The organism is Streptosporangium sp. NBC_01639, assembly GCF_045209755.1.
Taxonomy (GTDB): Bacteria; Actinomycetota; Actinomycetes; order Streptosporangiales; family Streptosporangiaceae; genus Streptosporangium.
In genome coordinates this window covers 4402984-4858884 of record NZ_CP109272.1, presented here as the reverse complement: position 1 = coordinate 4858884, position 455901 = coordinate 4402984, and the positions used below count along the sequence as shown (strand labels likewise).

The window sequence follows — 455901 nt, the reverse complement described above, 5'->3', positions numbered from 1 at the left end:
GGGCACTGCGCTACGCGACGGCCTGGAGCGCATTCTTCGCGGTCAGACCGGTGGTCTGATCGTGCTCGGTTACGACGACACGGTCGCGGAGATCTGCAGCGGCGGTTTCGAGCTGGACGTCGAATTCTCCGCCACTCGGCTGCGCGAGCTCGCCAAGATGGACGGCGCCATCGTGCTGAACGCGAGCGACCTGCGGATCGTCCGCGCGGCCGTGCACCTGATGCCCGACCCGTCGATCGTCACCGACGAGTCCGGCACCCGGCACCGCACCGCCCAGCGGGTGGCCCTGCAGACGTCCCTGCCCGTCATCTCGCTCAGCAAGTCCATGCGGATCATCGCCCTCTACCTGGACGGCTTCCGCTACGTGCTGGAGGAGTCGGCGGCGATCCTGTCCCGGGCCAACCAGGCCCTGGCCACCCTTGAGCGCTACAAGCTCCGCCTCGACGAGGTGTCCGGCACGCTGTCGGCGCTGGAGATCGAGGACCTGGTGACGGTCCGCGACATAGCGGTGGTCGCCCAGCGGCTGGAGATGGTCCGGCGCATCTCCGAGGAGATCACCGGTTACGTGGTCGAGCTCGGCACCGACGGGCGTCTGCTGTCCCTGCAGTTCGACGAGCTGGTGGCCGGGACCGAGACCGACCGTGAGCTGATCGTGCGTGACTACCTGCCCGTGGCGAGCCGCCGTCCGCGCAAGTTCGCCGACGCGCTGCACGATCTCGACCGGCTGTCCTCCAGCGACCTGCTCGACCTCTCGGTGGTCGCGCAGATCCTCGGCCACTCGGGCAACGACGCCCTGGACAGCCCGGTGAGCCCCCGGGGCTACCGCCTGCTGGCCAAGGTTCCCCGCCTGCCGGGCGCGGTGGTCGACCGCCTGGTCGACCAGTTCGGCAGCCTGCAGAAGCTGCTGGCCGCCAGCATCGGCGACCTCCAGGAAGTGGGCGGGGTCGGCGAGGCCAGGGCCCGCCACATCCGCGAGGGCCTCTCCCGGCTGGCCGAGTCCTCCATCCTGGAGCGCTACGTCTAGGCCCTCCGCCCGGACCGCCGCCACCGAAGCAGCGAGGAGACCGGGTCAGGGCCTTCGAAGGAACCCTTGATCGGTGGAAGGTCCGCGCTGGGCCGTACGGCCGCCGCCCGGGGTGGGCCTGATCGGTGCTGACACGCCTCTGGTTCCCGGGGAGGCCGGGTGGGCTCTGCCGACCGGGTAGCGGCCGTGGACGTGCTCAGCGGAGGTGGAAGACGGCCCTGCGGCTCTTCAGCCCGGGGCTGCGGACCACGGCGACGTAGGTGCCGGCCTCGGCGCCGTCACGCTTGGCCGTGCAGTCTCCGCCGGACCGGCGACGGTCCCACTCGACCTCCCGGACGTAGGGGATGCCACGGTCAAGCCTGCGGATGTCGTCGGTGACGCCGCTGACGCAGTCGGCCGAGGACCAGACGCGGTCACTGCCGGAGGTGATGCGGACCTCCATCGCCCGGGGTCCGACATCGGCCGTGCACATCACCTTGCCGATGTTCACCAGCGTGAGAAGGAACCGGGGCCGGCTGCCCGGCGCGTAGACGTCTCCCTGCCCCTGCATGTTCAGCACCAGGTCGGGTGCGTCGCAGGCGTCGCCGGGCCGTTTGGCCCTGGCAGCCGCCTTGGCCGCCCGACGGGGCGGCGACGGGCTCGGCGAGGGAGTGACCGTCACCGTGGGCAGCACGGTCACCAGGGGATCCGGCGTGAGCGACCCACCGAGCTGCGCCTGCGGCTTCGGCGTCTCATCCGGGCCGCCCGACGAGCAGGCCCAGGCGACGACGGCGACCACGACGAGCACACCGACGAGCGCGGCCATCCGACGCCGCCAGTAGACGTCCACCCCTATATCACTACGGAACGTGTGCGGGTCCATACGCACAGTATGAAGATTTCTCATGAGCCCTGAGGAACGACCCGCCGCTGCCGGTTCCGTTTCAGCAGGGGAGGGTGGGGAAAGCGGAGCGTGTTCGGCACTATCGTCGAAGGGTGCCCGAGCCGAACCTTCTCCTGGGACCCGTTCTCGACTGGTATGCCGAGAGCGCCCGCGATCTCCCCTGGCGCACCCCCGACGCCTCCCCCTGGTCGATCCTGGTCAGCGAGATCATGCTGCAGCAGACACCGGTGGTCCGGGTGCTGCCCGTCTGGACGGAGTGGATGGAGCGCTGGCCGACGCCCGCCTCACTCGCCAAGGAGCCTCCCGGTGAGGCCGTGCGCCACTGGGGCCGCCTCGGCTACCCACGCCGGGCCCTCAACCTGCATGCCTGCGCCCGGGCGATAACCGACCACCACGACGGCGAGGTCCCCACCGACCACGACATCCTGCTGACGCTCCCCGGCATCGGCGAGTACACCGCGGCCGCGGTGGCGAGCTTCGCCTTCAAAGGCCGCCACGCCGTGCTCGACACCAACGTCCGCCGGGTCATCGCACGGGCCGTGCGCGGCGAGGAGTATCCCCCGAAGGCCACCACGTCCGCAGAGCGCAGGCTCGCCGAGTCGCTGCTGCCCGACGCCGTCGACGCCCCCGTCTGGGCCGTCGGCGTCATGGAGTTGGGGGCTCTGGTGTGTACGGCTCGCGCCCCCCGCTGCGCCGACTGCCCGATCAGCGGCCTGTGCGCCTGGCGGCTGGCGGGCAAGCCGCCCTACGACGGCCCCGCCCGCAAGGGCCAGACCTATGCGGGCACCGACCGCCAGTGCCGGGGCCGCCTCCTCGCCGTCCTACGCCAAGCCCACGGCCCGGTCCCCAAGGATGCTCTTGACATGGTCTGGGACAACGCCCCGCAGCGGGAGCGCGCCCTCGACGGCCTGGTGGCCGACGGCCTGGCCGAGGTCCTCGACGACGGCACCTACCGCCTCCCCGGGTGAACGGCTCAGCGGAGACGGGCCCGGAGACCGGCCGGGACGGCGCGGGAACCGTGCGGGATCATCGCGTCCCCCGACTACCCGAACGGTGACCGGCCGGGCGGCCCGGCTCTGCGGAGTGGCTCAGGCGGCCAGGCGCAGGCCGAGTGCGGTGAGGTTGGTGCGGGCCCAGTCAAGCTCGCCGGCGAGCACGTCGACCAGGGCGCCGGGGCCCTTGGCCCGCAGCGGCGCGGCCAGGTCGTGGGCCTCGACCTCGATGTGCGCGGTGCCGTTCACCGCGCCGGAGATCATGGCACTGAGCGTGTCCCGCAGGACCGAGCGGGTGCTCGGCAGTTCCTGGCGCTGCTCCTGGCTCACGTGGTTGTGGACGTGACCGAGCTTCACCACAGGGGCGCCGGCGGCCGCCAGGCCGCGCAGCGCGGCACCGGGCTCCTCCTCGCCACCGGCGAGGTGACAGGCGTCCAGGCAGACCCCGAGGTGGTCGGAGTCGATGTTGCACACCCGCTCCAGCGCCTGCTCGGTGGTCTCCAGCACACAGCCCGGCCACGGCTCGAAGCCGACCCTGATCGTCTTGCCGGTGACGCTGTAGAGGCCGCGCAGCTCGCGGGAGAGCCGCTCCAGGCGGCGTGAGGCGATCGCGTGCAGGTCTGCGGGCCAGTCGCGGCGCCAGCCGATGGGAATAGTGGAGATACTCCCGAAGCGGACATCCTCCGGCAGCAGGAAGGCCAGAATCCTGGCCAGTGCCATCGTGTAGCGGTAGCGCTCAGGCTTGGCCCAGTCAGGGCCGGGAGCATCCTGGTTGCGGCCGCCGGTGCCGTTGAGGCCGACGACCTCCAGGCCGCGCTCCTCAAGGGAACGGCGCAGCCGCACCAGCTCGATCCGATCGGCGGTGAGGTGGTCGGCGACGCTCGGGGAGAGCCACAGGCCCACCCCCATCCGCTCCACGCCGAGACGCTTGCGCACCGGTACGGCGTACCGGGTCAGGTGCGCGATCAGGTTCTCCAGGTCCTCGGCGGGATGCACGCCCGCGTTGTAGGACAGGTGAACGAGCGTCCCGCCCTCGTGTCGCAAACGCATCGGATGCCTCCCAAAGTGCTCCGTGTAAGTGAGGCCGGGTGCCCCACGCCGACGGTTGTGGCGTCAGGGTCAACGGCCTTCCCTGCCGGAACTCGGCCCGGCCCGGTGAGCATCCCGTACGGGCACCGATCTCCGCGTCACTCCCGGAGTTGATTCCTCGGTACGTCGCTGGGTTGATCTCGGGGCCGATCTCACCGCGGTACGCGCGATCTGTGGATCATTGGGTGAAACTAGGCCGGATTCACTCTACAGAGTGTAGTACTACCCATGGTGGCGGTGTACCTGATTGGGTAACAAATGAGCAGACCCCGCCGTGAACATCGTCACGACGGGGTCTGTTTTGCCGGTGAAATCAGTTCTGGATCGGCTCCGCGATGGCGGCGGCCGAGTCCGGGACCTGGTCGGGGCCGGCCTCGCCGACGAAGACGAACTTCGCGTCGTCGCCCTCACCCTCGATGCTGATCTTGACGATCTGACCGGGGCGGAGCTCGCCGTACAGGATCTTCTCCGACAGGGAGTCCTCCAGCTCACGCTGGATCGTGCGGCGGAGCGGGCGGGCGCCCATCACCGGGTCGTAACCGCGGTCGGCCAGCAGCTGCTTGGCGTCCTGCGTGATCTCCAGACCCATGTCGCGGTCCTTCAGACGCTCACCGACCTGCGCGAGCATCAGATCCACGATCTTGATGATCTCCTTCGGCGTGAGCTGGTGGAAGACCACGATGTCGTCGACACGGTTGAGGAACTCGGGCCGGAAGTGCTGCTTGAGCTCCTCCTGGACCTTGGACTTCATCCGGTCGTAGTTCGACTCGGTGTCGTTGGACTTCGCGAACCCGACGCCCTGTCCCTTGGAGATGTCCCGGGTGCCGAGGTTGGTCGTCATGATGATGACGGTGTTCTTGAAGTCCACCACCCGGCCCTGGGCGTCGGTCAGCCGACCGTCCTCCAGGATCTGCAGCAGCGAGTTGAAGATGTCCGGGTGAGCCTTCTCGATCTCGTCGAAGAGGACCACGGAGAACGGCTTGCGCCGCACCTTCTCGGTGAGCTGGCCACCCTCCTCGTATCCGACGTAGCCGGGAGGAGAGCCGAAGAGCCGGGAGACGGTGTGCTTCTCCATGAACTCGGACATGTCCAGCATGATCAGCGCGTCCTCGTCCCCGAACAGGAACTCGGCCAGCGCCTTGGACAGCTCGGTCTTACCGACACCGGACGGACCGGCGAAGATGAACGAACCACCCGGACGGCGCGGGTCCTTCAGACCGGCGCGCGTACGGCGGATCGAGCGGGACAGACCCTTGATGGCGTCGTCCTGACCGATGATCCGCTTGTGCAGCTCGTCCTCCATGCGGAGCAGTCGCTGGGACTCCTCCTCGGTGAGCTTGAAGACCGGGATGCCGGTGGCCGTGGCGAGCACCTCGGCGATGAGCTCCTCGGTGACCTCGGCGACGACGTCCATGTCGCCGGCCTTCCACTCCTTCTCCCGGCGTTCCCGCTTGAGCTGGAGCTGCTTCTCCTGGTCCCGCAGTGCGGCGGCCTTCTCGAAGTCCTGCGCGTCGATCGCGGACTCCTTGTCGCGCCGCACATTGGCGATCTTCTCGTCGTACTCGCGGAGGTCCGGCGGCGCGGTCATGCGGCGGATGCGCATACGTGAGCCGGCCTCGTCGATGAGGTCGATCGCCTTGTCCGGCAGGAACCGGTCGCTGATGTAGCGGTCGGCGAGCTGGGCCGCGGCCACCAGGGCGCCGTCGGTGATGGAGACCCGGTGGTGCGCCTCGTAACGGTCGCGCAGTCCCTTGAGAATCTCGATCGTGTGGCTGAGGCTGGGCTCGGCCACCTGGATCGGCTGGAAGCGGCGCTCAAGCGCGGCGTCCTTCTCCAGGTGCTTGCGGTATTCGTCGAGGGTGGTGGCACCGATGGTCTGCAGCTCACCACGGGCCAGCATCGGCTTGAGGATGCTGGCGGCGTCGATCGCGCCCTCGGCGGCACCCGCGCCGACGAGCGTGTGGAGCTCGTCGATGAACAGGATGATGTCGCCGCGGGTGCGGATCTCCTTGAGAACCTTCTTCAGGCGCTCCTCGAAATCACCGCGGTAACGGGAACCCGCCACCAGTGCACCCAGGTCCAGGGTGTAGAGCTGCTTGTCCTTGAGCGTCTCCGGGACCTCGCCCTTGACGATCTTCTGGGCCAGCCCCTCGACGACGGCGGTCTTGCCGACGCCCGGCTCGCCCACCAGGACCGGGTTGTTCTTGGTCCTCCGGGAGAGGACCTGCATGACCCGCTCGATCTCTTTCTCACGACCGATGACCGGGTCGAGCTTGCCCTCGCGGGCGGCCTGGGTCAGGTTGCGGCCGAACTGGTCCAGCACAAGCGAGGTCGACGGCGCGGCCTCCTGCGGCCCGCCCGCGGCGGCCGGCTCCTTGCCCTGGTAACCGTGGAGCAGCTGGATGACCTGCTGCCGTACCCGGTTGAGATCGGCGCCCAGCTTCACCAGCACCTGGGCGGCGACGCCCTCGCCCTCACGGATGAGGCCGAGCAGGATGTGCTCGGTGCCGATGTAGTTGTGACCCAGTTGCAAGGCCTCGCGGAGCGACAGCTCAAGGACCTTCTTCGCGCGCGGGGTGAACGGGATGTGCCCCGACGGCGCAGACTGTCCCTGGCCGATGATCTCCTCGACCTGCTGACGCACACCTTCAAGACTGATGCCGAGGCTCTCCAGAGCCTTGGCGGCAACGCCTTCACCTTCGTGGATGAGACCAAGAAGGATGTGCTCCGTACCGATGTAGTTGTGGTTGAGCATCCGGGCCTCTTCTTGAGCCAGGACGACAACCCGCCGTGCGCGGTCGGTGAACCTCTCGAACATCTCGTCGCTCCTCACAGAGCGGTAAGGCAGGTCCGGGATATCCGGGCCCTGTCATCCCGCATGGTAGCCCCGACCCGGCGACCGCTCTATGCAGAAGACGTTCCCCGAGAGCAGGGCGTTCACCCTCCATCCAACTACCTACGGGGGGTGGGATGTTCCCGATACGCCGCAAGCGAACGACGTTTATCGGCCACTCAAACGCGTCATGCGGTCATGGCCGCCACCGGACCCCACCGTGGCCGCCATAACCGCATGATTCAACGATCTAGTGAGCCGCTTCGTACTGCTCGACGATCTTGGAGGCGATTCGACCGCGCTCGCTGACATTAAGGCCGTGCGACTTCGCCCATGCCCGGATGTCAGCACTCTTCTCCCGCGTCAGTGCCCGGGTGCCACCTGCACGGCGGCGCCGAGGGGCCAGCGCGCCGGAACGGCGGGCGCTCTGCACGAAAGGCGACAGGGAGTCGCGGAGCTTCTTCGCGTTTACGTCACTCAGGTCAATCTCATAGCTGGTGCCGTCAATCGCGAAGGCGACAGTCTCATTGGCCTCGCCCCCATCGAGGTCGTCGATGAGAATCTCCTGGATCTGCTTGGCCATCTACGCAATCCTTTCGCGGAGTATTGTTTCATTCGCTAGCTAAACATATACCCGCAATCGGAGAGCGGCAATTCCGGGAGCCCGGCGATTCTCGTCGGTCACCGAGGCCACGAGTTGATCAACTGTTCTCCGACTCAGCCCGGTCATGCTGTTTTGCCGGGCGGCGACCGGCGGCTTCACTGCGCAGAAGCTTGACAACTCCGTAGATGAAGGCGCTGCCGACGACCACTGGAGGTATCAACGCGGACAATACGTTGCTCATTCGTCCTCGCTCCGCACCGGGGATGACTTTCTGGGAACCATGGATTTTTTGACGACGGCATCCCGGACCGCGCCGGGGCTCGCTGGATCACGACGGATCCACCCACACACGACCATAGCGTCACCGACGAGCCGTGGGCGTCACTGGGGCGGCCATGCCGGTCGTTCACTACCTTAATGCTTCTCTCCAGCCGTCTTACCGGTTGCGCCGGGTAAAGCCGGGCGGAAAAAACCGACAGGTCGATCACACGATGATCAACTTTGTCGGAAAACCAATGCCGGTCCGGGTCCCCGGCTCCGAGACCGCCTGCCACCCGCCACGGAATCCCTGGTGAAAGGGGGTGTCGGCCGAGGCGGAGGGGACCGCCGCGGAGCGGGGGTGCGCCATCACACTCTTCACCAAGGAATGTGCGCCGTGATGAGATGGCCTGGTTGGCGGGTCGTCGCTTCATCGGGCAGGTGGCCGGCCGTGCAGCGCCGTCGTCGACAAGAAGGCGGGGCTTCATCGCTTTCTTACCAAGAGTACGTCCGTCTCCGGCATACGGGGCATAGTCGTAGGCCGTATAACCACCAAACGCGCTCAGGTACGTCAACAACCCCGGCAACACCACAGGCTCCGCCCGGCGCGGTAGAAGGTCGTGCCGTGTCGGCCGGAAGGCGTCGGAGAAGGAGCGGAAGAGAATCCGGCGGAGGCGTCACGGCACCGGCGGTACAGGCGCTTCCACCATCATTTGACCGATGGCTCGGGGAACTTCCGACCGCGGCAAGTGACCGCCCATTGGCCACCCATAGGAGACCGCGGTCGACGCCATGACCGACCGGGCGGTGATTGTCGGCGCCGGAACGCGACGAGACGACCATAACCTTCCCCCCGGCGGCACGTATGGGTTTTGCACTTCCAACGCGCCGTGGCGGCGTGCCGTTACGGCGCCCGTTTTCCCACTCATACGTGAAATCGGGGCCGGCGGTTCAACCCGCCGACCCCGATTTTCGGAGAACTACTTGGTCTTGACCACGACCGTCTTGGCCACCTTGTCGTGCAGAGCCTGCTGCAGGGGCTTGTCCCACAGCGGCCACAGCACGTCCACCAGCACGAAAATTCCGAGCAGGGAGGTCAGCAGCGTGACGATGATTCCCAGCAGATTGCTGAACGCGTAGACGAGGTAGAAGCCGAACAGCACGAGGGCCCGCTTGGCGGCGCTCCCCATGTCGAGCCCGCCGGTGAGCTGGCCGCCCACCCGGACGACCCTGATGCCCATGATCTGCTTGCCCAGGCTGGTGCCGTTACGCGCCAGCATGAGGATCTCGTAGGCGATGAGGGCCAGCGCGACGATGAGCCCGGACACGAGTCCGTACATGGCGGGACTGCCGTCCACGGTGAAGGTCTCACTGTTGAACGACGGCGCGAACGGCATCGCGGCCAGATAACCCACGATGTTGGCCGGGACGGCCACGATCAGCGAGTCGAGGAGACGGGCCACCAGGCGCTGCCACCACTCCGCGAGGGGCGCCGGGACGCCGGGGGGTGTCACCCCCTGGGGGGCGTAGCCCTGGCCGTAGGCGGGCTGCTGACCGTACGGCTGCTGCTGCCCGTAACCCGGCTGCTGGCCGTAGCCCTGCTGAGGGGGTTGCTGGCCGTAGCCCGGCTGGCCGTAGGGGCCCGTCCCCGGCTGCTGGCCGTAACCCGGTTGCTGGCCGTAGGAGGGCTGCTGGCCGTAGCCCTGCTGCTGGCCGTAGTCCGGCTGAGCGGACTGCTGGCCGTACGGCTGCTGCTGGCCGTAGCCCGGCTGGGCGGGCTGCTGGCCGTAAGGGGACTGCTCCTGCGACTGCTGGCCGTAGCCCGGCTGACCGTAGGGGGACTGCTCCTGCGACTGCTGCTGGCCGTAGCCCGGCTGACCGTAGGGACCCGTCCCCTGCTGCTGGCCGTAGCCCGGCTGGGCGGGCTGCTGACCGTAGGGGGACTGCTCCTGGGCCGACTGGCCGTAGGCGGGCTGCTGGCCGTAGCCCGGCTGACCGTAGGGACCCGTCCCCTGCTGCTGGCCGTAGCCCGGCTGGGCGGCCTGCTGGCCGTACGGCTGCTGCTGGCCGTAGCCCGGCTGGCCGTAGGGGGACTGCTCCTGGGCCGGCTGGCCGTAGGCGGGCTGCTGCCCATAACCCGGCTGGGCCTGGCCCGGGCCGGTGTGCGGCTGTGACGCCTCCGCTCGATATCCCACGATCGTTACATCGGGGTCCTGTCCGTCATGGTCTCGGCCTGCCTGATGCTGTCCGTACTCCGGTTGTCCCGACGGGGTGCGATCGCGGTCGGGATCATCCTGGTACGGCGGCTGTCCGGTGCTCACCGCGTCACCTCACTTCGACTGCGCATGTGCCGTATGTATGTGAGACGCACATGCTTGCTGCAGCACAAGGTATCGACATAGTTATCAACAGTCATCTTTCCGATCAGCGACCATCAAGACGGCGTCAGTGGTGTTCCTGGGTCAGATGAAGCAGCATCCGGGTGTTTCCCAGAGTGTTCGGCTTGACGTGCTCCAGGTCGAGGAATTCCGCGACCCCTTCGTCATATGAGGCGAGCAGTTCGGCGTAGACCTCCGGCGAGACCGGCGTGCCCTGGATCTCCCGGAATCCGTGCCGGGCGAAGAATCCGACCTCGAAAGTGAGGCAGAAGACCCTGCGCAGCCCGAGTTCGCCGGCGGTGCGGAGGAGTTCCGAGACGATGAGGTTGCCGATACCCAGCCCTCGGCAGCCGGGGTCGACGGCGACGGTGCGGATCTCCGCGAGATCCTCCCAGAGCACGTGGAGCGCCCCGCAGCCCACCACGGTGCCCGCCTGCTCGGCGACCCAGAACTCCTGGACGTCCTCGTACAGGGTGACCGTGGCCTTCTCCAGAAGACGACGGCCGGCTCCGCCGTAGGTGTCGACCAGCCGCCGGATGACGTGGACGTCCCGGGTGCGGGCACGCCGCACCCGGACCGCGGCCGGGTCCGGCCCGGCCTCTCCGCGGTCCCGTCCGGGGTCCGCGGCTCCGCCTCCCGGCCCGGCGTTCCCGGTGTCGTGTACGGCCGGCGTCGGGGAATGCTCCGCAACCTGCTCCATGACCGATCAGCGTACGTCCTCGGTGCTTGTGAGTTACGGCTCACCCTTAACTCTCGCCCCGCAGATACCAGATGACCTGTGACATCTCAGCGGCCATGCCGTACCTGACGTGTCGGCGAGGGGTCGGAACTCGCCTTTCCCGTGGTTCTGGACCTGCGAAGACCTCTGCCATGAGCGCCCGAAGGACGGATGGAGCCCGTCTTAATGGGCAAGTTGATCATGAAGATGTGTGATCTCGCCGTGACGTGCCAGTTGTGAAACCTCTACCGACTTTGTAGTTCTGGTTGAGCATGAACCTCCAATTGCACTAATGTCCGTGCTCGATGTCAGCGATGGTAAAAAAAGCTGACCCGCCGAATCCCCGGAACCGGGGAACCGGGGACCCACCCTCGTCCCTGGGGTGAATCCGAGGTGCCACCGGCACCCCGGTAGGGCTGCCTCCGGCCCGAACCCGTCAGCTAACCCGGTAGGCGGCCGAGAGAGGAGCCTGTTGGTGAAGCGCACGCGCAACCTTGAGGGAAGGCGCGAGGGCGGACACGCCCGCCGGGAACACGTCTCACGTGGACTCACCCACCGAATGGTGGTCATCGGGCTGGCATTCGCCTCCCTGACCCTCGGTACCCCTCTGGTCGCGGCCACCGCCGACCCGAAGCCCAATCTTGGAGAGCTCTCCAAGCAGGTCGAGAAGCTGCACACCGAGATCGAGACGCTGAGCGAGCAGTACAACGGCGAGCGGGTCAAGCTCAAGCAGGCCCAGCGGGCCTCGGAGGCGGCCAAGAAGACCCTCGCGGGCAGCGAGTCCGAGCTCGCGGCCCGGCGCACCAGGGCCAGCCTCCTGGCGCAGAGCTCCTACATGACGGGGGGACTGGGCTCGGCCCTCGCCTTCACCCAGTCGAGCGACCCCGACGCCTTCCTCGACCAGGCCACCACGTACTACGCCCTCCAGCAGCAACAGAGCGAGGAGGTCGCCCAGGTCGCTCAGGCGATCAAGACCGCCGAACGGGCGCAGGCCAGTGCCAAGGCGCGGACCAGCGAGGTGAAGAAGCTCCTCGCGGAGATCGGCACCAAGCGCACCAAGATCGAACGCCTGGTCACCAGGGTCGAGAGCAACCTGTTCAGCGAGGTGCGCAGCCGGGCCAAGACCACCATAGGCAGCAGGGTGCGGATCAGCGTGCCGATCGTCGGCGACGGCAAGGCCGCCGAGGCCGCCCGCTGGGCACTCACCCAGCAGCTCAAGCCCTATGTCTGGGGGGCCGAGGGCCCGAACTCCTTCGACTGCTCCGGTCTGGTCATGTGGGCCTACCAGAAGGTCGGCATCAGCCTGCCGCACTACACCGGGGACCAGTGGACCGCGGGCACCCACGTGTCCAGAAACGAACTGCGCCCCGGCGACCTGGTCTTCTTCTACGGTGACCTGCACCATGTCGGGATCTACGTCGGCGCGGGCATGATGATCCACGCCCCCCAGACCGGTGACGTCATCCACATCGCCTCGATCGACAACCGCCCCTTCGCCGGCGGCGTGCGGGTCGCGGACTGAGACAGCCGGCTGCGGGCCGGACCTGGATCGGCTCTCGGGCCGAGACAGACCGCTGCGAGCCGGACCTAGATCAGCCGACGACGGGCGGCCCAGGCCACGGCTTCGATCGCCGTGGCCACGCCGATGCGATCACAGATCCCCCGGAGCCTGCGCCGGACGGTCCGGCCACTGATGTCGAGGCGACGCCCCACCCGGTCCACGGTGACGCCCTTGGCAAGCTCCGCCAGGAGCACGAGATCCTCGGCACTGAGACCGATCTCGCCCATGCCCAGGAGGCTGTCGCCACGACGGGAATCCACTTCCGGGTATGCCATCTAAAGCCGCTCCCCCGCACTGGAAATCAGGCGTGAGTATGTTGGAATCAATAACGCCCCTCAGGAACGGTAAACGCCTTGTTCAAAGGTCGTCAAGTTCCCTTCTCCATAGAGGTGGCGGACGCCATTGACATAGCGATCGCTACGTGAAGTACTCATGATATGTCGGTGCCTTTGCGGTTAAGTCGGAGCGAAGCCAAGACACGCACCCGTGGGCGGCTGCTGGCCGCCGCCGCCGAGGTCTTCACAGAACAAGGTTTCACCGGCGCCTCCGTCGATGAGATCGCCTCCAGGGCAGGTCACACGGTCGGCGCGCTCTACTCTCATTTCGCCGGAAAGGACGAACTCTTCCTCGCGCTCTTTGACGACTACGCGGCCCACCCCCTTGATGACGCCGGGGAAATCGCCTCCCGGCAGGAGGGGGACGAGGCAACTTTTGCGGCATTTGGGGCGTATCTGGCTGGAGTGGCCGACCATCACACGGCGCGGAGCACCCTGGAAATGGAGTTTCTGCGCTACGCGCTGACCCGGCCGGAATTGCTCGACCGGCTGGCCGCCCGCTGGAGGGTGCCCCGGGCGACCGTCGCCCGGCTGGTGGCCCCGTACTGCGGGGGACACGATCCGGTCACCGTGGCGACCGCGATCATCGGGCTTTTCGAGGGGCTGGTCACCCAGCGCCGCATCGATCGCGCCGCGGTGCCGTCCGCGCTGTTCGCCGAGTCGCTGCGCTGGTTGATGGCCGGGCTCGCCCGCACTCCCGCACGACCGGCCGGCACACCCTGAATGCGGGCGCCCGGTGCCGGCCGCCGCTGCCCGGTACACCGCACGTCGTACGGACGCACCCGAGGCCGCAGAACTCCTGGACGGCGGCACTGCGGCCGTCCCGGCGCCGCCGAGCCGTACGGAGCCCGGAGCGTGCCGGTGGTCCGGGGACCACCGGCACGGGAACGGTCATGTCCGGTGCGGCTCAGCCCGCCGGCTTGACGAGGGGGAACAGAATGGTCTCGCGGATGTTCTTGCCGGTGAAGGCCATCACGAGGCGGTCCACGCCGAGCCCCATACCACCGGTGGGCGGCATCGCGTATTCCAGGGCGGTGAGGAAGTCCTCGTCAAGCTGCATGGCCTCGGGGTCGCCGCCGGCGGCGAGCATGGACTGCTCGGTGAGGCGGCGGCGCTGCTCGACCGGGTCGACCAGCTCCGAGTAGGCGGTGCCGAGCTCGGTGCCGAACCCGATCAGGTCCCACTTCTCGGTGAGGAGCGGGTTGTCCCGGTGCTGGCGGGTCAGCGGGGAGGTCTCCAGCGGATAGTCCATGACGAACGTGGGCTGGATGAGGGTGTGCTCGACGAGCTCCTCGAAGATCTCCTGAACGAGCTTGCCCTGGCCCCACTTGGGATCCCAGTGGATGTCGTGCGCGTCCGCGTACTTGCGGACCTGCTCCAGCGGCGTCTCGGTGGTGATCTCCTGCCCCAGGGCCTCCGACACCGACCCGTAGAGGGTGATCCTCGGCCACTCGGGCAGGCCCAGGTCGATCTCCTGGCCCTCGTGGGTCACCACGGAGTGGCCGAGGGCGGCCACCACCGCGCTCTGGATCATCCGCTGGGTCAGGTCGGCCATGTCGTTGTAGTCGAGATAGGTGCCGTAGGCCTCGAGCATGGTGAACTCGGGGTTGTGGGTGGCGTCCGCGCCCTCGTTGCGGAAGTTGCGGTTGATCTCGAAGACCTTCTCGATGCCGCCCACCACGAGCCGCTTGAGGTAGAGCTCGATCGCGATGCGGAGGTAGAGCTCCATGCTGTAGGCGTTGATGTGGGTCTTGAACGGCCGGGCCGTCGCGCCGCCGTGGATCGGCTGGAGCATCGGCGTCTCGACCTCGAGATAGCCTTCCCCGTGCCAGAAGTCGCGCATCGCCCGCACCACGGCGCTACGGGTGTGGGCCGCCTTCCGCGCCTCGTCGTTGACGATGAGGTCCAGGTAGCGCTGGCGGACCCGCGCCTCGGGGTCGGTGAGCCCGGCGTGCTTCTCCGGCAGCGGGCGCAGGCACTTCGAAGTGATCGCCCAGCGGTCGGCGAGGATGGACAGCTCACCCCGGCGGGAGGTGATGACCTCGCCCTCGATGCCGACGTGGTCACCGAGGTCGACGTCGCGCTTCCATGCGGCCAGGGAGTCTTCTCCCACCCGGTCCAGCGAGATCATGACCTGGAGGTCGGCGGAGCCGTCGCGGAGGGTGGCGAAGCAGAGCTTGCCTCCGGTCCGGGAGAGCATGACCCGACCAGCAACGCCCACTTTGTCGCCGGTCGCGGTGTCTACGGGGAGATCGGCATATTTTTCACGGATCTCGACGTTGGTCGCGGTGCGCGGGAAGTTCACCGGATAGGGGTCGACGCCTTCGGAGCGGAGGCGGTCGAGCTTCTCCCGGCGCACGCGCATCTGCTCGGGCAGATCCTCGGCTGGGTTCGTCACTTCATCGGTCACAGGCCAAGGTTACCGATGTCCGCGCTAGGCGGTGTTGCGGTGATAGACCAGCCGGAGTCCGATCAGCGTGAGCCACGGCTCGTGCATGTCGATCGAGCGTGCCTCGCTGACCACCAGCGGCGCCGCGCTGCCGGTGGCGACCACCGTGACGTCGTCCGGGTCGTCGGCCAGCTCGGCGGCCATCCGCTCGACGATCCCGTCCACCTGACCGGCGAACCCGTAGATGATGCCCGCCTGGAGTGCCTCGACCGTGTTCTTGGCGATCACCGAACGCGGCCGGATCAGCTCCACCTTGTGCAGCTGCGCCCCGGCCGCGGCCAGCGCGTCCACCGAGATCTCGATGCCCGGGGCGGTCACCGCGCCGACGTACTCCCCCTTGGCCGAGACCGCGTCGAAGGAGGTCGCGGTGCCGAAGTCGACGATGACGCACGGCCCGCCGTACAGCTGAATGGCCGCCAGCGCGTTGACGATCCGGTCGCTGCCGACCTCCTTCGGGTTGTCCATCCTGACCGGCACCCCGGTGCGGATGCCGGGCTCGACGATCACCGCGGTGACGTCGCCGTAGTAGCGGCGGCACATCTCGCGCATCTCGTTGAGCACCGACGGAACCGTGGAGCAGAGCACGATGCCGTCGACGTCGGTGCCTTTGATCAGGGGCGACTGGCCGAGCAGACCCTGCAGGACGACGGCGATCTCGTCGGCCGTCCGCCGGGCGTCGGTGGCGATCCGCCAGTGCTCGATGACCTCGTCGCCCTCGAACAGGCCGAGAACGGTGTGCGTGTTACCGACGTCGATGGCAAGCAGCATCAATTCCCCCGAAGGTCCAATGCGATGTCAAGAGCCGGTGCCGAGTGGGTGAGCGCGCCCACGGCGAGGTAGTCGACACCTGTTTCGGCCACCTCACGGGCCATCTCCAAGGTCAACCCCCCGCTCGACTCCAGCCGTGCCCTGCCGTCCACCAGCCGTACGGCCAGCGCCAGCTCGTCCACGGCGAAATTATCCAGCAGGATCTCCTCGGCGCCCTCGGCGAGCACCGGCTCGATCTGGTCGATCCGGTCGACCTCGACCTCGATCGGCAGGCCGGGGTAGGCGTCCCGGACCGCCCGGAACGCGCCGGCTACTCCACCCGCGGCCACCACGTGATTGTCCTTGATCAGCGCGGCATCCGAAAGTGACATACGGTGATTGACTCCACCGCCGCACCGCACAGCGTACTTCTCCAGGGCCCGCAGCCCCGGCAGCGTCTTGCGGCTGTCCCTGATCCGCGCGCCCGTCCCTCGCACGGCCCGGACCCAGTGCCCGGTGAGGGTCGCGATGCCGGACAGGTGGGTGAGCAGGTTGAGCGCGGTCCGCTCGGCGGTCAGCAGGTCCCGCGTGGGGCCGGTGACGGTCATCAGCACGTCGCCCCGGGTGACCTGCTCGCCGTCCTTGACCCGGCGCTCCGCCACCAGACGGCCCTCGCTCAGATAAGCGAAAACGCCCTCGGCGACGGCCAGCCCGCAGACCACCCCGTCCGCGCGGGCCACCACGTCGGCGGTGTCGGTCTGCCCGGCCGGGATGGTGGCGAGGCTGGTGACGTCACCCGCGGCCTGGAGGTCCTCATCCGCGGCGGCCCTGAAAAGGGCGGCCACCGCGGCCGGGTCCAGACCCGCCTCGACCAGGTCCGTCTCCACCTGTTCCGGCAACTCCGTCGCGCGCTGTCCGTGCGGCACGTATGTCATGGTCATTCCCTCCGCTGTCAGAGATACGTCGAGGTGGCCCAGCCACCAGGCATCGTTCCGTTCGGGGAAGTCCTCGCGCCAGTGCGACCCGCGGGTCTCCTCGCGATTGCGGGCGGCCGCCACCAGCGCCGACGCGACCGTCAGCAGGTTGGTGGCCTCCCACGACTCGGTGCACGGTTCCACCGCCACCGGGGTCCACCGGGTGCTCACCAGGGCGCGGGCCACCTCGGTCAGGGACTCCTGGCTGCGCAGCACACTCGCCCCCCGGCTCATGTGCCCCTGGATCCTGGACCTGGCCCTCGGGTCGACCAGGCCGGCGGGCCGGTCGTCGGCCCCCGGTGCACCGATGGCCGGCCGTACGGTGGCCGTACCCGCCACGCCCTCCGGTGAGCCCGGCGTGCCGGCCGCGTCCTCCGGTGAGCCCGTCCCGGTGGCCGTGTTCGTCGCTCCCGCCGACGAGTCCGCCCCGGTGGCCGTACCGGGGGAGTCGGCGTGCCGCCGCGCGTGGATGTCCTCGGCGATCCGCCCGGCGAAGACCAGTCCTTCGAGCAGCGAGTTGGAGGCCAGCCGGTTGGCGCCGTGCACGCCGGTGCAGGCCACCTCCCCGCAGGCGTACAGGCCCGGCACGCTGGTACGGCCGTGCAGGTCGGCGCGGACGCCGCCGCTGGCGTAGTGGGCGGCCGGGGCGATCGGGACGGGCTGGGTCACCGGGTCGATGCCGTGTTCCAGGCAGACCGCGTGAATGGTCGGGAAGCGGGTGCGCCACTTCTCCTCGCCGAAGTGGCGGGCGTCGAGATACATGTGGTCGGCGCCGGTCTCGCGCATCCGCCGCATGATCGCCTTGGCCACGACATCGCGGGGCGCGAGGTCGGCGAGCTCGTGGACGCCCGCCATGAAGCGGTTGCCCTCGGCGTCGATCAGCACCGCGCCCTCGCCCCTGACCGCCTCGGAGATCAGCGGCTGCTGGCCGGTCGCGTCCTCGCCCAGCCAGAGCACGGTCGGGTGGAACTGGACGAACTCCAGGTCCCTGACCACGGCGCCGGCCCGCAGTGCCAGCGCCACCCCGTCACCGGTGGAGACGACGGGGTTGGTGGTGGCGGCGTAGACCTGGCCCATGCCGCCGGTGGCCAGCACCACGGCCGGGGCCCTGACCGCCCCCACGCCGTCGCGTTCGCCCTCGCCCATGACATGCAGGGTGACTCCGGCGGTCCGGCCGCCGGCGTCCTTGAGGAGGTCGAGCACGAGCGCGTGCTCGATCACCTCGATCGCCGACTCCTGGACGGCCTGGACGAGCGCCCGCTGCACCTCCGCCCCGGTGGCGTCGCCGCCCGCGTGCACGATGCGGTTGCGCCGGTGGCCGCCCTCCCGGGTGAGCTGGAGCTCGCCCGCGTCGTCGGTGTCGAACCGGGCGCCCGTGGCGATCAGCCCGCGCAGCGCGGCGGGACCTTCGGTCACCAGCACCCGGACGGCTTCGGGGTCGCAGAGCCCGACGCCCGCGACGAGGGTGTCGGACAGGTGCTCGGCGGGGGTGTCCCGCGGGTCGAGCACGGCGGCGATCCCGCCCTGCGCCCAGCGGGTGGAGCCCGACGACAGCACGTCCTTGGTGACGACCAGCACCTTCGCGGCGGGATCGAGGTCGGCGTACCGCAGCGCCAGGGTCAGCCCCGCGACGCCGGAGCCCACCACCACCACGTCCGCGTCGATGGTCCAGCCCGGGGCGGGCGCGGTCAACCTCTGGGGAATGGCAGGAACCGCCATAACCGTCTCCTCGCGGGGGTTGAGAGGCTTCATTTCGTCAATGTGACGATAACGCGCGCCGCACAGCGGTTCTTCCCCGGGGTGCCCCTTCGAGCCCGTATCACCGCGAGGTCCACCGGCGGCGGCCCTCCGCGTCGGCAGGCCATGGGATCCGAAACCCTGCGGCCCCGAGGTCGGAACGGCCACCGGAGCCTGGGAGACGCCGGTCTGAGGATCCGCGGCGCCGGAGCGGCCACTTCCGGGCCTGCGGTTCAGAGCTGCCGTTGACATGGATGTAACAAAACTACATAACATGCATGCAGTCGATGATCACCCCCCAACCGTCTCAACGGAGGCATCGCCATGGAACCTGAACCAACACCGGAACGGTGGTACGCCTGGGGCAACAACCCCGAACTCTCCCGCTCGTGGCCCTCCCCGCACGCGGACATCGACGTCAACACCGACGGCCTCAGGAAGGTCGGCGACGCGATCATGCTGGAGATGGACACCGCGGATGGCTACAACCAGGCCGACAACAAATCCCCAGCTCTGGGCTCCTGGCCGGATCTGGCCGATTCCGATCACGCCGGACATCTCGGCAGGTTCAGGAAGTTCGACCCCCCGCGGTGGGATGCGCTCACCGCACTCGAGGAGACGCTGACGGGCATCAGCCGCTTCGTCGTGGGCGGAACCCATTGCGCCCTGGAGGGTTACAACAACTTCGGCAACATGATCTTCGCGACCTCGGCGAACTACGCCATGGCCGACAGCGTCTTCGACGAGCACATCTCCGTGCTGAGATACACCGTCAACGGCAAAGGCGTCCACCACGAGACCTGGGAAAAGAAGTCCTACATATGGCAAGAGGACAACATCTCGGACTACGACGCACCCAAGATCAAGGCCATGCTGGACAGCGTCGAGGTGGAGACCATGCTGCGCAAGGGCGGTGCGTGCACCGACCTGGCCGCATGGTCGACCAACCTGCAGTCCCTCGTCGAGCAGCACGCCAAACAACTGGCCGGCGTCTGGCAGGGCGAGCCGGCCGAACTCGCCCTGGACGCCTTCCGCAAGATGCACGCCACCGTCAGGGCGCTGGCCCACTCCATCGGCACGACCGGTGACACGATCACCCGGCTGGCCGGAGCGATCCTCCAATATCAGCTGAACTTCGAATCCGTGGTCAAGCTGGGCAACTGGGAGCGCGACGACGACCTGCCGGACTGGCTGCTTCCCTGGGGCGGCGGCGCACACGACCGCGCCCGCGACTACCTGCGCGAACTCAACCAGCAGCTGAAAATCGCCTACGACATGCTTCCCGCAGAGATCGAGATCCTCCTCCCCACCCTCGGCGTCGACAACCCGAAGTACACCTACGAGAAGGACGGGCTCAAGGACGGCAGCGACTACTGGGATCACATGATCTTTTACACCCCGCCGCTCCCACTTCTGGACCGCGACGAGCCGGCATCCTGACAGCGCCCGCTCGCATGCGTACGAACGAGGCGGGCGGGCGGGAGAGCCGGATGGGCCGCCGTCCCACTGACATCACCGGAGGACCCCGCCGCCCGCGCATCTTTCCCTGACGAGGCTCTCAGCCCGCCGGCCGGTGAAGCACGTCACCGCGCAGGAGATCCGTGGCGGGCTCCGGAGCCGCGGCGAGGTCCCGGCCGAGCTCGACGATCCGGTTGCCGCCGTCGACGTGGACCACCCTGGGCCGGAAGGACCTCGCCTCGGCGTCGTCGAGCTGGCCGTACGCGATGACGATCACCAGGTCGCCCACCTGGACGAGCCGGGCGGCGGCGCCGTTGATGCCGATGATCCCGGAACCGCGGGGACCGGCGATCGTGTAGGTCACCAGCCGGGCGCCGTTGTCGATGTCCACGATGTGCACCTGCTCGCCGGGCAGCAGCCCTGCGGCGTCCAGCAGGTCCTCGTCGACGGTCACCGATCCCACGTAGTGCAGGTCGGCCTGGGTGACCGTGGCCCGGTGGATCTTCGATGTGAGCATGGTGCGGAACATGGGTCGATCACCTTTCGTCCGGTCGCGCCGCCTCGCGAGCGTGCACGCCTGGGCGAAACATACCCGAGGCCGCCGGTGCCTCCGCCACGCCCCTGTGGTCGTCGCCGACCTCCGCGAAGGTCGCCGGATCCACCAGCACCAGGTAGTCGACGGCCACCGCGGGCTCCGCCGCCAGCACGGCGCGCGCGGCCCGGCGGATCTCCCCCGGCGTGCGCCGCGCGACCCCCGCCGACAGGGCCCGCGACAGCGCCAGGGCCGCCCCGCGATCCTCCGGAGTCAGATAGCGGTTGCGGCTGGACAGTGCCAGGCCGTCCGACTCCCGGACCGTGGGCACCCCGACGACGGCGACCGGCAGATCAAGGTCCATCCGGCGGATCATCGCGAGCTGCTGGGCGTCCTTCCGGCCGGACACGACCGCATCCGAGGCCTGCGGCTTGGCTGCCGTTGGCATGGACGCAACAGGACTCCATAACATGCACGCAGCCGATGATCATCCCCTAACCGTCCTACCGGAGGCATCGCCATGGAACCCGAACCGACACCGGAACAGTGGTATGCGTGGGGCAACAGCCCCGAACTCTCCCGCTCGTGGCCCTCCCCGCACGCGGACATCGACGTCAACACCGCCGGCCTCAGGAAGGTCGGCGACGCGATCATGCTGGAGGTGGAAGGCGCGCACCCCTATGAACAGGTCGGCAATAGATCCCTTCTGGACTACTGGGAAGAGCTGGACGGTATATTCCTGAATCAGGAGACCAGGGTCCCATGGGGTGCGCTCAGCACATTCACGATGGCGGTGATGCGCTACAGCCTGTATGGCTTCCCCGAAACAGGGGGTATCAGCAAATTCGTCAGGGCCGAAATCCTGGACACCTTGGAAAGTTACAGCAACTTCGGCAACATGATCTTCGCGACCTCGGCGAACTACGCCATGGCCGACAGCGTCTTCGACGAAAACATCTCCGAGCTGCGATACGCCATCAACGGCGCAGGCGTCCGCCACGAGACCTGGGAAAAGAAGGACATCTTCCAGCAAGAAGACAACATCTCGGACTACGACGCACCCACGATCAAGAACATGCTGGACAGCGTCGATGTGAAGACCATGCGGGACATGAGCGGCGTGTGCACCGACCTGGCCGCATGGTTGGCCAACCTGCAGTCCCTCGTCGAGCAGCACGCCAAACAACTGGCCGGCGTCTGGCAGGGCGAGCCGGCCGAGCTCGCCCTGGACGCCTTCCGCAAGGTGCACGCCACCGCCAGGGTGCTGGCCCACTCCATCGGCACGACCGGTAACACGATCGCCTGGCTGGCCGGCGTGATCGACCAATATCGGCTGGACTTCGAATCCGTGGTCAAGATGGGCGACCGGGGGATCGACGACGACCTGCAGGATCGGCTGCTCCCCTGGGAGAGCGGCGCACACGACCGCGCCCGCGACTACCTGCGCGAACTCAACCAGCAGCTGAAAATCGCCTTTGACATGCTTCCCGCAGAGATCGAGATCATCCTCCCCGACGTCAGTGTCAGTGACGCGAAGTACGCCTACAAGAAGGACGGGCTCAAGGACGGCAGCGACTACTGGGATTCCATGATCTTGCGCACCGGGCACCCACATTCGGGCAGCGACCCGGCATCCTGACAGCGCCCGCTCGCATGCGTACGGCGGACCGGGCGGCTGCGCCGGGACCTCGTCAGAGGGTGACCGTCACGTTGTCGATCAGCCTGGTGGAGCCGACCTTGGCGGCCACGGCGAGGATCGCCGCACCCCTGTGGTCGTCGCCGACCTCCGCGAAGGTCGCCGGATCCACCAGCACCAGGTAGTCGACGGCCACCGCGGGCTCCGCCGCCAGCACGGCGCGCGCGGCCCGGCGGATCTCCTCCGGCGTGCGCCGCGCGGCCCCCGCCGACAGGGCCCGCGACAGCGCCAGGGCCGCCCCGCGATCCTCCGGAGTCAGGTAGCGGTTACGGCTGGACAGTGCCAGGCCGTCCGACTCCCGGACCGTGGGCGCCCCGACGACGGCGATCGGCAGATCGAGGTCCAGGACCATCCGGCGGATCATCGCGAGCTGCTGGGCGTCCTTCTGGCCGAACACGGCCACATCCGGCTGGACCAGGTTGAACAGCTTGATCACGACGGTCAGCACGCCGTCCAGGTGTCCCGGCCGGAACGCCCCTTCGACGACCGTGCCCATCTGCCCGGCCGAGACGCCGACCTGCCGGTCCGGCAGATACATGTCCTCGGCGGCGGGGGCGAACACCACACTCACACCCTCGGCCGCGCAGACCTCCAGGTCGGCGTCGAACGTCCGGGGATAGCGGGAGAAATCCTCGGTGGGGCCGAACTGCAGCGGGTTCACGAAGATGCTCACGGCCACGTGCTCGGCCTTCTCCCGGGCCAGCCGCATGAGCGAACGGTGCCCTTCGTGCAGCGCACCCATGGTCGGCACCAGCGCCAGGGCCGCCTTCGCCCCGGACGATCCGCCGCCGATCCCCAGGGTCCGCCTCGCCTCGACCAGTTCGGTGCGGTCACCCGCCACGATCACGTCCATATGTTTCCTCCCAGGGCGTCCAGGAGGCGCTCGGCGGCCTCGGGTTTGAGCAACCCGGCCGCTAGCGCCCGGTCCGCCGTGAGCCTAGCGAGGGCCACGTAGGCGTCCGCGGCCTCGGGTGCCGCCAGGATCAGCGCGTCCACGTGCTTGCGGACCGTGCCGGCGTCTCCGCGCACCACCGGACCGGTCAGTCCGGCGATGCCGAGCCGCAGCACGTTGTCCAGAGCCGCGCTCAGCAACGGGCCGAGCATCCGGCCCGGCTGCTCCACTCCGATCTTCTGCAGCAGCTCCGAGGACTCCGCGACCAGCGTGACCATGTGGTTGGCCGCGTTCGCCAGGGCCGCGTGGTAGAGCGGGCGGTCCTCGTCCGCGATCCAGACCGGCTCCCCCTCCATCTCGATGACCAGGGCCTCGGCCACCGGGCGGAGCGGGTCGGGGGCGGTGACGCCGTAGGAGATGCCGACGAGCCGGCGGAGGTCGTCGTCCTTGCCGGTGAAGGTCATCACCGGGTGGAGTGCCAGTGGCAGCGCCCCCGCCTTGATCGCCGGGTTCAGCACCGCCAGGCCGTACGCCCCGCTGGTGTGCGCCACCAGTTTGCCCCGCAGGTCGGCGCCGGTGCCGACCAGGCCGGAGACCAGGTCGGGGAGCACGTCGTCGGGGACCGCCAGCAGGACGAGGTCCGCGGCGGCCACCACGTCCTCCGGGCGTGTGGGGGTCAGACCGAGCCGCTCGGCCGCCCGCTCCCTGGAGGAGTCGGAGACCCCGCTGGCGGCCACGATCCGATGGCCCGCACGCGCGAGCGCGGCACCGAGCGCCGACCCGACCCGGCCCGCCCCGACCACTCCGACGGCCAGCCGTGCCGGGCGATCACCTGCGTACATGACGTCCCGTCCTTCGACCACATAGGAGGCTCCATGCCCAGTTGACCAGCGTAACGGGCCCGGAGGTCGCAACCACATGAAGCCACCTGTCCGGAAGCGGCCGGGGAACCCGGAATCCCCACCGGCTGAGGATCCACCCCGCCCGGCGGGCGGAAAGCTGTAGCGTCTGTGGGCGTGTGGCTCACCTGGCGCGCCGCGATGGAGCAAGCGCTCTACGGCGAGAACGGCTTCTACCTGCGTGAGTGTCCCTCGGGGCACTTCCGGACCTCCGTCGGCGCCTCCCCCGTCTTCGCCGAGGCCGTGCTGCGCGAGCTCATCGCGGTGGACGACGCACTCGGCAACCCACCGGCGGTCGACCTGGTGGACATCGGCGCGGGTGAGGGCGAGTTGGCGGCCGGGGTGCTCTCCGCCGCACCGCCCGAGCTGCGCTCCCGGCTGCGGGTGACCGGGGTGGACCTGGCCTCCCGGCCCGCCCGGCTGCCCGGGGAGATCGGGTGGGCCGCGGCCGTGCCGGACGGGATCTGCGGCCTGGTGGTCGCCAACGAATGGCTGGACAACGTGCCCGTGGACGTCGCCGAGCAGACGGCGGACGGCCCCCGCCTGATCCTGGTCGATCCCGCCACCGGCGCCGAACGGCTCGGAGACAGGCCGCAGGAGACCGACCTGGCCTGGCTGTCTTGCTGGTGGCCGATGCGGGCGGTGGGCGAACGGGCCGAGATCGGCAGGCCCCGCGACGAGGCCTGGACCACGGTGATCGTACGGCTGGCACGCGGCCGGGCGATCGCGATCGACTACGCACACCCGGTGGACGACCGCCCGCCGTACGGGACGCTGACCGGCTACCGCGACGGAGCGGCCGTGGCGCCCGTGCCGGACGGATCGTGCGACATCACCGCGCACGTGGCCCTGGACGCCTGCGCCGCCGCCGGAGAGCGCGCCGGAGCCGCCACGACGGCCCTGACCACCCAACGGCAGGCGCTGCGCGCCCTGGGCGTCACCGGGACCCGCCCACCCGTCGACCTCGCCCGCACCGACCCGCGCGGCTACCTCCAGACCCTGGCCAGATCCTCACAGGAGGCGGAGCTGATCGCTCCCGAGGGGCTGGGCGGCTTCGGCTGGCTCACCCAGGACCGGCTCTGACCGATCGCCTCCAGATGAGCCGAATCCATGTGATGCGGCTCTTCCAGGCCCGTCAACCACCACTAGCGGAGACCCGACTACGCGGTGAACCTCCGGTCGTGCGGAAACCCCCGAGGTTCGCCGCGAAATGCCGCCCGGCGGCGTGCCGCCGGGCAAACCCGCGATCAGAGATCTCCGTCGCGGACGCTCTTGAGGAAGTCATGCCAGACCGCCGGGGTGAAGGTCAGCACCGGACCGGACGGATCCTTGCTGTCGCGCACGGCGACGACGCCGGGCAGGTTCGTGGCCACCTCCACGCAGTTGTCACTGCTTCCGCCGCTGTAGCTGCTCTTCCGCCATGTGGCATCAGCCAGGTCAGAGGGTGGCATGGTCGCTCCTTACCGCGACGATGAACGCCGCAGACTCCTCAGGGGACAAGCACACGCGAGCGAGGCGCTCGAACGTCAGCTTAAGGTTCCGTACCTGATCCGTCGCCTCCACATAGACATCCCCGCCTGGACATCCGGTGTAGCCCACGTCTGGATCTTCGGCGTCGAACGACAACAGAGAGAAGGCGCCCTCCAGACCGCAATGCGCACCGACCCGGAGCGGCAGAACCTGAATCGTGACATTGGGCCGATCCACGACGTGGAGGATGTCTTCGAGCTGGCGAGCCATGACGCCGGGCGCTCCGACCGGACGGCGCAGAGCGCATTCATCCATGAGGACGTGCAGCCTGGGCGCCTGCGAACCGAGGAGACTGATCTTGCGTGCCATTCGAGCCGCCACGTACCGCTCCAACTCGGCAGTGACCAGTTTCGGTCGGGCCGTGCAGATGAGCTCACGAGCGTAATGCTCGTTCTGCAGCAGACCCGGCACCAGCAGCGGTTCCCAGGTGCAGATGGCCGTCGCCTCGGACTCCAGCCCGACGTAGGCACCGGCGAACACGTCACTGTAGGCGGTCCACCAGCCGCGACGGCCGGCGTCATGACCGAGCTGGATCAGTCCCGCCTTCATGGACGGGTCCACGCCATACAGATCGCAGGCGCCGGCGATGTCCGTACCGCTGGGCATGGTCCGGGCGTTCTCGATGCGGCTCAGCTTCGCCGTGGACCAGCCAAGCCGCGTGGCCACCTCCTCCAGCGTGAGACCCGCCTTCTCGCGGAGCCCTCGCAATTCACGACCGAGGCGGCGATGCCGCACAGTAGGACCCGTGGAAGCCATGCCGCCAAGTCTGCCTGATTCTGGTCACCTCACGTAAAAGAAAAGTCACGCAAGGTGCTTGCGATCATGTAAATTGCACGCAACACTTTGGGGAATCAACCGATCACAAGAGGTGACAATGAAGCGAAGGCGCACGAGGGGCACTCCGTCATCATTGATGAGCTGTGGTCGGGTCCGCCACGAAGTTCCCCAGCCCCCGAACGGCGTAGACGACTCCTTCTTCGCGTAGCCGCACCAGGACTTTGCGGGCCGTGCCGCGAGCGACACCGAACTCCTGGACGATCTGATGCTCGCTCGGGACCTGCTCATCGACGGCGTAGACGCCCCCGTCGATGCGCTGTTTGATGACAGCCGCAATCTGAACCCACCGCGGCTGGTTAGCGCGCCATTCGATCACCACAGGGATCACCGTAGATCTCCGTGACGAACCTGAGATACCCAGGGAGAACTCAGGTTCACCATGGTGAACCGTAGTGAGGATGCGACAAAAACCGGACCCGCCAGGACGCTTGCGACGCCTGACGGGCCCTTGATCAGGAAAGGCCTCCTGACCCATGACCAACCCTACTGTTCCGGTCCTCGACCGGCAGGCGGTGAGCGGCTGCGGCTGCTTTGCCGACGATCCGCCGATGCCGATGGGATGTGCCCTCTGCGGCCACCCGCCCCACGCCCACGGCTGCCCCGGCCAGGCCGCCGATCACGACTACGCGCAGCCGTCGGGCGCGTTGCTGGCCGAGCGCCTGGAGCTGCGCCATCGGCTCGGCCTGGGCCGGGTCCTGCCCGCCTACCGGCCTCCCGCCACCGTGGCCCCCACCGAAGTGATCCCACTGGTGCCCGCCCAGCGCCGCACCGAACCGCCTGCGCTCCCCGCACCCGCCATATCGGCGCCGGCACCCGTGCCCGCCGCACCAAAACCCGCTGTACCGGCGCCGGCACCCGTGCCCGCCATACCGAAGCCTGCCGCACCGACACCACCCGCACCCGCCGGTACCGACACCACCCACACTGACGCCTGCCGCACCGACGCCGCTGCCCAGGCCGACGCCCCGCCGTGTGCGGCACCCGGCACCCGCGCTCCGGCCCGCTGCCGGCGCACCGCCCTGGCGCGACGACAGACGGCGACCGGCGAAGCGCAGCCCGCGAGCGATCCCCCACCGCCACCGCTCTCACGACGCCGGAACCGCTCCGCCCGCACGCTCATCGCCCGTCTCGTACGGCGCGGCTCAGACGTTTTCGCCCGCCTCGTACGGCGTACCTCAGCCGTTTCTTCCTCACCCCACAGGGCGGGTCCGGCCGGTCGTCGCGAGCGCCGGCCGGACCCTCGACCGGACACAGGAGGTCCGATCCATGGAACACCCTGAATCTGCCGCACCCGCTTCGGCGATCCCCGGTTGGCGGGTGATCCGCAGCGACGCCGGACGCTACTGGGCCAGCCGCGAGGAGCCCTTCGCCGACGACTCGGCCTGGGGCCGTCCGCCCTTCCGCACCGTGGACGCCGACACCTTCGACAGCCTCCGTGCCGAGGTCACCCAGCAGGAAACGGCCGCCCAGGAGGCCTCCGAACACCAGGCCGGACTGTGAACCGGGAAGGCGGCCGGACAAGAGGGAGAGGAGAGGGTGTCGTGATCGGGCGTCCCGCCCGCGTCGTCCTTGACCGGAGCCGATCGCCCTGGAGGGCTGGGAGGTGAACGGGTGACTCAGATCTGCACCTCAAGGGAGGTGAGCCCCCGGATGACGTAGCCCGGCCCCCAGGTCGGCTCGGCGGCGAGCGCCAGTTTCGGGGCCCTGCGCAGCAGCGCGCCGAACGACTCGGCCAGCTCGATCCTGGCCAGCGGGGCGCCCAGGCAGAAGTGGATGCCGGCGCCGAAGGAGATGTGCGGGTTGTCGGCCCGGCCGACGTCGAGGCGGTCGGGGTCGGCGAACACCTCGGGGTCGCGGTTGGCCGAGCCGAACAGCAGCGCCACCTCCGTACCGCGCGGAATGTCCACCCCGCCCACGGTGATGTCCTCCAGCACCCAGCGCTCGAACATCTGCAGCGGGGTGTCCCAGCGCATCAGCTCCTCGATCGCAGTGGGCAGCAGGCCGTGGTCGGCGTGGAGCCGTGCCAGCTCGGCCGGGTTGCGGAGCAGCGACCACCAGCCGTTGCCGGTGACGTTGACGGTGGCCTCGTGCCCGGCGTTGAGCAGCAGCACACAGGTGCCGACCAGCTCCTCCTCGGTGAGCCGGTCGCCCTCGTCGGCCACCAGGGCCAGCGCGCTGATCAGGTCGTCGCCGGGGTCGGCCCGGCGGGCGCGGGCCAGCCCGACGAGGTAGTCGGAGAACTCTCCGGCGGCGCGCACCGCGGTGTGCTGGGCTTCGACCGACGGGCTGAGCTCGTACATCCCGCAGATGTCGGCGGACCAGGGACGCAGCAGGTGCCGGTCGGCCTCGGGCACGCCGAGCATCTCGGCGATCACGGTGACCGGCAGCGGCTCGGCGACCTCGGCGATCAGGTCTCCGCCGCCGCGCTCGACGAATGCCTCCACCAGCTCCCCGGCCATCCGGGCGACCTTGGGCCGGAGCGCCTCGACCATGCGCGGAGTGAACGCCTTGGAGACCAGCCGCCGCAGCCGGGTGTGGACCGGCGGTTCGACATCCAGCATCCCGGCCCGGACCACCCGCCAGAAGGGGTCCTGGAACTCGGGGTCGTCCGGCCTGCCGAACTCGGCGTGGGTGGCGACATGCAGGTAGGAGCGGCCGAGCCTGCGGTCGCGCAGCAGCGCGTTGACGTCGGCGTGCCGGGCGATCAGCCACTGGCCGGTCGGCTCGAAGAAGCTGACCGGCCGCTCCCGCCTCAGCTCGTCGTAGACGTCGTAGGGATGGGCGACGAATTCCGGATTCCAGGGATCAAAGAGCACGTAAACATCGTAATGTTCGCCGCGATCAGCGGGTGGCTCCGCCCCCGCTTGTGAAACGCGGCTCAGCGGAAGTCGTCGACGTGCTCCTCGGCCCACTGGCGGAACGTCAGCGCGGGTCTGCCCAGCAGGCGCTCCACCGTGTCGGTCACCCGCTCGGGCGTGTCCACGAAGGCCCGCCACGCCCGCAGCCTGGCCTCCACGAACTCCGCGTTTCCCCAGGCCGCCGTCAGTTGCTCGCGCGCCACCTCCGGCGGCAGTTCCTCCCACCGCACCTCGCGCCCGATCGCCTCACCGATGATCCTGACCTGGTCGGCCTGGGTGAGCGACTCGGGACCCGTGATCACGTACGCGGCACCCTCATGTCCGTCAGAGGTGAGCGCCTGCACGGCCACCGCCGCGATGTCGCGTTCGTGGATCAGCGATCTGCGAGCCTGGCCGTACGGCATGCGCACGACCCCCTGCCTGATCTGGCCGGCCCAGGCCAGCGTGTTCGTGGCGAAGTCGATGGCCCGCACGAAAGTCCAGGCCAGGCTGGACTTTCTGATCAGCCGCTCGATCTCCTGATGGAAGATGGCGGGCCGCTCTCCGTCCGCGAGGTCGGCCACGTCGGCCGACAGGTACGCGACCCGCTTGGTGTGCCCGGCGATCACTTCCACCACGCGGGGCTCCACCGGAATTCCCGGCCACATCAGATAGACGCCGTCCACATCGCGCAGCGCGGGCTCCAGCGTCTCGGGTGACGAAAGGTCACCGCGTACGGCCTCCACCTCTCCGGGCAGCGCGGCCGTGCCAGGGTCGCGAACCAGCGCGCGTACCTCCACCCCAGCCTTGACCAGCGAGGACACGACGTGCTTGCCTACATTGCCGGTCGCACCGGTCACCAGGATTCTGCTCACGGGTCCGACCGTAGAACCTCAACCGCAGTTGAGGTCAATTCAACGGGTCGCGCCGACGCCATCCGTTCGAAACACGGCTCAGGACTCGGTCTTCTGGTCCGCCTCGTAGCGCTGGTGCAGCTCGACCGGCTGCTCCCCGTTCGTCTTGCTGCGCAGCCGGATGTTCAGCAGCTCCACGGCGAGCGAGAACGCCATCGCGAAGTAGATGTAGCCCTTGGAGATGTGCTGTTCGAACCCCTCGGCGATGAGCACGACGCCGATCAGCACCAGGAACGACAGCGCGAGCATCTTGATGCTCGGGTGCTTGTCCACGAAGCGGCTGATCGGGCCGGAGGCGAAGAGCATCACGATGACCGAGACGATGACGGCCGCGACCATGACGCCCAGTTCGTCGACCATGCCGACCGCGGTGATCACCGAGTCGAGGGAGAACACGATGTCCAAGACCATGATCTGCAGGATCACCGCGGTGAAGGAGGAGGCGACCTTGGCACCGGCGTGACCCGATTTGCCCTCAAGGCTGTCGTGCATCTCGAAGACGCTCTTGCCCAGCAGGAACAGCCCGCCGAAGATCAGGATCAGGTCCCGTCCCGAGATCGGGTGGCTGAAGACCTCGAACAGCGGCGCGGTGAGCTTCACCACCCATGACAGCGCCAGCAGCAGTGCCAGCCGACTGACCAGGGCGGCGAGAAGACCCAGCTTGCGGGCCTTGTCACGCTGCTCAGGCGGGAGTTTCCCGGCCAGGATGGAGATGAAGATGATGTTGTCGATGCCCAGGACGATCTCCAGGCCCACGAGGGTGACAAACCCTATCCAGATCTCCGGGTTGGTCACCCAATCCATCGTCCACTCCTTCGTCAGGCGTCACCGGGGTTACAGCCTCGACGAACGAGAGGCCTCACGAGTTCCTCAATAAGGATCACATCGCGCTCTTTTCGCATTTGCGGAGCCGGGCCAAGAGTCGGTTATAGTTCCCCTGTAGGTCATGAGTGCCAGTGACAAGCCCCGGCTCGCTGGCCGGCAACCCTCGCGTCCGCGGCGGGGTGCCCCGGGTGAGGACCTGGTCCGACACGAGGTGTGTCGGGCAAGCGCGGGCTCCACGCACCAACGCCATGGCTTGGGGTCCGATGACCTCTCAAGGAGCCTTGGCGTGTCCGCATTGACGATCTTCACTTCCGCCGCCGCCGTCGAAACCGCCGAAACGACCGTCCCCGCGACCCGCGTGTCCGACGACCGGCGCATCCCCGCCGTGCTCGGCTCGGACCTGGAGGTCCCGGTCAGGGGAGGCCGGCTCGTCCGCTACGCCAACCTCGACTACGCCGCCAGCGCGCCCTGTCTGGAGCCGGTCAGCGCCGCCGTCGCCGCCGCGCTCCCGGCCTACTCCAGCGTCCACCGCGGTGCCGGATACGCCTCCCAGCTCACCACGGCCCGCTACGAGCAGGCCCGGCACACCGTCCGCGCCTTCGCCGGGGCACGCCCGGACGATGCGGTGATCTTCACCCGGAACACCACCGACGCGACCAACCTGCTGGCCCGCAGCCTGCCCGCAGGCACCACCGCCGTGGTCTTCGACACCGAGCACCACGCCTCGCTCCTGCCCTGGGCCGACGCCGTACGGCTCGCACCCCCCGCCTTCCCCGGCGAGGCGGTCCGCGCCGCCGACGAGGCGCTGGCCGGGATCGACGGCCCCAAGCTGCTGGTCGTGACCGCGGCCTCCAACGTCACGGGCGAGCTCTGGCCGATCGCGGCCCTGGCCCACATCGCGCACCGCCACGGCGCCCGCATCCTCGTCGACGCCGCCCAGCTCGTCCCGCACCGCCGTCTCAACCTGACCGCGCTGGACCTGGACTACGTCGTCTTCTCCGGCCACAAGCTCTACGCCCCCTTCGGGGTGGGCGCCCTGATCGGCCGTGCCGACTGGCTGTCGGAGGCGGAGCCGTACCTGCGCGGCGGCGGCGCGGTGAAGGCCGTCGACGACGACGGGGCCGAGTGGCACACCGACCCCGAGGCCCGGCACGAGGCGGGCACCCCCAACGTCCTCGGTGCCATCGCCCTGGCCGCCGCCTGCGACGCGCTGACCGCCACCGGCTGGACCACGTTGCTCCGCGAGGAGGAGCGTCTCATCGGCCGCCTCCGGACCGGGCTCCGCACCGTCGAGGGCGTCCACGAGCTGGCCCTGTGGGGGCCGGACCACCCCCGCGTCGGCATCGTCTCCTTCGTGGTGGACGGCTTCACCGCCCGCGAGGTCGCCGAGGTCCTCTCCGGGACGTACGGCATCGGTGTGCGCGACGGCAAGTTCTGCGCCCACCCCTTCGTCCGCCACCTCCTCGGCGCCAAGGACGGCGGCTGCGAAGACGTCACCGCCTCCGCCGTCCGCGCCTCGATCGGGATCGGCACCACCACCGAGCACGTCGACCGTCTGGTCGCCGCCCTGCGGGATCTTGTCTCACGGAGCTGACGTGACAGCATGGTCGTATGACTGACCGTCGTGCCACGGGCGCGCCCCGGGAGATCAGCGTGGGCCTCGGCGCCGGGGCGGACGCCGTGCACGCGACGTCCGGCAAGGAGCTGGCCACCGAGGACATGGTCCTCAACATCGGGCCGCAGCACCCGTCCACACACGGGGTGCTGCGGTTGCGCCTCACCCTGGACGGGGAACGGATCAGCGCGGCCGAACCGATCGTGGGCTACATGCACCGCGGTGCGGAGAAGCTCTTCGAGGTACGCGACTACCGGCAGATCATCGTGCTGGCCAACCGGCACGACTGGCTGTCGGCGTTCGCCAACGAGCTGGGGGTCGTGCTCGCGGTGGAGCGGATGCTCGGCATGGAGGTGCCGGTCCGGGCCGTCTGGATGCGCACGCTCATGGCCGAGCTCAACCGGGTGCTCAGCCACCTGATGTTCCTCGGCTCCTACCCGTTGGAGCTCGGCGCGCTCACCCCGGTCTTCTACGCGTTCCGGGAGCGCGAGACCCTCCAGGCCGTGATGGAGGAGATCTCCGGCGGGCGGATGCACTACATGTTCAACCGGGTCGGCGGCCTCAAGGAGGACGTGCCCGAGGGGTGGACGCACCGCGCCTCACGTGCCGTCGCGGACGTGCGGCGGCGGCTGCCCGACATCGAGAACCTGATCGCCGGGAACGAGATCTTCCTGGCCCGCACGCTCGGGGTGGGCGTGCTGGATCGCGAGACGATCATGCAGTACGGCGTGAGCGGCCCGATCGCCCGTGCCTCCGGGGTGGACATGGACCTGCGCAGGGACGAGCCCTACCTCGCCTACGGCGAACTGCCGGTCCGGGTCGTCACCCGGTCGGCCGGAGACTGCCACGCCCGGTTCGAGGTGCTGCTTGAGCAGGTGAAAGTCTCCCTGGACCTGGCCGACGCCTGCCTGGAACGGCTCGGGGGGCTACCGCAGGGGCCGATCAACCAGCGCCTGCCCAAGGTGCTCAAGGTCCCCGAGGGACACACCTACGCCTGGACCGAGAACCCGCTCGGCATCAACGGCTACTACCTGGTCTCCCGCGGCGAGAAGACCCCCTGGCGGCTGAAGCTCCGCTCGGCCTCCTACAACAACGTCCAGGTGCTGCGCGAGATGCTCCCGGGCAACCTGCTGGCCGACATGGTCGCCATCCTGGGATCGATGTTCTTCGTCGTGGGCGACATCGACAAGTAGCGGAAGCGGACGGCAGGGCACACCGTCCTGACCGGACAGCCGGACACGGTGGTGGGGCGGCTCCCCTGTGGCATCCGGACCACGGCGGGACACGGCCCCCTGTGGCATCCGCACCGGTGGGACGCGGCCTCCTGCGACATCCGCACCGGTGGGACATCGAGGAACGCCCCCGGCCGGCGGCCGTTCACATCGCGCCAGGGACCTGGCGATCCTCTTCGGGGTCCTTCGGCACCCTGCAGCAGTGCTCCAGGTAGAGGGCGGCGCAGATCAGCACCACACAGCCGAGGAACGAGCCTCCGGTGCTGAAGAAGTCGCGCTGGGGGATGCTCTGCTCCAGCATGTCGGCGGTGTAGAGGGCGAATCCGGCGAAGAGGCCGCCGAAGATCGCCCCGCCGTACGCGGAGGCCTTGGCGAGGGCGGCCAGCCGCGCCACGGCCAGCGGCTCGACGGGCTTGGTGTCACCCCTGCGCTCGATCCTGGCCTTCGTCATCCAGCCGGTGTAGATCTCACCGATCGCCAGCAGCAGCACCGTGGGGGTCGCGGTCCACGGCATGGTCGGCAGGGATGAGTAGAGGGGCCTCAGCAGAGCCCAGGTGACGACCGCGAACACGACGACAAGACCGACGAGCACGCCCGGACGGGTGGGCTTCACACGGGCCTCTGCAACGTCAGGTCGGCGCGGAGCCGTACGTCGTCCTGATCGAGCCCGGCCAGGAGGTCGGCGACCCGCCGACCGGACAGTGTCGCGTCGGGGTCGGCCTGCAACCAGGGCACCAGCACGAACGCGCGCTCGTGCGCCCTGGGGTGCGGCAGCGTCAGCTCGGGGTCGTCCGAGACGATGTCCCCCGCCGTGATCAGGTCGACGTCCAGGGTGCGCGCTCCCCAGCGCTCGGTACGGACCCGGCCGAAGGCGTTCTCCACGCCCAGAGCGCGTTCGAGGAGCGCCCGGGGCTCCACGGTGGTGGTCTGCGCGATCACCACCGCGTTGAGGTACGGTCCCTGCTCGGGACCGCCGACCGGCTCGGTCTCGTAGACCGGTGACACGGCGACGAAGTCGAGGCCGGGCGCGTCGAAGAGGGAGTCGAGTGCGCCCTGCAACGTGTCGAACCGGTCACCCAGATTGCTGCCGAGCGCCAGCACGACCCTCATGTCCGGCTCCGGGTGATCGTCACGATCACGTCGTCGAACGGTAGGGGGATCGGCGCAGACGGTTTGTGCACACTCACCTCCGCCGACAGGACCTGCTCGCGGGCCAGGCAGACGTCCGCCAGGCGCTGGGCCAGCGTCTCGATCAGATCGACCGGCTCGCCCTCCACGACCTTGACCAGGTCCTGGGCCAGCTCGCCGTAGTGCACGGTCCGGGTGAGGTCGTCGTCGGCCGCGGCGGGCGCCGTGTCGAGGAAGAGCGTGGCATCGACGACGAACTCCTGGCCGAGCTCACGCTCGGCGGCCAGTACGCCGTGCCGTCCCCGTGCCCGCAGACCCTTCACCGTGATCCGGTCCGTCACGCGGCCTCCTCCTCCTCTTCCTCGTCGCCTTGCAGCACCGGCGAGCCGTGGTGCAGCCAGAGCCGCCATCCCGCCGACGTCCTGATGAAGGTGTTGCTGGCCACCACCTTGCCCGCGGCGAAGCTGGAGTCGCCCTCGTCGCCCGCGGTGAGGATGTTCTCCTCACAGGTGAGCACGGCGACGTCGCCCAGGACCATGACCCGGACGTCGGTCAGCACGAACTGGATGTAGGGGGTGTTGGCCATGATGAGCGCCCAGGAGCGCAGCACCTCCTGCCGGCCGTTCACGATCGGCCATCCAGGGTGCACGCAGCTCACCTGCTCTCCGTCGATCTCCTCAGCCCAGATCTCGGTCATCCGGTCGAGGTCGGCGTTCTCGATCGCGGTGTAGAACGCCTGGTTGACCGTCTCGACGGCGGTGGTGTCGACGCTCATGCTCTCGCTCCCTGAACTGCGGCAGCCACACGGACGGCGTCCGCGTTCGGGCCTACGTTGTGCACCCGCACGCACCATGCCCCGGCCTCTGCGACAAGGGCGGTCACGGCGAGCGTGGCGTCGTCACTACGACTGAAAGGGCGCGGCGTACCGTCCGGGTCGGCGAGCAGCCGGCCCAGGAAACGCTTCCGCGAGGCCCCGATGATGAGCGGGTAGCCCAGCTCGGCGAGCCGGTCGATCCCCGCGATCAGAGCCCAGTTGTGCTCGGGGTTCTTGGAGAAGCCCAGTCCAGGGTCCAGCACGATCTGATCTTCGGACACCCCCTCGGCGAGCACGGAGGCGATCCGCTTGGAGATCTCCTCCCGCACCTCGGTCACGACGTCGCCGTAGACCGCCCTGCTGTTCATGGCGTGGCTGTGCCCCCGCCAGTGCATCACCACGTACGTCACTCCGGACTCGGCGACGACCCGTGGCATCGCCGGGTCGGCCAGGCCGCCGCTGACGTCGTTGACCAGCTTCGCACCGGCCGCCACGGCCGCCTGCGCCACCTCGGCCCGCATGGTGTCGACACTGACCGTGACACCTTCCCGGCTCAGCTCCCTGATGACCGGTTCGACCCTGGCCAGCTCCTCCTCAAGCGACACCCGCGCCGCCCCGGGCCTGGTGGACTCACCGCCCACATCGACGATGTCGGCGCCCTGCTCGACCAGCTCCAGGCCGTGCCGTACGGCTGTCGCCGGGTCGAACCACCGGCCGCCGTCGGAGAACGAGTCGGGGGTCACGTTGACCACGCCCATAACCAGGCATCGGCCCTCATCGGGCATGCCAGGCACATTCCACGTAGTCATGCGGATAAGCCTAGGCGTTGCGCGCTCTTCGCCCATCCTGCGGGTGCAGCTTGTGCCATAACCAATCTTCCCGCCCTTATCTGTCCCGGTCAGCTGATCGGAGAGCGTTCGGATCCTGCCGGACTTGGCAAGTGTGGAGATATTAGCCCGAGCACGGCGAGCCTGGAGGGTTTTCGGATCGTGGCATAACGCAGAAACCCTGCCCGGGCCGCCGTAGCGGCCCGGAACAGGGCAGATGTCTGCGGGCAACGACTCGGCTCGGACTCAGCGGAGGATGAGTGCCATCGCTTCGGCGCGGGTCTTGTCGCTCTTGCGGAAGTCACCGCGCACGGCCGAGGTGATGGTCTTGGCTCCGGGCTTGCGGACACCGCGCATGGTCATGCAGAGGTGTTCGCACTCGACCACGACGATGACCCCGCGAGGCTCCAGCACCCTCATGAGCGCGTCGGCGACCTGGGAGGTCATCCGCTCCTGCACCTGAGGGCGGCGGGCGTAGACGTCGATGAGCCGGGCGAGCTTGGACAGGCCGGTGACCTGACCCTTCTCGTTCGGGATGTAGCCGATGTGGGCGACGCCGTGGAACGGCACCAGGTGGTGTTCGCAGGTGGAGTAGACCTCGATGTCGCGGACGAGCACCATCTCGTCGTGATCGACGTCGAAGACCGTGGTCAGCACGTCTTCCGGGGTCTGCCCTAGCCCGGCGAACTGCTCCGCGTAGGCGCGGGCGACGCGGGCCGGGGTGTCCTGCAGACCGTCCCGGTCCGGATCCTCACCGATCGCGAGCAGAATCTCGCGAACGGCCTTCTCGATCCGGGCCGAGTCGACCTCCAACGGCTTGGCACTCACGCTCAGTTACCGTCCCTGGGCACGGAGTCCGCGTGGCTCGTACCCGCGGGGAGCGCGCCGTTGCCGGACTGCTCCTTCGGGGTCAGGATCGGCGGGCGGTCCGAGGGGAGCCGCTTGCCGTAACCGGAGTAGGAGGGGCGCTTCTCCCTGACGACCACCGGCGCGAAGATCTGCAGCACCTGGTCGCGGGAGAGGGTCTCCTTCTCCATGAGCTCCAGCACGAGGTTGTCCAGCACGTCGCGGTATTCGACGAGGATCTCCCAGGCCTGGTCGTGGCCGGCCTCGATCATGCGGCGCACCTCCTCGTCGATCGTGGAAGCGATCTTCTCGGAGTAGTCGCGCTCGTGACCCATCTCACGGCCGAGGAAGACCTCGGCGTTGCCGGAGCCGAACTTGCGGGCGCCGAGCTGCTCGCTCATGCCGTACTCGGTGACCATGCGGCGGGCGATGGAGGTGGCCTTCTCGATGTCGTTGGAGGCACCGGTGGTCGGCTCGTGGAACACGAGCTCCTCCGCCGTGCGACCGCCCAGCAGCATCGCGAGCTGGTCCATCATCTCCGAGCGGGTCGCGAGGAACTTGTCCTCCATCGGCAGCGTCATCGTGTAACCGAGGGCACGGCCGCGGGACAGGATCGTGATCTTGTGAACCGGGTCGGAGTTGGGCAGCGCGTGCGCGACCAGGGCGTGACCGCCCTCGTGGTACGCGATCATCTTCTTTTCCTGGTCCGACATGACGCGGGACTTGCGCTCCGGCCCCGCCATCACCCGGTCGATCGACTCCTCGAGCATCTCCATCGAGATCAGCTTCTGGTCCGCGCGGGCGGTGAGCAGCGCGGCCTCGTTGATCACGTTGGCCAGGTCGGCACCGGTGAAACCGGGCGTCCGGCGGGCGATGACGTCGAGGTCGACGCCCTCGGCGAACGGCTTGCCGCGGCCGTGCACCCGGAGGATGCCCTTGCGGCCCTCCAGGTCGGGGCGGTCGACGGTGACCTGCCGGTCGAAGCGGCCCGGGCGGAGCAGCGCCGGGTCCAGGATGTCGGGCCGGTTGGTCGCGGCGATCAGGATCACGCCGCCCTTGACGTCGAAGCCGTCCATCTCGACGAGGAGCTGGTTCAGCGTCTGCTCGCGCTCGTCGTGCCCGCCGCCGAGACCGGCGCCGCGGTGACGGCCCACCGCGTCGATCTCGTCGATGAAGATGATCGCCGGTGCGTTCGTCTTGGCCTGCTCGAACAGGTCGCGGACCCGCGAGGCGCCGACACCGACGAACATCTCGACGAAGTCGGAGCCGGAGATCGAGTAGAACGGCACGCCGGCCTCACCGGCGACGGCCCTGGCGAGCAGGGTCTTGCCGGTTCCGGGCGGGCCGTAGAGCAGGACGCCCTTGGGGATCTTCGCGCCGATCGCCTGGAACTTGGCCGGGGCCTGCAGGAACTCCTTGATCTCCTGGAGCTCCTCGATGGCCTCGTCCGCGCCTGCGACGTCGGCGAAGGTGGTCTTCGGCGTGTCCTTGGTGATGAGCTTGGCCTTCGACTTCCCGAAGTTCATCACCCGGGAGCCGCCGCCCTGCATCTGGTTCATGACGAACAGGAGGAGCAGCACGATGACGACGATCGGCAGGAAGCTCACCAGAAGACTGAGGAGGAAGCTGTCCCTCGGCACGTCGACGGTGTAGCCCTTGCTCAGCTTCTGCGCCTTGGCGGCGGTCTGGAGCCGGTCGGCGAGCTGAACGCCCTGCCCGGTCACCCACGCGGAGTAGTAGCGCTTGCCGTCGGTCGTGGTGACCTCGATGCGCTGATCCTTGTCGATGATCGTGGCGTTGGAGACCTTGCCCTCGTCGATCAAACTGACGATCTTCGAGGTGTCGGTCTTCTCGTAGTTGCTGTCGCCGCCCCACATCGTGGTGACGAGCAGGAGCAGTACGACGATGCCCAGGATCCACAGCAGTGGCCCACGTGTAAATCGCTTGAGATCCATCCGATGCGGAACCCCGGCGGGCCCGTCCCTTCCTGACCAAGGCCTGGCACCCCGGGCGAACCCGGGGTTCGCGGTATCCCTAACCGCTCCAACTGACTCCCCGGAGATGCCCCTGAAGGTCATCTCTTCGGAGTCCGAAGGTACACCGGTGTGCCGCGCGGAGTAACCGCCCAGGCGTTACCGGCTTTGCCCTACCAACGTACGTCAAGTAGGCCGGTGTTCCCCGCCGGTATGACCAATGTCGCCTCCTGTGGAGGGTGCGCTTCGCGCAGGGCGTACTTTTCAGCCCGCTCCATATACGTGCGGGGCAAGGGTCCCGATGAAAGGAAGATTGCGGTATCGCTCTGCGTAGTCGAGGCCGTAACCGATGACGAACTCATTCGGAATGTCGAACCCGACGTATTTCACGTCGATCGGCACCTTGACCGCGTCCGGCTTGCGCAGCGCGGCGCAGATCTCCACGGAGGCCGGATTCCGCGACTTCAGGTTGTGCACCAGCCACGACAGGGTCAGTCCGGAGTCGATGATGTCCTCGACGACCAGCACGTGGCGGCCGGCGATATCGGTGTCCAGGTCCTTCAGGACGCGTACGACGCCCGAGGACTTGGTGCCCGCGCCGTAGGACGAGACGGCCATCCAGTCCATCTGAACCGGCAGGTGCAGGGCCCTGGCCAGATCGGCCATGACCATGACCGCCCCCTTGAGGACACCGACGATCAGCAGGTCCTTGCCCGCGTAATCCTCGTCGATCCGGCTCGCGATCTCCTTGATCTTGGCCTGGAGCTCTTCCTCCGGGATGAGGACCTTGGAGATGTCCTTGCCCATGTCGGCTGCGTCCACCTGGGATTTCCTTACGAGACGGGGCTGACTGACTGTCTGGCGAGTATCAGGGTGTCATACCGGCGGACCGCCCCAACCCCCCCGGGGACCTCTATCCGCCGCTGTCCGTGCCAGTCGGTGACGAGCCGGTCCAGTTGGCGGACGTGCGACGCGGCGAGCGTGCCCGCCGGGGCTCCCGCCTCGATCGCGGCCCGCCGCAACACCCGCCGCCGCACCGCGGCGGGCAGGTTCTCCAGTGCTGGTACGGCCACCGTCACCGCCCTGATATCGCTTAAAGCTGAATCGGTGACGACCGTCCGCGCGTAGACCTCCTCGGCCCAGCCGTCGAGGGCGTCGGCGTCGTCCCGGCACAGGGCCGCGGTCCGGGCGAGCGCCTCGGCGACCCCGGGACCGAGCTCGTCCTCCAGGGCGGGCAGCAGCCGGTCGCGGACCCGGACACGGGTGTAGCGGGGGTCGAGGTTGTGCGGGTCCTCCCACGGAGAGAGCCCGAGCGCCGCGCAGGCCGCCACGGTCGTCCGGCGGCCGAGCTCCAGCAGCGGGCGCCGGTAGAGCCCCGTCCGCGCGGGCATCCCCGCCAGCGACCGCGTGCCGCTCCCCCGGGCCAGCCGGAGCAGCACGGTCTCGGCCTGGTCGTCCCTGGTGTGCCCGAGCAGCACGGCCACCGCCCCCAGCCTCCCCGCGGCCTCCGACAGCGCCGCGTACCGTGCCTGCCTGGCCGCCGCCTCGGGGCCGCCGAGGACCCCCACGGAGACACTCAGCGGTTCGGCGGGGACGAGCCCGAGGGTGGCCGCGAGCCGTACGACGTCGGCGGCCTGGTCCGCGGAGCCCGGCTGAAGACCGTGGTCGACCGTCAGCAGGCCGGCGCGGAGCCCGGCACGGGGCGCCACGAACCCCAACCCGGCCGCGAGCGCCAGGGAGTCGGCGCCACCGCTGCACGCGACCAGCACGAGGGCGCCGGGCTGCACATCGTCCAGGGCGTGCCGTACGGCACGGCGGACGTCGGCGACGGCGGGAGGCGGACCCATGCCCGCCATTGTCCCGCCTCCACCTCAGTCCGTGGTGCCGCCGGCCTCGGTCGCGCTGTCGGCCGCGTTGCCAGTCGGGCTGGTCGGGCTGTCGGTCGCGTTGGCGGCCGCGCTGGTCGGGCTGTCGGCCGCGTTGGCGGCCGCGCTGGTCGGGCTGTCGGCCGCGTTGGCGGCCGCGCTGGTCGGGCTGTCGGCCGCGTTACCGGGCGGGCTGTCGGTCGTGTTGGCGGCCGGGCTGGTCGGGCTGTCGGTCGGAGCCGAGGGAAGGGCCGGGGCGCCGATCACCCGGTCGATCCAGCGGTCGGGGCTGCTGATCTCGTCCTGGGTGGGGAGCGTCTCGGGAGAGGTCCAGACCCTGTTGAAGCCGTCCATGCCCACGCGGTCGACGACGGTGCGGACGAAGGCGGACCCCTCGGCGTACTGCTTCATCTTGAGGTCGATGCCGAGCAGCTTGCGGACCGTGCGGTCGAGACGGGATCCCCCCTCCCGGCGGTGGTGGAACTTGGCCCGGATGTCGGCGACCGAGGGGACCACCGAGGGGCCCACCGCGTCCATGACGTAGTCGCCGTGGCCCTCGACCAGGGTCATCACCGCGGTGATCCGGTCGAGGATCTCCTTCTGCTCGGGGGTCTGGATCGCGTCGATCAGGTTGCCCTCGCCGCCCCGGACGGCGTCGGCGACCGCGTCGGCGGCTGAGCGGAGCCGGTCCAGCAGCACGGGCAGATCCATGTCGGAGGCGAGCAGGAACTCGGTCATCTGGGAGCGGACGTAGTCACGCAGCCAGGGGACGCCGGTGAACTGCACGCGGTGGGTCTCCTCGTGCAGGCAGACCCAGAGGCGGAAGTCGCGCGGATGGACGTTGAGCTCCTGCTCGGCGTGCACGATGTTGGGCGCGACCAGGGTGAGGCGGCCGACGGCCGACTGGCCCGAGGGGTCGGGCGGCAGGAACAGCTCGTACTGTCCGAGGACGCGGGAGGCGAGGAAGGCCAGCACGGCGCCGACCTCGACCCCGGTGATGCGTGAGCCCACCGCGGACACGATCGCCGGCGCCTGATCTCTGCGCGCGGCCATCCGCTCGGTCAACGGCTCCAGGACCACCCGGAAGCCCTCGACATTGGCCTTGATCCAGCCGGGCCGGTCGACGATGGTGGCGGGTTCCGGAGCGGTCTCGGTGTCGATCCGGGTGAACTCGCGGACATGCCCTTCGGCCTCACGGGAGAGCTGTCGCAACTCTGCGACGGCCTGCCGGGCCTCCTCTCGGCTCACTTGCGGTCCGGGGCGCACCAGGCGCGTTCCGGTTGTCACGGCGAGATCCCAGTCGATCACCTGCATACCGTCCACCGTACGTGCTCTCCTTCCGAGTCGCGCGCTCCGAGCACGCCGATCAGCTCGCGGCGACGACGGCGGCGAGCCTGTCGAGGGCCGCCTCCGCCTTCCCCCAGCCGGGTGGGACGTCGTCGGCCATGAAAGCGAACGTGACCAGTCGGCCGTCCTGCGTGGTCGTCAGGCCGGCCAGCGTGCTGACCCCGTTGAGGGTGCCGGTCTTGGCGCGGATCAGGCCGTGGACCGCGTCGTCCTTGCCGAACCGGTGGCCCAGGGTGCCGGTGAACCCGGCGATGGGCATGCCGGTGACGATCGGGTGCAGGGCGGGGTTCGCCGGGGAGGCCGCCACCGCCAGCAGCCGGGCCAGGCCCGCGGGGGTGATGCGGTTCTTGGGCGACAGGCCGCTGCCGTCGAAGACCTGCACGCCCTGGCCCGCCTTCAGCCGCGTCAGCACCTGACGGACGGCCGCGGCGGCCCCGTCGAAGGAGGCGGGCTTGCCCTCCTTGACGGCCACCTGCCTGGCCAGGGCCTCCGCCATGTCGTTGTCGCTCAGGGTCAGCGTCCGCTCGGCCAGGGCGTAGACGGGTGCGGATTCGACCCGGGCGATCTCCCGGGCGGTGGCGGGCGCCCTGGACCGGCCGCCCGACTTGGAGACCGTCACGCCGTACTTCGACAGCAGCGAGACGAAGGCGGTGTACGCGGTGCGGGAGGGGTCGGCGACCCGCTGGCGGCTGTCGGGGGAGACCCTGCCCTCGTCGACCGTGAGCGCCGTGATGGGGGCGGCCTCACCGTCGGGCACGTAGTTGGGCTTCCACGTCGGGGAGATGGCCGGCCCGGTGTAAAGGCCGTCGTCGTAGGTCACCGTGACCTTGGTGGTTCCGGCGGCCTTCAGAGCCCTGGCCGTCCGCAGGGCGAGGGAGGCGAGCGAGGCCGGCTGGGGGTAGGCGGGGACCGCGGACGGCTTGCGGGCCGTCAGGGTGGGGTCGCCCCCGCCGACCAGGACGATCGAGCCGGGCGCTGACCCCTGGACCACGCGGGTGCGGAGCCGGGTGTCCGGCCCCAGGGAGGCGAGCGCGGCGACCGTGGTGGCGATCTTGGTGGTGGAGGCCGGGGTGATGCCGTCGTCCGCGCCGCTGCCGAACAGCACGGCGCCGGTCGCCGCGTCGATGACCGCCGCGCCGACGTGCCCGCCCAGTGCGGGGTCCCCCAACGCCTCGGTGAGCCTCCCGGCCAAAGTACCCTTGGCGGGGAGAGGTCCGTTCCCCCCCGCGACCAGCACCGGACCCGCGGTGACGACCGGGACGGGAGGCGGCTCCGCCGGAGCGGCCGATCCGGGCGCCTTCTCCACCAGCAGATCGCTGGTGAGGAGGTGGACCCCGGCCGCGACGACGAAAAGTTGCAGCAAGACGAGAGTGACCAAGGCCACCCACCGCTCGCGCAGCATGACGTCGCCGACCTTTCATCAATCGGTATTTCAACAGGTATTAACGCTTACGAGACACTAACGCCCAGCCGGGGTCCCCGGAGGGGTTGAGCGGAGGAACAGCGGTGGAGTTCGACGTTCTCGTTGAGATTCCCAAGGGGCAACGGAACAAGTATGAGGTGGACCACGAGAGCGGCCGGATCAGGCTTGACCGGATGCTCTTCACGTCCACGCAGTACCCCGCCGACTACGGCTTCATCGAGAACACCCTCGGTGAGGACGGCGACCCCCTCGACGCCCTGGTGCTGCTCCAGGAGCCGACCTTCCCCGGTTGCCTGATCAAGTGCCGCGCCGTCGGCATGTTCCGCATGACCGACGAGAAGGGTGGCGACGACAAGGTCCTGTGTGTCCCCGCCACGGACCCCCGGATGGAGCACATTCGCGACATCCACCACGTGGCGGAGTTCGACCGCCTGGAGATCCAGCACTTCTTCGAGGTCTACAAGGACCTGGAGCCCGGCAAGTCCGTCGAGGGCGCCAACTGGGTGGGCCGGATCGAGGCCGAGGAGGAGATCGTCCGCTCCGTCGAGCGTGCCAAGGAGCACGAGCACTGAGCCTCACGTCGGACGGGTCGCACCGATGAGGTCTCCGCGCCATATCGGCGCGACCCGCACCACGTCCCCGGTCTGCGGAGCGTGCACCATCAGCCCCCTGCCGATGTAGATCCCCACATGGGTGATGTCACCCGGGCTGCGGGCACCCGTGCCGAAGAACAGCAGGTCTCCGCGGCGGAGCCGGGTGATCTGCACGTGCTGCCCGGAGGTCCACTGGGTGCCCGTCCAGTGGTCGATCCTGACCCCGGCCCGGGCCCAGGCCTGCATGGTCAGCCCCGAACAGTCGTAGCCGAGCGGCCCGGTGGCCGCCCACACGTAGGGCTTGTCAAGCTGGGTGAGCGCCCAGTCGGCGGCGATGTCGCCCCGGGCGGCCTGCCAGGTCGACCCGGCCTGCCTGCGGGCCGCCACGAACCTGGCCCTCTTCCTCGCGACCGCCGAACTCCGCCGATTCCCCATCCGGGCGCGCTGGCGGGCGATCCTGGACCACTTGCGTACGGCCTGCCGCCTGCCGGCGAGCCGGTCGGCGGCGCTCGTGTCCGCCTTCACCCGCCGCTCCAGCCGCGCCTTCTCCGCGACGATCCGCTTGATCTCCGCGGTCTGCCCGGCCACGGCCTCCTTGGCCGCCCGCTCCGCGGTGGCCGCCCGCTCCGCCGCTTCCCGCTGCGCGGCGTAGGCGGCCTCCGCGTGGAGCCGCCGGGCCTGCAAAATGTCCATCGCGGCCTGGACGGGAGCACTCACCTTGACGTCCATCGTGGCCTGGACGGGGGAACCCGCCTTGACGTCCATCGCGGCCTGGACGGGGGAACGCACCATGACCGCCTGCGCGGCACCCAGCGCGACACCCTGCGCGAGGACGCCCGGCGCCGTCCGGGCGGAGCCTGCGACCGTCTCTCCGTCGTGGAAGAGCGTGCCACCGGTGGTCTGGAGTGGAATCGCGGCCGCGCCGCCGGCGGCCTGGAACGGAATCACGGCCGCACCGTCGGCGGCCTGGAACGGGATCACGGTGGCCCGGCCGCCCGGCTGGAGCGGGATCGCGGTGGCCCCGCCGCCCGGGGTGGCGAACGCCACCAGCCGACGGGCCTCCGCCGTCCCGGTTGCGGGGATCGACTCCTTCTCCTTCCGGAGAAGCTCCTCGGCACGGGCCGCCTTGATCCGTTCGCGGTTGTACACCTCGACCAGCTTCCTGGCCTCGCCGGTCAGCTTCCCGAGCGTGGTCCGCGCCTTCGCCAGCAGGGCCGTGGTCTCGCCCAGCTGTTTACCCCGCTCGACGGCTTTTGACCGGGCTCTGGCGACCTCCTCGCGCGAGGGGCCCAGCCGGTCCCGCATGGCGACCGCCGGGGCGGCCACTCCGGTGACCAGGCAGCAGACCAGGCCCACCACCACGCCGGTGCGACCGCACTTTTCCACGGACTGCATTCCATTGCCTCCCGAACCATCACATGTCACTGCATGTCATTCTGTGACGAATGATCTAACTCAGGATTCCCCTTAGTCACTCTTCGCACACATGTAACTCACATAACGTGATCAGTACAGGTGGGGGCAGCTTTAGGCCATGCCTCCGTATCCGGGCACGGCCGGTGCGCGGCCTTCACGGCGGATGCGGTGGCCGTGGGCACAGCGACGGGCCCTTCGCAAGGCACCCGTGGGAGGTGCGACTACGGCAGGGCACCCGCGGGAGGGCGGGCACCGCAGGGCACCCGCGGGAGATGCGGCTACGGCCGGACGGCGCCGGCCGCCACGGACTGGCTGCCCCGGTCCTTGGCGAACGGAGCCGTGGTCGGCTTGACCGTGCGCTCCTGGACGATGCCCCCGAGGGCCAGTTCCTCGTAGGGACGGCTGCTCGACCCCCAGGTGCGCGCGACCAGGTCGGCCTTGGCGATCCTCTTGGCGTCCGGCACGCTCTCGATGTTCATGATGAAGCGGCGCTTGCCCCCCACCCGGACGTCGTCCACGAACGTGCTCCCACCCCCGAGCAACTTCCCGCTCTTGTCCCGCAGCAGCGCGGTGACCGCGAGGCTGCTGGCCGGCAGCCGGTACGGCGTGCCGACATACCCGGTGATCAGGTAACTGTCGCTCTTACCCTCGGTCAGCACGTCCGAGATGGGGAACGGGGCGAAGGCCGAGACGATCCGGCCGGCCAGGCGCCACTCGGCCGGGCGGTACTGGATGCTCACCTTGGCCGGCTTCTCGGTGGCGACCACCTGGCCGGTGAAGGAGAGCGAGCCGGCGGGCGGCACGGCGTCCAGCGGCTGTTCCATCCGGACGACCTCCTTGCCGTTGGCGTCCTTGGCGGTCACCGTGGCCACCACGTGCTCGCCGAAGTGCCACGGGTTGCTGTTGGCCAGCACCCCCGCCCAGTTCACCACATATCCGTCATTTCCCTTGAGAATGGAGGATGCCTCCTCCACGACCGAGAGCGGCTTGAGCGCGGCGACCTGCTCCTGCTCGGGGCTGGAGCATCCGGCGAGGAGGAGCAGGGCGAGAACGCCGACGATTCGGGTGCTGTACGTCACCTAGTGGTGATAACCCGTGAACGCGACCCTCTCCAGCGGACACGCCCAGGTCGGGCGGACTCTTTAACGCACCCGGGCCACCCTGGCCTCGTCCCAGACCGGTTCGGGCGATTCGTACACTTTTCCATCCGCACCGAAAACGAGATAGCGGTCGAAGTCGTCGGCGAACCAGCGGTCGTGGGTGACCGCGACCACGGTGCCGTCGAAGGCGTTGAGCCCCTCCTGCAGCGCTTCGGCACTGGCCAGGTCGAGGTTGTCGGTCGGCTCGTCCAGCAGGAGCAGCGTGGTGCCGGACAGTTCGAGCAGCAGGATCTGCAGCCGCGCCTGCTGACCGCCGGACAGCGTCTCGAACCGCTGCTCGGCGATGGTCCCGGCCAGCTCGTAGCGGGAGAGCGCCTTCATCGCCTCGTTCTTCAGCCGGGCGTGCTCGGTCATGACGATCTCGCAGGGCGTCCGGCCGACGAGCTCGGGGCGGGCGTGGGTCTGCGCGAAGTGACCGGGGACGACCCGGGAGCCGAGCCGGCACACACCGGTGTGCCGGACGTCCTCCCCGGCGACCAGGCGCAGGAAGTGCGACTTGCCGGAGCCGTTGGAGCCCAGCACCGCGACCCGCTCGCCGTACCAGATCTCCAGGTCGAACGGCTTCATGAGCCCGGTGAGCTCCAGCCCCTCGCAGATCACCGCGCGCTTGGCGGTCCGGCCGCCCTTGAGCCGCATGTTGATGAACTGCTCCTTGGGCGCCGCCTCCGGCGGTCCGGCCTCCTCGAACCTGCGCAGCCGGGTCTGGGCCGAGTGGTAGGCGGCGGCCATGGTGTCCATGTACTTGGCCTTCTGCTTGAGCATGAGGACCAGTCGCTTGATCTTGGCGTGCTCCTCGTCCCAGCGTTTCTTCAGCTCGTCGAGGCGCTCGTTGCGGTCCCTGCGGGCCTGGGCGTAGGTGGTGAACCCCCCGCCGTGGATCCAGACGCTGCCTGACTCGACGGTGACGATCCGGTCGGCCGCGTTGGCCAGCAGCTGCCGGTCGTGGCTGACCAGCACCACCGTCTTGGGCGTCTCACGCAGGGCCTGCTCCAGCCAGAGCTTGCCCGGCACGTCCAGGTAGTTGTCCGGCTCGTCCAGCAGCAGCGTCTGGTCCGGCCCGCGCAGCAGCGCCTCCAGCACCAGCCGCTTCTGCTCACCGCCCGACAGCGTGTTGACCTCACGGTATTTGCAGTCGTCGTACGGCATGCCGAGCGCGGCCATCGTGCAGGTGTCCCAGAGCACCTCGATGTCGTAGCCGCCCGCGTCGGTGTAGTCGGTGATGGCCTGCGCGTAGCGCATCTGGGCCTTCTCGTCCTCGCGCTCCATCATCACGAGCTCGGCGGAGTCGAGCCGTTCGGCCGCCTGCCGTACGCGCTCGGGGGCGACGCCGACCAGCAGGTCGTGCACCGTCCGCCCGTCGCGGATGCTGCCGATGAACTGGCGCATGATCCCCAGTCCGCCGGAGCTGGCGACGCTCCCGTCGACCGGCTGCAGGTCCCCCGCGATCAGCCGCATCAGCGTCGTCTTGCCCGCTCCGTTGGGCCCGACGAGCGCGGCCTTGACACCCTCGCCGATCCGGAAGGACACGTCGTCCAGCAACGGCCGCCCATCCGGCAGTACGTATGTCAGATGCCCGACCTCAACGTGCGCCACCGCGATTCCCTTCTTAGGTCCTCGCGCAGGGTACCCGCGAACCGGTCTCCCGGACATTTCGATTTCCGCCGTCACAGCGCCGCACGACCACACCGGACCCGAGCCCGTGACCGACAAGACGCCGGCTTCACGATCGACCTCGGTGACCGGGTGAGGTCAGATCTCTCCCACGCCTCGGAGTAGTTCGGTCTTCACCACACCTTCGACCGCGTGACAGAGCTTGGCATCCGTCGCGAGCAGGGGGACTCCACGATCGAGTGCCAACTGGGCGAAGACGGCGTCGTACATGCGCAACGTCAGCCGTACGGCCAGCCCGGCAGCCCGCTCCAGATGGTCGGCACCGATCGGATGAACCGTCACGCCGAGATCGTCGATGACACGTACGGCCATTACGAACTCCTCCGCCGTCAGGCGGCCCGCCAGAAGCCCCTTCTTCCGCAGCACCCCGGCCACCTCGATCCGGGCGAAGTCCGCCGTCTCCAACCCGACGAGATCGTCCAGGAAGGCCTCCTGGATCTCACGGGCATGCTCGAACCCAGGCTGATCGACGAACCAACGCAGAAGACACCGGTGTCGACGACGTAGGCGTCAGCCACGTGGCTCGTCCCGGAGCCGGTCCAACTCCTCGTCCACCCCGGTCACCCCTCGCATCCGGTTACGGATGCCTTCCAGAGCCACCGCGGCCTTCTCACGCCGACGGGATGACGACACGTTCTCTCTGACGAGCGCGAGCACCGGCAACACCCGGCTCTCCGGCAACTCGTCCACCAGCAGATGGAGTTCCTCCCGCATCGCGCCCATAATCGCAGCGTACGACCCTGTTCCGGCCGAACGCGGGATCACCGCCACCGGGCAGGCGCGGCTTTCTCGGTCGTGAAGGACGAAACCCGTATCGGGCTGATCGAACCACTGGAGTTCATGGGGGTCATAGGTTGCAAGTGGGCTGCCCGATCTCAACGTGCGCCACCGCGATTCCCCGCCAAAGGTCCCCGCGCAGCGTACTCGCCGGTTTCACTCCCTGGCATCCCGATTTCCGCTCCCTACGCCTCCTTACCGCGGTACGACGTGGGGACCGCATGGTCACCTTTGAAGCGCTACCTGTCCCAGAGAGCGCTGAGGGGCAACGCCGTCAGCCGGTCACCGAAAGACAGCGACCTTACTCCGGTGTAGAAGACGAACCCGTGGACGAAATCCTCGCCGAGGCTTTCACGTAGAGCGACAAGGCCCTTGAAGTCATCCTTGTTGACGGAGTCGGTGGCTTTGGCCTCCACGCCGACGATCCGCCCGTTATTCCGTTCGAGTATGAGGTCGATCTCAGCTCCCTGGCTGACCCTCCAGTGATGGAGCCCGACGCGGAACGGTGCCCACGTGGCCTGCTTCGCGATCTCGTTGACGATGAACGACTCGATGAGAGGGCCTCGTGCGGGCGAGATCCTGGCAGCCAGGCCGTCCGCGTCGACGCCGATCAGATGAGAGGCGAGGCCGGTATCGGTGACGTGCAGCTTGGGACGGCGAACCGCCCGGGCCACAAGGTTCCGAGACCATGCCGGAACCTGACGGATCAGGAAGACGGTCTCCAACAGGCCGATATAACGGTTGACCGTACTCCGATGGAGCTGGAGATCACTGCCGATCTTGACCATGTTCGGCTCCTGCGCCGTACTCGCCGCAGCGAGGTTCAGCAGTTGCCGGAGACTGCTCGGCTCATCGACTCGCGCCATCTCCCTGATGTCGGTGTCGATGACCGACTGAACATAGGTCCGATACCACCTGTCCCGAGTGAACTCTGACCTCATCGCGACTGCCTCCGGATAGAAACCTCGGCAGACCAGTTCGAAGTAGTCCCTTCGGCTGTAGTCGCTGAGCGCTGAGGACCGCAGCGCCTCAGGATCATCGAAGGCCGTCACGAGAAAGGACTCACCTGTTCCGGCAAGCTCCTCCTGTGCGAAAGGCCAGACCTCAAGGATTCCCGCGCGCCCGGCAAGCGACTCGCTCAACGACGGCGTGGACAGAAACCGCGTGGAACCCGCCAGAACGAACTGCCCTCGCTCGGTCCTCCGATCGACCTCCGCCTTGATCGCCAGGATCAGGTCGTCTCCCCCTCGCTGAATCTCGTCGATCATCATCGGGCGCGCCCCGTCGGCGATGAAGACAGCGGGATCGGCCTGGGCGGCCGATCTCAACGAACCGTCGTCCAGGGTGAGATACGTCCCCTCTCTTCCCTCGTTGAGCTGCTGAAGCAGAGTGGTCTTGCCCGACTGCCTCGGCCCGTTGACGATCACCACTCTGAAGGCGTCGAGGAACTCCTCAGCATGGCCGGTAACACGACGTGAGACCAGCTCGGACACTGTGGCTCCTCTCTGCGGCGGTCGAGCCCAGCATAAGCCGAACCGACATTTGACGGTGCTTGAAACCGACAGACTGATAGGGGGTCACTGACATTTGACGGGATGAAAAACCGACAGATCACCATCTCCCGGTGGGGGGTCATGACGTACAGGTGAGCCGACCCTCCGCACCTTCGGGCCGGTCACTAAGGTTGGCCCGGTGAGATACGACGGTTTCGCCTACGGCGACGGGCACCTGCACGGTCTGGCCAATGGGGTCGGCGACCTGGCCACCAGGCTTTCCGACGTGCACGGCCGGTTCGAGGAGTCCAAGGAGTCCGTGCGGGCCGCGCTCGGCGGGGACGAGTACGCTCACCGTTACTGGGAGTCAGGCGGGAGGCGGCTGACCGCCATCGGTGAGGTCCTGGGCCTGTTGACCCAGGCGGTCGGTGCGCAGGAGCCCCACCTCAGGACCGCGGCCACCGTTTACCGGACGAGCGACGAGGCCAGCACCATACGCGAAATAACCGAAAATGAGAGATAAGTCATGGTTTGACCCCCGGGCGCTCTGACCCACCCTGTCATGAGCTGGTGGAACACGAGTGATCATGGAGATCACCGTTGGCGGCGACCCGGGACCCCGGCGACAACGGCCGCGCGACTCTCACGCGCGGAAGATAATCCTGATGTGACCCAGGCAAGGGCGATCCATCTCATGGGGGCATGAGCATGAGCATGGACGATTCCTGGACGGTGCTTGAACAGCTCGTCCAGGAGGTGAACCGGCAGACCGAACAGATCCGGGACATGCACGAGAAGATCCGGGATGTGTCCGCCTCGGCCACGTCGAAGGACGGGATGGTGACCGTCACCGTGGGTGCGCGCGGGGACGTGCGCAAGATCGACTTCGATCCGCGGGTCTACCGGAAGCTGTCCCCGTCGGAGCTGTCCGCCTCGCTCGTCGAGCAGATCGGCGCGGCCACCCGGACGGTCTCCGGCGAGCTGAAGGAAACCATGCAGCCGTTCGCGCCGGCGGACCTCCCCTTCGAGGACCTGTTCGGCGAGGAAGTCGACTTCCCGTCCTTCTTGGCACAGGCCACGACGCCGCGTCCGAAGGGTCGCGGCAAGCAGCCATGACGGCGGCGCCCGCCACCTCGCCCGAGCGGCGGGGTGCACTCCGATGGGGCTGAACCTCGATTTCGTCCCCGAGCTGGTCAAACCCCTGGCACCGGCCCTGGCGGGAGGGGCGTTCCCCGAGGTCGATGTCGACCGGATCTTCAGCGAGGCGGATGTGCTGGAGCGGCTCGCCGACGTGCTCTCCGAGATCAAGGCCGAGGACGCCGACAGGCTGCTCGCCTCCCTGCGTGACCACGAGTGGAAGGGTGAGGCGAAGGACGCCTTCCAGGCAGCGTTGGCGCAGCTCACCGGCGGAGCCCCGAGCGCCGGCATCTCGGGCGGGGCGCTGCTGAAGCAGCTGGAGGACGCGATCCGGTCAGAGGCCGCGAACCTCCGCGAGTACGGCGTGCAGATGGAGCACGCCCAGTGGATGATCTACGCTGCGCTGGCGATGCTCGCCGTCTTCATCGCGCGTGTGCTGGTGTGGATCTACTTCAACGGCCCGGCCGTCTTCGCCGCAATCCATGAGCAGACTCTGCTCACGAGGATGTCGATCTACGAGCTGAAGCGGCAGGTGCTCGCCAACATGGCGAAGTTCGCCGCGATCATGGGCATTATGGACGGCGGCGTGCAGAAAGCGCAGAAAGAGTGGGGGCATCGGGAGCACTACGATGTCGGCTCGCTCCTGCTGTCCGTGGGCAGTGGCGCCCTCTCCGGCGCGGTGTTCGCCGGGGCGGCCTTCGGCGTCAGCCGCCTGGCCACCCAGGAAGTGCGATACGTGGCGTCGAAGGCGGAACTGTCCCTGCGGGACAAGGTGGCGGCGGTCGGGGAGAGCCTGTACGGGCGGGCCCTGCTGGGCGGTCTCTCGGCCACCGCGGGCGGCGTTCCCGGGCTCGCGATGAGCGGCCAGCTCGATTCGTCGCATCTCTTCTACACCTTCGTCTCCGGAGTCGCGGGAGGCCTGGACATCCCGGCCGGTGCCCGCGTCACCTACCATCCGCTGGCCGCCGCCGAACTCGGCGGGACCACGACCGGCGATCGGTCCGGCCCGTACGGCACGCCGTCCCCCGAGTCCGGCGGCCACCCGGCCTTCCCGTACACCGGTGAGGCTGGGCGCCACCCGGGTCCGGCGCCCAGCGTGCACGGAGACGCGCATCAGGCATCGCCCACAGCACCGGACGGACCCGGAACCGCTGTGCAACCGGCACACGGGAACACTGTGCAGCCGTCGCACACGACGCCGGACGGGCACGGGACCGCGGTGCAACCGGCACACACGACGCTGGCCGGCGTCGCGGACCGGGCTTCCGGTCAGCTGGATCATCTCAGGCACGCCCTGGACGGGGGCCGCCCGGAGTCGGCGAGCGCGGTGATGCGGGACGCCCCAGCGGCCGACCCGCGGCTCGGACCGGTGCGCATCGACGCCGGCACCGTGGTCTACCCGGCCGGCACGCACTCCCTGACGCCCCAGGGCGACGGCGGCCACGGAGGGAGCGGCGCCGGGGAAGGGGGCGGTTCCGGAGGGAAGCCCGTCGGCCCCGGCGACCGGCCGGCCGGTACAGGGCAGGTGATCGGAGGCGAAGTCGTACGACGTCAGGACTCACCCCTGCCCGCCGCCCCTGGCGACCGGCCGGCCGGTACAGGGCAGGCGGTCGGAGGCGAAGTCGTACGACGTCAGGACTCACCCCTGCCCGCCGATCCCGGTGACACGGCGCGCGGCGCCGCCGTGGCCGTCAGACAGCCGAATGAGGTGAGCCTTGCGGGTGACCAGGCCGGAGGCGCCACCGCCGCGCTGCTCCGGGCCAGTGCTCCGATCAACTCGGCTCCCTTGCCGGTGTATCCCTCGGTGCTGGCGGTCCCTCATGACGACCAGTCCCGGACGGACGCCGCCGCTTCGGCGGATCAGTCCGCTCCGCACGCCGGGGCCGAGCAGCGGGAAACGCAGGGCGCTCCATCGAGCCTGTCACGCGGCCCTGAACACTCACCTGCCCCGCGTCCGAGCATCGACGAGATCATCAACAAACCGGGGGACGGTCCACTCCAGAGCGGCGCAGTCCGGCAGGCCACGCCGGAGAGGCCGCCCACCGGCCGGTCCGCTCCGCTCGGTGACGCTCCTCTCGCCCAACAGGAGCGGGCTGCCGGGAGCCTCATATCCGCCATCGAGGGTTCTGGGAAAACGGTGGAAAGCGCGACGGTTCCCCAGCCGATCCATCCGCCCAGATACGTGGAGATCGGCGCGTTAGGAGAGACGGCGCTGCATGAGGTCCGGATCCCGGCGGATCCCGGGGCCGTGGCGCAGAAGTGGGTGGACGGCATCGGGGGCGACCTCAGTCCCGAGATCCGCACCGCGATCAAGACGTGGCTCACCGAACGGCTGGCCGATGCCGACCGGGACAACTGGACCGACCTGCTCCAGAAGGGCGCGGCGTTGGGCGTCGGCAAGGATGTGGTGTATCTGAAGCCGGAGCTGCGTGACTTCTCTCCCATGGAGAAGCCGACCGGTCACCGGCCCTATGCCGTCTCCTTCGGCGGTGACGGCGTGGATAGCAGAAACTCCGGAGTCCGCAATTCGGAGCTGACCGGTGGCCTCGTGAGGATGCTGGACACCTCGGACGAGGTGGAGGCACTCGGTCTGCCCAGCCTCGGGGTCAGGCACTCGTCACGCATGAGCGAGTCGAACGGCACCGACATCATGAGCGGCCGCAAGACGGTCATCTTCAAGCACGACTTCTTCGAGGCGGGGCTGTCCCTCGGGATCTACCGCAACGGAGTGGAGATACCCTACGGCGCCGTCATTCCCGAGCTTTCGGTGGTCGTGCCCTTCCCCGCGGAGTTCAGCCGGGTGGGGCCGCTCACCCCCGGCAGCGGTCCGCCGGCTCTCCCCCGGCACGAGGTCCCGGCCGGCGCGGCCCGGAAGATACCGGATTACGGCGTTCTCATCACCGCGGTGGAGACCCTGCCGTTGACGCTGGCGGTGCAGCGCCGGCTGGTGGAGGCGGGCGTGCCGTCGCACCAGATCGTCAAGATCGTTGATGACCTCATGTCCACCGTGCACAGCGAGCAGGCGATGAAGAACCGCAGCCAGTGGTGGCTGACGAGCGGATCCGCCTCCGAGGCGGTGCGGTACACGACCTCTCGGTTCCACTCCACCGAAGATTCCTTCCGCGTCACCTCCAGCATCTTGCGGATGGAGCCCGTGGCGGGGAGCAGGGAAGCGCCGACCGCGACAGCCATCCGTCCCGATCTGGGGCGGCGTACGGCCGGGAGCTCGACGAGCCAGGAAGGCAACACGGGGACCGCGCTGGTCGGTTTCAAGCTCGACGTAGGCACCACCGACAAGATCGTCGCAAGGGCCGGTGGCAGCCTCAAGGTCGGAAAGGCGCACTCCATAGCGACGTCTCAGGCAGACCTGCCGAAGGTGAATTTCCTCGAAAAGACCGACGTCGTGCTCTATGACGCAGTGGTGCGGCTGCACGTCGCCACGGAGAAGCTGGGGGCCTTCGATGTCGACGTGCGGATGGAAATGGGGCTACCGGTGCGCGAGGCGGACGGATTCGAGCGTGACGTCTTCGGCAAGGAGCTGACCCCTCCGCAGCAGGAATCCGCCCAGTCGCGGGAGCTCGCCGAGATACGGGAGGAGCTTGCGAAGGTGCGGGAGGAGTTCGCCATCCCGCACACCGAGCCCGTTCAGCCGCACGGCGGAGACCCGCGCACGGCGTACGAGCCCCATCCGCAGGAGCCGCCGATGCTGGCCGCCGGACGTGGACCGGGACTGGGCACACTGACCCGCCTGACCGGAGGCCAGCACCTCGTCACGGAAATCCATGACGCCCTCATCAAGGCTGCACCTGATCTTCCGCAGGATGCGCTACGGCAGGTCCGCCAAGATCTCGACAAAAATTTCGGTCGTCCCGCCCTGGAAGGCGACTTCACCCATCTCCTGAACGGGATCCACTACCGGGCCACGGCCGGTGACCACCACATCGAGGTTTCGGCCCGCGGCACCCTCGGCGCGCTGAACAAGGTCGATGAGTTTCCCATGACGGTGAACGAACGCAGGACCACGGGGACCGGAGTGACCACCGGGTGGACGACCCTCAAGGGGTTCGGCTTCGAGGGCGCCGTCAACCTGCGTATCAAGGTGAAGAAGGTCTTCGGGATCGACTTTCCCAAGATAGTCGTCAAGGTGATGACGGGAAGCACCGACAAGACGGCCTTCGCGTCCGGTCACAGTGTCTACCGCCGGACCGAGACCGAAGGCCCGGTCACCGCGTTCAAAAAGGCGGTTCCCATCGAGGTGGAACTGCGTGTCACGAAGAACGGCAAGGAAGTCACGGACGTCTCCTGGCGGGTGGACGGCAGCACGGCGGAGATCGTGGTGCCTCACCAGCATGTGCCGCAGCAGCCGGTGAGCGCGCAGGAGGTGGCGGGGGTAGGCCGCATCGAGCCGCTGGACCGTCGTCCTGACGACGTGGTCGACTTCAAGGAGCGTCCCGCCGGTGTGATCCGCATCGGCGCCATGCCCGACCTGGCCCTGGCGCTGGGCAAGGCGCACGCCGAGTGGACGGGGCTGCCGTCGCCGGAGAAGCCTCGAGACGTGCCGGCCGAGATCTTCGACGTCACCCGGCCCTCCTACCTGGAGGCGAACATCGGGCTGCTCACCTCGCCGGACGGCCTGACGGTCAAACTGCCCGAACACCAGGGCTGGAACCAGGAGCTGCGCATGAAGGTCAGCGTGGCCGGGCTGGAACGCACCAAGTCCGGCGCGGAGGTCGAATACGAGCATTACGCGAACGCGAGCACCCGGGTCATCACCGGCAAGGGCAGAACGGCGGGCCTGGAGGCACAGGCACTGGTCGGAACGCGCGCCACCCTGGGTGACTCCGGTGAAGGTGAAACAGGGACCAGGCACAAATTCGTGGCGACGGCCGGGGCGACCTTCTCGACCGGCCGGAACTCGACCCAGAGCGCCTATACCGGTGGCATGGACGTCGCCCGCTCCACCTACGGCGCCGAGTCGCACTGGTACCGCGGCGATCTGGTCGTGGAGGCGACCCCGATCCGATGGAAGGGGGACTCCGTCGAGCAGGGCCCGCCCACCCGCCTCCGGGTGAACCAGATCGTGGATCTCATGACGCCGGAACAGGTGGCGCGCCACCTTGGACTGGAGGGTCCCGCCCCCGACGTGGCCGTCGTGACGGAACCGCGTGCCTATATCTCCCCCGAACTGGCGATGCACTCGGCACACGTCGAGCATCTCGACGCGGCGAACGTGCTGCCGGAGCTCGTCGGCGTCTTCCATGAGCAACGGATCCTGTTCGAGGGCGAGGAGCTCACGACGAGCCCGGTCATGGAGGCCCTGCGCTCCCGATACAGCGAACAGGCCCTGGCGGCGAACCTGGTGACACTCCGCACCGGAGCAGACACCTGGCTCCCCGTCAAGGGGGCCCGTGGTTTCACCGAGTACGTAGGGGTCCGGGTCAGAGCCGTGGTGCTGGACGGGGCGCACACCGCGGAACGTCCCGACGTCAAGCTCATGCTCCGCAGTGAGCACCTCAGCGGCGCCGGGAACACGCATGAGGCCGGCTCCGGCCATGGAGCCAGAGCGCTCATGCGCTACAGCAGATCTTCCGACAGCGACCTCGCCGGAGCCGAGGTGTCGGCCAGGAGCACGTCGGACTCCGGAACCTCGCACACCGGCGGTACCAACGTGAAGGAGATCAACCGGGTTCAGACCTCTGACCCCTCACACGAGTTCACCCACCCTGTCCGGTACGAGATCGAGGTGGTGCGCAGTCAGGAGCCGCCACCCGGTCTGGAGCACCTGGTCCGGGGGACCCGCGGTGTCCTGCACAAATGGGCGGAGCTGACCGGCAACGACGCGGCCGTGCGGTTCTGGGACGAGCGCCGTTCGACGTCGGCGGTCACCCGGGTGACGAGCGGTGAACTCCGGGTGCTGGTGCCCGAGCACGTCACCGTGCCGGTCGCCGAGGGAACGCCGGTCACGGCGCAGACGACCGTGGTAGGCGAGGCGCCACGCTGGGCGAAGCCGGTCACACCCCTTGCCGTGAACGCGACGCTGGGCGAAATCGCCAACCAGGTCGCTTTCCCGGCGGCCTCCCTGGTCGAGCAGTGGGCACCGGTCGCCGCCCTGCCGCCGAAGCTCCGGGGGCCGGTGCCCAGCCTGTCCGACCGGCCACTCGGGTTCGACCTCAGCAGCCCGGCCGGCATGCTCCTCAGCACGGCCACCGGTCCGGGGATGATGCGCGCCAACCTGAAAGCGCTGCTTGCCCACGAGTACGTGATTCCCGGTCTCGGAAAGGTCGGAATCCAAGCCTTCCGGGCCGAAAAGGTCACCGAGGCGTCGGTCAAACAACGCGTGTACTCCCAGACGATGACGACTTCCGGCCATGGCCACGGCTCCAGCAAGGAACGGGACGGCCGAGTGGGCCTGTCCGTCAGGCCGTCCGCCGAAGGCGCCGTGGGCATCTTCGGCGTCGGCGGCGGACGGGGATCCGGTGGGGAGCTGGCGTCGCGGAACAACAACATCCGCGAACGCAACCTGGAGGCGAACACCGAGAACGCGTACTACCGAGTCGTCGGCAGCCTCGTCTTCCACAACGAAGGCAGAGACCTGGTGATCGACGTCCCCGACGGGCTGTACATCCGGCTCTCGCCCGACGACGTGGACCGGCTCAACCGGGAGCACCCCGGGTTCATCCGTTAGCGCCGACCGCGTTTCACGCGCCCATCCGGCTGTTCAGGGCCCGGCTGTTCAGGGCCCAGGTATTCAAAGGTCCGGGTATTCAAAGGTCCGGGTATTCAAAGGTCCGGGTGGACCGGCGGCCACGGGGCGCCGCCCCGTGGCCGCCGGCGCGGCTACCTCAGCGCGGCGGCTACCTCAGCGCGTAGGCGCGGGTCACGGTCTGGGTGACCGAACCGCCCGCCGTGTCCGAGGCATCGACCCGCAGCGACACGTAACCGTTGGAACCCGTCAGCGGAGGGTGGGCCACCTCGACCTGGAAGCGGCCACCGGCCCGCTTCCTGACGTGCGTGGCCTCCTGCCAGGTGGCTCCGTCGTCGACCGAGTACTCGACCCGGACCTGGCGTACGGCCGGCGCCCGGCGGAGGACGGAGTGCGCGGCGGCTCGGAGGTCGAAGGTGAACGACCGCCCGGCCGGTGCCCGGTTGAGCAGGTCGAGCGGGAGGTCGTAGGTGAGCCGGATGGCCGGTTGGAACGCGCAGGCGGGCCCGAAGGTGCAGGAGTACCCGCGGGGCGTGCCCGACGGCGGCGCGGAGGTGAACCGCGAGCCCGTGGTCACCTGCTTGGACAGGGCCCGGCCGGTGACGTCCACGGTGTCCAGCCGGTAGGCGGTCGCGTCCCCGGGAACGGTGAAGGAGCGGGGCCGCCGCCCCTGTGCCTTGATCTCCTGGTCGTCGGCGAACAGCCGGGGAGTGGACGTGACCGGGCTCAAATTGCTGTAGTGGCGGGGGTCGGAGTCCAGCCACTGCTCCGCCGGGACGAACCTGTCACCGTCCCGGCACAGCGCGCACGGCAGCGTGACCGGGTGGTCGTCGGGCACGTCGGCGGCGCCGGGCACGAGCGGCGCCTTGAACCACCGCTCGGTCAGCCGGTCGTCGTGGCGGGTGAACCGGTCGTCGGAGCGCAGGTCCAGGCTCTGGTTGGTGATCGTGCGCGACCAGGTCACCTTGCCGTCGGCCGGGCCGAAATACTCGGTGCGGGAGACCGGCATGCGCAGTGCCCCGCCGTACGGCATGCGGCCCGGCTCCTCACCGGTGGAGGACTCCCCGTACTCCCAGCCACTGGTGTCCGGCTGGTCGGCGTGGTAGTTCGCGTCGATCCGGACGAGATCCTTTACGTCGACCTTCTCCGGCCTGGCGGGCACCTTGCCCCGTTCGTCGTAGCGCAGCCGGTAGACGACGTCGGGCCCGCTGTACGGCTCCAGCCGGAGCGAGACGGGTCCCTTGTCCAGTGCGGCGCGCAGGTCGCGCCCTTCCGCCGCGCTCAGACCGAGGCTCCGGAACGCAGACCAGCCGCCGGCCGGTATGCGCGGCCGCCCTCCCTTGACATCGAGGTAGCCGAGCACACCCGCCGCGCCGCGCCGGGAGGCGTTCCGGGCCGCGTCGTCCATCATCGCGCCCGCGTCGACGTAGGGGGTGGCGCCGTCGGTGACGGGGATCCCGGCCAGGACGAGCTTGCCGGTCACGTCGAGGCCGTCGAAGTCCTCTACTCTGCCCTGCCCCACGGAGACCACGGGTTGGGTCGTGACGCCCGTCAGGCTGTCACGCATGGTGTCAAGGTCGTAGGCGGGATGGAGCGCGAGCCTGCCCGCCGTGGCGGCGGCCAGCACGGTGGGTTCGAGGGTCCACTGGTGCGACAGCCGCAGCTTGCCCGTCTTGACCGAGGGGACCGGGGTCACGTAGAGGTCCTGGCCGCCGGCGGCGCCGCCGTACAGCGAGACGGGGTAGGTACGGTCGGTGAACGTCCGCACGTACCACGTGCGCCCGCCGCCGTCGGTGGGCTCTTTGGTGATCGGCCTGGTCGGCACGGTCTTGCGGGCGTCCAGGGTGAGGTCCTGGTCCCCGTCCAGGGTCACGTTCTCGATCACCCAGCTGTTGCGGTTGCTGATCCGGGTCTCCCCGGCGACGCCGATCACCTCGTAGTCGCCCGCGGGGAGGTAGAGCTCACCGGTGCCGGAGAAGTCGAGGTGGAGGACGTAGTAGCCGTACGGGTTGAACGGGTCTTCCGGACTGTTCGACCGCTTCAGCGGGATCGCGTAGACGACGGGCTCGGCCTGGTAACCGGGGAAGAACTCCTTGGTCCCGTAGGAGTTGACCAGCGAGATCCCGAGGCGGTGCGTGGCGGGGCCGGTGTAGTAGCTGAACGGCGTGACGAGCCGGATGTCGCCGCTGTTCGCGGTGACCCAGCCGCCGTAGGCACCCATCGGTCCCGCGGTGGGGTCGATCGTGAGATCGACGGTGGCGGTGCCGTTCGCGGGGACGGTGACGCTCTGGGAGCCGAGGCGGATCGCCCCGTCGGGGGCCGGCTTGCCGCTCCAGCCGCGGGTGACCGGCGCGACGGCGAGCGTGACGGCCTCGGTGCCGGTGTTGCGGTAGGTGACCTGCCGGGTGACGGGGGACTTGCCGAGGAGGTGGAAGTCGACGACGGAGGTCGCGAACACCTGCTGGGTGACCGCGCGGGCCACGTTCACCCGGCCGCCGCCCTGCTCGAACCAGTTGTGGTCGTCGTTCCGCTCGGCGGTCGAGACCAGCGCGTCGCGTAGTTCCCCGGCGTTCCACTCGGGGTGCTGCTGGGCCAGGATCGCGGCCGCTCCGGCCACGTGCGGGGTCGCCATGGAGGTGCCGCTGTTCGCGGTGTACCGGTCGCTGCCCGGGACCGGCGGCACGGTGGAGTCGGCCGAGCGGGCGGCCACGATGTTCACCCCGGGGGCGACGATGTTCGGCTTGACCGCCGCGTCGCCGAGGCGCGGGCCCCTGCTGGAGAACTCGGCCAGGGTCGTCCCGGTGGTCTTGTCCACGGCGCCCACGGCGAGGGCCTGCTCGGCCGCCGCGGGGACGCCCACGGTGAGCGGGTCGGAGTCGTTGCCCGCCGCGGTGACGAACAGCGTGCCGTATTTCTTGGTGAGCTCGTTGAGGGCCTGGCTCATCGGGTCGGTGCCGTCACCGCAGCAGGAGCCCAGGCTCATGTTGACCACGTCGGCGCCCTGCTCGGCGGCCCATTCCATGCCGGCGATCGCCCAGGACCAGTCCCCGCTGCCGCCGTCGTTGAGCACTTTGCCGACCAGCAGGGACGCGCCGGGCGCGACGCCTCGGTACTTCCCGCCGGACGCGTCACCCGAGCCCGCGATCGTGGAGGCGACGTGGGTGCCGTGGCCTTGCGCGTCGGCGATGCCGGGGGCGTCGGAGAAGTTCTTGCTCGCGACGATCCGGCCGGCGAAGTCCGGATGGCCGGCGTCGATGCCGGTGTCGAGGACGGCGACCTTGGTCCCCTTGCCGTCGAAGCCCCGCTCCCAGCCGGTGGGCGCGCCGATGAGCGGGACGCTCTCATCGAGGGACATGTCGATCCGGCGGTCCAGCCAGACCTTGGCGATGCCGCTCGCCGACCTGCCGACGGACTTCTCGTCGGCGCGGAGTGCGGCCCAGAACGTGTCCGCCTCGCCGGCGCGCACTGTGACCGCGGCACCCTTGATGATGTCGAGCGGGCGGACGTTCTCGCTGGCGGGCAGGGCGTCCGCGGCCGTCGTGAGGGCGGATGCGGTGGGCTTGCCGGTATAGGTGATGAGCAGCGGGATCGTGTCGGTGCGTTTCTCCCGCGCCAGTGTCTCGACGTCGAACAGTTCGTCGTCGAGGACCCCGGAGGAGACCAGCACCGCGGCGTCCGACGGCAGGACCAGGTATCCCCCGTTCCGGCCGGGAAGCGTGGCGAACGTGATGGGCGTGCCGTCGGGCCGGGGGGCCTCCCGGATGTTGATCGAAGGGATGCCGCTCTCCGACGGCGTGTATTCGACGACGTCGCCGGTGATCAGCGTGACGGTGACGCCACCGGCCGGCTGGTTCTCAGCGGGTTCGGTCGTTCCGGTGGGTGGCTGACCGAGCAGTTCGGCGGAGCTGGGCGCGACACCGGCGGTGAGCACCAGCGCGATGCCGGCCAGGACCGTCGTGAGCCGGGTGTGCATGTGGGGCAAGGTTTCCCTCTCGATCCACGGTGAGCGGGGAGCCGTTTCCCGCCGGGGTGGCCGGCCGCAGACGGTGAGAGGTGATCGGTCGCCTCGCACCGACCTATGGGAGCGCTCCCACGCTTCAAGATCTATTTTCCTAGATCACTTATATCAACCAAATGATCGAATTGTTGGCAAATTTGGGGTATTCGGGCGACCCGAATTGACCACTCGGAGTGACGGCCGTCAGCACCCGACCACCGCCCGGCACCCCCTCGGAACAACCGGCTGGACCGTCGCCCGGCGGGCGCCGCCCTCGCCCGTGCGACGGCAGCGAAGTCCGGGGCCGTGATCCGGGCTGTGGCCGCTAGGGCGTGTCCCGTGATCTTTGATGTGGGTTTGGTGTAGATCATCCATGTGGATGAGGAGCGCCTGAAGCGTCACGATCTGACGGACGAGGAGTGGGCGCGGCTGGAGCCGCTACTACCGGTGAACGCGGTACAGGGCGCCCGGTGGAACGACCACCGGACGGTGATCAACGGGATCTTCTTCCGAACCCGGACGAGCTGCCCGTGGCGGGACCTGCCGCCCTGCTATGGGAAGTGGAAGACGGTCTACAACCGACATCGTCGCTGGTCACTGAACGGGACATGGGAACAAATCCTGAACGGACTGCGGGCTGGATGCGACGAGACCGAAGGCCAAGACTGGACGATCAGCGCTGACTCCACCGTGGTGCGCGCTCACCAGCACGCGGCCGGCGCGCGCCATGCCCCAGCGGCCGACATCCCTTCAAAGGGGCCAATAAAGATCACGAACGGGTGACGTCCGGCCGCGAGGCGCTGGGCCGGTCGCGCGGCGGCTTGTCCACCAAGATTCACCTGGTCGCCGACCGGCGGTGCCGCCCGATCGCCCGGATCACCTCGCCCGGTCAGCACGCCGACTGCCCGAAGTTCATTCCGCTGCTGGAGTCCATCCGCATCCTGCGGCGGGGGGTCGGACGGCCCCGCAAGCGCCCTGCCCGGGCGATGGCCGACAAGGCCTACTCCTCCCGCGCCAACCGTCGCTACCTGCGCCGACGCGGCATCAAAGCCGTCATCCCGGTGAAGAAGGACCAGCAGGCCAACCGCAAGAACCAGGGCTCCAAAGGCGGACGGCCACCGATCTTCGACCGAGAGGCCTACAAAGAACGCAACACCGTCGAACGCTGCATCAACAAACTCCGCCAACACCGCGCCGTCGCCACCCGCTACGACAAAAGAGAACTCATCTACCAGGGCACCATCGACGTCGCCTCCATCCGCATCTGGCTCCGCCACCCCGTCACATGATCACGGGCAGGCCCTCACCATGGGCGAGAACGGCGACTAGATCCTCGAGGATTCCAGCGAATTGCGCAGCCTGGATCTCAACCGCGAAGACCATTCCCGCATGCTCGGGATGCTTGACCAGGTGCCCCTCACGCCAGAACTGCAACGTGATCACCAGATGGTCTCCGTCGCGGAAGAGGAAGGCTTGCACGTTGTCGGTCGTGGGTCCCCAGCGGTTAAAGATCCAGAACTGTTCGTAGTCTTCTTCGCAGTCTCCGATCCCGGTGGAAAGCCGCCGATGAGTGGCCGCTGGGGACAGGCCGGCGAAGGGCAGGGGCGAACCATGGCCGGAGCGCACCCAGACAGCGGTGCCCGCCACGGCGCGGCGGAACTGCTTGACATAGGCCAGGTTGTCGTCACAGGTCAACCACTGATCGGCCGCCCACAGGTCGACCCGACGCAGCGCCGGGTCGACCCAGTCGCCAACCTCCACAGCAAACCTGTGCTTGTCACCCAGAAGAACTGCCACCCGGGCACCGTGGCAGATTTATCGCCTCGCACACAAACGAGTTCCGACCCTGCATTGCACACTTGAAGCGGCTCTATCTAGCGCACCCGCATGATCACGGGACACGCCCTAGCGCTTCCCGCGCTCCAGCCGCCTGCGCACGCTCGCCGCGTCGGCGGGGTTGAGCGCGTCACCCGCGTCGAGCACCCGCGGCAGCAGATCGGGCTCGGTCGTCAGGGCGCGGAAGAAGAACTCGACCGTCACCCCGTGCTCCGGCCGGGAGACGACCTCGATGTCGTCGCCCGCCTTGATCTCCCCTGGCTCGATGACGCGGAGATAGGCGCCGGGCCGTGCGGCCTGCGTGAACCGCTTGACCCACCCCTTCTCCGCCAGCCAGCCCGCGAAGGTGCGGCACGGAATACGCGGAGAGGTCACTTCGAGGACCAGGCTCGCCCCGATCCGCCACCGCTCGCCGATCGACGCGCTGTTGACGTCGAGGCCGGAGGTGGTGAGGTTCTCACCGAACACACCGTTGGACAGCTCGCGCCCGAGCTCCTTCTCCCACGCGGTGAGGTCCTCGCGTGCGAAGGCGTACACCGCCTGGTGATCGCCGCCGTGGTGCCGGGGGTCACCCACCGTGTCTCCCGCGACCCCGGAGCCTGCCGTACCCCGCGGTCCGGGGGCCGCCACGGCGACCGGGCCGTCCACGGGACGTTTGTCGATCCCGGTGACATCGGTGGAGGTGTAGTCGGCGGCGTGCGGGTGGGCGATGTTCACCGAGAGAAGTCGAGCCATAGTTTTCACTGTATGTGGGGATATAAGGGGATTATTTGTCCGGCGGACAGCCCTGTATGGCACGCATGGCATGACGGTTGCGCTGTAGCCGCACGGCCACGACCTCTACGGGCTCCAGGCCCCGACGGCGGCGGACGGCGGTGGCCAAGGGGCGGCGCAGCGGTGGCGACGACGACGCGCGCTAGGGGATGTTCGCACGGATCAGGGCTTTTGCAACGGCCTGAGCCTGCTGCAGCCGTTCTCCCAGCTTTCGCGTCCGTTCGGCCAGATGCCGTGCATCATGGCGGTCATCATCCAACCGTTCTTCCGGCTCCCGGAGCCGGTCGATCGTCGGCTGCGCCACCGCCTGCCCGCCGTCGTCGGGGCGGAAGTGGCTCTGGTCGTCCATCGGACCTCCCCCCTTGTCGGTCCACACCTATCTCAGCACTGGCTGATCTCGGCCGGGGTACCCCCTGGGAACGGTCCCAAAACTCACCCTCGCATCATGGCCGTGCGGCCCCCGAACAGGCCGAAACCAACGCCGAGGCTTCCGGCCCGCGCCCGAGGCAGGTCAGGCCGTACGGCAAGCGGGCCCGCACCCGAGGCGGGTCAGGCCGTACGGCGAGCGAGGAGGTGTGCCTGTGGGAAGCCCCGCTGGGGATCCTCGCCGGGAGCACAGACCAGCCGGGCGACCTCGGCGAGCCCGGCCTTGAGCAGCAGCTCGGCCACGTGGTCGGGCGAATAACGGTAGGCGAGGGACACCTTGTGGTCGAACGCTTCCGCCGGCTCGGTGGGGTGGTCGTACGCCTGGAAGGCGAGCAGCAGGTGGCCGCCGGGCGCGAGCACACGGTGGAACTCGGCGAACGTTTCGGGGAGCCGCTCGGGCGGGGTGTGGATGATCGAGTAGTTGGCGAGCACCCCGGCGAGGGAGGCGTCCTCCACCTCAAGGGCGCCCATCAACCCCACCTCGAAACGGATCCCCGGATGGGCACCGCGGGCGAGTGCGATCATCTCCGGTGACAGGTCGACGCCGAAGGCGGTGACGCCGAGGGAGCGGAGATACGCGGTGATGTGGCCGGGGCCGCACCCCACATCCGCCACCAGACCGTCACCGGCGGCCCGGATCAGCTCGGCGAAGACGGGGATCATCGCACGGTTGAGCGGGCCGGCATGAAAAAGCTCGGGGATGCTCTCGGCGTAGAGGGCGGAGGCGGTGTCGTAGGCGGCTCGGGTGGCGGTAAGGAAGTCCGGCTCGGTCATGGGAGGCCATGGTAGGAGATCACCGAGACCCGCCGGCCCTGCTGGTACGTCTGATCTCGCCGCTCAGCAGGAACGCAGCACCAGGGCCGAAGGGCCGATGTCACTTGGCGTGCGGATAGGCGACCATGGTGTTGGCGGAGTCGTCCCAGAACAGCCCGTAGCCGGCGTAGTCGCTGAAGGGGACCGCCCCGTGCTCGCTGTCCTTGGCCTCGCCGGTGGCGACGTCGATCACGACCGATGCCTTGGACCCGTTACCGTCCAAGGCGACGCTGCCGAAGGCGACGCCGTCGTCGGTCACACCGGTCAGGTGGATCGGCTTGTCCTGATCGGTCTCCTCGAAGCAGTGGCCGGTGCCCTTCTCCAGATCGAAGACCGTGTGACTCCGGACGAGATAGCGTCCGGCGGCGGAGAGGGCCGCGCCTTCGGCGTCGTCGTCGACGATCCCGTGCGGCGACTCACAGTCGACCTTGGCCAGCACCTTCCCGGTGGCGGAGTCCAGGACGGCCCAGGTGTCGTCGGTCGCTCCTTCGTCGTGCCACTTCGCGACCAGGGCGTCCTCTGCGATCAGGCCCACGAAGACCGTGTTCTCGCTGTTGGTGGTGAGGCCCCCGCTCGACCAGGCCTTCGGCACCCAGGAGTGGGAGTCCACCGTCAGCAGTGGCCCGCGGGACGTCACCGCGACCGCCTTGGTCTTCCCGAGGCACAACGTGCACTCGTCGGCCGGGGGCTCCAGCTCATCCAGGTCGTACTTCGTCATCGCGCCTGTGGCCGGATCCACGGTCATCACCACGTCGTCGTCCAGCTCCACCAGCAGTCCGCCACCGCCGTCCCTGACCACGCCCTCGCCCTCCAGTTCGAGATGGCGGGCCGGTTTGACGGCGTCTCCGGAACCACGGGCGGAGAAGATGTCGATCGTGGTGACCTCACGCCCCTTGCTGACGGTGCCCGCGCCCTTGGCTCCGGATGCCGAGGCGATCAGGTAGTCCTGTCCCTGCACGGTGACCGAGAGCGGAGACATCGAGCCGAAGCCTTCCACCGTCGCACTTTTCCACAGGATTTCGCCGCTGGTCACGTCCAGCACGGTGAAGTCACCGTTGTTCCTGCCGCCCTGACGGAAGACGGCGACCGCCTCGGAGTGCGGCAGGGCGAGCTGGGTCCCGGGCAGATCGGACTCCCAGCCCTGGGAGGTGTCATAGAGGCTGGGCACCGACAGCTGCGTCTTCGGTGCGACCCGCGTAGGAGACGGGGACGGCGACGGCGGCCGCCCACTGGCGGCCCGGGACTCCTTCGGCTCTGCCGAATCGGTGCTTTTCGCGCCTCCGCCACAGGCGGTGAGCAGGCCGACGGCCACCGCTCCCGCAAGTACGCACCTGAGCACACCGCCGATTTCCAGCGACATGAAACATCCCTTCACTCTTTGCGGCCGGGCCCGGTGTCATGAACATGCCTGATGGCAATGCGGAAACCGAGAGCCCGCCTTTCCCCGGCCACAGGCTGCCCTCCCGGCTGAGACGCCATGTCGCCCCTTGATCAAGGTCTCCGATCTTCCCGAGCTGCGTCGGGACCTGTCCAGCAAATGGAGTAAATCCATCTTTATTCGTTCTATCGGGAGGTCGAGATCAGACGGCTTTCGAAGGTGATTGCGGCTGGATACTTGCCGCTCCACGAACCGTGGCGATCTTGGGACGATCGGCGCTGTTCGCAGAGGATCCGGACGTCAGTCTGTTGGGGCTTTTATCACCCGATGGCCTGATATGTCAGGTCCCAAGAAAGCGTGCCCGCATTGATCCCCAGGTCTTCGGCGACCGAGGCGATCGATTTCCCGGTCTCCCGAATGATGCGCACCGCACCCGCCCGGAATTCCGGATCGAAACTCCGTCTGGTCTCTCCCATGACCCGGCCTCCCCCTCAGATCAGATCTCCACGGTACGAGGGAGGGTCACTCTGATCCGGGAGCCGCCTTGGGGAATCGAACTCCAGGCCTCTTTCTTACGAGTGGGCGGCACCACGCAGGTTGGCGAACGCTCGCCCTGGTCGTGCGGTAGGTACAGGCCGGTGGGATGTGATCGTGTAAGGCGGTATCGCTGTACCGGACTGCCGTCCAGCACCTCGATGGACACATCCGACAATGCCTCCTGATGATCTCTGGTGCGGCGTAAACTCACTGTCATGAGCGCGGCCCCTGAAGAGTACGACGACCTTCACCGCCTGGTTGACCGCTTGACCCTGAACCAGGCGCGAGCCCTGCGTGCTGTCGCGCTGGAACTCGTCGAAAGCGAACCTGCGCCACCTACCGAAGCGCATGGCCGACGACGACGGCTGTCGTTCGCCGGAATCATCGCCGACGAGCCGGATAGCGCCCGACGCTCAGAGGAAATCCTTCTTGACCGGTTCCGGACCAGCTAGTGCTGATCTGCGACACCGGCCCCCTGTACGCAGCGATGAACCGCAAAGACCAGGATCATGCCCGCTGCCTCGATCTCCTCGAAACATACCCAGGCCCCCTGATCCTCCCCGGCCCGGTTTTGGCAGAAGTCTGCTGGCTACGGAATCACGGATAGGACCGGCCGCGGAAGCCGACTTCCTGCAGTCCATCGTGGACGGCGAACTGACCATGGAGCCACTGACCATCGCCGATGTCGCCAGGATGAAAGCCCTGATGGTGAAGTACGCGAACTTCCCCTAGGCGCGGTGGACGCCGCCGTGATCGCAGTCGCGGAGAGACTCGCTGTCCGGGAGATCGCCACCATCGACCACCGCCATTTCGGAGCCGTGAAGAACTCCCACGGCAGTCACTTCACGCTCCTGCCGTAACTGTCGCCCCTTTCACTTGTCGATCTCCTTGGCCCGCATCGTGCCACAAAGTCGCCAAAGACTTTCCAGGATGGCCTCGGAGGGTATTTGACCTGCTGCGCGGCTGAGAGGACTCGAACTCCTGGCCTTCGATCCGTGGCCAGTTTGGGATTGTCGATGGGTGCCCACAAATGTCATAGAACCCATTCCAGTGGGCGAGGTCCCGGCCGCAGGGCCTCGGCGAAGTCGACGAACATGTCGCGATGTCCGTTTCGGGATTGCTGGACAAGCTCAGCGCGCACACCACGGCAGGACTGTTATGAGTGGTCATGCTTGGGTGATGGCTCGATCAGCCTGTCCTTGGCCGGTGTCCTGGGCGAAACGCTGTGTCCGCAGCTATCCAGGCAGCACCCACCCGTAAGGCGGCTGTCCGGAATCATCACGGCCCCTCATCACACAGTCGTAGGCGATCGGCGCGGTGGGTGAGTGAACCGCGCGGGTGCGCGCAACGACCAGCGTGAACGTCTTCGCCACGCCCCCGGGCAGTGATCGCTTAGCCAAGGGAGCACCGCCGGCACATGACGTCCAGCGCAGGTGCCAAGCCTCCGAAGACTCCTGGTGCCCTCCTCTCTCGCACATGTTTGAACGATAGTTCTAGTTGTACTATCGTTCAAATATTCTCAGCGAGGGAGGACGCCATGCCAGAGGTCACGACCCGGCGTGCGGGAACGCGTGAGTGGGCGGGGCTGGGATTGCTAGCGCTGCCGACGGTGCTGCTCGGCCTGGATGTCACCGTGCTGTATCTGGTCTTTCCGAGCATGGCCGAGGTGCTGGACCCGTCGGCCACGCAGACGCTGTGGATCATGGACGTCTACGGGTTCTTCATCGCCGGGTTCCTCATCACCATGGGGACTCTGGGTGACCGGATCGGACGGCGTCGCCTGCTGATGATGGGAATGGCCGCGTTCGCCGCAGTCTCGGTGTTCGCAGCCTTCGCCCCGAGTGCCGAGCGGCTGATTCTCGCCCGAGCACTGCTGGGGGTCGCCGGGGCCACGCTGATGCCCTCGACGCTGTCGCTGATCTCGAACATGTTCGCCGATGTGCGTCAGCGCGCGGTCGCGATCGGGGTCTGGGCGACGATGTTCGCCCTGGGCATGGCCGTCGGACCCGTGGTCGGCGGCGCTCTGGTCGACACGTTCTGGTGGGGAGCGGCGTTCCTGCTCGCCGTCCCCATCGCGGTCGTCGTGCTGGCCGGGGCACGGACGCTGCTGCCCGAGTATGCCGACCCGCAGGCAGGCCGCCTCGACCTGGCCAGTATCGCCCTGTCGCTGGCCGCGATCCTGCCGGTGATCTATTCGATCAAGCACGCCGCAGCGCACGGCCTCGACCTCGGCACTGTGATCCTCGCTGTACTCGGCACCGTAGCCGGGGTGGTCTTCGTGCGTCGCCAGCGCGGCCTGACCGCGCCGCTCCTGGATGTCACGCTGTTCACGAATCGGACGTTCTCCGTGGCGCTGGCCGTGCTGCTGATCGGACTGGTCGGGGTGGGCGGAACCATGTACCTGGTCACCCAGTACCTCCAGCTCGTCGAAGGCCTGACGCCGTTCGCGGCGGGCCTGTGGATGGGGCCGCCCGCTCTGGCGATGTTCGCCGCAGCGATCGGCGCACCGCTCATCGCCAGGCGGGTGCGTCCCGGCCTGGTCATGGCGATCACGCTCGGCCTCTCGGTGATCGGCTACGCGCTGCTGGCCACCGCGGGCACCGGGGATGCGGTGATGGTGGTGGCCGGGTTCGCGTTCGTCTACCTCGGCCTCGGCGCGATCGCCGCCCTCGGCACCGATATGGTCGTCGGCGCCGCACCGGCCTCGAAGTCCGGATCGGCCGCCGCGATGTCCGAGACCGTCCAGGAACTCGGCATCGCCGTCGGCGTGGCCGTCCTCGGCAGCCTCACCACCGCCCTCTACACCGCCCGCATGGCCACTCCTGCGGACGTCTCGCCCGAGATCGAGGGGCGTCTCACTGAGAGCCTCTCCGGGGCGCTGTCGGTGGCCGATCACGTGCCCGCCCAGGTGGTGCAGGAAGCGCAGCGGATGTTCACCAGCGGGGTGAACATCGCCTCCGCCGTGGCCGGTGTCGCGATCGCCGCAGCGGCCGTGCTCTGCCTGACGGCATTACGGCACGTGCGTCCGCTTGGGGAGAATCAGCACGACGAAACGGAGCAGCGGTGATGTGCTCGACTACCCTGGACCACACAGGAGGGGAGCATGAACGGCGAGAGCGAGCACATCGATGGGCGCAAGGCCCGGGGCAACAAGCGCCGTGCCGAGATCATCGACGCCACCCTCGCCATCGTCACGCGGGACGGTGCCACGGGCGTCACCCACCGCACCGTCGCCAAACAGGCCGGCATCACCATCAGCCTGAGCACCTACTACTTCGCCACCCTCGACGACCTGCTCGTCGCGGCCCTGTCCAGCGTCGCCGACACCTACACCACGCGCATCCGCCAGATCATTGACAGCCCCGGGGACAAGCTTCGTGGCCTGGCCGAACTGATCGCCGAATCCGCCGGTCCCGGCCGTGAAAGTGCCCTGGCCGAGCGCGAGCTGTCCACCCTGGCAGCTCGCCGCCCGGCACTGGCACCCGTCGCCCGTCGTTGGCGGGAGAACATCGCCGAGCTCGCAGCCACCCTCACCGACGATCCCGAGGCCATCGCCGCACTCGTCGTCGCCTCCGATGGTCTGTGCACCGCCATCCTCATCGACAACGCCCCCGCCGATACCGACTATGTCCGCCGAATCCTGACCCGTGCCATCCACGCGCACCGCGATACGGTCGTCTTTTGAACGAGCTGACGATGATCCACAGCGGGACCGGAGCAAGACGAGCGGGACACCGTCACTGCCGCTAGAGCAATCGCTGCCTGGCAAGCACCGTTCCCCATCGGATGATGGCACCGGCTGGAAGCCCAGGCCGCCGCAGGAACGTCTCATCAGTCGGCCCCTCCCCTCGTCGTATCCGAGGCGAGCGGATCAGGCTGCCGATTGCGCCGTCTCGCACCGCTCGCAGTACTGAGGTTCGTGATCTGCTGTCGTCGCTGCGCGATCTGCTCGGTGAGCTCATCGACCCGCTCGCTCACAGCAGAGTGACCCGTCCGTTATTCCGTGATCTCCATCCATCGCCATACGGGTGATCGTGTTGAGGATCGATCCTCCGGCACCCGCCCTGTCATGGAGCAGCCACCGGATCCACGGCGCTGTTGGCAAGGGTGTCAGCAAAAGGCCCCCACCGGAAACGGTGGCCCACACCCGCCGCCACCGACAACCGGGAGCAACGGGTGATCACGAGACAACATGCTGTACGGATAGAAAGGGCTACCTCCAGTGATCGGAAGTGGCCCTTGAGCTGTGCGCAGCTGAGAGGACTCGAACCAGAATCCCATGGTTTCGATCAGTCCCCGGCGATTCGGCGGTAGCGCTGGCCAGTCAAACGGGTTCACCTTCGTTCAGCCCAGTTCATCCGGCGTGGCTCGCGATTTGGCTCCCTTTCAGGCGGCCAGCCAATCACGTCCTTCCCGCCACACGGGAGAGGTGGTTTGCTTGGTTCCCGCACGTAGCACGCTGTCGGAAGAAGAACTGATGAGATTAGCGAGGCGTGGCTCTCGGAACGGGCTAGCCGTTTTCTTGATCATGGTTATGCTTACTGCCTGTGCTCCTGCGGTTGTTGTATCGAAGGTTCCATCTCCAGAGCCGACCTGGTATGGAACAAACGAGAAGGTCGCAGCTGATAAGACATGCCCTGAAGGGGACGGGCCCAGGGGGCTGGACTGCCGCAAGACAGATCCCGGATACAAGGCAACTCCTAGATTCGACGCATGTATGGAGCAGCACCAAGTCAAGAACGCGAATATTCTGTGCCATCGCGCCTTGATCGTCTGGTTTGAATGCAGAGATGGTGCACAGTCGAACGCTGTTACTTCTAGGATGTGCGATGCTTCGGCCGACTCCTATCTGTCCTGCCGTACAGGAACTCCTGCCCGTTCTGACCATGTCTGCGCGGCTGGCGAACGAGAATACCTGCGGTGCCCAGGATTGTATGGTGACCCCTTCGTTGACTGTGGAGACCCACAGCGTTCCTATTATGAATGTCGCGATGATCCCAGAGGGAGTGACCCGTTTTGTGTCACGCATCTTGAGGTTCTGAGCGTCTGCCGCACACTAAAGGTCTGGTGTGCAGATCTACTCGACAAGTTCCTCACCTGCGCAGACGCAGAACTATCCTCCAATGAATGCGCTTTCGGCCAGCGGATGAGGATCTATTGCCTCCGCGACGTCAATGAAGGTGTTTTCCACAAGGCGGACACATGTGACAGTCAATGGCGTCAAGCGATGACTGAATGCTTAGGTAAGGATCAACGCACTGTTTTGTGTTCGATGGGTGCGAGCTGGCGCGACGCAAGCTATTCGATCTGCGAGGGTCAGAAAGGTATCGCATATCTGAAAGGCCAAGCGACAGAGACGCACATTTGTTGGACGGGTGGCGATGCTGCCGAACTCATAGATGAGGTGGTGGAAGACATCTGGGAAGACACGTACGTGCGCGTGGTTCGCTTGAATGAAGAAATCAGATACGAGGTCATGCACCCTGAAGTCCAAGGAACCCCATAGAAGTCAAGTGCTGGAACTTACGCTCGTCAAGCGACGTCCTACTCTTTAGCCTGCGGTAAAACCGCAAACCACCGACCTTGGTTACCTGCAATGGTTGTCTCGGTGTTTCGCGGCCGATCACATTGTCAGGTCTCATGATCTGCGTGACAGATCGTGCTCAGGACCTGTGTGACACTTCGCCGAGTGCTGGCGGAGTTGAGCGTGCTCGAGCAGCGGTACCAAGCCGTGCTGCAGGTGTTGTCTGGGGCGAGCGTCACCGAGGTCGCCCTCAGGTTCGGGGTCTCCCGTCAAACGGTGCATCGATGGTTGAGCCGCTACCGCGATTAGGGCTTGGACGGGCTGGCGGATCGCTCGTCCCGCCTGCGCACCTCACCGACCCGGATCCCGGCTGTGGTGGAGGCGCTGATCTGCGAACTGCGGCGTAACCATCCTCGCTGGGGCGCCCGCCGTCTGGTGTAGGAGCTGACCCGCCGGAGCTGTCCCGGTCCGGTGCCGTCCCAGGCGACGGTGCACCGGGTGCTGGTGCGCCACGGTCTGGTGCAGCCCGCCCCCAGAGGCCGGCGGCGCGAGGACTACAAGCGCTGGCAGCGCTGCGAGCCGATGCAGTTGTGGCAGATGGACATCGTCGGCGGATCATGCTGGCCGGCGGCACCGAATGCAAGATTGTCACCGGGGTCGACGACCCTTCCCGCTACTGCGTGGCCGCCACCGTGGTGGCCCGCCCCACCGGCCGGGCCGTGTGCCTGGCCCTGGCCGATGCGCTGAGCCGCTACGGGATCCCCGATGAGCTGCTGACCGACAACGGCAAGCAGTTCACCGCCCGGTTCGGCCGCGGCGGAGAGGTCTTGTTCGACCGGATCTGCCGGGAGAACGGCATCACCCACCGGCTGACCCGCCCGCACTCGCCCATCACCACCGGCAAGGTCGAGCGCTTCCACCAGACCTTGCGACGCGAGCTGTTGGATGAGCACGGCCCATTCGACAGCATCGAGCATGCCCAGCAGGTGCTGGACGCCTTCGTCGCCGACTACAACATCCACCGACCCCACCAGGCGCTGGAGATGGACCGTCCCGCCGACCGGTTCCGGCTCCGCTGCGACGATCGGCTGCCGATACGCCTGCCTGCGGCCCTGCGCCCCGCCGGAGCGCTCCCCGGCCCTGAGGCGGAACCTGCGACCGTTCCTGAGCCGGCGGTGGCTTCAGCGCAGGTCGAGACAACCCGGCTGGTGATGCCGGTGAACGGGATCGGTCCCATCGATTTGGCCGTTGAGTTCACGCGCATCGTGCCCGCCTCGGGCAACCTGACCGTCTGCGGGCAGCAGTTCTGGCTCGGCACCCACCGGGCCGGTCTCACGCTCACGCTGCGGGCCGATGCCGGCACCGTCGAGTTGCTGGCTGCCGGAGTGAGGATCAAGAAAGTGCCGTCCCGGCTCACCCTTCAGCACCTGCGGCAACTGATCGCCGATGGCGGCATCCGCATCCGGGCCGCCGCCGAACCGGCCCGTCCCGGTGCCGACGAGGCGATCGAGGTCGACTGGACCGTCAACGCCTCCGGTTTGGTCTCTCTCTGCGGCAAACAGTACTCGGTCGGCTTCCCGTTCACCGGACGTCGACTGACCGTCCGCATCGACGGCGCCGTGCTGCATCTGACCGACGGCCGCACGCTGCTGCGCAGTCTGCCCAACCCGCTCACCGGCGGCGAGATGGCCTGTCTGCGCGACGCACGTCCCGCCGGGCCAGCACCCCAACCGGTCACCGACCCCATCCGGGTGCAGCGACGGGTCAGCAGCCGCGGCTGGATCGCCATCGCCGGACAGCGCATCGGCGTCGGCATCGGCCATGCCGGAGCGACCATGACCGTCGAGGAGGCCGACGGGAGCTTCCGCATCACCTGTGCCGGCCAGGTGATCGCCGAGGTCGCCCGCACCACCACCAAACCCATCGCCCGGTTCAAAGCGCGCAAGCCCCAGCCATCACGGCGGGCCGCATCACTGACCACAACGGTGGAAGCCTGATGGGCCAGGCGCCCCGGCGAAGTGCTCGCGGCGTCGTCACCGGACTGGCCCGTTGCCCCGAACGGCGTACCCGGTCCGGGCGAACGCTTGCAGCGGTCAGCTGATCAGCACCCGCACATCCATCCAGCTATCGTGCCAGGACCCGTTTGTGGTAGCTCTCAATGTCCCGAACCTCGACGGTGACCTGGGTATTCAGCTCCGTTCCAGGCTTGAGGTGGTCACACAGCATCGCGAGGGTCAAATCTCCCAGACGGGCTTTAACCTCAGGGACACGACCGGGCAAGATCGCTAGATCTACGTGGATCATCGCCTCGGTGGCGGCACCGTTACCGATGACCGCTTCGGTGATGGAGCGAAAGCGTGTTTTGAAATCCGGCAGGGCGCTGCCGATCACCTCGGCCGCGGCCGGGTGAAGTGCCAGCGCAAAACCGCGCCAGTCGAACGCCTCAGCGAGGGATGCGGAGTACTCGACAATGATCTGCGGCATGCCACTCATTATTGAGGCCACCCGCACCATGTCCAAGCCAGTTGCCTGGTTCGAAAGCTGCAAGTCGAAGAATGCAAGACGAATCGGCAACCTCGGCTACCACGCCCTGATCCAGCGATAGCGATGGCTGCAGTACTCTCAGCCTCAGAAGAGGGATAGATCATCTAGCCGGAGTGTCACCCACCTCCCGAGTCGGATCTGTCGCATGGGTCGTGAGCCCTGACACGACTGTGAAGTCCGGGGACGGCTGACCCCGTTGCTGTATTTCGCTGCTGTACAGATATGACAGAGGCCCTCCGGGATCATCCCGGAGAGCCTCTGACTTGGAGCCGCCTTGGGGAATCGAACCCCAGACCCCTTCATTACGAGTGAAGTGCTCTGGCCGACTGAGCTAAGGCGGCGTGGCGCGCATGTTTCGCACGGCCTACGGCAGTCTACAGGCTCCCGCGTGCTTCCCGCGCCCCCGAATCAACCGATCTTGGGGCAGTGGGCTCCGTCCTCGGGAACGGCCAGTTTGATCAGATAGTCGTCGACCAGGCGGTCCACACACGAGGAACCGGTCAGGTACGCGGTGTGGCCGTCGCCGTCGAAACCGACGAGCACGCCGGAGGAGAGCTGCTCGGCCAGGGCCTTGGACCATTCGTACGGCGTGGCCGGATCGCGCTCGGTGCCGACGACCACGATGGGCGCGGCGCCGGGAGCGTCGATCTTCTGCTTGGACGTTCCCTTGACCGGCCAGTAGGTACAGGGCAGCGACGACCACATGACCGACGAGCCGAACAGCGGAGCGTCGACCGCGGCGTCACGGGCCGCCCGGGCGAGCGCCGAGGAGCTCCGGGGGAAATGGCCGTCGATGCAGTTGACGGCCATGTTGGCCTCGGTCTGGTTGGAGTAGGCGCCGTCCTCACGGCGGTCGATCAGCAGGTCGGCCATGCGCAGGAGCGTGGTCCCGTCCCCCTTCAGCGCCGCGTCGAGCGCCTGGCGCAGGACCGGCCACGACTGGTGGTCGTAGAGCGGAGTGATCAGGCCGAGGGTGGTCCAGGCCTCACCGATCTGACGGCTGTCCCCGGTCCCGTTGGCCAGCGGCTTTCGATCCGCCGCACGGAGCAGTTCCGCTATCTCCGCACGGGCCGACTTCACCGAACCGTCGAAGGGGCAGTCCTCGACGGTGAAGCAGTCTTCGAGGAACGCGTCGAGAGCGACCTCGAACCCGTGGGCCTGGGTGGCGTTCAGCTCCAGCGGAGAGAGGGAGGGGTCCACGGCGCCGTCGAGAACGAGGGCACGGACGCGGCCGGGGAAGAGGTCGGCGTAGACCGCGCCGAGCTGCGTGCCGTACGACTTGCCGAGGTAGGTGAGGCCCTTGTCGCCGAGGGCCGCACGGAGCAGGTCCATGTCCCGTGCCGCGTCGGCCGTGCCGACGTGCGGCAGGAGCTTGCCCGAGCGGGCCTGGCACCCCTCGGCGAACCGCCGCGACCCCTCCTCCAGTGCGGCGATCTCGGCTGGCGAGTCGGGGGAGCCGTCGAGACCGGTGTAGGCGTCCAGCTCGCTCGACGACAGGCATCGGACGGGTGAGGATCCGCCGACCCCCCGCGGGTCGAATCCCACCACGTCGAAACGGGCCCGTACGGCCGCGCTCAGCACCGAACGCGCGCTGCGCGCGTATTCGACCCCCGAGCCACCGGGACCGCCCGGGTTGACGAGGATCGAACCGATCCGGTCGCCCGAGGCGGGAAGCCGGACCACGCTGATCTGGATCCGCTCGCCTTCGGGCTTGCCGTGGTCGAGAGGGACCCCCAGCTTGGCGCACTCGAAGCCGTCGCCGCAGTCCGTCCAGTCGAGCGCGGTTTTCGGTCGGCCGGCGTCGGCACAGGCTGTCGTGGACAGGGCCAGCGCCGCGAGAGCGGCGGCCGTTCGGCGGAATCTCACGCTGTGCCTTTCGGGGGGAGGCGGCAGATCGCATTCCGGGGAAATCCTACGCCGCGTTATCAAAGCCCTCGCCGTTGATGAATCCAGTTGCCGGTATTACCAAAAGGCCAAATGAGGAGAAAACGGGCGACCCTCACGCACGGTCCTCCTGCCGCGCAGGCCGCAGCCGGGAGCAGGCGAGCCGTACCGGTGCTAGCGTTGATCTTTTATCTAGCTCCGACAGATTCGATCTACGTATACGCACTTGCGGAAGCGCAGGGAGCAGAAGCGGCAAAGTTTTTTCCCTGCCTTCCGCAATCGGCCTATCAGAGATCGTGCACCACGGCATGGTGTGAATTAATTCCCTCTGAGACTTATTTTCCATATTCGAAAGACCATATATCGCGCCAGCGAGAGCCCTGCGCGCGCGGGCCATCTCGCACAGACGACAGCAAGCAGCACTGCGCAATAAAGAGCAGAGAATCGGAAAACCCATGAAAAATGGTGATTTCGGAAGACACTCCAGGAGATCGCTGATCGGGCCGGTCAGGCGACCGGACCCAGGGAGAATGCTGCGGGCCCTGGCCGGGGCCGACGAGGGCATCCTGGACCAGGTGCCGCTGGAGCGGACCCGCTATGTCGGCCTCGGCGGCGTGGTGCTGGGCACGGCGGTCGTCGCCGGGATCTCGATGTGGTTCGCGCTGAGCCAGGTGCTGGGCGGTGCCCATGTCGCGATGCTCGTCCCCACGGTGATCTGGATGCTCATCGTGCTCAACTTCGACCGCTGGCTCGTCTCGACGGTCACCGGTGTCTGGCATCGCAGGATCCTGATACTGGTCCCGCGGCTGCTCGTCTCCGTGGTGCTGGGCTTCATCATCGCCGAGCCTCTGGTGCTGAGAGTGTTCGAGACCGCCATAGTCCAGCACGTCGTGGACGGACGTCAGGCCGCCCTGAACACCGAGCGGGACCGGCTGCTGGAGTGCAACCCGCGGGTGCCCACCGGCGCACCGGCCCGGCGGGACTGCGGGGACGCCCGGCTGCTGGCCTCTACCACCGAGGCGGACGTGGCCGAACTGAGAGACCTGGAAAGCGACGCCGGGAGACTGCGGACCCGGGTCGAGGCCGACCGGAGGCGGCACGGCGAGATGGTCGACAAGGCGACCGGGGAATGCGCCGGCGACAATGAGCAAGGAATGAGCGGGAAGAAAGGCATCGGCCCGCTCTGCAGGCGCTTGGACTCGGCGGCGAAAAACTTTCTCGTCCAGAGCCACCTGTCCGACAATGAGCGGAAGCTCCGGTCCCTGGAGAGCCGGATAACCGCGATGCGCGGCCCACTCGCCGGCAGGCAGGCCGACTTCGCGAAGAAGATCGAAGCCGGAATCGAAGAGCGGCTGTCCGCTCTGCCCGGCCCGGCGGACCCGGTCGGGCTTCTGGAGCGGATGCGGGCGCTCCAGGAGGTCACGGCGGTGAACTCCTACCTGTCCGGGGCGAGCTGGCTGTTCCGGCTCTTCCTGATCCTTGTCGACTGCCTCCCCGTCCTCGTCAAGCTGATGGGCGGGACGACCGCTTACGACCGCATGGCGGATCATGCGAACCGCAGGGACGAGGAGATTCACAGCAGGCGCCTTCAGCTGCACACCGAGGCCCGGATCGGCGAGCTCGAACTCCACGCCCACCGGGACGCGGCGGACCGCCGCAGGCAGTGGCGGCAGGTGACCATCGCGGGCAGAGCCGTCCAGGAGCGGGCCACGGAATCGCCCAGGACGCCGTGGACCCGTATCGACTTCGCGGAGAGCCGCCGGGAGATCCCCGGAGGGGCGTCAGGAACTCCGTCAGGGCGGCGGTGAACTCCTCGGGGCGCTCCAGCGGCGGCAGATGACCGGTGTCACCGCCTACTCCTCCGGGCCGCTCTCGGCGACCGTCACCGCCCCGCCGTACATCGTGTCGTGCTGCTTGCGAGGGGAGCAGACCGAGGCGGAGGGACAGGCGCAGCGCCGTCCTCCCTCGTCCAGCCGGACGGTCACCGAGTCGGAGGGGACGTTGCGGCCCATCACGGTCCCCGAGCCTTCCGGGGTGTCCACCTTCAGGCCGACGCGAGGCATCCTGGCGTTCGCTTCGAGGTAGAGCGGGTGCTCGTATTTGAGGCAGCACATCAGCCGCCCGCACGCCCCGGCGATGCGCAGCGGGTTGACCGGCAGGTCCTGGTCCTTGGCCATCCGCACCGAGACCGGCTCGAAGTCCTTGAGGAAGGTCGCACAGCACAGGTCACGGCCGCAGGGGCCGATGCCGCCCTGCAGGCGGGCCTCGTCGCGGGGGCCGATCTGGCGCAGCTCCACCCGGGCGCACAGGTTACGGGCCAGGTCGCGGACCAGGGCACGGAAGTCGACGCGGTGCGGGGCCGAGAAGTAGACGGTGTAGACGTTGTCGGAGTCGAGGTAGTCGACGCCGACCACCTTCATGGGCAGCTCGTGCCGCCTGATCAGGCGTTTGGCGACGCTCCGGGCCTCCGCGCGCCGCCGCTTGTTGCCCTCGTCGCGCGCCAGGTGCTCCTCACTCGCGATGCCCGCGCAGACCGGGAGGCCGCCGACCTCCTCGCTCGTCCACTGCGGCGCCCACACGCACTCGGCCACCTCCGGCCCGGCGTCGGTGGGCACCAGCACCCTGTCCCCGACCTTGGGACTGTGCTCGCCCGGGTCGAGGTAGTACAGCCGGCCGTAGCGGGTGAAGCTCACCGCCATGATCATGCCCATGTGGCTCCAAACCTCGGGGGTACGGCTAAGCGCCCACGGAGCCACACTACGCGTCACAAGCGTCCCCGTGGGCTCCCGCATCGGAGCATCGCCCGGTTCCCCGGTACGGTTCCCCGGCGCGGAAGCCGGACATGGGCTCCCGCACCGGCGCTCCGACGCGGAGGCCGGGGGCATGGCCCCCCGCCCCCGGACCTCCGGCGCCGGCTGCGGAAGCCGGCGAAGGCGGGCCGTGCCCCCGTATCGCCTTTCAGCCGGAGGAGTTCACCTTCCCTTGCCCACGAAGGAGCACTGCTCCCCGTCATCGGACCATGGAAGCTTGCTCTTGACGACCCCCCACAGGGAGGCGCGCTCAAGGAGGCAGGGCAGGTCGATGACATTGGACACGCCGGGCAGCTCGTGCGCGGCCCGGGCCACAGCCAGGGAGTCCGCCCCTTCCCTGGTCCTGACCCGGAAGGATTCGGGCATGTCCTCCGGGACCACTACGTTGATCAGACCGGGATTGTCGTTGTTCTGCTGCCGGAAGTTCTCCCAGGCTGTCTGCCGATCCTCGAAGATGACGCTCTTCACCTCGGGCCGGGCCTCCAGCATCCGTACGAGGTTCTCCTTCTCCGTCTCGGTGGTCTTTCCGCCCTCGCAGCTGGGGAAGTAATCGTTCTCCTTGCAGAAGAAGACCGAGACCTCGGCCCTCCCGCCGGGCGTCTCACCGCTCATGGACATCGCGACGATGGTCTCCCCCTGCGACATCGGAGAAGCCGGGGAGGGTGCGGCGAGCCGTACGACTCCGAAGGCCGTCGCGGTGACGGCCAGGGCGACGGCGGTGACACGGAGAGGCACCCGGGACCGGCGGCGGGCCGGGACGGTCAGCGGGCGGACGTCGACGACGGTCACGGCGGCGGTCGACAGGGCCTCGCGCAGGCGGTTCTCGGTGGCGGTCATGATTCCTCCCCAAGCTTGCGGGCGAGGGCGGCCAGCCCGCGCGCGATGGTGGACCGGGCCGTGCCGGCACCGATCCCCATGGTCTCGGCGATCTCCAGGTCGGACAGGTCGAGGTAGTAGCGGAGCGTCAGCGCCTCGCGCTGCCGCCCCGGCAGCGCGCGCAGCGCCACCAGCACCTCGCGGCGCTCCTCGCCGAGCAGTGCGGCGTGTTCGGCGGACCAGACGGGCGGCTCGTACGGCACGGCCCGCCGGAACGCCACCGCCCGGCGCCGCAGCACGGAACGGGAGCCGTTGAGCACCGCCGAGCGGATGTAGGTCAGCGCGCGCCCGGGATCGCGCAGGCGGTGCCGGCCCGCGTGCGTGCGGGTGAACGCCTCCTGCACCACGTCCTCGGCCGTGGCCTGGTCCCCCACCATGAGCAGCGCCAGCCGCACCAGGCCGAGGTGGTGGTCGGCGAACAGCGCCGCGACGTCGATGCGGTCCCTGGCCAGGGGCTCTCCATGGGAGAGCAGCTCGATTTCGGGATCTGGGGTGGTCCCCGACAATGACATGGTCACGTAACAGAGACGCCGGGCCGGGCCGGATGCTGCTCCACCCGGCCCACACGTTTCATCCGCGTCCGGCCGGGCCCGGTGTACGGCCCGGCCCGGCGTACGGGTCCCGCTCAGCGCACGAGGTCGGCGAAGGATCCCTCCCACCGTTCCACGATCATGGAGATGTCGTAGCCCCTGGCCGTCTCCAGGGCGTTGCGGGCCATCCGGTGACGACCCTCCTCGTCGTCGATCATCTTGAGCAGCCCCTCGGCCAGAGCCTCGACGTCGTCGGGTGGGACCAGCAGCCCGTCGTGGCCGGAGGTGATGATCTCGCGAGGTCCCCGGGGGCAGTCGAAGCTGACCACCGGCACCCCGCACGCGAACGCCTCGATGATGGTCATGCCGAAACCCTCGAAGCGGGAGCTGACCGCGTGGATCGAGGCCTTGGCCAGTTCGCCCTCGATGTCACCGGTCGGCCCCATGAACGTCACGTTGTTGTGCAGGCGCAGCTTGACGGCCAGCTTGACGAGCTTTTCGCTGACCCGGCCCTCACCGTAGATGCGCAGCTTCCAGTCCGGGCGTTCCTCGACGACCCTGGCGAACGCCTTCAGCAACCGGTCATAGCCCTTGACCGGCACCAGCCGACCGGCCGCGAGCACGATCCGGTTCTCCTGCCGGGACCGGGGACGCGGCACGTCGGCAAGCCCGTTGCCGATGGTGTAGACCCGCGTCGGCGCCTGGTCGAGCATGGCGCGGTAGTCCTGTTCATCGGCCTCGGTGAGGGTGACGACCGCGTCCAGCTTCGGGTACCACTGCTGGATCTCCTGGAAGATGCCGGGCTCGTGGGCCTCGAAGTGCAGGTGTTCCTGGGCGATCGTGACGACCCGCCTGCGGGCGAACCTGGCCGCCATGATGTTCAGCCCGGCCCGGGTGGTGACCAGTACGTCGGTGCGGAGCCGCCGCAGTTCCCGCCGGAGAACGTCGTCACTCCACGCGGTGAAGGAGGAGTAGGCGCGCTCCTCAGGATGGATCAACGCGCTCTCCTGCGCGCTCAGCCGTTCCGCCTTCTTCGTGTACGGCCAGCGGACCCGGGCCCCCTCCCGCAGATCCACCAGCGAACGCAGCCGGACCCGGGGCGCCAGAGGCAGGAAGGGGAGATCGGTGTGCTGGAAGACGCTGATCACCTCGACCTCGTGCCGCTCGGACAGCTTGCCGGCGAGGTCGAAGGTGGACCGGATCGTTCCACCCATGCCGTAGGCGTTGAGGATCAGAAAGGAGATCTTCATGAGGCCTGCTCCTCGACGGTGAGGGCGACGGCGAGACTGTCGGTGTCGGTGTAGTAGGGCCGTACCCTGATCTGTCCCACGCGCTGGGCGGGGAAACGCACCCGGGTCTTCTTGTCGGTGATGTCATCGAGCCGTGCCGCCAGCGGCAGCCGCAGCCCGGCGGTCTCCGCGTGGAGATCCCAGAAGGTCCGTCGTCTCACCTGCGCCTCGGTCATCGGTGCGATCGGGAGGCTCCCCTCGAAGCGCCTCCCCCGGAAGACCGCGGATCCGCTGACCGGTTGCCGCCCCTTCCTGGCCACGGCCACCAGCCTGGCCGGTCCCTCGGCCGGCTCGCCGTACGCGATCATGCCCTCGACCTCGATCACGCCGCCGTCGGAGACGACGGCGGTCACCTCGACGTACGGTTCGACCTCGCGGACGGCGAGGGCAAGCGTGCCGACAGATGTGCGAAATGCCCGAATCTCTCGATCGCGGGGCGTTCCGGCATAAGCGAGCAGCCCGTCCAGGGAGAACCCGGGGTCGTCGGTGGCGAGGGGCTCACCCCGGTGCGACGCCATCCAGATACCCGGCCGCAGCCCGGTGAGATCGGCATCCCCTCGCTCCTCCCCGGTCTCCACGTGTCTCAAAACGATCTCCCCGTCCACCGGCTCCGGCCACTCGACGCTCAGCACGTCATTGCCGTCCACACGGCTGGTAACGGCTCGCACACCCCCTGGTGCCATCATGTTTGGGCGCGCTCCGATGCTCTCCAAGAGTCCCCCGGTCTTCCTGCTCATCCCCGTAAAAGCAGGACACTGTATGGCCGATATGTAACAAATAAGTGGAAATTCGCTGTGAATCCTAACGAATCACACCCATGATTTGAGTGAGGTTGGCCAGGAACGGTTCCGTCGGACGTAAAAAGATCCATCGGGCCTCACGGCGGCGATATCCCCATTCCCCGCACCGACCGGCCTCCGGGGCCGGCGGATCACCGGACTCCGGGAACCACCGGACGGCCGCACCGCGGTCACCCTCGGCCGGCCGCCTCCGCGGGGCGGTGCGACGCCCGGCCGACCGGTCCGTGACCGGTCGCGGACCGCCTCCGGGTCACCGGACCACCGGGGCAGATCACAGACGAGGTTGCCGCAGCGAGATCGTCATCGCCTCGACGGCCATCTGCGGGTTGACGTTGGCCGCCAGCCGCTCCCGGCAGTGCATGATCGCGTCGATCCTGCGCAGGGTGTCCTCGGGGACGGAGGAACGGGCCAGATCGTCCAGGTCGGCCCGGCGGTCCTCGTTGGCCAGTTCCACGGGTGCACCGAACTGCACGGCCAGCACGTCGCGGTAGAAGGCGACCAGGTCGAGCAGTGCTGCGTCGATGACGTCCCGCTGGGTCCGGGTGGCCCGGGACTTCTGCAGTTTCTCCAGGTCCTTGAGCGCGCCGGCCCCGCCGCGGATCAGGCCTTTGTTCAGTCCCTTCCCCGAGGAACCCTCACCGTAGATCTTGCGGATCTCGGTGATCTCCCCCTCGTCCAGCGCCGAGGAGAGCGCTTCGGCCTCTTTCTTGGCGGTGTCCACCAACCGCTCCGCCGCCGTGACGCATTCCCCCAGCCCGGTGAGGGATCGGGGAATGGAGAGCACCGCCTCGCGCCGTGCGCGCATCTCCGGGTCCAGGGCCAGCCGCCGGGCCCGCTCCAGGTGGCCCTGGGTGGCCCTGGCGACGTACTCCGCCATGTCCGGCGGAATGTTGTCGCGGGTCACCAGCGCATGGGCGACCGCCGCCGTGGGCGGGGTGACCAGCGTGACCACCCTGCAGCGCGACCGGATGGTGATGACAAGATCGGCGGGCGACGGGGTGCAGAGCAGCCAGACCGTCTTCGGCGGCGGCTCCTCGATCGCCTTGAGCAGCGCGTTGGAGGCACGCTCCGGCATCCGGTCGGCCCCTTCGAAGAGAACGACCCGCCAGCGCCCCAGCGTCGGAGCCCCGGCCGCCCGGAGAATGAGCTGGCGGGTCTCCTTGATGCCGTAGGAAAGGCCCTCGGTGCGGACGACTTCCAGGTCGGGATGGGAGCCGACGGTCACCTGGTGGCACATGTCGCAGTGGCCGCACCCCCGGTCGGGACAGAACAGCGCGGCGGCGAACGCCCGCGCCGCCTCCTCCCGGCCGGAGCCCGGGGGTCCGGTGAACAGCCACGCGTGGGTCATCCCGCCACCGGGCCCCCCGGCCAGCATCTCGGCGGCCCCGTCGGCGGCGCGGCGGAGCGTTACCGCCGCCCGCTCCTGCCCCACAAGGTCATCGAAGACTCCCACGCGCCCAACCTACCGCCGGTGTCAGTCGCGGATGACGGGGATCGTGCCGGTGGCGTCCTCCGACTCCCGCGGCACCGGGTCGGGCAGCACCTCGCGGACCCGGTCGTGGATGAGCAGGGAGATCTGGTCCTGGGCGAGGGTCCCGTCGATGACCAGATAGCGGTCCGGGCTGGCGGCGGCCAGCGCGCGGAACTCCCGGCGCACCCGCTCGTGGAACTCCAGCGGCTCGGACTCGATCCGGTCGGCGGCCCCGCCCAGCCGGGCCAGGCCGACGGACGGCGGAGTGTCGATGAGCACGGTCAGGTCGGGGACGAGCCCCCCGGTGGCCCAGGCGTTGACCCTGGCCACGTCGGCCGGGTCCAGCGACCGCCCGGCACCCTGGTAGGCCAGCGAGGAGTCCACATAGCGGTCACAGATCACCATGGAGCCCCGGTAGAGCGACGGGCGGATGACCTTCTCCACATGCTCGGCCCGGTCGGCCGCGTACAGCAGTGCCTCCGAGCGCGCCGACAGCCCCTGGTGCACGGCGTCCAGGAGGATCGCGCGCAGCCGCATGCCCACCTTGGTCGAGCCGGGCTCCCTGGTCTGCACCACGTCGAAGCCCTGGTCCCGGAGCCAGATCGCGAGCAGCCTGGACTGGGTGGTCTTACCCGACCCCTCGCCGCCCTCGAACGCGATGAACATCCCGCGCGGCTGTTCGGCGGTCTCGGGCGCGAACCGCTCACCGCGCACCGCCGCGAACAGGTCGGAGGCGATCGGCACGCCCTTGCGGTCGTCCATGTGCCGCAGGGCGAGGAACCCGACGATGATCGCCAGCAGCGCGCCGATCAGCAGCACCAGGTTGGACCCGTCGAACTCGTAGATCCTCTCGTTGCCGATGACGATCTCGTGCCTGCCGAACAGTCCCGCCAGCGTCGGGGCGACCGCGACGACCAGCAGCAGGACGACCCGGGCGAGAGACTGCAGGAAGGAGAACGTACGGCCGCGCAGGCCGTCCTCCACCTCCAGGCCGATCATGGTGTAGCCGATGATCCACGCGATCCCCGCGCACGCCCCCAGCACCACGGTGAGCATGACGACGATCACCAGATTGTGGATGATCGCGATCGCGGCCAGCGCCACCCCGGCCATGATGATCGACAGTCCGAACAGCCGCCGCCGGGACAGCTCGCGCAGCAACCTGGGCCCGAAGAACATGCCGGAGGCCATGCCGACGAAGACCGAGCCGAACACCACGCCGTAGGCCGCGTCGCCGCCGCCCAGCACCTCCACGTAGATCTTGGCCACCCCGACCACCGCGCCACCGGCGGCGAACGCGCCGAGCATGCCGATGACCAGACCGCGGATCAGCCGGTTGGCGCCGACGAAACGCCAGCCGTCGACGATCTGGCGCAGCACCGACGGGGTGGAGACCGCGGTGGCCGTCCTGTTGGCGGTGGGGATGTCCCTGAGCGTGAAGATGATGAAGGCCGACACCAGGTAGGCGATGGCGTTGACGAACAGCGCCAGATAGGTGTCACGGCCGGAGAAGTACGGGACGAACCTGCCCAGGGCGTCGTTGGCGATCGACAGCACCGCGAAGAGCAGCGCGGCGACCGGGGCGGTGCCGTACGTGACCAGGAGGTTGAGCTGGTTGGCCTCCTCCAGCCGCTCCTTGGGCACCAGATTCGGCACCGTGGCGTCCTTGGCGGGGACCCAGAAGAGATTGACGCATTCGACCAGGAACGTAGCGATGAGCACCCACTGGTAGTTGCCGACCAGCGGGATCGACAGGACCAGCGCGAACCGCAGCAGGTCGGAGAAGAACATCGTCAGCCTGCGGTCGAACCGGTCGGCGAACGCGCCCGCGAGCGGGCCCAGCAGGATGGCCGGGAGCATCTTCACCACGAAGACACCGCCGATGGCCAGGCTCTGGACCTTGTAACCGGATCCGCTGGTGAGGTTTCCGGCCAGCGCGGTCAGCGCGATGATGTTCAGCCAGTCTCCGAGGCTGCACACCGACATGGCCGTCCACAACTTGCGGAACGGGGCATTGGCCAGCACGTTGGAGGGCTTGCGGCGCGCGGTGGGTCGGCCAGGGGTGGTCATGGTGCCAGCGTATCCAGATGCTCACTCGGCTGGGGAAAGCATGAGCCAGCCGGATATGCCCGGCTGCCCGTCGCATGAGGGTAATACGTCCGGGCCGTCCTCCGCAGCAGGCACTCGCGAAAAGAATGTCTCAGTGCCGTGCTTCCGGATCTTCCGGCCCCGGCACCCTCTCCCGCGCCGGTCCGCCCGCCGTACCCGGCGCGTTCCGGAGAACGCCCGGGACGGCGGAGACGTCCGCTCAGGCCTTGGCCTTCGCCTTCGCCCGGGTGGGCCGCTTGGGCGCCGGGCCGCGGGAGCGGCGGTCGGCGAGGAGCTCGGCGGCGCGTTCGGTGGTGATCTGCTCGACCTCGTCGCCCTTGCGCAGGGAGGCGTTGGTCTCACCGTCGGTCACGTAGGGACCGAAACGGCCCTCCTTCACCACGATCGGCTTCTTGGACACCGGGTCCTCACCGAGCTCACGCAGCGGAGGAGCGGCGGCGGCGCGCCTGCCTCGGGCCTTGGGCTGGGAGAACAGCTCCTTGGCCTGTTCCAGCGTGACCGTGAACAGCTCGTCCTCCGACGACAGCGACCTCGAGTCGGTGCCCTTCTTGATGTAGGGCCCGAACTTGCCGTTCTGGGCCGTGACCTCCTGGCCTTCGAGCTCCCCGAGCACCCGGGGCAGCGAGAGCAACCGCAGGGCGTCGTCGAGGGTGACGGTGTCCAGGGACATCGTCTTGAGCAGCGACCCGGTGCGCGGCTTGGGAACGTCGGCCTTCTTGGTCCTCTTCTTGGTCCCCTCCGCCGGAGGAGCCTCCTCGGGGAGGATCTCGGTCACGTACGGGCCGTAGCGCCCGTCCTTGGCCACGATCACGTGACCGGTGACCGGGTCCCTGCCCAGCTCGCGGTCGCCCGTCGGGCGCGAGAACAGCTCCTCGGCCCTCTCCGCGGTGAGCTCGTCGGGAGCCAGGTCCTCGGGCACGTTCACCCGGGAGCCCTCACGGTCCAGGTAGGGGCCGTAACGCCCCACCCGGATCATGATGTCGGTGCCCCGGATCGAGAAGGAGCTGATCTCCTTGGCGTCGATCTCGCCGAGATCGGTCACCATCTCCTTGAGACCTTCGTCACCCTCCTCGCCGAAGTAGAAGCGGCGCAGCTCGGGCACCCGCTCCGCCCGGTCGTTGGCGATGTCGTCGAGGACCTTCTCCATGTCGGCGGTGAAGTCGTAGTCGACGAGGTGACCGAAGTGCCGCTCCAGCAGGTTGACCACCGCGAACGCCAGGAAGGACGGCACCAGGGCGGTGCCCTTCTTGAACACGTAACCGCGGTCCAGGATCGTCCCGATGATCGACGCGTAGGTCGAGGGACGGCCGATCTCCCGGTCCTCCAGCTCCTTGATGAGCGAGGCCTCGGTGTAGCGCGCAGGCGGCTTGGTGGCGTGCGACAGCGCCTTGAGCTCGGCCGCGGTGAGACGGTCGCCCTCGTCCAGGTTGGGCAGGCGCTTCTCGGAGTCGTCACGGTCGGTGGACGGGTCGTCCGCGCCCTCGACGTAGGCCTTGAGAAATCCGTGGAAGGTGATGGTCCGGCCGGTGGCCCCGAACTCGACCTGCTCACCGGAGCTGGAGGTGCCGCCCACCTTGACGGTGACCGATTCGCCGACCGCGTCCTTCATCTGCGAGGCGACGGTCCGCTGCCAGATCAGCTCGTACAGCCGGAACATGTCACCGCTCAGGCCGGTCTCGCCCGGAGTGCGGAACTCCTCACCCGAAGGACGGATCGCCTCGTGGGCCTCCTGCGCGTTCTTCACCTTGCTGGCGTAGGCGCGCGGCTTGTCCGGCACGTACGCCGCGCCGTACAGCTTGATGGCCTGGCTGCGCGCGGCGGCGACGGCGGTCTCCGACAACGTGATGCTGTCGGTCCTCATGTAGGTGATGAAGCCGTTCTCGTACAGGCGCTGGGCGACCTGCATGGTCGACTTCGCGGAGAAGCCCAGCTTCCGGCTGGCCTCCTGCTGCAGCGTGGTCGTCCGGAACGGCGCGTACGGCTTGCGGGTGTACGGCTTGCGCTCGACCGAGTTGACCTTGTAGGCGCTGCCGCTCAACCGCCCGGCGAGTGCCCGTGCGGCCGGCTCGTCCAGGTGGACCACGTCGGTGCCCTTGAGGGTGCCGTTGCTCGCGAAGTCACGCCCCTGGGCGACGCGCCTGCCGTTCACCGCGGTCAGCGTGGCGGTGAACTCGTGCGGGATCTCGTCGCGGCCGGTGTCGAACAGCGCCTGCAGGTCCCAGTAGCTCGCACTGGTGAACGCCAGGCGCTCGCGCTCGCGCTCCACGACCAGCCGGGTCGCCACGGACTGCACGCGACCGGCGGACAAGCGCGGCTTGACCTTCTTCCACAGGACCGGGCTGACCTCGTAACCGTAGAGACGGTCGAGGATGCGCCGGGTCTCCTGGGCGTCGACCAGCCGCAGGTTCAGGGCACGCGGGTTGTCCACCGCGTCCTGGATGGCCCGCGGAGTGATCTCGTGGAACACCATGCGGTGCACCGGCACCTTGGGGTTGAGCACCTCGCGGAGATGCCAGGCGATCGCCTCGCCCTCCCGGTCCTCGTCAGTGGCGAGGTAGAGCTCGTCAGCATCTTTGAGCAGCTGCTTAAGCTTGCTGACCTGGGCCTTCTTGTCGTGGTTGACGACATAGAGCGGCTCGAACTCGCTGTCCACGTTGACGCCGAGGCGTGCCCACGACTCCCCCTTGTACTTCTCAGGGATGTCGTCGGCCTTCTCGGGGAGGTCGCGAATATGCCCGATACTGGACTCCACGACGTAGCCGCGGCCGAGGTACCCAGCGATGGTCTTCGCCTTGGAAGGCGACTCGACGATCACCAGGCGGGTTCCGCCGGCGTTGCCGTTCTTGGCTGGCACGCTGCTTCCTACCTCGCTGTTCGCATTGGTTCCCCGTTTTCTTCCCTCCTGGGTTACCCGATCTGGATCGGGAACACTCCAAGGGAAGTCGCTAGGACGCACAATAAAGCCCTATGAGTGCCGACGTCCCCCAGCCCACCCTCGGAGACTAATCGCTGTGCTCGACTACTCCTACTTGGTTCTCCATCTTCCGCGTGGCATCTCGAGGGACGCCGCTCGGCAGATTCTGACCGAACACGCAGAATATGGCGACTGGGAACTCGACCGTCTGCGACTGTATCCCGACGGCCGCCGGGACGTCCGACTGCGTCGCAAGATCATACGCGTGACCAGGACGATGTGACTGCGGGCACTGCCTCGGTGACTCCGGACATGGCTTTGCCCGTCCCGGGCCGCGCCCCCGGAACGGGCAAAGCTACTCGGCCTCGCGGGGCGAGAGGGCATCACGGCCCGAGGCCGTGGCCATCCCTCGCCACCTGCGAAGCGTCTGCGTGTCTCCGCCGGCCGAACCGGGGAGACATGGCTGGATGGTTACTGCTGTCTTACCTCTGCCCCTACCGCTTGCCGAAGCGGAGCCGGCGAGTGGCCACGAAGAGCGTCGCGGAGACGGCGGCCATCGCGCCGAGCAGCAGGGCGGCCAGTGAGCCGGAGTTCATTCCGGTCACTCCGGCGGGCTGAGCGGCACTCATCAGGCCGAGGCCACTCGTGGGGAGCGCGCCGCCGAGCGGGGTGGAGGAGACCACTCCGGTCACCGGCGCCAACGGCGAACCGGCCTGCTGGACGCCCGACCCGGTGCCGGGCATGACCGGAAGCTCGGGCAGAGCGGCCATCTCGTGCGTTCCCCCGGCGGCGGGGACGGCTGCGCCCTGCGCCGCCGCGCCCGGCTTGGCACCGCCGAGCGCCGGGACGACGGGGAGCGCCGGCACGAGGCCGCTGTTCTTGCGGGTGGCCATCCGGGCCCAGTGGCCGGAGCGCCCGCTTCCCGGCTCGCCGACGTGGGAGCCCCCCAGACAACCGGCCGCGGCGTCACCCAGAACGGCGACGGCGTTGCCGCAGACGTTGATCGGCGCGGTGATCGGCGCGACGATCTGGTTACCGCCCAGGATGCTGCCCCGGCCGGAGGTGGTGTTGCCACCCGCCCCACCCCGGCCGCCGTTCCGCACCGAGGCACCGCCCTTGCACCCGGCGAAGGCCCCGCCGAGGACCGCGACGGCGTTGCCGCAGACGTTGATCGGCGCGGTGATCGGCGCGATGATCTGGTTACCGCCCAGAATGCTGTGGTCACCGTCCGTCCGGTTGCCGCCGGCCCCGCCCCGGCCGCCGCCGGAGTTTTCGACGATCACGCCGCCCGGGCAACCCGCCAGGGCGTTGCCGACCGCGTTTCCACAGGCGTTGACCGGCGCGGTGATCGGCGCGACGATCTGGTTGCCACTGCCGGCGCCGAAACGGCCGTCGGTGTCGTTGCCGGTCGAGCCCTTCCAGCCGGGCCCGCCGTTCCAGCCGGGCCCACCGTTCCAACCAGGGCCGCCGTTCCAGCCGGGCCCACCGTTCCAGCCGGGGCCGCCGTGACCGCCCTGGCCACCGTGCCCGCCCTTACCGCCAGGACCGCCCTTACCGCCCGGATAGCCGTGTCCACCGTTTCCGCCGTGTCCACCGGAACCGCCGTGCCCGCAGGGACGGCCGGGATGAACGGGGCAGCCGGGACCTCCCGGCCACCAGTCCGGCCTTCCGCCGTCGGTCACCTCGGCACCGCCCTTGCAGCCGGAGAAAGCCCCGCCGAGGACCGCGACCGAGTTGCCGCAGACGTTGATCGGCGCGGTGATCGGCGCGACGATCTGGTTACCGCCCAGGATGCTGCCCCGGCCGGAGGTGGTGTTGCCACCCGCCCCACCCCGGCCGCCGTTCCGCACCGAGGCACCGCCTTCGCAGCCCGCGACGGCGTCCCCGAGGACCGCGACCGAGTTGCCGCAGGCGTTGACCGGTGCGGTGATCGGCGCGACGATCTGGTTACCGCCCAGAATGCTGTGGTCACCGTCCGTCCGGTTGCCGCCGGCCCCGCCCCGGCCGGTGCTCCTGACGGACGCGCCGCCCTTGCAGCCCGCCTGGGAACTGCCGAACACCGACAGCGCGTTGCCGCAGGCGTTGATCGGCGCGGTGATCGGGGCGTTGACCTGGTTACCGCCCAGGATGCTGCCCCGGCCGGAGGTCTCGTTGGGGATGCCGTCGCCGCCGCCGACGTTCTCGACGGAGGCGCCACCCTGGGAGGACGCAGCCGACTCACCCGCGACGGCGACGGCGTTTCCGCTGATGTCGACCGGCAGGGTGATCGGAAGGTTGACCTGGTTACCGCCGCCGATCGAGCCGTCACCGGAGGTGTCGGCGAGAGCCGTACCGCTGCCGAGAGCCATGACACCCAGCGCGAGCAGGGCCGCGGGAGCCGTGCCCTTAACCCACGTACGCATAATTGATCTCCTTGCGGTTCTTGGGGGATACCTGACATCTCGTGCTCGGCGCGCGCGGAGCCGCGCGAGGTCCTGACGGGAGCCCGCACAGCGGAAGCTCCGGCGGCCGTCACGAGGGATGGGAATTACTCACCGTCATGAAGGGAGCGGCTCCCCTGGGGATGGGGGCAGGGCACGCTCCGCAACCGGCATGCCCGTCCGAATCGGCGGGCCCGGCCCATGGGACGGAGTCAGTCAGGAGAGAAGGAAGGGTCGTCCGCCGCTGTGCGGACGACAGGGGGGAGCACGAACGCGAGCGGAATGCTCTGCGCCGTCAACCGCGGGTCGTAGACAGACCGCGCGACATCTCCCACGCATGGTCCGGAGAAACCGGATCCACCGCCACCCTGAGGCACGAATCCATCGGTGCCGGAACTGTGGTCAACGGTGGCGGGAACCGGGGATGTGGGCTTCGACTGGCTGGTGAGCCCGTCTACGCCCTTCCCGGCCATGGCTTCGGCGTTTCCTGTCGCCGACAGGCCGCCGCTCTCCGTGGGGAAGACATCGGCCTGGGCGGCCGATCCGAAAGCGGCTGAGCCGGAGTCGCCGGAGCGGGCCGTTCCTGTCGCCGCGGTGGTGTCCGCGACCGCCGGAGCGGCGTTGAGGAGCCCGAAGACGACGACGAGCAGCCATCCGGCGGCCAGCAGGCCGCCGATCGCGAGGACTCGTCTGACGATCTGCCCGGCACCGGCCGCGAACCGCGCCATCCGGTGCACCATGGGGATCGTGTCGTGGCCGGAAACAGTCGTGGGCACGCGCCGAGCAGCGGGCGATGACGCCCTCCACTGCTCCTGCGGCATGCGTGCCACGTGACCTCCCCATCGCTCCGGGTGGGCCTGCTCGGCGCACGGCCCAACCCCTCAACGGAGAGTTACGTTAGCACTACGTACAGCTAGTGCAAGATGTTTCCACCGAATGTCTCAGCAGGCGTCCAGGAAACGGTCAAGCACCCGGACCCCGAACTGGAGCGAATCCACCGGCACCCGCTCATCCACCCCATGGAACATTCCAGAGAAGTCCAGGTCCGCGGGGAGCTTCAGCGGCGCGAACCCGAACCCGCGCATGCCCAGCCGGCTGAACGCCTTCAGGTCCGTACCGCCCGACAGGGTGTACGGCACGGCGAGCGCCCCCGGGTCCTCGGCGAGAAGCGCGTCGGTCATCGCCCGCACCAGAGGCCCGTCGAACCCGGTCTCGATGGCGATGTCGTGGTAGACGAACTCCCTGGTCACATTGGGCCCAAGCAGCTCGTCGACCGTCTCGAAGAACTCGTCCTCGTATCCCGGCAGGAAACGGCCGTCCACGTGGGCGGTGGCGGTCTGCGGGATCACGTTCGCCTTGTAACCGCCCGCCAGCATGGTGGGGTTGGCGGTGTTGCGCAGTGTGGCGCCGATCATCCGGGCCAGCGGGCCGAGCTTGGCCACGGTCGCCTCGGCATCGTCCAGGTCGAGTTCGAGGTCCAACGCCCTGGAGGTCTCGGTGAGGAAGGTCCTGACCGTCTCCGTGAGCCGTACCGGCCACTGGTAGCGCCCGATCCGGCCGACCGCCTCGGCCAGCTCGGTGACGGCGTTCTCGCCGTTGAGCATGGAACCGTGCCCGGCCCGGCCGCGGGCGGTCAGCCGCATCCAGGCGATGCCCTTCTCGGCCGTCTCGATGAGATAGAGCCTGCGAGCGTCGTCAAGCGAGACGCTGAACCCTCCCACCTCGCCGATCGCCTCGGTGCACCCCTCGAACAGGTCCTTGTGGCCGTCGGCCAGCCACTGCGCGCCGTAGGCGCCACCGGCCTCCTCGTCGGCGGTGAAGGCCAGCACCACGTCTCTCGGCGGCCGGCGCCCCTCACTGAGCCGCTGCCGGACGACCGCGAGGATCATCGCGTCCATGTTCTTCATGTCGACGGCGCCACGTCCCCAGACGCAGCCGTCGGCGATCTCCCCGCTGAGCGGGTGGTGGGTCCAGTCACCGGCGTTGAAGGGGACGACGTCGAGATGCCCGTGCAGGAGCAGCGCGTCGCGGGAGGAGTCCTCCCCCGCGATCCGGGCGATCACATTCGCCCGGTTGCCGTCCGATTCCAGGATCTGCGGCTCCAGGCCGACCTCGGCCAGCTTCTCCGCGACGTACTCCGCGGCGGCCCGTTCACCAGGACCGGAATTGTCGCCCGCGTTGGTCGAGTCGATCCGGATCAGGTCGCTGCACAGCCCGGCGACCTCGTCCTCACCATTGAGTGCGATCATGTCGGCTCCTTCGGCTTCGATACGGCTTGCCCTTCCCATCCTGCCGTCGCGCCCGGTCTGCCGGCATCCCCCGGGGCCGGGTCGCATACCGATATGACGCAAGCTCAAGAGTTTGCTAATCTAAGTCCGCCGACGAGGGATGACGGTCTCTCGTGCAGGCACCACGTCCGGGTGGCGGAATAGGCAGACGCGCTAGCTTGAGGTGCTAGTGCCCTTTGCGGGGCATGGGGGTTCAAGTCCCCCCTCGGACACAAATCTTTTGCACATGTGGAGGCCGGGTTGAACCCGAGCCTCCACGAGTCGTTTCCGGGCATTGCTCAGCGGGCACCCGCTCGACGGTTGGGCGCCCATAGCCGGTCGGCGGCGAGCCGGCCTCGGCGATGCTCAGCCCCGCCTGGGGATCGGAGCGAGCAGGCCCGGATACCGGTCGCGGCTTGACTTCGAGCGCGCTCCAAAACCTAACGTCGCAGCCATGAGTGATTCAACGCTGACAGAGACCACCGCCGCCGTGCGCAGTCGGGCCGCTCGCGGGACGGAGGTGTCCCGATGAAGGTGCTGGTGACCGGCGGGACGAGCGGACTGGGACTCGCCATGGCCTCCGCCCTGGCCACGGCGGGAGCGACGGTCGCGCTGACCGGCCGATCCGGCCGGCGTGCGAGCTCGGTCGCCGCCGAACTTCCGGGGGCGGTCGGCATCGAACTGGACGTGCGGGACGAATCGTCGGTGGCCAGGGCGGTCGACCAGGCGTGGTCGCGGCTCGGCGGCATCGACATGCTGGTGAACAACGCCGGGATCGGCATGCGCACGGTCAACCCGCGCTTCATGACGCACCCGCAGGGCTTCTGGGAGGTGCCGGTCGGCGGTTTCCGTGCGGTGATCGAGACCAATCTGACCGGCTACTTCCTTGTGGCACGCGAGGTCACGCCACGGATGCTGGCCGCCGGCGGCGGCCGTATCGTCAACATCGCGGTGAGCCACTCGACCATGCACCGAGCCGGGTTCGTCCCCTACGGGCCGTCGCGTGCCGGCAGCGAGGCGCTGTCCCAGATCATGGCCGCCGACCTGCGGGACACGGGCGTCACCGTCAACCTGCTGCTGCCCGGGGGCGCGACCGTCACGGGGATGCTGCCCCTCGACGCCGTGCCCGAGGGACAAGAGTTCCTGGAGTCCGCGGTGATGGGCCCGCCCATCGTCTGGCTGGCGTCCGACGACGCGGCCGGCGTGCATGGCGAGCGCATCGTCGCCGTGGAATTCGAGCGCTGGCTGCGCGACAGGGACGGCACACGGTGAGGCGGGGCCGGGTGGCCGCGCGGCGGTCCAGCAGGCCGGACAGCGGCATCAGCCCTGATCGTTGAGATATGCGAGGACGGCGAGGACGCGGCGGTGCCCGCCATCGGTGGGAGGGAGGCCGAGTTTGGCGAAGATGTTACCGATGTGCTTGTGAACGGCGTTGTCGCTGATGAACAGTTGTTCGCCGATCGCCTTGTTGCCCTGCCCCTGGGCCATCAAGGTGAGCACCTCGCGTTCACGCCGGCTCAGGGCCGCGAGGCCGTCGTCACCACGGCCGGTGAGAAGTTGTGCGATGACCTCGGGGTCCATGACCGTGCCCCCCGCGGCCACGCGATGGAGCGCGTCGATGAACTCGCTCACCCGGCTGACCCGGTCCTTGAGCAGATAGCCGACGCCGCCGCGACCGTCGGAGAGCAGTTCGCGGGCGTAGAGCTGCTCGACATACTGGGAAAGCACGAGGACCGGCAGTTCGGGGTGTGCTCGGCGGGCTTCGAGCGCGGCCTGGATGCCCTCTTCCCGGTAGGAGGGGGGCAGTCGGACGTCGACGATGGTGATGTCCGGCTGATGCTCGTCGACGGCTGCGACGAAGGCCGGCCTGTCGGCGACGGTCGCGGCGACCTCGATCCCTTTGGAGTCGAGCAGCAGGTTCAGGCCCGCGGCCAGCAGAACGTTGTCTTCGGCGATCACGACACGCACGGCAACTCCACCGTGATGACGGTCGGTCCGCCGACGGGGCTGGCGATCTCGAACATGCCGTCCAGCGCGGCGACCCGGCGGCGGATGCCGCTGAGACCGGTGCCGAGCGTCGGGTCGGCACCACCGACCCCGTCATCGGTGATCTGGACCGACAACGTGCCGTCGTTCCGGGTGAGCCGTACCAGGGCCCGTGTGGCCTGGCTGTGCTTGGCCACGTTGGTGAGCGTCTCGGCGACCACGAAGTAGGCGGCGGCCTCGACCGCGGCCGACAGCCGGCCGAGGTCGCCGGCATCGATCCGGGCCGGCACGCCGGATCGGGCGCCCAGTGCTGCCAGCGCGCCGGAGAGCCCCCGGTCGGCGAGAATCGGCGGGTAGACCGTACGGATGACCTCGCGCAGTTCGGTCATCGCCTCCTCGGTGCCTTCGTGCGCCTCCTTCAGGAGAGTGGCCACCGCCCCGGGATTCTCGGCGAGTGACTCCCGCGCGACGCCCAGCCGCATGGCGATCGAGACCAGCCGGGCCTGGGTGCCGTCATGCAGGTCGCGTTCGATGCGGCGGAGTTCCGCCGCATGCGCGTCCAGTGCGCCCGCCCGGGTCTGGGTCAGCTCGTCCACCCGTTCGGCCATCTGCTCGGCCTCCGAGGGTGCAAGGCGGGCCAGGCAGATCCGTGCATGTGTGCGCGCCAGCCGCGGCAAGGCCCAGAATGCCACCGCCGCGAGCAGGAAGATCTGGAGCGGTGCCAGAGCCAGCGCCGTCCCCCAGTCGCTCACCGGAATGAAAAGGGGCTGCATCGGCATATCAGCTGGGAAGAGCCACCACAGGGGGGTCAGAACCACGGTGGCGACGATGCCGGCGGCGCAGAGAAACGCGACAAGCCCGAACGGCACCCCGGTACCGATGTGCACGAACAGCCACTTGACGTCACGGACGGTGGCCGGGTCCTTGCGCATCTGCCGCCACCGGGCGCGGAGGTCTCCACTCAGCGGCACGTGGCGCGAGGAAACCGGCACGCCGAGCAGGCCGGCGGCGCGGGACCTGTTTCAATCCGCCCAACGGCGGACCCAGGTCAGCGCCTGCGGCAGCAGAACGAAGCCCGCCCCCGCGACCACGCAGGACAGCGCCGCGACGGCCAGTAGCGGCGGTATGAGCATCGTGCTCATCGCAGTCGGCAGGGTGAGCAGCAAGTAACGCCCCCCTTGCCGTGTCTCCCGCCATCGTTCTCTCACCGTGGGCTCCTCCTCTGTCGCGATTCAGCCGAAACCCCAGTGTGATGTACGGGTAATTGGTCGGACACTACAGCAAACTGTACGTTTTTTCCGTTAGCGGGAGGTATCGCCCTTCAAGCGCTGCACCGAACAGCTTCCCAGCCATGACAGCGGACGCACCAACGCATCCGGAGCCGGGAACGATCCTTCCCGCGACCGCGTACGGGGTGCCCGCGACCTCCGTGACGCCTTCTCGGTCAAGGTTTCCTGCGTCGTCGAAACTGTCAGCGCCGGGGCGTACCGTGTGCGTCTCTTCCTACGCATCGCCTGCGAGTGACGCCGGTGGTCGGTTACCCGAGGGGTCTGACTGTGAGCTCTGCCGTGCCTGTCGATGGGCGCTCTGATTTCGACTTCATTTTCGGCCGCTGGCGGGTACGCAACCGCAAGCTGAAGGACGTCACCGAACCGGCCTGTGAAGAGTGGATCGAGTTCGATGCCACCGCCGCGGCTGAGCCGATCCTGGGCGGCCTGGGCCACGTCGACCGGATCTGGGCCGACAGCTTCGAAGGCTTCACGCTGCGCCAGTTCGACCCTGAAGCAAAGGTCTGGCGGATTTGGTGGGCCTCCAGCAGCAGGCCCGGGCACCTCGACCCACCCGTCGAAGGGTCCTTCAGCGGCGGTCGCGGACAGTTCCTCTGCGACGACGTCCTGGGCGGCCACGCCGTGAAGGTTCGATTCGAATGGACCAACGCCACACCTGATACCGCACGGTGGGAACAGGCGTTCTCCTATGACGACGGAGCCACCTGGCGCACGAACTGGACCATGGATCTCACCCGGACCAATGAGAACTGACACGGCACGGGCCAAGCTCCAGCCCTGCTGGCGGGCGTTGGCATGACACCTGGTCACCACCAGTGGCCGGTTGCCTCACCACCAACTGGTCCTTGGTGGTGAGGCAACCGGCCACTGTCACGGTCGGCTCGCGGAGGGGTCGATGCCGGGCTGCTCAGAGCCGGTCGGCGATGAGTCGGGCCATGGCGGTGTAGCCGGCGTCGTTGGGGTGCAGGTGGTCGCCACTGTCGTAAGCGGGGTTGAGTACGTCGGCTTTGCCGGGGGCGGCCATGCCCCGGTCGAGATCGACGACGGCGTCGTACTCGCCGGAGGTGCGGATCCACTGGTTGACGGCGTCGCTGACGGCGGCGGCGTGCTCGCCCCAGTGGTCGGAGTTCTTGAAGGGCAGCAGGGTCGCCCCGACGACCTTGACACCCTTCGCGTGTGCCTGCTGGATGAGCTGGCGGTACTTGGCGATCAGCTCGTCGGCGGAGACCACGGGTGCGGGCTTGTACGTCGGTGTGTCGGACTCACTGAAGCCGATGTCGTTGACGCCCTCCAGCATGACGACCGTGCCGACGCCCGGCTGGTCGAGCACGTCGCGGCGGAAGCGGGCCGCGGAGTGGTCGCCGTACCAGGCCGAGTCGTTGAGCACCAGGTTGCCGCCGATTCCGGCGTTGAGGACGGGACGTGCCCGGCCGGTGGCGGCGAGTCGCTCAGCCAGTTCGTCGGGGTAGCGGCCGTTGGCGTCGCCGGTCGAGCCGAACCCGTCGGTGATGGAGTCGCCGAAGGCCACCACGGTGTCGTCTCTCTTCTTCCCGCCCGTGACGTCGACGCCGGACAGGTAGTACCACGAGTGCGTCGCCTGGGTGAAGGCGCTCGCCGCAGTGTCGGCGCGGTGGTCGCCCTGGGCCCGATAGCTGCTGGCGTAGGCCTGTGAGTGGAATGTCGCCGGTCCGGTGGTTCCGGCGAAGTACAGCGTGACGGCCACCGACTGGAACGGACGCACGTCGAGCTGGACGGGGTCGCTGGTCAGCCCGCCGTGGGCGGGGATGTCGGCCGACCTGGCACGTCCGAAGGTCAGGTGCCGCACGGAATCCGGCCGCACCGAGGCGCCCTGATCGGCGTAGGCCACGGTGGCGCCCGTCAGGCGCACGGCGGATGGTCCGTAGTCGTTCGACAACCGGATGCGTACCGATGAGCCCTCTGCGGTGAGCCTGACCACCTGGCGCACGCTCTGGCCGCTGAAGCCCTCCTCTGACCAGTTCGGCTCAAACCCGGCGCTGGCCCGCTGCGGCGCGGCCATCCACGCGGCCTGCCAGCCTGCCTGCCGATCGACACCGGCCTGCACGACACCGGTCTGCGCGATGCCGGCCTGCGCGGTGCCGATGCCGGCCGCGGACGCGCCGAGTGTGATCACCAGAGCCGACAGTGCTGCGCCGATCTTCGCTGCGGGGTGGTTCATGACATGCTCCTTGTTAATGGGAAATTTTTTCCGTTAGATGAGACCATACCGGACCGATGTCCTTAATGGCAATTCAATCCCATTAAGTCTTCGTCTTTGCTGCTGGAGAGATGCGCCGGTCGCACTGGAACACGAGGTCGTGCAGATCGGCGGCGACGGCACGCCGGGTGGTGACCGCTGCGAGGACCCGGAAAGTCAGCACGCCCGGGTCCGGCTTTTCAGCCGGCGACCGGGAAGGAGATGACGAGGGTGACGTCCGCGGATGTGTCGCCGGTGCGATAGCGGTGCGGGGCGTCTCCGGCGAAGGCCGGCATGTCGCCGGCCTCCAGGTGGCGGGGATCGTCGGCCGAGCCTGCGAGGAGGCCGCCGGAGGCGACCAGGAGACGCCGGCGGGACGCCGGCGGGACGGCGGTCCGGCCCGGGGGCGGTCATCGCGTCGACCTGTGAGAGGCGGTGTGGGAGATCGGGTGGGTGATGGGTTCCGCTAGTCGTCGAACGTGTGCCGCACGCCGAACTGGGCCGCGAGAAGTTCGTACGAGGCGAGGCGGTCGTCCGGATCGGCGGTCAGGGTGTTGACCATGACCTCGGTGACTCCGTGCGCCCGGGCCAGGTGGATGAGCCGCTCGCGTACCTGCTGCGGGGTGCCGTGGATGAGTGAGCTCTCATGGAGGGCGGCCTGCGCGTGTTCGGCGGTGCTCCAGTCATGGCGGGCGAGGGTGGTGAGGGCCGGAATGGGGGCGTCGTGCCCGAGATCCTTGCGGGCCCGCCACAGCAGCATGGCCTGGGCCAGTGCCGCCGCTCGCTCGGGGTCCTCCGCGGTGACGGCCCGGACCGTCAGCAGGGTGCCCCCGGGGTGTCCGGGCCGGAGATGCTGCCGGTAGTCGGAGAGGGCTGCCGGACCCTTCTTGGGAGCGAAGAAGTGGCCGAAGGCGTATCCGGCGCCGAGGTGCCCGGCTAGTGGGGCGGTGGACCCTCCGGCTCCCAGGAGCCAGAGCCGGCCGGCGGGTTCGCCGACGGCTCGGTCGTCATGGCCGATGTCGAGGAGCCGCTGGTGCAACGCGGCGACCTTCTGGTCGAAATCCGGTGCGGGTCCTCCCCCTCGGCCGATGCCGACGTCGACCCTGCCGGGATGCAGACGGAGCAGGGTGCCCATCGTCTCGGCGACTTTCTCGGGGTGGTAGCGGGGCAGCAGGATCCCCCCGGTGCCGACCCGTAGGCGCGTGGTGTTCTCCAGCACGAGCGCTGTCATGATCTCCGGTGCGCTGCCCGCGAAGGACGCGGAGCCGTGGTGCTCGGCGTGCCAGAACCGGTGGTATCCCAGCGCGTCTGTGTGCCGGGCGAGGGCCAGGGTGTGGCGTAGGGCGTCGGCCGGGGTCATGTCCTCGCCGAGCGGCGACTGGTCGAGAACGGACAACCTCAGGACCGGTGTCGAGAGCATGGTCAGTTCTCCTTCCGGGCATCGGCGGACTGTGTGCCCTCGTGCAGGGCGGGGACTATCCGCCAGTCACGCTGGAAGACGAGATTGTGCAGGTCGGCGGCGGCGATGGCACGCAGCACGGGAACGAGTTCGGCGGCCTGGTCCTGGTCGAAAACGTTGAGCGGCCATTCGCCGACGGTGGCGCCGCGCAGGTGGGGGTGATGGAATCCGGCTCCGTAGTGCGCGGTCAGGGTGATCGGGACGATGCCCGTCCCGCGTTGCCGGGGCCAGGTGAGTCGCCAGGCGGCGTAGATGCCGCCGTTCGGGTCCTGCTGCGGACCGGTGGCCTGGACGGTGCCGGTGCCGAGCAGCAGGTGCCGGTCGACTTCCTCCAGTACCTGGCGTGCGGGGGCGTCGAGAAGATCGACGGCCTGCCGGAACGCGGACTCCTTGCCCTGGCGGGTGGAGTGGCCGGCATGGGTGCCGTCTCGCAGGTCCCCGAAGTGCCTGACCAGTGCCTCCAACGGCGCGGGGGGTCGCTCCTGGGACCGGGGACGGAGTTGCGGTACGTGGGTGCCGTGGACGGGAGAGGCGGTCATGGAGATTCCTTCCAAGGATTCGAGGCGGGAAAGGCCGACGTCGGTGAGGCAGGGGGCCGGCGGCCGGCGGGAGGGGGACCGCCGAGGGCCGCGAGTTCCTGGGCGAGCCGCCCGAGGAGAGGGCTGCCGGGCTGCAGGACATCGCCGTGGCCCACCCCGGGGAGCCGCAGGAGTCGTACGGGCACGCGGTCGCCACGGAGTCGACCGGCGTAGGCCAAGACGTCGTCACGGACCGGGTCGGCGGTGCCGACGGCGAGGACGGCCGGCGCCACTCCCACCAGGGAGGCCGCCTCGAAGGGAGTCGAGTACAGGCGGGTGCCGTTCTCGTCGTGGGCGGCGAGCCCGCTGCTGCCGCGCCAGGCCCGCCAGGCCCGCTGCAGCGAGGCTGCCTGCGGGAAGGCATCCGGATCGCTCTGGAAGGAAGGGCTGCCGCAGTCGGGGTCGAAGGGCGGATACGCCAGGACCTGGGCGTCCAACGCCAGGCCGCGGTCGCGGGCGGCCAGGGCCGCGCAGGCGGCGAGGGTGCCTCCTGCACTGTCGCCGCCCACGGCGAGCGGCAGCCCGGCCCGCCCCTTTTCGGCCCACGTGAGGGCGGTCATGATGTCCTGGAGGGCGTCGGGATGGCGATGGCGCGGGGCGAGCCGGTAGTCGACGCTGATCACCTCCCAGCCGGACCGGGCGGCAAGGGTGCTGGTGACGTGGTGCCATTCGAGGGCGGAGCCGTACTGCCAGCTGCCGCCGTGCGCCCACACCAGCCGGCCTGCCGGGGGCCGATCGGTGGGCTCCGGCCGATAGACGTGGACCGTGACCGGCGACGGCGCGGGGAGGGTGGTACGAACCCCTCGGGGAAGACGGATTGCCTGGTTCGGTGTGCTGCGGTGCATGGTGGTGTGACACCTCCTCGTCGGTGTTTCGAAGTGGGGAACCCGCGCCGCGACCCGGCCGAGCGGACACGAGAGCGGTACCGGTCGCGACGGCGCCTCGTCTGAGAATCGGCGGGCGGATGCGAACGATGGAGATTTCGGTGAGCCCTACAGCTGGCGCAAGGCCCCGCCGTCGATGGCCCATTCGGCGCCGGTGACCTGAGCGGCGAGAGGGGACAGGAGATAGGCGATGACGCCCGCGACCTCGTCGGCCGTGCCGATACGCCCGGTGGGCAGGCGGCGCTCGTTGCGGATGAAGTGGTCCACGGCCGCGTCCGCGGACATGCCGTAGCGCTGGGCGAGCTGGTCGGCGAAGCCGCCGGGAGCGTCGAACAGGGCGGTGCGGGTGGGCCCCGGAGAGACCACGTTGGAGCGGATTCCGGTCGGCCCGAGCGCGGTGGCCAGGGACTTCGACACCGACAGCAGAGCAGCCTTCGACGCGGCGTAGTCGGCGATGGAGGCGTCGGGCAGCCGGGCAGCCTCGCTGGACACATGGACGATGCTGCCTCCGTCGGGGTTCTTGCCCAGCACGGGGAGAGCCGCGCGGGTGAGGCGAACGGCGGCATGGAGGTTGAGTTCGAAGGTGGCGTGCCACTGGGCGTCGCCGATGTCGCTGAAGGAATCGTGCGAGGTGAGGGCGGCCGCGTTGTTGACCAGTCCGTCCAGCCGACCGTGCTCCTCGATGACCTGGGCGATGGCCTGTTCGGCGGTGGCCGGGTCGGTGAGGTCGGCGCGGATGAGCGTGGTGGAGCCGGGCAGCTGGAGCTGTGCGGCACTGCCGCGGGCGAGGGCTACGGTGTGCGCGCCCTCGGCGGCGAGGAGACGGACGGTGGCCTGGCCGATGCCGCTGGTGGCGCCGGTGACGAGGATGACCTTGCCGGTGAGCTGCAGATCCATGGTTGTCTCCGAGAAGAAGGAAGGGGCGTTGACAGACACCGGGCGGGCGGCGGACGCTCGCGGCCCACCCGGCACGGGGGCGGGCACCGGTCAGGTGCGGGCTGCCTGCTTCTTGGTGCGCAGGGCGACGGCGGCGATGAGGACACCGAGCAGGACGAGGGCGGCATTGACGGCGATGGCGATGGTGACGCCGTGCAGGATCGCGGCGCCGGTCACCGCGCCGGCCGTGGCGGCGGTGACGATCGCGGACATGATCGGGGTGCCCATGGTGATGCCGACCTGCTGGGACATGGAGGCCAGTCCGGTGGCCAGGCCCTGCTCGTGGTCGGGCAGGCCGGTGGTGGCGGTGACCATGAAGCCGACGATGACGAGCATGTTGCCGACGCCGCCGAGGAAGGTCGCGGGCAGCAGCAGAGCCATCGAGGCGGACGTGTCGCCGAGGAGCAGCAGCACCATGGTGAACACCGCTTGCAGCAGACCGCCCGCGACCAGCGTGGTGATGGTGGAGGTACGGGCGATGACCTTGGGTGCGAGCATCCCGCCGACCACGGTCCCGACACCGAGCACACCGAAGGAGATGCCGGCGGTCATCGCGGAGAAGCCGAGGGTCTTCTGCATGTACAGGGTGAGCAGGTAGACCAGGGAGGTCTCGGTCACGAAGGCCAGCATGCCGAGCACATTGCCCCAGGCCACCGTGCGCTTCCGGAGAACGTGGACCGGGACGAGGGGCTGCGCCGCCTTGCGCTCGATGAAGTAGAAGGCCACCAGCAGCGCGGCGCCGACGAGCAGTGAGACCAGCGCGACGGGGTGGGTCCAGCCGTGTTCACCGGCCTGGGTGAGACCGAAGACCAGCGCGAGCAGACCGAGGGTGACGGACAGGGCGCCGGGCAGGTCCATCTTCGGGCGCTGGGTGGGGCGGGACTCGGTGATGACGGTGGGGGCGATCAGCAGGACGGCGATGGCGACGGGGACGTTGAGGAAGAACGCCCAGCGCCAGGAAAGGAGGTCGGTGAGCACACCGCCGAGGACGGCGCCGGCGGTGAATCCGGCGGACATCAGGGCGCCGTTGAGCCCGAGGGCCTTCTGCCGCAGCGGGCCCTCGGGGAAAGAAGTGGTGAGCAGGGCGAGTCCGGCGGGGGTGGCGGCGGCGGTGGCGAGCCCCTGGGCGACACGGGCGATGATGAGGATCTCGGGACTGGTCGCCAAGCCGCCGACGAGAGAGGCCAGGCCCAGCAGCCCGAGACTGCCGAGGAAGATCCGCTTACGACCGATCAGGTCGCCGACGCGACCGAAGAAGAGAGTGAACCCGGCTGCGGACAGCGCGAAGGCGGTGGCGATCCACTGCAGGTTGGAGAGGGAGAAGCCGAGGCCGTCACCGATCGCGGGCAGGGCGACGTTCAGGATGGAGAAGTCGACGGCAAGCATGAACTGGGCGACCAGCAGCACCGCGAGGATCACCTTCAGGCGGCCCGTCAGCCGCTGCGGAGGAGTCGCAGCGGAGGCCGGGGCCTCCACTCCCGAGACAGATGTGGTTATGGACATGACAGGTCTTCCTTTCGAGCCGGCCGCGGTGACCCAGCAGCGGAGATTCGAGTCGGCGCGCCCGGCGAAACCGAGGGAGGCGCCCCCAAACGGGACTTTCGTTCCGTTACGATGGAGACAGTATCACCGACGGACCCTTTAAGGGAACTGCAGTCCCGATTTGGTTTGCCGGCGGAGGAGCCCGCCGTGACCAACCACCCCGCAGCCCGGTACCGGCCGCCCTGGCGGACTGGGCCGAGTGGATCCATCTGCGGTTTCCCGCCCTGCGTGACACCAAGCCGCGTCGAGCGACGTGGCCGCTGGTCGAACAACGTGGCGCCTCGACGGCCGCATCACATTTGCCTACTGCTTTCGGCCGTCCTCGTTGCCGAGGTGGTGCGCCTGGCTGGTCACGACGGTCAGGAAGGCTGTGAGCGCGGGGGTCGAGGGGCCGTCTCGACGGACGATGACCAGTCGCCGTCCGAGCCGTTGCTTGGCGACGTCTCGGATTGCCAGGGCCGGGTCCGCTGTGGTGGGCAGGGTCATGGCCGGCAGCAGAGCCACGGCTCCGGTGCTGCGGACGAATTCGAGCTGGACGTCCGCGTCGGTGGAACGATGCCGTACGTCGGGTTCGTAGCCGCCGATGGACCGGCAGCTTCCCACGACCATGTCGTGATGGCCGGTCCCCCGGTCCGAGGCCACCCAGACCTCGTCTTGAAGCTCGGACAAGGCGACCGGCCCTCCGGGCCTGGCCAGCCGGTGGTCGGACGGCAGGATCAGTTTCAGCGGTTCCTCGTGCAGCAGCGCGAATCGCAGCCCGGCCGGCCGGGGGCGGGGGTGGCCGTCGTACTCGTCGCTGATCACCAGGTCGATCGTGCCGAGGCGTAGTTCGGGCAGGGCTTGTTCGAGTTCGAGTTCGGTGATCTCGGTGCGTACCCGGGGATGCTGGACCAGCATGCGTGCCACCGCGGGAACCAGCAGCCGGCGAGTCGCCGACTGCAGGCCGCCGGCGCGTACGGTGCCCCGCACCTCACCGCCTAGCGCGGCCAGAGCCGCTGCCGCGGCCTCGGCTGCGGCCAGCAGGATGCCGGCGTGCTGCGCGAGCAGTCGGCCGGCGTCGGTGAGCCGCACCCCGCGCCCGGCTTTTTCCAGCAGGCGTGCGCCGACCTCCTTCTCCAGGACGGTCAATTGCTGCGACACAGAGGAGGGGCTGTAGTCCAGGGCGGCGGCCACCGCGCCCAGGGTCCCGCGTTCCTCAAGCTCGCGAAGCAGGCGAAGACGGCGGAGATCCAACGTGACCATTCGGAAATACTAATGAATGACACCCAGGAATCGTCGCTGGACTCGAAGTGTTGTGGCGTCGATGCTGGACGGCATGGGTCCAGCTCTGTGCCTTCTGTCCGCCGCGTGTTTCGGCGCCATGGCGATCTTCGGGAAGCTCGCGTACGCGGCAGGCGTCTCGCCCGGTGCGCTGCTGCTGGTGCGCTTCGCTCTGAGCGCCGTGCTGCTGGGGATGCTGCTGCTTCTGCGGCCGGGTCTGCGCCGCGACCCGGTGATCCCCGACCGGACAGCGGCGACACGAAGCACACCGGCGGTGCTGGTGACCGCCCTGGGTCTGGGTGTCGTCGGATACGCCGCCCAGGCCGGCTTGTACTTCTCCGCGCTGGAACTCATGGACGCCTCGCTGCTGTCCCTGGTCTTCTACACCTACCCGCTGCTGGTCACCCTCGCCGCCGCACTCCTCGGCCGGGACCGTCTGACACCCGGACGCTGCGCGGCGCTGGTGGTCGCCTCCTGCGGGACGCTACTCGTCCTGCTGGGCACCGGTGAGGTCACCTTCCACCCGCTCGGCGCGGCCCTGGCGTTCGGTGCCGCCGCCACCTACACCGTCTACATCCTCGTCGCGGACACCGTCGTGCACCGGCTGCCACCGGTGATGCTGGCCGCGCTGGTGATGACCGGGGCCGCCCTCACCATGGCCGTCCGCGCACTGGTGACGGACGGGACGGACCTCGTCTTCGGATGGCAGGGTTGGTTCTGGCTCGCGTGCATCGCCGTCGTGTCCACCGTCCTGGCGATGCTGACCTTCTTCGCCGGACTGCGGCGCACGGGACCGTCGACGGCGGCCATCCTGTCGACGTTCGAACCGGTCGTCACCACGGCGCTGGCGGCGCTCACGCTCGGAGAGATCCTCAGCCCCGTCCAGTGGGCGGGTGGGCTGCTGGTGCTGTCGTCCGTGGCTGTCCTGCAGCTGCGACGCAAACGCCCCGGGCGACACGGCGACGTGCCACGCCGAGAGCCGAACCGAGCCGACACCCCCAGCCCGAAACAGTCGGTCACGGTCAGCTAGAACGCGTCCCCCCAAGATGAGGTACGGCCAGGTCTCACTCCGGCCGTGGTGACGAAGGAGCACCCGTGAAAGCGATCGCCGTCGAGATGTTCGAAGGCCCCAACGTCCTCCGGGAGGTCGACATCGAGCGACCCGAACCGGGGCCGCACCAGGTCCTGGTGAGAGTCTCGGTCGCGGGGGTCGATTTCCTCGACGTGTACCAGCGAACCGGCGCGACCTCGGTGCGGCCGGGCAGCGCCCACGTCTCAGCGGACGGTCTCCAGCACCAAGTCCTCGCGCACGGCACCGCGGGTTGGAGGCAGCGGGTCAGGAGTGGCAGATCAGGGGCGGCAGTCGGGGGCTGCGAGTCAGGGGCGGCGGGTCAGGGTCAGGGGCAGGAGCAGGAGCGGCGGGTCAGGGGCGGCGGGTGCCGGCGAGCAGTCGTTCGCAGGCGTCAAGCAGACGCTGCCGCTGCGGCCGTGCCCGCTCGGCGAACCCCCGCTGCTCGGCGGCGTACTCGGCTCGCCCTTCGGGCGTCTCGATCCGGATCGCCCGCTGGCCGAGCGAGCTCAGGTCGTACGGGCTGGCCCGCATGTCCACGGCGCGAATGTCACGGGCCAGCATGAAGCAGTCGGCGACCAGTTCCCCGCTCACCAGCGGTGACAGCTTGTACGCCCACTTGTACAGGTCCATGTTGGCGTGTAAACAGCCCGGCTGCTCCAGTTCCTGCTGCCGCTCCCGTGTCGGCTGCAGTGCGTTGAGCGGGCGCGCCTCAGGGGTGAAGAAGCGGAACGCGTCGAAATGGCCGCACCGCACGCCCCGCTGCTCCACGACTTCCGCAATCTCCTCCCCGCTGAGCCGCAGCGGCCAGGCGCCGTGCCGTACCTCCACGGTCTTGTAGACCATCGCCCACTCGTGCAGGCCGAAGCAGCCCAGAAACGCCGGTCGTGCCGCGGTGGCGGCCAGCAGCCGGGCGATCCACTCGACGGCGGGCCCGCGCCTGTCCATCAGCGCCCCGGTGTCGAGCGTGGCCCCCTCGGAGGTGTCGAGGTAGTCGCGGCCGAAGCCGCTCGCCCCCTTCAGGACCACCCCGGCGCCCGGATGCCACTGCCGCAGCCGTGCCGGCCGGTGCCCGTAGTAGGTGAACAGGAAGTCCTCGATGGGATGGGCCTCGCCCCGCGCCCTGCGCGCCAGATGCGGCGCCGCCCATGCCTCGACCCGGTGCCGGTGGGCCTCCGCCCGGGCCTGCCACTCCTCCGGCTCCAGAACCTCCATCGCTGAATGGTACGCGCGGGCCGATGGTGGCCGGACGTCCGCGCCGCCATCGCGGCGCGACCGGTACGGCTCGCGCCAGGACCGCCGCCTGTCGCGCCGGCCGGCCTAATCGGAGCAGAGCTGGGCGTGCAGAGTCTCGCCGACCCACCGCTCCCAGCGCTCAGCCGACCAGCCGCGCTCGCGGACGAACAGCAGGTAAAGCTCGGGGCTGAGCAGGCCGTACAGCAGGTCGGCGGCCTCGTCCACCGACACATCCGCCCGTGCGCCCGGCTTGACGGCGAGCGCCTCGGCCGCCCTCTGCTGGACGACGTATCGCGGATCGACGCTCTGCGGCCACAGGTCGGCGACCTCGGGGTCGCTCGCGACCGCCCCGTCCAGGACCCTGCCGATCGGCGCGACCCGCCCCAGGATCGAGACCGTGCCCGCGACGTAGGCGCGGAGCATGTCCTGGGCTGTTCCGGCGGCCAGCGCGCCGGTGTACCACGGCCGGTCCATGGTGGCCATCGGCTCGTCGTCACCCGCGATCGTCACGTCGACCAGTTCTTTCAGCAGGGTCCGCTTGTTGCCGAAGACGAAGTAGATCGTCTGCACCGCGACTCCGGCCCTGCCGGCGACGTCCTGCAGGTTCGTCGCGCCGTATCCGTCCTGCACGAACAGCTCGAGCGCCGCCTCCAGGATGCGTCGGCGCGTCTCCTGCGCCTTCTGCGCCCGCTTGCTCGTCCGCTTGACATCACTCATAGCTGGAGTCTATCTCTAGATTCAGTCACTAGAAGTCGACTCTAGAGAATGGATCCAGTCATGCCGTTGATCAGCATCACCCGTTTCCATGCCGATCCCGCCGACGCAGAGCAGGTTCGGGCCCGGCACGCCGCTCTGGTCACCGCGCTCAGAACCACGCTGCCCGGACTCACCGAGGCGCGCCTCGGCCGGCTCGACGACGAGACGTGGGTCGGCGTCTGGCGCTGGGATTCGGCCGCCAGCCTGCGGGCGGCCCGCCAGGCCGCGCCCGCCACCGCCGCGGCCACCGAGGCTTTCGCGCTGGTTCGCGACGTCACCGCGGAGGACATCGAGGTCCTGGCCGAGCTCTGACCGCCTGTCCCGGCCCCGGGTTTCCGGGGCCGGGTGCCCCCTCCCCAAGGAGATGTCATGATCGAGATTGACGCGTTGACCAAGGTGTACGGCTCGGCGCAGGTCCGGGCGGTCGACGAGGTGTCGCTGCGGGTGCCCGCCGGATCGGTGTTCGGCTTCCTGGGACCGAACGGCGCGGGCAAGACCACCACCATCAAGATGCTGGCCGGGCTGCTGACCCCCACCTCCGGTCAGGTCAGGCTGGGCGGCTTCGACGTGGCCCGGCAGCGTTCGGCCGCGATGGCGCAGTTCGGCGCCGTGCTGGAGGGCTCGCGCAATGTCTACTGGAGCCTGTCGGCCTGGCAGAACCTGATGTACTTCGGGCGGCTCAAAGGCCTGCGCAAGGCCCGGGTCGCGGAGCGTTCCCGAGACCTGCTGACTGACCTGGGCCTGTGGGAGCGGCGCGATGACAAGGTCGGTGGCTTCTCGCGCGGCATGCAGCAGAAGGTCGCGATCGCCGTCGCCCTGATCGCCGATCCGCCGATCCTGCTCCTGGACGAGCCGACGCTCGGCCTGGACGTCGAGGCCACCCGCACGGTCAAGGACTGGATCGCCGAGCGGGCTCACGAGCTCGGCACCACCATCCTGCTCACCACCCACCAGCTGGACGTGGCCCAGGAGCTGTGCGACCGGGTGGCCGTCATGCGCCAGGGACGGCTCGTGGCCGACCTGCCCACGCATGAGCTGCTGGCCGGCTTCCGTGAACGCGACCGGTACGAGATTCGCATCGAAGGAGCGGCGCCACCCGGGTTCGACGGCGTCACCCGCGAGGGCGTCACCACGATCAGCGTGCGGGTGAGCGATCCGGCAGAGGTGTACGACGTGGTCGAGCGCCTGCGCACGCAGGGGGCCGTCCTGGAGTCGCTGACCCAGGTGCAGCCCGACCTGGAGGACGTGTTCCTCGCTCTGGTGAGTGAGCCGTCCCATGCTTGACGTCCTGGGTGCGGAGATCGGCAAGGGCCTGCGCGTTCAACTGGCCCACCCCATCGGACACGTCATCACCCTGCTGATCAGCACCATGATGTACCTCGGCCTGCAGTTCGTCCTGGGCCAGGGCGAACTGCGGCAGGACCTGCTGCCGCAGACCCTGGTCGCGATCGGCGGCTACTGGTTCCTGCAGTACGCCGCTCTGGTGATGGTGGCCGACCTCATCGAGGAGAAACGCGCCGGCACTTTCGCCCAGGCCCAGATGACCACGGCGCCGCCGTGGCTGCCGATGATCGGCCGACTGATCACCGCCTCGGTGTTCGGCTTGGCGGTGGCCGCCGTCGCCGCCCTCGTGCCGATGCTGGCGGCCCAGATCGCGATCCCGTTGCGCTGGGCGGCGCTCCTGCCCGCCGTACTGCTGGGGGTCAACGTGCTGGCCTTCACCTTCCTGCTGGCCGCCCTCGCCCTGGTCTCCCCGATGATCGGCGCCCTGCAGTCGCTGCTCACCTCGCTGGTGCTGCTGCTCAACGGCTCCTTCCTGCCCCTGGCCTTCTATCCGGACTGGCTGGCCGTACTGGCCAGAGTCCTGCCCACCACGCTGGGCATCGAGGCGATCACCCAGACGCTGTTCGAGGGCCGGGCCCTGGCCGAGGTCTGGACCGGCGGAACCCTGCCCTGGCTGCTGGCCCACACCCTCGCCCTCACCGCCACCGCCGGCCTGGTGTTCGTCCGCAACCACCGCCGAGCCCTGCAGGAGTCGTCATGAACTTCGCGCGCGGATTCGCCGCAGAGGTCCGCAAGGGCCTGCTCAGCCTCGCCGCCGGATGGCGCGAAGGCCTCATGGAAATGATCACATTCCCGCTGTTCTACCTGCTCATCGTGCTGTTCATGGGACGCGGGCAGCTGCGTGCGGACCTGCTGCTGCCGGTGCTGCTCGGCATGGTGGCGCTGACCTTCATCCACGAGCAGGTCAACCGGGTGTTCTGGAGCTATCTGGGTGACATCCAGTCCGGGGTGCTGGAGCAGACCTACCTGACCTCGCTGCCCTCGGCCGCGAGCATCCTCGGCCGTCAGGTCGCCGCCGTGATCTCGGCACTGCCCACCGCGCTGGCCGTACTGGCCACCGGTGCCGTCGCGATCACCGTCCAGGGCGGGTCGCCGCCCTTCGACGCGCAGGTGATCGTGCCGCTGGCCGCCATCGTGTTGGGCACCTGCGGGCTGGCTCTCATCCTGTGCGGCCTGACCCTGGTGTTCAAACGCATCGAGATCATTACGCAGCTGTCCGTGGCCGTCTACGCCATCGCCGGCGGCACCCTGGTCCCGTTGGCCGCCATGCCCGACTCCATCGCCTTCCTCAGCCGGTTGGTGGTCCCCATCGCACCCGGCATCGAGGCGATGCGCGACATCCTGCTCGGCGGCCATTCCCTGGCCGCCCTCCCGACCGGGTGGGGCCTGGGGTGGCTGCTGACCCAGCCGCTGCTCATCACGGCCGCCGGGGTGATCCTGTTCAACCGGCTCGAACACCTCGCCCGGCACCGCGGTACCCTCGGCCGCTACTAGAAACTGGAGATCACCATGACAACGGACCCCGTGAGCCTGCGACCAGTCGGGCAGGTCGTGGGCGGTCGCAGCGAGATGGTCGAGGACGACTGGCACGACGTGCGAGCCGTGATCCGGCTGGACGACGAGTCCTTCACCGCCTCGGCGGTGCTCGGCCTGGAGCACTTCTCCCACCTGGAGGTCGTCTTCCTCTTCGACCGGATCGACCCGGTCACCGTGCCCAGCGAGCCCCGTCCCCCAAGGGGCAACCCGAGCGCGGCGCCCCTGGGGGTCTTCGCCCACCGCGGGCCGTACCGGCCCAACCGCCTTGGCGTCTCCCGCTGCCGGCTGCTCGCCGTGGACGGCCTGAATCTGCACGTCGCCGACCTGGACGCACTTTCAGGCTCACCGATCCTGGATATCAAGCCGTACCTGGTCGAGTTCGCCCCCCGCCATCCGGTCACCCAGCCGGCCTGGGCCACCGAGCTCATGAGCCGCTATTACTGAGGCTCCGGCGGCTTGCCGCAGCCCTGCCGAGTGATCGACCAGGCCCGGAGGACACGGCCTCCCGGTCGCCTCGCCACCTCGTGCCCGGCCGCAGCCGGCCCTGCCGGCTGCGCGGTGGCATCGACGGCGTCCGGGCGGGTGAGTTCTCTGCCGGCGTGCCGGGTGGCTAGCGCGCGTCCCGGCCGGCCGGCGCGCGGCGGGCAGCGAGTTGAGCTTCGAGGCCGTCGAAGATGGCCTGGAGGCCGAACTCGAAGCTGTTGTCAGGTGCCGCACCGTAGTCGGCGACCGCCGCCGCTTCGAGGCGGGCGCGCAACCGGGGGAACTGCATCGCGACTTCGGTCACCTTCGCCATGGTGTCGCGGATCAGCTCCTCCGGATCACCGCCGTCCCGGCTCAGCCGCCGTGTCAGCGAAGCCGTGGCCGACTCGCCCAGGGCATTGCCGAGCACGAACATGAAGACGGTGGCCGCCGCCTGGTCTGCCTCCGCACCGGCGAATCCGGCCGCTTCGTAGATCGCGAGACTGTGGTCGTCATGGCGTGCCTTGCCGGGGCCGTGGAACAGGTGGGAGGCCAGCGCGTTCACCAGCCACGGGTGCCTGGTGAACATCGCGTACAGATCGGTGGCCGCCGACGTGGCCGCGCTCCGCCAGCCGACCGCGCTGAGGTCGGGCAGCCTGATCTCGTTCCAGACCTGGTCACCGGCGAGCACGACGAGATTGTCCTTGCTCTTGACGTGCCAGTAGACCGCCGTCGCGGCGGAGTCGAGCCGCTTGCCCAGGCTGCGCATGTTCAAGCCCTCCAGACCTTCGGCGTCCAGGAGCTCGATGGCGGTCTGGACGATCTGGTCCCGGGTCAGCGTGTCGCGCGGCATGCACCCACGATAGGACACGCGTCCCCGATTTGCACAAAGTTCAAGAGTTGACTTGCACTTTGTTCAATCACCGGGCGCCGACGTCACCTCGGCCGTGGGCCGTCCCGTCCCTGCCGGGGGATCCGCCCGAAACCGCCGAGGCGGACCCCGGGCGCAGGACCCCGGTCGAGGCGTACGGTGACCGTCTTCGAGCCGCCGCCCAGGTCCGCCAGCCGCCCGAAGGCCAGCGTGAGCCTCGCCCCGGTCGAGGCGCCCGCCAGGAGCGAGTGCCCGCGGAGCACCTCGGCCACCGGCCGGTCCCAGGTCACGGTCAGCCCGCTCAGGACGGACCGCGGATCCGACACGGCCAGCGTGGCCGTACCGTCACCGTGCTCCCTGACCAGGACCGCGCAGGGAGCGGAGACGGCCAGGCCGCCGACGGCCCCGTCGTTCCAGAAGTTGACAGCGGTGATCCCGAGTGACGGGATCCGGACACCCTGCCGGCGGGCCGTGTTGGCGAGCACGTGCGCCCAGCCGGGGTCGGCGGCGCGGGCCCGGGTCTCCGCCAGGCTCGCACCCGGCATGAGCAGATAGACGTAACCGGCCGCGTCGGGGTCCACACCGTGGTCGAGCCAGAGGGTCACATAGCTCCGGGTCACCGGAGCCGGACCGCCGGTGCGCTCCTCGCGCAGCGTGCGCAGTCGGGCGCCCCCGGGCAGGACATAGCCGCCGTGTCCCCTCAGGTGCGCCCAGCCCGCCCTGTCGTCCACGATGAGGGGTGCGTCGGTTCTTCGGTTGTCCACGATGGTCTCGACCGGTACGCCGTCCCCGCCGGTGATCGCGGCGCCCAGGCAGACCACCGCGTCGTCGAGGAAGAACCACGACTTGAAGGCCTCCGTCGTGCTCTCGAAGCCGTTCAGGTGCTGGCCGACCGTCGCGTACACGCCGTCGGTGGCACCGCCCACCCAGCGGCCCGGCGGGCAGGTGTCGCCCCACCCCTTACCGGCGCCGTCGGCCAGCCGGCGGGTGGAGACGGTCGTGCCCGGCAGGCGGTAGGGGTCGACGGTGGACCAGAAGGAGTCGGAATACTGGTCGCCGTGGCCCTCGCCCCACCAGTAGAGCATTCCCGAACCGGTGTGCCAGCCACGCAGGTTCTCGCCGTTGCCGTGCTCGTAGTGGCCGATCCGGTAGGAGGCCATGCTGAGCCCCGCGCACCAGCCCGGCCGGCGATGGACGGCGCGGGCGCTCATCGCCAGCAGCCGGTGCCCGGCGGGCTCGTCGGCGGCGGGGGTCGCGTCGTCGTCCAGCACCGCGGCGAGGCGGGCGTGGAAGCCCAGGTCGCCGCGCTCGGCCGCGCCGAGCATGGGCACGCAGGTGTCCCGCAGCGCCCACCCCTTGACCATGCCCTGCCAGCGGGCCCGTTCGGCGGCGGAGGCCGCCTCCCCCAGCAGCAGGATCGAGGAGGCGATCCCGCGTCCCCGCCGGTGGTCACCGTACGGTTCCCTGTCGATCCCGCGGCCGCTGACCAGATCCATGCAGAGGCCGTCGTGGACGAACGGCGCGAACGACCTCTCGACGCTGTCGAAGACGATCTGCCGGTCCGGGTCGGTGACCTCCCACGGCGAGCCGCGCAGCACCGCGAACAGCGTCGCGAGTCCGGACAGCAGCACCGCTCCGTAGGTGCCCTGGTAGGGGACGTACGTGTGCTGGACGAACGAGCCGTCCCGGTAGATTCCGTCGCCCTCGGAGACGTAGCGGAAGACCGGGGAGAGCGCCGAGGTGGCCAGTGCGGCCTTCTCCGGATCGGATCCGAGGATGGCGCGCAGCAGCGTCACCGTGCACAGGTCCACCCGGTTGGCCCCGGTGCTGGTCCCGCTGTAGTCGCTCAGACGGCACTCGGGGAGGAAGTGGTCCACCGCTTCCCCCAACGCCCCACCCTGCCGGTCCGTCAGGTGCGGACCGATCAGCACGGCCGCGTCGAGGAGGGTCCTGGGGGTGCCGATCTGCCAGTGCCACCAGTTGCCGGCCGGGTCCGCGTCCGCGGCGTACACCCGCCGCCGGTAGTGGTCGATGCCGCCGGCGACGGCTGCGGCGAGATCCGCGTCACCGGTCAGGCCGGTCCCCGGCAGGGCGTACGCGCGGGCCATGGTCCGCAGCCGCTCCGGGGTGTCGGTGAAGGAGGGGAACGCCAGCTCGGGCCAGAGCGACATGCCGGCCGGCGCCATGGTGCGCCGGTATCCGGCCGCCGTCGCCCCCAGTCTCGCCAGCCGGGCCCGGTACGGCTCGGCCGCCGGATCGAATCCCGAGCCCGCCGTCACGTCCCGCCAGCGGCGGCGCAGCGGGGCGAAGGGATCGCCTCCCGGGTATGCGGCAGGGACCGGTGCTCCGGCCGCCGTGCGCCCGGCATCCGTCACGATCAGTGCTCCAGCGGCGGCGATGCCGCTGAACTGGAGAAATAATCGCCTGGAATATCCGTTCACTCCTAAATTGTCAGGGGGCAATCGCTTCTGCCCCGGACGCCACGCCGTACCCTTCCCCTGCCGGAGCGCCCTCGGCGGACGGGCTTGCCGTCCGGCACGGGCCGGCTGCCGGGCGGGGTGACGACCGCGCTCCGGTGCGGCACGGAAGGCCGGGACCGCCGGGCGGGGTGGCGTCGGTGTCCGGTCCCCGCCCGGTCCGCGGTGGGTCAGGAGACCGGTGCGGCCACGGCGCGCATCCTGTCGAAGTTCTCGACGTACTGCCGGTAGACGGCCTTGTTGTTGAGCCGCAGCAGGACTTCGTCGTTCCGGCGCAGCGAGGTCTCGATGTAGTTGTGGCTGCCGGTGAAGACCCAGTGGGCGTTTCGGTCCCCGTCGTAGGAGCCCTCGACGAGCAGGTACTTGGAGTGGATCCGGCCGGGCAGCGCGCTGCCGTCGCCCAGGGTGCGCAGCTCGATGCGCGGCTCCGCCAGCAGGACCTTCTTCACCTCGTCGTCCATGATGCCGTAGACGATCTTGACCGAGCAGCCCTGCGCGGCCAGGTCGCGGAGCCTTTCCGGAACGGCGATGCGATAGGTGTCCCACTCCGACATCCCGACGCGGAGGGTCGTGCCGCCACGGCAGGAGACCTTGTCGAGGCTCTCGACGATGGTGTCGGTGGAGGCGTCCGTCCCCGCCCTCGGGAAGAAGTAGGCCCGTACCGAGCCGCCGGCCGCCCCGGTCGTGGTGACGCGGTAGTAGTCGGGGTCCTTCCGCTCGGCCGCCAGGTCCTTGAAGTAGCCGTCGTACGCCTTGTACAGCCGCCGGTTCCCCGGGAGGACCACCGCGTTGTTCCAGTACGTCGAGGAGTTCAGGTCGGTGAGGTTGGCGGACGACTGCACCACCACGTCGGAGGCCCCACCGGACCGGGAGAACAGGTAGAACTTGTTGTGCTGGCCCTTGTCGCCGATACAGGCCGCCGTGCCACCCGACGGCGGGCCGGAGCAGACGTGCAGCCAGGAACCCGCCGAGGTGTCCGTGCCCAGTTCGGCGGCCAGCTGCGCGGCCACGGCAGCGCCACGCGTGTCGCCGTCCAGGACGACCTGCACCTCGACGTCGCGCCGGTGCGCCTTGATGAGCTCCGCGGCGAAGTCCGTGCCAGCCGTGCCGGACATGACGAAGTGGGCGACCTGGATCCGGGCGCCGGAGGGGGTCTGGTGGATCAGGCCGCAGAGGGTCCGCACGATGGCGGCCGGGTCGCCGCCCGCCGGCTCGCTGAAGACCGCGCCGGTGGTGACCCGGGTGGCCGGTGCGTCCGCGCAGGTGGTGCTGCTCGCCATGGCCGTGCCGCTGCCGGCGAGGGCGGACGCGGTCACGACGGCGGCGGCCGTCAGCACGGACAGGAACGTACGGGGCATGGATCACTCCTTCAGGGGACGGCTGGGATCCGTGTCGTTCACCACAGCCGGCTGGGATGGGACGGGCTCGGGGAAATGGCAGGCCACCGGGTGGCCGGTGCCGCGATCGATCAGTGTCGGTTCCTCGTCCCTGCATCGATCCTGGGCCCGCCAGCAGCGTGTTCGAAAACGGCAGCCTGAAGGCGGGGCCAACGGTGAGGGAACATCTCCCTGCAGGACGATCTCGTGCCGTTCCTCGTCCCGCCAGTCGTCGAGGCTCGGCGCCGCCGACATCAGCGCCTGGGTGTACGGATGGGACGGGTTCCGGTAGACGCTCTCCTTCGAACCGATCTCGACGATCTTGCCCAGGTACATCACCGCGACCCGGTCGCAGATGTGGCGGACCACGCCGAGGTCGTGGGAGATGAACAGATACGCGACTCCCAGATCGCGTTGCAGGTCCCCGAGCAGGTTCAGGACCTGCGCCCGGACCGAGACGTCGAGGGCGGACACGGCCTCGTCGCAGACGATCAGCCGCGGCCGTACGGCGAGGGCCCGGGCGATGCTGATGCGCTGCCGCTGGCCGCCGGAGAACTGGTGCGGGTACCGCTCGGCGTGCTCGGGACGGAGACCGACGCGGCCCAGCAGGCTCCGCACCTCGTCGTCCCACTGCTCCCGCGGCACGAGTCCGGGGTGGATCCGCCATGCCTCCTTGAGCAGCGCGGCGACGGTCATCCGCGGGTTGAGCGAGGCGTACGGGTCCTGAAAGATCAGCTGGACGTCCTGGCGGAGCCGGCGCATCTCCCTGGCCGGCAGCGTCCCCAGGTCGCGCCCCTCGAAGAGCACCCGGCCACCGGAGGGACGCACCAGGCCGACGATGGTCCGCGCGACCGTGGACTTGCCGCAGCCGGATTCGCCGACCAGGCCGACGGTCTCTCCGGCCCGTACGGTGAGGCTCACCCCGGCCACCGCGCGGATCTCGCCGCCGGAGCGGCCGATTCCGCGGCGCAGGCGGTAGCCGGTGACCAGGTCGGCCAGTTCCAGCAGGGGCGTGCCGTCGTCGTCCCGGGTCTCCGGCTCAGCGAGCACCGGTGTGGACACCAGCGATCATCTCCTCTGCGAAGTGACAGGCGGCGGCCCGCTGCGGGCCCAGCTCGCGTGGTTCCGGCTCGACCTCCCGGCATCTGTCCCGGGCGAACGGGCAGCGGGGATGGAAGGAGCAGCCGGTGGGCGGCGCGGCGAGATCGGGTGGGTGGCCGTCGATCGCCTCCAGTGGGGCGCCGTCGTCACGCAGGGTGGGCACCGCCCGCATCAGGCCCAGGGTGTACGGGTGGGCGGGGCGCTCGTACACCTCCGCCACGGTGCCCGTCTCGACGATCCGGCCCGCGTACATCACCGCCACCCGGTCGGCCGCGCGTGCGACCACCCCGAGGTCGTGGCTGATGATGATCATTCCCAGCCGCCCGGCTCTCTGGCGCTGCCGGAGCAGCCTCAGGATCTGTGCCTGCACGGTGACGTCCAGCGCGGTGGTGGGCTCGTCGGCGATGAGCAGCCCGGGGTCGAGGGCGAGCGCCATCGCGATCATCACGCGCTGGCGCATGCCGCCGGAGAACCGGTGCGGATGGTCGTCCAGCCGCCGCGCCGCGTCCGGGATGCCCACCTGGGTCATGAGCTCCACCGCCCGGCTGCGGGACTCCCTCCGGCTGAGGCCCCGGTGCCGGCGGAACATCTCGGCGATCTGGTATCCCACGGTCAGCGACGGGTTCAGCGCGCTCAGCGGATCCTGGAAGATCATCGCGATCCGCTCGCCGCGCAGGCTCCGCCACTCCCGCTCCGGGAGTTCCGTGACGTCGCGGCCCTCGATCGCGACGCGGCCGGCGGCGATGCGCGCCCGCAGCGGCACCAGCCCGAGCAGCGTCTGCGCGGTCACGCTCTTGCCGCTGCCGGACTCACCGACGATCGCCAGCGTCTCGCCCTCGTTGACCTGGAAGGACACTCCCCGGACCGCCCGCAGCGGGCCCTTGGGCGTGTCGAACTCCACGGCCAGGCCGTCGACCTCCAGCAGTGGGGTCATCGGATCGGCTCCTCCCGCCATCGTCAGAGCTCCGTCATCGGGTCGGAAGCGTCGCGGAGCAGGTCGCCGAGGATCCCGATGCTCACCACCACCAGTGCCAGGGCGGCACCGGGTGCGGCGGCGATCCACCAGGCCGAGGCGAGGTAGTCACGGCCTTCGGCGATCGTCGACCCCCAGGACGCCTGGGAGGACGGCACGCCGAGGCCGAGGAAGCTCAGCGAGGCTTCGGCGACCATGGTCAGGCCGACCTGTACGGTCGCCGCCACCAGCAGCGGCGGCAGGCAGGACGGCAGGATGTAGTGGAACAGGATCCGCCCGTGCGAGGCGCCCATCACCCGCGCCGAGTCCACGAACTCCCGGTCGCGGACCGCGATCGCCGAGCCCCGCACCACCCGGGCGAAGATCACCCAGCGGGTCACCGCGAGCGCGATGATCACATTCACCATGCTGGGGCCGAGCACCCCGGCCAGCAGGATGGCGAGCAGGAGACTGGGGAAGGCGAGCTGGATGTCGCCGATCCGGGAGACGATCCCGTCGACCCAGCCGCCGAAGTATCCCGACAGCAGACCGAGCAGCAGACCGACCGAACCGCCGACGAGCACGGTGACCAGGGCCACGGTCAGCGAGGTACGCATCCCCGCCAGCACTTCGGCCAGGATGTCCTGGCCCACCTGGTTGGTGCCCAGCCACGCGACGACGCCGTCGGACAGCCGGGTCCCGGGGGGCAGCAGCCGGTCGGGAGGGCTGGTCCGGGCGGCGTCGAAGGGAAAGACGATCGGGCCGAGCAGCCCGGCCGCCACGAACAGCAGCACCGTCCCGAGGGCGAGGTGCGCGCGGAGCGGCAGTCCGGCCAGCCGCCGGAGAACCGCCGCGGACGGCGGCCCGGTGTCCGGCGCCGGACCGTCGCTCCGCTCGGGGAGTTTCACCGGCGTCATGCGTTCTCCAACTGGATCCTGGGATCGAGGTACGCGTAGAGCACGTCGACCAGCAGGTTGAGTGTGATGTAGCAGACCGTGATCACGGTGAGGATGGCCTCGACCACGGCGTAGTCGCGGAAGGTGATGGAGTCCACCAGCAGCGAGCCGATCCCGGGCCAGGCGAAGATCACCTCGACGATGACGCCGTTGGCGATGAAGTAGCCCATGAGCAGGCCGAGCATGGTCACCACCGGGACCAGGGTGTTGCGCAGGACGTGGACGTAGAAGACCACCCGGCCGCTCAGCCCCTTGGCGCGGGCCGTGCGGACGTAGTCCTGGTTCATCTCCTCCAGGATTCCGGTCCGTACCAGGCGGCCGAGCCAGCCCACGAACGGCAGCGCCAGCGTGAGGGCGGGCAGCAGGAGGCTCGCCATCGTCCCGTCCGCCGTGCTGGGCAGGATCTGCAGCCACCGCGCGAAGATCAGCGAAAGCATGATGCCGATCCAGAAGGGCGGCAGCGCCTGACCGACCAGCGAGGAGACCGAGACCAGGTGGTCGGCCACCGTATTCGCGTGCCGGGCCGCGAAGGAACCCGCGAGGAAGCCCAGGACAATCGTGAGCACCATGGCCCAGGCGGACAGGGTCAGGGTCGAGCCCAGCCGTTCCAGGCAGGCGTCGAGAGCGCCCACGCCCTGCCGCCACGACTGGCCGAAGTCGAGACGGACGACGTCCTGGAGGTGATGCAGGTACTGCGCCGGCAGCGGTTCTCCGAGTCCGAGCTCCGCACGCAGCTCCTTCAGCTGCTCCGGCGTCGCCTGGCTGCCCAGGATCAGCTCGGCGGGGTCGCCCGGCAGCACGCGCAGGGCGATGAAGACGATGGTGACGGCGCCCCATATCTGGAGCAGGGCCTGCGCCAGCCGGCGCCCGAGGAAGGCGGTCATGTGCCGTTCCCTCCGCTTGACGCCCGTACGACCAGCCGGGGCGGCAAGAGGATCTTCTCCGGCGCGCCCCCGGCCGCCGGCCGTCTCAGCCGCCGGAGCATGTGGTCCACGGCGGACACTCCGATCTCCGTCGCGGGCAGCTCGACGGTCGTCATGGTGGGGATCACATAGGGCGCGAACGGATGACCGCCGTACCCGACGACCAGCACGTCCTTCGGGATCTTGAGCCCCGCCTCCTCGGCCACCCGGTACACGCCGAGTGCGAAGTAGTCGTTGCCGGCGACGAAGGCCAGGGGCCGCTGCTCCGTCCGCAGCACCTCCCGGGCCAGCCGGTACGCCTCACTCGGATCCCATGGCATGGCGCTCTGCTCCAGCCGCCGGGTCGGCACCTTGATCACGCTGTCCGGCTCCATGGACAGCCCGCTCTCGGCCATGGCCCTCCGGTAGCCTTCGACGCGGTCGGCGACCGACGAGACCCGCAGGTCCTCCTCCAGGAAGTAGATCTTCCTGGCGCCCTGCGCGATGGCGTGCCTGGCGGCCTCGTAGCCACCCCGGACGTGGTCGACGCCCACGAGATCGGTGTTCAGTTCGGGCACGTCACGGTTGATCAGGACGAGGGGGACCCCGGCGGACCGGAACCGGCGCCAGTGTTCGGCGCCCTCCTGCACCGCCACCACGAGGACGCCGTCGACCCCGCGGCGCAGCAGTTCCTCGGCCGCACGCCGCTCGTTGGCCAGGTTCTCCTCGGTCGCCATGAGCAGCAACGAGTAGCCGTGCTTGCGGCAGTGCTGCTCCATGGCGCTGATGAGCTGCGCGTAGAACGGGTTGGACGGATTGGTGATCACCATGCCCAGCGTGGTCGCGGACCCCAGAACCAGTGACCGCGCGGTGGAGTTCGGCACGTAGCCGAGCCGTTCGGCCTCCTCCTTGACGCGGGTCCTGGTCTCCACGCCGACGTTGTCCTTGTCGGCGAGCGCACGCGAAACGGTGTTGACCGACACGCCGAGACTCACGGCGATGTCCTTCAGGGTGGTACGGCGGGCCTCACGCATGGTGTCCCCAGACTGTGTCGAGTCGCATGTGCATCACTGAGCGGTCGACACCGTGCGGAACGCGGGCTGGCTGTTGGCCGCGGGAACGAATCCCTGCACGGTGGAACGGAGTCCGTATGTGCTTGACAGCGCCGCGGGGAAGACGCCGACCGCGTCACGCCAGATGATCTCGCATGCCCGGCCGTACAGCGACTCGCGTCTGTCCTGGTCGGACGTCGAACGGGCTTCGGCGAGGATGCCGTCGAGCTCCTTGCTGGAATAGCCCATCCGGTTGGCGTCACTGGTGTAGAGCCTGCCCAGGGTGTAGTCGGCGTCTCCGGTGGTCACCGTGTTCACCTGGAGCTCGATGTCCCAGTCCAGGGCGGTCAGCCGCTTGATCCAGGCCGCTTTCTCGATCTGCTGCGGTTCCACGGTGACGCCCACCTCGGCCCAGGCCGAGATGATCGACTGCGCCAGCTCGGTCGCCAGCGGTCCGGTGTCCTTGAACCACATCATCGAGGTGCGGATCCCCGAGGAGTGGCCGGCCTCGGCCAGCTCCCGCCTGGCGAGGTCGGGGTCGTACTCGTACGGCTGCTGACCCGCGTGGCCGAAGACCGCGGACGGGATCGGGGCGTCCATGGCCGTCGCCGCATCTCCGTACAGGTTGGAGACGATGCTCTTGACGTCCAGCGCGTGGTGGAGCGCGCGGCGGACGCGCACGTCGGAGAACGGCTTGCGGCCGCAATTGAACCAGGCGAGGAAGTAGTTCACCCCCGGCTTGCTCTCGACCCGCACGCCGTTCACCCCGCTCAGCCGTTTCAGCTCGTCCGGCGGGATGATCCAGGTGACGTCCACCTCCCCGTTCTGCAGGGAGGTCATCCGGGTCGACGCCTCGGGGATGTACGGCAGGCGCAGGCCGGACAGCTTGGACGCGCCGCCCCAGTAGCGCGCGGCGGGTCTGAGCAGAAGCTGCGAGGAGGGGGTGAACGACTCGACGGCGAACGGGCCGCTGCCGACCGGTCTGCGGAAGAAGCCGGCTTTCCCCAGCTGGGCGGCCGGGAGGATGAAGGCCAGCGTCAGGTTCACCAGCAGCGTGCCGACCGGATCCTTGGTGGTGATCTTGACGGTGCGCGGGTCGGGCGCCTCGACGGTGTCGAGCGCGGCCCACAGCGGTTTCTGCGGTCCGTCCGACGCGGCCAGCCGCTCCAGCGAGGCCTTCACGTCGGCCGAGGTCAGCTTGGTGCCGTCGTGGAAGGTGACGTCGTCGCGGAGGGTGAACTCCCAGGTCTTCTCGTCGGGCTGCCGCCAGGAGGTGGCCAGGCCCGGGACCGTCTTGTCGCCGTCCCTGGCGACCAGCGTGTCGTAGATCTGCCGGTTGGCCAGCAGCGACGCCTCGTCCACCGCGCTCGCGCCGTGCGGGTCCAGGTCGTTGATCGCCTGGTAGAACGCGGCGCTGAGCGGCCGGTTCCCGCCCGACGCCGGCCCTGTCCCCGAGCCGCCCGGGGCGCACCCCGAGACCAGGGTGGGGAGGGAGGCACCGGCGACCCCGGCTCCGAGGAGGGCCAGGAACCGTCGCCTGTCCACTCCCTCCGTTGCTGTCATGTCGATCCCTTTCAGCTCTTGAGCGCCAGGTAGATCAGTACCTTCGCCTGCGGATCGCCGCCGCGCAGCGAGGCCCGCAACCGCAGCCAGTGGCCGAACTCACGCACCCGCCAGGACACCAGGCCCGGCTCTGTCGTCACCTGTTCGGCGGTCTCGTCGTCGCACCAGTGCAGCCCGTCGGGGGAGATCTGGGTGGCCAGGTGCAGGGTGGGCGCGTCGCCTTCCAGTGCCAGGGTCCGCACGAACCAGCGCGCTTCCGTCGCCCACCCGGCCTCGTACGGCTCGGTCGTGAAGTCGGCGGTGAAAGTGGTGTTGCGCTCCAGAACGGCGGTAAGAGCATGCTTCATGCCGGTGTTCACCAATCCACGGAAATCAGAGCGGAGTCAAGGAAAAGAAAGTTGCGTACCGGAGAATGGGTGCGCACGCTCACGTAGAAATTCAGCAGGTTTTCCAGGCCGTCGTACTTGTCTGGATATTGCGGAACGGGGACATCGCGCATGTCCATGATCCGGTCATTGACCTGGAGTTCGATGTTCGTCCGGGTGCGGGTGTCGAACTGCCAGCGCAGGTAATGCCAATTGACCTTGGTGGGGACCTCGTTGTAACAGAGGAACTGCGGATCCTCGTCGAGTGCGTGCCAGTCCTCGGGGTCGGGAGCGGTGAAGTCCTCGGTGGGGCTCAGGTTCTCCTGGTTGTGCAGGTTGTCCCGGGGCGTCGGCTCGGGCACCACGGGATAGACCCAGCGCCGGGTGAGCTTGTTCTCCAGATCGGTGTTCTGGTAGCGCGCGACGCAGTGGTAGCGGATGCCCTCGCCGTCGCAGAGGTCGGTGGCCACGGTGAACGCGCCGAACTGGGCCTCGGACGGGTGCAGGTTCCCGTCCCAGACCACGTCGCCGAAGCTGTTGCCGAGCGACGACTCCTCGGTCGCCGCCTCGCTCTTGTAGGTGAAGTACGTCTCGAACTGCACCACCCCGCGCTGCGCCATGGTCAGGCGGCGGATCGCGACGGCGGTGTGTCCGGTCACCGGCCGGGTGGCGACCTTCAGGGCGTAGTTGCCGCTCATCGCACCATGGGTGCCGATGTCGAAGAAATCGCACGAACTGAGCTGCGGCGGCCGGAAGTCCCGCATGTGCACATCGACCGTGTCGAGGTTTCCGTGGCCGTCGTGATTGCCGATGAGTTCGCACCAGCCGTGCGTCCCGGTGTTGAACTCATCGAATGCGAGTATGCGTGGCAACGGGTTGAACTTGGAAAGTCTGGGATCTGCCGCGATCAGCGCACGGCGTAGTTCGTTGGCCGGAACATGGGTCGTCTCCACGCTCAAGGCGTCCTTCCCGTGGATAATTCTCGGACCCGAGATTAACGTTAACGTGAACGTTAATTTTGGGTTTCGAGGACGCTAACTTGTCGTCTCCGCGAATGTCAAGAGATCATCACGAATCAGGACGGATAGGGATGGAACGTACGGAGCCCCCACCGATCGGTCGGCCACGGCCCGTCCGGCAGCCCGGTTCCGCGGTCGCCCCGGCGGCGCCGGACATGGGAGATGCCCAGGTCACCCCGGGTAGCGGCAGAGTCCGGCCGCTGTCGGCGCCGCCGCCCGAATCACCCTCGGAGATGCCCGGGTCACCCCGGACGGCAGGAGAGCCCGGCTCTGTCAGAGCTGCCGTTGAATCACCTTCGGCGTGCTGGGTGGCACGCCGACTTCGATGAGGGGTCTTTCCTCAGCGGTGATGAGCCCGAGACGGTGCAGGACCATGACCGATCCATGCCAGCACCGGTACGCCTCGTCGAACTCGCCGATGTCGTGGAGCGCGAGGCCGAGGCCCCAGGTGAACTCCGCCTCCCGGTAGTCCCCGACATGGCCCGCGTCCTGGTAGATGCCCAGCGCCCGTCGATAATGCGTCACCGACCGCTCCGGCTCCCCCGCCAGGCGGTATGCCTCCGCGAGGTTTCCCAGAACGATTGCCTGATCGGCTGCCGCGCCCACCTCCCGAAGGATGGCGATCGACCGGGTGTGGGCGTCGATGGCCTCGTCGAACCGGCCGTCACGCTGGTACGCCAGGCCGAGATGGGCGAGACTCGCCCCTTCGCCGAAGCGGCTGAGCTCGCGGTTGAGGGCAAGCGAACGCAGGTGGTTGGCGATGGCCTTGTCGAGGCGCCCGATGCCTCGGTAGGCGACGCCGAGCTGGTCCACCACGGTCGCCTCACGGCCGATGTCCCCGACCCGTCGGTAGACGGCGAGTGACCGCTCCAGATGGGCGACTCCGTCAGCCGTACGCCCGACGCAGACCTCGGCCCAGCCGAGGTCGGCGTAGATGAGAGCCTGGTGAAGCGCGTCCCCCGTACACTCGGCTGCCTGCAGCGCCAGCTCGCCGAAGGCGAGCTGCTTCGACCAGTGGCCCCGCTCGTGCAGCGGGACGGCGAAGGTGGCGGCCAGCGCGACCGCGAGTTCGGCGTCCGCCGTCCGTATCGCCTGGCCGACGGCGGCCAGCAGGTTCTCTCCTTCGGCGTCGACCCAGGTGTCCACGTCCTCGCGCGTCTTCAACGCCGTTCCCGGATGGGAGAGCTCCTGCGGTCCGATGCCGGTACGCCAGGGGAGCGGGAACGCCTTCAGTAGACGCGTCGCGGTACGGGCGGTGGCCAGATGACAGTGCAGCGCCCGCCGTACGGCCTGCTCCCGGGCCGGTTCGCTCTCCTTTTCCATCGCCTGTTCGCGCGCGAACAAGCGCAGCAGGTCGTGCAGGCGATACCGATCCGGGGCGTGGTTGTCCACCAGTTGGGCGTCAACCAGGTGATCAAGGAGATCCTGGGCCTGTTCCTCGGGCAGACCGGCCAGGGCGGCGGCGACCGGAAGACCGAGGTCGGTGCCGTCGAGCAGACCCAGCAGCCGGAACATCCGTGCCGCCGCCCTGCCGTACGGGCTGGTCAGCAGGTCCTGGTAACTGCCCTGGAAACTGGCGCGGACCGCCCGGTCGTCCGCCTGCAACTCGTCCAGCCGACGGCGCGTGCCGGCCAGCCGTCCGGCCAGCGCCGACACGGGCCAGGTGGGCCGGGCGTTCAGTCTCGCCGCGGCCAGACACAGCGCCAGGGGAAGGCCACCGCAGAGCCGCACCACGTCGGCCGCGGCGGCCGGCTCGGCGGCGATCCTGGCCTCGCCGACCATGCCGCTCAGCAGGGCGACCCCGTCCCCGGCGGGGAACACGTCGAGCGGGATCTGCACGGCGCCTTCGAACGAGGTGAGCCTCCGGCGGCTGGTGATCAGCACGGCGCAGGTCGGGCTGCCGGGGAGCAGCAGCCGTACCTGTGCCGCGTCGCGGGCATTGTCGAGCATGATGAGCATCCGCCTGCCGTCGGTCAACGACCGGAAACGGCCTGCGGCCTCCTCCACCTCGGCCGGGACCGCCGAGTCCGCCATCCCGAGAGAGCGCAGCATCCGGCCCAGTGCGGCCAGCGGGTCGACCGGCTCGACCTCGGGTGTGGCGCCGTGCAGGTTCACATAGAGCTGGCCGTCGGGAAAACGGTCGGCGATCGTCTGCGCGACGTGGATGGCCAGGCAGGACTTGCCGATGCCGCCGATCCCGCTGATCTGGTAGACCCGCGCCGGCCCGTCTCCGTCGCGGCCGAGCAGGTCGCACAGCCGCGCCACCTCGGCCGAACGCCCGGTGAACGACAACACGTCGGCGGGGAGCTCGGCGGGCACCGGCAGCACGAGCTCCTGAGCGCCGGACGGCCATGCCACCGTCTGGTCGTCGCGACGCGGGAGGTGCGCAAGGCCGGCTCGCGCGTCCTGCGAGGACGACGCCACGGCGGACTCGGCCCGGAGGATCTGCCGGTGCAGGTGCTGGAGCTCCTCACCCGGCTCGATCCCCAGCTCCTCGACCAGTCTCCTCCTGGCGTCACGGAAGACCTCCAGCGCGGCGGTGCGACTGCCCTCCTGATACAGCGCCGACATCATCAGGCACACCAGCCGCTCACGGAGCGGGTGCTCGCTCATCAGCAGTGCCAGTTCGGCGAGGGACTCCCGGTGCCGGCCCGACCGCAGGTCGATCGCGATGCGCTCCTCGACGACGACCAGGCGCTGTTCCTCCAGGACGGTGCCGAAGGTCTCGTGCAGCCACCCGCCTGCCACATCAGCCAGCGGCGGCCCCCGCCACAGGTGCAGCGCCTGCCTGAGCAGCCCACCCGCCTCCGCGACGTCCGCCGCCCTGGCCTGGGCGACCAGGTCACGGAACCGGTACAGATCAACCCGGGTCGGATCGAGATCCAGCCGGTAGCCGGGCGGCGAGGTGGCCAGCTCGGCATCGGGCACGACGGTGAGAACCCGCCGCAGCCGGGATACGTACCCCTGGATGGCGTTGCGGGCCGACACCGGCGGCTCCTGCCCCCATACGGCCTGCACCAGCCGGTCGACAGAGACGGTCCTGCCCGGGCTCATCAACAACATCGCCAGCACCGAACGCTGCTGCGCGGTGGCAGGCCCGACCAGGCGGTCTTTCCCCCAGATCCCGACAGACCCGAGGAGTCGAAACTCCGTTCCGTCCAATGCCTCTCCAGGCCCTGCGCCATCGTCTACGGGCCTCCCGCTGAGGGAACCCGGGCGCCACCCTACCGAAAACCGGAGCGCGGGACGGCGGGCCGATCTCCCAACCGGCCGACCTCGTTTCGGCGTGTCCCCGGTGCGGATCGAACGCGCGGGACCGGCGTGGCCGGCGCGGAGGGAGGGCCGCCGACGTGGTGGCCGCCCCCGCGGCCCAGCACCGTCGTTCAGCGAGTCATCGTCGCCACGTCACGGGGTTTTTACGGTAGTCACCCTCGTCGAACTTCGCGCCTGCGATCTTGACACCGGCGGCGGCGCCCGCCAGCTTGCACGTCTCGAAGGTCGCCCCGGCCCTCGTGAAGTCCTTCGGTGCGGACTCCCGCCTGCAGTCGTCCGTGGTTCCGCTCACTATCGCACCCGTGGACCTGCCGTCGGCGGTGAGCAGCTGCAGGTACGGCGCGGACATGAACGCCAGTTTCCTCCCGTCGACGTTCTCGACGGTGTAACGGATGTAGTAGGGGACGATCCCCTTCGCCCTCGTGCCGTACCGCTGCTCGAACGCCTGCTGGTCGCCGGCCTCGACGGCGGTCACGGTGACCCCGACGGTGCCCTCCTTGTACGGAAGGACCGCTCGATCGCCGACCTTGAGTCCGGTCCCGGCCGCGGTCGCCGCTTCCGCGGTCTCGGCCTGGCCGGTCTCGGCCTGATCGGTCTCGGCCTGGCCGGTCTCGGGTGACGTGCTCTCCTCCGTGTCCGGGGTCTCGGTCGGAGCGGTGTCGGGCGCCGTGCGCTCCGTCGCCCCACCTGTCGTGGCCGGCGCCGCCTGGCTGACCGCGGCGTCCTCGGTTCCGGCTCCGCCGCACGCCGAGGTCATGATGACGGTCGCTCCCATGGCCCCCAGCAGTGCGACACGTGCGCGTCTCATGGGTTTCCGGCTTCCTTCCCTGTCTGTGTGCACATGCCGAACCCGAGTTCGGCACGCTCAGGAACGGGAATTCATCCCTCACACGCCTCGCTCGCCGAAGCCGCCGGACCGTCCGGGACCGACCCCTTCGGATTCGGGGGACGCCACGGTGTTCGGCTCATCACGCTTGGTTCTCATGCCTGGTCGAATGTTCGGGAAGCATGCTGGTCTCGGGCGCTGAACTCGCGCTTAAAGCGCGCTGAAACGGAGTCGGCCCGTCGTGGATCCTGCGTTGCGCCGCCCACGCCCCGGCGCCCGCTGAGCGGTTCCCGCACGGACGGACCGGGCCGGCACCCGGGTGGTGGCGGCACCCGGTCAGTCGTCCGACTGGTCCGCGAGGTAGGCCTGGAGCATCTTGAAGCCCGGCATGCTCCGATGCGGCTGAACACCCACGGTGAACACCTCCGGATCGTCGAAGACCGGCTCACCGTCGGAGCGGGCGTAGGCGACGCGCCCGTAGTCGACGCCCTCGTCGCGGTCGCAGCTCATCCAGGTGATCGCCTCCTGCTCGTCCTCGCGCAGGGGGTGGTTGGAGACCGCCCGCATGGCGACCGTGTTGGGCGGCCTGAAGATCCAGACCTGGGGGACGGCCAGCACCCACCGGGTGGCGCCGACCTCCCGGGCCTTGACGGCGGCCCTGGCCTCGAAGGCGGCTGCCGCGGGTTCGTCGAGGAGATAGCCGTCGTCGCTGAGCACCAGCCGGCGCTCACCATCCATGACCACCATGGCCGGGCAGTCGCGTGCCAGGATGCTCTCCTCCAACATCCTGACCACGTCGAAGAGCAGGGCCACCGTCTCACCGTTCATATCGTGGCTCCACTCTTCGCTTCCGATCCCCGGTGACGGGCATTCAGAGGTCCACGTCCCGGGAGGCGATCACACGGACCCCGTCCAGGCTCCCGTTCGCCGGGGTGACCACGACCTTCCTGCCCGGTTCCTCGTAGCCGTGCTCCGTCAGCCACACCAGGGTGTAGGGATCGAGATCCTCGAAGGCGACCGGGGAGCCGGGCGAGAAGATGTCCGCTCCGGATGGAATGCGGCCGACGTCGCCTTCGACGATCGACAGGGTGTAGACGGTCATGGCAGCCCCCGTGCTGGTTGTCCTCATAGAGGTCCATACCCGGTCAGACAGGTTCCGCTCGGTCCAGCCCCGGTTCTGCCCGAACGGCGCTCCCACGGAGTCCTACCAGCCAGGCCGCTTCGCAACCGATCTGTTACGTGTCAGCCCTCTTTCCTGGGGCACTCGTCTGTCAGCCGAGCTACAGGCCGATCTACAGGGAGCGTGAACATGACGGTTACCGGCATCATCACCGCCATCGTCATCGGAGTTATCGTCGGAGCTCTGGGCCGCCTGGTGGTCCCGGGCAAGCAGAACATTCCGATCTGGCTGACCATCGTGATCGGCATCGTCGCGGCCCTCATCGGCACTGCCATCGCCGGTGCGCTGGGCGTCGCCTCGACCAGTGGCATCGACTGGATCGAACTGCTCATCCAGGTCGTCGTCGCCGCCGTCGGCGTGATCCTCGCCGTGAGCCTGTACCGCAGGCGCGGCGTCCGGTAAAGGAATCGCACTGACGAGTGCGCTGATCGGCGGATACCCGGAGGCCCCGGGCCGGAGGCATCTCGCTCCGGCCAGGGGCCTCCGCCGTGTCCGGAGACCGATCCGCCGGCTCTCAGCTTCGCCGGCTCTCAGCGGACCGGGGCCGAGGAGGCTTCGGCGGCAGGCCGCCCCCACCCGTTCTCCGGCCCGGAACTCCCTCTCCCGAACACAGGAATCCCGAACACAGGGGTCGGGAAGGACCGATGTCCTTCCCGACCCTGCGGAAGGTCCCGAAGGATCCGGTTAGAGCGGACGCGAGCAGGGGACGCCGCCGCCCGCGTGGTTGATCAGATCCTGGTAGACGACGCTCTTCTCGATCGGGGTTTTGCTGGTGACCGTCTGCACGGTCTTGCCATCCCGCTTGAGCTCGAAGACGGGGGTCGTCCCCGGCACCATCGGCACCTTGAACGACACCATGCCCGGCGCCGTCACCTCCTTGGTCTGCACGTCGGTGCCCTGCTTGACGACCAGCGTCCCCGCCGACTTGACGAAGGCGAGCAGTTCGACGTTGTTGGTGGCCGCGTCGCCGTACGGAATGGCGATCGGGCCGATGGTCTGCTTGGTCTTGTCGAACGGCGCGTCGGTGCGGTGGCTGCGGTGGAAGTAGTACAGCGCGTCCCGGGCGACACTCGGCGCCTTGCCGGTCTTGAACCAGGTCGTGTAGTACGCGATCACGTCCGCGGGCGCGTAACCCCGTTCGACCGAGGGCGCCAGCCAGGATTCCGCGTAGTCGTTCCAGGTCAGCAGGGAGACGATGTCCGCGTCACCCTCCATCGCCTTGACGAAGGACTGCCGCAGCGTGTTGCTGTTGGACGGCTCCCAGTACCTCTTGTCACGCGGACGCACGTCCTCCAGAGCCGCCGGGGCCATGTAGAACCGGCCGCGCTTCTGGGACTCGATGCCCGCCTTGCGGTAGCCGTCGGTCGAGCTCTCCCAGCGGACGCCCCACGAGGAGTAACCCACCACCGAGTTGTTCCACTCGGTCTTACCGCTGCCGCTCCAGTCCAGGAAGATCGGGACGAGGGACGTCTTCATCCCCTGCTCCGCCAGCTTCGCGCGCAGGTTGTCCCACCAGGCGGGCGACTGCCGCTCGGGATAGAACGGCGCGAGCGGGATGGTGCCGTCGGGCAGGTGGTAGACCGACGGGTGTCCCTTGGCCAGGAGAAGGTCGGCGATCGGCTTGTCCGGCGAGGCGTCCTTGGTGGTCGGGAAGTCCGGGCTCAGCATGATGCGGAACCCGGGGTCGACGGCCTTGGCCGCCGCGAGCAGGTCGGCGATGTGGTTGAAACGCTGGTCGCTGGCCGAGGTGTGGTGCTCGTAGATGAAGCCGTCCAGCCCCATCGCGATGGCCTGCCGGATCTCGACCTCGAAGTCGGCCTGGCGCCAGTTGCCCGAGCGCACCGGCCGGGTGAGCGGCCTGTCACGGGAGTGCCCGCCCTGCGCGGCGTACATCCCGTTGGAACCGGCCGGATCAAGCCAGGTGGCGTACTGGTCCTTGGACGGGTCCTTGTTGTCGACCGACAACGGGTAGGGCGGGAAGTAGAAGGCGAAGACCTTCTTGTCGTACGAGCGCAGCGTGGCGGCCGACGGCTTGTCGAACGGCAGGCACTGGCTGCTGCCGGCCGGCGGGGTCGTCGTGGGAGTGGCCGTCGGCGTGGCACTCGGCGTGGCACTCGGCGTGGCACTCGGCGTGGGGGTCGGGGTGGCCGTGCCGGGGGTGTAGGTGATCTTGAGGCTGGGGCCCTTGCCCGTGGTGCGCGTGGAGTACAGCACCGCCACCGGCCCGCTGGACGCGGTGAGACCGAAGGAGTACGCCCCGTTGCCGGTGTAGGCGTCCGAGACGTCGAAGCCGGCCGCGGTGTTCGCGGTGAAGCCGGTGTGGGTGCTCAGCGCCGCGCCGAAGGTGGGCTTGTTGTTCCACGACGTGGTGGTCTCCGACCAGGTGCCGGTGACCTTGTGCGCCGCGACCGTGGTGTCCGTCGTCCTGGTCGACTGCACCTGCAGGGTCATGGTGACGTTCGTGGCGTTCTTCGGAATGCCGGCGACGGTGAAGCCGGTGAGCGTCCTGCGCTCGGCGTTCGTGGCGTCGTTGCAGGTCTTCACACACACGGAGAGCCACTCCGCGGTGCTGTAAATCGTGGTGGGAGCGATCTGGCTGATGAAGACGTCATTGGCCGGCTGGACCACGACGCTCACCGGAGCCGACTGGGCGGACGCCTGGGCCGCGCCTAAGGGGATGGCGCAGACCAGGGCGACGAGGACGGCTAACGCCGCCCGTCCCTGGGAGAACAAAGAACCTCCAAAGATTGCATATGAATTTTGATCACCATAGCTGTTACAAAAGGGGACCAAGGGGGAATTGGTGTTACTTTTTGATGTCCAAAAACAAGCCCGTATAGTGCCTGTAATCCGGATGGAACGGACCACAATGACGCGCCGTCACTCCCACATGACGCGCCGCTGCGTCGCCGGCCCGGAGACACCCCACCGGACCGTCCGATCACGAACCGGTGCACCACCTCCATGGCGCGACCCCGGCGACGGCATCCCATCCCGGATGGCACCGTTGGTCACACCACCCGGCCACCCCGGCGGCACGGAACCCCGGCGGTACGGAGCACCGGCGGTACGGCACCCTGGCACGGCCGAAATATCCTTTCATCGCCGAAACATCCCACTGAATACGTGAAGTTCATTCATGGCGAGCCACGCGAGAGGCCAGCGGCAATCCGCACATGAAAACGATTCCACGGCCGCTCTCTCGCGACATGTCCGGGCGGCTGAAAAATCAACGTGAGATGAACTCCGGTCACAACCGGAGAAAAGGCAGATCAGCGGGGAGGCCGGCGAGGCGACCGAAGAAACGGGGAGCGCGAGCCCGGCGAAAGGGCCCCCGTACTGCGCATCCACCACGCAACCACAGGTCACCGTGGCCCTGGTTTCGGGCGCACCCTATTGTTAATTATGTATTATTTATAAACCAATAGCCATAAGTGCCGATTACTCGACCCCTTTACCTTCCCAATGGATCACGGTCAGTCTAATATTTGGACCTATGTCATGGCGCGCATCGGATTTCCCAGACGGACAGGCTGGGCCCGCCGGTCGTGGTGACGCTTCCGCCGATCATGAATGGGGACAGGCCCCGGACTGGCATCCAGAACGGCTCGACGCATTCGATTGGCGGAAGGTCATTCTGTCCGGCGCAATTTTATTGATCTTCGCTGCGTCGGGGGTCTGGCTCGTCATGAGAAGCCCCTCCGAGTCACGGGCACTGGTCGCCAATCCGACCCCCCGGCCCTCCGGGACAGCGGCCCCTCTCTCACCGACGCCGGCCCCCTCCGGCACCGCGCCGGACGCCAAGAGCACACCGGCCTCCTCCACTCCCAATGCCACCGGCGCGACGGAGTCCTCGGCAGCGGACGGCAGGAGCACACCGCAGCCGTCCCTCAACCCCAGGACCGTCGCCACCGCAGAGGCAAGGATGAGGGTCACGGTCCCTCCGTCCGTCGAGTCCTCGGCCGAGGCCGCCGCCCCCCAGCTCTCCATCAAGCAGATGTACGGCATCCACAGCGGATACCAGCGGGGGCTGTCAAAGGCACAGGCCGCGCTGGACCAGGTCGCGATGGGGAAGCTGGAGCACGGGCTCGCGCTGGAGATGTCCCGGGCGAGCTTCAAGACCGCCCGGCTGGAAGGCACCGAGGTGCCGTCGGGGATGTGGCCCAACCCGAAGGTGTGGGCGCCCCGGCATGTCGACGGCACCCCCGACTGGTTCGTGGCGATCTGTTACGAACCAGGGATTGCCCGGATCTATGACCTGATGAGCTCCACTCCCGCCGGCTGGCGGCTGGTGGCGTCCGCAGCCGACACACGGGCCACCCCCGCCCGACTCCCCGAGATCGCGACCGACGCCGACGGCTACGCCACGAGCCTGCCGGAGGACGCTCCCGGACTGCTCGCGACCCCGCGCCAGGTCGCCGCCGCCCACCTGGCCAGCATGGCGGACGCCGAACCGGATCCGATGTTCGCCGACGGGCCGTGGACCAGCGACGTCGTGCGGTTCTGGCAGCAGGAGCGGGCCCAGCTGGAGGAGGCGGGCTGGACGCTCCGGCTCTCCTACCGGCAGGAGGGTCCGGTGCGGGCGCTGCGGACCGGCGACGGCGGCGCCCTGGTCTGGTACGCGGCTCGCTCGGTCGACACCCGCAAGGCCCAGCGGGTGGGCGCGAAGGTCAGCCTCAAGGGGTCGGCCGCCGTCCGCACCGCGAAAAAGGCCTTCGCCCACTCAGCCAATGCGACCTATGGACGCATGTACGTAGCCCATGTCCCTCCCGCCGGTTCCACCGATCCCGTCCGCGTGCTGGGCGAGTGGAGCGACGTGCTGGAAGGTCACGGCGACTGACACCCCCTGGAAGAAGAGGCAACATCCATGAGGACACCCTCACGTCAACCCTCACGTGCGACGGTGATCACCGCGAGCATCGCCATCGGCGTGTTCGGGACCGGTGCCGGGCTGGGAGCCGTCATCGCCGCGCGGTCGCATCCCGTCGAGGAGGGCGCGCTGCGGCTGGCCGCGGGCACCTATCTCCTCGACGAGAGCGCGCAGGCGTGGACCGCCCGCGAGCCGGCCGGCGGGGACCCGGCGGCCCCCCTCTCCGGAGCGGCCAAGGGCAGCGGCGCCGGGGATCCGCGGCTCTGCCTGACCGCCACCGTCGACGGGCACGCGGTCGGCGGCAGCGGAGGGGGCTGCGTCTCCTTCGCCGTGCTGGCCAGTGCCATCGCTCCCCTGCAACGGCCTGGAGATCGTAAGAGCACGACGGCGCCTTCGCCCAAGAAGGCGTCCTCGGCTCCGGACCCCAAGCGTTCGACGGCGGCGCAGCCCGTACCCCAACGTCAAGCGGCGCCGGTGCAGAACGCCCCGGTCCCCGCCCGCACGACAGCGGTTCAGGCCCCCTCGGCGAAGACGGTCCGCGAGCCCGCCCCCGCGCCGACCAAGAAGGTCAGCGGCAGCATCACGGAGAGCGGCAGCAAGATCGAGCAACCGGTGAAGCAGGTCGCGGTCAACTCCCCGGAGAAACAGCCGACGACCAGCTCGGCACCGCGGACGGGCAGCCGCGGACCGACGACCACCCAGTTCACGCCCCAGCCCACGACCCCCACGGCCCCGACGGGTACGGCACAGCCGCCCGCACCGCCCGCCACGGCAAAACCGAACCGGCCCACGGCGACTCCGAGGCCCCCGCACCCCCGCGGCCACCACCGTCCGAACCTCTCCACCTCGCCCGCTCCCCGGCAGGGCCAGCCCTCGAACACGGCCACGCCCTCCCAGCCGGCACCGAAGAACCTCCCGTCGACGGGACCGTCCCAGGGCGCCCAGCTGCCCACCCCTGATCCCCAGCTTCAGAACCCGTCCCAGACGAACAACGGGGACACGCAGCTGCCCACCGCCGAGCCCGACGGCCGGAACCCGTCCCAGCCGACCGACGGAGCCGTTCCGCCCACCACCCGTCCCGCCCCGAACGGCGAGATCACCGGGGGCGACGACTCCCTGCCGATCTTCCGGGACCCGGAGCTTCTCCGGCGGGCCCAGGAGGCCCTGGGGCTGGACAAGAACATGCGCTACACGGACGAGAACGGCGTATGGGACCTCAACATCGCCCCGCCGGGCACTCCCCCCTGCCGGGACTACTCGGCCGCCGAGCTTCAGGGACTCGACCGGTCCCAGGGCGGCAGCCCGGCCATACCCCGTGACTCGTGCCAGTGGCCCGCCTTCATCCGCTGGCTGTACGCCGACCCGGCCCCCGGCCAGATCAGCAACTGGACCAAGCTGACCGGCCTGCCCGCACGGAACCTGGAACTCGTGGTGACGAACCCCTCCACCCTGCCGCCCGTGTCGCCCGACGACAGCCAGGCCGAGCCGGACCAGGGCGCCCGGCCCGACACCGGACAGGACCAGCTGGAGCAGGCGATACAGCCGGACAACCGCCAGGTGCAGCAGGACCAGGCGGTGCAACCGGACAACCGCCAGTTCCAGCAGGACCAGTCCGTGCAACCGGACAACCACCAGTTCCAGCAGGAGCAGGCGGCGCGGCCCGACAACCGTCGGCCCCAGCAGGAGCAGGCGGCGCGGCCTGACAACCGCCAGTTCCAGCAGGAGCAGTCCGTACGGCCCGACAACCACCAGTTCCAGCAGGAGCAGTCCGAGTACACCGGCCCATGAGCACCTCCCCTGGAGCTGGGCGTGTCGTGCTCGGTCCCGGGCAGGGGACGGCGGCCTGGGTGGGCGAGCACGGCGCGCACCTGATGGACTACGCCGCCTACCACCTGCCCGCCGATCGGGCACCGCAGGCGGTCGCCTCTGTGCTGGCCGCCTGCCAGGACCAACCGGCACCCAGGGGTATCACGGTACGGGGGCGGCTGCTGGCCGCACTGCGGCATGACTGTCGCACCGCCCCCGGCTACCGTGAGCAGTACGTACCGGAGACGGGGCCCGGCATGCCGGACGCTCGGCTGATCACGCGGGTCTGGACGATCGTCGACCCGTTGGGTACCGAGACGCTCAGACTGATGTACCGCCACGAGCTGGCGACCGTGGATCTCTCGCACACGCTGGCGATGCCCGTGGAGGAGGTCGTCAGGCTCGCGACGCGCACCCAGGATCTGATCGAGACCCTGGTGAGCGGGCTGGACGCCATCGTCCACGACCGCCACACCTGTCCTGAGCTCTTCCCGCTGGCCGACGCCCTGTTTCCCGGCGGGCTCGGGGAGCCCGAGGAGCCCGGGGAATCCGAAGAGCCCGAGGAGCCCAGGGAGTTCGGCGAGCCCGAGGAGCCACGGGTGCTCTCGCCCACCGAGTTCGAGAGCGCCCGTACGGATCTGCTGTCTCATATGATCACCTGCTCCGCGTGCACGCGGCCGATCAACATCCGCTACACGGTCCCGCAGATGATCTCCAACCCGAGGATCTCCCCCCTCACCGCGAAGATGAGGAAGCGGCTCCTCGACTCCCTCCCGCCCGCCGTGAAACCGCCGCCGCCCAGGGTCGGCACCATGCCGGCCCCGGTGACGGACCCCAGCGCTCCCGAAAGGCCGCAGACCTCCGAAAGGCCGCAGACTTCTGAGAGGTCGCAGGACCCTGAGAAGTCGCAGGCCTCCGAGAGAGCGCAGGACCCCGAGAGATCGCAGGCCTTCAAGAGGCCGCAGGACCCCAAGAGGCTGCCGGCCTCCAAGAGGTCGCAGGACCCCGAGAGACCGCAGACCCCCAAGAGGTCGCAGGAGGAGACCCAGCCCGGCCGGGTGGTGCGGCCGGCCCGCTCCGATCGCTCCACCCTCCCCTACCTTCCCGTCCGGCCGGACCGCTCCACACCCCCCCACCCCACCCGCCCGGACCGGCCGGCTCCCGCGGACCGGTCCGACCGGCCGGGCCGTGCCGACCGTTCGGACCGCTCCACGCTTCCGTACCGTCCCGTGTCACCGGACCGCTCCACGCTTCCGTCTCTGCCGGCTCTGCGGTCCCGCCCGCCGTCCACACCTCCGCCGTCCGCGTCTCCGGCATCCGCGTCTCCGGCATCCGCGTCTCCGGCGTCCACGTCTCCGGCGTCCACGCAGGACACCCCCCTCTATGACGCGCTGATCTCACAGACATGGGCGCGTGAGGCGCCTTCTCCCACGGACGACGCGACCGCCACCGACCCCGGCAGGACCGGGGACGGGCGAGCGTCCGGGATCAAGGCGTACACCACACCGATCGGCGAGCCGGAAGGGGTGCGGTTCGGCCCCGGGGTCCGGTTCGCGGAGGCTCTCGCATGGGCAGGGGAACAGGTCCGGAGCACGACCATAAAGATCGTCATCATCGCGGTCGCGGGCACGACCGGCACCCTGATGGGAATGAACCTCCTGGGTCCGGCCATCGGAGGCAGGGAGTCGCCGGGCGCCACGCCGTCCTCCGCCCCGCCCTCAACCGCGCAGACCGTCACGACCGGAGACGCCGCCCCCACCGTCCAGAGCAAGCTCGCCAGACAGGTGTCGATCCCCCCTGCGGTGACGTTGGACGAGTTCGGCCAGGGCAGCCTCGTCCTCACCGTCTCCGAGGACTCCCTGGAATGGCGGATAACCGCACCCGGGCTGACGGTGACGCCGTCCAGCGGGACGCTGAAGCAGGGCCGCACCGATGTGATCAACCTGCGTGCCCTCCGGAACCGCTACTGGTGCGGCTTCCCCGGCGCGGTCACCGCCCCACTGACCTTCTACGGCCCCGACGACTCGATCACCACGACGGTGCGCTGGCTCACCTGTTGACGGTCCCCTCCCATCTGCTCGTGCACGTTCCCCCGAAAGGACCCTGGCCATGACGGACACGTCCCCGCAGATCCAGCCTTCGCCGCCGGCCGCTGCGGAGCAGTCCCAGGAGACGGTCCCGCTCACCGCCGAACATCTGCTCACCAACAGGCGCCACGAGCCCGCCAACGGATGGCGGCGCCTTGTCTGGCAGCTCTCCGGTGGGAGGATCGTCCCCGGGGAGTCGGCCACGGAGGTCGAACGCCGCACGCTCATGGCCCAGGCCCAGACTCCCGTGGCGAGCGGGCACCACCGAATCGCGGTCATGAGCCTCAAGGGCGGGGTCGGCAAGACGACGACGACCGTGGCCCTGGGCAACACCCTGGCCTCTCTGCGGGGTGACCGGGTCATCGCGATCGACGCCAACCCCGACCGGGGAACCCTCGGCATCAAGGTCAAGTCCGAGACGGCCGCGACGATCCGCACCCTGCTCGCCGAAGCTCCCCACATCGTCCGCTACGCGGACGCGCGGGCCTTCACCTCCCAGTCGTCCGCCCGGCTGGAGGTCCTCGCCTCCGACACCGACCCCGCCGTGAGCGAGGCGTTCAACGCCGAGGACTACCGTACGGTCGCCGGGCTCATCGAGCGCTACTACTCGATCTGCATCACCGACTGCGGGACCGGGTTGCTGCACGGGGCCATGGGCGCGACCCTGGAACTGGCCGACCAGATCGTGCTGGTCACCCTGGTCGCGGTGGACGGGGCGAGTTCGGCCTCCGCGACACTGGACTGGCTCACCGCCCACGGGTACGCGGACCTGGTCAAGAACGCCATCGTCGTGCTGAACGCCGTAGAGGCCAAGTCGGACGTGGACGTGGAGCTGCTGGAGCGCCACTTCAACTCCCGCTGCCGCGCCGTGATCCGCGTCCCCTACGACCCCCACCTCAAGGAGGGGGCGGAGGTCGACCTGGTCCGTCTCCAGTCCACCACCCGGGGGGCGTACCTGCGGCTGGCAGCCGCCGCGGGACAGGCGTTCGGCGTACGGCCCGACCGGAGCCACTAGTGCCGCCGGTGGCCGAGGACCCCGCTCTCGACTGGGACCTGAGCCCTCCCGGGCGCGGTTCCCGGCGGATGATCATCGTGGTCGTCTCGATCGTGGGAGCGATCCTCCTGACGATCAGCGGGTGGCGGGCGCTGCATCCGGAGCCCGTCCCCACACCGGCCAGTACCGCGGACGCCACCTCCGGCGCCGTCGTGCTCGCCTCGCCCTCCGGCTACAACGGCGACGGTGGCAACCCCGTCGGGTTCCCCCACACCGACCTGGGGGCGGTCTCGGCGGCGGCGGCCGCACTGGAGGCCGAGTGGACGCTGGACACCGCCCAGGCCGAGCAGTCCGTGGTCCTGTACGTTCCGCCGGAACAGCAGGACGCGGCCCGGGCCGGTGCGCAGGCCGCCGCCACCGAGTGGCGGAAGACCCTCGGTCTCCCCGAGTCGGGGAAATTGCCCGACGGGGCGGCCATGCAGACGAAGACGGTCGGGGTCCAGTGGCGGACCCGCGCAACCGACCAGGTCCAGGTCTCTCTTCTGGTCCAGGTGACCGCGACCAAGGGCATCGGGGACCCCGACCCGGTCTACTCCAGACCGCACGCCAGAACCCTGCTCATGGCATGGCAGGCCGGCATGCGCGGGGTGGGGGACTGGGTCAGGATCCCCGATCCCGTCACCGCCGCCGCGCCTGAGGCGGCCATGCCCGGCACCCCCGAGTTCACCGCCGCGGGCTGGAAGCCCCTTTCCGGCCCCGCGGCGCCCACCCCCTAAATCGAGGCATCATGATCTCCAGATCGCATGTACGGCTGGCAGCGCTGAGTATGGTGGCGGCGCTGACGGTGGGGACCCTCATCAGCGCCGCCCGGGGTGAGGTGGCCTCCGGCACCGCAGGAGCGGCTTCCTGCTCCCCCTCCACCGACACCACGACCCCCGCCGATTCCACCGGTTCCACCGGCACCACGAACACCACGAACACCACGAACACCACGAACGCAGCCGACACCACAGACACAGCCGGATCCACCGAGCTCACCGACCCGACTGACTCCACCGACTCCACCGAGCTCACTGACCCGACCGGCTCAACCGAACTCACCGACTCCACCGAGCTGAGCGCGCCGGCCGAACTGACCGAGCTGAGCGCGCCGACCGAACCGACCGACTCCACCGAGCTGAGCGCGCCGGCCGGCGGGGCCAGTGCGGCCGGAACCCACGGCTGGGGCGCCCCGGTCTGGTGTGCGGAGTTCGACGACTACCTCGACCCGGCCGACTGGGTGGTCTACGACTCGGCCGGGCACGACAACCAGGGCCAGCGCTCTCCCGACCAGCTTTTCATCGGGAAGGGGTCGCTCTACCTGTACGGCCGCGCCGACGGCACCACGGCCGGGCTGGGCAGCCGTCACAGTCAGGCGTACGGGCGCTGGGAGACCCGCGTCCGCATGTACGAGGGAGCGGATTCGTACCGCCCCATCGCCCTGCTGTGGCCGGACGGCGGCGGCGGGGGCGTGCACAGCGCCACCGGCGAGGAGATCGACTTCCTCGGTGTCATGGACCGGCCGGGCAAGTGGCGGGCGAACTTCTACCTGGAGACTCCCGAGGGTCAGGATCAGTCCTACTCCGAGGTGGACCTGACCGACTGGCACACCTACGCGGTGGAGAACAGCCCCAGCGGGGTGGTCGGTTACCTCGACGGGCAGGAGTGGTTCCGCTCGGCCATGTCGACCCGCAGCCCGATGTCGGCCTGCCTGCAACTGGACTGGTTCCCGGGGCGGGGCAGCCCGGGAGAGGCCTGGATGGAGGTCGACTGGCTCCGCATCTACCCGATGGACACCGGTGGCGCCGGATGAGGCCGACCCGATCCGCGCAGGACGCGGAGTACGGCCGCGCCATCCTTCGCAGGACGCGAAGTACGGCCGCGCCGTCCTCGCAGGACGCGGAGTACGGCCACACCATCCTTGGGAGGACGCGGGATCCCGCCTCACGTCCTCCCACCCGGTGGCCGACCGGGCCGGCGAGGTCTCAGGCGCTCTGCAGCCCGGCGTACAGGCCGCGCAGCCGCATCAGCTCCTCGTGGGTGCCGACCTCCTCGATACCGCCGTCACGCATGACCACGATGCGGTCGGCACCGCGGATGGTCGACAACCGGTGGGCGACGACGAAGACCGTCCGTCCGGCGACCAGGCGGGCCAGCGCTCCCTGGATGAGCGACTCCGACCGGTTGTCCAGCGCGGAGGTGGCCTCGTCGAGGATGAGCACGCGCGGATCGCGGATCAGGGCGCGGGCGATGGCCAGCCGCTGCTTCTGCCCACCGGAGAGGCGGGCGCCCCGCTCTCCCACGACCGTGTCGAGCCCGTCGGGCAGCCGGTCGATGAACTCCATCGCGTTGGCGTCCCGGAGCGCCTGCCGTACCCGCTCGTCGGAGACGTCGGTCATGCCGTAGGTGACGTTCTCCCTGATGCTGCCCTCGAAGAGGATGGACTCCTGGGGCACGACCGACAGGAACCTGCGGTAGGTCCGCATGTCCAGGGTCTCCATCTCGCGGCCGTCGAGCAGGATCCGGCCGGAGGTCGGCCGCAGGAAGCCGATGACGAGGTTGAGCACGGTCGACTTGCCCGCGCCCGACGGACCGACCAGGGCGATCGTCTCGCCGGGGACCACCGTGAGGTTGAATCCGGTGACCGCGGGGGCGTCGCCGTTCTCGTCGTTCTCCCCGTAGGAGAACTCGACGTCGCGGAACTCCACCTCGCCGCGGACCGCGGAGACCTTTTCCTTGCCCGCGTTGTGCTCCAGGTCGGGGGCCTGCAGCACCTCGCCGATCGACCGTACCGACGCCAGCCCCTTGCTGATCACAGGGGTCAGGCTGAGCAGGGAGGTGACCGCGGAGGTCAGGGTGGCGAAGAAGGTGGTCAGCATGACCACGTCGCCGACGGTGATGGGGATGACCTGGTAGTAGGCGACGAGCGCCGAGCCGGTCAGGAAGACCGCGCCGAGCACGTTGAGCAGGATCCAGGCCAGCGCGCCGAATCTGCCGTTGAGCAGGTCGAGCCGGAGTCCCTTGCGCAGCACCTTGGTCAGGGTGCCGTCGACGCGGTGCAGCGCGTCCTGCTCCAGGCCGTGCGCGCGGGTGATCGGGATGAGCGTGGTCATCTCGCTGACGCGGCTGGAGAGCTTCTCGACCTCACGGCGGAAGCTCTCGTTGTCCTCCCGCAGCCGGGTGCGCAACCGCATCACCAGGGACGCCGCCGCGGGCACGACCAGCACGAAGACCGGGAGTGCGACGGGCACCCGCAGGGTGATCACCACCAGGCCGCCGGCCAGCATGGTCAGGGCCGACAGCCCCATGTCGCCGGCCTGCTGGGTGGTCTGCTCCACGCTCTCGACGTCACGGATCACCTTGGTCTGGAGCACGGCGGCGCTGACCCGGGAGTGGTAGCCGATGGAGAGCTGCTGCATCCGGCGGCAGAGCGCGGAGCGCAGGTCCATGCCCATCCGCCGGATCGCGCCGTGCAGACAGCGGACGTAGAGCAGGTGAAAGGGATAGTTGAGGAGCAGGAGGACGAGCAGCACGGCCGCGTTGACCCACAGCTCCGTGATCGGACGGTGGCCGCCCACGATGTCGACGACGTTGGCGGTGATCAGCGGCAGCAGCCAGGTGGGGCTGTGCTTGACCAGGAAGGCCACGACCGCGACGAGCAGCCGGAAGCGGTCCTCCCTGAAAAGGTAGGCGAGCGTGCGGATGGGGTGTTCGCCCCGGTAACGATGATCGAGAGCGCCGACCACAAGTCCCCCAAATCACTGAAAATATCGACGCAATCTTCCCCCTTCAAGATTTCCGTCATGTGACACCGCCGGACCCTCCGGCGGACCCCGGCATCCCCGAGGTCAGACGCCTCCGGCGGACCCCGGCATCCCCGAGGTCAGACGCCTCCGGCGGGGAGACGCATCTGGAGAACCTGGCCGGGCCACTCGCCGACCATGAAGGTCTCGGCCCTGGTGAATCCCTGGCTCTCGTAGTACTTCACCAGCCGGCCGTCGTCGCCCGCGTAGCAGTCGACCCTGACCAGCGAGACCCCCAGCTCCACCGCCTCGGCGACGGCGCGTTCCAGCAGGACGGAGCCGACGCCACGGCCGTGGAACCGCTGGTCGATGACCAGGACCTGAACGTACAGCTCCGGCTCGGAGGCCGGGGAGACGTATTTCATCGCGTCCCCGACGACCAGGCATCCGGCCGGCTCGCCGTCGATCTCGGCGATGCGCATCCCACCGGCGCCCGCCCAGGAGGTGGCCTGCTCGACGCGGGCGGGGCTGGCGGAGAACGGCTCGCTGCCCCACTGGCCGGTACGGCCCTGCGCGGTCAGCCATGCCACCGCGCTGTCGAACATCTGCAGCACGGCCGGGACATCGTCATGTCCACCATTACGGATAATCATCGGCGGATCGTAACAGGGGCGAACATACCGGCCCGCCGCCCGGTCCAGCGGAAGCGTGGATGCCGCCGGCGTCTCCTTCCTGGATGATCTGTCACAGAAGGGATAATTGTGAGTTCTTATCTGCCTCTTATAGAGGATTAGTACACTCGGCGACGGCCGGTATCCGGCTCCTCAGCCATGGGTGCACGCCCTGGCCCACCCCATCAGGAGTCACGTGAGCAGCGGGTTGATCGACGCACCCACCGGACCCGCGAAACCGGGTCCACGCCCGCGCCGCCGCAGGTGGCTGTGGTGGGTGGTGGCGGTGGTCGCCGCCATCGTGGTCGCGGTGGCGGCGACGGTGGGCGGGGCCTACGTCAAGCTGGCCGGGAACGTCAAACAGATCGACGTCACGAAGGAGGATCTGGGCGTCCGTCCGGTCAAGGTGGCGACCAAGGCGCTGAACGTCCTGGTCGTCGGGTCGGACCAGCGCGGCGGCAAGAACGCCAAGTACGGAAAGTTCCCCGGCGAGCGGACCGACACGATCATGCTGGCGCACATCTCGCCGAAGCGGGACAACGCGATGGTCGTCAGCTTCCCCCGGGACTCGATGGTCCAGCTCCCGCAGTGCCAGGCCAAGCAGGGGCTGCCCGGTCAGCAGGCGCATCTGGGCATGATCAACGAATCGTTCAACTCCGGCGGCATCGCCTGCACCTGGAAGACCGTGGAATCGCTCACCGGCATCCACGTCGACCACTTCGTGAAGGTCGACTTCACCGGTTTCAAGGGCATGGTCGACGCGGTCGGCGGGGTCGAGGTCTGTGTGCCCGAGCCGATCCACGACAAGAAGGCCCTGCTCACCCTGCCTGCGGGCCGGCAGACGCTCAGGGGCGAGCAGGCCCTGGGCTACGTCCGGACCCGCTACAGCCTGGGCGACGGCTCCGACATCGGACGCATCCAGCGCCAGCAGATGTTCATCGCGTCCATGGTCAAGAAGGTGATGAGCGGCGAGACTCTCACCGACCCCGCGAGGCTCTTCGGCTTCCTCGACGCGGCCACCAAGTCCGTCACCACCGATCCCGGCCTCACCCCCCTCGTCATGAAGGACCTGGCGACCAGCGCACAGGGCCTGGCCGCCGGGCAGATCCACTTCATCACCACTCCCTGGCGTTACTCGGTCACCTATCCCGGCCGGGTGGAGTGGGTCGAGCCGCAGAGCAGGAAGCTGTTCCAGATCGTCGCCCAGGACAGGGCGGTCGCCGGTTCCGGAGTCAAGGGCGGCCAGTCCAAGATGTCCCGATCGAAGATCCAGGTCGAGGTGCGCAACGGGACCGGCCGCTCCGGCCTCGCCGCGCTGGTCGCCGTCCGGCTGGAGGAGCGGGGCTACCACATCGCCAAGGTCGGCGACGCGCCGCGCAAGCCGTACCCGAAGACCACGGTCGCCTCCTCGCCGAACGGTGCTCCCGGGGCGCCGACCCTCACCCGTGACCTGCTCGCGTCCACCGGCCGGTCCGTGCCGCGGGCGACCACGGCACGGCTCATCCTGACGATCGGCGACGACTGGAAGGGGCTCAAGCCCCTCCGGCAGGACGACACCGACAGCCTCAAGGGCTTCGACGCCACCCATGACTCCTGCGCGGGCGCCTGATCGTCCCTTTAAGGGACTTATTGTCCTTTTAAGGAGGGTCACGGCAGGTTGCAGAGAGGGAACCGAGCAGGCCGACTAAACGAGCATAAGACCATATAACACCTTTGCCTCTGGATGAACACTCTCCGCTTATAAGGGAGTAGGGGTTGATTTCCAGGGGGGGATGTGCTCGCACCGCGCTATCCACGTTCGATCCAGGGCCGGGCGACGCTGACCGCGTTCCTGATCTTCGCAATGTTGCTGGGAGTCGGGACACTCGCGACATCGCTGACCGTACGGGCCGAGGTGCTGCAGGAAACCGTCGACAGCGTGGCGGCGGCGGCACAGGAGGCGTCCAAGGCCGTCGGCCAGGGCAAGCCGGTCAGCACGCTGCCGACGGACCAGGTCAGCCGACTCCAGGTCGTCGCCCGCGACGGCCGGGTTCTCGCGGCCAGTCCGATGATGGAGGGAGAGCCCGCGATCAGCAGGGCGTGGCCCGCCGGGGACGAGAGCCGGGTGGACGAGACGACCTGTACGACGTCCGGAGGCAGATGGAGGTGCTTCATCACGGTGGGCTATCGGCAGAGCGGCTCCCCTTATGGAGACGTCATGATCTATGCGGCGAGACCCCGGCCACCGGTGCTCAGCAACCCCATCGTGGAGGCCGCGCTGGCCGTCCTCTCCCTCGTCCTACTGGCGCTGCTCACCGGGGGTGTCTGGCGGACGGTCGGCCGGATCCTGGAACCGGTGAGACGGATCCGCACCGAGATGGCCGAGATAACCGACACCTCCGATCTCAGCCGACGGATGACCCCGTGCGAGCGGGAGGACGAGATGCAGGAGCTCACCCGGACCGTCAACACGACCCTCGAGCGACTGGAGCGGGCCGTGGAGGTCCAGCGCCGCTTCGCCTCCGACGCCTCGCACGAGCTGCGCACCCCGCTGACCGGACTGCGCACCAAGCTCGAACTGGCGCTCGCCGACCCCGAGGCGGAGGAGCCGGCCCTGACGATGCGGTCCGCGCTGGCCGACGCCGAGCGGCTCCAGACCATCGTGGACGACCTGCTCATGCTCGCCCGCCTCGATGCCGGGGTGCGTGACTCGCGCGAGCAGATCGACCTCGGCCAGCTCGTCGCCGGCGAGGTGAAGCGGCAGCCGTGCCGGCACAAGGTCCTGCTGCGCCTCAAACCCGACGTGGTGGTCCAGGGCAACAGGATCCAGCTGTCCCGGCTACTGACCAACCTGCTCGCCAACGCCGACCGGCACGCGACCGACGAGGTCGAGGTCCACGTCGGCAGCGAAGGGGCCGAGGCCGTGCTGGAGGTCACCGACGACGGGCTCGGCATCCCGGCGGACCAGCGGGACCGGGTCTTCCAGAGGTTCACCCGGCTGGATGCCGCGCGCAGCCGGTGTGCCGGAGGGACGGGGCTGGGTCTGCCCATCGCCAGGGACATCGCCTCGGCGCACCAGGGCAGGCTCTACGCCGCCGACAGCATGACCGGTCACGGCGCCCGGCTGGTCCTGCGCCTCCCGCTGTCGGACGTCCCCGCCTAGGGCCTGCGCCCCCCGCTGTCGGACGTCCCCGCCTAGGGCCTGGACCGGACGTAGACCGGTTCGCCCACCACGACCATGCGGAAGAGCCACTCGGCGACGTGCGCCGGGACCCGGACGCACCCCGAGGCCGGCCGCTGCGCGGGAACCGGGATCAGCGGTTCCGCCGGCCGCCTCCCCACCGGGTCCGCCTTGACGCCCATGAGCCCGCCCATGAGGCCGCTGGTGAAGTCGACGGCGGGGTCCCTTTCGAAGGAGATCGCTTCGTCCGTCGTCACTTTCGGATCGACCGTCGCGTGCCTGGCTCGCTTGACGAGGCGAAAGTCCCCCGCCGGGGTGAGCGTGCTGGAGCTGTAGCCGTACTGGCAGAAATAGGTCCCGCTGCCCGTGGAGACATGGGAGATGAGGACCGGGCGGTCACGGCGGTAGGCGATGAGGAGCTGGCGGCTCAGGTCGATCTCGACCCGCTGGGGCCGGCCCGTGGGTACGAGCGGCGCCATCCGCCGCGGATCGGCCAGCGCCCGCCAGGTCTCCGCGCCGACCCTGTCCTCCGCCACCAGTCCCTGTGACTTCTGGAAGGCCCAGACCGCGACCTGGGTCTCCGTGCCGTAGTAGCCGTTCACCAGGCCCGGGGAGAACTTCAACTCCCGTAACCGTTCCTGCAGCCGCTCCACGATCTTCGCGTAGTCACCAGGATGCAGAGCCCGCGGCCTGGCCGACACCGGCGCCGGGGATCCCAGCACGCCGAAGGTCACCACCACCGTCCCCGCCAGATATTTGATCACATGGCGATGAATACCCCCGTGGATCAGGAAAGCCCTGGTCGCCATCGCAAAGAATCGATCCCGACATCACCCGCCGGGGCGAAATTGGCCTGAATTCATTATGTGCAAGAATCAGGCCATGCACAGGATCGTGGTGTTCGCCCTGGACGGCGTCATCCCCTTCGAGCTGGGCATCCCGGCCCGGATCTTCGGGGTGGCCAGGGGGCCGGACCGCAAGCCGCTCTACGAGGTGATCACCTGCACCGTCGACGGCGGCCCGGTCCGCACCGACGCCGACTTCTCGATCTCGGTGGAGCACGGGGCCGAGGCGCTGGCCACCGCGGACACCGTGGTCATCCCGGCCACCCACGCCCTCGGCCCGATCTCCCTGGAGGGCCGGCTTCCCGGGCCGCTGGCCGAGGCGATCGCCCGCATCCGGCCGGGCACCCGGCTGGTCTCCATCTGCACCGCCGCCTACGTGCTCGCGGCGGCCGGACTGCTCGACGGCCGCCCGGCGACCACGCACTGGAGCCACGCCGAGTCCTTCCAGATGTTGTTCCCCCAGGTCAAAGTCGACCCCAATGTCCTGTTCGTGGACGACGGCGACGTGCTGACCTCGGCCGGGGTGGCCGCCGGGGTCGATCTCTGCCTGCACATCGTCCGCCGTGACCACGGCAGCGAGACGGCCAACATGGTGGCCCGGAGTTGCGTCGTCCCGCCGTGGCGGGACGGCGGCCAGGCCCAGTTCATCGAGCGCCCGATCCCCGAGCCGTCCACGGCCACCACCGCCGCCACCAGGGCCTGGGCCCTGGAGCGCCTGCACCTGCCGCTCCCCCTGGTCGAGCTGGCCGCCCACGCCCGGATGAGCCGGCGCACCTTCACCCGGCGCTTCCGCGACGAGATGGGGGTCAGCCCGGGCCAGTGGCTCATCCTGCAGCGGCTGGAGCTGGCCCGCCGCCTGCTGGAGGCCAGTGACCTGCCGGTGGACGGGGTCGCCCTGCGGGCCGGGTTCGGCACCGCCGCCTCACTCAGGCAGCACCTGCACGCGGCCATCGGCATCTCGCCGATGGCCTACCGCCGCACGTTCCGGCCGGCGGGGTCAGCGCCGGAGCCGGCCGGGGCCTGAACCGGCGGCACGGCTCAGCCGTGCCGGAGGTGCTCGCGGCTGAGGTCGAGGAGCAGCCGGACGTGGACGTCGGCGAGCCGGTAGTAGATCATCCGCCCGGCCCGGCGGCTGGTCACGATGCCCGCGGTCCGCAGCAGCCTGAGCGCGTGCGACACGGCGGTGTCGCTGACCTCCACCGTCTCGGTGAGATCGCAGACGCAGAGCTCACCGGCTTCCAGCAGCGCGTACAGCAACCGGGCCCGCGTCGGATCGCCCAGCAACCGGAACAGGTCGGCGAGCCGGGTCGCCTCCGCCGCGGTCACGAGCCGGTCCCGCGTCGCCGCCACTCTGCCCTCATCCGGCTCCACGCTGGTGCAGGCGTCCAGATCGGTGAGGGCACTCATGGGAAAACTCCTGAACAGATGCTCAAATGATAATGACTATCGTATCAAGCCTCCCACCGGCGGCGCGGACCCCTGGGCCGTGACCATCGGCACGACGTCCGCGAGGGGGCGCACCGCGAGCCGCGGTGCGCCCCCTCGCGGACGTCCGTACCTCGTCAGGACGACGCGGTGCTCAGCGGCTCGGCGATGTCCTCCAGGCCCCTGCGCTCGGCCTTCACCCCGAGGAACACCTCGACCAACCCGGCCGCGACCATGAGGGTGGCACCGATGGAGAAGGCCAGCGCGGTGTCGCCCGGCCTGCCGCTCTCGACCAGGTTGGCGAAGACCAGCGGACCGGCGATGCCGCCGACGAAGGTGCCGATCGCGTAGAAGAACGCGATGGCCATGGCCCGGGTCTCCATCGGGAAGATCTCGCTGACGGTCAGATAGGCCGCGCTCGCCCCGGCCGAGGCGAAGAAGAGCACGACGCACCAGCAGGCGGTCAGCGTGACCGCGGTCAGCACCCCCTGGTTGAACAGCCATGCCGTACCGAACAGCAGCAGACCGGACAGGATGTAGGTGCCGGAGATCATGGGCACCCGGCCGATGGTGTCGAACAGCGGGCCGAGCAGCAGCGGGCCGATGAAGTTGCCGACAGCGATGACCGCGAAGTAGTAGCCCGTACTGGTGTCGATCTTGAAGAAGGTCGACAGGATCTGGGCGTACCCGAAGGTGATGGCGTTGTAGAGGAACGCCTGCCCGACGAAGAGCGAGAAGCCGAGAATCGTGCGCTTGGGGTAGCGGGCGACCATGGTGTGCGCGATCCGGCCGAAGCCGATGGACTTGCGCTGGTGGATGGTCATGGACTGCGAGGGCTCCTCCAGCCGGACGCCCTTCTCGTGCTCGATCCGCTCCTCGATGCCGTCGACCAGGTCCTCCGCCTCCCGGTCCCGGCCGTGGATGAACAGCCAGCGCGGGCTCTCCGGCACGTGCCGCCGGACGAGCAGGATCCCCAGGCCGAGGACCACGCCCAGGCCGAAGGCGATGCGCCAGCCGACGTTCACCGCGAAGTTGTTCAGCAGCGGGACGGTCAGCAGCGCTCCACCGGCGGCACCGAGCCAGTAGCTGCCGTTGATGATGATGTCGATGCGGCCGCGGTGGCGGCTCGGGATCAGCTCGTCGATGGCGGAGTTGATCGCGGCGTACTCCCCGCCGATGCCGAAACCGGTCAGGAACCGGAAGAGGAAGAACCACCACGCGGAGAACGACAGCGCGGTCGCGGCGGTGGCGATCAGATAGACGATCATCGTGATGATGAAAAGCTTCTTGCGGCCGAACCGGTCGGTGAGCCAGCCGAAGAACAACGCCCCGAAGCACGCCCCGGCCACGTAGAGGGCCGCCGCCGTACCGGCCACCTGGGTCTGGGTGATCGCCAGACCGCTGCCTTCCTTGGCCAGCTGGGCGGAGAGGTTGCCGATGATGGTCACTTCGAGGCCGTCGAGGATCCATACGGTCCCCAGCCCCACAACGATCATCCAGTGCCATCGTGACCATGGCAGCCGGTCCAACCGCGCGGGGACCTTCGTGGTCACCGTCCCCGTCTGAACATCGCTCATGTTCCCAGCGGCTACCCATCGTGGAGCGGCTCATGCCCCACCGCCCGGTGCGACGGCGGGGTTTTCCCGGTGCGCCGGGAAAACCGGTGTGACCTCGATGACCAGGACAATTGCCATTCTTTTCCGATACATTGCGCGGACATCGGAGACTTGACGCCACACAGGGGGAGCGATGAGAGCCCGGATCACGGGCGTCGCGACGTATCTGCCGGAACAGATGCTGACCAGCGCGGAGGTGGAGCGGCGGATCGAGGGGTATGTGCCCTACCGGGGAGTCGTCGAGCGGCTGACGGGCATCCGGTCACGGCACCTCGCCCGCGACGACCAGCAGGCCTCCGATCTGGCGGCCGAGGCCGCCCGCGGGCTCGACCACGTCGGCACCGATCTGCTGATCTTCGCCTCCGCCTCGCAGGACATGGTGGAGCCCGCGACCGGGCACATCGTCGCCGCGAAGCTCGGCCTGTCCTGCCCGGTCTTCGACGTCAAGAACGCCTGCAACAGCATGCTCAACGGGATCCAGGTCGCCGAGGCCCTGATCCTGTCCGGTGCGCACCGCAAGGTGCTGGTCTGCTCCGGCGAGGTGCCGTCCCGGGCGATCCGGTGGCGGGTCGGGGACCGGGCGCAGTTCGTGGACTCCTTCGCCGGATACACGCTCTCGGACACCGGGTGCGCGGTGCTGGTCGCCGCGGACGCGGAACGCGGCATCTTCTACCGCGACTTCTCCGCCGACTCCGCGGCGTGGGCGATCGGCACCCTGCCGGGCGGCGGGTCGGCGCATCCACGCGACCACGAATACTCCTACTTCCGGGGCGACGGGCGACGGCTGAAGGAGGCGTTCGAGCGGATCGGCCCGGACATCTTCCGCAACGCGCTCAAACAGACCGGCCTGAGCTGGGACGACTTCGAGATCGTGGCGGTGCACCAGGTGGCGCTGCCGTACCTGCTTCTCCTCGCGGAAACACTGGGCATCCCCGAGGAGAAACTGGTGGTGAGCCTGACCGAACACGGAAACTGCGCCTCGACCACGCTGCCACTCCAACTGGAGCTGGGCGGATGGCGTCCGGGTGACCGGGTGGCGCTGCTCGGCCTCGGCGGCGGGATCAGCGCGGGCGTGATGCTGGCGGAGATGTGATGGACCTCTGGGTGATCGTTCCGGCCTACAACGAGGCCACCGGCATCGAGGCGACGCTCCGCGCGCTGGCCGCGCAGGAGGACCGCGACTTCACCCTGGTCGTGGTGGACAACGCGAGCACCGACGGCACCGCCGGGATCGTCGGCCGCCACGGCGTCCGGGTGGTCACCGAGACCCGCAAGGGCACCGGCGCCGCCTCCGACACCGGGATGCGCCACGCCATCGCGCACGGCGCGACCCATCTGGCCAGGACCGACGCCGACTGCCTGCCCCGCCCCGACTGGGTGCGCAACATCCGGCGCGCGTTCGGTGACGGGCTGGAGATGGTGGGCGGCCGGCTCGCGCCCCGCACCGACGAGTTCCCGCTGAAGCTCTGGGAGCGGTACCTCATCCCGTCCGTGGTGAGCGTGGCCGCGGCGTTCGGCCGCTTCCGGCCCGGCAACCGGTCATCGGAGTACCTCGGCCCGTACGTGATGATGCCCGGTGCGACTTTGGCCATCACCGCGTCGCTCTACGAGCGGGCGGGAGGCTTCCCCAGGACCGCGATCGAGGAGGTCCACGAGGACCGCGCCCTGGTCAACCGGGTCCGCACGCTCACCTCCGCGTACGGCTCCCGCCGCGACGTGGTCGTCTTCGGCTCCGTCCGGCGCCTGCGGGCGTACGGCCTGGCGGGCACCCTGGCCTGGTACGCCGACCACCACTACCGCCCCGAAGTGATCGATATCCGGTGAACCACGAAGCCCGGCTCCAGCTGGCCGCGCACCCCTTCGCCTACCCGCTCATGCGGCTGCTGGCCCGCCTCGGGCCGGTGGTCCGGGTGCCGGGGCTGGGGGTCGTGGTGAACGACGCCGCCACCGCGCGCGCCGTACTGACCGACGAGCGGTTCCGCAAGGACGGTCCCGGCTCACCCGGCGACCTGTGGACGCCGGTGCTCGGCCCCTCGGTGCTGCTCAACATGGAGGGTGCGGCGCACCTCTCGCTCCGCCGGAAACTGATGCCGCTGTTCACCTCCGCATACGTCTCGGCGCTGGTCTCCGACGTGCTGCGCGATCCCCTGGCGGAACTGTCCGCCCGGCTGGCGCACGGCGAGACCGTCGACCTGGTCGATGCCATGCGGGTGATGGCCGGGGCGGTGATCTGCCGGGTGATCGGGCTGGGTGAGGTCTCCGAGGCCCGCGCCCGCGCGCTGTTCGCCGACGGGGAGCGGGTCGTCTCGATGGTCTCGCTGAGGTCCCGCCGGCTGCGGGCGGGGCAGGTGGCGACCGCCAGACGGGTGCTGGACGGGATCGGGGACGTCGCGCAGGCCGCCTACGACACCGGCGACCCCGCCACCGTCATGGGCCGGATGCGGGCGCAGGGGCTGTCGTCCGCCGAGGCCAGGGGCGCCGCCGGTGCGTTCTTCCTGACCGGCACCGAGACGGTGGCCACCTTCGTGCCCCGGCTGATCGCCCTCCTGCACGACCACCGGACGGAGGTGGACGACCTGGACCCGGTGATCGAGGAGGCCATGCGGATCACCACGCCGACGCCGGTGATGCTGCGTTCGGTGGCCTCCGCCGCGCGGATCGGCCGGGTGGCGGTACGGCCCGGCGACCGGGTGCTGATCGTCACTCACAACTGTGCCCGCGCCCACGGCCCGTTCGACCCCTCGCGCGGGCACCCGCCCGAGCTGCGCCGCCTCTGGTTCGGCGCCGGCCCGCACTTCTGCATCGGCTACCCCCTGGCCCTGGCCGAGATCCGGGCCGTGGCCGCGGTCCTGCTCTCCCACCGGGTGCGCGTCGTACGGCGGCGCGCGGCCAGGGGAGTCCTCATCCCCACCTACGAGCACCTGTGGATCACCGCGGCATGAGCGACGACATCATCACCGGCATCATGGCCACCGCCGGGCGGGAGCCCGGACGGGTCGCCGTCGTCGACGGCCGGGGCCGCAAAGTCACCTACGGCGAGCTGGCCCGGCGGGTGGACGCGGTCCGGGACGCGATGGCCGGGCGACCGGGCGCGGCGGACGGGCTGCGGCCCGGGGACGGCGTGCTGTTCGCGGTGCGGCCGGGGGTGGACGCGGTGGCGCTCGCGCTGGGGGCGGTGGCGGCGGGCGGGATGCTCGTGCTCGCCGACCCCGGGCTGGCTCCCGAGGTGCTCGCCGCCCGCATGGCCGCCACCCGGCCGAGGTGGGTGGTGACCGAGTCCCTGCTCCATCTTCTGAGTGGGCCGCTCAGGGGCCTGGCCCGCCGCCGGGGCCTGCTCCTGCCCGACCTCCGCGACCCCCTTCCCGGCCAGGCCGTCCGCCACCTCCACACGGGGCCGTGGCTGCCCGGCGTCCCTCGGGGAGCAGTACGGCTGTCCCGGATCCTCCGGTCGTCCGGCTCCGGCCCGGCGCCGCGAGGGCCGTACACCACCCACGGGGACCAGCCGGCAGCGGTGATCTTCACTTCGGGGACCACCGCCCGCCCGCGGGGCGTGGTGCACACGCGGGGGTCCCTGGCGGCGGGGCTGGCGCTCTTCCGCGGCGCGTTCCCGCTGGGACCCGGCGACGTCGTGCACACCGACCAGCTCATGCTGGGTCTGCCCGCGCTGCTGGCCGGAGCCACCTGGTCGCTGCCCGGTGGCGGGGACCTCACCGCCGAACTGGCCGCCAGGGGGGCCACCCACACGTTCGCCGTTCCGGTGCACCTGGACAGGCTGCTCCGCAGGACGCCCAGGCTCCCGGAGACCCTGCGCCACCTGCTGCTCGGCTCGGCTCCCGCACCGCCGGCCGTGCTTCGCCGGGCGGTCGAGGCCGGACCCGAGGTGCTGTCGGTCTACGCGATGACCGAGGCGCTGCCGATCGCAGTCGCCTCCGCGCGGGAGAAGCTGGCCCAGGCCGAGGGCGATCTGCTCGGGGCGCCCCTGCCGGGGGTCGGGATCCGGGTCGCGGAGGACGGCGAACTGTTCGTGTCCGGTCCCCACCTCGCCCGGGGCTATCTCGGCGAGGATCCGCTGCGGGAGGTCGCGACCGGGGACCTGGTCCGCCTGGAGGAAGGCAGGATCGTCCTGCTGGGACGGAAGAAGGACATGATCCTCCGCAGCGGGGTGAACATCTACCCCGGCCTGTACGAGCCCGCCGTGGCCGCGCTGCCCGGGGTTGCCGAGGCGGCAATCGTCGGACTCGCCGACCCCGAGACCGGAGACGAGGAGGTCGTGCTGGCCGTCGTCCCCGCCGACGGCTACGACGGCGACGCGGTGTGGAAGGCCCTGCCCGCGGTCATGGACGCCGGCGCCCTCCCCGACCGGGTCGAGCCCCTCGGCTCGTTCCCCCGCTCCGGCCGCGCCGACAAGCTCGACCGCGCCGCCCTCCGCAGCCTTCTCACCCGCCGTGCCTGAGGCGGGAGGACCGTGGTGAGGATCGCGATGACCGGGTTCCTGACGCGGGGGCCGTGGTGAGGATCGCGGTCACCGGAGCCTCGGGGTTCGTGGGCGGGGCGGTCTGCCGCGCCGCCGTACGGCGAGGGTGGCGGGTCTCCGCCTTCGGCAGACGGCCGTCGGTGGAACCCGGCCAGCTGGGCGGCGCGCCGTACACCTCCTGGGACCTGCTGGGAGCCGGGCCGGAGCCACCGGAGGTGGACGCGGTGATCCACTGTGCGGGGAGCGTCACGGACTGGGGGCGGCCGCGGGACATCTGGGCGGCCAACGTGGACGGCACACGCAACGCGGCCGCCGCCTTCCCGGGCGCCAGGTTCGTGCACGTGAGTACGGCCAGCGTCTACGACCCGTTCCGGCCGACCGTCATGGCCACCGAGGACATGGCTCCCGTGAGCCGGTACCTCAACGCCTACGGCGCCGCGAAGGCCGCCGCCGAGAGGACCCTGCGGAGGGCGATCGTGCTGCGACCGCACGCCGTCTACGGCCGGGGGGACACCACTCTGCTGCCGAGGGTGCTGGGGGCGGTCCGGGGCAGGAGGCTCCTGGCGGTGGGCGACGGGCGCCAGCGGGTCAGCCTGACCTCGGTGGACAACCTGGTCGAGGCGTGCCTGCTCGCCGCCGCCGGCCCCGTCGGGCATGGCGTGTTCAACGTGACCGACGCCGAACCCGTCGTCCTCGACGACGCGCTGCGCGCGATCCTCACCGAACGCGGCATCGACGCGGAGCCGTACTATCTGCCCCTCGGGCTGGCCGAGCCGCTCGCCGCCGTCGCCGAGAGCGTGTTCCGGCTGTTCGGACGGCGGCGTCCGCCCCGGCTCACCCGCTACGCCGCGGGCCACCTCGCGGTGGAGCGGACCCTCGACATCACCGCGGCCCGCGAACGGCTGGGGTTTCAGCCCGCGGAGACGTCCTTCGAGGGCGCCGCCGGATGGTGACGGGGAAGAGCTGTTCCCGGTGGGCCCTCAGGTAGGTCATGCCCGCCACGAGCAGGCCGGCCACGAAGAGGATCCGTAGGCCGGCCCTCAGGGTCCCGGTCAGCGCGTCGAAGACGATGGTCGCGGCCTCGACCGTCGTCGCACTCCCCACATAGTCGGGCAGGTAGACGCTGCGGACCGCGGCCAGGGCGACGGCCAGCGCGAACATGCTCGCGGCCAGGCCGAGACCCGCGCCGATCAGCGCCCTCCCGCGGTCACGTGCCAGGCGCACCCCCGCCGCGAGGAAGCCGAGGGTCAGGACGGGAGACACCCACTTCATATCGATCAACCAGGTGTAGGCGGTCCGCGCCCTGACCAGGTCGGCCGAGGAGAATAGGTCGATCGTCGGCCGCAACACGGGAGGATCCTCTCCCAGTTCCTCCCTGACCAGGTCGTTCACCGAATCCCTGGTCCGGTCGTACACCGGTGTGAGGTCAAGGCCGACGGCGGCTTCCCGGGTGGGCGGCATCCACGCGCCCTCACCGGACAGCATCGGCATGAGCCGCAGATACGCCGCCCGGTTGACGTCTCTCCAGATGGCGGGGAAGGCGCCGGATTCGACGACCCCTCTGACCAGATCGTGGACGAGGTTCTCGGTGGGCGTGAGCGCCTGCCTCCGCAACGGTCTTGTGATCTTGTTGGTGATGCGGTCGACGACGGCGTCCTGGATGTTCGGATCGTCGGCCAGGGGCGCCATGTCCTCGACGTAGCCGCCGGTTTCGGAGGCCTCGTCCGCCACCCAGAACCCGACAAGGGTGATGGGGGCGAAGGTGCAGCCGAGCGCAATCAAGATCACAGATATCACCGCCCGCACGGTTCCCCTCCCCTCTTCTACTCCACAATCCCCCGTCCCACCTGCAGAAACACACTTATCGTCCTTTTTATCCATGATTTGCGGAGCGGTGATCACCCGGAACGACGGACTCCGCACACCGAAGCTTGACCCGGCCCTCCCAGCGCGTCGCACGACCACATAGCCCATTCATCCGACAACCGTTACTAACCTGTGACACGTGCGGGCGGCAGACAGGAGATGTTAGAAAGATGGCAGGTAAACGGGCTGGTCAGAGCGTCGCAGTGAGCCTCGCGCTAACGCTGGGTTCGGCCGCGGTGTGGGGCCTGGCCCACCTGTGGGCAGGCCGCCGCGTCACGGGCGTCCTCCTGATGGGCGGCTACGCGATCCTCGTCACCGCCGTCACCGTCACCCTGCTCCAGGCCCAGTCGGAATTGATCTCCCTGGCCGTGCAGCCGGACTGGCTGCGGACCTTCGCGCTGTCCGCGCTGCTGTTCGCCGCCGCCACCGTCGCCGTGGTCATCCGGTCCTACCAACTGGTCCGCCCCGAGTCCATGCCGGACACGGCCCGCTACCTCTCCGCTCTCGCGGTCGGCCTGCTGTGTGCGCTGGTGATCGCCCCGATGGCCTACGTGGCCCGCCTGGCCCTCGTCTCCCAGCGCGTGGTCACCTCGGTGTTCGCGGCGAACACCGCTCCGATCCCGGTGGACCCGTGGCGGGGCCGCGAACGGGTGAACCTGCTGCTGATCGGTGCCGACGCCGCCCCCGGCAGGCCCGGCGTGCGCACCGACAGCATGACCGTCGCCAGCATCGACACCAGGACGGGCGAGACCGTCCTGTTCGGCCTGCCCAGGAACCTGGAGCGCGTTCCGATGCCCGCCGGTCCGGCCCGCGACCGCTTCCCCTATGGCTTCGGAGGCGAATCGCCGTACACACCGGGCCTCCTCAACGAGGTCTTCCAGTACGCCGAGGACTATCCCGACATGGTCCCGGGTGCCCCCCGGGGCCACCGCGGCCCGACCCTGCTCAAGAGAACGATCAGCGAGATCACCGGGCTCGACATCACCAACTACGCCATGGTCGACATGAGCGGCTTCGCCGACATCATCAACGCGATGGGCGGGGTGAAGGTCACCGTCAAACAGCCCATCGTGTACGGCAGGCAGAACGAGGGCCTGATCCGGGCGGGCACCCACAAGCTGTCCGGCGAGGAGGCGCTCTGGTTCGGCAGGGCCCGCACCTACAGCGACGACTACGTCCGCATGGGCCGGCAGAAGTGCCTGATGAACGCCGTCGCCAAGCAGGCCGACCCGGTGACGGTGCTCAGGAGCTTCGAGAAGCTGGCTGACGCCACGATGCACGCCGTCTCCACCGACATCCCGCAGGCGCTGCTGCCGAACCTGATCGACCTGTCCGACAAGGTGAAGCAGGCGAAGATCAAGAGCTTCCAGTTCGTCCCACCGCTGATCAACACCGCCTACCCGGACTACCCGCTGATCAAGCACAAGATCAGCACCATCCTGGCGGAGTCGGAGTCGGAGTCGGAGTCGAAGGCCGAGCCCGCCGCCCCCGGTCTCGCCAGAGGCCCCCGCAGGCACACGGAAGAGGATGCCGTCACCCTCGACAGCGCCTGCAACTGACACCGGCGGCGCGCGGAGCGGGACGCCTTCCCTCTTCGAGACCTTGACCTATGGGCGTTGGATTTCGAGGCGCAGTCCTGCTGAGACGTCCGGCCTTCTGGTGCTGAGCCGTCCGATCTGCCAGGTGGTCGACGCCGGACGACCCGCCGACGAGCCGTGACAGCACGTCGTTCAGGCATGCTCGCCCGAGGCCGCCATGCCAACCTCGATCAGCATGGCCCGGTGGCCGCCCGAGGCCACCGTACCGGCCTCTGTCAGGGCGGCTCGACCACCGACTCGGCCACCGGCTCGGCCATCGTGCTTCGCGGATCTCTCCGGCACCCGGCGCAGCTCTCCGGCGCCCGGGGCAGCGGCGGGCAACGGCCCAGGGGAAGGGGTCACAGGCTCGCGGCCAAGGGCACGGAGCCGTAACGATGGAGCCTTCCCATCGATTCCTACTTGACCGCTAGGCATAGCAGGCTCTTATATACATATAACCGACTTATTAAGTAGGAATTAGGGAGTGGTTATGAACGCTCGCAGGGTTCGCGGGGTGGTGGCCGCACTGGCCGCACTGGCGCTCACGACCTTGGCGACCGCCTGCGGGGGCACGGAGACGGCGGGGACCACGGCATCCGCCACCGGTGGCGGGGACAAGCTCGCGGAGGTCCGGCTCGGATACTTCCCCAACATCACGCACTCCACGGCGCTGGTCGGCATCGAGAAGGGTCTCTTCGCCAAGCACCTCGGCGGCACCAAGCTCACGACCAGCTCCTTCAACGCCGGTCCCGCCGCGATCGAAGCGGTCTTCTCCGGCGCGATCGACGCCACCTACATCGGCCCCAACCCGGCCATCAACGCCTGGGCCAAGTCCAAGGGCAAGGCGATCAAGATCGTCGCCGGCTCGGCCTCCGGGGGCGTGTACCTGGTGGTCAAGCCCGAGATCAACGGTCCCGAGGACCTCAAGGGCAAGAAGATCGCCACACCGCAGCTCGGCAACACCCAGGACGTGGCCCTGCGCTACTGGCTGCAGGAGAAGGGTCTGAAGACCGACACCAAGGGCGGCGGCGACGTCAACATCGTCCCGCAGGAGAACTCCCAGACCCTGCAGACCTTCGCCACCGGCGACATCGACGGCGCCTGGGTGCCCGAGCCGTTCGCCAGCCGCCTGATCCAGGAGAGCAAGGGCAAGATCCTCGTCGACGAGCGCGACCTCTGGCCGAACAAGCAGTTCGTGATCACTCACCTGATCGTCCGTCAGGAGTTCGCCGCCCAGCACCCCGAGACGGTCAAGCAGCTCCTCGAAGGACACGTCGAGGCCAACGCGGCGATCAACAGCGACCCGGCCGACGCCGCCAAGACCGTTAACAGCGCGCTGGAGAAGCTGACCGGCAAGCCGCTCAAGCAGGAAGTCCTGGACAGCGTCTTCAAGAACATCACCTTCACCAACGACCCGATCGCCTCCTCGCTGGTCGGCAGCGCGGACCACGCGATCAAGATCGGCCTGCTGCAGCCCGTCGACCTGAACGGCATCTACGACCTCGCCCAGCTCAACGAGATCCTCAAGGCCAAGGGCGAGACCGCGGTCGTCGACAAGTAACCGTCCGACCCGTACTCAGTAGGAGGGCAAGTGACAGCTCCGCTCCGGGAGCGGACGTCCAGCCGGACCGAGGGCAGCGAGCCCGCGGTCCGGCTGGACGGCGTTTCCAAGATCTACGGTCAGGGCAAGAACGGCCTGCTGGCCCTCGACAACGTCTCCCTCTCCGTCGGGCAGGGTGAGTTCGTCTGCCTGCTCGGCGCCTCCGGCTGCGGCAAGAGCACGCTGCTCTCCCTGGTCGCCGGGCTCGACGGCCCCACGGCCGGCCGGATCGGCACCGAGGGTCGCAAGATCGCCATGATGTTCCAGGAGCCCGCGCTGTTCCCCTGGCTCACCGTCTCGGCCAACGTCGAGATGGCGCTGCGGGTCCAGGGCGTGGCCAAACGCGAGCGTCAGGCCCGGGCCGGGGAGTTTCTGGACATCGTCCACCTGGGCGGTTTCGGCGACAAGCGCCCGCACGAGCTGTCCGGCGGCATGCGTCAGCGGGTCTCCCTGGCCCGTGCGCTCGCCCAGGACGCCGACGTGCTGCTGATGGACGAGCCGTTCGGCGCGCTGGACGCGATGACCCGCGACCTGCTCCACGACGAACTGGAGCGGATCTGGCGTGAGCGCGGGCTCAGCGTGCTTTTCGTCACCCACAACGTGCGCGAGGCCGTACGGCTGGGCGACCGGGTGGTCCTGCTCAGCAGCCGTCCGGGCCGGGTCGTGGAGGACTTCGCGATCACCCTTGACCGGCCCCGCCGTACCGACTCGGCGGAGGTCGCCGAGCTCGCCGGCACCATAACCGCCCGCCTGCGCGAGGAGGTCATGCGCCATGGCAGTTGACCAGGCACCCGCCGACAGCCATGCCCGGCAGCTCGCCGGGCTCGACGCGCTGGAGCTGGGCGGCGCCACCCGTAGGGGGATCGCCCCCCGGATCTGGGGCCGTGTCTGGCCGATGGCCCTGGCGATCGGCATGGTGCTGGCGATCTGGCAGAGCGTGGTCTGGGCCGGCTTCTGGCCGGACTACGTCTTCGCCGGGCCCACCGACGTCGTCCCGGTCCTCGCCGAACGTCTGACCAGTGGCGAGTACTGGGAGGCCATCGGCGTGACGATGCGCCGCGCGGTCACCGGCTTCGCCGTCTCGGTGCTGATCGGGCTGGTCCTCGGCGCCGTGGTGTCGCGGATCCGGGTGCTGCGGGCGGCCTTCGGCTCGCTGATCACGGGCCTGCAGACCATGCCGTCGATCGCCTGGTTCCCGCTGGCCATCCTGCTGTTCGGGCTGACCGAGAGCGCGATCACCTTCGTGGTCATCCTCGGCGCCGCACCGTCCATCGCCAACGGCCTGATCGCCGGGGTGGACTACACGCCGCCGATCCTGCTGCGGGCCGGGCACGTGCTCGGCTTCCGCCGCCTCCAGCTCTACCGCCACGTGATCCTGCCGGCGTCGCTGCCGTCGTTCCTCGCCGGGCTCAAGCAGGGCTGGGCCTTCGCCTGGCGCTCGCTGATGGCGGGCGAACTGGTGGTCATCATCGCCCACCAGTCCTCGCTGGGCGAGCGGCTGTTCTTCGACCGGGAGCTCGCGGACTCGGCCGGCCTGCTCGCCACCATGATCGTGATTCTCGTCATCGGCATCGGGGTGGACCTGCTGTTCGAGACGGCCGACAACTCTCTGCGCCGCCGCTGGGGCCTTGCGCAGGTGCGCAGCTGACGGATGCGGATCTCCGCCAGAACCCAGTACGCGCTGCGTGCCGCCACCGAACTGGCCGCCGCGCCGCCCGGCCCCGTGCCCGCCGAGAAGATAGCCGCGGCGCAGAACATCCCCCGCCGGTTCCTGGACAACATCCTGCTGCAGTTACGGCGGGCCGGGCTCATCCACAGCCAGCGGGGCCCCGACGGGGGCTACTGGCTGGCCAGGCCCGCCGAGGAGATCACCCTGGCTGATGTGATCATGGTGGTCGAGGGCAATCCCGAGCACTCCCAGCACGGCGGTTACCCGGGGGTCGCGGGTCCCCTGGCCGACGTGTGGAGTCTGCTGCGCGAGCACGAGGAGACGCTGCTCACCGAGATCACCCTCGCCCACATCACCAAGGACGCCCTCCCCGGCACCCGTACCGGTCCCACCCAGGACGGATAGGCACGGAAGGCCGGAGACGAAGGGGCGGGTCGCCGATCGACGGCCGGAGTCCGGTGACCCGCCCGTTCGCTAGCGACGGAAGCGTCCGGCGACCCGCCGCACAGAGGGTGACCCGCCCGTTCGCTAGCGACGGAAGCGTCTGGCGACCCGCCGCACAGAGACGGCCGGAGTCCGGTGACCCGCCCGTTCGAAAGCGGCAGGAGCGTCCGGCGACCCGCCGCACGGAGACGGCGGGCAGGTCCGATGACCTGTCAGTGGAACACCTTCAGCCCGGCGACCCCGGCCACGACCAGCAGCAGGCACACGATCCGGGCCACTGACGAGGACTCGCCGAGCCAGATCATGCCGACGACGGCCGTGCCGACCGCGCCGATCCCGACCCAGACGGCGTAGGCCGTGCCGACGGGGATGAACCTCAGCGCGTATCCGAGCCCGACCATGCTCAGCACCAGGGTCACCAGGAAGATCAACGTGGGCCGGAGCCTGGAGAACCCTTCGGACCTCTCCAGGGCGATGGCCCAAGCCGTCTCCATCGCCCCGGACACCACCAATATCAGCCACGCCATCGCCTGCCTCCCCGGCTCCTTCCCCGGCATACCCATCACACGGAGTCACGGATCGTGGCAGGATGATGACCCGCAGGGGTTGCAATGGTTTTCATAATCAGATTGGATCGTCGTCGTGAGGGTGGCATTCGTTGGTAAGGGCGGCAGCGGCAAGACGACCCTGTCGGCGCTGTTCACGAGATACACCGCCCACCGGGGCGGGCCGGTCGTCGCGATCGACGCCGACATCAACCAGCACCTGGGCATGGCGCTGGGGATGGGAGAGGACGCACTGCCCCGGCCGATGGGCGCCCACCTGACAGAGATCAAGGAATATCTGCGGGGCGACAACCCGCGCATCACCTCGGCTGCGGCGATGGTCAAGACCACTCCTCCGGGCCGCGGTTCGCGGCTGCTGCACCTGGAGGAGTCCGACGACGCCATCCACGGCAGGTTCGCCGTGACCACGCCGGACGGGGCGAGGCTGATGGTCACCGGCCCGTTCGACGAGGACGACCTGGGGGTGGCCTGTTACCACTCGAAGGTCGGCGCGGTGGAGCTGTATCTCAACCACCTGGTCGACGGAGCGGGGGAATACGTGGTGGTGGACATGACCGCCGGAGCAGACTCCTTCGCCTCGGGCCTGTTCACCCGGTTCGACATGACGTTCCTGGTGGCCGAGCCGACCCGGCAGGGGGTCGGTGTCTACCGGCAGTACCGCGACTACGCGGCCGACTACGACGTGCCGGTGGCGGTCGTCGGCAACAAGGTGCACGGTCCGGAGGATGTGGAGTTCCTGCGCGAGCACGTCGGCGACGACCTGCTGGTGTGCCTGCGGCACTCGGCGGCGATCCGGGCGATGGAGCAGGGGCGCCCGTTCGGCCTGGCGGATCTGGAGCCGGGCAACACCGAGGCGCTGGGCGTGCTCCTGAAGCATCTGGACGCCCAGGAGAAGGACTGGTCGCGGTCCGGCCGCCAGGCCGTGCAGTTTCACCTCAAGAACGCTGAAGCCTGGGCGAACCGCGCCACCGGCGAGGATCTCGCCGCCCAGATCGACCCCGAGTTCGTCTTCGGGCCCACACGAGTGTCGCTTCCCGGCTAGATGGAGCGACCACCGGACCCGACCTAGTGTCTGAATGATCCCCTTCTGAGAGGAGAACGCAGCATGTCGCTGACCGTTTCGAAGGATCTGCTCGATCAGGCGAAAGCCGGCGAGGTGGACGATGCGGCATTCGTCGCCTGCGTCCGCGACTCCCTGCCGTATGCCTGGTCGGTGATCACCGAGCTGGTCCGGCAGCGCGACGACACCGGTGCGGAGTTCGCCGACAACACCGTTCCCCCGCCGGACGAGGCCGCCCGGGGCCAGCTCCTGCGCTGTCTCGCCAGCGACTCCATGCGCGGCGCCCTGGAGCGTCACTTCGGAATGAGGCTCGCCTTCCAGAACTGCCACCGGGTCGCGGTCTTCGACCCCGCCGCCACCAAGGCCCACGCCGAGTTCGTCACCGCCCGATCCCAGATCCTCAACCAGACGCCCGAGCTCGTCGACTGCTAACCGCGGACCCGGGGCAGCACCTCCGCCCCGAACCGCCTGATGTTGCCGAGGGTGCGGGCCTGATCGCCCGCACCCTCGACCATGAGGATCAGATGCCTCAGACCGGTGACCTCGACGGTCCGTCTGATCCTCTCGACGCAGTGGCCGGGCGACCCGACCGGGTGCGTGTCGCAGAGGAAATTCACATATTCGGAAATATCGCGCTGTGGTCGTGCCCGACCGTCCACCGGCACATATCCCGCGAGCCCCGGCTCCAGCCACCGCGGCATGGTCTCCCGGAGTTCCCGTACGGCCTGGGCCGTCGAGTCGGCCACGTGTCCCACGACCGCGGCCACATGCCCGGGAACGCCCTCCCCGGCCGCCAGGTGTCCGGGAGAGAAACCCTCCGGCCGCGCCGTTCCCTCTCCGCGCCCCGGAAGCTCCTGTGCACCCGGCCGACCGGCGGTCGGCGGCCGCCGTACGGCCGCCGCCCGGTAGTCCCGGAGCATGGCGGCCTTCTCCTCATCCCCGATGTGCATGCCCAGCAGCATCGGCAGTCCCCGCTCGGCGGTGAGGGCGACGGTCTGCGGCGAAGTGCACGCCACGACCGGCCGGAGCCTGACCGCCGGGACCATCGGCACCTCCCTGAAGCGGAAGAACTCCCCGTCGGCCGCGACCGTGTCCCCGGCCAGCGCCGCGCACAGCAGGTCGAGCGACTCGGGGAACCCGCGCTCGAACCTCGCCGGTCCCGTCCCGAACACCTCCAGGTCCACCCACGGCCCGCCCCTGCCCACCCCGAGCGTGAACCGCCCCCCGGAGAGCTGATCGAGGACCGCCGCCTGCTCCGCCAGGTCGACCGGATGCCGGGTGGACAGCACGCTCACCGCCGTGCCCACCCCGATCCTGGAGGTACGGCCCAGCGCCACCCCGGCCAGGGTGACAGCCGACGGGCACACGCCGTACGACATGAAGTGGTGTTCGGCGATCCAGGCGTCGTCGAACCCCGCCTCCTCGGCGGCCACGACCGCCTCCACCGTGTCCCGCAGCACCTCCCCCGCACTCCGCCCCGGAAATCCCGCCGCAACCAGAAAGACGCCGATACGCATGGTGAGTACTTTGGGACAGTGCGCGTGAACAGGAAAGGTCAGATCACCATTCCGGCGAGACTCCGCAGAAAGTTTGGGCTCCAGACAGGTGACTACGTCACCTTCACAGAGGTGGACGGTGAGATTGTCATCATCCCGAGAAAGAGCACCGAACAGCCAGGGCAGGACCAGGAGGCATGGCACGATGGAGTAGGAGGCGAAGATGGACTTTGATGCCCTGGAGGGGCGGCTCACCAATCTGTGTCGGCAGTTCGGCGTCAGCGAACTGTCCGTCTTCGGATCCGCCGCACGCGGAGAGGACCGGCCGGACAGTGATGTCGACCTGCTGTACGTCCGCGCTGAAGGCGCTCCGCTCGGCCTGCTTGAAATCATGACGCTTCAGGAGGAACTGGCGGCTCTCTTCGGCCGCCCCGTCGACCTGGTGGCCAAGCGCTATCTCAACGAGACGATCAAGGATCAGGTTCTGCATGAGGCCCGAATCCTCTACGCGGCGTGACCCGCTCTATCTCGTCGACATCATCAGGTCCGCGCGTTCCATTGCGACCTTTCTCCAGGATGTAGACGAAGATCAATGGCTCCGCGACGAACAGCTGCAGTCAGCCGTGCAGTGGAAAATCATGAACATCGGCGAAGCCGCCAACGGCCTCAGCGAAGTCATCAGAGACAGCCGTCCCGAGATTCCCTGGCGACAGATCCGCGGCCTCCGGAACATCCTTGCCCATGCGTACTTCTCGGTAGATCTCGGCGCGATTTGGATCACTTCCCGAACGTTTGTCCCAATTCTAGAAAAACACGCCCTCGCCCTTCTCTGGTTGGTCGATCCTGACGTCGCCAAACAGTTTGAACATCTCGGCCCCAACCGGGCGGATGACCTTCTACCCGAATAGTCCAAGCTGGCCCTCCCCCGCCAGGGGGTTGCGGTGTCTCTTGAGGTGGCGCCAGCGGGGCAGGTCGTCCAGGTAGGACCAGGACAGGCGGTGGTGCTCGGTCGGCCCCAGGGAGGCCAGGGCCGCCTGATGGACCGGGGAGGGGTAGCCCGCGTTGTCGGCGAAGCCGTATTCCTCGAAGCCGAGTGAGGCCATGTAGGCGTCCCGGCGGACCTTGGCCACCACCGAGGCGGCCGCCACGGAGACGCAGGACAGATCGCCCTTGATCTCGCACCGGACCGGCCAGGGCGCGCCCAGGTAGTCGTGCTTGCCGTCGAGGATGACCGCGTCGGGCCTCACCGGGAGCGCCGCCAGCGCCCGTCTGGCCGCCCGGCGCAGGGCCTCGGTCATGCCGAGCGCGTCGATCTCCTCGTGCGACGCCTCGCCGTACCCGATCCCGGCCGCCCACCCGGTGATCAGATCCACCATGGCGGTACGGCGGGCCGGGCTGAGCATCTTGGAGTCGGTCAGCCCGGCGGGCGGCTCGGACAGGTCGGTGACGACCGCGCAGACCGCCACCGGCCCGGCCCAGGCGCCCCGGCCGACCTCGTCGACACCGGCCACCAGCTTCGTCCCGTCGGCCGACAGCAGTCGTTCGAGCGCATAGGAGGGAGGCACCGCCCCGACGTTACCGTCCGGCGGGCCGCACCGCCGCCGAGCCGGTCACGGACGCCGATGTCCGGTGGCCCGCCACCGGACCGGCCGCGGACCTCATCGGACGGCCGGCGCCCGCCCGGCACCCGGCCGCGAAGGTCACCGGGCGGCGAGCTGGACCGCCGCCAGGTCGGCGGCGAGGAGGCGGGCGGCCACGTGGACGGCGCGCAGGGTGACGGACACGGCGGGGCGGTGCACGCTGGAGGCACGGGCGACCGCGTGGACGTCGCGGCCCACCGGGACGCCGGGAAACTCGCGGACGACGATGCCGCGGACCCCGGCGGCCAGGGCCAGGGCGGGGACGGCCGCGATGCCGATGCCCTTGGCGACCAGTCCGAGGATGGTGCCCAGGCCCTCGAACTCCCACGGCACCGGCTGGGCGCCGCCGACGTCGGCCAGCAGGCGGTCCACGGCCAGCCGGGAGGGCTCGCCGTCCGGGGTGGCCATCCACGGCTCGTCGCGGAGCTCGCGCAGGTCCACGGGCTCGTCCGGAGAGGCGAGCCGGTGCTTGCGCGGCACCACGAGCACCAGCGGGTCGTGCAGCAGCGGGAAGACCCGCATCGTGTCGGACGGGCGCACCCGGCCGTACCAGTCGTCCACCAGGGCGATGTCCACCTCGCCCGACTGGACCTCGCGCATCCCGCGCCCGGAGCGCCCCTGTCCCATCCGCAGGGTCAGCGCGGTGTGGCGGCGCAGCGTCCGGGCCAGCGCGGGCGCGAAGGCCACCGCGGCGGTCGGGAAGGCGGTGACGGTGACCCTGCCGGAGGGCGTCGCCGCCTGGGCGGACAGGTCGGACTCGGCGGTCTCCACCATGGCCAGGATGCGCTCGGCGTGCTCGACCAGGCGGCGGCCGGCGTCGGTCAGCTCGGCGCTGCGGGCGGTCCGGTCGAGCAGCACGGCTCCGGCCTCCCGCTCCAGTGCCGCCAGTTGCTGGGAGACCGCCGAGGGGCTGTAGCCGAGGGAGAGGGCGGTCGCCGCGATGCTCCCCCGGCGGGCAAACTCGCAGATCAGCACCAAACGCCGTAAATCGAGCATCGGACTTCCTTATGCCTACCCACAACAACCGAAGCTTGTCCTGATGCCTGGAGCACACCACGCTTGGGAACGTTCCGCAACAAGCGAGAGGACTTCCCCATGAACGTGACGCTCTCCGCCACGCTGGCGGCCAACGAGGAGATCGAGCGAAGACGGCGCGCCGGTGAGCGCGTGCTGAACCTGGCCTTCGGGGAAGCAGGTCTGCCCGTTCATCCGGCGCTACGCGAACGTCTGGTCGCCGCGTCCGGGCACAACGGATACGGACCGGTCGCCGGGGCCACGGTGCTGCGTGCGGCGGCGGCCGGATACTGGCGTCGGCGGGGCCTGCCCACCGACCCCGAGCTGGTGGTCTGCGGTCCCGGAAGCAAGTCCCTGCTCTACGGCCTGCTGCTCGCGATCGGCGGCGACATCGTGCTGCCGATGCCGAGCTGGGTCAGCTACGCCGCCCAGGCCGATCTGGTCGGCGCGCGGCCCCTGCTCGTTCCGGCTCCCCCCGGCGAGGGAGGGGTGCCGGACCCCGAGCGGGTCGTCTCCGCGGTCCTGTACGCGCGGTCCCAGGGGCGCGACGTGCGCTCCCTGCTGGTCACCCTGCCCGACAACCCCACGGGCACGCTGGCCGCGGCGGGCACGATCAGGCGGATCGCCGAGGTCGCCCGCGAGCTGGATCTCACGATCATCTCCGACGAGATCTACCGTGATCTCGTCCACGACACCACCGCGGGCTTCCTCAGCCCGGCCGAGCTGGCCCCGGAACGCACGGTGATCACCAGCGGGCTCAGCAAGAGCCTCGCGCTCGGAGGCTGGCGGATCGGCGTCGCCCGGCTCCCCTCGGTGGCGCTGCGCGACCGGCTCCTCGCCGTGGCCAGCGAGATCTGGTCCAGCCCCGCGGCCCCGGTCCAGCAGGCGGCGGCCTACGCCTACACCGAGCCCGCCGAGCTCGTCGAGCGGATCGACGAGAGCCGGCGGCTGCACGGCACGGTGGCACGGGCCGTGCACGAGAGGTTCGTCCGGGCGGGGGTGCGGGTGGACGCGCCGCAGGGGGGCTTCTACCTCTATCCCGATTTCAGCGGGATGGCCTTCACGACCTCCGCCGAGCTGACCGCGGACCTGCTCGACGGGCACGGCGTCGGCGTGCTCCCCGGCCACGCCTTCGGCGACGATCCCCGGGCCCTCCGGGTGCGGGTGGCGACCAGCCTGCTGTACGGCGAGACGGCTGAGCGGCGACTGGCCGCGCTGGGCGCCTCCGACCCCCTCGGACTGCCCTGGATCGCGGCCTCGCTGGACCACCTGAGCGATGCCCTGACCGGCCTCGAAGCGACGCGGCGGGTGCCCGGACGGCTCATGCGCGCACCCCTGGTCCCGGCCCCGGTAGGAGGGTGATCTCGAACGAGCGCCGCTTGGCCAAAAATTTACCTGGGGACCGACCGGGCCTGAGGCGGCATCTGCCCGTCTGACCTGGGCTTTTACCCCTGGATGGGCGGGGAGCCGGGTAATTTCCCGGATGCTCACCAAGATGTCCCGTGTCATTTGGCACCGGGCATCTTGGCGAGCCCCCATCATGTGCTCATGCCCGCTTTTGTCACCCTGTCCGGGCGCTCCGTGCGCCTGGAACCGCTCAGCCTCGCGGCCGTCGACGACCTCGTCGCCGCAGCGAGTGAAGACCGTTCTACTTACGCCTTCACTCGCGTTCCCCAAGGCCGGGGCGAGATGGTCTCCTATGTGGAGGCCACTCTGGCTGAGCAGGCGGAGGGCCGTACGATGCCCTTCGCCATCCGGTGGCTGCACACCGACCGCGTCGTCGGTGCCACCCGTCTCATGAACCTGGAGTACTGGCAGGGCCCCATGCCCTGGCCACCGGGTGCACGCAGTGCGGTGGGCGAGGTCCCGTCCGTGGCGGACATCGGTTACACCTGGCTGGCCGCTTCGGCCCAGGGCACAGGTGTCAACCGGGAGAGCAAGTATCTGATGCTCTCCCACGCCTTCGAGACCTGGCAGGTCCACCGCATCACGCTCAAGGCTGACGTACGGAACGTACGCTCCCGAGCCGCCATCGAGTCCCTCGGCGCACACCTCGACGGTGTGCGCCGGGCGGAGACCCGGGGCGCCGACGACACTGTCCGAGATACCGCCTACTACTCGATCCTGAGCTCCGAATGGCCGCTGGTCCGAGAACGGATCCACGCGCGGCTCGGTCTGGTCGAGGCTGCGTAGAGGCTGCGTAGAGGCGTCCCCGTCACTTCGATGACTTCATGGAACAACAGGCCCGCCCGGAACTCCGGGCGGGCCTGACGTTCATCCGGTGACGGCCGCACCGGCCTTACTCGTCGTCGCCGCCGTCGGCCTCGTAGATGTAGTCCCACTTGCCGCAGTACTTCCTCTTGTCCTGGTGGTTGTCCCAGTAGCAGACCCGGACCTGGACGTTGTCGACGTCGTGGTTGGCGAAGTGGAAGGACCCGTAGCCGCTGGAGCCGCACTTCCTGGCCCAGTAGTAGGTCTCGTCGCCGTCCTCGTTCTCGAACTTGACCTGGGCGTAGCCGCAGAGCCAGCTGGGCGAGTACTTGTCGTAGAGCTTGCCCTGGACGTGGATCCGGTCGGAGCCGTCGCTCCAGACGCGTCCCTTGGCCTTGGCGCGGGAGTCGTCGTAGTACTTGGAGTAGTCGTAGCCCCAGTAGTCGTCGTAGGCACTGGCGGTCGTGCTCGCGGTGACCGTGGCGGCCGAGGCGGAGGTGGCCAGGACCGGAGCGCCCGCCGCGATGACGGCGGTGGCGGCGGCGAGGCCCAGGAGGGTGCTGATCGTGCGGCGCATGGCGGGTTCTCCTTGCGGGGGGCGGCTCCCGCTTCCTTCCGGGGAGCCATGACTCATTGATAGGGCGAGCCGCCTTCACCGCACTTACAGCGCCTTTATTAGTTCCTGCAATCTGCTGACATGTCGGGCATGGCAGCCCCCGTATGGCGCCATGCCCGACACCCACCAGCATCCCGTCTCCTGCTCAACACCGAATTGACGAGCGATCAACAGTTCGGCCAACGAGTCGACGGCCGTCTATGGAGTAAGCAAAGAAGGATCTATTATTTGGTCATAAAACTTTCCATTAGATGGAGATCAGAGAAATGGCTGTTCAGGGCAGCGAAGACGGGTTGCGCTTCGCCGTGCTCGGCCCTGTCCAGGCCTGGCGTGACGGTGCCGAGCTCGATCTGGGCACTCCGCTGCAACGTTCCATCCTGGCGATGCTGCTGCTGCGCGAGAGCCGGGCGGTGACCCCGGCCGAGATGATCGACGCCGTCTGGGGGGAGGACGCCCCACCCCGTGCGCTCGGTGCGCTGCGCACCTACGTCTCCCGGCTGCGGGCCGTACTGGAGCCCGGCAGGTCTCCCCGCACCCGCCCCGAGCTGCTGACCTCGGTGGGCCGCGGTTACGCGCTGCGCCTGAACGGCGCCACCCTCGACCTCGCCTTCTTCGACCGGGGTGTCCAGGAGGCCGAGGTCGCCCGTCGGGCCGGGAACCTCGCCGGGGCCGCCGAGAGCCTGCGCGCGAGCCTGGCACTGTGCACCGGCGAGCCGCTGGCCGGTGCCGTCGGTCCCTACGCCGAGCATCAGCGTGACCGGCTCGTCGAGCGCCGGCTGAGCGTGCTCGAAACCCTGATGGACCTGGATCTGGAGCTGGGCCGGCACGCCGACGTCGTCTCCGAGCTGATCGTGCTGACCGCCGACCACCCGCTCCGCGAGCGGCTCCGCGCCCAGCTGATGCTGGCCTACTACCGGTGCGGACGGCAGGCGGACGCGCTGGCGGCCTTCGCCGACACCCGCGCCGCGCTGATCGACGAACTCGGCATCGAGCCGGGTCCCGACCTGACCGCCCTGCACCAGCGCATCCTCACCGGCGATCCGGCCCTCACCCCCGCCTCCGGCACCGACCCGGTACGGCTCGCACCCGCCGAGGCCCCCGGACCGGCCCGGGAAGCGGAGGTCGCCGAGCTCGCGGCTCCCGAACTGCCGCGCCCGGCGCAGCTCCCCGCCGCTGTGGGCGATTTCACCGGGCGCCGCCAGATCGTCTCCCGGCTGTGCACCCTGCTTTCCGCCGAGGGCGGCGGCGACGGCGTGCCGGTGGCCGCGATCTCCGGCATCGGCGGCGTCGGCAAGACGACGCTCGCGGTGCACGTCGCCCACGCTCTGGGCGACATGTTCCCCGACGGCCAGCTCTACGCCGACCTGCGTGGATACGGCGAGGAGCCGACCGCGCCCGAGTCGGTGCTGGGTGCGTTCCTGCGCGCTCTCGGCCTGCCCGCGGACGTCATCCCGGACGGCCTGGCCGAGCGGTCGGCGCTGTTCCGCTCGCTCCTGGCCGACCGGCGGATGCTCGTGCTGCTCGACAACGCCCGGGACGCCGACCAGGTCGGCCCCCTGCTGCCCGGCTCGACCGGCTGCGCGGCGATCGTGACCAGCCGCGGCAAGCTCTCCGACCTGGCCGCGGCCCGGCTGGTCGACCTGGACGTCATGGAGCCCGACGAGGCGCTGACCCTGTTCGGCACGGTCGCCGGCGCGGAGCGGGTGACCACGGAGCGCGCCGCCGCCATGGACACCGTGGCCGCCTGCGGTTTCCTGCCGCTCGCGGTGCGGATCGTGGCCGCCCGGCTGGCGGCCCGGCCCTCCTGGACGGTCGCCTCGCTGGTGACCCGGCTGGCCGACGAGCGCCGTCGCCTGGACGAGATGCGCGTGGGCAACCTCGCGGTGGAGGCTACCTTCGCCCTCGGTTACGGCCAGCTCGGCCCCGCGCAGGCCCGGGCGTTCCGGCTGCTCTCCCTGCCCGGCGGCCCGAACATCTCGATCGGGGCCGCCGCCGCGCTGCTCGCGCTGGACCCGGTGGACACCGAGGACGTCCTGGAATCCCTCGTGGACGCCAGCCTGCTGGAGGCCCCCGCCCCCGGCCGCTACCGCTTCCACGACCTGCTCAAGCTCTTCGCCCGCCGTACCGCCGAACGGTCCGAGCAGGACGCGCGGCAGACCGGGTCCGCGGGTGCGGGCGGGGAGGGCGGGGAAGGCGCACCCGCGCTGCGCCGGCTGCTCGACTTCTATCTGGCCTCCGCGAGGTCGGCGCACCGGCTCGCCTACGAGGGCAGCACGGTCGCCGACCAACTCGCGGTGACCGTGCCCGGCCACGCGTTCACCTCCGCCGACGAGGCCGTGGCCTGGCTGTCGGCCGAGGCCGAGTCGCTGTTCGCATCGATCGTCCAGGCAGGCGGCGCCGAGGATGCCGCGAGCCTGCTGCCCGGCGCCAACCTGCTGCTCGCCATGGAGCCGCTGCTGGAGGCGGGGAGCCACGCCCGTGAGTTCGACCAGCGGAGCCGGGAGACGCTGGCCGCGGCCCGCCGGATCGGTGACGTCTCCAGCGAGCTGCGCTGCCGCTACGTGCTGGGCCGGGTGCTGTTCGGCGCCAATCTGCTGGCCGAGGCGGAGGAGGAGTTCTGGGCGTCGCTGGAACTGGCCGCCGGGGGCGACCGGATCGTCACCGGCGAGGCGATGAACGCGCTGGCCGTCGTGGCCGGGCGCAGGCGCCGCCACGTGGAGGCGCTGACCTGGTTCGACTCGGCGCGTAAGGCGTTCCGGGAGGTCGGCGCGCGGGGCGGCGAGGCACTGACGCTCAGCTACTCCGCCCGCGACCACCTGTTCCTGGGTCAGCGGGCGGAGGCGATCGCCGCCGCCGAGCAGGGCCTGGCCCTCTTCATCGAGCTCGGCTCCAGCGCGGGCACCGCCCGTGCCCGCTATCACCTGGGCATGATCCTGTCACGGGTCGGGCGGCTCAACGAGGCGGTCCACCATCACGCGGAGTGCCTGGCCTTCTTCCGGGCCAGCAGGCAGCGGGTCTGGGAGCAGCGGGTCTGTTCCCGGCTGGCCGAGACCCTCATCGCCGCCGGCCGGTTCTCCGACGCGACACGCCACGCGGAGCAGGCCCTGGTGGTCAGCCGGGAGATCGGCCACCCGTACGGCGAGGCGCTGTCCCTGTGGGTGCTAGGCAGGGCGCTCGCCGGTCTCGGCAGCACGGGCCGCAGTCACGACTGTTTCGAGCGCGCGCACGACATCTTCGTCAGGCTCGGCGCCCCCGAAGCCGCGGATCTGCGTGTCCTGCTCGACCGCGACTCCGTCGACAACTGACCCGAGCTCGTCGTACAGATCGTCGTCGAGACTCGTCATCCAGAAATGGTTGATCACTGGGATTCCCGTCAGTCTGAATCCGGATGTCGGACGTGGGGTGCCCGGCCGGCCGTCTGGCCATCGGAGGACGCGTAGGGGGCCCGGTTGTCCGGTACGTCATCCGCTGGCCGGCCGCCTCACGTCGACGACCGGCCGGACTCGACACGGTCCCCTCCCCCCGGGTTCCGTGCCCACTGCCAGAGCCTGCCCTCCGGTGCTCAACATCCGATCAACAACCGATCGGCGAGGATATCCACAGCCTGTGGAGAATCACCCTGTGGATATGTGGAAAAACCCTTCGGCGATCAGCGACCGGAGCCCCTCGGGAGCCTTGATCCGCAGGTCATCGGGGTCCTCCCCGGTAAGCTCCGCGATCGCGGCGAGCAGCGGCTCCAGTGGATAGTCGCCGTCGCAGACCCCGGCGAGAGCCGCCTCCACGGTCCCCACCTGCGCGCTGCGGCGCAGCCCCCCGGTCTGCCTGAGCGTGATCCTCGACGGGTCCTCGGCGCCGGGCGGCCCGACACGCTCCTCCAGCACGCCGCCCGCGAGCACCGGCCGGGAACCCAGCAGCTCCCCGTCGGTCAGCCGATGCGCCTCGGCGATGGAGCCGAGCACCTCGTCCACATATCCGCCGACCGGGAGCTCCACCTGTTGCCGGAGCTCCTCCACCCGGACCACGGGGTCGAGACTGCCGGAGTCGTGCACGGTGATCCAGCCGAAGCCGACCCCCGTGATGTCCATGGACGCGAACCAGCCGAGCCACTCGTCGTAGAGCTCGCGGTACCGGGGGGTGCCCTGTTCCGCGGCGTCCCTCAGCCACAGCTCCACGTACTCGGCCGGGTCCTGGACGTCCCGCTGGACCACCCAGCCGTCGCAGCCGGTGCCGGTCAGCCACCCGCCAACCCGGTCCCGCCAGTCCTCACCACCGACGTGCAGCCAGTTGGCCAGGAGCTGGCAGGTGCCACCGGGGGCGAGAAAGCGGGGGGCCAGCCGTACGAGGTCACGGCAGAAGCCGTCGGCCTCGAACCCCGACTCCCGGTAGGTGAAGCGGCCGCCGGGAGAGATCACGAACGGCGGGTTGGCGACGATCAGGTCGAAGCGCTCACCGTCGACGGGATCGAACAGGGAGCCCTCGCGGGCGTCCACCCCCTGGACTCCGGACAGCGCCCAGCTCAGCCTGGCCAGCTCCAGCGCGCGGGGGTTGACGTCCGTGGCGACGATCTCGCGGGCCCGGTCGGCCAGGTGCAGCACCTGGACCCCGCAGCCGGTGCCGATGTCGAGGGCGCGCTCCACGGGGCGGCGGGAGACCAACTGGGCCAGGTTCGCCGAGGCCCCTCCCGCACCGACGACGTGGTCCTCCCGGAGAGCGGGGTCACCCGGCCTGACCTTGCGGTCGGAGACGACGTAGCCGCCGGTCTCCCAGGGCTGCAGGTGGACCGCGGAGGTGACCCGGCCCCTCTCCACGGTCACCAGCCCCGCGGCGGCCAGGTCGGCCACCGGGAGGGCGGCGGGCGCGTCCACCGGGACGCCGAGCCACCACAGCCGGATGAGCGTGCCCAGGAGGTCTCCGTCGCGGGTGGCGCGCAGGGCGGGCACCGTCTCCTCGCGCGAGAGTGCGGTGGCGGCGACCTCGCCGAGTCGCTCGCGGACACCGTCGATGGTGTAGCCGGCGTCGAGCAGCAGCTCTCTGAGCCGGTCAGGCAGATCGTTCACCCGGCCATCCTCGCACCAGGAGCACCGCACCCCACTTGTCACCTAGAGTGATATGTCAGACGCAGAGCGGAGCAAGCGTTCTGCAAGCGGATCTCAAGTGCGAGGCGGTAATCATGTGGAGCCACCTATCCGCTCCGAAGGATCCGCGATGTTGATCCCCTGTTTCGGCTGTGAGTCCCGATTCCGCCCCGACGACTATTTTCGCGCCTGCCACGACTACAACCGGGGGACGGATCTGGTCTCCTGGACCTGTCCCCGGTGCGGCAACCAGGACGAGTTGCGGGTCTTCCCCGGAGAGCTGGGCTTCGGCTACTCCCGGCACGGCAGGCTGGACATCTGCGATCGGGTGCGGGTTCCCGGGCTGCGGCGCCGCCGCCAGGACCTGCGGCTGGACATCTCACTGGACGAGAAGGTCTGGCGGGTCTCCACCCGGCCGCGTCAGCTGGCGGGCGCGCACTGAGACCGCTCCGGCCCGGAAGAGCCCCCGTGATCCGGGCCGGAGCCCTCGGCAGAATCCTTCCGGCGCCCACGGTGCCAACCGGATGCCGGGGTCAGAGGGGCTGCTGGCGCAGGCTCTGCCAGGCGGCCTCGCAGAGGCCCGCCAGCTCCTCCTCGGTGGGCTGATGCGCCCCGGCGAACCACAGACGGCACATCTCGGTGGCCGGGCCCAGCCAGAGCACGTAACACATGGTCGGGTGGACGGGCTGGAGCAGGCCGTTCTTCATGTGGGGCCGCCACCAGTCGGAGACCTGTTTGAAGAACGCCTTGCGTGAATCCGCCACCTCGGCGCCACCCGGCTCGTTGCGCTTGGGCGGTCGCTCGCTGATCAGCAGGTGCGCCCGTTCGCGGTTCTCGCCACTCCAGGCCATGTGCAGTGCGACGATGGCCTCGATGCCCTCCTTCGCCCCCTCGTGGCTCCGCAGCTCGGCGAGGAAGGCCTCCTGATACATCTGGAGGGTGTCGGCATAGAGCACGCCGAAGACGTGTTCCTTGCTGGTGAAGTGGTGGTAAAAGCTCCCGACGCTGACGCCGCTCTCCTTGCGGAGGCTGGCCAGCGTGGTGGCCGAGACACCGTCCTGGCTGAATCGGCGCAGGGCCCCCTCGACGATCCGGGTACGGCCGTCGCGTCCGTTCTTGGCACTCTTCACAGGCCAATGGTGAGGCAACAGAACCTTGTTCCGCAAATGACGCGGCGGCATGGAGGGGAAGGTCCGACCTTAGCACCTCTGTCCCGCCCGGCCGGGATCGGTTCAGCGGCCGACCGCCGCGACCACCTCGACGGTCCCGGAGGACACCTTCATGGTCGCCTCCGGCCATGCCCTCCGGACCATCGACAGCACCGTGCGGTTCTCGCCGAGCACGTCCATCCCCAGTGTCCGGGCCCCGTTGGCCGAGGCGCGGCGCAGCAGTCCGCGGGCGAGCCGGGAGCCGATCCCACGCCCCTGCCACCCGTCGGCCACCACCAGGGCGATCTCCACGTCGGTCCCGCTCCCCGTGAAGCTCATCGCATGGCCGACGACGACGTCCCCGTGCACGGCCAGCAGCACGTCCCGCCGCGCGTCCACCGCGACCATCGCCCGGACCAGGCTCGCGCTCGGGCGGCTCATCCCGGTGAAGAACCGCAGCGCCCGGGTCCGCGGCGACAGTCCCGCGAGGAAGCGGTGGACCCCCTCTGCGTCGTCCACCCCCGCGGGCCGGATCTCCACACCGCCGATCGGCTCCCGCTCCGGATCGCGGAGCGTCGGCGCAAGCTGGGTTCGCATCATGAACTTAGAGTCGCGCCAGACAGCTGAGTCTGTCAACTAGACTTAGGTGTCGTTGGAGGTGCGGCCATGACGACCTACGATGCGGACATGAGTGAGGCGGTTCTCGGCACCATGTCCTACCGGGTGGAAAACTGCTCCATCGAGCGCACCCTGGCCGTCGTCGGCGAGAAGTGGACGTTCCTCGTGCTCAGAGAGGCGTTCATGGGGGTGCGGCGCTTCGCCGACATGCAGGCCGCCACGGGGGCGCCGAGACAGGTGCTCAGCGCCCGGCTGACCCGGCTGGTGGAGGAGGGCCTGCTCCGCAAGGTCCCCTACCGCGAGCCCGGCCAGCGCCGACGCGACGAATACCGGCTGACCCAGATGGGACTGGACCTCTATCCGGCCCTGATGGCGCTGATGCACTGGGGCGACCGGTATCTGGCCGACCAGGAGGGCCCGCCGGTGCTCCTCACCCACCGCGACTGCGGAGCCTCCGTCGAACAGCACTTCCGCTGCGCCGAGGGCCACGAGGTCACCGGTCCCCGCGAGGTCACCCCGCGCCCCGGACCGGGCCTGCGCTCCGCCGCCACGGCGCGCGCGGGCGGCGCCGGAGACTGAGCGGACCCGTGCGGCGGCCACGGCCCGCCGCCGGGGGACCCGCCGAATGATCCGGAGCGGTTCGAACCGCCGGACCAGGCGCTTTCGGACGTCCCGCGCCGGTGAAAGGCATGGTCGGAGGAGAGGGCGGTGCTCACGGTGCCTACTCTTGGGGGCGTGTACCGGTTTCTTCTGACTCCCCGATGGATGGCGCTCCACGTGGTGGTGCTGCTGGTCATCCCCGCCTTCGTGTTCCTCGGCCGATGGCAGTTCGGGCGTTACGACGAGCGGTCCGCCAGTAGCCACCAGGCGACCGCCAACCTGGCGGCCGCCCCGGTGCCCGCGGAGAGGCTGACCGCCCCCGGCGGCAGCGTCCGCGTCCAGGACAAATACCGCTCCGTGACGGCGACGGGGACGTTCGACCCGGCCCACCAGCTCCTGGTCCGCCGCCGTCCCCAGGAGGGCGTGCTCGGCTTCTACGTGCTCACCCCGCTGAACATCGGCGACGGCCGGGGAGTGCTGGTGAACCGGGGCTGGGTCAAGGCCGGCGCCACGGCCGACACCCTGCCGGAGGTCCCCGCGCCGAGCACGGGCGAGGTGACCGTCACCGGCCGGATACGCCCCAGCGAGACCGAGGCGACCTCGGGCATCCAGGACCGGCCGGGTCTTCCTCCGGGCCAGGTCCTACTGATCAACACCGAGACGATCGGGCGGGGCCTGCCGTACCGACTGCTCGGCGGTTACGTGGAGCTGACCGCGCAGTCGCCCGAGGCCGCCACCGCGCCCGCACCGATCCCCGAGCCGGACGTCGGCGAGGGCGGCGGGCTCAACCTGGCGTACGGCGTGCAGTGGTGGCTGTTCATCGGGATCGCGGTCGGCGGCTGGGCCCTGCTGATCCGCAGGGAGGCTGCGGATCTCCGGGCCGAGGAGGCCAAGGGGAAGGAAGCGCAGCCGGTCGAAGCCTGACCCGTGGTGCGGTCACCGGCCGCCGACGGCCTGCCACGTGGCGTCGCGGAAGCACCCGTCCCGGTGGAAGCGGTGCCAGGAGGCGGTCACCGGCCGAGGACCGGGCGCGCGAGCCGGCCGACGCCCGTCGCGGAGACCGCGCCGCCCTCCGTCACAGGGGGGTCTTCAGCACGGCCGTGCCGAACATCACGGTCACCGCGAGCACGAACCCCCGCGTCCCGTCGAGCCTGGTCCGCGCGGCCTGCATCCCGTACGGCCCGCGCCACAGCGGACGGGACTCCAGCAGGACGTAGACCGGCGAGCCGCCGGCCAGGAACATCCAGAACCACGCCCAGCGGCCGGCGTAGCGGTGCTCCCGGCGGGTGAGCATCAGCAGCCACGCCAGGACCTCGGCCGCCATCGCGACCGGGGCGAACGGCTCCCACCAGCGCGCGTAGGCGGGGGAGCCCACCAGCCCTCCGGGACCGGAGCCGCCAGAACCCTCCGAGAGCACGATCTCCACCGAGGGTGCCGCGACGGCCCGCACCCGGGCCAGGAAGGCGCCCTGGCGGCGTTCCAGGGCCGCGGGGACCAGTTCGGCGGTCCGGTGGTCCCAGACGTCGCCGGGCTCGTCGAAGCGGGCCTGACTCCAGGAGAGCGGGCCGCCGGACCAGATCAGGTCGCCGTAGGCGGGCCAGTCGCGGTTGTAGACGACCTTGGCCACCCTTCCCGCGCGCAGGTCGGCGAGGAGCTCCTCCGCGTCGCGGTGCGGTGGATCCTGGTTCACCAGGACGATGACGCCGGACAGCGCCAGGACGGCGAGCAGCACCATGCGCACGCCGTACGGAATGCCGTCCCCCGGCGCCGGGACCGTCGTCCGCATGTTCCCCCCGCATCCTCGGACATCCGCCCGTGGACAGGGTAGAGACCTCGCGGGGAGCAGGCGACGAGGCCGTCACCGTTCGCCAACGCTATATTCCGAAAAATCCCGATATTTGGACGATCTCTGGGTAGATGCCCGCACCAGGGCCCGCCAAGAGCAGCACCCTCCCGGCGGGTCCGCCCCCCGGGGCCGCCGCCCATCCCCCTGTGGCGGCCCCGGGGTCACCGGAAACGGCCAACAGAGATACCAAGCGGAGACCTCGCGGCTTGATGAGTGTTATGCCAGCAACGTACGGTTTACCGCGTGACTACGCCGCTGCTGCCCGACCCCGAGCCCAGGCGGCGGGACTATGTGATCATCTCAGCCGATGATCATCTGATCGAACCGCCTGACATGTTCGAGGGACGCCTCCCCGAGAAATACGCCGATCTCGCCCCCAAGGTGGTGGAGACCGACGCAGGCCACCAGGTCTGGCGGTACGGCGGGGCCAGTTACCCGTGCGCCGGGCTCGACGTCGGTGCCGGTCTGCCGCGCGAGCAGTGGACGCTCGATCCGGTGCGGTTCGAGCAGATGCGGCCAGGCTGCCACGACATCGAGGCCCGGATCGAGGACATGGACCGGGCCGGCGTCTGGGCGGCGCTGTGCTTCCCCGGCATGCTGGCCGGGCAGTCCGGGATGGTCTTCGCCAAGACCCGCGACCAGGAGCTGGGCCTGTCGGTCCTGCGGGCGTGGAACGACTGGCACGTCGACGTCTGGGCGGGCACCTACCCGGAGCGGATCATCGCCCTGCAGCTTCCCTGGCTGACCGATCCCGAGACCGCGGCCAAGGAGATCCGGGACAACGCCGCCCGCGGTTTCAAGGCCGTCCTGTTCCCGGAGTTCCCCACCCGGTTGCGCCTGCCGTCCATCCACAGCGACCACTGGGACCCGTTCTTCCAGGCCTGCGAGGAGACGGGCACCGTCATCTGCCTGCACGCCGGAGCGGGCTCCTGGGCCCCGGTGCCCTCTCCGGACACCCCCATCGAGGCGATCACGACGCTGATGCCGACGAGCGCCATGTTCGCCTGCGCCGACTGGCTCTGGTCCGGCGTGCCGCTGCGCTTCCCCGCGCTGCGGATCCTGATCCTGGAGGGTGGCGTGGGCTGGCTGCCGATGCTGGCGGAACGGGCCGACTACGCCCTCGACCACCCGGTCGCGGGCGAGGCGGCCTGGGACGGCGGGCTGAAGCCCAGCGAGGTCCTGCGCCGCAACTTCTTCTTCGGCACGCTCAACGACCACGCCCTGTCGGGGGTGCGCCTGGCCGTGGGGCTGGAGCACGTCCTGCTGGAGAGCGGTTATCCGCACTCCGACTCCACCTGGCCCGACACGCAGCAGGCGGTGGCGTCGAACCTGGGCAGCCTGCCGGGCGCCGACATCGCCAGGGTGGCCTACGGCAACGCCGCCCGCCTGTTCGGCCACCCGCTCCCCTCGCGCGCCTGGCTCAGGATGGAAAACCTCTGACCTGCTTGCGCTCCCAGTCGACGTAACGACCGCTCTCGCCGAGCAGCGAGCCCATCAGCCACAGGAAGACCCCGAAGTCGTCGGCCACCCCGACGAGCATCAGGAAGTCCGGGACGACGTCGATGGGCGAGAGGATGTAGACCACACCCAGACCCATCATGGCCAGCTTGCTCTTGCCCAGGCCGGGGTACTGCCCGCGCATCACCGCGCCGACCATCTTCGGGATGGCCCGCAGCCGGGTGCCGAGGCCGGGGGAGCCCGGCTTCGTCACGGTCTTGTACGTCCGCCAGGCCTGTGCCGCACGCGCCGCCTTCGCCATGGGGGAACCTCCTTGGGAGCACGTTCGTCTGGCGGCCTCCTACCCGGCCGCCTCACGATATAACGCGTGATCTCCGGGCGGCGTTCCCCGCGGTGGGCCACATCACTGTCACCTCCGGCCGGGTGCCAGCTCCCGAACGGCCTGCGCGAGCGGGATCTCCCCACCGGGGATCGGGGCGAGCACCGGGGTGTCCAGCCCGCTGTCCACGTACTGCTGGACCCTGGCCCGGCACGTCGCCGCGTCACCGTGCACGATGAGCGCGTCCACGACCTCGTCCGGGATGGCCCGCACGGCCGCCTGCCGGTCGCCCGCGGCCCACGCCTCGTGCATGGGCCGCAGCACCTCGCCCCGCCCCAGCCAGTCGTGGAAGGCCGCGTAGGCCGGGACGGTCAGGTAACCGGCGAGCATCCGCCGGCCGCGCTCGCGCACCCTGGCGGCGTCCTCACTGACGCACACGAACAGCCTGGCGATCAGCTCGGTCTCCGGCGCGACCTCCCCCCTGACCTTCCGCACGTCCTCCGGCGAGAGCCAGTTGGTGATCGCACCGTCGGCCTCGGCGGTGGCCAGGTGGAGCATCCGGGGCCGCAGGGCGGCGAGCACGATCTTCGGCGGGATCTTGGGAGCCTGTTCCAGCCGGAATCCCCTGACCTCGAACGTCTCGTACTTCTCGATGACCTTCTCACCCGTGAGGGCCTTCTTCAGGAAGCGCAGGGTGTCTCGGGTCCTGGCGAACGGCTTGACGAACTCGCCGGCGTTCCACCGCTCGACGATGGCCGGCGAGGAGGCCCCGATGCCGAGGACGAAACGTTCCGGGGCGAGGTCGGCGAGGGTGGCGGCCGACATGGCCAGCAGGGCGGGTCCGCGGGTGGAGACCGGGACGATCGCGCTGCCGAGCCGTACGCCGGGGGCCCATTCGGCGGCCAGCGCCAGCGGCACGAAGCCGTCGACGCCGTTGACCTCGGCGGACCAGATGTCGGTGTAGCCGAGTCCGGGCAGCTCGGCGACCAGGTCCCTGGACTCGGCGAGCGTGCGGTCATTGAAGGGGACCGTCATTCCCCAGCGTGCTCCGGTAGCCATCGTGCCGCCTCCTGCTCCTGGAACATCTCCAGAATGATGTTCTGATGTAGCTTGCCCTACCACCATGCGAGTCCGTCAAGAGAACGACCATACCAACCGGACGGTATGTCCAGAAGGAACGATCTTTACCGTGCGCCCACTTATCCCTACATGACTTTGCGTAAGATGTTAGAACCTTTGGGTGACGATGAGACGATGGCGGGCACTGCTGGGCGCAGCGGTCCTGGCGACCGGTACGGCCGCGCCCCTGCTGGCCGGATTCGCCGATGGCGCGGCGTTCGCCCATGACCGAGACGATCCCCCGGCCCGGTGTCAGGAGGCGGACGACGGGTGGCTGCTCCACATCTCCGTCCCGGCGTGCGGGCCGCCCTTCCTGCTGCGGGTGACCATCGGAACCGGGTCGAGACCGGCGGAGCCGGAGCAGCCCGTGCCCGCGCCTCCGGCGGAGCTTCCGCCGGCGGCGCCCCCACCGGCGGATCCGGCCCCTCCCGCCCCGGAGCCGCCTGCCCCCGAGCAACCCGCGCCCGAGCCGCCCGCACCCGAGCCGCCGGCGCCGACCCCGTCGACCCCACCGGCTCCCCCGCCCGTCCCGCCGGTGATCCCGGCACCGCCCCAGCCCCGGCCGTCCGCCACCCCGCCCGCGGAGCCACCTCCGCCGTCGCGGCGGGCCGCCCTCCCGCCGGCGCTCCCCGCGCCGACCCCGACCCCGAGTCCGACCTCATCGCCCACGCCGCACCCGGTCAGGCCTTCCGTCTTCGCCCGCCCCCTGGAGCGGCAGATGGCGCCGAACCGCTTCGCCGACCGGCGCCAGGGCACCGATCGCAGGCTGGTCATCCTGGTGGTCTTCACCGGCGTCATCTCGGTCAGCGCGGTCGCCGCGCTCAACGGCAGGGCACGCCGGTAACGACGCACGGGAGAGCCCGCCGGCGGAGGTCCACCGGCGGGCTCTCCCGTGCGTCGAGTGCTACTCCGCGGTGAACGGCGTGGGGAAGCGGTAGTCGATCTGGTCGTACTGCTGCTGCGCCGCCTTGAAGGCGTCGGGACCGACCGCGCTCAGCCCGCTGAACGGATGGCTGATCAGCATGATGAAACCGATCCCGATGATGACCACGGCGACCCTGACGGCGTCGCCGATGACCGACGGCATCGTCGGCCGCACCCCGAGCGTCCAGGGCAGCGCGATCACCAGCAGACCGGAGACGAGCATGGAGATCACGAAGATGGCCTCCAGGCCCGACCCGGCGTCGTCCGCGCGGAGAGCACGCGCGTGGGCGACCTCGGAGACACGGCTGAGCGCGTCCTGCTGGAGGCTCTTGCTCTCCTCTCCGACCGGCCGGAGCTGGATCGTCGCGGCCCGCAGGTCTTTGAGCGTTTTGGTGGGAATGGGCGACATCTCACCTCTGGCCATCAGCGGCCAGTCGAGTTCGGCGCTCTGGGCGGAGTACTGCCGGATCTGCGACCGGATGGGAGCCGCCTCCGGGATGGGCGCCACCGACCAGTACATCTCGGTCAGCGTCTCCGCCTCGGCCTGGACGTCGGTCTGCGAGGTCGCGAGCGCGTCACGGCAGAGCACCGCGGCGTAGGCCAGCACCAGCAGGTAGACGGCGAGGGCGAGGTTGGCGGCGAAGTCCACCGACGCGGCGCCGTTGCCGTCGTCCGCCCTACCCTTTCGCCTGAGCGCGAGAAGCGCGATCAGCATGATCCCGACAGCCACTACGACCAGTACGGTTACCCAGCCCATGGGACTCCCTCGAACTCGTCATCAAAGTAACCACTGAGGGTAATGACTCCGTTACGGGAATTCTCGTGGTTCGCCCAGACTTCATGCCCGAAGTTCGTGAACCCCCGCGATGAAGTCGCGGGCGACGCCGCGCAGGCCCGGCAGGTGGGAGAGTCCGACCAGCCGGTCCACCATCGGCACGCTGAGCTCGATGAACCGGTAGGTCCGCCGGCATCCCTCCGAGGTGTCGTGCACCCAGAACATCACGACCCCCATCGACAGCAGCCAGAGCAGCTCGGGCAGCTCGGCCCTGAGCTCCGTGTCCATCCGGTCCGCCGAACCCTCCACCACCCTGCGGTAGATCTCGATCGCCGAGTCCCGGGCAGGCGACGACTCCGCACTGAACGGGCTCAGCGGGTTGCTCGGCTCGGCCGCGTGCTTGAAGAACTTCACCGCGAACTCGTGATACGGCTCGGAGACCCGCACCCACTCCCGGAGCACACCGCCCAATCGCAGGGCGAAGGACGGCTCGGTGGCCAGCAACTCCTCGCAGGCGGCCTCGTGCTCGGCCTGCGCCCTGTCGTAGTACGCCTGGACCAGGGCTTCCTTGGAGGCGAAGTAGTAGTAGGCGTTTCCCACCGAGACTCCCGCCTCGGCGGCGATGGCCCGCATCGTGGTGGCTTCGTATCCGCGCTCGCGGAACAGCCTCAGGGCCGTCTCCACGATGACTTCGCGGGTCTTGTCTGATCCACGGCTTCTCTGCTGGGTCGGCTCGGCCACATTCGTCACTGTACGACCCGTGACCTCGTTAGGTCATCGCGCCGCACGATGATCACCATCACAGGACAAAATCCCCCCGTACAGAGGGGTCATACCGGTTGCAATGTGGGATTGATCCTTCTGGTGGGAGGGCTCCTGTCACAAGGGATAAAACGATGGAGACACCTCCAGGTAAACAGAGGGCTGCGCGACCGGTGATCGGAGCGCTCCTGGTCCTGCAGATATCGCTCATCACCATGGCCCTGTCCGGCACCGCCCGGGCGGACACACCGCCGCCGACCGCCGCCATCACCGTTTCCCCCGCCACCGCGTCCCGTCCCGCCGACGTTCACGGTGTCGTCGCCCGGACCGTCGCCACCGACGCCCGAGCCGAGGTCCAGCGCTCCGCACCGAACCCGTCCCAGCAGGCGGCGGTGGTCCGGAAGACGGCGGAGAAGGCGGGAACGAAGCCCGACCGGCCGATACGGCTCGGCCAGACTCAGGCCTTCCAGCGCCTCAGGAACGCCGGCCTGCGCTGGAAGTCGTCCGGAGGATGCACCAACCGCCGGCTCGGGCACTGCACCTCGCTGACCGCGGTGCGGACCGCCACGGTGAACGACGTGATCGATCTGAAGCGCGAAAGCAAGTGCCCGGTCGTCATCACCGGCGGCACCGAGGTCGGCCACGCACCCGGCCGCTACAGCCATCACCGAGGCTACAAACTGGACATCCGCCCCAACCGCTGTATCAGCGACTACATCATGGGCGGGCGGAGCGCCGACGGCGTCCGCGGCGACGGCGCCCCCTTCTACCGCCACGCGGGAACCGTCTACGCCCGCGAGCCCGACCACTGGGACATCCTCTTCCGCTGACGCCCCCGTTCTCCCGGCCGTACGGACCTCCCGCACATCACCTCGGGCCCGTACGCTCCGGCCCGACCACGTAGACCGGCACGGGCCGCCACCCGCCCTGCGGAGCCGTATCCGGCCCCCGGCCGGAGCACACGGGATTCATAGGCCACGGCCCGATGAGGCGGGACCGTACGGCGGCGCCCGGCGCCGCCGTACGGTGAGAAGGGGCTTCCGCCCCGTCGGCGAACGGGCGGCTACGCGAGCTCGGCCACGACCAGTTCGGCGATCTCCGCGGCGTTCAGGGCCGCCCCCTTGCGCAGGTTGTCCCCGCAGACGAACAGGTCCAGGGTGTTCGGGAAGTCGAGCGCCTGGCGGATGCGGCCCACGTAGGTGGGGTCGGTGCCGACGACGTCGGCCGGAGTCGGGAAGACCCCGTTGGCCGGGTCGTCCATGACGACCACGGTCGGGGCGGCCTCCAGGATCCGGTGGGCGTCCGCGACGGTGACCTCACGCTCGAAGGTCGCGTGCACGGCCAGCGAGTGGGTCGTGATCACCGGAACACGGACGCAGGTCGCCGAGACCTTCAGGTCGTCGATCCCCAGGATCTTCCGGGACTCGTTGCGGAGCTTGATCTCCTCGGAGGCCCAGCCGCCGTCCTTGAGCGACCCCGCCCACGGGACGACGTTGAACGCCACCGGCGCGGGGAACGGCGACTCGGCCTCGCCGAGCTTGTTCTGCAGCGCCTTGCGCACGTCGCCGGCGGTCTGCCCGACCGTCCGGTCACCCGCGAGGGCCTCGACCTCGTCGTAGAGGCGGGCCGAACCGGCCACACCGGCCCCGGAGACCGCCTGGTAGGAGGCGACCACCAGCGAGCGCAGGCCGTACTCGTCGTGGAGCGCGCCCATCGCGGCCATCATCGACAGCGTGGTGCAGTTGGGGGTGGAGATGATGCCCAGCGGCCGGTTCCGCGCGGCCTCCGGGTTGACCTCCGGCACGACCAGGGGGACCTCGGGGTTCATCCGGAAGGTGCCCGACTTGTCGACGGCGACCGTGCCGCGCTCGGCGGCGATCGGCACCCAGACCGCGGAGACCTCGTCCGGCACGTCGAAGATCGCGATGTCCACGCCGTCGAAGACCTCGGGGGTCATCTCCTGGACGACCACGTCCTCCCCGCGGACCCGCAGGACCTTGCCGGCCGACCGGGCGGACGCGACGAGTCTGATCTCACCGTAGATGTCCGCACGGTTGGAGATGATGTCGCGCATGACGGTGCCGACGGCACCAGTCGCACCGATCAGGGCGAGGGTGGGCTTGCGGCTCATCGGCCAGTACCTCCGTAGATCACAGCTTCAACCTGGTCGGCGTCGAGGTTGAACGCGTGGTGCGCGGCGGTGACCGCCGAGTCCACGTCGTCCTGCCCGACGATCACCGAGATGCGGATCTCCGAGGTGGAGATCATCTCGATGTTCACCCCCGCGTCGGCGATGGCGGCGAAGAACGTCGCGGTGACGCCGGGGTGCGAGCGCATGCCCGCGCCGATCAGCGACACCTTCCCGATCTGGTCGTCGAAGAGCAGCGACTCGAAGCCGATGTCCTCCTGGATCTTCTTCAGTGCGGTGAGCGCCGTGGAACCGTCGGTCGTGGGCAGCGTGAAGGAGATGTCCGTCCGGCCGGTCGCCGCCGCCGACACGTTCTGCACGATCATGTCGATGTTGACTTCGGCGTCGGCCAGCGTTTTGAAGATCGTGGCAGCCTCGCCGACCTTGTCGGGCACCCCGACAACGGTGATCTTGGCCTCGCTCCGGTCGTGTGCGACGCCGGAGATGATGGGCTGCTCCATCTCTGTTCCTTCACTGTCGGGGTCGGAGATGACCCACGTGCCTTCCTTGGTGCTGAACGAGCTTCTGACGTGGATCGGCACGTTGAAACGGCGAGCGTACTCCACGCAGCGCAGATGCAGGATCTTCGCGCCGCAGGCCGCCATCTCCATCATCTCCTCATAGGAGATCTTGGGGATCTTACGGGCGACGGGGACGATGCGGGGATCGGCCGTGAAGATGCCGTCCACGTCGGTGTAGATCTCACACACGTCGGCGTTCAGGGCGGCGGCCAGCGCGACGGCGGTCGTGTCCGAGCCGCCCCGCCCGAGTGTGGTGATGTCCTTGGTGTCCTGGGAGACGCCCTGGAAGCCGGCCACGATCGCGATCTGACCGCTGTCGAGCGCGCCCTGGATCCGGCCGGGCGTCACGTCGATGATGCGGGCGCGGCCGTGGGACGAGTCGGTGATCACTCCGGCCTGGGAACCGGTGAACGAACGCGCCTCCTGCCCCAGGTTGGCGATCGCCATCGCCAGCAACGCCATCGAGATGCGCTCACCGGAGGTGAGCAGCATGTCGAGCTCCCGCCCCGGGGGGAGCGGCGAGACTTGCTGGGCGAGGTCCAGCAACTCGTCGGTGGTGTCGCCCATCGCCGAGACGATCACCACGACGTCGTTGCCGGCTTTTTTCGTCGCGACGATCCGCTGGGCGACCCGCTTGATGCAGGACGCGTCGGCGACGGACGAACCACCGTACTTCTGAACAACGAGCGCCACGAGATGTCTCCGAAGCAATCTAGGGCTGTGGAGCTCACATTCTACTGGCGCATCGGTAGATCACCCCGAGTCCGGCCAATATGTGGACGATCACACCGTTGTGCGTTCCTCCGCCACATCGAGACGGGTGTGCGCGACGAGCGCCTGAAGTGCGCGCATCGCAGCTCCGGCGTGGTTGCCCCAGGTGTTGAAGTAGGAGTACTGCCACCACCACAGGGCCTCCAGCGGGCGACCCGCCTGGTAGTGCCGGAGACCGTGGAGGAGATCGGCGGCCACGGCCGTCAGGTCGTCCGACAGCCGGTACGGCGTGACCCCCGTGTCCTTGTAGGGGTCGAAGACCTCGGCGTAGTCGTCCACCGGGCCCAGCCGCTCGGCGAGGGCCGTACGGACGGCGTCGACGTCCGGGTCCTCGCTCAGGTGCGGTTCCCAGTTGCCGGACAGGATCACGTCCTGGCTGGCACCGAGCTGCGCGCCCGCCGAGCTGACCTGGGCCACCTCCACCAGCAGCAGCGGCAGGATGGCGTCTCCGCCCTCGCCACCGGCCAGCCTGGTCAGGCCGTCGATGTAGTTCTCCGCGTGCTCGGCGATCCGTTCGGCGAGCGCACTCCATGCGTCAGACATCCAGCAGCCTCCTTCCTTCGAACGCGCGGCCCAAGGTGACCTCGTCGGCATATTCGAGGTCACCGCCTACCGGCAGGCCGCTGGCCAGTCGTGTGACTTTCAGACCCATCGGCTTGACCAGACGGGCGAGATAGGTCGCCGTCGCCTCTCCCTCAAGGTTGGGATCGGTGGCGAGGATCAACTCCGTCACCTGGCCGTCGGCCAGGCGCGTCATCAGGTCGCGGATGCGGAGGTCGTCGGGGCCGATGCCGTCGATCGGGCTGATCGCCCCGCCGAGCACGTGGTAGCGGCCCCGGAACTCGCGGGTCTTCTCGATCGCCACGACGTCCTTGGACTCCTCGACCACGCAGATCACCTGGGGGTCGCGCCGGACGTCACGGCAGATCCGGCACTCCTCCTCGGCTGCGACGTTTCCGCAGACCCGGCAGAAACGGACCTTCTCCTTGACCTCGAGCAGGGCGTGGGCGAGCCGTTTGACGTCGGCCGGCTCCGCGGCCAGCAGGTGGAACGCGATCCGCTGCGCGCTCTTGGGACCGACGCCGGGCAGCATCCCCAGCTCGTCGATCAGGCTCTGGACAACCCCTTCGTACATGACTCAGAATCCGGGCAGCTGGCCGAGCCCGCTCCCGCCGCCCAGCCCCTGTGCGAGTGGTCCGAGCTTCTCCTGCTGGAGGTCGGCGGCCGCGCGCACGGCGTCCCGGATCGCCGCGATGACCAGGTCGGCGATGGTGTCGGCCGTCTCCTGGGGATCACCCGGGTCGACAGCCTCCGGGCTGATCTTCAGCTCCAGCAGTTCGCCTCCGCCGTTGACCGTGGCCACGACGAGTCCGCCGCCCGCCGAGCCCTCGACCTCCGCGTCGTTCAGCTCCTGCTGGGCGCTCACAAGCTGCTGCTGCATGAGCTGTGCCTGCTCCAGCAGTTGCTGCAGGTTGACATCCCCTGGGTTCACCGTCGTTGTGCTCCTCGTCCGTGACATCAGTCGTCACGAGCCTACGGGGTTCGGGCCAGGTGTTGTACTGGCGTCGCACGTGTTCCCCTGGGAGAAGCGTTAAACCACCGGTCGGGTCCCGGCCCCCCTCCAGACGTCCGGGACCCGACCTGACACGCACCGAAGCGGCCGCACACGGCGGCGTGCGCCTCCGAACTTAGCCGAACACCGGCCGCGCACAGGGTGCATTCGTTCAATCACCCTGCGCACGCCCCCATGGGATCGGACGACCGCGCCGCTCCACCACGCGCGTACAACGGGCGCGCGAGGGCGCGGGGGCATGGGAGGGCAGGGTCCACCCAGCACCGCCTCCGCCGCTCCCATCGCTCACCGGGAGCGCAGGGTCCACCCAGCACCGCCGCTGCCGCTCCACCACGCACACACGCCGGGAGCACAGGGGGTGGGGTCCGCCCAGTGCCGCCTCCGCGCACACCGGGAGCGCGAGGGCGGGGGGCGGTGAGGCCAGCCGGGCTTCAGGTGTGGTCGATCTCGCCGATGATCTGACCGCCCAGCTCACGCTGGATGAGGGCCATTCCGGTAAGCGTGTCGACATCGGCGTCCGCGTCGTTCAGCGGGTCGACGTCGTCGGTCTCGACGACGGGCCTACGGGCCGGCACCGCGTCCGGCCAGGCCGCCTTGGCATCGACGGTTTTGGTACCGGTGGCCTTGGCGCCACCGGTCACCCTGGGGCCCGACTGGGCGGCGGCTCTGGCGGCCGAGCGGGCGGCGGCCAGACCGGGGCCGGGCGGGGGGATGGGGGGCGAACCGGGATCGTCGGGGAGCGGCTCGTCCGGCCAGGACTCGTCGGTGGCGGGCGGGGCCTGCCGGGCCGGGGCGGCCGGGGCGGCCCGGGTCTCCTGAACGGCCGGAGCCGCCACCGGAGCGGGTGCGGCCGCAGGGCCCGCAGGAGCGTCCTGACGCGGCGGAGGCGGGCTCTGCGGTGGCCGTACGGGAGGACGCGCCCCACCCGACGGAGCGGGCCCGCCGCCGCCGACCACGACGGCCTCGACCTTCCAGGCACCCCCGAGCACGTCCTGAAGCGCCGCCGCGACCACCACGTCCTTGCCGCCGCCGGTGAAGTTTCTCGCCGCCCCGACTTGAGTGAACCCGAGAGTGACGACCTTGCCTTCGACTCCGACGACCTGGGCGTTGGTGTTCACGTTCGCCCAGACCACGATGCTGCGCTGCTTGAGGACTCCGAGCACCTGCGGCCAAGCTTGCTGGACGGCCCCCGCCCCCGCCCCCGCCCCGGAGACCGGCCCGGCGGCCTGCTGGAGCGGCTGGGCCGGCTGGGCCTGCGGCACGGGGGCACCGGGCCTGACCGCGGCGGGCCAGTCCCCGTCGCCCTGGGGGCGGGACTGCCCGGCGACGGCGCCGGGAGCCGGGGCGGTGACCGGCGACACGGCGGTGATGGGAGCTGGGGCGGTGACGGGCGGCACAGCGGGCGGTGGCTGGGGGGCGGGCGCCGCGTAGACCACCGGAGCGGACGCGGCGGGGACCGGTGCGACACCGCCCTTCTCCAGCCGCTCCAGCCTGGCCAGCAGCCCGGCCTCGCCCTGTGCGACCCCGGGCAGCAGCGTCCTGGCACACATCAGTTCAAGCAGCAGCCGGGGCGAGGCCGCGCCGCGCATCTCGGTCAGGCCCGCGTTGAAGATCTCGGCGGCCCGGGTCAGCTCGGCCGGACCCATCGAGGCGGCCTGCGCCTGGAGCCGCTCCAGCTCGTCTGCCGGCCGGTCGAGCAGGCCGCTGGTGGCCGCCTCCGGGACATTGGCCAGGATCACCAAGTCACGGAAGCGCTCCAGCAGGTCCATGGCGAACCGTCGGGGGTCGTGCCCCCCTTCGATCACCCGGTTCACCGCCTGGAACACCCGCGCGCCGTCACGGGCCGCGAAGGCGGAGATCACGTCGTCGAGCAGGTCGCCGTCGGTGTAGCCCAGCAGGGAGACCGCGCGGGCATAGGTGATGCCCGCCTCGTCGGACCCGGCGAACAGCTGGTCGAGGATCGACAGCGAGTCACGCGCCGACCCGGCGCCCGCCCGGACCACCAGAGGGAGCGCGGCGGCCTCGAAGGGGACCTTCTCGGAGGTGAGGATCTCCTCCATCAGCGTGCGCAGGGCCGCAGGCGGGATCAGCCGGAACGGGTAGTGATGGGTCCGGGATTTGATCGTCCCGATGACCTTCTCGGGCTCCGTGGTCGCGAAGACGAACTTCAGGTGCGGAGGGGGCTCCTCGACGAGTTTGAGCAGCGCGTTGAAACCCTCGCGGGTCACCATGTGCGCCTCGTCGATGATGTAGATCTTGAAGCGCGACGACACGGGCGCGAAGAAGGCCCGCTCGCGCAGGTCGCGGGCGTCGTCCACACCGCCGTGCGAGGCGGCGTCGATCTCGATGACGTCGAGATGGCCGGGGCCGGTGGGGGCCAGCGCCACGCAGGACTCGCACTCCCCGCACGGGTCGGGGGTCGGGCCCTTCTCGCAGTTCAGCGAGCGGGCCAGGATCCGGGCGCTGGAGGTCTTGCCGCATCCGCGTGGCCCGCTGAACAGGTAGGCGTGGTTGATGCGGCCACTCCGCAACGCCTGTCGCAGCGGCTCGGTGACGTGCTCCTGCCCCTTGACCTCGGCAAAGGTCCCGGGCCGGTACTTGCGGTAGAGCGCAAGACTCATGCGACGCTCCCACCTGCGAGGGGCCTGAAACGAAGAGACCCCTCGCACACCCGCCAGAGCCTGCTTATCCTTGCTGCCTTCCGGCCCTGGGGAGGTTCACAGGATGACGCCGCGCGAGGGGTCCTTCGACAGTCTAGCCGCTGAGCGGAGTGCTCGGGTGCCGAATATGTGGTCCACGCACTGCTGAAAGTTCGGTAAGCTTCTCCACGGAGGATTCGCCTAGTTGGCCTAGGGCGCACGCTTGGAAAGCGTGTTGGGGGCAACCCCTCAGGAGTTCGAATCTCCTATCCTCCGCCAGCTCATCAGAGGGGCCGTGCCGCAATCCGTGGCACGGCCCCTCTGGCGTTCCAGCCTCACCCGGCGGTTGCTCGCAGATCAGACGTATCCGTATGGTGATCGATCAACTTTGATCATCGGAGGCTGAAATGAGCGGACCGGAGCAAACTTCCACCGACCCGTGGTCTCAGTGGGACACCAACTTCAAGTCACCCACGGACTGGCCGGGCCTCGGATACGAGCACAGCAGCGGCTACGAGATCGACCGCGACGGAGTGAAGGCGTCCGCCGGCAACCTCATCCAGCTCGCCGCCTCCGCCTTCGACAGAAGGCATTCCAGCGTTTGCTACTTCGGCGAGGAACATTCCCTCCACTCTTGGCACAGGATTACGCCGGGCTTCTGGTGGCAGTTACCCCAGGAACTCGCCAAACTACTCGGCAAGGCTCACGAACTGTTCTACTGCTTCTGGCTTGATCTGCACGCGGAGACAGTGATGGCCGGGTTGCTGATCGAGCATTCCGCCCAGAGATATGATCTTGTGGAAGAGCCCCTGCTCGGCGACCTCGCCCTATCCGATTTCACCGAACGGGTCGGCGGAATACTGTCGCATGATGCGTCCAAGCGACTGAGTAGCCGAAGCAGTCTCTATCCCAACGGCGGCGCGCTACTGACGCTTCCTCAGGAGCCCCTGTCGGAGGACTATGGCGTCCACTACATGACCCTAAAGAAGGCAAATGAAGACCTTTTTCCCAAATTTGACCAAGAGTTTCTAGAGTCAACCGCGGGAATAGGCTCATTCGCCTGTCCTTTACCATACAAGGAGTTTGCCGACTCGTTGGCCGAACTGGTTCAAGCGCTGCAGAGCCGAGCGCGGGACCTGCGGGAATCGCCGTGGCGTGGCGCGGCCGCGGACAATGCGCAGGAAGCACTGCGGCAGATCTGCGGGAACGCGACCGCCCTGGCTGCCATCGCAGGCGACCTGGCCACAGCGAACAGCAGATACTCAGAGGTCAGTAACGAGTGCAGGCTGAACTTCCAACGCGTGGTGGATCCGGACCGTAGCGGCTGGAACGAGGTCTGGGATTTCGGCGCCACCCCCGACAGCCGGACCCGCGACTTCCTCGCGGGGTCGAACCAGGACTTCTGGGACATCTACAGCAACATGCCCGATCAAATCAGGGAAGATCTGCCCGGCCTGTTCATCAACGACAAGTCCCTCGCCGATATCCGCCAGGAGATACACGAAGTACAAACGCATCGCGACAAATATCTGAATTCAGGAGAACTCCTGGATTCGTACCAAGAGGATCTCCGGACGGCCAAGGAAGCGGAAAGGAAGTTCGGCTAGGCCGCGGCCAGAGCCACGGTTCTTCTTTCTCCCTCGGAGCCACGGTCGTGCCGTAGCGTAGACGAGGCCGTCCGGGGAATGTCTGAGGCACCCGACGAGGGAGTGCGTCCGGTTCTCAGGCCGTGGACGGACAAGGTGGTGCCGGAACCCACGTTCTGCCACCGGCCACCGCAGCGGCGATTCACCGCACCGCCGTATCTCCCGGGAGGTGTCCGCCGCATCGGCATGTCCAGCCCTTCTGAGGGCAGTCGGAGGGTCTCAAGCGGAGCGAAGGGACGTCGGCGATGGACTTCAAGGACGATGCCCAACTGGACAGCTCACAGGTCGAAAGCGGCGGCCGGGGCCGGATCCCCGGTGGCGGGCTCGCCGTCGGGGGCGGCGCGGCGGGAATCATCGCACTCATCATCGCGCTGATATTCGGGATCAATCCCGGAGACATCACCGGCGGCGACCCCGCCCCGGTGGGTCCCAGCTCCGACCTGAGCGCCCAGTGCAAGAACGGCCAGGACGCCGACCAGAACGAGGAATGCCGGGTGGTCGGCGTGGTCAACAGCATCCAGGACTACTGGCCCAAGGTCGTGCAGGGCTACGAGCCGGCCAAGACCGTCCTCTTCTCCGAGCAGGTCAACACCGCCTGCGGCGCGGCCGACTCCTCCGTCGGACCCTTCTACTGCCCGGCCGACCAGAAGGTCTACCTGGACCTCTCCTTCTTCAAACAGTTGGAGAGCAGGTTCGGCGCCAAGGGCGGACCGTTCGCCCAGGCCTACGTCATCGGGCACGAGTACGGTCACCACGTGCAGAACCTGCTGGGCACCAACGCGCGGGGGCAGGGAGGCCAGCAGGGCCCGGAGAGCGACTCGGTCCGGTTGGAACTGCAGGCCGACTGCTACTCCGGCGCCTGGGCCAAGAACGCCTACGAGACCGGCCTGTTTGAGAAGCCCTTCACCAAGTCCGACATCGAGGAGGCGCTCAGCGCGGCCTCGGCCGTGGGTGACGACAGCATCCAGGAGCGGACCCAGGGCCGGGTCGACCCCGACGGCTTCACCCACGGGACGTCTGCGCAGCGCGTCAAGTGGTTCACCACCGGCTACCAGAGCGGCGACCCCAACAAGTGCGACACCTTCACCGGCAGCCTCTGAAAAACACCGCCGACTTACAGCGAGAGCAACACTGCAGGCAAAGAGCCTGAATCTCTCCTAAACTAGAGAGTGTGATCTTCAAGCTGGTCGGTGATGAACGGCCCTACCCCGAGCACGGCCTCTCGCATCGCGAGTGGGCGCAGATACCTCCGCGACAGGTCCGGCTCGACACGCTGATCACCACGAAAGCGGTGCTCGATCTGCACTCCCTGCTCGCGAAGGACTCCACGTTCTACGGCGACCTCTTCCCCCACGTGGTCCAGTGGCGCGGTGACCTCTACCTTGAGGACGGCCTGCACCGGGCGCTGCGCTCGGCTCTGCACCAGCGTTCGGTCCTGCACGCCCGCGTCCTGGAGGTCCCCTCCGGCGACTGAGAACGTCCGCGCACCCGCGGAGAACCCGCGCTGGTGGCGATGTACGGCTTGTGCGGCGACGGGGTCGCAACGGCCCTGGAGTTGCTCATGGGCGGTCACTCCCGGCCGGCGCTGAACGATCATCGCCAGGCCCGTGCGGTGCCGTCCGGACGTGCGGGAGTGCCCGATCCTGAGGCCGCCCGCTCGGCGATCTCTTCTTGCCGGGCGACCTCGGCCTTCAGATCGTCGAAGGTGTCAGCGTCCACGGCGGGCTCCGCTCCGGCACGCAACGCACCTCGAGGGAACGCCTCTTGGCGGATCGCCCAGAAGCGGCCCCTGTCGCTGAGGATCAGCCGCCAGCCAGGGATCGTGGCCACCTCGGTGGGCTGCTCGTCACGGACCAGGATCGGACTGCCGGGCTCGACATGCTCCTGCGGGTGCTTCATGCGGCCACCCCCGCGAGCTCGTCGCGGCTCGGCTGACGCGCTACGACCCGTCCGGGTCTGCGCTGGTCGTATTCGGTTCTTGGGAAAGACGCGCCTTGAGCGTCGCCGGGTCGGCGGCACAGACGACGCGCGCCCACCCGGCGACCATCTGCCGCGTGGTCAGCGGTGGCGTCCAGGAGGCGCAGAACCCTGGCAAGGAGCCACTCGTTTTCCAGACGCGCCATCCTGTCGACGGCAGCGACCGCCAGGGCACGCTGCATCACCCGCGGTTCAGTGGCACGCGCCTGGCGGTCCTGGTGCGACTCGGCCAGCAGCGCGGCGGCGGCCGACGGCTCGGCCGCGCGAGGGACAGGCACCATAGGCCTCGGCTGCGCGGCGGCCTCGGTCCCGGCGGTCGCGGGGGCGCACTTGGTCGGCCGGACCCAGTCACGGGCGGACATCCCCAGTTCGTCCCGGCGAGCGAGGCGAATCAGATCCCATCGTGTCCCGGCGCCTGGAGCTTGACGAGGGCGCCCAGGTTGTCGTGCGCCGAAGGACATTCCTCGTCGACGGTTCACCCGTCGCGCTGTGCGATAGCTACTACCCCGCCGACCTGGTCGCCGACACGGTGATCACTCAGCCTCGGAAGATCAAGGGTGGCGTCTACTCCGTGATCGAGGACACCGTCGGCCCGATTCGCCGCCAGGTCAGTCACAGCGTCGAGGACCTGGTATGCCGGATGCCGACCCGGGAGGAAGCGGCCGAGCTCGACCTCATGCCAAGCGTGCCGGTGGTCCGGGTCCTGCGGACGGTTTACGACTCCGAGAATCGGCCATTGGAGGTTCAAGAGTCGATCATGGCCGCAGACAGCCACGAGTTCCGATACGAGGTGAAGATGCGGTGACGACGCTCACCATCGGTGTCTGCCTGTCCCTCTCAGGCAAGCATGCCCGGTTCGGCACACAAGCCCGACTCGGCCTGGAGATCTGGCACGCCTCGAACAGTACGCTGGACCTGGTGGTCGCGGACGACCAGAGCGATCCCGTGGTCCTGCAGGCATCCCTCCGCAGACTGTCGGATCGATGCGACATCCTGCTCGGCCCTTACTCGACCCAGCTGATGCGCAAAGCCGGCAACATCGCCGCCGAGCTCGGCCGCCTGATCTGGAACCACGGCGGGTCAGGTGACGACGTCGAGGCGGCCCACCCTCGACACGTCGTCTCAGTCTTGACGCCCACCAGTCGATACGCAGAGCCTTTCCTACGGCACCTGGCCGGCACCGAAGCGCTCCCCGTGCGGATCGTCCACGGCAAGGGCAGCTTTGGCCGTCAGGTGGCAGTCGGCGCCGAGGCGATCGCACGCTCCCTCGGCATCGATACGACCCGGCTCGGTCCCGGAGACGACCTCCCGCAGACAGCCGGGAAAGCCTGGGCCCTCTTCTGCGCCGGCGCCTTCGAGGAGGACATCGAGACGATCACGCAGGCCAGAGCGCTGCCTACGCCACCGCAGACGGTGTGCGCAGTGGCAGCGGGCGTCCGCGAATTCGGCCATGCGCTCGACGACCCCTGCGGCATCTACGGGGTCGGTCAATGGTTCCCCGGCGCTGGAGGCCCAGCCGAGTTGGGCATCGGCGAGTCCGACTTCCTCGCCGCCTACCAGGACCGTGCTGGAGTGCTTCCCGACTATCCAGCCGTCCAGGCGGTAGCCGCCGCAGCCATCGCGACTCACTGCGCTGCGGCGGCAGGCGGCACAGGGCGCGACGTCTTGTGGTCGGCTGCGGCAGAGCTGGACACGACTACGCTGTTCGGCGTCTTCAAGATCGACCCCAACACCGGTGTACAACTTGGCCATCAGACGGCGCTCGTCAGGTGGGGGCCCGACGGGCCCGCGGCGGTCTGAAGGTCAGCGGCAGATCAGGGCCCCGAAAGAGTGGAAGTCTGTCCGATTCGATGGACCGCAGTCGAGCCCCATCACCAGCTGACCTGCGATGACACTCTGATCGACCAGCCGCTCGAAACGGATATTGCGCTACCTTCGTCGACTTTGCCGGGGCCCTGCACACTGCGGTGGGTGCGTGTCGCCTCCTGAGGCTTCCAACCGCCTGGTTCCGCCTCCCCATTCCCCGCCCCGCTCTCACGAAGATGCCCTGACACGCCCTCAAAAAGATCGTTTGTTGAGAAGTACACGCCCCCCAGGCAACCCGACCGTGCACTTCCCAACAAACGATCACCAATCGGCGAGCCCGCATTTCCATCCCGATCCTCCCCTCCTCTCCCTACGGCGGTCGGCCCTGCACTGGTCGGAGAGCAAGGCTTCAGCAACGGCGATCGGCCCTGAACGGCCCCGTACGGATCGCTTCAGCGTCAGCGAGATCCATGGGCGGCCGGAAAGTGAGCGACTGCGGTCCGCACGCCGTACGGCGAGGCAGCCTGGCGCGGAGGTGGGTGGGTGTTCCGGCCGGCTTATAAAAAAGCGCAACCAGCGCGCCCGTCAGGCCGGAGGCCTGAAAAACGAGACGGTGACTGCGACGGCCGGCCGGAACACCCACCCACCGCAGCGCGCACGGCGAACCCCGGAACACCCGCGCCGCGAACCACAGCAAACCCCCGAAACACCCGCACCGCGAACGGCGAACACCCGCACCGCACACCGATCGAAGCCACCGCGATGACGATGATCGCCGACGGCCGTGAACTACGCCACAAAATGATCATGTAATGAGAGGCTAGACAATCTTGGCAAGGCGGCCGGGCCTTCATCCTGGGCATCAGCAGATCACTGCCGATGAACCAGCGGACGCGGTCAGGTCACGCGTCCGTCCGCGCCGACCCTCTTCTCAATCGATGCCGTGTTCTACCTTCCATGCGGAAGGTGAGCACCGTCCCCACCAGGACCGCGTTCCAAGATCAGCGACCGGGGTTGTCCCCATGGTCGTGACACGCGAAGAGCCTCCGAACTGCTCATGCAGGTCAGAGGCTCTTATGGTGGCGGTGGAGGTGGGATTTGAACCCACGGATAGGTTGCCCCATCACACGCTTTCGAGGCGTGCGCCCTCGGCCACTAGGCGACTCCACCGCGGAGCAGCTTACCGGATAACCGCTATTGTTCGCGCATCCGCCGAACGGCGAAGAACTCGGTGAGAACGGCGGCGCACTCCTCGGCCAGCACGCCTCTGAGAACCTCGGGGCGGTGGTTGAGCCGACGGTCGCGCACCACGTCCCACAGCGAACCGGCGGCTCCGCCCTTGGCGTCCGCGGCTCCGTAGACGATGCGATCGACCCGCGCCAGCACCGAGGCCCCCGCGCACATCGTGCAGGGCTCCAGCGTGACCACCAGGGTGCAGCCGGTCAGCCGCCACTCCCCACGGACGCGGGCGGCTTCCCGCAGGGCGAGCACCTCGGCGTGCGCGGTGGGATCGGCCAGGGACTCCCGGTCGTTCCCGGCCTGCGACAGCACCGACCCGTCCACGTCGAGGACGACCGCGCCGACCGGCACCTCACCGCGGGTGCCGGCCCGTACGGCCTGCGCCAGGGCGAGCCGCATCTCCGGGACGTAGTCCGTCACCGCAGCCGATCGAGCTCGTCCGCGAAGGCCAGCCGTTCGGCGACCACCGAGAGGGTGTCCGCCGGAAGCACGCCCTCCTCCATGCTGAGCTCGATGAGCTCGTCGGAACTCACCCCGAGATCGCTCAGGAGCTCGAAGTCACCTGCGGGCCGTACGCCCAGATCGGGTGTCTCCTTGTCCGGCGCGACCCCGGCCAGCTCACTGAAGAGCTCTCCGAGCTGGTCGGAGACTCCGGCCTGCGCATCGGACAGGAACGCGCGGGGCTCCTGGTCGCCCTGGTAGCGGACGATCGCGAACCACTCGTCCTCCACCTCCACGCAGAGCAGGGCCAGTTCGTCGCCGTTGAGCGCGAGACGCTCCTGGACGGCGTCGCCCAGGTCGTCGGCTATCTCGGCGGCGCTGAGATCGACCTCCGCACCGCTCCACCCCTCTGGGGTGCGGACGAAGGCCGCCGAGAACACGCTGTTGCCGGATGGTCTGGAGGGCATGGCCGATCTCCCAAGGTCAGCCGAACACCGAGTCGATGGCGCGTTCGAACGGCTCGGAGAATCCCAGCCGCGCGGCGATGCTGGACAGCACGTCCTCGGGGAGCAGATCGATGTCGCCGGAAAGGATGCCCAGCTCCATCTCGTCGAGCCCCAGGTCCGCGAAGATCGACAGATCCCCGGCGGGGAGAGCCGTCTCCTCGTCCTGGAGGATCGCCTCCAGCTCGTCCTCATCGGGGACCGGCACGTCGAGGTATTCCAGCGCCTGCTGCGCGAGCGGGAAGTCCCAGGACGCGGCGATGTCGGAGAGGAAGACCTCCACCCGCTCACCGAACACCCGTAACGCCACGAAGAACTCATCCCCCACGGCGACCAGGCCAATCGTGCCGTTCATGCTCGGCTGCTGGCGCAGAGCATGAATCAGGCCGTCGAGATCCGAGGTGAGCGCCACCGGAAGCGTCTCCGCCTCCCAGCCGTCGTCCTCGCGATAGACCACGATGGCAAAGTCCAGCGGGTCTTGGTCTGCCATGGTCATCCCCACCGATGCGTTCTCTACGGATGCTAATGCTTTCAGAACCAGCTCATCACCGTACGCCCGTCCGACCAAATTGTGATCAAAAGCGGGCCATGTCACGTGCGTACGGTCTGTTATCGCCTGACCAGCCATCCGGGATAACGTTGGCGCCCATGGAGACCCTGGTCGTCGACCACCCCCTGGTGGCCCACAAGCTGACCGTGCTGCGGGACGCGAACACCGATTCACCCACCTTCCGCCGCCTCGCCGACGAACTGGTGACGCTGCTCGCCTACGAGGCGACCCGGCAGGTTCGCACGACCGAGGTGACGGTGCAGACTCCCGTCGCCGCCGCACAGGGCGTGCGACTGGCCCAGCCGTACCCGCTGGTCGTGCCCATCCTCCGGGCCGGCCTGGGCATGCTGGACGGCATGACCCGGCTGCTGCCGACGGCCGAGGTCGGTTTTCTGGGGATGGTCCGCAACGAGTCCACACTGAAGGCGGAGACCTACGCCACCCGTCTTCCGGATGATCTGTCGGGCCGGCAGGTCTACGTGGTCGACCCGATGCTGGCCACCGGCGGCACCCTGGCGGCGGCGATCGAGTTCCTCTTCGAGCGCGGTGCCGACGATGTGACCGCGCTGTGCCTGCTGGCCGCCCCCGAGGGCATCGCCCACATGGACGAGGTATTCGCGGGCAGCACCAAGCCGATCCGCCTGGTGACGGCGGCCCTGGACGAGCGGCTGAACGAGCGGGGCTACATCGTGCCGGGGCTCGGTGACGCCGGAGACCGCCTCTACGGCGTCGTTTGAGGTAATCCTCCCCTTAAAGGGAGAGGCGTTTCACTGTTTCTCCGTTACAGGTTGTGCTTGTCTGGGTACTGATAGTGACGAAGACATCTCTTCTGTGCCCCCGGCTCACGGAGGCCGCGGGCGCACACCAGGGAGAAACATGAGCGAGCGAATCATCCCAGGCACGGAGCCCGATCGTTACGAGGACGTCAGCGCCGCGTTGCGAGACGAGTTCTCCGACGTCCATCCGGCGACCACGGTGGCCCGCTGTATAGAGGCGGCACACTACGGCGCCCTGGAGGTCACCGGTCACGCCCATCCCGGGCTGGTCGAGCGGATCGCCCGCAAACACCTCGAAGTCCTCGCACTGGTCGCGAGCGAGCACGGGTGATGGAAGTCACATCGGCCGGAACAGGGTCCTTGGGACGGTCCCGAGACTGTAATCGGTCGATGCGCTTTACCTCGCCTATGGCGTGGGTAATGTATACGGCGGGTGCAGTGGGTCAGTGGTAGTAGGAGGCCGCAGTGCAAGTCAAGAAGGTTCTCACGTATGGCGGTGCCGCCTTCGTAGCGTTTTTCCTGTTCACACGACCAGGTGACGCCGCGAACGCAGTGAAGGGCGCCATGGACACGGTGTACACAGCGGCCAATTCCCTGGCCTCATTCGTTTCCCATCTGTCATGAGGCTGGTGACCCACGGGGACTCAGCTCCCTCGTCGGTCAACCGCTACCTACTCCCCCACGAACACCAGGTCATCATGGTGCGGCGCCACCCAGCCGTACTGCTCCGTCCGGTCGTCGAAGTGCTGGGCGGCCTGATCCTCGCCGGACTGCTCAGCAAGTGGTTCGGCGACCAAGGCGGCAGCGGCGCGCTCGTCGTCGTCTGGTGGGCATGGCTCCTGCTGCTGATCCGCTTCGTGTGGAAAGTGGCGGAGTGGTCGGTCGACTACTTCGTCGTCACCTCGAAGCGGATGCTGCTCACCACGGGGCTGGTCACCCGCAAGGTCGACATGATGCCCCTCGGCAAGGTGACCGACATGAGCTTCCAGCGCTCACTGCTCGGTCGCATGATGGGATATGGCGAATTCGTCCTGGAGTCGGCCGGTCAGGACCAGGCCCTGTCCAGGGTCAACTACATCCCCTATCCGGAGACCCTTTACCTTGAGGTCTGCCAGATGCTGTTCCCCGGAGGAAACGATTCGGATGATTAGTTCCCCCGCGTCCTTTATGGCAGGACGGTAGGGAAGAGTCCGGCTACAGATTTTTCAGGTGGGGTTACCCGATTCGACTGCTTCATGCAATCATGGCGGGAACATTGACCATCCCCCGCCCTGAGAGATCAGATGCCGAGTCAGGGAACCATTGGTGACCGCGTCCGCGGACTGCGGTTGAGTAGGCGCATGTCTCAGGCCCAGCTGGCTGGGCCTGACCTCTCCGACAGTTACGTCTCCCTCATCGAGTCGGGCAAGCGCACGCCGACTCCAGTGGTCGCTCGCCTGCTGGCCGAACGGCTGGGGTGCACCACCGAGTTTCTGCTGCACGGGATCGAGCCCCGCCAGCGCATCGACACCGAACTGGGTCTGCGCCATGCGGAGCTTGAACTGCAGCACGGTGACCCGTATGTCGCCGCCGAGCGGTTCGGCGAGATCGTCAAGGTCGCCGGCGAGGAGAACGCCATGCTCGCCGCGCACGCGCGGTTCGGGCGGGCCCGTGCCCTGGAATCCCAGGGCAGGATCGGCCCGGCGGTGGAGGCGTTCGAACGGCTCCGCCGGGAGGCGGCCAGCCATCCCGAACGACTCGCCGACCTGCCCCTGACCGTGGCCCTGAGCCGTTGCTACCAGCACGCAGGGGACACCCTGCGCGCCTACGACCTGGCGACTGCGGCCCTCAGCCAGGTCGAGCGGCTGGTTCTGAACGACGGCGAGATCGCTGTGGATCTGGCCGCCGCCCTGATGGAGACCGAGCCCGCCCGCCGGCCGCACTCCCCGGGCCTGGACTACGTACGGCATGTCCTGTCGGCCAACGGCGTTCCGGTGGCGGTCAACCGCATCGCCGAGATCCGTTCTCTCTGGGAGGCGAGCATCGCCGCCGCCGAGGGCGAGGACTCGGCGCTGGCCGTTCGTCTGGCCGACGACGCGATCGCGGCCGGACGACCGGCCCGGCTGGCCTTCCGGCTCGCCCACATCGCGATGGACTGGTCGCAGCTCATCGTCTCCTTCGACACGGAGTCGCTCGACGAGGCCCGCGAGCTCGCGTCCGCCGCGAGCAAGGTCTTTGGCACGTTCCCTGAGAAGGCGCACGACCACACCAGGAGTCTGGTGGTGCTCGCCTCCATCCAGCTCAGCGGGGGCGATCCGAGCGGCGCGGCCGATCTGGCCAGGTCCGCCCTCATGATGCCGGACGCCCTGCTCGGCGTCACGGCCGCCACCGCGCAGATGGTCCTCGCCCAGGTCTCGCTCGCCACGGGCGAGGGCGACACCGTGACCATCCTGCACAGCGCCCGCGAACTGCTCGGCAGCCTGCGGCCCGGCACCTCCGGCCCCGATCGGGAGGCCGCGCGGGTCTGGCGTCGGCTCGGCGACCTCTACGGTCAGGCCGGTGCCGGCGAGGAGCAGGTGAGCGCATATCGCAAGGCGCTTGAGACGGCCGGTGTACGGAGTGCGATGGTAGGTATGACGGTCGATTCGGCGCTGGTTCGGTAAAGGTTCCGCCCTTCCGGGGCTTCTGATTTGTTTTTCTGCCACCGGAATAATTAGGGTCGACCAGTCATTGACTCATAGGATGATTGGTTTCCCCGGAGGAGGCGGACTGTGAGTCTGCGTACGGCGCAGCGAGCATCCCTCGTCGACCAGGTGATCGATCAGCTCAAAGAGCAGATCACTTCGAACTCCTGGCAGATGCACGCGAAGATCCCCACCGAGACCGTGCTGGCCGAGCAGCTCGGAGTCGGACGCAACACCGTGCGTGAGGCCGTAAGGGCCCTCACGCACGCCGGTCTGCTGGAATGCCGCCAGGGTGACGGCACCTACGTCCGCGCCACGAGCGAGCTTTCGGGAGCCATGCTGCGGCGGCTGCGCGCCGCCGAGCAGTTGGAGATCCTGGAAGTACGGCGTGCGCTGGAAGTGGAGGCTGCTCGGTTGGCCGCGACGAGGCGCAGTGACGCCGACATCGCCCGGATCGAGACCGCCCTGGCCGAACGGGAGCGGGCCTGGGAGGTCGGCGAGCCCAACGCGTTCGTCGAAGCCGACCTCGCCTTCCATGTCGCGGTCGTCCAGGCCACCCACAACCTGGTTCTGATCGATCTCTACGAGGATTTCTCGGCGGCCCTGCGGGCCAGCATCACCGCTGCGGGCACCTCGCTCAACAGCACCTACATCCCTCACGAGGCCATCGCCCGCGCCATCGCGGCCGGTGACGTGTCCGCCGCCGAACGCGCCGGCCACGCGTGCATGGAGCACATCCTGATCGCCCTGACCGATGTTCAGGAGCTCTCCTCCCCCTGACTCTCGCTTTTCTACCGCGTATGCGAAGGGCTCCACCCCTCATCGGGGTGGAGCCCTTCGCGCATGCGGCCCTTCAGTTGAGGCGCAGGGACATCACGAGATAGCGGAAAGCGGGGTCGGCCTCTCCGGGCACCTCGGCGATGAGGGCCGGGCGGCTTGGAGACTGCATGTTGAGCCGTACGTACTCGGTGTCGACGCCGGTCAGACCGTCCAGCAGGAACTGGGACTGGAAGGCGATCTGGATGCCGTCACCGGACAGCTCGGCCTCCAGGGACTCGGTGCCCCGCCCGATGTCGCCGCCGCCCGCCTGGATGAGCACCTGCCCCTGGCCGAACGACAGCCGGATCGCGGTGTTGCGCTCGGCGACCAGCGCCACCCGCTTGATCGCTTCGATGAACGGGGCCACCCGCAGATCGGCCCGGATCGGCCAGTCGTCGGTCAGCCGTGAGCGGTAGTCGATGAACTGCTCGTCGAGCAGACGGACCGTGGTGCTCCGGCCGACGCTCTCGAAGCCCGCGACGCCGTCGCCCAGTGCCATCGACACCTCGCCGCCGCGCAGCGACCTGGCCACCTCCACGAGCACGCGGGCGGGCACCATGGCCGCGGCCGTGGCCTCGGCCTGCTCAGGACGCCAGTCGAACTCCCTGGCCGCGATCCGGTAACGGTCGGTGGCGGCCATGGTCACGGCCGCTCCGGAGATGTCGATCCGGATGCCGGTCAACATGGGGAGCGTCTCGTCGCGGCTGGCCGCGGACGCCACCTGGCCGACCGCGCTCGCGAAGATCCCGCCGCCGACCGCGCCGACCTTCGGGGGCATGTCCGGCAGGGTGGGGAAGTCTTCCACCGGCATGGTGAGCAGGCCGAACTCCGCGCTGCCGCAGGTCAGCACCGCCTCGGAACCACTGGTGACGATCTCCACCGGCTGGGCCGGCAGGCTCCGGGTGATCTCCGCGAGAATCCGGCCCGGAATCAGCACCCGGCCCGGCTCCGCCACCTCGGCCTCGATCGAGGCGCGGGCGGAGACGTCGTAGTCGAAGGCCGACAACACGAGATCGTCCCCAGCCTCCAGAAGCAGGCCGGAGAGCACCGGAACGGCCGGACGGCTCGGCAGGGCCCGGGCGACCCAGGCCACCGCGTCGGCCAGGACATCACGGTTAACCTGGAACTTCACCTGATCAATCCCTCCGTCCTGAACGGCACCGGGTGTGCGGGCCGTACGTCATCAGAACGGTAGCCGGTATGACCGACAGAACGGTGACAGCGTGCCCCTCATGTTGACTTCATCCGGACAGAGCCGCCTTCAAGGCGGTAACGGCTTATCGGGTTGTTAGAAGTGCGTTGACCGATATGGCGGTGCGGCCCACGGCCGGGAGCGGCCGGTCACGGCTGGGAGCGGGCGGCGTTGAGGTAGGTCAGGACGGCCAGGACGCGGCGGTTGTCGTCGTCGGACGGGGCGAGGTCGAGCTTGCCGAAGATGTTGGCCGTGTGCTTTCCGACCGCGCTCTCGCTGAGGAACAGCCGCTGGGAGATGGCGGCGTTGGAACGGCCCTCGGCCATCAGCTCCAGCACCTCGCGCTCACGCGGGGTCAGTGCGCCGAGCGGCTCGTGCCGGGCGGTGCTGGCCAGGAGCTTGGCGATCACCTCGGGATCCATCGCGGTGCCCCCGGCGGCCACGCGGCGGACCGCGTCGACGAACTGCTCGGTGTTGAACACCCGGTCCTTGAGGAGATAGCCGACCGCACCGGAGCCGTCGGCCAGCAACTCGCGGGCGTAGAGCTGCTCGACGTGCTGGGAGAGCACGAGCACCGGCAGCCCGGGGGCGGCCTTGCGGGCGGCCAGCGCCGCCTGGAGACCCTCGTCGGTGAAGGTGGGCGGGAGCCGTACGTCGACCACGGCGACGTCGGGCCGCTCGTCGACCAGCGCCCTCAGCAGCTCGGGACCGGACTCGACCGACGCGACGACCTCGAAACCGTGCGCCTGAAGCAGATGGACGAGGCCCTCCCTGAGGAGATAGAGGTCCTCCGCGATGACGACTCGTTGACTCATCGGTCAGACTCTAGACGGCCCGGCCCGGCCGCTGCCATCAGCTGCCGGCGCGAGCGTGCGATGGGGATCGCCAGGGCCGCGCCGTACATGGTGAGGCCCAGGGCGATGTTGAAGATGACCACCGGCCACTGCCACGGCTCGGGCAGGTGGAAGGCGAGGAACCAGCCCTTGTCGTCGAATCCGGTGATCTTGAGGACCATCGCGACCAGTCCCTGCGGGAACAGGGGGAGCCAGCCCAGCCCCCAGCCGATCCCGACGACGGCGAGCCGCCACCCGGACAGCGGGGGCTGCTCCGGGAGGGCGGCGCCCCAGCCCGACATGTGCGGCAGGTCGATCGTGGCGGTGGTGGGACCGCCCAGCGGGCTGCTGAGCGCGAGCACCCCGTCGAAGGCCGCCAGCCGCCGCTCGATGCCGCGCAGGCCGCTGCCCCGTGCGGGGTCGGCGCCGCCCGAGCCGTCGTCGGTGACGGTGACGCGCAGCGCCCTGCCCTGGGTGCTGATGTCGATCCACGCGCGGTCCGCGCCTCCGTGGCGGACCGCGTTGGTGAGCAGCTCACTGATCGAGAAGTAGGCCGCCGACTCGACGGGTGATTCCGGGCGGTCCTTCAGGTCGACGGTGACCGTGACCTTCAGCGGGCTGTCCAGCGCTAGGGCGCGTACCGCGTCGCCCAGGCCGCGTTCGGCCAGGACCGGCGGATGGATGCCCCTGACCAGGTCGCGCAGCTCGGTGAGCGCCGTCGACGAGGCCTCGCGCACCTTGGCCAGCAGGGCCTTGGCAGCGGCCGGGTCGGATTCCATCAACTCCTCGACCGCGCCGAGCGTCATGCCCATGGCGACGAGCCTGGCCTGGGCGCCGTCGTGCAGGTCGCGCTCGATCCGCCGCAGCTCGGACGCCTGGGAGTCGACCGCCGCCAGCCTGACCTGGTCGAGCCGCTGGACCCGGCCGGCCAGCACGGACCTGGTGGTGGGAGCGAGCCACAGGTGGTTCCACCACCCGTAGAACCGCAGCAGCCACGGCGTCGCGACGACCCCCGCCGTGGCGACGGCCACCCCCAGGGGAGCGGCCTGCGGAGCCCAGTACCACGGCATGGTCAGGCCGTATCCGACCCCGGCCAGGGGCAGCAGCAGCAGGCTGCCGCCGACGAACGGGTTCAGCGCCAACCAGAAGTTGTCCCGCCAGGTGGCGGGGTCGGTGAACATCCACTTCCAGCGGTTGTTCCACTCCGGCCACCGCGGCGACTTGTAGAGCTGGCGGTCATGGCGGTACCAGCCGTCCGGCTGGCGGTGGGGCGGCGGGGGCGGCGGCAGGTAGGACGACGCCGTCTCAACGCCCAGCCATCGGCCGTTCAACCTCCTGGCGACCGTCGTGCGGTGTCTGACCAGCCTGACCATGGGGGGGAAGACGAAGACCAGTCCCAGTCCGGTCAGGACGGCGGCGACCAGACCCAGCCCGATCAGGAGGACGTCCGTCAGGGCCAGCGCCCCGAAGGCGAGGGCCCGGCCGATGGTCACCACGTGTCGCCTCATGTCCACCAGTGTCGGCGATCGGCCGCCCTTGCGCCCAGTGGCGCTGGACGCCGTCCGGAGGTGGAGGTAGCCACACCCCCGCCGGGTGCCCAGGCGGATTCCGTGCGCCCCGCGAAATTCCTAACGTCGTCGGCATGGCAGTCATCGAGGTCAGCAACCTCCGCAAGCGATACCGCGACCGGCTCGCGGTGGACGACGTGTCGTTCGCCGTCGAGGAGGGCGAGATCTTCGGTGTTCTCGGCCCCAATGGCGCCGGCAAGACGACCACCGTCGAGTGCGTCGCCGGTCTGCGCACCCCCGACTCCGGCACCGTGAAGGTACTCGGCGGCCTGAGCGGCGTCGAGCTCAAGGAGCGGCTCGGCGTCCAGCTGCAGAGCTCCGCGATGCCTGCGAAGATCAAGGTCTGGGAGGCGCTGGACCTGTACGCCTCCTTCTACCGGGCACCCGCCGACGCCGAGGCCCTGCTGGAGCGGGTCGGACTCGCCGGCAAGCGGAACGCCCCCTACGGCAAGCTCTCCGGCGGCCAGCAGCAGCGGCTGTCCATCGCGCTGGCACTGATCGGCGACCCCCGGTTGGCGATCCTGGACGAGCTGACCACCGGCCTCGACCCGCAGGCCCGCCGTGACACCTGGGAGCTCATCGAGCAGGTCCGCGCGGGCGGGGTGACGGTCGTGCTGGTCACCCACTTCATGGAGGAGGCCGAGCGGCTCTGCGACCGGATCGCGGTGATCGACTCCGGCCGGGTGGTCGCCGTCGACAGCCCGTCCGGCCTGATCTCCCGGGTCGGCCGCCGGCAGTGCGTCCGGTTCCGGCCCTCCGGCGCATTCGACGACGCAGTGCTCAACGCCCGGCCCGAGGTGGAGGGAGTGAGCCGCGACGGCGACCGGGTCGAGGTCACCGGCACCGGAAACCTGCTGCTCGCGGTCACCACCGCGCTGGCCGAGGCAGGGGTCGTCCCCGGCGACCTACGGGTCGAGCAGGCCACTCTCGACGACGCCTTCCTCGCCCTCACCGGAAAGAAGATCTCCGCTTGACCCCCACCTCGAACACGAGATCCGAGGACCCCACGCTGGAAGGACCGAGATGAACAAGATGATCCTGACCGAGGCGAAGCTCTTCCTGCGGGATCCGAGCAGCCCGATCTTCGCGATCCTGCTCCCGCTGGGGCTCCTGCTGGGGCTCGGCAGTATCCCCGGCTTCCAGGAGGCGGATCCGTCGCTGGGCGGGCAGCGGGTGATCGACACCCAGCTCCCCGTCATGATGGTGATCGTCTCGGTGGTCTCGATGGCGATGACCGGACTGCCCGGCGTCCTGGTGGGCTACCGGGAGAGCGGCGTGCTGCGGCGGATGTCCACCACCCCGGTCAGCCCGGTCCGACTGCTGGTCGCCCAGGTCGTGAACAACGTCGCGGTGGTGGCCGTCGCGACCGCCCTGCTCGTCGGCCTGGGCAATCTCGTCCTCGGCGTGGCCGCGCCCAAGAACGTCCTGGGGTTCGTGGGCGTGTTCGTGCTCGGCAGCGCCTCGGTGTTCGGCATCGGCCTGCTGATCGCCGCCGTGGCGCCCAACGCCAAGGCCGCGCCCGGCATCGGCTCGCTCCTGATGTTCCCGCTGTTCTTCCTGGCCGGCATGTGGATCCCCCGCGAGCTCCTGCCGGACCTGGCCCGGCGGATCGGCGACTTCCTGCCGGTGGCGCCGTTCGGCCAGGCGCTCCGTGACACCTGGGCGGGCCATCCGCCGCAGCCGCTGCACCTGGTGGTCATGGCGGTGACCGTGCTCGTCACCGGGGTGCTGGCCGCGCGGCTGTTCCGCTGGGAATGACCGCCGGTACGGCCCGCACCCGAGGGTGCAGGCCGTACTTCGGTCAACCGATCGTTCTGCTTCCATGGTTCCCCCACGGCAAGGACGAAGGAGCTCACCGGACGAGATCACCGGCACCGTCCGCCGGCTCGCCTCCGAGGGCGCGGATTCCGTCGTCGGCGGTGACACCGCGGCTGACGGCGGCTCCACCGCCTGAGCCGGTGGCCCGTGGTCATGCTGGGGACGTTCCCCTGACTCCCCGCGGAGACAGACCTCAGGGCCGGCTGTCGTAGGCCTCGCGGGCGTCGCGGACCTGTTCGATGTGGCTCTCCGCCCAGGTTTTGATGGCCAGCATGACCGGCTGGAGGTCATGGCCGAGTCCGGTGAGGGCGTAGTCGACGCGGACCGGCACCGAGGGGGTGACCGTACGGGAGACCAGGCCGTCGCGCTCCAGGCCGCGCAGGGTCTGGGTGAGCATCTTCTGGCTGACACCGGCGATGATCCGGCCCAGGTCGCTGTAGCGCAGCGGGCCGTCCGCCAGAGCGTTCAGGATGAGGCTGACCCACTTGTCGCTGATCGTGTCGAGCAGTTCCCTGGCCGGGCAGACCGCCAGGTAGGCGTCGTAGGCGGCGCGCGCGTCATCTCGCCGCTGTGCGGTCGTCTGGGTGGCCATGGCGCCCCTTCCGGTGCGGTACGCACTCCCGAGTGCGTACTTTCCAGCAGAGAGTAACACTCCATAAGTTCGTCCCATCGACGAGAGCGATGGAGGCAGCGATGCGTGCAGTGGTGGTCCGTTCGTTCGGCGGGTCCGAGGTTCTGCGGACCGAGGAGGTGCCGGTTCCTCCGACCGGCGCCGGTCAGGTCCGGATACGGGTGGAGGCGGCGGGCGTCAACCCCGTCGATGCGGCGGTCCGCACCGGAGCGCTCGTCGAAGCCGGCCTGGCGGAGCGGCGGGCGGTCCACGGCCTCGGCTGGGACGTGGCCGGAGTGGTCGAGGAGACCGGTGCCGGGGTCGACGGGTTCGTACCGGGTGACCGGGTGATCGGCCTGGCGGACCGGCTCGACCTTCCGCTCGGCGCCTATGCCGAGCAGATCGTGCTGGACGCCGGCGCGGTGGCCCTCGCTCCCACCCGCGCCACTGCGGCACAGGCGGCCACGCTCCCACTCAACGGCCTCACCGCCGACCAGGCCCTGGACCTCGCGGGCCTGGTCGAAGGCCAGATCCTGCTGGTGACCGGGGCCGCGGGCGGGGTGGGCGGCTATGCCGTCGAGCTGGCCGTGGCGCGCGGGCTGCGGGTGGTCGCGGTGGCGGGCGTCGACGACGAGGAACTCGTCCGGGGGTTCGGGGCGGAGTTCTTCGTACCCCGCGACGCCGAACTGGGCTCCGCCGTACGGGAGCTGGTGCCGGGTGGGGCGCACGGCGCGGTCGACGCCGCCGCGGTGGGCACCGCCGCGCTCACCGCGGTACGCAACGGAGGCTCCTTCGTGGCCGTGCTCGGCGGTGCGGCACCCGTCCCGCTGCGCGGCACCCGGGTGGGCAACGTCTGGATACGGGCCGACGGATCCCGGCTCGCCGAGTTGGCCAGGCTGGCCGACGCCGGACGGCTGACCCTCCGGGTCGCCGGCACCTTCCCGCTCGCCCAGGCCGCGGCCGCCCACGAACGCCTCGCCGCCGGCGGCCTCCGCGGCCGCCTCGTCCTGCTTCCCTGACCGGCCTTCCCTGACCGGCCTTCCCTGACCGGCCTTCCCTGACCGGCCGGTACGGCGGGGCCGCGCCGGACCCTCACGCGGCGCGGTGCTCCTGCGGGCTGACGCCGAACACCCGCTTGAAGGCGGTGCTCAGCGCGAAGGAACTGCCGTAGCCGACCTGCCGGGCCACCGCGCCGATGGTGGCGTCGGTCTCGCGCAGCAGATCGGCGGCCATGGCCAGCCGCCACTCCGTGAGGAACGTCATGGGCGGCTCCCCGACCAGCTCGGTGAAACGGCGGGCCAGCGACGCCCGGGAGACGCCGCTCCCGGCGGCCAGCTCGGCCACGGTCCAGGGATGGGCCGGGTTGTTGTGGAGCATCCGCAGCGCCCGGCCCACCACGGGGTCGCTCTGCGCTCGGTACCAGGCGGGGGCCTCCGCCTCCGGGCGGGAGAACCAGGCCCGGAGCACGGCGATGAGCAGCAGGTCGAGCAGCCGGTCGAGAACGGCCTCCTGCCCCGGCTCGTCCTTGACGATCTCGTCGCCGAGCAGCGGGATGAGCGGACAGTTCCAGGCGTCTTCGGGCAGGACCAGCAGGGCGGGCAGGGCCGCGAGCAGCCGCCGGCTGATCTCGCCGCGCATCTGGTAGGTGCCAGTGATCATCATCGTCGAGCCGTCCGGGCTGTTGCCCCAGGTGCGTACGCCCAGGTCCATCGCCTGGGTCAGGGGCTCGCCCTGCGGGGTGAAGCAGTGCTGCCCGGGCTGGATCACCACCTGGGGCGGGGTGGCCGGATCGTCGGCCACCGTGTAGGGGTCGGGACCGCGCATGATCGCGACGTCTCCCGGGCGGAGCCGGACCGTCGCCCCGTTGTCGGGGACCACCCACGCCTGACCTCGCATCATCGCCACCAGGGTGAGCGGCGCCCGATCCTGGATCCGCAGGGACCAGGGCGGCTCCAGGATCGACCGCAGCAGGAAGGCTCCTCTGGCTCTGGGCCCGTCCAGGAGCCCGGCGAGTGCATCCATGTGCCCGATATTAGACGCTCAAACATGGAATTGAACTTCTCGACCATGTTCCGTCTCACGGTAACCGGCTTCACTTGGTGGCATGACGGAGAGCACGCACCCGCGAATCCTGCCGTCCGGCCGGGGCGATGAAGAGGCTCGGGCCAGTGCGGAGGCGACACCGCCGGCCCCGCTGTCCACCGAGGTCCTGGACGGCCGCGATGCCCATCTGACCGGCGACATCCGGCGAGCACCGGGCCGGGCACCCCAAAACTTCACCGGCTACGCGCGCGACGCCGCGGCGACCGGCGTCTGGAGACGCTGAAAAGCCAGACGTCATGGACACCGGCGCGTTTCGGGGACGCGCCCGGGTCCTTCCCCCCTCTCCTGGAGATTGGCATGTTCGAAATGCTCAGAAGCGCCACACTGGCCGCGGCCACCCTGACCACCGGGCTGATGGCAGGCCTGTTCTACGCGTACGCCTGCTCGGTCATGCTCGGCCTGGGCCGTACGGACGACCGGACCTTCGTCGACGCGATGCAGTGGATCAACGTGAAGATCATCAACGGCTGGTTCCTCGTCCCCTTCCTGGGCGCGCCGATCCTGATCGTGCTGACCGGCGTGCTTATCCTCCGCGGAGACGGACGGTCCGCGCTGCCGTGGATCGTGGCCGCCTTCGTCCTGTACGGCATGACCCTGGCCATCACCTTCGCCGTCAACGTGCCGCTCAACAACCGGCTCGCCGCGGCCGGAGCACCCGATGACATCGCCGATCTCGCGGCCGTGCGCGAGGCCTTCGAAACGACGTGGAACCGCTGGAACATCGCCCGTGCGGGGACCTCCACCGCGGCGTTCGGCTGCCTTGTCTGGGCCCTGGTGCTGCCCGGGAGCACCGGCTGACGGCGACCGGCCCCCTCGCGGTACCGGGCCGTCGCGGCCCGGTACGCGGGCCACTGGGAGATCATCGACTACGCCGATGGCGCCGGGCCCGTCGTGCCCGGCGGGACCTCCGGTCGACTCGCTGAGACACCGGGCCAGATGCGGCCCCCGGTGTGACCGTGTCCCCGGCGGCTGTTCCGCCGGCCGGCCGTGAGTTGTCTACCTGCGGCCACCTCCCGGCCCTGTTCGAGCAGCACCCCGCCGAGCACGGGCGCCGAGCACGGGCACCGTCAACGCGCCGCCACCCAGTCGGCCACGGTCGTGACATCCGCCTGGTGGGGAAACACCTTTTCGGTGAGTACCCGGTGCACCTCCGGGTCGGCGTCGAGGCACCCGTCGGCCAGCACGGTGAGGCCGAAGTCCAGGTCGGCCGCCTGGCGCAAGGTGGACAGCACGACGCCGCTCGTGGCGATGCCGGTGAGGACGAGATGATCGATGTCACCGGCCCGCAGAACCATGTCGAGGTCACTGCCGGCGAAGGCGCTGACGCGTCGCTTGGTGACAAGGATGTCGCCGGGCTCGGGTGCCACCTCCGGATGGACCTGGGTGGCCTGGTCGCTGCCGGCCGCTCCCGTGATGCGCGTGAGCCCACCGAACATCTTGTTGCGGGTGCTGACCTCCGGGTACCCGGAGCGGAACCCGACGACCGCATAGATCACGGGAAGGCCGCCCGCCCGGGCAGCGTCGATCGCCTCGCGCAGACGCGGCAGGTAGGTGGGATCGGGATAACGGTCGACGACGACGCGTTGGACATCCATGACGAGGAGAGCGTGCTTGGCCACCGTCACCCTTCCGTACCGCAGAGGAAAGTCATCAGTTGATTACTTGGTAACGTAATCATGTCCCGAGGCTATGTCAACAAGTGATTACTTGATGCCGTCGCAGCGCCGTACGCGGCGGCACGTCGGAGTTTCGTGCGGGACGACTCGTGAGGGAGGTCGCCGGTGACGACGGGAAAAACCAACGGATCTCCGGACGACGCCGCCGATCCGCGTACCGCCGGGCAGCCCGCCGGAGGTCGCCGGCGGCGGGACGCGGTGGCGACCCGTGAGGCGCTCCTGCAGGCCGCGCACAGCCGGTTCATCCGCCTTGGGTACGACCGCACGACGCTCCGGGACGTCGCCGCGGACGTCGGGGTCAACCTCGCCCTCATCAAGCGGTACTTCGACTCGAAGGAAGGCTTGTTCAAAGCGGCGCTGGCGTCCGCACCCCGATCCCTGGGGGGTGCGGGCGAGTTCCCCCGAGACCGTGCCGCCCTCGCAGAGGCCCTCAGCCACCAGTTGTCGGCCGGCGCCTGGCCGGAATCCGGCGAGCACCCGGTGCTGATGTTGTTGCGCATCTCCGGCGACGAGCGGGTGGACAGCCTGCGCAGGCAGGCCTTGCAGGATTTCAGCCGACAGGTGCTCGAGGCCTCGGGCACGCAAGGGGGGCAGGACGACGACGAACGCCTGCTGAGGGCGGAGCTCGTGGTCGCGCTGGGCGTCGGCGTCGCTGTCGTACGGTCCGCCGTCGGTCTGCAGCCCCTGCGCGACGCGACCTCCGACGATCTGATCGGCCCGCTTCGCGATGTCGTCGACATCCTGCTCGCGCCCCCACGCTGATCGATCCCGAGCCGCTACAGGTCCTGCACGGAGACGCGATCGTGACACGGGCGGCTACGTGGCCTGGCCGGTTCGCCAGCGGGCCTGTTTGACACGGTTCCCGCACAGTTGCATCGAGCACCAGCGGCCCGTCCGGGATCGGGAGTGGTCGTAGAAGGCCCATTGGCAACCGTCGTTGGCGCAGGCTTTCAGGCGGGGCCATGTCCCGTCGGCCAGTGCTGCCGCCGTCGCGCCGACGACCCGGCTGACCACGGCGTCCATGCCGTCGCCGTGGTCGACGAGGACGACGCCGTCCGGTGTGAACGCGATGCCGGCGCCGGACCGGCGGGAGGCATCGGTGAGGGTCGAGGCGGTGGACGCGGGAAGCGGCAGCCGATCGTGATTGGCGAGAAGGGCCTGGCGGAGGGATTCGCGCAGGGCGATCGCCCACGCGAGCCCTTCGGTGTCCGTCGTGCCCTGGATGCCGTGCCCACCCGCCCAGTCGGCCCATGAGGCGGGCTCGGCGAAACGGTCGGTCCCGGCGTCGATGTCACGGGTGTTCACGAATGCGCGAACGAATTCCAGCCCTCCGGGTGCCGGGGAGACCAACGGGGCCGACGGGGCCGACTCTGTGTCAGGCATACCTCATTGTAACCCTTATTGCTTTTATGATGGTTATTTAGCTAACCTTCAAACTCATGACAACGGTTACTTCTGCGTGGTCGATCCACCGGTTCCGGTATCTGTGGGGCGCGGGGGCACTGTCCGGGCTCGGGGCTGAGATCGGCGAGCTCGCGCTGCCCTCGCTGGCCCTCATCACCCTTGGCGCGACGGCCGCGGAGGCGTCATGGGTCAGGGCCGCGATGCTCGCGCCGTTCCTTTTCGTCACGTTGTGGTTCGGCGTCATCGTCGACCGCCGGGCGCGCAGGCCGTTGATGATCGGCGCCGACCTCGTACGGGGCGCGGTGCTCGTCATGGTGTGCCTCCTCGCGCTGGGAGGCCGGCTGACGATCCCGCTGCTGGTCGCAGCGACGGCCGTGCTCGGGACCATGACCGTGCTGTACCAGCTGGCCGACTTCGCCTTCCTGCCGCAGATCGTTCCGGAGCGGCACCTCATCGACGCGAACGCCAAGATCACCGCGACGCAGTCCGCCCTCCAGATCGCGGGGTCCGGGGTCGGAGGAGTGCTGGTGCAGGCGCTCACCGCGCCGATCGCCGTCGTCATGAACGCGCTCGGTTACCTCTTGTCGGGACTGCTCATCAGTCGCGTACGGCCGGCGGAGTCTCGGCCGAGCGCACCGGCGCGACGGTCGGCCCTCGCGGAGGCGAAGACCGGCCTGCGCATGTTGCTCCGGCACCCGATCCTTCGCGCGCTCGCCGCCGAGGCCTCGCTCTGGAACCTCGGCAATGAGATCTTCATGCTGGCCCTCGCGGTCCACGTGCTCAACGCCGCGGCGGCGGGGCCGATGATCCTCGGCCTCATCGTGACCTGCGGCGGCGTGGGCGCCTTCGTCGGCAGCGTGTCCAGTGCCCGGTTGACGGCGCGCTACGGGTACGGCCGCTCCCTGCTGATCAGCCTCGTCCTCGGCAACACCGCCCCGCTGCTCGGCGTGTTCGGTGCGGCGCTGGTGCCCGCCGGGGCGTTCCCATTCTTGGGCGCCGCCTTCCTGGTTTCGGGGATCGGCATCGGAATCGCGAACTCGCAGTCGACCAGCATCCGGCAGATCGCCGTCGCCGAAGAGTTCCGGGGCCGTGTGAACGCCGGCTACCGGCTCGCCTCCTGGGGTGCGCTGTCGATCGGCGCCCTGATCGGCGGCGTCCTCACCACGATTCTCGGTCCGGTCACCGCGGCGATCGCCGGAACGGCGCTGATGGCACTCGCGACACTGCCCGTCGCGCTCTCCCCGGCCCGGCATGTCCGCACGATCGAGGAGGTCGCCCCCCGGCGGGCCGAACGCGGCGACGTACTCGCGGCCGAGCCCCGCTAGCGCTAGGTCCTCTGCAGGGTCCGGGATTCGGTGAGCATCGGCTCCTGCGGAAACACCAAAAATCCGGGGAAGGTGAGCACCCGGATCTCCCCGGCCGATGAGCAATCGGCCTGGTTCGAGCCTCGACTCTGATTACTTGGCGTGTGCTTCCAGAAGCCTCAGAAGGTGTCGTGCTTCGCTAAGAAAAGCGTGCCCGGCCTCGGTAGGCGCCACGGGTTGAACCCGGTTGATGATGGCAAAGCCGGACAAGCCGTGTCCGTAAATCTTGTCACCAGGGTGTTCGGCCGGTGAGAAGATCGGGGGTGCTCCGAATAGTAAGCGCAGTACTCGCAAGATTGCCGGAACCGCTGCACGCACTTGCGCTGAAGCACCGTGAACCACTGAAGTTCGCGGCGGTGGGTGGAACAGCGTTCTTAGTGGACAACACGGTGTTCTATGGGCTGAAGCTGACTATTTTGGAGCCGAAGCCGGTGACCGCGAAGATCATCGCGGTGCTCGTGGCGACGATCGTGTCCTACGTGTTGAACCGCGAATGGTCGTTCCGGACCAGGGGCGGCCGCGAGCGCCGTCACGAGGCGGCGCTGTTCTTCCTGGTCAGTGGCGTCGGTCTAGTGCTCAGCTCCGCGCCGCTATGGATCTCCCGGTACGCATTTCGCCTGGAGACCCCGGATGTGAGCCTGGCGACCCAGGAGATCGCCGACTTCATGAGCGCGCAGATCATCGGCACGCTGATCGCCATGGTCTTCCGCTTCTGGGCGCTTCGGAAGTGGGTCTTCCCCGACGAGAAGGCCCAGTCCGGCAGCGTGCGACTGGCTCCCACTCCCGATTCCACGGACGAGGCGGCTTGATGGCGAAATCGCGGATCCACATCCTCGCCGGCACGGACCTACCTAGTGGGGGGCCATGTCGACGAAGCGGCTGTAATGGCCCTGGAAGGCCACGGTGACCGTGGCGGTGGGGCCGTTACGGTGCTTGGCCACGATCAGGTCGGCCTCGCCCGCTCGGGGTGATTCGCGCTCGTACGCATCTTCCCGGTGGAGAAGGATGACCATGTCGGCATCCTGCTCGATGCTGCCCGATTCGCGGAGGTCGCTGACCATGGGGCGCTTGTCGGTCCGCTGCTCGGGGCCACGGTTGAGCTGGGAGATCGCGATGACCGGGACCTCCAGCTCCTTGGCGAGAAGTTTGATGGCCCGGGAGATCTCGGAGACCTCGTTCTGACGGCTCTCGGTCTTCTTCGGCGAGGACATCAGCTGCAGGTAGTCGATGATGACGAAGCGCAGGTCGTTGCGCTGTTTGAGACGGCGGCACTTGGCCCGGATCTCCATCATCGACATGTTGGGCGAGTCGTCGATGAACAGCGGCGCCTCGGCCACCTCGCCCATCCGCCGGGCCAGCTTGGCCCAGTCCTCGTCGGTCATCGTGCCCGACCGCATGTTGTGCAGTGCCACCCTGGCCTCGGCGGACAGCAGACGCATCGTGATCTCATTACGCGACATTTCCAGCGAGAACACGACAGTCGTCATACCGTGCTTGATAGCGGCAGATCTGGCGAAATCCAGTCCCAGAGTGCTGTTGTGGGTGGGGACACATGCCTTGCTGGCAAGATACATGTGATCGGCATTGTCGACCTGCACGCATCGCACAGGTATCGACGGTACGGCTCTCACGTCCACGATGTATCGGACGAGAGTCGCAGGGTGCGCCTCGGTCACCTGTCGGGCAGCTTTACGGGTCAGGCGGAACACCTTCTCGGCCGCCGTAAAGTTGATCATGTAGCAGGTAGAGGAATCGACCGTCCTGCCCTTGACGGTCTTCGTCCTCATGGTGGCCCGATAGCCAAGGCTCAGGATGAGTTCGAGGGCGTCTTCCGCGAGTCTCCTGTTTGTGACGGCAAGCTGGATCTGGCCGTTGCGGTTCACATAGCCATCCATGTCCAGGAGCCCAGCCAGCAGTGCTCGCCGCTGCCCTTCGGATGCACGCAGGTAGGAGCGGGGAATGTGCTTGTCTCCGAGAACTCCAAGAGTACGCAGAACGGCCTGCACCGTGCCGTGATGGTTCCGGCATGCCTGGCACTGCCTCAGCCCGCTGGACGGGCCACCACAGTCGGAGCAAGCGGGTGCCGGAACTGGCTCTGATACAAAACGAGCTTTTCCTCCGCACGACCGACCACACGTGCGCACCTGGGATGTCCGGGGGGTGAACGACGCTCCACAGACAACGCAAGACCGGGATTCCATAGGCTTCGCATGGGGAAATGCCATCGCGTAAGCAAGGTTTCCGGTGGTGCGGACAACCCGCAGTCCCGTCGCTTCGATGTTGGAGACGATCTCCGGGTCGGCCGTGGTGAATCGAGCTCCGGCGCTGTGACCGTCACCTAGCCAGACACCGAGCGCGTATGGCGGCAGCGGCAATTCTTGCTCGTCTAGAGCAAACGGCGCGGCCACGGCGACCGCATGGTTGGGGCGCCTGTCCGCCGAGGTGCATCGCAACGTGGCTGCGATCTCCTCGGTCGTCACAACATCCCTATGAGTGGCCGTCGTGGCGGCGTTCATCGGTTGAAGCACTCGGGCATACAACTCTTCGAAGAGGCGTCTACGCGAGTAGGCAGGGGCGCTCCACGCATAGCTACGAACCGGGCCGGTGACAGGCTGCGGCACTTTGCCCATCGAACCGATCTCCTGCTGGACAACGTGGAGAACATTACGGAACCCCTCTCCGAGAAGGGAGACGGCTTCCCGATATGTGATCAACCGGTCCGGCTCGGCCCTGGACGCCTCATAGGCGGCTTTGACGCGCTCGACGCATTCGACCGACCAGTAGAGGGCGCGCTTGTTTTCCGACCTCTGACGACGGCTCGCACGCGTGGTCGTCTGCCACTGGTGCTGTGCGTCAGCGACGATCACCGTCCCGTCGCTGAACTCCACCTCGTAACAGGGGCGTCCATGCATCACGTCGGTCGCCGCGACAACCTGTGTCGGTTTGCCATCGGCGCCGAGCAGATGGTCGCCGGGCTGGACCTCTCCCATGGTCGTCCAACCGGTCGGAGTAGGGAGTGGCGTGTCGAGAGCAAGGGCTTTTCCGATGGCCGGGCGGGCGGCCACGACGATCATCTGGCCGGGGTGGAGGCCGTTGGTGAGGGCGTCGAGGTCCTGGAAGCCGGTGGGGACGCCGACCATCTGGCCGCCGCGGCCGCCGATGGCCTCCAGCTCGTCGAGGGCACCCGGCATGATGTCGGCCAGCGGGATGTAGTCCTCGGAGGTGCGGCGCTCGGTGACCTTGTAGATCTCGGCCTGCGCGCGGTCGACGAGCTCGTCGACCTCCTCGTCCTGCCCGCCGTAGCCGAAGGAGACGATGCGGGTGCCGGCCTCGATCAGCCGCCGGAGGATGGCCTGCTCGCGGACGATCCTGGCGTAGTAGCCGGCGTTCGCGGCGGTGGGCACGACGGCGGTCAGCGTGTGGAGGTAGGCGCCGCCGCCGACCCGGGCGACCTCGCCGCGCTTCTGCAGCTCGTCGAAGATGGTGACGGCGTCGGCGGGGTCGCCGCGTCCGTAGAGGTCGGTGATGATGTCGTAGATGATCTGGTGGGCCGGGCGGTAGAAGTCGTCCGACCGCACGATCTCGACGACATCGGCGATGGCGTCCTTGGACAGCAGCATGCCGCCGAGGACGGACTGCTCGGCCTCGATGTTGTTCGGTGGGGTGCGCTCGAATCCCGGCTCAAACACCGGTGGCTCCGCGATGCTCACCGCCCACCCCCTCTTTCGAACACAGTTGCGCTATCCCCATTTGTAGCCGACCAGTCTGACAGTTTCGCCGCTCTCCGGACCATGTGGCAACGCGGCCTGTAGACAAGGGTGTGGATAAGGTAGGGGGTTCTTCCCCAGATGTGGGGACACCCTGTGGACATACCTGTGGACAACTCTTTTCCACAGACCGGAAAGACCGTCTGACCAGCGAAATCTTTATCCACCGCCTGTGGAGAAAAGAAAGTTGGGGCGACACGCCGAGACTCTCCTCACATGGCACACCCTGTCCAGGTGATCCTTTTTGGAGTCGCACCGGGGGTAAGAGGCACAATAGATCCGTGCCTCTTACCCCCAGCACCGCTCGCGACCACGACAGGCAGATCCTCCGGCTGGCCGTACCGGCCTTCGGAGCGCTCGTCGCCGAGCCGCTGTTCCTGTTGACCGACACCGTCATCGTCAGCCACCTGCCGGCGCCCGCGCTCGGCGCGCTGGGAGTGGCGAGCACCGTGCTGAGCGTCCTGGTGGGGCTGTGCGTGTTCCTGGCCTACGGGACGACGGCGGCGGTGGCTCGGCAGATCGGTGCGGGAAACACCCGGCGGGCGATCCAGCAGGGGGTGGACGGCCTCTGGCTGGCGGTCGGGGTCGGGCTGGCGGCCATCGCGGTGGTGTGGCCGCTCGCGCCCTTCCTCGTCCAGGTGATCGGCGCCGAGGGTGAGCTCGCCCGGCAGGCGGTGACCTACCTGAGGATCAGCCTGCTGGGCGTTCCGGCCATGCTGCTCGTCCTGGCCGGAACCGGTGTGCTGCGCGGCATGCAGGACACCACGACCCCGCTGCTGGTCTCCGTCGGGTCGTTCGCGCTCAACGCACTGCTCAACCTCGCGTTCGTGCTGGGCCTGGGCTGGGGCATCGCCGGCTCGGCCTGGGGCACGGTGCTGGCCCAGTCGCTCGCCGCCGCGGTCTATCTCGTCCTGGTGTTCGGGCGGCACCGGGCACGGCTCCGGCCCGATCTGCCGGGCATCCGGGCGGCGGGCTCGGCCGGGATCGCCCTGATCATCCGTACGGCGTGCATGCAACTGGTGCTGACCGTCGCCGCGACCGTGGCCACCCGCATGGGGGACCACCAGATCGAGGCTCACACGGTCGCCCTGCGGATCTGGACCCTGCTCGCCTTCGCGCTGGACGCCATCGCCATCGCCGGACAGGCCATCACCGGCCGCACCCTGGGCGCCGGTGACGTGGCGGGGACCCGGGCGGCGACCCTGCGGATGGTCATGTGGGGGATCGGCTCGGGGGCGGTGTTCGGGCTCGTGGTGATCGTGGCCAGGCCGTTCGTCCCCGCGCTGTTCGACGTCGGCCCGGCGGTGGCCGGGCCGTTGCTCGACCTGCTCTGGGTGATAGCGCTCCTGCAGCCGATGGCGGGGGTGGTGTTCGTGCTGGACGGAGTGCTGATCGGCGCCGGTGACCAGCGCTACCTCGCCTGGGCGGCGCTGTGGACGACCCTCGCCTACCTGCCCGCGGTGCTCCTGGTGATCGTCGCCGGGAGCGGCCTGGTGGCGCTCTGGCTGGCGCTCGGGGTGTGGATGGCGGCCCGGTTGGTCACGTTGGGACTGCGCGCGTACGGCGGTACGTGGCTGGTGATCGGTGCGTGACCAGGCGGTGTCCACCACGTAATCGGCTACCTCTTGTCCGGCGCAACCCCCTGCGTCACTGTGGACAAGTCCGGCAATACGGGTGTTTAACCCCCATGATTGGGTCGCGCCATGCCCAAAGGCACATCTCTGTCCATCGTGCGCCGCCTGCCACCGAGTGAGGCCACCGAACGGTGGACCGGCGCGCGCCATGGACTACCCAAGGCCTACGGCCGCATGGACCTCATCGTGCTGGGCGTCGGCGTCATGATCGGTGCGGGCATCTTCAGCATCGCCGGCCGCCAGGCGGCCACCATGGCCGGACCCGGCGTGATCCTCTCCTTCATGGTCGCCGGGATCACCAGCCTGCTCGTCGCCTTCTGCTTCGCGGAACTGTCCTCGGCGATGCCGGCCTCGGGCAGCGCGTACACCTTCACCTACGTCATCTTCGGCGAGGTGTGGGCATGGCTCGTCGGCTGGGCCCTGCTGGTGGAGTTCCTACTGGCCGCGGCGGTGGTGGCCCGCGCCTGGTCCCTCTACGCCGCCCAGTTGCTCGCCGACCTCGACATCCGTCTGCCCCGCCCGCTGGCCGCCGTCACCGGCCAGGCCGAGGGGTTCGACCTGTTCGCACTGTTGATCCTGGTACTGCTGACGGCCGTGGTGGCACTGGGCGCCCGGATCGGCCTGCGGACTCTGTGGATCATCGTGATCGCCAAGCTGTTGGCCGTCGGCGCGGTCATCGTGGTGGGCGCCACCCACTTCGACCAGCGGAACCTCTCGGCCATCCCGGTGCCGTCCGCTCCCGCCGAGACGGCGGCGGACACCCTGCACTCGTCACTGCTCGGCATCCTTTTCGGCCAGACGAGCGCGTTCGGCTGGTTCGGCATCTTCGCCGCCTCCGCGGTCATCGCCTTCGCCTACATCGGGTTCGACGTCGTGGCCACCGCGGCCGAGGAGGCCGAGGACGCCCCCCGATCGGTCCCGCGAGGGATCATCCGCAGTCTGGTGATCACCACTGTCATCTACCTCGCGGTCGCGGTGGTGATGGTCGGCATGATCTCCTACGACAGGATCGACACCAAGGCTCCGCTCGCCAACGCCTTCCGCCAGGCGGGCGAGGGCTTCATGGTGCACGTCATCAACATCGGCGCGGTTCTCGGCCTCACCACGGTCATCCTGGTGATGCTCGTCGGCCTGACCCGCGTGATGTTCTCCATGGCCCGCGACGGGCTGATCCCCCGTTCGCTGGCGAAGATCAATCGGCGCTATCACAGCCCGACCCGGATCACCCTGCTCCTTGGCGTTCTGGCGATCCTGCTGGCCGAGTTCGTGCCGGTGCTCACCCTCGAATCGCTGGTCGTGATCGGCACCCTGTCCGTGTTCATCGCCGTGGCCGCCGGGGTGATCAGAATGCGGCAGACGATGCCCGACCTGCCCCGGGGCTTCCGCGTCCCGCTCTCCCCCGGCGTGCCGATCGTCTCGATCGCCGCCTGCCTGTGGCTGCTGGTGAACCTCCAGGTCATCACCTGGCTGTACTTCGGCGCCTGGATGGCCTTCGGCGTGCTGGTCTACCTGGCGTACGGCAGGCGCCACAGCGTGCTCGCCGGGCTCCGGTCACCGGCCGGCCCGCCCACCTCCGAACTCCACGGCGAGAACCGTGGCCGGCATCGCCGCTGAGGGGCCGGATCCGGAGGGCACCGGGCCGTCATACCGAAAGGGCTCTTCCCCGGCGGGGGAAGAGCCCTTGTCACGCGAGCGGTCAGACCGCGACGACCTCGACACCGAGGGCGGCGGAGACCTCCGGGTGCAGCTTGACGCTGACCTGGTGGGAGCCGAGGCTCTTGATCGCGGGAGCGATCTCGATGCGACGGCGGTCGAGCAGGGGGCCACCGGCGGCCTTGACCGCGTCGGCGACGTCGCCCGTGGTGATGGAGCCGAAGAGACGACCGGACTCGCCGGCCTTCGTCTTCAGGACCACCTTCAGGGCCTTGAGCTGACCGGCGACTTCCTTGGCGGTGCCGAGGTCGCGGATCTCGCGGGCGTCACGGGCCTTCTTGATCGAGGCGATCTGCTTCTCGCCGCCGCGCGTCCACAGGATCGCGAAGCCACGGGGGAGCAGGTAGTTGCGGCCGTAGCCGCTCTTGACCTCGACGATGTCGCCGGGGGCGCCGAGGCCGGTGACCTCACTGGTGAGAATGAGCTTCATCTGTCCGACCTCCTTAGCGCGCGGTGCTCATGTACGGCAGGAGCGCCATCTCACGAGCGTTCTTGATAGCGGTCGCCACGTCACGCTGGTGCTGGGTGCAGTTGCCCGTCACCCGGCGAGCACGGATCTTGCCGCGGTCGGAAATGAACTTCCGGAGCAGCGCCGTGTCCTTGTAGTCGACGTAGGAGATCTTGTCATGGCAGAACAGGCAAACCTTCTTCTTAGGCTTGCGCAGTGCCGGCTTGGCCATCGTGGTGCTCCTTTCAGAGCCCCGCCGCGAGGCGGGAATGGTCGCTGCGGATATGGACTGGTGTGGGGATGCGATCCCCGGCCGCCCCGGAGGACGGCTGCCTGGACCCGGGTCTAGGAGGACCGGGAAGGCCTAGAAGGGCGGTTCGTCGCTGAAGTCGCCGCCACCGAAGTTGCCGCCACCCTGCGGCTGACCGCCGCCGCCACCGAAGTTGTTGCCACCGCCGCCGCCGAAGCCGCCACCCTGGGGGGCGGCGGGCGCCGCGGAGGCCCACGGGTCGCTGGCAGGGCCGCCGCCGAAGCCGCCGCCACCGCCGCCACCCTGACGGGTGGTCTTGTTGACCTTGGCGGTCGCGCTCTTCAGGGAGGGGCCGACCTCGTCGACCTCGACCTCGTAGACCGTGCGCTTCTCGCCTTCCTTGGTCTCGTAAGACCGCTGACGCAGCCGTCCCTGAACGATGACCCGCATGCCGCGCTGGAGACTCTCGGCGACGTTCTCCGCCGCCTGCCGCCATACGTTGCAGGTCAGGAACAGGCCTTCGCCGTCCTTCCACTCGTTGGTCGTCTTGTCGAGGAACCTCGGAGTGGACGCGATGCGGAACCGGGCCACAGCTTGCCCCGTGGGGGTGAACCGCAGCTCCGGGTCGTCGACAAGATTGCCGACGATGGTGATCGTGGTGTCGCCTGCTGCCATGGCTAGCGCTGCCCTTCCTGCGGCTTAGCTGGTTATCGGCTCAGAGTACGGCTGACGTCCGACAAAAGCCGGGAGTTAGTGCGCGTCCGGGCGAAGGACCTTGGTACGCAGGATGCCCTCGTTGAGGTTCATCTGGCGGTCGAGCTCCTTGACCGTGGCGGGCTCGGCGGTCAGGTCGATGACGGCGTAGATGCCCTCGGGCTTCTTGGCGATGTCGTAGGACAGCCGGCGACGGCCCCACACGTCGACCTTCTCCACGCTGCCGCCGTCATTGCGGACCACCGTGAGGAACTGGTCGAGGGAAGGGGCCACCGTACGCTCATCGAGCGAAGGGTCGAGAATGACCATCATCTCGTAACGACGCATGCTGGCTTCCAACCTCCTCTGGACTCTTGCGGTCACGACACCGTGCCGTGACAGGAGGACGCTGACGTTTTCACCGTGGACGCCCATTTCGGCGACCGTGGTGGAGGGCGGGCATTAACACGCCCAGGCAACGCAGCCGTGCCAGCCTACCAGGCTGTCAAGGGTTGGGCGGTCGCCTCGCCGGGCACCTCCCTAACAAGGAAAAGGGGGGTGGTGGGGGATGGCGCGCGCGTCTCGACCCACCGGGGGCCGGCTGTCCCGGATGAGGCTGAACAGCGACGGGCGGAGGCACCCCGTACAGAACATCCTGAGCGTCGTCACGCTCGCCTGCGGGGTGGTGGCCTTCGTGACCGCGTTCATCCCGAGCGCGCACGCGATCGCCGCCTGGTTCGGGGTGGTGGGATTCGTCGGAGGTCTCTTCTCGCAGTACGTCTCGGCCACCACGGCGGAGCGCTCACTGAACATCGTGGGCATCGTGGCCTCGTTCGTGGGCGTGGCCTTCGGCATCTACCACGGCGGTTTCTACCCCTGAGCCGACCGGCCCGGCGAGACCGGCGGGGCATGGGCCGGGAAGGCCACGCCCGGGCCGCTAACCGCCGATCCGCAGGTCCACGCCGAGGAGGACGAGGAACCAGAGGAAGACCGCCAGCAGCGCTTCGGCGACGTCTCTCAGAAGTTTGGGAGTGATGTAGTCGTACACCCAGGCCACGTAGAGGCCGACCAGGATGTAGATCAAGCCGATCAGGCTGATCCCTCTTCGGTACATATCAACTCCTTGCGTCAGCCCGCCGGGGAGCGGGATGGGGGGGCGCGCCGTCCGACTGCCCGGAAGAAGCGCCCCGAAACGGCTAGGCTCGAACACATGCCGCGTATCGGAGCCCATGTCGACTCAGACGACCCACTGGCCGCCGCCAGGGCGCGCGACGCCGAGGTCGCGCAGTTCTTCCTCGGCGATCCCCAGGGCTGGAAGGGCCCCGTCATCGGCGAGGAGGCCCGGAAGATCGGGGATTCCGACGTGGACGTCTACATCCACGCGCCCTACGTGATCAATGTGGCCACGGCCAACAACCGGATCCGCATCCCCAGCCGCAAGCTGCTGAGCTCGAACCTCGCGGCGGCGGCGGAGCTGGGCGCCAAGGGTCTGATCGTGCACGGCGGGCACGTGAGCGCCGGTGACGACCCGCAGCAGGGGTTCGACAACTGGCGCAAGGTGTTCGAGCGCCTGGAGGAGCACCCGGTCCCGGTGCTCATCGAGAACACCGCGGGCGGCGGCAACGCGATGGCGCGCAGGCTGGAGCGCATCGCCCGGCTGTGGGACGCCCTCGACGGCTTCGACGTGGGCTTCTGCCTGGACACCTGCCACGCGCACGCGGCCGGCGAGGAGCTGGCCGACGTGGTCGAGCGGATCATGGCCGTCACCGGCCGGATCGACCTGATCCACTGCAACGACTCGCGTGACGCCGCGGGCTCGGGCGCGGACCGGCACGCCAACCTCGGCGCGGGGCAGATCGACACCGAGCTCATCCTCGCGGTCTGCCGGAGCGCGGACGCGCCGATCGTGGTGGAGACCCCGTCCGCCGGTCAGGCCGAGGACATCGCCTTCCTCAGGAAGAACCTTTGATCCACAGCCTGTGGATAACTTTTCTGGATTACTCCGCGCCACGAGTGGGTAAGGAGAGTCACCCGACCCAGGCACCGTTCATGAAAGTCAGCGTGTTGAGTGCCATCAGCGGGCCGACCACCAGCGCGTAGCCGACGATCACCCACCGTCTCCAGCGCGCCCCGGGGGTGCTCGCCCGTGCGAGGAGCAGGAAGAGCGGCCACCACAGCAGCGCCGAGCGCGGGATCGACAGGTAGTAGGCGGAGCAGACCAGGGCGCCCACCTGAAGCCCCACGTAGACGAACTCGCTCCACCGCCGCAGGTAGAGCAGGACCAGCACGAGCCCGACCCCGACGACGGCTCCGGCGATCTCCAGCCGGAACGCCCAGGCGAACTGTCCGTCCGCCATGGCCGAGTTCCAGGTCGTGACCAGCGACTCCCACGGCCACACCAGGTGCCGGCCCCAACCGGCCTCCTGGGCGTGCTTCCACGCCAGCCAGTCACCGCTCCGGCTGTAGTGGTAGGCCGAGTAGAGCACCAGCGGCACGAACGGCGGCACCAGCCAGCCGGCCCGCCGTACGGGCTGCCGCCTGGTGAAGAACTCCACGATCAGCGCGAAGGCCAGGAACAGGCCGGTGATCCGCATGCAGGAGGCGCCCGCCGCGAGACCCGCGGCCAGCGGCCAGCGCCCCTGGCGCGCCGCCAGCCAGGCGGGGATCGCGAAGGCCAGGAACAGGGCCTCGCTGTACCCGGCGAACAGGAACACCGACATCGGCCAGAGCAGCAGTGCCAGCACCGCGCGCCAGCCCGCTCCCGGCGGCCCCTCGAACTCGGCGAGCCCGGCCAGCGCCGCCATCGCCACGGCGCCCGCCACGAAGGAGATGAGCAGCCCGGCGAGCGTCCAGTCACCCACCACGAGATGTACCGCGCGAAGCGCCAACGGCATCCCCGGGAAGAACGCGGGCAGGCCCCTGTCCGGCTCGGCGGCGGGGTCCCCGCCGTAGCCGTGCTGGGCGATGGTGATGAGAAGGTGCGCGTCCCAGTGCTTCCAGCGCTCCAGGAACGGTACGGCGGCCGCTCCCCCGGAGACGGCTCCGGCCCCCACGACGGCGAGGACGACGATTCCCAGCCGGGAGCTCAGCCAGAGCGCCAAAGCCTCCATGGCGGTGCCGCGTGGAGGTTCGAGGGGGGTGGTCATACGGTGGAATTGTGGCGGATCCTCCAGCAATCTGGCCAGTCGGGAATATCTGATGTTGAGAAATATCAGTGGATTGCTGGCTCCGTGCGGCCGGCGTCCGGATCGCCATCGGCCAGGGCACCGGACCGGAGCCGGCCGAGCCGGAACCCGGAGGGTGTGAGGAGGAAACGGTCGGGGGCGCCGTCGAAGACGCCGCCGATCCGGTCGTCGCTCCCGTCCCGCCGGATCACGTCCCCGTCCGGCCTGAGGATGTCGCGCACGACGAGCCCCATCATGATCAGGATGGTGATCGCACGGCCCCACACGGCGGTGAAGTAGGTGTCCCCGCTGATGCCCAGCGCCTCGTTGCCCGGCTGGATGCCGACCAGGTAGAGCCAGATCGCGAAGAAGTACCAGCATTCGGCGACCTGCCAGAGCGCGATCGCCTTCCAGTTGGGCCGGGCCAGCACCGCGAAGGGGACCAGCCAGAGCACGTACTGCGGCGACCACACCTTGTTGGTCAGCATGAACGCGGCCAGGGTGAGGAAGCAGAGCTGCATCAGCCGGGGCCGGGTCGGCGCGGTCAGGGTGAGAACGGCGACCGCCAGGCAGAAGGCGCCCAGCGACACGACGCCCAGCATGTCGAGCCGGTCGGCGTCACCGAGGATCGGCCACTGCTTCTGACCGAAGAAGTACCAGATCGAGCCCCAGTCGGCGGGGCGCTCCTGGCTGAAGACGTAGAACCGCTTCCAGCCGTCGAAGGCGACCAGCATGACCGGCACGTTGACGAGGAGCCAGATCCCGGCCGTGCCCCCGACCATCTTGAGGAACGGCCGCCATCTGCCGGTCCGCAACGTCAGCAGGAACAGCGGGCCCAGGAACATCAGCGGGTAGAACTTGGTGGCGATCGCCAGGCCCAGCAGGACGCCCGCCAGCCACTGCCGCTGCTTGGACCAGGCGAGCAACGCGCCCAGCGCCAGGGCGCCTGCGGCCAGGTCCCAGTTGATGTAGGCGGTGAGGACCAGCGCGGGGGCCAGGGCGTACCAGAGCGCGTCCCAGCGCCGGGTGGGCCCGGTCAGCGCGGCCATCAGCAGGACGCCGACGACCAGGCAGAGGGCCATCAGGATCACGGTCAGGTCGTAGAAGGCCGTCGCGGGGTCCTGCATGGGCGTGACGATGCGGCGGAAGAACTCCATGATCCCGCCGATGCCGACGGGATACTCCACCGGATAGTCGAGATAGGGGACCTTGCCGTCACTCAGCTTCTCGCCCCACCACAGCGGATAGATGTCGGTGTAGCAGAAGTTCGTGAACTGCAGGGTCCCGTTGCCCCACGCCCCGCCGAAGCGGCAGGGCCACTTCCACAGGTAGGCGAGCACCGCCCCCAGCCCCGCGAACAGGGCCAGGGGGATGTACGGCACCGCCCGCGCGCCGAGGTCCGACCACGCGCTCGGAGCCGGCTGGAGACTCTTCATCAGGGGCGCCGCCCGGACGGCCCGGGCCTGGGCTCCGGCGCGAACCCCGGGTCCGGAACGCCGCCGGCGTTCCCGATGTCACCGCCGCCCTCGCCGCCACCGAGGTCCTCGGGCACGCCGGTGTCCTCTCCGGAGGTGTCACAGGTGATGTCCCCCGGCACGCAGCTCTGGTCGTCGGGCGTGGTGGTCTGGTCGCCGGTGTCGTCGGGCCAGCCGTCGTCCCCGGGGCCGTCGGTATCGAACGGGTCGGGCGTCGGCGTCGGGCTGGGCGTCGGCTTGGGCGTGGCCAGGTTCTCCTGCTGACCGGCGTTCGCCCTCGGCGGGAACTGCTCGACCGGGTCCTTGGCGGTCGCCAGGGCCATGTAGTCGTGCCAAATCTGGGTCGGGGTGCCGCCACCGCCGATGAAGGAGGGCATCGGCTCCTCGGCCCAGGCCACCGACTTGGCCTTCGTGCTGGGCTGGCCGTACTTGTCGACCTTGAGGGGGCGCCTTCCGGACGCGCCGACCGGCTTGTTGTAGGGCACGTCCTTCGACATGCCGACCGCGGTGACGAGCTGCGGGGTGAAGCCGACGAACCAGGCGTCCTTGAAGGAGTTGTTGGTGCCGGTCTTGCCCGCCACCGGGCGCACGCCGAGGTTGGCGACGGTGCCGGTGCCGGTCTTGACCACGGCCTGGAGCGCGACGATCGAGTCGGCCGCCGCCTCGGGGCTGATGACCTGCCGCTCGTTGAGCTGCTCCCGCACCATGACCACTCCGTCGGGGTCGACCACCTTGATGACGGTGTGCCAGTCGGTGTGCTTGCCCTCGTTGGCGAAGATCGAGTAACCGGCGGCCTGCTCGACCGGGGTGACCGAGGCGACACCGATGGTGGTCTGGTACTTCTGCTCCTCGACCGCGTAGTCCACCGCGTTCAGGCCGCGGTAGGCGGGGTTCTTCTTGGCCTCCTCGCCGACGCCGGCCTCCTTGGCGACCTTGGCCACGTTCTCCAGGCCGACCTTCTCCCCCATCTGGGCGAAGACGGTGTTCACCGAGTCGGCCATCGCCTTCACCATGTTGATCGGCCCGTACGGCGCGACGTGGGAGTTCCCGATCTCGGTGGTGCCCGGCATCTTGATCTTCGAGACGCCGTCGACGTAGCTGTCCAGCGAGTAGCCCGCCTCCAGCCAGGCGGCGAGCACGTAGGGCTTGAACGCGGACGCGGCCTGCTTGGGCGACTCGAACGCGCGGTTGTTGAAGCCGTGCAGGAAGTCGTCGCCGCTGTAGAAGGCGACCACCCGGCCGTTCTTGGGGTTCACCGAGGCGATGCTGGCGTGGATGGTGTGCTCCAGGTTGGCGGTGCGGGCCTGCACCACCTTCTGGGCGTCCTCCATCTTCTTCTTGTCGAAGGTCGTGTAGACCTTCAGCCCCTTGGTATCCAGGTCCTTCTTGGTGATGCCGCTCTTGGCGAGCTCCTTCTCCACGATGTTGAGCATGTAGCCCCGGAGACCCCGGTAAAGCTCGGTGACCTTGACCTTCTCGAACTTCAGCTTCTCGAAGGGGGTGGCGGCGTACTTGCCGTACGCGCCGGGGTTCATCTCCGCCATGTTGTGCAGCGCGGCGGTGTAGCGCTCCTTGGTGGCGGCGAAGTTGCCCTTCTGCTCAAGGACGTCGAAGCTGGTCGGGTTCTGGATCCGGCCGGCGAGGTAGGCGGCCTCGGGCGGGGTGAGCTTCCAGACGTCCTTGCCGAAGAAGACCTTCGCGGCGGCCTGAATGCCGTACGCGCCGCGACCGAAGTAGATGGTGTTCAGGTAGCGCGAGAGGATCTCGTCCTTCGGCAACGTTTTGCTGATCTTGATGGAGACGAAGATCTCCATCACCTTCCGCTTGACCGACACATCCTTGGTGAGGCCGTCGTAGTAGTTACGGGCCATCTGCTGGGTGATGGTCGAGGCGCCCTGGAGCTGCGCACCGGTCGCGGTGCTCCAGACCGATCGCGCGATGCCCCCGAAGTCGATGCCGCTGTCGGTGCGGAAGGTCTTGTTCTCCAGTGCGATCACCGCGTCCTGGACGTGGTCGGGGATCTTGTCGATCGTCACCGGGGTGCGCCTGGTGCCCATCCGCGCGATCGCCGTCTTGCCGTCGGCGTAGTAGATGACACTGCCCCGGTCGTCCGCGTCCGCCTGCACATTCGCCGGGACGGGCGTGTTGACGTAGGCGACCGCGATCATGCCGAAGACGCCCGCCGCGAGGACCGTGAAGCTCGCCACCACGATCTTCCAGTTGGGCAGGAACCGCTTCCATCCGCGGTCGTCCGGCTCGTCCTCGTCCTCGGGCCCGCGTCCGCCGGGGCCGCCCGGCCCGCCGGAGCCCGGCTGTCCCTCGGGACCGGGACCGGGACCGGGGCCGCCCGCGCCGCGCCCGCCCCGGGCCCGCCGCCGCCCGCCCGGACCCGCGCCTGAGGCGCGCTCGCTCCTCGCCTGGGCGGCGAGCATGGCCTGGGTGTCCTCGAAGGCCGCCTCGGGGCGCCTGCCTCCGGTCGGGTCGGTGTCCTGCCGGCGCACACCGGTCTCCCGGGAGTCACGCCCGGCGCCCTGGGGCGGTTGCCCGCCGGCCCGCGGGGCGGATCCACCGGCCTGCGGCGGCCGTACGGCCTCCCGGGGGTCGCGGCCGGCGCCCTGCGGGGGCCGTCCGCCGCCTTGAGGCGCGCGGCCGAAGTCCCGGGGATCGGGACCCACGCCCTGCGAACGCCCCTGCGGCTGCGCCTGGGGCGATCTTCCACTCATGTCACCGGTTTGGGAGGATTGGGACGGGGGCACTGCATGGGGAGCGGCGCCTGGATCCGAGCGACGGCGCCGTCCCTGGCGGGCCGACGCGTCAGGAGCCTGGCGGCGTCCGTCCGGCTCCGGGTCATGGCTGTGGTTGTAACTCACGCGTCCTCGTTCGGTCATCGGGGTCTACGACGGCGTGCTGGCGGGTGAGATTATCTCCGCTGCGCGGAAGATCTCACTGCCTTGGCTGACTGGTAGCCGACTTCTTCGGGTGGATCTCCATTTCCGAGGACGGATGAGACCCGCGGGTGGTTCCGAGAACAACCTTGGCAGACCTCTCCCACCCGAACGTGGGATTCCCCGTATTGGAAGGCGGTCCCGACCGTGCGGGGGCGATGACCCACCACCGTTCGCTGTGACCACATAGGCGTCACACTACGGCTTTTTACCGTTTGCTCCCAACCTCTTGGCAAAGTCATTAATTGCAGAGATATGTTGGTTCGACGTATCCTCAAGATGTATCGGCTCGATACATCGACGCGAGAGGTGGTGGTTTCCGGTGGCCGGCGGACGTGGCGGAGTGCTGGAGCTCGCCGTGCTCGGGTCGCTGCACGAGACCCCGTTACACGGCTATGAGCTGCGCAAACGACTCAACGCTCTGCTCGGCATGTTCCGAGCCTTCTCCTACGGTTCCCTCTATCCATGCCTGCGCCAGCTGCTGACCGACGGGCTCATCGTGGAGGACAGCGCGTCCTCCACCGCCCCTGCCCATGCCGAGAGCCCCATAACGCTCACCGGCCGCCGGTCGAAGATCGTCTACAAGCTGACCGCGGAGGGCAAGGAGCGGCTACAGGAGCTGCTCACCCAGGCGGGTCCCTCCGCCTGGGAGGACGAGAGTTTCGGGGTCCACTTCGCCTTTTTCAGGCACACCGAGGCCGAGGTGCGCCTGCGCATCCTCGAAGGACGCCGCAGCCGGCTGGAAGAGCGCCTCGACGGCGTGCGCACGGCGCTCGCCCGCACGAGGGAGCGGCTGGACAGCTACACCCTCGAACTGCAGCGTCACGGCCTGGAGTCGGTCGAACGCGAAGTGCGTTGGTTGAATGAGCTGATCGCCACCGAACGGCGAGGCTCCTCGGCCGACGAAGAGCGGCATTCCACAGAAGGTTCCACGCAAGAGGAAATATCCCGGGCGTCCGCGCCCGGAGCGGATGACACGGAGCGGCGTATCGCTCCGGAAGACGACAACTGACCATTCAGAGCAAGGGGAGCGAGTGCCATGGGTTCGGTGCGCGTAGCCATTGTCGGTGTTGGCAACTGTGCCACGTCGCTCGTGCAGGGCGTGCATTACTACCGGGACGCCGACCCCGGCGCCCGGGTGCCGGGCCTGATGCACGTCAAGTTCGGCGACTACCACGTCGGTGACGTGGAGTTCGTCGCGGCGTTCGACGTGGACGCCAAGAAGGTCGGGCGTGACCTGTCCGAGGCGATCGTGGCCTCGGAGAACAACACCATCAAGATCTGCGACGTGCCGCCGGTGGGCGTGACCGTGCAGCGTGGCCACACCTTCGACGGCCTCGGCGAGTTCTACCGCGAGATGATCGAGGAGTCCGACGAGGCCCCGGTCGACGTCGTCCAGGTCCTCAAGGACGCCCGGGTCGACGTGCTCGTCTCCTACCTGCCCGTCGGGTCGGAGGAGGCCGACCGCTTCTACGCCCAGTGCGCCATCGACGCCAAGGTCGCCTTCGTCAACGCGCTGCCGGTGTTCATCGCCTCCAACCCGGAATGGGCCCAGAAGTTCACCGACGCCGGTGTCCCGATCATCGGCGACGACATCAAGTCCCAGGTCGGCGCGACCATCACGCACCGGGTGATGGCCAAGCTGTTCGAGGACCGCGGTGTCGAGCTGCTCCGCACCTACCAGCTCAACTTCGGCGGCAACATGGACTTCATGAACATGCTGGAGCGCAAGCGCCTGCAGTCCAAGAAGATCTCCAAGACCCAGTCGGTCACCTCCCAGATCCCCCACGAGATGGGCAAGGCCGACGTGCACATCGGCCCGTCGGACCACGTGCCGTGGCTCGACGACCGCAAGTGGGCCTACGTCCGCCTGGAGGGCAAGTCCTTCGGCGACACCCCGCTGAACCTGGAGTACAAGCTGGAGGTCTGGGACTCCCCCAACTCCGCCGGCATCATCATCGACGCGGTCCGCGCCGCGAAGATCGCCCTGGACCGGGGCATCGCCGGACCGATCCTGTCGGCCTCCTCCTACTTCATGAAGTCCCCGCCGGAGCAGTACTCCGACGACGAGGCCCGCGAGTATGTGGAGAAGTACATCCGCGGTGAGGTCGAGCGCTGACCCCCTGCGCAGGCGAAAGGAGCCCCGCCCGTCAGGGTGAGGGCTCCTTCTCCATCTGGGCTTCTCCGTCCGGGTTTCTCCGTCAGGGCCCGCTCGGTCCCCGTCCGGGACCGCTCGCCTTCTCCGCCCGGGCCCCGCTCAGCTCTCTGACCGGGCCCGTTCTGCTTCTCCCGCCCGGGCTCGCTCGGCTTCCCCGTCCGGGCCCCGCTCAGCGGGCGGCGGCGGGGAGGCCGGCAGGGTCGGCGACCGGCCAGCCGAGCGGGTCGGCTCCGAGCTCGACCAGCTGGGGAACCTGCTCGCGGCACCACGGGGAGATCGCCAGGGTGCCGTCGACCACCCCCTCGGTGAACTCCTTCCACGGCATCCAGCGCACGTCCTCGACCTCGTCGGGGTTGGGCACGGCGCCGGAGCGGGCGGACACCCGGTAGACCGGGCAGAGTTCGTGCTCGACGATCCCGCTGTCCATGACCGCCCGGTAGGAGAAGCGCGGCAGCAGCAGGTCGACCGTGCCGACCCTCAGGCCCAGCTCATGGGCGAGGCGCCGGACCACCGCCTCCGGCATGGGTTCGCCGGGCAGAGGGTGGCCGCAGCAGCTGTTGGTCCACACGCCGGGCCAGGTGATCTTGTGTGACGCCCTGCGGGTGAGGAGCACCCGTCCCTGGTCGTCGAACACGTAGCTGGAGAAGGCGAGGTGCAGGGGGGTGTCCGGACCGTGCACGACGGCTTTGGCGGCCGTGCCGATCGGGTTTCCCTCGGGGTCGACGAGCACAACGTGTTCATGAGACGTCACTCAACCGAGGGTACGTGATCATGTCGGCCTGTCATGCCTGATCAGCCTTAGATCATGAAAGGTGGGGAATGTCCATTCGTAGATCTCAGGGATGTTCCCGATGTCCCCTCAGGGCCGCCGCGCGTAGGCTGAGCGCGTGTCCTTCGTATCCGATCTACGCGTGGTCCTTGAGGGGCGGGATTTCCGGCGGCTGTTCGGCACCCGCCTGGTCTCACAGTTCTCTGACGGGATCTTCCAGTTCGCCGTAGCCGGATTCGCCTTCTTCAGCCCGGAGAAGAGCACCAGCGCCGTCGAGATCGCGGCCGGGCTGGCCGTACTGCTTCTCCCCTACTCGATCCTGGGGCCCTTCGTGGGCGTCTTCATCGACCGCTGGTCCCGGCGGCAGATCCTGGTGATCGCACCGCTGGTCCGCGGGGCCCTGCTGCTGCTGGTGGCCGCCGCGCTCGTCGCCGACACCCCCGACGCGGTCTTCTACGCCATCGCGCTCGCCGTCCTCGGGGTGAACCGCTTCTTCCTGGCCGCGCTGGGAGCCTCGCTCCCGCACGTCGTCCCCGCCGACCGGCTGATGGTGGCCAACGCGGTCACCCCCACCTCCGGGACCGTGGTCACCTTCCTGGGCATGGGCGTCGGCTACCTGCTCCGGCTGGTCTTCGGGGCGGACCACACCGGTACGGCGGTGCTGCTGGTCGCCTCCGGCGTCGTCTTCGGGCTCAGCGCACTCATCGCCAGGACCATGGACAGGCAGCTGCTCGGCCCGGCCCACGACCCGGACCGGCCGCAGACCAGCGAGGCCATGCGCCGGGTGCTGGGCGATCTGGCCGACGGCGCGCGGCACCTCGTCCACCGCCGGAGTGCCGCCGCCGCGATGGGGGCGCTGGCCGCCCACCGGTTCATGTACGGCATGTGCACGGCGATGCTGGTGCTGCTGTCGCGCTACTACTTCGCCGACAGCGCCGAGGACGCACTGAACGCGGCCACCCTCGTGGTCGCCACCTCCGGGGTCGGTTACGCCCTGGCCATCGTGGTCACGCCGTGGGCCACCGAGCGCTTCGGCATCGAGAGATGGGTGCCGGCCATGCTCGCCACCGCCGGGGTGCTGACGTTCGCGTTCTGCGCGCCGTTCCAGCAGTGGGGCTTCGCGGTCGCCGGCTTCGTGCTCGGCATCACCGGGCAGAGCATCAAGATCTGCGCGGACACGAGCGTCCAGCGCGACGTCGAGGACGCCTACCTCGGCCGGGCCTTCTCGATCTACGACATGCTCTTCAACGGCACCTACGTGCTGGCCGCGGCCCTGGCCGCGATGCTGCTCCCGGCGAACGGCAGGTCGATGGCGGTCCTCGGGCTCATCGTCGCCGGCTATCTGGGCGGCGCGGTGCTCTACCGGCTGGTCGCGCCGCCCCGGACGGCCGAGCCGCTGCCGTCGTGATCTTCTCCGGCCCGGGTCACTCTCCCGGTCCGGGAAACAGCCCGTTCTCGTGGGCCCAGACGCGCAGGGCCTCGGCGGCGGCCTCCTTGCCGAGGACGCCCTTGTCCAGGCGGAGATCCAGGAGGAACTTGTAGGCACGGCCGACGACGGGGCCCGGGGACACGCCGAGGAGCTCCTGGATCTCGTTGCCGTCGAGCTCGGGACGGATCTTGCCGAGCTCCTCCTCGTCGGCCAGCCGGACGATGCGCTCCTCAAGCTGGTCGTAGGTCCGGGACAGGGCCTGGGCCTTGCGCCTGTTGCGGGTGGTGCAGTCGGCACGGGTCAGCTTGTGCAGGCGTTCGAGCAGGTGCCCGCCGTCGCGGACGTAGCGGCGGACGGCCGAGTCGGTCCACTCGCCGGTGCCGTACCCGTGGAAGCGCAGGTGCAGCTCCACCAGGCGGGACACGTCGGCCACGACGTCCTTGGGGAACTTCAGCTCCGACATGCGCTTTCTGGCGAGCTGGGCGCCGACCACCTCGTGGTGGTGGAAGGAGACGCGCCCGCCGGGCTCGTGGCGGCGGGTCTTGGGCTTGCCGACGTCGTGCAGGAGGGCAGCCCAGCGCAGGATGCGGTCGGGGCCGTTCTCCTCCAGGTCGATCGCCTGCTCCAGCACGATCAGCGTGTGCTCGTAGACGTCCTTGTGCCGATGGTGCTCGTCGATCTCCAGGCGGAGCCTGGGCAGCTCGGGAAGGACGTGTGCGGCGAGGCCGGAGTCGACGAGGATCCTGAGCCCCTCGCGGGGGTGTTCGCCGCAGATCAGCTTGTTCAGCTCCTCGCGGATCCGCTCCGCGGAGACGATCTCGATCCGCTCGGCCATCGCGCTCATCGCGGCGAACGCCGCCTGGTCGACCGTGAATCCGAGCTGGCTGGCGAACCTGGCGGCACGGAGCATCCGCAGCGGATCGTCGTCGAAGGACCGCTCCGCGGGGCCGGGCGTGCGCAGCACCTTGGCGTGCAGGTCGTCCAGGCCGCCGTGCGGGTCGACGAACTCGCGGGACGGCAGGCGCAGCGCCATCGCGTTGACCGCGAAGTCACGCCGGGCGAGATCGCCCTCCAACGTGTCCCCGTAGACCACGTCGGGTTTGCGCGAGGAGGCGTCGTAGGACTCGCTCCGGTAGGTGGTGATCTCCAGCAGCCAGTTGTCCTTGCGCACGCCGACCGTGCCGAAGTCGATGCCGATCGTCCAGACGGAGTCGGCCCAGTCGCGGATGAGCTCCAGGACCGTCTCCGGCCGGGCGTCCGTGGTCAGGTCGAGATCGTTGCCGATCCTGCCGAGGAAGACATCACGGACGGAACCGCCCACCAGGGCGATCTGGTAGCCCCGTGCGGCGAACAGTTCGCCGAGTTCGTCGGCCACGGGCGCGATTTTTCGGAACAGCTCGCTCATGCCGTGCCGCTGACTCTCAGACAGATTTGAAAGGGACAAGCCGGGTAGGTCCTTCGGTTACGGAACATGTTCCCCTGGGGGGATACACCTGAAGCGATCACCAGGTTACGGTCAGTCAAGAGACCGTCGGGGCCGTGCGTCGAGGCAAGGAGCACGTACATGAAGGACGCCCTCGCGATCCACCGCTGGCTCCTCGCACACCAGGTCCACCATGAGATCGTACGCCTTCCGCGCGCGATGACATCCGTCGACGAGTTGCCGGAGCTGCTGTGCGCGAGACCGGCGACCTGCGTGGAGGTGACGGTCTTCGAGGTCACGACCCGGATCGGCCGGGAACACATCGCCGTCGCCGGCACCGTGGGCTCTCCTCCCCAGCCCGGCCTGGTCGGCGGCGTCCTGGGCGCCCGCCGGGTCCGTCTCGCCTCGGCCTTCACCGTGAATTCCGTCACCGACTACGCCGCCGGGCTGATCTGCCCGCTGCTGCTGCCCGCCGGGCTGACCGTGCTGGTCGACGAGCGGCTCACCGGAACCTCCGGACTTGTTCACACTCCCACCGGAGAACGGCACACGGCACTGCGGATACGGGCCGATCACCTGCTCACACTTGTCTCAGGGAAGCCCATTGACCTAGTCCATTCCCGGTCACGGAGGGAGCCGACGACCTTTCCCCTCGCTGGATAGGCCATAGCATTACGGGCGTGCGCCGTACTCCACCCATGGCCGGCACGTGATCAACAAGGCCACTCCGCTCGCCGTGCTCACCACCACGCTGCTCCTTCTCGCGGCCGTGGTCCTTCCGGCGACGGCAAACGCCCGGACGACCACGGCGAGCCGCCAGAGCCCCCAGCTCGTGGTGGAGGCGATGAGTCCGGACGTGCCCCGCGAACCGGCCACCGAGGTCAGCGTCTCCGGCTCCTTCACCAACACCGGCACCGAGGCTCTCACCGGCCTGCGGATCCGGATGCGCTACTCGTCCCAGCCGTTCGCCCGGCGTGCCGACATGCAGGCCTACCAGAACGGCGAGCTGCCCCAGCCGACGGCCTGGCGTGCCCAGAGCTACCTCCAGCCGCCGAGCCTCGCCCCCTCGGCGAAGGCGCCGTGGCAGTTCGACTTCACCCCGCAGCAGCTCGGGATCACCCGGTTCGGCGTCTACCCGGTCGCGATCGAGGTGCTCGATCCGCTGGGCCAGCAGCTCGCCATCCAGCGCACCTTCGTGTCCTACCTGCCCAAGGACGTCAAAGTGCCGCGGACCAGGCTCGCCATGGTCCTGCCGATCATCGACCAGCCGCGCAGGGCCGATGACCGCACCTTTCTCAGCGACGGCCTGTCCGCCTCGCTGACCGCCGGGAAGCGCCTCGGCAACCTGCTGAAGATCGCCCAGGACACCGCCTCGGCCAAGGGCCTCACCTGGCTCGTCGAACCTGCCCTGCTCGACGACGTCCGGGCGCTGAGCCGGGCGCACACGGTCGAGACGAAGGGCAAGACCGAGAACCGCCCGGCCAACGCCGCGGCCGCCACCTGGCTCGGCGCTCTCCGTACGGCTCTCGCCAAGCCTCCGGTCGTGGCCACCCCGTACGGTGACCCCGACGTGACCGCCCTCGCCCACAACGGCGTCGACACCATCGTGAGCACCGGCATCTCGGCGGCCAGGATCATCGCGAAGGAGACCCTCGGCCGCGACGTCGTCACCGAGGTGAACTGGCCGGTCAACGGGCTGCTCGACTACGACGGGCTGGACCTGCTGGCCACCGGCGGCGTCCGCTCCGTGCTGCTGAGCGAGCCGAGCCTGCCACCGACGACTCCGACAGCTCCGACGACTCCGACGACGACCCCACCGGCCACCACGCCCGGCACCACGCCCGACGCCACGGCGACCCTGCAGAGCGTGGACGGACCGGTCACCGCGATGGTCGCCGACACGGCGCTGAGCGAGATCCTCGGCGCGGAGACCTCGACTCCCGGCGCGGCCCTGCTCAACCGCCAGAGGTTCATCGCGGAGACCGCGATGATCAGTTCCGAGCCTGTCACCACCGCCCGGACCGTGATCGCCGTGCCGCCCCGGCGCTGGGACCCGGACCCGGCCTACGTGACCGATCTGGCGAAGACCGCCGCGGCCCTGCCGTGGCTCGCCCCGACCACGCTCGGCGCCGTCAAGCCGGGCAAGGGCGTTCCCACGCCGCGGGCCGACCTCACCTACACCGACCAGGACCGGCGCAAAGAGCTCGGCAAGCCGTACATGACGAGTGTGAAGCGGGTCGGCGCCCGCGCCGACCTGACCGCCGCGGTGACCACGGACCAGGACATCGACGTGTTCGACCTGGCACTGCTCCGGCTCGCCTCCTCCGCCTGGCGGGCCAGGGACGAGGCCGCGACGCCGTACGTCAAGCGGGTCGCGAGCGCGGTCGACGAACGGACCGGGAAGATCTCCATCACCGGTACCGAGCAGTCCCAGATCCGCACGCTGGCCGGCAAGAACGGCGAGGTGCCGATCACCGTCCACAACGGACTGGGCCAGGACGTCGACGCCAACGAGGTCACGGTCCGGCTCAAGGTGACCTCGGACCAGCCCGGCATGCTGCAGATCGAGAACTACGAGGCCCAGAACGAGTCGATCACCATCAGGGGCGGCCAGAACCGCACCATCCGGGTCCCGATGACCGCGATGACGACCTCCGGCGGCCAGATCACCGTGGCGGTCCAGCTCACCACCGAGGACGGCCGGAAGTACGGCAAGCCCGTCGAGCTGACCGTGCGCACCACCGGCTACACCGGGATCGCGCTGGTGATCGTCGGTGCCGCCCTCCTGGTGATGCTCGCAGCCGTCGTCCTGCGCGTCCTGCGCCGCCGGGGAAGCCGCCGTACCTCGGCGGCCACCGTTCCGCCGAGGCGCGCGGGCGCGCCGGCCGGCACCGAGTCCTGAGCACCGGAAAAGCCGGCGGAGGAGAACGAGATGAGCAAGGTCCTGCGGGCAAGCGCGATCATGGCGGCGGGCACGATGGTCTCGCGCGTCACGGGTTTCGTCCGTACGGCGATGCTCGCCGCGGCGATCGGCACCGCCTATCTGGGCGACGCCTACAACGTGGCCTACGCCATCCCGTTCATCCTGCTCGACTTCCTCATCACCGGGATCCTGAGCAGCGTCGTCGTCCCAGCGATCATCAAGCGGCAGAAGAGCGACCCCGACGGAGGCCGGGCCAACGAGCAGCGGCTGATGACCCTCGCAGCCGTCACGCTGACCGTGGTGGCGATCCTGGCGGTGCTGCTCGCCCGGCCGCTGATCAGCCTCTACAGCGCCGACTGGAACGCCAGGAAGATCGAGGTCGCGGTCACCCTGGCGAAGTACATCCTCCCGCAGATCGCCTTCTTCGGCGTCGGAGCCATCGCCGGGGCGATCCTCAACACCCGCGACAGGTTCGGAGCCCCCATGTGGGCGCCGGTGCTGAACAACATCGTGATGATCTGCGTCCTGGTGGCCTACTACCTGATGCTCGGCGACGCGGGCGCGGACCTCGACAGGGTGACCGACACCGACCTCGCCGTGCTCGGCCTGGGCACCACCGCCGGGATCGTGGCCCAGTGCCTGGTGCTGGTCGTCTCGCTGCACCGGGTGGGCTTCCGGTTCGTGCCCAGGTTCGACCTGCGCAACGCCGGGCTCGGCGAGATGGGCCGGACCGCCGCCTGGACGTTCGCCTACGTCGGCATCAATCAGATCGGGTTCCTCGTCACCACCAGGCTCTCCGCCGGCGCGGGCGAGACGACGCCCGGAGCGGGAAACTCCGCCTACACCTTCGCCTTCCAGTTCTTCCAGCTCCCCTACGGGATCATCGCGGTCTCGGTGATCACCGCGATGCTGCCACGGATGAGCCGGGCGGTGCACGAGGGGCAGCTCGACTCGGTCCGGGGCGAGTTCTCCTCGGGCGTGCTGCTGGTGTCGGCCCTGATGGTGCCCGCAGGGCTGCTGCTGATGGTGCTCGGCCCCGCGGTGACCGTGCTGATCTTCTCGTGGGGCAACATGACCGTCGACTCGGCCGTCTACATCGGCAACGTGCTCCAGGTCTTCGGCCTGGCGCTGGTGCCTTTCTCGATCTTCCAGCTCCTGCTGCGTGTCTTCTACTCCTTCGGCGACACCCGCACGCCGGTCTTCATCGGTGCCGGCAACACCGCGCTGAGCATCGCGCTCAGCGTCGTCGCCTACTTCACCCTTCCCGCCGAATACGTCGTCATGGGCCTGGCCCTCGCATTCACGATCACCTACGTGGTGGGCACCGGGGTGGCCTGGGCCCTCGCCAGCCGGCGCGTGCACGGCCTGCAGGGGCGTGTGGTGGCGGCCGGGCTGTCCCGGATGTTCATGGCCGGCCTGCCCGCCGCGCTGGCCGCGCTCGGTGTGTTGTGGATCACGCAGGAGACGACCGATCTGCACGCGCTCAGTGCGGCCATCATGCTCGCCGCGGGCGGCGGTCTCGGTATGGTGCTCTATCTGGTCATCGCGCACCGGATGCGCATCCCGGAAGTGAGTTCGATCGTTGGAATGGTCGCAGGCCGGGTAGGCCGGTAACCCCAAGACTTGTCCCAAGCGTCTGACAAGACGAACACGGGCGGAACCGGCGCGGGACTACCATGGTGCGACGCGTGTGACGACATGCGGCTAATGGAAGCAGGAGGGCGTGGGCGGATCCACCCGGCATCGCAAGATGTGTCCTGATGTATCAACCCGGAATGGCGCTGCCGTGTTCTCAGTTACGGAGAGCTCATGAGTTCCTCCGCCATCGAGCCCGGTATGAAGCTGGCCGAGCGTTTCCGGCTAGAGGACCGCGTCCATGAGTCCGGCGGAGCGACGCTCTGGAAGGCCATCGACGAAGTGCTCGCCCGGCCCGTCGCCGTGCACACCTTCGACCCCGACTTCCCCCGCCTCAACGAGGTCGTCACGGCCGCCCGTGCGGCCAGCAGACTGACCGACCCGCGGCTGACCCAGGTCTTCGACGCCACCGAGGACGACGGCCGCTCCTATGTCGTCAGCGAATGGGTCAGCGGCGAGACCCTCACCGACATGATCACCTCTGGGCCGCTGGATCCCGAACGGGCCGCCGCGCTCGTCGCGGAGGCGGCCGAGGCGCTGGCCCACGCGCACGAGGCGGACCAGGCCCACCTGTGCCTGACCCCCGACCATCTGGTGTGGACGGCGGGCAGCACGGTCAAACTGCTCGGTGTGGGGGTCGACGCCGTCCTGGCGGACGTGACGAGCGACGACCCGGCCCGGGCCGACGCGGAGGGCCTCGGCCGGCTGCTGTACGCCGGGCTGACCGGCCACTGGCCGGGCGACGAGCAGGAGGGCGGCCTGCCCGCCGCTCCCATGGACGACGGTCACTTCTGCACACCGCGTCAGGTCACCGCGGGCGTCCCCGGTTACCTCGACACCATCACCTGCCGGGCGATGCTGCCGGAGAGCCGGCGCGGGCTCGAACCGCTGACCACACCGGACGAGGTCGCCGAGGCGCTGGCCTCGGTGCCCCGGCCCACCCCGATGCCGATGCCGATGCCCGCGGCGCAGCAGCCGCTCCCGGTGGCCGCCTCGCACTCGGAGGGCCTGGACGCCATGGCGCCCCAGCGCCCCGCCCCGCCCCTTGCCCCGCCGCAGCACCACCCGCGCCCGGCAGGCGGCGGTATGGTCAACAAGGTGGCCATGACCATGGTCGTGCTCCTGGTGATGGTGGCCGTCGGCCTGGGCGCCTGGACGCTCGGCCGCAGCATCGGCAACGCCGGGACCCCCACCGCGGAGCAGACCGCCAAACCCACCGCGACCGTCGCCGCCGCCACCCGTGAGGTGAAGCCCGCCTCCGCCTCCGGCTTCGACCCGCTGGGCACCGACGGTGCCGAGCGGCCCGAGCTCGCCCTCTACGCGGTGGACGGCAAGCCCTCCACCGACTGGCACTCCGAGTCCTACAATTCCGAGGACTTCGGCCGGTTGAAGGACGGCGTCGGCCTGATGCTCACCCTGGACCAGAGCATGTCGGTGAAGCAGGTGTCGGTCGACTTCGGCAGCGGTTCCGGCGGCGCCGCGGAGGTCAGGGTCGGCGACTCCCAGAGCCTGAAGGACATGACCGCGATCGGCAAGTCCGCCGAGGCCTCCGGCAAGAAGGTCTTCTCCGCCGAGTCCCCGGAGAAGGGCAGACACATCCTGATCTGGTTCACCAAGATGCCCACCTACCAGGGCAAGTTCCGGGGAACCGTGATCGATGTGAAGGTCCTCGCCACGAAGTGACGCCAGAGCGATTTGATCGGTTTTACCCGTCTTGTTGACGATCATCGGAGATTTCATGGCACCATCTATCACGTAGTGGTGTTCTCCCCGGACCGGCAGCAGGACTCTCCTTGTGAATTCCCCACCCGAGACCCCGCCAGCGGCGGAACAGCAGATGGCGCGGGCCGCAGTGCCCGATGCCGAGCTGCTGACCCGGCATATCGCCGGGGATCCGCACGCTTTCAGTGAAATAGTCAAGCGACATCGAGACCGCATGTGGGCGGTCGCCCTGCGCACGCTGGGCGATCCCGACGAGGCGGCCGACGCCGTACAGGACGCCTTCGTGTCCGCCTATCGCAAGGCCGACAGCTTCCGCGGCGAGGCGGCCGTCACCACGTGGCTGCACCGCATCGTGGTCAACGCCTGCCTGGACCGCATGCGCAGGAAGTCCATCCGCCCGGTCGCCGACGACGAGCTCGTCGAGGCCGCCGAACGCGACGCCCCGGTGCTCGACCAGACAGCCGAGCGCGAGGTCTCCATGGAGGTCTCGGCCGCGCTCAAGCTGCTGCCCGCGGACCAGCGGGCCGCACTGGTGCTGGTGGACATGATGGGCTACTCCGTAGAGGACGCGGCCCAGGTCCTGGAGGTGCCGAGCGGCACGGTGAAGAGCAGATGCGCCCGTGGGCGCGCGAAACTTGCCCCGATTCTTTCCCATCTACGGAACCGATCCGATCTGTCTCGCGTCTCATCCGCGAAGGGAGCAGAACTTCGTGACGGGTGATACGCACTACGACCTGGAGACCTTGGCCGAACTGGCCGAGGGTCTTCTCGACGCCGCCACGGCCCTGCAGGTACGCGAACATCTCGCGGTCTGTGACCCCTGTGGCGAGAGCCTTGCCGACCTCGCAGCGGTTCGTGAGGTGCTTTCCGCGACGCCTACCCCGGCGATGCCGATGGGAGTCGCACTCAGGATCGACCGCGCGCTGGCCGCAGAGGCCGAGAGCTTCCGTGGAGGTGGAGTGGGCCTGGTGGAAGCACCGGCCTGGGACGACATAATGCGCGACGCGCCATGGGAGGCGACGCCTCTCCCTGAGCCCGAGCCGGAGCCGGTGACACGGCTGGGGGTCGTCGGCGACGACGGCACCATCACTCCGGTCAGGCGGCGCAAGACCACCCGGCGGCGCGGATGGGCGATGCCCGCCGCGGCGGCCGGAATGGTGGCGGCGGTGATCGGTGGAGCCGTGGTGACGAGCGGGGTGCTTTCGGCGCCCGGTTCGAGCCAGGTTCCACCGAGCTCTCTGGCCGTGCCCGCCCCGGGCGGGGGTTACCAGCTGACCGACAGCAACTGGAACTACAACGATCAGGAGCTCAAGGGCTCGCTGCTGGACTACATCGGTCCGGCGCAGATCGTGGACGCCAAGGACATGAGTGGCGGCGCCAAGCTCCAGCAGTGCGTCCAGCGGGTCTCCGCCAAGGTCGGGAAGTCTCCGTTCACCGTGGACCAGGGCCAGTACAACGGTCAGGAGGCCAACATCATGGTCTTCTGGCAGAACAAGGCCAAGAACTCGGTGCGCGTCCACGTCGTGGGCCTGCAGTGTGAGGACCTGCGCAAGCCGGCTCTCGCGAGCTGGAACTGACCTTCGCAACCACCCATTCAGGAGAAGACCCGGTACGGATCCGTCCGTGCCGGGCCTTCTCGTTCCGGCCGGGAATCACCGACGCCTAGGATCTGTTGACGCCACTGGCATCGACAGAGGAGAGGCACAGCAGTGATGGACGTCCGGAATGTGATCATCATCGGATCGGGTCCCGCCGGTTACACATCGGCTGTGTACTCTGCGCGTGCCGACCTCAAGCCCCTGGTCTTCGAGGGCTCCGTCACCGCCGGTGGCGCGCTGATGAACACCACCGAGGTGGAGAACTTCCCCGGCTTCCCCGACGGCATCATGGGCCCCGACCTCATGGACAACCTGCGCAAGCAGGCCGAGCGGTTCGGTGCCGAACTGGTCGCCGACGACGTGGTCGAAGTCGACCTGACCGCCGACCCCAAGGTCGTCAGGACCGCCACCGACACCTACCACGCCAAGGCCGTCATCCTGACCATGGGCTCCGGCTACCGTGAGCTGGGCGTGCCCAACGAGAAGCGGCTGTCCGGGCACGGAGTCTCCTGGTGTGCCACGTGTGACGGCTTCTTCTTCCGCGGTCAGGACATCGTGGTCGTCGGCGGCGGCGACACCGCCATGGAGGAGGCCATCTTCCTCACCCGGTTCGCCAGCACGGTGACCGTGGTGCACCGCCGCGACGAGCTGCGCGCCAGCAAGATCATGCAGGATCGCGCGTTCGCGAACGAGAAGATCCGCTTCGTGTGGGACAGCGAGGTCGCCGACGTCTTCGGCGAGGCCAAGGTCAGCGGAGTGCGCCTGCGCAACCTCAAGACCGGTGAGGAGAGCGAGCTCCCGGCGACCGGGCTGTTCATCGCGATCGGTCACGACCCCCGCACCGAGCTCGTCAAGGGCCAGGTGGAGCTCGACGACGAGGGCTACATCAAGGTCGCCTCCCCTTCCACGCGCACCAACCTGGATGGTGTCTTCGCCGCCGGCGACGTCGTCGACCACACCTACCGCCAGGCGATCACCGCAGCCGGCACCGGCACCGCGGCCTCGCTGGACGCCGAGCGCTGGCTGAGCGACCACGACGAGAACTGACACAACCGGACACCATCGGATAGGGAGAGTAAAACCTTGGGCGCCATCAAGAAAGTGACCGACGCCAGCTTCGAAGCGGACGTCCTCAAGAGCGACAAGCCCGTCATCGTCGACTTCTGGGCCGAGTGGTGCGGTCCCTGCCGCCAGGTCGCCCCGATCCTGGAGGAGATCGCCAACGAGCAGGCCGAGAAGCTGACCGTCGTCAAGCTCAACGTCGACGAGAATCCGTCGACCGCCGGCAACTACGGCGTACTCCAGATTCCGACCCTGAACGTCTATAAAAACGGAGAGGTTGTGAAGCAGATCATCGGCGCCAAGCCGAAGGCCATGCTGCTTCGCGAGCTCGAGGGCATCATCTGAGCCCCGTTCCGCAACGTAGGCAGTGCGGGTGGGACGGGGCTCCGGCCCCCTGCGGCGGATCGCACCCCACAGCGCCTGCCGTACCACCCGCTTCCGAGCGGTACACCCACCCAGTAGTGAAAGCCCCCTCGCCCGGCCGGTGAGGGGGCTTTCGCACGTTTCGGGCACCCCCGCTCGCTCTTCGCCGCGTCGGCGAGCCCGTGAGGGGCCTCCTGGGGTGCCGTGGCGTCGCTCCGGCACCACGGGCCGGGCGACCGGGCGCGGGCCTCAGACGGGCCGCAGCGCCCGTTCGGGGTTCATGGAGCCCAGCAGCCTCTCCAGGGCCACCTCGACGTCCTCCCGCCAGGACACGGCGGTTTTGAGCTCAAGGCGGAGCCGGGGGAAGCGCAGATGCGGCCGGACCGTCTTGAATCCCACCGAGAGCAGATAGTCGGCGGGCATCAGGCACGCGCCGGGCTGCTCCCACTTCAGGTCACCGAACGCCTCGATCGCCCGCACACCGCGCCTCGTCAGGTCCTTGGCCACGCCCTGGACCAGCATCCGTCCCAGGCCGCCGCCGGAGAACTCGGGGATGATGTGCGCGGTCATCAGCAGCACGGCGTCGGCGCTGACCGGTGAGGTGGGGAAGGCCACCGAGCGCGGCACGTAGTGCGGAGGCGCGTAGAGCACGAAGCCGGCGGCCACGCCGTCCACATAGACGATCTTTCCGCAGCTTCCCCACTCCAGCAGGGTGGAGGAGACCCAGGCCTCCTTCTCCAGCCCCGGGTCTCCCGCCTCGACCGCCCGGTTCCCGTTCATGGGATCGAGCTCCCAGAAGACGCACCGGCGACAGCGGCGCGGCAGGTCGTCGAGATTGTCGAGTGTGACATTTGCCAGCCGACGCGACACCTGTTGGCCCCAATCCTGGCGAGACGAGTGCAAGCCATGGCGAAAAACGCGCGAAAACGGCGTCTCCAGCTGGCATCGTAGCTCAGTGAGGGTCCCGGTTTCAGGTGTCCCGTCCCCCCACGCAGACGACAATGGCCACTGACGTAATCTGGTTTCTCTGGCACGAGCACATACCGTGCTCCACATGACTAGGAGGTGGACCGTGCCCCAAGAGTCAGATCACGGTCAGACCGTCGCGGCCCAGGGCTCGCGGATCGACGCCTACGTCGACCGCTACGCCGCACGAGCTACCGGGATGGTCGCCTCCGAGGTTCGCGCACTCTTCGCCGTCGCGTCGAGGCCCGAAGTGGTCTCGCTGGCCGGCGGCATGCCGTACGTCACCGCCCTTCCGCTCGACATCGTGGGAGAGCTCGTCGCCGACCTGGTCGCCCGGCGCGGCCCGGTCGCCCTGCAGTACGGCTCCGGCCAGGGTGACCCGCACCTGCGCGAGCAGATCTGCGACGTCATGCGGATGGAGGGGATCGAGGCCAACTCCGACGACGTCGTCGTCACCGTCGGCTCGCAGCAGGCCCTCGACCTGATCACCCGCATCTTCATCGACCCCGGCGACGTCATCCTCACCGAGGGGCCCTCCTACGTGGGTGCGCTGGGCACCTTCGCCGCCTACCAGGCCAAGGTCGTCCACATCGCCATGGACGACGAGGGGATCATCCCCGAGTCGCTCGCCCAGACCATCTACGCCCTGAAGACCGCGGGCGCCCCGATCAAGTTCCTGTACACCATCCCCACTTTCCAGAATCCGGCCGGGGTGACGCTCAACACGGCGCGCAGGCAGCAGGTGCTGGACATCTGCCAGCGTGCGGATGTGCTGATCGTCGAGGACAATCCGTACGGCCTGCTCGGCTTCGACGGCGAGCCCATGAGGGCGCTGCGTGCCGACAACGCCGACGGTGTCGTCTATCTCGGTTCGTTCTCCAAGACCCTGGCCCCCGGTTTCCGGGTCGGCTGGGCGCTCGCCCCGCACGCCATCCGCGACAAGCTGGTGCTGGCGATGGAGTCGGCTGTCCTGTCCCACTCCTCCTTCACCCAACTCGCCGTCGGGCAGTACCTCGCCACCCAGCCGTGGCGCGAGCAGATCAAGGTCTTCCGGGAGCTCTATCGCGAGCGCCGGGACGCCATGATCAGTTCGCTTGAGGCGCTGATGCCCGCCGACTTCACCTGGACCCGTCCCAGCGGAGGCTTCTTCGTCTGGGCCACCCTTCCCGAAGGGCTCGACTCCAAGGCGCTCCTGCCTCGCGCCGTCTCCGAACGAGTGGCCTTCGTCCCGGGCACCGGCTTCTACGCCGACGGGGGCGGTTCGCGGCACATGCGGCTGTCCTACTGCTACCCGGAGCCCGACCGCATCCGTGAGGGCGTCCGCCGCCTGGCCGGGGTGATCGAGCAGGAGCTCCGGTTGCGCGACACGTTCGGCACCGGCGCGGCCCTCGGCCACATCGGCGTGGACACCCCGGGTCCCGATCTCGCCTGATCGTCTGTCTGTGGGCGCCTTCCGCGGTTCCGGAAGGCGCCCACAGACATGAGCCCCCTCGGGTGCACGCCGACGCGGCGAGTTGCCGTACGGTGATTTCCGGCGCCACGGTGTTTTCCGGCGTCACTGTACGGCGATCACCCCGGTCATGGTGTGAGCCGGCTCCATTGGCTCTGCGCGGGCCGCGAAGAGAGGTATTTCGGGTGAGTGATCTGGGCTATGTGCTCGTCCTGGCAGGCGGCCTGTCCTATGAGCGGGAGGTGTCCCTCCGCTCGGGGCGCCGGGTGAGCGAGGTGCTGCGCACGGCCGGAATATCGGTGGAGACCCGGGATACCGACGCCTCGCTGGTCCCGTCCGTGCTCGCCGACCCGCCGGACGCGGTCTTCGTCACCCTCCACGGCGGGGCCGGTGAGGACGGCGCCATCCGCTCGGTCCTCGAACTGCTGTCGGTCCCCTATGTCGGGGCCGGGCCCGACGCCTGCCGGGTGGCGTTCGACAAGCCCACCGCCAAGACCGTCGTCCGATCCGTCGGTCTGCGCACTCCCGAATCGGTGACGCTCCCCAAGGAGACCTTCCACGATCTCGGCGCCGCGACGGTGCTGAGCCGTATCGTGGAACGGCTCGGCCTCCCCCTGTTCGTCAAGCCTTCTCGCGGCGGCTCCGCGCTCGGCGCATCGGTCGTCCGTACCGCCGAAGACCTCCCCGCCGCCATGGTCGGTTGCTTCGCCTACGGCGACACCGCGCTGATCGAGCGCTGCGTCGAGGGCGTCGAGGTCGCCGTCTCGGTGGTCGACCTCGGAGGGGGGCCGGTGGCCCTGCCCCCCGTGGAGATCGTCCCCGACAGGGGCGCCTACGACTACGCGGCCCGTTACACCGCCGGCCACACCGAGTTCTTCGCGCCGGCCCGCCTGTCCCCCGAGACGGCCGCCGCCTGTGCCGAGATGGCCGTGACCGCGCACACCGCTCTCGGTCTCCGCGACCTCTCCCGCACCGACCTCATCGTCGACGCCGACGGCCTCCCGCACTTCCTCGAAGTGAACGTCGCGCCGGGCATGACCGAGACCTCGCTCTTCCCCATGGCCGTCGAAGCGGCCGGCGACGACCTCGGCACTCTCTGCCGGGTCCTCCTGGAGCAGGCCGCCGCCCGCGGCACCGCCTGAACTCCGGCCGCTCCAGCAGGCTCCTGACATACGTCCCGTCCGCGGTCCCGCGACCCCGTACCCCTCCTCTGATCGTTCCTGATCGGTGGAGGGCGCACGGGTCGTCCGCTCGCTCGATGTGTCCTCCGGACGACTCGATGCGGACGGACTGACGCGCAAGCCGGTCTGGTGTGCGAAGCGACTCGATACGCCTCCCAGTCCGCGCACCGGCTCCAAGACCGGTGGACGGATGGCTCAGCGCGAACGGACTGACGCGCAAGCCGGTCTGGTGTGCGAAGCGGCTCGATACGCCTTCCGGTCCGCGCACCGGCTTCCGGGATCGGTGCGGACAGACCGGCGCGGGTCGGCACCGGACCTGATGCGCAAGTCAGCCACTCGGTGGGTGAACGGCCGCCGGAAACCGCTCGCCTAGGCTGGCCCTGTGCTGACTTCCACTCCCTTCCCCAAGAGCTTCGCCAGTGACAACCACGCGGGCGTCCACCCCGCGGTGCTGGCCGCCATCGTCGAGGCCAACGCCGGAGACGCCCCCGCCTACGGTGGGGACGCCTGGACTCTCGCGATGGAGGACGCTTTCCGCGCCGAGTTCGGCGCCCAAGCGACCGTCTACCCCATGTTCAACGGGACCGGTGCCAATGTCGTGGGGCTGGGCCTCACGCTGCGGGCCTACGATGCCGTCCTCTGCCCGGCCACCGCCCACATCAATGGCAGCGAATGTGGCGCCGCAGAACGTGTGCTGGGCACCAAACTGATCCCACTCCCCACAGACGACGGCAAGCTCAGGGTGAGCGACATCCATGGCCAGCTCTCCGCGCTGGGCAACGTGCAGCACTCCCAGCCCCGGGTCGTCTCCATCTCCCAGGTGACTGAGTGCGGCACCTGCTACACCGCCGACGAAATCGCCGAGCTTGCGGACTTCGTCCATGCGCATGGGCTCCTCCTCCACATGGACGGCGCCCGTCTGGCCAACGCGGCGGCCGAACTCGGCTGCTCGATGCGTTCCCTCACCACAGACGCCGGGGTGGACCTGTTCAGTTTCGGCGGCACCAAGAACGGCGCCATGGGCGCGGAGGCGCTTGTCGTCCTCAATCCCGCGCTGGATGCTCCCGCTCTGTTCCTGCGCAAGCAGGGGATGCAGCTCGCCTCCAAGATGCGGTTCGTCTCCGCCCAGTTGACCGCTCTGCTCTCCGACGATCTCTGGCGCGAGAACGCCGCCCACGCCAATGCGATGGCGCATCGCCTGGCGGACGGTGTCGCCGATCTCCCGGGCGTCTCGCTCCGCTATCCCGTCCAGTCCAACGCCGTCTTCCTCGCGCTCCCTGAGAAGGCGATCACCGAGCTCCAGCAGCGCTACCTCTTCCATGTCTGGGACGCGGAAGAGAACGTGGTGCGATGGGTGACGTCGTTCGACACGACCGCCGAACACATCGACGCTTTCGTGGCCGATATCCGTCTCGCCGTCCGTGGTGGGCTTGACTCCCAGGGCGGCACGGTGAGAGCAGAAGAGGGTTGATCCGGACCTGCCGCTGCGACCGATCCAATCCTCGCAGGATGGATACGGATCGGCCGAACCGTCGGAGCGGAGGGACGCCGAGCCGTCGAAACAGACGAACGCGCGCGAGCCCTTCGCGTCGCCGGGTGTCTGTTTCACGTGAAACAGACGAGACGCCATCGAAGCCGAACTCGCAGGTATGGCTCCCCGCTCCGCCAGCCGACCGGCTCACGGCCGAGCGTCTGGGCACATGAACGAACGGGGCGCCATCGGCGCTGACCCGCGTATACGGCTCTCCGCTCCCCCGACCGACCAAGCTCAGGCGAAACGAAGAAGCCGAGCGTCTGTTTCACGTGAAACAGACGAGACGCCATCGGAGCTGATCCGCGCATACGACTCTCCGCTCTCCAAGCGACCGAGCTCACGCGAAACGAACAGGGCGCCATCGAAGCCGGAGCCGGCAGGTATGGCTCTCCGCTCCGCCAGCCGACCGAGCTCACGGCCGAGCGTCTGGGCACATGAACGAACGGGGCGCCATCGAAGCCGGAGCCGCAGGTGCGGCTCCCCGCTCCGCCAGCCGACCGAGCTCACACGAAACGAAGGAGCCGAGGACGGTGATAGCCATGTTTCACGTGAAACGGATCAGTACGGCCGTCCGACAGATGGCGTTTCCGGTGAACGGCGCTTCCGATGGCCTGAGGGCACCTGAGCGGTTCAGGCGTTCCGGCCCAGTGCGGCCGAACCGACTCCGACTCCGGGATTTCCTGCCAGGGGGCGCAACCAGAACGGTCTCCCTGTTTCACGTGAAACAGGGAGACCGCTGGAAAGGTTCGTCCGTGGACAGGCCGGCTACTCCTCCGCCGTCTGCATGGACCCCGGAGCCATCGTCCCGATGATGCGCTCCAGATCGTCAATGGTCGCGAACTCCACCACGATGCGACCCTTGCGCCGGCCGAAGTCCACCTTCACCCGGGTCTCGAAGCGGTCGGAGAGACGGTCGGCCAGATGGCGCAGGGCGGGCTCCTCTGTGGCCTTCGCCTTCGGAGCCTTCGGGGTGGGCGCCGAGGCGGCCTTGACGTCCCCTACTGCCACGATCTCCTCGACCGCGCGGACCGACAGCAGCTCGGCCACGATCCGGGCGGCGAGACGTTCCTGCGCCGCGGGGTCATCCAGAGGCAGGAGCGCCCGGGCATGGCCGGCTGTGATCGTTCCCGCCGAGACACGGAGCTGAACCTTGGACGGCAGGTTGAGGAGGCGCAAGGTGTTCGTCACATGGGAGCGGGAACGGCCGATGCGGGCGGCGAGCTGCTCGTGGGTGGCGCCGAAGTCGTCGAGAAGCTGCCGGTAGGCCGCTGCCTCCTCCAGGGCGTTGAGCTGTTCGCGCTGGAGGTTCTCGATGAGCGCGTCCAGCAGGAGCTTGTCCTCCTGGGTGCTCCGTACGATCGCGGGGATCTTCGAGAGCCCGGCGAGCTTGGAGGCACGCAAGCGGCGCTCCCCCATGATGAGCTCGTAGCCGTCCTCGCCCATGGCGCGGACGACGATGGGCTGGAGCAGGCCGACCTCGGTGATCGAAGTGGCGAGCTCCTTCAGCGCCTCGTTGTCGAAGATGGTTCTGGGCTGACGCGGATTGCGCTCGATCTTCTCGATCGGAATCTCAAGGAAATACGCACCCGCCACCGGCTTCAGCGCGGGCTGGTGCCGCTCTGCCACCGGCTCCGGAGCGACCATGGTCGCGGTCGCCGATGGTGTGCTCTGCACCACGGGCGGGCCCGGAATGAGCGCCGCCAGTCCCCTGCCGCCCATCCCCCTCGGCTGCTTACTCACTGCCCCTCCTGTGGCTCAGGTTTTCACTCACAATGACGGCCACGGATCTTCCGGCGTTCACACGGCCGCGCCGCGGTAGGCCATCTCACGGGCGGCGTCCATGTAGGCCATCGCACCGCTGGAGCCCGGGTCATAGGTCATGACGGACTGGCCATAGCTCGGGGCCTCGGAGACACGGACACTACGGGGAATCAGCGTGGTCAGCACGGTCTCACCGAAGTGGGACCGGACCTCCTCGGCGACCTGGGAGGCCAGCCGGGTCCGTCCGTCGTACATCGTCAGCAGGATCGTGGACATGTCGAGCGACGGATTCAGATGGGCGCGGACGAGATCCACGTTACGGAGCAGCTGTCCGAGACCTTCCAGCGCGTAGTACTCGCACTGGATGGGGACCAGCAGTTCGTTCGCGGCCATCAGCGCGTTGACGGTCAGCAGGCCGAGCGAGGGAGGACAGTCGATGAAGACGTAGTCGAACTCGATCGCCTTGTAGGCGGTCAGGGCGCGCTGCAGACGAGCTTCACGCGCGACCATGGAGACCAGTTCGATCTCAGCACCGGCGAGGTCGATCGTGGCGGGGGCACAGTAGAGTCCGGGCATCTCCGGAACCTCCTTGACGACCTCGTCAAGGGAGAGGTCCTCCACCAGGACCTTGTACATGTCCGGCACGTCGCCACGGTGCTCGATGGACAGCGCCGTGGAGGCGTTGCCCTGCGGGTCGAGATCGACCACGAGCACCCGCTGGCCGTGCATGGACAGCGCGGCCGCCAGGTTCACCGATGTCGTGGTCTTGCCCACCCCGCCCTTCTGGTTGGCGACGGTGAAGATGCGGGTCTTCGGAGGTCGGGGCCAGCTCTCATCGCGGGTTCCCACGGAACCTCCAGGAGCGGCTGTAGTCGTCTGGGCCGGTGTTTCACGTGAAACCACTGAGCTGAGTGCCTCTCGTACCAGCGGCGAGTCGCCGGGATTAAGGGGGGTCTGGGTCACGATCGTCGTCCTTTCAACCGGCCAGACTACGGTGGCGGGAGCCGAAACCGGCCATCCCAGGCCGGAGGACCGTCCACGGGGCACGACGGTGGGCTCCTCTGGCCAGCCAAGACCGCCCGCCGCGCTGACGATCGCACTTCCACGGTCATTCACTGGCCTAATACTCGCTTTACTCGGTCTGTCATTGGCGTCGTGATCGCTTTGATCGCGGTTCACGATCCCTCCGGCGAGAGACCTGCCGTGCTCCTTCGGGTGCCCGACCGGCGACCACTCGGATGAGAGTTGCAGGCGGCTCGACCTTACCGTGCCCGACCGATACAAGCTCGGCGATCTGCACCCCGCTGGAGCGCAACTGCTCCTCAGCGCCCGCCAGTTCCTCCGCGGCCCGCTCGCCCTTCATCGCGAGAAGCTCTCCTCCCTCGCGGAGCAGCGGTATCGACCACGTCAGCAACCGGTCGAGTGGTGCCACCGCGCGGGCGGAGGCCACATCGAACTCGCGCTTGCCCACGAACTCCTCAGCCCGGCCTCGCAGCACCTCGACGTTGCCGAGCTTCAACGCCTCCACGCACTCCTGAAGGAACACCGTCCGGCGGAGGAGAGGTTCCAGGAGCGTGACCGTGATGTCCGGCCGTACGATCGCCAGGACCAGGCCTGGGAGGCCGGCTCCCGAACCGATGTCCACCAACCGCACGTCGGCGGGGACGGCCTCGGCCACCACCGCGCAGTTGAGCAGATGACGGTCCCAGACACGGGGCACCTCCCGGGGCCCGAGCAGTCCTCGTACCACGCCGGGACCGGCCAGCAGTTCTGCGAACGCCTCCGCTCTGAACCAGGCGTCCCCGGTGAACACCTCCCGCGCGATCTCGGGCGGCTCGGGAATCTGTTCGCTCACTCGACGCTCACTCTTCCTCGGAACTGTCTGGATCAGGATTTTCTAAGGCTAACGGCCCGCTTCCGTACGGCGCTCAGAGGCGGGCCACAAAAAGAGCCGCCGCCCCCGGGAAAACCGGGGACGACGGCCAGTGTCCGTCCGTCGTGCCGCTACGCGGGCAGGACCACCACGAAACGCCGGGGCTCCTCGCCCTCGGACTCGCTCCGCAGGCCCGCCGCCGCGACCGCATCGTGCACGATCTTGCGCTCGAACGGGGTCATCGGCTGCAGCGGGGTGGGCTCACCGTTGCGCTTGACGTCCTCAGCGATCTTCATGCCGAGCTCACGCAGCTCCGTACGGCGACGCTCGCGGTAGCCGCCGATGTCGAGCATGAGCCGCGAGCGCTCTCCCGTCTGGCGGTGGACCGCGAGCCGGGTCAGCTCCTGGATGGCTTCCAGCACCTCACCGTTGGGACCGACGAGGTCGCCGCCCTTGATGTCCACGACCGACACCACGGCGCGATCGCCCTCGACATCCATGTCGATGTCACCGTCGATGTCGGCGATGTCGAGCAGACCCTCGACGTAGTCCGCCGCGATCTCGCCTTCCTGCTCCAGCGCAGCGAGATCCGGAGCCGCTTTCACGGTCTCCTTTTCGGCCTCGGCCTCGGTCACGTCCAGCCACTCCTTCGTGCTGTCGGGGATGTCGTCAGGACTTCTTGCTACCCGTCCGCTTGCTGCGGGGCTGACGGGTCCTCTGCTGGCGGACCGGCTTGGGCTCCGGCTGCTGAGGAGGCGCCTCCGGCTCGGGAGCGGGCTTCCTGACCCTGCTCAGCAGGCTCGGCTTGGGCTCGGGGGTCACCATGTTGCCCTTGGCGTCGGCCACCGGCGAGGGGTTGCGGCTGTAGAACCAGTGCTGCTGGCTCAGCGTCCACAGGTTGGTGGTGACCCAGTAGAGGATCAGACCGAGGGGGAAGTTCAGTGAGAAGACCGCGAACAGCGGCGAGACGTACATCAGGATCTTCTGCTGCTGCGCCATCGGGTTGTCCGGCATCTGGGCCATCGAGCGGCCCACGCTCTGCCGGACGGTGAGGAACGTGGTCAGCGAGCTGATCGCGACGAAGACCGCGAGGACGATCTTCGTCTGGATCGCGTTGGCGCCGAACGCCTCGATCTGCGCGGAGTCGGTCCAGAAGGTCGCGGGCAGCGGGGCACCGAAGATGTGCGCGGCCCGGGCGCTGTCGACGAACTGCTGCGTCATGCCGAACTTGAGCTGGCCGTGGGCCATCGCGTTCAGCACGGTGAACATCGAGATGAAGATCGGGAACTGGGCCACGACCGGCAGACAGCCGCCGAGCGGGTTGGCCCCCTGCCCCTGGTACAGCGCCATGACCTCCTGGTTCATGCGCTGCTTGTCGTTCTTGTAACGCTTACGTATTTCCTGGACCTTGGGGGCCAGCTCCTGCATCTTCTTCGACGAGCGCATCTGCTTGAGGAAGAGAGGGAAGATGAGCAGCCGCATGAGCACGGTCAGGGTGATGATGGTCAGCGCCCAGGTGAGCCCGCTGTCGGGGTCGAGGAAGCTGCTATAACCCTGGTGAATCCAGGTGATGACGTGGGCGACGGCCGTATAGAGCCAATTCAGCCAGGACAGCTCCACCGAGCTAGCTCCCTTGCGTTTCGTCGGACCGGCCCGGGCGCGGGGGCACCGGGTCAAAACCTCCGGGATGGAATGGGTGGCAACGCCCGATTCTCCGGATCGTCAACCATGTGCCGCGCAGCGCGCCGTGGACGGTGACCGCCTCAAGGCCGTAGGCGCTGCACGAGGGATGGAAACGGCAACGAGGACCCAGCAGAGGGCTCACAAAGGTCCGGTAGAACCGGATAGGAGCCATCAGGATCCTGGCAGCCGGAGAAACTCCGGCAATCTGCTGCGCCGTCATCATCGCCCATCCATGTGAGCCTGGGAAGGCTCTCGCCGCCTGAGTAAACGATCCAGCGCGACGTCGAGTTCGGCGGCAAGGCGCTCGCTTCGCGCGGACGCGGCCGGTGGATTGGCGCGTACAACCAGCAGGCTACCTCTCGGGAGGCGATGAAGGCGGTCCCGGATGAGGTGTCTCAACTGACGTTTGACTCGATTTCGGATAACCGCGCCTCCCACGGCACGGCTCACCACGAACCCCACCAGGGGCGATTCGTCCCTGTCCGCGGGCACGCTCAAGTGCACGACCAGGGTGGGGCGGCCTGCACGGCTTCCCTTTCTGATCGCGTTGGCGAACTCCTCGCCCCGGCGCATGCGGGACACGGACGGCAACACGAAAGAACCTCGGTTGACCCTGGGCAGGTACGGCCATCGCCCGCCGGCATCACGGCCGACGGGCGACGTAACACTGCCTCACACCCGGCGGACCGGGCGCAACGGGTGATCAGGCGGAGAGCTCGGCGCGGCCCTTGCGGCGACGGGCGGCCAGGATGGCGCGGCCGGCGCGGGTGCGCATGCGCAGCCGGAAGCCGTGGGTCTTCGCGCGACGGCGGTTGTTCGGCTGGAAAGTACGCTTGCTCACGAGTGGGCTCCAGGCTTGAGTCGCGTCCCCAGCACATGGAGACGCTCGACAATGGCTGGCCTGCCGGAAGCGGGGCATGCGAAATAGCCGCCGCGTGGCAAGCCGACCGTCGTACGTTACGGGGAATACGTGCCCCAGGTCAAACCAGAGCGGACCTGCTGAGCACGCGGATACAGGTTATCCACTAATCCACAGCCCCTTTATCCACTGCCGCCCCGCCGTCCACAGGATGAGCACCCAGCCTCCCCCGTACTGCCACTAGGCTGTGGACAACGCCTTGAACGCGGCTGTGGACAAGGCTACTGTCAGCCCTTCCACACCCACTCTCCGCTGCCGAAACGCATCCGGCGGCAAAGACGGGGCTGTGGACACCGTGTGGATTCACTGTGGATTCCCAGCGGGCGACCCTACGGGGCCACGGGCAGGCCGGCGTGTGGAAAACGGGGGAATCCGGTGCGCCCGGCGGCCATCGGTGTGGATAAACGGATCGCGGTGAGCTCAGGCGGGGGCCGCGTCGGAGGAGGTGAGCCGGGCAGTGGATGGAATGGACCTCGGTGAGGTTTGGGCGCGGGCACTGGAGAACTCCCTCAACGAGAGCGTCCCCTCCCAGCAGCGTGTCTGGCTCAGCATGACCCGGCCTTTCGGCCTTATGAACGACACCGTGGTGCTCGCAGCCCCGACTGATTTCGCCAGAGACGTCCTCGAAGGCAAACTTCGTCCGCTGATCAGCCACGCTCTCTCCCAGGAGTTCGGCCGCCCGATGCGGGTCGCGGTGATGGTGGACCCCAGCGCCGCGGGTTCCGAGCTCGACGCCGCCTCCCGGCCGGAGAGTTATCCACAGGCGCCGCCGCAGGGTTATCCCCAGGGCAGCGGACCGCAGCACGGTTATGCACAGCCAACGTCTTCGCAGCTCAACGGCCCTTCTGGGGCTCAGCAGTCCTACCCGATCGCCGGGCCGGCCGCCCCTCCGCCCACCGAATATCCACAGCACCAACCACAGGCTCAGCCGTACCCCTACTCCTATCAGCACATGGAGGAGCAGGCTCAGCCGTACCTTCCGGCGGAGCCCTCCGCTGCTCCGCCACCGGCGGAGCAGGGCGGCGGATACGGACGCGGCGGATACACCCCGCAGCCGGCTCCCCCCTCGCGTCCGGAACAGGACGCCTTCGATCGCCCCGCGCGCAACCCGGCCTCCGGCGCGGGCCAGAACAGATGGGACAGTCGCGGCGGCCGCCCCCAGGGGGAGCCCGCCCGGCTGAATCCGAAGTACACCTTCGAGACCTTCGTCATCGGTTCCAGCAACCGGTTCGCGCACGCGGCCGCGGTCGCGGTGGCCGAGGCCCCCGCCAAGGCCTACAACCCGCTGTTCATCTACGGCGACTCCGGCCTGGGCAAGACCCACCTGCTGCACGCGATCGGCCACTACGCGCAGAGCCTCTACGACGGCGCGCGGGTGAGATACGTGAGCTCGGAGGAGTTCACCAACGACTTCATCAACTCCATCCGCGACCACAAGGCCGACAACTTCCGAGGCCGCTACCGGGCCGTGGACATCCTGCTCGTGGACGACATCCAGTTCCTGGAGGGCAAGGAGCAGACCCAGGAGGAGTTCTTCCACACCTTCAACACCCTGCACAACGCCAACAAGCAGATCGTCATCTCCAGCGACCGGGCCCCCAAGCAACTGGTCACCCTGGAGGACCGGCTCCGCAACCGGTTCGAGTGGGGTCTGATCACCGACGTCCAGCCGCCCGAGCTGGAGACCCGCATCGCGATCCTGCGCAAGAAGGCGATCCAGGAGGGCCTGGCCGCGCCGCCCGAGGTGCTCGAGTACATCGCCAGCCGGATCTCCACCAACATCCGCGAGCTGGAGGGGGCGCTGATCCGGGTCACCGCGTTCGCCAGCCTCAACCGGCAGTCGGTCGACCTGCAGCTCACCGAGGTCGTGCTGAAGGACCTGATCAGCGAGGACGCCGGGTCCGAGATAACGGTCGCCACGATCATGGCGTCCACCGCCGCCTACTTCGGCCTGTCGATCGACGACCTGTGCGGCGGCTCGCGATCGCGTGTCCTGGTGACCGCCCGGCAGATCGCCATGTATCTGTGCAGAGAGCTCACCGACATGTCGCTGCCGAAGATCGGTCAGCAGTTCGGCGGGCGCGACCACACCACCGTCATGCACGCCGACCGGAAGATCCGTTCCCTCATGGCCGAGCGTCGTTCGATCTACAACCAGGTCAACGAACTCACCACAAGGATCAAGCAGCAGTCGCGTAATGGGTGAGACTCGCCACCGCGTGATGCACAGGCTGTGGAAAACCTTGTGGATCAATGATGCCGGCCCGCCGGAGGCGACCGGGGCGGCCGACCATGATCAATGCTGGACCGAGGGGTCACGGGGACGATCAAAGCCTGGGGACAACTCTGGGGAGAACCTGGGGACAACTTGGGGACAACTCGTGGATAACCTGTGGACGCCCTGTGAAGAGAGTTTTCCCCAGGGACAAATCGACCTCTTACCCCGTGGAAAACCTGGGGAAACCTTGGGGATAACCGGTGGACAGACTGTCCATGATCTGGGGACGGCCTGTGGGTACATCGCTGTTTTCCCCAGCACCACGAGTTGTCCACATCGTTCACCCACAACCTCGGTGGATGAAAAAACCCTAGTTGACCTGCGAAAACAACGTCCTTCCACAGTTTCCACAGCCCCTAATACGATGACCCCTTGTATCTCTAACTAGAAAAACCAAGAGCCAAAGAAGGGGCTCCCGGGGAGCGCACGTGCGGGACAGTGAAGACCCGAACCCAAGGCACCGAGCGAAGAGCGCTCGACACACAGGAGGCAGATCCACGTGATGTTCCGGATCGAGCGAGACGTGCTCGCTGAGGCGGTCGCATGGACGGCACGCAGCCTTCCGGCACGTCCTTCCGTGCCGGTGCTGGCCGGCATGCGTCTCGAGGTCACCGAAAAGGGGCAGCTCAAGCTCTCCGGCTTCGACTACGAGGTCTCCGCCGAGGTGACCCTCGAACCGCAGAGCGGCGAGGCGGGCGTGGTGCTCGTCTCGGGAAGGCTGCTGGCCGAGATCACCCGGGCGCTCCCCGCACAGCCGGTGGACTTCGTCGTGGACGGCGCGAAGGCGGTCGTCACCTGTGGCAGCGCCCGGTTCACCCTGCTGACCATGCCTGTGGAGGACTACCCCTCCCTGCCGACGATGCCCCCGGCCGCCGGACGGGTGGGCAGCGACGTGTTCGCCTCGGCCGTCGGTCAGGTCGCCGTCGCCGCGGGCAAGGACGACACCCTGCCGATGCTGACCGGCGTGCGCATGGAGATCGAGGGCGACACGGTCACCCTCGCCGCCACCGACCGCTACCGCCTGGCCGTACGAGAGCTGAAGTGGCAGCCGGGCCAGCCCGACTTCTCGGCGATCGCCATGATTCCCGGCAGAACGCTCGCCGACGCCGCCAAGGCGCTGGGGAGCACCGGTGCCGAGGTCGAGGTCGCGATGAGCTCCGCCGGAGGCGCCGGCGAGGGCATGATCGGTTTCTCCAGCGCCGGACGGCGCACCACCACCCGGCTTCTCGACCCGGAGTTCCCCAAGTACCGGTCGCTGCTGCCGACCCAGTTCTCCGCCCGCGCGGACCTGTCCACAAGCACCTTCGTCGAGGCCGTCAAGCGCGTGGCGCTGGTCGCCGAGCGCAACACCCCCGTCCGGATGGCCTTCCGCGGCGGCGAGGTCGTGCTGGAGGCGGGCAGCGGCGACGAGGCCCAGGCGGTCGAGGTGCTGCCGGTGGACTTCGACGGCGACGACATCAACATCGCCTTCAACCACCAGTTCCTGCTGGAGGGGCTCGGCGCGATCGACTCCGACGTGGCCCGCCTGCAGATGACCACCTCCACCAAGCCCGCCATCCTCACCGGCGGAAAGCCGGTGGACGACGAGGGCGTTCCGGACTACCGCTACCTGATCATGCCCATCCGCCTGTCGAGCTGACGGCTGCCGCCGAGCGGCAGCCGCAGACCCGGCTGTGGACCCGGCTGTGGACCGGATGCGAACAGACGGCGCGGACGGCGACAGATCAGGACAGGCCTGCGGATCTCGTGTGAGACCGGGGAAGGCGGGCAGGGGCCTGACCATGATCAAGGCATGTCTCAACGGGGGCAGGGCGCCCGGAGACCACCCTGCCCTCCCCCTGACGCCTCTGGAGCTCGCTGAGGCGGCCCGTGAGGCCCGTGAGGCGGGTGCGGCGGCAGTCCACATGCATCCGCGTGACGAGGCGGGCAGGGAGTCTCTCAGCGCCGATCACATCGGTGCCGCCGTCCGTGCCGTCCGGATGGCCTGTCCCGGGCTTCCCGTCGGGGTGAGCACCGGGTTGTGGATGACCGGCGGGGACGTGGACGCGCGGCGCGAAGCCGTACTCGGCTGGGCCGCGCTGCCCGCACGGGACCGGCCGGACTTCGCCTCCGTCAACCTCTCCGAGCCCGGCTTCCCCGACCTGTGGCATCATCTTCGGCGGCTCGGCGTGGACGTCGAGGCCGGGGTCTGGTCCGTCGGCGACGCCGAAGCGCTCGCCGCGACCGGGCTGGAGTGCGTGCGGATCCTCGTCGAGATCATCGGCGGTGCCGCGGACACGGCCGTGTCCCGCGCGCACGCCGTGCTCGGCCGGCTCGACGAACTCGCCGTTCCGGGCCCCCGGCTTCTCCACGGTGAGGAGGGACCGGCTTGGATACTGCTTGAGGAAGCAGGGCATCTGGGTCTGGCTACGCGCATCGGTCTGGAAGACGTTCTCCACAGCCCCGAGGGTGATCCCGTCGCTGGAAACGCCGATCTGGTACGGCTTGCGCTGGCACGCCGGGTGTAGGTGGATGATGAAACCCTGAAGGGGGTGCTCGTATGCAGATCGGCATGATCGGGCTGGGCAAGATGGGCGGCAACATGGCCGAGCGGCTGCGCCGCGGCGGTCACGACGTGGTCGGATACGACCGCGATCCGGCGGTCAGCGATGTCTCCAGCCTGAAAGACCTGGTGGACCGGCTCCAGGCTCCGCGCGCGGTGTGGGTCATGGTGCCCGCCGGGGCCCCGACCCAGGCGACGATCGAGGAGCTCGGCGGCCTGCTGTCGGCCGGGGACATCGTGATCGACGGTGGGAACTCCCACTACCAGGACGACCAGAAGCACGCCGCCGAGCTTGAGGCGCGCGGGATCGGTTTCGTCGACTGCGGCGTCAGCGGTGGAATCTGGGGGCTGCAGAACGGCTACGCGCTGATGGTCGGCGGTTCGGACGCCGACGTCGAGCGGCTGATGCCGGTCTTCGCGACGCTCAGGCCCGAGGAGGGCGGTTTCGTCCACGCGGGCGGGGTGGGCGCCGGCCACTTCGCCAAGATGGTGCACAACGGCATCGAGTACGGCATGATGCAGGCCTTCGCCGAGGGCTGGGAGCTGCTGGAGGCCTCCGACGTCGTGACCGACGTGCCCGGTGCCTTCAAGAGCTGGCGGCACGGCACGGTCATCCGCTCGTGGCTGCTGGACCTGCTGGTCCGCGCGCTGGACGAGGATCCCGCGCTGGACGAGTTGAAGGGCTACGCGCAGGACTCCGGCGAGGGCCGCTGGACGGTGCAGGCGGCCGTGGACCACGCGGTTCCGCTGCCGGTCATCACTGCCGCGCTGTACGCCAGGTTCGCCTCCAGGCAGGACGACTCACCGGCCATGAAGGTCGTCGCGGCCCTGCGCAACCAGTTCGGCGGGCACGCCATCTCCGCGAAGGAGGGGCAGGTCGCCAAGGGCGCGGACGCCCCGGGCGCCGATGTCGTCCCGCCGAAGGAGGCCGGCAGGTAGACCGGCGCCGGCCCGTGCCCGTGCGCTCAGCACGGGCCGCGGGCCGCGACCGCGCGTCCGGCTCTCCCTGATGCGGGCCGTACGACCACCTGCCCGTCCACAGCGGCGCGGGGGCTGTGGACGCGGCGGCGCCCCGGCGGTGGGTGCGGACGACTAATCTTCCTGGGGTGCATGTCGCCAACCTCTCCCTGACCGACTTCCGGTCCTACGACGCCGTCGACCTCGGCCTGGAGCCCGGTGTCACGGCCTTCGTCGGGCCCAACGGGCAGGGCAAGACCAATCTGGTCGAGGCACTGGGTTACGTGGCGACGCAGTCGAGCCACCGGGTCGCCAACGACGGGCCGCTGGTGCGGCAGGGGGCGGTGCGGGCGATCATCCGGTCCGTGATCGTGCGGGAGGACCGGCGGGCGCTGATCGAGTTGGAGATCAACCCGGGCAGGGCCAACCGGGCCAGGCTGAACCGCTCGCCGGTCTCGCGTCCGCGCGAGATCGTCGGGCTGCTGCGCACGGTCCTGTTCGCCCCCGAGGACCTGGCCATGGTCAAGGGCGATCCTTCGGAGCGGCGCCGCTACCTCGACGATCTGCTGGTGGCCAGGACCCCTCGTTTCGCGGGGGTCCGAGCCGACTACGACCGGGTGCTCAAGCAGCGCGGCGCCCTGCTGCGTACGGCGGCGCGCTCGCGGCGGGGCGGCCGGAGCGGGCGGCGGGCCGAGAACGACGCGGCGTTCACCGAGGCCGGCGCCGGAGACCCGCTGAGCACCCTGGAGGTCTGGGACGCCCATCTGGCCCGGCACGGCGCCGAGCTGCTGGCGGCGCGGCTGGATCTGGTCGAGGCGCTGCGGCCGCTGGTCGCCGCCGCCTACGCCGCGCTCGCACCCGGCTCCGCGCCCGCCGGTCTGGAATACCGGGGCACGCTGCCGACCGAGCCCGGCGCCGACCGTGCGGATCTGGAGAAGCGGCTCCGGGCCGGTCTGCTGGAGGTCCGGAGCTCCGAGCTCGAACGTGGCGTCACCCTCGTCGGCCCGCACCGTGACGACCTGTTCCTCGGTCTGGGAGAGCTGCCCGCGCGCGGCTATGCCAGCCACGGCGAGTCCTGGTCGTTCGCGCTGGCACTCCGGTTGGCCGCCTACGACCTACTCAGGGCGGACGGGGGCGATCCGGTGCTGATCCTCGACGACGTCTTCGCCGAGCTGGACAACCAGCGCCGCCGCCGGCTGGCGGAGATCGTCGCCCCGGCCGAGCAGGTGCTGATCACCGCCGCGGTCGCCGACGACGTGCCCGGAGAGCTGGCCGGAGGCCGGTTCGACGTCGCCGAGGGAGGTGTGAACCGTGTCCGGTGAGCAGCCGCCGGACGCCGGGGAGCTGCCGTCCGAGTCCGGAACGGCGAAGAGCGCCGCGGCCAAGGGCGCCGCGCTCGCCAGGGAGAAGCTGGCCCAGGCCAAGTCGGACGCGGCCAGAAGGGGGCAGTTGCCGCGCCGCGAGCCCCGGAGCAGAGCGGCCGGGCCGCGCAGGAATTTCGGCGATCCACAGCTTTTCGGTCGGGCCATAGCCGATCTCCTGTCCGACCGGGGTTGGGAGCAGCCCGTCGCCGTGGGCGGGGTGTTCGGCCGCTGGCATGAGATCGTCGGCTCCGACCTGGCCGCGCACACCAGGCCGGAGACCTTCGCCGACGGGGAGGTCGTGGTGGTCGCCGACTCCACGGCCTGGGCGACCCAGGTGCGGCTGCTGGCAAGAACGCTGGTCAAACGGCTGAACGAGGAGCTCGGGGACGGAACCGTACAGCGGGTGAAGGTCCGCGGACCGCAGAACGGCCCGCGCACCAGCGGTGGGCTGCGCGTCACCGGAAGCCGCGGCCCGGGCGACACCTACGGCTGATCGGCGGCCCGGAAAACGGATCAGCGGCCTTTCTGGCGCGATGACCCCCGTCCCCGTAGGGGGATCCTTGAGTGGAGGGTCGACGCGCGACAGGGCATTCTAGAGCCCGTCAATGCCACATCATGCCCTCAGAGCCGCTAGAATGAAACTGAATTCCGGACACGTCCGTTTGCGTGTCACCCCCGGCGCGTAAGCGACTCCCCTGGGTGCGCGCATCGGGGCATTCACGACGGTGACGGGCACCGCGGGGGCTGTTCTCGCTTCCTCTGCATGTCCGCGGCAGGAGGATTCCGCACTTGTCCTACGACGCTAGCTCAATCACTGTTCTCGAAGGGCTCGAGGCGGTCCGCAAGCGCCCGGGTATGTACATCGGCTCGACCGGAGAACGCGGCCTGCACCACCTCGTCTACGAGGTCGTGGACAACTCCGTCGACGAGGCCCTGGCCGGTCACGCCGACCGGATCGAGGTCACGCTGCTCGCCGACAACGGCGTGCGGGTCGTGGACAACGGCCGCGGCATCCCCGTCGGCATCGTCGAGGCGGAGGGCCGCCCGGCCGTCGAGGTCGTCCTCACCGTGCTGCACGCGGGCGGAAAGTTCGACAGCAAGTCCTACGCGGTCTCCGGCGGCCTGCACGGTGTGGGCGTCTCGGTGGTGAACGCGCTCTCCAGCAAGCTGGAGGTCGCGATCCGCACCGACGGTCACCACTGGCGGCAGAGTTACGCCGAGACCCGGCCGGTCCATCCCCTGATCAAGGGGGAGCCGACCGAGGAGACCGGCACCTCGATCACCTTCTGGGCCGACGAGACCATCTTCGAGACCACGACGTGGAGCTTCGAGACCCTCTCCCGCCGATTCCAGGAGATGGCCTTCCTCAACAAGGGCCTGACGATCTCCCTGCGGGACGAGCGGCCCGACCACGTCAACGGCGAGCCCAAAGAGACGGTCTACCACTACGAGGGCGGCCTGTCCGACTTCGTCAAGCACCTCAACTCCAAGAAGGAGCCCGCTCACCTCTCGGTGATCGACTTCGAGGAGAACGGTGACGGGATCTCGGTCGAGATCGCCATGCAGTGGAACAACTCCTACAGCGAGTCGGTCTACACCTTCGCCAACACGATCAACACGGCCGAGGGCGGCACCCACGAGGAGGGGTTCCGGGCCGCGCTGACGTCGATCGTGAACCGCTACGCGCGCGAGCAGAAGTTCCTCAAGGAGGGCAAGGACGACAACCTGGCCGGTGAGGACATCCGCGAGGGTCTCACCGCGATCATCTCGGTGAAACTGGCCGACCCGCAGTTCGAGGGCCAGACCAAGACCAAGCTGGGCAACACCGAGGCCAAGTCGTTCGTCCAGAAGGCCTGCAACGACCATCTGCGCGACTGGTTCGAGCGCAACCCCGGCGAGGCCAAGGACATCATCAACAAGTCCCTGCAGGCCTCACGGGCCCGTCTCGCGGCGCGCCAGGCCCGTGACCTGACCCGGCGCAAGTCGCTGCTGGAGTCCGGGTCGGGCCTGCCCGGCAAGCTGGCCGACTGCCAGTGGAGCGATCCCGAGAAGTGCGAGCTGTTCATCGTCGAGGGAGACTCGGCGGGCGGCTCGGCCAAGGGCGGCCGCGACTCCAAGTTCCAGGCGATCCTGCCCATCCGCGGCAAGATCCTGAACGTGGAGAAGGCACGCATCGACAAGGTGCTGAAGAACAACGAGGTCCAGGCGCTGATCACCGCCATGGGCACCGGCGTGCACGACGAGTTCGACATCGCCAAGCTCCGCTACCACAAGCTCATCCTGATGGCGGACGCCGACGTCGACGGCCAGCACATCAACACCCTGCTGCTGACGCTGCTGTTCCGCTTCATGCGGCCACTGATCGAGGCCGGGCACGTCTACCTCTCCCAGCCGCCGCTCTACAAGATCAAATGGGACCGCCGGGGCGAGGACGCCTCCTACGCCTACTCCGACCAGGAGCGCGACGCGATCATCCGGGACGGCATGGAGCGGGGCAAGCGCGACCCGCGCCTGCACGACGGCATCCAGCGGTTCAAGGGTCTGGGCGAGATGAACGCCGGCCAGCTCTGGGACACCACGATGAACCCCGACACCCGCGTCCTGCTCCAGGTCACCCTCGACGACGCCGCCCAGGCCGACGACCTGTTCAGCGTTCTCATGGGTGAGGACGTCGAGGCCCGCCGCTCCTTCATCATCAGGAACGCGCGAGACGTCCGTTTCCTCGATGTGTAGCGGTAGCCGTACAGCCCTCTCTCCGACTCTGAAAAGGATCCATCACCCGTGACGGATGTGAACACTCCGCCCGCAGAGCGCATCGAGCCGGTCGACATCCAGTCGGAGATGCAGCGCAGCTACATGGACTACGCGATGTCCGTCATCGTGGCCCGCGCGCTGCCCGACGTCCGCGACGGCCTCAAGCCGGTGCACCGCCGCGTGCTCTACGCCATGTACGACGGCGGCTACCGCCCCGACCGCGGCTACTTCAAGTGCTCACGCGTCGTCGGCGACGTCATGGGCTCCTACCACCCGCACGGCGACTCCTCGATCTACGGCACCGTCGTACGGCTGGCGCAGCCCTGGGCACTGCGCTACACCCTGGTCGACGGCCAGGGCAACTTCGGATCGCCGGGCAACGACATGCCGGCCGCCATGCGTTACACCGAGTGCAAGCTCGCGCCGATCGCCATGGAGATGATCCGTGACATCGACAAGGACACCGTCGACTTCCAGCCCAACTACGACGGGCGTTCCTCCGAGCCGCTGGTCCTCCCGTCGCGGTTCCCGAACCTGCTGGTCAACGGGTCGGCCGGGATCGCGGTCGGCATGGCCACGAACATCCCGCCGCACAACCTGCGCGAGGTGTCCGAAGGCATCAAGTGGGCCCTGCAGAACCCCGAGGCGGACGACGAGGAGCTGCTCGAAGCGCTGATCGCGCGGGTCAAGGGCCCCGACTTCCCGACCGGGGCGTTGATCGTCGGCCGCCGGGGCATCGACGACGCCTACCGGACCGGCCGGGGCTCGATCACGATGCGGGCGATCGTGGAGGTCGAGGAGGACGCCAAGGGCCGTCAGTGCCTGGTCGTCACCGAGCTTCCCTACCAGGTCAACCCGGACAATCTCGCGCTGTCGATCGCCGAGTCGGTGAAGGAGGGCCGGATCACCGGCATCGCCGACGTCCGTGACGAGAGCTCGTCCCGGGTCGGCCAGCGGCTGGTGATCGTGCTCAAGCGTGACGCGGTCGCCAAGGTCGTGCTGAACAACCTCTACAAGCACACCCAGCTCCAGACCACCTTCGGCGCCAACATGCTGGCCCTGGTCGACGGGGTGCCGCGGACCCTGCGACTGGACCAGTTCGTCCGTCACTACGTGGCGCACCAGATCGAGGTCGTGGTCCGCCGGACCCGCTACCTGCTGCGCAAGGCCGAGGAGCGGGCCCACATCCTGCGCGCGCTGCTCAAGGCGCTGGAGCGGATGGACGAGGTCATCGCCCTCATCCGGCGCTCCCCGTCGGCGTCCGCCGCCCAGGGCGGCCTGATATCGCTGCTGGAGATCGACGAGATCCAGGCGCAGGCCATCCTCGACATGCAGCTGCGCAAGCTGGCCGCCCTGGAGCGGCAGCAGATCACCGACGAGTACGACACGCTGATGGCGCACATCACCGAATACCAGGCGATCCTGGCCTCGCCCGAGCGGCAGCGGTCGATCGTGCTGGACGAGCTCTCGGAGATCGTGTCCAAGTACGGCGACGAGCGCAAGACGGAGATCATCGCCTACGAGGGCGACATGTCGATCGAGGACCTTCTCGCCGAGGAGGACATGGTCGTCACGATCACCCGCGGCGGCTACGCCAAGCGCACCAACACCGACCTCTACCGGGCGCAGAAGCGCGGCGGCAAGGGGGTGCGCGGTGCGCAGCTGCGGCAGGACGACATCGTCGACCACTTCTTCGTCACGACGACCCACCACTGGCTGCTGTTCTTCACGAACAAGGGCCGGGTCTACCGGGTCAAGGCCTACGAGCTGCCCGACTCCGGCCGGGACGCGCGCGGCCAGCACCTGGCGAACCTGCTGGCCATGCAGCCGGACGAGGTCGTCATGGAGGTGCTGGACCTGCGCGACTACGAGGTCGCGCCATACCTCGTGCTGGCCACCCGCAGCGGCCTGGTGAAGAAGACGCGCCTGTCGGAGTACGACTCGCCGCGCTCGGGTGGCCTGATCGCCATCAACCTGAGGGAAGATGACGAGGTGATCGCTGCCCGGCTGGTATCCGAGGAGGACGACCTCCTTCTCGTCTCGCGCGGCGCCCAGTCCATCCGCTTCACGGCCTCCGACGAGGCCCTGCGCCCGATGGGCCGGGCGACCAGCGGTGTGATCGGCATGCGTTTCCTCGAAGGAGACGAGCTGCTGGCGATGAACCGCATCGGCGACGGCGACGACGTGCTGATCGCGACCGAGGGCGGTTACGCCAAGCGCACTCCGGCGGATCAGTACCCTCTTCAGGGAAGAGGAGGCAAGGGCGTCCTGACTGCCAAGATTGTCAGCGCACGTGGCAAGCTGGTTGGTGCTGCCATGGTCAGGCCGGATGACGAGGTTTTCGCGATCACGTCCGTCGGCGGGGTTATCCGGACCAGCGCAGGAGAGATCAAGCAGTCCGGGCGCCAGACCATGGGGGTACGTCTGATGAATCTCGCGGAGGGTGACAGCGTCGTGGCGCTCGCCCGCAATGCCGAGGCCTTGGAGACCGAGCAGAATGCGGAAGGTGAGTAGTCCATGTGCGCCCAGGCCAAGCCAGGTCGTCCACGTCCGGCCTCCTCATCGACCTCATCGACACGCGACCAGGTGACGGAGAAGATGGACAAGGCCACCGAAGCGGACGCAGCCAAGGTGGTTGCGTCACCGGCTGACGGTAGCAAGCCCACGCCGGAGACCGATGATTCGGTAACCGACGACCTTAAGGGCGGGCAGAACGTGACGGCGATCGAGGACGGCAAGCCGAGCGACTCCACGACGCGGATCCGTCCGCAGTCCGCGGAGACCGACAGTTCCTCCTGGGCTCCCGGGGGTCTGTCGTCCCCCGCGCCGGAGAGGCCGGGCAAGAAGAGCTCGCCCGCCTCGCCTGCCAGGTCGCCGCGTAAGGCACACCTGGTGCTGCGCCGGATCGAGCCGTGGTCGGCCATGAAGTTCAGTTTCGTGGTGTCCCTGGTCTGCTTCGTGGTGCTGTTCGTCGCGGTCGCGGTGCTCTACATGGTGCTGTCCGGACTGGGCGTGTTCGAAAGCATCGTCCAGACGGTGAACCAGCTGACGACGGCCGACGGCAAGACCACCAGCAGCGTGGACGTCGCATCCTGGTTCGAGCCGGTCCCCATCCTCGGCTACACGGCGCTGATCGGCGCGGTGAACGTAGTGCTGATCACCGCCCTGTCCACCCTCGGCGCGGTGATCTACAACATCGCCTCCGAGCTGGTCGGCGGCGTTGAGGTCACCTTCAGCGAGGCCGAATAAACGTCCCCGTCGTGTCCCCGGCCGGGCGGTCGGGGACATGGCGCGAGCGGGTGCCGGAACAGGGTAAGCTTTTCCCTGTTCGACCGAACGGGTTCGCCTCCGGCAGACGGATGCGATACCGTTCTTTCGCGTAATGAGGGGCTATAGCTCAGACGGTTAGAGCGCTTCCCTGATAAGGAAGAGGTCCCAGGTTCAAGTCCTGGTAGCCCCACCCAGCTCAGAGGCCATTTCCCAGACCGGGAAGTGGCCTTTTTGATCTTCCGGGTGACTGAGGTCGTATCTCGTCCGAAGGTCACGAGCTACAGCCGGAAGACTGAGCCTCCCCATCCTGAGGTTCGCCCGGAAGATGAGCGGTTGTGGGGTCCTGGGGATATAGGCGATGAAGCACCGCGCACTGTTGTGCTGGATGGGTGCCATCCTGCTGTCCACCCTTCCTCACTGGGCTTTGTTGCCAGTAGATACAGAGATCTACATCTGCGCCTATGTGGACACCGAAGGCGGATACACCGGTCGTGATGTGCTCGGCCTGGGCTTCGGCGCGATGGCCACTCTTCTTCCCCCTGCTTTGATGGCGCTGGCCGTGGCCGCACGGCGATCACTGCCCCGAGGGGGCCGGCTCCTGGCCTGGACAGGAGTGGGCGGAGCGCTCGTGACAGCCGCTTACTACGCACTGTCGACCATTGCGTTCTTCTCCCCCTATTGCCCTGAGGGTTCGCAGGGGCCTGGGTTCGTGCTCCCGCTCTACGGCGCCATTGCTGCGCTCGTCCTGATCGCCGGCGTGCCACGAGCCGAAGACAAGCCCGGCGCGGAGGCCGAGACACGGTCATGAACAGCGTTCAAGCCTGCGGGAAGATCTGATCCATCGCCTCGGCGCCTTCCAGTAGTACCGGGCGGAGTTGCTTCCGGTGGACCTTCCCCGTCATCGCGGTCCTCTTGCGGCCGACCAGGCGGGAGATGTTCTCCAGCGCCATGCCGGAGTCGGAGAGCAGCAAGGCGGCAGTGCTCCGCGCCGCCGTACGGCGCGGCCAGCGGGCCGGGCGTGCGGCTCTGGCGGCCGGTCCCGGCCCGCGCCAGCCGGGACGGCATGGCGTAAGCCCGCCGCTCGCCGCACCGAGCACCCGCTGTACCGAACGCACCCGCTGATCCTGGTACGCGCTGCCGCCTGCCGCTCCGACCGCCGGCCCAACCGCTTCGCGGCCCCTCCGGGGTGCCATCCGGCATTGCGCCGGCCGTCTCCACTCGGTGATCTCAGGAACGCCCACGTGGCGAGAGCAAGGACTCTGCCGTCCTGCTTCCGGTGCTCGCGCCTGGCGGCACTGCGCTCCGGGTCAGGTTGCCACCGGACGACACGGTTATCGGATCACGGTCATTGCTGGTCGGGTACGGCAACGCGACTACGGGAAGGTGCGTTGCCGTACCCGACCAGTGGTCATCGGATGTCGCCCGTTTCCGGTGCACGTTTTCCTCGACTGCCTGAAGCGCGGTGGTGGAGCTGGAGGCGGGTCATCGCGGCATCGACCAGGCGGCCGAGGTTGCCCAGTTCGTACAGCATCCGGTGGCGTTCAGCGTCCTCCCAGGCTCTGATGGCCACCCCGATGTCGCCCGACTTACCGGCAGTGATGATGACCTCTTGGCCGTTGACGCGCTTGGTGGCCGTATCGCCCAGGATGACCCAGCCGTACACGGTCACACTTCCCGAGCAGCCAGGATCAGGGCAACCACCTGTTCGGGATGCTCGCTTCGCACCGCCTGGGGGCCGGAGCCGTCGCGTAGGGAGACCAGATAGCTGCCCGAGCGCGCCCCCATGGTCACCGTGGCCATGCGCCAGCCCTGCGGACCCTTCACGGTCAGCTCGGGTGGGTGCCGCTCCATCCACGACCGGAGCGGAGGCTGGTCAGGCCAGGCAGCCGCCCTGTTGGTGAACAGTCCGAGACTGATCGTGTGATGGCGGTGAGCACGTATTCCCCGCTCGGTGAGAAGCCGCTGTACGACGGCCAGCGCCCTGTCATGGCTCTCTACTGTCGCCTCGTCGACGGCGGGTGGGACGGCTCTACAGTTGTCCATGGGTCGCACCTCCAGTGTGCGATCAAGGGACCCGTACGGCGTTACCGCGCCTGCGGGTCCCGTTTTTTCCTGGTCCTCCCATGACATCGCCAGGCATCCCGCACCGACAGTGTGAGTAGGGGAGACTGAGGGAGACAGGAGGACCCCAGTCCCCCGAGGTGCACACAATGAACAACGTTCCGGCCTGGGCGCTGCGGTTACGCGCCGCAAGGCGTGGCAAGTTGTGGACCCAGCGAGACATGGCCAGGCAGCTTGCCGAGGCCGCCGATCCACGCACTCGTGCCCGCCTGCCCGAGCGGGATTCCCTGATCCGCATGATCAAGGATTGGGAGGCGGGCAAGCACCAGCCCAAGGACCCTTACCGGCTGCTCTACTGCCGGGTGTTCGGCATGGCAGAAGCCGAGCTGTTCAGCGAGGAGCCGGAGAGCACGGCCCCGGACAGTCCCCACTTCGCCGAGGAGATCGAGGCACTGGAGCTGGCCCGTCGTGTCTCAGCCAGCGATGTGGGCACCGAAACGCTTGATCGGTTGGAGTCGGCCGTCGACGACCTCGCGATGGCCTACCAGGGGACCCCACCGGCCGAGTTGCTGGAACGGGTACGCCGGCATCTGTCGTACGTCTCGCACCTGGTCGACGCCAAGAAGACGTTCGCCGAGCACCGCCGCCTTCTCACGGCCGGTGGCTGGTTGTCGCTGCTGGCCTCCACTTGCCACATCGACCTTCGCCAGTTCGAGGCCGCCGCAACGTGGCTTCGGACGACTGCCCAGCTGGCGAAGCATGCCGAGCATCCCGAGGTCGCCGCGTGGTGTCTGGAGACGGAGGCGTGGCAGGCGGTCACCACCGGCGACTACCGCCGCGCCTTGACCCTGACCCAAGGAGCGCAGACGATCGCACCGCGCACCAGCTCCGTCTACATCCAGGCGACCGCGCAGGAGGGCCGGATCTGGGCCCGACTCGGGTCCGGGCCGGAGACGCGGGATGCGCTGAATCGCGTCGCCCGGCTGGTCTCGCCGCTGTCGATGCCCGAGCATCCCGAGCACCACTACCGCTACGACCCCTCCAAGAGCGAGGCGTACGTGGCGACCACGCTGTCATGGCTGGGAGATCCGGCCGCCGAGCCGTACGCCCGGCAGGTGCTCGCCCGCCTGGAGTCGGCCGCGGACGGGTTGGTTCGTCCGCGCAGGGCGGCTTCCGCACGTCTTGACCTTGCCCTGGCGCTTCTCGCCACCGATCAACCCGACGAGGCGGGTCAGCTCGCCCTCACGACCATGACGAGCGGCGTGCTGGTGCCGTCCAACTACTGGAGAGCACGCGAGGTGATCGGTGCCATCGAAACGCGCCGCATGCCGGAAGCCGTCGAATTACGCGAGGCGTATCGAGAACTGAGCGGCCCCGAGTGAGAACCGGGGAAGGCGCGCTCTACCGGCTCGGACGGGTGAATCACTGAGTGACCGACTGGGTGACAACGACCCAGGTGAACGCCGGAGCCAGCGCGGTCATGAGTTCCTCGGCGTTTCGCTGCACCCGCGCGGCCTCCACGATGAGGCAGCTTCGATCCAGTCGTCGAGATACGCGCTGTCACGCTCCTCACCTGTGACTCGTCCGTAAGCTGAGGGTATGTCCCCCATACTCGTCCTGCTCGACGGCGTTCGCTGGCGGGGTGTGCGCGTGGTCGGCGATCGCGCGCACACCCTGCTGTCCGTGCTCGCCATCCAAGGGCGTGCCGGGGTCAGTGACGAGCGCCTGGTCGAGGAGCTGTGGCCGGACGAGGCGCCGGCCAACCCGACGAAGGCACTGCAGGTGGTCGTCTCGCGGACCAGGGCGGTGACCTGCGCCGACGTCGTGGTGCGGATCCCGCGTGGTTATCGGCTCGGGCTGCCCGCCGGTCAGGTGGACGTCCTGCTGCTCGGCGAGCTGGTGGAGCAGGCACGGGCCGCACTGGGCGAGGACGACATGGTGCTCGCGCGTCGCCGCGCCGAAGAGGCCATGAGCCTCCTGGGCGGCGGCTTGGACGGCGCCACGGGCGCACTCGCGGAGCTGAGGGGCGTCGCCGCACAGGGGGTGGCCGAGGCGCGACGGGTGGCGGCGATCGCACGGAGCCGGAGCGGCGCTCACGAGAGCGCGCTGCCGCTGCTGGAGGAGACCGCGGCCGATCGGCCACACGACGAGGAACTGCTCGCCTGCCTGCTGCGCAGCGAGGTCGCCGTCCGAGGTGCCGCCGCCGCTCTGGAGCGTTACGAGCGGTATCGCGCGGGCCTGGTCGCGCGGCTCGGCACCGGACCGGGGCCTGAGCTCGCCCGCGTGTACGCCGAACTCCTCGTCGCCGATCGGCCGGTACGTGAGGGCATCCTGTTCGACGGTTCCTCGCTGCTCGGCCGCGACGGCGACATCCGTGCGGTGCACGCCCTGTTGCAGACCAACCGGGTGGTCTCCATCATCGGCCCCGGCGGACTGGGCAAGACGCGGCTGGCTCATGTCATCGGCAGGAACGCCACCCAGCCCATCGCTCACTTCGTCGAACTCGTCGGCGTCTCTTCGCCGGAGGGCGTGGTGGGTGAGGTGGGCTCGGCGCTCGGGGTCCGGGACTCGGTCAGCGGGCGGCATGCCCTGACCGCCGAGCAGCGCTCCGACGTTCGCGCCCGGATCGCCCGGCATCTCGACCAGGCTCCGGCGTTGTTGATAGTGGACAACTGCGAGCACGTGATCGAGGCCGTCGCCGACCTGGTGGCGTTCCTGACCGTGACGACCCGCGACCTGCGGGTGCTCATCACCTCGCGCGCCCCTCTGTCGATCCCGGCCGAACGCGTCTACCTGCTCGGCGAGCTGCCCACGGGCGACGCGGTGGAGTTGTTCCGCCAGCGCGCCACGGCCGCCCGCCCGGGTGTGCGGATCGACGAGGGAGCGGTCGAGGAGGTCGTCGCCCGCCTCGACGGGCTGCCGCTCGCGATCGAGCTGGCCGCGGCCAAAGTGCGGGTGATGTCGGTGGAGGAGATCGCGCGGCGCCTGGCGGACCGATTCGCCCTGCTGCGCGGGGGGAACCGTACGGCCCCCGACCGGCACCAGACGCTGCTCGCGGTCATCGACTGGTCGTGGAATCTGCTGGACGAGCCAGAACGGCAGGCGTTGCGGTGGTTGTCGCTGTTCGGCGACGGTTTCACGCTGGCCGCGGCCGAGCAGGTACTCGGCCTGGAGGCCCTGCACGCCGTGGACGCGCTGACCGAGCAGTCGATGCTCAGCGTTCGCGAGACGACGTACGGGCTGCGCTACCGGATGCTGGAGACGGTCAGGGAGTTCGGGCGGATGCGGCTGAAGGAGGCCGGGGAGGAGGCGCCCGCCCGGGCGGCGCAGCGGGCCTGGGCGACGGCGTACGCCCTCGAACACGCCGCCCGGCTGTTCAGCCCGGCGCAGTTCGCGGCGGCCGACGCGTTGCACGCCGAGGAGAGCAACCTCGCCGAACTGCTCCGGCAGGCTCTCGGCGAGTCCGATCCCGTCACGACGCTCCAGTTGCTGGCCGGCGTCGGTGCGCTGTGGTCGATCCGTGGCGACCACTCCCGGGTGTTCGTGCATCGGGACGCGATCACCCAGCTGATCACCGGCTGGGTGCCGCCGCGGCACCTCGTCGAGGTGACCAGGGCCGCCATGATAATCACGCTGATGAACACCATGATCGTCACCGACGGTCGCAGCGATCCGCTGATCGACCTCCTCCGTACGCTGCCCATCAGTGACACGACGAATCCCCGTATAGCGGCGATGACCACGGTGATGGTCGCGTGCGACGCGGCCGACGGTGCCGAGTTGCATCGCCGGCTGGCGGAGTTGCGCCGGAGCGCCGACCATGACGTGGTCTTGGCGGCGACGCAGACGAGCGCCCAGGTCTTGGAGAACGCGGGAGACGTGACCGGGGCGATCGAGGCCGCCGAGCGGATCCTGACGATGCTCCGCGGGGACGAGGGGCCGTGGTTCGCCGCGATCCAGCACGCCGTGCTGGCCTCCCTGGTCATGCAGCTCGGCGATCGCCGGCGGGCGGTCGGACACGCGCGGACCGCCATCCCGGTGCTGAGCCGGCTCGGCGCCACAGACGACGAGACCCAGCTCCGCGCGCTGCTGCTGGTGTCCGCGCTCGCCGACGGCGACCTCGACACCGCGGAGGCCGAACTCGCCGAGCTCACCCGGATCAACGACAGCGAGGCAGTGCTCGGCGGGGTGGCGGTCGTCCCGTTGTGCGCGGCCGAGCTCGCCCTCGCCCGCGGCGAGACGGCCGCCGCGCTCGCGGAATACCGCCTGGCCGTCCAGCGGGCGCACGACCTGCGCCTGCCCGGGGTACCGCGCGCGGATCCCACGCCGTGGATGATCATCGCGGCGTCGGTCACCATGACGGCGTACGCGTACCACGCCCCTCCGGAAGACGTCGGGTACGGCGAGGAGTTGTTCGCCACCGTCCGGGGCTACGACCTGCTGATTGCGGAGAACCCCATCCTCGACTATCCGGTGTGCGGCACGATGCTCTTCGCGCTCGGTGCCTGGGGGCTGCTGCGGGGAGCCATGGCCCCCCGCGACGCGATCAGGTTGCTGGTGCTGGCCGAGCGGTTCGCGTACAACAGCAGCATGCCCTGCATGACCTTCGAGCGGATCGAACCGTACGCGGAGCGGGCCGCGCCCGGGATGATCGCAGTCGTGCGGGCCGAGTACGGCGATCGACGCGGTTCCGACCTGCTCGACGAGGCGCGCGGTCTCGTCGAGCAGATCTCCGGCCGTGACGGGCCGAGGTCACATGTGCCGCTTGTAACTGCGTACCGACAGCGGCGCGAAGATCGCGATGACGATCGCGCACGCCAGGAGCGTCCAAGCCACCTCTCCGCTGACGAGGGCGCTGTTGGCGAGGTCGCGGGCGGCCGTGACCAGGTGTGAGACCGGGTTGATCCGTACGAACGCGGCCAGCCAGCCGGGCAAGGTCTCGACGGGGACGAACGCGTTCGACAGGAACGTCAACGGGAACATGATCATCATGGAGATGCCCTGGACGGCCTGGGCGCTCCGGGCGATCGTGCCGACCCAGGTGAAGACCCACGCCAGCGACCAGCCCGTGATGATCGCCAGCAGGATCGCGGCGAGCACGCCGCCCACTCCACCACCCGGACGGTAGCCCATCACCAGGCCCATGCCGAAGGTCAGAGTGGCCGCAGTCGTGTAGCGCAGCAGGTCGGCCACCATGGGGCCGGCGAGCGGCGCGATCCGGGCGATCGGCAACGACTTGAACCGGTCGAAGACGCCCTTCTCCAGGTCCTCGCGGAGTTGCGTGCCCGTGGCCATGCACGTCGTCAGCACGGTCTGGGCGAGGATGCCGGGGATCATCAGGGGGAGGTAACTCTGCACGTCGCCTGCGATGGCGCCACCGAAGATGAAGGCGAACATCGCGGTGAACAGGATGGGCTGCAGCGCCACGTCGAAGAACTGCTCCGGGTTGCGGCGCATCTTCTTGACCGCCCGCCACGCCATCATCAGGGTCTGGTCGAGCGTCTCTCTCAGGGAGACGCGCCGCCGGGCGGCCGCCACGCGATCGGCGGCCCGGACCGTCTCGCGGGCGGGTGCGATCATGGTGCTCATCGGTTCTCCTCCGTGCCGGTCTCGTCGTCCCGGTCCGTCTCGTGGCCGGTGAGGGCGAGGAACACCTCGTCCAGGCTGGGCTTGGCCACACTGACCGAAGAGATCGACACCCCGGCGGTGCGCAGCGCGATCAGTACGTCCGCGGCCAGGTCGGCCTGGTCGAGTGCGACGTTGAGACGGCCCTGCTCCGGGCTGAGAACCGGGTCGGAGCCGAGGACGCGCCGCACGACCTCCACGGCGGTGGGCACCTCGTCCGGGTCGGCGAGCAGCAACTGGAGGGCGGAGTTGCCGACCGCGGTCTTCAACTCGTCGGGGGTGCCCTCGGCGACTTTGCGGCCGTGGTCGATGACGGCGACCCGATCGGCGAGCTGATCGGCCTCGTCCAGGTATTGCGTGGTCAGCAGCACTGTGCAGCCATCGGCGACCAGACCGCGGATGGTGTCCCACATCTGGCCGCGCGTACGCGGATCGAGGCCGGTGGTCGGCTCGTCGAGGAAGATCAGCGGTGGCCTGGTGATCAGACTGGCCGCCAGGTCGAGGCGTCGGCGCATGCCGCCGGAGAACTGCGCGATCGGCCTGTCGGCGGCCTCCTCCAGGCCGAACCGGCCCAGCAATTCGGCGGCGATGCGCCGGGCGCGCGGCGCGTCGACGCCCTGCAGACGACCGAAGAGCCAGAGGTTCTCGCGGGCGGTCAGGTTCTCGTCGACCGATGCGTACTGTCCGGTGACGCCGACCAGCTGGCGGATCACGTGCGGGTTGGCGGCCACGTCGACCCCGAAGATCTCGGCACGGCCCGCGTCGATCTTCAACAGGGTGGCCAGCATCCGTAGCATGGTGGTCTTGCCGGCGCCGTTCGGGCCGAGGACGCCGAAGATCTCACCAGGGCGTACGTCCAGGTCGATCCCGTCGACGGCACGGTGCCCGCCGAACGTCTTCACCAGCCCTTCCGCATGTACGGCCAGGTCGGTACCCCTGTCGGAGGGCGGGCCGCCCCCGAGACGTCCGAGTTCTGTGATACTCATGGCTTCACTCTCGGCGGCGCCGGTTTCACGGCACCCTCGGCCGGTTTCACCGGTTGCCGGGAGCGGCGCTTGTAGCAGCGGTAGCCAAAGGGTGCAGACGCGCTCTGCCTTTTATGTGACTGTTGCGTGCCCGTCAGGAGAGTGATCAAGGGCGACTCGCCGGGAATCACGGTCACTCGACCCGTTCACTCGCAGGTCGGCGTCTTCCTATGCGAGGCGGGTCGACGGCGGACGGGAAGATCGGCCAGGCGGACACGTGGCAGAAGCCGCCGATGCATGAGGTGGCCCACTACCCGGTCGCGAGTTGTACGGTGCGACTGAGGAGGGCGGACGCTTTATGGCAGACGAGCAGATCACCACAGTCGGCAGATGTTACCTGTGCAAGCGAACCTTCAGCTTCACCCCCGCGAGTGTCATGACGGTCATGATGGACCCCGAGACCAATCTTCCGCTGGGCATGACGGTGTCAGGTGCTTTCCGTGAGCCGACACCGGAAGCCACCGCCAGATCGGTCGAGGAACACGTCTGTCCCGACTGCGTGAACAGGGTAAAGCAGCTCAGAGAATTCATGGATCCGCCCGCCCTTCGATTCGACACATGGCAGAGAGACAACCCCTGATCGCGGCTCATGGATCCGACATGCGTCGATCATGAGCGTGTCCGTACAGTCTCGGGTCGCAGTCTGGGTCGCAGTCCACCGCCGTACCGTCCCGCTTCAGGCGGACCGCCGGCTGCGGCCACGGAGCCGGTGTACGGGTTTCCCCGATCAGTGGGCGTGACCCCGTCCTCCCGCTTCGCCGCGATGGCGCGGACCAGGAAGAGGGACGGGACAGTCCTTCTGACCCGTGATCGGGTGGTGCCCGATCTGCGATACTCCGAAAGTGCGCCGTTCGTCCCGCAGCCCGCTCCGGCGGCTCGCCGACGTTGCCGTCTCGCTCGCCGTAGGGCTGTATCTGATCGCCCTGATGATGGACAATCCGGTGCCGCGCCCGGACCCGCTGGTGATCCTCGGGATGCTCGCCGGTGGGGCGCAGGGCGCGGCGCTGTGGTGGCGACGCTCCCATCCGGTGACGGTGATGGTGATCGCGCTCGCCGGAGGGCTCGTCGTCCACATCCTCGCGCCACAGGGGATCTTCCCGTTCGCGGGCCTCGTCGCGATCGGCTCGCTGGCCGCCGTCCGGCCACTCCGGGTGTCGCTGCCCGCGCTCGCGGCGCTGCTCGCTCTCACCGCGCTCAACTTCCTCACCGGTCCCAGCGAGGACGCGCAGTTCGCGATGGCGTTCCCGGTCCTCGCCTGGGCACTCGGCGAAGTCGTACGCCACCGGCGGATGGCCATCGACCAGGAGTCGCGCAGGGCGGTCAGCGAGGAGCAGGCGCGGATCGCGCGCGAACTGCACGACGTGATCGCGCACAGCGTCTCGGTCATCGTCGTGCAGGCCGCCGCCGCCGACGACGTCTTCGACGAGCACCCGGACCAGGCGCGCGCCGCGCTGCGCTCGATCGAGGCGGCGGGACGCGACGCGCTCGGGGAACTGCGCCGGCTGCTGGCCGTGGTACGGCCGGGTACGGGCGACGAGCCGCTCCCGCAGCCGGGGCTCGACCGGCTCGGAGAGCTCGTGGAGCCGTTCCGCGCCGCCGGTCTGGAGGTCGCGGTACGGCGGGAGGGCGCCGCCGCGCTGCCAGCCGGGATCGACCTCTCCGCCTACCGGATCGTTCAGGAGGCGCTCACCAACACGCTGCGCCACGCGGGTGCGGATCGCGCCGAGGTGACCGTCAGGGCCGCCTCGGGGATGCTCGAACTGGACATTCTCGACGACGGACGCGGTGGCGTGAGCGCTGGCGGCGCCGGTCACGGGATCGCGGGGATGCGCGAGCGCGCCGCGATGCTCGGCGGCACCCTCGACGCGGGTCCGCTGCCCGGCGGCGGGTTCCGCGTCCGCGCCCGCCTTCCGCTGGGAGTGCTGCGATGATCGTCACCGCCCGTCCCCGGCTGTCATCGAGGGCTGCGATGAGCACCCGCGCCCGTGTCCGCGCCCGTCTGCCGCTGCGGGTGGTGCGATGAGCATCCGCGTGGTCCTGGCCGACGACCAGGCGCTGGTCCGCAGCGGCTTCCGGATGATCCTGGAGGCCAGAGCGGACCTTGAGGTGGTCGGCGAGGCCGGGGACGGCAGAGAGGCCACGGCCCTGGTCGAGCGGCTGGCACCCGACGTCGTCCTGATGGATGTGCGGATGCCCGGCGTCGACGGGCTGGAGGCGACCCGGCGGATTGTCTCCTCGGGAAGTCCGGCCCGGGTCATCGTCCTGACCACCTACGACGTTGACGAGTCCGTATTCGCCGCTTTGCGCGCCGGTGCGAGCGCCTTCCTGCTCAAGGACGTGCGACCCGCCGAACTGGTGGAGGCGATCCGGGTGGTCGTGCGCGGCGACGCCCTGCTCGCGCCGTCGGTCACCCGCCGGCTGCTCGACCGTTTCGTCACCGTCCTGCCCGATCCCGGTGCCGTGCCGCCGCCTGACCTCGGCTCGCTGACCGGACGGGAGGTCGAGGTGCTGCGGCTGGTCGCGCTCGCGCTGTCCAACGCCGAGATCGCCGGGCGACTCGTGCTCACCGAGGCCACGGTCAAGACTCATGTGTCCTCGGTGCTGCGCAAGCTCGGCCTGCGTGACCGGGTCCAGGCCGTCGTGCTGGCCTACGACGTGGGGCTCGTGCGACCGCGCTCCACCTGAAGCGGGAGACGTGCGGCCGATTCAGCCTGAGGCGGGGCGCCTGATCCCGCCTGAGGCGGTGGCACCCGGCCGGGCTCCGTCTCAAGAGGGAAAGGTGCGGCCGTACTCCGTCCGAAGTCGGGGTCGAAGGCCGCTCTCGCGTTCGATGTGCGGGAAGCCGTCCGGACCTAGCGTCACCGACATGACCGGAAACGCTCCCGACGACCGACCGCACGTGACCCAGACGACCCCCGGCGAACGCCTGGGGATGCCGCGCCGCATCGCACCCGCCCTCGGGCTGTTCCTGCTCTCCCCGCTGATCGCCGAGTATCTGCTCGGCAACGTCCCCTCGTCCGACATCGGGGGCATGATCATCCTCGCGCCGATGTACGGCGGAGGCGCGCTCATCATCCGCGAGGTGACGCGGCGCACCGGACGAGGCTGGCCGACGCTCTTACTGCTGGGATGCGCGTACGGAGTGCTTGAGGCGAGCCTGATCGACCAGACCCTTTTCAATCCCGACCAGCTCTTCGAGGGTGACGTCTCCCGGAGCGCCACGCTCATCCCGGCACTGGGTTTCAGTGCCGGCAACGCCGTGGGATTCACCGCCGGACACGCCATCTGGAGTATCGGGGTCCCGATCGCCATCGTCGAAACCCTGGTGCCCCGTTGCGGCACCACCCCGTGGCTGGGTCGGCTCGGCCTGACCGTCACCTGTGTCGTGTTCGTCCTCGGCTCTCTCGTTCTCTTCAACGGTATATACGACGAGAGCGGGTTCATGGCATCGCCACCGCAGCGGATCGGCGCCGCCGTCGTGGTCGCGCTCCTGGTCGTCGCCGCGTTCGTCGTCGGACGCCGCCCCCGTCCGGCAACGGACCGACGGGCACCGAAACCGTGGCTGGTCGGCACGGTGGGGTTCGTCGCGTCCGCGGCGTTCTTCGTCCGTCCCGAGGACTGGTGGGGGCCCGCCGTCGGCCTCGTGCTGATCGCCGCGATGACGGTCGTGATCACTCGGTGGTCGCGACGCGACGGCTGGGGCGTCGCGCACCGGCTCGCGCTGGCCGGTGGCGCGCTGCTGACCTACGCGTTCGGCGGCTTCCTCCTGCTCCTCCTGCACGGCACCGCGAACACCGTCAACCTGATCGGCCAGACGGTCCTCGTCCTCGGCGCACTCGTCCTTTTCCTCGTGGCTCGCCGGGCCGTACCCAGGGCGTCCGACCTGCGAGGAACAGCCGACGTGCGGTGACCCCGGCAGGCGAGAAAGAGCCGAGGAGCCCGGATGCCGCCTTCCACAGGCTGTTCTCCTTCTCGCGGATGCGCGTGCTCGCCCCGGCTTGCCGGAGGTCGGTCGCCGACCATGCACTCCTGGCATCCAGCTCGAAACGTGGCGATCGTGTCTGTTATCCGATAAGAAGTCGTCAATATCCTTGCCTGACCAAATCCGTGATCTTTAGCGTGTGCGGGGTGAGCACCTTCGAACCGGATTCCCCATGGTGGACGGGCATGCGCCAGAACGACGGGACCGGACCCGAGTGGCCCTGGGGCGGCGGGCCACCCGATCAGAGTCCCGGTCTTCGGTGGCCAGGGGGCCCTTTCGTGCCGCTGCCTCCCGCCGATCCGCACGATGTGCGAGTGGAGCAGGAGCGGCTGCGCGAGATCAGGGAGGGGCTTCCCGCCGCGGTCGGTCCGCTCAGCGAGGTGATCGAGAACCTCGTCGGTCTCGCTGTCGCGGAGGCGACCTTCACAGCCTTCACCTACTCGCTGGCTCTCGCCTACACCGAGGTCGAGGCGTTCACGCTTCAGGAGCTCAGAGGAAAGGTCGAAGACGCTGTGGTGATCCGGGAAAAGGTGGGGGCATCGGCTGCCAACTGGGCGTACGCGGAACAGGCCAGCATGGTCAAGGGGATCTGATGCGGGGCGACAGTCACGCAGGAGTGGGACAAGAGCGTCATGTTTGACGGCGGTGCCGCCGTGGCGAAGAGGAGCTTGCAGGTCGGAACGGGGGCCGCGCTCACTCTCTCCGCCCTCGGAGTGTCCGTGGCCTGGCCGTTCGTCGCCAAGCTGTACGTCCACCAGTACGATCCCAAGGCGTTCTGGGACGGGGCCGAGACCTGGAGTAGGGCCGTCGCGGACGTCCGGGCCGCCAGGGAACGGATCGATGTGCTCGTCTCCGGTGCCTCCGGCCAGGGCTGGAGGAGCGAAGACGGGCGGGCCTTCCAGCGCCGGCTGGACGCCTTCCTCGAAGAGTTGGCGAGCATCGAGATCCGGGCGTCCGTGGTGGCCGCCGTCCTTTACACGGCGGCTGTCGCGACCTACGCCATGATCCTTTATGGGCTGCTCGCCGCCCTGACCATGGCGGCGCTCGCGGCCTGGGTCCTCATCGCGACCGTCACGCCGGTCAGCGCCGCGGGCGCGCGGGTTCTCGCATTCCAGGTACTGATGAAGATGCTCAGTGGTTTCACGGCGGTCGAATCCCGATTCGACACCCTGTTCCACACGGAGACCGGCGTGCTCGGTGCCCTCGTCCTGGGTGACGTCCTCTTCGAAGCGGCTGACGGTGACCGCAGCGGGGTGGTCGACTTCGTGCAGGCCACCGTCTCTCAGGGACCCATGCTGATCTGGGGCACCGCGAACAGAGTGGAACGCGACCTGACCGCCTACGGCATCGACGGAAGATTTCCCAGCGGAGGTTTCCAGGGGAGGCGGTTCGGATCCCGTGCCGGGACGCCCATGCCCCCCGGGTTCCTCCAGGTGGCAGGGGTCAAGGGAGCCAACGACAGCGCCGGCGGCCAGCAGACGATCACGGGGCCACACGTTCCGGAGCAGAATCCGGACGGCTCCTACGACTACCCATGGGAATGACGATGGACGAGTTCAAGCAGGCCCTGGGTTTCGATCCGGAGGAGGTCGCACGCGATGCGGACCGCTTCTTCGACAGGATGCGGGAGACGTATCACGCCATCGATGGCCTGACCGCCCGCGCCCAGTCCGACGACCGCCGGGTGACAGTGGAGTACGCCGCCACCGGCGGCGTTCAGAAGCTCGAAATCGACCCGCGGGCGATGCGCATGGGCTCGGACGAACTCGCCGAGACGATTCTCCGTCTCATCCACCAGGCGCAGCAGGACGCTGAGACCCGTGCCCGTGAGCGGGTGACCGACTTCCTCGACGCGGACAGTTCCCTCATCGCCGGCCGGCAGATGCTCGGAGACCGGCTCCGTGCCGCAACGGGCACGCTTCAGGAGAACCTGCGCAACGCCACGGAGATGATGGAGAAGCTACAAGGCATGATCCGCCGTTGAGGTGGTGGCGGGAGGGGGGCGGGTGCCGGGGTCTGCCGCACCGCCCCGGCCTATGGCGGGACCGGGTGGCGGCCGGCGCCGCGGTGTCGGGACAGAGCGCGTTCGGTCCAGCAGTTCGTGACTGCCGCCGGACGGCGCGCTACACACGGCGAGATGGCGGATCAGGTTCAAGAGCCCGTTGCGCTCCCGGTTCGCCGTGCTGCGGGTACGGTCCGCGGGAGTGCGGTGGGTCGTCCTCGCGTCGCCGAAAAAGGGAGTCCAGCACCAGTTGGCCTGCCCATGCGATCAATCCGCCCACGAGTCCGAGTAACGCGCCGGCGATGAAAAGTCGACGGGTCGCCTCTGCCTCACCCGGCAGATAGGTGACCGTTGCCCTGTTCGCCGCAGCATCGAATCCCAGGATGGGCATATCCCGGCCTTCGTCCGTCCACTGAAGGTATCGGTCCACGGTTTCAGGGGTGCCCGACTTGACCTCCACCTCGTTGGATGACAGAAGTATGCTCTTTTTCGCCGTCCAGCCTTCGGGGGCCTCTCCCGCTAAACCGCCCAAGGCTACGGCGGGCATCGTGGGTGACGGCTTCAGCGCCTCTGCGGGCCCTTGGACGATGGAGACCTCGGGCGTCCTCACTGCGGCTCGATAGCCCTCGACCGACACCATGCTGCGCTTGGCGCGGTAGGTGAAGAAATCTTGAACAGGCCGGTTGCCCAGCCTGTTGTCGGAGCAGCTCTTCTGGAACACGACCGAATATTTCGCTGACTGCACCAGTTTCTGAGAGGTGGATAAATCAATATCATCCTGTACCACAGCGTCGCCGCTCAGGAGGAATTTCGAGTACGCGCAGTTCATGCCCTTCGGCAGGCTCATGGTGAGGAAGACACTGACCATCAGGCTCTCCTGACCTGGCACCGGAAACTGGTCCAACTTCTGTTGCTTTTCGCCATCGGGGATGTAAACGAAGTAGCCGTTCACATGCAGGTCCACGTGCTCGATTCCCTCGGGTATCACCAGCATCACCGCGCCGTTGTAGCCGTTGGACGGGATGGGGGGCGTCGATTCCTGGAACGCCATCCAGCCTGTGGCGGCCAGGTAGGCGCTGACCGCTGTGATGACGACGGCCCCCGCCAGCCTCGGGTTTCCCCAGAGGCGAATCGGTCGCGGTCTTCTTCGCCCGCCATGTGGACCAGGTGAAGAAGCGGCGGGTGGCGGCTGTGTCACCGTCGGACGAGTACGGTGCCGGTTTTCTCTGCCCCGTGTCCAGATCAGTAAAAAGACGATGACGGCCTTGGCCAGTAATCGGATCGCGCTTCTCCGCTGCGTCACTCTTTGATCATGCCGCAGTTATGACATGATCGCTGGGATCGGGCGGTCCTTGACGGAGATCGCGGACAGGCCGGTCGAGAACCCGAGGTCGCCGGAGGGCGGCTTTTCCCGTCTTCGGTTTTCCGGGTCAGTGGATCTGCGTTTCCAATGAGGAACGGAGTACTGAGCCCATTTCATCCTGACGACACAGGTCGCAGGGCTGCTGCGGACCCCGGGCCGGAAAACGGCTGCCGTGTCGTGCCTGGCTACAGAGCGATGAGGCCGGCATGTGTCGGCTGAAACCCGTAGGCCCCGAAGTAGAAGTCCTTCACGTCATCGGCGAAGTCGACGTGGAGCCATTCACACTCGGCTGCGCGGGCCTCTCTGCCCGGCTCAGTCCATGATCTCAAGGCGGCCCGGATCTGGGGTCTCATCCGCCGGCTGCACGCCTGCGGTTTTATCGCCCTGGCCGACAAGGCCCACGTCGGTGCAGGTCCACGCGTGCTGGTGCCGTACAAGGGCCGAGGCAAGACGAAAAACGTTCATTGTTGGCCAACGTTACGACTTGGTTGGTTCTGGGACGACGCCCCACATGAACGTGGAGCCCTTCAGCAGTTGCTCCGTCGCCCTGATTCCGGTCAGGTGCTCGACGAGCAGGAAAGCCGGCCCTTCGTAGAACGGGGGAAAGGATGGGTAGAGCCTGTCGATCTCCGTCATCGTGTCCACGAGTTCGTCCGGGGTCTCCGTCGGATGTTCGGCATCGGCTCCGAAGCAGAATCGGATCTCGCCGTTCTCACACCAGTAGAAGTAGTCAATGCCCTTGATGGCGAGTGCGGCTTGGGAGACGAGGCGGGTGTCCTCGGAAAGTTCAGTGATCACGTCTTCACGGGTGCCGAGCCAGTCAGGGTCGAAAACGAAGGTCCAATCGCCGATGGAGGTGACGCCGAGAGGCTCCCCGGGACGTGGGTAGTGATCCGGGTCGTCGGGGAAGGGGCCCGGCGTGAAGTCCTCCCATCGACCGCTGAGGCGGGTGACCACCTGTTCAGGCGTGGCACGGATGTAGATGAAGCTGTAGCACTCCTCGGAGTATTCGCCGCAGAGCCAAGCGATATCGAGAGGCTGCATAGTCATGTCGTCATGCTGTCAGTTGCCACCGACAGACACAGAACTCGGTCGTCACGGGCCGATGAGGCTGGGCGCAATGCGGCGTGACGTACCCCTGGCCAGAGTGAACTCAGGATCCCAACGATCAGTGAGCTTTTCATCCTCTCTGTCGTGACTCCGCGCCTAACGCATCCGTACGGGTGCTCATGGCATTGGGTGCACTCAGGCGATGAAGGTCGCTGCCAGGGCGATGATCGAAGCGCCGAACACCACGGTGTGGCGGACGTTCTGCAGGGTCCACGTCCAGGACGGGAAGCCGTCCTCGGCCGCCTTGAGGAGGGTCGGCACGTCGATGCGGGCGAGCATCGGGTCGTCTTTGCGGGCGAAGGCGGCCTGTACGGACTTCACGGCGGTCAGCTGGCTGTAGAGGATCACACAGTTGACGATCAGCACGATCGACTGGAAGACCCAGGTCAGGGGCTCGGCCCAGGAGCCGTCGAACAGGTTCACCACGGCCGTCGCCGCCATCACCGCGGCGATCGAGACCGGAGCCCACGTCTCGTGGCCGCCGGCGTCGAACCGCATCCCGTTCTCGGCCAGGACGGTGGTCCGTACCCCCTGGCGCTGCAGCTCCGCCTCGGCGCTCGCCATCGCGGTGGCCCCGTAGCGGTGGCGCACCAGGGGGATGCTCACGAAGGCGGTGGCGACGAGGATCTGCATGGTGGCGACGAAAGCGTTCATGGCTGGTCTCCTTGATGGGGCGCTCTCCGGCGCCGATCTCGACTTGCACTAAGTTCAAGGAGAATCTAGACCACCACTTGAACTATGTGCAAGTGGAATTTGAACTTTGTGCAAGTCGAGATCCGCGGCCTACCGTGGACGCCTGCCGCACGCCCCCTTGACCAGGGAATAGATCACCCGGATCGTGATCGACCGGAGCCGGCCGACCCGGTGTGCTCCGGGAATCGGTTCAGCTCCGTACGGCCGGGTCCATTCCGATCCGCTCGGCGACCGCGGCCTGGAAGTGGGCGCAGCCGGTGAAATCATCGTGGTCGCAGCTCAGGGCGCATTCGATCAGGCCGAGAGCTGCCTGCGCCCGGGCGATGCGCTCGGTCAGGTCCGCCTGTCGGCGACGCAGGACGCCGCGCCGTACGGCCGGATCTCCAGTAGTGATCATTTCTCGGATGTCGTCAAGGGAGAAGCCGGCGTTCTTGGCGCGCAGGATCACCGCGATCCGGTAGAGGTCGTCAGGGCCGTAGCGGCGGCGGTCGCCCTCGGTACGGGTGGGGGCCAGCAGGCCCATGGACTCCCAGTGCCGCAGCACATGCGTCGCCAGGCCGAACCGCTGGGCGATCTCACCGATACCCATCACCGTTTCGTCCCCGCTTGACTTCATGTCGACATTAAGTCGCACCCTCGAACGCATGTCCAACAACACAGTGATTCCTCAAGAGGACGGCCCCGTCAGCGGGCTGATCAGCCTGCTCGACGCGGTCGACGCGCTGCCGGGCTCGGTCGCGCTCCGTGCCCGTTCCTACGAGCTGCTCGATCTGGCGCCGGAGACATCCGTGGTCGACGTCGGCTGCGGTGTGGGCCGGGCCGTCGCCGAGATGGCCGAACGAGGAGTGCAGGCCGTCGGTGTCGACGTCAACGAGCAGATGGTCGCCCTCGGCCGCCGGCGCCGTCCCGATCTGGACCTGCGGCTCGGCGACGCCTGCGAGCTGCCGTTCCAGGACGGGCAGCTGGCCGGTTACCGAGCGGAGAAGCTCTACCACGAGCTCGGTGATCCGGCCGGAGCGCTCAGCGAGGCGCGGCGGGTGCTCGCCCCCGGCGGGCGTGTCGTCCTCATCGGCCAGGACTGGGACACCTTCGTCGTCGACTCCGACCATCCCGGTCTCACCCGGACCGTCGTCCATGCCCGCGCCGACACCATCACCGCTCCCCGTGCCGCCCGTGGCTACCGCAATCTGCTGCTCGCCGCCGGATTCGACGACGTCACCGTCGAGGTGCGCACCGGCGTCTTCACCGACGCGCTGATGATGCCCATGCTCTCCGGGCTCGCCGACGCCGCCCGCTCCACCGGGGCCGTCACCTCCGAGCAGGCCGGCACCTGGATGGCGGACCAGGCCGGGCGAGCCCGCGACGGGCGGCTCTTCGTGGCGGTTCCGCTGTTCGTCGCCGCGGCCCGCCGCCCCTGACGGCCGGCCCGGCGCGCGAGCGGCCTGGCGGGTGCGCGGCGGTCCGCACCGGGTATCCGGTGTGGACCGCTGCCCGGCCCGCCAGGCCGTAGAGGTTATGGGAGTCAGGGTGTCGCGCCCGGCACCTGGAGCGCCAGGGGGTTGCGGCGGACATCGGACCAGGTCCGGGTATCGGAGCAGATGCGGCATCCGGCGCCGAAGAACTCGCCGCGCGCCTCCTCGTCGCCCATGAGCTGGAAGCGGAACCACGCCGTCGTCGGGGCGGCGAAGGGGCCGGGATCACCTACGACGGTGAAATGGTCGGCGCCCCTGACCTCGCCGTAGATCGCCGGGATGTGGTCGGCGTCGTTGTAGAAGGCCTTGACCAGCGTCGGCCAGACGATGCTGTCGTACTGTCCGGCCAGGGCGAACATCGGGCCGTCCACCGCGTTCACATTGGCCAGCGGACCGGGCTGGATCGGGAGAACGGTGTCCACCCGGGAGTCGTCGCCGACCACGATGGCGGCCGCGCCGCCCTGTGAGTGGCCGGATGCGCCGATGCGGCTCAGGTCGACACGGTTGTGGAAGATGCTGCCCGGGTCGGCGTCTCTGTTCGCCAGCAGGTCGATACCGGCCAGCATCGAGATGCCGAGGTTGGACTGGGGGGTGTTGGCGGCGGCCACGATGAAGCCGTGGCCGGCCCAGTGGAGCAGCAGCTCGCGGTAGACCACGGGGAAGGCGAAGGTGCCGTTCCCCCAGATGATCACCGGATGGCGGCGCGGGCTCTGCGCGATGTCCCGCGGGTAGTAGAGGGTGGTGATCGCGCCCACGTCCACGGCGGTGGCGTAGGGCCCGGGGGCGCCCCAGTTCCGTCCCACCGAGGGGAACCCGGTGTCGGCGGCGGCCGGGTGCGGCACGGTGGTGAGGGCGAGCACGAGCGCGATCAGCGGGACGAGCAGTCTTCGATGCACGGGAGGTCTCCTGACCGAGGCCGTCGAGAAGTGAACCGCGCGTTACGCCGGACGCACTTCTCGTTTGATCGCACATCCTGAACGGGTAAACGCCCGCCGTCTCTCCGCACTCGCGGCAATGATTGACATCCGGGTTTGTGCGATGTGACGATCCCCGGATGCCCGACCTGCACGCCCGAATGGCTCCACGGGTCCGGGAGCTCACCGCGGTCGTGGTCGCGCGATGCGCGGCCGAGATTCCCTTCTACCGGGAGCAGCCCCGGGACATCCTCGACGGGGAGGTCAGCCGGTCGGTCACGGCGGTGCTCGGTCTGATGCTGCGGACGCTGCGGGAGGGCGACGCCCTCGACCCCGGTGACCTGACCGAACTCATCGCGTGGTCGGCGCGGCGGGCGGAGGAGCGCGTCCCGCTGGAGGCCGCGCTCACCGCCTATCTCATCAGCGCCGAGGTCTGGTGGCGGGCCCTGGCGGAGACCGCCGAGCACGCCCGACTGGCCGAGGCGGGAGTGGATCTGCTCGGCTGCCTCCGCTCGGCCATGCCCGCGGTCGCCATCGCCCACCTGCAGTCGCAGGAGGACATCCGGAGCGAGGAGGGCAAGGTACGGCGGGCGCTGGTCACGGCGTTGCTGTCCGGCCAGCCGTACGAGGAGCTGGCCGAGGCGGCGCGGGTCACGGTCGCGCCCGCCTACGAAGTGCTGGAGATCCGGTTCGTCGCGGCCTCCCCGGCTGCGCGCCGTACCGTCAGGCTCGTGCAGTCAGCCCTGGACGCCCACACGGGGACGCCGGTGCTCACCGCGCTGGACCACACCGGAGGCGTCGCGCTGCTGTCGGGGACACCTGAGCTGCCGGTTCTGGTGACCAGGGTCGCGGAGGCCACCGGCCGGTCCGTCATCGCGACCACCGCCCGGGCTGCAGGGCCGGGTCTCGTCCCCGAGGCCGCGGAAGAGGCCGGAAGGGTCATGGCGATCGTCCGGCGCCTGGGCCGCTCGCCCGGCCTCTACCGTTTCGACGACGTCCTCGTCGAATACCAACTGGCCCGCCCCGGGGCCGGACTCGCCAGGCTCGCGGCCAAGCTCGATCCGTTGAACGACCACCCGTATCTGATCGACACGCTGCGCGCCTTCGTCGACCGCGGGCACAACCGCCGCCGGGCCGCCCAGGACCTGCACATCCACCGCAACACTCTCGACTACCGGCTGCACAGGGTGACCGCGCTGACCGGCCTGGACCTCACCGTCCCCGCCGAGGCGCGCCTGCTGGAAGCGGCCCTCACCGCCAGGGACCTCGCCTGACGGGTGGCACCGGCCGCACCGGCCACGGCCCCGGCGCGGAAGGCGCCTGACGGCCGTTGCCGGTCGGCGGATGTCCGCCGTGAATGGCCATGCTGTCGGCGCTTTATATAAAGCTGGCAGATTATTTCGTAAAGGCGCGTATGAAATGTTGAAAAAAGCATATTAATACAATTGTTTCAGTATTTTTCGGGGCTCGCTGTCCATGGCGGGAGGTATCACGACCGGTCCGGTCCGCCGGCGGACCGGAGAAGGGAGAGGGCCGTGAAAGTGGTGGTGCTCGCCGACACCCATGCGCCGCGGCGGTGGAAGTCCTGTCCACCGGGGGTGGCCGAGTATCTACCGGGTGCGGATCTGATCCTGCACGCCGGTGACGTCTGCGTCGCCGGCGTGCTCGACGAGCTGGCGGCCTACGCGCCGGTCCACGCCGTCAAGGGAAACAACGACGGACCCGACATCACGGCACCCGAGACGCTCGAACTGGACCTCGACGGGCTGCGCGTGGGGATGATCCACGACAGCGGCCCGGCGAAGGGACGGCTCGGCCGGATGCGCCGCCGCTTCCCCGAAGCCGGCCTGGTGGTCTTCGGCCACTCCCATGTCCCGCTCGACGAAGACGACGACGGGCTGCGCATCTTCAACCCCGGGTCGCCGACCGACCGGCGCCGCCAGCCACGGGGCACTCTGGGCCTGCTGCGGATCGAGCACGGCTCGCTCCTGGAGGCCAGGATCGTCCCGGTCACCTGACGGCGGTCCGGCGCGCGTCGCCTTCCCGTTTCCCTCAGGCCGGTTTGCGGGCCTCGATGAGGAACCGGGTCGTGTGCGCGATGAAGGGGCCGTCGGTCTGGATGCGGTCGTGGAGGGCCCTGAGCTCGGTGCGGTAGCGGTCGACCGTGAAGTCCGGGACGGTCCAGATCACCTTCCGCAAGAAGTAGATCATGGCGCCGACATCATGGAACACGGCGCGCAGCGACTCCGGCCGGAGATCGACCACCTCCAACCCGGCGGCCTCGGCCGCCGCCCTGGCCAGCTGGGGATCGCGTGCCGAACCGGCCGGTTGCGGGCCCATGAAGAACTCCGTCACCTCCGCCATGGTCCGAGGGCCGACCTGCTGGGAGAAGTACGTCCCTCCCGGCCGGAGCACACGTGAGATCTCCTGCCACCAGGTGGTCACCGGGTGGCGGCTGACCACCAGGTCGAAGACCCCGTCGCCGAACGGGAGCCGCGACTCGTCACCGGTGCTGACCACCGCCACGCCACGTGGACGCAGCCGTTCGCTCGCCCGGGCGACGTTCGGCGGCCAGGACTCCGTGGCGACGGTCAGCGGGGCGAACCGCGGCACCCCTGCCAGCACCTCCCCGCCGCCGGTCTCGATGTCCAGCGCGGCCGTCGCCTGCGCCATCCGCTCGCCCATGAGCCGCGCGTACCCCCAGGAGGGGCGCTCCTCGGTGGCACGGCCGTCCAGCCACGAGAAGTCCCAGCCGTCGACGGAGACGGATTCGGCCTCGGCGACCAGCTCATCAAATGTCCGCTTCATCCTTTCCAAGCTGTCAGACGTCTGCGGGATTGTGCAACAGGATTCCGCACGTCCGGATATTGACGCGACATTCCTGCCGGTAGGCGGGAGGATGGAGCCTCTTCTGGTGTTCCGTGAGGAGTCGGCAGGTGCAGAGTTACCGTCGCGATCTCGACATGCTCCGGGATCGTCGCTTCGCCCTGCTGCTCGCCACCCGGACCATCTCGATGCTGGGCAGCTCCTTCGCGCCCGTGGCCCTCGCCTTCGGCGTCCTCGGGCTGCCCGGCTCGACGGCCACGACGCTGTCGGTGGTCCTGGCCGCCGAGGCGGTGCCGATGGTGGCGTTCATGCTCGTGGGCGGAGTGATCGCGGACCGGCTGCCCCGGCACCGGGTGATGATGGCCGGCGAGGTGCTCAACGCGGTGGCGTTCGCCTGTCTCGCCGCGATGCTGCTCACCGGGTGGACCCCGCTCCCCGCCCTGATGACGGCGGCGGCGGTCACCGGCATCGCGATGGCGGTCTTCTTCCCCGCCCTGACCGGGATCATCCCCGACGTCGTCCCCGCCGACCGGCTGCAGACCGCCAACGCCGTACTGGGGCTGGGCGCCAACGGCGCGCGCGTCGCCGGGCTCGTGCTGAGCGGGGCCACGGTGGTCCTGCTCGGTGGCGGCTGGGCGCTGGCCGTCAGCGCCCTCATGTTCGCCGTGGCGGCCGTGCTCGTCGCCGCGCTGCGGCTCACCCCGGCGGAGCGCGGTGCGGCCGGGAACCACTCCGTCATCGCGGACCTGCGCGACGGCTGGCGGGAATTCGTCTCCCGGCAGTGGCTGTGGGTGGTCGTCGCGCAGTTCTCCGTGCTGGTGATGGCCGTCCAGGCGGCGCACGGCGTGCTAGGACCGCTGGTGGCCAAGGAGCACCTGGGCGGGGCGCCCGCCTGGTCGGCGGTCCTGGCGGGTGAGGCGGTCGGCATGATCGGTGGCGTCTTCATCGCGATGCGGCTACGGCCCCGCCGTCCCATCCTGCTGGGCACGGTCCTCACCGTGCCCACCGCCCTGCCGTACCTGCTGCTCGGTCTGGGGGCCCCGCTGTGGACGGTCGTCCTCGGCGCGGTCGTCATGGGTGTCTGCTTCGACATCTTCGGGGTGCTGTGGAGCACCACGATGCAGCGGGAGATCCCTCCCGAGTCCCTGTCGCGGGTCAGTTCCTACGATGCCCTCGGCTCTCTGATGTTCGGCCCGGTGGGCCTGCTGGTGGCCGGGCCGCTGGCGATCACGATCGGTCCGCGGGCTGCGCTGCTCGGATGTGCCGCGGTCGTCGTCCTGGCCTCCCTGGCCGCGCTGCTCTCCCCGGGAGTCCGCCGGCTCCAGGCCCCGGAAACCCGCGGGCTCCGAGCCCCGGAGCTCGCGGAGAAGGCCCTGTCCCACTGACACCGCGGCCCGGACCCGACGACGTGGATCAGTAGGCCAGGACGCGGTCGGTGTAGCGCTTGATCAGGAAAGCCGACTTGAACTTGGGGAAGGCGACCGTCTTCACGTCGCCGTCGGAGGTGTAGCGCTCGTCACGGTTCGTCTTCAGCCAGTCGAGCCAGGCGGTGGAGCAGAACTTCGCGCAGTCGCCGGTCTTGTCCATCGAGCGGATGCGCGGGATGCCGAGCGGGTCGAACTTCTTGTTGAACGGCGACAGCGCGGGGGTGTACCCGGCGAGGAACACTCCGCCGTAGTTGTAGGAGACGCCTCCGGAGGTGCCCTTGAGGCCCCACTGCTTGGTACTCGGCTGGTTGCCGTACGGCAGTGCCAGCGTGACCGGGTTGGTGTTGATCAGCTTGGTGATGAGCTCGTGGCCCGCGACGATCTCGGCGTTGACCTGCTTCTCCGGCTTGCCGCCCAGGCTCTTGTGGTCGCGGGTGTGGTTGCCGATGTCGAAGCCCTTGTCGCGGAGCCAGGTCAACATCTCGGTCTGCTCTTCGGGGGCCGTCTTCCCGAACAGGTCACGGGTCACGTAGAACGTGGCCACCGGGCGGAACCCCGGGTGGGCCTTGGCGACGTCCTGGAGGATGGCGACGGCCGTGCCCGGCTTGGGAACGCCCATCCCGTCCAGGGCGAACTGCGACGGGGAGGAGTCGTCGAAGGTGAGGACGACCGGGTGCCGTCCCGCGGGGATGTCGATCCGGCCGCTGACGTACTCGGCCGCCGTGATCGGAACGTAGTCCTCCTTGGCCAGCCGTTCCAGTTCGGTGCGGAACTGCTGGGGGGTGCGGTCGTCCTGGGTGCCCGGTTTGTCGATCACCCGGTGGTACATGAGCACGGGGATCTCGCCCAGCTCGTTGGCGCGGATCTTCGCGGCCGCCGCCAGTTTCGATTTGAGAAGGGCCGCCTGCCCTGCTGCGGACGCCTTGGCGGCGGCGATACCGGCGTCTTTCTTGGCTTGTGGATCTTCACTCTGTGCGCACCCGGCGAGCACGACACCCGCCGTCACGGCCACCACGCCGATCCGGCTCACCCTCAGTAGGCCCATCGAATCCCCCCAGAGCACAGACGTTAAGATCCTTATCCCCGCTGACCTGCGGATCGATCTCCGACTTAGGCAAAGGCTTCATACCTGGACGACAGGATCCACAGTCTCGGAGGACGGCTCACCGCTGCCCGAGGGCGGGCTTCCCGGGAACACGGGCCCGGCCCCTGCGGACCGCTCCGGAAGCGGGGCGACGGCGGCTCCGTAGGCGTTCCCGGACGGGCATCGGAGGGACAGGCTTCGGATAAGTCGGTAATGAGGTAAATTTCTCGATCACGAACCGGCCGTTCGCGCAGATGCCACCGTGCCGGGAGATGTCCCCAAGCTGGTGAGCTGGAGGTCGAGGGCCATGGACGCGGACCGAACCGCGTGGGAGCAGCGCAGCTCAGCACGGGTGGTGTCCCCCGTTCAGCCCCGCAAACTGGCGAAGGTGCCTTTCGTCGAGCTGGCGGACGGGCGGCTGCAGGGCGTCGTGTCCAGCGGCTCGGACATCGCCCGCGTATACGTCTCATCGGTCACCGCCGGAACCCACACCTACAACTGCAGCACCAACAACAACCGGCCGTGCGGCGGGCTGTACGGCGCACCGTGCAAGCACCTGCAGGCGCTCATCGCGGAGGCCGTGCTGCAGTACGGCATCGGCCGTGTCGCCCGCTACCTGCGTGTCGACGTCAGCGACGGCATGTCATCCGGAGCCGAGCTGGCGAGCCGTCTGGGCGGCGGGCCCGAGCGCACCCCGGCGGCCGTCGTGTTCAGCCGGTTTCTCCGCCATCTGGCCTACCTGGAGCTGCCGGACACCACCGAGCCCATCGCGGAGCTGCACTGGTTCCCGGCCACGGAGGCGGTCCGCTGATGCTCGGTGTGCAACTGGCCGAACTCCTCGACGGCGCCCCGTCGGGAGTCGGGGAGGCCCTCGACCTGGTGACGGGCTTCGACGACGCCCTCGTGCACGGGTTCGCCCGGCTCGGCGAGGAGCGTGCCGCGGCGCTGGCCGCGCTGGCCGGAGCCCTGGTGGCCAGCCCGCTCGGCGGACCGGCGGGTGAGGCGGCCGGGAAGATCGCCGCCGGTTCGATCGCCGAGGAGCACCTGACGGCGCTGGCCGGTGGGCGGGCCGCACTGTTCGGCGCGGTGCACGACGCCCTGCTCGGCCGCCTGGACACCGCGCTGGGGCGGACCCGGGTGCCGTGGGAAGAACCGGTGCCGCCGGTGTCGTCGGCGGCCGGGGCGGAGAACCTGCTCGGCGGGTGCCGATCCTGGCTCCACGAGCTGGCCATCACCGGCTGGCGAGGCGTCGACCACGACCTCGTCTCCGCCTCGGGCCAGGCGATCGAGGCGCTGCTGGCCGAACCCGGCCTGCGTCGGCTGGCGGTGCTGCTCGACGGCCTGGCGGCCGAACTGCGGGCGTCGTGCCCGGTCGAGGCGGCGGATCGGCTGCCCGCCCGGAGATGGGCCGACCTGTGGACGCGAGCGCTGCTGCTGTCGCAGCCGGGTGGCCGGTACGGCGGTCCCGGGGCCGCCGGCACGGTGTCGGGCCGGCTTCTGATCCTCGGCGTCGACGTGCACGAGCACGACACCGCGGTGCAGATGCAGGTCCACGGCATCCTGGAGCCCGGCGGCGGCATGCCGTCCCGGCTGGTGCGCACGAGCGTCGCCGCCGCGAAGGTGGACACGATCGTCGGCCCGTCGCTGTGGCGGCTGCTGAGCGGGTTCCCGGTGCTGCTCGGCGCGCTGGCGGAGCACCGCAGCCTGGACGTCACGGACCTTCCCCTGCTGGGCAGCGGCGACCTGGTGTGGCATGACGACCGGGCCCGCGCGGGCGAGCCCGTCGACCCGTTCGCCGCCGCCCGGGTCCAGCTCGCCGGCGCGCTCGCCCCGGCGGTGCCGCCCCTGGACCGCCACCCGGTGCGCATCGCCGAACCCGTGCTGGTGGAGGGCTACACGGCGACCACCGGGAAGGACTCTGCCGCGGTCACGCTGAACCTGGACGGGAACACCCTCACCGTCGACACCGACCGCCTGCCCGCCTGCGGTCCGCTCACGCCCGCGCTGGTGGCCGCCTCCTCCGCCTGTATCGGCCTGATCCGCTGGGACGGCGGTCAATGGATGCTGCAGCCCCTCGGGGTCCAGGCGACGGTGAAACGCAAGGCGGTGGAGGCGCACAACGGGGACTGGGCGCTGGGCCCCACCGATCCCAAGGCCGCCAAGGCCGAGGCCAGGGCCGGCGACGCGGTGGCCGTACTGCGCGAGCGGGCGGGACGGCTGCTGAGGAAATGAGCGACTCCCGGATCGGCGCCGACGAGAACCGGCGCCAGGTGCTCTACTGGCGCCTGCTGGCGCGGCTGTTCGACCCCGAGGAGCAGCGCTCGCTGGAGGCGGCGAGCATGGCCGTCGTCGACGCCATCGGGCTGCCGGCGGCACTGCTCGACCCGTCGGTTTCGGTGGACAACCTCGTGCAGCGCTTCCCGGAACTGGGCGCCGAACTGCGGGGCCTGCTGGCTCCGCAGGACGTCCCGCAGGGCGACGCCGGGCGGGACGGCGATGCCGCACCGAGGGACGAGGACGCGCAGGGCGGCGCCGCACAAGAGGATGCCGCGCAGGATGCCGGGCAGGAGGACGCCGCGCGAGAGGACGCCGGGCCGGTGACCGCCGGTGATGGTCCGGTGGAGCGGGCCGGCGCGGACGAGGTGCGCCGGGCGGCCCTGGTGTCGAAGCTCCTGCTCAACGTGTTCGCCACCGGAGCCGGCGACGTCACCGCCACCGACCTGGCCCGATGGCAGCAGGATGCCGGCTGGTTCGAGCAGGCGCTCGGCGCGGAACCGGGTCAGCTGCGCGCCCATCCCGGGGCGGGAGAGCTGGCCGGTGTCCTGGCCGGCCTGGAGGGTGACCTCGTCCGTCGGATGCGCCTGCGCGAGGTGCTGGCCGACCCGGCCCTGGCCGCCCGGCTGACCCCGAGCATGTCGCTCATCGAGCAGTTGCTGCGGGACAAGGCCAACCTGTCGGGAGTCGCGCTGGCCAATGCCAAGGCGCTGATCCGCCGGTACGTCGACGAGGTCGCCGAGGTGCTGCGCACACAGGTCGAGAAGACCAGCGTGGGCACCGTCGACCGGTCGGTGCCGCCGAAGCGGGTGTTCCGCAACCTCGACCTTGACCGCACGATCTGGAAGAACCTCACCAACTGGAGCCCGGAAGACCAGCGGCTCTACGTCGACAGGCTCTACTACCGGCACACCGCCAGGAAGACCACGCCGTCGCGGCTGATCGTGGTCGTCGACCAGTCGGGATCGATGGTCGACTCGATGGTGAACTGCACCATCCTGGCGTCGATCTTCGCCGGTCTGCCCAAGGTGGACGTGCACCTGATCGCCTTCGACACCCGCGCGCTCGACCTGACCCCATGGGTCCACGACCCGTTCGAGGTGCTGCTGCGGACCAAGCTCGGGGGCGGCAACGACGGTCCCGTCGCGATGGCGATGGCCCGGCCGAAGATCATCGACCCGCGCAACACCGTGATGGTGTGGATCTCCGACTTCTACGAGTTCGGCCGGTCCCAGCCACTGTTCGAGGGCATCGAGGCGGTGCACCGTTCGGGAGTGAAGTTCATCCCGGTCGGCTCGGTGAACAGCTCGGGACACCAGAGCGTGGACCCGTGGTTCCGCCAGCGACTCAAGGACCTGGGCACACCCGTGATCTCGGGCCACATCGGCAAACTCGTGTTCGAGCTGAAGAGCTTCCTCACCTAGGAGATCCGCGAATGACCGACGAGATGCTGCGTGCCCCCGCCGAGGTCAAGTACGCCGACGAACTCGACTGGCTGGAGTCGATCGACGACGGCCCCAAGCCGTTCTCCTGGCGGCTCAGCCCCCGGATGGTGCGCCTGTTCGTGCTCGGTTCCGAGCGTTCCGACGGCCTCGACCGCGAGATCCCGCAGAAGTGGTTCGGCGATCGCAGCTTCGTCGAGCGCAGCATCGTGACCCTGGCGTCCGACCGCGGGCTGCTGCTGATCGGAGACCCGGGTACCGGCAAGAGCTGGCTCGCCGAGCTGCTCTCGGCCGCCATCTGCCGCAACTCGACCCTGGTCGTCCAGGGCACCGCCGGCACCACCGAGGATCACATCAAGTATTCGTGGAACGTCTCCATGGTGATCGCCCAGGGGCAGTCCCGCGAGTCGATGATCCCCTCGCCGATCATGACGGCGATGGAGCAGGGCGTGATCGGGCGCTTCGAGGAGCTGACCCGGTCGACCAGCGACGTGCAGGACGCCCTGATCTCCATCCTCTCCGAGAAGTACGTGTCCATCCCCGAGCTCGACGACGACGGCATCGTGTTCGCCCAGCCCGGATTCTCGATCATCGCCACCGCCAACAGCCGGGACCGGGGTGTGAACGATCTCTCCTCGGCCCTGAAGCGGCGGTTCAACTTCATCCGGATCCCCGTGGTGACGAACAAGCGCAGCGAGGCGGAGATCGTCCGGTTCCGGACCATGGAACTGCTGAACCGCCACCGGATCGAGCTGGATCTGCCGCCCACGCTGCTGGACGTCCTGCTGCAGAGCTTCGCCGACCTGCGGGCCGCGTCGGCGTCCGCCACCAGCGACGACGAGAAGCTCGAATCGGCGCTGTCCACGGCCGAGCAGATCGGCGTACTCGAGGACGCCATCCTGCACAGCCAGTTCTTCGGCGACCGCACGCTGCGGGCGGAGACGCTCGCCGGCTCGCTGGTGGGCTCCCTGGCCCGCCGCACCCCGGAGGACCTGGCCATCCTGAACAAGTACTGGCACGGTGTCGTCGAGCCCCGCAGCAAGAAGGACGGCGGGCCGTGGCAGGGCTTCCTCGAAGGCGGCCGCCAGGCGATCGCCACGCTCTCATGAGTCCGGGCACCTTCGGCGCCCTCCGTCAGCAGCTGCTCGACGCCGCCACCGCCTTCGCCGACGCGCCGAGCGGCCTGCCCGGCATCCTGTCGGGCATGGTCGACGACGTCGACCGGGCGCTGCGCGAGGAGCTTGAGATCTTCCCGGTGTGCCACCACTCGCCGGCCTCGGCGCTGGCCATGGCGCGGCGCCTGAGCGAGAAGCGGCCCACGGTCATCTACCTGGAGCTGTGCGAAGATCTTCAGCCGCTCCTGGAGGAGCTGCGCAACTGCCGCCTGCCCGTGGCGCTGCAGGCGTTCGCGACCGATCTCGACGGCTTCCCACCGGAGTGGGGGCCGCTCAGCGTCGTGGCGCCGATCACCGAGGCGTCGGCCGAGTACCAGGCCATCGCCTACGCCCTCGACACGCCGGGGGTCGAGCTGGTGCTGGTGGACCGCTCGGCGGACCACGTCTTCCAGTGGCGGCCACGCGACCCGGCCGAGCCCGGGACCACCGGCCACGGTGCGGACCCGGCTCCCCCCGGAGAGGCCGGCGAGCACGGCGAGAACCCGGTCCTGCACGGCGACGCCGTCGGCATCGAGATCGGCGACCTGCGGCCCCGCTTCGCCGAACTCGAAACGCACCTGCTCCACCACGGCAAGGTCCGGCACTGGTCCGAGTGGTGGGACCAGTATGTGGAACAGCCGCTGGCCGGCGCGGACTACGACACCTACCGCCAGGTCATGGTGCTGATCGGCAGCCTGTTCCGGCGGCTGGCCCCCGAAGACGGTGACCGGCTGGCCCGCGACGAGGACCGCGAGCGCTACATGTGGACCCGGATGCGTGAGCACCTCGCCGCATCGGACACCGACCCCGCGCAGTGCCTGTACGTGTGCGGCGCGTTCCACGCGGCCAGCCGGGTCGAGCAGTTCGGGCTGGCGGCGGAGTCGCCGGCCTACGACATCAGCCCGCGGACGGCCACGCACTGGCTGTACGGGCTCATCCCGTCCAGCCACTCCGCCATCGAGGCCCAGTTCGGGCTGGCCTCCGGCTCGGTGTCGATCGCCGAGGCGACCTGGACCAAGGCGGTGACGCGCTCCGGCGTCACGCCCTTCCGGCTCGAAGGCCAGCAGGGGGGCCGCAAACGCGCGGAGCGCCGGCGGCCGGCGGCGCTCACCCCGTCGGCGCCGGTCACCGACCGGCTGTCCGGTTTCCTGGCCGACCCGCCCGCGCTGGACGACCTCGACGAGGCCGAGCTGCTGGGATGGTGCGTCGACATCGTCCGGCTGGCCCGCCGCAACGGCTACCTGGCCAGTACGGCGGACGCCATCGCCGTGTTCGAGACGTCCATCCTGCTCGCCGGGATGCGCAACCGGAGCCGTCCCACGCCCTACGACTTCCAGGACGCCGCGGTCACCTGCATCGAGAAGGACGTGGTGCCCGGCCGCCGTGACGTGCGCCACCTGTGCGAGATCCTCCTCGGCGGCGACCGGATCGGCCAGGTCGGCTATCACGCCCTCCCACCGCTGGCCCGCGACGTGTACGACCGGCTGGAGCCGTTGGGGCTCGATCTGACCAAGCGCACCGTGCAGCGGGCGCTGCTGAACCTCGACGCCGAGCCGGAGCTGGTGCCCTGCTCACACCTGCTGTGGATACTGCGCCGCCTGCTGCCCGGCGGGGCCGTCCGTCCCATCATGGGTGAGCGTCGGCTGGGCGAGCGGTCGATCCAGGAGAGCTGGGACCTGGAGATCGGCCGCCACCAGCGGTCGATCATCGAGCTGGGCTACGAGGGGGTCACCGTCGAGCAGGTGCTGGAGCAGCGCCTGCGCCGTACCGTGTGGGAGCCCCAGGCCACCGCCGCCGTCGCGCTCGCGGCCGTGGAGGACGCCATCCTGTACCTGGGCAGCCGGCGGATCGTGGACGACCTCGGCGCTCGGGCCGTGGAACTACTGGCCGCCGAGCGCACCGTGGACGACGCCCCCGAGGTGCTGCGCCGGATCCGCCGGCTGCTGGCCCACTACCGTGCCACCGAGCCGGTGCTGCCCGCGTGGTGCGAGGACTTCGTCACCGCCGGGTACGCGCACTACTGCACGCTGCTGCCGACCGCGTTCGTGGACGAGGACACCGGTGTCCGCCAGGTGGCCGCCATGCTCGGATTCCTGTTCTCCCTGGAGAGCTTCGCGCTGTCCCTGGGATGCGACCGCGCCCAGCTCGAAATCGCGGTACGGCAGTCGCACCCCGAGGCGACCGCCAAGGTGTCACTGCTGTGGGCCGCCCGGTTCCGGCTCGGCGTGCTGCCGCTGGCCGAACTGCGGTCACGGTGCGACGAACTGCTGGCCAACCCGCTCGTCATCCCGGCGTTCCCGCTGTACCTGAGTGGGTTCGTACAGGCGTTGGAGCCGGTCCCGGCACTGGCGCCCTTCGTGGTCGAGGTGATGTCCAAGGCCTTCGGGCGGCTGCCGGACGCCGTCCTCCTTCCGTGGCTGCCCAAACTGATCACGACCCTGCGGGACCAGGCACCAGAGCTGGTGCCCGCCCTCGTCCGTGAGGCGGGTCGCACGTTCCCCGCCGACCTGTCCGCCGTCGACACGTGGGTGCCGCCGTGGGAGGCACGGACGGCGCCGGCGGCGGCCGGGCCGGTGCCCGCACAGGCCGGACCGGTGGCGGAGCTGCTGGCCGGCCATCCGGCCGCATGCGACGCCGTGGCGGCGCTGCTGGGGTGTGACGCCGGGTGGCAGTCGGCCGTTCACACCGTCGGCGGATCCGGGCACGGCGAGGCGGGCGCACTGCTGGTCCGGCATCCCGAGGCGGTGGAGGCCGTCGCGGAACTGCTCGCGCAGCGATCCGCCGGCTGACATCCACACCGCCATGAAGGACGGCGACCCCGGTCCGCCACAGATGAGGCCGGCGGTCGTCATCCCCGTCGCCCGGACGAGGAAAACGATCACGAGGTGCCCCGGCTCTACTGGACGAGGTGGCCTTCCTGCATCGGCTGGACCTGCGGGCAAAGATGCAGATGATCAGCTTTGATCATCGTTCGGTGCTCCTCACCGACGAAGTGGCCACTGGGTCCGGTGCCGTTACGCCGGGTTCGCCGCGCTGGGTTTCCGCTCGGCTCTGTCGTCGGTATCTGCCGGGTGCGATGCCGTACTCCCGCTTGAAGGCGGTGGCGAAGGCGAACTCCGAGGTGTAGCCGAGCCGGCTGGCCACCTCACCGAGCGGGGCGTCGGACTCGCGCAGAAGCCGGGCTGCGGTGGTCATGCGCCACCAGGTCAGATAGGTGAGGGGCGGCCGGCCGATCAGAGTGGTGAAGCGCCGGGAGAAAGCCGCCCTGGACAATCCCGCCTGGCTGCCGAGTGTCTCGACCGTCCAGGGGAGTGCGGGGTCGCGGTGGAGGGCGTGCAGTGCGGCGCTGATCGCCGGATCGCCCAGTGCCGCGGCCCAGCCGGCGGTCGTGCCGCGTTCGGACTGTTCGTCGAACCAGGCGCGCAGGATGTAGAGCAGCAGCATGTCGAGCAGGGCGGGCACGATGGTGTCGGCGCCGAGGCGGGGGTTGTCGAGTTCGCCGCCGAGGAGGTCGACGGCGGCGCGCAGTTCGGGGCGGTGCCCGAGGCGGGCGGGCAGGTGGACGATCTCGGGCAGGTCGGCCAGGAGCGGATGGGCTCGGCTGGGGTCGAGCCGGTATCCACCGCAGAGGGTCACGGTGACCGCCTGCGAGCCGTCCTGTCCGGTCTTCCCCACGGTCGCGGAGGCGTAGCGGTCCTCGAACCGAGGGTCGTTCAGTGGGTCGCAGACGGGTTCGGTCAACGGGGTGGTAGGGCTGTCGGCGAGTTCGTAGCCGCTTCCGTGGGGCAGGAACACCACGTCTCCGACGTTCAGCGCGATGGGGGCGCCGCCGTCCGGGGGGAGCAGTCGGCACGATCCCTGCAGGACCACTTGAAAGCCGGCGGAGCCGCGCACGGTGGGGAACCGCTGCCCCCAGGGGGCGTGCCACTGAACGCGCGCCGAGCGGGGTTCTCCGGCGCGCATCGCGGCGATCACATCGCTGAGTACGTCCACGGAGAGAGTCTATTTCGACGGCCCTAAGAAGACGTATGCGTATAAACAGAAGATTTTTACACATTGGATGTCTTTGCTCATCCCCATACGGTTGAGCTCACACGAAGTGATCAACCGTTGGGAGTCTTTCATGCCGGGGCAACGCAGGATTCTGGTGATCGGGGCGACCGGCACGGTCGGCCGGCAGGTCGTGGTGCAACTGCTGGAGGCAGGTGCCGATGTTCGTGTGCTGGCCCGCGATCCCGAAGCGGCCGGCCTTCCGGACGGCGTCGAGGTCGTGCGGGGCGACCTGGCCGACCCGGACACCCTGCACGCGCCTCTGAACGGGGTCGAGGCCGTGTTTCTCCTCTGGCCGTTCGCTACGGCCGAGGGGATGTCCGCGGTTCTGGAGGTGGTCGCCGCGCATGCCCGCCGCGTCGTCTACCTGTCTTCGGCTGCCGTCCGCGACCACGAACGACAGGTCGAGCAGCTGATCGAGCGGTCCGTGCTGGAATGGACGTTCCTGCGACCGCACGCCTTCGCGGCCAACGCCCTGCGGTGGGCCGGGCAGATCCGCGCCGAGGCGGTCGTGCGTGGGCCGTACGGCGCGGCCGCCATGCCTCCGCTGCACGAGCGGGACCTCGCGGCGGTCGCGGTGCGCGCCCTCGTCGACGGCGGGCACAGCGGCGCGATCTACGAGCTGACCGGGCCCGAGACACTGACCCAGGCCGAACAGGCGGATATCATCGGGGAGGTGATCGGCCGCCCGGTGCGCTGGGAGGAGACTCCGCCGCAGACCGCGCGGCAGCAGATGCTCACCCAGGGCCGGCCACCCGCGGTCGTGGACGGCATCCTCCAGGCCCAGGCCGAGATGGTGACCGAGCCAAGAGCGGCCACGGCCACGGTGGCAGAGGTCACCGGAGCCCCGGCCCGTACGTTCCGCACCTGGGTGACCGACCACACGGGCGAGTTCCGCGACACCATGAAGGCCGCCCGCATCCATGAGTACGGCGATGCCTCCATCATCCGATACGAAGAAGTACCGCGGCCCGTCCCCGGGCCGGGCGAGGTCCTGATCCGAGTCGCCGCCACCTCGTTCAATCCTTCGGAAACGGCGCTGCGGTCCGGGATGCTGCGAGCCGTGCTGCCGGTGGACCTGCCCTACATCCTCGGCTGGGACGTCTCCGGCACGATCGCCGAGGTCGGCGACGACGTGGCGGGGTTGGCCGTGGGCGACAAGGTCATCGGCCGTCTCGACGCGGGCGGTGCCGCGGCCGAGTACGTCGCCGCCCCGGCCGGCGTGCTGGCCAAGGCGCCTGCCACCGTTCCCCTGGCCGACGCGGCCGCGATCCCCGTCGCCGCGCTCACCGCCTGGCAGGTGCTGTTCGAGCACGCCCACATCACCGCGGGTCAGCGGGTGCTCATCAACGGCGCCGGTGGCGGCGTGGGAGTGTTCGCCGTCCAACTCGCCAGGCACGCCGGTGCGACGGTGGTCGCCACGGCCAGCAGTCGCAGCGCCGCGGCGGTCCGCAAGTACGGCGCCGACCAGATCATCGACTACACGACCACCGCTCTCGCAGACGCGCTGGACGGCCCGGTCGATGCCGTCGTCAACCTCGCTCCGATCTCACCCTCGGCCGCGGTGGCCCTGGTCTCCCTCCTGCGGCCGGGCGGCGTCATCGCCTCCGTCGCCACCCCCGTCGAGCCGCCCGCCGACGCCGATGTCACCGCCCTGCACATGGTCGCCCGCAACGACGCCAAGCAGCTGAGCGAGATCGTCGAACTCCTCGACACCGGCGCGCTCATCGTCGACGTCGCCGAATCCCACCCGCTGTCCAACCTCGCGCTGGTCCACCGCAGGAGCGAGGCGGGCCAGACTCACGGAAAGATCATTATCTTTCCCTGAACGCAGGAATCTCGGACCCGGGTACCACGGCGTCCGATATCCCACCTCATTGAGGACCAGATCATCTAGGGTTGACACCGTGAATGAGCCGGGGGAGCCACCCGTGGCACGGGCCCGGGCGGCAGCGGGCGCCCTCTTCTTCGACGACGACGGCCGCGTCATGATCGTCCAGCCGTCCTACAAAACGCAACGGGACATCCCCGGCGGGGTCGTGGAGCCGGGGGAGACCCCCTACGAGGCCTGCGTTCGCGAGATCGGCGAGGAGCTCGGCATCCGGCCGCCGATAGGCCGCCTTCTCGCGGTGGACTGGGCGCCCAGCGTGAAATACGGCGACCTGATCCTCTTCGTCTTCGACGGCGGCGTGCTCGGTGCGGACGTGCTTGAGCGGATCGTCTTCTCCGACAACGAGCTGACGAGCTTTACGTTCCATCCGGTCGACGAGGTGGACGAGGTGGTGTCCGAGCGACTGGCGCTACGGGTGAAGGCGGCGGTCGCGGCTCGCGAGCTCGGCGGACCGGCGTATCTGGAGTACGGCAGGGCCGTACCCGGTTGAGCACTCCGCGCCACGGCTCCCTCCTCGGAGCGAGCCGTGAAGGGCCTCAGCGGAGGCACCCTTCAACGGTGTGAGGATCTCAGCGAGGTGGAGCCTCAGCGGTGTAAGGGTTTCGGTGGTGGAACCCTTCAACGGTGTGAGGGGCTCAACGGGGTGGAGCCTCAGCGGTGTAAGGGTCTCAGTGGTGGAGTCGCTCAGCGGGGTGGAGCCCTCAGCGGTGTGCGGGTCTCGGTGGTGTGAGCCTCAGCCGTGGAGGGCGGAGCGGTGCAGCAGGGTCATGCCGGGGACGCGGAGCATGCCGAAGCGCTCGTAGTAGGGCTGGAGCGGTGCCTCGCAGAGGAGGTCGACGGAGTAGAGGTGCTCGGTGTCGGCGAGGATCCGCCGCATCAGCTCGGAACCGATTCCCTGGGCCTGGTATTCGGGGAGGACCTCAAGCCAGGGGACGAAGGCGGTCAGCACACCATCGCTGATCATGTTGACGAAGCCGACCACCCGCTCGGTCTCCTCGTCGATCGCGACGACCGCACGGTAACTTCCCTGGAGAACCGCCAGGTGCTGCTCCGGGGAGGCGGGAGTCGGCCATCCGACGAAGAAGCCCTTTAGTCGATCGGCGTCGATGGTGTCGACGGCGTCGGTGTAGCGGATCACGGGGACACTCCTTGAACGATCGCGTAAACGATGAAAAGGGTAGCCGTAACCGATCGATACGGGCCATCCATATATGGGCCGGACGCCTCCGTCCGCGAGAGCCGGATCGGCCTACGGGACAGGGCTGGCCTGCAGATCCATCCGCAGCCGGACGCGCGACTCCCCAGGGTCCTGGCTGATGGTGAACTCGTCGCACAGCTGGCTCATCAGCCACAGGCCGAAGCCCCGCACCGTGCCCGTGGGGCGCTCCGGAGGGATGTGCCGGGGAGCCAGGCTTCCCGCGGTGTCGACGACCTCCACGATGATGCAGTTGTCGTTGTGCCAGATGCTCAGCGTGCCCTTGCCGCCGCCGTGTTCCAGAACGTTGATGACGGCCTCGTTGGCGGCGAGAAGCAGGTCGTCCAGCCGTTCGCCGCTCATACCCGCCTGGGCCGCGTGCTGGAGGAGACGTTGCCGCAGAGCGGTGAGATCGTCGTCGATCGGCCAGTGCTGGCCGTGGTCGCCGGTCACGACACCCCCTTGACGTCGCCTTGTCTGGCAGTCACCCGGGGGGTTAGCCGACTTGCTCCAGAACCAGGGCGTTGCTGACGAGTTACATGATGCTAAACACCTGCCCGGCCATTGCCAACTTACGACCATACGGGCGGAGAGATATCCGGCGGGGGTCGTCCCACCCTCGCAAGGGCGCCGCCGATCGGTGCGCGGACCGCGTCGGCGTGCTGTGCGGGCGGGAAAAGGTGGTGTACGGGCGGGACAACGGCGGTGTGGATGGGCAGGGACGGTGGTGTGGACGGTCGGGGGATCGGGGGGAACGGTCGGGCGTGCGAGAACCGCCCGTGTCCTGCGCGTACGGGGCTTTACGACGACTGCCGTGACCGCAGGAGTTCGATGGCGTCGTCGACGGTGGGCTGCACGCTGAAGGCGTCGGTGAGCCCGGTCAGATGGAAGAGCCTCTCCAGGCGCGGGTGGAGCCGGGCCAGCGCGATGGTGTTACCACGATCGTGGACGAGCTTGCGGACAGCCAGAAATATCTGGATTCCTGTGGAGTCGCAGAACGTCAGGTCGCTCAGATCGATGATGAGGTCGCACGGCTCCGAGCCGATGGACTCCTGGAGGTCGTAATGGAACCGCTCGGCGTTGGTGAAGTCGAGCTCACCGGCCAGGGCCAGCATGGTCACGTCTTCCAGGGTGTCGTCGGATACGGCGGTGACGTGGACGGCGGCGCTCACAGGGAAACCTCTGCAGACGATCGGGGGAAGGGAGGAGCCGGCGTGGCGGTGCCATCGGACGACGTCCTGGGAGATGAAACGATCTGCTGTGTGCCGACGTCGTTCACCCGCAATCTCGAACCTTTCGGGAGGGCGCAGACCGGTCTGGGACAGCCTGCCGGTTCAACGCCGCCGTAATCCCCCCTTAGTTTACCGATCCTTCAAAATCTTGTCGGCTATCCCCGGAAGGTGTCCACTGAGCGGTCGGCCGCCGTTCTCCCACTCCCGGACGGTGCCCCGCTCCGCCCGGCTCGGTGGGTACGGCACCGCGTGATCACCCGGTGAGGCACCGTGGAGCGGCCGTCGCACCGCCGGGGCATCTCGTAGGTTGCAAGGGAATGAACGCCGTAGCAGATCGGCTGATCGATGCACCGCCATCCGGCGGCCCAGACGAAGGAGACCCCGATGAAGGTTGATGTCACGCTCTCGCCCGGTGGCGACTACTTCGAGGCGGGGGTGGACGGCAAGCACGCGGGACAGCTGGAGTTCACCCGGCACGACGGCGTCATCGTCTACACCCACACCGAGGTCGACGACGAGTTCGAAGGCAACGGGGTGGGCGGCGCGCTCGTCCGGGCGGCACTGGACGCGGCCCGCGCCGAAGGTGTGAAGGTCGTGCCCCGCTGCCCGTTCGTGAAGGGATGGATCGAGCGTCACCCCGACTACGCGGACCTTGTCCAGAGCAGGTGACAGACCCGGTTCCACCGACCGCCACCGCTGTCCGGCGGGCGCGAGGTGGAAAGCCCGCAGGATCCGGCCGGGCCGGTTGCGGGACACGGCGACGGACGGCGGCACGCCGAACGGGATGATCGAATCGAAGAGACGGCGACTTGTCCGCCGACCTGGCCGGTGACGGTCATGGATGGCATTATGAGCGATCATGTTGCATCACATCGAACTCTGGGTGCCCGACCTCGACCGCGCGGTGAAGGCGTGGGGGTGGCTGCTCGGGGAGATGGGATACCAGCCGTTCCAGGAGTGGGACGACGGGCGGAGCTGGGCGCAGGACGGGGTGTACGTCGTCGTCGAGCAGTCCCCCGCGCTGACCGCCTCCTCACACGATCGATGCCGACCGGGTCTGAATCATCTGGCGTTCCGTGTACCCGGGCCGGAACAGGTGGATGCGCTGGTCGCGGCCGCGCCGGAGCACGGATGGACGCTGATGTTCACCGATCGGCATCCCCATGCGGGCGGAACCGGCCATTATGCGGGTTATCTTGAGAACGAGGACGGCTTCGAGGTCGAACTCGTCGCGGATCGCGATCGTTTGAGCGCGAGCCGTACCGCATGATGATTAAAATCACCCGGTTGGCGTAGATTCGCCACCTTGGCTTATGGTGCAAACCAGCTCATGGCCCGAACCCTTGCTAGGCTGCAGGGAACCGTTGGAACCGGGCGTTGTCTCACCCCGGCAGGTGAGACCGTCGAGAAGTGGGGTCACACCGTGAAGAAGCTGCTCGTTCTGGCACTTGTTGCGCTTGGGGGACTGCTGGTCTGGCGCAAGGTGCAGGCGGACCGCGCCGAGCTGGACCTGTGGACTGAGGCCACAGGCAGCGAGAACTGACAACGCGGCTACCGATTTGGGTGCTTTCATGGTTCTTGCCCACGATGGGGAAGTAATACCCATCAGGCTTGCCTGCCTGGATCTGGCGGGCACCACGATCGGTGATGTCGCCATGGTCGAGCGGGCGTTCGCCGAGGCGATCGCCACGCAGGGCATCGTCCCTGGGACCGGCGCATACGCACGTGCCATGGTGCACGTGCACCGGTCCCGGGGCTGCCCGACCATCGAGGTCTTCCGGGGCATCTTCCCCGACAACGAGGCCCAGGCCCAGGCGGCCAGTCTGACCTTCGAGCGCTCCTACGAGGGCGTCATCGGACGCGCGGGCCTGGTTCCGCCGCCCGGCACCGTCGAGGCGTTGGAGAAGCTCCGCGCCGCGGGGGTCAAAATCTGTCTCACCACCGGCTTCAGCCGGACCACGATCAACAGCATGCTGTCCGCGCTGAACTGGTCCGACAAGGTCGACCTCGTGCTCTGCCCCCAGGACGCCGGGCGGGGCCGCCCCATGCCCGACATGATCCTCACCGCGGTTCTCCGCCTCGGCATCGAGGACGTCCGCCAGGTGGCGGTGGCCGGCGACTCCGAGAGCGACATGCTCTCCGGCCGTCGCTCCGGCGCGTCCGTGGTCGCAGGCGTTCTGACCGGTGTGCACAGCAAGGAGCGCCTTCTCAAGGGCGGTGCCACGCACATCCTGGACTCCATCGCCGACCTGCCCGGCCTGGTGCTCGGTCGGGACCAGGTGGAGACACCGGTGGGCGCCTCCACCTTCTGACCGTCCCGTGCGGTCTCCGGTTCTTCCCACTGAGGGACAGTCGGCTTCTTCCGGGTGACGGCCCGGCGGATCGGCGATCTGTCAGTGCGGCTCCGAACCTTGGCCGGGTCTTCCCGGACCGAGACGCCTGCCCCTGATCAGGACGTCCTGGTCGACGTTCGGCGTGAGGCCACTAGCGTTCGCAGACCAGGCCGTCTCCGTCGCGATCCTGGTACCAGCCGTACTCGGGATCCGTCCCACGCCGGTAGGGCCCGTAGCCCGCGGCGTTCGCCTCCCCGCAGGTCCGGAACCGCGGGTCGGTGCCGCCGGCTCCGTTGCTCGGCGTCGGCGTCGGCGTGGCGTTCGGCCTGGGTGTCGGCGGATCGCTCGGCTTCGGCGGCTTCGGAGTCCTGGTGGGTGCTGGGGTGGCCGTGCCGCCGCACTTTCCGGACCAGATCCGGAGCCGTTCCCGGGCCGCCTTCTTCTGGTCGCCTATGATGACTTTAGTAAAACGGTCATTTGGCGTCATCGACTTCCATTTCGCATAGCCGTCCCTAATGAGGTTACGGTTGACGAAAACGCCCTTGGAATTCCAGACATAGCGAAGGTTGAGGCCGTTTCCGTCCCGTGGCTTCCGGTCGGCCAGCGTGTAGGCCGTGGAGCCCACCGGCAGCAGGCCGGCCGTCCGCGCGGTCGCCTCTCTTGCCCAGCACTCCCTTCCACCAGGCGCGTTCACCTCCAGCACCCGGACCTTCATCTCCTTGCGGCCGACGACAAGAAGCAGGGTGTCGCCGTCGATCACCTTCTTCACCACGGCTTTCACCGTGCCTTTCGGCACCGTGGGCCCGGCTTCGGCCGGAAGGGCGGATCCCATGGTGGCGAATGCGGCCACGGTCGCGAGTGCGAAGGTCGTGATGCCTCTTTTCACATGAAACTCCTGATATCTGAAGGGATTGGACCGTCAAGGTAACAGAACTTGGACCGTTTCAATGCGAAATTGATTTATATGAAGGAAGTGCTCTAAATTGCGATAATGGATGGGATGAAAAGGCGGATTCGGGGCCATCTACATGGCGCCTGATCGGTCGCGGGGGTGGAGGCGGGGGCCAAGTGGCGCGAAGGCGCTCCCTGTTGCTACGGTGTACGACTGAAGCAGGTCGTGCGGCGGATGCCCGGTTCGGCGACTTGAATCTCGGGGCCTTAGCTCAGTTGGCAGAGCGCCTGCTTTGCAAGCAGGATGTCAGGAGTTCGAATCTCCTAGGCTCCACTCCTTCTCGGACACAGAAAAGCCCAGGTCAGGCATGCTGCCGCAACCTGGTTGTTGATCTTCATTCGGCCTCGTCAGCCGCACCGCCACACTCGTTTAGCGGGCTCGTCCGGACAGCAGCCCTGTCCAGGTCGCCCGAGCTTCAGTGATCGACCATCGGTGGGTCTCGTGGATCTGGTGGCCGGTTTCGAGCTGGAGGGTCCGCCGGATGAACGCCTGCCCCCCGCCCTCGCACAGCTCGTATACCGTGGCCCGGCACGCGCAGGTCCACCCTCTCGACTGCACCCGCTCAAGGGCCCGCTGCGGTTCCCGCCAGTCCAGCCGCACATGATCGCGCTGGGCCATCGCCACGTGCGGACTCAGGCACTCGTCGAGCGGGAACACGGTGCGCTCTCGGCGATCGACTCAGATGGCGGAGGCGCGTTGCGGAGGTCCCGGTATCGGAAAGCGACCCGATGGGCAGCGCGGGCCGGCTCGATCGCCGGGTGCCAGGCGTAGGTGAAGCGCTTACGCCGATCGTCCCAGCCGGTACGCCACCAGAACCGGTCGCCGTCGCACCAGACGATCAGTCCCACCCAGACCGACACCAGCGCCAGGCCGTATCCATCGTGGACGTCGGCGAAGATCTCTTGCCGCTCAAGTTCGGCTTGCAGCGACTTGGCCGTGTCCAGCGGCGAGATGCTTCCCGCTACGAAGGCCGCATTCACGACGGCCGTCCCTGCGGAGCCTCCTGGGTGCGAGATCCCTGACAGGTGGAGCAGTCATCACGCACACGGAGAGCAGGAGCGTGGCGGGCGGCATGCGGAGATGATGCGCGGGCTTCCCGAGGTGAGCAGCGGTGACGCCCGGCTGGTGTGGGGGAAGATAGGGCCGAATCGTGCGGCGTCGCGGTTGAGATGACATCCTGGGAACCAGGAGATGCCATGAGTGTTGACTTCACGACCGTCTACGCGCAGTTGGTCAAGCTGTGCGAGAAATACGGGATTGCCGAGTTGGCTGTTTTCGGCTCGGTTGCTCGTGGCGAGGACGGAGACGGCAGTGACATCGACCTCCTCTATGTTCTGAAGCCCGACAGCAACATCGGGCTTGAGTTCTTCGCGTTCCAGGAGGAACTGGAAGATCTGCTGGGCCGTAAGGTCGATGTGGTCTCCAAGGAAGGTCTCCACTGGGTCATCCGCGACCAGGTTCTTACCGAGGCCCGAGTGCTGTATGCAGCGTGAGGGCCTGTATCCGGTGAAACATCGTGGAAGCCGCCAGGAAGATCGCCTCATACCTCTAAGGCGTCTCACCTGAGGTGTGGGCTGCTGACTCGATGCGCCGCGACGCAGTCAATATGCTGCATGCTGCTGACCTCGCATGCTGGGAGGCAGGCCGCCCCCGGATCGGCAAGACGCAGGGCCAAGAGCGCGTTGCGATACCTGGGAGTCACATGATCTCGGACGAAACACCGCTGCTGCCGGACGTGGTCCGGGCCTACCCGTTCTCCTGGGGCTCGGGCTTCGTCTGGCCACCGGAGACAGAGGAGAACGAGGAGAACCTGACCTACGCGCAGGCCGTGCTCGAAGCATGCCTGCCCCGGGCGGTGCTCGCCTCGCCCGAGCCCCCAGAGGAGCCGATCGTCTGGGATCACGCGGACGACCGGCACCCCGAGTGGACCGGGATCCGAGCCATGCTGCGCGAACGCATGCCCTACGCCCGGCACGTCACCGCCGAGCGCATGGCTGATGCCAAGGCTGAGTGCGCCCGCCAGGGCATCGACACCACGGACTTCGAGGAGATCTGGACTCGGCGCGTCATCGCCTGGATCGTCGAGCAGACCCTGCACTGGTGCGGCCTCATGGTCGATGACGAAAAGGCGCTCACGCCCTGGCTCATGGACCTCGCGGAGCTGTACGCGCAGCGGGGGATGGCCGCCGAGAAGGCCGTGTGGGCACTCCGCTGCACCAAGGCCGTGCCCGAGAGCCGGGCGGCTCTGATGCGACTGGCCACCTGCAAGGGACTGCCGGACGAGATCCGTGAGCAGATCGTGTACGAACTCCGCTCCTGCCCCGGCCGCCGGTAGTGCCGCTCCGGTCGCCGCCGGAAGGCCGAGCGGCGGAGCAGCGCTCGCCATGGCGTAGCAGAGCGGCGTGCGCCCGCCGGTGACCGTGAGTTTCGTGTGAGTCGGCGAAGGCCTCGGCGAGCAGCCGGGTGAGTGGCACCTGGCGTTGCGCGGTGGCCGAGGCCGGCCGCTCGCGCCACTCGTAGTGGCCCGAGCGTGACACGTTCAGCCAGACGCACATCTTGACGATCGTGTGCTGGGCCTTCTCCGCGTCGATCAGCTCGTACCTGGCGAGCGTCATCGATTCTCGGCCGCGAAGACGGCGCCGCTGACGGGAAAATCACTGTGGGTGCTCTATGGGCTTACGTCCGGTCTGAGCCTGAGCAGCGGTGATCTGCACTTCCAATGAGGAACGGAGCATTCAGCGGACAGTGGACGTGGCCGGTTCGGCGTGCCCCCCTACATACTGGGCGACAAGGGCGCGGAACGCGTCCAGATCGCCGATGACCTGTTCGGCGCGGTCTCGCTGCTGATACATGCGGTAGTAGCGGTCGCCGATGGCATCGGGATCGGCTTCGCCGCCGCCGGGGATGACACCGGAGGCGATCGTCACCGTTCCCACGTAGATCCCCTCGGCCTTGAGCTCGGCATGCAGCGTATGCGCCCAGTTCCGCAGACCGGCCATGGCAAGACCCACATTGGCCAGAAACGGTGCGGGAATCGTCGATGAGACGCCGGTGGTCAGCAGCAACGTGCCGTCGCCTCGGGCACGCATGTCCGGCAGCACCGCGCTCACCGCGCTCACCGCGCCCAGCACGTTCAGCTCGAACTGCGCGGTGGCGGACTCGACCGTGGTCTGTACGGCGTTGGTGATCGGCCCGGTGGGGCTGGGGCTGTATTCGAGGACGTCGATCGGCCCCAGCGTGTCCCTCGCCGCGGTGAGGGCCGTGGTGAGGGCGTCACGATCACGGATATCGGCGGGAAACGCGGCGGCGGTGACGCCCAGCCCGGTCAGTTCACCGACCAGGGTGTCCAGTTTCTCCCTGGTGCGGGCGATCAGCCCCACCTGGAAGCCATGGCGGCCGAACGCGCGAGCCACACCCATTCCCAACCCCGGGCCGGCACCGACGACAACGAGCGTCTTCTCCACTACAGGTCCTTTCCGATCACAGCGGTCAGGCCGGGACTGCCTTACCCCGACCTCGCGACCGCTTACTGTTTGTTCGTAGCAGCATGATTTGTCACTACGAAAGTGGCAAGACGGCACATTCCTGTCAGCAACGCACACGGAGGTAACTCTTGGCGACCCGCAGGACGATCTCCCCCGCCTCGCAGCACCCCGGCGCCGCGCGATCTTCCCCAGCGAACATCGATGACCGCGAGCCCGAGGAGTCGGATGAGGAAATATGTCGGCAGGTGCTCCAGATCCTCGCGCTGATCGGCGACAAGTGGAGCATCCTGATCATCGGGCAACTCCGCGACCGCACTCTGCGCTTCGGCGAACTGCACCGCGCCGTAACCGGCATCTCCCAGCGCATGCTCACCCTGACGCTGCGGCACCTCGAACGCGACGGCCTACTGACCCGCACCGTCCATCCCAGCGTCCCCCCACGCGTGGACTACGCGCTCACCGAACTCGGCGCGACGCTGCTGGACTCCGTCGTCGCCCTCGGCGAATGGGCCACCACACACCGACATGAGATAAACAACAACCGAGGCCGCTACGACGCCACCCACCCCCCGAGAACAGGGCCCTGACCCCTCCGTGTAATCCACAGGACTTTGACGGTTCCTCGCCGAAAGCAGGACGCCGCGAGATTCGCGGAGAGCATCCTCAGGTGGTCGCCGGCGGATCCACCAAGGCGACTGCCGGGCCGGTGACGGGCCATCAAGGGTGGTGAACGGCGGTCAGTCACGGTCACTCGCGGAGAGCCGTCCACCCGGCTCGCGGCCCGTACGGCCCAAGCGCGGACCGATGTGCAAGCAGGAAGTCAGGAGTCCGACGTCAACCTCGTGAGAGCCAAGGGCGGGCCCAATCGTGCCTTCTCCCAGACGGCTGTCAGATCGCTCTGCCGGGCAGAGCGTTCACTCCGGCGCAGGCTCGGCCTTTTCTCCCGTCGGCCTCGGATAGCGTCGATGCCATGCGGCTTCACGTGGGATGCGCGATGTGGACTCACACGCCATGGCAGGGACGGTTCCTGCCGCATCCGCTCCCTCCCGGGGAGCGCCTGCGGGCCTACGGGACCTGGTGCAACGCGGTGGAGGGCAACACGACGTTCTACGCGACACCGGCGAGGAGCACAGTGGAGTCGTGGGCGTCGCAGACCGCCCCCGATTTCCGCTTCGTGGTCAAGCTGCCCAAGTCGATCACACACGGGCACCGTCTCACCGGCATCGACGAGGAGCTTCGATCGTTCCTGGAGGCGATCGAACCACTCGGGCCGCGAGCCCACGCCCTCTGGATCCAACTGCCGGGATCATTCGCCCCGGCCGACCTCGGCACCCTGGCGGGCTTTCTTCGCCGGCTTCCCCGCTCGCACAGATACGCCGTCGAAGTCCGCCACCGCGCGTTCTTCGAGGACGCGCGATCTGCGGGGCTTCTCGAAAGGGTTCTCGCCGGGGTCGATGCCGAGTGGGTCCCGTTCGACACCACCGTCCTCTTCCAGAGCCCGCCAACCAGCGACGCCGAGCGAGACGCGTGGACGAAGAAACCGCGCGTGCCGCGCCGGTCATCGGCTCTCACCGACCGTCCGATCATTCGCTACCTCGGCCGGGACGCCACGGCGCGCACGGTCGAGGGCTGGCAGTACTGGATCGGCGTGGTCACCGAATGGCTGTGCGAAGGCCGCTCGCCGACCGTGTTCATCCACACCCCCGACAACGCCGACGCGTTGATGCTCGCCCGTCGTTTTCACGACGACGTGCGGGCCCGGCTGCCCGGGATCGAGCCGCTGCCCGAGCCCATGCCGACCGAGCCGCTGACCCTCTTCTGACCGCCGAACCTCCCGCCGGGCGTCGGCGGCGAACCCGTCAAGGGAGGCGGCGAACCCGTCAAGGAAGGCACCGGACCCGGCGGCGGAACACCGTCGAGGTCAGGCCGGTCGTCCCGGCTGCTCGGCCCGGTCGGCAGACGGGATGTCAGGAGTTCGAACCGCCACCGCTCCGTCCGTTGCCTCGGCCGGTGTGGGCCTGCTGTCGTACCATCACAGTGCACACGATCTCAAGCCCACGAGCCATCAGGGGCCCACGACGATGAGAGCCCGGACGACCTCGAAAGCGGGCCCGTCCAATGAAGAGATCCGCAGGCGGAATCTCGGCACCCTGCTCCGGCATGTGCATCTGGGAGGACCCGCCTCCCGTACGGCGCTGGCCGACAGGATGGGCCTGAACCGCAGCACGATCATGGCGCTGACCACGGAGCTCGCCTCGGCGGGTCTGATCCGTGAGGAGCTTCCCGGCGAAACCGGCAGAGCGGGCCGTCCTTCGTTGGTGGTCAGGCCGGAGTCCCATCGGGTGTACGTGTTGGCCTTCGATGTCGCCGTGGACCGGCTGCTGGCCGCCCGGGTGGGACTGGGGGGCATGATCCTGGCCCGTAGGGAGGCTGTCCGGCGGCGTAAGTACCCGGACCTCGACGACGTGGTCGGGACACTCGCCGAGTTCGCCCGGCAACTGATCCGTGACGCGCCCCGGGACGCGGTATGCGTCGGGGTCGGCGCTTCTTTCTGCGGGATGATCCGGCCCGCTGATGGGATGGTGCGTTTCGGGCCGAACACGGGCTGGATGGACCAGGCGTTCGGTGCTGAATTCGGCCGTCGGTTGGGGCTCGGGCTGCCGGTACAGGTGGGCAACGAGGCCCACCTGGGCGCGATGGCCGAGCACGAACGCGGTGTGGGTATCGGTTATCAAAACCTGATCTACCTGCACGGTGACGTCGGGGTGGGCGGCGGGATCATCGTGGACGGCAAACTGCTGGACGGCAACGACGGTTATGGCGCCGAGGCCGGGCACATGGTGGTGAACCCCTACGACGGGCGGCTCTGCGGATGCGGTTCGCGTGGCTGCCTGGAGGCGGAGGTCGGTGAGCAGGCATTGTTCGCCGCTGCCAACCGATCCGCCGAACTGGTCGGCCACGACGGGGTACGCGCCGTGGTGGACGCGGCCGAACAGGGCGACACCGCGGCCCGGGAGGCGCTGCACCGGATCGGCGATTGGCTCGGGATCGGCGTCGCGAATCTGATCAATGTCTTCAATCCCGGCCTGGTGATCTTCGGTGGGATGTTGCGCGAGGTCTACCGGGGTTCGGCGGTTCAGGTCCGCAACCGGATCATGGCCAATGTACTGCCGGTTTCCCGGGAGAGAGTGCAACTGCGAACCGCAGCGCTGGGAGACGACACCACTTTGGTCGGTGCGGCCGAACTCGCTTTTTCCGATCTGCTCACCGACCCACTGGAAGCGCTCGGCCGCCGGACCGATATCACCAGCTCAACCTAGACCGCGGCGGCACTCCGGTAGCACCTGGGCGAGCGTCGACGAGCTGTCGCGCCTCCCCTCGACGCCGTCGCCGTACGCAAGGTACCGAACGATCTGATGGCCCGGGAAGGCGACTTCCTCCCCGTGTCATCGCATCCGCATCCGCCCGGTACGGCTCATGGCCGGGTCGCGCACTCCGGGTCACGGCCGGGGCGGTGCAGATAGCGATGAATGAGATATCCGTCCGCTTTTAAGGGCCCTAGGCTGTGCGCTGTGACTCCTGGGCGGATGGTGATCGACAACCGTTTCGAGCTGATAGAGCGGCTGGGGAGCGGTGGCATGGGCACGGTGTGGCGTGCCCATGATCTTGCCCTGCACCGTGACGTGGCGCTGAAGGAGGTCCGCCCGTCAGGCCCGATGGAGGAAGATCCCGGCAGGGCGCGGATGCTGCGCGAGCGGGTGCTGCGAGAGGCGCGCGCGCTGGCCCGGCTCGACCATCCCAACGTGGTGACCATCCACCACATCGTGGACGCGACCGAGATGGCGCACCCATGGATCGTCATGGAGCTGGTGCGCGGTCGCTCCCTGCAGGACCGCCTCGCGCAGGGGCCGCTGGCACCGGCGGAGGCGGCGCACCTGGGGCGCGGGATTCTGGCCGCGTTGCACACCGCTCATATGGCGGGCATCTGTCATCGCGATGTGAAGCCCGCGAACGTGCTGTTGCGCGCCGACGGCAGCCCGGTGCTCACCGATTTCGGCATCGCGGCGCTGCATGACGCGCCCGGTCTCACGGCCAACGGCGATCTGGTCGGCTCGCCCGAGTACATCGCGCCGGAGCGGCTGCGTGGCCAGGAGGGCAATCCCGCCTCGGACCTGTGGTCCCTGGGCATGCTGTTGTACGTGGCGGTGGAGGGCAGCCATCCCATGCGCCGCCCCACCGTGATGGCCACACTCGCGGCCGTACTGAACGGTCAGGTCCCGCCGCCGCACCGGGCCGGTCCGCTGGCGAACGTCCTGAGGGCTCTGCTGACACAGGATCCAGCCGCCCGCCCATCGGCGGCGGAGCTTGACCGGATGTTGAGCCAGGCGGCCGGCCAGACCCCAGACACGCAACCCCCGTTCCCGCTTCCGGTGCCGCGCCGCGGCTCCCGTCGGCTCCGTGCGGTGACGATCGCCGGGGCTGTCACACTCAGCGTGGTCCTCACCACTCTGGTCCTCCTCCCCAACCTTCGAAACGACCCTGAAGACAAGGTGACCCCCGAGGTCTCGCACTCCTCCGGCGGCCTCGCGATCAACTCCGTCACCCCCGGCGTGGAGCCGACCGCGAAGCACAGCACGGAGCCGACCGCGGAGCCGACCGCGGAGCACACCGGGTCCGGAACGCTGCTGACGCCCAGCCGGATCATGGAAGTGATCAAAGCGATGGAGGCGGCGGCGGGCAGCACCAAGTTCATCCGTTTCACGGTGTACGACGAGCACGCGAGCGCGGATGCCCTCGTCCCCGGCAGGAAGGATGTCTACGACACCTTCACCTACCGGGACGGGCAGGTCAGCCGCCGCAACGGAAGCATCCTGATGCCGGGCCAGCGGGAGGTGAGGTTGAGATCGTTCAACTGGAACGCGCTTCCGGCACTGCGGCGCATAGCGGATCGGAAACTCGGCATCACCGATCCGAGCATGCGTTACGTGATATTGGAGGGCTCCTGGACTTTCGCGAACAATCAACCGGTGCTGCTGGTCTATCTCATCGACGACCACATGGCCACCGGCTATCTGGCGGCGAACCTCAAGGGCAAGGTGCTGACGATGATGCCGTGGGGTAACTGAGCGGAAGACATCCGGTCCGCCGCCTGCGGCACCGGCGAGGCGAGCCGGCTCACCCGGATCGTGCCAGTCGAAACGGCCGATGCGATCAGGCTCCGACGGTCCCGTCGATCCCCTCGCGCAGGAAGTCGGCGTGCCCGTTGTGTCGGGCGTACTCGTGAATCAGGTGCATCATCACCATACGCAGCGACACGTCCGCACCCCACCTGGGCTGGTAGCCGGTCACGTCGAGCGACTCGGCCGCCTCCTCGATCCGGCGGGAGTGCCCGACCTCCGCCTGCCAGGCGTCGAACGCCTCCGTCCGGGTGGCCGCACCCGCGTCGTACGCCACCTGGTAGTCGCCCTCGTCCGACCACACGAGCGGGATGTCCTCCCCGTTGATCACCCGGCGGAACCAGGTGCGCTCCACCTCGGCCATGTGCCGTACCAGGCCGAGCAGTGAGAGCGTCGAGGGTGGCATCGACCGGCGGCGCAGGTCCTCGTCGGAGAGGTCGTCGCACTTCATGGCGAGCGTCGCACGGTGGTAGTCGAGGTAGGTGCGCAGCATCTCGCGCTCGCCCGCGGTCGGGGACGGGCCGACCCGTTCGGTGGTCACCGCTTGGTCCTTTCCCTGGCGGCGATGGAGCTCCGGCCTCAGCCTTGCTGCGGTGAGCTCCATCGCGGTGGTCATGTCGTGCGGGCGGTCTCGTGGTCTGCGAACCGCGTTAGCCGAGACTACTGCGCCGGTGGCGCGCGGTGCGCCGGCCCCCGACGCACCGGAGATCGCGGTACGGGGGCGCCGGCTCCGCCGGAGGTGCCCGCGGATCGGATGCCGGGCACGACACGGCGGACGCTCACCGGTGACTCATCCTTCGGGGGGCATGCCCGTTGCCGCGGTCTATCCCGGTCCGCCGGGGACCGCGAGGCCGGTCTCGTAGGCGGCGATCACCGCCTGGACCCGGTCGCGCAGACCCAATTTGGTGAGCACGTTGCTGACATGCGTCTTGACGGTGTGCTCGCTGACCACCATGGTCTCGGCGATCTCCGCGTTGGACAGCCCGCGCGCGATCATCTGGAGCGTCTCCTGCTCGCGGGCCGTGAGCGCGGCGAGCCGCGTGGCCGGGAGGGTGACGGGACGGGCCACGGCTCTGGAGGTGAACTCGGCGATCAGCTTCCTGGTGATGGAGGGCGCGAGCAACGACTCTCCGGCGGCGACCACCCGTACCCCGTGCACGAGGTCGGCGCGGCGGACGTCCTTGAGCAGGAATCCGCTCGCACCCGCCCGCAGCGCGTCGTAGACGTAGTCGTCCAGATCGAAGGTGGTCAGCATGAGCACCCGGCAGTCGCTCTCGGCGCACACGATCCCGGCCGCCTCGATGCCGTCCATCGTGGGCATCCGGATGTCGAGAAGGAGCACGTCCGGCCGGTGCTCGCGGACCGCCGCGACTGCTTCGGCACCGTCGCCGGCCTCGGCGACGACGTCGATGTCGGGCTGGGCGTCGAGGATCATGCTGAACCCGGCACGCACCAGCTCCTGGTCGTCGGCCACCACGACTCTCACGGTCATGCCGTCACACTCCGTCTCACGACTCTCACGGTCATGCCGTCACACTCCGTCTCTGGCGGCCCGGTCGCCGTCGTCCGCGCATCTCGTGGTCATGCCGTCACCGCCAGCGGCAGCCGTACGACCACCTGGAAGCCCGGTGCGTCCTGGCGGGGGCCCGCGGTGGCGGAGCCGCCGCAGGCGGCGGCGCGCTTGTGGATGCCGACCAGGCCGTTTCCGCCGGAGGGGAGGGACGACACGGAGCCGCGTCCGTCGTCGGTGATGCTGATCATGAGCGTGTCGTCCTGCCAGCGGAGTCGGATGTCGGCGCGGGTGGCGCCCGCGTGCTTGACGATGTTGGTGAGGGCTTCCTGGGTCACCCGGTAGGCGGCGACCTCGGTGTCGGGGAGCAGTTGCCGCGGCTCGCCCGAGACGGAGTAGGCCACGCTCAGCCCGGTGCCGGAGACCTGCTCGGCCAACGTGGCCAGGTCGCCGACGGTCGGCTGCGGAGCGCGCGGACCGGTCTCCTCCTTGAGCACGTTCAGCGTACGGCGGAGCTGGACCATGGCGTCGCGTCCGGCCGAGGCGATCGCGTCGAAGGCCGCCTCGGCACGGGCCGGGTCGCTCCTGACCACGACGGGGCCGGCCTCGGCCTGCACGACCATGAGGCTGACCGCGTGCGCGAGGATGTCGTGCATGTCGCGGGCGATCCGGGCCCGCTCGCGTTCGGCGGCCCGTTCGGCCTCGACCTGGCGTTCGCGCTCCAACCGGGCGGCCCGCTCCTCCAGGGCGGTGGCGTACGCGCGGGAGGCGGCGGAGGCGCGGCCGACCGCGTACGCCGCGACGAACAGCACGACGCCGCGCAGCGCGGTCTCCGAGGAGCCGACCAGGAGCAGTCCGCCCACGGTCGCGATGACGATCATGATCACCCGGGGCAAGTGGGCGGAGCGCGCGGCGACCGTGTAGATCGCGATGAGCCCGCCGTACCAGATCGGCTGTGCGGCCACCCCGTCCACGAGGTCGTAGAGGGAGGTCGCGAGGAGGGTGGCCGTCAGCACGGCCACCGGCGCCCGCCGCCGCCACACCAGGGGTACGGCGGAGGCGATCACGACCGCGTATCCCCACCAGTGCCACGGTCCGCCGTGGGGGTTCTCCCGGGAGAAGAACGGCCACAGCTGCACGACCATCACGAGCACGGCGAGCGCCGTGTCCAGCCACAGGGGCGGAAGGGACCGCAATCGGTCACGGACGGGGATGAGGAACGGCAGGGCGGACACGAGGTCCAATCTTGCCGCCTCGTTCCGGTTTTCGGACATCGAGGGCACGGAGGACATGGGTGTCCGGTTACCCGAGGGCGTGCGCGGGCCTGGCGGGCCTGGCGACCCGACCGGCGAGCGGGACGAAGGACACCAGCAGGCAGACGGCGCCGAGCGGGATGAAGTCCTTGTCGAGGAACGGGAGGAGAAGGTCGAGCAGGACCAGGAACGGCGTCCAGACCTTGACCCGGCGGGCGGCGGCGAGCTGGACGACGAGCGCGAGCTGGGCGAGGTAGAAGAGGAACGGGCCGCCGTCATAGACCAGGAAGGGGACTCCGGGGACGGACTTGATCTGGTCGAAGTAGACGCTCATCCCGGCGTGGTCGGCGGACATGAAGCCGACCGCGATGTCGATGGCGAACTGCGTGCCGACCGCCAGGACACCGAGGATCCCGACCGACGCGCTCACGGTGGAGAGGGTGTTCCGTCCCGCCAGCCGGCGCATCTGCAGGAAGACGGGGACGAAGAAGGCGAGCGCCGCGATGAAGGCGAGATGGCCGGAGGTCCAGGCGAGGCCGGGTCCTCGGCTGCCGTCCAGCCCGTCGAAGATCCGGATCACTCCGTAGGCCAGGACGAGCAAGGGGGCTGCGACGAATGGGATGCGGGGGTTCATCAGGGGGCTCCTCAGCGGCGTGCTTGTGCCTCAATCCTGGTTTTCCGCGGCCGGGAAGTAATCGCCGGGAAGAGCGATCTCCGCACTCCCTCCCGCGAGGGAGCGTGCCTCCCCCGTACCGGCGATCTCGCGGGACACCGGGCGTCGGGTTGCGGTTTTCCCCAGCCTTCCCCCGGTGGTCTCTGCCCGGGAAGTCAGCGGTCGTCCCCATGGCCGGAGGACACCGCCGCTCCGTAGCGTTCCGGCATGATCAGAACGTTTTCCAGAAAGCCGGCCGTCCTGCTGGCCGTGGCGTCCCTCGCCGCGGGGCCGGCCGCCGTCGCGAACGCGGATGTCCGGGCGGAGTCGCCACAGGCGGAGGTGAAGGTGCTGCTGGACGGGCTGGTGAGGGCCGGGGCGGCGACGGCGGCCTCGGTGCGGCTGCGGGAGCGGGAACAGGACTGGGCGGCCGCCGCCGGAGTTCGGGACCTGAAGTCACGCCGGCCCGCCGACGCCGACGGCTACTTCAGGATCGGCAGCGTCACCAAGACGTTCGTGGCGACCGTGGTCCTCCAGCTCTCCGACGAGCGGCGCCTGCGCCTCGACGACCCGGTCGAACGGCATCTACCCGGTGTCGTTCCCAACGGCGGCCGCATCACCGTCAGGCAGGTTCTCAACCACACCAGTGGCCTGCACGACTACATGAGCGAGCCCGGATACTCGACCAACCGCTGGCGCGGGGTGGACCGGTTCCGCGACTACACGCCGGCGCACCTGCTCAAAGTGGCCTTCAGTCGGCCGCCGGACTTCAAGCCCGGCGAGAAGTGGCGCTACTCCAACACCAACTACATCGTCGCCGGGCTGCTCGTCGAGAAGCTGACCGGCAGGCCGTACGGGGAGGAGATCGGGCGCAGGGTCCTCCGCCCGCTGCACCTCACGCAGACAATCGTCCCCGGCACCCGGCCCGGCCTGCCCGGCCCGCACGCCCACGGCTACACGACCCTGTCCACCGGTCAGGTGGTGGACGCCACCCGGATGGACCCCTCCCTGGACTGGGCCGCGGGTGAGATGATCTCGACCACCCGCGACCTCACCGTCTTCTTCGACGCCCTTCTCGCCGGAAAGCTGACCAGTGCGCGGTCGCTGGACGCGATGCGGGCCACGGTGGCGACCGGGGTGGGGTTCCGGTACGGCCTCGGCCTGCAGGAGTACGCGCTGCCGTGCGGCAGGAGCCTGTGGGGCCACAGCGGCGAACTGCTCGGCTACATGACCTTCGCGTTCCGCTCCGACGACGGGCGCCGGCTCGCCATGTCGGTCAACCCCGGCACCCGCAAACCCTCGCAGCAGGAGATGTTCGCCATCGCGGGTACCTTCCACTGCAAGGGGTGACCGCCGGATCCCGTACGGCACGCGGAGCATAGTGAGATCCCCCGGGCGCGTCTTCAGGACGTAACCAAACAGTGGAGGTGATCGTGGACGCCGCAGAGGAGCGACGGTTCCGCGAGTTCGTCTCGACGCGGTCGCCCGCGCTGATGCGGCTGGCCTACCTGCTGACCGGGGGTGACCAGCACGCGGCGGAGGACCTCCTGCAGAGCGCGCTGGCCAAGACGGTCACCAGGTGGCACAGCGTGGACACACCGGAGGCGTACGTCCGGCAGGCGATGTACCGCCAGCAGGTCTCCTGGTGGCGCCGGCGCCGGGAGACCGCCGTCTCCGAGTCGCCCGATCGGGCTGTGGCCGACGGCACGCACGGGGTCGAGCTGCAGATCGTCATGCGCCGGGCGCTGGCCAGACTGACGGCCAGGCAGCGGGCGGTGCTGGTGCTGCGCTACTACGAGGACCTGCCGGAGGCCGAGGTCGCGCGCATCATGGGCTGCTCGGTCGGCACGGTCCGCAGCACCGCTCATCGTTCCCTGGCCCGGCTGCGTGACCTCGCACCTGAGCTGCGGGAGCCGTACATGATTTTCGGGGAGGCATCGGCATGACCATCGACGAACTCGTCAGGCGGACCTTTCGCGACTGGTCCGACGAGGCGCAGGTCCCCGCCGACCTGGCGTCGAAGTCGCTCGGCAGGCGCCGGCGTCACCGGCTCAGGGCGTTCGCGGTGGTCGCGGGGGCGACCGCGGCCGCCGTGGCCGCCGCGTTCGCGGTCCCGGCTCTGGTCGAGGGGCAGCAGGGGGGCGGCGACCGGGCGGCAGTCGTCGTCATGACCGATCCGAGCCCGTCCACGGAGACGGTGGGGGATCCGGACGCGATCTTGCCCAAGACCCTGGTGGCGGCGGGTGGCACGGCGGTCTACTCCTACTTCACCTGGGAGAACGTGAAGACCTCCAACGATCGGGAGGTGCGGAAGCTGACCTGGCACCGCTACGACAAGGGCGAGCAGGCCTACAAGAAGACCCCCTGGGCGTGGCTTGACGTCGCACCGGGCGGGGAGGCGGTCGCCGTACTGGAGCAGCTTCCCGCGCGCCGGGTCGGAGTGATCGCCGGTCCCGGCGCCGAGGTCCGGTGGATCGACGTGGAGCAGCCGGCGGGAGCGGTGCAATGGTCACCCGACGCCAAGAAGCTGCTGCTCACCAACTACGGCGGCAACCCGGACGAGTCCTACCCCATGGTGAACAACAGCCAGAAGATGATGCCCGCGACCCGGACCGGGTACAGCATCGTCGACCCGGACAGCGGGCAGGTCGGGTTCCACCCGGTGGAGCAGGATGAGAACAACGCGTTCGCCACTCGGCTGGACTTCTCCTGGAGCGCGGACGGCACGCTGGTGTGGGAGCACAACAGCACCCCGCCCGGTACCAAGAAGTTCTACGATCTGGACGGCAATCCGCGCCCGGCGCCGCCGGAGGTGGCCGAGACCTACCAGCAGGCCGGGTTGTCGCCCGGCGGCCGGTTGATCGCGACCGACAGCCCGGACCGGCGGAGCGCGGTCACCGGGGTGAAGGATGTGGGCACCGGCAAGGTGACGCCGCTCCTGCCGGTGGACGGCTACTGGATCGAGCAGCTCGCAGCCTGGGCGGACGACGACCGTCTGATCGCCTGGGCATGCGAGTTCAAGGCACCCGACGGCTGCGTCGGCAGCGAGTTCCGCAACCGGTTGGTCCTGGTCGACCTGGCCGGGGGGAAGACCGTGCCGCTCACCGGCTACCGCGAGAACAGCCAGAAGCCCGGTTCGTGGGAGCCGGTCTTCTCCCGCCGCTGAGCGACCGCCGGTCGCAGGATCGGTGACCGGCCACAAGGCCGCGGAGCCGTACGAGGTCCACACCCTTGTCCGGCTCCGCGTAGGGAAAACCTCTCGCCATATGGCTATATGTCAAAATATGCTCCCGATCGTGACATTTGACTGGATTCCGCTGACCAAGAACGACGTGGGCGCGTGGGCCGAACTGCTGGCCGCGGTGGAGGCCACCGACCGTATCGGGGAGCACTACAGCGCGGACGACCTCGCCGAGCAGCTCGCCAACCCCCTGCTCGACGTGGCCGAGGGCACCCTGGCCGCCTGGGACGGGGACCGGATGGTGGCCGCCGGCCTCACCGCCTGCCGGCCCGCCGCCGATCCGGTTCACCAGATGTCCCTGTGGGGCGCGGTCCATCCGGACTACCGCCGTCGCGGTCTCGGCGGGCACCTGCTCGACTGGGCGATCCGTACTACCCCGGTGCTGCACGGCCGCCGTTTCCCCGGCAGCCCCCTCGAACTCCACGTCTACCTGGACGACGGCAACGAGGGCGCGAAGACCATGGTGACCCGGGCGGGCATGGCCCCGGTCCGCTGGTTTCACAGCATGAGCCGCGACCTGGGCACCGACCTGCCCGCGAGTGACCTGCCCGACGGCCTGGAGATCGTCACCTATCGCGCGGACCTCGACGATGCCGCACGGCGGGTGCGCAACGCCTCCTTCACCGACCACTGGGGCAGCGTCCCGCACACCCCGGAGAGCTGGAAGAGCTTCATCACCGGCGTGCAGGCGTTCCGTCCTGAGGGGTCCTTCGTCGTCCAGGACGGGGCGGGTGAGAGCGTGGCGGTGCTGCTCACCCACTACTTCGCGGCGGACACCGAGGCCACCGGCGTCCGCGAGGCCTGGATCCAGATCGTCGGAACCCTGCGGGAGTGGCGGGGCAGGGGTGTGGCCGCCGCGCTGCTCGCGCACGCCCTCGCCGAGTTCCGCGCCCAGGGGTACCAGAAGGCCGGGCTGGGCGTGGACGCCGACAACCCGACCGGTGCCCTGGGGGTCTACACTCGTGCCGGATTCGTGGTCGAGCACCGTGCGACCACCTACGCGCTCCCGATCGGCTGAGGCGGACGACGCCCCGGAGGTCCGGGCATGTGTTTTCATATCACCGGGAAACGGGCGTGCAGCCGTGCTCCCGAGCTTTTCTCGGCCGCCCTGAGGCTGCCGCCGTGCCGTAGCGCGATGTCCCGGGCGATGGCGAGCCCGAGCCCCGATCCGCCCGCGTCCCGGTCCCGTGCCTCGTCCAGCCGGGTAAACCGGTCGAAGACCGCCTCACGCTGCTCGGCCGGGATACCGGGGCCGTCGTCACACACGTCCAGCACGGCCTCGTCTCCGTCCGAGGACAGCCGGACGGAGACCGTGGAGTCCGCGTGCCGTACCGCGTTGTCCACCAGATTGGCCACCAGGCGGCGGAGCTCCTCGGCCGAACCGCGGACCAGCACGTCGGCGGCCACCTCCAGCCCGACGTGGATCTCCGGTCTGGGCCGGGACCGGATCGCCTCCTCGGCGGTGACCTGACCCAGGTCCACCTCCTCGTGACAGGCCGGCTCGCCGGCGTCCAGACGGGCCAGCAGCAGCAGGTCGGAGGTGAGGCTCTGGATCCGTCCCACGTCCGTCAGGGCCTCGGCCGCCAGCGGCACGGACGGCGCGAGCTCCAGACGCGTCCGCAGGACGGCCAGCGGGCTGCGCAGTTCGTGGGCGGCGTCGGCGACGAAGCGCTTGTGCCGGTCGACGGCGAACTCCAGCCGGTCGAGCGTGCGGTTCATGGTCTCGGCGAGCCGGGCGATCTCGTCCCGGGAGCGCGGCACCGGGACCCGGCGATGCAGGTCGCTGGCGGTGATGTCGGCCATCTCGGTGCGGATGGCCGAGACCGGCGCGAGGGCCCGGCCGACGGCCAGCCAGGTCAGGGCCGCGACCAGCAGGAGCAGGGCGGGGATACCGGGAAGCAGTAGGCCCTGGAGGGTCTGCAGGGCTGCTTTGGTGGGCTCCAGAGATGCCCTGGCCTGCACGAGCATCATGCCCTCAGTGGTGTCGACAGGTACGGTGATCATCGCGAAGGAGTCGGCGGGCGCCCACCGCTCGGCGGATACGGCAGCTGCTCGGCCGACGACCTTCCGGGCACCGGCCGTCTCCTGACCGCTGATCGTCTGGGGGACGTCCCGCTCGGAGCCGCTCGCCGCCCTGGGTAAGAGGCCCGGTCGGAGGACGCTCGACCGGGAGACGTCCGGTCGGAGGAGCCGGGTCGTGGCCGATGCCCACTGGTCGGCGGAGAGGTCGTCCTCGTCGAGGATCTGCACGTCGGGGTCCAGACGATCGACGGTCCGACCGGCAGTGGAAGCGGCTTCGGCAGCGGTGGCGAGCCGGGCGGCGGTGACGTCGGCGCGGCGAGCAGCCTCGGCCGAGGTGCTCTCCACCAGGCTGCCCCTGAGCACCCCGACGAGCGCCACCGCGGCGACGCCCAGCGCCACCGCGACGATGGCGGTGGCCGCGAGGGTCGCCCGGACCCGGACCGACAGGTATGACATCCTCAGGCCTCCAGCCGGTATCCGGCGCCGCGCACCGTCACCAGGGACGACCGGCCGAACGGAGAGTCGATCTTGCGGCGCAGCGCGCTGATGTAAACCTCGACGATGTTCGGGTCGCCGTCATAGGAGAAGTCCCATGCCTGGGCGAGCAACTCGCCCTTGGAGACCACCTCGCCCGGCCTGCGGGCCAGGCCATGCAGGACGGCGAACTCCTTCGGGGTGAGCGGGATCTCCACCTCGCCCCGGCGGCAGCGGAGCCCGGCCGGGTCGACGGTCAGGTCGCCGACCGTGATGGAGACCGGCCTGGCCTGCCCACCCCGGCGGATCAGCGCGCGCAGCCGGGCCAGCAGCACCACGTAGGAGAACGGCTTGGACAGGAAGTCGTCCGCGCCGGTGTCCAGGGCCTCGGCCTCGTCGTGCACCCCGTCCTTGGCGGTGAGCATCAGGATCGGCGTCCAGTTCTCCGCGTCCCGGAGCCTCGCGCAGACGGTGTAGCCGTTCATCCGGGGCAGCATGACGTCGAGCACGATCACGTCGTAGACGTTCTCGCTCGCCATCCACAGGCCGTCGCGCCCGTCGTGGGCGACGTCCACGGCGAACCCCTCGCCGGCCAGTCCGCCCTTCAACAGGTCGGTCAGGCGCTTCTCGTCCTCAACCAGCAGCAGGCGCATGCCGCCCAGCGTGCCGCAACCCACCTAAAGCCAACCTGAAGACGGTTTCGGCGGCGTTCAGGCTGGGTTCAGCCGGCGCGAGGGACGGTGTGACCGCCGGATCCGATCAATCGAGGAGAACAAGAATGCGCATCCGTTTTCTCGCGGCGGCCGTGGTCACCACCGGTGCACTGATGGCGACCCTGACCGGCGCGGCCAGCGCCTCCAGTGAGCCCGCCCCATCCGTTTCGGAGACGATCACCATCACCACCTGCGGAGGTCCCGACGGCAAGGGCTCCGTCACGGCGCGCAGGCTCACCGAGGCCGAGCTGAAGGACCTCCGGGCCAAGGGCCCTGCCACGGCGCGCAGGCTCACCGACGCCGAGATCGAGGACCTCCGGGCCAAGCGCAAGGTATGGGCGGAGGCCACCGGGGCCACCGACGCGGTGCCCGCCACGCCCGCCGTCCCGGCCACCCCGCTCGACCCGCCCACGTCGGCGGAGATCAAGGACGCCGGGGCCCACGTGGTCTTCGCCCTCCCCACCGAGGAGGGCGAAGACCTTTCCGGCGAACTCCGTGACGCCGTCCAGCCGGCCAAGGAGGCTCCGGCCGGCAGGGTTGCGCGAGGGAGGGCCCTCCCCAAGGGCATGGTCATCTGTGAGCTGAAGGACGAGAAGGCCGAGAAGGCCGGAGAACCCGGGCAGTAGCCCACGGCGCGCGCCGTACCGGACGGGGACCGGTGCGGGTGCGCGGTCCCGAGCAGTGGGACGTATCCCACCGTTCCGGACCGCGGAGCGGAGCGCGGGCCGGAACGGCAGGGTTCCGGCAGGACCGGGTGACGCCCTGGACCGCAGTCCCGGCGTCGTCCCGGTGAGATGAGCTCCAAGAAGTACGGCCCGCACCATCCATCCGGTGCGGGCCGTACTTCGATGAATCAGGACATCTTCTTGGAGACCTGATCTGCCTGGGTCTTGGCCTTGTCTCCAAGCCCGTCAGAAGCGGACTCGGTCTTCGACGCGACGCCATGCGCCACCTCGGCTGCCTTGTCCGTGGTGGACTGCGCCTTCTCTCCCATCCAGCGGGACGCGTCGGCGCTGCTGTCCTTCATCGCCTCGGTCCACTGATCGGCGCTCTTGCGGTACATCACGAAGCCGACGGCTCCGACCGCGAGACCGGTGAGCAGCAGAACCATCGGCCATTTGCGTGACCTCGCCGCCGGTGCGGGATCCACCCTGGCGGCCGCCTGCGACAGCATCGCGCTGATCTTCGGTGCCAGCTGTTCCTCGAAGGAGTGCGCGGCGGCGTCCAGCTTCGGTGCCGCCCATTCCCTGGCCACGAAGACCTTGTCGTTGGCCACGCCGCGGGCCTGGGTGGCCACGTCGCGGGCTTGAGCGGCTACGTCGCGGGCCTGAGTAGCCGCCTCACGGGCGTGACCGGCCGCGTCACGGGCGTGGGTGGCCATCGGTCCCACCCGATCGGCGGCGCGTGCGGCCTGACGGGCGGCCTGAGCCTTAACCTGACCCAGCCGCGTTTCCGGTACCACTATCTCGATGTGGCGCTTTCCAAATTGTGCAAGAGGCACTTTAACCTCCCCAGTCGTCGGGGCCCCGTTGCCACCCCTGCCCGCTCGAAGGCGGCTCAATCATGACCGGCCGTGGGAGGATGTTCGACGGACCGGCTACGGTCGTAATGACGAAAACACCATACGAACAGCAACTTGCACCGGCTTTAGCCAACACCAGAAGGGGGCAATCCGATCGTGGCTGAGAAGTTGATCGCGAACCTGACCACCAACCGCGGCACCGTGAAGATCCAGCTCTTCCCGGACCACGCGCCCAAGACCGTGCGCAACTTCGTCGAGCTGGCCGAGGGCGCCCGCGAGTGGGTGGACCCGAAGACCGGCCAGAAGACCACCGGCAAGCTCTACGACGGGACGGTCTTCCACCGGGTCATCGCCAGCTTCATGCTCCAGGGCGGCGACCCGCTCGGTCAGGGCACCGGCGGCCCGGGCTACAAGTTCGACGACGAGATCCACCCGGACCTCTACTTCAACCGTCCCTACCTGCTTGCCATGGCCAACGCCGGCATCCAGGGCGGCCGGGGCACCAACGGCTCGCAGTTCTTCATCACGGTGGTGCCCACACCGCACCTGAACGGCAAGCACTCCATCTTCGGCGAGGTCATCGAGGGCCAGGACGTCGTCGACGCCATCGCCAAGACCGACACCGACGCCCGGGACCGGCCCAAGGAGCCGGTCGTCCTGGAGTCGGTCACCATCGACCGCGTCCAGGGCTGACTGTCCGAAAAGGCGGCCTCCGCGCGGAGGCCGCCTTTTCGCGTGCTCAGATGCTCAGGATCTTAAATAAGCTGGCAGTCTGTGGACAACAGCACGGTCGAAGGGGCCAGGGAAACGCCATGACCACCCAGCCACCCAGTCAGCCGCCTGGCGAGCCCGAAACCGCCGCCGTTCCCACGTGTTACCGGCACCCAGGCCGGGAGACGTACGTGCGCTGCCAGCGCTGCGAGCGGCCCATCTGTCCCGACTGCATGCGTGACGCCTCGGTCGGCTTCCAGTGCCCCGAGTGCGTCGCCCAGGGCAACAAGACGGTACGGCAGGCACAGTCGGCCTTCGGCGGCCGGGCGGTCGCCGTCCCCCGGGTCACCTGGGCGCTGCTGATCGTCAACGTCCTGGCCTACGCCGCGGAGACGCTGAGCACCGACTGGGTAACCGACACCTTCGCGATGAACGCCGGGGCCGTCGCCTACAACGGCGAGTGGTGGCGCCTGATCACCGGGGCCTTCCTGCACATGCCGCTGAGTGCGGGCACCTTCGCGCTCACCCACATCGTGTTCAACATGTGGGCCCTCTACGCCATCGGTCCCGAGCTGGAACGGCGGCTCGGCTCGGCCAGGTTCCTGGCGCTCTACCTCCTGGCCGCGCTCGGCGGCTCCGTCGCCGTCTACCTGTTCGGCATCGCCGCGGTGGGCGCCTCGGGTGCGATCTACGGCATGTTCGGCGCGCTGTTCGTGGTCTCCAGGAAGCTCGGTTACGACGCCCGTGGCGTGCTCTGGCTGATCGGTATCAACGCGGTGATCACCATCATGATGCCCAACATCAGCTGGCAGGGACACCTCGGCGGTCTGATCACCGGCGCCCTGGTGGGCGGGATCTTCGCCTACGCCCCGGCGAAGAGCCGCAACGCGGTCCAGTGGGGAGGTTACGTGGCGCTGCTCGTGGTGCTCGTCGCCCTGGTCCTGCTGCTCCCGCCGTTCGCCTACCAGGCCGAATTCAGCTTCCCCGGATGATCCACACCCTGATGCGTCCCCAGGGTGTGGATAAATTCTGTGGAAAAACCTAACGCCAGCGGGTGGACAACACCACACCGAAGATGATGAAAACGAACCCGATCAGTAGGTTCCAGTTGGTGAGAGCCCCGATGAGCGGGGCGGTGGGCGCCACGTAGTAGATGGCGATCCAGAGGATTCCGATGATCCAGGAGGCCACCATGACCGGCGCCAGCCAGCGCGGGCTCATCGTGACCTGCTGGGTCGTCTGCGGCGGGGTGTAGACCGCCTTCTTGCGAGTCTTGGGCTTGGGCACTGGGTTTTCTCCTGCGTCGACCCTGCGCGATCCGGACCGGGCGCAGGCTATGTCAGCTAGCGTAATCGCTGGTGGGCGAAGACCCGAGTAAGAATAGTCGCCGCATGCGGGACATGGCGATCCCAGAAGCGATCATCGCAGCGCAAACCTTGGACCAACCGCGTGGCTCGTGCCCGTCCACGGTGATCCACCGTCATTAGCCTGAGCCCATGAGGGCCGCTCTGAGAGCGTTCGGGGAGCTGGGCATCACCGCCGGAGTGATCGTTCTTCTCTTCTGTGCCTATCTCCTCTGGGGGACCGGCGCCTACACCGCGCAGCAGCAGACGGTGCTGCGCAGGCAGCTCCTGCAGGAGTTCAAGAAGAAGGAGCCCCCGCGGCTCGGCGCCATCCGGCTGGGCGGGGCGATGGCGCTGCTGAGGATCCCCCGGTTCGGGCACGACTACCGCTACGCCATCGTGGAGGGCGTGGGCCCGGAGGAGCTGCGGCTGGGCCCGGGGCACTACCCCGGCTCCGCCATGCCAGGAAAGATTGGAAATTTCGTGCTTTCTGGACATCGGACCACCTACGCCGCGCCCTTCAACCGGATCGGCGAACTCCGCCGCGGCGACGACATCGTGGTCGACACCCGCGAAGCCCGCTACACCTACCAGGTCACCGGCACACGTGTCGTCGCGCCCACCGAGGTCGGCGTCGTCGCCCCGGTCCCCGACCGGCCGGGCCGCAAGCCCACCAACGCCCTCATCACCCTGGCCACCTGCCATCCGGAGTACTCCGCCGCCCAGCGGCTCATCGTCTTCGGCAAACTCGGCAGCAGCCGGGAGCGTCTCGGATGAGGAGCCCCGTCTACGGCTGGATCTGGCGGCTGCTCCCGGGCGGTCTCGTGACCAGGGTCTTCCTCGCGGTGGTACTGGCGGGGCTGGCGGCGGCCGTACTCTGGTATCTCGTGTTCCCCTGGCTCGAACCCCGCGTCCCTCTCGACCACGCCATGGTGGGCCGATGACCCGCGTCCTCGTGGTGGACAACCACGACAGCTTCGTCCACACCATCGTCCAGTATCTCCGCGAACTCGGCGCCACCTGTGACGTGCGCCCGCGTGACCACGTGGTGGCCGAGGACGCGGCCGGCTTCGACGGCGTCCTCGTCAGCCCGGGGCCCGGCACCCCCGAGGACGCCGGGGTGAGCGTCCCACTCGTCGGCTACTGCGCGGCCCACGGCCTTCCGCTGCTCGGCGTCTGCCTCGGCCACCAGGCCATCGCGGTCGCCCACGGCGCCACGGTGGCGCGTGCTCCGGAGCTGATGCACGGCCGTACCAGTGCGATCACACACGACGGCCGCGGGGTCTTCGCCGGGCTGCCGTCTCCGGTGACCATGACGCGCTACCACTCGCTGGCGGTCGTGCCGGAGACGGTCCCTGCGGTCCTCCAGGTCACCGCGGCCACCGCCGACGGACTGGTGATGGGCCTGCGCCACCGCACCGCGCCTGTCGAGGGGGTGCAGTTCCACCCCGAATCGGTGATCTCCGAGCACGGCCACCGGCTGCTCGGAAACTGGCTCGCGGGAATCGTGTAACGCCGGAACCGTCTTGAACGACTAACCAGTGAGCCCTTCCGTCATCGCCCCCGAGTGACGGAAGGGCTCTTACGTGTTTCCGGCGACCGGCTCCCGCCCCCGAAAAAGGGGACAGCCCCCGCCGGGGTGGCGGGGGCCGTCTCGGTGCAGCGGGAATCAGCCGCCCAGGTCGGTGGGCGGGTCGTCGAAGAACGGGTCCTCGGTCTCCTCCGGATCCGGCTGCGGTTCGTCGGTGATGGTCGGTTCGTCGGTCGGAAGCGGCTGCTCGGTCGGCTCCGGAGCCTGCCCGCTGGAGACGACCAGCGTGATCGTGATGCCCGGCTGGATCTTGGCGCCGGCCTCGGGGGTCTGGCTGAGCACGGTGCCCTCCGGCTGATCGCTCGACTCCTCGATCACCTTGACCTTGGTGAAGCCCGAGTCCTTGAGCATGCTCTTCGCGTCGGAGACCGAGATCCCGACCACGCTGGGGACCTCGATGGCCTCCTTCGGGATGTAGATCCGGACCGATCTCTCCTTGGCGATCTTCTCCCCCGCCTCGGGATCGCTTTTGATCACCTTGCCCTGCGGGCCGCCGGAGGCGATGGGCTGCACGCTCGCCTTGAGGCCCACCCCCTCCAGGGCCGCCTTGGCCTCCTCCGTGGTCATGCCGACCACGGAGGGCACCTCGACCTTCTCCTGGCCCTTGGAGACCGTGAGGGTGACCTCGGCGCCCTTCTCGACCTCGGTGCCGCCCACCGGATCGGTCTCGATCACGCTGCCCTTGCGCATCTCGTCGAACTTCTCGACGGTCTTCACCGTGAGCCCGAGGTCCTTCAGCGTCTTGGTCGCCGCGTCCACGGTCTGCGAAGCCAGGGACGGGACCTTGATCTTGGTCGCCGCGGTGGTGTCGCCGGGGGAGCTCAGGAACATGTAGCCCACGCCGATGAAGGCGCCGATGACCAGGAGCGGGACCAGGATCCACGCGGCGGTCTTGACGGCGGTGTTGCCGCTGTTCTGCTGCCGGCGACGGCCGCGCTCACCACGGCCGCCCTCCTCGGTGCCGTACTCGTAGGCCGGGACGGCGTTGCTGCGCTGGGTGGCGGGCCCGCCGGGGCCGGGCGCCTGCATCGTCCGGGTGGCCGAGCCGTGGTTGTTGGCCAGCGCCATCGTCTGGGCGTCCATCGGGATGCCGGACATCGCCCGCTGGATGTCGGCCCGCATCTCCCCGGCGCCCTGGTAGCGGTGCGCCGGGTCCTTGGCCATCGCCTTGAGCACGATGGCGTCGGCCCACTTGGGGATCTCCGGGTCGATCTGCGACGGCGGGATCGGGTCCTCGCGCACGTGCTGGTAGGCGATCGCGACCGGAGAGTCGCCGGTGAACGGCGGCTGCCCGGTCAGCAGCTCGTACAGCACGCAGCCGGTGGAGTAGATGTCGCTGCGGGCGTCGACCCGCTCGCCCCTGGCCTGCTCCGGCGACAGATACTGCGCGGTGCCGATGACCTGGGCGGTCTGGGTCATGGTCGCGGCCGAGTCGGCCATCGCACGGGCGATGCCGAAGTCCATCACCTTGACGTCACCGTTGTTGGTGATCATGATGTTCGCCGGCTTGATGTCCCGGTGGACGATGCCGCCGCGGTGGCTGTAGTCCAGCGCCCGCAGGATCCCGTCGACCAGCTCGGCCGCCCGTTCGGGCATCAGCCGCCGGTCCGCCCGGAGCAGGTCGCGCAGCGTGCGGCCGTCGACGTACTCCATCACGATGTACGGCACCGGCGCGCTGCCCGCCACGTCCTCACCGGTGTCGTAGACCGCGACGATGGAGGGGTGGTTCAGCGACGCGGCGGACTGCGCCTCCCGGCGGAACCGGGCCTGGAAGATGTGGTCCCTTGCCAGATCCGCGCGGAGTGTCTTGATGGCGACGATCCGATCCAGCCGGATGTCTCGGGCGCGATAGACCTCGGCCATGCCGCCACGCCCGACGACGCCGTCAAGCTCGTAGCGATCGCCGAGGCGTCGGGGCTGAGTCATTTCCTGCACTGTCCCTTACCGTTCATCTTGGGTGCCGGTGAGCTCTTGGGCCACCGGTGTCCATCATCGACCCGTTGCCGCATCACGTCTCCCCGTTCGGTGGCTCTGTTCCGCCGGTTCCGGGAATGGTGTTCGTCGGTGTAAGGCTCGGTGTCGCCGTCGGGATGGTGGGCGTCGGAGTCGAAGTAGTCGGGCTGGGGCTGGGCGGTGGCGACGTGGTCGGCCGGGGGCTGGGTGTGACCGATGTGCTTACCGTAGCCGACGGCGTGGGTGAAGGGCGGAGTGGCTTCGTCGGCGAGACCGGCGGTCTGCTCGTCACCGGCTTGGTTCTGCTGGGCCGTACCTTCGAAGGAGTGGCGCTCGGGCTTCGCGTGACGACCGGCTCCACCGGCCCGCTGTCGCCGTTGCGATCCGCCAGCTCATAGGCCACCAGCGTGCCCAGCCCGACGGCGGCGGCACACCCCGCCGCCGCCGCGACGATCACCGTTTTCCGGCGCAGGCCACGACGGCCCGGGGCATCGGGTGCGGTGCCCGCCGGAGCCGGCCGGAGGGGCGGTTGCGGGGCCGTGCCCGGACCCGTCACCGGAGCCGGTCCCATCCCGATGGCCAGGGCGGGGGCGATCTCCCGGGGCCACTCGCCCGCGGGCTCCACCTGCCAGCCCGCCGGGTCGGTGAGCATGGCGAGACCGGCGGCGCCCGGGGCGGTGAGCGACTCGCGCAGCGCGTACGCCCGCCCGGCCAGCTCCCCGACATCGGCCGGACGCCGGTCGGGAGCCTTCGACAGGCAGGCCATTACCAGCTCGCGCACCGCCTGGGGCACGCTCGCCGGCAGCGGCGGGGGCAACTCGCCCAAGTGCATGAGCGCGATCGCCACCTGGGTGTCGGCGACGAACGGCGGGCGGCCCGCCAGGCACTCGTAGGCGACCACGCCGAGCGAGTAGACGTCGGTCGCGAAGGTCAGCGGCTCGCCCGAGGCCTGCTCGGGGCTGACGTACTGCGCGGTGCCGAGCACGGTGCCGGTCTGGGTCATCGACGAGGCCTCCAGCGCCCTGGCGATGCCGAAATCTGTGACCTTCACCACGCCGGCCCCGGTGACCAGGAGGTTGCCCGGCTTGATGTCCCGGTGGATGATCCCCGCGCCGTGCGCGGCCTGCAGGGCCCTGGCGGTCTGGTAGACCACATCCAGGGTGATCTCGGCGCTCAGCCTGCCGTCACGCGCCAGGATGCCCGCCAGGGACTCCCCGGGGACCAGCTCCATCACCAGGTAGGCGACGTCGTCGGCCTCGCCGTAGTCGAAGACCTGGGCGATCCCGGGGTCGGCGAGGCTCGCCGCGATCCTCGCCTCCCGGCGGAACCGCTCGCGGAAGGCCGGATCCGCGGCCACGTGCCGACGGAGCAGCTTCACCGCCACCTCGCGGCCGAGCAGCTCGTCCCTGGCCCGCCAGACCTCGCCCATGCCGCCCGTCGCGATCCGCCCCAACGGGCGGTACCGGCCCCCGAGCAACGCGGTCATCTACCCAGCACCGCTTCCATCACGCTCTTGGCGATGGGCGCGGCGGTGAGACCGCCCGAGGCCTCGCCACCGGCGCTACCGGACTCGACGATGAGGGCGACGGCGACCTTGGGGTCCTCGACGGGGGCGAAGGAGATGAACCACGCGTGGGGGTCCTTGCCCGGAAGGGTCTCCGCGGTGCCGGTCTTGCCGCCCACGGTCACCCCGGGGATCTGCGCGGCCCTGGCGGTGCCCTGCTTGACGACGTTGACCATCATCTCCTGCAGCTTGTGCGCGCTGTCCTCGCTCATCGCGGTGGAGAGTTCCTCGGGGTCGGCGCTGTCGACCTCGCCGCCCTCGGCGTCCGCGATCTTGTTCACCAGGTAGGGCTTCATGACCACGCCGTTGTTGGCGATGCCCGCGGCGACCATGGCCATCTGCAGCGGGGTCATCTGGTTGTTGCGCTGGCCGATCGAGGCCTGGGCGAGCGCGGCCTTGTCCTCCTCGGGGCCGATGTTGCTGGCCGCGACCGGAATCGGGATCGCCAGCGGGTCGCCGCCGATGCCGAACTTCTCGGCCTGGTCCTTGAGGGCGTCGTAGCCCAGGTCCATGCCGATCTTGCCGAACGGCGTGTTGCAGGACTGCTCCAGCGCGAACGACAGCGTCACATGGCCCGAACCGCACGCCGAGCCGCCGTGGTTGGGCAGGTCGGCCGTGGTGTTGGGCAGGTCGAGCAGCTGCGGGGCGTCCACCTGGCTCTGCGGGCCGAGGGTGTCGTCGCTCTCCAGATAGGCGGTCAGGGTGACCGCCTTGAAGGTCGAGCCCGGCGGGTAGGTACGCTCGATCGCCCGGTTCAGCAGCGGCTGGTCCTTGTCGGTCTCCAGCTTCTTGGAGGCCTTGTTGACCTCAGCCTTGTTGGCCTTGGACAGCAGGTTGGGGTCGTAGGTGGGGATCGAGACCATGGCGAGGATCGCCCCGGTCTTCGGCTCGATCGCGACCACCGCGCCCTTCTTGCCGCTGGCGCCCAGCGCCCGGTAGGCCGCCTCCTGCGCCTTGGGGTTGATCGTCAGGTCGACGTTGGCGCCCTTGGTCTTCTTGGCGGTGAACAGGTCGATGCTGCGCCGGATCAGCAGGTCGGCACTGGTGCCGTTGAGCAGGCTGTTCTCGGCCCGCTCCATGTCGCGGGTGCTCTCCGGCGCGAAGAAGCCGGTGACGGGGGCGTAGAGCTTGCCTTCGGGGTAACGCCGCTCGAACCGGAAGGTGTTGCTGCCGGTGTCGACGGACTCGGCGAGCACCTTGTTGCCCGCGGTGATCCGGCCGCGCTCGACGTCGTAGCGGTCGTAGAAGTTACGGACGTTGCGCGAATCCGCGCGCAGGTCCTCCGCCCGTACGGCCTGCAGGTAGTTCACGTTGAGCATGAGCAGGCCGAACATGAGCAGACAGGCCAGGGCGGCGCGCTTGAGGGGGCCGTTCATCGCTGGAACACCTGCGTCATTCCTTCGTCCTGGATGGCTTGGGGCGGCGGCTTCCTGGCCGCATCCGACATGCGTACCAGCAATGCGATAAGGATCCAGTTAGCCAGCAGCGCCGAACCGCCCTGGGACATGAACGGGGTGACCAGGCCGGTCAGCGGGATCAGGTTGGTGACGCCGCCGACGATGATGAAGACCTGCCAGGCCAGGATGAACGACAGGCCGCCCGCCAGCAGCTTGGAGAACGGGTCGCGAGCCGCGATGGAGGTGCGCAGGCCGCGCTCCACCAGCAGGGCGTAGACCATCAGCAGGGCCATCAGTCCGGTCAGGCCCAGCTCCTCGCCGGTGGCGGCGAAGATGAAGTCGGAGAAGGCCAGCGGGATCTCATTGGGGTGGCCCTGGCCGAGCCCGGTGCCGAGCACGCCGCCCTGGCTCATGCCGAACAGGCCCTGCATGAGCTGGTAGCTGCCGCCGAGCTCGCGATCGAAGAGCACCTGGCTCTCCGGATTGAGGAAGACCTCGAACCGGGCCGCGACGTGGTCGAAGAGCAGCCCGGCCAGGACCGCGCCGCCGAGGAAGAGCAGGATGCCGATGAGCACCCAGGAGGTGCGCTGGGTGGCGATGTAGAGCATCGCGATGAACGTGCCGAAGATCAGCAGCGACGAACCGAGGTCCTTCTGCATGATCAGCACGCCGAGGCTGAGACCCCAGACGATCAGGATCGGCCCGAGGTCGCGGGCCCGGGGCAGGTCGATGAAGAGCAGCCGACGGCCGGCCAGGGCCAGCACGTCACGCTTGGCCACCAGGTAGCCGGCGAAGAAGACGACCAGGGCGAGTTTGGTGAACTCGGCGGGCTGGAGGGTGAAGCCTCCGATGCCGATCCAGATGCGGGCGCCGTTGATCTCCTTGCCGATGAACGGCAGCAGCGGCGCTATCAGCAGTGCCAGGCCGACGGCACCGGCGGTGTAGGTGAGCCGCTGCAGCGCGCGGTGGTCGCGCAGCACGATCAGCGTCGCGGAGAACATCACGACCCCGATGGCGGTCCAGAGGAGTTGCCCGCTGGCCGACGCGCCGGGCATGCCCGACTCCTCCAACCGGTAGATCACCACCAACCCGAGGCCGTTGATCAGCGTCACCAGGGGCAGGATCAGTGGATCGGCCCAGGGCGCGAACTTGGCGAGCACCAGGTAGGCGGCCAACATGAGGCCGCCCAGGCCGAGGCCGTAGGCGAGCATGCCGGCGGGGATCTGCTTGTCGATCGCCAGTCCCACGTTGGCGTACGCGAACATCACGATCACGACCGCGAAGGCGAGCATCGCCAACTGGGCCAGCCGCCGCTTGGCGGGCATGGGGACAGGCTCGATGCTTGGGGTGCTCATGTGTCTACTGTGACCTTGTGGGTTCCGGGGATGCGGTGCCGCTCGGCTTGGAGGTCTGCTTTCCCTTCCCGTCGGGCTTGGTCTCCGGCTGGGGCTTCGCCCCGGTCGCCTTGAGCTCGGCGATCTTCTTCAGGCCCGCGTCGACGCTGGGGACGGGGATGCCGTCGCGGACCTGGCCCTGCTGGAACGCACCGAGGGCCGTGATCGGCTCGGTGGTGCTCCGGGCGACGTTGAAGAGCTCGATGGGGCCGAGATTGGTCTTCACGCCTTGGAAAACCACTATCTCATCCCCTTTCGCCCCTACGAAGTATTGATCGTCGAGCCACTGGTTCCCGAAATACCACCCTAGGCCGCCGCCGACGAGGACGATGCCTCCCACCGAGGCCAGCAGCGGCCATCGCCGCCGGCGTCTGGCCGGACGCCGCGCGGCCCTGACGATCGGCTCGTCGGGGTCGTCGTCGGCGATGACGGGCTGGGGCATGGTCATGGCGCCGGCCCGGCCGGCCGGGGTGTCCGAGCCCTCCGCCCGGGGCCGGAGGGACCCGGCGGCGCCCACCACGGCGGCCTCGGCGGGGAGGGAGACCCCCTCGTCCACCTCCAGGACGTCGGCGAGCACGCAGGTGATGTTGTCGGGGCCACCGCCCCGGTTGGCCAGGTCGATGAGGGTGCGGACCACCGTCTCGGGGTCCTCGATCGTGGAGAGCGTGTGGTGCATCGTCTCCGCGGTCACCACCCCGGACAGCCCGTCGGAGCAGAGCAGGTAACGGTCGCCGACCTGGGCCTCGCGCAGCGACAGGTCGGGGTCGACCTCGCCGCTGCCGTCGAGCGCGCGCAGCAGTATCGACCGCTGGGGGTGGGTCGCGGCCTCCTCCAGGGTGATCCGGCCGTCGTCCACCAGGGACTGCACCAGGGTGTGGTCGTGCGTGATCTGGTAGAGCTCCCCGGCGCGCAGCAGGTAGGCGCGGGAGTCGCCGACATGGACCAGTGCGACCCTCGTACCGGACCACAGCATGGCGGTCAGGGTGGTGCCCATGCCCTTGAGGCTGGCGTCTCGCCCCACCATCTCGTGCAGTCTGCGGTTGGCGTCCCGGACCGCCGCCTCCACGGCGCTGAGCAGGTCACCCCCCTGCGGGTCCTCGTCGAGGGAGGACATCGCGGCGATGGCGACCGAACTGGCCACCTCACCGTGTGCGTGGCCGCCCATACCGTCCGCGACGGCGAGCAGGCGGGCGCTGGCGTACGCCGAGTCCTCGTTGCCTTCGCGGAGGAGGCCGACGTCAGAGCGGGCGGCGTAACGGAGTGCGATGGTCATTTGCGCAATTCGATGACGGTCTTACCGATGCGGATCGGAACACCGAGCGGTATCGGAGTCGGACGGGTGACTTTGGAGCGGTCGAGGTATGTGCCGTTGGTCGAGCCGAGATCTTCCACGATCCACTGACCGTCCTGAGGGAAGAGCCGGGCATGCCGGCTGGAAGCGTAGTCGTCGCTGACCACCAGGGTGGCGTCATTGGCCCGGCCGATGGTGATTGGCGTCTCCGAGAGAGTGATGGTGGTGCCTTGCAGGGGACCACCGATGACGACCATCTGCCGCGGCTCCCCCTTCTTGGGTTTGGCCGCGGGCTTGGCCGGCTTTGCGGCCTTGCGCGCGGGGGCGGCGGTGGTCGTGCGGGATCCGAACAAGTCTGTCCGGATCACACCGACAGCGGCAATCACGAAGAACCACAGCACCGCGAGGAACGCGAGCCGGATCAGCAGCAGCGTGAGCTCGGACATGGACCGTCTGTTTACCTTTAATCGCGCCGGAAAACCAGAGTCGTTCGCCCCAGCGTCACGCGAGTGCCGTTCTGGAGCTCGACCCGGCGGACCGGCTGGCCGTTGACGAAGGTGCCGTTCGTGGAGCCGAGGTCGACGAGTGCGACGTCGGGACCCTCCACGCGCAGCTCGGCGTGGTGCCGGGACACACCCGGATCGACCAGCCGGAGATCACAGTCGGTGCCCCTGCCGAGCAGGGTCACCGGGGTGGTCAGATCATAGGAGCGCTGTCCCTGCGGGTCGTCCTGGGTCGAGACGAGCAGCCGGGGACGGCCGCCGAAGGCATGCGGCTTGGCCGCCGGCACGTCGCTCACCGGCTGACGGATCTCGTCCTGCTCGACCGTCGCCCCGCGGATCACTCCGGAGCGGATCCGGAACAGGCCGACCGCCAGATCGTCGGCCGTCTCGAACCGCACCCGGACCGGTCCCACGAAGGAGTAGCCCTGTTCCTTGGCGTACTCCCTGGCGAGGTTGGCCAGTTCGTGGCTGATGCTGTCCGCATAGACCTCCAGTCGCTCACTGTCCGTCGTGGACAGCTCGACCACGAAGTCGTTCGGCACGAGCGTGCGCCCTTGTGCGACGATCGCCGCACGCTCGTCCATCTCACGCTGAACCGCGCTGGCAACCTCGACCGGCTGAAGGTCAGATTTGAACGCCCGCGCAAAGGCTCCCTCAACCAAACCCTCGAGCCTCCGCTCGAAGCGCTGAAGGACTCCCACCGGGTACCTCCCTTCCTCCGTCTAGCTAGGTCACGGCCGCTTGGGGGCTTGTTCCTCGCTCTCTCCACCCAGCTGTTCCGCTCCGCGTCTAGGAGGATCGTATCCGGGTTCGTGGGTACCGGCTGATCCGTGCTAATGTTTCCACCGCACCCAAAAGGGCGGGTGGCGGAACGGCAGACGCGCACGGTTCAGGTCCGTGTGTCCGAAAGGACGTGAGGGTTCAAATCCCTCCTCGCCCACTCGGGCCACCGGAGAAATCGGTGGATCCACAGTGACGAAAGACAGCCTCGGTTCGCAAGAGCCGGGGCTCTTTGATTTTCCAGGGCTCTGTACAGCGTGCGGGCATACGGAGATGTCTATCCGGACCGGCTTGCAGATCGCTTTCGTACGGCTTGCGCCGCATTTCATCTGATTACGCTGAGGGCTGAGACGGCCATCGGCCATGCCGGCGTCGACCTGAGAGTCCGCCTCCGACCTCCCCTGGGCGGGCCCGTCACCCGGCCCGCCCGTTCTCCTGGCTATCGGGTGGCGAGGGCCCGGACGTCCAGCAGTTCGCCGAGCAGGTCGGTGAGGCTCACCATGCCGGCCACCTCGCCGTCGTCCGTGACGAGGCCCACATGCGCGTGGGCGTCCTGCAGGACGGAGACCGCCTCGGGGATCGTCGTGCTCCGCTCCAGGCGCGGCACCGGGCGGGCCAGCTCCGCGGGGCTCGCCTCGGGCCGGATCAGGACGTCCCTGACATGCAGCACGCCCAGCACGTCACCCGGCCTGCCCGAGTTGACCAGGAGCCGGAGATGCCCGCTCTCGGCGGCCGTCCGGCGCACCTGGTCCTCCGTGGCGTCCCCGGTCACGCACGCGGCCTTCGCGATGGGCAGCATCAGGCGCTCGACCGGCTGCTGGTGGACCCGGAGGGCACGGGTGAGCAGGTCGTGCTCGTCCCGGTCGAGCAGGCCCATCCGGCCTGACTCGCCGACCAGCATGGCGAGCTGGACCGGGGTTCTGGTGGTGGCCAGTTCGTCCCTGGCGCGCACGCCGACCAGCCGGAGGATCGCGTTGGTCAGCCCGTTGAGCGAGGCGAGCACCGGCCGGACCACCCAGGTGAAGCCGCGGAACGGCAGGGCCAGGCCCATCGCCGCGATCTCCGGATGGGTCAGCGCCCACGACTTGGGGGCCATCTCCCCGACCACCATGTGCAGGAAGGTGATCAGTGCCAGCGCGATCACCAGCGAGATGGGGACCCGGAGCGCCTCGGGCGTGCCGATCGCCGCGAAGGCCGGCTCCAGCAGGTGTTCGATGGCGGGTTCGGTCACCATGCCCAGGCCGAGCGAGCACAGCGTGATGCCGAGCTGGGCTCCGGCCAGCATCAGGGAGAGCTCTCTGCCGCCTCGTACGGCCGCGCGGGCGGCGAACCGGGTCAGACGGCCGCCCTTGCCCGCGAGCTCCTCCAGGCGGTGCCTGCGGGCTGAGATGACCGCGAACTCGGCGGCGACGAAGAAGGCGTTGCCGATCAGCAGGGCCACGCCGAGCAGCAGGGCTCCGGTGGTGCTCATCGTCCGTTCACCGCGCTCCGCTCGATCCTGGGTGTGTCGCCCCGGCGCTCGGCCGTCCGTGGCATGGTCGCCGCGGGCCCGTCGTCGGCCTCGGCGTCCCCCGCCGGTGCGGGCGCGAGCCGTACCCACTCGGGGACCCTGCGGTGCACTGACAGCACGGTGAGCTCCGCCTCCGGTTCGTCCACGTTGTCGTCGTCGAAGAGGTCGGTCTCCCTGGTCAGGGTGACCGTGACCCGGTCGCCGGGCTCGGCCATCCGGCCGAGGGTGGCGAGCACCAGACCGGCGATGGTGTCGTAGTCGTCGCTCTCGGGGAGTGCCAGTTTGGTCGCCCGCTCGACCTCGTCGAGTCTGAGCGTGCCGGGCAGGTCCCAGGTGCCGTCGTCGCCCGCGACGACCCCCGCGGGCTCGGGGTCGTTCTCGTCGATCAGTTCGCCGACGAGCTCCTCGGCGAGGTCCTCGATGGTGACCACGCCCGCGAGGCCGCCGTATTCGTCGATGACGCAGGCCATGTCGTCGTGGGCGGCCCGCATGCGTTCCAGCACGACGGGCAGCGGCAGGGAGTCCGGGACCAGCAGCGCGGGCCGGGTGATCGACTCCAGCGGGCCGTCGGTCAGACCGGACGTGAGGAACTCCCGCACACCGGTGACGCCGACCACGTCCTCGCCGTCCTCCTGGCTGAGCACCGGGTAACGGGAGTGACCGTGCTCGCGGACGACGTCGAGCAGGTCTGATATGGGGCGTTCGGCACGGAGCAGCACCACGCGGGGGCGCGGCACCATGACGTCCTCGGCGGTGCGGTCACCGAACTCCAGCGCACGTTCCAGCAGCTCCGACAGCCGCGGGGGGAGGTCGCCGGCGGTGGCCGACTCGGAGATGATCCGGGACAGCTCCTCGGGGCTGGCACCGTGCTCCACCTCTTCCACGGGCTCCACGCCCACCCGGCGCAACAGGCCGGTGGCGGCGGCGTCGAACAGCCGGATGACGGGCCCGGCGATTCTGAGGTAGACGAGGGTCGAGCCGGCGAGGAACTTGGCCACCGGCTCGGGACGGGCGATGCCCAGGTTCTTGGGGGCGAGCTCGCCGAGGACCATCTGGACGACGGTGGCGACCGCGACGGCCAGCGCCACCGCGATGCCTCCCACCGCGGCCACGGGCACACCGGCGGACTCCAGCCAGGGGCGGATCACGGTGGCGATGGCGGGTTCGGAGATGAAACCGACCAGCAGCGCGGTGACGGTGATGCCGAGCTGCGCGCCCGACAACATGAACGACAGGCGCCCCGTCACCTCCAGTGCGCGCTTGGCCGCCGCGTCGCCGGCGTCGGCCTGTTCGCGCAGCACGCCTCGGTCGGCGGCCACGAAGGCGAACTCCTGGGCGACGAAATAGCCGGTGGCGAGAGTGAGAAGAAGTACGGCCAGCAGGCCGAGAGCCGTGTTCACCGGGTGGCTCTCCCGGTCTGGTCAGCTGTTCCCGTGCATCCGCACGGGCTGGTACTCCATGGGTCCGGAGTGGACACGATCATCCTTTCGCGCAGAAGTCGTCCCCTACCGTAACGATCCATGGGGTGGTCGATGTTTCCAGGTCGGCGGACGATTGCATGGTTGGTACCTGATTGCCGTTCCGCGTACTTTTACATGGGGAAACCTTGACGGATGCCGACGCACTGCGGGAGGGGCGACGTAGCGTCGATAATGACGTTCTCATCGCGGGTTCAAGAAATGGCGGGGATACGACGTGGGTAACAGGCCGGAAGACGACGATCGCACGCGTGCGCTGCGGTCGCCCCAGCCCGCGCCGCCGCGAGCGGCGGGGCAGCCCGCCCACCCGGTGCAGGGACGGGGCCGTCCGGCCGGGGAGCCCGTACGGGACGCACGGCCGGACGACACGCGGCCCAGGTCGACCTCACGGGTCTACGGCAAGGCCAGATCCGGTTCCAGCCCGGCGAGGCCTCTTCCGGGGCAGGACGGCCCTGACCCGGGATCTCCGGCTGGCTCCTCCGGCGGTTCCTCCGGAGGAAAGGGAGGAATGCGGATGCCCGGCATGACCTGGCGCCCGAAACAGCCGGGCAAGTTGATCGTGCGGATCCTCATCGGTCTGCTCGTCGTGCTCCTGGTGCTCGCCGTCGGCGGATACTTCGTGGTCAGTTCGCGGCTCACCAAGATCGACGCGCTTACCGACTACGACGGCCGCCCCGCCGACACCCCCGGCACGAACTGGTTGCTGGTCGGCTCCGACAGCCGGGCGGGCCTCACCAAGGCCCAGCGCAGGAAGCTCGCCACCGGCCGTGCGGTCGGTCGCCGGACCGACACGATGATGCTGCTGCACGTCCCCGACAGCGGTGACCGCCCGACCCTGGTCAGCCTTCCGCGTGACTCCTACGTGCCGATCGACGGCCACGGCAGCGACAAGCTCAACGCCGCCTACGCCTACTCCAACGGTGGCCCCAAGCTGCTCTCCAAGACCATCGAGCAGGTGACCGGGCTCCGGATCGACCACTACATGGAGATCGGCTTCGGCGGTTTCGTGGGCATCGTGGACGCCGTCGGCGGGGTCGACATCAACGTCAAGCAGGCCATCAAGGACCCCAAGGCGGGCATCGACTTGAAGAAGGGCCTGCAGACGATGGACGGCGGCACGGCCCTCGGCTACGTCCGCACCCGCGCCACCGGCTCCATCCCCGACTTCGAGCGGACCCAGCGCCAGCGCCAGTTCTTCTCCGCGGTGGTCAAGAAGGCGGCCAGCCCCGGGGTCCTGATCAATCCCTTCCGATCCGTCCCGCTCGCGTTGAGCGCCGCCGACTCCGTCGCGGTCGGCCAGGAGACCGGTGCCTTCAACCTGCTCTCCCTCGGCCTGGCCATGGGGGACAACCCGGTGACCACGGTCGTCCCGGTCGGCTCCCTGCCCAACATCAACGGCCAGGACGTCGTCAAGTGGGACACCGCCAAGGCCCTGCGCATGTTCAGGGCTCTGGCCCAGGACAAGCCGGTCCCCAAGGACGCCCTGGGCTAGTCGCGCGGGGGTGCGGCAGGGCGTCGGCGACGCCCTGCCGGTGAGGCTCAGCCGCTTGAGGCCGAACTGCTCGCGGCGACGGATCCTGCGATCACCGCGGTCATGACGGCGGAGTTGATCGCGGCGATGGTCTTGGCGACCGCCTTGCCCGCCCAGTCGCCCTCGGTGATCTCTTTGATGCGTTCCCTGTTCGCGTCGGGGAACGCCTTGCGATCGACCTTGGCCGCGTGCAGGACGGCGACGAGGACCGCCACCCGCTCGTCGGGGACGGCTCCGGACAGCACGCTCCGGACGCGCTCGCGGATCTCCTCCTCCACCCGGGGGTCACTCTCCGGGTAACGGGTGCTGGGGAAGATCCCGAGGATCTTCCGCTGCTCCTCGCGCAACACGCCCTGCTCGGCCAGGCGGGTGAGCAGACGCTTGCGGAGTTTGGCCGAGTGGAGCTTGTAGACCCACCAGTCGGGTTTGCGCTCCTTGGGCTCCGCGGCGATCCGAGCCAGCGTCGTGTCCAGTTCCTCGTCTCCGAGGGGCGTGGGATCCAGGACGGTGACCTTCTTGTCGGCCAGGTCGATCCGGCCGTTGACGGCCAGCTCCGCCAGGAGGGCGCCGCCGAGTGCGGCGTCGAGCTCCGACGAGCCGACCAGTTGTCTTCCCTCGTCCTCGCTGTAGGCGAGCAGGAGGACTTCCTCAGCGATGGTCGTCATCACCCGACCCTACGTCGCAGGCACTGCCGGGGTGTCGGGGGCGGACATCCCGAAGTTTCCGCCTGTCGCCCAGGCGGCGCGGAGGAACCTCGCGGGTGACGACATGCGGATACACGTGGGTGACGATATGCGGATATACGCACATATGTTTGACGAGGTCGCGGGCGGTTGAGCCGCTTCGTGCCCCATCTGGTGACGGAATTGAAAGAATGGGTTCATGAGCTTTTCTGAGGTCGACGTGCGGGACGTGCCGGACGGCGCGTTCCTGCTCGATGTGAGAGAGAACGATGAGTGGCAGGCCGGGCACGCGCCCACGGCCGTCCATATTCCGCTCGGGGAACTGCAGGCCCGGGTCGAGGAGGTGCCCAAGGACGCACCCGTCTACGTGGTCTGCCGCGTCGGCGGCCGTTCCGCGAACGCCGCCGCCTGGCTCGGCCACGTCGGCTGGGACGCGATCAACGTCGGCGGGGGCATGCAGGCCTGGGAGTTCGCCGGGCGTCCCATGGTCAGCGAGAGCGGGCAGGACCCGTTCGTCGCCTGACCTGTCCTCGCGAGGAACCGGCCAGGTGTGGAACCGGCCTCGCGAGGATCCCCACCCTTGCGCCGAAAGGAATGAATGACATAATTCGGGGCGAATTGTCTATCGCGGGAGCTTGGGCGAGACCGGGCTGAGAGGGCGGAACCACGCAGAGGGGCACGCGGCCCCTCCGACGCGCCGCCGACCGCATGAACCTGTCCGGGTAATGCCGGCGTAGGGAGCGTTTCATGGCGTCCGACGTCATTGTCGCCAAGCATGCCGAGGCCCCTCTCACCCTCGACCACGCTCCACCGAAGATTCTCGGCGCGCTCGACCAGGGCGCCTTCTGGGCGAACCTGGGCGTCAGCCTGCTCGGGTTCTCCTTCGCGCTCTTCCTGATCAACCCACTGCTCGACGACAACCCGCTCACCTTCACCGCGGCGCTGACCGCCTCCCTGGTCGGCAGCCTCATCGGCACCGCGATGGTCGGCCTCGCCGCGGTGCCGGGTGCGCAGACCGGTCAGCCCGCGATGGTGCTGCTGCGCGGGCTGTTCGGCGCGCGGCTCTCCTCCGTCCCGACCGTGCTCAACATCATCCAGATGATCGGCTGGGGCGCGTTCGAGCTGTGGGTCGTCGCGATGGGCGCACAGGCCATTTTCGGGACATCCGTCCCCTACGCGGTCTGGGCTATCGCGGCCGGTGTCCTCACGACGGCGCTGACGATCTACCCCCTGGGCGCCATCCGGCTGATCCGGCGTTTCGTCACAGCCGGGGTGATCATCTCGATGATCTGGTTCGCGGTGGTCTTCCTCCGTGAGACCCCCGCCCAGACCGGCGGTTCGTGGGACGCCTTCGCGCCGGCCGTGGACTTCGTGATCGCCCTTTCCGTCTCGTGGGTGCCGGTCGCGGCGGACTACGCCCGGCACTCGCGATCCAGCCGCGCGGCCTTCACCGGCGTCGTCGGCGGCTACACCGTCGCGCAGGTGGCGTGCCTGGCCGTCGGCATCTACGCGGTGGCGCTCGCCGGTCACGGCGCGGTGCTGGACCAGCCGACCGCCGTGTTCGCCCCGTTCGTGGCGGCGCCGCTCGGCGCGTTGTTCTTCGGAGTCCTCGTGCTGCGCGAGACCGACCAGTCGTTCGCGAACGTCTACTCCACGGCGATGTCGCTGCAGAACCTCATGCCGAGGGTGGACCGCCGGATCTTCTCCGTGGTCATCGGCGTGCTGACCACGGGCATCGCCCTCGTCGTCGACGTCAACTCCTACAGCGCGTTCCTCGGCATCATCGGCGCGGTGTTCGTGCCGATGCTCGGCGTACTGGCGGTCGACTACTTCCTGCTCGGCCACGGCAGGGACTGGGACACCTCGGAGAACGCGCCCTCCCGCCGGCTCATGGTGATCCCGTGGGTGCTCGGGTTCGCCACCTGGTGGCTGCTCGCCGCGCCCTCGACCGTTTCGTGGTGGGCGCAGATCTGGGACGGTGCCCGGCAGGCCATCGGCCTCACCCGGCAGCCGTGGATGAGCGCGGCCATCGGGGCGTTCCTCGTCGCGGGCCTGCTCACCCTCGGTCTCGGCGCGCTCCGCCGGCGCCGGTGAGCCGTACCCGAAGACGGCCGGTGCGCTATACCGCGAAGACGGTCGGTGTGCCGTACCCGGAGACGGCCCGGTAGGCCGCACGGTGTGCCGTAACCCGAAGACGGCCCGGCAGGCGGCACCGGGTGCCGCCGGAAAGCGGCACCCGGCAGGGGCGCCGAGGGGCACCGGCGACCGGCACCGGGGGATCGCCGGCGGCACCCGGTGGTGGTGCCCGGAGAGGTCCCGGTGAGCCCGGTCCCGCTCGGGTCGCCGCCGGACGCCCCCTCACCGGCGAGGCTCCGCTGACGCGGCCTACGGGCCGGTGGGCGGGTGGGTCCTGTTGGCCCGTTCGACCCGGAGCAGGCGCTCCTTGGCGGTCGCACCCCCCGCGTAACCGCCGAGGACGACGTCGCTCTCGACCACCCGATGACAGGGCACGATCACGCAGACCGGGTTGCTCCCCAGCGCGTTGCCGACCGCGCGCAGCGCCCTCGGCCTGCCGATCCGTTCGGCGATCTCCCGGTAGGTGGTCGTCGTTCCGTACGGCACCGCCATCATCATCTGCAGCACCGTCCTGGCGAACGAGGTCGCCAGCCGCAGGTCGGCCGTGGTGGTGAAGGCGCGCAGCCTGCCGGAGAAGTAGGCGTCCAGCTCCCGGCGGACCGGGTCGAGCCGCCGGGCATCCGGTCCGATGAAGGAACCGATCTCCCTGCTGACGCGCTCGAAGACGACGTTCTCGTCCTCGTAGCTGCACGCCACCACGCCCCGGTTCGTCACCGCCAGGATGAGGCGCCCCACCGGGCCGTCCAGCGTGCCGAACGCGATGTCGGGATGGGTTTTCCCTATGTAGTCGGGCGAGGTCACCCGTAGCAATGCGTCGATGTCACCGGATGACACGGCCCCACCCTTTCGTATCCAGGTGTGTGGTGACCGCAGCGTATCGGACGGATCACTCCGACGGGTGGCAGCACATGCGGACGAAAGTGCCAAGATCAGGCCGGTTAACACGGCACTATGGGTGTGTGGGTGACAACAGGGTTGCCAGTGACGATGACATCGGCCGTGCGGTCGTCGCCGGCGCACCCAACGCGATCATCGCCCTGGACCGGGATCAGACGGTCCTGACATGGAACCCCGCCGCCGAGCGCCTGTTCGGCTGGTCCGCCGCGGAGATGCTCGGCCGCCGCGCCCCGGTGGTCCCCGAAGAGCTCATGGCCGAGCACAACGCGGTCCTGGAGCGGGTCCGCACCGGTGGCCAGGTCTCCCTGCGGACCAAGCGGTTCCGGCAGGACGGCAGCCTGATCGACGTACGGGTGGACACCGGCACCCTGCGATCCGAGGCGGGGGTCCTGCTCGGCTACGTCAGCGTCTACCACCCGGCCCAGGACGACGAGACCGCCCACGACCGGGCCCTCCACCGGGCACAGCTGGTCCGCAGGCTCACCGACGTGGTCGCCGACATCAACGCCGAACGCGAGCTGCCCGCGGTGCTCGACCGGATCGCGGCCAGTCTCACCGAGCTGACCGGGGCGGACGCGGGCGGGTTCGTGCTCATCGAAGGGGATCGGCTCCGCCTCGTGGCCAGCCACCGCCTCCCCGACTCCCTGCGCGACTCCACCGCCGACCTGCGCACGAGCCTGGTCGGCAAGCTGCTGAGGACCGGCCGGACGGTGATGTTGGAGACGGGGGAGCAGGCCCGGCTGGACGAGCTGATCTGGTCGCAGCTCCCCGGCCTGCACACCATCGCGCTCGGCGTGGCGGCGGTGGCCGGCCGGCCGTACGGGGCGCTGTACGCTCTGTTCGCCAAGCACAAGGCGGGCCACGTGGAGCTGGAGCTGCTCGAACTGCTCGCCGGGCACGCCGGGATCGCCGTCGGTAACGCGATGGCCTACCAGGAGGCCGTACGGCAGCGCGCCCACGAGCGGGCGGTGTTCGACGCCAGCGCCGACGGCATCGCGGTCCTCGACAGCCTGGGCCGGGTCATCCAGTGGAACCCGGCCGCCGCCGACCTGACGGGTTTCCACGCGGCCGAGGTGATCGGCGGTCCTCCGCCGTTCCAGCTGCCCGAACCGGGTGACAAGCTCACTCTTCAGCTGCCTTCCGGCGTGTGGCTGGACGTGCTCTGCGCGGAGATCGTGGAGACGGGTGAGATCGTGATCGACTTCCGCGACATCACCCGGGCCAAGGAGCTGGAGGAGGCCAAGGATCTGTTTCTCGCCACCACCAGCCACGAGCTGCGCACCCCGATCACGGTGGTCCGCGGTTTCGCCGGCACGCTCGACTCGCGCTGGGACAGCATGACCGACATCGAGCGCCGCGCCGCCGTGCACACCATCGCCGAGCGGGCGTCCTCTCTCGGCCAGCTCATGGACCACCTGCTGCTGGGCTCCCGTGCCGGAGCGGGCGAGCTCGTGATCAGAATCGAGGGGTTCGACCTCGCCGAGCTGCTCCAGGCCGCCACGCTGGGCCTGCCGGTCCTGTCGGAGCTGCACCGGGTCGAGGTGGACATTCCCGAAGGCCTGCCCCTGGTCTCCGGTGACGCGTTCGCCACCGACATCATGCTTGGTCAGCTCCTGGAGAACGCCTTCAAGTATTCGCCGGACGGCGGGCTCATCAGGGTCGAGGCGTGGGTGGCCGGCGACCGGGTGGTGGTGGTCGTGGACGACGAGGGAGTGGGCATCCCCCTGGCGAGCAGGGAGAACGTCTTCGGGCGGTTCGTCCAAGGGGACAGCGGCGACCGCCGCCGGTTCGGCGGAGTCGGCCTCGGCCTCTACATCGTGCGCAGCCTGGCCCATGCCCAGGGGGCCGAGGTGTCGGCGCATCCCCGTCCCGGCGGCGGCACCCGCATGCGACTGGCCCTGCGCATTGCCGACACGCCGGGCGCCCTTACCTAAGTGACACGCCGGTGCGGTAACGAGCTGGTAACAGATGAGCTGATCTATTGTCGAATGTGCACAAGCTGTAATTGACGCTCGGTTTCTAAGACCATCTAACGGGGCATTTCGGTCGTACTGGGGGTGCATTCCTCAGGGGGAACAGGGATACGGGGAGGTGAGTGCGTCGAACGTCGTGTTGCTACCGTACGCGCCGTCCAGCGTCGCTGTCGCACGCCAACGCCTCTGCTCTGACCTGCAGGAATGGGGGGTCTACGAGGCCGCGATCGATGATGCGGTCCTTGTGGTGAGTGAGCTGCTGAGCAACGCGCTCCGGCATGCCCATCCTTTACCGTCCGGTCAGATCAAGGTGGCGTGGCGCTGGACCAACGAACACGTCGAGGTTGCGGTGAGTGACGGAGGGGCCGCCACGGAGCCGCGCGCCGGACGCCCCACGCTCTCCTCGCTGGGGGGCAGGGGCCTCGGTATCGTCGAGTATCTGGCCGCCAGGTGGGGGGTCAGGCATGACGACGAGATGACCACGGTCTGGGCTGTGGTCACCACTGTCAGCACTGTGAGTAACGGTAACGGTCAGATCTCCCTTCAGGAGCCTGCTCTGCGGGAGTGCGGATAGGTCCGTGTCCCGCTTCACACCGGCGTGAAGCGGGACACGGACCCAGCTGGACTCAGGCGGGTGCCGCCCGGTGCAGCACCGCCTTCTCACCGGCCGTCCACGCCGTGCTGACCAGCAGATAGATCCCGGCGGCGAGCGGGAGCACGGCCGCGGCCAGCAGTGTCCCGAACGGCAGCAGGGGCATGAGCCTGCGGAGCATCTCCGGCTGGACCTCCTCGCCCATGGTGCGGCGCACTCGCCGCGATGTGACCAGGGCCACGGCGAGCAGCAGCAGGAAGAGTCCGGCGAATACCAGGGTGGGTCCGCTGAGCAGCCCGAAGCCGGCCACCGTGCCGGCGAACTGCTGTCCCAGCGGCACTCCGAACAGCCCGTGGGTGAGAAGCGCGTTGGCCTGCCCGGCGATCACCGAAGAGGCGAAGACCCGGTACATCACCATGAGGACCGGCACCTGGGCGAAGCCCGGCAGGCAGCCGGCCAGCGGCGAGGTCTTCTCCTCGGCGTAGAGCGCGGTCAGCTCACGCTGGAGCCGCCCGGGATCGCGGTCGTACCGCGCTCTCAGCTCCTTGATCCGCGGTGCCAGGCGGGCCCTGACCCGCTCGCCCCTGGCCTGCATGACGCTGAGCGGGAGCAGCAGGAGCCGGACGCCGAGGGTGAACAGGACGATCGCCAGGGCGGTCGAGCCCAGCGGCTGGGCCAGTGCGGTGATGAGTCCGGCGGTGAACTCGATGATGGAATCGAACATGGGAGCCCTTCCGGCTGGAATGGAATCAGCACAGAAGACGCCCGCGCCCCGGACCTCCCGGGTGCACTCAGGTGTGGCTCTACGCGGGCGCCGGGCCCGATGAGGGTGCTCTCGGCCGTGGCCGCCCGGCCGCGTCGGGGTCGCGCTGCCGGACGAACATGGTCCGTCTGGCCCGGTCCCGCCGCGACAGCGGTGACCGTTCCCCCGTCTCCGCGAGGAGGGGCGGCCGGCGCAGCGCCCAGGCGAGCAGGAGCACGCCCAGCCCGACCACGGCGGTCGCCGTCAGCAGCCCGCCGCCCTCGAACAGCCAGACGGACAGCGTCTGCAGGGCGAGCAGCACGTTCACTTGGCGAACTTGCCCACGATCGTGACCACGGCGACGACCACGAAGGCCACCAGAGCCAGCACGACCAGGAACTTCACCAGCCCGAACAGCGCGGGCAGCACGAGCCCGAACACGACGTAGAGCGCGAGGACGACGCCCAGGACTGCCATGACGGTACGACTCATGAGCACACCGTACGTCCGGAGATCGTCCCGGCGCGAGCCGGGACGATAACGATCCAGTGCTCACGGAATGGTGACGCGGCCTGAGGACCGGCTGCCCGCTGGCCTACCGTGGGGACCTTGACATCCTCCCTCCCTAAGGCGGGGGTATCCACGCTCAAGGAGATCTGATGAGCACGCGGATCCTGGTGGTCGACGACGATCCGGCGGTGGCCGAGGTCGTGGCCCGCTACCTGGAACGCGACGGCCACCGGGTCGAGTGCGTCGGAGACGGCGCCGAGGCGCTCAGCCGCGCGCTGGCCGACCCGCCGGACCTGCTGGTGCTCGACCTCATGCTGCCGGAGATGGACGGACTCCAGGTCTGCAGGAAGCTCAGGGAGCGCCGGCCGGTACCGGTGATCATGCTGACCGCGCTGGGGGAGGAGATCGACCGGGTCGTCGGGCTGGAGACCGGTGCCGACGACTACCTCGCCAAGCCGTTCAGCCCCCGCGAGCTGGCTCTGCGCGTCCAGTCCGTGCTGCGCCGGGCACGCGGCACGTCCGTACCGGCCGGGACCGGGATGCTGCGGGACGGCGCCCTGGTGGTCGACGTCGGCGCCCACGAGGTACGGCTCGGCGACGGCGAGATCACACTGACCGCCCGCGAGTTCGACCTCCTGGCCCATCTCATGCGCAACCCCGGCCAGGCCTTCAGCCGTGCCACGCTGCTCCATCAGGTCTGGGGCTGGTCCTTCGGCGACTCCTCGACGGTGACCGTCCACGTCCGCCGCCTCCGGGAGAAGATCGAGCAGGATCCCACCCTGCCTCGGCGCATCGTCACGGTATGGGGGGTCGGCTACCGTTACGAACTCCTGACGCTGCCATGATCCCGAGCTCCTGCCGATCGTCGCGATCATGGCGGGTCTCGGGTCAGAGGGGCGTGTCTCGCACGACCATGTGGGGAGTCGCCAGGACCGAGGCCCCGCCCTCCGGACGGGCGGGAAGGACGAGGGTCACCCGGACGTCCTCGCCGATCTCACCCTCGTCGGGCTCGACGTGCTGGCACGAGGTCGGAGTCCTGGGGCTGCCGAAGGACTCGGCCATGGCCCGGAAGGTCGGGCACGGCCACCGCCACATGCAGCTCCGGCAGCGCAGGATCGGGTGCGCGGCGTCGCTGGTGATACCACCCGCGTCGCGGGGCTGGTGCAGGTCCAGGAGCCTGATCCCCAGCTCGGCGAAGTCGATCAGCTCCTCGCGCGCCCCTTCGAGGAAGTCGAGATCCGCACTGGCCAGGCGGGTCCTGATCGGTACGTATCCGCCGGGGTTCACCAGATCGCGCAGGGAGTTGGCCGCATCGTGCCAGGAGGTGGCCTTCTCGGTGCGGGTGATTATGGACTCCAGGTGCTCCCGGAGCAGCTGCCGTTGGGGATCCTCAGGAAGGTCGGTGTTCAATGTGTTCGAGCCCGTTTCTAATCAACGGCCGCTGCGGACATAGCGCAGCGGCGGTCGGGAGATTCCGGGTCTCCCCCCTTTCCGGCCAAGCCGGTGTTGCACAGTGTCAAGCTTCGCGCACTCCGGGTTTCCGTGAGGCCGAAACGGGGGACAAAGGGCTGACGACTCGGGTTGGCCGAGAGAACGTGACCCGCGGCCTCCGCGCCGCTAGTGTGCCCGCTGTGGAGCTAAAAGTCTCAACTCGATCTCATGCCGGGCACACCGTCATGACCATTGTCGGCGAAATCGACCTATATACCGCGCCTGGTCTGCAGTCCGAGTTCACTCGGCTGCTCCTGGAGACTCCGGCCACTTACGTGGTCATCGACATGTCCAAGGTGGAGTTCTGCGACTCCACCGGCATGAACGTCCTGCTCTCGGCGCTCAAGCGGCTGAAAGAACGCGGCGGCACCCTGGAATTGGTGGCACCGCGGCCCGCTGTCCGTAAGATTCTCCAGGTCACCGGCCTCGACTCGGTGTTCACCGTGCACGAGGCCATGCCTGGGAAGCTGCTGACGGCCGACCCCAAAGGATGACCGGAACAGCAGCGATCATCCCGGCCAAGGACGAGGCCGACCGGATCGGCGCCACCGTGACCGCGGCCCTGGCGCTCTCCGACGTCGACCTCGTCGTGGTCGTGGACGACGGATCGACGGACCAGACGGGCCGGGTGGCCAAGGCCGCCGGAGCCAGTGTCGTACGGCACAGTCGTAACCGGGGCAAGGCCGCCGCCATGGAGAGCGGTGCGGAGGCCGTACGCCTGCTCGACGGGGAGGAGCCTCGGCACCTGCTGTTTCTCGACGCCGACCTGGGGGAGAGCGCGCACAGGGCCGCGCCCCTGGTCAAGCCGGTCATGGCGGGGGAGGCGGACATGACCATCGCCGTGTTCGCCACCCGCGTGAAACTGGGAGGGCACGGGTTCGTGGTGAAGCTCGCACGCGAGGGCATCGCCCGTGCCACCGGATGGACGCCCACCCAGCCGCTCAACGGCCAGCGCTGCCTGACCAGGGTCGCGTTCGAGGCCGCCCGGCCCCTGGCGCACGGCTTCGGTGTGGAGACCGCACTCACCATCGACCTGCTCCGCAGGGGGTTCCGGGTGCGGGAGGTCGAGGTGGAGATGAGTCACCGGGCCACCGGCACCGACTGGAAGGCTCAGCTCCACCGGGCCCGGCAGTTCCGCGACGTCGCCCGGGCCCTGCTGGCCCGCAGGTAGTCCTCGCCGGTACGGCCCTGCCGCCCTGCCCGGGGGCGGGGCTGAGACGGTCGATGCTCCCGTCGCCGGACAGGTCCGTACGGTGCCGCGCGCCGGGCACTGCTCCGGATGTGCTGGAATTTGCGGGTGACTCGGGTTCCGTCGGTTGTCGATGAGGGGCGGGTTCCCGCGTCCGGTCCGCCGCGGGGGCTCGACGTCGTCGCGTTCGCGGCCATCGGGCTGTCGGCCGTGCTGACGGTCATGATCGGACTGCTGGGCCCCTCGGCCATGGTGCCCGGCCTTCCAGGCCCGTCCTGGCAGCCTCCATACTCACTGGAGGCACGCCCCGACGGTCATCTGGTGATCGCCATGGCCGCGGTGGCGATCGTGCTGGGCGGGCTCGGGCTCGCCGCGGCCCTCCGGGCCCGGTGGGGACCGGATCCGCGGTGGCTGCTCGCCGCCGGTTGCGCGGTGGCGGCGCTGCTGGCCTTCCTGCCGCCGTCGGGCTCGGCCGACCACCTGAACTACGCCGCCTACGGCCGTCTGGTCACCCTCGGCCAGAACCCCTATGCCGTCACGCCCGCCGAACTGCCCGGCGATCCGGTCACCGGCGCGGTGGAGGAGTGGGCCGGCGTCACGAGCGTCTACGGTCCGGTGGCGACCGCCGTACACGCGCTGGCGAGTCTCGTCGGCGGTGACTCGGTCAGGCTGACGGTCTTCGCGATGGCGGCGTTCAACGCGGCCGCGTTCGCCGGGACCGCGCTGCTGCTGCACCGGTTCACCCGGGGCGACGCCGGCCTGCAGCGGCGGGCGGCGCTGCTGTGGACGGTCAACCCGCTGATGATCTATCACCTGGCCGCCGGGATGCACGTGGACACCCTGGCCGTCGCCTGCATGGTCGCGGCGCTCATGGCCCGAGGTGCGGGCTCCGGCCTGCTGCTCGGCGTGGGGATCGGGGTCAAGCTCAACGCCGGCCTGGTCGCGCTCGGCCCGGCATGGGAGCTGCGCCGGTCGCCCGGCAGACTCGCCGTCGTGGCGGGCACCGCGACGGCCACCGTGCTGGTGCTCTACGGCGTCGCCGGGCCGCACGTCCTCGACCAGGTCGGCGCGGCCAGCAAGAAGGTCTCGCTCGGCACGCCGTGGCAGCTCGTCAAGATCGGGCTTCAGACGGTGTTCGGGCCCGGCGCCTACGCGACCTGGATCCAGCTCGGCTCCCTGCTCCTGCTGGCCGTCCTGGCCTGGCTGATGCTGCGCGCGGCGCCTCGGGACTCGGCTCCGGCGGTCGCCGCGGTGCTGGTGGCCGCCTGGCTGTTCGCCGCGCCGTACGCGCTGCCCTGGTACGACGGACTGGCCTTCGCGCTGCTGGCCATGGCCTCCTGGCCGGCGCTGGAGGGGTTCATGGTGGCCAGGGTGACGATTCTCTCCCTGGGCTACCTCCCGGCCAGGGAGGCTCTGCGGCCGGCGGACCTGCTCTGGCTGAAGACCGTCGTCAGGGAGCGGGTGGTGCCGTGGTCCCTGCTGGCGCTGACGATCGCCCTGCTGTGGTGGGCGGCGAGAGCTGGAGCGCGCGCACGCAGGCGGTCAGTGTCAGCGGCACCGCGACCGTGAGGGCCATCGCCGGGATCGCGATGCCCGAGTCGTTCATCAGGAACCCGATCAGCGCGCAGGTCAGCGCGCCGATCAGACCGGCACGCAGCGCGGGCGCGAGCAGGTAGGCCCGGCCCAGTGCGGAGGCGCCCCATCGGGAGGGGCGGTCCAGCACCAGGAAGAGGAACGCCAGCGCGACCAGCGAGAGCAGGGTCAGCGACCAGTTCCCGACGGTGACCCCGATCATCGCGCCGAGCTTGCGGCCGATCACGGTCCAGGCCTCGCCGTTCAGCACCTGCTGGACGAAGGCGCCCAGGTGGGTGCGGCGGTCGGGCGGCTTGAGCCAGTCGGCCACCGCGATCGCCCCGATGAGCAGGACACCGGCCAGGCCGATCACACCGAGCCTGACCGGTGAGACCCGGTTGCCGGACAGCAGGATGAGGAAGACCGCCACCCCGACCAGGAACGCCGGGACTCCGCCGAAGTCGGCGCCCCAGGCCGGCCAGCCGTCGGCGAACACCGCGAACAGGCCGTAGGCGCCGCAGCACGCCAGCGCGAGTGTGCGGCGTCCCCGGGAGATCAGCCACTGGGCGATCCCGGCCAGGGCCAGGATCGTCCCGGCGGAGTAGACGGCGAAGGCGATGTTGGCGAAACCGTAGAAACGGCCGCCGGTGACGGGCTCGTAGCCGGTGACCGCGTTCACCTGGAGCCGGGAGCCGGTCATCACGTCGAGCAGGAGGGCCACCGAGGTGATCCCGGCGACCACGGTGAGCGGGCCGAGCACGTGCGTCCGCCACGGCCCGGCGAAGGCGAGGGCGGCGATCACGCAGGCGATGCCGGTGATGGTGAGGATCACCCCGGCCATCGGGGCGGGCAGGCTCCACCAGGGCACGAGCTGGGCCAGGAAGGTCGCCACCGCGATCGCACCGCCGACCGCCGCGACGACCCGGGTGGCCGTCAGCGCCCGGGAGCCGCCCCAGCCGCGCCGGATCGCGACCGCCGCCAGCAGGTAGAACAGGATCTGGACGGCCACGAAGCCCGCGAAGAACGGCCCCCGCACCTTGCTCATCACGTGACTGGCCAGATCCTCGCCCGCCAGGTCCCGCACCAGGTCGGACGTCGAAGCCTCGTCCGCTCCGGCGCTCTGCCAGGCGTGGCCCACGACGCCGTCCGGGGCCTGCAGGCCGAGCAGGGCGATCGCGGTGGAGGTCAGGTCGGTGTTGGTGACCAGGCCGTCCTGGCGGGTGGAGGTGGTGGTCAGACGGCCGTGCGGGTACGGCTCGCCGCCGGGGGACGGCCCCCGGGCGATCGCCACGTGCAGGCGGGCGTCGGCCGAGACGTCGGACAGGCCGCCGAGCAGCACCGTGCTCTCCGGCGGGAGCCGGTCGAGGACCGCGCCCACCTGGTGGTCGGCCTCGGCGACGGCCGCCTGTCTGGCCTGCTCGGTCATCGAGGCCGGATCGCCGCCCGCCCCGGCCCGGGTGAGGCCGTCGGCCTCCGCCATGATCAGCCGGTACGGTGCCAGGTCGCCCAGTTCGTCGATGGTCGCCGCGTATTTCCCGATTTTTCCGGATCTATCTGCGGCGCCGAGGGCGGCTCCCGGTCCCACCGCGGCGACCTTCCCCCCGGCGTCCTTCACGAGCTGCCCGAGCAGCCCCAGCGCCGGATTGAAGGAGGTCTCGACGGCGTTGAACCTCATCAGTCCGGACCAGCCGGGCACGCTCGCCCCGCCGTCCGGTGCCGGAACCGGCGTCGCCGGCGGCGTGCAGCCCGTCCCGGGAGCGGCCGCCCGCTGTCCCGCCGAAACGGTCAGCCAGCCCGCGGTCCGGCAGGCGATGCCCGGGCTCGCCGTCCGGGTGGACATCGACGCGGCCCCGCCCTGATCCACCAGCGTCCACAGGTTCGGCGTCCGCGCCTGGTCCAGGTCGCTCCACAGCAGTCCCGGCACCCCGACCACCACGACCCTCGCCGGGAGGGACCGGGCCGAGGCGCCGGCCGTACCGGCTGCGCAGAGGACCAGGAGCACGACGGCCAGGAGCACCCCGGCCGCGCGGCGGTGGGTGCCCGGCCGTCCGGCGCGCCGTCGCCTGTCCTCGCCTGCCGAGCCCATCCGGTTCCCCCGTATCCGTACCTGTTGGCGGTCGTTTCCCCCAGGCCCACGGTAACCTGCCTGGTCGTGACGACTGGCAAGGCGACCACGACCGAGCGGCCCCCCTGGATGTGGCCGCTCGCACTGCTGCTCATCGCGGTGGCGGTGGCCCCGCTGGTGCTCCAGTGGCTGGGCAACGTCGACGACCAGCGCCTGGTCGACCTGGACGTGTACCGTACCGGTGGCCAGGCGGTCCTCGAAGGGCGACCGGTCTACGACTTCGTGACGCCCGCCCCGCAGCTCCTGCCGTTCACCTACCCGCCGATCGCGGCGCTGCTGGCCACGCCGCTGGCGATGATGTCCTGGCCCGCCGCGCAGTGGGTGTGGACGGCCCTCGTCTTCGTGACGCTGGCGGTCACCGTCGGACACGGCTTCCGCGCCCTGCTGGGCTCCGCGGTGCCGTACCGGGATGTGCTGGGCCGCGCGGTGCCAGGCTGGGACCGGGTCGTGCGGGGCCGTGCGGTGCCGGGCCGGGGGCCGGCGGACCCGAGCCTGCCGGGTAGACCGGGCGGCATCGGTCTGCCGATGGCCTTCGCACTCCTGATGGTCGCCTGCACCTACCTGATGCCGATCAGGGACCAGGTCCGTTTCGGCCAGGTGGACATCCTGCTCGTCGCGCTCTGCCTGGCCGACTGCGTGACCCGCCGCCCCGCCTGGCCGCGCGGCATGCTGATCGGCCTGGCCACCGCGGTCAAGCTCACCCCCGGCGTCTTCCTGATCTACCTGCTCATCACCGGCTTCGGCCCGGGAGCGCGGCCCGAACAGCGCCGGGCCTTCTTCATGGCGGTGTTCACCGCGGCGCTGCTCACCCTGCTGCCCTTCCTGGTCATCCCGGCCGACGCCGCCGACTTCTGGTTCCACGCGCTGCTCGACCCCGAACGGCTCGGCGCCAACGCGGCGACCACCAACCAGTCGGTGCGCGGCATGCTCATCCGGCTCTACCTGCCCGACGCGCTGACCAGCCTGCTCTGGCTGGCACTGGTCGCGGCGATCGCCTGGTACGGCTTCCGCCACGCACGCCGGGCGCTGCTCGACGGGCACGCGGTGACCGGGGTCGCACTGGCCGGCCTGATGGCCGTGCTGCTTTCGCCGGTGGCCTGGATCCACCACCTGGCCTGGGTGGTGGTGGTGCTCGGCGCGCTGGCCGGCGACGGGCGTGATCCGGTGCGGGTCCGGGTGGCCGCCGGGGTCTGGCTCTTCTACGTGGTGCCGGTCCCCTGGTGGGGGGTGTCGATCAAGGCGGCGGAGATACCGGTGATCAGCCCGGTGCTGGGAAAGATCGTCCAGAACGGGTTCGGCCTGGGCGCGCTGGTCCTGGTCTGGCTGCTCGCGTCATGGCTGCCGCGGCGCCGCGAGGCCTTCCGGAAATGCGGTTCCAAGCCTACTTTCGGATAGACGCCGGATACCCTGGTGTCATGCCGAAACTCGCCTACCTGGGACCGAAGGGCACTTTCACCGAGGAAGCCCTGCGGATTCTGGCACCCGAGGCCGAGCGTCTGCCGAGCGCGAGCATCAGCGCGGCGCTGGACGCGGCGCGGCGCGGCGAGGCCGACGGCGCCGTCGTCCCGCTGGAGAACTCGCTCGAAGGTGCCATCACCACGACCCTGGACGAGCTCGCCTGGGGCGAGCCGCTGTCGGTCACCGCGGAGCTGCTGCTCCCCGTGGAGTTCTCGCTCCTGGTGCGGCCGGGCACCCGCCTGGGCGACATCAAGCGGGTCTTCACCCACCCGGCCGCCATCACCCAGTGCCGCAACTTCACCGCCCGCGAGCTGCCCGACGCCGTGGTGGTCGCGGCCCCGTCGACCGCGGCGGCGGCCCAGGAGGTCGCCCTCCCCGGCTCGCCGTACGACGCGGCCATCGCCGCGCGCATCGCGGGGGACAACTACGGCCTGGTCGAGCTCGCCGCCAATGTCGGCGACCGCTCCGACACCGTGACACGGTTCATCCGCGTGTCCCGTCCCGGCCCGCTGCCCGAGCCCACCGGCTCCGACTGCACCTCCCTGGTCGCCTTCCTCGCCGACGACCACCCGGGCGCGCTGCTGGAGATGCTCACCGAGTTCGCCGTGCGCGGGGTCAACCTGACCCGCATCGAGTCGCGGCCCACCGGCGACGGCATCGGCCGCTACTTCTTCCACTTCGACCTGGAGGGGCACGTGGCCGACGCCAGGGTCGGCGAGGCGATCTCCGGACTCCACCGGATCTGCGCCGACGTGCGTTTCCTCGGCAGCTACCCCCGTGCCGACGGCACGTCGCCGCAGATCAAGCGCGGTACGGCCGACGGCGACTTCGCCGAGGCCGCCGGCTGGCTGGCCAGGATCCGCACCGGCCGGGTCTGATCTCGGGTGGTCTCCGGCCCGTTGGGGGCCGTGTCCGGCTGCCGGGAGTCCGCACGGCCGGGTCTGATCTCGGGTGGTCTCCGATCCGTCGGGGGCCGTGTCCGGGGGGCGGCGTCGGCCGGGCCTGATCCCGCGCGCGGCCGGCACGGATCCCCGCCGGTGCCGGCATCTTTCTCGCGGTTCGATCCCGGCTCCCACGGAGGTATTCGGACGGATGATCCGGCCAAGGCCTAATACGTGTGCGAGCCCAAGCTTCGCATCGGTAGCCTTGATCTGTGATTGACCTGCGTACCCTTCGTGAGGATCCCGACCGGCTACGGGCGTCGCAGCGTGCCCGCGGCGAGGACGACTCCGTCGTCGAAACGCTGCTCGACCTCGATGAGCGGCGGCGCGGTGCGCTGAGCCGCTTCGAGACGCTGCGAGCCGAGCAGAAGAGCATCGGCAAGTCGGTGTCCCGTGCCTCCGGGGAGGAGAAGACGGCCCTCCTCGACCGGGCCAAGGACCTCTCGGCGCAGGTCAAGTCAGCCGAGGCCGAGGCCGAGAAGCTGGCCAAGGAGCTCGACGACCTGCTCTACACGGTGCCCAACCTCGTGGAGGAGGGCGTGCCGGCGGGCGGCGAGGACGACTACGTGGTGCTGGAGGAGGTCGGCGAGAAGCGGTCCTTCGACTTCGAGCCCAAGGACCACCTGGAGCTCGGCGAGCTGCTCGGTGCGATCGACATGGAGCGCGGCGCGAAGGTCTCCGGCTCGCGGTTCTTCTTCCTCCGGGGTGTCGGCGCGCGACTCCAGCTCGGGCTGCTCAACATGGCCATGCAGCAGGCGATCGAGGCGGGCTTCGTCCCGATGATCCCGCCGGTGCTGGTCAAGCCGGAGACGATGCGGGGCACCGGTTTCCTCGGCGCCCACGCCAGCGAGGTCTACCACCTGCCCGAGGACGACCTCTTCCTGGTGGGCACCAGCGAGGCGCCCATGGCCGCCTACCACGCCGACGAGATCCTCGACGGCGGCTCGCTGCCGTACCGCTACGCCGGATGGTCGACGTGCTTCCGCCGCGAGGCCGGCTCGTACGGCAAGGACACCCGAGGCATCATCCGCGTCCACCAGTTCGACAAGATCGAGATGTTCTCCTACTGCCGTCCTGAGGACGCGCACGAGGAGCACCGGCGCCTGCTCGCCTGGGAGAAGGAGATGCTCGCCAAGATCGAGGTGCCCTACCGGGTCATCGACACCGCGGCGGGCGACCTCGGCGCGAGCGCGGCGCGGAAGTTCGACTGCGAGGCGTGGATCCCCACCCAGGGCCGCTACCGTGAGCTCACCTCGACCTCCAACTGCACCGACTTCCAGGCCCGCCGCCTCGGCGTCCGCTACCGCGACTCCGGGGGCAAGCCCCAGCAGGCGGCCACGCTGAACGGCACCCTGGCCACCACCCGCTGGATCGTCGCGATCCTGGAGAACCACCAGCAGGCCGACGGCTCCGTGGTGATCCCCAAGGCCCTGCGCCCCTACGTGGGCCTCGACGTCCTCGAACCGGTCAAGTAGCCGTCCGTAAGGAGGCCCCGCCGCACCTCCGGCGGGGCCTTCGGCATGCACGGAGGCCGTACTCACACAGGCCGTATTTACGAGGCCGTACTGGCGCAGGCCGTCACGCAGGCCGTACTCGCAAGGCCGTGTTCACGGAGGCCGTGAAGCCCTCCTCGCAGCGGAAGCGGTAGGGGGCGGTCACTCCGCGAGGTAGCGCTGGAGGGTGGGCCCAAGCCAGTCCACGATCTCCTGCCTGGACATGGCGACGACGGGCGGCAGGCGGAGCACGTAGCGGCACAGGGCCATGCCGAGGACCTGGGTGGCGACGAGTCCCGCGCGGGCGGGGGCCTGGGCGGGGTCGTCGCAGAGCCGGGCGGCCAGCGGGCCGAGCTGCCGGGCGAAGATGCCGCGTACGCGCTCGGCGACGGCCTCGTCGGTGACGCCGGTGCGCAGCAGGATCACCATGCCCTCGTCGTCTTCCCAGCGATCGAGGAAGTGGGCGATGAGCGCCGGACCGACGGTCTCGGGCGGGACCGCCGTCAGGTCGGGAAACCTCAGATCGATGTCGGCCGCGGCGGCGAACAACCCCTCCTTGTTGCCGAAGTAGCGCATGACCATGGCCGGGTCGATGCCCGCGTCCGAGGCGATGGCGCGGATGGTGGCCCGCTGGTACCCGTCGGCGGCGAAACGTTCACGTGCCGCGGCCAGGATCACGGCCTTGGTCTCCTCGGAAGATCTCCTCATGCCAACAACTGTAGGCCAACAACTGTTGACATTGCCAGCGCGGAGGCGCACAGTTATGCCAACAGTCGTTGACCAACAAGTGTTGACATCACCTCACGGAGGTCGAGATGCTCCCCGCCACCACGGACGTTCTCGTCATCGGCGCAGGCCCGACCGGGCTCACCGTCGCGCTCTCCCTCGCCGGTCAGGGATTCGACGTGACCGTCGCCGACAACCAGGCGGCCGGTGACAACACCTCGCGGGCCGCCGTGGTCCACGCCAGGACGCTCGAAGTCCTGGAGCCGCTCGGAGTCTCCGAACGGCTGGCCGGCCAGGGGATCCACGCCCCCCAGTTCACGATCAAGGACCGTGACCGGACCCTCGTTCCCGTCCGGTTCGACCGGCTGCCGACGCGCTACCCCTACACGCTGATGATCTCCCAGGCGGTGACGGAGCGGATCCTGCTGGAGCGCCTCGTCGAGCTGGGCGGCCGGGTCGCCAGGCCGTACACCCTGGAGAGCCTCACCCAGGACGGCGAGGGTGTGAGCGCGGTCTTCGCCGAGGGCGGCACGGTCAGGGCGAAATACCTGGTCGGTGCGGACGGCATGCACAGCACGGTCCGCGAGCAGGCGGCCATCGCCTTCACCGGGGGGCAGTACGCCGAGTCTTTCAGCCTGGCCGACGTGCGGCTCACCGGCGGCGTACCCGATGACGAGGTCATCCTCTTCTTCTCGCCCGCCGGGCTGGTCGTCGTCGCCCCGCTGCCCGACGGCACGCACCGGATCGTGGCCACCGTCGACGAGGCGCCGGCCGAGCCCGACGCGGCCTTCGTGCAGGCGCTGCTGGACGGCCGGGGGTCACAGAGGAACCGGGCCGTGGTGCGCGAAGTCGTCTGGGGATCGCGGTTCCGGGTCCACCATCGGGTGGCCGACGCCTACCGCGCCGGACGGGTGGTGCTGGCGGGCGACGCCGCGCACGTCCACAGCCCCGCAGGAGGCCAGGGAATGAACACCGGCATCCAGGACGCCACCGCCCTGGGCGAGGCTCTCCTGGCCGCTCTGAAGGGCGATCAAGCCGCTCTGGACGTCTACGCCACGACCCGTCGCCCGGTCGCCGAACGGGTCATCTCCCTCGCCGGTCGGCTCACCCGGCTGGCCACCGTGAACAGGCGCCTGCGCCCGATCAGGAACCTGGCCCTGCGGATCCTGGCGCGCAACCCCGGCTTCCGCGACGGCCTGGCCATGCGGCTCTCGGGTCTGGTCTACCGGTGAGCAGGGTCGCGGGCGGTCTGCGGATGACCGGGCCTGCCCGGGAAACGCAGAAGGCGGGGTCCGCGTCAAGCGGACCCCGCCTCCCTCGCTACCAGAGGTCTATGCGTCAGACGGCGCGGACCTGCGAGGCCTGCGGGCCCTTCTGGCCCTGCGTGATCTCGAACTCGACCCGCTGGCCGTCTTCGAGACTACGGTAGCCGTTGCCCTGGATTTCGGAGAAGTGCACGAACACATCCGGTGCACCGCCATCCGGTGCGATGAAGCCGAAGCCCTTTTCAGCGTTGAACCACTTGACGGTTCCCTGAGCCATTAAAGCTCTCCCTCAGGATTTGAAACTTTGGGATTCACACCTCGTGAACCCCATGTGTCGTACAGCAAGCCCCGGGGTGGTTCAGTCAAACTGGTTTTCACAACGGGATTCAGCTAATACAACGCCATCACATCTAACACTATCCGGCGGACTCGTGTTCCCGCCATGAGGAAGATTCCTCGGAGACGGATCCCACGGCTCGCTCTCCCCGGATCACGGTGCAGACTGGATCCTGTTATGGGAAGCCCCCGGCTCGTCGCCACCGACCTCGACGGCACCGCTCTGCGTTCGGACGGCACCGTCTCGCCCCGCACCGCGGCCGCTTTCGCCCTTGTGGAGAGCGCCGGGGCCATGCTGGTCTTCGTGACCGGCCGCCCACCCCGATGGATGCACCCGGTCGCGGCGGCGGTGCGCCATAGAGGGCTGGCCATATGCGCCAACGGTGCCCTTGTCTACGACCTGCACACCGAGCGGATCGTCAAATCACACCTCATTGCCCCAGAGGTGCTCGAAGAGGTTGTGACGCGTCTTCGGGAAAAGGTTCCCGAGCTGGCGTTCTCAGCCGAATACGAGGGTGGATTCGCTCACGAATCAGACTTTCGTCTCGGCCGTTGGGATGGTAAAGGAGGCGCCGGATCCCGAGTCGGGGAAGCTGCTCTCACCTCGCGGCCGTGTGCCAAGCTTCTGGCCCTTCATCCCCGAATGGACCCAGACATCCTCCAGGAGGAGGTCTGTGAGCTGGTCGGCGACCTCGTCACCCCCACTCACTCCAGCGGCCGCGCGCTGATCGAGATGAGCGCCCACGGCGTGACGAAGGCCTCCACGCTGGCCGTGCTCGCCGGAAAACAGGAGATCAAGGCCACTGAGGCGATCGCGTTCGGAGACATGCCCAACGATCTGCCGATGCTGCAGTGGGCGGGCACCTCCTATGCCGTCGCCAATGCCCACGCCACGGTGCTGGCCGCGGTCGACCATGTGACCGCGACCAACAACGACGACGGGGTTGCCAGAGTGCTTGAGGGCCTCTACAGGTAGGGGCCCGAGCTGCCCTGCTGGCCGTCCTGCGGGAGGGAGATGCCGCTGGGCAGTGCCTTCCGCATGTTCTCCAACTGGGCACGGGCCGCCATCTGCTGGGCGAAGAGGGTGGTCTGTATCCCGTGGAACAGGCCTTCGAGCCAGCCGACCAGCTGCGCGTGCGCGACCCGGAGCTCGGCGTCGCTCGGCGGGGTGCCGTTGTCGTTCTCGGTGAACGGAAGCGACAGGCGCTCCAGCTCTTCCACCAGCTCGGGCGCCAGACCGTCTTCGAGCTCCTTGATGGAGCTCTGGTGGATCTCCTTGAGCCGCTTGCGACTGGCCTCGTCCAGCGGGGCCGCGCGGACCTCTTCAAGGAGCTGGCGGATCATGCTGCCGATCCGCATCACCTTGGCGGGCTGCTCGACCAGCTCGGTGATCGACCGTCCCTCGCCGTCCTCCTCGGCCTGGACGCCCTGAGGGCCCATGACCACGATGTGCGGAGTGCTCTCCTCAGCGTTCATAGCCTTCAACTTACTAGCAGGATTTTCCCGATGTGGTCGCCAGACTCCATGATCTTGTGGGCCTCCGCGGCGTCGCTCAGCGGCACGCGGGCATGGATGACCGGACGGATCGCTCCCGCGTCGACAAGGGGCCAGACGTTGTCCACGACACCGCGTACGACGACCCCCTTCTCGTCGACCGAACGCCCACGTAGCGTGGTGCCGTGCACAGAGGCCCGTTTGGCGAGGAGAGCGCCCAGGTTCAGCTCCCCCTTGGCGCCGCCCTGGAGTCCGATCACGACCAGCCGCCCGCCGGTCTTGAGCGCCTTCACGTTCCCCTGGAGGTATTCGCCGCCGATGATGTCAAGGATCACATCGGCCCGGACCCGCTCCGCGAAGTCGTCCTCGTGGTAGTCGATCCCCTCGTCCGCGCCGAGTTCGAGGCAGCGGGCGATCTTCTCGGCCGATCCGGCGGTGACGACCACCCGGGAGCCGAAGGCCTTGGCCAGTTGTACGGCCAGCGTGCCGATCCCGCTGGCGCCGCCGTGGACGAGGAGCGTCTCACCCTTCCTCAGGCGCGCGACCATGAACACGTTGGACCAGACCGTGCAGGCCACCTCGGGGAGGGCCGCGGCATCGACCAGGCTCACGCCGTCGGGCACCCGCATGACCTGTTGCCAGGGCACCGCGACCTTCTCCGCGTAGCCGCCTCCGGCCAGCAGCGCGCACACCCGGTCGCCCGGTTTGAAATCCTCGACGTCCGAGCCGACCTCGGCGACCACGCCGGAGCACTCCAGCCCGGGGTACGGCGAGGCGCCCGGGGGCGGGTCGTACAACCCCTGTCTCTGCATCACATCGGCCCGGTTGACCGCCGAGGCGGCCACATCGATGAGAACATCACCCGGTCCGGGCAGAGGATCGGGGACCTCCCGCCAGGCCAGCACTCCGGGTCCACCAGGTTTGTCGATCACGATGGCGCGCATACGACCAAGCTATCCGGTGGGCTCAACTTGGTGGTTGCCCGCATTGACAAGAACACAGGGCGTTAACCTGCTATGTGTTTGCTGCCCTTTTATGTCCATCCCGAGGGGGAACACGGTGGCGAGACATGATCGTGAGGAATCTCTCGAGGAGCAGCTCGCCTGGCTCGACGCGATCAAGGAGCAAGAGGAGGTGCCTCCTGGTGCGGTGACGGACACCGCGATGGACGGTGCCGCCATTTCGCCATACCCGAAGGACCCGTGGGGTTCGGTACCGTCCGAACCCTCCGGGATCTCGTCGCCGCTGTTCCGCACGGCGGTCGACTCGGCCCACGATCCTGCGGGTGCATCGACGGTCGTGCCGGATGCCTCGGCCGAGGACGCCGACGCGGTCGACTGGCTGGAAGGGGCCGACACGGTGAGCGCCTTCACCCTTCCGGCTCTTCCGGTGCCCCCCGCCCAGGACGACGACGGTTTCCTGGCCCCGCTCAAGCCGCTGCCCCGCCAGGAGCATGGCGACACCGGTGGTCACCCCACGGGTGAGTTCCCCGAGCACGAGACCCGCGTCTCGCGTACGGAGTCCGAGCCGGAGCCGTCCCGCGGGCTGTTCGAGCAACCTCAGCGCACAGAGAAGACGGCCGAGTCCGCCGTCCCGGCTCTCGAACCCTTCAAGCCCTCGGCTCCGGAGGCCGGGAAACCCGCGTCCGGCGGCGCGGACTCCGACCACGACCAGTTCACGCTCACCGGTATCGGCGTCGACCGCTTCGCCTTCGACAACGCGGACTCCGACCGTGACCAGTCTGCGCTTCCGGGCACCGGCACTGACAGCGGCCGGTCCGCGCTCCCGGGCACCGACTCCGACCGTGACCGGTCCGCGCTCCCGGATACCGGCGCTGACAGTGGCCGGTCCGCGCTCCCGAGCACCGGCGCTGACCGTGACGGCTTCACCTCCGATGCCGCCGACCATGAGGACGACCGGTCCGGCTCCCATGACACCGGGCCGAAGCACGATCTTCCCGTTCTCAAGAACGCCGAGCCGTTCATCGTCAGCGAGTCGCTCCGGCCGGCTCCCGAGCTCCCCGAGCCCGCCAAGCCCGAGCTTTCCAAGCCCGAGCCCGCTGAGCCGTTCCGGGTCCCCGAGTCCTTCGGTGCCGAGCGCCCGGTCCCGGCAGAGCACGTCCCCGGCCCGTTCGGCGCGGACACCTCCGGTCCGTCGGCCTTCGCCCAGGACCGAGACCGAGACCGAGACCGAGACAAGCCGACGGCTCTGGAACGGGAGACGTCTCCCTTTTCGGAATGGGGCAAACCGTTCACCTCGGAGCGGGAGACGGCTTTCGAGTCCAGGGGGGACACCGCTTTCGCTCCCGGCCGGGACACCCCGTTCGGGGCCGACCGGGACAAGCCGTTCACCCCGGAGCGGAAGACGGCTTTCACCTCCGAGCAGGGCGGCCCCTTCACACCGGAACGGCACATAACCGAGGCCCCCGGCAGGTCGCGGGCTTTCGCCGCGGATCTGGACAGATCTCCCTCTGTCGGCGGGAACACCTCTTTCGAGTCGAGCCAGGAGGCGACTCCCGGCAGGGACACGGCTTTCTCGGCGGATCGGGACACGTCTCCGGCGCTCAGCCGCGACACGGCTTTCGCCGCCGAACAGGTCACGCCTTCCGCGTCCGGCAGAGAGACGGCCGAGCCGGTCCGTGAGCCGTACCAGGCACGCCGCCGTCAGTCGCCCTCGCCGCCCGCCTTCAGCGCCCCCGCCCGGCAACCGGTCCCGGGCGCACCCAGGCCGTCGGCTGACAGCCTGGATCCCGAATCGCTGCTCAGAGGACGCCGTAACGGGCCCTCCGGCGGCTGGCGCAAGCTGATCTACAAAGCGTCGGCAGGCCTGATCAAGCCCGGCGAGTCCCCTGAGGTCCGCCGCCGTCGCGAGCTGGTCGGCCGGGCGCGCACTCCCGTCGCCACGGGCCACCACCGGGTCGCCGTGCTCAGCCTGAAGGGTGGCGTCGGAAAGACCACCACAACGGTCGGCCTCGGCGCCACCCTCGCCCAGATCCGCGGTGACAGGGTCATCGCGGTCGACGCCAACCCCGACCGCGGCACCCTGTCGGACAAGCTCGAACTCGAAACCTCCGCGACCGTTCGCGACCTGCTCAACGAGCGTCAGCAGATCAAGCGCTACGTCGACATCCGGGCTTTCACCTCGCAGGCCCCGTCCCGGCTGGAGATCCTCGCCTCCGACCGTGATCCGTCGGTATCGGAGGCGTTCAGCGCGTCCGACTACCAGTCGGTGGCCCAGGTTCTGGAGAACTTCTACTCGATCTGCATCACCGACTGCGGCACCGGCCTGCTCCACTCGGCCATGTCGGGCGTCCTCGGGCTGGCCGACCAGCTCGTTCTGGTCAGCTCCCCGTCCGTGGACGGCGCCCGCGCCGCCTCGGCCACCCTGGACTGGCTGGAGGCCCACCACTACGAGGAACTGGTCCGCTCCGCCACGGTGGTGCTGTGCAGCGTCCGGCCCCGGTCGAAGTCCACTGTGGACCTCGACCGGCTGGAGGCCCATTTCGCGGCCCGCTGCCGTGCCGTGATCCGAGTCCCCTACGATCCTCACCTCGAAGAGGGCGCGGAGATCGACCTGGAAAGGCTGCAGCCCGGCACCCGAGAGTCCTACCTCCGGCTGGCGGCCTCGGTGGGTGACGGCTTCGCCGGCACGCAACTCTGAATCCGGTACGGCGGGCACCCGGCTCCGAGTCGTCGAGCGGAGTCGGGACACCCGCCGTATCCGGTGCGCACCTGGGACGCCGAGAGGCTAAGGTGCAATCTGACACGTTCTATGGAGCGTGTCGCCAGGAGAGCTCGCCTAGTGGACGATGGCGGCGGTCTTGAAAACCGCTAGGGGCTTTGCGGCTCCTCGTGGGTTCGAATCCCACGCTCTCCGCTCACCACCCGAAACGGCGTCTGACCAGGGGATTACCCCGGACCGGGCGCCGTTGGCCGTTTCCGGGATGCGCAGCCGTATGCCGTTCTGAGCGGCTCTGAGTCGGTGTTCGCGGGATATACGCGGGATGATGTTGGTCGCGTTTCCCCAGGTGGCTGCCCTCGATGTCCTGTTCAGCGAACGCTGCCGACTCCGGAATCAGTCTCACGTCTGGGCGCACCCTGCCAACCTGGCCATGGCCTTTACCTGCAAGCTGTGCAAAGCAGTGGAGTGGCGAACGGCGGGAGGAAGCCGGCCCACTTCGCAGGCTCCACTTGATGCATCGTGAGCCACATATACGATCATGGAATGGAGCCGGTCCTCTCGCCCTTACGGTGCCGTCGCGTTGCTGCCGTCCACCAGGGAACGGGTGAGAGCGAGCTGGCAGCGACGCCCATCCTGGACTGGAGGCATCCCCGGGTATTGAGGTTGGCGAGCGAAGCTCGACGTGAGAACACTGGGACGGGCCGGGGTCTTCTGGTCACAGCACACCGGCTTATCGCCGCACGGGTGCGTCCGGTGTATGCCATGAACGACACGCAGCCGGTCTCCAGGACGCTTCTCTTGGAGCGCGGATCATGCAGCCAGCGGCTGGCGGTTCTGGAAGCTGTGGGGCGGGCCGGTGGAATCGCCAGCCGGGTCAGAGGACTGCTGGTGGACGGGCGTTTCTGGCATCCGCGATTTCCCCGGTTGCGGGCATTGATCCCGCATCAGATAGTGCTCGCCTGGCCGGAGTTTCTGCTCGGCGACCAGTGGGTGACCGTCTCCGAGCTCTACGGTGATCTGAGTACGTTGCAGAAGGGAGGCGGGTTCACCAATACCGGTGGTGAGACGCTCTTCGACGCGGTGGCCCATACCGCCGTGGACTGGGACGGCGTGACCTGCTCATCTTGCGATCTGTCTGGCCACGTCCTGTCCGATCTGGGGTATTTCAGCTCCCGTGATGCCCTGTTTCGGACATATGGTCAGACGTTGTGCTTGCCGGTTCGTATCATCGCGGACCTCATCATGAGTCGCCGAGCGGCCTGAGCCCTGCCGGCACCGAACAGGGCCGCAGAAGGGACCCCAGTACTGCTGGGGTCCCTTCATGTCTCCGCTCACGCCGCCGATGCATCCTCGATCCGCCGGTTGGCGATCTCCGCGCCGCCGTCGATGCACTTGGTGTAGACCTTGAGCAACATGTCCACCCCGTGCCCCGCCACTCGGCCACGTCATCGGATCGGCGTCCATCACCGCGACCTGCCACACCAGCTCTCCGGTGTTCTTGTCCTTGGCGTAGACGGTGCGGCCCTTGGGCGAGGCGTCGAAGTCCTTGACCTGTTCGACCTCACCGATGATGAAGCAGCCGTGCGGGAAGACCTGGTGAAAGCTGATCGGAATGGGGCCTTTGATGGCCCTGATGCAACTCCTGTTGTCGACCCCCCTAGACAGGTGCGGCCGTTCCGCGAAGACAAGGTGTCTAGGGGGCTATGCAAGTAAGTTAAGCCGGAGTCGACGAACTGTCTAGGGGGGTCGACGAAATGCCTTAGAGGAATTTCCAGAGTGCCGCAGTGGCGTCGTCATGGACCTTGCCCCGAGGCCAGCGGGAGCCGTCTGGATCGCTGTATTCGGCCTCTCGGACACGACGGATCAGTTCATCGGGGCCGTCCTGGCCAAGAAGGTCGAGCAGCTGCCGCCAGGACGCCAGGGCGAAGCGGTCGACAAGGCGGGAAGCGCCATCACTCAACAACGCCGCCGCTCGCACCTGATCCACCGGGACGGTACCGGTGAGGGCCTGTTCTGCGGCGAGGGGATCAACGGAGGCCACCCAGAAACCGCCGTCCCGGTTGCGGTGATCGCGCAACGTCTCGACGTAGCCTCGAAACGCCTTGGCGTGCTCTGGGCTTCCGCCCGGCAGGCCATCCATCAACGCCCGGTATCGCGCCCCGATCCGGCTCACCCGATCATCACAGATCACCGTCGGCTCTGCCGTACCGGTGTCGAGGACAACGGCGGAGTCGGCCAGCACCAGCCATTCCAGGACGTCATCCGTACGGCGCAACATCGTGACCGTGGCCGAAGGGGATCCCGCATGCACCAGGTCACAGGTGAAGTCGTGCAACGAGGCGACGTTCTTGATCGACTCGGCCAGGATCTCGGTCAGGGTGCCGGCGCTTTGGGTGACCGCGGACAGCAAGGTTGAGCCGAGCGTGCGGGCGTACCAGGCGACGCCATGGGAGCAACCCGTCTTCAGTCCCGCCGGGGTCCCGGCGCCGTCCAGGAGTACCACCACGTCAGAAGCGGCCCCGATGAAGTCCTCATTGGGCCGATCGGGGCGGGCGGATTGGGTGGCGAGACTGAGCCGCACGTCAGTCGTCCTCATGTCGATAGAGAGGGCCAGCCAGTTGCGTACGGACCGGCTCCCCCGTGGCGGAGTCGTACTCAACGGAGACCACAGTGGAGAAACGCCTGTCACCCACCTGGCCCCAGATGGTGGCGATCTCGGAGGCGAGCAGGTCCACGACGCCGAGCGAGCCGTTGGGGTGAATGCCCGCGATGGCCAGGAACATGCCTTTACCGTCCGGCCGGGGAAGACGCCCGAGGTAGGCCGAGTCGGTCGGCTGCGGCGGGTCGACCTGACTGCCGGAGCGATAGGCGACGCCGGTCCGGGTGTCGCGCAGCAGCCAGCCCAGCTCGTCGCGCTCCCATCTGATCACGGGGTCGGTGTCGTACGCGGTGCGCATCGCCTCCGCCATCCGGGGACCGCAGATGACGAGCAGGCCGGGCCGGTTGAGATCGATCTGCCCGTCGACCGAGACGTTGTCGGAGGCCACGGTGAGCCCGAAGGAGCGCGCGAGGTCTTCCAGCCGCTTGCCCGAGCGCATGTCGTCTAGGGCGACCACGGGCCGGTTTCGCTCTGGGTCCAGGCGCAGTGGGGTCACCACGGTCACCGTGCCGACGCCGAGGAACGCCCCTTCCGGAGCCGGTCCGGTGTGCTTGATCTGGTGAATGCGTCCGCGCGATAGGCCGGCCTGCTCGGCGATCTGCGCATATGAGACGCCCTGGGCGTGCAACTCTTGGATGACGCGGCGTCGGAGGCGGGCCAGTTCGGTGACCTCCTGTTGCGCGATGCTCAGCCGTTCGGTTGCGGCCCGGATCAACAGATACGGGTCATCCATGGCGGCGATGCGCTCAAGGTCACTCGGTGGCACAGTGGGTCCCTTTCGGTGGTGCTCAGCCGAGTCTAGACCTCTAGACGAAATGTCGTCTATCCCCCTTGACAGTACGGCTTTAAGAGGTTCGCCGTTTTTCGGACTGGTTGCCCGGATCGCTGAGCGCCGCTTCGGTACCCCGCGGGTCACCGCACTCGCCCCGTCAGCAGCGCGACCCAAAGGTCGTGAGCTTCACTCGCACGGGTTCGGGGAGTCTCAGTGACCTCGGGATGAGCGCCTTGCACAGTGCGACGGAGGTAGGACTGACCACCCGCGGAACACAGTTCATAGACGACCGAACGGCAGTCGCAGGTCCAGGCGATCACTCGTCGCCGCCCGTCGTCTCGCGGGTTGATCCAGGTCAATGAGACGCGGCCTGCCTGCAACGGTCCCACGTGCGGGGCCAGGCACCTCTTCACCGCACAGCCGTCTTCTCAGGAGTCAGGTTCAGGGTGGCCCAGACGATGCGACCCTGATCGTCTCCGGTCACACCCCAGCTGGCCGCCAGAGCGGCGACGAGGGCCAGGCCGCGCCCCCCTTCCTCGTCCGTTTGAGGAGGGAGAGGTTGCGGTGTGCGCCGGCCGCCCTGGTCCAGGATGCCGAGCCAGATCCGGTCGTGGTCGGCTTGGACGGCAACGGTGAAGCAGCCGCCGAACCGACCGCTTGCGGAGTGACGGACGGCGTTGGTGGCCAGTTCGCTGACGATCAGTTCGGCGTCTTCGATCCCGGGCCAGGCGGCCAGAAGGGCAGTGACGAATCGTCGCGCTTCGGTGATCGCCACGGGGGAGCCGGGGAAGGTGCGGGACATGCGCCAGGGTGACATAGCGGACTCCGATGTCTAGGGGGCTATACATCCACGGCGCCAGCGTATGAGTGACACTAGAAGTATCTCAAGGTATTCGACGCATAAATGCGTCAGGCGCTAGAGGTGTGTTGCCAAGGTGCGATAGTCGACACCGATTCGCCCCAAAAGATCCCGCAACTCCTCGCCATAGACAGCAACCGCCGCGAACCCCTCAAAGGTCTCCCCGTGAACTGACAGCTCCCCAGGCTCCGTCAACGTCAGATCACCCGTCAGGCTCTCCACCACGCTCACCGCACCGTCATAGACGGTGAACCCATGCAGCGGGAAAGCCGGAGCCTGTACTGACCACGGCACCACCCCGAGAGTGACGTGAGGGAGTGTCGCCACCTGCGACAACCGATCGAGCTGAGCGAGCATCAACGCCGGCGACCCCGGCCACGTGCGCACAGCTCCCTCGGTCAGCACGAAGAAGAAGTCCCGGCCGGACTCGAACAGGACTGCTTGCCCCTCCACCCGAACCGCCGCAGCCTTGGCCGCATCCTCCTCATCCACCTCGCGACCGATCGCCAATGCCAGCCGGGCATACTCGGCCGTCTGCAACAGCGCCGGGACCATTGCCGAATGAAACACCACCACCCGACGCGCCGACCGCAGCCGGGTGACATTGGCCGCCTCTCGACCGGCAAGCCCGCCCTTGAGGCGAGACACCTCATCGCGCAGCCGCACAAGCAGAGCATCCAGTTCCCCGCGGCCCGCCTCATCCAGGCCCAATGCCTCAACGAGACGATCCACCGTCTCGGGAACCGGAAGGAGCCGCCCCGTCTCAATCCGAGAGATCGTCGGCTGAGCCACCCCAGCCCGCAACGCCAGATCCTTCCCCGTCAGCCCAGCGTCCTTACGCAGCCGACGCAGCAGCTCACCCAGCGCCCGCAGGCGATCCCGACGATCCTCCACACCCAGCGTTCTACCAGCCACCCGCACATCGAGCGCAGCCCATCACGGATCACTGCCGAATTGTTCTCATAGGTATCAAGGCGGCGGCGCGCCGCGCCGCCGTACTCGGCCCTCTGCCGCCCGCCGACCGGGCGTGCGGCGTGGGCGCCGGTCCCGGTCGGCGGCGCCCCGGGCCGTCCACCGACCCGCGCACCCGCCGCAACCGATGCCCTCGCCGACCACCGGCCCGCCGCCGCTACACGTCGTCAGCTTCTTCCGCCTCGCGCCGTCGAGCCGCTCGCTCCTCCGCCTCTCGCTTCTGCGCTGCTCTCTCCGCCGCCACACGCTCCCGCAGCTCCGCATCCGCCACATCTCGTGGACGCGGAATCTGACTTCTACGATCATGCTTGAGCGCCAGCCGTATCGCCACATAGATCACCAGGAACAGCACCGCTAGCGAGAACAACCACGAAAGCACTCCCCCCAGCCATACAAATAGATCTCTCAACTCGCCCACCCAGCCCTGTCCTCAACGTCTCGATCATGATTTCGATCAAGCTTGCCCGATCCATCCCCACACGGTCTATCGCCTCCGGCGGGGGCCTCTGGCTCCGGGATGATCGCCAGGATCAAAAGCCAGGTCCGTAAGTGGCTGAGGGCCAGCTCTTCCCGTCGGGGGAGGCGTGTGCGTCCGCACGGGGATCTTCAGGCCGTGCCCATTGCGTGCCCGTCAGGATGGTCACCAAGGGGGAATCACGGGGACTCGCGGGCAAGGGGAGATCGCCTCTGGCCTGGGACGCAGCAGGTCAGAGGGTCACGCGCCGCAATCTTCCAAACTGGTGATTCGCTACTGCAACCGAGGTTGCTCTCATGACCACCATGCATGTCGGCCGTGCCCATTTGCGGGAATGAACCCATGGCCTTCAAACGCAGCGAGTGGACTGGCATGCTGTAGGCATGATCGAGAAGCAGCCCGCAATCCCTCATCGGTACCAGAAAAAAGCCTCACGGTTCAGGACGTTCATCGTGTGCTCCGTCACCGCAGGCTTGGTACTCATCGGCGGCCTCTTCTTACTTAATTATGACGATTCTCAGCAGACAGACATGCCCACCGTACTCAACCAGATCCGTTCGGGCAATGTATCGACCGCCACGCTCATCAACGCCGAGCGGAGAATCGAGATCACCACGATGGACAAGAAGCACTTTCACTCTTATTGGAGCAAGGTCGGCGATCAAGGCTCAGAGCTTGCCGACGAGCTCAATAAGGCCATGCCTCCGGACGGTTACACAGTCGTGGTTCCCAAGCGCTGAGGGTGGTTCTCGCCGTGGAGTGCCGCCGGGTACCAGGGTTGCACTTCGGGTTGCAATACAGGGGCGTTCAGAGCCATTCAGGATGGACCGCGCACGTCCGCTGACCCGCATTGAACTGTCTGGAACAGCGCAAGGCCGATATTTTAATCCGTAAGCTTATGGGTGGATCAATATTCAGGTCTGCCTCGCAGGGCCTGAGGCTTGATCAACAGCGTGCGGGATATGCGCGGGATAGCTGCTACCGATCTGCGTACCAGATGGCTCGATGGCGCAGGTCACGGCTTATGAGCGGCTGTAAACGGGAGCCCCCTGTAAAACCGTCGGCTCCGCATTCTGAGCCTGGCAGCGGGGGTGTCAGGATCTACCACTCTCCGCTGAAGAAGACCTCCATCTGAAGATCGGGGTCTACGGCGTCAGGTGGGAGAGTGCTTGTACTCTTGGCGATGTCGTACATGAGCGTCATGGACCGGACGAAGTCGTGAACGCTGCGACGCAGAAGAAGGTCGCTGTCGTGCCAGACGAGCGCAACCTTGGGCTTGCCCTGCCTGGGCAGATCGCCAGCGCAATCGGTGAGGGCATCCCAATTGCAGCCGTAGTAATCGGGGAACTCCAGGACCTTGCCGATCTTCTCAAGAAGGTCTCGCTGGGAGTTGATCACATGACCGTCGAGTTCACCCACCACGAAGCCGGACCGAGTGAGGGCCGCGACCACTTCGGCCGCCGTTTCCTTCTGAATGAGGTAAGGCGGCAGGGGCAATCCGGGGATCAGCTTGTTAACGTCGACCCACTCGACACTCACCGGCGCACCTTCCACCAACGGCCCAACAGGGCTTTCCCGAACGGACAGATCTGCTGAGTGTCGCCCCTCAGCCCGGGACTGTCGATCTTATTTCCGGGAGCCATTTTGGGAGCCACCGAAGTGGACGATCACGGACTCGGCCGGACCGATTCTAACGGCCGGAGCCTCAGCAACCTGTATGGCGAACCGATCCGAACGCCCCTGGACATCGTTCGGAGACCTACGGATCAGAAGGCGAGGTTGCGCATTTTTGTCGGCTTCTCGCCGTACCCTGGCCGTCATGTCCCAGCCGTACATGGAACAGTCGGGCGATGGAGATTCGTTCTGGGTCACCACGCTGGGCGGGCCGCACATCGTTATTCCGGAGTCAGCCTGCCAGTACTGGAACGGCGTACCGAAGGATTACCCCAACGATGAGGGAGATTACGGCCGAGCCTGCGAAGTCGACGGCTACATCGGTTTGATCGACGTTGGACCGGAAAAGGCACTTGTGCTTGGCGACCATCCTGGCAACACCACGTTCCTGCCCGCGCACAACCTCTTTGTCCGCTGGATCGCTGCCGACTCTGCCGCGGATATCCTCCAGGCCGCTACCGATGTAGTCGGCTCCGCGCAGTGGGAGGAGGAACTGGTGTGGGACATCAGCCAGCCCGTGGTCCTTTTCGACTCCGTCCACGGGCATGACTACATCCGCAGCGAGGAGCATCTAAGGGTGGACCTTCCACCGGGGCGCTACACCGTCCGTGCTGCCTATGCTCAAACCGAGACCGTCTACATGGTGATCGTTCAGCTTGGCCAGCAGATCTGATCTTGCGGGATATGCGTGGGATGATCTTCAAGCCTCCATGCTGGAGCGCATGTTTCGCAGCAGCTCAGAGCCGTTGTCGACGCTGAAAACGTAGCCCTCTTGAAAACCGCTAGGGGCTTTGCGGCTCCTCGTGGGTTCGAATCCCACGCTCTCCGCTCACCACCCGAAACGGCGCTTGACCAGGGCTTATGGCCCGGTGGGGCGCCGTTGATCGTTTCCGGGATGTGCAGCCGTAGGCCACCGTGAGCAGCTCTCGGCCGGTGTTCGCGGGATATGCGCGGGATGGATCTTGAGGTGTTTCCCCAGGTCGCGCCCGCAAAAAAGAAGAGGCCCCGTGATGAGCGGGACCCCTTGAGCGTACCTATGATCATGCCGCGAGTGCGTTGTCTATCCGCTGGTTGGCGATCTCCGTGCCCCCGTCGATGCACTTGGCATAGACCCGGAGCAGCACGTCCACCCCGTGCCCTGCCTGCTCGGCCACGTCGGGAGCGGCAACACCCGTGTTGAGCCAGAGGGACACCGCCGCATGTCGCAGGTCGTACGGCCGGGCCGCCAGAGGTGAGACCTGCTGTTCGGGAGTCAGGGCGAAGGTCCGAGCCGCCTTCCACACCTCGCAGTAGGCCCCAATGGAGATCACGCCACCGCGAGAGCTACGGAACAGCCGGCCGTCCTCGTGGACGCCGAACTCTTGGATGTGCTCCCGGAGGATGGCCACCAGCTCAGGCGAGACCGGAACGGGACGGCCCTCGTCCCCGGCCCGGTGCTTCAGGCCCCGATCGTCGTGAGCCGCCCCACTGTCAGTCCACTTCTTGTTCGTCTGCGGCTTGGACCTGGTCAGGACGAGCAGTCCCCAACCGGTCGCCGGGAGGTGACAGTCCTGCTTGCGGAGCCCGAGCGCTTCAGCTGGACGGAGACCGGAGAAGTAGAGACGGGCGAAGAAACCCCGCAGGTGCCGACCACGGTCGAGGGGCGGCAGCGCTGAGCGCCGTCGCCCGGCCCTGCGCCTGCACCGCACGCCGGGCATGCGGCCTGGGGGCCGGTCCCGGCGTGCGGCAGGACTCCGGGCCGTCACCACACGCACCCCGCGCCGACCAGGCTCTACGCACCGGTACGGTACGCGCCGCCGCCTCGCTACGGTGCTTACCGGCCCTTCGGTCTTGGGGGGAGAACTCGCCTTCAAGACCGAAGAGCCCACGTACGGGTCCGTGGTGATGGACAAGCTGACAGCGCTGATGCCAGCGGACATGTCGGCTTCGGACACCTGCGAATCGACCGGCCGCTCGGCGATACGGCGGCCGATGTGATCGTGATCGCCCGCCGCCACAGCGCCGGTGAGGTCCGGACACGACTCGCCGCCAACGCCACATTCAATAGGAAGATCCCCGAAGCGCGCCAATTTGTGAGGACCGTGTGCGTTCGTCGCATCCGGCCAGTTCCCGCCCGGGCCAGGTCACCCGCAGGAGACCAGGCCCGGACCGATCCATGCGGGACCAGGGGCCTTGATCAGCCGCAGTGCTCAAGGGGCGAGGTGTAACCGATGGATCCGTAAACGCCGCCCCATTCGATGCACTTCCCCTTGGCGGAGAGCTTCACCGGGCCGGCGTAAGTCGAGTAGTAATCGGCGTCACCTAGGTAAGATCCTCCTTGCACGACAAGGTAGACCCCGACCCACTCGGTGTTGGGGCTGTCCTTCCAGGTGACCACGCAGTTGGTGGTGCCGTTGTACATCAGGTAGATGGTGGCTTTGCCCAGGTCGTGCTGGTCGATCACGTGGTAGGAGCCGCCGCCGCAGGCCGCGATCGGCGTCGATGCCGCCATCGCCGGGCTGCCGGCGGCGAGGGTTCCGGCGAGCGCGGCCACGGTGGCGACTGCGAGCGCGGCTCCCTGCTTGAATCTGCGCACAGAAAATCTCCTGAGGGGCGTCGTTCGGCGAGGCGCGATCATCTATAGCCGCGCACCCCGCCGGCCGGCAGACGTCGAGGTACGCGCACCCTGGTGGTGGCGCCCTGACGGAAGACGACCGGGCAGGCCGGACCTGTGGCAGAGGTCGTCAAGTCCCATGGTCCCGGCGGCTACATTTGATCACTTACATGCATGTTATACATTCGCGTTATGTATTCGTCAAGGTTAGGTAAAGTCTTGTTCTCATTGGCCGTCCTGTCTGGGTGAAATATCCGTTCGTGCAGGTGAGAACCGCTGGTCTCTGCTGCGTGATACCGAGGGGGCCGTTCTCCTGCGGACCCATCTCTCTGGTCATGCTCATGTCTCGCACGGCATCGATCATCAGGGGGTCCGGCTCTGGGGTGGTGATCGGGTCGGAGCGTCGGCCGTACCACCACAGCCCGCACGATCGCCACGTCATGGCCGGCCGCCGTACGGGGTCGAGGGCGATCGACGGTCAGGGACTTCGTTCCGCAGCCCCTGACCACCGGGTAGCGTGGCCGGCCACGGCTCACCCTGGCAGCAGGGTACGCACACCGGAGATTGCCGAAGACCGTAGCGAGAGAGCCAGATTCCAAGATCCGGACCATGCCCGGAGTGCTTCCCTTGGACTGGATCAAGACGGCATCCAAAGCGCCAGGTCAGAGCGCCGCGAAGGCCAATAAGCGCCATCCACTTTTAATCCGCAGGTTCTAAGCGGGATCGTGGCGTGTTCAGCCTCGCGGGATATGTGCGGGATGATGCAGGTCTTGTTCTCCCGGGTCGCCGTCGCTGTCAGGCGGTTTGGGACAGTGCCGTCGAAGCAGGGACCTGACGGAGCTTGCTGTTGGATCTGAGGCATGGAACAGCCGTGAAGCCTCGTTCAGGCGGGAAGGTCCTTGGCCAAGACGATGCTGTCGTAGTTGGTGACTCCCCACTTCCATGTCCCGATCGACGTGTAGCCGTGCCGGCCGTACCAGGCGATGAGATCGGTGGCCTGTGCGGAAGTATCGATCACTATCGATCGACGCGCCCAGGGCGGTGATGCGAGTTTCGGCCAAGGTCAGGAGGCGATGTCCCAAGCCGGTTCCCCGCCGGGCCGGATCCACCGCCAGCTGCCAGAACGATCCCGCATGGACCGGCGCCGGATATCCAGGCGGAGTGTCGTATGTCCCTGTCACCGTGACACTGCCAACGATCGTTCCCCGCTCCAGGGCAACCCAGCACTCTCCTTTGCCCAGGCGCCGCAGCGTGTCCTCAGGGGTCTGGTAGGAGGCGAAGAAGACGAGCCCGGCGGCTGCATGATCCGCATAAGCGCGGTGCAGAAGCACGGTCAGCTCTTCCACCGAGTCATCTTCGATGAAGCGTCGTATGACGACCGGTTCCGCGGAATCTGGCTGTCTCACGGTGTCCTTTCCCGAAGATCATTCCAGCGCGCCGGCTTGATTGTCCGGCACCCCGCCACCCCACATGGGCGGCATGGTGGCCGGGTGCAGCGCGATCACCTGGTACCGGAGCCGGGACCGACCGGCAGGTCAACGGCGAGCAGGTGCGGCAGACCAGACCCGGTTCGCCCCGGCCCTTCCCTCTGCGGGTCCGGCTTCAGCGTGCGCGATCTATCAGGTGACGTGAGACGGCGCGGTGAGTCTGGGATTGTGCCACCAGGATCAGCTTCGCTGGATGCCGACGAGCAGGATGTCCGCGAGTTTGTCGGCGTAGTCGTCAGGGTCGATGTGGGGGCCGTTGGTTCCGAGGTATCCGATCATCATGTCGATCGCGCCTTGATAGGTGATGGCCATCACGCGGGTGTCGAAGTCGCGCAGGGTTCCCTCGGCTTGGCCGCGTCGGAACAGCGATTCCTGTGCTTGGTAGGTCTCTTCGTAGGCGTCAGGCGTCAGGCGCGGTGTGCCATCGGGGTGACGCAGGTTGTGCGCGATGTGGTTGAGCGCGGTGAGTTCTCCCCGGTGGGTGACGGTCAAAGCCGCAGCTCGGCGTAGGGCCGCGCGAATGATGTCCGGGACGGGCTCGGTCAGGTCGAGCGAGTTCGCGATGCGGTCGCGGATGGTGGTCATCGTCGCTTTGGCAGTGGACTCCATCAGGTCGTCCTTGTCGGCGAAGTAGTGCCAGAGCAGGCCCTTGGAAACGCCGGCCCGCTCGGCGACGCGAGTCAACGACAGGCCGTCGTAACCGCAGTCGGCGAGTTCCTCCACGGCTGCGGTCATGATCTGTGCCCGGCGTTGATTCTCGTCGAGTCGACGCCGACGCGCACCCGACCCGGTGGTTTGTGAGGACGAAGTGGTCATGCCGTCACCGCGGATCGTTGGTCTGGTCATCGGCGACCGGCTGACGGTTCCGGCGAACCCGGATTGACAGGATCGCAAGGGTCAGCATCATCGCGGCGATGACGAGCATTTCGACGCGCATCCACGCAGGGAAGACGCCAGGCAGCGCGGCTTCGACGAGATTCACCACCAGCAGGACGCATCCGATGATGGTGAGTGCACGCAGGCCGGAGGGGCTCCCCTTGAGTGCGGCGCGCGTCCGCACGGGTAGCACGATCGCGAACACGGCGACGATCACGGCGTGACCCCATGCCTCTGAGGTCGCCAGATGTGGTGCTGTCGCCGCCAGGACGGCCAGGGCCACCAACGTGCCCAAGGCCACGACCACGTAGGCGGCTACCAGTCGCTTCACCCTTGCGAGCGGTACAGACGTGAGCGATGCCGACCCGAGCTCATCTCTTTCAATGCTATTGACCATGCGGTCAATACTATCCCAATTGACCGCATGGTCAATAGACGGGGGTGGGGGTGCCTGACCGGCGAGCTCGCCGGGGGAGCAGCGGTGCATCGGCGGTCGAGGTGTGGTTGTGCGGCACGAGCGGCCCCGGCTGCATCCGATAAGGCGGTTTCTGCTCATACCGATCGGCCTGTCCGCCGTGGGTGAGGAGTGTTTATTCTTGATCAGCAAGTTGCGCGATCCGGCGTCTGACTCTCGGCTCTGAACTCCGGGACCCGGCCCGTGACCGCGGCCGATCTCGCCGTGATGCTCCCACTCGCCCGAGGTCGCAGAGAACGGCGGTGCGGCCGGAAGGAGGAGCCGTTGAGTCTGATGACCTTCCACACCCACGATCTGCCGGCCCGGGACCGTTTCCCCTGCTGGTTCGAGATGGCCACGCAGGCACATGTGCGCGCCTGGGTCCGCAGTGAGCACGAGAACGACTTCGCGGCCACGATGCGCGTGCTGCAACTGGGTGAGGTCCAGGTGTCGCTGCTGTCCTACCCCTCGCTCCAGATGACCCGGACCCCCAGGTTGATCCGCGAGAACGATCCGGAGATGTATCTGCTCAACCTCAACCTGAACGGCTCGGCCGGACTCACCTACCGGGGTCGCTCCAACCATCTTCCGATCGGGGGAGTTCGCCTTCTACAGCACCTCCCACCCCAGCCAGGGGTGGCGATCGTCGCAGGAAGAGCCGGCGCGGTCGCTGGTCGTGCAGTTCCCGCGCGCACTGCCGGGCCTGGCCGCCGCCGACGTCGACCGGCTCGCCACGGTGCCGATCTGCACCCTGAGGGGCATCGGCGCGGTGCTGACCGCCCACCTGTCCCAGCTGGTGAAGGACACGGACGGCTACACCGACGCGGACGGGGCCGCCCTGGCCGGCGTCACCCTCGACCTGGTGGCGGCCACCCTCGCCCACCACCTGGGCGCGCTCGACGCGCTCACCCCCGAGACCCGCCTGCAGGTCCTGCTCCGGCGCATCGACCACTTCATCGAACGGCGGCTCGCGGACCCGGATCTGAGCCCGGAGGTCATCGCCGCAGCGCACCACATCAGCCTGCGCTACCTGCACCGGCTGTTCCAGGCGCGCGGCGGCCCCACCGTCGGGGCCCGCATCCGCCAAGCCCGGCTGGAACGCTGCCACCGCGATCTGACGGACCCACGGCTCGGCCGCCTACCTCTGCACATGATCGCCGCCCGCTGGGGATTCACCGACCGCACCCACTTCAGCCGCCTCTTCCGCGCCGCCTACGGCGTCTCGCCCGGTGACTACCGGAACACGCGGAACAGCAGCGGGTAGTGCGCTGATCTCCACAGGGGCGTGCGCCGACGATCACATCCCGCGCGAAACGGCGATCTAGCCTTGCTCTGCACCAAGAAAGCGACGCCTTGGTCGGACCTCGCCATCGACGTACGGAGTCTCGCATGCCCATCCGCCGAACTCGCCTCGCCCGCACGATCGCCCCGCTGGCCGCCGCACTGACCCTCGTCGGCGCGCTCGCCGCCCCCGCCTCAGCGTCCGCCAACCGCTCCGCTCTGACAGGGTTCATAATTGAAAGCGGCAACGGGTGCACGCAGGCGTCGTTCGATTACACCTATACCTATATCAACACCTTCAACGGCCGGAAGGCGTACAAGGTGTATCTGGACGGGCAGCTGACGGACTACGGCACCTGCCGCGACGACAACTACGGCGGCGTGCTCCAGTTCAAGGGGTACAAGTACTCCGGAAGTACATGGACCAACTACTCCGCAACCGACTTCGTGACCTATGCCGCCAACGTCTACACGGAAGCAATCACCACGGCCAAACTTCCCGCCGGCCTGTACTCCGACCTGCACTTCCGAGCCTGCAACAAGGGTCCGACAGGTTACGTGGGCACCTGCGGGGCCTGGACGGGCTCGTGACCCCCGGGTAGCCAGTACCGGGCGACCGGTTCCGGGCGGTGGAGGTCGCGGGGCGGCCATCCGACTGATCCGCGATCTGGTCCGCGGAGCCAGGGCGGCGGTGCACCGCGCCGCCGCCCTGCCTGCCGCCCTGCCTGCCGCCTTGCCGGCCGTTCTGCCGGCCGTCCGGGCGTGCGGCGCGGGCTCCGATTCCGAACGGCGGCGGAAATCGGGCCGCCCGCCGCACCGAACCACCCGCCGCGCGCAGTCCCCTCAGTCCCGCGCAGTCCCCTCGTCAACGAACGTCTCGTCGGGGTGCTGTCCCCGAGGCTCCCGCCTCGCCAGCGTGAAGTCGATCTCGAAGGAGCGGTTCCACGGAAACGCGACATCCCCGATGGTCCAGTCCGGGTCGAGCCCGCGCAAGATCGGCGCGAGCCGCCGGCCTGCCGCGGCGGCGTCCGGACCGGTGGCACGGACGATGGCCTGATAGCCGTAGTCCTCGGTGAGGCGGTGCAGGAGGAGGCGACGGGCGGCCGTCCGGTCGAGGGTGTTCTCCCTGCTGCCGATGACGGTCGCCACGGCGGCGGCCACCACCGAGCCGATCGTGTTGCCCGCGGTGTTCCAGCCGCCGTACGCCACCAGGCCGTCGACGAGGCCCTCCGCCTGCAGCGCCGTCACCAGTTCCGGGTCGCCGCCGTTGGCGTGACGGATGTCCGCCAGGGCGACCGGGGCGTCGGCCTCGCGGACGGCCCGGATCGTCGCGGCGACCGCCACGGCGTCCGGGACGGGCGGGGTGCCGAGCCAGTCGGTCCGGCGCGGGTCGGGGGTGTGGAGGACCAGGACGACGTCGGCGTTCTCACCGTTCTCGGCCACCCGGGCGCCCGCGGCGAGGATCTGGCGGCGGGCGCCTTCGGCGGCGGGCAGGTTCTCGTAGGGAGCGACCGCGTCCAACCCGGCCGGGTCGCCGCCGGCCACGCGGATTCGGATCGTCCGGCCGTGCTGTGCCGCCAGCGCGCGGGCGACCAGTACGGCGCCGACCTCGTCGGCGCCCGGGTACATCAGCAGCGTGCCCGCCGGATCGAGCGACCGCGCCCAGTGCCGCAGCCAGCTCTGCTCGACCGAGCCCGCCGAGTGGACGGCCGTGTCGTCGGCGGTGACGAGCAGCGGATCGACGGCACCCTCCGCGAGGAGCCTGAGCGCCTCCAGGTTGACGACGTGGTTGCGCAGGCGGCGCAGCTCGAAGTCGGACCTGATCTCGGCGGGGATCCGGCCGGTGTGCTCGTCGGCGGGAGGCTCGTCACCCGTCAGGTCGGCCAGGTGCAGACGATGGAGCAGCCCGCCGTACGCGTGCAGCTCACGGCCGAACCGCGGCCAGTACGAAGGCTCCTCGTCGCCGTGATAACTGTCACTGGCCCTGGTGACCAACGAGACCGCGGAGACGGGCAGGCCAGGACGGGCCTGCCGGAGCCTGCGCAGCACGTCGAGCCTTTCGAGGACCGTCAGCGTGTCGTCGGAGGTGGTCCTCGCGGGGATGAGGCCCCCGTACACCAGCATGTCCACCGACACCACAGCCGCGTCCATGCGCTGGTCCAGCAGCCACTGGCCGAGGAGCCCGACCTTGCCGGGAGTCCGCATGGACGGCAGCAGCCCGGTGTCGGGCAGGCTGACCCGCGCGCCGGCGATCGCTGCGACGTCGGCGGGCAGGCGGGTGTTGACCGGGCGTTCGTCGAGGGGCAGCAGAGCGATGTGCATGCGGTGGGACTTCCCTACTGAGGGTCGCGGTAGATGGTGAGCTGGTAGGAGTAGCGATCTCCCCGGTAGAGCGAGACGGCCCGCTCGATGGCGCGGCCGCGGGCATCGAAGCCGGTGCGCAGGACGAGGAACGCCGGGGAGAACGGCGGCGCGCCGAGGGTTCGCGCGTCGTCCGGGTCGAGCACGGTCACCTTGATCGTCTGCTCCGCCCGGTGCAGCGTGAGCCCGTACCGCTCCGAGAGCACCTCGTACAGCGAGCCGTGCAGCTCGGGCCCCAGATCGGCGGGCACGAGCCCGGCGGGCAGGTAGCTGTGTTCCAGGCACATGGGCTCGTCGTCGGCGGTGCGGATCCGGCGGATGTGCAGCACCTCCGCCGACGGGCTGATCTGCAAGGCGTAGCCGATGTCGGCACCCGCCGGGATCCGCTCGCAGCTGACGTCCAACGATCCGGGACGCCGGCCGCGTGAGCGCATGTCTTCGCTGAAGGAGGTCAGCTCGACGGACTTGCGGATGCGCGGCTCGCTCACGAACGTGCCCGAGCCCTGAACCCGGTAGACCCGCCCGTCCCGTTCCAGCTGGTCCAAGACGCGCCGCACGGTGAGTCGGCTCACGGAGAACTCCTCGGCCAGGCTGCGCTCGGTGGGCAGCTGCTCGTGCGGAGCCAGCTCGCCGATCACGAGATCCACCAGGTGCCGCCGGAGCCGCTCAGACCTGGCCGGGGGGCGTCCCATCTGCATGGCCCAGGAGTCTAGCCTAAATTGGTGTACTCCAATATCGTAACCATGGCGATAATTTTGTCCTAGATCAATCGGAGTAATCCCAGCACCATGCAAGGAGCGCGAGTGAAGATCGTCAAAATGGGCATGCCGTCAGTGCTCGTTGGTGCGCCGGCGGCCCGCTCCGGCCGGAAGGCGAGGCGGTCGAGAGGCTCATCGCCGTTTCCGGCGGAAAGATCTTGTGCTGCAGCGGCGAGCGGGGTGGCCGGCGCCCGGATCCCCGTGACCCGACGACCGGCCGCCGTGCCGCGATGACGCCGCTCGCACTGGCCGTCGACATCGGCGGCACCAAGATCGCTGTAGGGCTCGTGGCGGCGGACGGGACGCTGAAAGAGCGGACCAGGGCGGCCACGCCCGCCGGGTCGTCGATCCTCCAGACCGTTTTCGAGCTCGCCCGGCCGCTGGCCAAGCAGGCCGTGATCTGCGGGATCGGCACCGCCGGAACCGTCGACCCGCGGGGGCGCATCACCTCGGCGACCGATCTGCTCACCGACTGGGCCGGCACCGATGTCAAGGGCGCGGCGCAGCGCGCGCTCACGCTTCCGACGGTCGTGCTGAACGACTGCCATGCCGCCGGAGTGGCGGAGGCGCGGGTCGGATCGGCCCGCGACGCGCGCACGGCGCTGGTCGTCGCCGTCGGGACGGGCATCGGTGGGGCGGTGTGCGTAGCGGGCCGGGTGCGGACCGGACTCTCCGGGACGGCGGGGAGCATCGGCCATCTGCCTGCTCCGACCAGCGCGGGCGTGCCCTGCTCCTGTGGGGCGCTCGATCACATCGAGGCGCACGCGTCCGGCCCCGCGATCGAGCGCGCCTACCGGGAGGAGACCGGGCAGGCGCTGCCGCTGGCCGAGATCGGCCGGCTCGGCTCTCACGTGATCACCGACGCGGCCACGCTCCTGGGCCGCGTGCTCGCCGGCGCCGCCAACCTGGTCGACCCTGACGCGATCGTCATCGCGGGCGGCGTCTCCATGCTCGGCCAGGCGCTGTTCGGGCCCCTGGAAGCCGCCTACCGCGCCGATGCCCTGCCGGGCCCGTCCGCCGCGCAGCTCCTCCCGGCTCGTCTCGGAGACGACGCGGGACTGGTCGGAGCGGGCCTGGAAGCCCTGTCCCGCTTCGAGAACGGATCGTGATGGGGCGCCGACCGTCGTGTCATCGCGGTCGGCGCCCCTGACCTGAGGCGTTTCTCCGGATCTCCGGAACGAAGGCCCGTTGATCAGCCGGCTGTCAGCCGGACCACCCGCCCGTCGGCCACGGACCGCTGGGCAGCGGTGACGATCCGAAGGGTGCGCAGGCCGGTGGCGCCGTCCGGCTGCGGTGGCCTCCCGTCGCGGACGGCGCCGAGGAACCGGTCCAGCATGGCCCGGTCGAGGTCCTCACCGAGGGCCAGCCAGGAGGCGCCGTCGCGCACCGTCCCGGACACGTGGGCGCCGAACGGGTCGATCTCGACGACGCCCTCGGTACCCACCACCTGCAGGGTGAGTCCGCCCCAGTTGGGGGCGTTGTCGGGATGGCTCCACGAGCAGTCGATCGTCGCAACGGCGCCGGACTGGTACGTGATGGTGACGAGACCGCCGGTCTCCGCCCGGACCTGCGGCTTGTCGGCGTGCAGGATCTGGTTGGTGACGGCCCGCACCGCGACCGCCGGCTCGCCGAGCAACTCGTCGATCAGGTCGGCCACGTGCACGACGTGGTCGGCCAGCGCGCCGCCACCGGAGAGCGACGGATCGGTGAACCAAGCGCGCCCGCCGACGGGGATCTTCCCGTTGTTGGTGCCGGTGATGCCCAGGACGGTCCCGATGGCGCCCGAGTCGTACAGTGCCTTGAGCGACGCGAACTCCCGGCTGAACCGTACCGGGTAGGCGGTCATCAGGAAGACGTCCGCCGCCTCGCAGGCGGCGATCATCGCCTCCGCGTCGGCGACGCTGGTGGCGAGAGGCTTCTCGCAGAGCACATGCGCGCCCGCGGCCGCGGCGCTGATGACGAGGTCGCGATGCCGGGCGTTCTCGCTGCAGACGATGACGGCATCGGGCCCCCAGGCCAGCGCCTCGTCGTAGGTGTCGGCGTAGGCGACGCCGATCCGATCGGCGAACGCCCTGCCGCGCAGCTCCCCCGGTGGGGCGCCTGCGGCGTCCGGGTCCGCGGTCAGGAGTTCGACGCCCGGCCGCCCGGCCAGCAACCCCGCGTAACCCTCGGCGTGCACGTGCGCGAACGACAACAACGCGACCTTCAGCGGGCGGCCCTCTGCTGCGGCTGTCACGCGACACCACTCCCCACGCTCATGTCCGGTTCCAGGGCGCCGAGGAGGTCACGCAGGCGCGCGGCGGTGTCGATCGGGACCGCCTCCCCGCTGTCGAGCGATTCGAGGGCGGCCTCGGCGAGTTCGACGGCGACGACCCCGTCGGCGGCCGTCACCCGGGCCGCCGGCCCACCGGCGATCGCCTCGGCGAACTCACGGATCTCGGTCAGGTACGGGCTCTCCCCGGCGACCGGCGCGGGCCGCTCCTCCCCGCCCGCCGGAACCGGCCCGAGATCGAGGCGCACCCCCGGCGGGTCGGCCGAGTCGAAGTGCAGCACCCCACCGTCGCCCGCGACATGGAACGACGTCCGGAACGTGACGTGCGGCGGGCCCCAGAGTCCTCGTACGTGGCTGATCGCGCCACCCGCGTGCGTGAGCACGACGTGGGCGGTCTGCAGCGGTTGTCCGTCGCGGTCCGCGGTGTTCTGCGTCGCGTAGACCTCCACCACCTCACCGGCCACCCACCGCGCGATGTCCAGGTCGTGGATCATCTGGTCCATCACCAGCCCGCCCGACTGCCCGGTGTCGGCGAACCAGGGTGACCACCACGGGAACGCGCCGCCGCGGCTGAACCGCAGCACCGCCGGCCGCCCGATCGCCCCTGCCCTGACGGCGGCGTGCATGGCCGCGTACTCGGGGAAGTAGCGCACGACGTGGCCGGGGAAGAGGTGCCGACCGGAGGCCGAGGCCCGGCGCAGCAGGTCGGCCGCGTCGGAGGTCTTCCGGGCCAGCGGCTTCTCGCAGAACACGTGCGCGCCGGCGGCCAACGCCCGGCTCGCGATGTCGTGATGGGTGAGTGTGGGCGTCATGACGTCGACGACAGAGACCAGCCGCAGCAGTTCGTCGAGCGACGCGGCTTTCCGCGCGCCGTACGTCGCGGCGAGTTCGTCTGCGCCTTCCAAGCTGAAGACGTGCAGCTCGGCGCCGAGCGAACGCCAGGCGGGGGCATGGGCGTGCGCGATGCCCCCCGCCCCGACCAGTCCAACTTTCAGTGCGGGCATCAACTCTTCCTGCCTGTGCTCGAAGCGCGGTCAAGTGCGGGAGACACGGTGGCCGTCCTGGGCCGCCGTCGATCAGCGGGAGGGCCGGCATCCGCGCACGCCGACCGCCCCGGGGAAAGGGGGGAGTCACCTTGATGTGGAAGGTCCGGGTGACGCGTTAAGGGGGACTGCATGGGGCGGCTCCTGGGCTGCGTGACCGGTCGAGTGGGGCGCTCGCCCGACGCCGGATCATGACCGGTGTGAGCTCGGACCGGTCGCATCTCGCGTGGTTCCTGTCATACGCCTGGTGATGCGCTCGGGGTCGGTCACCGCGGAACCGACGACGACGGCATAGGCCCCCGCGGCGAAGGCGGCCTCGACCCCGCTCGGGTCCCAGATCCCGCCCTCGGTGATCACGGGGACGGACAGTTGTGCGGCGAGGACGGCGGTCATGCTGAGATCGGGCGGCGTCACGCTGCGCGTCTCCACGGTGTATCCGGCCAAGGTCGTCGCCACCATGTCGGGGGCTCCCTGCCCTGCGGCAACGGCCAGGCCCTGCTCGACGGTCGCGCAGTCGGCCACGACGGCGACACCTCTACGGTGGCAGGCCGCGACGATGTCGGCGAACGAGTCGGCCGGACGGCCCTGTGGTGCGGCGTCCGCAGCGACGATGTCGGCGCCCGCGTCGATCAGCGCGACCGCGTCCCCTACGCTCGGCGTGATGAACACCTCATGCCCCAGGTCCGGCCGCTTCGTGATGCCGATGATCGGCAATGTGGTCCGGCCGCGTAGCAGCTCCACAACCTCGGGGCCGGCGACGCGAAAGCCTCTTGCGCCCCCGAGTTCGGCCGCGATCGCGAGCCGGACGAGTGTGTCCGGATCGTCCAATGGCCCGCCTGGCCGGTGAGTTTGAGCCGAGACGACCACGCCCCCTTCCAGGCGAGCGACCGTAGAGGCTCGCGCCTCCTTACGGGACAGATCGGAACCAGCTCCATCCATTGACTGCACATAATTGGTATATACCATTTTTCACATCAATGCAACCAATTAATCCCCAGTCCATGGCCGGGGTCAGGCGTCGAGGGCACGTCTGAGGGAGCCTCCGCGGTGGCAGGCGCCCTGTCTCCCCGAACGTCCGGTCAGTCTCTCCTGACGGCGAACTGCAACGCGTACCGGTCGGCGCGATAGGTCGTGACGCAGTACTCGACCGCCTTGCCGCGCGTGTCATAGGAGACCCGCGTCGCGCGCAGGGCCGCCGAGAACGACGGCACGCCAAGGAGTTTCGCGTCGTCCGGCGCCAGTACCGTCGCCTCGACGCGCTGCTCCGCCCACGAGGGATACAGCCCGAACTCGCGGCCGACGAGCTCGTACAGTGAGCCCGTCAGATCCATGTCCTGCAGGCCCGGGACGCTCTCGGCGGGCAGCGCGCACGCCTCGAGGCACATGGGCTCGCCATCCGCCCGGCGCAGCCGGCGGAGCAGCAGGATCGGTTCGCCCGGGCTGAGCCGCAGGTTGCGCCCGGCCTCCTCGCCCGCCGGCGCGATGCCGACCTCGAGGACGACGGAACTGGGCTTGCGCCCTCGGGCGCGGATGTCCTCGGAGAACGACGTCAACTTGAGCGACTTCGCGATCGCCGGCCCGACGCAGAAGGTGCCGCCGCCCTGCACCCGGTAGACGAGACCGTCGGATTCGAGCTCGTCGATCGCCCGCCGCAACGTGACCCGTGTGACCCCGAAGTCCTGCGCAAGGATGCGCTCCGGCGGCAGCATGTGACCAGCCGGCTGTCCTTCGACGTAGTCCGCCAGCAACGACTCCTTGATCTGCAGGTACTTCGGCAGCTTCGCCGTCACCGGGCCGGACGGGTTCGATGTCATGTCATGAGCATAAGAGGTATATACCGATCATCCAAAAAATCAAGCAGAGACCTGAACGACAGCCCGAAGCCAGACCGTCGTGTCCGGGGGGAGGAGGTTTCCGTCGGTCAACGGCCCGCTGGCCAACAGCGGCTCTCCCTCCGGCAACACGGTCGGCTCCGTGCCGAAATTCGTCATCGACACCCAGCCGTTCGGCCGCCGGAACGCGACGACGGTCGAGTCGGTCGTGAGCCACTCGAGCGTCCCCGTGGTCTGCAGCCTGCGGCGCAGGCTGAGCGCCCGGCGGTAGAAGTGCAGGGTCGAGTCCGGCGACTTCTCCTGCACATCGGCCGCGTACTCGGCGAACCAGGCCGGCTGCGGCAGGTGGGCGCCGTTCGGGCCGAACCCGAAGGAGGTCCCGTGTTCGCTCCAGGGGAGCGGCACCCGGCACCCGTCCCGGCCCATCTCGATGCCACCCTTGCGGAAGAAGACCACGTCCTGGCGGGCTTCGTCGGGGATCGTGGCCACCTCCGGCAGACCGAGTTCCTCCCCTTGGTACACATAGGTGCTGCCGGGCAGTGCCAGGGCCAGCAGGGTGACCGCCCGCGACCGCCGTGCTCCGAGGTCTCTGTCCTCGACCGGCTCCGTCCCGCGCGAGAGGAGCCAGTCGTTGCCGTCGCCTCCCCCGGCGAGCCCGTAACGGGTCGCGTGGCGGACCACGTCGTGATTGGAGAACACCCAGGTGGTCGAGCTTCCCGAGGGCTCCGCCAGCGCCAGGTTGTCGCTGACGATCGTACGGAACTGCTCGGGGTCCCAGTCTGCCCGCAGCAGGTCGAAGTTGAAGGCCTGCCCCAGGCCCGCGGCGTCCGCGTACCGGACTCGGCGCTCGGCGGGCACCCAGGCCTCGGCGACCGCCATGAGCGGAGGGTCGTACCGGTCGAACAGCGCCCGCCATTCGGCATAGATGTCATGGACGTCGTCACGGTCCCACAGCCAGTGATCGCCCACGGCGTACAACGTCTCGTCCCCCAGGTCCGCTTGGCTGGGCAACACCTCGGGGAGCCGCTTGGTCAGGGCGTTGGCCACGTCGACGCGGAAGCCGTCGACGCCGCGGTCGCCCCAGAACGCCAGCGTCCGCAGGAAGTCCGCGTGGACCTCGGGATTCGCCCAGTTCCAGTCGGGTTGCTCCTCGGCGAAAATGTGCAGGTACCACTGCCCGTCGGGCACGCGCGTCCAGGCCGGGCCGCCGAAGAGCGACTTCCAGTCGGACGGCGGAAGCTCACCGTTCTCCCCCAGGCCGTCCCGGAAGATGAACCGATCCCGCTCTGGCGACCCGGCCTTCGCGGCGAGAGCGGCCTGGAACCACTCGTGACGATCCGAGGAGTGGTTCGGGACGAGGTCGATGATGAGCCGGATGCCGCGCACGTGCAGCGCCTCGACCAGCACGTCGAACTGGTCGAGGGTGCCGATCCGGGGATCGACGTCCCGGTAGTCGTCGACGTCGTATCCGCCGTCGGCCAGTGCTGACGGGTAGAACGGGCTCATCCAGACGGCGTCGACACCGAGTTCGGCGAGATGGTCGACACGCGAGATGATCCCCGCGAGGTCGCCGATGCCGTCGCCGTTGCCGTCCGCGAAGCTGCGCGGATAGATCTGGTAGACCACGGCCTGCCGCCACCAGCCGGGGTCGCCTGCTCGGGCGGCGAGCACGTGCGCCGGTGCGCTCTTCACGTCGGTCACGGGATGATCCTTCTCTGTTGCGGGACTCATGGGACGGTCACACTCGGGCGAAGTGGACCAGGATGAGCCGTTCGGGAAAGAGCGCGGGCAGCTGAACACCGTGCTCCGCGAGGACCCGGCCGGGCAGCGTGATGCCGCCGGTCCACCACGGCGGGCAGGTGCCTGCGAGGAACCTGGAGACCTCCGCGGTGAGAGGCAGCGGGGTGACCTGGTAGTCCGCGTCCGGGGCGAGCCCCGGCACCCGGACCGGTCCGGGCCGGGTCTGCGCCGACGTGGCGACGGCCACGAAGGTGAAGAGCGCTTCGGCGGAGTCCGCGGCCACGACTCCATGCACCTGGAGCGCCGGGTCGGGGTGGTCGACGTGGATGACGCGTCCCGTGTGGAGCAGCTCCTGGTGCTGCTGGTAGAGCGCTGTCCACTCGGCCAGGGCCTGCCGGTCGGCCGGCGAAGCCGATCGCAGGTCCCACTCGATCCCGAAGCTGCCGAAGAGGGCCGTACCGGCGCGGAAGGCCAGGTCGTGTACGCGGGCGGTGGCGTGCGAGGCGGGGGAGCCGACGTGTGAGCCCATCATCTCCGGCGGCAGCAGCAGACCGGTCCAGCGCTCGATCTGCTGCCGCTCGAGGGCGTCGATGCAGTCGCTGGCCCAGATCCGCTCGGTCCGGTCGAGGATGCCGAGGTCGGCGCGGGCGCCCCCGGAGGAGCAGGACTCGATCTCCAGCCCCGGATGGCGGGACTTGAGGGTGTCGATCAGCCGGTACACCGCTCGGGTCTGCTCGTGCACGCCGGCCCGGCCGTGCGCGGCCCGCCCGGGTTCGACCAGGTCGCGGTTGTGGTCCCACTTGATGTAGGCGATGCCGTACTCGGTGATCAATGCGCTCATCCGCTCCAGGATGTACGCGAAGGCCCCGGGCTCGGCCAGGTCGAGAACCTGCTGATGGCGGCCCTCGGGCGGCAGCCGGTAGCCGGCCGAGAGGATCCACTCGGGGTGGGCGCGCGCCAGGTCGGAGTCGACGTTGATCATCTCGGGCTCGAACCAGAGGCCGAACTGCATCCCGGCCTCGCGAATGTGGTCGGCGAACCCGTGCAGCCCGCCCGGCCACACGCTCTCGTCGACGTACCAGTCACCCAGTCCGGCATGATCGTCGCGGCGGTGACGGAACCAGCCGTCGTCCAGCACGAACCGTTCGACGCCGATCTCGGCGGCCAGGTCGGCGAGCTCGGTGAGCACGTTGACGTCCTGGTCGAAGTAGACCGCTTCCCAGGTGTTGAGCACGACGGGCCGGCGTGCGCCCGGATGCTGCGGGCGGGCCCGGAGGTAGTCGTGAAAGCGCGCCGACAGGTCGTTCAGGCCACGGCCCCAGCTGCCGAAGACCCACGGCGAGGTGTACGACTCCCCCGGCGCGAGCGTGCCCTCGCCCGGGAGGAGCAGCTCACCGCCGCCGAGCAGGCCGACGCCATCGGGATTGCGCTCCGCGAGGGTCCGGTGATTGCCGCTCCAGGCGACGTGCAGTCCCCAGACCTCGCCGTGCTCGAAGGAGAAGGCCGGCGCGCCGGCGAGGAGCAGCAGCGTGGCGTCCCCTCCGGTGCGGCCGCGGCGGTTGTCGCGCTGGTGAGTGCCCTGGGTGAAGGCGTGCCGCTGAGGTGACCGCTCTCTCAGGTGCCGGCCGGAGAAGTCGAGGATCTCCTGCGCCCGCAGCGGCACGGGCAGCGTGAGCAGGAGACCGTCCAGGGTGTAGTCGAGCCCGGGATCGTCGTTGGAGAGCGTGGCGCGCAGCCGTACGAGGCCGGAGACCGCCATCTCGATCTCGAGCGATATCCCCAGTCGGCCGTGCTCGTCGGCCGCGCTGATCGTCAACCGGTGGGCGATCGGTCCTGAACCTTGCTCGCTTTCCACCCGCTCCGTCACGAACCGGGCGGAGAAGTCGCGTCCGGTACGGTGGCCGGACAGGCCCGGCGTTCCGAGCCAGCCGGCGCTCTGCTCGGGAACGATCGACAGCGGGACCACCTGGTCGACGGGGCCGAACCCCGTCGGCGGGATCGAGACGGCGCTCAGCGCGAGCAGGTCCGCTGCGTCGAGCGCCCCGAGGTCCGCGCCCCAATGCACCACTCTGGGCAGGCCGTTGCCCCGGGTGTCGACGACCAGCGACACGCCGCCGGCCCGCAGATGGACAAGCCCTTCGGCATCCATGAGATTCATCCCTTCAGCGCGGTCAGCGCATCTGCCGCTTGATCGCGTAGTCGATGATGGAGCGGCAGCGGCTGATCTGCTCGGTCAGCTGCTGCGCCACGGCGGACTTGATCCTGCCCTTTGCGGTGAGTTGCTCGATGCTGCCCGAGAGCGTGCTCAGCCGCTTGTCGGTGGACGTGAGCTCGGTGTCGGAAAGACGCTCCCGGTCGAGCGCACGCGCCAAAGCCTTGATCTCGGCGGCCAGCGATGTGGCGACGGAGGGCGCCATTCCGTTCCGCGGCAGGTAGCGCTTGCCGATCTCGTCGCGGCTCTCCTCCAGGAGCGCCCGCGCCGCGGCCACGGGACGCCGGCCCGGCGGGATGGCGGGTGTGCGCCACGGGCCGATCGACAGAGCCCGCACGTGCGCGGGGCCCGCCTGCCCGAAGGCGAAGATGATCGTTCCGGTGTCGATGTCCTTGGCCGCGGTGGACTGCCGGATCGTCGCGTGTCCGCCGGCGCGGTTGTACATCGACCCGATGCCGGTGTAGATGAGCTGCCCGCCGGTCATCTTCTCGCGGTGTTCGACGACCATCGCGCGCAGGGCTTCGAGATTCTCGGTGTACGCCTGGGCGATCACCACGTCGACGATCCCGGTCCACTGTCCGATCTTCCGCGCCTCGGTGCCGGCCTCGGGGGCCTCGGACACGACCACCGACGGGTCGTCCGCCTTGATCTTCCGGTAGATGTCCGTGACCATGCGCGTCTCCTCCTCCCCGACGAACGCCGTCCACTTCGCCCATTGGTCGGGGGTTCCGTCCGGGCTCAGGGTGAGCGGATCGACGCCTTCCCGGCCCTTGAACGCGGCGCGGGCGTCGTCGGAGAAGTTGAAGCTGTGCTGCCAGTCGCTCTCGTCCGGGTAGCGCATGTAGTCGAGGTCGATGCCGGCCAGGCGGTATTCCCGCACCATCTCCGCGCAGAGATCGAGGAAGTAGGTGTGGGCCACCGGATCGGTGACGTCCAGCCAGTAGAAGCCGTTCGGCGACGTCGTCGGCTTATCGTCCTCGACATGGTCACGGCCCACCGCGGCCCACTCCGGATGCCGGGTGAGGATGGGGCCCAGACCATCGCCGAGCTCGTTGCCGACCGCGAGCCCGTCGATCCACGCGTGCAACGCGATCTTCTGGCGGTCCGCCTCCCGCTTCCACACCTTCAACGGGTCGAACCCCGAGAACTCCGGGCGCTGAGCGGGAAGGTCGTGCGCCACGTTGACCTTGCTCGGGTAGAGCGTGTACCCGCCCCAGAGGGTCTCCAGGTACAGCTCGTTGACGCCGGTCTCCTTCATCTTCGCCAGCGTCGCCGCGATCTGCTCGGCGTTCTTCTCTACCGGCCGGTACCACACGCCGCGCGCGTCGGCCGGGCGGCTCGGCAGGGAGCGATAGTACGCTTCCCGGGCCGCGGAGATGGCCGCACCGCAGTAGAACAGGACTTTCTGGTCGTCCGTGCCCTTGGCGGCATCCGCCTTCGCGAGCCATCCGCGGGCTGTCGCCAGGCCCTGGAAGGCGGCGTCGAAGGGCGCGTTGACGAATGCGTCGTGCCGTTCCTGTATACCGGCGGCGAGTTCCTCGACCTCGTTCCGCGCGCTCACGATGTTGATGGTCACGTCCCGGTGAACGGAGACGGTCTTGCCGTCGACCTTCACCTGCGCGCCGACGAGCCCGTTCTGCTGGAGCCAGGTCGCCATGGTGCCGTGGCCGCTCAGGACGAGACCGTCGGCCGGGATTACCGTGTTCGCGCCGGCCAGGGCCGTGACGGCGCCGCCCTGGACGATCAGCTCGTAGCCCCACTGGTTCGTCCCCGTCGACTTGCCATAGGCCGGCGTATAGACGAGGAGCTGGTCCGCCCCGCGGAAGCCGGGGAACGTCGCGCCGTCAGGGTTGGACTCCGCCGTGGGATCCACCGCGGCCGCCGTCTGCGACGAGTCGACCGTGGTGGGCCGGAGGATCGTGACGGTGTCCCCGACGGCGAAGTGCTCGGTGAGGAACGCGACCGCGTCCTGCGCGCCTCCCGGCGCGGCGCTGAGCACCATGCCGTTCGCGGGGATGGCGGTGTTGCCGCTCTTCGACGGGTCGGTCAGGGCCGAGTTCGCGGCGGTCACACGGTACTGGTTGGGCTCCGTGGTCGCTTCGAGCGCGACCTCGGCACCCCACTGGTTCGTGAACGTGGTGAAGCCGTAATCAGGGGTGTACTGGACGAGCATGCCCTCCCATCTGGCTCCGTCCACCGCGTTGACGGGCCATCGGGTCCCGTCCGCGGCCATCACCGTGGTCTGATCCACGGTGACGGCCGACGGCTCGCCGGCACCCCGGCTCGACGCCGACGCCGCCTCGGCCCAGGTCAGTCCTGGCACGGCCAGTACGCCGGCCGTGCCGACGACGAGTCCACGTAACACGGCACGTCGATGAACACCCATGATGGCTCCCTGGGGGGATTCTGCCGATCGGTGAAAATCCGATCGGAACGGTTTCGCGGGATGAGTCATCCCTTGACGGCGCCGGCGTCGACGCCGCGGAAGAAGTACCGCTGAAGGAGGCCGAAGAAGACGGCCACCGGGACGAAAGCGATCATCGTTCCGGCTGCGATGACCCGCGGGTTGGCCGAGAACGCTCCGTGCAGATACTCCAGCCCGACGGTGAGCGTGAGCTTCTCCGGAGTGGTCAGCACGAGCAACGGCCAGAGGAAGTCGTCCCAGGCGGCGATGAACGCGAAGACCGAGACGACGGCGACCATTCCCTTCACATTGGGCAGCCCGATGCGCAGGAAGCGGTGCCAGGTGTTCGCGCCGTCGACGATCGCCGCTTCGTCGATCTCCTTCGGGATCGCGAGGAACGCGGTCCGCATGAGCAGGATGTTGAGCATGCCGATCGCCCCGGGCAGGGCGACACCGAGGAGCGTGTCGGTCAGGCCCATGGAGCGGATCGTCAGGTACTGCGCCACGAGTGTCGCCTCGGCCGGCATCAGCATGCTCGCGAGGATGGCGCCCAGGATCAGCTTGGCGCCGCGGAACCGCAGCCGGGAGAGCGCGTAACCGGCCATCGTGGTCCCCACGACGTTGCCCGTCACGGAGATCACGGCCACGACGAGGGAGTTCCACGCGAACCCCAGGATGGGGACCATCTCAGCGGCGGTCACGTAGTTGGCCAGCGTCGGGTCCTCGGGGAGGAGGGACGGCGTCTGCGTGTAGATGTCCTCACCCGCGCCCTTGAACGAGGTGGACAACTGCCAGACGAACGGCCCGACGGTGATGAGCAGCACGAGCACGAGCAGCAGGTAGCGCACGACCTTCTCGCGCGTGGACATGGAGGCGAACCCTCGGTACCCGCGCCGCGCCCTGGGCGCGGCTCCCGATCCGTGGTCCGGGCGCTGCGAGCGGACCTGCGCCGATGTCGATGTCACGGCTTCACCCTGTTGATACGTGCGAGAACGAGCAGCGGTCCCAGCGTGACGAAGAACAGCAGCAGCGACAGGGCCGAGGCGTAGCCGAGGTTGCCGCTGAAGCCCCGTGCGTACATCTGGATCAGCATGACGACCGAGGAGGAATCTCCACCGGCTCCGCCGGTGCCGTTCGTCAGGATGTACAGCTCGGAGAACACCCGCAGGGCGCCCACCGTGATGAGGACCGCGACGAGGAGCATCGTGTTGCGGACACCCGGCACCGTCACCGCCCAGAACCGGCGCCACGCTCCGGCGCCGTCGACCGCGGCCGCCTCGTGGAGTTCGGGGGGCACACTGCCGAGAGCCGACAGGTAGATGACCATGTAGTAGCCGAGGCCCTTCCAGATCGTCAAAGTGATCGCGCTGAAGATCACCAGCCATCGGTCGGTCAGGAACGGTATCGAGTCGCTGATGAACCCGAGGTTCTTCGCCATCGAGTTGATCGCTCCGCTGTCGTCCAGCAGCCAGGTCCAGATGAGACCCACGACGACGGCCGACGCGACGACCGGCGTGTAGAAGACCGTCCTGAAGAACGTGATGCCAGGCAGCTTCTTCTCCACGAGCAGCGCCAGGCCCAGCGGCAGCAGGAGCAGGACCGGCAGGCACACAGCCAGATAGACCACTGCGTTCAACAGCGCCGACGCGAGCTGGTCGTCGCCGAGCATCTGGCCGAAGTTCTCCAGGCCGGTGAACTCTCCGCCGGTCAGAAGCTTGGCGTCGGTGAAGGCGAGCACCAACCCGTTCAGCGCGGGCCACAGGTTGAACACGAGGAGGAACACAATCGCCGGCAGGCACAGCAGCCACGGGGTGAACCAGGCGTGGGTGCGGACCGGTACGGCATCCGGCCGGTCACCCGCAGGTGGCGGGTCGACCGAGGCCGGGCTGTGCGGCTTCGAGGACGGGTCCTGGCGAAGCGGTGTCTTGATCTTGGTCATCTGCGCTTTCCCGATCCGTGCACCGGGCCGGCTGGTGTCATCCGGCCCGGCACCGCCTTCGCCCTACTGCGCGAGCAGCTGGTTGCACTTGGCGACCGCGGAGTCGAGCGCCTCCTTGGAGGTGACCCCCCCGGTCATGGCCGCCGCGATCTGCTGGTTGACGAACGTCGACATCGCCCCGGTGAGCTGCACCGGCTCAGGCACCGTCGCCTGTGTCAGGGCCTTGAAGGCGATCACTCTGGCGTCACCCTCGGGAGTCCCGTCACCCTCGCCGAACGCGGCGTTCGCCTGCGACGCGGTGGTCGAGGGGAAGATGCCGGGGACCAGTTTCGCGAACGCCTCCTGGTTCGCCGCGTTGGTGAGGAACTGCGCCAGGGCCTTCGCGGTGGGAAGGTTCTTCGAGGACTTCGGGATCGACACGCCCTGTACGGAGAGCGGAGGCGTCCCGATGTAGGGCGAAGAGGTGATCTTCCCCTTGAGCGAGGGGTTGCTCTCCAGCACCGTGCCGATGAAGTTGCCGCCGGCGGTGGTCCACCCCACCGACCCCTTGGTGAACAACTGCGTGTTACCGAGGAAGTTGTCGGTGAGCACGTCCTTGGGCAGCAGCCCCTCCTTGTAGGCCTCGCGGTAGGTGTCGAGCAGCGCGACGGCCTCGTCCGAATTGAAGACGAACTCCGTCCCGGCCTCGTTGATGACGGGAATGCCGGCCGCGGTGAGGGTGCCCACGTACGGCTTGCTGCTCATCAGGAACGACTTGCCGTCGGACTTCTCCTTGAGCGTACGGGCCTGGGTGACCAGCTCTTCGAGGGTCGTGGGCGGGCGCTTGGCGTCGAGGCCGCCGGCGGCCATCACGCCGGTGTTCCAGTAGTTCAGTTCCGTGGTGAGGTACCACGGGTAACCGTAGGTGCCCTTCTGGCCGTTGAACTGGAAGGCGGCCAGCGAGCCCGGGACATACGTCGCCTTGAGCGAGTCATCGACCGAGTCGAGGTCGGCCAGGAGCCCCTCCTTCGCCAGCTGGTAGCTGAAGACGGGAGTGGTGTTGGTCACGTCCGGCAGCTCTCCCGCACTCGCCTGAGCGAGGAGCTTCTCTTCGTAACCGTCACCGGGCTGATCGAGCCAGGTGACGTCAGTCCCCGGGTACGTCTTCTCGAAGGCGGTGATGACGCCCTCGATGTAGTCGGAGAACTGGGACTTGAGGTTCCAGGTCTGCAGCGTCACCTTTCCGGTGACTTTGCCGCCGGCTTCCGGCTGACCGCCGTCGTCCGTTCCGGAGAGCCCGCAGGCGGACAACAGCACCGTACCCGCGAGGACGGCACCGGCTGCAATGGCCCCTCGTTTGATCATCTTTTTGCCTCCCGCGTTCGGCCATCGTCACCGCAGGCCCTGACTAAGTGGTATGGCTTGGGAAGCTAATAGGTATATACCATTTTGTCAAGACTGCTTCTCCTGACCCATCAGTCCCAATCTGACACATGCCGGGTGAGTCGCGCGCGGGGCATGGGCGTCACCGGCCCGGAAGCAGCCCGGTACGGCTCACCTGCCATTTCATGCCTTGGTAGGTCACGCGGGCAGGCTACCTGCCCGGCTGACCCGTCGGACGCACATCGCGATCTCGACGCTGGGATCGAGACGGCGAGTGGGGCGGCCGTTCACTCCGAGGGCTCACTGGTGTAGTCCTTTCCCGGCCATGGTGCGAGCGTGGGCGCGGGCCGCTGTGCCGCGGCGGTTTCGTCTCGCGGAACGCCGAAGCCCGACTCGATCCGGTCCGCGACCTGATCGGGTCGGCCGATTCACACGGGCCTGCCACCCACGCATGGATCGCCGAACCGATCGGGTCGGCCGATTCACACGGGCCTGCTACCCGCGCACAGATCGCCGACCTGATCGAGCGCACCCTTGGCGACGCACACGCCCTGGACGGAGGACACCCGCCGGCCACCCCGGCCGGTGGCGCACGCCCGCAGGGACTGGACGCCGAGACGAAAACCGCTGGACGGGTCAGAACAGCTCAGTGTCGGGGGATGCCCAGAGTGACAAGCAGGTCTTCGTGAAGTTGGAACCACACGGTGTGGTAAGCCTCGAGGTTGTCCGTCACGTAGTCCGACTCGCCGGACCTGACGCGCGTGAGCGCGTAGGCGAGCCGGGTCTGATACCGCTGGAACCGGAGCATCGCTGCGAACAGGTCTGCGCAGACGACGTCGGCACGTCGGTGGAAGTCGGTGAGCAGAGCCAGGACCCGGGAGTCGTAGGCAGGATCGGTGTGGTCATTCGGTAGCGCGACACCGTCGACGGATCGCATCTGCCACGCCGTGCAGAGATCGAGCAGCTCCGGATTGAGCACGAGAAAGTCGTCGTACGCCTCGGCCACTGCGGTTCGGGTGCCCGCTGTGTCCAGCTCGGCGGAGATCCGCTCGCTGTCCGCGGCGCGGCCGGCCTCGGTGAGACCCCACCCACCGAAGTCACCCGAAACATGGGTGACCAGGCCGGCCACCGCGAGATCGATCAGCTCGGATTCGACATCGGGCGCAGGCAGCCCCGTCGCTTCGGACACACGGGCGAGACCGGCGAATCCGATACAGCGAAGCGAGTGGAGCACCAACAAGTCAGCGCTGGTCGAATGGGGCAGGCTCGGCACGTCGATAGGCTACACCGATGGCCTGGATCCACCCGCTCTCGGCGGAGGCCGAGGAAACCGCGAGCGTCCTTGGCGGCAAGGGGTACGGCCTCGCCGTACTGCGACGGCTTGGCGTTCCGGTGCCCCCGGGGTTCGTCATCGGCACCGGGGCATGTCGCGCTTTTCTCCGTGACGGACGGCTCCCCGAGGGCCTCGATGCCGAGCTGGCGGCTGCCGTCTCCGATCTCGAAGCCGCCACCCGGCGGCGCCTCGGCGGGCCCGAGCGACCACTGGTGGTGTCGGTTCGCTCAGGCGGCAGCGTGTCGATGCCCGGCATGATGAACACCGTCCTCAACCTTGGCCTCACCGCTGAGACCACGGCGGGGCTGGCGGCTGAGACAGGTGATCCGCGGTTCGCGCTCGACTCGCGCCTGCGGTTCTTGACCAGCTTCGCCTCGGCGGTCTTCGGCTTCGAGCCGGAGAGCCTGGAAGCCATCGCGCGTGAGGTGGCCGAACACGGCGCCGGCAGCGAGGAGACACGCCTTGCCGATGCGATTCGCGGCATTGAGACCCTCATCCGCGAACGGGCCGGCGGGCCCGTCCCGGACGACGCGATGAGGCAGTTGGAGCCGGCCGTCAGGGCCGTGTTCTCGTCCTGGGACACGCCGCGCGCCAAGACTTACCGCGGACTGCACGACATCCCGCACGAACTCGGCACAGCCGTCATCGTGCAGGCCATGGTCTTCGGGAACCGCGACAACCACAGTGGCACCGGTGTCGCGTTCAGTCGCAATCCCAACACCGGTGAGCGCGTTCCGTTCGGTGAAGTCCTGTTCGGTCGCCAAGGCGAGGACGTCGTCTCCGGGAGGTCGACGACTCGGCCGCTGCCCGAACTGTCCGAACAAGAGCCGGCAGTGTGGGCCGGCCTGCTGGATGCCATGAACCGCATCGAGGAGCACTACCGCGACGCATGCCACGTGGAGTTCACCTTCGAGGCAGGTGCGCTGTGGATTCTGCAGGTGCGGCCCGGCGGCCTCGTCGGACGCGCTGCCGTCCGTGTCGCGGTCGACCTGGCCGATGAGGGCGTCATCAGCCGCCGCGAGGCACTGCTCCGGGTCTCGCCGCAGCATCTCCAACACGCTCGTACGCCCCGGATAGCGACAGCCGGCGCGGTCGACCTCCTCACCCGAGGGCTGGGTGCCTGTCCGGGTGTCGCGGTCGGCAGGGTGGCGACCACCGCCGACAGTGCGGCGCGGATGGCTGCCGACGGTCCGGTCATCCTGGTGCGTCCACACACCTCCCCGCTCGACATGCACGGCCTGGCCGCCGCCGTGGGAGTCGTCACCGCCCGGGGCGGGCCGACCAGCCACGCCGCCGTCGTCGCGCGAGCAATGGGCAAACCCGCCGTCGTGGGAGCCGCGGACCTCACGGTCGACATCGCCGCCGCCTGCGTGCGAGCCGGTGGACGCACCTTCCCGGAAGGCACACTCATCACCATCGACGGGACGGGTGGAGAGGTCTTCGTCGGCGGCCTCCGCATCGTTACCGCCGCGACCGACTCCCACCTGCGCCGCCTACTCGAATGGGCTGTTGAGGTCTCCGGCGGTGACTCGGGCCGCAACGAGGTGGAACGCCTCGTTGCGGCCCACGCGGTCCTTCGGAACACCTAGTGCTTCCGGTCCTCGACATCCGGCGCGGCACCTGCCCGGGCTGCGACGCAGGGCTCTGGTCAGGTCGAGAAGCGTCTGATCAGTGCCGCCAGTCGCCGATCGTGGTCCTCGGGCCGGAGCCGGCCGCTGCGCATGAGGGCGAGGAGCCCGTGCAGCCCGCTCCAGAAGGTTTCGACGAGTATCTCCAGGTTGTCGTCGGCGCCGGCGAACGGGCGGACGGTCTCGCGTAGCTCGGCGAAGGCCTCCTGCAGGGCGGGTGGTGCTTGGGGGGTGGCGAACGGCAGGTCGACGATGTGGGTGAACATCACGTCATACAGGGCGGGTCGTTGCTCGGCGAACGCCGCGTACGCCGCGCCGACGGCGGCGATGGCCTGCTGCGGGTCGTTCGCCGATGTGCGGACCGTGTGCAGTTCGGCGGCGAGTTCGGCGCAGCCTTCCACGGCGACCGCGGCCATGATGGCGTCTTTGCCTTTGAAGTGGCTGTAGAGGACGGGCTGGCTGTATTCGATCTCTTCGGCGAGTCGCCGGGTGGTCACCGCGTCCCAGCCTTCTGCTTCGGCCAGTTCCCGGGCGGTTGTGACGATCAGCCGCCCTCGCTCTGCTCGCTCGCGCTCTCGGCGCTCCTGGATCGACATGACCATGATTCTAGCATCGCTAGTCTTTCTGCTGGGGGTATGTTAGTTTTGCTCTCGAACCTAGCGCTGCTAACAAACGGAGACGACCATGCTCACCCCCATCGCCTATGGTCTGGCCATCGTGCTCAACCTCTTCATCGTCTTCATCGGCCTCCGCTTCCTCCTTGTGCCCCACCCCGCAGCCGCCGGCTATGGTGTCCCGGCCAAAAAAGATGGAGACGCCGCTTATCTGACCATCAAAGGCCTGCGCGACCTCACCTACGGCATCCTCGGCCTCGCCCTGCTCGCCTTCGCCGGCGCTCGCGCCGAAGCCTGGTTCATGCTGGTCGTCGCGCTCGTCCCCCTCGGCGACACCCTCATCGTGCTGCGCCACGGCGGCACCAGAGCGGTCGCCTTCGGCATCCACTTCGCCACCGCCGTGGTCGTCCTCGTCAACGCCGCCCTCCTCTTCGCCATCTGAAAGTCAGAGATGGCCTCCGCGTCGGACACCGACCCCAGCAGGACCGGGACCTGTCGGAAAGACGAGGAGATCCGAGGGAGTGGAAGGCCCCTGGAGGCCCTCCACGATCAAGCAGCCCCGTCCGGGTGCGAGGTCAGCCGGGAAGCTCGTGAAGTCCGGCCGGGACGGCGGACACGGGCGGGCCGGGGAACGGCCGGCTGGGCAGTTCCCGGCGCAGTACCGGTGCGATGTCGCTCTGGAACAGCTCCAGTGTGGTGAGGTAGTCCTTCCTGGACAGGACCTCGCCGTCCACGTGGATGTGCAGGAGTTCGTGGCCGAACTGCTCGTGGTACCGGTGCACCTTCTCGATGATCTGCTGTGGGCTGCCGATCAGTGCCGAACTGCGCTCGACGAAGTCCTCCAGGGTGTCGAAGGGCAGGCTCTGGCCGTGGCCGTACCGCTGGATGACGGCCATCCGGGCCTCGAAGACCGGGCGATATCTATCGATCGCCTCCTGTGAGGTGCGCGCCCCGAAGTAGCCCGCCGTACCGGCGCCGACCAGGGCGTCCTGCGGCTCGTGACCGTGGAACGCCCATCTCCGCCGGTAGTGACGGACCAGCGCGGCGTACTGCTCGATGGTGTTCGCACCGTTGGCCGAGAACAGCGGATCACCGTGTCGCGCGGCCAGTTCGACCGAGTCCTTGCTGGTCGCGCTGCCGTGCCAGACCCGGATGGGCTGTTGCAGTGGCCGCGGCAGCGCCTCCGCCTCATGGAGCGGGGGGCGGAAGCGGCCCTGCCAGGTGACCTGGTCCTGCTGCCACAGCAGTCGGAACAGCTCGTAGTTCTCCCGGTGCCGTTCCCACTGGTCCTCCGTCGTGACGTTGAACAGCCGTGCCTGCACCGCGCCGTTGCCCTTGCCGATGATCAGGTCGAGCCGGCCGCCGGAGAGGTGATCCAGGGTCGAGTAGTCCTCGAACGCGCGCACCGGATCATGCAGGCTCAGCACGGTCACCGCGGTGAACAGCCGGATCTTCGAGGTGTGTGCCGCGATGTGGCTCAGGATGATCGCCGGGGAGGATTCCTCGTACGGACGCTCGTGCCGCTCGCCGACACCGTAGGCGTCGAAGCCCAGCTGCTCGGCGAGTACGGCGTTCTCCACCAGCTCGCGCAACCGCTGGGTGGTCGGCTTGTGCCGGCCGGAGACATGCGGCAGGACGAGGAATTTCACCGCGATGCCCGGACCGTGCGCAACGCCGTACTCCACTTGACGACCTGGTCGAGCAGCGTGGTGAGGGTGCCCTCCTGGCGGGGGGTGGGGGCGAGCACGGAGTAGTCCACGAAATCGGTGAACAGGCTCAGTTCGACCTGCGTCCGGACGTCGGCGAGCTGCAGCTCACCGGCGACCTGGCGGAGCTGCTCGACCGCGCGCACCCCACCGGAACCCCCGTAGGAGACGAAGCCGACCGCCTTGTCGTTCCACTCGGCGTAGACGAAGTCCAGGGCGTTCTTGAGCGCGGCCGGAACGGCGTGGTTGTACTCGGGTGTCACGAGAACGTACCCGTCGAATTCGGCTACCTTCCGGGCCCACGTCCGGGTGTGCTGGTGCGCGTACTGGCCCGCCGACGGGGGGATCGCCTCGTCGAAGTGCGGCAGTCCGTAGTCGGCGATGTCGACCAGCTCGAAGTCCGCGTCACCGCGCTTCTGGGCGATTTCGTGGACCCAGTGGGCGACCGGTTCCGCGAGCCGGCCGGGACGCGTGCTGCCGATGACAATGCCGATCTTGAGCATGATGTCTGCTTTCCGTTCGAGTTGATGTATCAACTGGATCGTAGGCAGCGTGAGTTTATACGTCAACTGGCGCGTAGGATCGCGGTATGACCAGCACGGGTACCGCAGGGTGGCTTGACGATCGTGAGCAGCGTGTCTGGGAGGTCTTCTTCACGATGCAGGATCAGTTCTGGCGGCAGATGAGTCGGCAACTGCGCCAGGAGACGGGGCTTTCCGAGGTCGACTTCGTGGTCCTGACCGTGCTGATCGAGGCGCCGGAAGGGCGCCTGCGCGCCTTCGAGCTGAGCGCGGTCGCGCAGATGGAGAAGAGCCGGCTGCACCACCACCTCAACCGGATGGTCGAGCGCGGGCTGCTGACCCGGGAGACCTGTGCCGACGCACCCCGAGGGGCGATGTTCACGGTGGCGGAGGCCGGCCGTACCGCTTTCGCGGACGCCGCGCCCGTCCGGGCCGCGCACGTACGCCACTGGCTGATCGATCGGCTCAGCGGCGACCAGTTGGCTGCGCTTGAGGAGATCTCCGAGGTCGTGCTGGCGCACCTGCGGTCTGGTGAGCCGGCCCCGACCTGGGACGGCGACTGCTCATGACCGCTCAGGTCCCGGGAGGCGGGATCTGGTGATCGTACTCAACGGCTCGTACGGGCCGGGACATGGCCTGGGCTTGGGCCGGGGACAGGGCCGAGCGCCGGACGTCGGCTGAGCTCCGTACGGGGTCAGGGCCGGGGACAGGGCTGTTCGGGCGAGCGCCGGACGTCGGCTGAGCTCCGTACGGGTCAGGGGCCGTCCTCGCGATCGCCGGCCGGGGCGCTCAGTACGACGGTTCCGAGATCGACTGGGCGCGGAAGATCTCCGTCGCCTCGTCACCGCTCTCGTCGATCCCGGTCCTCTGCAGCACCAATGTCCGGCTGCCGATCTTCAGTGAGCGCCGGCCGTCGACCTCGGTGGACTCGAACACCGTCACCGTATGCCCGTGCATATCGCGCACCTGGTCATACTCCGGGCCGTCGGGAATGTCGAGCCTGATGCGTTTCGCCTGGTCTGCCATGTTCACATTGTGAACGGCTCAGCTCCGGCGGAGATGTCGAATACGCATATTGTCGATTACCGTTCCGTTATTACGGGTTCAGGAGAAATGATCGCTCAGGGCAATGGGTCGATCACGATGTGCTGGTCGTATTGGGAGATCTCGCCGCCGCGATCCGTCAGGATGGGCCATTTGGTGTTTCTGGCACACCAGACGACATGTCCTGCGGTGATGTCGCGTGACCCGTCGAGGATCTCCGCGATATCCCCCACCTTGCCGTGGGTGAAGTCGTCGATCGTCACACCGGGTGTCGTGACGAGCTCGAACAGCTCCACCTGGGTGGATATCGGAGATATGGACAGGACGGCTGCCAGGCAGGTCGCCGGGACGCATATTCCGCCGCCGCGATAGAGGCACATGGCGGCGATGCTCCGTGAGTATTCGGTTTTCGCCACCGCGATGTCGATCAGCGCGCTGACGTCGAGCACTCGGCCGGGAAGCATTGTCAGGACCTCCGGGTCCGGCGGGTGCCGATCTGGTCCCACTCCGCCTCGGACAGCGGGTCGACCCCGAGAGCGTCGGCTGCCACGTCGAGGTCGTCACGGTGCAGGTTCCATCGGTGTATCAACGTGATGACGTGCGGCTTGGTGCCGATCTCTCGCTGGACAGCGGCATGGATCACATCGGCGATCTTACTCCCCGTTGATCGTGCCTTGCGAGAAAGCGCCTCGAAGTCTGCTTTATCCAGCTCCACGGTTACCGAGATGTCGGAGGGCGGTGTGTTGTTCCCCTGCTTTTCTTCGCCGGGCCGGAGATGCGCGAGCCATAGGGGGACATCGGTCCTCTCTCGTATGGAGGCGTCTTGATCGGTCGATTTCGGTGCGTCCGAACGTGCGCCGTCTCGCCAGGCCGGCGGGGGATGGGCCATGTATCTGACAGTAGCTGCGAATTACGGCGCTGGCAGTACCCTTCCGTGACTTTGACGGTCAATCAGTATGTCGGCGGAGGATAACGAGAGATCCATGAGAATCGCCGAATGTATTTCACTTTCCGTGTCCAGGTCTTACGCCGGGTGAACGGATCATCCCGGTACCGTGGCGGGGGTTGACGGGGTGGATGTGGCGGCGGCGGAGCCGCAGGTCCCCGCGGCCTGTCGCTGCCGGGCCAACTGGTCGACACCCTTCTGGTATTCCTGCAGTTCCTCCTGCGGAGGCGAGTATCGCCAGGCGTCGCCCTGGAAAAGGAAGCCGAAGTCGGCCGTCTCGTTGAGCCGGACCGCCTGGACCTTCGCGGTGTCACCGCTGACCGTGACGGTGGTGATGGTGAACCGGACATCCGGCACCGGCTGGGGGCAGAGCTGGAACAGCCTGACGTACTCCTCCCGGGCCAGTGCCGCCTGTGCCTGCGTGCTCCACAGGTCCCAGAAGTCGCCGTAGGAGCCGCTGGAATAGGAGTCGAGTCCCAGTTGGGCGATCTGCCGGAGCGTGGTCTCGGAACGCTCGGTGCTCTGGGCCGCGGGCGGGCTCTCGGCCGTGACGACCGGGTTGAGCACCGCCGACACGGCGACCGCCGCTCCGATGAGCACTCCGACGATCATGACCACGATTACCGCCAGCCCCCGGCCCGTCTCGCCTCGCGGCGGTCGGCCGCGCTGTGGCGGATAGCCCACGTGAGGCCTCCAGGGGCTGACGGGAGCGGACAGAGGTGATGGTAACGCCCGTCGGTCGCGACTGGCCATGGTGATCGGCGTGGCCGAGCGGCTCGGGAGACGGCTCGTACCGGTGGCGTCCGTGCTGGTCGGTGTGGCCATCTCGACGAAAGGGGGTTTTAGGGAAATATGAGCTATTAGTCCGAATTCAGATCGCTTCAAATGGGGATTTACTTCTCATGCGTGAACATTTTAGTTTCTACCGGCATCGGTGGTTCAAAGTGTGGATCGCCATGGCGGCGCTGTCGGCCGCACTCATCGCAATGACCGAGGCCGTCGGCAACCGGGCGGTAATGCCTGCGGCCTTCTTCTACGGCGCGGCGGCCGGGCCGATCGGACTCCTGGTCGCCATCCACGACCGGACCGGGATCGGCGCCAGCGTCCCGGGCGTCACCCTGGTGGGGATGTTCCTGTTCGGCGGAGGCGTCGCCCTCCTGCTCGGCGGATACTTCGACGCGCTGTTCATCCCCGACAAGCACGGACCCTCGATCCTGCAGGTCGGGTGGATCGAGGAATCGGCAAAATTCCTCCCACTCCTCCTGCTCGCGCTGACCGGCCGCCACCTCACCAAGGCCGCCGGGGTGGCGCTGGGCCTGTCCTGCGCGACCGGATTCGCAATCATGGAATCGATGTCCTACGCCTGGAAGAACGTCGACCACGCCGGGGCCGTCAACGCGGGTGTGGTGCTGTTCATGCGAGGGCTCGCCACTCCGTTCAGCCATCTCGCCTGGACCGGCCTGATCTGCGCGGTCGCCTTCGGGACCTGGCAGGCCAGAGGGAGAATCGTGATCACCTTCTCGGTGGCCGGGGCCTTCGTGGCGGCGGCCGTACTGCACTCGCTCAACGACGGCCTGCTCACCCTCGACATCCCCGGTCCCGCCCGCCTGCTCTTCGTCGTCGTCGCAGCGGTGAGCTACTGGCTGTTCTACCGCGCCACCCGTGACCTGGTCCCCGGCACCGCCGACGGGCCAGGCGCCGTCCCCGGCCTGACCTCATGCCGGTCCGTCCCCTGACCCGGGTCGCCGTAGGGTCCGTTCTCCGTCTCCGTCTCCGCAGGCGGGACCATGACAGCCGTGGACGCCCACGATGAGGGGCTTCGCCGGGGACGCACCTCCGGAAGCCCCTCTCGTCCTCATCGGTCCAGGTGCCGCGCGGATCGGCCCGGAACGCGGGCACGGCGGTCCGTATCGCGGCAGATCTGTGCGATGTTCCACGTGGAACATTCCCCGGCTGCCCGTCATGGGAAGGCCCGCTCCCCGGACCGGGCGGAGGCGGACAGCAGCGGGCCCGAACCGGCGGGTCACAGTTGGGAGAGCAGCCACCTGGGGCCGGTGACCAGGGCCCCCAGAGCGGTGACCCGCTCACGCAGGCCCCGGTCGGCGGTGACGACCAGGACACGCTCCCAGGTCGGGACGGCCTGTACGGCTCGCACGATGGCGTCGTCGCCGCTTCCGGGAGCTGCGATCACGGAGGCGCCCGGCCGCGGTGAGACGGCCCGGGCGACGCCTTCGACGACCATGGTGAAGCGCGGGAACCACCGCTCCAGCGCCGGAAGGTCGCCGGGTACGGCGCGCAGACCGCCGACGGCGAGGGCACTCACCTCGGCGACCAGTTTGCCGGCGGCTCCGGCGCGGTCCCTCCACCACCCGTGCTCAGCGCGGGCGCCGACGATGTTGGCGACGTCAAGGACGACCGTCAGGGAGCCGAGGGCCCGGCTGATCACGGGCCAGGTCTCGGCGAAACCGGGATGGAGGTTCCGGGCCGCGAGCTGCTCGGGGGTCAGCCAGCGCAGGTCGACGCTCTCGCTGTTGGCCGGGGCCGCGTCCAGCAGGCGGTCGGCCTCGGCGATCACGGTTGTGAACGACCAGCCGCCGTGGTCGTCGACATAGATCCCCTGGACCCGGAGACCGTCACCGGTCAGCGCCGCCTCCTCCCAGGCCTCACGGAGCGCACCGGCGACGGCGTTCTCGTGGCTGTCGAGAGCGCCACCGGGCAGACCCCAGGTGCCGCCGTGATGGCTCCATGCGGCGCGTTCCTGCGTCAGGACGTGCGGTGTCCCGCTCGTGTCATGGTGGACGGCGAGCAGACCGGACGCACCGTACACCCCCCAGTGCCGATGCCCGCGATCGCAGTAGGCCCATCCGTCGCCGTCCATGGCAGTCACGGGTCAATGATGCACCTGCGGGCGTCGACCTCCGAGACCAGGCCGGTACGGACACGTGCGGCGGCGGTCTTCCGCACCGGTCGCTTCCGGTCTTCCGCGCCGATCTCCTGCGGTCTTCCAGGTCGGTTCCCGCGGTCCTTAGCGCCGGTCTCCTGCAGTCGTTCCCCGCACCGGTTCAGCGGAGCGGGGCAGGAGCGGCGCCCGCTCAGCCGCCGCCCTTGCTGAAGTGCTGGTAGTCCCTGGTGCCCGACCAGGAGCCGCCCCACTCCCAGCCGAGCCGCTCGAACGCCCTGACCACCCGGTCGCCGGGGTTGATCACACCGGGAGCGTCCACCGGGCGCCTGGCGAACTTGCGGGCGTTCTTGTGCGCCACCGAGCCGTCCGCGGACACATAGGGGTTCTCGCGGGGGTTGATGTCGACGGCTCTGCCGTACGCGTGCTGCGACCAGTTGCTCGAACCGGTCGCCGGGCGGCAGTTGAAGGCCGAGGTGTTGTTGGCCTCGATCGAGTCGAAGTCGTCGCCCTTGTAAACGTCGACGAGGTCCATCTTGTATATCGGCCACCGCCAGCCGTACAGGCGGCCGAAGACCGTGACGATGTCGTCGGCCGCGACCTTGTTCACCACCAGCTCGCCGGTGTGCGGTCGGTGGTCGAAGCCCCAGTAGGTCATCGTGATCAGCCGCAGATCACCGACGGGGACCGGGCAGCCGGGACGCCAGGAGTATCGGAGCCGGTCGCGCGCGACCTTGGTCACCTTGGCGGAGAACTTCGGCGGGCCGGTGGGAGCCGGGGTCGCCGTGGCCGGTCCGGCCGAGGGGGTGGGCGACGCCGGTGCCGCCGACGGTGTGGACGGGACCGGCGGGGTGGACCGCGTCGGCTGTGCGGGCTGCGAGGTGGCGGTGGCACCGCACGCGGCCACCACCAGACAGCCGGCTACCGCGACGGATGTCCGGATACGCGGCACCAACGGTGATCTGCTCACTGGTCGTCACCCCCATGACCGACAGAGGACAAGCCTCCATTGTATTTGACCGGCTACCTGAGGTGATAAGAGGCGGCGATGACGGACCCGCGGCGAACAGCAGGGCCGTTCCCGGCCCGAGGAGGGAGGGTCGTCCCCGTCGGCGGCCGGAGAGAGCGATGGGCCGCCCGGCGTCGGCGGCCGGAAAAGGAGGGCGGGCCGCCCGGTCGTGTCTCGTCGTCATCGCCGACCGTCCGATGGCCTGGCGGTCTCCGCCGAGCCGTTCTCATATGGCTTTTAAGCTGATTAAAACCGTATTGGTAAGCGCGCCGACATTCTTTAGCTGAGCTTTCTCCGAAAACTCTCGCCCGTGTGTTCGAAGTCGCGCTAAAGTCTCAGGCATCGGATCGAACACGGGTTCGTACGGTGTCTTAGCAGATGGGGGGCGGGCATGGCGATGCTTGCGACGCGGCCGACGGCTCACACCCCTGTCCCGCAGATTTCCGTGCGCCATCGCGCGACACGCCGTAGCGCTTTCTATGGAAATCTACCTCGGCCGCTATACCCCGTAATAAAGTCCGAGAGCGTGGACCCCGTGCGCAATCCTTACGCCCCCGGTGCGGGGCAGCGTCCTCCGGAGCTCGCCGGACGCGACCGCGAGCTGCAGCAGTTCGAAATCGTCCTGGAGCGGGTGGCGCGTGGCCGCCCGGAGCGCAGCATGGTCGTCACCGGTCTGCGCGGCGTCGGCAAGACCGTCCTTCTCAACACCTTCAAGTCGATGGCCATGCAACGGCTGTGGGGGACCGGGAAGATCGAGGCTCGGCCCGACCAGTCGATCAGGCGTCCGGTGGCGGCCGCCCTGCATCTGGCGATCCGCGAACTGGCCCCCCGGCACCGGGCGCCCGAACGGATCGAGGAGTTCCTCGGCGTGCTCAAGGCGTTCGCGATGCGCGACCCCGGCGCGGCCAAGGGCACCTCGCACTGGTCGCCCGGGATCGACGTGCCCGCCGCCCGGGGCCGCGCCGACTCCGGCGATCTGGAGATCGACCTCACCGAGCTGTTCGTCGACGCGGCAGGGGTGGCCACCGACCTCGGCGTCGGTGTCGCCCTTTTCATCGACGAGATGCAGGACGTGCAGACCCCTGACGTCTCCGCACTCTGCGCGGCCTGCCACGAGCTCTCGCAGACCGGTGGCCCGCTGATCGTGGTCGGCGCCGGCCTGCCGCACCTGCCCAGTGTCCTGTCGGCCAGCAAGAGCTATTCCGAGCGACTCTTCCGCTACGCCAGGATCGACAGGCTCGACCGTGAGGCGGCCGACCTGGCGCTCATCGCGCCGGCCGAGGGCGAGGGCGTGGAGTTCACCCAGGACGCCCTTGACGCGCTCTACGAGGCCGCCGACGGCTATCCCTACTTCGTCCAGGCCTATGGCAAGGTCGCCTGGGACCTCGCACTGCGCAGCCCGATCACCGTCGACGACATCAAGGTCTCCGCGCCGGAGGCCGAGGAAGAGCTCGCGGTCGGCTTCTTCGGCAGTCGTTACGAACGGGCCACCCCGGCCGAGCGCGACTACATGCACGCGATGGCCTCCATCGGAGATGAGCCCGTGGCCACCGCCGACGTGGCCATGGGCCTCGGCCGTAAGCCGTCCAGCCTGTCTCCGGCCCGCGACAGCCTCATCAAGAAGGGCTTGATCTACAGCGCCGAACGCGGGTTGATCGCGTTCACGGTGCCTCACTTCGGAAAGTTTCTGCGTTCTCAGCCAATCTGAACATACGTTCGATATAGTAAGGAAGTCTCCTAGACCTCTATATGGCTCTCTAGTGGGGAAGCTAGAGAGCCATATAGAGTTGAATTCGGCTGCCCTAAGAAAATCTACGGCTCTCTATCGGCTGGCCGATACGCCGATAGATTCCGGCAGAGATCCGATCTCGATCGGCCGTCCGTCGTAGCCGACCATTGCCACCCGCACCGCTGGATGCCGTCCACTCAGGTAGATCGCAAAGACCACATCCGCCGGATCGCCCGCGTGGCTGCGTCCCGGATAGACGAAGAATCGCCAGCAGAGCTCCCGCCAGCTGTCGACGGGCTCCGTGCTGGACAGCAGCCGCTCGTGTGACCGCCAGGCCGAGCTCGACCGCAGGCGGCTGAGCGCGGTCGCCGGATCCAGCGGCCGCTGTTCGCAAGGGGCGCGATGCCGGAGCCGAGCGGCGGCCTCCTCGATCTCCGGGGAGAGCGCGATGAGCACCAGCAGCGCTCCGGCCGCGGCCAGTGCCTGTGACCACGTGATGCCGGCCACTATCGACCAGCCGGGGACCGGCGGGGCCCAGACCGTCCCCAGAGCCATGGCGGTCAGCACCATGGTGCGGCCCAGCGAGCGCAGGCCCACCGGGATGGCGCTGACCTCGCCGAAGCAGCCGCAGCCCACATCTGGGCGGCGGCGGCGTAGCTCCCACAGGACATAGGTGGACACCGCGAAGAACGCGGCAGTGCCCCACCGGAAGAAGGGGTGACCGGTCGCCGTCAGGCCGACCAGCAAGGCCAGCTCCACGGCCGCGCAGCCGAGCATGGCGGGCACCTGCCAGCGGCCGGCCATCAGCACCGCCGGTCCCAGCCTGCTCAGCGCACCCGGTTCCGAGTCGTTCATGGCCGTCCGCACCTTGGCGAGTGCGCCTGCGATCAGCAGCGCGCCCAGCACGGGTATCTGTGCGGTGGCGATCATCGTCAACATCGCTGTCACCCCAATCCGACCCTGGCATTGAAACACCCTTTGGTCAGGTCTCCGCCGAGTTCCACGAAGGCGGTCGCCGACAGCTCCACGATCCGGCCCCGCGGGGAGGTGCCGCACTCCAGACACCGGTCGCAGAACCGGCCGGCCAGGCAGCCGCACGCCACGATCGGCAGGATCGAGGTACGGCCGGCGCACACGTTGCGCACATTGAGCATCGAGCCCAACGCGAGGTAGGGCAGGCCGGCGCAGGACACGCCGGCATCCTCGCAGTCGGTGTCGGAACGCTCCAACATGGGATACGCCGCCCCCAGCTCGTCGCAGTCCAGGGCGTCCGACCAGGTGGCCGTGCCCGAGATCCGCGACTGCACGCCGTTGTAGCCGGCGGGCGGTGCGGGAACCGCCGTCCATCGGTAGGGCGGTTGCGAGGTCGCCGGCAACCGGGCGTGAGCCGTACCGCCCTCGCGGATCCCGATGGCGTCGAACAGGTAGCCGGGCTCGAACTGCGGATGCCGTACCCGCAACCGTCCCGAGGCGCGGTAGGGGATGACGACCGTGCGCCGCCCCCGGTGCGGTCCGCAGTACAGCTCCACGAGCCAGTCCTTGGGGCCGGTGTCGACAGACTGGATCACTCCGGTGATCCGCGTGATATCCGCCCAGATCCGGTCCACCACCCGGCCGGACCGGAGCGCCTTGATGATCACATGGGCGCCTATGGGCAGGTCGGTGGGGGCGAGGGCCTCACCGCGCCAGGCCGTCGCCCACGGGGCGATGACAAGGCGTTCCTCCCGGCCTTCGTAGGTCTCCACAACGATCAGATGCGGGCTGACGTCCAGGATCTCGCCGGTGACGGCCTGGAGGAGCTCGCCGTCGTCGGCAGCCGCTCCCGGCTCGTCGAGGGCCCGGCCAAGCGCGGCCGCCGCCAGAACACGGCGGCGGTCAACGCTGTGGTGCGGCATGGTCACTCCCCATGGTTCGCCGAGGTTTCCCCGCTAGCGTCACACGCCCACAGAGACCTCGCTCTTCGCTTGCGCCAACAGATCAGGCAGGTGTCCGACCACGTATCAGAATTCCCATCCCCGGTACAACGCCTTGTCATCCGTTCGTGGCGAACCCGTGGCCCATACTTCTCGGGCCCGTGATCACAAAATCGGTCCTGTTTTTGCCATTAAGGGGATGAAATATAGGTTCTGGTTCAGCCGGATTAGGGGCTGCGGCTGCGATTCTGGCCACGAGACGCACCCTGACCACGGGTTGGTGATCGCGGTGACCGGCGGAACCCACGAGGAGTTCCGCGAGTACGTCGTTGCTCGCGGACCCGCCCTGCTGCGCGCCGCCCGCCGGCTCACCGGACATCCCAACGACGCCGAAGACCTGCTCCAGTCGGCGCTGGTCAAGACCTACCTCGCCTGGGACCGTATTCAGGATCGCGCGGCCCTGGACGCCTATGTGCGCCGGGCGATGGTCAACATCAACATCTCCTGGTGGCGCCGACGCAGGTTGGAGGAGTATCCCTCGGGCGAGATCCCCGAACAGGTCTCCGTCGACGGTCACGTCTACCTGCCCGAGCAGGTGGAGCAGGCCCTCAACCGGCTTCCCACCCGCATGCGGGCCGCCGTCATGCTGCGCTACTACGAGGACATGACCGAACCGGAGATCGCCAGGGCACTGGGAATCAGCGTCGGTACGGTGAAGAGCACCGTCTCGCGGGCCATGGCCAAGCTCCGCGGCGATCTCGCCGTCCCGGAGCAGCGGCGACTGGAGTCGAGGACCAGCGCCTGACCGGTGGCCGCCGGCGGAGCGTCAGTCGGACGGTGCGAGCTCGCCCTCCGCCGTGTCGCGTACCGCCCCCGCCGTGGCGCACGGCCGTACGGCGTCGCGGATGATTCTGAGCGTGTCCAGGAAGGTGCTGAGTTGCTCGGGAGTGAGCAGGCCGGTGAACCAGGTCTCGACGTCGGCCAGATGATCGGGGAGCACGGCACCGAGCCGATCGACGCCCGCGTCGGTGATGGCCGCGTAGGAGGCCCGGCGGTCGGTGGAACACGGCTGCCTCATGACGAGCCCATCGCGCTCCAGCCGGTCCACGACCCTGGTCACCCCGCTGGTGGACAGCCCGGTCTGCGCGGCCAGATCGCTCATGCGCAGGCTCTGGCCCGGCGAGCGCGCCAGCCGGATCAGGGCCTCGAAGTCGATGTCCGAGAGCCCCCCGGCGGAGAAGGACAGATGCGTCTTCGCCAGCAGGCCGGTGTAGGCCTCGGCAAGGAGGCCCATCGCGGTCAGCCGGGAGTCGTCAAAGGGGATCACGTTCACACTGTATCCGACGATAGTTGACGAGTGGAATATTCCTCGTGTAGAAATCTGTTGTCGCAAACATCCGCACAGCAAGTACGCCATCGGGAGTAGACATGACCACTCGAACCTGGGAAAACCTTCAGCTCCCCACCGCAGGCACGTTCGCCCTCGATGCCGCTCACACCCATATCGGCTTTGTCGTCAAGCACATGATGGTGAGCAAGGTTCGCGGAAACTTCACCGACTTCGCCGGGACCGTCACGGTCGCCGAGAACCCGCTGGACTCCTCCGCCCAGCTCTCGATCAAGACCGGGAGCATCACCACCGGCATCGCCGACCGTGACGGGCACCTGCGCGGCGACGACTTCCTCTCGGTGGAGAAGTTTCCCGAGATCACCTTCAACAGCACCCGCGTAGCCGGCCACTCCGGCGACGAGTTCACCCTCCTGGGCGACCTCACCATCCGTGACGTCACCAAGCAGGTCGAGCTCACCGTCGAGTACGGCGGCGCCGGCACCAACCCGTGGGGTCAGGCCGTCTGGGGTTTCTCCATCACGACCGAGATCGACCGTGAGGAGTTCGGACTGACCTGGAACCAGGCCCTGGAGACCGGCGGCGTCCTGGTCGGCAAGAAGATCAAGATCGAGATCGAGGGCGAGGCCAACCCCGCCTGATCTCCACGATCTGTCCGGACTCCTTCCTCGTAGTGATCGTGAGACGCTCGTGGCGATCGTGAGGCGGGGAGGGGGTCCTTGCACGTCTGCCAGGCGAGACATTCCATCTTGTACTGTGAGAATCCCCAGGTTCCACACCGCTTTCACCTGGGAAGTCATGATTCTGTCCACAGGGGTGGGCAAAGTTATCCACAGACAGTGGATAACTTCCCTGTTCCCGCTCTCGGTGACGTGGCCGCCAACCGCTTTGCTGCCATGGCGAATGGCCGGTACTCTGTGCTGAGCCAGAAGGCAACCAGGAGGCTTCGCCTAGTCCGGTCTATGGCGCCGCACTGCTAATGCGGTTTGGCAGCAATGCCATCGGGAGTTCAAATCTCCCAGCCTCCGCAGGTCAGAGGCCCTCTCCCAGATTCTGGGAGAGGGCCTTTTTGATCTTCAAGGGCGTCATAGTTGCAGTCCTAGTTGCAACGGCTCACGGTTTTCCCCAGAGCGCCGAGGCCAGCCGCTCCCCAGCGTCACGCATGAGGGGTGTGGAAACGTGCGTGTACCGCTCGGTCGTGGTCACCCTCGTGTGCCGGCTCTTTGGTTCGGCTTAGGTTGGGCTCACCCAGTGCGCCACGACTTGGGTACGTCCGTCGTCGTTGCTATACCGGTCTGCCCGACGCGGTACGCGGGGAGCGTCACGGCGTTCTCGGCGGCGCAGGTGTGCATGAAGGTCTTGGATGTTGACGGTATCGCTACTACGACCCGACCAGCGAAATCTTTGCCGATCGCTGATTCCGCAAACACCCGCTGATCAGCGGCGGAGCAGACCGCGCCTGCATACCGTGACCCAGTCACTGTAAGTGAACGACTGGAGCTGACGCGTATGAGAACACCCGTGACCAGCTTGACCCGTCCGGCCGCCGTGGCGGCCATGTCGCTGGCGCTTGCTGGAAGCATCGCCTCCCCAGCTGCCGCTGCGGTCCCTTTCGTCGGCCGGGACGTGCCGACCACCGTGACGATCGCACCCGGTGCCACCGGGGCTGTGCCGTGGACCTACCAGAACACCGGCGGCCCCGGCCTGCTGCCCCCCACCGGCATCCAGGTGGTGTTCACCGCGCCGGGCAACACCTCCTTCGCCCCGCAGTCCACCGTCCCCTCCGAGTACAGCGAGGACGGCACGAGCTGGCGGAACAACAACGTCGGCCTGCGTAACTGCGTCCTCGGCACAGGCAACACCACACTGACGTGTGAGGGCTACGGCATCAACGGGGGCCGCAGCAGCTGGGCGTCCAGCGCCTACTTCCGCTTCTCCCCGCAGATCACCGCGGCCGCCTCGGCCCCGGCAGGGACCACCCTCCCAGCCGGCAAAGGCACTTTCCGCTACACCACCCCTGACAACGGCACCGAGTACACCATCAGCGACGGCACCCTGAACGTCGCTACTTCCGCCGTGCCCCGGAAGGGGATGTGTCTGGACTCCCCCGGCCGTGCCAACCTGAACAACATCCGGATCTGGCAATGCCTCGACCATGCCAACCAGAAGTTCGTCATTGACGGCGGCCTCATCAAGGTGGCCGACACCGTCGGCACCGCCCGCGAGATGTGCATCGACGCCGGCAACACCCGCAAAAACCTCGACAACGTCTACATCTGGCAGTGTCTGGCCAACCCGAATCAGATCTGGGTGGTCCGCGACGGATCCATCGTGATCAAGGACACCCTCGGCACCGCCAGCGAGATGTGCATCGACGTTGGCAACACCCGCAACAACAACGACAACGTCTTCCTCTGGCAGTGCGGTGCCACCAACACCAACCAGAAATTTGTCATCCAGCGCGGCCAGATCAAGGTCGAAGACACCCTCTAAAGCCGCCGACCGGAGCCGAGCGGTTCTCCGGCGAGGAGTGACGCGATCTGGACCAGCCTGCATGCGTCTGGGATCTTTCGTGCGGCATGATCCCGGTATGCGTGGCAAGGGTGGGCTGTTCCAGGCTGACCTCTCACGATCGCCTGATGACGGCTGATCTCCGAAGGTGGCCGAAGACGCTCGATGGGCCGGTACTTCGTTCCTCAGCACCGGCCCATCGAGCATCACAAGGTTGCAGTTCGGGTTGCAATACAGAGGGGTTCAGGGCCGTTCGATGCGGACCGCACACGCCCTCTGACGTGCATTGAACTATCCGGAACGAGCCGCGGCCGATCTTTTAATCCGCAGGTTGGGTGATCCGCCGAGTTCCAAGACACCGTCGCCGCGCCAGCGCCCTGACGCGTTGCCGTACGGCTCACCAAGCAGGTGCGGGGGCGGGCTTCCCGAACGGATCACCACGAGGAGTATGGACAGCTCACACGGGCGCCGGCAAGCCCATTTCCGGGAGCCAACGGGCCGCACGGCTCCGGACCGAGCTGGACTGCTCTGAACAGGCGACTCGGCCGCGACCTGCGCGGCGAACTGGTCCAAACGGTCCTGGACATCGTTTGGGGACCTCGTAAACAGAAGGTCCTGGCAGGGATGGCCTGATGAATAGGAGCCCGGATGGTTGCAACGCTCAGAGTTTTCTCCAGAGCGCCGAGGCCAGCCGTTCCCTGGCGTCGGCGCATAAGGGGTGTGTGCCACCGGCGATCATCGTTGACACCCGGGTCTCCGGCCACTGCAGAGATCAGCTATGTCGTATCCGAACCCCCGCTCGATCGTGAGGCCAGGCGACGCCTGGCAATCATCCGCCACGTCGAAGAGGTCTCCGGCAACGTCGCGCTGCCGTGCCGCTACTACGGGATCCACCGTCAGGGTCTTGTCGGTCGCGGACGCTACGGTCTGCCCCTGTGACGATCAGCGAATCCCCCCGCCGCCTTCTCTAACGTGACTCCAGCCAGGAAATGCCAATCATCTGATCGGCAGGAGCGCTTGCATGCTCTATGACTACTACCGGGCGGCGAACCGCGATGCCGCGACGAGCAGGCCAGAGCTCGGACGTGCCGTCGCCGAGCACCTGCCAGGCGAGCCGGTGTTCGACGCGGTGGACGCCAAAGGCATCGATCCTGGAGTCGGACTCGGGAAGCTCGTCGGCCTGATCAGAGGGGTGCCCTGGTCGGTGGATCTGACGCAGAGCGTGTCGGTCTACCCACCGCCTGAAGGCGCTCCCCAGAGCGAGGAGGAGTGGGAGTCGCTGCCTGAGGACTCGCCGTATCTGGAAGGTCCCGGCATCGAGGAGCTGCCGGCGGCCGTACGCGACACACTCGCCGATATAGATGACGCGCGGCTGCCCGAGATCGCCGGACGATGGGCGGAGATCGAGGAGTTCACGACCTACGGTTCCGTTGACAGCGAGTACCTGTTGACGGTCGCTGAGGAACTCGTAGGTCTTGCCCGTAGTGCGAAGGACAACGATCAGCTCCTCTACTGCTGGCTGTGACCGTGACCCGCGGAGATCAATCCATGCGTTGCGCTCCTGGTGTTCCGGGCCTGGAATCCATGCGTTGCGCTCCTGGTGTTCCGCGCCTGAAATCCGTTGCGAATATCGGACGGTTGTCGTCGATGAAGGCGACCCGCTGACTCATCACTGGCCGAGCTCGACCACCCGCGCAGCGGAGGTCGGCTGCGCGGGACGCGGGCCGCCCTTGGGCCAGCCCATGGAACCCGGCTTGCGGGCCTCCCGGCGGATCCGCTTCGACACTACGAACTTGCAGGTCACCTCCTTGATCGCCGCACCCATGCGGCCGCCGATGTAGACGTTCACCGCAGTGTCGTCCTTGCGGGCGAGCTGTCGGATGCCGGCCCGCCGGCCGAGGCTGACGCACACCCCGGTGAAGGCCAGGTCGATCACCGCTGGTTCGGTCCCCGCGATGTGGCTCAGCACGGTATTAGCGGCCTGCGCCCCGAGCGGCCCGGCGGCGTAGCCGCTCATCCGCAGCGGCCGGCCCGACGGGGCGGCGGCGTCGCCGGCCGCGACGATGCGGTCGTCGTCGACGCTGGTCAGCGTCTCGTCGGTGAGCAGCCGGCCGAGCGTGTCGGTGCGCAGCCCGCTCGCAGCCGCCAACTCCGGCACACCGAAACCGGCCGTCCAGATGGTCAGTGCGCTCGCATGCACCGCACCGTCGGTGAAGACGACCCTGTCCGGCCGGACCTCGGTCACCTCATTGGCCTCGATCACGGCGACACCGTGCCGGGTCAGCCACCTGGCGACGTATCGGCGACCCGGCGCGCTCAGCGAGGGCGCCAGGGTTCGGCCACACACCAGGGTGACGGTGTGTCCCTGTTCGGCCAGTTCAGCGGCCGTCTCGATGCCGGTCAACCCGCCGCCGACCACGGTGACCGGAGCATCGAGGGGCAACTCCTCCAGTCTGGCGCGCAGCCGCTGCGCGGACTCGAATTCGGCGATGTCGAACGCGAACTCGGCCGCGCCGGGCACCGATGACGGTATCGCCGCGGTGCTGCCGACCGCGTAGATGACGTAGTCGTAGTCCAGGGCGCGGCCCGACGCCAGCCGCACTGTGCGGGCGGCGGTGTCGATGCGCGTGGCGCTGTCGACGACCAGGTGGATGCCCTCGCCGAGTAGCGTGCCGTAGTCGATCGCGGCGTCGCCGGTACGGGCCACGAACTGGTGCAGCCGGATGCGTTCGACGAACTCCGGGCGGGGATTGACCAGAGTGATGTCGACGTCGGCGCGCATCCGCAGATGGTTGGCCGCGAGTGTTCCGGCGTAACCGCCGCCGATGACGACGACCTTGTGGGATGTGTGGTGTCCGGGCGTGGGCATGGTGAGGTTTCCCTTCTCGATCTCAGCGAGGATGTGAGGCTCTGCGACCTGGTGGAATCGGTCTTCCATCACGAAGTGGCCGGCCGCGGGGATGACCACGTGTTCCGACACGTGGCTCTCGACGGCGAGTCGCATACCGGCCGGGGTCGCTGAGCCTTCCTGCGTGCTGAATGTTTCTCACCGGTCCGACAACGCAACACCTCGGAATGTGAGGTGATTCGTGAGGCGATGCGCCAACCTCACAGTTCACTGCGCTGTCTTGTCGAACTGGAAGGAAGATGCGACCAAGGGGGCCGACGACATCATGACCATCCAGTCCGAGCCAGGAGGCGGCCGGCTCGATCCCGGTCTGGCCGCGATCATGGGCGAGCGGCGCCAGCTGATCAATCTCGCCTACCGGCTCCTCGGCTCCCTGGCCGACGCCGAAGATGTCGTCCAAGAGACCTACGCCCGCTGGTACGCCATGTCCCGGCAGCAGCAGGACGCCATCGAATCCCCCGGCGCCTGGTTGACCAAGGTCGCCAGCCGCATCTGCCTCAACGTGCTCTCCTCGGCACGGGCCCGGCGCGAGACCTATGTCGGCGAATGGATCCCCGAGCCGCTTCCCGAGCCTACGGAGTGGATCAGCGGGCGGTCGGACGGCGTCACCGTCGATCCGGCCGACCGGGTCACCCTCGACGAGTCGGTCAACATGGCCTTCCTCGTCGTGCTCGAATCGATGACCCCGGCCGAGCGCGTCGCGTTCATCCTGCACGACGTCTTCCGGTATTCCTTCACCGAAGTGGCCGAGATCGTCGGCCGTACCCCGGCGGCCTGCCGCCAGCTGGCCTCCTCGGCTCGCCGTCGCATCCGCGCCGCGCAGGCTCCCGCGACCCCGGCAGCCCGGCAGGCCCGGCTCATCCGGGATTTCAAGCAGGCCTGGGAAGCCAAGGACATCGACGCCCTCATCGGCCTCCTCGACCCCGACGCCACAGTGATCGCCGACAGCGGCGGCCTTGCCAGTGCCGTGCTCCACCCGATCGAAGGCGCCGAGCAGATCGCGCGCTCACTGGTCAATCTCACCGGCAGGCTGCGCGACCTGACGATCCTGGAGCGTACGGTCAACGGTCAGCCCGGCCTGATCGCTCAGCAGGACGGCGTCACCGTGACGGTGTACGCATTCGAGGTCGCGGGCGACCGGGTCAAGCACATCTGGGGAGTACGCAACCCCGGCAAGCTCCGGTCCTGGGCGGTAAGCCCGGAGCGTTGAAAGGGTTGCCGCTGCGGATGCGGTGGACCGGAGACTGGACGAAGGCATTGTGGAGTCGACCATGACCGACACACAGGTAGTGATCGCAGGCTCAACGAGCGCCCCAGACAGCGACATCGGAGACGCCCGGGATCTTCTCCATCGCTGCCCGGAAAGGGCACGATGTCAGCCTGCCGCTGGAGCATGTCCTTCCGCTCCATCACCCGGTCCTGCGGTTCTTGTTGAACTCCTCGACCAGCTTGAAGAACTGGGCTTCGGAGGTGGCGAACTTCGTGACGCCCTTCTCCGGATCGGTCGTCACGAAGTACAGCCAGGGCCCAGCGGCCGGCTTCAGGGCAGCCTCGATGGCGTCGGCGCCCGGGTTGCAGATGGGACCGGGCGGCAGGCCGAGGTGCGCATAGGTGTTGTATCGCGACCGGCTCCTGAGATCCTCGTTCGAGGCACTGACGTCGAACTTGTTCAGGCCGTACATGATCGTGCTGTCCAGTTGCAGCTTCATCTCGGGCGTGTGGTTCAGCCGGTTGTAGAGGACCCGAGCGACCTTGGGCATGTCGCGCCTGTCGGCCGACTCGGCCTGGACGATGCTGGCGATGGTCATGATCTCCAGTGGCGTACGACCGACACGCCGGGCACCGTCCACCAGGTTGCTGTCCTCGGCGGCGCGATTGAAGCGGGTCACCATCGCGGTGAGGAGTTCGTCGGGGCTCGACGTGGGCGAGACCTCATAGGTCGCGGGGAAGGCGAATCCTTCCAGCGCGCCCTTGGCGTAGGCCGGAAGGCCAAGCGCCCTGCCGTCCTTGGCGGCCCGCTTGAACTCCACCAGCGGTCTGCCGGTGGCGGTCGACAACTGCTTCAAGATCTGCGCGAGCCGCTGTCCTTCTTTCACGGTCAGGGTGACCCGCCCCTGCTTGGTCTCTGCAAGAGTCTCGCCGGAGCCCTGCGCGGTGAAGTCCTTGGGGACCACCGCCCGCGAGGACAGCCCCTGGACCACGAGCGTGGATCCGACCGCCATCACGGTTACGGCGGCCGCCGCCGCCAGGGTGAGGCTGCGCCGACGGGATCGGCCCCCATGAGCCTGAAAGAACCGGCCCGGTGGGGGTGGTCGCTCCTCACGGGCCATGTCGGAAAGGGTCTCGCGCAGCAGATCCTCGATGTTCATCCGAACTCCCTCACGGTGCTCAGTTCAGGTGCGGCCTTCTTCAGACGCTCCAACGACCGGTAAATCTGGCTCCGCACGGAGCCCACCCTGATACCGAGCAGCCGCGCGATCTCGGTCTCGGACAGGTCTTCGAAGTAGCGCAGCACGAGCATGGTCCGCTGCCGGGGCGTCAGCCGGGCAAGAGCCGCGCGCATCACCAGGCGAAGATCCACCATTTCGGCGTGCCCGTCGCCGATCTGGTCGGGCAGCCATCCGGTGGACACTTCCGCGGCGCGGGAACGGCGCCGCCACCAGCTCACCTGCTCGTGATACATGACACGGCGGACGTAACCCTCAATGGCCGCCGGGTCGCGCAGGCCGCGCCACTTCGCCGCTGTCTTCGCCAACGCCGACTGCATCAAGTCCTCAGCGGCGTGCCGGTCACCGGTCAGCAAGTACGCGGTACGGAACAGTGCCCCTGACCGATCGATGACGAACTCCCGGAAGTCCGCCTCAAATCCTGGATCCACCCGTCCTCCTCGCGATGTCACCAAGCAAGGACGCGGACAGGGCGTCGATCTATGCCGGCCTGGCCGAACTGATCTGCGTCAAGGGCTGCATGCCCTGGCCCGCATCATTGGACTTCCTTCATGGGTTGGAGACCCAGTGAAGATCATCGTCAACGATCGTGCCCTGAGCCGTGCGGTGAACTCGCCTACCTCTCCGCTCCTCTCCTTCCGCGCTACGGACCTGCTCGCCGGATGTCATGCACCCCTGCCGGTTATCAGCGAGAATTCGGGTCAAACGACGGAAGGTGCCGGATGGGCCGTCTGCGGGAAGCAGCTCAAGGATTCGCCCTCATGATGTTCTTAGTGTTGGTCGGGTTCGGCGTGGTCTTCGGGATGTCCGCGCTGTTCGATCTGCCGTGGCTGGTGGACGTGTTGGGCGGTCGCCTGCCACTGGCCATCGGCCTGCTCTTCGTGGTGGTCGTGCTGGGACTCGTGGCCTTCGTGGTGTCGTCGGTGCGGAAGATCGGAAAAAGGCAACGTCGGTCGGCTGAGTGACCGCCGCACAGGTGGGTGCCGCGGCAATCGAAGGCAGGCCGAAGACCTGGCACGGGGCGTCAACCGGACGGCATGTCCCGGCGGCGCAGGCCGTACAGGCCGAGGAGGATGAGCGCCGCCGTCAGCGCGGTCAGTACGGCGAGCGGCAGCACCGCCGGCTCCTCACCGGGAAGCTGCGGGATGTGGTTGAACACCGACAGGTCGAGCACCCACTGGCTCAGCCCGAGCTCTCCGCCGACCCAGCCGAGCAGCAGGCTCACCAGGAGGATGGCGAACGCGCCTGCCGCCAGGCGGGGCAGCAGCCCGAACAGTGCGAACGCGAGTCCGGCGAACAGCCACACCGCGGGTAGCTGGACGACCGCGGCGGCGAGGACGCGGGGCAGGTCGCGGCCGAGGTCGCCGGTGTTGAGCCCGTGTGCGAGCCCGGTGGCCGTCCCGAAGGCGGTCAGCCCGAGCGTCGGGCCGAGCAGGGCGAAGACGAGGTGGCTGCCCGCCCAGCGCAGCCGGTCGACCGGTGCGGCGAGCAGGGGTTCGGCGCGTCCACCGCTCTCCTCCGCCCTGAGGCGCAGCGCCGCCTGGATCGCGTACCCGGCGGCGATCACGGCGAACATGGTCATCATGCCCACCAGATACTGGTCGACGACCGTGCCGGGACCGCCCACCCGGGCGAGGACCTCACGGGCCGCGGGGGAGCTGTTGTTCATCAGTTCGCCGATGCTCTCGGCGATGCCGCCGAGTCCGAGACCGACCACGGCGAAGCCCGCGGTCCTGCTGATCAGCGATCCGCGATGCAGCCGCCATGCCAGGCCCAAGGGAGAGCGCAGGCCGGGCGGTGCGACGGCCGGGCCGACCCTGGCGGCGAACAGGCCGTTGCCGAGGTCCCGCCGGGCGGACAGCGCGACGGCCACCGCGGTGAGTGCGACGGTCGCGCAGACGGCGAGCGCGACGATCCACCAGTGCTCGCCCTCGAACGGCCGCAGCCGGTGCGCCCAGCCGATCGGCGACAGCCAGGAGAGCCAGCCCCACCTGCCGCCGGACAGCGCGCTGACGTCGCCGATGCCGCGCAGCAGGAAGGCGGTGCCGAGGACGACGACGGCGATGCCGCGGGCACTCCCCGCGCTGGAGCCGAGCTGGGCGGCCACCGCGCCGATCGCGGCGAAGACCCAGCCGGCGACGGCCAGTTCGAAGCCGTAGGCGAGCGAACCCGTCGCGGGCAGGCCCTGGCCGATCAGGACCAGCGCCGACAGCACGCCGAGGACGAGACAGGCCGTGCAGGTCATGACCAGGGCGGCGGCCAGGTCCGCATGACGGGACACCGCGGTCGAGCCGATCAGCTCACGGCGGCCCGCCTCCTCCTCCGTCCTGGTGTGCCTGATGACGGTGAGAAGGCTGATGAGAGCGACCATGACGGGGATGAACCCGGACCGCCAGCTGACGAGTTCGCCAAGGCTGGAGCCGTGCAGCGGGCCGTACGTCACGGTGAAGGCGGTGTTGTGGAGGCTCGTCTCCAGGTACTCCTGACGTGCCTGCGCGGTGGGATACCCACCGTTGAACGCGGCGACGAACGTCGGCGGGACCAGAGCGGGAAAGAGCACCCACAGCGGCAGCAGCCGGCGATCGCGTCGCAGCGCGAAGCGGACCAGCCGCCCGGTGCCGGTCGGTGCGTTCATCGGGTCGCCTCCGCGTGCCGTCCGGTGCCCGCGCCCGTCCTGTCGTAGTGCCGCAGGAACAGCTCCTCCAGGGTGGGCGGCCGGCTGACGAGACTGCGCACACCGATCGAGGAGAGCCTGCTCAGCACCGCGCCGAGCGCGGTGGAGTCGACGTCGAAGCGGACCCGGTCACCGTCCACGCGAACGTCGTGCACACCCGGCAGGTCCTCCAGCCCGTACGGCGGGCCGTCCAGCTCGGCCTGGACGCTGGTGCGGGTCAGGTGCCGCAGGTCGGAGAGCGTGCCGGTCTCGACCGCCCGGCCGTCGCGGATGATGGTGAGCCTGTCGCACAGCGCCTCGACCTCGGCGAGGATGTGGCTGGACAGCAGCACCGTCCGGTCGCCTCGCCGTACCTCCTCCCGGATGGTCTCGCGGAAGACCTCCTCCATCAGCGGGTCGAGGCCGGAGGTCGGTTCGTCGAGGATGAGCAGTTCCGCGTCGGAGGCGAGGGCGGCGACCAGGGCCACCTTCTGCCGGTTGCCCTTGGAGTAGGCGCGCCCCTTCTTGCGGGGGTCGAGGTCGAAGCGCTCCAGCAGGTCGGCGCGGCGGCGCCGGTCGAGCCCGCCGCGTAACCGGCCGAGCAGGTCGATCACCTCACCGCCCGACAGGTTCGGCCACAGCGTGACGTCGCCGGGCACGTAGGCCAGCCGGCGGTGCAGCGCGGTCGCGTCGGCCCACGGGTCGCCGCCGAGCAGGCGAACGACGCCCTCGTCGGCGCGCATCAGGCCCAGCAGGACGCGGATCGTGGTGCTCTTCCCCGCGCCGTTGGGCCCCAGGAAGCCGTGCACCTCTCCGGTGCGTACGGTGAGGTCGAGACCGTCCAGCGCCCTGGTGGCGCCGAACGTCTTGACCAATCCGGCCACCGAGATGGCGTCAGTCATGGTGCTGCTCCTTGCGTTGGCGGGACCGGGCTCCGCGGTCTGTCGGGGGCGGCTCGGGCTGGAGCCTGTTGAGAGCCGCTCTGGCCTCGGCGGCGTCCTCGACGCTGAGCATGGGATGTGAATAGACGTCGATGAGGGTCCTGGCGAGCAGCAGGTCTCCCTCGGGGGTGAACAGGTCGACGCCCAGGCCCCTGGACACGTGCTTGTGCAGCACCGCGATGGCCAGCGCCATCGCGGTGCCCACCGTCGCCCTGGCCTTCCGGTCGACGTCGGGGACGTCGGGACGCTTCTCGTCGGCTTCGGCGAGCCACTCCTCGCTGAGCTCGACCATCTGGTCGAAGACGGCCTCGGCCGATCCCTCCACCAGCGCGCGGGCCAGGTATCCCCGGTAGGGGCCCATCATGGCGTTGGCGGCGGCGACGGGGTTCGCCTGGTCGGGCACCTGACCCGACCGGACCTCGTCGTTGAGTTTGCGGATCATCTTGGCCAGGTGCGCGTCGCACGTCTCCCGCAGCCCCTGCTTGGAGCCGAAGTGGTGGCGCACCAACCCTGACGACACACCGGCGGTCTCGGCGATGCCCCTGATCGTGGCCCGCTCGAACCCCTGCTCGGCGAAGTGCAGCATCGCGGCGTCCCTGATGCGGGCGCGGGCGGTGAGGTCCTCGGGGTCGGGTCCGGTCGTGGTCACGCTCGTTTCCCCTTGCTTACGCATATAGCTGACTGCTTCTCAGTTCAAAATACTACACACTTGTGTAGTCGCCGTTCAATGCGGTGCCGTACCGGCTTTAACCCAGGGCGCGCGAACGGTGGCCTGGCCTTGCGGGGTGACCGTCGACGTCTTCCCCACGGAGGCGGTTGTGCTTCGCGCTTTATCGAAAGAGCCTTGTCAAAGTAGGATCGATCATTATGAGACAGGCGAGCGGTGACGCGTCCCTCCTGCGGAGGCTCAACTCCGCCGCGATCCTGCGCATCCTGCGCGGCCGCGAGGTCGCCACGCTGACCGAGCTGGCCTCCGCCGCCGGAGTCTCCAGACCCACAGCCGAGGGGGTCGTCGAGGATCTGCTGGCCGACGGCTGGGTCGAGGAGTACGCCGAGGACGAGCACGCCGACCGCCAGCGCGGCCGTCCCGCCCGGCGTTTCCGGTTCCGCGCCTCCTCCGCGCACGTGGCCGGCGTCTACATCGACAGCGCCAACCTCCAGGCCATGGCCTGCGACCTGGGCGGAGAGGTCAGGGCGGTGCGCAGGCAGCCGCTCCCCGCCGACACCCCCGCGCCCGAGAGGCTGGCCGCCATCGCCGAGCTGGTCCGGCTGGTCGCCGCCGACGCCGAGCTCACCGTCGCCGACCTGGCCGTCGTGGGTGTGGGCACGACCGGCGTGGTCGACGGCGAGGGCCGGGTCGTCAAGAGCATCATGCTGCCCGGCTGGACGGGACTGCACCTGCACGCCGAGCTGTCCGCACGCATCCCGGTCCCGGTGGTCGTCGAGAACGACATGCGCCTGGCGGTCATGGCCGAGCACTGGCGTGGGGCCGCCCGCGGCTGCGACGACGTGGTCTACCTGCTCACCGGCGACAGGATCGGCATGGGCCTGCTCATCGGCGGCCGGGCACACCGGGGTGCCCACGCCGCCGCGGGCGAGATCGGCTCCCAGCCCAACGACAACTGGTCGGCCTTCCGCTACGTGGCCGACTACGCGATGGCGGTGGAGCCCGGCGAGTTGCGCGGGAGCCGGCAGAGTGCGGAGTTCGCCATCTCCAGGGCGCGCGCGGGCGACGAGAAGGCCCGGCTGGCGGTCAGGAGGTTCGGGCGGGCCCTGGCGGCCGGCCTGATCACCGTGGTCAACCCGCTCGACCCGGAGATGGTGGTCGTCGGCGGCAGCCTCTCGGCGGCCGGTGACCTGCTCGTGGACCCGATCCAGGAACTAATGGACGAATACTGCCTGTACCCGCCGAAGGTCGTCGCATCGGGGCTCGGCGGCGAGTGCATCACCCTGGGCGCCGTACGGCTGGCGCTCGACCACGCCGAGCGGCTCCTGTTTACGATGCCGGATTGAGTATTAGGGGAACGTCCGGCCGTATTCCTGTCTGACCAGGTCAGAGCAGGCGTAAGCGCCGCCCGAGGGCGGTAACCCTTCGGTCACGGCCCGATCGCCGGACCGCATCGATTGTCCGTTTCTGTCGGATTTAATCTAGTTGCTTGGATAAATGGGCGCTAGCCTCCAGGCGAACGTGTTCCGACACGGAGAAGTACGGCGAGCTCAGCACCATGGCCTCCGACATGGTGGCCGACATCGTCACCGGCCGTAAGCCGCTCTCCGGTTGGCGGGACTTCACGGAGAAGTGGATGGACAAGGGCGGCGCCGCGATGAAGGCCGAGTACGAGGCCTCCATCGCCGGGGGCTGACGCCCGCCGCACCACCGAGAAAGGACAGAAGTGGAAGACCTGCGTATCGGCGTCATCGGCCTCGGCCTGCGGGCCAGCCTGGCGCTCTCGGCCCACCGGCCGGGCAAGGGTTCGGTGGTGGCCGCGCTGTGCGACTCCGACCCGGCGGTGCTCAAGCGCCAGTCCGAGCGGTTCGACGCCGAGATCCTGACCGAGGACCACCGCGAACTGCTCGACCGCGCCGACCTCGACGCGATCATCGTCATGACCCCCGACGACACCCACGAGCGCATCGCGATCGACTGTCTCCAGGCGGGCAAGGCCGTGTACCTGGAGAAGCCGCTGCACATCACCGTAGAGGGCTGCGACAACATCCTGCGCACCGCGAAGGAGACCGGGACCCGGCTCTACGTCGGGCACAACATGCGGCACATGGGCGTGGTCCGGACCATGCGCGACATCATCCGGAAGGGGGTCATCGGCGAGCCGAAGACCGTCTGGGCGCGCCACTTCGTGTCCTACGGCGGCGACTACTACTTCAAGGACTGGCACGCGGACCGCACCCGCACCACGGGCCTGCTGCTGCAGAAGGCCGCCCACGACCTCGACGTCATCCACTGGCTGGCGGGCGGCTACACCACGCGCGTCAACGCCCTCGGCGACCTGATGCTCTACGGCGACCTGCCGCGCCGCGAGCCCGGCACCCCGCGGCCGGAGAACTGGCTCAAGGAGTTCGAGTGGCCGCCCACCCAGCGCAGGAACCTGCACCACATCGTGGACGTCGAAGACGTCTCGGTGATGAACATGCGTCTGGACAACGGTGTCATCGCCGCCTACCAGCAGTGCCACTTCAGTCCCGACTACGTGCGCAACTACACCGTCATCGGGACCGAGGGGCGGCTGGAGAACTTCGGTGACGGCCCCGGTGACACGGTCAAGGTCTGGAACACCGGGCCGACCGGCTACCGCGGTGACTGCGACATCGCCTACAAGGTGCCCGCGGCGGCCGGCCCGCACGGCGGCGCCGACATCGGGATCATCGGGGAGTTCATCCGCTTCGTGCGCGAGGGCGGGGGCACCGACACCTCTCCGGTGGCGGCCCGGATGAGCGTCGCCGCCGGGTACATGGCGACGATGTCGCTGCGTGACGGCGGCATGCCGTACGACGTGCCACCGCTGGACCCCGAACTGGTCGCCTACTTCGACGGCGGCCAGTGATCCGTCGGCGCCTTCGTCACCCGGCCTCCCCGGCTTTCCCCGGCCGGGCCAGGCGGCGGGCCGCCGCCGGTGACCGATGGCCTGGGTCCGGTCAGCCGGTGGCCCGGGTCCGGTCAGCCGGTGGTCCTGGCGGCGAAGGACTCGATGACGGCGGCGACCTCGGCGGGTGCGGCCGCGTGCGCGCTGTGTCCCTGACCGTGCAGCACCACCCGCTCGGCGCGGGGCAGCACGCGTGCCAGCGCGTCGAGGCGTTCGCCCAGGTGGGCCGGGCTGCGGTCGCCGCCGAGCAGCAGCACCGGTGTCTCGACTCCGGCATAGGCGTCGAGCCGGACGCCGAGCCGGTCCAGCGCCTCGTTGTCGTCGATCTGGTGGGGGACGAGCGGGCGCAACCGCGGACTGAGGGCGGTGAACACGCCGGCCAGGAAGGCCATCCAGGCCGGGAGCCCTACGGTGTCCCGGATGAAGATCCGGAGCGCCCTGCCGGGACGTCCGGCCGCGATGGCCTGCCGGGCACGGACGTTGACCTCGCCGCCGGGACCGCCGAGCGGAGGGCCGATCACGACCGGTGGCTCGTACAGGACGGCACCGGTGAACATCCCGGGGGCGGCGAGCAGGGACTCCAGAGCGACCACCGCGCCGGAGGAGTGGCCGACGAGCAGGATCGGGGAACCGATCTCCCGGGCGGCGGCGACCACGTGCTCGACCTCCTGCGGGATCGTCGCGGGGCCGGGCAGGTCCTGCCGGTACTGCCGGCGGTGCAGGCGCACGACCCGGTGACGCGGCGTCAGCTGGGCCGCCACCTTGTCCCAGGATCGGCCGTCGTCCAGTCCGGGATGGAGGATCAGCAGGACCGGTCCCCGACCCTCGTCGGTGGCGCGGACCTCGGTGCCGTCGGGCGCCGTGGTGATGAGCATGTCGACCTCCTTAGCAATGCTAAGGGTAACTTAGCGCTGCTAAGGTGACAATGATGAACGACCGCGGACGGGCCAGGCTGACTCGGCAGACGATGACCGACGCCGCGCTGCGGCTGCTGGACGAGGTCGGTCTGGACGGACTGACGGTCCGCCGGCTCGCCGCCGAGCTCGGCGTCCAGTCACCGGCGCTGTACTGGCATATCCGCACCAAGCAGGACCTGCTGGACGGCATGGCTGACGCGATCGTGCAGGCCGCGGGGATGGGGCCGCCGAAGCCGGGTGAGCACTGGCAGGAGTGGCTGGCCCGGCGGGCCCGCGCCTACCGGGCCTCGCTGCTCGCCCATCGCGACGGTGCCCGCGTCGTGGCCGGCGCGACGGCGCTGAGCCCGGAGACGGTGCGGATGTTCGAGGCGGAGCTGGCCGCGATGACCGGCTGCGGGTTCACCCCTGTGCTCGCGGTACGCACGATCAGCACCCTCACCCACTACATCACCGGGTTCGTCCTGCAGGAACAGGCCGCCCGCCCCACCGGGCGGCCTGTCGAGGAACCGGCGCCGACACTGATGGCGGCCCTGCGCGCGGGCGGCAGTCCGCTCGGCGCGGATGCCTTCGAGCACGGCCTGCGCGCGATCATCAACGGTACGGCCGCCGCACTGGCCTGAAAGCGGGAAGCGCTCGTCCGTACCCTCGACGCCGGCGAGCTCTCCCGTGCCCTCGGCGCGGCGACCCGGGCACTCCTGCGGGAGCTGCGGGAGACCGATCCCGGGATCGTGGAAACCTTGGAGAAGCCGCTGCTCGACCTGGCGGCCGTCTCGTAGCGGTCCGCACGGGTCGAGCGGCGCTGTCCCCGAATGCCGCCCGCGGAGCCGGACGGCGGACCGCACCGTTCAGTGCGGGGACCCGGGACCGTGGGCCCTGCTCACCGGCCGACGTCCGTACCGTGCCGGACGAGGAGCAGGAGCCGCTCGGTCTGGTCGCTGTCCACGCCGGTCAGAGCGGTGCCGTTGGCCAGTGCGAGGAGGTCGGACGCGCTGACTTCGGCGCGGACGGCACCGGCCTGTTGCGCCCGGGCGAGCAGCGCGGACGCGGTCGAGTGCATCGCCTCGTGCCAGCGGCGGAACAGCGCCGAGCGCTGACCGTCGTGATCGTCGGCAAGCACCAGTGCCAGCTCCCGCTTGGTGGCGACGTGCGCGACGAACATCCGCAACCAGTCGAAGAGCGCGTCACCGGCCGGCACCCCCCCGAGCAGCCCCTCGCCCCGGGCACAGAGCTCCGTCACCTCGTCGGCGTAGACGGCGATGATCAGCTCACGGCGGGTCGGGAAGTGGCGGTACATGGTGGCGTTGCCGACCCCGGCCCGGCGGGCGACGTCGTCGAGGGGCGCGTCGACACCCTGCTCGTCGAAGATCTCCTTGGCGGCGGCCAGCAGCAGTTCGTAGTTGCGTTGCGCGTCCGCTCGACGGGGACGCCCTGACTGTGCGCGTGGTACGGGGTCGGCGCCGGAGGTTGTCATGGTGCTCCCTGTCAAACGGGGCTGTCCCCGTTCACATTATCGAAGCGTTCCCAGCCGGGAGGCCTCATGGGAACCGGTCGGCCCCTGGCGGCCGTGTCCGGCTCCGGCCGAAGCAGGCAGCCGGGGGCACCGGACACCCCGACCGGTCCCGGACCGGTTACGACTGCTGCGCCGCCAGCCGTAGGCCGAACCCGATCACGATCAGACCCGTGAGCCGGTCCAGGCCGCGCTTGACGGATGGTCTGCGCAGCCAGCCGCGCACCAATCCGGTGAATCCGATGAGCAGAGCACTCCACAACAGCCCCTCGCCGACGTGGACGCCCGCCAGCAGGACTCCCATCGCGGCATGCGGCACGTCATCCGGCATGAACTGGGGGAGCATCGCGACGTAGAAGACGCCCATCTTCGGGTTGAGCAGATTGGTCAGCAGGCCACGGCGGAACGCGGACCACCATCCCCCGCTCCCGGGTCGTTCGGGCGTCGCGACCTCGTCCGCGTCGCCTTTACGGCTGCGCTGGAGCATCTGGACGCCCATCCATACGAGGTAGGCCGCACCCGCCCAGCGCAGGATCTCGTAGGCGAGATGGGAGGCGGAAAGGACGGCGGAGAGGCCGGCGGCGGTCATGGCGCCCCAGAGCATGGTCCCGGCCTGGATGCCGAGCACCACGGCCCAGGCGGACCTTCTGCCGGCGAGCAGTGAGGTGCGCAGAACGAGAGCGGTGTCCAGTCCGGGCGTGAGCGTCAGCAGCCCCACGACGACAGCGAACGAGACGATCGAACTGTGAACGTCCACGAGTCGGCACGATATCCCAGCGCGGTGGCAAAGCACGCACCGGAGAACCTGAGGCCCACACCGACGTGATGACGTTCGGCGGCCCCTGTTTCGGCACGCGGACAGACCAAGGCGGTATGACCGGCGCCGCCGGGCTCAACAGATCTCCTTGAGCGTGGATATCCCCGCCTTCAGGTGGGTGAGGAAACACATCGCGGGTGAGAGTGGTCCGATGGCTCGCCTCCGACGCCATGGGACACCCGTGGCACCGCCTGCCGGGCCGGTGGGGCTCAGTTCGGCGGGGTCAGGTTGACGAAGGCCGTACAGTTTTCCGGCCATGCCGGGTTGCCGGGTGTTCCCGGGGTGGGCTGGACGGTGCATCTCGTGTAGGCGATCTCGCCCGCGCTCCGCACCGTGATGTGAACGTCGTTGCCCATGCTCGCCAGCGCCACGGCGGCCACCCCTCCGGGGTAGTTCGGCAGGGAGGAGAGGTCGGCCCAGCGGGGAGTCGTCCGCAGGTCCCGGACGAACGTCGCTCCGTCGTCCCTGACCGCTCCGATGAACGTGAGACTGCCCTGGAACGCCATGGCGATGCTCGCCCCCAGACCCTGCGGTCCCTGCACGCCCGGTATCCCCTGCTCGCCCGGTACGCCTTGGGGGCCCTGCGGTCCCTGTGCGCCGGAAAGTCCCTGTGCTCCGGGGGCTCCCGGGATTCCCTGGGGGCCGCGTGTGCATGTGGACCGCCGGGAGGAACCGTTCTTGCAGTCCTCTCGTCTGTCGGTCGCCGGTCGCCCGGAGGCGTCACCGGGATGGCGGCTCGGAGCATTCTTGTCATGGTGGGAGCTCACCTGCGCCCGGACGGCTCCTGGCTTGTCGGCCTTATCGGTAGCGGCACCGGCCGATGGCTGGACCATACCTGCCAGAAATGCGCCGATCACTGCTGTCGAGACGAGCCAGGCCGGGATCCGCCTGCCGTACTGCGGGCCTGGAGCCCCCAGGTTGCTGTTTGAGGTCATTTCATTCCATATCATCTGTCATTCCGGTGAAGCCGGGCCTGCGTATGCCGTCATGGGGGTGACAGCGGGAAAATACCCGATAGTCGGCATGGCAGCGCGTTTATTCGGTTAACGAATATTAAATAGGCGTCACCGGTGGAAAAATGCTCTCGTTCTTCGCTTTCGATAATAGGCCGCACTTTGTTAGATAATTTCTTAATTGGGGGAAATTAATCTGCGTCGAGGGTTCTTCGGGGATATCGGCGGATGAATGATCGTTGCTCCGTTCCTGGCCGGCATGCCTGCCGTGATCGCCCGGTGGCCGGGCCTCCTGACGGGCTGGGAGCCCCCGGCCTGTCACACGGAGACGCGGACGTGGCCGATGCCGGTACGGCTGCCGGAGGAGGAGCGGGACGGAGAGATGAGGGATGCAACAGTTCGGTGGGCTCCCGCGTCCCTGGATGTGTGGAGTTCACCGATTTCGTCGCCGCCCGGGGAAGCGCGCTCTACCGGTATGGCTACGTACTCACCGGTAACGCCGAGGACGCGGCCGACCTGACCCAGGAGGCGCTGATGCGCCTGGGAGACGCCTGGCCCAGGATCCGGAAGAGAGACGACCCGGAAGGCTACGTCCGTACGACCATGGCGCGCCTGCACATCAGCGTCTGGCGGCGACTGCGCAGAGAGCGACTGGTCGAAGCGGTTCCCGAGGCGACCTACACCGATGACCGTCTCGACGGTGACATCGGGCTCTGGAACGAACTCAAGGGCCTGCCGCCCAAACAGCGGGCCGTACTGGTCCTGCGGTACTACGAGGACCTCTCCGACCAGGAGATCGCCGAGCTTCTCGGCATCTCGCGCGGCACGGTACGCAGCCAGGCGGCGCGCGCACTGGACAAGCTCAGAATCCGGATGGCCGCTTTAGAGACGGGGCGAGTGGGATGAACGAGAACAGGGGTGAGGCGGAGCTGATCCGCGCGCTGCGCCGGGCGGCCGACACCGCGCCCGAGCCGGACGGGGACCTCCTCACGGCGATCGGGGGCCGGCGCAGGCGGCGGGTGCGCAGGCGGGCGCAGTCGGCGCTCGCGGTGGTCGGGGTGCTGGCAGTGATCGGCGGCGGTACGGCGGTGGCCAGGAGCTCCTTCTCCCACAGGGGCGGAGAGGGAGCCGCGCTCACGAAGGTGACGGCCACCCAGCCCGCAGCCGGTGAGAACCCGACGAAGGCGGAGAAGCAGAAGATCGACATCCGGCCCGCCGCGGAGGTCTGGCCGTCGGCCGTGTCCACGATCCCCGCCAAAGCCGCGGACGGCTGGAAATACCGTCCGATCGCCGGACTGAGCGCCACGGAGTTGCTGCTCTCGGCCGAGTCGTCGTTCGAGAAGGCGGGCCGGCTGGAGGCATACGACACCGTGACCGGCAAGAGCACCGTGCTCGCCGACATGCCCGCCCCGGAGGGCGTGAAGGGCTACTTCGCGCAGGACATCGAGGTGGGGGCCGAATCCATCGCGTGGTGGGGCGAGACTCCTAACGACTCCGACAAGTGGGCCGACTTCTGGGTCGTGCCCCGGGCCGGCGGTACGGCGAAGCAGGTCGGACAGGTCACCGGGGAGCTCGCGGACGTGGAGCGGATCGGCGTCACCGCCGACTCCGTCGTCTGGTCGGTGGGCGGCGGAGGGATCCACCGCATCCCGCTGAACGGCGGGACCCCCGAGCTGATCGAGGGAACGGACGGGCTCCACCTGCTGTCCTGGCCCTGGGCGGTAGACGTCGCCCAGGGAAGAGAAGGGGAGGACCTGGACAAGAACCAGACCAAACTGGTCAACCTTGCGACGAGGCACACGGTCGAGGTGAACGCGCCGGACGGAACACAGGGCCTGCGCTGTGGCCCGGCCTGGTGCCTCGGCGACGGAGTGGTGCAACGGGTGGACGGCTCGGAGCACAAGGCCACGCCCCCGGCGCTGTACACCGGGGGCATGGGCACCACTTCTCTCGCCGGCGGGTTCGGATTCTTCAGCGTGGTGGGCCGGGATGCGCGAGGCGAGGAGATCGAGGACGGCGACGCTCCCCTGGCGGCGGTGTACGACCCGGCCACCGGTACCACCGGTGGGGTCGGCAAGCGGGACCGGTCCGGCGGAGGGAGCATCGGAACCGGTGTCTCCTCCTCGCCCCCTTCGATCATCTACTGGGACGAGGACCAGCGGCAGGTGGAGGAGTGCAAGATGGTCGACGCCGCCTCCGTCCCCCGTGCACCGGGACAACCCACTCCCACCGGGAAGACCAAGGTGTGCACGACGACCCAGAAGGGTGGTGGCGAGAAGTTCAGGGTCGTGAACCTTCTCGCCATCCCCCCGGCGCAATAAAGTTCCAGCCATGAGGATCTTCAACAGTCTCACGGAACTGAAGGCCGCCGTCGGCGAGCATCTCGGCTACACGGAATGGCGGCAGATCACCCAGGAGCAGGTCGACCTGTTCGCGGACGCGACCGACGACCACCAGTGGATCCACGTGGACGTCGAGAAGGCCAAGGAGGGACCGTTCGGCGGGACCATCGCCCACGGCTACCTGAGCCTGTCGTTGCTGCCGGCGTTCATGGCGGAGCTGGTGCGGGTCGGCGGGCTGGCGATGGGCATCAACTACGGTCTCAACAAGGTCCGCTTCCCCGCGCCGGTCCCGGTGGGCGCGCGGATCCGGGCCGGGGCGGAGCTGGTCGACCTCAAGGGAACCCCCTCGGGTTACCTGTCGAACATGCGGCTGACCGTCGAGGTCGAAGGCGGGAAGAGGCCTGCCTGCATCGCGGAGACCCTCTCGCTCTACGTCCCCGCCGAGAGCCCCTGAGCGTCTGCCGGGTCCAGGGCGTCTGCTCCCGGGGTCCCCGATGAGGCTCATGGGCGTCTCCGCTGGGGTTTCATGCGGGACAGGGGTCCCAGGTGAGGCTCCTGGGCGTCTCTGCCGGGGTTTCATGCGGGACACAGGTGTCTGCTCCCGGCGACCGGTCCGAACCCCGGGTCCCTGACGGACGGCGTCCGGGCCCTATGCCCCGGACGGCCCCGGTGACAGTTCCTGAGCCAGGATCGCCGCTTGGACGCGGCTACGGAGACCCAGTTTGTTCAGCAACCGGCTGACGTGGGTCTTCGTGGTCGCCTCCGCCATGTCCAGCTCGACGGAGATCTCCGCGTTCGACAGGCCACGCCCGATGCACAGCAACACCTGGCGCTCGCGCGGGGTCAGCACGTCGATCGCCTGCGCTCTGCGCTCCGGGACCGCCGCCCCAAAGGCCGAGATCAGCCGCCGGGTGACCGACGGTGAAATGAGCCCGTCACCCCGGGAGATCACCCGCACCGCGTCCACCAGCGCGTCGGCGTCGGTGTTCTTGAGCAGGAAACCGGCGGCTCCCGCCCGTAGCGCGCCGAAGATGTACTCGTCGATGTCGAAGGTGGTCAGGATCAGTATGTCGGCGACCCCACTCAGCTCACGGGTCGCGGAGATCCCGTCCAGCTTCGGCATCCGGATGTCCATCAGCACCACGTCGGGCCGCAGGTCGAGGGCCAGGGCGACGGCCTGGGCTCCGTCCGCGGCCTGGCCGACGACCTCGATGTCCTCCTGGCCTTCGAGGATGAGGACGATCCCGGCGCGGACCGCCGCGTGATCGTCGGCGACCAGAACACGGATGGTCATCGCATCCCCCTGTACATGGAGACCTCCGGTCTCGACCCCGGAGAGGTCATGATGTCTTGCCGGTGGGCAGTTCGGCGTGGACCCGCCAGCCCTGGTCGTGCGGTCCGGCCTCGACGACGCCGCCGACCAGCGCCGCCCGTTCCCGCATGCCGATGATCCCGGCACCCGCTCCGGGAAGCCCCTGTCCGGCACCGTTCACCGGATTGTCCACGGTCAGCGTGACCAGGCCGGGACGGTAGCCGATCATCAGGTCGACGGCCTCGCCGCCGTGCTTGAGCGCGTTGGTCAGTGACTCCTGGACGATCCGGTACCCGGCGAGGTCCACCGCGGCGGGCAGCTCACGGGCGTCGCCGGTCACGCGCAGCCGGACCTCCAGCCCCGCCTCCCGCGCCCGGTCCGCCAGCTCCTCCACTTCGGCCACCCGCCGGCGGATGGCCTCGGCCTCCTCGCCGTCCTGCCGGAGCAGGCCGATCATGGAACGCATCTCGGACATGCCCTGGACGCTGTTCTCCCGGATGGACTCCAGCACGTTCTGTACGGTCTGCGCACTCAGATCCTTGCGGGACAGCACGGCCGTGGACTGGATGGCGATCGCACTGAAGTGATTGGCGATCATGTCGTGCAGTTCCCTGGCCATCCGGGTCCGTTCGGCCTGCACCGCCGCCACCCGGTCCAGCTCCGCCAGCCGCGCCACCTGCTCGGCCCGGGTCCGTTCGGACTCCGCCTGATCCTCCAACTGTCTTATGATCATGCCGGTGAAGACCGGGGTGACCCCGACCAGGGCCGTCTGGACCAGGAAGATCGCGGCGGCCCCCAGCTGCCTGAGCAGGATCCCGGCCACAACCCCTGTGACGACGGCGACGACCGAGGTGATGCCGAGCATCCACCTGCCCAGTGCGCGGGGACCGTACCTGACCGCGGCGTAGAGGTTGTCGGTGATGATCAGCACGGTGCCCAGTGACGGGCCCATGGCGAAGTCACCGAGAAACGCCACGACGCCGAGTCCGAGCGAGAGCAACGGCCTGCTCCGCCGTACCGCGACACCCGCGCACGAGATCGCCAGCGGTCCGACGAACAGCGGGGCGGGCGCCCAGCGCTGCTGGTAGGCGCCCGCGGCAAGCAGGACGAGGCCCCCGACGAAGCAGGCCACGGCCCACAGCGCGTCGTCTCGTCTCATGCCCTTCATCCCATCATCCCGAGAGGGGGTATCGATCCGGCTACCGGCGGGTCCGCAGTACACACAAGGATGTAGGCCGGTTCATCACCACCGCCGATGTGTCGCCGCCTCCTCCGGGTGATCCTGGAACCATGATTCTGGCGATTATCATCGGTTGCGAGGTCGGCTTCTGGGTGCTTCTCGGTCTGGGCCTCGCCGCACGCTACCTGTGGGGCATGCGGCGACTCAGCACGGTCCTGCTGATCTCGGTTCCGCTGCTCGATGTGATCCTGCTCATCGCCGCGGTCATCGACATGCGCGGCGGAGCGCAGGCGGCCTGGCACCACGGCCTGGCCGCCGCCTACATCGCCTATTCGGTCGTCTTCGGCCACCGCACCGTCAAATGGGCCGACGCCGCGTTCGCCCACCGCTTCGCCGGTGGCCCGCAACCCTGGAAGCCCCCGGCGGGCGGCATGGCCAGGGCCCGGTACGAATGGGGCATCTGGCTCCGGATCGTCCTCGCGTACGGCATCGCCTGTGCCCTGCTGTTCGGCCTGATCCGGCTCGTCGACGACCCCTCGCGTACGGCCGCCCTGACCGCCTTCATGGGCGGTCTGCTCAAGGTCCCGCTGATCGCCGTACTCTGGCCGGTGAGCTACACCCTGTTCCCGAAGAAGGCCGCCGTGTCGCCGGAGTGAGCGTGGGAGGTCTCCCGGGGCCCGGTGGGCAGGGATGCCTCGCCCGCCATGCCGGGGTAATCGACGTTCCGGGAGTCGGTTGGGGGAGATCCGTTAACTGGTTCGAGGCACGGCTTGAGACCCGCTATGATTACTTACGCAGCGAGCGGCCGTAGCTCAATGGATAGAGCATCTGACTACGGATCAGAAGGTTGGGGTTTCGAGTACCTCCGGCCGCACAGCAGCAAGAAGGCCCCTGAGTAGGGATTATCCGCTCAGGGGCCTTCTTCGTTATGGTGCTCAACCGGTCTCTTCGGTGTCGGTGGGAGCCAACCTGGGAGCCAAAGGTGTGAGTCTGCCCAGCAGGGCTCCCGAAATGGCCTCCGTCGCCGCGCGTTTGTCGCCCTCCATCAGATGCCCGTAGACATCCTTGGTGATCGCGATGCTCGCGTGCCCGAGGACGTCGGAGACGACGTGCAGCGGCGTGCCCTGGGCGAGCATCAGCGAGGCCCCGGAGTGCCGCAGTTCGTGCGGGTGCCAGTGACCGAGCCCGGCCTTCTGCGCCAGCTTCGAGAACAGGTGAGAGAAGGTGTCCGGGTCGGAGGGATTGCCGAAAGTCGTGGGGAAGATCAGCCCGTGCTCGGTCCACTGCCCGCCGGCCTGAAGACGCTCCTTGTTGTGGGCGCTCTTGTGCCGTTTCAGCGCGTCGACCAGTTCGGGAGTCAGGCAGAGGGTACGGCGTGACTTCCTGGTCTT

The 455901-nt window shown here is 68.9% G+C and carries 428 protein-coding genes, 10 tRNA genes, 1 other RNA gene, 6 pseudogenes and 3 riboswitches (2 of these 448 cut by a window edge); of the genes and pseudogenes, 202 read left to right on the top strand and 243 right to left on the bottom strand.

Translation table 11 applies throughout. The features are described from left to right. Positions 1-1024 carry the 3' portion of a DNA integrity scanning diadenylate cyclase DisA gene (gene disA, locus OHA77_RS22210; protein ID WP_326826362.1) on the top strand. Its footprint begins 62 nt before the window's first position, so only the last 1024 of its 1086 coding nucleotides appear in the window; its start codon lies off the left edge, out of view; its stop codon occupies positions 1022-1024. Positions 1025-1220: 196 nt separating this feature from the next. On the opposite strand, the gene OHA77_RS22205 is transcribed toward disA, so the two are convergent. Beyond that, positions 1221-1886, bottom strand: coding sequence for a hypothetical protein (locus OHA77_RS22205; RefSeq protein ID WP_326826363.1), 666 nt, complete (start codon positions 1884-1886; stop codon positions 1221-1223). A 113-nt stretch (positions 1887-1999) separates the two neighbouring features. Here OHA77_RS22205 and OHA77_RS22200 point away from each other — a divergent pair, with 113 nt between their 5' ends. Next, on the top strand, positions 2000-2875 hold the full coding sequence (locus tag OHA77_RS22200) for an A/G-specific adenine glycosylase (protein ID WP_406311462.1): 876 nt from the start codon (positions 2000-2002) through the stop codon (positions 2873-2875). 120 nt (positions 2876-2995) lie between these two features. Here the strand turns inward: OHA77_RS22200 and OHA77_RS22195 are convergent, their stop codons facing one another. The 5 genes from OHA77_RS22195 to OHA77_RS22175 all read right to left on the bottom strand — a co-directional run bounded on the left by OHA77_RS22195 (position 2996) and on the right by OHA77_RS22175 (position 10761). Next, on the bottom strand, positions 2996-3949 hold the full coding sequence (locus OHA77_RS22195) for a TIM barrel protein (RefSeq protein ID WP_326826365.1): 954 nt from the start codon (positions 3947-3949) through the stop codon (positions 2996-2998). Positions 3950-4301: 352 nt separating this feature from the next. Then, positions 4302-6806, bottom strand: coding sequence for an ATP-dependent Clp protease ATP-binding subunit (locus tag OHA77_RS22190; RefSeq protein WP_326826366.1), 2505 nt, complete (start codon positions 6804-6806; stop codon positions 4302-4304). Positions 6807-7071: 265 nt separating this feature from the next. Beyond that, a complete protein-coding gene (locus OHA77_RS22185) occupies positions 7072-7404 on the bottom strand; it encodes an Lsr2 family protein (protein WP_184724583.1) in 333 nt (110 codons plus the stop codon). Positions 7405-8663: 1259 nt separating this feature from the next. Continuing rightward, a complete protein-coding gene (locus OHA77_RS22180; protein WP_406311461.1) occupies positions 8664-10004 on the bottom strand; it encodes an RDD family protein in 1341 nt (446 codons plus the stop codon). Between the two features lie 124 nt (positions 10005-10128). Further along, a complete protein-coding gene (locus OHA77_RS22175) occupies positions 10129-10761 on the bottom strand; it encodes an amino-acid N-acetyltransferase (protein WP_406311460.1) in 633 nt (210 codons plus the stop codon). A gap of 341 nt (positions 10762-11102) precedes the next feature. After that, positions 11103-11249: riboswitch (cyclic di-AMP (ydaO/yuaA leader) on the top strand. 5 nt (positions 11250-11254) lie between these two features. Here OHA77_RS22175 and OHA77_RS22170 point away from each other — a divergent pair. Then, positions 11255-12301, top strand: a complete 1047-nt coding sequence (locus OHA77_RS22170) for an NlpC/P60 family protein (RefSeq protein ID WP_406311459.1) — start codon at positions 11255-11257, stop codon at positions 12299-12301. 65 nt (positions 12302-12366) lie between these two features. Here OHA77_RS22170 and OHA77_RS22165 read toward each other — a convergent pair whose 3' ends face one another. Continuing rightward, positions 12367-12615, bottom strand: a complete 249-nt coding sequence (locus tag OHA77_RS22165; RefSeq protein ID WP_406311458.1) for a LuxR family transcriptional regulator — start codon at positions 12613-12615, stop codon at positions 12367-12369. A 168-nt stretch (positions 12616-12783) separates the two neighbouring features. Between OHA77_RS22165 and OHA77_RS22160 the strand changes: the two genes are divergently transcribed. Further along, positions 12784-13398: a helix-turn-helix domain-containing protein gene (locus OHA77_RS22160; RefSeq protein WP_326826370.1), complete on the top strand. Its 615-nt coding sequence runs from the start codon at positions 12784-12786 to the stop codon at positions 13396-13398. Positions 13399-13582: 184 nt separating this feature from the next. On the opposite strand, the gene lysX is transcribed toward OHA77_RS22160, so the two are convergent. The 3 genes from lysX to OHA77_RS22145 form a co-directional block, all read right to left on the bottom strand. Then, positions 13583-15040, bottom strand: coding sequence for a bifunctional lysylphosphatidylglycerol synthetase/lysine--tRNA ligase LysX (gene lysX / locus OHA77_RS22155; RefSeq protein WP_406319856.1), 1458 nt, complete (start codon positions 15038-15040; stop codon positions 13583-13585). Between the two features lie 69 nt (positions 15041-15109). Next, a complete protein-coding gene (locus OHA77_RS22150) occupies positions 15110-15892 on the bottom strand; it encodes a type III pantothenate kinase (RefSeq protein WP_326826371.1) in 783 nt (260 codons plus the stop codon). After that, the gene (locus OHA77_RS22145) at positions 15892-18564 is read right to left on the bottom strand and encodes an L-aspartate oxidase (protein WP_406311457.1); all 2673 of its coding nucleotides are present in this window, start codon (positions 18562-18564) and stop codon (positions 15892-15894) included. Before OHA77_RS22145 ends, OHA77_RS22150 begins: the two co-directional genes overlap by 1 nt. Positions 18565-18906: 342 nt before the next feature. On the opposite strand from OHA77_RS22145, the gene OHA77_RS22140 reads away from it, so the two are divergent. Next, positions 18907-20022, top strand: coding sequence for a WXG100 family type VII secretion target (locus OHA77_RS22140; RefSeq protein ID WP_406311456.1), 1116 nt, complete (start codon positions 18907-18909; stop codon positions 20020-20022). A gap of 118 nt (positions 20023-20140) precedes the next feature. Here OHA77_RS22140 and panD read toward each other — a convergent pair whose 3' ends face one another. After that, complete coding sequence (panD, locus tag OHA77_RS22135) at positions 20141-20569, bottom strand: aspartate 1-decarboxylase (protein ID WP_406311455.1); 429 nt, start codon at positions 20567-20569, stop codon at positions 20141-20143. Between the two features lie 7 nt (positions 20570-20576). Further along, positions 20577-20990: pseudogene (locus OHA77_RS22130) on the bottom strand (pantoate--beta-alanine ligase); the annotation flags it as partial. A 102-nt stretch (positions 20991-21092) separates the two neighbouring features. Between OHA77_RS22130 and OHA77_RS22125 the strand changes: the two are divergent. Continuing rightward, positions 21093-22211 carry a WXG100 family type VII secretion target gene (locus OHA77_RS22125; RefSeq protein ID WP_406311454.1) on the top strand — a complete coding sequence of 373 codons (1119 nt, stop codon included), beginning with the start codon at positions 21093-21095 and terminating at the stop codon, positions 22209-22211. A 52-nt stretch (positions 22212-22263) separates the two neighbouring features. Here the strand turns inward: OHA77_RS22125 and panC are convergent, their stop codons facing one another. Both panC and OHA77_RS22115 read right to left on the bottom strand, forming a co-directional pair. After that, positions 22264-23121, bottom strand: coding sequence for a pantoate--beta-alanine ligase (gene panC / locus OHA77_RS22120; protein WP_406311453.1), 858 nt, complete (start codon positions 23119-23121; stop codon positions 22264-22266). Then, positions 23112-24002: a DUF2520 domain-containing protein gene (locus tag OHA77_RS22115; protein WP_326826377.1), complete on the bottom strand. Its 891-nt coding sequence runs from the start codon at positions 24000-24002 to the stop codon at positions 23112-23114. The genes panC and OHA77_RS22115 overlap by 10 nt, the downstream gene beginning before the upstream one ends. A 174-nt stretch (positions 24003-24176) precedes the next feature. On the opposite strand from OHA77_RS22115, the gene OHA77_RS22110 reads away from it, so the two are divergent. Continuing rightward, complete coding sequence (locus OHA77_RS22110; RefSeq protein WP_406311452.1) at positions 24177-25142, top strand: SAM-dependent methyltransferase; 966 nt, start codon at positions 24177-24179, stop codon at positions 25140-25142. A gap of 164 nt (positions 25143-25306) precedes the next feature. On the opposite strand, the gene OHA77_RS22105 is transcribed toward OHA77_RS22110, so the two are convergent. The 3 genes from OHA77_RS22105 to OHA77_RS22095 form a co-directional block, all read right to left on the bottom strand. Then, a complete protein-coding gene (locus OHA77_RS22105) occupies positions 25307-25510 on the bottom strand; it encodes a DUF397 domain-containing protein (RefSeq protein WP_406311451.1) in 204 nt (67 codons plus the stop codon). Further along, positions 25497-26345 carry a helix-turn-helix domain-containing protein gene (locus tag OHA77_RS22100; RefSeq protein WP_406311450.1) on the bottom strand — a complete coding sequence of 283 codons (849 nt, stop codon included), beginning with the start codon at positions 26343-26345 and terminating at the stop codon, positions 25497-25499. Before OHA77_RS22100 ends, OHA77_RS22105 begins: the two co-directional genes overlap by 14 nt. A 151-nt stretch (positions 26346-26496) precedes the next feature. After that, entirely contained in the window at positions 26497-26745 is a 249-nt protein-coding gene (locus tag OHA77_RS22095) for a GntR family transcriptional regulator (protein ID WP_406311449.1), read from the bottom strand. 154 nt (positions 26746-26899) lie between these two features. Here OHA77_RS22095 and OHA77_RS22090 point away from each other — a divergent pair, with 154 nt between their 5' ends. Together OHA77_RS22090 and OHA77_RS22085 are read left to right on the top strand one after the other, a co-directional pair. Beyond that, a complete protein-coding gene (locus OHA77_RS22090; RefSeq protein WP_406311448.1) occupies positions 26900-27706 on the top strand; it encodes a hypothetical protein in 807 nt (268 codons plus the stop codon). Further along, positions 27693-27926: a hypothetical protein gene (locus OHA77_RS22085; protein WP_406311447.1), complete on the top strand. Its 234-nt coding sequence runs from the start codon at positions 27693-27695 to the stop codon at positions 27924-27926. Before OHA77_RS22090 ends, OHA77_RS22085 begins: the two co-directional genes overlap by 14 nt. 116 nt (positions 27927-28042) lie before the next feature. On the opposite strand, the gene OHA77_RS22080 is transcribed toward OHA77_RS22085, so the two are convergent. From OHA77_RS22080 to OHA77_RS22070, 3 genes are all read right to left on the bottom strand, one after another. Further along, a complete protein-coding gene (locus OHA77_RS22080) occupies positions 28043-29242 on the bottom strand; it encodes a cytochrome P450 (RefSeq protein WP_406311446.1) in 1200 nt (399 codons plus the stop codon). A 62-nt stretch (positions 29243-29304) separates the two neighbouring features. Then, entirely contained in the window at positions 29305-30138 is an 834-nt protein-coding gene (locus tag OHA77_RS22075) for an NmrA family NAD(P)-binding protein (protein WP_406311445.1), read from the bottom strand. Positions 30139-30216: 78 nt separating this feature from the next. After that, on the bottom strand, positions 30217-30981 hold the full coding sequence (locus OHA77_RS22070; protein WP_326826384.1) for a TerC family protein: 765 nt from the start codon (positions 30979-30981) through the stop codon (positions 30217-30219). A 138-nt stretch (positions 30982-31119) separates the two neighbouring features. After that, positions 31120-31235, top strand: a riboswitch (SAM riboswitch). Positions 31236-31288: 53 nt separating this feature from the next. Between OHA77_RS22070 and OHA77_RS22065 the strand changes: the two genes are divergently transcribed. Both OHA77_RS22065 and OHA77_RS22060 read left to right on the top strand, forming a co-directional pair. Next, positions 31289-32596, top strand: a complete 1308-nt coding sequence (locus OHA77_RS22065) for an aminotransferase class V-fold PLP-dependent enzyme (RefSeq protein ID WP_406311444.1) — start codon at positions 31289-31291, stop codon at positions 32594-32596. 17 nt (positions 32597-32613) lie between these two features. Beyond that, positions 32614-33810 (top strand): NADH-quinone oxidoreductase subunit D, encoded by a 1197-nt coding sequence (locus tag OHA77_RS22060; protein ID WP_326826386.1) that lies wholly within the window; start codon positions 32614-32616, stop codon positions 33808-33810. Between the two features lie 184 nt (positions 33811-33994). Here OHA77_RS22060 and OHA77_RS22055 read toward each other — a convergent pair whose 3' ends face one another. From OHA77_RS22055 to dacB, 11 genes and pseudogenes are all read right to left on the bottom strand, one after another. Beyond that, on the bottom strand, positions 33995-34462 hold the full coding sequence (locus OHA77_RS22055) for a DUF3180 domain-containing protein (RefSeq protein ID WP_326826387.1): 468 nt from the start codon (positions 34460-34462) through the stop codon (positions 33995-33997). After that, positions 34459-34959, bottom strand: coding sequence for a 2-amino-4-hydroxy-6-hydroxymethyldihydropteridine diphosphokinase (gene folK, locus OHA77_RS22050; RefSeq protein WP_326826388.1), 501 nt, complete (start codon positions 34957-34959; stop codon positions 34459-34461). Before folK ends, OHA77_RS22055 begins: the two co-directional genes overlap by 4 nt. Continuing rightward, positions 34956-35318 carry a dihydroneopterin aldolase gene (folB, locus tag OHA77_RS22045; protein ID WP_406311443.1) on the bottom strand — a complete coding sequence of 121 codons (363 nt, stop codon included), beginning with the start codon at positions 35316-35318 and terminating at the stop codon, positions 34956-34958. The genes folK and folB overlap by 4 nt, the downstream gene beginning before the upstream one ends. Next, on the bottom strand, positions 35315-35752 hold the full coding sequence (locus OHA77_RS22040; protein WP_326826390.1) for a nuclear transport factor 2 family protein: 438 nt from the start codon (positions 35750-35752) through the stop codon (positions 35315-35317). Before OHA77_RS22040 ends, folB begins: the two co-directional genes overlap by 4 nt. Next, on the bottom strand, positions 35749-36600 hold the full coding sequence (folP, locus tag OHA77_RS22035; protein ID WP_406311442.1) for a dihydropteroate synthase: 852 nt from the start codon (positions 36598-36600) through the stop codon (positions 35749-35751). The genes OHA77_RS22040 and folP overlap by 4 nt, the downstream gene beginning before the upstream one ends. 264 nt (positions 36601-36864) lie before the next feature. Next, positions 36865-37446 (bottom strand): GTP cyclohydrolase I FolE, encoded by a 582-nt coding sequence (gene folE / locus OHA77_RS22030; RefSeq protein ID WP_326826392.1) that lies wholly within the window; start codon positions 37444-37446, stop codon positions 36865-36867. A gap of 2 nt (positions 37447-37448) precedes the next feature. After that, a complete protein-coding gene (gene ftsH, locus OHA77_RS22025) occupies positions 37449-39419 on the bottom strand; it encodes an ATP-dependent zinc metalloprotease FtsH (RefSeq protein ID WP_326826393.1) in 1971 nt (656 codons plus the stop codon). 282 nt (positions 39420-39701) lie between these two features. Then, entirely contained in the window at positions 39702-40259 is a 558-nt protein-coding gene (hpt, locus tag OHA77_RS22020; protein WP_326826394.1) for a hypoxanthine phosphoribosyltransferase, read from the bottom strand. Positions 40260-40270: 11 nt separating this feature from the next. Further along, positions 40271-41284, bottom strand: a complete 1014-nt coding sequence (gene tilS / locus OHA77_RS22015; protein WP_406311441.1) for a tRNA lysidine(34) synthetase TilS — start codon at positions 41282-41284, stop codon at positions 40271-40273. A 264-nt stretch (positions 41285-41548) separates the two neighbouring features. Further along, positions 41549-42616 (bottom strand): annotated as a pseudogene (locus OHA77_RS22010) (zinc-dependent metalloprotease); the annotation flags it as partial. A gap of 52 nt (positions 42617-42668) precedes the next feature. Further along, positions 42669-44051 (bottom strand): D-alanyl-D-alanine carboxypeptidase/D-alanyl-D-alanine-endopeptidase, encoded by a 1383-nt coding sequence (gene dacB / locus OHA77_RS22005; protein WP_406311440.1) that lies wholly within the window; start codon positions 44049-44051, stop codon positions 42669-42671. A 104-nt stretch (positions 44052-44155) separates the two neighbouring features. Between dacB and OHA77_RS22000 the strand changes: the two genes are divergently transcribed. Continuing rightward, a complete protein-coding gene (locus tag OHA77_RS22000; protein ID WP_326826397.1) occupies positions 44156-44644 on the top strand; it encodes an inorganic diphosphatase in 489 nt (162 codons plus the stop codon). A gap of 3 nt (positions 44645-44647) precedes the next feature. On the opposite strand, the gene OHA77_RS21995 is transcribed toward OHA77_RS22000, so the two are convergent. From OHA77_RS21995 to OHA77_RS21970, 6 genes are all read right to left on the bottom strand, one after another. Beyond that, positions 44648-46060 carry a C40 family peptidase gene (locus OHA77_RS21995; protein WP_406311439.1) on the bottom strand — a complete coding sequence of 471 codons (1413 nt, stop codon included), beginning with the start codon at positions 46058-46060 and terminating at the stop codon, positions 44648-44650. A gap of 299 nt (positions 46061-46359) precedes the next feature. Continuing rightward, complete coding sequence (locus OHA77_RS21990; protein WP_406311438.1) at positions 46360-47160, bottom strand: hypothetical protein; 801 nt, start codon at positions 47158-47160, stop codon at positions 46360-46362. A 63-nt stretch (positions 47161-47223) separates the two neighbouring features. After that, entirely contained in the window at positions 47224-48834 is a 1611-nt protein-coding gene (locus OHA77_RS21985; RefSeq protein ID WP_406311437.1) for an ABC-F family ATP-binding cassette domain-containing protein, read from the bottom strand. 156 nt (positions 48835-48990) lie between these two features. Further along, a complete protein-coding gene (locus tag OHA77_RS21980; RefSeq protein ID WP_406319855.1) occupies positions 48991-49350 on the bottom strand; it encodes a type II toxin-antitoxin system VapC family toxin in 360 nt (119 codons plus the stop codon). A gap of 72 nt (positions 49351-49422) precedes the next feature. Next, complete coding sequence (locus OHA77_RS21975; protein WP_406311436.1) at positions 49423-49635, bottom strand: hypothetical protein; 213 nt, start codon at positions 49633-49635, stop codon at positions 49423-49425. Positions 49636-49928: 293 nt separating this feature from the next. Further along, positions 49929-51182 carry an ATP-binding protein gene (locus OHA77_RS21970; protein WP_406311435.1) on the bottom strand — a complete coding sequence of 418 codons (1254 nt, stop codon included), beginning with the start codon at positions 51180-51182 and terminating at the stop codon, positions 49929-49931. A 199-nt stretch (positions 51183-51381) separates the two neighbouring features. Here OHA77_RS21970 and OHA77_RS21965 point away from each other — a divergent pair, with 199 nt between their 5' ends. From OHA77_RS21965 to OHA77_RS21955, 3 genes are all read left to right on the top strand, one after another. Continuing rightward, positions 51382-51705 carry a hypothetical protein gene (locus OHA77_RS21965; protein WP_406311434.1) on the top strand — a complete coding sequence of 108 codons (324 nt, stop codon included), beginning with the start codon at positions 51382-51384 and terminating at the stop codon, positions 51703-51705. Positions 51706-51884: 179 nt separating this feature from the next. Next, entirely contained in the window at positions 51885-52298 is a 414-nt protein-coding gene (locus OHA77_RS21960) for a YbaB/EbfC family nucleoid-associated protein (protein WP_406311433.1), read from the top strand. A 43-nt stretch (positions 52299-52341) separates the two neighbouring features. Further along, positions 52342-59004, top strand: a complete 6663-nt coding sequence (locus tag OHA77_RS21955) for a hypothetical protein (protein WP_406311432.1) — start codon at positions 52342-52344, stop codon at positions 59002-59004. A gap of 169 nt (positions 59005-59173) precedes the next feature. On the opposite strand, the gene OHA77_RS21950 is transcribed toward OHA77_RS21955, so the two are convergent. Beyond that, the gene (locus OHA77_RS21950) at positions 59174-62995 is read right to left on the bottom strand and encodes a S8 family serine peptidase (RefSeq protein ID WP_406311431.1); all 3822 of its coding nucleotides are present in this window, start codon (positions 62993-62995) and stop codon (positions 59174-59176) included. Between the two features lie 414 nt (positions 62996-63409). On the opposite strand from OHA77_RS21950, the gene OHA77_RS21945 reads away from it, so the two are divergent. Next, positions 63410-64308 (top strand): IS5 family transposase gene (locus OHA77_RS21945; protein WP_406319854.1). Its coding sequence is split into 2 segments (ribosomal slippage): positions 63410-63751 and positions 63754-64308, totalling 897 coding nucleotides; the frame shifts between segments, so codons are not numbered across the junction. On the opposite strand, the gene OHA77_RS21940 is transcribed toward OHA77_RS21945, so the two are convergent. From OHA77_RS21940 to OHA77_RS21915, 6 genes are all read right to left on the bottom strand, one after another. Beyond that, entirely contained in the window at positions 64301-64816 is a 516-nt protein-coding gene (locus OHA77_RS21940; protein ID WP_406311430.1) for a hypothetical protein, read from the bottom strand. The two genes, OHA77_RS21945 and OHA77_RS21940, sit on opposite strands and share 8 nt — an antisense overlap. A 108-nt stretch (positions 64817-64924) precedes the next feature. Further along, complete coding sequence (locus OHA77_RS21935; RefSeq protein WP_406311428.1) at positions 64925-65590, bottom strand: MOSC domain-containing protein; 666 nt, start codon at positions 65588-65590, stop codon at positions 64925-64927. Positions 65591-65771: 181 nt separating this feature from the next. Next, positions 65772-65978 (bottom strand): hypothetical protein, encoded by a 207-nt coding sequence (locus tag OHA77_RS21930; RefSeq protein WP_326826414.1) that lies wholly within the window; start codon positions 65976-65978, stop codon positions 65772-65774. A gap of 200 nt (positions 65979-66178) precedes the next feature. Further along, positions 66179-66829 (bottom strand): class I SAM-dependent methyltransferase, encoded by a 651-nt coding sequence (locus OHA77_RS21925; RefSeq protein ID WP_406311427.1) that lies wholly within the window; start codon positions 66827-66829, stop codon positions 66179-66181. Positions 66830-66929: 100 nt separating this feature from the next. Then, a complete protein-coding gene (locus tag OHA77_RS21920) occupies positions 66930-68228 on the bottom strand; it encodes a hypothetical protein (RefSeq protein WP_406311426.1) in 1299 nt (432 codons plus the stop codon). A gap of 338 nt (positions 68229-68566) precedes the next feature. Continuing rightward, positions 68567-68722 (bottom strand): transposase, encoded by a 156-nt coding sequence (locus tag OHA77_RS21915; protein ID WP_406311425.1) that lies wholly within the window; start codon positions 68720-68722, stop codon positions 68567-68569. Positions 68723-68998: 276 nt separating this feature from the next. Here OHA77_RS21915 and OHA77_RS21910 point away from each other — a divergent pair, with 276 nt between their 5' ends. The 5 genes and pseudogenes from OHA77_RS21910 to OHA77_RS21890 all read left to right on the top strand — a co-directional run bounded on the left by OHA77_RS21910 (position 68999) and on the right by OHA77_RS21890 (position 76304). Continuing rightward, positions 68999-69235 carry a hypothetical protein gene (locus OHA77_RS21910; RefSeq protein WP_326826417.1) on the top strand — a complete coding sequence of 79 codons (237 nt, stop codon included), beginning with the start codon at positions 68999-69001 and terminating at the stop codon, positions 69233-69235. A 1085-nt stretch (positions 69236-70320) separates the two neighbouring features. Further along, positions 70321-71850 (top strand): MFS transporter, encoded by a 1530-nt coding sequence (locus tag OHA77_RS21905; protein WP_406311423.1) that lies wholly within the window; start codon positions 70321-70323, stop codon positions 71848-71850. 36 nt (positions 71851-71886) lie between these two features. Then, entirely contained in the window at positions 71887-72468 is a 582-nt protein-coding gene (locus OHA77_RS21900; RefSeq protein ID WP_406311422.1) for a TetR/AcrR family transcriptional regulator, read from the top strand. Between the two features lie 1032 nt (positions 72469-73500). Further along, positions 73501-74289, top strand: coding sequence for a hypothetical protein (locus tag OHA77_RS21895; RefSeq protein WP_406311421.1), 789 nt, complete (start codon positions 73501-73503; stop codon positions 74287-74289). 195 nt (positions 74290-74484) lie between these two features. Continuing rightward, positions 74485-76304: pseudogene (locus tag OHA77_RS21890) on the top strand (IS481 family transposase). A 127-nt stretch (positions 76305-76431) separates the two neighbouring features. Here the strand turns inward: OHA77_RS21890 and OHA77_RS21885 are convergent. The 3 genes from OHA77_RS21885 to OHA77_RS21875 all read right to left on the bottom strand — a co-directional run bounded on the left by OHA77_RS21885 (position 76432) and on the right by OHA77_RS21875 (position 78717). Further along, complete coding sequence (locus OHA77_RS21885; RefSeq protein WP_406311420.1) at positions 76432-76791, bottom strand: 5-carboxymethyl-2-hydroxymuconate Delta-isomerase; 360 nt, start codon at positions 76789-76791, stop codon at positions 76432-76434. A gap of 324 nt (positions 76792-77115) precedes the next feature. Continuing rightward, a tRNA-Thr gene (locus OHA77_RS21880) sits at positions 77116-77192 on the bottom strand. Positions 77193-77259: 67 nt separating this feature from the next. Continuing rightward, entirely contained in the window at positions 77260-78717 is a 1458-nt protein-coding gene (locus OHA77_RS21875) for an alpha/beta hydrolase (RefSeq protein WP_406311419.1), read from the bottom strand. Positions 78718-79265: 548 nt separating this feature from the next. Here OHA77_RS21875 and OHA77_RS21870 point away from each other — a divergent pair. Then, a complete protein-coding gene (locus tag OHA77_RS21870; protein WP_406311418.1) occupies positions 79266-80543 on the top strand; it encodes a DUF4407 domain-containing protein in 1278 nt (425 codons plus the stop codon). A gap of 45 nt (positions 80544-80588) precedes the next feature. On the opposite strand, the gene OHA77_RS21865 is transcribed toward OHA77_RS21870, so the two are convergent. The 8 genes from OHA77_RS21865 to topA all read right to left on the bottom strand — a co-directional run bounded on the left by OHA77_RS21865 (position 80589) and on the right by topA (position 91474). Continuing rightward, positions 80589-81440: a stage 0 sporulation family protein gene (locus OHA77_RS21865; RefSeq protein WP_406319853.1), complete on the bottom strand. Its 852-nt coding sequence runs from the start codon at positions 81438-81440 to the stop codon at positions 80589-80591. A gap of 267 nt (positions 81441-81707) precedes the next feature. Further along, positions 81708-82382, bottom strand: coding sequence for a permease-like cell division protein FtsX (locus OHA77_RS21860; protein ID WP_406311417.1), 675 nt, complete (start codon positions 82380-82382; stop codon positions 81708-81710). Then, the gene (locus tag OHA77_RS21855; RefSeq protein WP_406319852.1) at positions 82379-82933 is read right to left on the bottom strand and encodes a SigE family RNA polymerase sigma factor; all 555 of its coding nucleotides are present in this window, start codon (positions 82931-82933) and stop codon (positions 82379-82381) included. The genes OHA77_RS21860 and OHA77_RS21855 overlap by 4 nt, the downstream gene beginning before the upstream one ends. A gap of 113 nt (positions 82934-83046) precedes the next feature. After that, positions 83047-84201 carry a glycosyltransferase family 4 protein gene (locus OHA77_RS21850; protein WP_406311416.1) on the bottom strand — a complete coding sequence of 385 codons (1155 nt, stop codon included), beginning with the start codon at positions 84199-84201 and terminating at the stop codon, positions 83047-83049. Beyond that, the gene (locus OHA77_RS21845; protein WP_406311415.1) at positions 84198-84908 is read right to left on the bottom strand and encodes a hypothetical protein; all 711 of its coding nucleotides are present in this window, start codon (positions 84906-84908) and stop codon (positions 84198-84200) included. The genes OHA77_RS21850 and OHA77_RS21845 overlap by 4 nt, the downstream gene beginning before the upstream one ends. Positions 84909-85311: 403 nt before the next feature. Further along, a complete protein-coding gene (locus OHA77_RS21840) occupies positions 85312-86493 on the bottom strand; it encodes a DNA polymerase III subunit delta' (RefSeq protein WP_406311414.1) in 1182 nt (393 codons plus the stop codon). A 21-nt stretch (positions 86494-86514) separates the two neighbouring features. Beyond that, on the bottom strand, positions 86515-88581 hold the full coding sequence (tmk, locus tag OHA77_RS21835; RefSeq protein WP_406311413.1) for a dTMP kinase: 2067 nt from the start codon (positions 88579-88581) through the stop codon (positions 86515-86517). 238 nt (positions 88582-88819) lie between these two features. Next, complete coding sequence (gene topA / locus OHA77_RS21830; RefSeq protein ID WP_406311412.1) at positions 88820-91474, bottom strand: type I DNA topoisomerase; 2655 nt, start codon at positions 91472-91474, stop codon at positions 88820-88822. A 157-nt stretch (positions 91475-91631) separates the two neighbouring features. Between topA and OHA77_RS21825 the strand changes: the two genes are divergently transcribed. Further along, positions 91632-91817 (top strand): DUF5703 family protein, encoded by a 186-nt coding sequence (locus OHA77_RS21825; protein WP_326826434.1) that lies wholly within the window; start codon positions 91632-91634, stop codon positions 91815-91817. A gap of 211 nt (positions 91818-92028) precedes the next feature. Here OHA77_RS21825 and OHA77_RS21820 read toward each other — a convergent pair whose 3' ends face one another. From OHA77_RS21820 to OHA77_RS21810, 3 genes are all read right to left on the bottom strand, one after another. Next, positions 92029-93936 carry a chaplin family protein gene (locus OHA77_RS21820; protein ID WP_406311411.1) on the bottom strand — a complete coding sequence of 636 codons (1908 nt, stop codon included), beginning with the start codon at positions 93934-93936 and terminating at the stop codon, positions 92029-92031. A 230-nt stretch (positions 93937-94166) separates the two neighbouring features. Next, positions 94167-94730 (bottom strand): hypothetical protein, encoded by a 564-nt coding sequence (locus OHA77_RS21815; protein WP_326826436.1) that lies wholly within the window; start codon positions 94728-94730, stop codon positions 94167-94169. A gap of 165 nt (positions 94731-94895) precedes the next feature. Then, positions 94896-96203 carry a M20/M25/M40 family metallo-hydrolase gene (locus OHA77_RS21810; RefSeq protein WP_406311410.1) on the bottom strand — a complete coding sequence of 436 codons (1308 nt, stop codon included), beginning with the start codon at positions 96201-96203 and terminating at the stop codon, positions 94896-94898. Positions 96204-96368: 165 nt separating this feature from the next. Between OHA77_RS21810 and OHA77_RS21805 the strand changes: the two genes are divergently transcribed. Continuing rightward, positions 96369-96454 (top strand) — tRNA-Leu (locus OHA77_RS21805). A 295-nt stretch (positions 96455-96749) separates the two neighbouring features. Next, on the top strand, positions 96750-97493 hold the full coding sequence (locus OHA77_RS21800) for an SDR family NAD(P)-dependent oxidoreductase (protein ID WP_406311409.1): 744 nt from the start codon (positions 96750-96752) through the stop codon (positions 97491-97493). Between the two features lie 48 nt (positions 97494-97541). Here the strand turns inward: OHA77_RS21800 and OHA77_RS21795 are convergent, their stop codons facing one another. From OHA77_RS21795 to OHA77_RS21785, 3 genes are read right to left on the bottom strand one after another with little or no spacing between them, the layout of a single operon-like run. Then, positions 97542-98189 carry a LuxR C-terminal-related transcriptional regulator gene (locus OHA77_RS21795; protein WP_406311408.1) on the bottom strand — a complete coding sequence of 216 codons (648 nt, stop codon included), beginning with the start codon at positions 98187-98189 and terminating at the stop codon, positions 97542-97544. Beyond that, positions 98177-99178 (bottom strand): histidine kinase, encoded by a 1002-nt coding sequence (locus OHA77_RS21790; protein ID WP_406311407.1) that lies wholly within the window; start codon positions 99176-99178, stop codon positions 98177-98179. The genes OHA77_RS21795 and OHA77_RS21790 overlap by 13 nt, the downstream gene beginning before the upstream one ends. A 51-nt stretch (positions 99179-99229) precedes the next feature. After that, a complete protein-coding gene (locus tag OHA77_RS21785) occupies positions 99230-99415 on the bottom strand; it encodes a hypothetical protein (protein ID WP_406311406.1) in 186 nt (61 codons plus the stop codon). A 348-nt stretch (positions 99416-99763) separates the two neighbouring features. Here OHA77_RS21785 and OHA77_RS21780 point away from each other — a divergent pair, with 348 nt between their 5' ends. Next, a complete protein-coding gene (locus tag OHA77_RS21780) occupies positions 99764-100249 on the top strand; it encodes a hypothetical protein (protein ID WP_406311405.1) in 486 nt (161 codons plus the stop codon). 154 nt (positions 100250-100403) lie between these two features. Here OHA77_RS21780 and OHA77_RS21775 read toward each other — a convergent pair whose 3' ends face one another. The 7 genes from OHA77_RS21775 to OHA77_RS21745 form a co-directional block, all read right to left on the bottom strand. After that, a complete protein-coding gene (locus OHA77_RS21775; protein WP_406311404.1) occupies positions 100404-101693 on the bottom strand; it encodes an SGNH/GDSL hydrolase family protein in 1290 nt (429 codons plus the stop codon). Positions 101694-102177: 484 nt separating this feature from the next. Further along, positions 102178-103131 (bottom strand): MsnO8 family LLM class oxidoreductase, encoded by a 954-nt coding sequence (locus tag OHA77_RS21770; protein ID WP_406311403.1) that lies wholly within the window; start codon positions 103129-103131, stop codon positions 102178-102180. A 2-nt stretch (positions 103132-103133) separates the two neighbouring features. Beyond that, entirely contained in the window at positions 103134-103709 is a 576-nt protein-coding gene (locus tag OHA77_RS21765) for a hypothetical protein (RefSeq protein WP_406311402.1), read from the bottom strand. Beyond that, positions 103706-104593 (bottom strand): alpha/beta hydrolase, encoded by an 888-nt coding sequence (locus OHA77_RS21760; RefSeq protein WP_406311401.1) that lies wholly within the window; start codon positions 104591-104593, stop codon positions 103706-103708. Before OHA77_RS21760 ends, OHA77_RS21765 begins: the two co-directional genes overlap by 4 nt. A gap of 147 nt (positions 104594-104740) precedes the next feature. Next, the gene (locus tag OHA77_RS21755; protein ID WP_406311400.1) at positions 104741-105529 is read right to left on the bottom strand and encodes an SDR family NAD(P)-dependent oxidoreductase; all 789 of its coding nucleotides are present in this window, start codon (positions 105527-105529) and stop codon (positions 104741-104743) included. A gap of 90 nt (positions 105530-105619) precedes the next feature. Further along, positions 105620-107071, bottom strand: a complete 1452-nt coding sequence (locus OHA77_RS21750; protein WP_406311399.1) for an MFS transporter — start codon at positions 107069-107071, stop codon at positions 105620-105622. Between the two features lie 342 nt (positions 107072-107413). Beyond that, positions 107414-108352 carry a LysR family transcriptional regulator gene (locus tag OHA77_RS21745; RefSeq protein WP_406311398.1) on the bottom strand — a complete coding sequence of 313 codons (939 nt, stop codon included), beginning with the start codon at positions 108350-108352 and terminating at the stop codon, positions 107414-107416. Positions 108353-108425: 73 nt separating this feature from the next. On the opposite strand from OHA77_RS21745, the gene OHA77_RS21740 reads away from it, so the two are divergent. Next, positions 108426-109400 (top strand): DMT family transporter, encoded by a 975-nt coding sequence (locus tag OHA77_RS21740; RefSeq protein ID WP_406311397.1) that lies wholly within the window; start codon positions 108426-108428, stop codon positions 109398-109400. A 393-nt stretch (positions 109401-109793) separates the two neighbouring features. Here OHA77_RS21740 and OHA77_RS21735 read toward each other — a convergent pair whose 3' ends face one another. Together OHA77_RS21735 and OHA77_RS21730 are read right to left on the bottom strand one after the other, a co-directional pair. Further along, the gene (locus OHA77_RS21735) at positions 109794-110654 is read right to left on the bottom strand and encodes a 3-methyladenine DNA glycosylase (protein WP_406311396.1); all 861 of its coding nucleotides are present in this window, start codon (positions 110652-110654) and stop codon (positions 109794-109796) included. Between the two features lie 105 nt (positions 110655-110759). Further along, positions 110760-111392, bottom strand: coding sequence for a TetR/AcrR family transcriptional regulator (locus OHA77_RS21730; RefSeq protein WP_406311395.1), 633 nt, complete (start codon positions 111390-111392; stop codon positions 110760-110762). Positions 111393-111452: 60 nt separating this feature from the next. On the opposite strand from OHA77_RS21730, the gene OHA77_RS21725 reads away from it, so the two are divergent. Genes OHA77_RS21725 through OHA77_RS21705 form a run of 5 tightly spaced genes read left to right on the top strand, consistent with a single transcriptional unit; the run spans position 111453 to position 114755 of the window. Further along, positions 111453-111743, top strand: a complete 291-nt coding sequence (locus OHA77_RS21725) for an antibiotic biosynthesis monooxygenase (RefSeq protein ID WP_326826472.1) — start codon at positions 111453-111455, stop codon at positions 111741-111743. Between the two features lie 57 nt (positions 111744-111800). Further along, positions 111801-112715: an ATP-binding cassette domain-containing protein gene (locus OHA77_RS21720; RefSeq protein WP_406311394.1), complete on the top strand. Its 915-nt coding sequence runs from the start codon at positions 111801-111803 to the stop codon at positions 112713-112715. Then, positions 112708-113475 carry an ABC transporter permease gene (locus tag OHA77_RS21715; RefSeq protein ID WP_406311393.1) on the top strand — a complete coding sequence of 256 codons (768 nt, stop codon included), beginning with the start codon at positions 112708-112710 and terminating at the stop codon, positions 113473-113475. Before OHA77_RS21720 ends, OHA77_RS21715 begins: the two co-directional genes overlap by 8 nt. Further along, positions 113472-114269: an ABC transporter permease gene (locus tag OHA77_RS21710; protein WP_406311392.1), complete on the top strand. Its 798-nt coding sequence runs from the start codon at positions 113472-113474 to the stop codon at positions 114267-114269. Before OHA77_RS21715 ends, OHA77_RS21710 begins: the two co-directional genes overlap by 4 nt. A 15-nt stretch (positions 114270-114284) precedes the next feature. After that, on the top strand, positions 114285-114755 hold the full coding sequence (locus OHA77_RS21705; RefSeq protein WP_406311391.1) for an SAM-dependent methyltransferase: 471 nt from the start codon (positions 114285-114287) through the stop codon (positions 114753-114755). A 166-nt stretch (positions 114756-114921) separates the two neighbouring features. On the opposite strand, the gene OHA77_RS21700 is transcribed toward OHA77_RS21705, so the two are convergent. From OHA77_RS21700 to OHA77_RS21630, 15 genes are all read right to left on the bottom strand, one after another. Next, the gene (locus OHA77_RS21700) at positions 114922-115626 is read right to left on the bottom strand and encodes a TetR/AcrR family transcriptional regulator (protein WP_406311390.1); all 705 of its coding nucleotides are present in this window, start codon (positions 115624-115626) and stop codon (positions 114922-114924) included. 83 nt (positions 115627-115709) lie between these two features. Further along, the gene (locus tag OHA77_RS21695; RefSeq protein ID WP_406311389.1) at positions 115710-118085 is read right to left on the bottom strand and encodes a polysaccharide lyase 8 family protein; all 2376 of its coding nucleotides are present in this window, start codon (positions 118083-118085) and stop codon (positions 115710-115712) included. A gap of 206 nt (positions 118086-118291) precedes the next feature. Beyond that, positions 118292-119479 carry a phospholipase D-like domain-containing protein gene (locus OHA77_RS21690; protein ID WP_406311388.1) on the bottom strand — a complete coding sequence of 396 codons (1188 nt, stop codon included), beginning with the start codon at positions 119477-119479 and terminating at the stop codon, positions 118292-118294. 3 nt (positions 119480-119482) lie between these two features. Continuing rightward, the gene (locus tag OHA77_RS21685) at positions 119483-120559 is read right to left on the bottom strand and encodes an ABC transporter ATP-binding protein (protein ID WP_406311387.1); all 1077 of its coding nucleotides are present in this window, start codon (positions 120557-120559) and stop codon (positions 119483-119485) included. Next, the gene (locus tag OHA77_RS21680) at positions 120537-121532 is read right to left on the bottom strand and encodes an ABC transporter ATP-binding protein (RefSeq protein ID WP_406311386.1); all 996 of its coding nucleotides are present in this window, start codon (positions 121530-121532) and stop codon (positions 120537-120539) included. The genes OHA77_RS21685 and OHA77_RS21680 overlap by 23 nt, the downstream gene beginning before the upstream one ends. Positions 121533-121555: 23 nt before the next feature. After that, entirely contained in the window at positions 121556-122467 is a 912-nt protein-coding gene (locus OHA77_RS21675; protein WP_406311385.1) for an ABC transporter permease, read from the bottom strand. Beyond that, a complete protein-coding gene (locus tag OHA77_RS21670) occupies positions 122464-123390 on the bottom strand; it encodes an ABC transporter permease (RefSeq protein WP_406311384.1) in 927 nt (308 codons plus the stop codon). The genes OHA77_RS21675 and OHA77_RS21670 overlap by 4 nt, the downstream gene beginning before the upstream one ends. After that, complete coding sequence (locus OHA77_RS21665) at positions 123387-124442, bottom strand: LacI family DNA-binding transcriptional regulator (RefSeq protein WP_406311382.1); 1056 nt, start codon at positions 124440-124442, stop codon at positions 123387-123389. The genes OHA77_RS21670 and OHA77_RS21665 overlap by 4 nt, the downstream gene beginning before the upstream one ends. 33 nt (positions 124443-124475) lie before the next feature. After that, positions 124476-126023, bottom strand: a complete 1548-nt coding sequence (locus OHA77_RS21660; RefSeq protein WP_406311381.1) for an ABC transporter substrate-binding protein — start codon at positions 126021-126023, stop codon at positions 124476-124478. An 11-nt stretch (positions 126024-126034) separates the two neighbouring features. Next, complete coding sequence (locus OHA77_RS21655) at positions 126035-126370, bottom strand: hypothetical protein (protein WP_326826486.1); 336 nt, start codon at positions 126368-126370, stop codon at positions 126035-126037. An 8-nt stretch (positions 126371-126378) separates the two neighbouring features. Beyond that, positions 126379-127341 (bottom strand): DUF6772 family protein, encoded by a 963-nt coding sequence (locus OHA77_RS21650; RefSeq protein WP_326826487.1) that lies wholly within the window; start codon positions 127339-127341, stop codon positions 126379-126381. A gap of 339 nt (positions 127342-127680) precedes the next feature. After that, the gene (locus OHA77_RS21645; RefSeq protein WP_406311380.1) at positions 127681-130569 is read right to left on the bottom strand and encodes a BTAD domain-containing putative transcriptional regulator; all 2889 of its coding nucleotides are present in this window, start codon (positions 130567-130569) and stop codon (positions 127681-127683) included. 229 nt (positions 130570-130798) lie between these two features. Then, positions 130799-131488, bottom strand: coding sequence for a hypothetical protein (locus tag OHA77_RS21640; RefSeq protein ID WP_406311379.1), 690 nt, complete (start codon positions 131486-131488; stop codon positions 130799-130801). 354 nt (positions 131489-131842) lie between these two features. Further along, positions 131843-132334, bottom strand: a complete 492-nt coding sequence (locus OHA77_RS21635; RefSeq protein WP_406311378.1) for a hypothetical protein — start codon at positions 132332-132334, stop codon at positions 131843-131845. A gap of 43 nt (positions 132335-132377) precedes the next feature. Further along, positions 132378-132608, bottom strand: coding sequence for a hypothetical protein (locus OHA77_RS21630; RefSeq protein ID WP_406311377.1), 231 nt, complete (start codon positions 132606-132608; stop codon positions 132378-132380). Between the two features lie 207 nt (positions 132609-132815). On the opposite strand from OHA77_RS21630, the gene OHA77_RS21625 reads away from it, so the two are divergent. Further along, positions 132816-133088, top strand: a complete 273-nt coding sequence (locus OHA77_RS21625; protein ID WP_326826490.1) for a GlsB/YeaQ/YmgE family stress response membrane protein — start codon at positions 132816-132818, stop codon at positions 133086-133088. A gap of 282 nt (positions 133089-133370) precedes the next feature. Here the strand turns inward: OHA77_RS21625 and OHA77_RS21620 are convergent, their stop codons facing one another. Continuing rightward, the gene (locus OHA77_RS21620) at positions 133371-135419 is read right to left on the bottom strand and encodes an endo-1,3-alpha-glucanase family glycosylhydrolase (protein ID WP_406311376.1); all 2049 of its coding nucleotides are present in this window, start codon (positions 135417-135419) and stop codon (positions 133371-133373) included. A 955-nt stretch (positions 135420-136374) separates the two neighbouring features. On the opposite strand from OHA77_RS21620, the gene OHA77_RS21615 reads away from it, so the two are divergent. The 6 genes from OHA77_RS21615 to OHA77_RS21590 all read left to right on the top strand — a co-directional run bounded on the left by OHA77_RS21615 (position 136375) and on the right by OHA77_RS21590 (position 144295). Next, a complete protein-coding gene (locus OHA77_RS21615) occupies positions 136375-137526 on the top strand; it encodes a hypothetical protein (protein WP_406311375.1) in 1152 nt (383 codons plus the stop codon). 63 nt (positions 137527-137589) lie between these two features. Continuing rightward, complete coding sequence (locus tag OHA77_RS21610; RefSeq protein WP_406311374.1) at positions 137590-139344, top strand: hypothetical protein; 1755 nt, start codon at positions 137590-137592, stop codon at positions 139342-139344. After that, a complete protein-coding gene (locus tag OHA77_RS21605; protein ID WP_406311373.1) occupies positions 139341-141422 on the top strand; it encodes a hypothetical protein in 2082 nt (693 codons plus the stop codon). Before OHA77_RS21610 ends, OHA77_RS21605 begins: the two co-directional genes overlap by 4 nt. A gap of 49 nt (positions 141423-141471) precedes the next feature. After that, the gene (locus OHA77_RS21600) at positions 141472-142464 is read left to right on the top strand and encodes a MinD/ParA family protein (protein ID WP_406311372.1); all 993 of its coding nucleotides are present in this window, start codon (positions 141472-141474) and stop codon (positions 142462-142464) included. A gap of 8 nt (positions 142465-142472) precedes the next feature. Beyond that, positions 142473-143219: a hypothetical protein gene (locus OHA77_RS21595; protein ID WP_406311371.1), complete on the top strand. Its 747-nt coding sequence runs from the start codon at positions 142473-142475 to the stop codon at positions 143217-143219. 11 nt (positions 143220-143230) lie between these two features. Then, on the top strand, positions 143231-144295 hold the full coding sequence (locus tag OHA77_RS21590) for a glycoside hydrolase family 16 protein (RefSeq protein ID WP_406311370.1): 1065 nt from the start codon (positions 143231-143233) through the stop codon (positions 144293-144295). 172 nt (positions 144296-144467) lie between these two features. Here OHA77_RS21590 and OHA77_RS21585 read toward each other — a convergent pair whose 3' ends face one another. Together OHA77_RS21585 and OHA77_RS21580 are read right to left on the bottom strand one after the other, a co-directional pair. Next, positions 144468-146228, bottom strand: a complete 1761-nt coding sequence (locus tag OHA77_RS21585; RefSeq protein WP_406311369.1) for an ABC transporter ATP-binding protein — start codon at positions 146226-146228, stop codon at positions 144468-144470. Positions 146229-146365: 137 nt separating this feature from the next. After that, positions 146366-146878, bottom strand: a complete 513-nt coding sequence (locus OHA77_RS21580; RefSeq protein WP_326826499.1) for a GNAT family N-acetyltransferase — start codon at positions 146876-146878, stop codon at positions 146366-146368. A 214-nt stretch (positions 146879-147092) separates the two neighbouring features. On the opposite strand from OHA77_RS21580, the gene OHA77_RS21575 reads away from it, so the two are divergent. Both OHA77_RS21575 and OHA77_RS21570 read left to right on the top strand, forming a co-directional pair. After that, on the top strand, positions 147093-148505 hold the full coding sequence (locus OHA77_RS21575) for an LCP family protein (RefSeq protein WP_406311368.1): 1413 nt from the start codon (positions 147093-147095) through the stop codon (positions 148503-148505). A 165-nt stretch (positions 148506-148670) separates the two neighbouring features. Continuing rightward, on the top strand, positions 148671-150038 hold the full coding sequence (locus tag OHA77_RS21570) for an ATP-binding protein (RefSeq protein WP_406311367.1): 1368 nt from the start codon (positions 148671-148673) through the stop codon (positions 150036-150038). 32 nt (positions 150039-150070) lie between these two features. On the opposite strand, the gene OHA77_RS21565 is transcribed toward OHA77_RS21570, so the two are convergent. After that, complete coding sequence (locus tag OHA77_RS21565; protein ID WP_326826502.1) at positions 150071-150820, bottom strand: L,D-transpeptidase family protein; 750 nt, start codon at positions 150818-150820, stop codon at positions 150071-150073. 118 nt (positions 150821-150938) lie between these two features. On the opposite strand from OHA77_RS21565, the gene OHA77_RS21560 reads away from it, so the two are divergent. Then, positions 150939-151925, top strand: coding sequence for a GlxA family transcriptional regulator (locus tag OHA77_RS21560; RefSeq protein ID WP_406311366.1), 987 nt, complete (start codon positions 150939-150941; stop codon positions 151923-151925). Between the two features lie 14 nt (positions 151926-151939). Here the strand turns inward: OHA77_RS21560 and OHA77_RS21555 are convergent, their stop codons facing one another. Next, positions 151940-152308, bottom strand: coding sequence for a metalloregulator ArsR/SmtB family transcription factor (locus OHA77_RS21555; protein WP_326826504.1), 369 nt, complete (start codon positions 152306-152308; stop codon positions 151940-151942). Between the two features lie 155 nt (positions 152309-152463). Then, positions 152464-153903: an MFS transporter gene (locus OHA77_RS21550; protein WP_406311365.1), complete on the bottom strand. Its 1440-nt coding sequence runs from the start codon at positions 153901-153903 to the stop codon at positions 152464-152466. A 172-nt stretch (positions 153904-154075) separates the two neighbouring features. Between OHA77_RS21550 and OHA77_RS21545 the strand changes: the two genes are divergently transcribed. The 5 genes from OHA77_RS21545 to OHA77_RS21525 are packed head-to-tail and all read left to right on the top strand — an operon-like array spanning position 154076 to position 159369. Beyond that, positions 154076-155035, top strand: a complete 960-nt coding sequence (locus OHA77_RS21545; RefSeq protein ID WP_406311363.1) for a 3-oxoacyl-ACP synthase III family protein — start codon at positions 154076-154078, stop codon at positions 155033-155035. Then, a complete protein-coding gene (locus OHA77_RS21540; RefSeq protein ID WP_406311362.1) occupies positions 155035-155766 on the top strand; it encodes a glycosyltransferase in 732 nt (243 codons plus the stop codon). The genes OHA77_RS21545 and OHA77_RS21540 overlap by 1 nt, the downstream gene beginning before the upstream one ends. Continuing rightward, positions 155763-156884, top strand: a complete 1122-nt coding sequence (locus OHA77_RS21535) for a cytochrome P450 (protein ID WP_406311361.1) — start codon at positions 155763-155765, stop codon at positions 156882-156884. Before OHA77_RS21540 ends, OHA77_RS21535 begins: the two co-directional genes overlap by 4 nt. Continuing rightward, complete coding sequence (locus OHA77_RS21530; protein WP_406311360.1) at positions 156881-158395, top strand: AMP-binding protein; 1515 nt, start codon at positions 156881-156883, stop codon at positions 158393-158395. The genes OHA77_RS21535 and OHA77_RS21530 overlap by 4 nt, the downstream gene beginning before the upstream one ends. Before the next feature lie 56 nt (positions 158396-158451). Next, positions 158452-159369 carry an NAD-dependent epimerase/dehydratase family protein gene (locus OHA77_RS21525; RefSeq protein WP_406311359.1) on the top strand — a complete coding sequence of 306 codons (918 nt, stop codon included), beginning with the start codon at positions 158452-158454 and terminating at the stop codon, positions 159367-159369. Here the strand turns inward: OHA77_RS21525 and OHA77_RS21520 are convergent. Further along, complete coding sequence (locus OHA77_RS21520) at positions 159299-160204, bottom strand: hypothetical protein (RefSeq protein ID WP_406311358.1); 906 nt, start codon at positions 160202-160204, stop codon at positions 159299-159301. The two genes, OHA77_RS21525 and OHA77_RS21520, sit on opposite strands and share 71 nt — an antisense overlap. 281 nt (positions 160205-160485) lie before the next feature. Here OHA77_RS21520 and OHA77_RS21515 point away from each other — a divergent pair, with 281 nt between their 5' ends. The 5 genes from OHA77_RS21515 (at position 160486) to OHA77_RS21495 (ending at position 165533) form a co-directional block, all read left to right on the top strand. Further along, positions 160486-161841 carry an LCP family protein gene (locus OHA77_RS21515; protein WP_406311357.1) on the top strand — a complete coding sequence of 452 codons (1356 nt, stop codon included), beginning with the start codon at positions 160486-160488 and terminating at the stop codon, positions 161839-161841. 508 nt (positions 161842-162349) lie between these two features. Beyond that, positions 162350-163420: an ABC transporter substrate-binding protein gene (locus OHA77_RS21510; protein ID WP_326826513.1), complete on the top strand. Its 1071-nt coding sequence runs from the start codon at positions 162350-162352 to the stop codon at positions 163418-163420. Positions 163421-163450: 30 nt separating this feature from the next. Then, positions 163451-164242 carry an ABC transporter ATP-binding protein gene (locus tag OHA77_RS21505; RefSeq protein ID WP_406311356.1) on the top strand — a complete coding sequence of 264 codons (792 nt, stop codon included), beginning with the start codon at positions 163451-163453 and terminating at the stop codon, positions 164240-164242. Then, positions 164232-165107: an ABC transporter permease gene (locus OHA77_RS21500; RefSeq protein WP_326826515.1), complete on the top strand. Its 876-nt coding sequence runs from the start codon at positions 164232-164234 to the stop codon at positions 165105-165107. The genes OHA77_RS21505 and OHA77_RS21500 overlap by 11 nt, the downstream gene beginning before the upstream one ends. Before the next feature lie 3 nt (positions 165108-165110). After that, complete coding sequence (locus OHA77_RS21495; protein WP_406311355.1) at positions 165111-165533, top strand: RrF2 family transcriptional regulator; 423 nt, start codon at positions 165111-165113, stop codon at positions 165531-165533. Between the two features lie 251 nt (positions 165534-165784). On the opposite strand, the gene OHA77_RS21490 is transcribed toward OHA77_RS21495, so the two are convergent. Next, positions 165785-166099 (bottom strand): DMT family transporter, encoded by a 315-nt coding sequence (locus OHA77_RS21490; RefSeq protein WP_406311354.1) that lies wholly within the window; start codon positions 166097-166099, stop codon positions 165785-165787. Positions 166100-166214: 115 nt separating this feature from the next. On the opposite strand from OHA77_RS21490, the gene OHA77_RS21485 reads away from it, so the two are divergent. Together OHA77_RS21485 and OHA77_RS21480 are read left to right on the top strand one after the other, a co-directional pair. Continuing rightward, positions 166215-167180 (top strand): ATP-binding protein, encoded by a 966-nt coding sequence (locus OHA77_RS21485; RefSeq protein WP_406311353.1) that lies wholly within the window; start codon positions 166215-166217, stop codon positions 167178-167180. Between the two features lie 63 nt (positions 167181-167243). Then, on the top strand, positions 167244-167630 hold the full coding sequence (locus tag OHA77_RS21480) for an SCO5389 family protein (protein WP_326826519.1): 387 nt from the start codon (positions 167244-167246) through the stop codon (positions 167628-167630). On the opposite strand, the gene OHA77_RS21475 is transcribed toward OHA77_RS21480, so the two are convergent. Then, entirely contained in the window at positions 167627-168715 is a 1089-nt protein-coding gene (locus OHA77_RS21475) for an LLM class flavin-dependent oxidoreductase (RefSeq protein ID WP_406311352.1), read from the bottom strand. The genes OHA77_RS21480 and OHA77_RS21475 overlap by 4 nt on opposite strands. Positions 168716-168733: 18 nt before the next feature. On the opposite strand from OHA77_RS21475, the gene OHA77_RS21470 reads away from it, so the two are divergent. Genes OHA77_RS21470 through OHA77_RS21460 form a run of 3 tightly spaced genes read left to right on the top strand, consistent with a single transcriptional unit; the run spans position 168734 to position 169602 of the window. Then, entirely contained in the window at positions 168734-168928 is a 195-nt protein-coding gene (locus OHA77_RS21470) for an AbrB/MazE/SpoVT family DNA-binding domain-containing protein (protein WP_406311351.1), read from the top strand. Further along, positions 168918-169211, top strand: a complete 294-nt coding sequence (locus OHA77_RS21465; RefSeq protein WP_406311350.1) for a nucleotidyltransferase family protein — start codon at positions 168918-168920, stop codon at positions 169209-169211. The genes OHA77_RS21470 and OHA77_RS21465 overlap by 11 nt, the downstream gene beginning before the upstream one ends. Then, complete coding sequence (locus OHA77_RS21460; protein WP_406311349.1) at positions 169183-169602, top strand: DUF86 domain-containing protein; 420 nt, start codon at positions 169183-169185, stop codon at positions 169600-169602. Before OHA77_RS21465 ends, OHA77_RS21460 begins: the two co-directional genes overlap by 29 nt. Here the strand turns inward: OHA77_RS21460 and OHA77_RS21455 are convergent. Then, positions 169591-170259: a ribonuclease HII gene (locus tag OHA77_RS21455; RefSeq protein ID WP_406311348.1), complete on the bottom strand. Its 669-nt coding sequence runs from the start codon at positions 170257-170259 to the stop codon at positions 169591-169593. The two genes, OHA77_RS21460 and OHA77_RS21455, sit on opposite strands and share 12 nt — an antisense overlap. Before the next feature lie 135 nt (positions 170260-170394). Further along, positions 170395-171330, bottom strand: a complete 936-nt coding sequence (locus tag OHA77_RS21450) for a LysR family transcriptional regulator (RefSeq protein ID WP_326826524.1) — start codon at positions 171328-171330, stop codon at positions 170395-170397. A 99-nt stretch (positions 171331-171429) separates the two neighbouring features. On the opposite strand from OHA77_RS21450, the gene OHA77_RS21445 reads away from it, so the two are divergent. After that, entirely contained in the window at positions 171430-172710 is a 1281-nt protein-coding gene (locus OHA77_RS21445) for a pyridoxal phosphate-dependent aminotransferase (RefSeq protein ID WP_406311347.1), read from the top strand. 186 nt (positions 172711-172896) lie between these two features. Beyond that, on the top strand, positions 172897-173541 hold the full coding sequence (locus tag OHA77_RS21440; RefSeq protein ID WP_184754771.1) for a GNAT family N-acetyltransferase: 645 nt from the start codon (positions 172897-172899) through the stop codon (positions 173539-173541). 106 nt (positions 173542-173647) lie between these two features. On the opposite strand, the gene OHA77_RS21435 is transcribed toward OHA77_RS21440, so the two are convergent. Beyond that, positions 173648-174136 (bottom strand): hypothetical protein, encoded by a 489-nt coding sequence (locus OHA77_RS21435; RefSeq protein ID WP_406311346.1) that lies wholly within the window; start codon positions 174134-174136, stop codon positions 173648-173650. A gap of 305 nt (positions 174137-174441) precedes the next feature. On the opposite strand from OHA77_RS21435, the gene OHA77_RS21430 reads away from it, so the two are divergent. Then, positions 174442-177480: an AfsR/SARP family transcriptional regulator gene (locus OHA77_RS21430; RefSeq protein WP_406311345.1), complete on the top strand. Its 3039-nt coding sequence runs from the start codon at positions 174442-174444 to the stop codon at positions 177478-177480. Positions 177481-177789: 309 nt separating this feature from the next. On the opposite strand, the gene OHA77_RS21425 is transcribed toward OHA77_RS21430, so the two are convergent. Then, positions 177790-179232 (bottom strand): methyltransferase, encoded by a 1443-nt coding sequence (locus OHA77_RS21425; protein ID WP_406311344.1) that lies wholly within the window; start codon positions 179230-179232, stop codon positions 177790-177792. Between the two features lie 148 nt (positions 179233-179380). Between OHA77_RS21425 and OHA77_RS21420 the strand changes: the two genes are divergently transcribed. Further along, a complete protein-coding gene (locus OHA77_RS21420; protein WP_406311343.1) occupies positions 179381-179692 on the top strand; it encodes a hypothetical protein in 312 nt (103 codons plus the stop codon). A gap of 91 nt (positions 179693-179783) precedes the next feature. On the opposite strand, the gene OHA77_RS21415 is transcribed toward OHA77_RS21420, so the two are convergent. Further along, positions 179784-180380 carry a TetR/AcrR family transcriptional regulator gene (locus OHA77_RS21415; protein ID WP_326826531.1) on the bottom strand — a complete coding sequence of 199 codons (597 nt, stop codon included), beginning with the start codon at positions 180378-180380 and terminating at the stop codon, positions 179784-179786. Positions 180381-180482: 102 nt separating this feature from the next. Beyond that, positions 180483-180998 carry a GNAT family N-acetyltransferase gene (locus tag OHA77_RS21410; protein ID WP_406311342.1) on the bottom strand — a complete coding sequence of 172 codons (516 nt, stop codon included), beginning with the start codon at positions 180996-180998 and terminating at the stop codon, positions 180483-180485. A 66-nt stretch (positions 180999-181064) separates the two neighbouring features. Between OHA77_RS21410 and OHA77_RS21405 the strand changes: the two genes are divergently transcribed. Further along, positions 181065-181595 carry a winged helix-turn-helix transcriptional regulator gene (locus tag OHA77_RS21405; protein WP_406311341.1) on the top strand — a complete coding sequence of 177 codons (531 nt, stop codon included), beginning with the start codon at positions 181065-181067 and terminating at the stop codon, positions 181593-181595. Positions 181596-181751: 156 nt separating this feature from the next. Continuing rightward, entirely contained in the window at positions 181752-182540 is a 789-nt protein-coding gene (locus OHA77_RS21400; RefSeq protein ID WP_406311340.1) for an SURF1 family protein, read from the top strand. Between the two features lie 151 nt (positions 182541-182691). On the opposite strand, the gene OHA77_RS21395 is transcribed toward OHA77_RS21400, so the two are convergent. Beyond that, positions 182692-183402, bottom strand: a complete 711-nt coding sequence (locus tag OHA77_RS21395) for a hypothetical protein (RefSeq protein WP_406311339.1) — start codon at positions 183400-183402, stop codon at positions 182692-182694. Between the two features lie 303 nt (positions 183403-183705). Here OHA77_RS21395 and OHA77_RS21390 point away from each other — a divergent pair, with 303 nt between their 5' ends. Then, a complete protein-coding gene (locus OHA77_RS21390; RefSeq protein ID WP_326826536.1) occupies positions 183706-184902 on the top strand; it encodes an amidohydrolase family protein in 1197 nt (398 codons plus the stop codon). Here OHA77_RS21390 and OHA77_RS21385 read toward each other — a convergent pair. From OHA77_RS21385 to OHA77_RS21375, 3 genes are all read right to left on the bottom strand, one after another. Beyond that, positions 184883-185221, bottom strand: coding sequence for a YkvA family protein (locus OHA77_RS21385; protein WP_326826537.1), 339 nt, complete (start codon positions 185219-185221; stop codon positions 184883-184885). The genes OHA77_RS21390 and OHA77_RS21385 overlap by 20 nt on opposite strands. Before the next feature lie 108 nt (positions 185222-185329). After that, the gene (locus OHA77_RS21380; protein ID WP_406311338.1) at positions 185330-186298 is read right to left on the bottom strand and encodes an LLM class F420-dependent oxidoreductase; all 969 of its coding nucleotides are present in this window, start codon (positions 186296-186298) and stop codon (positions 185330-185332) included. Between the two features lie 312 nt (positions 186299-186610). Further along, positions 186611-187027, bottom strand: coding sequence for a hypothetical protein (locus tag OHA77_RS21375; RefSeq protein WP_406311337.1), 417 nt, complete (start codon positions 187025-187027; stop codon positions 186611-186613). 49 nt (positions 187028-187076) lie between these two features. On the opposite strand from OHA77_RS21375, the gene OHA77_RS21370 reads away from it, so the two are divergent. Then, positions 187077-187202 (top strand): hypothetical protein, encoded by a 126-nt coding sequence (locus tag OHA77_RS21370; RefSeq protein WP_406311336.1) that lies wholly within the window; start codon positions 187077-187079, stop codon positions 187200-187202. A 60-nt stretch (positions 187203-187262) separates the two neighbouring features. On the opposite strand, the gene OHA77_RS21365 is transcribed toward OHA77_RS21370, so the two are convergent. Both OHA77_RS21365 and OHA77_RS21360 read right to left on the bottom strand, forming a co-directional pair. Beyond that, a complete protein-coding gene (locus tag OHA77_RS21365; protein WP_406311335.1) occupies positions 187263-188039 on the bottom strand; it encodes a hypothetical protein in 777 nt (258 codons plus the stop codon). Between the two features lie 81 nt (positions 188040-188120). Continuing rightward, entirely contained in the window at positions 188121-188798 is a 678-nt protein-coding gene (locus OHA77_RS21360) for a TetR family transcriptional regulator (protein ID WP_406311334.1), read from the bottom strand. A gap of 194 nt (positions 188799-188992) precedes the next feature. Between OHA77_RS21360 and OHA77_RS21355 the strand changes: the two genes are divergently transcribed. Then, positions 188993-189649, top strand: a complete 657-nt coding sequence (locus OHA77_RS21355; RefSeq protein ID WP_406311333.1) for a hypothetical protein — start codon at positions 188993-188995, stop codon at positions 189647-189649. Between the two features lie 233 nt (positions 189650-189882). Here the strand turns inward: OHA77_RS21355 and OHA77_RS21350 are convergent, their stop codons facing one another. The 7 genes from OHA77_RS21350 to ffs all read right to left on the bottom strand — a co-directional run bounded on the left by OHA77_RS21350 (position 189883) and on the right by ffs (position 196619). After that, positions 189883-190950: an aspartate-semialdehyde dehydrogenase gene (locus tag OHA77_RS21350; RefSeq protein ID WP_406311332.1), complete on the bottom strand. Its 1068-nt coding sequence runs from the start codon at positions 190948-190950 to the stop codon at positions 189883-189885. Continuing rightward, entirely contained in the window at positions 190947-192221 is a 1275-nt protein-coding gene (locus OHA77_RS21345) for an aspartate kinase (protein ID WP_326826544.1), read from the bottom strand. The genes OHA77_RS21350 and OHA77_RS21345 overlap by 4 nt, the downstream gene beginning before the upstream one ends. A 90-nt stretch (positions 192222-192311) precedes the next feature. Beyond that, positions 192312-192842 (bottom strand): DUF5063 domain-containing protein, encoded by a 531-nt coding sequence (locus tag OHA77_RS21340; RefSeq protein WP_406311330.1) that lies wholly within the window; start codon positions 192840-192842, stop codon positions 192312-192314. Next, positions 192835-193434, bottom strand: coding sequence for a recombination mediator RecR (gene recR, locus OHA77_RS21335; protein WP_326826546.1), 600 nt, complete (start codon positions 193432-193434; stop codon positions 192835-192837). Before recR ends, OHA77_RS21340 begins: the two co-directional genes overlap by 8 nt. Positions 193435-193437: 3 nt before the next feature. After that, the gene (locus OHA77_RS21330; protein ID WP_306861406.1) at positions 193438-193791 is read right to left on the bottom strand and encodes a YbaB/EbfC family nucleoid-associated protein; all 354 of its coding nucleotides are present in this window, start codon (positions 193789-193791) and stop codon (positions 193438-193440) included. A 512-nt stretch (positions 193792-194303) separates the two neighbouring features. Further along, positions 194304-196493, bottom strand: coding sequence for a DNA polymerase III subunit gamma and tau (locus OHA77_RS21325; RefSeq protein ID WP_406311329.1), 2190 nt, complete (start codon positions 196491-196493; stop codon positions 194304-194306). A gap of 30 nt (positions 196494-196523) precedes the next feature. After that, positions 196524-196619: signal recognition particle sRNA small type (gene ffs, locus OHA77_RS21320), an RNA gene on the bottom strand. 82 nt (positions 196620-196701) lie between these two features. Here ffs and OHA77_RS21315 point away from each other — a divergent pair. The 4 genes from OHA77_RS21315 to OHA77_RS21300 all read left to right on the top strand — a co-directional run bounded on the left by OHA77_RS21315 (position 196702) and on the right by OHA77_RS21300 (position 199631). After that, positions 196702-196790: transfer RNA gene (locus OHA77_RS21315), tRNA-Ser, on the top strand. Positions 196791-196918: 128 nt separating this feature from the next. Continuing rightward, positions 196919-198118, top strand: a complete 1200-nt coding sequence (locus OHA77_RS21310) for a hypothetical protein (protein WP_406311328.1) — start codon at positions 196919-196921, stop codon at positions 198116-198118. Between the two features lie 284 nt (positions 198119-198402). Beyond that, positions 198403-199257 carry a neutral zinc metallopeptidase gene (locus OHA77_RS21305; RefSeq protein ID WP_406311327.1) on the top strand — a complete coding sequence of 285 codons (855 nt, stop codon included), beginning with the start codon at positions 198403-198405 and terminating at the stop codon, positions 199255-199257. Positions 199258-199328: 71 nt separating this feature from the next. After that, positions 199329-199631, top strand: a complete 303-nt coding sequence (locus tag OHA77_RS21300) for a type II toxin-antitoxin system VapB family antitoxin (RefSeq protein WP_326826550.1) — start codon at positions 199329-199331, stop codon at positions 199629-199631. 119 nt (positions 199632-199750) lie between these two features. On the opposite strand, the gene OHA77_RS21295 is transcribed toward OHA77_RS21300, so the two are convergent. Beyond that, positions 199751-200056: a hypothetical protein gene (locus OHA77_RS21295; protein ID WP_406311326.1), complete on the bottom strand. Its 306-nt coding sequence runs from the start codon at positions 200054-200056 to the stop codon at positions 199751-199753. 481 nt (positions 200057-200537) lie between these two features. Between OHA77_RS21295 and OHA77_RS21290 the strand changes: the two genes are divergently transcribed. Then, the gene (locus tag OHA77_RS21290) at positions 200538-200939 is read left to right on the top strand and encodes a GntR family transcriptional regulator (RefSeq protein ID WP_406311325.1); all 402 of its coding nucleotides are present in this window, start codon (positions 200538-200540) and stop codon (positions 200937-200939) included. After that, a complete protein-coding gene (locus tag OHA77_RS21285) occupies positions 200936-201934 on the top strand; it encodes an ABC transporter substrate-binding protein (protein ID WP_406311323.1) in 999 nt (332 codons plus the stop codon). The genes OHA77_RS21290 and OHA77_RS21285 overlap by 4 nt, the downstream gene beginning before the upstream one ends. A 1086-nt stretch (positions 201935-203020) precedes the next feature. Here OHA77_RS21285 and OHA77_RS21280 read toward each other — a convergent pair. The 4 genes from OHA77_RS21280 to OHA77_RS21265 all read right to left on the bottom strand — a co-directional run bounded on the left by OHA77_RS21280 (position 203021) and on the right by OHA77_RS21265 (position 204613). Continuing rightward, positions 203021-203110, bottom strand: a tRNA-Ser gene (locus OHA77_RS21280). A gap of 24 nt (positions 203111-203134) precedes the next feature. Next, positions 203135-203578: a tRNA adenosine(34) deaminase TadA gene (tadA, locus tag OHA77_RS21275; RefSeq protein WP_406319851.1), complete on the bottom strand. Its 444-nt coding sequence runs from the start codon at positions 203576-203578 to the stop codon at positions 203135-203137. A 17-nt stretch (positions 203579-203595) separates the two neighbouring features. Continuing rightward, positions 203596-204087, bottom strand: coding sequence for a tRNA adenosine deaminase-associated protein (locus OHA77_RS21270; RefSeq protein WP_326826551.1), 492 nt, complete (start codon positions 204085-204087; stop codon positions 203596-203598). A 16-nt stretch (positions 204088-204103) separates the two neighbouring features. Further along, positions 204104-204613: a tRNA adenosine deaminase-associated protein gene (locus tag OHA77_RS21265; RefSeq protein WP_406311322.1), complete on the bottom strand. Its 510-nt coding sequence runs from the start codon at positions 204611-204613 to the stop codon at positions 204104-204106. A gap of 158 nt (positions 204614-204771) precedes the next feature. Between OHA77_RS21265 and upp the strand changes: the two genes are divergently transcribed. The 5 genes from upp to OHA77_RS21240 all read left to right on the top strand — a co-directional run bounded on the left by upp (position 204772) and on the right by OHA77_RS21240 (position 208892). Next, positions 204772-205410 carry a uracil phosphoribosyltransferase gene (gene upp / locus OHA77_RS21260; protein ID WP_406311321.1) on the top strand — a complete coding sequence of 213 codons (639 nt, stop codon included), beginning with the start codon at positions 204772-204774 and terminating at the stop codon, positions 205408-205410. A gap of 139 nt (positions 205411-205549) precedes the next feature. Further along, the gene (locus OHA77_RS21255; RefSeq protein WP_326826553.1) at positions 205550-205780 is read left to right on the top strand and encodes a hypothetical protein; all 231 of its coding nucleotides are present in this window, start codon (positions 205550-205552) and stop codon (positions 205778-205780) included. A 289-nt stretch (positions 205781-206069) separates the two neighbouring features. Beyond that, positions 206070-206600 (top strand): PH domain-containing protein, encoded by a 531-nt coding sequence (locus OHA77_RS21250; protein WP_326826554.1) that lies wholly within the window; start codon positions 206070-206072, stop codon positions 206598-206600. Positions 206601-206789: 189 nt separating this feature from the next. Next, positions 206790-208091, top strand: a complete 1302-nt coding sequence (locus OHA77_RS21245; RefSeq protein ID WP_406311320.1) for a helix-turn-helix domain-containing protein — start codon at positions 206790-206792, stop codon at positions 208089-208091. Positions 208092-208199: 108 nt separating this feature from the next. Next, entirely contained in the window at positions 208200-208892 is a 693-nt protein-coding gene (locus OHA77_RS21240) for a FadR/GntR family transcriptional regulator (RefSeq protein WP_326826556.1), read from the top strand. A gap of 73 nt (positions 208893-208965) precedes the next feature. Here OHA77_RS21240 and dnaN (OHA77_RS21235) read toward each other — a convergent pair whose 3' ends face one another. The 3 genes from dnaN (OHA77_RS21235) to OHA77_RS21225 all read right to left on the bottom strand — a co-directional run bounded on the left by dnaN (OHA77_RS21235) (position 208966) and on the right by OHA77_RS21225 (position 212464). After that, on the bottom strand, positions 208966-210063 hold the full coding sequence (gene dnaN / locus OHA77_RS21235) for a DNA polymerase III subunit beta (protein WP_406311319.1): 1098 nt from the start codon (positions 210061-210063) through the stop codon (positions 208966-208968). A 209-nt stretch (positions 210064-210272) separates the two neighbouring features. Further along, the gene (locus tag OHA77_RS21230) at positions 210273-210938 is read right to left on the bottom strand and encodes a response regulator (protein ID WP_406311318.1); all 666 of its coding nucleotides are present in this window, start codon (positions 210936-210938) and stop codon (positions 210273-210275) included. Further along, on the bottom strand, positions 210935-212464 hold the full coding sequence (locus OHA77_RS21225; protein ID WP_406311317.1) for a sensor histidine kinase: 1530 nt from the start codon (positions 212462-212464) through the stop codon (positions 210935-210937). The genes OHA77_RS21230 and OHA77_RS21225 overlap by 4 nt, the downstream gene beginning before the upstream one ends. A gap of 134 nt (positions 212465-212598) precedes the next feature. Between OHA77_RS21225 and OHA77_RS21220 the strand changes: the two genes are divergently transcribed. The 3 genes from OHA77_RS21220 to OHA77_RS21210 all read left to right on the top strand — a co-directional run bounded on the left by OHA77_RS21220 (position 212599) and on the right by OHA77_RS21210 (position 214478). Next, complete coding sequence (locus OHA77_RS21220; protein WP_406311316.1) at positions 212599-213498, top strand: ABC transporter ATP-binding protein; 900 nt, start codon at positions 212599-212601, stop codon at positions 213496-213498. A 49-nt stretch (positions 213499-213547) separates the two neighbouring features. Further along, complete coding sequence (locus tag OHA77_RS21215; protein WP_326826561.1) at positions 213548-214282, top strand: ABC transporter permease; 735 nt, start codon at positions 213548-213550, stop codon at positions 214280-214282. Between the two features lie 64 nt (positions 214283-214346). Beyond that, positions 214347-214478: a hypothetical protein gene (locus OHA77_RS21210; RefSeq protein WP_406311315.1), complete on the top strand. Its 132-nt coding sequence runs from the start codon at positions 214347-214349 to the stop codon at positions 214476-214478. A 57-nt stretch (positions 214479-214535) separates the two neighbouring features. On the opposite strand, the gene OHA77_RS21205 is transcribed toward OHA77_RS21210, so the two are convergent. Beyond that, positions 214536-214934, bottom strand: a complete 399-nt coding sequence (locus OHA77_RS21205) for a helix-turn-helix domain-containing protein (RefSeq protein WP_326826562.1) — start codon at positions 214932-214934, stop codon at positions 214536-214538. 101 nt (positions 214935-215035) lie between these two features. Here OHA77_RS21205 and OHA77_RS21200 point away from each other — a divergent pair, with 101 nt between their 5' ends. Next, on the top strand, positions 215036-215971 hold the full coding sequence (locus OHA77_RS21200) for an NADP-dependent oxidoreductase (RefSeq protein WP_406311314.1): 936 nt from the start codon (positions 215036-215038) through the stop codon (positions 215969-215971). A 73-nt stretch (positions 215972-216044) separates the two neighbouring features. On the opposite strand, the gene OHA77_RS21195 is transcribed toward OHA77_RS21200, so the two are convergent. After that, positions 216045-216974: an AraC family transcriptional regulator gene (locus tag OHA77_RS21195; RefSeq protein WP_406311313.1), complete on the bottom strand. Its 930-nt coding sequence runs from the start codon at positions 216972-216974 to the stop codon at positions 216045-216047. Positions 216975-217056: 82 nt separating this feature from the next. Between OHA77_RS21195 and OHA77_RS21190 the strand changes: the two genes are divergently transcribed. Then, positions 217057-217278 carry a hypothetical protein gene (locus OHA77_RS21190; protein ID WP_406311312.1) on the top strand — a complete coding sequence of 74 codons (222 nt, stop codon included), beginning with the start codon at positions 217057-217059 and terminating at the stop codon, positions 217276-217278. Positions 217279-217352: 74 nt separating this feature from the next. Beyond that, positions 217353-217853, top strand: coding sequence for a DUF1772 domain-containing protein (locus OHA77_RS21185; protein ID WP_406311311.1), 501 nt, complete (start codon positions 217353-217355; stop codon positions 217851-217853). A gap of 269 nt (positions 217854-218122) precedes the next feature. On the opposite strand, the gene OHA77_RS21180 is transcribed toward OHA77_RS21185, so the two are convergent. After that, positions 218123-218674, bottom strand: a complete 552-nt coding sequence (locus OHA77_RS21180) for a cysteine hydrolase family protein (RefSeq protein WP_406311310.1) — start codon at positions 218672-218674, stop codon at positions 218123-218125. A 162-nt stretch (positions 218675-218836) separates the two neighbouring features. Here OHA77_RS21180 and OHA77_RS21175 point away from each other — a divergent pair, with 162 nt between their 5' ends. Beyond that, positions 218837-219493 carry a TetR/AcrR family transcriptional regulator gene (locus OHA77_RS21175; RefSeq protein ID WP_406311309.1) on the top strand — a complete coding sequence of 219 codons (657 nt, stop codon included), beginning with the start codon at positions 218837-218839 and terminating at the stop codon, positions 219491-219493. Positions 219494-219547: 54 nt separating this feature from the next. Here OHA77_RS21175 and OHA77_RS21170 read toward each other — a convergent pair whose 3' ends face one another. Then, complete coding sequence (locus OHA77_RS21170) at positions 219548-220114, bottom strand: CGNR zinc finger domain-containing protein (protein WP_406311308.1); 567 nt, start codon at positions 220112-220114, stop codon at positions 219548-219550. Positions 220115-220170: 56 nt separating this feature from the next. On the opposite strand from OHA77_RS21170, the gene OHA77_RS21165 reads away from it, so the two are divergent. Further along, positions 220171-221460 (top strand): MFS transporter, encoded by a 1290-nt coding sequence (locus OHA77_RS21165; RefSeq protein WP_406311307.1) that lies wholly within the window; start codon positions 220171-220173, stop codon positions 221458-221460. Between the two features lie 335 nt (positions 221461-221795). Next, positions 221796-222308, top strand: a complete 513-nt coding sequence (locus tag OHA77_RS21160; protein WP_406311305.1) for a GtrA family protein — start codon at positions 221796-221798, stop codon at positions 222306-222308. 42 nt (positions 222309-222350) lie between these two features. Here the strand turns inward: OHA77_RS21160 and dnaB are convergent, their stop codons facing one another. Then, positions 222351-225209 carry a replicative DNA helicase gene (gene dnaB / locus OHA77_RS21155; protein ID WP_406311303.1) on the bottom strand — a complete coding sequence of 953 codons (2859 nt, stop codon included), beginning with the start codon at positions 225207-225209 and terminating at the stop codon, positions 222351-222353. 338 nt (positions 225210-225547) lie between these two features. Between dnaB and OHA77_RS21150 the strand changes: the two genes are divergently transcribed. Together OHA77_RS21150 and OHA77_RS21145 are read left to right on the top strand one after the other, a co-directional pair. After that, a complete protein-coding gene (locus tag OHA77_RS21150) occupies positions 225548-226858 on the top strand; it encodes an MATE family efflux transporter (protein ID WP_406311302.1) in 1311 nt (436 codons plus the stop codon). Between the two features lie 111 nt (positions 226859-226969). Continuing rightward, a complete protein-coding gene (locus tag OHA77_RS21145) occupies positions 226970-228514 on the top strand; it encodes an APC family permease (RefSeq protein WP_406311301.1) in 1545 nt (514 codons plus the stop codon). Positions 228515-228596: 82 nt separating this feature from the next. Here the strand turns inward: OHA77_RS21145 and rplI are convergent, their stop codons facing one another. The 4 genes from rplI to rpsF all read right to left on the bottom strand — a co-directional run bounded on the left by rplI (position 228597) and on the right by rpsF (position 230352). Beyond that, on the bottom strand, positions 228597-229043 hold the full coding sequence (gene rplI, locus OHA77_RS21140; RefSeq protein WP_326826575.1) for a 50S ribosomal protein L9: 447 nt from the start codon (positions 229041-229043) through the stop codon (positions 228597-228599). A gap of 13 nt (positions 229044-229056) precedes the next feature. After that, a complete protein-coding gene (gene rpsR / locus OHA77_RS21135; RefSeq protein ID WP_012895699.1) occupies positions 229057-229293 on the bottom strand; it encodes a 30S ribosomal protein S18 in 237 nt (78 codons plus the stop codon). A gap of 132 nt (positions 229294-229425) precedes the next feature. Further along, the gene (locus tag OHA77_RS21130; protein ID WP_406311300.1) at positions 229426-229986 is read right to left on the bottom strand and encodes a single-stranded DNA-binding protein; all 561 of its coding nucleotides are present in this window, start codon (positions 229984-229986) and stop codon (positions 229426-229428) included. Positions 229987-230061: 75 nt separating this feature from the next. Continuing rightward, positions 230062-230352: a 30S ribosomal protein S6 gene (rpsF, locus tag OHA77_RS21125; RefSeq protein ID WP_406311299.1), complete on the bottom strand. Its 291-nt coding sequence runs from the start codon at positions 230350-230352 to the stop codon at positions 230062-230064. Positions 230353-230614: 262 nt separating this feature from the next. Between rpsF and OHA77_RS21120 the strand changes: the two genes are divergently transcribed. Further along, positions 230615-230884, top strand: coding sequence for a hypothetical protein (locus tag OHA77_RS21120; RefSeq protein ID WP_326826578.1), 270 nt, complete (start codon positions 230615-230617; stop codon positions 230882-230884). Between the two features lie 57 nt (positions 230885-230941). On the opposite strand, the gene OHA77_RS21115 is transcribed toward OHA77_RS21120, so the two are convergent. Further along, positions 230942-231118, bottom strand: coding sequence for a hypothetical protein (locus OHA77_RS21115; protein WP_326826579.1), 177 nt, complete (start codon positions 231116-231118; stop codon positions 230942-230944). Between the two features lie 96 nt (positions 231119-231214). Here OHA77_RS21115 and OHA77_RS21110 point away from each other — a divergent pair, with 96 nt between their 5' ends. Next, positions 231215-231973, top strand: a complete 759-nt coding sequence (locus OHA77_RS21110; protein ID WP_326826580.1) for a deoxyribonuclease IV — start codon at positions 231215-231217, stop codon at positions 231971-231973. A gap of 58 nt (positions 231974-232031) precedes the next feature. On the opposite strand, the gene OHA77_RS21105 is transcribed toward OHA77_RS21110, so the two are convergent. The 3 genes from OHA77_RS21105 to OHA77_RS21095 form a co-directional block, all read right to left on the bottom strand. Continuing rightward, positions 232032-233150, bottom strand: a complete 1119-nt coding sequence (locus tag OHA77_RS21105) for a hypothetical protein (RefSeq protein ID WP_326826581.1) — start codon at positions 233148-233150, stop codon at positions 232032-232034. A gap of 65 nt (positions 233151-233215) precedes the next feature. Further along, positions 233216-234604, bottom strand: coding sequence for a glycosyltransferase family 87 protein (locus OHA77_RS21100; RefSeq protein WP_406311298.1), 1389 nt, complete (start codon positions 234602-234604; stop codon positions 233216-233218). Then, the gene (locus tag OHA77_RS21095) at positions 234604-237366 is read right to left on the bottom strand and encodes a transglycosylase domain-containing protein (RefSeq protein ID WP_406311297.1); all 2763 of its coding nucleotides are present in this window, start codon (positions 237364-237366) and stop codon (positions 234604-234606) included. The genes OHA77_RS21100 and OHA77_RS21095 overlap by 1 nt, the downstream gene beginning before the upstream one ends. Before the next feature lie 544 nt (positions 237367-237910). On the opposite strand from OHA77_RS21095, the gene OHA77_RS21090 reads away from it, so the two are divergent. Continuing rightward, positions 237911-238600: a helix-turn-helix transcriptional regulator gene (locus OHA77_RS21090; RefSeq protein WP_406311296.1), complete on the top strand. Its 690-nt coding sequence runs from the start codon at positions 237911-237913 to the stop codon at positions 238598-238600. 27 nt (positions 238601-238627) lie between these two features. Further along, positions 238628-239707: an inositol-3-phosphate synthase gene (locus OHA77_RS21085; protein WP_326826585.1), complete on the top strand. Its 1080-nt coding sequence runs from the start codon at positions 238628-238630 to the stop codon at positions 239705-239707. A gap of 208 nt (positions 239708-239915) precedes the next feature. Here the strand turns inward: OHA77_RS21085 and idi are convergent, their stop codons facing one another. Then, the gene (gene idi / locus OHA77_RS21080) at positions 239916-240497 is read right to left on the bottom strand and encodes an isopentenyl-diphosphate Delta-isomerase (RefSeq protein WP_326826586.1); all 582 of its coding nucleotides are present in this window, start codon (positions 240495-240497) and stop codon (positions 239916-239918) included. A 136-nt stretch (positions 240498-240633) separates the two neighbouring features. On the opposite strand from idi, the gene OHA77_RS21075 reads away from it, so the two are divergent. After that, a complete protein-coding gene (locus OHA77_RS21075) occupies positions 240634-241923 on the top strand; it encodes an MFS transporter (protein ID WP_406311295.1) in 1290 nt (429 codons plus the stop codon). A 16-nt stretch (positions 241924-241939) separates the two neighbouring features. Here OHA77_RS21075 and OHA77_RS21070 read toward each other — a convergent pair whose 3' ends face one another. Further along, positions 241940-243349, bottom strand: a complete 1410-nt coding sequence (locus tag OHA77_RS21070) for a CCA tRNA nucleotidyltransferase (protein WP_406311294.1) — start codon at positions 243347-243349, stop codon at positions 241940-241942. 159 nt (positions 243350-243508) lie between these two features. On the opposite strand from OHA77_RS21070, the gene OHA77_RS21065 reads away from it, so the two are divergent. The 8 genes from OHA77_RS21065 to trxA all read left to right on the top strand — a co-directional run bounded on the left by OHA77_RS21065 (position 243509) and on the right by trxA (position 252652). After that, positions 243509-244030 carry a YbaK/EbsC family protein gene (locus OHA77_RS21065; protein ID WP_326826589.1) on the top strand — a complete coding sequence of 174 codons (522 nt, stop codon included), beginning with the start codon at positions 243509-243511 and terminating at the stop codon, positions 244028-244030. Between the two features lie 46 nt (positions 244031-244076). Further along, positions 244077-246269, top strand: a complete 2193-nt coding sequence (locus OHA77_RS21060) for a hypothetical protein (protein WP_406311293.1) — start codon at positions 244077-244079, stop codon at positions 246267-246269. A 30-nt stretch (positions 246270-246299) separates the two neighbouring features. Beyond that, positions 246300-247904 carry a murein biosynthesis integral membrane protein MurJ gene (gene murJ / locus OHA77_RS21055; protein ID WP_406311292.1) on the top strand — a complete coding sequence of 535 codons (1605 nt, stop codon included), beginning with the start codon at positions 246300-246302 and terminating at the stop codon, positions 247902-247904. Positions 247905-248099: 195 nt separating this feature from the next. Next, positions 248100-249608 carry a protein kinase family protein gene (locus OHA77_RS21050; RefSeq protein WP_406311291.1) on the top strand — a complete coding sequence of 503 codons (1509 nt, stop codon included), beginning with the start codon at positions 248100-248102 and terminating at the stop codon, positions 249606-249608. A gap of 154 nt (positions 249609-249762) precedes the next feature. Beyond that, the gene (sigM, locus tag OHA77_RS21045) at positions 249763-250368 is read left to right on the top strand and encodes an RNA polymerase sigma factor SigM (RefSeq protein WP_406311290.1); all 606 of its coding nucleotides are present in this window, start codon (positions 249763-249765) and stop codon (positions 250366-250368) included. Beyond that, entirely contained in the window at positions 250358-251224 is an 867-nt protein-coding gene (locus OHA77_RS21040; protein WP_406311289.1) for an anti-sigma factor family protein, read from the top strand. Before sigM ends, OHA77_RS21040 begins: the two co-directional genes overlap by 11 nt. Before the next feature lie 132 nt (positions 251225-251356). Beyond that, positions 251357-252292: a thioredoxin-disulfide reductase gene (gene trxB, locus OHA77_RS21035; protein ID WP_406311288.1), complete on the top strand. Its 936-nt coding sequence runs from the start codon at positions 251357-251359 to the stop codon at positions 252290-252292. 36 nt (positions 252293-252328) lie between these two features. Beyond that, positions 252329-252652, top strand: a complete 324-nt coding sequence (gene trxA, locus OHA77_RS21030) for a thioredoxin (protein WP_326826596.1) — start codon at positions 252329-252331, stop codon at positions 252650-252652. A 267-nt stretch (positions 252653-252919) separates the two neighbouring features. Here trxA and OHA77_RS21025 read toward each other — a convergent pair whose 3' ends face one another. Continuing rightward, entirely contained in the window at positions 252920-253540 is a 621-nt protein-coding gene (locus tag OHA77_RS21025; RefSeq protein WP_406311287.1) for a GNAT family N-acetyltransferase, read from the bottom strand. A 184-nt stretch (positions 253541-253724) separates the two neighbouring features. Here OHA77_RS21025 and OHA77_RS21020 point away from each other — a divergent pair, with 184 nt between their 5' ends. The 3 genes from OHA77_RS21020 to OHA77_RS21010 all read left to right on the top strand — a co-directional run bounded on the left by OHA77_RS21020 (position 253725) and on the right by OHA77_RS21010 (position 257738). After that, positions 253725-255068: a PLP-dependent aminotransferase family protein gene (locus OHA77_RS21020; protein ID WP_406311286.1), complete on the top strand. Its 1344-nt coding sequence runs from the start codon at positions 253725-253727 to the stop codon at positions 255066-255068. A 203-nt stretch (positions 255069-255271) separates the two neighbouring features. Then, positions 255272-256228 (top strand): D-alanine--D-alanine ligase, encoded by a 957-nt coding sequence (locus tag OHA77_RS21015; protein ID WP_406311285.1) that lies wholly within the window; start codon positions 255272-255274, stop codon positions 256226-256228. 421 nt (positions 256229-256649) lie between these two features. After that, a complete protein-coding gene (locus OHA77_RS21010) occupies positions 256650-257738 on the top strand; it encodes a threonine aldolase family protein (RefSeq protein ID WP_406311284.1) in 1089 nt (362 codons plus the stop codon). A gap of 828 nt (positions 257739-258566) precedes the next feature. Here the strand turns inward: OHA77_RS21010 and OHA77_RS21005 are convergent. From OHA77_RS21005 to rpmH, 8 genes are all read right to left on the bottom strand, one after another. Further along, positions 258567-259541 carry a ParB/RepB/Spo0J family partition protein gene (locus tag OHA77_RS21005; protein WP_406311283.1) on the bottom strand — a complete coding sequence of 325 codons (975 nt, stop codon included), beginning with the start codon at positions 259539-259541 and terminating at the stop codon, positions 258567-258569. Positions 259542-259598: 57 nt separating this feature from the next. After that, a complete protein-coding gene (locus tag OHA77_RS21000; protein WP_406319850.1) occupies positions 259599-260465 on the bottom strand; it encodes a ParA family protein in 867 nt (288 codons plus the stop codon). 241 nt (positions 260466-260706) lie between these two features. Beyond that, positions 260707-261417 carry a 16S rRNA (guanine(527)-N(7))-methyltransferase RsmG gene (rsmG, locus tag OHA77_RS20995; protein ID WP_326826602.1) on the bottom strand — a complete coding sequence of 237 codons (711 nt, stop codon included), beginning with the start codon at positions 261415-261417 and terminating at the stop codon, positions 260707-260709. A 149-nt stretch (positions 261418-261566) separates the two neighbouring features. Beyond that, positions 261567-262070, bottom strand: coding sequence for a R3H domain-containing nucleic acid-binding protein (locus OHA77_RS20990; RefSeq protein ID WP_326826603.1), 504 nt, complete (start codon positions 262068-262070; stop codon positions 261567-261569). 34 nt (positions 262071-262104) lie between these two features. Then, positions 262105-263055 (bottom strand): membrane protein insertase YidC, encoded by a 951-nt coding sequence (gene yidC / locus OHA77_RS20985; RefSeq protein WP_406311282.1) that lies wholly within the window; start codon positions 263053-263055, stop codon positions 262105-262107. 4 nt (positions 263056-263059) lie between these two features. Then, positions 263060-263338, bottom strand: coding sequence for a membrane protein insertion efficiency factor YidD (gene yidD, locus OHA77_RS20980; RefSeq protein ID WP_406319849.1), 279 nt, complete (start codon positions 263336-263338; stop codon positions 263060-263062). Then, complete coding sequence (gene rnpA / locus OHA77_RS20975) at positions 263338-263691, bottom strand: ribonuclease P protein component (protein WP_326826950.1); 354 nt, start codon at positions 263689-263691, stop codon at positions 263338-263340. The genes yidD and rnpA overlap by 1 nt, the downstream gene beginning before the upstream one ends. A gap of 130 nt (positions 263692-263821) precedes the next feature. Beyond that, on the bottom strand, positions 263822-263959 hold the full coding sequence (rpmH, locus tag OHA77_RS20970; protein WP_010849920.1) for a 50S ribosomal protein L34: 138 nt from the start codon (positions 263957-263959) through the stop codon (positions 263822-263824). 544 nt (positions 263960-264503) lie between these two features. Between rpmH and dnaA the strand changes: the two genes are divergently transcribed. The 11 genes from dnaA to OHA77_RS20915 all read left to right on the top strand — a co-directional run bounded on the left by dnaA (position 264504) and on the right by OHA77_RS20915 (position 278010). Further along, positions 264504-266243, top strand: a complete 1740-nt coding sequence (gene dnaA, locus OHA77_RS20965; protein ID WP_406319848.1) for a chromosomal replication initiator protein DnaA — start codon at positions 264504-264506, stop codon at positions 266241-266243. Positions 266244-266814: 571 nt separating this feature from the next. Further along, the gene (gene dnaN / locus OHA77_RS20960) at positions 266815-267954 is read left to right on the top strand and encodes a DNA polymerase III subunit beta (RefSeq protein ID WP_406311281.1); all 1140 of its coding nucleotides are present in this window, start codon (positions 266815-266817) and stop codon (positions 267952-267954) included. Positions 267955-268063: 109 nt separating this feature from the next. After that, positions 268064-268822, top strand: coding sequence for a 3-keto-5-aminohexanoate cleavage protein (locus OHA77_RS20955; protein WP_406311280.1), 759 nt, complete (start codon positions 268064-268066; stop codon positions 268820-268822). Positions 268823-268854: 32 nt separating this feature from the next. Next, positions 268855-269796: a phosphogluconate dehydrogenase (NAD(+)-dependent, decarboxylating) gene (gnd, locus tag OHA77_RS20950; protein ID WP_326826608.1), complete on the top strand. Its 942-nt coding sequence runs from the start codon at positions 268855-268857 to the stop codon at positions 269794-269796. 167 nt (positions 269797-269963) lie between these two features. Beyond that, the gene (gene recF, locus OHA77_RS20945; RefSeq protein WP_406311279.1) at positions 269964-271136 is read left to right on the top strand and encodes a DNA replication/repair protein RecF; all 1173 of its coding nucleotides are present in this window, start codon (positions 269964-269966) and stop codon (positions 271134-271136) included. Beyond that, positions 271126-271671 (top strand): DUF721 domain-containing protein, encoded by a 546-nt coding sequence (locus OHA77_RS20940; RefSeq protein ID WP_406311278.1) that lies wholly within the window; start codon positions 271126-271128, stop codon positions 271669-271671. Before recF ends, OHA77_RS20940 begins: the two co-directional genes overlap by 11 nt. Positions 271672-271988: 317 nt before the next feature. Then, positions 271989-273911, top strand: coding sequence for a DNA topoisomerase (ATP-hydrolyzing) subunit B (gene gyrB, locus OHA77_RS20935; protein ID WP_326826952.1), 1923 nt, complete (start codon positions 271989-271991; stop codon positions 273909-273911). A gap of 48 nt (positions 273912-273959) precedes the next feature. After that, the gene (gyrA, locus tag OHA77_RS20930) at positions 273960-276446 is read left to right on the top strand and encodes a DNA gyrase subunit A (RefSeq protein ID WP_406311277.1); all 2487 of its coding nucleotides are present in this window, start codon (positions 273960-273962) and stop codon (positions 276444-276446) included. A 201-nt stretch (positions 276447-276647) separates the two neighbouring features. Continuing rightward, positions 276648-277181, top strand: a complete 534-nt coding sequence (locus tag OHA77_RS20925) for a DUF3566 domain-containing protein (protein ID WP_326826612.1) — start codon at positions 276648-276650, stop codon at positions 277179-277181. Positions 277182-277318: 137 nt separating this feature from the next. Further along, positions 277319-277392 (top strand) — tRNA-Ile (locus tag OHA77_RS20920). Between the two features lie 168 nt (positions 277393-277560). Further along, positions 277561-278010 (top strand): hypothetical protein, encoded by a 450-nt coding sequence (locus OHA77_RS20915; protein WP_406311276.1) that lies wholly within the window; start codon positions 277561-277563, stop codon positions 278008-278010. Between the two features lie 7 nt (positions 278011-278017). Here OHA77_RS20915 and OHA77_RS20910 read toward each other — a convergent pair whose 3' ends face one another. The 3 genes from OHA77_RS20910 to OHA77_RS20900 form a co-directional block, all read right to left on the bottom strand. Then, positions 278018-278317, bottom strand: a complete 300-nt coding sequence (locus OHA77_RS20910; protein ID WP_406311275.1) for a hypothetical protein — start codon at positions 278315-278317, stop codon at positions 278018-278020. Positions 278318-278610: 293 nt separating this feature from the next. Further along, positions 278611-278865 carry a hypothetical protein gene (locus OHA77_RS20905; RefSeq protein ID WP_406311274.1) on the bottom strand — a complete coding sequence of 85 codons (255 nt, stop codon included), beginning with the start codon at positions 278863-278865 and terminating at the stop codon, positions 278611-278613. Between the two features lie 2 nt (positions 278866-278867). Further along, a complete protein-coding gene (locus OHA77_RS20900; protein ID WP_406311273.1) occupies positions 278868-279245 on the bottom strand; it encodes a hypothetical protein in 378 nt (125 codons plus the stop codon). Between the two features lie 167 nt (positions 279246-279412). Between OHA77_RS20900 and OHA77_RS20895 the strand changes: the two genes are divergently transcribed. Both OHA77_RS20895 and OHA77_RS20890 read left to right on the top strand, forming a co-directional pair. Further along, on the top strand, positions 279413-280645 hold the full coding sequence (locus OHA77_RS20895) for a hypothetical protein (protein WP_406311272.1): 1233 nt from the start codon (positions 279413-279415) through the stop codon (positions 280643-280645). 217 nt (positions 280646-280862) lie between these two features. Next, positions 280863-282278 (top strand): annotated as a pseudogene (locus tag OHA77_RS20890) (ATP-binding protein); the annotation flags it as partial. A gap of 1737 nt (positions 282279-284015) precedes the next feature. On the opposite strand, the gene OHA77_RS20885 reads toward OHA77_RS20890, so the two are convergent. Next, positions 284016-284852, bottom strand: coding sequence for an ABC transporter permease (locus OHA77_RS20885; RefSeq protein ID WP_406311271.1), 837 nt, complete (start codon positions 284850-284852; stop codon positions 284016-284018). Next, positions 284849-285874 (bottom strand): ATP-binding cassette domain-containing protein, encoded by a 1026-nt coding sequence (locus OHA77_RS20880; protein WP_406311270.1) that lies wholly within the window; start codon positions 285872-285874, stop codon positions 284849-284851. The genes OHA77_RS20885 and OHA77_RS20880 overlap by 4 nt, the downstream gene beginning before the upstream one ends. A 337-nt stretch (positions 285875-286211) precedes the next feature. Between OHA77_RS20880 and OHA77_RS20875 the strand changes: the two genes are divergently transcribed. From OHA77_RS20875 to OHA77_RS20845, 7 genes are all read left to right on the top strand, one after another. Beyond that, complete coding sequence (locus OHA77_RS20875) at positions 286212-286493, top strand: hypothetical protein (protein ID WP_406311269.1); 282 nt, start codon at positions 286212-286214, stop codon at positions 286491-286493. Positions 286494-286755: 262 nt separating this feature from the next. Beyond that, positions 286756-287844 (top strand): sensor histidine kinase, encoded by a 1089-nt coding sequence (locus tag OHA77_RS20870; protein WP_406311268.1) that lies wholly within the window; start codon positions 286756-286758, stop codon positions 287842-287844. Positions 287845-287932: 88 nt separating this feature from the next. Continuing rightward, a complete protein-coding gene (locus OHA77_RS20865; protein WP_406311267.1) occupies positions 287933-288598 on the top strand; it encodes a response regulator in 666 nt (221 codons plus the stop codon). Positions 288599-288779: 181 nt separating this feature from the next. Continuing rightward, positions 288780-289823: a hypothetical protein gene (locus OHA77_RS20860; RefSeq protein ID WP_406311266.1), complete on the top strand. Its 1044-nt coding sequence runs from the start codon at positions 288780-288782 to the stop codon at positions 289821-289823. Between the two features lie 350 nt (positions 289824-290173). After that, entirely contained in the window at positions 290174-290488 is a 315-nt protein-coding gene (locus OHA77_RS20855) for a hypothetical protein (protein WP_406311265.1), read from the top strand. Positions 290489-290548: 60 nt separating this feature from the next. After that, positions 290549-291439 carry a hypothetical protein gene (locus OHA77_RS20850; RefSeq protein WP_406311264.1) on the top strand — a complete coding sequence of 297 codons (891 nt, stop codon included), beginning with the start codon at positions 290549-290551 and terminating at the stop codon, positions 291437-291439. A 2-nt stretch (positions 291440-291441) separates the two neighbouring features. Next, entirely contained in the window at positions 291442-291879 is a 438-nt protein-coding gene (locus OHA77_RS20845; RefSeq protein WP_326826626.1) for a YbaB/EbfC family nucleoid-associated protein, read from the top strand. Positions 291880-292018: 139 nt separating this feature from the next. Here OHA77_RS20845 and OHA77_RS20840 read toward each other — a convergent pair whose 3' ends face one another. The 4 genes from OHA77_RS20840 to OHA77_RS20825 all read right to left on the bottom strand — a co-directional run bounded on the left by OHA77_RS20840 (position 292019) and on the right by OHA77_RS20825 (position 295679). Next, a complete protein-coding gene (locus OHA77_RS20840; RefSeq protein ID WP_406311263.1) occupies positions 292019-293200 on the bottom strand; it encodes a hypothetical protein in 1182 nt (393 codons plus the stop codon). Positions 293201-293737: 537 nt separating this feature from the next. Next, positions 293738-294310 (bottom strand): DUF6461 domain-containing protein, encoded by a 573-nt coding sequence (locus tag OHA77_RS20835; protein WP_406311262.1) that lies wholly within the window; start codon positions 294308-294310, stop codon positions 293738-293740. A 195-nt stretch (positions 294311-294505) separates the two neighbouring features. After that, entirely contained in the window at positions 294506-295024 is a 519-nt protein-coding gene (locus tag OHA77_RS20830; protein ID WP_406311261.1) for a hypothetical protein, read from the bottom strand. Positions 295025-295253: 229 nt separating this feature from the next. Beyond that, positions 295254-295679: a MerR family transcriptional regulator gene (locus OHA77_RS20825; protein ID WP_406311260.1), complete on the bottom strand. Its 426-nt coding sequence runs from the start codon at positions 295677-295679 to the stop codon at positions 295254-295256. Between the two features lie 28 nt (positions 295680-295707). On the opposite strand from OHA77_RS20825, the gene OHA77_RS20820 reads away from it, so the two are divergent. Continuing rightward, complete coding sequence (locus OHA77_RS20820; RefSeq protein WP_406311259.1) at positions 295708-296481, top strand: methyltransferase domain-containing protein; 774 nt, start codon at positions 295708-295710, stop codon at positions 296479-296481. A 104-nt stretch (positions 296482-296585) separates the two neighbouring features. Here OHA77_RS20820 and OHA77_RS20815 read toward each other — a convergent pair whose 3' ends face one another. Next, on the bottom strand, positions 296586-297431 hold the full coding sequence (locus OHA77_RS20815; protein ID WP_406311258.1) for an acetylxylan esterase: 846 nt from the start codon (positions 297429-297431) through the stop codon (positions 296586-296588). 158 nt (positions 297432-297589) lie between these two features. Here OHA77_RS20815 and OHA77_RS20810 point away from each other — a divergent pair, with 158 nt between their 5' ends. After that, on the top strand, positions 297590-298723 hold the full coding sequence (locus tag OHA77_RS20810) for a PucR family transcriptional regulator (RefSeq protein WP_406311257.1): 1134 nt from the start codon (positions 297590-297592) through the stop codon (positions 298721-298723). A 261-nt stretch (positions 298724-298984) separates the two neighbouring features. Continuing rightward, positions 298985-299467 carry a metallophosphoesterase family protein gene (locus OHA77_RS20805; protein WP_406311256.1) on the top strand — a complete coding sequence of 161 codons (483 nt, stop codon included), beginning with the start codon at positions 298985-298987 and terminating at the stop codon, positions 299465-299467. A 34-nt stretch (positions 299468-299501) separates the two neighbouring features. On the opposite strand, the gene OHA77_RS20800 is transcribed toward OHA77_RS20805, so the two are convergent. Further along, entirely contained in the window at positions 299502-300257 is a 756-nt protein-coding gene (locus OHA77_RS20800) for a class I SAM-dependent methyltransferase (RefSeq protein WP_406311255.1), read from the bottom strand. Between the two features lie 128 nt (positions 300258-300385). Here OHA77_RS20800 and OHA77_RS20795 point away from each other — a divergent pair, with 128 nt between their 5' ends. After that, positions 300386-301660, top strand: a complete 1275-nt coding sequence (locus OHA77_RS20795; RefSeq protein ID WP_406311254.1) for an MFS transporter — start codon at positions 300386-300388, stop codon at positions 301658-301660. Between the two features lie 28 nt (positions 301661-301688). Here the strand turns inward: OHA77_RS20795 and OHA77_RS20790 are convergent, their stop codons facing one another. Further along, entirely contained in the window at positions 301689-302765 is a 1077-nt protein-coding gene (locus OHA77_RS20790; RefSeq protein ID WP_406311253.1) for a polysaccharide deacetylase family protein, read from the bottom strand. 328 nt (positions 302766-303093) lie between these two features. Between OHA77_RS20790 and OHA77_RS20785 the strand changes: the two genes are divergently transcribed. Genes OHA77_RS20785 through OHA77_RS20765 form a run of 5 tightly spaced genes read left to right on the top strand, consistent with a single transcriptional unit; the run spans position 303094 to position 310445 of the window. After that, positions 303094-303597, top strand: a complete 504-nt coding sequence (locus tag OHA77_RS20785; RefSeq protein WP_406311252.1) for a hypothetical protein — start codon at positions 303094-303096, stop codon at positions 303595-303597. Further along, positions 303597-305018, top strand: a complete 1422-nt coding sequence (locus tag OHA77_RS20780) for a hypothetical protein (RefSeq protein WP_406311251.1) — start codon at positions 303597-303599, stop codon at positions 305016-305018. Before OHA77_RS20785 ends, OHA77_RS20780 begins: the two co-directional genes overlap by 1 nt. Then, on the top strand, positions 305015-306484 hold the full coding sequence (locus tag OHA77_RS20775; protein WP_406311249.1) for a VWA domain-containing protein: 1470 nt from the start codon (positions 305015-305017) through the stop codon (positions 306482-306484). Before OHA77_RS20780 ends, OHA77_RS20775 begins: the two co-directional genes overlap by 4 nt. Positions 306485-306495: 11 nt before the next feature. After that, positions 306496-307611 (top strand): AAA family ATPase, encoded by a 1116-nt coding sequence (locus OHA77_RS20770; RefSeq protein ID WP_406311248.1) that lies wholly within the window; start codon positions 306496-306498, stop codon positions 307609-307611. Continuing rightward, positions 307608-310445, top strand: coding sequence for a DUF5682 family protein (locus OHA77_RS20765; RefSeq protein WP_406311247.1), 2838 nt, complete (start codon positions 307608-307610; stop codon positions 310443-310445). The genes OHA77_RS20770 and OHA77_RS20765 overlap by 4 nt, the downstream gene beginning before the upstream one ends. A 175-nt stretch (positions 310446-310620) precedes the next feature. Here the strand turns inward: OHA77_RS20765 and OHA77_RS20760 are convergent, their stop codons facing one another. After that, the gene (locus tag OHA77_RS20760) at positions 310621-311649 is read right to left on the bottom strand and encodes an AraC family transcriptional regulator (protein ID WP_406311246.1); all 1029 of its coding nucleotides are present in this window, start codon (positions 311647-311649) and stop codon (positions 310621-310623) included. Between the two features lie 130 nt (positions 311650-311779). Here OHA77_RS20760 and OHA77_RS20755 point away from each other — a divergent pair, with 130 nt between their 5' ends. Next, positions 311780-313534 carry an NmrA family NAD(P)-binding protein gene (locus OHA77_RS20755; RefSeq protein ID WP_406311245.1) on the top strand — a complete coding sequence of 585 codons (1755 nt, stop codon included), beginning with the start codon at positions 311780-311782 and terminating at the stop codon, positions 313532-313534. Between the two features lie 79 nt (positions 313535-313613). Continuing rightward, positions 313614-314087, top strand: coding sequence for an NUDIX domain-containing protein (locus tag OHA77_RS20750; protein WP_406311244.1), 474 nt, complete (start codon positions 313614-313616; stop codon positions 314085-314087). Between the two features lie 243 nt (positions 314088-314330). Here the strand turns inward: OHA77_RS20750 and OHA77_RS20745 are convergent, their stop codons facing one another. The 3 genes from OHA77_RS20745 to OHA77_RS20735 form a co-directional block, all read right to left on the bottom strand. After that, a complete protein-coding gene (locus OHA77_RS20745; RefSeq protein ID WP_406311243.1) occupies positions 314331-314735 on the bottom strand; it encodes a GNAT family N-acetyltransferase in 405 nt (134 codons plus the stop codon). 111 nt (positions 314736-314846) lie between these two features. Further along, positions 314847-315245, bottom strand: a complete 399-nt coding sequence (locus OHA77_RS20740; RefSeq protein ID WP_326826648.1) for an ATP-binding protein — start codon at positions 315243-315245, stop codon at positions 314847-314849. 347 nt (positions 315246-315592) lie between these two features. Further along, positions 315593-315964 carry an STAS domain-containing protein gene (locus tag OHA77_RS20735; protein WP_406311242.1) on the bottom strand — a complete coding sequence of 124 codons (372 nt, stop codon included), beginning with the start codon at positions 315962-315964 and terminating at the stop codon, positions 315593-315595. Positions 315965-316408: 444 nt separating this feature from the next. Between OHA77_RS20735 and OHA77_RS20730 the strand changes: the two genes are divergently transcribed. From OHA77_RS20730 to OHA77_RS20715, 4 genes are all read left to right on the top strand, one after another. After that, positions 316409-316693 (top strand): GNAT family N-acetyltransferase, encoded by a 285-nt coding sequence (locus OHA77_RS20730; protein WP_326826650.1) that lies wholly within the window; start codon positions 316409-316411, stop codon positions 316691-316693. A 190-nt stretch (positions 316694-316883) separates the two neighbouring features. Further along, the gene (locus tag OHA77_RS20725; RefSeq protein ID WP_406311241.1) at positions 316884-317294 is read left to right on the top strand and encodes a VOC family protein; all 411 of its coding nucleotides are present in this window, start codon (positions 316884-316886) and stop codon (positions 317292-317294) included. Positions 317295-317447: 153 nt separating this feature from the next. Next, complete coding sequence (locus OHA77_RS20720; RefSeq protein WP_211264163.1) at positions 317448-317567, top strand: DLW-39 family protein; 120 nt, start codon at positions 317448-317450, stop codon at positions 317565-317567. A gap of 28 nt (positions 317568-317595) precedes the next feature. Further along, complete coding sequence (locus OHA77_RS20715; RefSeq protein WP_326826652.1) at positions 317596-318336, top strand: HAD family hydrolase; 741 nt, start codon at positions 317596-317598, stop codon at positions 318334-318336. A gap of 172 nt (positions 318337-318508) precedes the next feature. Here OHA77_RS20715 and OHA77_RS20710 read toward each other — a convergent pair whose 3' ends face one another. Continuing rightward, positions 318509-319243 carry a thermonuclease family protein gene (locus tag OHA77_RS20710; protein ID WP_406311240.1) on the bottom strand — a complete coding sequence of 245 codons (735 nt, stop codon included), beginning with the start codon at positions 319241-319243 and terminating at the stop codon, positions 318509-318511. 266 nt (positions 319244-319509) lie between these two features. On the opposite strand from OHA77_RS20710, the gene OHA77_RS20705 reads away from it, so the two are divergent. Next, a tRNA-Ala gene (locus OHA77_RS20705) sits at positions 319510-319582 on the top strand. 96 nt (positions 319583-319678) lie between these two features. On the opposite strand, the gene OHA77_RS20700 is transcribed toward OHA77_RS20705, so the two are convergent. Together OHA77_RS20700 and OHA77_RS20695 are read right to left on the bottom strand one after the other, a co-directional pair. Beyond that, a complete protein-coding gene (locus OHA77_RS20700; RefSeq protein WP_406311239.1) occupies positions 319679-319966 on the bottom strand; it encodes a hypothetical protein in 288 nt (95 codons plus the stop codon). Next, complete coding sequence (locus OHA77_RS20695; protein WP_406311238.1) at positions 319942-320289, bottom strand: hypothetical protein; 348 nt, start codon at positions 320287-320289, stop codon at positions 319942-319944. Before OHA77_RS20695 ends, OHA77_RS20700 begins: the two co-directional genes overlap by 25 nt. A 216-nt stretch (positions 320290-320505) precedes the next feature. On the opposite strand from OHA77_RS20695, the gene OHA77_RS20690 reads away from it, so the two are divergent. Beyond that, positions 320506-320802 (top strand): nucleotidyltransferase family protein, encoded by a 297-nt coding sequence (locus OHA77_RS20690; protein WP_326826660.1) that lies wholly within the window; start codon positions 320506-320508, stop codon positions 320800-320802. A gap of 209 nt (positions 320803-321011) precedes the next feature. Beyond that, positions 321012-321644: a hypothetical protein gene (locus OHA77_RS20685; RefSeq protein ID WP_326826661.1), complete on the top strand. Its 633-nt coding sequence runs from the start codon at positions 321012-321014 to the stop codon at positions 321642-321644. 400 nt (positions 321645-322044) lie between these two features. Here the strand turns inward: OHA77_RS20685 and OHA77_RS20680 are convergent, their stop codons facing one another. Further along, positions 322045-322773, bottom strand: coding sequence for an SDR family NAD(P)-dependent oxidoreductase (locus tag OHA77_RS20680; RefSeq protein WP_406311237.1), 729 nt, complete (start codon positions 322771-322773; stop codon positions 322045-322047). Between the two features lie 149 nt (positions 322774-322922). Here OHA77_RS20680 and OHA77_RS20675 point away from each other — a divergent pair, with 149 nt between their 5' ends. From OHA77_RS20675 to OHA77_RS20660, 4 genes are all read left to right on the top strand, one after another. Next, entirely contained in the window at positions 322923-323381 is a 459-nt protein-coding gene (locus OHA77_RS20675; RefSeq protein WP_326826664.1) for a helix-turn-helix domain-containing protein, read from the top strand. A gap of 383 nt (positions 323382-323764) precedes the next feature. Continuing rightward, positions 323765-324616: a DUF72 domain-containing protein gene (locus OHA77_RS20670; protein ID WP_406319747.1), complete on the top strand. Its 852-nt coding sequence runs from the start codon at positions 323765-323767 to the stop codon at positions 324614-324616. Between the two features lie 259 nt (positions 324617-324875). After that, complete coding sequence (locus OHA77_RS20665; RefSeq protein ID WP_406319746.1) at positions 324876-326114, top strand: ROK family protein; 1239 nt, start codon at positions 324876-324878, stop codon at positions 326112-326114. 252 nt (positions 326115-326366) lie between these two features. Continuing rightward, positions 326367-327920, top strand: coding sequence for a protein kinase domain-containing protein (locus OHA77_RS20660; protein ID WP_406319745.1), 1554 nt, complete (start codon positions 326367-326369; stop codon positions 327918-327920). Between the two features lie 85 nt (positions 327921-328005). Here OHA77_RS20660 and OHA77_RS20655 read toward each other — a convergent pair whose 3' ends face one another. From OHA77_RS20655 to OHA77_RS20640, 4 genes are all read right to left on the bottom strand, one after another. Then, the gene (locus OHA77_RS20655; protein ID WP_406319744.1) at positions 328006-328512 is read right to left on the bottom strand and encodes a DinB family protein; all 507 of its coding nucleotides are present in this window, start codon (positions 328510-328512) and stop codon (positions 328006-328008) included. 282 nt (positions 328513-328794) lie between these two features. Then, the gene (locus OHA77_RS20650) at positions 328795-329463 is read right to left on the bottom strand and encodes a response regulator (protein ID WP_406319743.1); all 669 of its coding nucleotides are present in this window, start codon (positions 329461-329463) and stop codon (positions 328795-328797) included. Between the two features lie 89 nt (positions 329464-329552). Beyond that, positions 329553-330755, bottom strand: a complete 1203-nt coding sequence (locus OHA77_RS20645; RefSeq protein ID WP_406319742.1) for a sensor histidine kinase — start codon at positions 330753-330755, stop codon at positions 329553-329555. Positions 330756-330783: 28 nt separating this feature from the next. Next, entirely contained in the window at positions 330784-331368 is a 585-nt protein-coding gene (locus OHA77_RS20640; protein ID WP_406319740.1) for a hypothetical protein, read from the bottom strand. A 246-nt stretch (positions 331369-331614) separates the two neighbouring features. Between OHA77_RS20640 and OHA77_RS20635 the strand changes: the two genes are divergently transcribed. From OHA77_RS20635 to OHA77_RS20620, 4 genes are all read left to right on the top strand, one after another. Then, positions 331615-332736, top strand: coding sequence for a serine hydrolase domain-containing protein (locus OHA77_RS20635; protein ID WP_406319739.1), 1122 nt, complete (start codon positions 331615-331617; stop codon positions 332734-332736). 83 nt (positions 332737-332819) lie between these two features. After that, complete coding sequence (locus OHA77_RS20630; RefSeq protein ID WP_406319738.1) at positions 332820-333332, top strand: SigE family RNA polymerase sigma factor; 513 nt, start codon at positions 332820-332822, stop codon at positions 333330-333332. Next, positions 333329-334552 (top strand): hypothetical protein, encoded by a 1224-nt coding sequence (locus tag OHA77_RS20625; RefSeq protein WP_406319737.1) that lies wholly within the window; start codon positions 333329-333331, stop codon positions 334550-334552. The genes OHA77_RS20630 and OHA77_RS20625 overlap by 4 nt, the downstream gene beginning before the upstream one ends. A 130-nt stretch (positions 334553-334682) precedes the next feature. Next, positions 334683-335645, top strand: a complete 963-nt coding sequence (locus OHA77_RS20620) for a GNAT family N-acetyltransferase (RefSeq protein ID WP_406319736.1) — start codon at positions 334683-334685, stop codon at positions 335643-335645. A 35-nt stretch (positions 335646-335680) separates the two neighbouring features. Here the strand turns inward: OHA77_RS20620 and OHA77_RS20615 are convergent, their stop codons facing one another. Together OHA77_RS20615 and OHA77_RS20610 are read right to left on the bottom strand one after the other, a co-directional pair. Next, positions 335681-337105, bottom strand: coding sequence for an ATP-binding protein (locus tag OHA77_RS20615; RefSeq protein ID WP_406319734.1), 1425 nt, complete (start codon positions 337103-337105; stop codon positions 335681-335683). A 2-nt stretch (positions 337106-337107) separates the two neighbouring features. Continuing rightward, complete coding sequence (locus OHA77_RS20610; protein WP_406319732.1) at positions 337108-337776, bottom strand: response regulator transcription factor; 669 nt, start codon at positions 337774-337776, stop codon at positions 337108-337110. A 125-nt stretch (positions 337777-337901) separates the two neighbouring features. Here OHA77_RS20610 and OHA77_RS20605 point away from each other — a divergent pair, with 125 nt between their 5' ends. Then, positions 337902-338462 carry a hypothetical protein gene (locus tag OHA77_RS20605; RefSeq protein ID WP_406319730.1) on the top strand — a complete coding sequence of 187 codons (561 nt, stop codon included), beginning with the start codon at positions 337902-337904 and terminating at the stop codon, positions 338460-338462. A gap of 227 nt (positions 338463-338689) precedes the next feature. Here the strand turns inward: OHA77_RS20605 and OHA77_RS20600 are convergent, their stop codons facing one another. Continuing rightward, a complete protein-coding gene (locus OHA77_RS20600) occupies positions 338690-339217 on the bottom strand; it encodes a hypothetical protein (protein WP_406319728.1) in 528 nt (175 codons plus the stop codon). 297 nt (positions 339218-339514) lie between these two features. Between OHA77_RS20600 and OHA77_RS20595 the strand changes: the two genes are divergently transcribed. Next, positions 339515-340051 carry a peptidylprolyl isomerase gene (locus OHA77_RS20595; protein ID WP_406319727.1) on the top strand — a complete coding sequence of 179 codons (537 nt, stop codon included), beginning with the start codon at positions 339515-339517 and terminating at the stop codon, positions 340049-340051. A 119-nt stretch (positions 340052-340170) separates the two neighbouring features. Beyond that, a complete protein-coding gene (locus tag OHA77_RS20590; RefSeq protein ID WP_406319725.1) occupies positions 340171-341061 on the top strand; it encodes a rhomboid family intramembrane serine protease in 891 nt (296 codons plus the stop codon). A 49-nt stretch (positions 341062-341110) separates the two neighbouring features. On the opposite strand, the gene OHA77_RS20585 is transcribed toward OHA77_RS20590, so the two are convergent. After that, on the bottom strand, positions 341111-341356 hold the full coding sequence (locus tag OHA77_RS20585) for a cell division protein CrgA (RefSeq protein ID WP_326826679.1): 246 nt from the start codon (positions 341354-341356) through the stop codon (positions 341111-341113). 209 nt (positions 341357-341565) lie between these two features. On the opposite strand from OHA77_RS20585, the gene OHA77_RS20580 reads away from it, so the two are divergent. From OHA77_RS20580 to OHA77_RS20570, 3 genes are read left to right on the top strand one after another with little or no spacing between them, the layout of a single operon-like run. Then, positions 341566-342189, top strand: coding sequence for a class E sortase (locus OHA77_RS20580; RefSeq protein WP_326826680.1), 624 nt, complete (start codon positions 341566-341568; stop codon positions 342187-342189). After that, on the top strand, positions 342186-342356 hold the full coding sequence (locus tag OHA77_RS20575) for a hypothetical protein (RefSeq protein ID WP_326826681.1): 171 nt from the start codon (positions 342186-342188) through the stop codon (positions 342354-342356). Before OHA77_RS20580 ends, OHA77_RS20575 begins: the two co-directional genes overlap by 4 nt. After that, positions 342353-342925 carry an anthranilate synthase component II gene (locus OHA77_RS20570; RefSeq protein WP_406319723.1) on the top strand — a complete coding sequence of 191 codons (573 nt, stop codon included), beginning with the start codon at positions 342353-342355 and terminating at the stop codon, positions 342923-342925. Before OHA77_RS20575 ends, OHA77_RS20570 begins: the two co-directional genes overlap by 4 nt. Positions 342926-343081: 156 nt before the next feature. Here OHA77_RS20570 and pknB read toward each other — a convergent pair whose 3' ends face one another. The 7 genes from pknB to OHA77_RS20535 all read right to left on the bottom strand — a co-directional run bounded on the left by pknB (position 343082) and on the right by OHA77_RS20535 (position 351806). After that, positions 343082-344929 (bottom strand): Stk1 family PASTA domain-containing Ser/Thr kinase, encoded by a 1848-nt coding sequence (gene pknB, locus OHA77_RS20565; RefSeq protein WP_406319722.1) that lies wholly within the window; start codon positions 344927-344929, stop codon positions 343082-343084. Between the two features lie 82 nt (positions 344930-345011). Beyond that, entirely contained in the window at positions 345012-346442 is a 1431-nt protein-coding gene (locus OHA77_RS20560; protein ID WP_406319720.1) for a serine/threonine-protein kinase, read from the bottom strand. Further along, on the bottom strand, positions 346439-347896 hold the full coding sequence (locus tag OHA77_RS20555) for a peptidoglycan D,D-transpeptidase FtsI family protein (RefSeq protein ID WP_406319718.1): 1458 nt from the start codon (positions 347894-347896) through the stop codon (positions 346439-346441). Before OHA77_RS20555 ends, OHA77_RS20560 begins: the two co-directional genes overlap by 4 nt. Continuing rightward, the gene (locus OHA77_RS20550) at positions 347893-349272 is read right to left on the bottom strand and encodes an FtsW/RodA/SpoVE family cell cycle protein (RefSeq protein ID WP_406319717.1); all 1380 of its coding nucleotides are present in this window, start codon (positions 349270-349272) and stop codon (positions 347893-347895) included. The genes OHA77_RS20555 and OHA77_RS20550 overlap by 4 nt, the downstream gene beginning before the upstream one ends. A gap of 4 nt (positions 349273-349276) precedes the next feature. Continuing rightward, on the bottom strand, positions 349277-350584 hold the full coding sequence (locus OHA77_RS20545; RefSeq protein ID WP_406319716.1) for a PP2C family protein-serine/threonine phosphatase: 1308 nt from the start codon (positions 350582-350584) through the stop codon (positions 349277-349279). Beyond that, positions 350581-351048, bottom strand: a complete 468-nt coding sequence (locus tag OHA77_RS20540; protein ID WP_326826688.1) for an FHA domain-containing protein — start codon at positions 351046-351048, stop codon at positions 350581-350583. Before OHA77_RS20540 ends, OHA77_RS20545 begins: the two co-directional genes overlap by 4 nt. A gap of 17 nt (positions 351049-351065) precedes the next feature. Then, the gene (locus OHA77_RS20535; RefSeq protein WP_326826689.1) at positions 351066-351806 is read right to left on the bottom strand and encodes a DUF3662 and FHA domain-containing protein; all 741 of its coding nucleotides are present in this window, start codon (positions 351804-351806) and stop codon (positions 351066-351068) included. A 156-nt stretch (positions 351807-351962) separates the two neighbouring features. On the opposite strand from OHA77_RS20535, the gene OHA77_RS20530 reads away from it, so the two are divergent. After that, positions 351963-352045, top strand: a tRNA-Leu gene (locus OHA77_RS20530). A 279-nt stretch (positions 352046-352324) separates the two neighbouring features. On the opposite strand, the gene OHA77_RS20525 is transcribed toward OHA77_RS20530, so the two are convergent. Continuing rightward, entirely contained in the window at positions 352325-353356 is a 1032-nt protein-coding gene (locus OHA77_RS20525) for a hemolysin family protein (protein ID WP_406319715.1), read from the bottom strand. Further along, complete coding sequence (locus OHA77_RS20520) at positions 353353-354795, bottom strand: hemolysin family protein (protein ID WP_406319713.1); 1443 nt, start codon at positions 354793-354795, stop codon at positions 353353-353355. Before OHA77_RS20520 ends, OHA77_RS20525 begins: the two co-directional genes overlap by 4 nt. A 592-nt stretch (positions 354796-355387) precedes the next feature. Between OHA77_RS20520 and OHA77_RS20515 the strand changes: the two genes are divergently transcribed. Then, positions 355388-356365 (top strand): LCP family protein, encoded by a 978-nt coding sequence (locus OHA77_RS20515; protein ID WP_326826692.1) that lies wholly within the window; start codon positions 355388-355390, stop codon positions 356363-356365. 47 nt (positions 356366-356412) lie between these two features. Here the strand turns inward: OHA77_RS20515 and OHA77_RS20510 are convergent, their stop codons facing one another. Continuing rightward, positions 356413-357069, bottom strand: coding sequence for a GPP34 family phosphoprotein (locus OHA77_RS20510; protein ID WP_406319712.1), 657 nt, complete (start codon positions 357067-357069; stop codon positions 356413-356415). Between the two features lie 217 nt (positions 357070-357286). Between OHA77_RS20510 and OHA77_RS20505 the strand changes: the two genes are divergently transcribed. Together OHA77_RS20505 and OHA77_RS20500 are read left to right on the top strand one after the other, a co-directional pair. Beyond that, entirely contained in the window at positions 357287-357610 is a 324-nt protein-coding gene (locus tag OHA77_RS20505; protein ID WP_326826694.1) for a rhodanese-like domain-containing protein, read from the top strand. A gap of 94 nt (positions 357611-357704) precedes the next feature. Then, positions 357705-357844: riboswitch (TPP riboswitch) on the top strand. Further along, positions 357835-359181 (top strand): purine-cytosine permease family protein, encoded by a 1347-nt coding sequence (locus tag OHA77_RS20500; protein WP_406319711.1) that lies wholly within the window; start codon positions 357835-357837, stop codon positions 359179-359181. (Overlaps the previous riboswitch by 10 nt.) 291 nt (positions 359182-359472) lie before the next feature. On the opposite strand, the gene OHA77_RS20495 is transcribed toward OHA77_RS20500, so the two are convergent. Next, on the bottom strand, positions 359473-360057 hold the full coding sequence (locus OHA77_RS20495; RefSeq protein ID WP_406319710.1) for a methylated-DNA--[protein]-cysteine S-methyltransferase: 585 nt from the start codon (positions 360055-360057) through the stop codon (positions 359473-359475). Between the two features lie 74 nt (positions 360058-360131). Here OHA77_RS20495 and OHA77_RS20490 point away from each other — a divergent pair, with 74 nt between their 5' ends. Both OHA77_RS20490 and OHA77_RS20485 read left to right on the top strand, forming a co-directional pair. Next, positions 360132-362054 carry a PAS domain S-box protein gene (locus tag OHA77_RS20490; protein ID WP_406319708.1) on the top strand — a complete coding sequence of 641 codons (1923 nt, stop codon included), beginning with the start codon at positions 360132-360134 and terminating at the stop codon, positions 362052-362054. Between the two features lie 157 nt (positions 362055-362211). Then, positions 362212-362667: an ATP-binding protein gene (locus OHA77_RS20485; RefSeq protein ID WP_326826698.1), complete on the top strand. Its 456-nt coding sequence runs from the start codon at positions 362212-362214 to the stop codon at positions 362665-362667. Between the two features lie 52 nt (positions 362668-362719). Here the strand turns inward: OHA77_RS20485 and OHA77_RS20480 are convergent, their stop codons facing one another. From OHA77_RS20480 to OHA77_RS20470, 3 genes are all read right to left on the bottom strand, one after another. After that, positions 362720-363409, bottom strand: coding sequence for a YidC/Oxa1 family membrane protein insertase (locus tag OHA77_RS20480; RefSeq protein WP_406319707.1), 690 nt, complete (start codon positions 363407-363409; stop codon positions 362720-362722). Positions 363410-363488: 79 nt separating this feature from the next. Next, positions 363489-363755: a DUF6412 domain-containing protein gene (locus OHA77_RS20475; RefSeq protein WP_326826700.1), complete on the bottom strand. Its 267-nt coding sequence runs from the start codon at positions 363753-363755 to the stop codon at positions 363489-363491. Further along, positions 363752-363919 carry a hypothetical protein gene (locus tag OHA77_RS20470; RefSeq protein WP_326826701.1) on the bottom strand — a complete coding sequence of 56 codons (168 nt, stop codon included), beginning with the start codon at positions 363917-363919 and terminating at the stop codon, positions 363752-363754. The genes OHA77_RS20475 and OHA77_RS20470 overlap by 4 nt, the downstream gene beginning before the upstream one ends. A 167-nt stretch (positions 363920-364086) precedes the next feature. On the opposite strand from OHA77_RS20470, the gene OHA77_RS20465 reads away from it, so the two are divergent. Next, the gene (locus OHA77_RS20465) at positions 364087-364782 is read left to right on the top strand and encodes a response regulator transcription factor (protein ID WP_406319706.1); all 696 of its coding nucleotides are present in this window, start codon (positions 364087-364089) and stop codon (positions 364780-364782) included. Positions 364783-364825: 43 nt separating this feature from the next. On the opposite strand, the gene OHA77_RS20460 is transcribed toward OHA77_RS20465, so the two are convergent. Next, the gene (locus OHA77_RS20460; protein ID WP_406319704.1) at positions 364826-365347 is read right to left on the bottom strand and encodes a hypothetical protein; all 522 of its coding nucleotides are present in this window, start codon (positions 365345-365347) and stop codon (positions 364826-364828) included. A 221-nt stretch (positions 365348-365568) separates the two neighbouring features. Between OHA77_RS20460 and OHA77_RS20455 the strand changes: the two genes are divergently transcribed. From OHA77_RS20455 to mptB, 3 genes are all read left to right on the top strand, one after another. Then, positions 365569-365922 (top strand): STAS domain-containing protein, encoded by a 354-nt coding sequence (locus OHA77_RS20455; protein WP_326826704.1) that lies wholly within the window; start codon positions 365569-365571, stop codon positions 365920-365922. Next, positions 365919-366599 (top strand): glycosyltransferase, encoded by a 681-nt coding sequence (locus OHA77_RS20450; RefSeq protein WP_326826705.1) that lies wholly within the window; start codon positions 365919-365921, stop codon positions 366597-366599. The genes OHA77_RS20455 and OHA77_RS20450 overlap by 4 nt, the downstream gene beginning before the upstream one ends. A 126-nt stretch (positions 366600-366725) precedes the next feature. Beyond that, positions 366726-368186: a polyprenol phosphomannose-dependent alpha 1,6 mannosyltransferase MptB gene (gene mptB, locus OHA77_RS20445; protein WP_406319703.1), complete on the top strand. Its 1461-nt coding sequence runs from the start codon at positions 366726-366728 to the stop codon at positions 368184-368186. Here mptB and OHA77_RS20440 read toward each other — a convergent pair. Next, positions 368068-370275 carry a hypothetical protein gene (locus tag OHA77_RS20440; protein ID WP_406319701.1) on the bottom strand — a complete coding sequence of 736 codons (2208 nt, stop codon included), beginning with the start codon at positions 370273-370275 and terminating at the stop codon, positions 368068-368070. The genes mptB and OHA77_RS20440 overlap by 119 nt on opposite strands. A 66-nt stretch (positions 370276-370341) precedes the next feature. On the opposite strand from OHA77_RS20440, the gene OHA77_RS20435 reads away from it, so the two are divergent. From OHA77_RS20435 to serS, 3 genes are all read left to right on the top strand, one after another. Beyond that, complete coding sequence (locus OHA77_RS20435) at positions 370342-371709, top strand: glycosyltransferase 87 family protein (RefSeq protein ID WP_406319699.1); 1368 nt, start codon at positions 370342-370344, stop codon at positions 371707-371709. 20 nt (positions 371710-371729) lie between these two features. Then, the gene (gene pheA, locus OHA77_RS20430) at positions 371730-372650 is read left to right on the top strand and encodes a prephenate dehydratase (RefSeq protein WP_406319698.1); all 921 of its coding nucleotides are present in this window, start codon (positions 371730-371732) and stop codon (positions 372648-372650) included. 275 nt (positions 372651-372925) lie between these two features. After that, complete coding sequence (serS, locus tag OHA77_RS20425; RefSeq protein ID WP_406319696.1) at positions 372926-374188, top strand: serine--tRNA ligase; 1263 nt, start codon at positions 372926-372928, stop codon at positions 374186-374188. 180 nt (positions 374189-374368) lie between these two features. Here the strand turns inward: serS and OHA77_RS20420 are convergent, their stop codons facing one another. After that, positions 374369-374914 (bottom strand): TetR family transcriptional regulator, encoded by a 546-nt coding sequence (locus OHA77_RS20420; protein WP_326826711.1) that lies wholly within the window; start codon positions 374912-374914, stop codon positions 374369-374371. 107 nt (positions 374915-375021) lie between these two features. On the opposite strand from OHA77_RS20420, the gene OHA77_RS20415 reads away from it, so the two are divergent. Next, complete coding sequence (locus OHA77_RS20415) at positions 375022-376164, top strand: FAD-dependent oxidoreductase (protein ID WP_406319694.1); 1143 nt, start codon at positions 375022-375024, stop codon at positions 376162-376164. Between the two features lie 106 nt (positions 376165-376270). Here the strand turns inward: OHA77_RS20415 and OHA77_RS20410 are convergent, their stop codons facing one another. Beyond that, positions 376271-376474 (bottom strand): cold-shock protein, encoded by a 204-nt coding sequence (locus OHA77_RS20410; RefSeq protein WP_012886943.1) that lies wholly within the window; start codon positions 376472-376474, stop codon positions 376271-376273. A gap of 237 nt (positions 376475-376711) precedes the next feature. Here OHA77_RS20410 and OHA77_RS20405 point away from each other — a divergent pair, with 237 nt between their 5' ends. Beyond that, positions 376712-377509, top strand: a complete 798-nt coding sequence (locus OHA77_RS20405; protein ID WP_406319693.1) for an HAD family hydrolase — start codon at positions 376712-376714, stop codon at positions 377507-377509. Here OHA77_RS20405 and OHA77_RS20400 read toward each other — a convergent pair. After that, positions 377500-378009, bottom strand: a complete 510-nt coding sequence (locus tag OHA77_RS20400) for a bacterial proteasome activator family protein (RefSeq protein ID WP_326826714.1) — start codon at positions 378007-378009, stop codon at positions 377500-377502. The two genes, OHA77_RS20405 and OHA77_RS20400, sit on opposite strands and share 10 nt — an antisense overlap. 5 nt (positions 378010-378014) lie before the next feature. Beyond that, the gene (locus OHA77_RS20395) at positions 378015-378971 is read right to left on the bottom strand and encodes an NAD(P)H-quinone oxidoreductase (RefSeq protein WP_406319691.1); all 957 of its coding nucleotides are present in this window, start codon (positions 378969-378971) and stop codon (positions 378015-378017) included. Between the two features lie 115 nt (positions 378972-379086). On the opposite strand from OHA77_RS20395, the gene OHA77_RS20390 reads away from it, so the two are divergent. The 3 genes from OHA77_RS20390 to OHA77_RS20380 all read left to right on the top strand — a co-directional run bounded on the left by OHA77_RS20390 (position 379087) and on the right by OHA77_RS20380 (position 382971). Then, positions 379087-381687, top strand: coding sequence for an AAA family ATPase (locus OHA77_RS20390; RefSeq protein WP_406319690.1), 2601 nt, complete (start codon positions 379087-379089; stop codon positions 381685-381687). A gap of 127 nt (positions 381688-381814) precedes the next feature. Further along, a tRNA-Ser gene (locus tag OHA77_RS20385) sits at positions 381815-381903 on the top strand. Positions 381904-382470: 567 nt separating this feature from the next. Next, positions 382471-382971, top strand: a complete 501-nt coding sequence (locus tag OHA77_RS20380; RefSeq protein WP_406319689.1) for a hypothetical protein — start codon at positions 382471-382473, stop codon at positions 382969-382971. A 496-nt stretch (positions 382972-383467) separates the two neighbouring features. Here the strand turns inward: OHA77_RS20380 and OHA77_RS20375 are convergent, their stop codons facing one another. From OHA77_RS20375 to OHA77_RS20355, 5 genes are all read right to left on the bottom strand, one after another. Next, positions 383468-384304: a protein phosphatase 2C domain-containing protein gene (locus OHA77_RS20375; protein WP_406319688.1), complete on the bottom strand. Its 837-nt coding sequence runs from the start codon at positions 384302-384304 to the stop codon at positions 383468-383470. Next, positions 384291-385100: a sigma factor-like helix-turn-helix DNA-binding protein gene (locus tag OHA77_RS20370; protein ID WP_406319687.1), complete on the bottom strand. Its 810-nt coding sequence runs from the start codon at positions 385098-385100 to the stop codon at positions 384291-384293. The genes OHA77_RS20375 and OHA77_RS20370 overlap by 14 nt, the downstream gene beginning before the upstream one ends. Positions 385101-385548: 448 nt before the next feature. Beyond that, entirely contained in the window at positions 385549-385914 is a 366-nt protein-coding gene (locus OHA77_RS20365; RefSeq protein WP_406319685.1) for an ATP-binding protein, read from the bottom strand. 141 nt (positions 385915-386055) lie between these two features. Next, positions 386056-386892 carry a helix-turn-helix domain-containing protein gene (locus OHA77_RS20360; RefSeq protein WP_406319684.1) on the bottom strand — a complete coding sequence of 279 codons (837 nt, stop codon included), beginning with the start codon at positions 386890-386892 and terminating at the stop codon, positions 386056-386058. Positions 386893-387127: 235 nt separating this feature from the next. Continuing rightward, positions 387128-387322, bottom strand: a complete 195-nt coding sequence (locus OHA77_RS20355) for a hypothetical protein (RefSeq protein ID WP_406319682.1) — start codon at positions 387320-387322, stop codon at positions 387128-387130. Between the two features lie 506 nt (positions 387323-387828). Between OHA77_RS20355 and OHA77_RS20350 the strand changes: the two genes are divergently transcribed. Beyond that, positions 387829-388185 carry a hypothetical protein gene (locus tag OHA77_RS20350; RefSeq protein WP_406319681.1) on the top strand — a complete coding sequence of 119 codons (357 nt, stop codon included), beginning with the start codon at positions 387829-387831 and terminating at the stop codon, positions 388183-388185. A gap of 361 nt (positions 388186-388546) precedes the next feature. Here the strand turns inward: OHA77_RS20350 and OHA77_RS20345 are convergent, their stop codons facing one another. Beyond that, entirely contained in the window at positions 388547-388984 is a 438-nt protein-coding gene (locus OHA77_RS20345) for a barstar family protein (protein ID WP_406319680.1), read from the bottom strand. 280 nt (positions 388985-389264) lie between these two features. Between OHA77_RS20345 and OHA77_RS20340 the strand changes: the two genes are divergently transcribed. Next, the gene (locus OHA77_RS20340) at positions 389265-389792 is read left to right on the top strand and encodes an Imm21 family immunity protein (RefSeq protein ID WP_406319678.1); all 528 of its coding nucleotides are present in this window, start codon (positions 389265-389267) and stop codon (positions 389790-389792) included. 367 nt (positions 389793-390159) lie between these two features. Here OHA77_RS20340 and OHA77_RS20335 read toward each other — a convergent pair whose 3' ends face one another. From OHA77_RS20335 to OHA77_RS20310, 6 genes and pseudogenes are all read right to left on the bottom strand, one after another. After that, positions 390160-390816, bottom strand: coding sequence for a tyrosine-type recombinase/integrase (locus tag OHA77_RS20335; protein WP_406319676.1), 657 nt, complete (start codon positions 390814-390816; stop codon positions 390160-390162). 479 nt (positions 390817-391295) lie between these two features. Further along, positions 391296-391694 (bottom strand): spore-associated protein A, encoded by a 399-nt coding sequence (locus OHA77_RS20330; RefSeq protein ID WP_406319675.1) that lies wholly within the window; start codon positions 391692-391694, stop codon positions 391296-391298. 901 nt (positions 391695-392595) lie between these two features. After that, positions 392596-392730, bottom strand: a complete 135-nt coding sequence (locus OHA77_RS20325) for a hypothetical protein (protein WP_406319987.1) — start codon at positions 392728-392730, stop codon at positions 392596-392598. 70 nt (positions 392731-392800) lie between these two features. Further along, positions 392801-393043 (bottom strand): annotated as a pseudogene (locus tag OHA77_RS20320) (hypothetical protein); the annotation flags it as partial. 336 nt (positions 393044-393379) lie between these two features. Then, positions 393380-394015 carry a TetR/AcrR family transcriptional regulator gene (locus tag OHA77_RS20315; protein ID WP_326826720.1) on the bottom strand — a complete coding sequence of 212 codons (636 nt, stop codon included), beginning with the start codon at positions 394013-394015 and terminating at the stop codon, positions 393380-393382. Between the two features lie 4 nt (positions 394016-394019). Next, positions 394020-394472: a hypothetical protein gene (locus OHA77_RS20310; RefSeq protein WP_406319673.1), complete on the bottom strand. Its 453-nt coding sequence runs from the start codon at positions 394470-394472 to the stop codon at positions 394020-394022. A 285-nt stretch (positions 394473-394757) separates the two neighbouring features. Here OHA77_RS20310 and OHA77_RS20305 point away from each other — a divergent pair. The 3 genes and pseudogenes from OHA77_RS20305 to OHA77_RS20295 all read left to right on the top strand — a co-directional run. Further along, positions 394758-395048 (top strand): annotated as a pseudogene (locus OHA77_RS20305) (hypothetical protein); the annotation flags it as partial. Between the two features lie 157 nt (positions 395049-395205). Next, positions 395206-395793, top strand: coding sequence for a helix-turn-helix domain-containing protein (locus OHA77_RS20300; protein ID WP_406319671.1), 588 nt, complete (start codon positions 395206-395208; stop codon positions 395791-395793). 125 nt (positions 395794-395918) lie between these two features. Beyond that, a complete protein-coding gene (locus tag OHA77_RS20295; protein WP_406319670.1) occupies positions 395919-396401 on the top strand; it encodes a hypothetical protein in 483 nt (160 codons plus the stop codon). 252 nt (positions 396402-396653) lie between these two features. Here OHA77_RS20295 and OHA77_RS20290 read toward each other — a convergent pair whose 3' ends face one another. After that, positions 396654-398132 (bottom strand): DUF4127 family protein, encoded by a 1479-nt coding sequence (locus OHA77_RS20290; RefSeq protein ID WP_406319668.1) that lies wholly within the window; start codon positions 398130-398132, stop codon positions 396654-396656. Between the two features lie 14 nt (positions 398133-398146). After that, entirely contained in the window at positions 398147-398869 is a 723-nt protein-coding gene (locus OHA77_RS20285) for a GntR family transcriptional regulator (RefSeq protein WP_326826723.1), read from the bottom strand. A 290-nt stretch (positions 398870-399159) separates the two neighbouring features. Between OHA77_RS20285 and OHA77_RS20280 the strand changes: the two genes are divergently transcribed. Continuing rightward, complete coding sequence (locus OHA77_RS20280; RefSeq protein WP_406319666.1) at positions 399160-400038, top strand: ROK family protein; 879 nt, start codon at positions 399160-399162, stop codon at positions 400036-400038. An 83-nt stretch (positions 400039-400121) separates the two neighbouring features. Here the strand turns inward: OHA77_RS20280 and OHA77_RS20275 are convergent, their stop codons facing one another. The 11 genes from OHA77_RS20275 to OHA77_RS20225 form a co-directional block, all read right to left on the bottom strand. Continuing rightward, positions 400122-401165: a Gfo/Idh/MocA family protein gene (locus OHA77_RS20275; protein ID WP_406319665.1), complete on the bottom strand. Its 1044-nt coding sequence runs from the start codon at positions 401163-401165 to the stop codon at positions 400122-400124. After that, a complete protein-coding gene (locus tag OHA77_RS20270) occupies positions 401162-402205 on the bottom strand; it encodes a Gfo/Idh/MocA family protein (protein ID WP_406319663.1) in 1044 nt (347 codons plus the stop codon). The genes OHA77_RS20275 and OHA77_RS20270 overlap by 4 nt, the downstream gene beginning before the upstream one ends. 228 nt (positions 402206-402433) lie before the next feature. Further along, positions 402434-403183, bottom strand: a complete 750-nt coding sequence (locus OHA77_RS20265; protein ID WP_406319661.1) for an N-acetylmannosamine-6-phosphate 2-epimerase — start codon at positions 403181-403183, stop codon at positions 402434-402436. Between the two features lie 140 nt (positions 403184-403323). Further along, positions 403324-404058, bottom strand: a complete 735-nt coding sequence (locus tag OHA77_RS20260; protein ID WP_326826728.1) for a GntR family transcriptional regulator — start codon at positions 404056-404058, stop codon at positions 403324-403326. Between the two features lie 39 nt (positions 404059-404097). Beyond that, positions 404098-405807 carry a glycoside hydrolase family 13 protein gene (locus OHA77_RS20255; RefSeq protein ID WP_406319659.1) on the bottom strand — a complete coding sequence of 570 codons (1710 nt, stop codon included), beginning with the start codon at positions 405805-405807 and terminating at the stop codon, positions 404098-404100. A gap of 7 nt (positions 405808-405814) precedes the next feature. Beyond that, positions 405815-407965 (bottom strand): alpha-galactosidase, encoded by a 2151-nt coding sequence (locus tag OHA77_RS20250; RefSeq protein WP_406319657.1) that lies wholly within the window; start codon positions 407963-407965, stop codon positions 405815-405817. Positions 407966-407987: 22 nt separating this feature from the next. Next, positions 407988-410414, bottom strand: a complete 2427-nt coding sequence (locus OHA77_RS20245; protein WP_406319655.1) for a glycoside hydrolase family 10 protein — start codon at positions 410412-410414, stop codon at positions 407988-407990. Between the two features lie 65 nt (positions 410415-410479). Then, positions 410480-411301: a carbohydrate ABC transporter permease gene (locus OHA77_RS20240; RefSeq protein ID WP_326826732.1), complete on the bottom strand. Its 822-nt coding sequence runs from the start codon at positions 411299-411301 to the stop codon at positions 410480-410482. A 92-nt stretch (positions 411302-411393) separates the two neighbouring features. Continuing rightward, positions 411394-412371 carry a sugar ABC transporter permease gene (locus OHA77_RS20235; protein WP_326826733.1) on the bottom strand — a complete coding sequence of 326 codons (978 nt, stop codon included), beginning with the start codon at positions 412369-412371 and terminating at the stop codon, positions 411394-411396. 63 nt (positions 412372-412434) lie between these two features. After that, on the bottom strand, positions 412435-413715 hold the full coding sequence (locus OHA77_RS20230) for an ABC transporter substrate-binding protein (RefSeq protein WP_406319653.1): 1281 nt from the start codon (positions 413713-413715) through the stop codon (positions 412435-412437). A 664-nt stretch (positions 413716-414379) separates the two neighbouring features. Next, entirely contained in the window at positions 414380-414922 is a 543-nt protein-coding gene (locus OHA77_RS20225) for a transcriptional regulator (protein ID WP_406319651.1), read from the bottom strand. A gap of 101 nt (positions 414923-415023) precedes the next feature. Between OHA77_RS20225 and OHA77_RS20220 the strand changes: the two genes are divergently transcribed. Continuing rightward, on the top strand, positions 415024-416655 hold the full coding sequence (locus tag OHA77_RS20220) for a pyruvate, phosphate dikinase (RefSeq protein ID WP_406319650.1): 1632 nt from the start codon (positions 415024-415026) through the stop codon (positions 416653-416655). A gap of 59 nt (positions 416656-416714) precedes the next feature. On the opposite strand, the gene OHA77_RS20215 is transcribed toward OHA77_RS20220, so the two are convergent. Beyond that, positions 416715-417290, bottom strand: a complete 576-nt coding sequence (locus tag OHA77_RS20215; RefSeq protein ID WP_406319649.1) for a TetR/AcrR family transcriptional regulator — start codon at positions 417288-417290, stop codon at positions 416715-416717. Between the two features lie 88 nt (positions 417291-417378). Here OHA77_RS20215 and OHA77_RS20210 point away from each other — a divergent pair, with 88 nt between their 5' ends. Continuing rightward, positions 417379-417750 (top strand): DUF4267 domain-containing protein, encoded by a 372-nt coding sequence (locus tag OHA77_RS20210; RefSeq protein WP_406319648.1) that lies wholly within the window; start codon positions 417379-417381, stop codon positions 417748-417750. Positions 417751-417883: 133 nt separating this feature from the next. Here the strand turns inward: OHA77_RS20210 and OHA77_RS20205 are convergent, their stop codons facing one another. Then, positions 417884-418993, bottom strand: coding sequence for an LLM class flavin-dependent oxidoreductase (locus OHA77_RS20205; RefSeq protein WP_406319647.1), 1110 nt, complete (start codon positions 418991-418993; stop codon positions 417884-417886). Continuing rightward, a complete protein-coding gene (locus OHA77_RS20200; RefSeq protein WP_326826740.1) occupies positions 418954-419517 on the bottom strand; it encodes an NAD(P)H-dependent oxidoreductase in 564 nt (187 codons plus the stop codon). Before OHA77_RS20200 ends, OHA77_RS20205 begins: the two co-directional genes overlap by 40 nt. 86 nt (positions 419518-419603) lie before the next feature. Between OHA77_RS20200 and OHA77_RS20195 the strand changes: the two genes are divergently transcribed. Continuing rightward, complete coding sequence (locus tag OHA77_RS20195) at positions 419604-420104, top strand: MarR family winged helix-turn-helix transcriptional regulator (protein WP_326826741.1); 501 nt, start codon at positions 419604-419606, stop codon at positions 420102-420104. Between the two features lie 220 nt (positions 420105-420324). Here OHA77_RS20195 and OHA77_RS20190 read toward each other — a convergent pair whose 3' ends face one another. From OHA77_RS20190 to OHA77_RS20175, 4 genes are all read right to left on the bottom strand, one after another. Then, positions 420325-420561, bottom strand: a complete 237-nt coding sequence (locus OHA77_RS20190; protein WP_406319645.1) for a hypothetical protein — start codon at positions 420559-420561, stop codon at positions 420325-420327. A gap of 95 nt (positions 420562-420656) precedes the next feature. Then, on the bottom strand, positions 420657-421043 hold the full coding sequence (locus tag OHA77_RS20185) for a hypothetical protein (RefSeq protein ID WP_326826743.1): 387 nt from the start codon (positions 421041-421043) through the stop codon (positions 420657-420659). A gap of 2 nt (positions 421044-421045) precedes the next feature. Next, positions 421046-421222, bottom strand: a complete 177-nt coding sequence (locus tag OHA77_RS20180; RefSeq protein WP_326826744.1) for a hypothetical protein — start codon at positions 421220-421222, stop codon at positions 421046-421048. Positions 421223-421621: 399 nt separating this feature from the next. Continuing rightward, positions 421622-422137, bottom strand: a complete 516-nt coding sequence (locus tag OHA77_RS20175) for a hypothetical protein (protein ID WP_406319644.1) — start codon at positions 422135-422137, stop codon at positions 421622-421624. Positions 422138-422427: 290 nt separating this feature from the next. Here OHA77_RS20175 and OHA77_RS20170 point away from each other — a divergent pair, with 290 nt between their 5' ends. Continuing rightward, positions 422428-423261 carry a PrsW family glutamic-type intramembrane protease gene (locus OHA77_RS20170; RefSeq protein ID WP_326826746.1) on the top strand — a complete coding sequence of 278 codons (834 nt, stop codon included), beginning with the start codon at positions 422428-422430 and terminating at the stop codon, positions 423259-423261. Positions 423262-423548: 287 nt separating this feature from the next. Here OHA77_RS20170 and OHA77_RS20165 read toward each other — a convergent pair whose 3' ends face one another. Both OHA77_RS20165 and OHA77_RS20160 read right to left on the bottom strand, forming a co-directional pair. After that, positions 423549-424403 carry an NUDIX hydrolase gene (locus OHA77_RS20165; RefSeq protein WP_406319847.1) on the bottom strand — a complete coding sequence of 285 codons (855 nt, stop codon included), beginning with the start codon at positions 424401-424403 and terminating at the stop codon, positions 423549-423551. Between the two features lie 214 nt (positions 424404-424617). Beyond that, on the bottom strand, positions 424618-425394 hold the full coding sequence (locus OHA77_RS20160; protein WP_406319642.1) for a M15 family metallopeptidase: 777 nt from the start codon (positions 425392-425394) through the stop codon (positions 424618-424620). A gap of 565 nt (positions 425395-425959) precedes the next feature. On the opposite strand from OHA77_RS20160, the gene OHA77_RS20155 reads away from it, so the two are divergent. Beyond that, complete coding sequence (locus OHA77_RS20155) at positions 425960-427141, top strand: AAA family ATPase (protein ID WP_406319640.1); 1182 nt, start codon at positions 425960-425962, stop codon at positions 427139-427141. A gap of 114 nt (positions 427142-427255) precedes the next feature. Here the strand turns inward: OHA77_RS20155 and OHA77_RS20150 are convergent, their stop codons facing one another. Then, positions 427256-428101 carry a MauE/DoxX family redox-associated membrane protein gene (locus OHA77_RS20150; protein WP_406319638.1) on the bottom strand — a complete coding sequence of 282 codons (846 nt, stop codon included), beginning with the start codon at positions 428099-428101 and terminating at the stop codon, positions 427256-427258. Positions 428102-428106: 5 nt separating this feature from the next. Further along, on the bottom strand, positions 428107-429057 hold the full coding sequence (locus OHA77_RS20145; RefSeq protein ID WP_326826750.1) for a hypothetical protein: 951 nt from the start codon (positions 429055-429057) through the stop codon (positions 428107-428109). 298 nt (positions 429058-429355) lie between these two features. On the opposite strand from OHA77_RS20145, the gene OHA77_RS20140 reads away from it, so the two are divergent. Further along, positions 429356-429880, top strand: coding sequence for a SigE family RNA polymerase sigma factor (locus OHA77_RS20140; protein WP_406319637.1), 525 nt, complete (start codon positions 429356-429358; stop codon positions 429878-429880). A gap of 21 nt (positions 429881-429901) precedes the next feature. Here OHA77_RS20140 and OHA77_RS20135 read toward each other — a convergent pair whose 3' ends face one another. After that, on the bottom strand, positions 429902-430402 hold the full coding sequence (locus OHA77_RS20135) for a MarR family transcriptional regulator (RefSeq protein ID WP_326826752.1): 501 nt from the start codon (positions 430400-430402) through the stop codon (positions 429902-429904). Between the two features lie 101 nt (positions 430403-430503). Between OHA77_RS20135 and OHA77_RS20130 the strand changes: the two genes are divergently transcribed. From OHA77_RS20130 to OHA77_RS20115, 4 genes are all read left to right on the top strand, one after another. After that, the gene (locus OHA77_RS20130; RefSeq protein ID WP_406319635.1) at positions 430504-431064 is read left to right on the top strand and encodes a YceI family protein; all 561 of its coding nucleotides are present in this window, start codon (positions 430504-430506) and stop codon (positions 431062-431064) included. Between the two features lie 298 nt (positions 431065-431362). Then, positions 431363-431451, top strand: a tRNA-Ser gene (locus OHA77_RS20125). Between the two features lie 493 nt (positions 431452-431944). Beyond that, the gene (locus OHA77_RS20120) at positions 431945-432916 is read left to right on the top strand and encodes an RICIN domain-containing protein (protein ID WP_406319633.1); all 972 of its coding nucleotides are present in this window, start codon (positions 431945-431947) and stop codon (positions 432914-432916) included. 1039 nt (positions 432917-433955) lie between these two features. Continuing rightward, positions 433956-434459 carry a hypothetical protein gene (locus OHA77_RS20115; protein WP_406319631.1) on the top strand — a complete coding sequence of 168 codons (504 nt, stop codon included), beginning with the start codon at positions 433956-433958 and terminating at the stop codon, positions 434457-434459. A gap of 144 nt (positions 434460-434603) precedes the next feature. Here the strand turns inward: OHA77_RS20115 and OHA77_RS20110 are convergent, their stop codons facing one another. Next, positions 434604-435938 (bottom strand): NAD(P)/FAD-dependent oxidoreductase, encoded by a 1335-nt coding sequence (locus tag OHA77_RS20110; RefSeq protein ID WP_406319630.1) that lies wholly within the window; start codon positions 435936-435938, stop codon positions 434604-434606. 124 nt (positions 435939-436062) lie between these two features. On the opposite strand from OHA77_RS20110, the gene sigJ reads away from it, so the two are divergent. Beyond that, complete coding sequence (gene sigJ, locus OHA77_RS20105; protein WP_406319629.1) at positions 436063-437052, top strand: RNA polymerase sigma factor SigJ; 990 nt, start codon at positions 436063-436065, stop codon at positions 437050-437052. Between the two features lie 199 nt (positions 437053-437251). On the opposite strand, the gene mltG is transcribed toward sigJ, so the two are convergent. Both mltG and OHA77_RS20095 read right to left on the bottom strand, forming a co-directional pair. Then, positions 437252-438211 carry an endolytic transglycosylase MltG gene (mltG, locus tag OHA77_RS20100; RefSeq protein WP_406319627.1) on the bottom strand — a complete coding sequence of 320 codons (960 nt, stop codon included), beginning with the start codon at positions 438209-438211 and terminating at the stop codon, positions 437252-437254. Further along, positions 438208-438720 carry a SigE family RNA polymerase sigma factor gene (locus tag OHA77_RS20095; RefSeq protein WP_406319626.1) on the bottom strand — a complete coding sequence of 171 codons (513 nt, stop codon included), beginning with the start codon at positions 438718-438720 and terminating at the stop codon, positions 438208-438210. The genes mltG and OHA77_RS20095 overlap by 4 nt, the downstream gene beginning before the upstream one ends. Positions 438721-438734: 14 nt before the next feature. Between OHA77_RS20095 and OHA77_RS20090 the strand changes: the two genes are divergently transcribed. Together OHA77_RS20090 and OHA77_RS20085 are read left to right on the top strand one after the other, a co-directional pair. Next, the gene (locus OHA77_RS20090; protein WP_406319625.1) at positions 438735-438860 is read left to right on the top strand and encodes a hypothetical protein; all 126 of its coding nucleotides are present in this window, start codon (positions 438735-438737) and stop codon (positions 438858-438860) included. 190 nt (positions 438861-439050) lie between these two features. Further along, entirely contained in the window at positions 439051-439254 is a 204-nt protein-coding gene (locus OHA77_RS20085; protein ID WP_406319624.1) for a hypothetical protein, read from the top strand. Between the two features lie 59 nt (positions 439255-439313). Here OHA77_RS20085 and OHA77_RS20080 read toward each other — a convergent pair whose 3' ends face one another. The 3 genes from OHA77_RS20080 to OHA77_RS20070 are packed head-to-tail and all read right to left on the bottom strand — an operon-like array spanning position 439314 to position 442532. Further along, positions 439314-440924 carry an ABC transporter permease gene (locus tag OHA77_RS20080; protein WP_406319622.1) on the bottom strand — a complete coding sequence of 537 codons (1611 nt, stop codon included), beginning with the start codon at positions 440922-440924 and terminating at the stop codon, positions 439314-439316. After that, positions 440921-441844, bottom strand: coding sequence for an ATP-binding cassette domain-containing protein (locus OHA77_RS20075; protein ID WP_406319620.1), 924 nt, complete (start codon positions 441842-441844; stop codon positions 440921-440923). The genes OHA77_RS20080 and OHA77_RS20075 overlap by 4 nt, the downstream gene beginning before the upstream one ends. After that, positions 441837-442532 carry a TetR/AcrR family transcriptional regulator gene (locus OHA77_RS20070; protein ID WP_406319619.1) on the bottom strand — a complete coding sequence of 232 codons (696 nt, stop codon included), beginning with the start codon at positions 442530-442532 and terminating at the stop codon, positions 441837-441839. The genes OHA77_RS20075 and OHA77_RS20070 overlap by 8 nt, the downstream gene beginning before the upstream one ends. A 218-nt stretch (positions 442533-442750) precedes the next feature. Here OHA77_RS20070 and OHA77_RS20065 point away from each other — a divergent pair, with 218 nt between their 5' ends. From OHA77_RS20065 to OHA77_RS20055, 3 genes are all read left to right on the top strand, one after another. Next, a complete protein-coding gene (locus OHA77_RS20065) occupies positions 442751-443896 on the top strand; it encodes an ROK family protein (protein WP_406319617.1) in 1146 nt (381 codons plus the stop codon). A gap of 143 nt (positions 443897-444039) precedes the next feature. Next, on the top strand, positions 444040-444246 hold the full coding sequence (locus tag OHA77_RS20060; protein WP_406319616.1) for a hypothetical protein: 207 nt from the start codon (positions 444040-444042) through the stop codon (positions 444244-444246). A gap of 30 nt (positions 444247-444276) precedes the next feature. Next, positions 444277-445443, top strand: coding sequence for a Gfo/Idh/MocA family protein (locus OHA77_RS20055; RefSeq protein ID WP_406319615.1), 1167 nt, complete (start codon positions 444277-444279; stop codon positions 445441-445443). A gap of 113 nt (positions 445444-445556) precedes the next feature. Here the strand turns inward: OHA77_RS20055 and OHA77_RS20050 are convergent, their stop codons facing one another. Further along, entirely contained in the window at positions 445557-446357 is an 801-nt protein-coding gene (locus tag OHA77_RS20050) for an alpha/beta fold hydrolase (protein WP_406319614.1), read from the bottom strand. Between the two features lie 53 nt (positions 446358-446410). Here OHA77_RS20050 and OHA77_RS20045 point away from each other — a divergent pair, with 53 nt between their 5' ends. Beyond that, on the top strand, positions 446411-447019 hold the full coding sequence (locus tag OHA77_RS20045; protein ID WP_326826782.1) for a TetR/AcrR family transcriptional regulator C-terminal domain-containing protein: 609 nt from the start codon (positions 446411-446413) through the stop codon (positions 447017-447019). A 257-nt stretch (positions 447020-447276) separates the two neighbouring features. Here the strand turns inward: OHA77_RS20045 and OHA77_RS20040 are convergent, their stop codons facing one another. The 3 genes from OHA77_RS20040 to OHA77_RS20030 all read right to left on the bottom strand — a co-directional run bounded on the left by OHA77_RS20040 (position 447277) and on the right by OHA77_RS20030 (position 449265). Beyond that, on the bottom strand, positions 447277-447870 hold the full coding sequence (locus OHA77_RS20040; protein WP_406319612.1) for a TetR/AcrR family transcriptional regulator: 594 nt from the start codon (positions 447868-447870) through the stop codon (positions 447277-447279). 157 nt (positions 447871-448027) lie between these two features. Then, positions 448028-448663 (bottom strand): LysE family translocator, encoded by a 636-nt coding sequence (locus OHA77_RS20035; protein ID WP_406319610.1) that lies wholly within the window; start codon positions 448661-448663, stop codon positions 448028-448030. A gap of 269 nt (positions 448664-448932) precedes the next feature. Next, complete coding sequence (locus tag OHA77_RS20030; RefSeq protein ID WP_406319609.1) at positions 448933-449265, bottom strand: hypothetical protein; 333 nt, start codon at positions 449263-449265, stop codon at positions 448933-448935. Between the two features lie 837 nt (positions 449266-450102). Here OHA77_RS20030 and OHA77_RS20025 point away from each other — a divergent pair. From OHA77_RS20025 to OHA77_RS20015, 3 genes are read left to right on the top strand one after another with little or no spacing between them, the layout of a single operon-like run. After that, entirely contained in the window at positions 450103-450582 is a 480-nt protein-coding gene (locus OHA77_RS20025) for a SigE family RNA polymerase sigma factor (RefSeq protein WP_406319607.1), read from the top strand. Next, positions 450579-451997 carry a hypothetical protein gene (locus tag OHA77_RS20020; protein ID WP_406319605.1) on the top strand — a complete coding sequence of 473 codons (1419 nt, stop codon included), beginning with the start codon at positions 450579-450581 and terminating at the stop codon, positions 451995-451997. The genes OHA77_RS20025 and OHA77_RS20020 overlap by 4 nt, the downstream gene beginning before the upstream one ends. A 10-nt stretch (positions 451998-452007) precedes the next feature. Beyond that, positions 452008-452472, top strand: coding sequence for a MaoC family dehydratase (locus OHA77_RS20015; protein WP_326826790.1), 465 nt, complete (start codon positions 452008-452010; stop codon positions 452470-452472). Between the two features lie 195 nt (positions 452473-452667). On the opposite strand, the gene OHA77_RS20010 is transcribed toward OHA77_RS20015, so the two are convergent. Both OHA77_RS20010 and OHA77_RS20005 read right to left on the bottom strand, forming a co-directional pair. Further along, on the bottom strand, positions 452668-453312 hold the full coding sequence (locus OHA77_RS20010) for a response regulator (protein WP_406319604.1): 645 nt from the start codon (positions 453310-453312) through the stop codon (positions 452668-452670). Positions 453313-453358: 46 nt separating this feature from the next. Beyond that, positions 453359-454489: a sensor histidine kinase gene (locus OHA77_RS20005; RefSeq protein ID WP_406319603.1), complete on the bottom strand. Its 1131-nt coding sequence runs from the start codon at positions 454487-454489 to the stop codon at positions 453359-453361. 131 nt (positions 454490-454620) lie between these two features. On the opposite strand from OHA77_RS20005, the gene OHA77_RS20000 reads away from it, so the two are divergent. Continuing rightward, positions 454621-455166: a hypothetical protein gene (locus tag OHA77_RS20000; RefSeq protein WP_406319601.1), complete on the top strand. Its 546-nt coding sequence runs from the start codon at positions 454621-454623 to the stop codon at positions 455164-455166. 145 nt (positions 455167-455311) lie between these two features. After that, positions 455312-455384: transfer RNA gene (locus OHA77_RS19995), tRNA-Arg, on the top strand. A 61-nt stretch (positions 455385-455445) separates the two neighbouring features. Here OHA77_RS19995 and OHA77_RS19990 read toward each other — a convergent pair. Then, positions 455446-455901, bottom strand: the end of a protein-coding gene (locus OHA77_RS19990; RefSeq protein WP_406319600.1) for a tyrosine-type recombinase/integrase. The gene runs 756 nt beyond the window's last position; the window shows 456 of its 1212 coding nt (coding positions 757-1212); the start codon falls outside the window, past its right edge; the stop codon is at positions 455446-455448.

Coding starts and splice junctions, on each gene's coding strand:
- OHA77_RS22205 (WP_326826363.1), bottom strand. CDS start 1,886: ATGGACCCGCACACGTTCCGTAGTGATATAGGGGTGGACGTCTACTGG.
- OHA77_RS22195 (WP_326826365.1), bottom strand. CDS start 3,949: ATGCGTTTGCGACACGAGGGCGGGACGCTCGTTCACCTGTCCTACAAC.
- OHA77_RS22190 (WP_326826366.1), bottom strand. CDS start 6,806: ATGTTCGAGAGGTTCACCGACCGCGCACGGCGGGTTGTCGTCCTGGCT.
- OHA77_RS22185 (WP_184724583.1), bottom strand. CDS start 7,404: ATGGCCAAGCAGATCCAGGAGATTCTCATCGACGACCTCGATGGGGGC.
- OHA77_RS22175 (WP_406311460.1), bottom strand. CDS start 10,761: ATGGAGCAGGTTGCGGAGCATTCCCCGACGCCGGCCGTACACGACACC.
- OHA77_RS22165 (WP_406311458.1), bottom strand. CDS start 12,615: ATGGCATACCCGGAAGTGGATTCCCGTCGTGGCGACAGCCTCCTGGGC.
- lysX (WP_406319856.1), bottom strand. CDS start 15,040: ATGCGCGTGCGCCGGGAGAAGCTCGACCGCCTCCGCTCCGAAGGCGTC.
- OHA77_RS22150 (WP_326826371.1), bottom strand. CDS start 15,892: ATGCTGCTTGCCATCGACGTCGGTAACACGCACACCGTTCTCGGCCTG.
- OHA77_RS22145 (WP_406311457.1), bottom strand. CDS start 18,564: ATGGCGGTTCCTGCCATTCCCCAGAGGTTGACCGCGCCCGCCCCGGGC.
- OHA77_RS22140 (WP_406311456.1), top strand. CDS start 18,907: ATGGAACCTGAACCAACACCGGAACGGTGGTACGCCTGGGGCAACAAC.
- panD (WP_406311455.1), bottom strand. CDS start 20,569: ATGTTCCGCACCATGCTCACATCGAAGATCCACCGGGCCACGGTCACC.
- OHA77_RS22125 (WP_406311454.1), top strand. CDS start 21,093: ATGGAACCCGAACCGACACCGGAACAGTGGTATGCGTGGGGCAACAGC.
- panC (WP_406311453.1), bottom strand. CDS start 23,121: ATGGACGTGATCGTGGCGGGTGACCGCACCGAACTGGTCGAGGCGAGG.
- OHA77_RS22115 (WP_326826377.1), bottom strand. CDS start 24,002: ATGTACGCAGGTGATCGCCCGGCACGGCTGGCCGTCGGAGTGGTCGGG.
- OHA77_RS22105 (WP_406311451.1), bottom strand. CDS start 25,510: ATGCCACCCTCTGACCTGGCTGATGCCACATGGCGGAAGAGCAGCTAC.
- OHA77_RS22100 (WP_406311450.1), bottom strand. CDS start 26,345: ATGGCTTCCACGGGTCCTACTGTGCGGCATCGCCGCCTCGGTCGTGAA.
- OHA77_RS22090 (WP_406311448.1), top strand. CDS start 26,900: ATGACCAACCCTACTGTTCCGGTCCTCGACCGGCAGGCGGTGAGCGGC.
- OHA77_RS22085 (WP_406311447.1), top strand. CDS start 27,693: ATGGAACACCCTGAATCTGCCGCACCCGCTTCGGCGATCCCCGGTTGG.
- OHA77_RS22070 (WP_326826384.1), bottom strand. CDS start 30,981: ATGGATTGGGTGACCAACCCGGAGATCTGGATAGGGTTTGTCACCCTC.
- OHA77_RS22060 (WP_326826386.1), top strand. CDS start 32,614: ATGACTGACCGTCGTGCCACGGGCGCGCCCCGGGAGATCAGCGTGGGC.
- folK (WP_326826388.1), bottom strand. CDS start 34,959: ATGAGGGTCGTGCTGGCGCTCGGCAGCAATCTGGGTGACCGGTTCGAC.
- OHA77_RS22040 (WP_326826390.1), bottom strand. CDS start 35,752: ATGAGCGTCGACACCACCGCCGTCGAGACGGTCAACCAGGCGTTCTAC.
- folP (WP_406311442.1), bottom strand. CDS start 36,600: ATGACTACGTGGAATGTGCCTGGCATGCCCGATGAGGGCCGATGCCTG.
- ftsH (WP_326826393.1), bottom strand. CDS start 39,419: ATGGATCTCAAGCGATTTACACGTGGGCCACTGCTGTGGATCCTGGGC.
- tilS (WP_406311441.1), bottom strand. CDS start 41,284: ATGGGTCCGCCTCCCGCCGTCGCCGACGTCCGCCGTGCCGTACGGCAC.
- dacB (WP_406311440.1), bottom strand. CDS start 44,051: ATGCTGCGCGAGCGGTGGGTGGCCTTGGTCACTCTCGTCTTGCTGCAA.
- OHA77_RS21995 (WP_406311439.1), bottom strand. CDS start 46,060: ATGCAGTCCGTGGAAAAGTGCGGTCGCACCGGCGTGGTGGTGGGCCTG.
- OHA77_RS21975 (WP_406311436.1), bottom strand. CDS start 49,635: ATGGGCGCGATGCGGGAGGAACTCCATCTGCTGGTGGACGAGTTGCCG.
- OHA77_RS21960 (WP_406311433.1), top strand. CDS start 51,885: ATGAGCATGAGCATGGACGATTCCTGGACGGTGCTTGAACAGCTCGTC.
- OHA77_RS21955 (WP_406311432.1), top strand. CDS start 52,342: ATGGGGCTGAACCTCGATTTCGTCCCCGAGCTGGTCAAACCCCTGGCA.
- OHA77_RS21950 (WP_406311431.1), bottom strand. CDS start 62,995: ATGCACACCCGGCTCACGACGGTCCTGGCCGGCATCGCGCTGGTGCTC.
- OHA77_RS21935 (WP_406311428.1), bottom strand. CDS start 65,590: ATGGCTCGACTTCTCTCGGTGAACATCGCCCACCCGCACGCCGCCGAC.
- OHA77_RS21930 (WP_326826414.1), bottom strand. CDS start 65,978: ATGGACGACCAGAGCCACTTCCGCCCCGACGACGGCGGGCAGGCGGTG.
- OHA77_RS21925 (WP_406311427.1), bottom strand. CDS start 66,829: ATGACCGAGCCGGACTTCCTTACCGCCACCCGAGCCGCCTACGACACC.
- OHA77_RS21920 (WP_406311426.1), bottom strand. CDS start 68,228: ATGTCGCTGGAAATCGGCGGTGTGCTCAGGTGCGTACTTGCGGGAGCG.
- OHA77_RS21915 (WP_406311425.1), bottom strand. CDS start 68,722: ATGGGAGAGACCAGACGGAGTTTCGATCCGGAATTCCGGGCGGGTGCG.
- OHA77_RS21910 (WP_326826417.1), top strand. CDS start 68,999: ATGAGCGCGGCCCCTGAAGAGTACGACGACCTTCACCGCCTGGTTGAC.
- OHA77_RS21905 (WP_406311423.1), top strand. CDS start 70,321: ATGCCAGAGGTCACGACCCGGCGTGCGGGAACGCGTGAGTGGGCGGGG.
- OHA77_RS21900 (WP_406311422.1), top strand. CDS start 71,887: ATGAACGGCGAGAGCGAGCACATCGATGGGCGCAAGGCCCGGGGCAAC.
- OHA77_RS21895 (WP_406311421.1), top strand. CDS start 73,501: ATGGAGCAGCACCAAGTCAAGAACGCGAATATTCTGTGCCATCGCGCC.
- OHA77_RS21885 (WP_406311420.1), bottom strand. CDS start 76,791: ATGCCGCAGATCATTGTCGAGTACTCCGCATCCCTCGCTGAGGCGTTC.
- OHA77_RS21870 (WP_406311418.1), top strand. CDS start 79,266: ATGCTGCGGGCCCTGGCCGGGGCCGACGAGGGCATCCTGGACCAGGTG.
- OHA77_RS21865 (WP_406319853.1), bottom strand. CDS start 81,440: ATGATCATGGCGGTGAGCTTCACCCGCTACGGCCGGCTGTACTACCTC.
- OHA77_RS21860 (WP_406311417.1), bottom strand. CDS start 82,382: ATGACCGCCACCGAGAACCGCCTGCGCGAGGCCCTGTCGACCGCCGCC.
- OHA77_RS21855 (WP_406319852.1), bottom strand. CDS start 82,933: ATGTCATTGTCGGGGACCACCCCAGATCCCGAAATCGAGCTGCTCTCC.
- OHA77_RS21850 (WP_406311416.1), bottom strand. CDS start 84,201: ATGAAGATCTCCTTTCTGATCCTCAACGCCTACGGCATGGGTGGAACG.
- tmk (WP_406311413.1), bottom strand. CDS start 88,581: ATGACCACCCCTGGCCGACCCACCGCGCGCCGCAAGCCCTCCAACGTG.
- OHA77_RS21820 (WP_406311411.1), bottom strand. CDS start 93,936: ATGCGTACGTGGGTTAAGGGCACGGCTCCCGCGGCCCTGCTCGCGCTG.
- OHA77_RS21810 (WP_406311410.1), bottom strand. CDS start 96,203: ATGATCGCACTCAATGGTGAGGACGAGGTCGCCGGGCTGTGCAGCGAC.
- OHA77_RS21800 (WP_406311409.1), top strand. CDS start 96,750: ATGAAGGTGCTGGTGACCGGCGGGACGAGCGGACTGGGACTCGCCATG.
- OHA77_RS21775 (WP_406311404.1), bottom strand. CDS start 101,693: ATGAACCACCCCGCAGCGAAGATCGGCGCAGCACTGTCGGCTCTGGTG.
- OHA77_RS21770 (WP_406311403.1), bottom strand. CDS start 103,131: ATGCTCTCGACACCGGTCCTGAGGTTGTCCGTTCTCGACCAGTCGCCG.
- OHA77_RS21765 (WP_406311402.1), bottom strand. CDS start 103,709: ATGACCGCCTCTCCCGTCCACGGCACCCACGTACCGCAACTCCGTCCC.
- OHA77_RS21760 (WP_406311401.1), bottom strand. CDS start 104,593: ATGCACCGCAGCACACCGAACCAGGCAATCCGTCTTCCCCGAGGGGTT.
- OHA77_RS21755 (WP_406311400.1), bottom strand. CDS start 105,529: ATGGATCTGCAGCTCACCGGCAAGGTCATCCTCGTCACCGGCGCCACC.
- OHA77_RS21750 (WP_406311399.1), bottom strand. CDS start 107,071: ATGTCCATAACCACATCTGTCTCGGGAGTGGAGGCCCCGGCCTCCGCT.
- OHA77_RS21745 (WP_406311398.1), bottom strand. CDS start 108,352: ATGGTCACGTTGGATCTCCGCCGTCTTCGCCTGCTTCGCGAGCTTGAG.
- OHA77_RS21740 (WP_406311397.1), top strand. CDS start 108,426: ATGGGTCCAGCTCTGTGCCTTCTGTCCGCCGCGTGTTTCGGCGCCATG.
- OHA77_RS21735 (WP_406311396.1), bottom strand. CDS start 110,654: ATGGAGGTTCTGGAGCCGGAGGAGTGGCAGGCCCGGGCGGAGGCCCAC.
- OHA77_RS21730 (WP_406311395.1), bottom strand. CDS start 111,392: ATGAGTGATGTCAAGCGGACGAGCAAGCGGGCGCAGAAGGCGCAGGAG.
- OHA77_RS21725 (WP_326826472.1), top strand. CDS start 111,453: ATGCCGTTGATCAGCATCACCCGTTTCCATGCCGATCCCGCCGACGCA.
- OHA77_RS21720 (WP_406311394.1), top strand. CDS start 111,801: ATGATCGAGATTGACGCGTTGACCAAGGTGTACGGCTCGGCGCAGGTC.
- OHA77_RS21715 (WP_406311393.1), top strand. CDS start 112,708: ATGCTTGACGTCCTGGGTGCGGAGATCGGCAAGGGCCTGCGCGTTCAA.
- OHA77_RS21710 (WP_406311392.1), top strand. CDS start 113,472: ATGAACTTCGCGCGCGGATTCGCCGCAGAGGTCCGCAAGGGCCTGCTC.
- OHA77_RS21705 (WP_406311391.1), top strand. CDS start 114,285: ATGACAACGGACCCCGTGAGCCTGCGACCAGTCGGGCAGGTCGTGGGC.
- OHA77_RS21700 (WP_406311390.1), bottom strand. CDS start 115,626: ATGCCGCGCGACACGCTGACCCGGGACCAGATCGTCCAGACCGCCATC.
- OHA77_RS21690 (WP_406311388.1), bottom strand. CDS start 119,479: ATGCCCCGTACGTTCCTGTCCGTGCTGACGGCCGCCGCCGTCGTGACC.
- OHA77_RS21680 (WP_406311386.1), bottom strand. CDS start 121,532: ATGACCCCACTGCTGGAGGTCGACGGCCTGGCCGTGGAGTTCGACACG.
- OHA77_RS21675 (WP_406311385.1), bottom strand. CDS start 122,467: ATGACGCCGGTGAAACTCCCCGAGCGGAGCGACGGTCCGGCGCCGGAC.
- OHA77_RS21670 (WP_406311384.1), bottom strand. CDS start 123,390: ATGACCGCCTTCCTCGGGCGCCGGCTGGCGCAGGCCCTGCTCCAGATA.
- OHA77_RS21665 (WP_406311382.1), bottom strand. CDS start 124,442: ATGCGTGAGGCCCGCCGTACCACCCTGAAGGACATCGCCGTGAGTCTC.
- OHA77_RS21660 (WP_406311381.1), bottom strand. CDS start 126,023: ATGACAGCAACGGAGGGAGTGGACAGGCGACGGTTCCTGGCCCTCCTC.
- OHA77_RS21655 (WP_326826486.1), bottom strand. CDS start 126,370: ATGAAGCATGCTCTTACCGCCGTTCTGGAGCGCAACACCACTTTCACC.
- OHA77_RS21640 (WP_406311379.1), bottom strand. CDS start 131,488: ATGAGACGCGCACGTGTCGCACTGCTGGGGGCCATGGGAGCGACCGTC.
- OHA77_RS21635 (WP_406311378.1), bottom strand. CDS start 132,334: ATGAACGGTGAGACGGTGGCCCTGCTCTTCGACGTGGTCAGGATGTTG.
- OHA77_RS21630 (WP_406311377.1), bottom strand. CDS start 132,608: ATGACCGTCTACACCCTGTCGATCGTCGAAGGCGACGTCGGCCGCATT.
- OHA77_RS21625 (WP_326826490.1), top strand. CDS start 132,816: ATGACGGTTACCGGCATCATCACCGCCATCGTCATCGGAGTTATCGTC.
- OHA77_RS21615 (WP_406311375.1), top strand. CDS start 136,375: ATGAGAAGCCCCTCCGAGTCACGGGCACTGGTCGCCAATCCGACCCCC.
- OHA77_RS21605 (WP_406311373.1), top strand. CDS start 139,341: ATGAGCACCTCCCCTGGAGCTGGGCGTGTCGTGCTCGGTCCCGGGCAG.
- OHA77_RS21600 (WP_406311372.1), top strand. CDS start 141,472: ATGACGGACACGTCCCCGCAGATCCAGCCTTCGCCGCCGGCCGCTGCG.
- OHA77_RS21590 (WP_406311370.1), top strand. CDS start 143,231: ATGATCTCCAGATCGCATGTACGGCTGGCAGCGCTGAGTATGGTGGCG.
- OHA77_RS21580 (WP_326826499.1), bottom strand. CDS start 146,878: ATGATTATCCGTAATGGTGGACATGACGATGTCCCGGCCGTGCTGCAG.
- OHA77_RS21560 (WP_406311366.1), top strand. CDS start 150,939: ATGCACAGGATCGTGGTGTTCGCCCTGGACGGCGTCATCCCCTTCGAG.
- OHA77_RS21555 (WP_326826504.1), bottom strand. CDS start 152,308: ATGAGTGCCCTCACCGATCTGGACGCCTGCACCAGCGTGGAGCCGGAT.
- OHA77_RS21550 (WP_406311365.1), bottom strand. CDS start 153,903: ATGAGCGATGTTCAGACGGGGACGGTGACCACGAAGGTCCCCGCGCGG.
- OHA77_RS21545 (WP_406311363.1), top strand. CDS start 154,076: ATGAGAGCCCGGATCACGGGCGTCGCGACGTATCTGCCGGAACAGATG.
- OHA77_RS21540 (WP_406311362.1), top strand. CDS start 155,035: ATGGACCTCTGGGTGATCGTTCCGGCCTACAACGAGGCCACCGGCATC.
- OHA77_RS21530 (WP_406311360.1), top strand. CDS start 156,881: ATGAGCGACGACATCATCACCGGCATCATGGCCACCGCCGGGCGGGAG.
- OHA77_RS21510 (WP_326826513.1), top strand. CDS start 162,350: ATGAACGCTCGCAGGGTTCGCGGGGTGGTGGCCGCACTGGCCGCACTG.
- OHA77_RS21500 (WP_326826515.1), top strand. CDS start 164,232: ATGGCAGTTGACCAGGCACCCGCCGACAGCCATGCCCGGCAGCTCGCC.
- OHA77_RS21495 (WP_406311355.1), top strand. CDS start 165,111: ATGCGGATCTCCGCCAGAACCCAGTACGCGCTGCGTGCCGCCACCGAA.
- OHA77_RS21490 (WP_406311354.1), bottom strand. CDS start 166,099: ATGGCGTGGCTGATATTGGTGGTGTCCGGGGCGATGGAGACGGCTTGG.
- OHA77_RS21480 (WP_326826519.1), top strand. CDS start 167,244: ATGTCGCTGACCGTTTCGAAGGATCTGCTCGATCAGGCGAAAGCCGGC.
- OHA77_RS21475 (WP_406311352.1), bottom strand. CDS start 168,715: ATGCGTATCGGCGTCTTTCTGGTTGCGGCGGGATTTCCGGGGCGGAGT.
- OHA77_RS21465 (WP_406311350.1), top strand. CDS start 168,918: ATGGACTTTGATGCCCTGGAGGGGCGGCTCACCAATCTGTGTCGGCAG.
- OHA77_RS21460 (WP_406311349.1), top strand. CDS start 169,183: ATGAGGCCCGAATCCTCTACGCGGCGTGACCCGCTCTATCTCGTCGAC.
- OHA77_RS21450 (WP_326826524.1), bottom strand. CDS start 171,330: ATGCTCGATTTACGGCGTTTGGTGCTGATCTGCGAGTTTGCCCGCCGG.
- OHA77_RS21445 (WP_406311347.1), top strand. CDS start 171,430: ATGAACGTGACGCTCTCCGCCACGCTGGCGGCCAACGAGGAGATCGAG.
- OHA77_RS21440 (WP_184754771.1), top strand. CDS start 172,897: ATGCCCGCTTTTGTCACCCTGTCCGGGCGCTCCGTGCGCCTGGAACCG.
- OHA77_RS21435 (WP_406311346.1), bottom strand. CDS start 174,136: ATGCGCCGCACGATCAGCACCCTCCTGGGCCTCGCCGCCGCCACCGCC.
- OHA77_RS21430 (WP_406311345.1), top strand. CDS start 174,442: ATGGCTGTTCAGGGCAGCGAAGACGGGTTGCGCTTCGCCGTGCTCGGC.
- OHA77_RS21420 (WP_406311343.1), top strand. CDS start 179,381: ATGTTGATCCCCTGTTTCGGCTGTGAGTCCCGATTCCGCCCCGACGAC.
- OHA77_RS21410 (WP_406311342.1), bottom strand. CDS start 180,998: ATGATGCGAACCCAGCTTGCGCCGACGCTCCGCGATCCGGAGCGGGAG.
- OHA77_RS21405 (WP_406311341.1), top strand. CDS start 181,065: ATGACGACCTACGATGCGGACATGAGTGAGGCGGTTCTCGGCACCATG.
- OHA77_RS21395 (WP_406311339.1), bottom strand. CDS start 183,402: ATGCGGACGACGGTCCCGGCGCCGGGGGACGGCATTCCGTACGGCGTG.
- OHA77_RS21385 (WP_326826537.1), bottom strand. CDS start 185,221: ATGGCGAAGGCGGCGCGTGCGGCACAGGCCTGGCGGACGTACAAGACC.
- OHA77_RS21380 (WP_406311338.1), bottom strand. CDS start 186,298: ATGGCTACCGGAGCACGCTGGGGAATGACGGTCCCCTTCAATGACCGC.
- OHA77_RS21370 (WP_406311336.1), top strand. CDS start 187,077: ATGGCGCCGAACCGCTTCGCCGACCGGCGCCAGGGCACCGATCGCAGG.
- OHA77_RS21365 (WP_406311335.1), bottom strand. CDS start 188,039: ATGGGCTGGGTAACCGTACTGGTCGTAGTGGCTGTCGGGATCATGCTG.
- OHA77_RS21350 (WP_406311332.1), bottom strand. CDS start 190,950: ATGAGCCGCAAGCCCACCCTCGCCCTGATCGGTGCGACTGGTGCCGTC.
- OHA77_RS21340 (WP_406311330.1), bottom strand. CDS start 192,842: ATGTCTGACGCATGGAGTGCGCTCGCCGAACGGATCGCCGAGCACGCG.
- recR (WP_326826546.1), bottom strand. CDS start 193,434: ATGTACGAAGGGGTTGTCCAGAGCCTGATCGACGAGCTGGGGATGCTG.
- OHA77_RS21325 (WP_406311329.1), bottom strand. CDS start 196,493: ATGAGTCTTGCGCTCTACCGCAAGTACCGGCCCGGGACCTTTGCCGAG.
- OHA77_RS21310 (WP_406311328.1), top strand. CDS start 196,919: ATGAGCGGACCGGAGCAAACTTCCACCGACCCGTGGTCTCAGTGGGAC.
- OHA77_RS21305 (WP_406311327.1), top strand. CDS start 198,403: ATGGACTTCAAGGACGATGCCCAACTGGACAGCTCACAGGTCGAAAGC.
- OHA77_RS21295 (WP_406311326.1), bottom strand. CDS start 200,056: ATGAAGCACCCGCAGGAGCATGTCGAGCCCGGCAGTCCGATCCTGGTC.
- tadA (WP_406319851.1), bottom strand. CDS start 203,578: ATGCGGCTCGCCCTGGCGCAGGCCGTACGGGCCGGCACCCGCGGTGAG.
- OHA77_RS21270 (WP_326826551.1), bottom strand. CDS start 204,087: ATGCCCTCCAGACCATCCGGCAACAGCGTGTTCTCGGCGGCCTTCGTC.
- OHA77_RS21265 (WP_406311322.1), bottom strand. CDS start 204,613: ATGGCAGACCAAGACCCGCTGGACTTTGCCATCGTGGTCTATCGCGAG.
- upp (WP_406311321.1), top strand. CDS start 204,772: ATGGAGACCCTGGTCGTCGACCACCCCCTGGTGGCCCACAAGCTGACC.
- OHA77_RS21255 (WP_326826553.1), top strand. CDS start 205,550: ATGAGCGAGCGAATCATCCCAGGCACGGAGCCCGATCGTTACGAGGAC.
- OHA77_RS21250 (WP_326826554.1), top strand. CDS start 206,070: ATGAGGCTGGTGACCCACGGGGACTCAGCTCCCTCGTCGGTCAACCGC.
- OHA77_RS21245 (WP_406311320.1), top strand. CDS start 206,790: ATGTCTCAGGCCCAGCTGGCTGGGCCTGACCTCTCCGACAGTTACGTC.
- OHA77_RS21230 (WP_406311318.1), bottom strand. CDS start 210,938: ATGAGTCAACGAGTCGTCATCGCGGAGGACCTCTATCTCCTCAGGGAG.
- OHA77_RS21225 (WP_406311317.1), bottom strand. CDS start 212,464: ATGAGGCGACACGTGGTGACCATCGGCCGGGCCCTCGCCTTCGGGGCG.
- OHA77_RS21220 (WP_406311316.1), top strand. CDS start 212,599: ATGGCAGTCATCGAGGTCAGCAACCTCCGCAAGCGATACCGCGACCGG.
- OHA77_RS21215 (WP_326826561.1), top strand. CDS start 213,548: ATGAACAAGATGATCCTGACCGAGGCGAAGCTCTTCCTGCGGGATCCG.
- OHA77_RS21210 (WP_406311315.1), top strand. CDS start 214,347: ATGGTTCCCCCACGGCAAGGACGAAGGAGCTCACCGGACGAGATCACC.
- OHA77_RS21205 (WP_326826562.1), bottom strand. CDS start 214,934: ATGGCCACCCAGACGACCGCACAGCGGCGAGATGACGCGCGCGCCGCC.
- OHA77_RS21200 (WP_406311314.1), top strand. CDS start 215,036: ATGCGTGCAGTGGTGGTCCGTTCGTTCGGCGGGTCCGAGGTTCTGCGG.
- OHA77_RS21195 (WP_406311313.1), bottom strand. CDS start 216,974: ATGGATGCACTCGCCGGGCTCCTGGACGGGCCCAGAGCCAGAGGAGCC.
- OHA77_RS21190 (WP_406311312.1), top strand. CDS start 217,057: ATGACGGAGAGCACGCACCCGCGAATCCTGCCGTCCGGCCGGGGCGAT.
- OHA77_RS21185 (WP_406311311.1), top strand. CDS start 217,353: ATGTTCGAAATGCTCAGAAGCGCCACACTGGCCGCGGCCACCCTGACC.
- OHA77_RS21170 (WP_406311308.1), bottom strand. CDS start 220,114: ATGCCTGACACAGAGTCGGCCCCGTCGGCCCCGTTGGTCTCCCCGGCA.
- OHA77_RS21165 (WP_406311307.1), top strand. CDS start 220,171: ATGACAACGGTTACTTCTGCGTGGTCGATCCACCGGTTCCGGTATCTG.
- OHA77_RS21145 (WP_406311301.1), top strand. CDS start 226,970: ATGCCCAAAGGCACATCTCTGTCCATCGTGCGCCGCCTGCCACCGAGT.
- rplI (WP_326826575.1), bottom strand. CDS start 229,043: ATGAAGCTCATTCTCACCAGTGAGGTCACCGGCCTCGGCGCCCCCGGC.
- rpsR (WP_012895699.1), bottom strand. CDS start 229,293: ATGGCCAAGCCGGCACTGCGCAAGCCTAAGAAGAAGGTTTGCCTGTTC.
- OHA77_RS21130 (WP_406311300.1), bottom strand. CDS start 229,986: ATGGCAGCAGGCGACACCACGATCACCATCGTCGGCAATCTTGTCGAC.
- rpsF (WP_406311299.1), bottom strand. CDS start 230,352: ATGCGTCGTTACGAGATGATGGTCATTCTCGACCCTTCGCTCGATGAG.
- OHA77_RS21120 (WP_326826578.1), top strand. CDS start 230,615: ATGAGGCTGAACAGCGACGGGCGGAGGCACCCCGTACAGAACATCCTG.
- OHA77_RS21115 (WP_326826579.1), bottom strand. CDS start 231,118: ATGTACCGAAGAGGGATCAGCCTGATCGGCTTGATCTACATCCTGGTC.
- OHA77_RS21110 (WP_326826580.1), top strand. CDS start 231,215: ATGCCGCGTATCGGAGCCCATGTCGACTCAGACGACCCACTGGCCGCC.
- OHA77_RS21105 (WP_326826581.1), bottom strand. CDS start 233,150: ATGACCACCCCCCTCGAACCTCCACGCGGCACCGCCATGGAGGCTTTG.
- OHA77_RS21100 (WP_406311298.1), bottom strand. CDS start 234,604: ATGAAGAGTCTCCAGCCGGCTCCGAGCGCGTGGTCGGACCTCGGCGCG.
- OHA77_RS21095 (WP_406311297.1), bottom strand. CDS start 237,366: ATGAGTGGAAGATCGCCCCAGGCGCAGCCGCAGGGGCGTTCGCAGGGC.
- OHA77_RS21085 (WP_326826585.1), top strand. CDS start 238,628: ATGGGTTCGGTGCGCGTAGCCATTGTCGGTGTTGGCAACTGTGCCACG.
- OHA77_RS21070 (WP_406311294.1), bottom strand. CDS start 243,349: ATGAGCGAGCTGTTCCGAAAAATCGCGCCCGTGGCCGACGAACTCGGC.
- OHA77_RS21065 (WP_326826589.1), top strand. CDS start 243,509: ATGAAGGACGCCCTCGCGATCCACCGCTGGCTCCTCGCACACCAGGTC.
- murJ (WP_406311292.1), top strand. CDS start 246,300: ATGAGCAAGGTCCTGCGGGCAAGCGCGATCATGGCGGCGGGCACGATG.
- OHA77_RS21050 (WP_406311291.1), top strand. CDS start 248,100: ATGAGTTCCTCCGCCATCGAGCCCGGTATGAAGCTGGCCGAGCGTTTC.
- sigM (WP_406311290.1), top strand. CDS start 249,763: ATGGCGCGGGCCGCAGTGCCCGATGCCGAGCTGCTGACCCGGCATATC.
- OHA77_RS21020 (WP_406311286.1), top strand. CDS start 253,725: ATGACTAGGAGGTGGACCGTGCCCCAAGAGTCAGATCACGGTCAGACC.
- yidD (WP_406319849.1), bottom strand. CDS start 263,338: ATGACGGCGCAGCAGATTGCCGGAGTTTCTCCGGCTGCCAGGATCCTG.
- rnpA (WP_326826950.1), bottom strand. CDS start 263,691: ATGCGCCGGGGCGAGGAGTTCGCCAACGCGATCAGAAAGGGAAGCCGT.
- dnaA (WP_406319848.1), top strand. CDS start 264,504: ATGGACCTCGGTGAGGTTTGGGCGCGGGCACTGGAGAACTCCCTCAAC.
- gnd (WP_326826608.1), top strand. CDS start 268,855: ATGCAGATCGGCATGATCGGGCTGGGCAAGATGGGCGGCAACATGGCC.
- OHA77_RS20915 (WP_406311276.1), top strand. CDS start 277,561: ATGAAGCACCGCGCACTGTTGTGCTGGATGGGTGCCATCCTGCTGTCC.
- OHA77_RS20900 (WP_406311273.1), bottom strand. CDS start 279,245: ATGGACAACTGTAGAGCCGTCCCACCCGCCGTCGACGAGGCGACAGTA.
- OHA77_RS20895 (WP_406311272.1), top strand. CDS start 279,413: ATGAACAACGTTCCGGCCTGGGCGCTGCGGTTACGCGCCGCAAGGCGT.
- OHA77_RS20885 (WP_406311271.1), bottom strand. CDS start 284,852: ATGAGCACCATGATCGCACCCGCCCGCGAGACGGTCCGGGCCGCCGAT.
- OHA77_RS20880 (WP_406311270.1), bottom strand. CDS start 285,874: ATGAGTATCACAGAACTCGGACGTCTCGGGGGCGGCCCGCCCTCCGAC.
- OHA77_RS20875 (WP_406311269.1), top strand. CDS start 286,212: ATGGCAGACGAGCAGATCACCACAGTCGGCAGATGTTACCTGTGCAAG.
- OHA77_RS20865 (WP_406311267.1), top strand. CDS start 287,933: ATGAGCATCCGCGTGGTCCTGGCCGACGACCAGGCGCTGGTCCGCAGC.
- OHA77_RS20860 (WP_406311266.1), top strand. CDS start 288,780: ATGACCGGAAACGCTCCCGACGACCGACCGCACGTGACCCAGACGACC.
- OHA77_RS20845 (WP_326826626.1), top strand. CDS start 291,442: ATGGACGAGTTCAAGCAGGCCCTGGGTTTCGATCCGGAGGAGGTCGCA.
- OHA77_RS20835 (WP_406311262.1), bottom strand. CDS start 294,310: ATGACTATGCAGCCTCTCGATATCGCTTGGCTCTGCGGCGAATACTCC.
- OHA77_RS20830 (WP_406311261.1), bottom strand. CDS start 295,024: ATGAACGCTTTCGTCGCCACCATGCAGATCCTCGTCGCCACCGCCTTC.
- OHA77_RS20825 (WP_406311260.1), bottom strand. CDS start 295,679: ATGAAGTCAAGCGGGGACGAAACGGTGATGGGTATCGGTGAGATCGCC.
- OHA77_RS20820 (WP_406311259.1), top strand. CDS start 295,708: ATGTCCAACAACACAGTGATTCCTCAAGAGGACGGCCCCGTCAGCGGG.
- OHA77_RS20810 (WP_406311257.1), top strand. CDS start 297,590: ATGCCCGACCTGCACGCCCGAATGGCTCCACGGGTCCGGGAGCTCACC.
- OHA77_RS20800 (WP_406311255.1), bottom strand. CDS start 300,257: ATGAAGCGGACATTTGATGAGCTGGTCGCCGAGGCCGAATCCGTCTCC.
- OHA77_RS20785 (WP_406311252.1), top strand. CDS start 303,094: ATGGACGCGGACCGAACCGCGTGGGAGCAGCGCAGCTCAGCACGGGTG.
- OHA77_RS20780 (WP_406311251.1), top strand. CDS start 303,597: ATGCTCGGTGTGCAACTGGCCGAACTCCTCGACGGCGCCCCGTCGGGA.
- OHA77_RS20775 (WP_406311249.1), top strand. CDS start 305,015: ATGAGCGACTCCCGGATCGGCGCCGACGAGAACCGGCGCCAGGTGCTC.
- OHA77_RS20770 (WP_406311248.1), top strand. CDS start 306,496: ATGACCGACGAGATGCTGCGTGCCCCCGCCGAGGTCAAGTACGCCGAC.
- OHA77_RS20765 (WP_406311247.1), top strand. CDS start 307,608: ATGAGTCCGGGCACCTTCGGCGCCCTCCGTCAGCAGCTGCTCGACGCC.
- OHA77_RS20755 (WP_406311245.1), top strand. CDS start 311,780: ATGCCGGGGCAACGCAGGATTCTGGTGATCGGGGCGACCGGCACGGTC.
- OHA77_RS20730 (WP_326826650.1), top strand. CDS start 316,409: ATGAAGGTTGATGTCACGCTCTCGCCCGGTGGCGACTACTTCGAGGCG.
- OHA77_RS20725 (WP_406311241.1), top strand. CDS start 316,884: ATGTTGCATCACATCGAACTCTGGGTGCCCGACCTCGACCGCGCGGTG.
- OHA77_RS20715 (WP_326826652.1), top strand. CDS start 317,596: ATGGTTCTTGCCCACGATGGGGAAGTAATACCCATCAGGCTTGCCTGC.
- OHA77_RS20690 (WP_326826660.1), top strand. CDS start 320,506: ATGAGTGTTGACTTCACGACCGTCTACGCGCAGTTGGTCAAGCTGTGC.
- OHA77_RS20685 (WP_326826661.1), top strand. CDS start 321,012: ATGATCTCGGACGAAACACCGCTGCTGCCGGACGTGGTCCGGGCCTAC.
- OHA77_RS20670 (WP_406319747.1), top strand. CDS start 323,765: ATGCGGCTTCACGTGGGATGCGCGATGTGGACTCACACGCCATGGCAG.
- OHA77_RS20665 (WP_406319746.1), top strand. CDS start 324,876: ATGAGAGCCCGGACGACCTCGAAAGCGGGCCCGTCCAATGAAGAGATC.
- OHA77_RS20650 (WP_406319743.1), bottom strand. CDS start 329,463: ATGACCGTGAGAGTCGTGGTGGCCGACGACCAGGAGCTGGTGCGTGCC.
- OHA77_RS20645 (WP_406319742.1), bottom strand. CDS start 330,755: ATGTCCGAAAACCGGAACGAGGCGGCAAGATTGGACCTCGTGTCCGCC.
- OHA77_RS20640 (WP_406319740.1), bottom strand. CDS start 331,368: ATGAACCCCCGCATCCCATTCGTCGCAGCCCCCTTGCTCGTCCTGGCC.
- OHA77_RS20635 (WP_406319739.1), top strand. CDS start 331,615: ATGATCAGAACGTTTTCCAGAAAGCCGGCCGTCCTGCTGGCCGTGGCG.
- OHA77_RS20625 (WP_406319737.1), top strand. CDS start 333,329: ATGACCATCGACGAACTCGTCAGGCGGACCTTTCGCGACTGGTCCGAC.
- OHA77_RS20615 (WP_406319734.1), bottom strand. CDS start 337,105: ATGTCATACCTGTCGGTCCGGGTCCGGGCGACCCTCGCGGCCACCGCC.
- OHA77_RS20610 (WP_406319732.1), bottom strand. CDS start 337,776: ATGCGCCTGCTGCTGGTTGAGGACGAGAAGCGCCTGACCGACCTGTTG.
- OHA77_RS20605 (WP_406319730.1), top strand. CDS start 337,902: ATGCGCATCCGTTTTCTCGCGGCGGCCGTGGTCACCACCGGTGCACTG.
- OHA77_RS20600 (WP_406319728.1), bottom strand. CDS start 339,217: ATGGCCACCCACGCCCGTGACGCGGCCGGTCACGCCCGTGAGGCGGCT.
- OHA77_RS20590 (WP_406319725.1), top strand. CDS start 340,171: ATGACCACCCAGCCACCCAGTCAGCCGCCTGGCGAGCCCGAAACCGCC.
- OHA77_RS20580 (WP_326826680.1), top strand. CDS start 341,566: ATGAGGGCCGCTCTGAGAGCGTTCGGGGAGCTGGGCATCACCGCCGGA.
- OHA77_RS20575 (WP_326826681.1), top strand. CDS start 342,186: ATGAGGAGCCCCGTCTACGGCTGGATCTGGCGGCTGCTCCCGGGCGGT.
- OHA77_RS20570 (WP_406319723.1), top strand. CDS start 342,353: ATGACCCGCGTCCTCGTGGTGGACAACCACGACAGCTTCGTCCACACC.
- pknB (WP_406319722.1), bottom strand. CDS start 344,929: ATGACTCAGCCCCGACGCCTCGGCGATCGCTACGAGCTTGACGGCGTC.
- OHA77_RS20560 (WP_406319720.1), bottom strand. CDS start 346,442: ATGACCGCGTTGCTCGGGGGCCGGTACCGCCCGTTGGGGCGGATCGCG.
- OHA77_RS20555 (WP_406319718.1), bottom strand. CDS start 347,896: ATGAACGGCCCCCTCAAGCGCGCCGCCCTGGCCTGTCTGCTCATGTTC.
- OHA77_RS20550 (WP_406319717.1), bottom strand. CDS start 349,272: ATGAGCACCCCAAGCATCGAGCCTGTCCCCATGCCCGCCAAGCGGCGG.
- OHA77_RS20545 (WP_406319716.1), bottom strand. CDS start 350,584: ATGACCATCGCACTCCGTTACGCCGCCCGCTCTGACGTCGGCCTCCTC.
- OHA77_RS20540 (WP_326826688.1), bottom strand. CDS start 351,048: ATGTCCGAGCTCACGCTGCTGCTGATCCGGCTCGCGTTCCTCGCGGTG.
- OHA77_RS20525 (WP_406319715.1), bottom strand. CDS start 353,356: ATGAGCACCACCGGAGCCCTGCTGCTCGGCGTGGCCCTGCTGATCGGC.
- OHA77_RS20515 (WP_326826692.1), top strand. CDS start 355,388: ATGCCCGGCATGACCTGGCGCCCGAAACAGCCGGGCAAGTTGATCGTG.
- OHA77_RS20510 (WP_406319712.1), bottom strand. CDS start 357,069: ATGACGACCATCGCTGAGGAAGTCCTCCTGCTCGCCTACAGCGAGGAC.
- OHA77_RS20505 (WP_326826694.1), top strand. CDS start 357,287: ATGAGCTTTTCTGAGGTCGACGTGCGGGACGTGCCGGACGGCGCGTTC.
- OHA77_RS20500 (WP_406319711.1), top strand. CDS start 357,835: ATGGCGTCCGACGTCATTGTCGCCAAGCATGCCGAGGCCCCTCTCACC.
- OHA77_RS20490 (WP_406319708.1), top strand. CDS start 360,132: ATGCGGACGAAAGTGCCAAGATCAGGCCGGTTAACACGGCACTATGGG.
- OHA77_RS20480 (WP_406319707.1), bottom strand. CDS start 363,409: ATGTTCGATTCCATCATCGAGTTCACCGCCGGACTCATCACCGCACTG.
- OHA77_RS20470 (WP_326826701.1), bottom strand. CDS start 363,919: ATGAGTCGTACCGTCATGGCAGTCCTGGGCGTCGTCCTCGCGCTCTAC.
- OHA77_RS20465 (WP_406319706.1), top strand. CDS start 364,087: ATGAGCACGCGGATCCTGGTGGTCGACGACGATCCGGCGGTGGCCGAG.
- OHA77_RS20450 (WP_326826705.1), top strand. CDS start 365,919: ATGACCGGAACAGCAGCGATCATCCCGGCCAAGGACGAGGCCGACCGG.
- OHA77_RS20440 (WP_406319701.1), bottom strand. CDS start 370,275: ATGGGCTCGGCAGGCGAGGACAGGCGACGGCGCGCCGGACGGCCGGGC.
- pheA (WP_406319698.1), top strand. CDS start 371,730: ATGCCGAAACTCGCCTACCTGGGACCGAAGGGCACTTTCACCGAGGAA.
- OHA77_RS20420 (WP_326826711.1), bottom strand. CDS start 374,914: ATGAGGAGATCTTCCGAGGAGACCAAGGCCGTGATCCTGGCCGCGGCA.
- OHA77_RS20415 (WP_406319694.1), top strand. CDS start 375,022: ATGCTCCCCGCCACCACGGACGTTCTCGTCATCGGCGCAGGCCCGACC.
- OHA77_RS20410 (WP_012886943.1), bottom strand. CDS start 376,474: ATGGCTCAGGGAACCGTCAAGTGGTTCAACGCTGAAAAGGGCTTCGGC.
- OHA77_RS20405 (WP_406319693.1), top strand. CDS start 376,712: ATGGGAAGCCCCCGGCTCGTCGCCACCGACCTCGACGGCACCGCTCTG.
- OHA77_RS20400 (WP_326826714.1), bottom strand. CDS start 378,009: ATGAACGCTGAGGAGAGCACTCCGCACATCGTGGTCATGGGCCCTCAG.
- OHA77_RS20395 (WP_406319691.1), bottom strand. CDS start 378,971: ATGCGCGCCATCGTGATCGACAAACCTGGTGGACCCGGAGTGCTGGCC.
- OHA77_RS20380 (WP_406319689.1), top strand. CDS start 382,471: ATGAACGACACGCAGCCGGTCTCCAGGACGCTTCTCTTGGAGCGCGGA.
- OHA77_RS20375 (WP_406319688.1), bottom strand. CDS start 384,304: ATGAGGACGACTGACGTGCGGCTCAGTCTCGCCACCCAATCCGCCCGC.
- OHA77_RS20370 (WP_406319687.1), bottom strand. CDS start 385,100: ATGGATGACCCGTATCTGTTGATCCGGGCCGCAACCGAACGGCTGAGC.
- OHA77_RS20350 (WP_406319681.1), top strand. CDS start 387,829: ATGATCGAGAAGCAGCCCGCAATCCCTCATCGGTACCAGAAAAAAGCC.
- OHA77_RS20340 (WP_406319678.1), top strand. CDS start 389,265: ATGTCCCAGCCGTACATGGAACAGTCGGGCGATGGAGATTCGTTCTGG.
- OHA77_RS20335 (WP_406319676.1), bottom strand. CDS start 390,816: ATGCCCGGCGTGCGGTGCAGGCGCAGGGCCGGGCGACGGCGCTCAGCG.
- OHA77_RS20315 (WP_326826720.1), bottom strand. CDS start 394,015: ATGACCACTTCGTCCTCACAAACCACCGGGTCGGGTGCGCGTCGGCGT.
- OHA77_RS20310 (WP_406319673.1), bottom strand. CDS start 394,472: ATGGTCAATAGCATTGAAAGAGATGAGCTCGGGTCGGCATCGCTCACG.
- OHA77_RS20295 (WP_406319670.1), top strand. CDS start 395,919: ATGCCCATCCGCCGAACTCGCCTCGCCCGCACGATCGCCCCGCTGGCC.
- OHA77_RS20290 (WP_406319668.1), bottom strand. CDS start 398,132: ATGCACATCGCTCTGCTGCCCCTCGACGAACGCCCGGTCAACACCCGC.
- OHA77_RS20285 (WP_326826723.1), bottom strand. CDS start 398,869: ATGCAGATGGGACGCCCCCCGGCCAGGTCTGAGCGGCTCCGGCGGCAC.
- OHA77_RS20280 (WP_406319666.1), top strand. CDS start 399,160: ATGACGCCGCTCGCACTGGCCGTCGACATCGGCGGCACCAAGATCGCT.
- OHA77_RS20270 (WP_406319663.1), bottom strand. CDS start 402,205: ATGCCCGCACTGAAAGTTGGACTGGTCGGGGCGGGGGGCATCGCGCAC.
- OHA77_RS20265 (WP_406319661.1), bottom strand. CDS start 403,183: ATGGATGGAGCTGGTTCCGATCTGTCCCGTAAGGAGGCGCGAGCCTCT.
- OHA77_RS20260 (WP_326826728.1), bottom strand. CDS start 404,058: ATGACATCGAACCCGTCCGGCCCGGTGACGGCGAAGCTGCCGAAGTAC.
- OHA77_RS20255 (WP_406319659.1), bottom strand. CDS start 405,807: ATGAGTCCCGCAACAGAGAAGGATCATCCCGTGACCGACGTGAAGAGC.
- OHA77_RS20250 (WP_406319657.1), bottom strand. CDS start 407,965: ATGGATGCCGAAGGGCTTGTCCATCTGCGGGCCGGCGGCGTGTCGCTG.
- OHA77_RS20245 (WP_406319655.1), bottom strand. CDS start 410,414: ATGGGTGTTCATCGACGTGCCGTGTTACGTGGACTCGTCGTCGGCACG.
- OHA77_RS20240 (WP_326826732.1), bottom strand. CDS start 411,301: ATGTCCACGCGCGAGAAGGTCGTGCGCTACCTGCTGCTCGTGCTCGTG.
- OHA77_RS20235 (WP_326826733.1), bottom strand. CDS start 412,371: ATGACCAAGATCAAGACACCGCTTCGCCAGGACCCGTCCTCGAAGCCG.
- OHA77_RS20230 (WP_406319653.1), bottom strand. CDS start 413,715: ATGATCAAACGAGGGGCCATTGCAGCCGGTGCCGTCCTCGCGGGTACG.
- OHA77_RS20220 (WP_406319650.1), top strand. CDS start 415,024: ATGGCCTGGATCCACCCGCTCTCGGCGGAGGCCGAGGAAACCGCGAGC.
- OHA77_RS20215 (WP_406319649.1), bottom strand. CDS start 417,290: ATGTCGATCCAGGAGCGCCGAGAGCGCGAGCGAGCAGAGCGAGGGCGG.
- OHA77_RS20210 (WP_406319648.1), top strand. CDS start 417,379: ATGCTCACCCCCATCGCCTATGGTCTGGCCATCGTGCTCAACCTCTTC.
- OHA77_RS20200 (WP_326826740.1), bottom strand. CDS start 419,517: ATGCTCAAGATCGGCATTGTCATCGGCAGCACGCGTCCCGGCCGGCTC.
- OHA77_RS20195 (WP_326826741.1), top strand. CDS start 419,604: ATGACCAGCACGGGTACCGCAGGGTGGCTTGACGATCGTGAGCAGCGT.
- OHA77_RS20190 (WP_406319645.1), bottom strand. CDS start 420,561: ATGGCAGACCAGGCGAAACGCATCAGGCTCGACATTCCCGACGGCCCG.
- OHA77_RS20185 (WP_326826743.1), bottom strand. CDS start 421,043: ATGCTTCCCGGCCGAGTGCTCGACGTCAGCGCGCTGATCGACATCGCG.
- OHA77_RS20175 (WP_406319644.1), bottom strand. CDS start 422,137: ATGATCGTCGGAGTGCTCATCGGAGCGGCGGTCGCCGTGTCGGCGGTG.
- OHA77_RS20170 (WP_326826746.1), top strand. CDS start 422,428: ATGCGTGAACATTTTAGTTTCTACCGGCATCGGTGGTTCAAAGTGTGG.
- OHA77_RS20165 (WP_406319847.1), bottom strand. CDS start 424,403: ATGGACGGCGACGGATGGGCCTACTGCGATCGCGGGCATCGGCACTGG.
- OHA77_RS20150 (WP_406319638.1), bottom strand. CDS start 428,101: ATGTTGACGATGATCGCCACCGCACAGATACCCGTGCTGGGCGCGCTG.
- OHA77_RS20145 (WP_326826750.1), bottom strand. CDS start 429,057: ATGCCGCACCACAGCGTTGACCGCCGCCGTGTTCTGGCGGCGGCCGCG.
- OHA77_RS20130 (WP_406319635.1), top strand. CDS start 430,504: ATGACCACTCGAACCTGGGAAAACCTTCAGCTCCCCACCGCAGGCACG.
- OHA77_RS20115 (WP_406319631.1), top strand. CDS start 433,956: ATGCTCTATGACTACTACCGGGCGGCGAACCGCGATGCCGCGACGAGC.
- OHA77_RS20110 (WP_406319630.1), bottom strand. CDS start 435,938: ATGCGACTCGCCGTCGAGAGCCACGTGTCGGAACACGTGGTCATCCCC.
- mltG (WP_406319627.1), bottom strand. CDS start 438,211: ATGAACATCGAGGATCTGCTGCGCGAGACCCTTTCCGACATGGCCCGT.
- OHA77_RS20090 (WP_406319625.1), top strand. CDS start 438,735: ATGTCACCAAGCAAGGACGCGGACAGGGCGTCGATCTATGCCGGCCTG.
- OHA77_RS20085 (WP_406319624.1), top strand. CDS start 439,051: ATGATGTTCTTAGTGTTGGTCGGGTTCGGCGTGGTCTTCGGGATGTCC.
- OHA77_RS20080 (WP_406319622.1), bottom strand. CDS start 440,924: ATGAACGCACCGACCGGCACCGGGCGGCTGGTCCGCTTCGCGCTGCGA.
- OHA77_RS20075 (WP_406319620.1), bottom strand. CDS start 441,844: ATGACTGACGCCATCTCGGTGGCCGGATTGGTCAAGACGTTCGGCGCC.
- OHA77_RS20065 (WP_406319617.1), top strand. CDS start 442,751: ATGAGACAGGCGAGCGGTGACGCGTCCCTCCTGCGGAGGCTCAACTCC.
- OHA77_RS20050 (WP_406319614.1), bottom strand. CDS start 446,357: ATGCTCATCACCACGGCGCCCGACGGCACCGAGGTCCGCGCCACCGAC.
- OHA77_RS20045 (WP_326826782.1), top strand. CDS start 446,411: ATGAACGACCGCGGACGGGCCAGGCTGACTCGGCAGACGATGACCGAC.
- OHA77_RS20040 (WP_406319612.1), bottom strand. CDS start 447,870: ATGACAACCTCCGGCGCCGACCCCGTACCACGCGCACAGTCAGGGCGT.
- OHA77_RS20020 (WP_406319605.1), top strand. CDS start 450,579: ATGAACGAGAACAGGGGTGAGGCGGAGCTGATCCGCGCGCTGCGCCGG.
- OHA77_RS20015 (WP_326826790.1), top strand. CDS start 452,008: ATGAGGATCTTCAACAGTCTCACGGAACTGAAGGCCGCCGTCGGCGAG.
- OHA77_RS20010 (WP_406319604.1), bottom strand. CDS start 453,312: ATGACCATCCGTGTTCTGGTCGCCGACGATCACGCGGCGGTCCGCGCC.
- OHA77_RS20005 (WP_406319603.1), bottom strand. CDS start 454,489: ATGAGACGAGACGACGCGCTGTGGGCCGTGGCCTGCTTCGTCGGGGGC.
- OHA77_RS20000 (WP_406319601.1), top strand. CDS start 454,621: ATGATTCTGGCGATTATCATCGGTTGCGAGGTCGGCTTCTGGGTGCTT.